The 461373-nt window shown below is 56.7% G+C and carries 390 protein-coding genes, 1 tRNA gene, 2 pseudogenes, 1 riboswitch and 1 other annotated feature (1 of these 395 only partly in view); of the genes and pseudogenes, 319 read left to right on the top strand and 74 right to left on the bottom strand.

Annotation, left to right across the window (positions count from 1 at the left end):
• Nucleotides 1-436: the end of an aminopeptidase gene (locus ACFFSY_RS30345; RefSeq protein WP_377501294.1), read on the top strand. Its footprint begins 632 nt before the window's first position; only the last 436 of its 1068 coding nucleotides appear in the window; its start codon lies beyond the left edge, outside the window; it ends in the stop codon at nucleotides 434-436.
• Nucleotides 437-595: 159 nt separating this feature from the next.
• A complete protein-coding gene (locus ACFFSY_RS30340) occupies nucleotides 596-2101 on the top strand; it encodes an ABC transporter substrate-binding protein (protein ID WP_377501292.1) in 1506 nt (501 codons plus the stop codon).
• Nucleotides 2102-2176: 75 nt separating this feature from the next.
• Here the strand turns inward: ACFFSY_RS30340 and ACFFSY_RS30335 are convergent, their stop codons facing one another.
• Nucleotides 2177-3481, bottom strand: a complete 1305-nt coding sequence (locus ACFFSY_RS30335) for an aminotransferase class I/II-fold pyridoxal phosphate-dependent enzyme (RefSeq protein ID WP_377501575.1) — start codon at nucleotides 3479-3481, stop codon at nucleotides 2177-2179.
• A 465-nt stretch (nucleotides 3482-3946) separates the two neighbouring features.
• On the opposite strand from ACFFSY_RS30335, the gene ACFFSY_RS30330 reads away from it, so the two are divergent.
• The gene (locus ACFFSY_RS30330) at nucleotides 3947-4738 is read left to right on the top strand and encodes a helix-turn-helix transcriptional regulator (protein ID WP_377501290.1); all 792 of its coding nucleotides are present in this window, start codon (nucleotides 3947-3949) and stop codon (nucleotides 4736-4738) included.
• A 29-nt stretch (nucleotides 4739-4767) separates the two neighbouring features.
• Here ACFFSY_RS30330 and ACFFSY_RS30325 read toward each other — a convergent pair whose 3' ends face one another.
• The gene (locus tag ACFFSY_RS30325) at nucleotides 4768-5400 is read right to left on the bottom strand and encodes a pyridoxamine 5'-phosphate oxidase family protein (protein WP_377501288.1); all 633 of its coding nucleotides are present in this window, start codon (nucleotides 5398-5400) and stop codon (nucleotides 4768-4770) included.
• Nucleotides 5401-5516: 116 nt separating this feature from the next.
• On the opposite strand from ACFFSY_RS30325, the gene pdxR reads away from it, so the two are divergent.
• Nucleotides 5517-7043: a MocR-like pyridoxine biosynthesis transcription factor PdxR gene (pdxR, locus tag ACFFSY_RS30320; protein WP_377501287.1), complete on the top strand. Its 1527-nt coding sequence runs from the start codon at nucleotides 5517-5519 to the stop codon at nucleotides 7041-7043.
• Between the two features lie 90 nt (nucleotides 7044-7133).
• Here pdxR and asd read toward each other — a convergent pair whose 3' ends face one another.
• Complete coding sequence (gene asd, locus ACFFSY_RS30315) at nucleotides 7134-7922, bottom strand: archaetidylserine decarboxylase (protein WP_377501285.1); 789 nt, start codon at nucleotides 7920-7922, stop codon at nucleotides 7134-7136.
• 295 nt (nucleotides 7923-8217) lie between these two features.
• Between asd and ACFFSY_RS30310 the strand changes: the two genes are divergently transcribed.
• The 12 genes and pseudogenes from ACFFSY_RS30310 (at nucleotide 8218) to thiD (ending at nucleotide 26585) form a co-directional block, all read left to right on the top strand.
• Nucleotides 8218-8508 carry a hypothetical protein gene (locus ACFFSY_RS30310; RefSeq protein ID WP_377501283.1) on the top strand — a complete coding sequence of 97 codons (291 nt, stop codon included), beginning with the start codon at nucleotides 8218-8220 and terminating at the stop codon, nucleotides 8506-8508.
• Nucleotides 8509-8661: 153 nt separating this feature from the next.
• A complete protein-coding gene (locus ACFFSY_RS30305; RefSeq protein ID WP_377501281.1) occupies nucleotides 8662-9828 on the top strand; it encodes a glycosyltransferase family 4 protein in 1167 nt (388 codons plus the stop codon).
• A gap of 221 nt (nucleotides 9829-10049) precedes the next feature.
• Complete coding sequence (locus tag ACFFSY_RS30300) at nucleotides 10050-11117, top strand: copper amine oxidase N-terminal domain-containing protein (protein WP_377501279.1); 1068 nt, start codon at nucleotides 10050-10052, stop codon at nucleotides 11115-11117.
• Between the two features lie 87 nt (nucleotides 11118-11204).
• Nucleotides 11205-12131, top strand: a complete 927-nt coding sequence (locus tag ACFFSY_RS30295; RefSeq protein WP_377501277.1) for a copper amine oxidase N-terminal domain-containing protein — start codon at nucleotides 11205-11207, stop codon at nucleotides 12129-12131.
• Nucleotides 12132-12822: 691 nt separating this feature from the next.
• On the top strand, nucleotides 12823-19056 hold the full coding sequence (locus ACFFSY_RS30290; protein WP_377501275.1) for a glycoside hydrolase family 78 protein: 6234 nt from the start codon (nucleotides 12823-12825) through the stop codon (nucleotides 19054-19056).
• Between the two features lie 63 nt (nucleotides 19057-19119).
• Nucleotides 19120-19227: riboswitch (TPP riboswitch) on the top strand.
• A complete protein-coding gene (locus tag ACFFSY_RS30285; RefSeq protein ID WP_377501273.1) occupies nucleotides 19220-19447 on the top strand; it encodes a hypothetical protein in 228 nt (75 codons plus the stop codon). Its footprint overlaps the riboswitch before it by 8 nt.
• A gap of 257 nt (nucleotides 19448-19704) precedes the next feature.
• The gene (gene thiC, locus ACFFSY_RS30280; protein ID WP_377501271.1) at nucleotides 19705-21465 is read left to right on the top strand and encodes a phosphomethylpyrimidine synthase ThiC; all 1761 of its coding nucleotides are present in this window, start codon (nucleotides 19705-19707) and stop codon (nucleotides 21463-21465) included.
• Nucleotides 21458-22678 (top strand): ThiF family adenylyltransferase, encoded by a 1221-nt coding sequence (locus tag ACFFSY_RS30275; RefSeq protein ID WP_377501269.1) that lies wholly within the window; start codon nucleotides 21458-21460, stop codon nucleotides 22676-22678. Before thiC ends, ACFFSY_RS30275 begins: the two co-directional genes overlap by 8 nt.
• Nucleotides 22679-22697: 19 nt before the next feature.
• Nucleotides 22698-23555, top strand: coding sequence for a thiamine phosphate synthase (gene thiE / locus ACFFSY_RS30270; RefSeq protein WP_377501267.1), 858 nt, complete (start codon nucleotides 22698-22700; stop codon nucleotides 23553-23555).
• Between the two features lie 6 nt (nucleotides 23556-23561).
• Nucleotides 23562-24338: pseudogene (locus tag ACFFSY_RS30265) on the top strand (thiazole synthase); the annotation flags it as partial.
• Nucleotides 24339-24507: 169 nt separating this feature from the next.
• Nucleotides 24508-25644: a glycine oxidase ThiO gene (gene thiO / locus ACFFSY_RS30260; protein ID WP_377501265.1), complete on the top strand. Its 1137-nt coding sequence runs from the start codon at nucleotides 24508-24510 to the stop codon at nucleotides 25642-25644.
• An 86-nt stretch (nucleotides 25645-25730) separates the two neighbouring features.
• Nucleotides 25731-26585 (top strand): bifunctional hydroxymethylpyrimidine kinase/phosphomethylpyrimidine kinase, encoded by an 855-nt coding sequence (thiD, locus tag ACFFSY_RS30255; protein ID WP_377501573.1) that lies wholly within the window; start codon nucleotides 25731-25733, stop codon nucleotides 26583-26585.
• A gap of 85 nt (nucleotides 26586-26670) precedes the next feature.
• Here thiD and ACFFSY_RS30250 read toward each other — a convergent pair whose 3' ends face one another.
• Together ACFFSY_RS30250 and ACFFSY_RS30245 are read right to left on the bottom strand one after the other, a co-directional pair.
• A complete protein-coding gene (locus ACFFSY_RS30250; RefSeq protein WP_377501263.1) occupies nucleotides 26671-27279 on the bottom strand; it encodes a TetR/AcrR family transcriptional regulator in 609 nt (202 codons plus the stop codon).
• 106 nt (nucleotides 27280-27385) lie between these two features.
• Nucleotides 27386-27946 carry a CBO0543 family protein gene (locus ACFFSY_RS30245; RefSeq protein WP_377501261.1) on the bottom strand — a complete coding sequence of 187 codons (561 nt, stop codon included), beginning with the start codon at nucleotides 27944-27946 and terminating at the stop codon, nucleotides 27386-27388.
• A gap of 366 nt (nucleotides 27947-28312) precedes the next feature.
• Between ACFFSY_RS30245 and ACFFSY_RS30240 the strand changes: the two genes are divergently transcribed.
• From ACFFSY_RS30240 to ACFFSY_RS30125, 24 genes are all read left to right on the top strand, one after another.
• Nucleotides 28313-29122 (top strand): HVO_0234 family beta-propeller protein, encoded by an 810-nt coding sequence (locus ACFFSY_RS30240; RefSeq protein WP_377501259.1) that lies wholly within the window; start codon nucleotides 28313-28315, stop codon nucleotides 29120-29122.
• Between the two features lie 94 nt (nucleotides 29123-29216).
• Nucleotides 29217-35921: a WIAG-tail domain gene (locus ACFFSY_RS30235; protein ID WP_377501257.1), complete on the top strand. Its 6705-nt coding sequence runs from the start codon at nucleotides 29217-29219 to the stop codon at nucleotides 35919-35921.
• Nucleotides 35922-36118: 197 nt separating this feature from the next.
• Nucleotides 36119-37057 (top strand): glycosyltransferase family 2 protein, encoded by a 939-nt coding sequence (locus tag ACFFSY_RS30230; RefSeq protein ID WP_377501255.1) that lies wholly within the window; start codon nucleotides 36119-36121, stop codon nucleotides 37055-37057.
• Between the two features lie 176 nt (nucleotides 37058-37233).
• Nucleotides 37234-37971 carry a glycosyltransferase gene (locus ACFFSY_RS30225; protein ID WP_377501253.1) on the top strand — a complete coding sequence of 246 codons (738 nt, stop codon included), beginning with the start codon at nucleotides 37234-37236 and terminating at the stop codon, nucleotides 37969-37971.
• On the top strand, nucleotides 37968-38711 hold the full coding sequence (locus ACFFSY_RS30220; RefSeq protein WP_377501251.1) for a glycosyltransferase family 2 protein: 744 nt from the start codon (nucleotides 37968-37970) through the stop codon (nucleotides 38709-38711). Before ACFFSY_RS30225 ends, ACFFSY_RS30220 begins: the two co-directional genes overlap by 4 nt.
• 38 nt (nucleotides 38712-38749) lie before the next feature.
• Nucleotides 38750-39472 carry a sugar phosphate nucleotidyltransferase gene (locus ACFFSY_RS30215; RefSeq protein ID WP_377501249.1) on the top strand — a complete coding sequence of 241 codons (723 nt, stop codon included), beginning with the start codon at nucleotides 38750-38752 and terminating at the stop codon, nucleotides 39470-39472.
• 20 nt (nucleotides 39473-39492) lie between these two features.
• Complete coding sequence (locus ACFFSY_RS30210) at nucleotides 39493-40617, top strand: GT-D fold domain-containing protein (protein ID WP_377501247.1); 1125 nt, start codon at nucleotides 39493-39495, stop codon at nucleotides 40615-40617.
• A gap of 152 nt (nucleotides 40618-40769) precedes the next feature.
• Entirely contained in the window at nucleotides 40770-42179 is a 1410-nt protein-coding gene (locus tag ACFFSY_RS30205; RefSeq protein WP_377501245.1) for a glycosyltransferase family 2 protein, read from the top strand.
• Nucleotides 42180-42309: 130 nt separating this feature from the next.
• Nucleotides 42310-42603 (top strand): nucleoside-diphosphate sugar epimerase, encoded by a 294-nt coding sequence (locus ACFFSY_RS30200; protein ID WP_377501243.1) that lies wholly within the window; start codon nucleotides 42310-42312, stop codon nucleotides 42601-42603.
• A 27-nt stretch (nucleotides 42604-42630) separates the two neighbouring features.
• On the top strand, nucleotides 42631-42957 hold the full coding sequence (locus tag ACFFSY_RS30195) for an alpha-helical endospore appendage domain-containing protein (RefSeq protein ID WP_377501241.1): 327 nt from the start codon (nucleotides 42631-42633) through the stop codon (nucleotides 42955-42957).
• Nucleotides 42954-43295: a hypothetical protein gene (locus ACFFSY_RS30190; RefSeq protein ID WP_377501239.1), complete on the top strand. Its 342-nt coding sequence runs from the start codon at nucleotides 42954-42956 to the stop codon at nucleotides 43293-43295. Before ACFFSY_RS30195 ends, ACFFSY_RS30190 begins: the two co-directional genes overlap by 4 nt.
• On the top strand, nucleotides 43292-43576 hold the full coding sequence (locus tag ACFFSY_RS30185; protein WP_377501237.1) for a hypothetical protein: 285 nt from the start codon (nucleotides 43292-43294) through the stop codon (nucleotides 43574-43576). The genes ACFFSY_RS30190 and ACFFSY_RS30185 overlap by 4 nt, the downstream gene beginning before the upstream one ends.
• Nucleotides 43577-43981: 405 nt before the next feature.
• Nucleotides 43982-45076 (top strand): CgeB family protein, encoded by a 1095-nt coding sequence (locus ACFFSY_RS30180; RefSeq protein WP_377501235.1) that lies wholly within the window; start codon nucleotides 43982-43984, stop codon nucleotides 45074-45076.
• A 33-nt stretch (nucleotides 45077-45109) separates the two neighbouring features.
• Complete coding sequence (locus ACFFSY_RS30175) at nucleotides 45110-46258, top strand: CgeB family protein (protein ID WP_377501233.1); 1149 nt, start codon at nucleotides 45110-45112, stop codon at nucleotides 46256-46258.
• A 258-nt stretch (nucleotides 46259-46516) separates the two neighbouring features.
• A complete protein-coding gene (locus ACFFSY_RS30170; RefSeq protein WP_377501231.1) occupies nucleotides 46517-48070 on the top strand; it encodes a glycosyltransferase family 4 protein in 1554 nt (517 codons plus the stop codon).
• A gap of 116 nt (nucleotides 48071-48186) precedes the next feature.
• Entirely contained in the window at nucleotides 48187-49284 is a 1098-nt protein-coding gene (wecB, locus tag ACFFSY_RS30165) for a non-hydrolyzing UDP-N-acetylglucosamine 2-epimerase (RefSeq protein ID WP_377501229.1), read from the top strand.
• The gene (locus ACFFSY_RS30160) at nucleotides 49274-50257 is read left to right on the top strand and encodes a polysaccharide biosynthesis protein (RefSeq protein WP_377501227.1); all 984 of its coding nucleotides are present in this window, start codon (nucleotides 49274-49276) and stop codon (nucleotides 50255-50257) included. The genes wecB and ACFFSY_RS30160 overlap by 11 nt, the downstream gene beginning before the upstream one ends.
• Nucleotides 50254-51084, top strand: coding sequence for a dTDP-4-dehydrorhamnose reductase family protein (locus tag ACFFSY_RS30155; protein WP_377501225.1), 831 nt, complete (start codon nucleotides 50254-50256; stop codon nucleotides 51082-51084). The genes ACFFSY_RS30160 and ACFFSY_RS30155 overlap by 4 nt, the downstream gene beginning before the upstream one ends.
• Nucleotides 51081-52046, top strand: coding sequence for an NAD-dependent epimerase/dehydratase family protein (locus ACFFSY_RS30150; RefSeq protein WP_377501223.1), 966 nt, complete (start codon nucleotides 51081-51083; stop codon nucleotides 52044-52046). Before ACFFSY_RS30155 ends, ACFFSY_RS30150 begins: the two co-directional genes overlap by 4 nt.
• A 21-nt stretch (nucleotides 52047-52067) precedes the next feature.
• Entirely contained in the window at nucleotides 52068-52793 is a 726-nt protein-coding gene (locus ACFFSY_RS30145) for a glycosyltransferase (RefSeq protein ID WP_377501221.1), read from the top strand.
• Nucleotides 52794-53057: 264 nt separating this feature from the next.
• Nucleotides 53058-53858: an undecaprenyl-diphosphate phosphatase gene (locus ACFFSY_RS30140; RefSeq protein WP_377501219.1), complete on the top strand. Its 801-nt coding sequence runs from the start codon at nucleotides 53058-53060 to the stop codon at nucleotides 53856-53858.
• A 182-nt stretch (nucleotides 53859-54040) separates the two neighbouring features.
• Nucleotides 54041-54532, top strand: a complete 492-nt coding sequence (locus ACFFSY_RS30135; protein WP_377501217.1) for a GNAT family N-acetyltransferase — start codon at nucleotides 54041-54043, stop codon at nucleotides 54530-54532.
• A 105-nt stretch (nucleotides 54533-54637) separates the two neighbouring features.
• A complete protein-coding gene (locus tag ACFFSY_RS30130; protein WP_377501215.1) occupies nucleotides 54638-55420 on the top strand; it encodes an SDR family NAD(P)-dependent oxidoreductase in 783 nt (260 codons plus the stop codon).
• 97 nt (nucleotides 55421-55517) lie between these two features.
• Nucleotides 55518-56099, top strand: a complete 582-nt coding sequence (locus tag ACFFSY_RS30125; RefSeq protein WP_377501213.1) for a hypothetical protein — start codon at nucleotides 55518-55520, stop codon at nucleotides 56097-56099.
• Between the two features lie 36 nt (nucleotides 56100-56135).
• On the opposite strand, the gene ACFFSY_RS30120 is transcribed toward ACFFSY_RS30125, so the two are convergent.
• Together ACFFSY_RS30120 and ACFFSY_RS30115 are read right to left on the bottom strand one after the other, a co-directional pair.
• Nucleotides 56136-56852: a glycosyltransferase gene (locus ACFFSY_RS30120; protein WP_377501211.1), complete on the bottom strand. Its 717-nt coding sequence runs from the start codon at nucleotides 56850-56852 to the stop codon at nucleotides 56136-56138.
• Between the two features lie 233 nt (nucleotides 56853-57085).
• A complete protein-coding gene (locus ACFFSY_RS30115; protein ID WP_377501571.1) occupies nucleotides 57086-58045 on the bottom strand; it encodes a ketoacyl-ACP synthase III in 960 nt (319 codons plus the stop codon).
• 200 nt (nucleotides 58046-58245) lie between these two features.
• On the opposite strand from ACFFSY_RS30115, the gene ACFFSY_RS30110 reads away from it, so the two are divergent.
• The 3 genes from ACFFSY_RS30110 (at nucleotide 58246) to ACFFSY_RS30100 (ending at nucleotide 61986) form a co-directional block, all read left to right on the top strand.
• Entirely contained in the window at nucleotides 58246-60135 is a 1890-nt protein-coding gene (locus ACFFSY_RS30110) for an adenylate/guanylate cyclase domain-containing protein (protein WP_377501209.1), read from the top strand.
• 84 nt (nucleotides 60136-60219) lie between these two features.
• Nucleotides 60220-61563: a YhcN/YlaJ family sporulation lipoprotein gene (locus ACFFSY_RS30105; protein ID WP_377501207.1), complete on the top strand. Its 1344-nt coding sequence runs from the start codon at nucleotides 60220-60222 to the stop codon at nucleotides 61561-61563.
• A 198-nt stretch (nucleotides 61564-61761) separates the two neighbouring features.
• The gene (locus tag ACFFSY_RS30100; protein WP_377501205.1) at nucleotides 61762-61986 is read left to right on the top strand and encodes a helix-turn-helix domain-containing protein; all 225 of its coding nucleotides are present in this window, start codon (nucleotides 61762-61764) and stop codon (nucleotides 61984-61986) included.
• A gap of 84 nt (nucleotides 61987-62070) precedes the next feature.
• On the opposite strand, the gene glsA is transcribed toward ACFFSY_RS30100, so the two are convergent.
• Nucleotides 62071-63006: a glutaminase A gene (gene glsA, locus ACFFSY_RS30095; protein ID WP_377501203.1), complete on the bottom strand. Its 936-nt coding sequence runs from the start codon at nucleotides 63004-63006 to the stop codon at nucleotides 62071-62073.
• Between the two features lie 230 nt (nucleotides 63007-63236).
• Here glsA and ACFFSY_RS30090 point away from each other — a divergent pair, with 230 nt between their 5' ends.
• From ACFFSY_RS30090 to ACFFSY_RS30065, 6 genes are all read left to right on the top strand, one after another.
• Nucleotides 63237-63917: a tetratricopeptide repeat protein gene (locus tag ACFFSY_RS30090; RefSeq protein WP_377501201.1), complete on the top strand. Its 681-nt coding sequence runs from the start codon at nucleotides 63237-63239 to the stop codon at nucleotides 63915-63917.
• 104 nt (nucleotides 63918-64021) lie between these two features.
• A complete protein-coding gene (locus ACFFSY_RS30085; protein ID WP_377501199.1) occupies nucleotides 64022-64213 on the top strand; it encodes a hypothetical protein in 192 nt (63 codons plus the stop codon).
• Nucleotides 64214-64270: 57 nt separating this feature from the next.
• A complete protein-coding gene (locus ACFFSY_RS30080; RefSeq protein WP_377501197.1) occupies nucleotides 64271-65767 on the top strand; it encodes a sensor histidine kinase in 1497 nt (498 codons plus the stop codon).
• 109 nt (nucleotides 65768-65876) lie between these two features.
• Entirely contained in the window at nucleotides 65877-67475 is a 1599-nt protein-coding gene (locus ACFFSY_RS30075) for an SWIM zinc finger family protein (protein WP_377501195.1), read from the top strand.
• On the top strand, nucleotides 67472-70411 hold the full coding sequence (locus ACFFSY_RS30070) for a DEAD/DEAH box helicase (protein ID WP_377501193.1): 2940 nt from the start codon (nucleotides 67472-67474) through the stop codon (nucleotides 70409-70411). The genes ACFFSY_RS30075 and ACFFSY_RS30070 overlap by 4 nt, the downstream gene beginning before the upstream one ends.
• Nucleotides 70412-70451: 40 nt before the next feature.
• Nucleotides 70452-70652 carry a hypothetical protein gene (locus tag ACFFSY_RS30065; protein WP_377501191.1) on the top strand — a complete coding sequence of 67 codons (201 nt, stop codon included), beginning with the start codon at nucleotides 70452-70454 and terminating at the stop codon, nucleotides 70650-70652.
• Between the two features lie 72 nt (nucleotides 70653-70724).
• On the opposite strand, the gene ACFFSY_RS30060 is transcribed toward ACFFSY_RS30065, so the two are convergent.
• A complete protein-coding gene (locus ACFFSY_RS30060) occupies nucleotides 70725-71042 on the bottom strand; it encodes a type I glutamate--ammonia ligase (protein WP_377501569.1) in 318 nt (105 codons plus the stop codon).
• 212 nt (nucleotides 71043-71254) lie between these two features.
• Here ACFFSY_RS30060 and ACFFSY_RS30055 point away from each other — a divergent pair, with 212 nt between their 5' ends.
• The 10 genes from ACFFSY_RS30055 (at nucleotide 71255) to ACFFSY_RS30010 (ending at nucleotide 79097) form a co-directional block, all read left to right on the top strand.
• The gene (locus ACFFSY_RS30055; RefSeq protein ID WP_377501189.1) at nucleotides 71255-71473 is read left to right on the top strand and encodes a hypothetical protein; all 219 of its coding nucleotides are present in this window, start codon (nucleotides 71255-71257) and stop codon (nucleotides 71471-71473) included.
• 144 nt (nucleotides 71474-71617) lie between these two features.
• Nucleotides 71618-72502: a metallophosphoesterase family protein gene (locus ACFFSY_RS30050; RefSeq protein WP_377501187.1), complete on the top strand. Its 885-nt coding sequence runs from the start codon at nucleotides 71618-71620 to the stop codon at nucleotides 72500-72502.
• A 6-nt stretch (nucleotides 72503-72508) separates the two neighbouring features.
• Nucleotides 72509-73720 (top strand): MFS transporter, encoded by a 1212-nt coding sequence (locus ACFFSY_RS30045; protein ID WP_377501185.1) that lies wholly within the window; start codon nucleotides 72509-72511, stop codon nucleotides 73718-73720.
• A 17-nt stretch (nucleotides 73721-73737) separates the two neighbouring features.
• The gene (locus tag ACFFSY_RS30040; RefSeq protein ID WP_377501183.1) at nucleotides 73738-74529 is read left to right on the top strand and encodes an ABC transporter permease; all 792 of its coding nucleotides are present in this window, start codon (nucleotides 73738-73740) and stop codon (nucleotides 74527-74529) included.
• A gap of 1 nt (nucleotide 74530) precedes the next feature.
• Nucleotides 74531-75328, top strand: a complete 798-nt coding sequence (locus ACFFSY_RS30035) for an ABC transporter permease (RefSeq protein ID WP_377501181.1) — start codon at nucleotides 74531-74533, stop codon at nucleotides 75326-75328.
• Between the two features lie 22 nt (nucleotides 75329-75350).
• Complete coding sequence (locus ACFFSY_RS30030; RefSeq protein WP_377501179.1) at nucleotides 75351-76409, top strand: ABC transporter ATP-binding protein; 1059 nt, start codon at nucleotides 75351-75353, stop codon at nucleotides 76407-76409.
• A 337-nt stretch (nucleotides 76410-76746) separates the two neighbouring features.
• Entirely contained in the window at nucleotides 76747-77214 is a 468-nt protein-coding gene (locus ACFFSY_RS30025) for a helix-turn-helix domain-containing protein (protein WP_377501177.1), read from the top strand.
• Nucleotides 77162-77488 carry an acyl carrier protein gene (locus ACFFSY_RS30020; RefSeq protein WP_377501175.1) on the top strand — a complete coding sequence of 109 codons (327 nt, stop codon included), beginning with the start codon at nucleotides 77162-77164 and terminating at the stop codon, nucleotides 77486-77488. The genes ACFFSY_RS30025 and ACFFSY_RS30020 overlap by 53 nt, the downstream gene beginning before the upstream one ends.
• The gene (locus tag ACFFSY_RS30015) at nucleotides 77488-77982 is read left to right on the top strand and encodes a hypothetical protein (protein ID WP_377501173.1); all 495 of its coding nucleotides are present in this window, start codon (nucleotides 77488-77490) and stop codon (nucleotides 77980-77982) included. The genes ACFFSY_RS30020 and ACFFSY_RS30015 overlap by 1 nt, the downstream gene beginning before the upstream one ends.
• Entirely contained in the window at nucleotides 77979-79097 is a 1119-nt protein-coding gene (locus ACFFSY_RS30010) for a discoidin domain-containing protein (protein ID WP_377501171.1), read from the top strand. Before ACFFSY_RS30015 ends, ACFFSY_RS30010 begins: the two co-directional genes overlap by 4 nt.
• Before the next feature lie 147 nt (nucleotides 79098-79244).
• Here ACFFSY_RS30010 and ACFFSY_RS30005 read toward each other — a convergent pair whose 3' ends face one another.
• On the bottom strand, nucleotides 79245-79370 hold the full coding sequence (locus ACFFSY_RS30005; RefSeq protein WP_377501169.1) for a hypothetical protein: 126 nt from the start codon (nucleotides 79368-79370) through the stop codon (nucleotides 79245-79247).
• Nucleotides 79371-79751: 381 nt separating this feature from the next.
• Here ACFFSY_RS30005 and ACFFSY_RS30000 point away from each other — a divergent pair, with 381 nt between their 5' ends.
• The 9 genes from ACFFSY_RS30000 (at nucleotide 79752) to ACFFSY_RS29960 (ending at nucleotide 90012) form a co-directional block, all read left to right on the top strand.
• A complete protein-coding gene (locus ACFFSY_RS30000) occupies nucleotides 79752-81089 on the top strand; it encodes an ABC transporter substrate-binding protein (protein WP_377501167.1) in 1338 nt (445 codons plus the stop codon).
• A 32-nt stretch (nucleotides 81090-81121) separates the two neighbouring features.
• Nucleotides 81122-82933, top strand: coding sequence for a cache domain-containing sensor histidine kinase (locus ACFFSY_RS29995; protein WP_377501165.1), 1812 nt, complete (start codon nucleotides 81122-81124; stop codon nucleotides 82931-82933).
• Between the two features lie 9 nt (nucleotides 82934-82942).
• Complete coding sequence (locus ACFFSY_RS29990) at nucleotides 82943-84583, top strand: response regulator (RefSeq protein ID WP_377501163.1); 1641 nt, start codon at nucleotides 82943-82945, stop codon at nucleotides 84581-84583.
• Nucleotides 84584-84622: 39 nt separating this feature from the next.
• Nucleotides 84623-86221, top strand: a complete 1599-nt coding sequence (locus tag ACFFSY_RS29985; RefSeq protein ID WP_377501161.1) for a glycoside hydrolase family 3 protein — start codon at nucleotides 84623-84625, stop codon at nucleotides 86219-86221.
• A 262-nt stretch (nucleotides 86222-86483) separates the two neighbouring features.
• On the top strand, nucleotides 86484-86933 hold the full coding sequence (locus ACFFSY_RS29980; RefSeq protein WP_377501159.1) for a MarR family winged helix-turn-helix transcriptional regulator: 450 nt from the start codon (nucleotides 86484-86486) through the stop codon (nucleotides 86931-86933).
• Between the two features lie 174 nt (nucleotides 86934-87107).
• Complete coding sequence (locus ACFFSY_RS29975) at nucleotides 87108-87743, top strand: nitroreductase family protein (protein ID WP_377501157.1); 636 nt, start codon at nucleotides 87108-87110, stop codon at nucleotides 87741-87743.
• Nucleotides 87744-87830: 87 nt separating this feature from the next.
• Entirely contained in the window at nucleotides 87831-88781 is a 951-nt protein-coding gene (locus ACFFSY_RS29970) for a ring-cleaving dioxygenase (protein WP_377501155.1), read from the top strand.
• Nucleotides 88778-89401, top strand: a complete 624-nt coding sequence (locus ACFFSY_RS29965; RefSeq protein ID WP_377501153.1) for an alpha/beta hydrolase — start codon at nucleotides 88778-88780, stop codon at nucleotides 89399-89401. Before ACFFSY_RS29970 ends, ACFFSY_RS29965 begins: the two co-directional genes overlap by 4 nt.
• A complete protein-coding gene (locus tag ACFFSY_RS29960) occupies nucleotides 89398-90012 on the top strand; it encodes a flavin reductase family protein (protein ID WP_377501567.1) in 615 nt (204 codons plus the stop codon). The genes ACFFSY_RS29965 and ACFFSY_RS29960 overlap by 4 nt, the downstream gene beginning before the upstream one ends.
• Nucleotides 90013-90102: 90 nt before the next feature.
• Here the strand turns inward: ACFFSY_RS29960 and ACFFSY_RS29955 are convergent, their stop codons facing one another.
• Together ACFFSY_RS29955 and yfbR are read right to left on the bottom strand one after the other, a co-directional pair.
• Nucleotides 90103-90237, bottom strand: coding sequence for a hypothetical protein (locus ACFFSY_RS29955; RefSeq protein WP_377501151.1), 135 nt, complete (start codon nucleotides 90235-90237; stop codon nucleotides 90103-90105).
• Nucleotides 90234-90857 (bottom strand): 5'-deoxynucleotidase, encoded by a 624-nt coding sequence (yfbR, locus tag ACFFSY_RS29950; RefSeq protein WP_377501149.1) that lies wholly within the window; start codon nucleotides 90855-90857, stop codon nucleotides 90234-90236. Before yfbR ends, ACFFSY_RS29955 begins: the two co-directional genes overlap by 4 nt.
• Before the next feature lie 326 nt (nucleotides 90858-91183).
• On the opposite strand from yfbR, the gene ACFFSY_RS29945 reads away from it, so the two are divergent.
• The 5 genes from ACFFSY_RS29945 to ACFFSY_RS29925 all read left to right on the top strand — a co-directional run bounded on the left by ACFFSY_RS29945 (nucleotide 91184) and on the right by ACFFSY_RS29925 (nucleotide 96836).
• Entirely contained in the window at nucleotides 91184-92731 is a 1548-nt protein-coding gene (locus tag ACFFSY_RS29945) for a fumarate hydratase (protein ID WP_377501147.1), read from the top strand.
• A 48-nt stretch (nucleotides 92732-92779) separates the two neighbouring features.
• Nucleotides 92780-93745: a bile acid:sodium symporter family protein gene (locus ACFFSY_RS29940; RefSeq protein ID WP_377501145.1), complete on the top strand. Its 966-nt coding sequence runs from the start codon at nucleotides 92780-92782 to the stop codon at nucleotides 93743-93745.
• Nucleotides 93746-93786: 41 nt separating this feature from the next.
• On the top strand, nucleotides 93787-95604 hold the full coding sequence (pnpS, locus tag ACFFSY_RS29935; RefSeq protein WP_377501143.1) for a two-component system histidine kinase PnpS: 1818 nt from the start codon (nucleotides 93787-93789) through the stop codon (nucleotides 95602-95604).
• A 119-nt stretch (nucleotides 95605-95723) separates the two neighbouring features.
• Entirely contained in the window at nucleotides 95724-96446 is a 723-nt protein-coding gene (locus tag ACFFSY_RS29930) for a response regulator transcription factor (protein WP_377501141.1), read from the top strand.
• Nucleotides 96447-96629: 183 nt separating this feature from the next.
• Nucleotides 96630-96836, top strand: coding sequence for a hypothetical protein (locus ACFFSY_RS29925; RefSeq protein WP_377501139.1), 207 nt, complete (start codon nucleotides 96630-96632; stop codon nucleotides 96834-96836).
• A 202-nt stretch (nucleotides 96837-97038) separates the two neighbouring features.
• Here the strand turns inward: ACFFSY_RS29925 and ACFFSY_RS29920 are convergent, their stop codons facing one another.
• Both ACFFSY_RS29920 and ACFFSY_RS29915 read right to left on the bottom strand, forming a co-directional pair.
• Nucleotides 97039-97542 carry a stalk domain-containing protein gene (locus ACFFSY_RS29920; RefSeq protein ID WP_377501137.1) on the bottom strand — a complete coding sequence of 168 codons (504 nt, stop codon included), beginning with the start codon at nucleotides 97540-97542 and terminating at the stop codon, nucleotides 97039-97041.
• 128 nt (nucleotides 97543-97670) lie between these two features.
• On the bottom strand, nucleotides 97671-98540 hold the full coding sequence (locus ACFFSY_RS29915; protein ID WP_377501135.1) for a helix-turn-helix domain-containing protein: 870 nt from the start codon (nucleotides 98538-98540) through the stop codon (nucleotides 97671-97673).
• 162 nt (nucleotides 98541-98702) lie between these two features.
• Between ACFFSY_RS29915 and ACFFSY_RS29910 the strand changes: the two genes are divergently transcribed.
• Together ACFFSY_RS29910 and ACFFSY_RS29905 are read left to right on the top strand one after the other, a co-directional pair.
• Nucleotides 98703-99788: a Gfo/Idh/MocA family protein gene (locus tag ACFFSY_RS29910; protein ID WP_377501133.1), complete on the top strand. Its 1086-nt coding sequence runs from the start codon at nucleotides 98703-98705 to the stop codon at nucleotides 99786-99788.
• Nucleotides 99789-100211: 423 nt separating this feature from the next.
• Nucleotides 100212-101315, top strand: a complete 1104-nt coding sequence (locus ACFFSY_RS29905) for a GGDEF domain-containing protein (RefSeq protein ID WP_377501131.1) — start codon at nucleotides 100212-100214, stop codon at nucleotides 101313-101315.
• Nucleotides 101316-101477: 162 nt separating this feature from the next.
• Here ACFFSY_RS29905 and ACFFSY_RS29900 read toward each other — a convergent pair whose 3' ends face one another.
• The 3 genes from ACFFSY_RS29900 to ACFFSY_RS29890 all read right to left on the bottom strand — a co-directional run bounded on the left by ACFFSY_RS29900 (nucleotide 101478) and on the right by ACFFSY_RS29890 (nucleotide 103230).
• The gene (locus tag ACFFSY_RS29900) at nucleotides 101478-101618 is read right to left on the bottom strand and encodes a DUF6254 family protein (protein ID WP_377501129.1); all 141 of its coding nucleotides are present in this window, start codon (nucleotides 101616-101618) and stop codon (nucleotides 101478-101480) included.
• 152 nt (nucleotides 101619-101770) lie between these two features.
• A complete protein-coding gene (locus ACFFSY_RS29895) occupies nucleotides 101771-102892 on the bottom strand; it encodes an AI-2E family transporter (protein ID WP_377501127.1) in 1122 nt (373 codons plus the stop codon).
• Between the two features lie 155 nt (nucleotides 102893-103047).
• Nucleotides 103048-103230 (bottom strand): hypothetical protein, encoded by a 183-nt coding sequence (locus tag ACFFSY_RS29890; RefSeq protein WP_377501125.1) that lies wholly within the window; start codon nucleotides 103228-103230, stop codon nucleotides 103048-103050.
• 250 nt (nucleotides 103231-103480) lie between these two features.
• Here ACFFSY_RS29890 and ACFFSY_RS29885 point away from each other — a divergent pair, with 250 nt between their 5' ends.
• Nucleotides 103481-104176 carry an MIP/aquaporin family protein gene (locus tag ACFFSY_RS29885; RefSeq protein WP_377501123.1) on the top strand — a complete coding sequence of 232 codons (696 nt, stop codon included), beginning with the start codon at nucleotides 103481-103483 and terminating at the stop codon, nucleotides 104174-104176.
• The gene (locus tag ACFFSY_RS29880) at nucleotides 104173-104928 is read left to right on the top strand and encodes an alpha/beta fold hydrolase (RefSeq protein WP_377501121.1); all 756 of its coding nucleotides are present in this window, start codon (nucleotides 104173-104175) and stop codon (nucleotides 104926-104928) included. The genes ACFFSY_RS29885 and ACFFSY_RS29880 overlap by 4 nt, the downstream gene beginning before the upstream one ends.
• A gap of 134 nt (nucleotides 104929-105062) precedes the next feature.
• On the opposite strand, the gene lplA is transcribed toward ACFFSY_RS29880, so the two are convergent.
• Nucleotides 105063-106064, bottom strand: a complete 1002-nt coding sequence (gene lplA / locus ACFFSY_RS29875) for a lipoate--protein ligase (RefSeq protein WP_377501119.1) — start codon at nucleotides 106062-106064, stop codon at nucleotides 105063-105065.
• Nucleotides 106065-106230: 166 nt separating this feature from the next.
• Between lplA and ACFFSY_RS29870 the strand changes: the two genes are divergently transcribed.
• The 3 genes from ACFFSY_RS29870 to ACFFSY_RS29860 all read left to right on the top strand — a co-directional run bounded on the left by ACFFSY_RS29870 (nucleotide 106231) and on the right by ACFFSY_RS29860 (nucleotide 108786).
• Nucleotides 106231-106986 (top strand): IclR family transcriptional regulator, encoded by a 756-nt coding sequence (locus tag ACFFSY_RS29870; RefSeq protein ID WP_377501117.1) that lies wholly within the window; start codon nucleotides 106231-106233, stop codon nucleotides 106984-106986.
• Between the two features lie 27 nt (nucleotides 106987-107013).
• Nucleotides 107014-107787 (top strand): SDR family NAD(P)-dependent oxidoreductase, encoded by a 774-nt coding sequence (locus tag ACFFSY_RS29865; RefSeq protein ID WP_377501115.1) that lies wholly within the window; start codon nucleotides 107014-107016, stop codon nucleotides 107785-107787.
• 96 nt (nucleotides 107788-107883) lie between these two features.
• The gene (locus ACFFSY_RS29860) at nucleotides 107884-108786 is read left to right on the top strand and encodes a fumarylacetoacetate hydrolase family protein (RefSeq protein WP_377501113.1); all 903 of its coding nucleotides are present in this window, start codon (nucleotides 107884-107886) and stop codon (nucleotides 108784-108786) included.
• A 273-nt stretch (nucleotides 108787-109059) separates the two neighbouring features.
• On the opposite strand, the gene ACFFSY_RS29855 is transcribed toward ACFFSY_RS29860, so the two are convergent.
• Both ACFFSY_RS29855 and ACFFSY_RS29850 read right to left on the bottom strand, forming a co-directional pair.
• Nucleotides 109060-110004 (bottom strand): YjgB family protein, encoded by a 945-nt coding sequence (locus tag ACFFSY_RS29855; protein WP_377501111.1) that lies wholly within the window; start codon nucleotides 110002-110004, stop codon nucleotides 109060-109062.
• A 103-nt stretch (nucleotides 110005-110107) separates the two neighbouring features.
• Nucleotides 110108-110947, bottom strand: a complete 840-nt coding sequence (locus tag ACFFSY_RS29850) for a helix-turn-helix transcriptional regulator (RefSeq protein WP_377501109.1) — start codon at nucleotides 110945-110947, stop codon at nucleotides 110108-110110.
• 136 nt (nucleotides 110948-111083) lie between these two features.
• Between ACFFSY_RS29850 and ACFFSY_RS29845 the strand changes: the two genes are divergently transcribed.
• Both ACFFSY_RS29845 and ACFFSY_RS29840 read left to right on the top strand, forming a co-directional pair.
• Nucleotides 111084-111851 carry a sugar phosphate isomerase/epimerase family protein gene (locus tag ACFFSY_RS29845; RefSeq protein ID WP_377501107.1) on the top strand — a complete coding sequence of 256 codons (768 nt, stop codon included), beginning with the start codon at nucleotides 111084-111086 and terminating at the stop codon, nucleotides 111849-111851.
• A 38-nt stretch (nucleotides 111852-111889) separates the two neighbouring features.
• A complete protein-coding gene (locus tag ACFFSY_RS29840; RefSeq protein WP_377501105.1) occupies nucleotides 111890-112912 on the top strand; it encodes a Gfo/Idh/MocA family protein in 1023 nt (340 codons plus the stop codon).
• 100 nt (nucleotides 112913-113012) lie between these two features.
• Here ACFFSY_RS29840 and ACFFSY_RS29835 read toward each other — a convergent pair whose 3' ends face one another.
• Nucleotides 113013-113426: a DUF2203 domain-containing protein gene (locus tag ACFFSY_RS29835; RefSeq protein WP_377501103.1), complete on the bottom strand. Its 414-nt coding sequence runs from the start codon at nucleotides 113424-113426 to the stop codon at nucleotides 113013-113015.
• 446 nt (nucleotides 113427-113872) lie between these two features.
• Between ACFFSY_RS29835 and ACFFSY_RS29830 the strand changes: the two genes are divergently transcribed.
• From ACFFSY_RS29830 to cls, 6 genes are all read left to right on the top strand, one after another.
• The gene (locus ACFFSY_RS29830) at nucleotides 113873-114487 is read left to right on the top strand and encodes a CBS domain-containing protein (RefSeq protein WP_377501101.1); all 615 of its coding nucleotides are present in this window, start codon (nucleotides 113873-113875) and stop codon (nucleotides 114485-114487) included.
• A 22-nt stretch (nucleotides 114488-114509) separates the two neighbouring features.
• A complete protein-coding gene (locus ACFFSY_RS29825) occupies nucleotides 114510-115337 on the top strand; it encodes a pyruvate, water dikinase regulatory protein (protein ID WP_377501099.1) in 828 nt (275 codons plus the stop codon).
• 557 nt (nucleotides 115338-115894) lie between these two features.
• Nucleotides 115895-116728 carry a 5-dehydro-4-deoxy-D-glucuronate isomerase gene (gene kduI, locus ACFFSY_RS29820; protein ID WP_377501097.1) on the top strand — a complete coding sequence of 278 codons (834 nt, stop codon included), beginning with the start codon at nucleotides 115895-115897 and terminating at the stop codon, nucleotides 116726-116728.
• A 30-nt stretch (nucleotides 116729-116758) separates the two neighbouring features.
• The gene (locus ACFFSY_RS29815; RefSeq protein WP_377501095.1) at nucleotides 116759-117535 is read left to right on the top strand and encodes a DeoR/GlpR family DNA-binding transcription regulator; all 777 of its coding nucleotides are present in this window, start codon (nucleotides 116759-116761) and stop codon (nucleotides 117533-117535) included.
• Nucleotide 117536: 1 nt separating this feature from the next.
• On the top strand, nucleotides 117537-118289 hold the full coding sequence (gene kduD / locus ACFFSY_RS29810) for a 2-dehydro-3-deoxy-D-gluconate 5-dehydrogenase KduD (RefSeq protein ID WP_377501093.1): 753 nt from the start codon (nucleotides 117537-117539) through the stop codon (nucleotides 118287-118289).
• Nucleotides 118290-118369: 80 nt separating this feature from the next.
• The gene (gene cls / locus ACFFSY_RS29805) at nucleotides 118370-119818 is read left to right on the top strand and encodes a cardiolipin synthase (protein WP_377501090.1); all 1449 of its coding nucleotides are present in this window, start codon (nucleotides 118370-118372) and stop codon (nucleotides 119816-119818) included.
• 60 nt (nucleotides 119819-119878) lie between these two features.
• On the opposite strand, the gene ACFFSY_RS29800 is transcribed toward cls, so the two are convergent.
• Complete coding sequence (locus tag ACFFSY_RS29800) at nucleotides 119879-120868, bottom strand: alpha/beta fold hydrolase (protein ID WP_377501087.1); 990 nt, start codon at nucleotides 120866-120868, stop codon at nucleotides 119879-119881.
• Between the two features lie 279 nt (nucleotides 120869-121147).
• On the opposite strand from ACFFSY_RS29800, the gene ACFFSY_RS29795 reads away from it, so the two are divergent.
• The 3 genes from ACFFSY_RS29795 (at nucleotide 121148) to ACFFSY_RS29785 (ending at nucleotide 123431) form a co-directional block, all read left to right on the top strand.
• On the top strand, nucleotides 121148-122461 hold the full coding sequence (locus ACFFSY_RS29795; RefSeq protein ID WP_377501084.1) for a discoidin domain-containing protein: 1314 nt from the start codon (nucleotides 121148-121150) through the stop codon (nucleotides 122459-122461).
• A 117-nt stretch (nucleotides 122462-122578) separates the two neighbouring features.
• Nucleotides 122579-122971, top strand: coding sequence for a hypothetical protein (locus tag ACFFSY_RS29790; protein ID WP_377501081.1), 393 nt, complete (start codon nucleotides 122579-122581; stop codon nucleotides 122969-122971).
• Nucleotides 122972-123050: 79 nt separating this feature from the next.
• On the top strand, nucleotides 123051-123431 hold the full coding sequence (locus ACFFSY_RS29785) for a winged helix-turn-helix transcriptional regulator (protein WP_377501078.1): 381 nt from the start codon (nucleotides 123051-123053) through the stop codon (nucleotides 123429-123431).
• A gap of 67 nt (nucleotides 123432-123498) precedes the next feature.
• Here the strand turns inward: ACFFSY_RS29785 and ACFFSY_RS29780 are convergent, their stop codons facing one another.
• Nucleotides 123499-124569 carry an SDR family oxidoreductase gene (locus tag ACFFSY_RS29780; RefSeq protein WP_377501075.1) on the bottom strand — a complete coding sequence of 357 codons (1071 nt, stop codon included), beginning with the start codon at nucleotides 124567-124569 and terminating at the stop codon, nucleotides 123499-123501.
• 352 nt (nucleotides 124570-124921) lie between these two features.
• Here ACFFSY_RS29780 and ACFFSY_RS29775 point away from each other — a divergent pair, with 352 nt between their 5' ends.
• From ACFFSY_RS29775 to ACFFSY_RS29725, 11 genes are all read left to right on the top strand, one after another.
• On the top strand, nucleotides 124922-126397 hold the full coding sequence (locus tag ACFFSY_RS29775) for an S-layer homology domain-containing protein (RefSeq protein ID WP_377501072.1): 1476 nt from the start codon (nucleotides 124922-124924) through the stop codon (nucleotides 126395-126397).
• A gap of 346 nt (nucleotides 126398-126743) precedes the next feature.
• A complete protein-coding gene (locus ACFFSY_RS29770; protein WP_377501069.1) occupies nucleotides 126744-128531 on the top strand; it encodes a sensor histidine kinase in 1788 nt (595 codons plus the stop codon).
• The gene (locus ACFFSY_RS29765) at nucleotides 128524-130080 is read left to right on the top strand and encodes a response regulator transcription factor (RefSeq protein WP_377501066.1); all 1557 of its coding nucleotides are present in this window, start codon (nucleotides 128524-128526) and stop codon (nucleotides 130078-130080) included. The genes ACFFSY_RS29770 and ACFFSY_RS29765 overlap by 8 nt, the downstream gene beginning before the upstream one ends.
• Before the next feature lie 152 nt (nucleotides 130081-130232).
• A complete protein-coding gene (locus tag ACFFSY_RS29760) occupies nucleotides 130233-131210 on the top strand; it encodes an ABC transporter permease (protein ID WP_377501063.1) in 978 nt (325 codons plus the stop codon).
• A 12-nt stretch (nucleotides 131211-131222) separates the two neighbouring features.
• On the top strand, nucleotides 131223-132128 hold the full coding sequence (locus ACFFSY_RS29755; protein WP_377501060.1) for a carbohydrate ABC transporter permease: 906 nt from the start codon (nucleotides 131223-131225) through the stop codon (nucleotides 132126-132128).
• Between the two features lie 143 nt (nucleotides 132129-132271).
• Nucleotides 132272-134008, top strand: a complete 1737-nt coding sequence (locus tag ACFFSY_RS29750; RefSeq protein ID WP_377501058.1) for an ABC transporter substrate-binding protein — start codon at nucleotides 132272-132274, stop codon at nucleotides 134006-134008.
• Nucleotides 134009-134125: 117 nt separating this feature from the next.
• Nucleotides 134126-136510: a glycoside hydrolase family 95 protein gene (locus ACFFSY_RS29745; protein ID WP_377501056.1), complete on the top strand. Its 2385-nt coding sequence runs from the start codon at nucleotides 134126-134128 to the stop codon at nucleotides 136508-136510.
• Nucleotides 136511-136829: 319 nt separating this feature from the next.
• Entirely contained in the window at nucleotides 136830-138314 is a 1485-nt protein-coding gene (locus tag ACFFSY_RS29740) for an alpha-N-arabinofuranosidase (protein WP_377501054.1), read from the top strand.
• A 7-nt stretch (nucleotides 138315-138321) separates the two neighbouring features.
• Nucleotides 138322-138597, top strand: coding sequence for a DUF6171 family protein (locus tag ACFFSY_RS29735; protein WP_377501052.1), 276 nt, complete (start codon nucleotides 138322-138324; stop codon nucleotides 138595-138597).
• 277 nt (nucleotides 138598-138874) lie between these two features.
• The gene (locus tag ACFFSY_RS29730; RefSeq protein WP_377501050.1) at nucleotides 138875-139858 is read left to right on the top strand and encodes a Gfo/Idh/MocA family protein; all 984 of its coding nucleotides are present in this window, start codon (nucleotides 138875-138877) and stop codon (nucleotides 139856-139858) included.
• 24 nt (nucleotides 139859-139882) lie between these two features.
• Entirely contained in the window at nucleotides 139883-140815 is a 933-nt protein-coding gene (locus ACFFSY_RS29725; RefSeq protein ID WP_377501048.1) for an aldo/keto reductase, read from the top strand.
• A 100-nt stretch (nucleotides 140816-140915) separates the two neighbouring features.
• Here the strand turns inward: ACFFSY_RS29725 and ACFFSY_RS29720 are convergent, their stop codons facing one another.
• Nucleotides 140916-141887, bottom strand: a complete 972-nt coding sequence (locus ACFFSY_RS29720) for a phosphatidylinositol-specific phospholipase C/glycerophosphodiester phosphodiesterase family protein (RefSeq protein ID WP_377501046.1) — start codon at nucleotides 141885-141887, stop codon at nucleotides 140916-140918.
• Between the two features lie 194 nt (nucleotides 141888-142081).
• On the opposite strand from ACFFSY_RS29720, the gene ACFFSY_RS29715 reads away from it, so the two are divergent.
• From ACFFSY_RS29715 to ACFFSY_RS29610, 22 genes are all read left to right on the top strand, one after another.
• Nucleotides 142082-143074: an aldose 1-epimerase gene (locus tag ACFFSY_RS29715; protein ID WP_377501043.1), complete on the top strand. Its 993-nt coding sequence runs from the start codon at nucleotides 142082-142084 to the stop codon at nucleotides 143072-143074.
• 554 nt (nucleotides 143075-143628) lie between these two features.
• Nucleotides 143629-145881 carry a putative bifunctional diguanylate cyclase/phosphodiesterase gene (locus ACFFSY_RS29710; protein ID WP_377501041.1) on the top strand — a complete coding sequence of 751 codons (2253 nt, stop codon included), beginning with the start codon at nucleotides 143629-143631 and terminating at the stop codon, nucleotides 145879-145881.
• A 362-nt stretch (nucleotides 145882-146243) separates the two neighbouring features.
• Entirely contained in the window at nucleotides 146244-147641 is a 1398-nt protein-coding gene (locus tag ACFFSY_RS29705; RefSeq protein ID WP_377501039.1) for a stalk domain-containing protein, read from the top strand.
• Between the two features lie 43 nt (nucleotides 147642-147684).
• Nucleotides 147685-148539: a phosphate ABC transporter substrate-binding protein gene (locus tag ACFFSY_RS29700; protein WP_377501565.1), complete on the top strand. Its 855-nt coding sequence runs from the start codon at nucleotides 147685-147687 to the stop codon at nucleotides 148537-148539.
• Between the two features lie 109 nt (nucleotides 148540-148648).
• Nucleotides 148649-149596: a phosphate ABC transporter permease subunit PstC gene (gene pstC, locus ACFFSY_RS29695; RefSeq protein ID WP_377501563.1), complete on the top strand. Its 948-nt coding sequence runs from the start codon at nucleotides 148649-148651 to the stop codon at nucleotides 149594-149596.
• On the top strand, nucleotides 149596-150489 hold the full coding sequence (gene pstA / locus ACFFSY_RS29690) for a phosphate ABC transporter permease PstA (protein ID WP_377501036.1): 894 nt from the start codon (nucleotides 149596-149598) through the stop codon (nucleotides 150487-150489). The genes pstC (ACFFSY_RS29695) and pstA (ACFFSY_RS29690) overlap by 1 nt, the downstream gene beginning before the upstream one ends.
• Before the next feature lie 116 nt (nucleotides 150490-150605).
• Nucleotides 150606-151781, top strand: coding sequence for a methyl-accepting chemotaxis protein (locus tag ACFFSY_RS29685; RefSeq protein WP_377501034.1), 1176 nt, complete (start codon nucleotides 150606-150608; stop codon nucleotides 151779-151781).
• A gap of 202 nt (nucleotides 151782-151983) precedes the next feature.
• On the top strand, nucleotides 151984-152757 hold the full coding sequence (pstB, locus tag ACFFSY_RS29680) for a phosphate ABC transporter ATP-binding protein PstB (protein WP_377501031.1): 774 nt from the start codon (nucleotides 151984-151986) through the stop codon (nucleotides 152755-152757).
• A 22-nt stretch (nucleotides 152758-152779) separates the two neighbouring features.
• Nucleotides 152780-153439 carry a phosphate signaling complex protein PhoU gene (phoU, locus tag ACFFSY_RS29675; RefSeq protein WP_377501562.1) on the top strand — a complete coding sequence of 220 codons (660 nt, stop codon included), beginning with the start codon at nucleotides 152780-152782 and terminating at the stop codon, nucleotides 153437-153439.
• 210 nt (nucleotides 153440-153649) lie between these two features.
• Nucleotides 153650-154609: a phosphate ABC transporter substrate-binding protein gene (locus ACFFSY_RS29670; protein ID WP_377501029.1), complete on the top strand. Its 960-nt coding sequence runs from the start codon at nucleotides 153650-153652 to the stop codon at nucleotides 154607-154609.
• 99 nt (nucleotides 154610-154708) lie between these two features.
• Complete coding sequence (gene pstC / locus ACFFSY_RS29665; RefSeq protein ID WP_377501027.1) at nucleotides 154709-155635, top strand: phosphate ABC transporter permease subunit PstC; 927 nt, start codon at nucleotides 154709-154711, stop codon at nucleotides 155633-155635.
• Nucleotides 155632-156519 carry a phosphate ABC transporter permease PstA gene (pstA, locus tag ACFFSY_RS29660; RefSeq protein WP_377501025.1) on the top strand — a complete coding sequence of 296 codons (888 nt, stop codon included), beginning with the start codon at nucleotides 155632-155634 and terminating at the stop codon, nucleotides 156517-156519. Before pstC (ACFFSY_RS29665) ends, pstA (ACFFSY_RS29660) begins: the two co-directional genes overlap by 4 nt.
• Before the next feature lie 15 nt (nucleotides 156520-156534).
• Nucleotides 156535-157293, top strand: coding sequence for a phosphate ABC transporter ATP-binding protein PstB (gene pstB, locus ACFFSY_RS29655; protein ID WP_377501023.1), 759 nt, complete (start codon nucleotides 156535-156537; stop codon nucleotides 157291-157293).
• Nucleotides 157294-157423: 130 nt separating this feature from the next.
• The gene (gene phoU, locus ACFFSY_RS29650) at nucleotides 157424-158080 is read left to right on the top strand and encodes a phosphate signaling complex protein PhoU (protein ID WP_377501021.1); all 657 of its coding nucleotides are present in this window, start codon (nucleotides 157424-157426) and stop codon (nucleotides 158078-158080) included.
• Nucleotides 158081-158359: 279 nt separating this feature from the next.
• Nucleotides 158360-159862, top strand: a complete 1503-nt coding sequence (locus tag ACFFSY_RS29645) for a GGDEF domain-containing protein (protein WP_377501019.1) — start codon at nucleotides 158360-158362, stop codon at nucleotides 159860-159862.
• Nucleotides 159846-161063, top strand: coding sequence for an EAL domain-containing protein (locus ACFFSY_RS29640; RefSeq protein ID WP_377501017.1), 1218 nt, complete (start codon nucleotides 159846-159848; stop codon nucleotides 161061-161063). The genes ACFFSY_RS29645 and ACFFSY_RS29640 overlap by 17 nt, the downstream gene beginning before the upstream one ends.
• Nucleotides 161064-161222: 159 nt before the next feature.
• Entirely contained in the window at nucleotides 161223-163883 is a 2661-nt protein-coding gene (polA, locus tag ACFFSY_RS29635) for a DNA polymerase I (RefSeq protein WP_377501015.1), read from the top strand.
• Nucleotides 163884-164245: 362 nt separating this feature from the next.
• The gene (gene mutM / locus ACFFSY_RS29630) at nucleotides 164246-165100 is read left to right on the top strand and encodes a DNA-formamidopyrimidine glycosylase (protein ID WP_377501013.1); all 855 of its coding nucleotides are present in this window, start codon (nucleotides 164246-164248) and stop codon (nucleotides 165098-165100) included.
• 114 nt (nucleotides 165101-165214) lie between these two features.
• Nucleotides 165215-165928, top strand: coding sequence for an MntP/YtaF family protein (locus ACFFSY_RS29625; RefSeq protein WP_377501012.1), 714 nt, complete (start codon nucleotides 165215-165217; stop codon nucleotides 165926-165928).
• Between the two features lie 33 nt (nucleotides 165929-165961).
• Complete coding sequence (gene coaE / locus ACFFSY_RS29620; protein WP_377501010.1) at nucleotides 165962-166558, top strand: dephospho-CoA kinase; 597 nt, start codon at nucleotides 165962-165964, stop codon at nucleotides 166556-166558.
• The gene (locus ACFFSY_RS29615; protein ID WP_377501008.1) at nucleotides 166555-167133 is read left to right on the top strand and encodes a lytic transglycosylase domain-containing protein; all 579 of its coding nucleotides are present in this window, start codon (nucleotides 166555-166557) and stop codon (nucleotides 167131-167133) included. Before coaE ends, ACFFSY_RS29615 begins: the two co-directional genes overlap by 4 nt.
• Before the next feature lie 311 nt (nucleotides 167134-167444).
• Complete coding sequence (locus ACFFSY_RS29610; protein WP_377501006.1) at nucleotides 167445-167894, top strand: hypothetical protein; 450 nt, start codon at nucleotides 167445-167447, stop codon at nucleotides 167892-167894.
• A gap of 56 nt (nucleotides 167895-167950) precedes the next feature.
• On the opposite strand, the gene ACFFSY_RS29605 is transcribed toward ACFFSY_RS29610, so the two are convergent.
• Together ACFFSY_RS29605 and ACFFSY_RS29600 are read right to left on the bottom strand one after the other, a co-directional pair.
• Nucleotides 167951-169594 carry a hypothetical protein gene (locus ACFFSY_RS29605; RefSeq protein WP_377501004.1) on the bottom strand — a complete coding sequence of 548 codons (1644 nt, stop codon included), beginning with the start codon at nucleotides 169592-169594 and terminating at the stop codon, nucleotides 167951-167953.
• Between the two features lie 361 nt (nucleotides 169595-169955).
• Entirely contained in the window at nucleotides 169956-170174 is a 219-nt protein-coding gene (locus ACFFSY_RS29600) for an alpha/beta-type small acid-soluble spore protein (RefSeq protein WP_148930539.1), read from the bottom strand.
• A gap of 161 nt (nucleotides 170175-170335) precedes the next feature.
• Here ACFFSY_RS29600 and nrdR point away from each other — a divergent pair, with 161 nt between their 5' ends.
• A complete protein-coding gene (gene nrdR, locus ACFFSY_RS29595; RefSeq protein WP_148930538.1) occupies nucleotides 170336-170815 on the top strand; it encodes a transcriptional regulator NrdR in 480 nt (159 codons plus the stop codon).
• 49 nt (nucleotides 170816-170864) lie between these two features.
• Nucleotides 170865-170937 (top strand) — tRNA-Ala (locus ACFFSY_RS29590).
• Between the two features lie 109 nt (nucleotides 170938-171046).
• Here the strand turns inward: ACFFSY_RS29590 and ACFFSY_RS29585 are convergent.
• Nucleotides 171047-172165 carry a site-specific integrase gene (locus tag ACFFSY_RS29585; protein WP_377501002.1) on the bottom strand — a complete coding sequence of 373 codons (1119 nt, stop codon included), beginning with the start codon at nucleotides 172163-172165 and terminating at the stop codon, nucleotides 171047-171049.
• A gap of 513 nt (nucleotides 172166-172678) precedes the next feature.
• Between ACFFSY_RS29585 and ACFFSY_RS29580 the strand changes: the two genes are divergently transcribed.
• Both ACFFSY_RS29580 and ACFFSY_RS29575 read left to right on the top strand, forming a co-directional pair.
• Nucleotides 172679-173527, top strand: a complete 849-nt coding sequence (locus ACFFSY_RS29580; protein ID WP_377501000.1) for an ATP-dependent DNA ligase — start codon at nucleotides 172679-172681, stop codon at nucleotides 173525-173527.
• Between the two features lie 47 nt (nucleotides 173528-173574).
• Nucleotides 173575-173823, top strand: coding sequence for a hypothetical protein (locus ACFFSY_RS29575; protein WP_377500998.1), 249 nt, complete (start codon nucleotides 173575-173577; stop codon nucleotides 173821-173823).
• 11 nt (nucleotides 173824-173834) lie between these two features.
• Here ACFFSY_RS29575 and ACFFSY_RS29570 read toward each other — a convergent pair whose 3' ends face one another.
• Nucleotides 173835-174032 (bottom strand): hypothetical protein, encoded by a 198-nt coding sequence (locus ACFFSY_RS29570; RefSeq protein ID WP_377500997.1) that lies wholly within the window; start codon nucleotides 174030-174032, stop codon nucleotides 173835-173837.
• Nucleotides 174033-174127: 95 nt separating this feature from the next.
• Between ACFFSY_RS29570 and ACFFSY_RS29565 the strand changes: the two genes are divergently transcribed.
• From ACFFSY_RS29565 to ACFFSY_RS29415, 31 genes are all read left to right on the top strand, one after another.
• A complete protein-coding gene (locus tag ACFFSY_RS29565; protein WP_377500995.1) occupies nucleotides 174128-174790 on the top strand; it encodes a hypothetical protein in 663 nt (220 codons plus the stop codon).
• 158 nt (nucleotides 174791-174948) lie between these two features.
• Nucleotides 174949-177207 carry a hypothetical protein gene (locus ACFFSY_RS29560; protein ID WP_377500993.1) on the top strand — a complete coding sequence of 753 codons (2259 nt, stop codon included), beginning with the start codon at nucleotides 174949-174951 and terminating at the stop codon, nucleotides 177205-177207.
• Between the two features lie 53 nt (nucleotides 177208-177260).
• Entirely contained in the window at nucleotides 177261-177560 is a 300-nt protein-coding gene (locus ACFFSY_RS29555) for an HNH endonuclease (protein ID WP_377500990.1), read from the top strand.
• 167 nt (nucleotides 177561-177727) lie between these two features.
• Nucleotides 177728-178327, top strand: a complete 600-nt coding sequence (locus tag ACFFSY_RS29550; protein ID WP_377500988.1) for a hypothetical protein — start codon at nucleotides 177728-177730, stop codon at nucleotides 178325-178327.
• Between the two features lie 87 nt (nucleotides 178328-178414).
• A complete protein-coding gene (locus ACFFSY_RS29545) occupies nucleotides 178415-178600 on the top strand; it encodes a hypothetical protein (RefSeq protein ID WP_377500986.1) in 186 nt (61 codons plus the stop codon).
• 75 nt (nucleotides 178601-178675) lie between these two features.
• Nucleotides 178676-179185 carry a hypothetical protein gene (locus ACFFSY_RS29540; protein WP_377500984.1) on the top strand — a complete coding sequence of 170 codons (510 nt, stop codon included), beginning with the start codon at nucleotides 178676-178678 and terminating at the stop codon, nucleotides 179183-179185.
• A 141-nt stretch (nucleotides 179186-179326) separates the two neighbouring features.
• Nucleotides 179327-179872 carry a hypothetical protein gene (locus tag ACFFSY_RS29535; protein WP_377500982.1) on the top strand — a complete coding sequence of 182 codons (546 nt, stop codon included), beginning with the start codon at nucleotides 179327-179329 and terminating at the stop codon, nucleotides 179870-179872.
• Nucleotides 179873-180089: 217 nt separating this feature from the next.
• On the top strand, nucleotides 180090-180506 hold the full coding sequence (locus ACFFSY_RS29530) for a hypothetical protein (RefSeq protein WP_377500980.1): 417 nt from the start codon (nucleotides 180090-180092) through the stop codon (nucleotides 180504-180506).
• Nucleotides 180503-182203: a terminase large subunit gene (locus tag ACFFSY_RS29525; RefSeq protein WP_377500978.1), complete on the top strand. Its 1701-nt coding sequence runs from the start codon at nucleotides 180503-180505 to the stop codon at nucleotides 182201-182203. The genes ACFFSY_RS29530 and ACFFSY_RS29525 overlap by 4 nt, the downstream gene beginning before the upstream one ends.
• A gap of 71 nt (nucleotides 182204-182274) precedes the next feature.
• Nucleotides 182275-183027: an HNH endonuclease gene (locus tag ACFFSY_RS29520; protein WP_377500976.1), complete on the top strand. Its 753-nt coding sequence runs from the start codon at nucleotides 182275-182277 to the stop codon at nucleotides 183025-183027.
• 29 nt (nucleotides 183028-183056) lie between these two features.
• Nucleotides 183057-184283 (top strand): phage portal protein, encoded by a 1227-nt coding sequence (locus tag ACFFSY_RS29515; RefSeq protein ID WP_377501560.1) that lies wholly within the window; start codon nucleotides 183057-183059, stop codon nucleotides 184281-184283.
• Nucleotides 184264-184884, top strand: a complete 621-nt coding sequence (locus tag ACFFSY_RS29510; protein WP_377500974.1) for an HK97 family phage prohead protease — start codon at nucleotides 184264-184266, stop codon at nucleotides 184882-184884. Before ACFFSY_RS29515 ends, ACFFSY_RS29510 begins: the two co-directional genes overlap by 20 nt.
• 25 nt (nucleotides 184885-184909) lie before the next feature.
• Nucleotides 184910-186145, top strand: a complete 1236-nt coding sequence (locus tag ACFFSY_RS29505) for a phage major capsid protein (protein ID WP_377500972.1) — start codon at nucleotides 184910-184912, stop codon at nucleotides 186143-186145.
• Between the two features lie 26 nt (nucleotides 186146-186171).
• A complete protein-coding gene (locus ACFFSY_RS29500; protein WP_377500970.1) occupies nucleotides 186172-186639 on the top strand; it encodes a hypothetical protein in 468 nt (155 codons plus the stop codon).
• 12 nt (nucleotides 186640-186651) lie between these two features.
• Nucleotides 186652-186936, top strand: a complete 285-nt coding sequence (locus ACFFSY_RS29495) for a head-tail connector protein (protein ID WP_377500968.1) — start codon at nucleotides 186652-186654, stop codon at nucleotides 186934-186936.
• Nucleotides 186933-187244 (top strand): phage head closure protein, encoded by a 312-nt coding sequence (locus ACFFSY_RS29490; RefSeq protein WP_377500966.1) that lies wholly within the window; start codon nucleotides 186933-186935, stop codon nucleotides 187242-187244. Before ACFFSY_RS29495 ends, ACFFSY_RS29490 begins: the two co-directional genes overlap by 4 nt.
• Nucleotides 187245-187274: 30 nt before the next feature.
• Nucleotides 187275-187694 (top strand): HK97-gp10 family putative phage morphogenesis protein, encoded by a 420-nt coding sequence (locus tag ACFFSY_RS29485; protein WP_377500964.1) that lies wholly within the window; start codon nucleotides 187275-187277, stop codon nucleotides 187692-187694.
• A gap of 5 nt (nucleotides 187695-187699) precedes the next feature.
• A complete protein-coding gene (gene gp17, locus ACFFSY_RS29480) occupies nucleotides 187700-188080 on the top strand; it encodes a tail completion protein gp17 (RefSeq protein WP_377500962.1) in 381 nt (126 codons plus the stop codon).
• Between the two features lie 12 nt (nucleotides 188081-188092).
• A complete protein-coding gene (locus tag ACFFSY_RS29475) occupies nucleotides 188093-188509 on the top strand; it encodes a phage tail tube protein (RefSeq protein WP_377500960.1) in 417 nt (138 codons plus the stop codon).
• Nucleotides 188510-188571: 62 nt separating this feature from the next.
• Complete coding sequence (locus ACFFSY_RS29470; RefSeq protein ID WP_377500958.1) at nucleotides 188572-188943, top strand: hypothetical protein; 372 nt, start codon at nucleotides 188572-188574, stop codon at nucleotides 188941-188943.
• A gap of 47 nt (nucleotides 188944-188990) precedes the next feature.
• Nucleotides 188991-189263, top strand: coding sequence for a hypothetical protein (locus tag ACFFSY_RS29465; protein ID WP_377500956.1), 273 nt, complete (start codon nucleotides 188991-188993; stop codon nucleotides 189261-189263).
• Entirely contained in the window at nucleotides 189264-191930 is a 2667-nt protein-coding gene (locus ACFFSY_RS29460; RefSeq protein ID WP_377500954.1) for a hypothetical protein, read from the top strand. It abuts the gene before it with no gap.
• A 13-nt stretch (nucleotides 191931-191943) separates the two neighbouring features.
• Nucleotides 191944-192294 (top strand): DUF6711 family protein, encoded by a 351-nt coding sequence (locus ACFFSY_RS29455; RefSeq protein ID WP_377500952.1) that lies wholly within the window; start codon nucleotides 191944-191946, stop codon nucleotides 192292-192294.
• A 13-nt stretch (nucleotides 192295-192307) separates the two neighbouring features.
• Complete coding sequence (locus ACFFSY_RS29450) at nucleotides 192308-193870, top strand: hypothetical protein (protein ID WP_377500950.1); 1563 nt, start codon at nucleotides 192308-192310, stop codon at nucleotides 193868-193870.
• Nucleotides 193871-194278 carry a hypothetical protein gene (locus tag ACFFSY_RS29445; protein WP_377500948.1) on the top strand — a complete coding sequence of 136 codons (408 nt, stop codon included), beginning with the start codon at nucleotides 193871-193873 and terminating at the stop codon, nucleotides 194276-194278.
• Nucleotides 194278-195090 carry a hypothetical protein gene (locus ACFFSY_RS29440; protein ID WP_377500946.1) on the top strand — a complete coding sequence of 271 codons (813 nt, stop codon included), beginning with the start codon at nucleotides 194278-194280 and terminating at the stop codon, nucleotides 195088-195090. Before ACFFSY_RS29445 ends, ACFFSY_RS29440 begins: the two co-directional genes overlap by 1 nt.
• A 1081-nt stretch (nucleotides 195091-196171) precedes the next feature.
• Nucleotides 196172-196585, top strand: a complete 414-nt coding sequence (locus ACFFSY_RS29435; protein WP_377500944.1) for a hypothetical protein — start codon at nucleotides 196172-196174, stop codon at nucleotides 196583-196585.
• Between the two features lie 2 nt (nucleotides 196586-196587).
• Nucleotides 196588-196773: a hypothetical protein gene (locus ACFFSY_RS29430; protein WP_377500942.1), complete on the top strand. Its 186-nt coding sequence runs from the start codon at nucleotides 196588-196590 to the stop codon at nucleotides 196771-196773.
• Between the two features lie 39 nt (nucleotides 196774-196812).
• Nucleotides 196813-197289, top strand: a complete 477-nt coding sequence (locus tag ACFFSY_RS29425) for a phage holin family protein (protein WP_377500940.1) — start codon at nucleotides 196813-196815, stop codon at nucleotides 197287-197289.
• The gene (locus ACFFSY_RS29420) at nucleotides 197270-197500 is read left to right on the top strand and encodes a hypothetical protein (protein ID WP_377500938.1); all 231 of its coding nucleotides are present in this window, start codon (nucleotides 197270-197272) and stop codon (nucleotides 197498-197500) included. The genes ACFFSY_RS29425 and ACFFSY_RS29420 overlap by 20 nt, the downstream gene beginning before the upstream one ends.
• Before the next feature lie 10 nt (nucleotides 197501-197510).
• Entirely contained in the window at nucleotides 197511-198620 is a 1110-nt protein-coding gene (locus tag ACFFSY_RS29415) for an N-acetylmuramoyl-L-alanine amidase (protein ID WP_377500936.1), read from the top strand.
• Nucleotides 198621-198709: 89 nt separating this feature from the next.
• Here ACFFSY_RS29415 and ACFFSY_RS29410 read toward each other — a convergent pair whose 3' ends face one another.
• Nucleotides 198710-200677, bottom strand: a complete 1968-nt coding sequence (locus ACFFSY_RS29410) for a right-handed parallel beta-helix repeat-containing protein (protein ID WP_377500934.1) — start codon at nucleotides 200675-200677, stop codon at nucleotides 198710-198712.
• Between the two features lie 224 nt (nucleotides 200678-200901).
• Here ACFFSY_RS29410 and ACFFSY_RS29405 point away from each other — a divergent pair, with 224 nt between their 5' ends.
• The gene (locus ACFFSY_RS29405) at nucleotides 200902-201444 is read left to right on the top strand and encodes a stalk domain-containing protein (protein WP_377500932.1); all 543 of its coding nucleotides are present in this window, start codon (nucleotides 200902-200904) and stop codon (nucleotides 201442-201444) included.
• 60 nt (nucleotides 201445-201504) lie between these two features.
• Here the strand turns inward: ACFFSY_RS29405 and ACFFSY_RS29400 are convergent, their stop codons facing one another.
• Both ACFFSY_RS29400 and ACFFSY_RS29395 read right to left on the bottom strand, forming a co-directional pair.
• The gene (locus tag ACFFSY_RS29400) at nucleotides 201505-201954 is read right to left on the bottom strand and encodes a YhjD family protein (protein ID WP_377500931.1); all 450 of its coding nucleotides are present in this window, start codon (nucleotides 201952-201954) and stop codon (nucleotides 201505-201507) included.
• A gap of 173 nt (nucleotides 201955-202127) precedes the next feature.
• Nucleotides 202128-202517 (bottom strand): hypothetical protein, encoded by a 390-nt coding sequence (locus tag ACFFSY_RS29395; protein WP_377500929.1) that lies wholly within the window; start codon nucleotides 202515-202517, stop codon nucleotides 202128-202130.
• Nucleotides 202518-202996: 479 nt separating this feature from the next.
• Here ACFFSY_RS29395 and ACFFSY_RS29390 point away from each other — a divergent pair, with 479 nt between their 5' ends.
• Entirely contained in the window at nucleotides 202997-203719 is a 723-nt protein-coding gene (locus tag ACFFSY_RS29390; RefSeq protein WP_377500928.1) for a stalk domain-containing protein, read from the top strand.
• Nucleotides 203720-203801: 82 nt separating this feature from the next.
• Here the strand turns inward: ACFFSY_RS29390 and ACFFSY_RS29385 are convergent, their stop codons facing one another.
• A complete protein-coding gene (locus ACFFSY_RS29385; protein ID WP_377500926.1) occupies nucleotides 203802-206663 on the bottom strand; it encodes a type IV secretory system conjugative DNA transfer family protein in 2862 nt (953 codons plus the stop codon).
• A 119-nt stretch (nucleotides 206664-206782) separates the two neighbouring features.
• On the opposite strand from ACFFSY_RS29385, the gene ACFFSY_RS29380 reads away from it, so the two are divergent.
• Nucleotides 206783-207220, top strand: a complete 438-nt coding sequence (locus ACFFSY_RS29380; RefSeq protein WP_377500924.1) for a hypothetical protein — start codon at nucleotides 206783-206785, stop codon at nucleotides 207218-207220.
• 50 nt (nucleotides 207221-207270) lie between these two features.
• Here the strand turns inward: ACFFSY_RS29380 and ACFFSY_RS29375 are convergent, their stop codons facing one another.
• The 3 genes from ACFFSY_RS29375 to ACFFSY_RS29365 form a co-directional block, all read right to left on the bottom strand.
• The gene (locus ACFFSY_RS29375; protein WP_377500922.1) at nucleotides 207271-207957 is read right to left on the bottom strand and encodes a M23 family metallopeptidase; all 687 of its coding nucleotides are present in this window, start codon (nucleotides 207955-207957) and stop codon (nucleotides 207271-207273) included.
• A gap of 5 nt (nucleotides 207958-207962) precedes the next feature.
• On the bottom strand, nucleotides 207963-208478 hold the full coding sequence (locus tag ACFFSY_RS29370) for a hypothetical protein (protein WP_377500920.1): 516 nt from the start codon (nucleotides 208476-208478) through the stop codon (nucleotides 207963-207965).
• 293 nt (nucleotides 208479-208771) lie between these two features.
• A complete protein-coding gene (locus ACFFSY_RS29365; protein WP_377500918.1) occupies nucleotides 208772-209077 on the bottom strand; it encodes a hypothetical protein in 306 nt (101 codons plus the stop codon).
• A gap of 134 nt (nucleotides 209078-209211) precedes the next feature.
• Between ACFFSY_RS29365 and ACFFSY_RS29360 the strand changes: the two genes are divergently transcribed.
• The 4 genes from ACFFSY_RS29360 (at nucleotide 209212) to ACFFSY_RS29345 (ending at nucleotide 210891) form a co-directional block, all read left to right on the top strand.
• The gene (locus ACFFSY_RS29360; protein WP_377500916.1) at nucleotides 209212-209436 is read left to right on the top strand and encodes a hypothetical protein; all 225 of its coding nucleotides are present in this window, start codon (nucleotides 209212-209214) and stop codon (nucleotides 209434-209436) included.
• Between the two features lie 404 nt (nucleotides 209437-209840).
• The gene (locus tag ACFFSY_RS29355; RefSeq protein ID WP_377500914.1) at nucleotides 209841-210179 is read left to right on the top strand and encodes a hypothetical protein; all 339 of its coding nucleotides are present in this window, start codon (nucleotides 209841-209843) and stop codon (nucleotides 210177-210179) included.
• Between the two features lie 90 nt (nucleotides 210180-210269).
• Nucleotides 210270-210563 (top strand): hypothetical protein, encoded by a 294-nt coding sequence (locus tag ACFFSY_RS29350; RefSeq protein WP_377500912.1) that lies wholly within the window; start codon nucleotides 210270-210272, stop codon nucleotides 210561-210563.
• Nucleotides 210564-210615: 52 nt separating this feature from the next.
• On the top strand, nucleotides 210616-210891 hold the full coding sequence (locus ACFFSY_RS29345; RefSeq protein WP_377500910.1) for a helix-turn-helix domain-containing protein: 276 nt from the start codon (nucleotides 210616-210618) through the stop codon (nucleotides 210889-210891).
• A gap of 267 nt (nucleotides 210892-211158) precedes the next feature.
• On the opposite strand, the gene ACFFSY_RS29340 is transcribed toward ACFFSY_RS29345, so the two are convergent.
• Nucleotides 211159-211536 carry a helix-turn-helix domain-containing protein gene (locus tag ACFFSY_RS29340; RefSeq protein WP_377500908.1) on the bottom strand — a complete coding sequence of 126 codons (378 nt, stop codon included), beginning with the start codon at nucleotides 211534-211536 and terminating at the stop codon, nucleotides 211159-211161.
• Between the two features lie 109 nt (nucleotides 211537-211645).
• On the opposite strand from ACFFSY_RS29340, the gene ACFFSY_RS29335 reads away from it, so the two are divergent.
• From ACFFSY_RS29335 to ACFFSY_RS29200, 28 genes are all read left to right on the top strand, one after another.
• On the top strand, nucleotides 211646-211885 hold the full coding sequence (locus ACFFSY_RS29335; protein WP_377500906.1) for a helix-turn-helix transcriptional regulator: 240 nt from the start codon (nucleotides 211646-211648) through the stop codon (nucleotides 211883-211885).
• A gap of 325 nt (nucleotides 211886-212210) precedes the next feature.
• The gene (locus ACFFSY_RS29330) at nucleotides 212211-212492 is read left to right on the top strand and encodes a helix-turn-helix domain-containing protein (RefSeq protein ID WP_377500904.1); all 282 of its coding nucleotides are present in this window, start codon (nucleotides 212211-212213) and stop codon (nucleotides 212490-212492) included.
• A 131-nt stretch (nucleotides 212493-212623) separates the two neighbouring features.
• Nucleotides 212624-214252, top strand: coding sequence for an AAA family ATPase (locus tag ACFFSY_RS29325; RefSeq protein ID WP_377500902.1), 1629 nt, complete (start codon nucleotides 212624-212626; stop codon nucleotides 214250-214252).
• 5 nt (nucleotides 214253-214257) lie between these two features.
• The gene (locus tag ACFFSY_RS29320) at nucleotides 214258-215010 is read left to right on the top strand and encodes a recombinase RecT (protein ID WP_377500900.1); all 753 of its coding nucleotides are present in this window, start codon (nucleotides 214258-214260) and stop codon (nucleotides 215008-215010) included.
• Nucleotides 214991-215800, top strand: a complete 810-nt coding sequence (locus ACFFSY_RS29315) for a PD-(D/E)XK nuclease-like domain-containing protein (protein WP_377500898.1) — start codon at nucleotides 214991-214993, stop codon at nucleotides 215798-215800. The genes ACFFSY_RS29320 and ACFFSY_RS29315 overlap by 20 nt, the downstream gene beginning before the upstream one ends.
• Before the next feature lie 382 nt (nucleotides 215801-216182).
• On the top strand, nucleotides 216183-216518 hold the full coding sequence (locus ACFFSY_RS29310; protein ID WP_377500896.1) for a hypothetical protein: 336 nt from the start codon (nucleotides 216183-216185) through the stop codon (nucleotides 216516-216518).
• 15 nt (nucleotides 216519-216533) lie between these two features.
• Nucleotides 216534-217337 carry a DUF4373 domain-containing protein gene (locus tag ACFFSY_RS29305; RefSeq protein WP_377500894.1) on the top strand — a complete coding sequence of 268 codons (804 nt, stop codon included), beginning with the start codon at nucleotides 216534-216536 and terminating at the stop codon, nucleotides 217335-217337.
• Complete coding sequence (locus tag ACFFSY_RS29300; RefSeq protein ID WP_377500892.1) at nucleotides 217306-218700, top strand: replicative DNA helicase; 1395 nt, start codon at nucleotides 217306-217308, stop codon at nucleotides 218698-218700. The genes ACFFSY_RS29305 and ACFFSY_RS29300 overlap by 32 nt, the downstream gene beginning before the upstream one ends.
• 326 nt (nucleotides 218701-219026) lie before the next feature.
• A complete protein-coding gene (locus ACFFSY_RS29295) occupies nucleotides 219027-220025 on the top strand; it encodes a 3'-5' exoribonuclease YhaM family protein (protein ID WP_377500890.1) in 999 nt (332 codons plus the stop codon).
• Nucleotides 220025-220609, top strand: coding sequence for a hypothetical protein (locus tag ACFFSY_RS29290; protein WP_377500888.1), 585 nt, complete (start codon nucleotides 220025-220027; stop codon nucleotides 220607-220609). Before ACFFSY_RS29295 ends, ACFFSY_RS29290 begins: the two co-directional genes overlap by 1 nt.
• Nucleotides 220610-220617: 8 nt before the next feature.
• Nucleotides 220618-221202 carry a sigma-70 family RNA polymerase sigma factor gene (locus ACFFSY_RS29285; RefSeq protein WP_377500886.1) on the top strand — a complete coding sequence of 195 codons (585 nt, stop codon included), beginning with the start codon at nucleotides 220618-220620 and terminating at the stop codon, nucleotides 221200-221202.
• 230 nt (nucleotides 221203-221432) lie between these two features.
• Complete coding sequence (locus tag ACFFSY_RS29280) at nucleotides 221433-222104, top strand: sigma-70 family RNA polymerase sigma factor (protein ID WP_377500885.1); 672 nt, start codon at nucleotides 221433-221435, stop codon at nucleotides 222102-222104.
• A gap of 22 nt (nucleotides 222105-222126) precedes the next feature.
• On the top strand, nucleotides 222127-222357 hold the full coding sequence (locus ACFFSY_RS29275) for a hypothetical protein (RefSeq protein ID WP_377500883.1): 231 nt from the start codon (nucleotides 222127-222129) through the stop codon (nucleotides 222355-222357).
• 3 nt (nucleotides 222358-222360) lie between these two features.
• Nucleotides 222361-222957 (top strand): HNH endonuclease signature motif containing protein, encoded by a 597-nt coding sequence (locus ACFFSY_RS29270; RefSeq protein WP_377500881.1) that lies wholly within the window; start codon nucleotides 222361-222363, stop codon nucleotides 222955-222957.
• Complete coding sequence (locus ACFFSY_RS29265) at nucleotides 222954-224096, top strand: DNA-methyltransferase (RefSeq protein WP_377500878.1); 1143 nt, start codon at nucleotides 222954-222956, stop codon at nucleotides 224094-224096. Before ACFFSY_RS29270 ends, ACFFSY_RS29265 begins: the two co-directional genes overlap by 4 nt.
• Nucleotides 224093-224617: a hypothetical protein gene (locus tag ACFFSY_RS29260; protein WP_377500876.1), complete on the top strand. Its 525-nt coding sequence runs from the start codon at nucleotides 224093-224095 to the stop codon at nucleotides 224615-224617. The genes ACFFSY_RS29265 and ACFFSY_RS29260 overlap by 4 nt, the downstream gene beginning before the upstream one ends.
• Entirely contained in the window at nucleotides 224598-225014 is a 417-nt protein-coding gene (locus ACFFSY_RS29255) for a hypothetical protein (RefSeq protein WP_377500875.1), read from the top strand. The genes ACFFSY_RS29260 and ACFFSY_RS29255 overlap by 20 nt, the downstream gene beginning before the upstream one ends.
• A gap of 2 nt (nucleotides 225015-225016) precedes the next feature.
• On the top strand, nucleotides 225017-225256 hold the full coding sequence (locus ACFFSY_RS29250) for a hypothetical protein (protein WP_377500873.1): 240 nt from the start codon (nucleotides 225017-225019) through the stop codon (nucleotides 225254-225256).
• Between the two features lie 433 nt (nucleotides 225257-225689).
• Entirely contained in the window at nucleotides 225690-225926 is a 237-nt protein-coding gene (locus ACFFSY_RS29245; protein WP_377500871.1) for a zinc-finger domain-containing protein, read from the top strand.
• Complete coding sequence (locus tag ACFFSY_RS29240; RefSeq protein ID WP_377500869.1) at nucleotides 225910-226242, top strand: hypothetical protein; 333 nt, start codon at nucleotides 225910-225912, stop codon at nucleotides 226240-226242. The genes ACFFSY_RS29245 and ACFFSY_RS29240 overlap by 17 nt, the downstream gene beginning before the upstream one ends.
• On the top strand, nucleotides 226239-226583 hold the full coding sequence (locus ACFFSY_RS29235) for an ASCH domain-containing protein (protein ID WP_377500867.1): 345 nt from the start codon (nucleotides 226239-226241) through the stop codon (nucleotides 226581-226583). The genes ACFFSY_RS29240 and ACFFSY_RS29235 overlap by 4 nt, the downstream gene beginning before the upstream one ends.
• Nucleotides 226584-226673: 90 nt before the next feature.
• Nucleotides 226674-227423 (top strand): 2-methylcitrate dehydratase, encoded by a 750-nt coding sequence (locus ACFFSY_RS29230; protein ID WP_377500865.1) that lies wholly within the window; start codon nucleotides 226674-226676, stop codon nucleotides 227421-227423.
• A 150-nt stretch (nucleotides 227424-227573) separates the two neighbouring features.
• Complete coding sequence (locus tag ACFFSY_RS29225) at nucleotides 227574-228053, top strand: ArpU family phage packaging/lysis transcriptional regulator (protein ID WP_377500863.1); 480 nt, start codon at nucleotides 227574-227576, stop codon at nucleotides 228051-228053.
• Nucleotides 228025-228225, top strand: a complete 201-nt coding sequence (locus ACFFSY_RS29220) for a helix-turn-helix domain-containing protein (RefSeq protein ID WP_377500861.1) — start codon at nucleotides 228025-228027, stop codon at nucleotides 228223-228225. The genes ACFFSY_RS29225 and ACFFSY_RS29220 overlap by 29 nt, the downstream gene beginning before the upstream one ends.
• Nucleotides 228226-229059: 834 nt before the next feature.
• Complete coding sequence (locus ACFFSY_RS29215; RefSeq protein ID WP_377500859.1) at nucleotides 229060-229536, top strand: hypothetical protein; 477 nt, start codon at nucleotides 229060-229062, stop codon at nucleotides 229534-229536.
• Nucleotides 229537-230319: 783 nt separating this feature from the next.
• The gene (locus ACFFSY_RS29210) at nucleotides 230320-231303 is read left to right on the top strand and encodes a tRNA dihydrouridine synthase (protein WP_377500857.1); all 984 of its coding nucleotides are present in this window, start codon (nucleotides 230320-230322) and stop codon (nucleotides 231301-231303) included.
• A 671-nt stretch (nucleotides 231304-231974) separates the two neighbouring features.
• A complete protein-coding gene (locus tag ACFFSY_RS29205; protein WP_377500855.1) occupies nucleotides 231975-236894 on the top strand; it encodes an InlB B-repeat-containing protein in 4920 nt (1639 codons plus the stop codon).
• Between the two features lie 400 nt (nucleotides 236895-237294).
• Nucleotides 237295-240552: a carbohydrate-binding protein gene (locus ACFFSY_RS29200; RefSeq protein ID WP_377500853.1), complete on the top strand. Its 3258-nt coding sequence runs from the start codon at nucleotides 237295-237297 to the stop codon at nucleotides 240550-240552.
• A gap of 105 nt (nucleotides 240553-240657) precedes the next feature.
• Here the strand turns inward: ACFFSY_RS29200 and ACFFSY_RS29195 are convergent, their stop codons facing one another.
• Complete coding sequence (locus tag ACFFSY_RS29195) at nucleotides 240658-242739, bottom strand: fibronectin type III domain-containing protein (protein ID WP_377500852.1); 2082 nt, start codon at nucleotides 242737-242739, stop codon at nucleotides 240658-240660.
• Nucleotides 242740-243167: 428 nt separating this feature from the next.
• On the opposite strand from ACFFSY_RS29195, the gene ACFFSY_RS29190 reads away from it, so the two are divergent.
• The 13 genes from ACFFSY_RS29190 (at nucleotide 243168) to ACFFSY_RS29130 (ending at nucleotide 261900) form a co-directional block, all read left to right on the top strand.
• Nucleotides 243168-244874, top strand: coding sequence for an amylo-alpha-1,6-glucosidase (locus ACFFSY_RS29190; RefSeq protein WP_377500850.1), 1707 nt, complete (start codon nucleotides 243168-243170; stop codon nucleotides 244872-244874).
• Nucleotides 244875-245020: 146 nt separating this feature from the next.
• Nucleotides 245021-246784 carry a sensor histidine kinase gene (locus ACFFSY_RS29185; protein WP_377500848.1) on the top strand — a complete coding sequence of 588 codons (1764 nt, stop codon included), beginning with the start codon at nucleotides 245021-245023 and terminating at the stop codon, nucleotides 246782-246784.
• Entirely contained in the window at nucleotides 246744-247961 is a 1218-nt protein-coding gene (locus tag ACFFSY_RS29180; RefSeq protein WP_377500846.1) for a response regulator transcription factor, read from the top strand. The genes ACFFSY_RS29185 and ACFFSY_RS29180 overlap by 41 nt, the downstream gene beginning before the upstream one ends.
• A gap of 116 nt (nucleotides 247962-248077) precedes the next feature.
• Complete coding sequence (locus ACFFSY_RS29175; protein WP_377500844.1) at nucleotides 248078-249361, top strand: extracellular solute-binding protein; 1284 nt, start codon at nucleotides 248078-248080, stop codon at nucleotides 249359-249361.
• Between the two features lie 78 nt (nucleotides 249362-249439).
• Nucleotides 249440-250381: a carbohydrate ABC transporter permease gene (locus tag ACFFSY_RS29170; RefSeq protein WP_377501558.1), complete on the top strand. Its 942-nt coding sequence runs from the start codon at nucleotides 249440-249442 to the stop codon at nucleotides 250379-250381.
• Nucleotides 250378-251190, top strand: coding sequence for a carbohydrate ABC transporter permease (locus ACFFSY_RS29165; RefSeq protein WP_377500842.1), 813 nt, complete (start codon nucleotides 250378-250380; stop codon nucleotides 251188-251190). The genes ACFFSY_RS29170 and ACFFSY_RS29165 overlap by 4 nt, the downstream gene beginning before the upstream one ends.
• 373 nt (nucleotides 251191-251563) lie before the next feature.
• Complete coding sequence (gene lacZ / locus ACFFSY_RS29160) at nucleotides 251564-254710, top strand: beta-galactosidase, LacZ type (protein WP_377500840.1); 3147 nt, start codon at nucleotides 251564-251566, stop codon at nucleotides 254708-254710.
• The gene (locus ACFFSY_RS29155; RefSeq protein WP_377500838.1) at nucleotides 254695-255915 is read left to right on the top strand and encodes an MFS transporter; all 1221 of its coding nucleotides are present in this window, start codon (nucleotides 254695-254697) and stop codon (nucleotides 255913-255915) included. Before lacZ ends, ACFFSY_RS29155 begins: the two co-directional genes overlap by 16 nt.
• Nucleotides 255916-255934: 19 nt before the next feature.
• Nucleotides 255935-256048, top strand: a complete 114-nt coding sequence (locus ACFFSY_RS29150) for an S-layer homology domain-containing protein (RefSeq protein ID WP_377500836.1) — start codon at nucleotides 255935-255937, stop codon at nucleotides 256046-256048.
• A 233-nt stretch (nucleotides 256049-256281) separates the two neighbouring features.
• Nucleotides 256282-257535, top strand: a complete 1254-nt coding sequence (locus tag ACFFSY_RS29145; protein WP_377500834.1) for a right-handed parallel beta-helix repeat-containing protein — start codon at nucleotides 256282-256284, stop codon at nucleotides 257533-257535.
• Nucleotides 257536-257947: 412 nt separating this feature from the next.
• Nucleotides 257948-260695, top strand: a complete 2748-nt coding sequence (locus ACFFSY_RS29140) for a fibronectin type III domain-containing protein (protein WP_377500832.1) — start codon at nucleotides 257948-257950, stop codon at nucleotides 260693-260695.
• A 256-nt stretch (nucleotides 260696-260951) separates the two neighbouring features.
• Nucleotides 260952-261419, top strand: a complete 468-nt coding sequence (locus ACFFSY_RS29135; protein ID WP_377500830.1) for a CBO0543 family protein — start codon at nucleotides 260952-260954, stop codon at nucleotides 261417-261419.
• Nucleotides 261409-261900, top strand: coding sequence for a CBO0543 family protein (locus ACFFSY_RS29130; protein WP_377501556.1), 492 nt, complete (start codon nucleotides 261409-261411; stop codon nucleotides 261898-261900). Before ACFFSY_RS29135 ends, ACFFSY_RS29130 begins: the two co-directional genes overlap by 11 nt.
• 32 nt (nucleotides 261901-261932) lie before the next feature.
• Here the strand turns inward: ACFFSY_RS29130 and ACFFSY_RS29125 are convergent, their stop codons facing one another.
• Genes ACFFSY_RS29125 through ACFFSY_RS29105 form a run of 5 tightly spaced genes read right to left on the bottom strand, consistent with a single transcriptional unit; the run spans nucleotide 261933 to nucleotide 266724 of the window.
• Complete coding sequence (locus ACFFSY_RS29125) at nucleotides 261933-262841, bottom strand: NAD-dependent epimerase/dehydratase family protein (protein ID WP_377500828.1); 909 nt, start codon at nucleotides 262839-262841, stop codon at nucleotides 261933-261935.
• 3 nt (nucleotides 262842-262844) lie between these two features.
• Complete coding sequence (locus ACFFSY_RS29120; RefSeq protein WP_377500826.1) at nucleotides 262845-264071, bottom strand: methyltransferase domain-containing protein; 1227 nt, start codon at nucleotides 264069-264071, stop codon at nucleotides 262845-262847.
• A gap of 8 nt (nucleotides 264072-264079) precedes the next feature.
• The gene (gene rfbG / locus ACFFSY_RS29115; protein WP_377500824.1) at nucleotides 264080-265153 is read right to left on the bottom strand and encodes a CDP-glucose 4,6-dehydratase; all 1074 of its coding nucleotides are present in this window, start codon (nucleotides 265151-265153) and stop codon (nucleotides 264080-264082) included.
• Nucleotide 265154: 1 nt separating this feature from the next.
• Entirely contained in the window at nucleotides 265155-265922 is a 768-nt protein-coding gene (gene rfbF / locus ACFFSY_RS29110) for a glucose-1-phosphate cytidylyltransferase (RefSeq protein WP_377500822.1), read from the bottom strand.
• A gap of 4 nt (nucleotides 265923-265926) precedes the next feature.
• Nucleotides 265927-266724 carry a glycosyltransferase family 2 protein gene (locus ACFFSY_RS29105; protein WP_377501554.1) on the bottom strand — a complete coding sequence of 266 codons (798 nt, stop codon included), beginning with the start codon at nucleotides 266722-266724 and terminating at the stop codon, nucleotides 265927-265929.
• 267 nt (nucleotides 266725-266991) lie between these two features.
• Here ACFFSY_RS29105 and ACFFSY_RS29100 point away from each other — a divergent pair, with 267 nt between their 5' ends.
• Complete coding sequence (locus ACFFSY_RS29100) at nucleotides 266992-267201, top strand: hypothetical protein (RefSeq protein WP_377500820.1); 210 nt, start codon at nucleotides 266992-266994, stop codon at nucleotides 267199-267201.
• Nucleotides 267202-267289: 88 nt separating this feature from the next.
• On the opposite strand, the gene ACFFSY_RS29095 is transcribed toward ACFFSY_RS29100, so the two are convergent.
• Nucleotides 267290-268519: an acyltransferase family protein gene (locus tag ACFFSY_RS29095; protein WP_377500818.1), complete on the bottom strand. Its 1230-nt coding sequence runs from the start codon at nucleotides 268517-268519 to the stop codon at nucleotides 267290-267292.
• A 296-nt stretch (nucleotides 268520-268815) separates the two neighbouring features.
• On the opposite strand from ACFFSY_RS29095, the gene ACFFSY_RS29090 reads away from it, so the two are divergent.
• The 12 genes from ACFFSY_RS29090 to ACFFSY_RS29035 all read left to right on the top strand — a co-directional run bounded on the left by ACFFSY_RS29090 (nucleotide 268816) and on the right by ACFFSY_RS29035 (nucleotide 285940).
• A complete protein-coding gene (locus ACFFSY_RS29090; protein WP_377500816.1) occupies nucleotides 268816-269715 on the top strand; it encodes an alpha/beta hydrolase in 900 nt (299 codons plus the stop codon).
• 358 nt (nucleotides 269716-270073) lie between these two features.
• Nucleotides 270074-271765, top strand: coding sequence for a fibronectin type III domain-containing protein (locus ACFFSY_RS29085; protein ID WP_377500814.1), 1692 nt, complete (start codon nucleotides 270074-270076; stop codon nucleotides 271763-271765).
• 209 nt (nucleotides 271766-271974) lie between these two features.
• A complete protein-coding gene (locus ACFFSY_RS29080) occupies nucleotides 271975-274953 on the top strand; it encodes a fibronectin type III domain-containing protein (protein ID WP_377500812.1) in 2979 nt (992 codons plus the stop codon).
• A 382-nt stretch (nucleotides 274954-275335) separates the two neighbouring features.
• The gene (locus ACFFSY_RS29075; RefSeq protein WP_377500810.1) at nucleotides 275336-276571 is read left to right on the top strand and encodes a 4-hydroxyphenylacetate 3-hydroxylase C-terminal domain-containing protein; all 1236 of its coding nucleotides are present in this window, start codon (nucleotides 275336-275338) and stop codon (nucleotides 276569-276571) included.
• Nucleotides 276568-277482 (top strand): ABC transporter ATP-binding protein, encoded by a 915-nt coding sequence (locus ACFFSY_RS29070; protein WP_377500808.1) that lies wholly within the window; start codon nucleotides 276568-276570, stop codon nucleotides 277480-277482. Before ACFFSY_RS29075 ends, ACFFSY_RS29070 begins: the two co-directional genes overlap by 4 nt.
• The gene (locus ACFFSY_RS29065; RefSeq protein ID WP_377500806.1) at nucleotides 277475-278932 is read left to right on the top strand and encodes a 4-hydroxyphenylacetate 3-hydroxylase family protein; all 1458 of its coding nucleotides are present in this window, start codon (nucleotides 277475-277477) and stop codon (nucleotides 278930-278932) included. Before ACFFSY_RS29070 ends, ACFFSY_RS29065 begins: the two co-directional genes overlap by 8 nt.
• Entirely contained in the window at nucleotides 278929-280605 is a 1677-nt protein-coding gene (locus ACFFSY_RS29060) for a copper resistance CopC/CopD family protein (RefSeq protein WP_377500804.1), read from the top strand. Before ACFFSY_RS29065 ends, ACFFSY_RS29060 begins: the two co-directional genes overlap by 4 nt.
• 12 nt (nucleotides 280606-280617) lie before the next feature.
• Nucleotides 280618-281268: a YcnI family copper-binding membrane protein gene (locus ACFFSY_RS29055; RefSeq protein ID WP_377500802.1), complete on the top strand. Its 651-nt coding sequence runs from the start codon at nucleotides 280618-280620 to the stop codon at nucleotides 281266-281268.
• 42 nt (nucleotides 281269-281310) lie between these two features.
• On the top strand, nucleotides 281311-282351 hold the full coding sequence (locus tag ACFFSY_RS29050) for an ABC transporter substrate-binding protein (protein WP_377500800.1): 1041 nt from the start codon (nucleotides 281311-281313) through the stop codon (nucleotides 282349-282351).
• Nucleotides 282352-282376: 25 nt separating this feature from the next.
• On the top strand, nucleotides 282377-283159 hold the full coding sequence (locus ACFFSY_RS29045) for an ABC transporter permease (RefSeq protein WP_377500798.1): 783 nt from the start codon (nucleotides 282377-282379) through the stop codon (nucleotides 283157-283159).
• A gap of 18 nt (nucleotides 283160-283177) precedes the next feature.
• Nucleotides 283178-284164, top strand: coding sequence for an ABC transporter substrate-binding protein (locus ACFFSY_RS29040; protein WP_377500796.1), 987 nt, complete (start codon nucleotides 283178-283180; stop codon nucleotides 284162-284164).
• Nucleotides 284165-284299: 135 nt separating this feature from the next.
• Nucleotides 284300-285940 (top strand): alpha-amylase family glycosyl hydrolase, encoded by a 1641-nt coding sequence (locus ACFFSY_RS29035; RefSeq protein WP_377500794.1) that lies wholly within the window; start codon nucleotides 284300-284302, stop codon nucleotides 285938-285940.
• Nucleotides 285941-286110: 170 nt separating this feature from the next.
• Here the strand turns inward: ACFFSY_RS29035 and ACFFSY_RS29030 are convergent, their stop codons facing one another.
• Entirely contained in the window at nucleotides 286111-287436 is a 1326-nt protein-coding gene (locus ACFFSY_RS29030; RefSeq protein WP_377500792.1) for a replication initiation protein, read from the bottom strand.
• Nucleotides 287437-288588: 1152 nt separating this feature from the next.
• Here ACFFSY_RS29030 and ACFFSY_RS29025 point away from each other — a divergent pair.
• The 16 genes from ACFFSY_RS29025 to ACFFSY_RS28950 all read left to right on the top strand — a co-directional run bounded on the left by ACFFSY_RS29025 (nucleotide 288589) and on the right by ACFFSY_RS28950 (nucleotide 310499).
• A complete protein-coding gene (locus ACFFSY_RS29025; RefSeq protein ID WP_377500790.1) occupies nucleotides 288589-290823 on the top strand; it encodes a helix-turn-helix domain-containing protein in 2235 nt (744 codons plus the stop codon).
• Between the two features lie 884 nt (nucleotides 290824-291707).
• Nucleotides 291708-293348: an extracellular solute-binding protein gene (locus tag ACFFSY_RS29020; protein WP_377500788.1), complete on the top strand. Its 1641-nt coding sequence runs from the start codon at nucleotides 291708-291710 to the stop codon at nucleotides 293346-293348.
• 93 nt (nucleotides 293349-293441) lie between these two features.
• The gene (locus ACFFSY_RS29015) at nucleotides 293442-294344 is read left to right on the top strand and encodes an ABC transporter permease (protein WP_377500786.1); all 903 of its coding nucleotides are present in this window, start codon (nucleotides 293442-293444) and stop codon (nucleotides 294342-294344) included.
• 40 nt (nucleotides 294345-294384) lie between these two features.
• Complete coding sequence (locus ACFFSY_RS29010) at nucleotides 294385-295260, top strand: carbohydrate ABC transporter permease (protein ID WP_377500784.1); 876 nt, start codon at nucleotides 294385-294387, stop codon at nucleotides 295258-295260.
• A gap of 80 nt (nucleotides 295261-295340) precedes the next feature.
• The gene (locus ACFFSY_RS29005; RefSeq protein WP_377500782.1) at nucleotides 295341-296297 is read left to right on the top strand and encodes a sugar phosphate isomerase/epimerase family protein; all 957 of its coding nucleotides are present in this window, start codon (nucleotides 295341-295343) and stop codon (nucleotides 296295-296297) included.
• The gene (locus ACFFSY_RS29000) at nucleotides 296297-296518 is read left to right on the top strand and encodes a hypothetical protein (RefSeq protein WP_377500780.1); all 222 of its coding nucleotides are present in this window, start codon (nucleotides 296297-296299) and stop codon (nucleotides 296516-296518) included. Before ACFFSY_RS29005 ends, ACFFSY_RS29000 begins: the two co-directional genes overlap by 1 nt.
• A gap of 29 nt (nucleotides 296519-296547) precedes the next feature.
• A complete protein-coding gene (locus tag ACFFSY_RS28995) occupies nucleotides 296548-298311 on the top strand; it encodes a hypothetical protein (protein ID WP_377500778.1) in 1764 nt (587 codons plus the stop codon).
• Complete coding sequence (locus tag ACFFSY_RS28990) at nucleotides 298308-300539, top strand: glycoside hydrolase family 88/105 protein (protein ID WP_377500777.1); 2232 nt, start codon at nucleotides 298308-298310, stop codon at nucleotides 300537-300539. The genes ACFFSY_RS28995 and ACFFSY_RS28990 overlap by 4 nt, the downstream gene beginning before the upstream one ends.
• Nucleotides 300540-300731: 192 nt before the next feature.
• The gene (gene iolD / locus ACFFSY_RS28985) at nucleotides 300732-302597 is read left to right on the top strand and encodes a 3D-(3,5/4)-trihydroxycyclohexane-1,2-dione acylhydrolase (decyclizing) (RefSeq protein WP_377500775.1); all 1866 of its coding nucleotides are present in this window, start codon (nucleotides 300732-300734) and stop codon (nucleotides 302595-302597) included.
• 152 nt (nucleotides 302598-302749) lie between these two features.
• Entirely contained in the window at nucleotides 302750-303682 is a 933-nt protein-coding gene (iolE, locus tag ACFFSY_RS28980) for a myo-inosose-2 dehydratase (protein ID WP_377500773.1), read from the top strand.
• Entirely contained in the window at nucleotides 303672-304688 is a 1017-nt protein-coding gene (iolC, locus tag ACFFSY_RS28975) for a 5-dehydro-2-deoxygluconokinase (RefSeq protein ID WP_377500771.1), read from the top strand. Before iolE ends, iolC begins: the two co-directional genes overlap by 11 nt.
• Before the next feature lie 301 nt (nucleotides 304689-304989).
• Nucleotides 304990-306447, top strand: a complete 1458-nt coding sequence (locus ACFFSY_RS28970) for a CoA-acylating methylmalonate-semialdehyde dehydrogenase (protein WP_377500769.1) — start codon at nucleotides 304990-304992, stop codon at nucleotides 306445-306447.
• 113 nt (nucleotides 306448-306560) lie between these two features.
• Nucleotides 306561-307583: an inositol 2-dehydrogenase gene (gene iolG / locus ACFFSY_RS28965; protein WP_377500767.1), complete on the top strand. Its 1023-nt coding sequence runs from the start codon at nucleotides 306561-306563 to the stop codon at nucleotides 307581-307583.
• Nucleotides 307584-307609: 26 nt separating this feature from the next.
• On the top strand, nucleotides 307610-308428 hold the full coding sequence (gene iolB, locus ACFFSY_RS28960) for a 5-deoxy-glucuronate isomerase (protein WP_377500765.1): 819 nt from the start codon (nucleotides 307610-307612) through the stop codon (nucleotides 308426-308428).
• A 72-nt stretch (nucleotides 308429-308500) separates the two neighbouring features.
• A complete protein-coding gene (locus ACFFSY_RS28955) occupies nucleotides 308501-309505 on the top strand; it encodes a LacI family DNA-binding transcriptional regulator (protein ID WP_377500763.1) in 1005 nt (334 codons plus the stop codon).
• Nucleotides 309506-309710: 205 nt separating this feature from the next.
• The gene (locus ACFFSY_RS28950) at nucleotides 309711-310499 is read left to right on the top strand and encodes a CAP domain-containing protein (protein ID WP_446686139.1); all 789 of its coding nucleotides are present in this window, start codon (nucleotides 309711-309713) and stop codon (nucleotides 310497-310499) included.
• Nucleotides 310500-311068: 569 nt separating this feature from the next.
• Here the strand turns inward: ACFFSY_RS28950 and ACFFSY_RS28945 are convergent.
• Nucleotides 311069-311317: a hypothetical protein gene (locus tag ACFFSY_RS28945; RefSeq protein ID WP_377500759.1), complete on the bottom strand. Its 249-nt coding sequence runs from the start codon at nucleotides 311315-311317 to the stop codon at nucleotides 311069-311071.
• 141 nt (nucleotides 311318-311458) lie between these two features.
• Here ACFFSY_RS28945 and ACFFSY_RS28940 point away from each other — a divergent pair, with 141 nt between their 5' ends.
• The 3 genes from ACFFSY_RS28940 to ACFFSY_RS28930 all read left to right on the top strand — a co-directional run bounded on the left by ACFFSY_RS28940 (nucleotide 311459) and on the right by ACFFSY_RS28930 (nucleotide 314068).
• Complete coding sequence (locus ACFFSY_RS28940; protein WP_377500757.1) at nucleotides 311459-312445, top strand: ATP-binding cassette domain-containing protein; 987 nt, start codon at nucleotides 311459-311461, stop codon at nucleotides 312443-312445.
• A gap of 22 nt (nucleotides 312446-312467) precedes the next feature.
• The gene (locus ACFFSY_RS28935) at nucleotides 312468-313268 is read left to right on the top strand and encodes an ABC transporter permease (RefSeq protein WP_377501552.1); all 801 of its coding nucleotides are present in this window, start codon (nucleotides 312468-312470) and stop codon (nucleotides 313266-313268) included.
• 161 nt (nucleotides 313269-313429) lie between these two features.
• Complete coding sequence (locus ACFFSY_RS28930) at nucleotides 313430-314068, top strand: hypothetical protein (RefSeq protein ID WP_377500755.1); 639 nt, start codon at nucleotides 313430-313432, stop codon at nucleotides 314066-314068.
• A gap of 246 nt (nucleotides 314069-314314) precedes the next feature.
• Here ACFFSY_RS28930 and ACFFSY_RS28925 read toward each other — a convergent pair whose 3' ends face one another.
• Nucleotides 314315-316084 (bottom strand): fibronectin type III domain-containing protein, encoded by a 1770-nt coding sequence (locus ACFFSY_RS28925; protein WP_377501550.1) that lies wholly within the window; start codon nucleotides 316082-316084, stop codon nucleotides 314315-314317.
• 281 nt (nucleotides 316085-316365) lie between these two features.
• Between ACFFSY_RS28925 and ACFFSY_RS28920 the strand changes: the two genes are divergently transcribed.
• Nucleotides 316366-316611: a hypothetical protein gene (locus tag ACFFSY_RS28920; RefSeq protein ID WP_377500753.1), complete on the top strand. Its 246-nt coding sequence runs from the start codon at nucleotides 316366-316368 to the stop codon at nucleotides 316609-316611.
• A 407-nt stretch (nucleotides 316612-317018) separates the two neighbouring features.
• Nucleotides 317019-318035 (top strand): cell wall hydrolase, encoded by a 1017-nt coding sequence (locus tag ACFFSY_RS28915; RefSeq protein WP_377500751.1) that lies wholly within the window; start codon nucleotides 317019-317021, stop codon nucleotides 318033-318035.
• Nucleotides 318036-318300: 265 nt separating this feature from the next.
• Here ACFFSY_RS28915 and ACFFSY_RS28910 read toward each other — a convergent pair whose 3' ends face one another.
• Both ACFFSY_RS28910 and ACFFSY_RS28905 read right to left on the bottom strand, forming a co-directional pair.
• Entirely contained in the window at nucleotides 318301-319071 is a 771-nt protein-coding gene (locus ACFFSY_RS28910; RefSeq protein WP_377500749.1) for an alpha/beta fold hydrolase, read from the bottom strand.
• Between the two features lie 13 nt (nucleotides 319072-319084).
• Nucleotides 319085-320167, bottom strand: coding sequence for a M23 family metallopeptidase (locus ACFFSY_RS28905; protein ID WP_377500747.1), 1083 nt, complete (start codon nucleotides 320165-320167; stop codon nucleotides 319085-319087).
• A gap of 186 nt (nucleotides 320168-320353) precedes the next feature.
• Between ACFFSY_RS28905 and ACFFSY_RS28900 the strand changes: the two genes are divergently transcribed.
• From ACFFSY_RS28900 to ACFFSY_RS28870, 7 genes are all read left to right on the top strand, one after another.
• Nucleotides 320354-321094, top strand: coding sequence for a response regulator transcription factor (locus ACFFSY_RS28900; RefSeq protein ID WP_377500745.1), 741 nt, complete (start codon nucleotides 320354-320356; stop codon nucleotides 321092-321094).
• A gap of 1 nt (nucleotide 321095) precedes the next feature.
• Nucleotides 321096-322907: a sensor histidine kinase gene (locus ACFFSY_RS28895; RefSeq protein WP_377500743.1), complete on the top strand. Its 1812-nt coding sequence runs from the start codon at nucleotides 321096-321098 to the stop codon at nucleotides 322905-322907.
• Nucleotides 322904-323626 carry a response regulator transcription factor gene (locus ACFFSY_RS28890; protein WP_377500741.1) on the top strand — a complete coding sequence of 241 codons (723 nt, stop codon included), beginning with the start codon at nucleotides 322904-322906 and terminating at the stop codon, nucleotides 323624-323626. The genes ACFFSY_RS28895 and ACFFSY_RS28890 overlap by 4 nt, the downstream gene beginning before the upstream one ends.
• Nucleotides 323601-324680 (top strand): sensor histidine kinase, encoded by a 1080-nt coding sequence (locus ACFFSY_RS28885; RefSeq protein ID WP_377500739.1) that lies wholly within the window; start codon nucleotides 323601-323603, stop codon nucleotides 324678-324680. Before ACFFSY_RS28890 ends, ACFFSY_RS28885 begins: the two co-directional genes overlap by 26 nt.
• Before the next feature lie 97 nt (nucleotides 324681-324777).
• Entirely contained in the window at nucleotides 324778-325695 is a 918-nt protein-coding gene (locus tag ACFFSY_RS28880) for a M23 family metallopeptidase (RefSeq protein WP_377500737.1), read from the top strand.
• 181 nt (nucleotides 325696-325876) lie between these two features.
• Entirely contained in the window at nucleotides 325877-326401 is a 525-nt protein-coding gene (locus ACFFSY_RS28875; RefSeq protein WP_377500736.1) for a DinB family protein, read from the top strand.
• 226 nt (nucleotides 326402-326627) lie between these two features.
• Nucleotides 326628-327395 carry a TetR/AcrR family transcriptional regulator gene (locus ACFFSY_RS28870; protein ID WP_377500734.1) on the top strand — a complete coding sequence of 256 codons (768 nt, stop codon included), beginning with the start codon at nucleotides 326628-326630 and terminating at the stop codon, nucleotides 327393-327395.
• Nucleotides 327396-327597: 202 nt separating this feature from the next.
• Here the strand turns inward: ACFFSY_RS28870 and ACFFSY_RS28865 are convergent, their stop codons facing one another.
• Both ACFFSY_RS28865 and ACFFSY_RS28860 read right to left on the bottom strand, forming a co-directional pair.
• Nucleotides 327598-328389, bottom strand: a complete 792-nt coding sequence (locus ACFFSY_RS28865; RefSeq protein ID WP_377501548.1) for an ABC transporter permease — start codon at nucleotides 328387-328389, stop codon at nucleotides 327598-327600.
• A complete protein-coding gene (locus ACFFSY_RS28860; RefSeq protein WP_377500731.1) occupies nucleotides 328389-329276 on the bottom strand; it encodes an ATP-binding cassette domain-containing protein in 888 nt (295 codons plus the stop codon). Before ACFFSY_RS28860 ends, ACFFSY_RS28865 begins: the two co-directional genes overlap by 1 nt.
• A 235-nt stretch (nucleotides 329277-329511) precedes the next feature.
• Between ACFFSY_RS28860 and ACFFSY_RS28855 the strand changes: the two genes are divergently transcribed.
• The 5 genes from ACFFSY_RS28855 (at nucleotide 329512) to ACFFSY_RS28835 (ending at nucleotide 333802) form a co-directional block, all read left to right on the top strand.
• Nucleotides 329512-330207, top strand: a complete 696-nt coding sequence (locus ACFFSY_RS28855) for a response regulator transcription factor (protein WP_377500728.1) — start codon at nucleotides 329512-329514, stop codon at nucleotides 330205-330207.
• Nucleotides 330200-331336 carry a sensor histidine kinase gene (locus tag ACFFSY_RS28850; protein ID WP_377500726.1) on the top strand — a complete coding sequence of 379 codons (1137 nt, stop codon included), beginning with the start codon at nucleotides 330200-330202 and terminating at the stop codon, nucleotides 331334-331336. The genes ACFFSY_RS28855 and ACFFSY_RS28850 overlap by 8 nt, the downstream gene beginning before the upstream one ends.
• Nucleotides 331337-331406: 70 nt before the next feature.
• Complete coding sequence (locus ACFFSY_RS28845) at nucleotides 331407-332327, top strand: M15 family metallopeptidase (protein WP_377500724.1); 921 nt, start codon at nucleotides 331407-331409, stop codon at nucleotides 332325-332327.
• 15 nt (nucleotides 332328-332342) lie between these two features.
• The gene (locus ACFFSY_RS28840) at nucleotides 332343-332855 is read left to right on the top strand and encodes a VanZ family protein (RefSeq protein WP_377500722.1); all 513 of its coding nucleotides are present in this window, start codon (nucleotides 332343-332345) and stop codon (nucleotides 332853-332855) included.
• 77 nt (nucleotides 332856-332932) lie between these two features.
• Entirely contained in the window at nucleotides 332933-333802 is an 870-nt protein-coding gene (locus ACFFSY_RS28835) for an AraC family transcriptional regulator (protein ID WP_377501546.1), read from the top strand.
• Between the two features lie 78 nt (nucleotides 333803-333880).
• Here ACFFSY_RS28835 and ACFFSY_RS28830 read toward each other — a convergent pair whose 3' ends face one another.
• The 3 genes from ACFFSY_RS28830 to ACFFSY_RS28820 are packed head-to-tail and all read right to left on the bottom strand — an operon-like array spanning nucleotide 333881 to nucleotide 336323.
• Nucleotides 333881-334894: an alpha/beta hydrolase family protein gene (locus ACFFSY_RS28830; RefSeq protein ID WP_377500720.1), complete on the bottom strand. Its 1014-nt coding sequence runs from the start codon at nucleotides 334892-334894 to the stop codon at nucleotides 333881-333883.
• Nucleotides 334891-335535, bottom strand: coding sequence for a GNAT family N-acetyltransferase (locus ACFFSY_RS28825; protein WP_377500718.1), 645 nt, complete (start codon nucleotides 335533-335535; stop codon nucleotides 334891-334893). Before ACFFSY_RS28825 ends, ACFFSY_RS28830 begins: the two co-directional genes overlap by 4 nt.
• A 2-nt stretch (nucleotides 335536-335537) precedes the next feature.
• Complete coding sequence (locus ACFFSY_RS28820) at nucleotides 335538-336323, bottom strand: MerR family transcriptional regulator (RefSeq protein WP_377500716.1); 786 nt, start codon at nucleotides 336321-336323, stop codon at nucleotides 335538-335540.
• Between the two features lie 161 nt (nucleotides 336324-336484).
• Between ACFFSY_RS28820 and ACFFSY_RS28815 the strand changes: the two genes are divergently transcribed.
• The 5 genes from ACFFSY_RS28815 to ACFFSY_RS28795 all read left to right on the top strand — a co-directional run bounded on the left by ACFFSY_RS28815 (nucleotide 336485) and on the right by ACFFSY_RS28795 (nucleotide 339575).
• Nucleotides 336485-337090 carry a TetR/AcrR family transcriptional regulator gene (locus tag ACFFSY_RS28815; protein WP_377500714.1) on the top strand — a complete coding sequence of 202 codons (606 nt, stop codon included), beginning with the start codon at nucleotides 336485-336487 and terminating at the stop codon, nucleotides 337088-337090.
• An 18-nt stretch (nucleotides 337091-337108) separates the two neighbouring features.
• Nucleotides 337109-337540, top strand: coding sequence for an SRPBCC family protein (locus ACFFSY_RS28810; RefSeq protein ID WP_377500712.1), 432 nt, complete (start codon nucleotides 337109-337111; stop codon nucleotides 337538-337540).
• Nucleotides 337541-337556: 16 nt separating this feature from the next.
• A complete protein-coding gene (locus tag ACFFSY_RS28805) occupies nucleotides 337557-337937 on the top strand; it encodes a VOC family protein (protein ID WP_377500710.1) in 381 nt (126 codons plus the stop codon).
• Nucleotides 337938-338027: 90 nt separating this feature from the next.
• Nucleotides 338028-338534, top strand: coding sequence for a tellurite resistance TerB family protein (locus ACFFSY_RS28800; RefSeq protein ID WP_377500708.1), 507 nt, complete (start codon nucleotides 338028-338030; stop codon nucleotides 338532-338534).
• 150 nt (nucleotides 338535-338684) lie between these two features.
• The gene (locus ACFFSY_RS28795; RefSeq protein ID WP_377500706.1) at nucleotides 338685-339575 is read left to right on the top strand and encodes a hypothetical protein; all 891 of its coding nucleotides are present in this window, start codon (nucleotides 338685-338687) and stop codon (nucleotides 339573-339575) included.
• Nucleotides 339576-339761: 186 nt separating this feature from the next.
• Here ACFFSY_RS28795 and ACFFSY_RS28790 read toward each other — a convergent pair whose 3' ends face one another.
• Nucleotides 339762-340337, bottom strand: a complete 576-nt coding sequence (locus ACFFSY_RS28790) for an NAD(P)H-dependent oxidoreductase (RefSeq protein ID WP_377500704.1) — start codon at nucleotides 340335-340337, stop codon at nucleotides 339762-339764.
• A gap of 129 nt (nucleotides 340338-340466) precedes the next feature.
• Here ACFFSY_RS28790 and ACFFSY_RS28785 point away from each other — a divergent pair, with 129 nt between their 5' ends.
• The 8 genes from ACFFSY_RS28785 (at nucleotide 340467) to ACFFSY_RS28750 (ending at nucleotide 350797) form a co-directional block, all read left to right on the top strand.
• The gene (locus tag ACFFSY_RS28785) at nucleotides 340467-341480 is read left to right on the top strand and encodes an AraC family transcriptional regulator (protein WP_377500702.1); all 1014 of its coding nucleotides are present in this window, start codon (nucleotides 340467-340469) and stop codon (nucleotides 341478-341480) included.
• 232 nt (nucleotides 341481-341712) lie between these two features.
• A complete protein-coding gene (locus ACFFSY_RS28780) occupies nucleotides 341713-342363 on the top strand; it encodes a FusB/FusC family EF-G-binding protein (RefSeq protein WP_377500700.1) in 651 nt (216 codons plus the stop codon).
• Nucleotides 342364-342605: 242 nt separating this feature from the next.
• The gene (locus ACFFSY_RS28775; RefSeq protein WP_377500698.1) at nucleotides 342606-343490 is read left to right on the top strand and encodes a LysR family transcriptional regulator; all 885 of its coding nucleotides are present in this window, start codon (nucleotides 342606-342608) and stop codon (nucleotides 343488-343490) included.
• Between the two features lie 311 nt (nucleotides 343491-343801).
• The gene (locus tag ACFFSY_RS28770; RefSeq protein WP_377500696.1) at nucleotides 343802-345022 is read left to right on the top strand and encodes a right-handed parallel beta-helix repeat-containing protein; all 1221 of its coding nucleotides are present in this window, start codon (nucleotides 343802-343804) and stop codon (nucleotides 345020-345022) included.
• 293 nt (nucleotides 345023-345315) lie between these two features.
• The gene (locus ACFFSY_RS28765; RefSeq protein ID WP_377500693.1) at nucleotides 345316-347073 is read left to right on the top strand and encodes a methyl-accepting chemotaxis protein; all 1758 of its coding nucleotides are present in this window, start codon (nucleotides 345316-345318) and stop codon (nucleotides 347071-347073) included.
• A gap of 230 nt (nucleotides 347074-347303) precedes the next feature.
• The gene (locus ACFFSY_RS28760; RefSeq protein ID WP_377500691.1) at nucleotides 347304-348467 is read left to right on the top strand and encodes a purple acid phosphatase family protein; all 1164 of its coding nucleotides are present in this window, start codon (nucleotides 347304-347306) and stop codon (nucleotides 348465-348467) included.
• Between the two features lie 151 nt (nucleotides 348468-348618).
• Nucleotides 348619-350313 carry a M3 family oligoendopeptidase gene (locus tag ACFFSY_RS28755; RefSeq protein ID WP_377500688.1) on the top strand — a complete coding sequence of 565 codons (1695 nt, stop codon included), beginning with the start codon at nucleotides 348619-348621 and terminating at the stop codon, nucleotides 350311-350313.
• A gap of 178 nt (nucleotides 350314-350491) precedes the next feature.
• Complete coding sequence (locus ACFFSY_RS28750) at nucleotides 350492-350797, top strand: hypothetical protein (protein WP_377500685.1); 306 nt, start codon at nucleotides 350492-350494, stop codon at nucleotides 350795-350797.
• Between the two features lie 34 nt (nucleotides 350798-350831).
• On the opposite strand, the gene ACFFSY_RS28745 is transcribed toward ACFFSY_RS28750, so the two are convergent.
• Nucleotides 350832-351500 (bottom strand): flavin reductase family protein, encoded by a 669-nt coding sequence (locus tag ACFFSY_RS28745; protein ID WP_377500683.1) that lies wholly within the window; start codon nucleotides 351498-351500, stop codon nucleotides 350832-350834.
• A gap of 501 nt (nucleotides 351501-352001) precedes the next feature.
• On the opposite strand from ACFFSY_RS28745, the gene ACFFSY_RS28740 reads away from it, so the two are divergent.
• The 4 genes from ACFFSY_RS28740 (at nucleotide 352002) to ACFFSY_RS28725 (ending at nucleotide 381495) form a co-directional block, all read left to right on the top strand.
• The gene (locus ACFFSY_RS28740) at nucleotides 352002-360920 is read left to right on the top strand and encodes a non-ribosomal peptide synthetase (RefSeq protein ID WP_377500680.1); all 8919 of its coding nucleotides are present in this window, start codon (nucleotides 352002-352004) and stop codon (nucleotides 360918-360920) included.
• 183 nt (nucleotides 360921-361103) lie between these two features.
• Nucleotides 361104-362765, top strand: coding sequence for a type II CAAX endopeptidase family protein (locus ACFFSY_RS28735; protein WP_377500678.1), 1662 nt, complete (start codon nucleotides 361104-361106; stop codon nucleotides 362763-362765).
• Between the two features lie 3 nt (nucleotides 362766-362768).
• Nucleotides 362769-373313 carry a non-ribosomal peptide synthetase gene (locus tag ACFFSY_RS28730; RefSeq protein WP_377500676.1) on the top strand — a complete coding sequence of 3515 codons (10545 nt, stop codon included), beginning with the start codon at nucleotides 362769-362771 and terminating at the stop codon, nucleotides 373311-373313.
• Nucleotides 373314-373344: 31 nt separating this feature from the next.
• Nucleotides 373345-381495: a non-ribosomal peptide synthetase gene (locus ACFFSY_RS28725; RefSeq protein ID WP_377500674.1), complete on the top strand. Its 8151-nt coding sequence runs from the start codon at nucleotides 373345-373347 to the stop codon at nucleotides 381493-381495.
• Between the two features lie 120 nt (nucleotides 381496-381615).
• Here the strand turns inward: ACFFSY_RS28725 and ACFFSY_RS28720 are convergent, their stop codons facing one another.
• A complete protein-coding gene (locus tag ACFFSY_RS28720) occupies nucleotides 381616-382050 on the bottom strand; it encodes a helix-turn-helix domain-containing protein (RefSeq protein ID WP_377500672.1) in 435 nt (144 codons plus the stop codon).
• 151 nt (nucleotides 382051-382201) lie between these two features.
• Here ACFFSY_RS28720 and ACFFSY_RS28715 point away from each other — a divergent pair, with 151 nt between their 5' ends.
• The gene (locus ACFFSY_RS28715) at nucleotides 382202-382399 is read left to right on the top strand and encodes an XRE family transcriptional regulator (RefSeq protein WP_377500671.1); all 198 of its coding nucleotides are present in this window, start codon (nucleotides 382202-382204) and stop codon (nucleotides 382397-382399) included.
• Nucleotides 382400-382423: 24 nt separating this feature from the next.
• On the top strand, nucleotides 382424-382627 hold the full coding sequence (gene sda, locus ACFFSY_RS28710; protein ID WP_377500669.1) for a sporulation histidine kinase inhibitor Sda: 204 nt from the start codon (nucleotides 382424-382426) through the stop codon (nucleotides 382625-382627).
• A 43-nt stretch (nucleotides 382628-382670) separates the two neighbouring features.
• Here sda and ACFFSY_RS28705 read toward each other — a convergent pair.
• Nucleotides 382671-383005, bottom strand: a pseudogene (locus ACFFSY_RS28705) (DUF6855 family protein).
• Between the two features lie 540 nt (nucleotides 383006-383545).
• On the opposite strand from ACFFSY_RS28705, the gene ACFFSY_RS28700 reads away from it, so the two are divergent.
• The 12 genes from ACFFSY_RS28700 to ACFFSY_RS28645 all read left to right on the top strand — a co-directional run bounded on the left by ACFFSY_RS28700 (nucleotide 383546) and on the right by ACFFSY_RS28645 (nucleotide 400623).
• Complete coding sequence (locus ACFFSY_RS28700) at nucleotides 383546-383914, top strand: hypothetical protein (protein WP_377500667.1); 369 nt, start codon at nucleotides 383546-383548, stop codon at nucleotides 383912-383914.
• A 520-nt stretch (nucleotides 383915-384434) separates the two neighbouring features.
• Entirely contained in the window at nucleotides 384435-385358 is a 924-nt protein-coding gene (locus tag ACFFSY_RS28695; RefSeq protein ID WP_377501544.1) for an ABC transporter permease, read from the top strand.
• Nucleotides 385359-385392: 34 nt separating this feature from the next.
• Entirely contained in the window at nucleotides 385393-386286 is an 894-nt protein-coding gene (locus ACFFSY_RS28690) for a carbohydrate ABC transporter permease (RefSeq protein ID WP_377500665.1), read from the top strand.
• A gap of 81 nt (nucleotides 386287-386367) precedes the next feature.
• Nucleotides 386368-388065 (top strand): extracellular solute-binding protein, encoded by a 1698-nt coding sequence (locus ACFFSY_RS28685; RefSeq protein WP_377500663.1) that lies wholly within the window; start codon nucleotides 386368-386370, stop codon nucleotides 388063-388065.
• Between the two features lie 207 nt (nucleotides 388066-388272).
• Entirely contained in the window at nucleotides 388273-389853 is a 1581-nt protein-coding gene (locus tag ACFFSY_RS28680; protein ID WP_377500661.1) for a response regulator, read from the top strand.
• Between the two features lie 19 nt (nucleotides 389854-389872).
• Nucleotides 389873-391675, top strand: coding sequence for a cache domain-containing sensor histidine kinase (locus ACFFSY_RS28675; RefSeq protein WP_377500659.1), 1803 nt, complete (start codon nucleotides 389873-389875; stop codon nucleotides 391673-391675).
• Nucleotides 391676-391878: 203 nt separating this feature from the next.
• Nucleotides 391879-394995, top strand: a complete 3117-nt coding sequence (locus ACFFSY_RS28670; protein WP_377500656.1) for an S-layer homology domain-containing protein — start codon at nucleotides 391879-391881, stop codon at nucleotides 394993-394995.
• A 32-nt stretch (nucleotides 394996-395027) separates the two neighbouring features.
• Nucleotides 395028-395894 carry a GNAT family N-acetyltransferase gene (locus ACFFSY_RS28665; protein WP_377500653.1) on the top strand — a complete coding sequence of 289 codons (867 nt, stop codon included), beginning with the start codon at nucleotides 395028-395030 and terminating at the stop codon, nucleotides 395892-395894.
• A gap of 218 nt (nucleotides 395895-396112) precedes the next feature.
• A complete protein-coding gene (locus tag ACFFSY_RS28660; RefSeq protein ID WP_377500651.1) occupies nucleotides 396113-397846 on the top strand; it encodes an ABC transporter ATP-binding protein in 1734 nt (577 codons plus the stop codon).
• Nucleotides 397847-397870: 24 nt separating this feature from the next.
• Nucleotides 397871-398545, top strand: coding sequence for a response regulator transcription factor (locus ACFFSY_RS28655; RefSeq protein WP_377500649.1), 675 nt, complete (start codon nucleotides 397871-397873; stop codon nucleotides 398543-398545).
• Nucleotides 398542-399708 carry a sensor histidine kinase gene (locus tag ACFFSY_RS28650; RefSeq protein ID WP_377500647.1) on the top strand — a complete coding sequence of 389 codons (1167 nt, stop codon included), beginning with the start codon at nucleotides 398542-398544 and terminating at the stop codon, nucleotides 399706-399708. Before ACFFSY_RS28655 ends, ACFFSY_RS28650 begins: the two co-directional genes overlap by 4 nt.
• Nucleotides 399709-399849: 141 nt before the next feature.
• Nucleotides 399850-400623 (top strand): MerR family transcriptional regulator, encoded by a 774-nt coding sequence (locus ACFFSY_RS28645; RefSeq protein WP_377500645.1) that lies wholly within the window; start codon nucleotides 399850-399852, stop codon nucleotides 400621-400623.
• 28 nt (nucleotides 400624-400651) lie between these two features.
• On the opposite strand, the gene ACFFSY_RS28640 is transcribed toward ACFFSY_RS28645, so the two are convergent.
• Both ACFFSY_RS28640 and ACFFSY_RS28635 read right to left on the bottom strand, forming a co-directional pair.
• Nucleotides 400652-401146, bottom strand: a complete 495-nt coding sequence (locus ACFFSY_RS28640) for a hypothetical protein (RefSeq protein WP_377500643.1) — start codon at nucleotides 401144-401146, stop codon at nucleotides 400652-400654.
• A gap of 173 nt (nucleotides 401147-401319) precedes the next feature.
• Nucleotides 401320-402516 carry an oxalate decarboxylase family bicupin gene (locus ACFFSY_RS28635; RefSeq protein ID WP_377500641.1) on the bottom strand — a complete coding sequence of 399 codons (1197 nt, stop codon included), beginning with the start codon at nucleotides 402514-402516 and terminating at the stop codon, nucleotides 401320-401322.
• Nucleotides 402517-402720: 204 nt separating this feature from the next.
• Here ACFFSY_RS28635 and htpG point away from each other — a divergent pair, with 204 nt between their 5' ends.
• Nucleotides 402721-404598 (top strand): molecular chaperone HtpG, encoded by a 1878-nt coding sequence (gene htpG / locus ACFFSY_RS28630; protein ID WP_377500639.1) that lies wholly within the window; start codon nucleotides 402721-402723, stop codon nucleotides 404596-404598.
• Between the two features lie 88 nt (nucleotides 404599-404686).
• Here htpG and ACFFSY_RS28625 read toward each other — a convergent pair whose 3' ends face one another.
• From ACFFSY_RS28625 to ACFFSY_RS28605, 5 genes are all read right to left on the bottom strand, one after another.
• Entirely contained in the window at nucleotides 404687-408523 is a 3837-nt protein-coding gene (locus ACFFSY_RS28625) for an S-layer homology domain-containing protein (protein WP_377500637.1), read from the bottom strand.
• Between the two features lie 185 nt (nucleotides 408524-408708).
• The gene (locus ACFFSY_RS28620) at nucleotides 408709-409230 is read right to left on the bottom strand and encodes a phage tail protein (protein WP_377500635.1); all 522 of its coding nucleotides are present in this window, start codon (nucleotides 409228-409230) and stop codon (nucleotides 408709-408711) included.
• A 10-nt stretch (nucleotides 409231-409240) separates the two neighbouring features.
• On the bottom strand, nucleotides 409241-409738 hold the full coding sequence (locus tag ACFFSY_RS28615; RefSeq protein WP_377500633.1) for a phage tail protein: 498 nt from the start codon (nucleotides 409736-409738) through the stop codon (nucleotides 409241-409243).
• A gap of 31 nt (nucleotides 409739-409769) precedes the next feature.
• Nucleotides 409770-410291 carry a phage tail protein gene (locus ACFFSY_RS28610; RefSeq protein WP_377500631.1) on the bottom strand — a complete coding sequence of 174 codons (522 nt, stop codon included), beginning with the start codon at nucleotides 410289-410291 and terminating at the stop codon, nucleotides 409770-409772.
• A 604-nt stretch (nucleotides 410292-410895) separates the two neighbouring features.
• Nucleotides 410896-411165 (bottom strand): hypothetical protein, encoded by a 270-nt coding sequence (locus tag ACFFSY_RS28605; protein WP_377500629.1) that lies wholly within the window; start codon nucleotides 411163-411165, stop codon nucleotides 410896-410898.
• Nucleotides 411166-411340: 175 nt separating this feature from the next.
• On the opposite strand from ACFFSY_RS28605, the gene ACFFSY_RS28600 reads away from it, so the two are divergent.
• On the top strand, nucleotides 411341-411706 hold the full coding sequence (locus ACFFSY_RS28600) for a hypothetical protein (RefSeq protein ID WP_377500627.1): 366 nt from the start codon (nucleotides 411341-411343) through the stop codon (nucleotides 411704-411706).
• 140 nt (nucleotides 411707-411846) lie between these two features.
• Nucleotides 411847-412890 (top strand): cation diffusion facilitator family transporter, encoded by a 1044-nt coding sequence (locus ACFFSY_RS28595; RefSeq protein WP_377500625.1) that lies wholly within the window; start codon nucleotides 411847-411849, stop codon nucleotides 412888-412890.
• A 113-nt stretch (nucleotides 412891-413003) separates the two neighbouring features.
• Here ACFFSY_RS28595 and ACFFSY_RS28590 read toward each other — a convergent pair whose 3' ends face one another.
• Nucleotides 413004-413957: an EamA family transporter gene (locus ACFFSY_RS28590; RefSeq protein ID WP_377500623.1), complete on the bottom strand. Its 954-nt coding sequence runs from the start codon at nucleotides 413955-413957 to the stop codon at nucleotides 413004-413006.
• 179 nt (nucleotides 413958-414136) lie between these two features.
• On the opposite strand from ACFFSY_RS28590, the gene ACFFSY_RS28585 reads away from it, so the two are divergent.
• From ACFFSY_RS28585 to ACFFSY_RS28545, 9 genes are all read left to right on the top strand, one after another.
• Nucleotides 414137-414604 carry a hypothetical protein gene (locus ACFFSY_RS28585; protein WP_377500621.1) on the top strand — a complete coding sequence of 156 codons (468 nt, stop codon included), beginning with the start codon at nucleotides 414137-414139 and terminating at the stop codon, nucleotides 414602-414604.
• A gap of 314 nt (nucleotides 414605-414918) precedes the next feature.
• Nucleotides 414919-416157, top strand: coding sequence for an MFS transporter (locus tag ACFFSY_RS28580; protein WP_377500619.1), 1239 nt, complete (start codon nucleotides 414919-414921; stop codon nucleotides 416155-416157).
• 176 nt (nucleotides 416158-416333) lie between these two features.
• The gene (locus ACFFSY_RS28575; protein ID WP_377500617.1) at nucleotides 416334-417011 is read left to right on the top strand and encodes a response regulator transcription factor; all 678 of its coding nucleotides are present in this window, start codon (nucleotides 416334-416336) and stop codon (nucleotides 417009-417011) included.
• A complete protein-coding gene (locus ACFFSY_RS28570) occupies nucleotides 417008-418378 on the top strand; it encodes a sensor histidine kinase (RefSeq protein ID WP_377500615.1) in 1371 nt (456 codons plus the stop codon). The genes ACFFSY_RS28575 and ACFFSY_RS28570 overlap by 4 nt, the downstream gene beginning before the upstream one ends.
• Before the next feature lie 68 nt (nucleotides 418379-418446).
• Entirely contained in the window at nucleotides 418447-419565 is a 1119-nt protein-coding gene (locus ACFFSY_RS28565) for an FtsX-like permease family protein (protein WP_377500613.1), read from the top strand.
• The gene (locus ACFFSY_RS28560) at nucleotides 419562-420245 is read left to right on the top strand and encodes an ABC transporter ATP-binding protein (protein WP_377500611.1); all 684 of its coding nucleotides are present in this window, start codon (nucleotides 419562-419564) and stop codon (nucleotides 420243-420245) included. Before ACFFSY_RS28565 ends, ACFFSY_RS28560 begins: the two co-directional genes overlap by 4 nt.
• A gap of 112 nt (nucleotides 420246-420357) precedes the next feature.
• A complete protein-coding gene (locus tag ACFFSY_RS28555; RefSeq protein WP_377500609.1) occupies nucleotides 420358-420756 on the top strand; it encodes a VOC family protein in 399 nt (132 codons plus the stop codon).
• Nucleotides 420757-420856: 100 nt separating this feature from the next.
• Entirely contained in the window at nucleotides 420857-421372 is a 516-nt protein-coding gene (locus ACFFSY_RS28550; RefSeq protein WP_377500607.1) for a GNAT family N-acetyltransferase, read from the top strand.
• Between the two features lie 262 nt (nucleotides 421373-421634).
• Nucleotides 421635-421979, top strand: coding sequence for a hypothetical protein (locus ACFFSY_RS28545; protein WP_377500605.1), 345 nt, complete (start codon nucleotides 421635-421637; stop codon nucleotides 421977-421979).
• A gap of 20 nt (nucleotides 421980-421999) precedes the next feature.
• Here the strand turns inward: ACFFSY_RS28545 and ACFFSY_RS28540 are convergent, their stop codons facing one another.
• Together ACFFSY_RS28540 and ACFFSY_RS28535 are read right to left on the bottom strand one after the other, a co-directional pair.
• The gene (locus ACFFSY_RS28540) at nucleotides 422000-422458 is read right to left on the bottom strand and encodes a hypothetical protein (protein WP_377500603.1); all 459 of its coding nucleotides are present in this window, start codon (nucleotides 422456-422458) and stop codon (nucleotides 422000-422002) included.
• 12 nt (nucleotides 422459-422470) lie between these two features.
• Nucleotides 422471-423235, bottom strand: a complete 765-nt coding sequence (locus ACFFSY_RS28535) for a hypothetical protein (protein WP_377500601.1) — start codon at nucleotides 423233-423235, stop codon at nucleotides 422471-422473.
• 148 nt (nucleotides 423236-423383) lie between these two features.
• Here ACFFSY_RS28535 and ACFFSY_RS28530 point away from each other — a divergent pair, with 148 nt between their 5' ends.
• The 5 genes from ACFFSY_RS28530 (at nucleotide 423384) to ACFFSY_RS28510 (ending at nucleotide 427379) form a co-directional block, all read left to right on the top strand.
• Complete coding sequence (locus ACFFSY_RS28530; protein WP_377500599.1) at nucleotides 423384-424088, top strand: class I SAM-dependent methyltransferase; 705 nt, start codon at nucleotides 423384-423386, stop codon at nucleotides 424086-424088.
• Between the two features lie 281 nt (nucleotides 424089-424369).
• Entirely contained in the window at nucleotides 424370-425203 is an 834-nt protein-coding gene (locus ACFFSY_RS28525) for an amino acid ABC transporter substrate-binding protein (protein ID WP_377501542.1), read from the top strand.
• A gap of 12 nt (nucleotides 425204-425215) precedes the next feature.
• On the top strand, nucleotides 425216-425893 hold the full coding sequence (locus tag ACFFSY_RS28520) for an amino acid ABC transporter permease (protein WP_377500597.1): 678 nt from the start codon (nucleotides 425216-425218) through the stop codon (nucleotides 425891-425893).
• A gap of 12 nt (nucleotides 425894-425905) precedes the next feature.
• Nucleotides 425906-426655: an amino acid ABC transporter ATP-binding protein gene (locus ACFFSY_RS28515; protein ID WP_377501540.1), complete on the top strand. Its 750-nt coding sequence runs from the start codon at nucleotides 425906-425908 to the stop codon at nucleotides 426653-426655.
• A gap of 256 nt (nucleotides 426656-426911) precedes the next feature.
• On the top strand, nucleotides 426912-427379 hold the full coding sequence (locus ACFFSY_RS28510) for an acetylglutamate kinase (protein ID WP_377500595.1): 468 nt from the start codon (nucleotides 426912-426914) through the stop codon (nucleotides 427377-427379).
• A gap of 93 nt (nucleotides 427380-427472) precedes the next feature.
• Here ACFFSY_RS28510 and ACFFSY_RS28505 read toward each other — a convergent pair whose 3' ends face one another.
• Nucleotides 427473-428210: a GNAT family N-acetyltransferase gene (locus ACFFSY_RS28505; RefSeq protein ID WP_377500593.1), complete on the bottom strand. Its 738-nt coding sequence runs from the start codon at nucleotides 428208-428210 to the stop codon at nucleotides 427473-427475.
• A 349-nt stretch (nucleotides 428211-428559) separates the two neighbouring features.
• Here ACFFSY_RS28505 and ACFFSY_RS28500 point away from each other — a divergent pair, with 349 nt between their 5' ends.
• The 8 genes from ACFFSY_RS28500 (at nucleotide 428560) to ACFFSY_RS28465 (ending at nucleotide 438804) form a co-directional block, all read left to right on the top strand.
• The gene (locus tag ACFFSY_RS28500; protein ID WP_377500591.1) at nucleotides 428560-429795 is read left to right on the top strand and encodes a GTP-binding protein; all 1236 of its coding nucleotides are present in this window, start codon (nucleotides 428560-428562) and stop codon (nucleotides 429793-429795) included.
• 348 nt (nucleotides 429796-430143) lie between these two features.
• Complete coding sequence (locus ACFFSY_RS28495) at nucleotides 430144-430458, top strand: hypothetical protein (protein WP_377500589.1); 315 nt, start codon at nucleotides 430144-430146, stop codon at nucleotides 430456-430458.
• A gap of 249 nt (nucleotides 430459-430707) precedes the next feature.
• Nucleotides 430708-431676 carry an ABC transporter permease gene (locus ACFFSY_RS28490; RefSeq protein WP_377500587.1) on the top strand — a complete coding sequence of 323 codons (969 nt, stop codon included), beginning with the start codon at nucleotides 430708-430710 and terminating at the stop codon, nucleotides 431674-431676.
• Nucleotides 431677-431694: 18 nt separating this feature from the next.
• Entirely contained in the window at nucleotides 431695-432582 is an 888-nt protein-coding gene (locus tag ACFFSY_RS28485) for a carbohydrate ABC transporter permease (protein WP_377500585.1), read from the top strand.
• 84 nt (nucleotides 432583-432666) lie between these two features.
• Nucleotides 432667-434391: a type 2 periplasmic-binding domain-containing protein gene (locus ACFFSY_RS28480; RefSeq protein ID WP_377500584.1), complete on the top strand. Its 1725-nt coding sequence runs from the start codon at nucleotides 432667-432669 to the stop codon at nucleotides 434389-434391.
• A gap of 109 nt (nucleotides 434392-434500) precedes the next feature.
• On the top strand, nucleotides 434501-436417 hold the full coding sequence (locus ACFFSY_RS28475; protein WP_377500582.1) for a sensor histidine kinase: 1917 nt from the start codon (nucleotides 434501-434503) through the stop codon (nucleotides 436415-436417).
• Nucleotides 436392-437942: a response regulator gene (locus ACFFSY_RS28470; RefSeq protein WP_377500580.1), complete on the top strand. Its 1551-nt coding sequence runs from the start codon at nucleotides 436392-436394 to the stop codon at nucleotides 437940-437942. Before ACFFSY_RS28475 ends, ACFFSY_RS28470 begins: the two co-directional genes overlap by 26 nt.
• 376 nt (nucleotides 437943-438318) lie before the next feature.
• Nucleotides 438319-438804 carry a VOC family protein gene (locus ACFFSY_RS28465; protein WP_377500578.1) on the top strand — a complete coding sequence of 162 codons (486 nt, stop codon included), beginning with the start codon at nucleotides 438319-438321 and terminating at the stop codon, nucleotides 438802-438804.
• Nucleotides 438805-438916: 112 nt separating this feature from the next.
• Here ACFFSY_RS28465 and ACFFSY_RS28460 read toward each other — a convergent pair whose 3' ends face one another.
• On the bottom strand, nucleotides 438917-440047 hold the full coding sequence (locus tag ACFFSY_RS28460; RefSeq protein ID WP_377500576.1) for an NADH:flavin oxidoreductase: 1131 nt from the start codon (nucleotides 440045-440047) through the stop codon (nucleotides 438917-438919).
• A 463-nt stretch (nucleotides 440048-440510) separates the two neighbouring features.
• Nucleotides 440511-440741 (top strand) — a binding site (T-box leader).
• A gap of 55 nt (nucleotides 440742-440796) precedes the next feature.
• Between ACFFSY_RS28460 and tyrS the strand changes: the two genes are divergently transcribed.
• The 3 genes from tyrS to ACFFSY_RS28445 all read left to right on the top strand — a co-directional run bounded on the left by tyrS (nucleotide 440797) and on the right by ACFFSY_RS28445 (nucleotide 442812).
• Nucleotides 440797-442083: a tyrosine--tRNA ligase gene (tyrS, locus tag ACFFSY_RS28455; protein ID WP_377500574.1), complete on the top strand. Its 1287-nt coding sequence runs from the start codon at nucleotides 440797-440799 to the stop codon at nucleotides 442081-442083.
• 136 nt (nucleotides 442084-442219) lie between these two features.
• Nucleotides 442220-442480 carry a DUF2164 domain-containing protein gene (locus ACFFSY_RS28450; protein WP_377500572.1) on the top strand — a complete coding sequence of 87 codons (261 nt, stop codon included), beginning with the start codon at nucleotides 442220-442222 and terminating at the stop codon, nucleotides 442478-442480.
• Nucleotides 442481-442491: 11 nt separating this feature from the next.
• Complete coding sequence (locus tag ACFFSY_RS28445; RefSeq protein ID WP_377500570.1) at nucleotides 442492-442812, top strand: DUF6572 domain-containing protein; 321 nt, start codon at nucleotides 442492-442494, stop codon at nucleotides 442810-442812.
• A gap of 274 nt (nucleotides 442813-443086) precedes the next feature.
• On the opposite strand, the gene ACFFSY_RS28440 is transcribed toward ACFFSY_RS28445, so the two are convergent.
• Nucleotides 443087-443542 (bottom strand): DUF6376 family protein, encoded by a 456-nt coding sequence (locus ACFFSY_RS28440; protein ID WP_377500568.1) that lies wholly within the window; start codon nucleotides 443540-443542, stop codon nucleotides 443087-443089.
• Between the two features lie 345 nt (nucleotides 443543-443887).
• Between ACFFSY_RS28440 and ACFFSY_RS28435 the strand changes: the two genes are divergently transcribed.
• Nucleotides 443888-447175, top strand: a complete 3288-nt coding sequence (locus ACFFSY_RS28435) for a DEAD/DEAH box helicase (protein ID WP_377500566.1) — start codon at nucleotides 443888-443890, stop codon at nucleotides 447173-447175.
• A 264-nt stretch (nucleotides 447176-447439) separates the two neighbouring features.
• Here the strand turns inward: ACFFSY_RS28435 and ACFFSY_RS28430 are convergent, their stop codons facing one another.
• Entirely contained in the window at nucleotides 447440-449116 is a 1677-nt protein-coding gene (locus tag ACFFSY_RS28430) for a ribonuclease J (RefSeq protein ID WP_377500564.1), read from the bottom strand.
• A gap of 151 nt (nucleotides 449117-449267) precedes the next feature.
• On the opposite strand from ACFFSY_RS28430, the gene ACFFSY_RS28425 reads away from it, so the two are divergent.
• The 6 genes from ACFFSY_RS28425 to ACFFSY_RS28400 all read left to right on the top strand — a co-directional run bounded on the left by ACFFSY_RS28425 (nucleotide 449268) and on the right by ACFFSY_RS28400 (nucleotide 457634).
• Complete coding sequence (locus tag ACFFSY_RS28425) at nucleotides 449268-449426, top strand: hypothetical protein (RefSeq protein WP_377500562.1); 159 nt, start codon at nucleotides 449268-449270, stop codon at nucleotides 449424-449426.
• Between the two features lie 323 nt (nucleotides 449427-449749).
• Nucleotides 449750-450775, top strand: coding sequence for a LacI family DNA-binding transcriptional regulator (locus tag ACFFSY_RS28420; RefSeq protein ID WP_377500560.1), 1026 nt, complete (start codon nucleotides 449750-449752; stop codon nucleotides 450773-450775).
• Entirely contained in the window at nucleotides 450772-453057 is a 2286-nt protein-coding gene (locus ACFFSY_RS28415; RefSeq protein ID WP_377500558.1) for an AraC family transcriptional regulator, read from the top strand. Before ACFFSY_RS28420 ends, ACFFSY_RS28415 begins: the two co-directional genes overlap by 4 nt.
• A gap of 1089 nt (nucleotides 453058-454146) precedes the next feature.
• Nucleotides 454147-455067, top strand: a complete 921-nt coding sequence (locus ACFFSY_RS28410) for an ABC transporter permease (RefSeq protein WP_377500556.1) — start codon at nucleotides 454147-454149, stop codon at nucleotides 455065-455067.
• A gap of 15 nt (nucleotides 455068-455082) precedes the next feature.
• Nucleotides 455083-455970 (top strand): carbohydrate ABC transporter permease, encoded by an 888-nt coding sequence (locus ACFFSY_RS28405; RefSeq protein ID WP_377500553.1) that lies wholly within the window; start codon nucleotides 455083-455085, stop codon nucleotides 455968-455970.
• A 71-nt stretch (nucleotides 455971-456041) separates the two neighbouring features.
• On the top strand, nucleotides 456042-457634 hold the full coding sequence (locus tag ACFFSY_RS28400) for an extracellular solute-binding protein (protein WP_377500551.1): 1593 nt from the start codon (nucleotides 456042-456044) through the stop codon (nucleotides 457632-457634).
• 149 nt (nucleotides 457635-457783) lie between these two features.
• On the opposite strand, the gene ACFFSY_RS28395 is transcribed toward ACFFSY_RS28400, so the two are convergent.
• The 3 genes from ACFFSY_RS28395 to fabV all read right to left on the bottom strand — a co-directional run bounded on the left by ACFFSY_RS28395 (nucleotide 457784) and on the right by fabV (nucleotide 461186).
• Complete coding sequence (locus tag ACFFSY_RS28395) at nucleotides 457784-458260, bottom strand: hypothetical protein (protein WP_377500549.1); 477 nt, start codon at nucleotides 458258-458260, stop codon at nucleotides 457784-457786.
• Nucleotides 458261-458300: 40 nt separating this feature from the next.
• Entirely contained in the window at nucleotides 458301-459695 is a 1395-nt protein-coding gene (locus tag ACFFSY_RS28390; RefSeq protein WP_377500546.1) for a hypothetical protein, read from the bottom strand.
• A gap of 300 nt (nucleotides 459696-459995) precedes the next feature.
• Nucleotides 459996-461186: an enoyl-ACP reductase FabV gene (gene fabV / locus ACFFSY_RS28385; RefSeq protein WP_377500544.1), complete on the bottom strand. Its 1191-nt coding sequence runs from the start codon at nucleotides 461184-461186 to the stop codon at nucleotides 459996-459998.
• Between the last annotated feature and the right edge of the window lie 187 nt (nucleotides 461187-461373).

Below are 461373 nucleotides of genomic sequence, written 5' to 3'. Positions count from 1 at the left end.
GCCGGACGGCGAGTTCTATTTCTCGCCGAACCATCTACTGACCGAAGGCCATATCTATTACGAATGGCCGACGATCTTCAACGGTCAGGAGATTGCCGGCATCCGGCTGCGCTTCGAGCAGGGGCGCGTCGTTGAGTGCTCCGCCGAGAAAGGCGAGGCAGCGCTGATCGCCGCGCTGGACACCGACGCTGGCGCGCGGTTCCTTGGCGAGCTCGGCATCGGCTGCAACTTCGGCATCGAGCGGCCGACGAAGGAAATTTTGTTCGACGAGAAGATCGGCGGGTCGGTCCATCTGGCGCTCGGCCGGGCGTACGAAGCGGGCGGACCGGGCAATGAATCGCTCATTCATTGGGATATGATCCGAAGCTTGAAGGACGGCGGCGAGATCTATCTCGACGGCGAATTGGTGCAGAAGGATGGCAAATGGCTGTTCTAACCGGCTGAACATGAGGCTCTCCATCGCGGAATGCGGTTCCGGATGGAGAGCCTTTTTGACGTGCGCGAGTCAAGGCGGTATCTATGCAACTCTATCAAAATTTGACAAATAGAACGAGGATGGTAAAATCTAGGGGATTAAATTAATAGGAGGTAACGAATGAAAGCTTTGAAATGGTCCTTGCCGTCAGTCTTGTCGTTGTCGCTGCTCGTTACGGGCTGCGCGGGCGGGAATGACTCCGCCTTCTCGATGGACGAGGAGGAAGCCGGGACGCTGAAGGTGATGGCGCATGACGAATCGTGGTTTTTCCAGCAATACGGCAATTTGTTCAACACGAAGTTCCCGAACGTCGAGATTGAAGTGTTAAGCATGCGTTCGCTCTACGGCGAGGGCGTGACGGATTACGAGAAGGCGTTCGCGGATTTCATCGAGAAAGAGCAGCCCGACGTCCTCATGCTCAGCATGGATCAATACGTGAAGTTCGCCGAAGAGAACAAGCTGACCGAGCTGGATGCGATGCTGGAGGAAGAAGACTTCAAGAGCGCCGATCTGCTGCCTGCCGCTGTAGAGCGGATGAAGGAGAAAGGCGGCGGCAAGCTGTATGGCCTGTCTCCATTCTTCTACAGCCAGGCGCTATTCTACAATAAGGACTTATTCGATAAGTACGGCGTGCCGCTGCCAGACAAGAGTTTGAGCTGGCAGGAGGTATTCGAGCTGGCGAAACGGTTCCCGACGGGCGGCGACAAGAAGGAGCGGGTGTACGGGTTCTCATATGGGTATGGGAATTTGACGAACATGGGCATGATGATCGGCAATACGGAGGGACTCCGTTACATCGATCCCGCCGCGACGAAAATCTCGATTCACACGGACGGCTGGAAACGCGTGTACGAGATGACCTTATCCGCGGTCAAATCCGGCGCGCTGTATTCGCCCGAATTGGAAGGCAACACGTCGGGGGACGGCAGTTATTCGAATTACATGGAACGGGACAAGTTCCTGTCCGGCAAAGCCGCGATGACGATGAACGGCTCCTATTACATGGACGAGCTCAGCCGCGCAGGCGATTACAATAAGGACTATAAGCCGTTCACATGGGGGCTGCTGACGGAGCCGGTCGATCCGGCCAATCCAGGCACGGGCACGACGCTCGATCTGTCGGAAATCTATGCGGTGAACGCCAAGGCGGCGAATCCGAAGGCGGCCTGGCAGCTCGTCAAATATATTAACGGCGACCAGGCGGCGAAGCTGCTCTCGCGGACGCAGAGCGGCAGCTTGCTGACACGCACGCAGTATAACAAGAACAAGGTGAAGGGCGACGTAAATCTGGAGCCGTTCTACGCGCTGAAGCCTCGGGAATCGAACGATTATAACACCAACATTCCGGGAGAGTTCTATACACCGTTCTTCGACAATGCGGAGAAGGAGCTGAAGGCGGTACAAGCGGGCAGCCAAACCTTGGACGAGGCGCTGCAGGCAATCGAATTGAGCGGGCAGCAGGCGCTGGATAAGGCGCGCAAAGCCCAAGAAGCCGAGAAAGCGAAGAAAGCGGCCGAATCGGGCGGGGATAACGCGACGTCTACGGACGGGAACGCAGGCAGCATTCAGGATGAGGCCGCGACGGACAGTGCCTCTACGGAGGCTGTGACCGAGACCGCGTCCTAACGGCTATGGTAACTTCATAACAAGATAAAGCCGCTGTCCGGGCATCCGGATCAGCGGCTTTATTGATTCATGTATTTATTTGCTCGTCACGGTCACGTCTTGCACGGCTTTGTAGATCGAGTCATACAGCTCTTCCAGGTATGGCTCTTCGATGCAGGAGAACGCGACGCGCAGATCGGTCTCGCCCAAGGCGATCGTACCGATGCCGTATTCGTCGAGCAGGCGCTGACGGACGGTCTCGGCGGTGACGTCTTTCAGCTTCAAGCACATGAAGTAGCCGGAGTTGAACGGGTAATAACCCCATACGTCACCGTAACGTCCGCTGTCGAGCAGCTCCTTGACGCGGTTGGCGCGGCCTTTCATGATGTTGAACTTCTCGGCCTTCTGCGCTTCGAATTCCGGCGATTGCAGCGCGTGGAGGACGAACGTCTGGGAAGGATGCGAACAGCTCGAGATCGTGGCGCGAATAATGCCCAGCGTCTTCTGTTCGAGCGCCGCAAGCAGCGACTCCGATGCGCTGGCGAACGTGATGAAGCCGACGCGGAAGCCCCAGACGTACTCTTCTTTGGTTGCGCCGTCGACCTTGATCGCCAGAACCCGCTCATGCAGATCGGCCAGCTTGCCGAACAGCGATTCCTGCAGCGAGTCTTCGAAGAAGAGACCGAAGTAGGCATCGTCCGTCACGACGACGACGTTCACGCCGGCTTCGGCGGCGTCGCGAATCGCGGCGACAATCTCTTCGCCTTCCTTCGCGTTCGGCGTGTAGCCGGTCGGATTGTTCGGGAAGTTGAGGACGACGATCGCCTTGCCTTTGCTCTTCTGCGCGAGCAGCGCTTCGCGAAGACCGGCGCTATTGAAGCGCTCTTCTTCGTTGTACAGCGGGTACTCGACGATCTCGGCGCCGCGGCGGATGCCGAAGGTGAGCTCGTAGTTCTCCCAGTTCTTGTTCGGAATGACCAGGGCGTCGCCGGCGTCGGCGAACAGATCGGCCACGATGCTAAGGCCGTGCGTCAGCGCGTTCGTGACGACCGGATTGCCGAAGCTTTTGCCCGTGAGCGAAGGGTTCTCTTTGATCATCTTCTCGCGCCAGGCTGCGCGCAGCTCGGGCTTGCCCGCAGGAGGCGCATATTCGTAAATGTCCTTCGGATTGTACGCGGACAACGTATCTTGAATGACCTTCAGATGCATCGGCTGGCCGCCTTCGGTCGCGATGCCGATTGTGGCGTTGAACTTCTTCGCTTTCGATTTCGCTTCCGCGGATTGGCTTAGGATGCCGACTTTCGGAAAATAAATCGCTTTGCCGAGGGACGACAACATCGCGTAAATGTGCGGATTTTCACGTTCGATCGTCGCGTTCAGCTGTTGGGCAAGTGGGTTCATTGCACTCATTCCATCCTTCCACAAATTGGTTCGTAGGTTTGGGTTCCCAGGTTGAAAACCATTTAGGTGATATTATATCACTATTTCAAGGCGGAAGCTCATGAAAGAAGGGCGAAAATTGATAAATATTTAACATTTCAAAGCATTTTCTCAATGAATGTTCGCTTTACGAACAATTTCGAGAAAATGTTGCATCGGAAGCATAAGCTTCGCAATTTTTCATGGAATGTTCGCTTTACGAACATAAACGAAAAATTGCGGGCTTCGTAAGCATAATTTTCTCAATGAATGTTCGCTTTACGAACAATTTCGAGAAAATGCTGCATCGGAAGCATAAGCTTCGCAATTTTTCATGGAATGTTCGCGCCTATCGGTTGCCGTTACGTCGATCCCTTGCGAATCGCGGCGGCCCGGTGTAGAATGACATCGACATGAACGACCGAACGGATTGGAGGAATTTTCGCGGTGCTTCGTCTTCCGCCATCAAGTTATATCTTAAAACCCGCCTTTGCTAAAATCGTATGCGAGCCCGGCTGGAAATGGCAAAAACGCGAAAAGCCGATGGCCAATTATGATTTATTCTATGTCTGGAGCGGCGAAGGGGAAGTCGTGCTTAACGATGAACCGTTCCAGGTTGGAAAAGGCAGCTGTTTTCTCTTCCGGCCAGGCGACCATACAAGCGCGACGCATAATCCGCAGAAGCCGCTTATTCTCACTTATATTCACTTCGACGTCAGCGAACCGGCAACGCTTGTGCCAGAGCCGTACCGCGTGTTGGCCGAGACGGTCGATTTCGAGCATTTGCTCTCGCGATACGTCCGGCTGTTCCTCGTGAACACGTATGCGGCCGAAGAAGAGGCGAAGTTGATTCTGAAACAGCTGATGATTCTGCTATTGCGCGACGATATTATCGGCACAGGCCCAGTAGAACGCAAGGCGAGCAACCAGCTGACCGAAGCGATTCACGAAATTGCGAACTTCATCCGGCAAAATCCCGGCGCGGCGCACCGGGTAGAGGATCTGGCGCTTCGCGCGCAGCTGTCGCCGCGTTACTTCTCGATCAAATTCAAAGACATCGTCGGCGTCTCCGTACAGACGTACATGATCCGAACCCGCATTGAACGCGCGCAGCATCTGCTGATGCATGCGGGAATGAACGTGACCGAGGTGGCCGATGCGCTCGGGTACCGGGACATTTTCTTCTTCAGCCGCCAATTCAAGCAATATACCGGCAAAAGCCCGTCCGAGGTCCGTTAAGACCTTGGCGGGCTTTTTCGTCATGCGGTTCAGTCAAACGGCTGCTGGTGGGCCGGGCAGTAACGTCGCATGAGCTCCACCGTCTCGGCGTCATATTCGTTAGCGCGCTCGAGCAATCCGTTCTCGATGGCATGGCGAGGCTGCGGCTTCAAGTTCTGACCGAACTTGAATTTACCGATGACGTTAACGGGATCTATCCGAACGACCGCGACGCCCTTCAACCGCGACGCGTAATCGGAATCGTCGGCGTCGATTGGCTTATAGCCCCCTTCGGGCTGGAGCTTGCGCATAAGCGCTTCGAGCGCGAACGCCTTCTCGCGCGGGTCGTCGACGATGAAGGCTTCGCCGTCGATGCGGACGGATTTGAAGTAGCTCGTCGCCGGACAAGCCATCAGCGGGTCTGAGAAGTAGGACGGAATAACGGCGTATTCTTTGGCGACGGCGAAGGTCGTCTTCGAACCCCCGCGCAGGGCAGTCATTTTCTCGCCGATCCGGCTGCCGTGAAAATACAGCTTGCCTCCGGCGTACGCATAATTAAGCGGCGTGACGATCGGCGTTCCGTCCTCGTCTACGAGGCCAAGAAAGCCAAAGCTCATCTCCTCGAGAAACGACGTGATCTCTTCTTCTTGTTCTTGCTGCATTTGGAATTCTTGTCTTCGCATGGCCCCGCCATCCTCTCTAGATTCGTTAGTAGCGATCGTACCGCGAACATTGACAATTAAAAAGATCCAATCTAGAGTGATTTTAATGTACCAGTTAGGGGCGGAGGTTGGAGGTCATGAATGTTCGGCCGGGATATGAACGCTATTACGTGGCATACGGACGTAAGACGGAGGCGCTTTACCAGGCGATACGGGACGCAATCGTCAGCGGCCTCGTGCGAGAGGGGATGCGATTGCCCTCCAGCCGGGCGATCGCGGCCGAATACGGGCTGTCGCGGGGAGCTGTGAATCAAGCTTACGACATGCTGTACGCAGATGGCTATGTACGGACGGAGGCGGGCAGCGGGACCTTCGTCTCTTATCGGCCAGCGGGCGCCAGCCTGAAGAAGGCGGAACAAGAGGAGGACGCCGCGCCAATTCGATTATCCTCATGGGGGGAGCGTCTACAGGCCGCCGGGTATGCGGAGCACAACCGTCATCGGTCGCGGCTGCGCATCGATTTCGAGACGAATGGCCATGCGCGTGACTTATTTCCCGAAGCGGAATGGAAGAAAGCGATGTACGCGGAAGTCCGAGGAGCGGGTGGCAAGCGGAACGCTTTGCCGGGCGAAGGGTACTATCCGCTGCGCGAAGCCATTGCCGTCCAGCTTCGGCGAGAGAGGGGCATTCGGGCGGATGCGTCGCGTATCGTGCTGACGAACGGATCGATGCAGGCGATTGGCTTGCTCGCGATGCTGCTGTTAAGCCCGGGAGACGCGGCCGTCATCGAGAACCCGACCTATGGCGGCATCGTAAGGGCGGTTCAGGCAGCGGGAGGGAGGCTTGTACCCGCGCGCGTGGACGGCGAGGGCATCGTGCCGGCGGAGTGGAAGGCCCGTCTGCTGTTCGTGACGCCGACACGCCATTTTCCGACTGGAGCCGTTCTGTCATCGGACCGGCGCAAGACGCTGCTGGACTGGGCTTCCCGGCAGGGCGCCGTCGTCATCGAGGACGATTACGACAGCACATTCCGCTGGAGCGGCCGTCCGAACGAACCGCTCAAGGCGCAGGACCGCGAGGACCGCGTCGTCTATATTGGCACGTTCTCCCGTACGATGCTCGGCGAGCAGCGGATCGGGTACGCGCTGCTGCCGGAGCTGCTGGTGGAACCGTTCCGCCGGGCGAAAATGTTGTTCGAGCCGTCGTCCAGCGCTCCCGAGGCGCAGCGGGCGCTCGCCGCATTCATCACGAGCGGCGCTTATGATCGTCATATCCGACGCATCCGGCGGGTCAGCGGCCGAAGGCTGCATCGACTGCGGCGCGAGATGAGCAAGCGTCTGTCCCGCTGGTTCACGTTCGTCGATACGGATGCCGGACTGCATCTGTTTGCGTATTGGCTTGGCCGACCGGAGGATTACGACCGGCTGAAGGAGGCATGTGGAGAGCAGGGCATCGGGTGGACGGACGGATCGCGGTACTGGGTGGAACATATGCTCAAAGGCGTGTCGGATTGGCCGGACGCCGCCGGTGGGGTAGACGACCGATCAGAAGGCCCGGATACGCGCTGCGCGCTGTTCGGCTTCGCGCATTTGGGCGAGGAGTTGATCGTGGAAGGCGTCGCCGGTATCGAAGCCGCGGCGATCGCGCTGTTCGGCGAAGGCTGATAGAGAGAAAGCCGCCTGGACGGCAACCGGAAGATTCGGCTGCTGCGTTCAGGCGGCTTTTTCATGAGGATAGAGGGAAACGCGCGGCCGTTAATTCCCGACGAGTACGCCAAGCCGTTCGCCCATCCGTACCTTCAGTCCCACCTTCAGATCTTCGCGCGGGATGAAAGTGTCGTCTTCGGTGAGAAGGACGACGGTGGATCCGAATTCGAAATATGCGAGCTCGTCGCCTTTCTCGACTTGGTCGCGGCGGGGCTCTGCGTATTTGATGCTGCTAACGTTCATAGCGCCGACTTTGACGACAGCCATCTCGCCTGCATCCGAACGGATATACGTAATCAGGCGTTCGTTGCGGCTAAGCACCCGTTTCATGTGGCGGAGACCGAATTCGTTAACCGGATATACTTTGCCCGGCACGTGCTCGCGCTCGACGACGGCGCCGGTCACGGGGGTATGGATGCGATGATAATCCGTCGGACTCAAGTAGAGCACGATATAATAGCCATGCTTGTAGTTCTCGGTACGGGGAGAGCGATTGAGCAGCTCGTCCACCGTGTAATCCTGACCTTTCACATTCAGAATGGTACCGGCTTCGATCGGTCCCGCGCCTGTAATGAGCGCATCTACGGGACTTGCGACCGCTTCGGTTGCGGCGTCGATCAAGCGCATGCCCGGTTTCAGCCTTCTGGTGAAAAATTCGTTCAGCGAGCTATATTCATGCAATGCCTTCTCGGCTTCTTCGACGCGGATGCCGTACATGGCAGCGAATTTCGGTATAAAGCGCCGGCTGGCAGACGATTGCGCGAATCGTCCGGTAATTTGCGAGATCCACTTGCGGGAGCTGAGCTCGGTCATGGATCGGAGCAGCCATTTGGTCATGCCCGTCGTTCACGTCCTTCCTATGTTCAAACGATGATGCTTGCCGTACTTCGACTAGTTTGACATATCGCGGATGTTTAATCAATACATTCTGGGACTTGATCATGGCCTGAGCTGGAAACCCAATGTTTGGATGATCATGGAATTCATGGTTATTTAGCTATGTGGACGCTGCGGCGAACTCGTGGCGCATAAGCAGGCTTAACCAGAATGGCCGTCGTTCGTTCCTGGATGGACCGTGGCACAGGTTTGTTCCTTCACCCTTTTGCCTATGCTGGCGAATAGAGGTGATAGGATGGAATGGTTGGTACTGATCGGCACCGTTATCGGCGGGGCTCTCGTGTTTCTGCTGCGCAAACTGGGAGGCATTTGGCGGTCGGCTGCTAATTTGGCAGCGCTGGTCGCCTATGCGATCGTCGTGGCGGTCAGCGGCGGCAAGGTGATCGAAATCATCGTCGACGACGAGGTGCTGATGACCACGGTGCACGAAATTTTCCTGAATGAGCTGTTCTTGGGCGGGTCGGCATATTTGGCGGTATTCGGCTTCAGCCGGCTGATGGAATCGATGGGCAAACGGGGGAAATGACGAGGAATCCGGGAGAATAGAGCGATAGATAGGGCATTAGTTACGCGGGATAAAAGCCGAACTCTGCGAGTCTATAGGGAGTCGCCGTTTCCATATGATGGACAGCTTCGTAAGCTAAACGAGCTAGCTATGCGAGAAGGAGCTGATTCCGTCATGACACGTCCTCGCATCGCATTTGTCACGCCAGGAGCTTTCCCGCTGCCTTCGCCGAACGGCGGTTCGGTGGAGCGCGTCGTGGAGAAGCTCGTGCCGCGGCTGGTGCCGACGATCGATGCAACTATCTATGGCCGGAGCGGCCGGTCGCTTGCTCGCAGCGGGATGCTGAATGGGGCGCGCTGCATCCGTTACCCGGGCGCTGACAAGCGCAAATATATGGCGCATGTGCAATCGTCATTGATGCGGCTTGAGCCGGATATCATCGAAGTCGAGAACCGCCCTATATACGTGCTGCGCCTGAAGAAACGACGGCCGAGAAGCCGGGTTTGGCTGCATTTGCACTCTTCCACCTTCATTAGCGGCAAAGCGATTACCCGCCGCCATTTGGAGCGAAGTTTCGCGCTCGCCGAGCGCATTATCGTCAACAGCGAATTTCTGCGCGATGACGTCATACGCAGAGTGCCGTGGGCAGCCTGTAAAGTCAGCGTCGTCTATCCCGGCGTGGATCTTGCGCGGTTCCCGTCCCAGCACACGCCGGAAGGCGCGGCGAGACGCCATGCCCTTCGGGCGGCGAGAGGATGGGAAGGGCGCAGCGTCGTGATGTTTCTAGGCCGGCTAATCCCCATCAAAGGCGTTCATCATCTCCTTCGCATCCTGCCCCGGCTCATCGAGCAGCATCCTTCCGTGCTGCTCGTCATTGTGGGCGGGGCTTTCTATGGCTCTAGCCGAACGACCGCTTACACGCGGATGCTGCAACGACTTGGCGCCAAGTATCGCAACCATGTCAAGTTCGTTCCTTATGTGCCGCATACGGAAGTATCGGACTGGTTTATCGCTGCCGATATCGCCGTCGTGCCTTCCGCGAATCGGGAAGCGTTCGGCCTCGTCAACGTCGAAGCAATGTCCTCCGGCTTGCCCGTCGTCGCCACCCGCGCCGGTGGGATGAAAGAGATTATCGAGGACGGGGTAACCGGCTTTCTCGTCTCGCCCGAGTTCGTTGAGTACGAGTTGGAACAGCGGCTGCTGGAGCTGCTGCGAAGCGAAGATTTGCGCTTGTTCATGGGCTTGAAGAGCCGGGAGCGGGTAGAGAACGCGTTTACGTGGGAGCATTCCGCCCAGCGATGGCTGGCATTGCTGAGGGAGAGCGGGTTCGAACAGGTATAGGCGGTCGTATTCGTTAAAGGAAATTGGCGTTTATATACGAGATCCGCTTGATTTTGGGTCTTGCTTCCAGTAAGGTCGTGCGGTATGATGGGAGCAACATAGGTATAACGTTATAGGACTGCGGACAGGAAGCACCTGCTGATAGGCTCGTTTTGGGCGTATTGGCGGGTGCTTTTTTGTCATTATATGTCGCTATAGGAAAGAAGTGGTGGTAGAATGTGATGGAGGAATTTGAAAGAGTTTTGTACGGAAAGAGAAAACCGCGTATTCGATGGGATCGGAATCTTCTTGTGATGCTAGTCTGTCAGCTGAATGAATCTAGTTGTGGGGGCGATTGGGAGAAAAAGAGAAGACGGCTAACTCGAGGGACGCTGCTTGTAATGTGCTGTTCTGCGGTGATCGCGATTACGTCTGGTGCCATGGCCAAGCCACGGTCTGTGACGTTGAACGTGGATGGGACGAAGGTGCTCGCGAATTCCGCCGCCGAAGCGCCATACATCAACATGGACGGGAGAAACCTTGTTTCGCTGCGTCATGTTCAGCGGGCGTTGAGTGGGATTCAGGTCAGTTATGACGTGAAGACCAAGCATGCAAGACTTGCGTCTGCTACAAAGAAAATTGATGTGCCTCTTGGGCAGAAATACCTGCTCGTGGATGGAAAGAAAGTCGTCATGGATACGGTCGCTTCTGCTAGAAATGGCGTCACCTATTTACCGGCACGATATATCGGAGAAGCGCTGGGATACAACGTCCAGTGGTATGCCCGGACGGGAACGGTCTATTTTATCTCCGCGAAGGAGAACAATTACGCACGCTATAAGCTGGTACAGGCCAAACCGTTGCCGGTTACGGTCGACTCTGGTGGATTTAGCGCCACGGTAGGCAAGTTCGAGATTTATCCGATTGATTCGGCGGAAGCTAGAGAGCTGCAGAAGCAGTATGAGCTGTCCTATTTTGGAACGCCCTATTATTTAGCCAACGTACAGCTCACTTTGAGCAATCAAACGGATAAGAGTATTGGATTCGATTATCAGGATTTTACGCCGAAGTTTGCCTTTCTGATCAATAGCGACAAGAGGGTTGCGCTTCCGGCGACGTCGGTCAAGAAGGAATACCTTCAGGCTTTGAACAGCCCTGAATTGCTTATGGCCTGGCGGCTGGGGCCAGGGGAGAGCCTGACGACCAATGCCGCTTTTGTTCTTACGCAAAAGAACATCGAATCTATTGATTTTATGGTCGAGGCTAACGGCGGGAAGGCGTCGGCTTTATTGGCTGAACTTGGGAAATAGACGACAGCCAGGACGCGACTAAACACGTGTTAACTACATAACGGGTTCTATCGGTAAAAGAACCGCTAATACGAGAGGATGAACAAAATGAGAAATACATTGAAGGCGGTCGCAGCAGCTGCATTGCTCGGCGCTACAATCGGGTCGTTCGGGGCGGGTCAAGCATCGGCTGCACTTCCCAAAATCGTTAGTTCGAATATGCCGGTAAAAGTATTGTTTAACGCTCGTGTTTTATCATCAGATGTTCAACCGAAGATATCTAATGGTGCCGTCTTGGTCCCCATTCGCTTCATCGGGGAAAAACTCGGAGTCAACTTCGCCCTTTCAGGAAAAACACTTCAGATAAATAATATTAAAACTAATATTCTGCTGACGATCGGAAGTCAGATCGCTGTTGTAAACGGAAAGTCTGTAGAGCTTAACGAAACCGTTCAGTCCGAAAGCGGAAGAATTCTCGTTCCCCTCCAAGTAGTCAACCTGCTAAACGTATCTGTCGAATGGGATTCAACTCTTAAATTTGTGTGGGTTGGCAGCAAAGAAGTACCAGAATTCAAGAAAATTGCACCAGATGCTAGTAGTCTTCAGCCATACCTCAAATACTTCAAGGACAGCCCTAGTATGCTTACCGATACCGGAAAACAAATTAACAAGGTGACAATTATCAATCAAGAAGCTTTCCCTTTTCAATTCCAAGGAACAACCTTTTATAGACTGGACTTAGCAAAGGATAATAAAGGCGCGTCATATATTCGTGTCAGCTCTACCGATACAGGAATCGCCGTAACCAATCTCTATTTTGTTGGACCGAAAGAAACTCTCAGAAATCGGTATTCCCCAACATATTTACGCTATCCTGAAAATGGGTACCGATTGAATTACTATCCAATTGTAGATAGAAGTGATTTGGATAAAAACGATCGGGACTATAAAGAGATGTCCATTAAGAAAGTAAGTTATGTAGGGATCCACATGGGATACGAAACTATGGTAATGTTGAAAAACCCTTGGAGGTAGGCATTAATTGCGACAGACTAAAACTGGCCTCAACATCATACTAATCACATCACTAATTCTTAATTTTTTTTACGGACTAAAAATGGTGGATGCTAACGGACAAATTGGCGGGAACTCATATATAACTCCTGTAAAGAATGGCGGCGGCCCCACCGAGAGGTATGCCGTTGGCTTTATGTCGTACGAAGTATGGACAAATTCCCAAGGCGAATGGGTCAATGGAATTGGTAAAGACGAAGAAGTCGTAATGACTCACCTGGGTTATAGCTTTTCTTTCCCAGGCCGAACTGTAAGAGATGTAGATATCATCCCTTTCAATGCAACAACTGACGCCGACCTATTCCAACGATCTCGATCAGGGGAGTCTTATTCAAACTATGCCAAATGGGTCGGTATAGCGAAATCCAGGCCTTCCATCAAGACAGGAAGCAAGGTAATAAACGGAAGCTCCGTTACATTTGATGCTACCATGCGAGGGATTCTAACAGCCGACGAGCCTTACAATGTAATAACAAGGGAATTAAATCCCGATGATTTTTCACCGAATGTAAAAGCATATCGCTACTACTTTCCTATAGTCTTCGAATTCACCCTTGACGGTTCCCTAGAAGTCCACCACTTCACCACAGATGGCGCCAATATCGACCACCTATTCACTGGCCAAACGAACGCCGAATCGAGGTCCATGGAGGTGAATAAACCATATTCCGCCGTACCGGGAACAAGCTCGAAGTATACGTACGTAGGATATAAGGAGCAAAATGAAACCGCCCCTTCCGGCGGCTCGATCACCGAAGGCAAGCCGAGCTCATTTACCTATAACGGAACGTATGACACGAAATACATCAATTTCTACTACGAAACCGGAGCGGCGGTAGACGTCCAGCACTTCACGACAACTGGCGCGAGCCTCGATCCGGTCCCATTCAAGAACCATGTCGATAAGCTCGCCGAGGGCCAATCGTATACAGCTACCATTCCGAATGCCAGCGGATACCAATACGTTGGCTACCGCAAGACGACGACCGGCACGGAACCGAGCACAACCGGGACATACACCAGCGGACCGTTTGGTACATTCAAGTACAATGCCGGCGATTTTCAACGCATGCATTTGCATCTCGTGTATGAGGTCGTAAGCGATGCGCAAATCAGCATTCGGCATATGGTGAGGAACGGTTCGACTGGAACGTACAAAATGGAGAAGGAGGAGATTAAACCCATCGCTTCTCTCCCTTACACCGAACAATTTAATGCCGATCCCCAGTACGGGTCCATAAATGGTTCAAGCTTGTCGTACATCCGCTATGACGACACTGTCGGCACCGGGAACAAGATTAACGTGAGTCTGAGCACGACGCAGAAGAAAGCTTACGTCTCCTTCTACTATCAGGCAGCGCAGAGCTTCACAGGAGACTTCGATGTCGTGCCGGAATCTATTGCCTACAAGGATTCCTTCCAGCTCCGTCCGAAGGAATTTCAATTGAACGGCTGCTCTTACATCTCGCATTCATTTAAGATCGAACGCAGCGGGACGTGGATCGGACCTGACGTTGCTGGCCAAACGACAGACTCCTCCTTTTCCTTTGGCCATTACCCTTGGGTTATTGGGGTTGGCAACCACAGTGTCTACATGAAAATCAAGACAAGCTGCGGCGAAAGCAGCTGGATCGGACCGAAGAGCTTACATGTATCGGGACCAACTAAGAACGGTCCGCCAACCTTCCAAGTCGGTTTCACGCGGCCCAACGATACCAAAACGGCCATACATGAAGTCATCGCCGGGACAACGCTGGATCTCGTCTTTCTCGAAGATCCAACGGTACCCACGCCGAGCGATCCGGATGGGGACTCCCTGTACTTCATGGGCTTCAACTTTTCGGCAGGGTCCGACTTCATTAAGTCAATCCCATCGAAGAGTATCGAATACGGCAACGGCCAGCATGGGATAAAGATGGACACCTTGGGCTGGCATAATGTCTGCGGCCAAATGCGCGACGAATGGGGCGCAACCGCTACAGCATGTACCTATATCAATGTTGTGCCGCCTAACCCGGTCCCGGTCATTGGCTGCCCGGCAACGGTCATCGAGAATCATCCAATTCCGGATAGCGCATTCGATTCAAGCCGCAGCTACAGTCCGCTCGGCATCGCGATCAACCATTCTCGCGACGAATGGATGAACAAGAAAACTTCGGGCTACTTCAACGGCACATCGTCCAACATCACCGTAACCGTGGGACTTTACGTGTACGATGCCAACGGGTTGAAGTCACTCGAGCCGGCTTATTGCACGATTACCGTCAAACCGGATTTGCCTCCTATCGCCAAACTTGGCGTGCCGCCGGTCGCCATTCGCGGCGAGACGGCCGAAATCTTGAATCGCTCGACGAGCCCGGACGGCGATCCGATCGTGAAAGCCTTATACAAGTATAAGTACGACGCCAACAACAATGGTTTTGCCGATGATGCATGGAAATCGCATGCAGGCACGCTGGAGAAGACGACGTTCACTCCGTCTCGAGTCGGTAAATACCTCTTTTATGCGAAAGTCACGGAGGCTTACGGGAAATTCGACGATACGGAGGACGAAGTCGTAACCACGCTGACTATGGATGTCGTGAATCAAGCGCCTGAAGTCAGCTTCACGGTGGAAGGCAAGAACCCGAATCCGGACCTGGACGGCTACACGGAGCTGACGCCTGCCGAGATCATGAAGCAGCCGCTATATGTCACGAACACGAACCAACCGGTATACAGTGCGGCCAACCTATGGGAAGTACAGGGCAAGAAGCTTGTCGGATTGGAAGGACGCAACTTCGGGACGCAGGACATGAAAAACTACCGGATCAGCTCCACTATATTCGGTGGCGGCGGGAAGACCTACAATTCCTATGAGACGCTCATTATGAATGATAACGGGTTTGGTCCGAACCGTCTCTCTCCTTGGCGCTCGGTTGAGGGCAATACGTCCACCTTCTCATCCCCGTTGCTAGATCCGGATTCGAAGCAGTTCATCCGGTTCGATGGCGGAGATTATAGCCAAGAGGGCAAGCTCTATTCCAACAAAAAATACGTGTATTTCAGCACGTATTTGCAATCCTTTGACACGAGTGGTTCGCCTTATTATTCTTCCAAGATTTATGCGCTCGATCCGAAGAAGCTTAGCCCGATTAAAGTTACCTATGGATCGTGGGGCACCGTCTCAAGAGAATACACCAATGGCAGCCCGTTCGCTTTTGTGCTGCGGATGCCAAATTACCGAGTCATGACCATGCAAGACTCCAACAACCGAGACATCCAGGTGAGTATGGAACCGCAATACTTCTCCGACTGGAAGCTGGCAGACGGCTATATTTATGCCAAGCGCAAATGGTATGGTCGCTATGATCGGCAGTCCTACTATTATGAGGAACTTGTGGTTTACGATGCCTTTACGGGTAAAGAACTGCGCAGTTCGATCGATACCCCCGCCTACCAGCAGCAGTTGAATAAACTTAGAACAGACAACGGTTTGACCATTAACAATGGCTATACGACCGAATCGTTTGTCAAAGGCATCGGCACAAGCATGCTCGTACAAGGCGGCCGTTATTATGTCAAGGGGGGAGAGATTTTTCAGTACTGGTACAAGATCAATACCGACCTAAGCGTAACCTTCCATAGCGCCCAAACCGCCCCTGCTCCGAAATACGATTATGCCAAAAACAATATAGAGACGGAGCGCCTCTATTACCGGCCGGCCAGCGAACCATTCTTCGATGCGGCGGGTAACTGGTATCAATACGAGTACTACGGCCAATATTCGTACAATGGGTTGCGCGGCATGCCCGATCTGAACGTGGCCAAATACAGCGCAGCCGGCAAGCTCATGTGGCGCGTATATTTGCAGCCCTCGGACACAAGACCATCGGGGGGCTTAGTCGGCACAACGATGCAAGCCGGTTACACGAGCGTCTACATGATGACCTATGAGCAAATGGCATCTCTGGCACTGGATCCAATCAACGGCGAGCTCTACGCCAAATATTATTACGACTATTACTCCAGCCCAGGCAATGTGATCCCGAACATGATGGCGGAGCTGAAGGTCATTAATACGTCTACAGGTGCGGTCAAAAAGACCTTGAACGACGGAACAAGTAACGACGAATTCAAGAAGTATTATTACAACGGCGGCCCAAATCAACGGCTCGGCCCGCAATACTACATAGACTGGACCAACGGGCGGACGAGTTACAGCGAAAGTTCGACAGTCACGATCGAAGGTAACCGAACCAACCGAACGAACGTGTGTACAAGCTATGACCCAGACGTCCGTTATGGATATCATGAGGTTGTGGATCGGAATGGGACGACAATTGGCCAAGCCGGAGCCCCATGTAACTTTACCTCGCAGGTCTACGGGGAATATGTTCAGGACGGCGTATTTGCCTCTTTCTCTGGTATTCCATGCACGGGCTGCGACAACCCGCAGGATTACGTCTACCTCAATATTTCCGTTGGGCAGCCGTCTACAACGCCTGCGATCGTCAAATCGTTCACGAACGGCCAATTCTTTTCGCCGACATCAACGGTCTTGAAAGACTTTGAATCGCGTTTTACGTTTAATATCCGTGACATTGCATACGACGACGAATGGTTCGGATATTCCTTCCGGATGAGCAGTCCGACGCAGCGTTACGCGGTCGAGAGCGACGGGCGGTCATTGGCCTTGGCGGTGTATAAATCCGGCGTCCGCACGGTGCTGGACAGCGTATCCTATCCGTTCCAGAGTCAAAAGGATTATGTGCTGAAAGTCCGGATGTCGGGCGAAGTAATCGAGGTTTTCCTGAACAATACGCCGATTCTGACGGCTAAGGACGCGACGTATGCGGAAGGGAAGTTCGGTTATTTCAGCGATAAATCGTACGTCACGCTTGGCAGCATCTTCTACAAAACGCTGGACAGCGTCTCGCCATGGTCTCGCGCCTATGCGATCTGGGATGAAGGCGCGGCCAAAGCGGATATTCGGTACGGCGACATCGTCTTCTCCGATCCGGAGAACGATCCGGCAGCAGGCGGGCAATATGATTGGTCGGTGCGCCACACGCCTCGCTTTATCCGCAACCAAGGCGTATCCAAGCTGCACGGCAAGACCTTTGCCAATGCCCAGCTGGCCTTTGATGCGGTTGGCGATTACGCCATCTTGCTTCGAGCGAAGGATGACCCGAACCCCGATTATCTTTATCCGAGCCAAGTGTTCGGCAGTTATCGGAAATCCTCGAATACGTTCGAACAGATGATTACGGTCCACAGACGGCCGATCGCGGATTTCGACGTGGCGCAAGGGGGAGAGGGATACATCACGTGGACGGACCGCAGCCGCGATCCGGACCGCTATTCGAGCTCCTCGGACTATTCGCTCGAGAACACGGGCATGGATTACAAGGTCAATCGCGGCATTATGGAGAAACGGTTTTATTATCTAGCTCCTAGCGGCACATACGCGGCCAAGAAACTCGTGACGCCGACGGAGACGGGGACGTACGAGATCGGCATGGCCGTCAAGGACGAGTACGGGGCATGGAGCGAGTATCACGTCGAGTACCTGTCCATCACAAGCCTGCCGGCCCCTGATGACCCGCCGGTCCCCGGCTTTACAGCCAATCCGATCGAGACGCATCGCGGCGCGGCCATCATTATTTCCTCCACGGCCTACGATAAGGAGGACGGCGGCAGAGAACGACTGCCGCATGCGTACTATGTATCGAGATCGGGAGCTGGCGAGACCGAGACGCTGCAGAGCACTTCCCGCACCACCTGGTCGAAGACGTTCACGTCGCTCGGTATGTTCCGGATTCGCCAGGTGGTCGAGGATTCCACGGGCCAAAGCGCGGAGGCGACCAGGCTGATTACGATCGTGAACCGCCTGCCATCTGCCGAAGTGACGAACCCGGGCAGCGCGAATCCGGCAGTTCCAATCGTGGTGAAGGAGCTGCGTCCGCTCTTCGAATGGACGTACAGCGATCCAGACGGGGATGCACAGTCGCAATTCCATCTTCGAATCTCCAGACAGGACGGCACGGTGATCGCTGATACGGGCATTCGATCGGGCGGCCAGAGACAGTTCGCGCCGACGGTGAATTTGCCGGAGAAGACGCTGCTCCATGTGAATACGCGTGTCTTCGACGGCTACGATTGGAGCGGTTGGAGCTCGCCCAAATACTTCACGATCGTGACGAACGACCCTCCGTCCGGCGACTTCGACTGGACGCCGAGCCCCGTCTATGAAGGCGATACGGTTCAGCTGCGTCATGCGTTAACCGATCCGGATGGCGACCGATTGTCGCTGACATACCGCGTGACCGCGCCTGGCGGCCAGACGACGACCTATCCACTGGAGACGAGCGTTCCGTATACAACGGCCGGGCCTGCCTTCAAAGCCGTTCAGCCAGGAAATTACACGGTGACGCTCTCGATCTCGGATGGCCAGGCGCCGCCTGTCGTGGTCACCAAGACGATCGCGGTGCTTCCGCTTGGTTTGACGGGATCGGTCCAGCACACGCAGGAGTGGGACAAGCGGCGACGCGCCTACAACCTCGAGAAGAGCGGCAACGAGAACGAACCGCGGGGAGCGCACGTGTTTTGGGCTGGCGAGAAGTTCATGCTCCGCGCTCAAACGACGGAGACGGGCACCCTTACGAAGGCTGTCCGGGTGGACGTGACGATGAACGGATCCGCTGTCCAATTGACGGCGGATAACCCGGCTAAGACCGCATGGAGCGGCGAGCTGTGGGAGAGCGGTTTCGAGCGCTTGACGGACGGTCCGCTGACCTTTGTTTTCCGCGTCCAATACAGTAACGGGACGGTGAAGACCGTCTCCGTAACTGTGACGATCGCCGGCAATGTGAACCAAACGTACGGCGTACACCGCAAGCAATAAGCCATTGCAGCAGGAAGAAAAAGGGTTGACAGCATTTATAAGCGCGGGGTATAGTCGTACCATGAAATCCACTAGGGGCGCCCAACTGGGCTGAGATAAGGCGAGCAACGCCTTGGTCCCTTCGAACCTGATCTGGGTTATGCCAGCGTAGGAAAGTGGGAATGTGCGTGCGAATTCGTCATACCTGCCCGCAGCAACGCCTCTTCGGCGGCTTGCGCAGCGGCCGGCTTTGACTGCTCCTGTTCGCGGCCGGGACGTGATTGGTCCGGCTGGCTTGCAGGTGAACCGCGTGAACAGACCGCTCCTTCGCCGGAGCGGTTTTTTTGTGCATCGGGATCGGATCGACTACGCTAGCGGCGGCCACTTCGGCCTCGTTCGGGGCGAGTCTTGATTACGGCGTAACGTTCGCACAGACCGGCCATTCATGCCGGATATCGCATCGGTTGAAGCGAGAGAGATCGAGATGCATTATTGCATTGTTGCGTTATCGCGTTGCCGATTTCCTGTATGGAAGCGGCGGTTGCGGCGTGACATGCACGATTCTCGTAGCGGATCTGATTAAGGTGCGGTGAGTTCGCGCCTGTCCGCTTCAACTTGCTGTTCATGCCTCCTAGGGGATTTCACATCCAGCCTAGGAGGTTTTTTATTATGCCGATATTGACGACCCCGCTGCCAGGCAGCCGGAAAGTATATGTACAAGGGAGCCGCGCCGACCTTCGCGTGCCGATGCGCGAGATCGCATTGTCGCCAAGCTCCGTGCGCGGCAGCGATGAGCCGAACGAACCGGTGCGCGTGTATGATGCGAGCGGACCTTACACGGATGAGACGTACGAAGCGGATGTGCGCCGCGGCTTGCCTGCATTGCGCCGCGCATGGATCGAGGAGCGCGGTGACGTCGAAGCGTACGACGGGCGCGAAGTGAAGCCGCTCGACAACGGCTTTCACTCGGAGGAAACCGCCAGTAAGCGCGGCGCCGAGCTGTTCCCGGGTCTGGCGCGCAAGCCGCTGAGCGCCCGCGAAGGCCGTAACGTGACGCAGCTTCATTACGCGCGCCAAGGCATCGTGACGCCGGAGATGGAGTACATCGCGATTCGCGAAGGCATGTCGCCGGAATTCGTCCGCGGCGAGATCGCGGCGGGACGCGCCATCATACCGGCCAACATCAACCACCCGGAGAGCGAACCGATGATTATCGGCCGTCACTTCCACGTGAAGATCAATGCGAACATCGGCAACTCGGCGGTCGCCTCCTCAATCGAAGAAGAGGTCGAGAAGATGACGTGGGCGACCCGTTGGGGCGCCGATACGATCATGGACCTGTCGACAGGCAAGAACATTCACACGACGCGCGAGTGGATCATCCGCAACTCGCCGGTGCCCGTCGGCACCGTGCCGATCTACCAGGCGCTGGAGAAGGTGGACGGCAAGGCTGAAGACCTCTCGTGGGAAGTGTTCCGCGACACGCTGATCGAGCAGGCGGAGCAGGGCGTCGATTATTTCACCATTCATGCCGGCGTGCTGCTGCGTTACATTCCGCTAACGGCTAAACGGGTAACCGGGATCGTCTCGCGCGGCGGCTCGATCATGGCGGCGTGGTGTCTGGCGCATCACAAGGAGAACTTCCTGTATACCCATTTCGAAGAAATTTGCGAGATCATGAAGCGCTATGACGTATCGTTCTCGCTGGGCGACGGTCTCCGTCCAGGCTCTATCGCCGATGCCAACGACGAAGCGCAATTCGCGGAGCTTAGAACGCTGGGCGAGCTGACGAAGATCGCCTGGAAGCACGACGTGCAGGTCATGATTGAGGGACCGGGGCATGTGCCGATGCATCTGATCAAGGAGAACATGGATCTTCAACTGGAGCTATGCGACGAGGCGCCGTTCTATACGCTCGGTCCGCTGACAACGGATATCGCGCCGGGCTACGACCATATTACGTCCGCGATCGGAGCTGCGATGATTGGCTGGTTCGGCACCGCGATGCTGTGCTACGTGACGCCGAAGGAGCATCTGGGCTTGCCGAACAAGGAGGACGTGAAGGAAGGCGTCATTACCTACAAAATCGCCGCCCATGCGGCCGATCTGGCCAAAGGCCATCCGCGCGCGCAGCTGCGGGATAACGCGCTGTCCAAAGCCCGCTTCGAATTCCGCTGGCGCGACCAGTTCCATCTATCGCTCGATCCCGAGCGCGCGATGTCTTACCACGATGAGACGCTGCCGGCGGAAGCGGCCAAATCGGCGCACTTCTGCTCGATGTGCGGGCCGAAGTTCTGCAGCATGCGCATTACGCAGGATATTCGCGATTACGCCGAGGCGAACGGGTTACATACGGAAGAAGCGGTGGAGGCCGGCATGAAGGAGAAGGCCGATGCCTTCAAGGCGGCAGGCAGTTCGATCTATGCGTAAGCCCGCGGAGCAGCCGCGATGGCCGGATCGTTATTCCCGGCAGACGCGGTTCGCACCTATCGGCGCGAACGGACAGCAGCGCCTAGGCCAAGCGGGCGTGCTGATCGTCGGCTGCGGGGCGCTTGGCGCCTCGCTTGCCCAGCATATGGCGCGCGCGGGCATCGGTCTCGTGCGGATCGTCGACCGCGATTACGTCGAGCCGAGCAATCTGCAGCGGCAGGTGCTGTTCGACGAGCAGGACGCGTCGGATTCGCTGCCGAAAGCCGTCGCGGCCGCCCGCAAGCTGCGGCGGATCAACGGCGAGATCGAAATCGACCCGCGGGTGCTCGATGTGACGAACGCGAACGTTGGCGAGCTGCTGGACGGCATCGACGCGGTGCTGGACGGGACCGACAATGCGGCGGCGCGGCTGCTGCTGAGCGAGCGCTGCTTCCGGCTAGGCATTCCGTTCATCTATGGCGGGGTGGCCGGCTCCCAAGGGATGAGCGCGACGCTCGTCCCGGGCGCGACGGCTTGCTTGCGCTGTCTGATCGGAGATGGCGGGTCGGATGCCAGCGCGGACACCTGCGATACGATTGGCGTCATCGCACCGGCTGTCGAATGGGTCGCCGCGCTGCAGGCGGCGGAAGCGCTCAAGTGGCTGAGCGGACGACGCGAGGCGGTTCGGAACACGTGGGTGACCGGGGATCTGTGGAACTTCCGCATCAGAGAATCGGCGCTTCCATCGCCTTCGCATGAGTGTGACATTTGCGGCCGCGCGCAAACGGCGGAAGATCGCGATCGCGACGCCGGAAAGCTGCAAAGTCGAGCTCGCGCCATGCAGACTGAAGGCGAGTCGCAGGAGCTTTCACAGCACCAATCTTATCCGATGCAGATGTCCGAGAATCGCTCCGACCTTAACACGGCGGGCTACCTCAAACTTGGCGATGCTCAGGCGACGACAGCTATCTTGTGCGGACGGGATACCGTTCAAGTTACGATGGAAGCTGATCACGGCATCGATCTGGCCGCGACGGAAGAATGGCTGGCCGCGCGAGGCTGCGAGGTGGCGAGCAATCCGTATCTGGTTAAGGCGGTCTTGCCGGAGGGGGAGAAGCTGGTGTTGTTCCCGGACGGGCGGATTTTGGTGCAGGGCACGCAAGATGCGGCCCGCGCGATATCGTTGTGCCAGGTGTATTTGATCGGCATGCGAGCCGCGTATTCCCAGCGCTGAAGGAGAGGAGAACAAGAGCATGGGGAGCAAGACATTCGATTTTAGCCTGTACGCAATCACGGGCGAGAACTATCATCCCGGGCGCGAATTGAAGCACGTCATGGAGCAAGCGCTGCGCGGCGGAGCGGATATCGTGCAGCTGCGGGCGAAAGACGCGCCTAAGCGCGAAGTGCTAGAGCAAGCCCGAATGCTTCGCGAGTTAACGGCCCAATATCAAGTGCCGCTGGTTATCAACGATCATCTGGACATTGCGCTTGCGGTATCGGCGGACGGCGTTCATCTCGGCCAAGAGGATTTGCCGCTGGCCGAGGCGCGCGCGATACTCGGTCCGGACAAAATCATCGGCATCTCCACCCATAATATCGCGCAGGCGCTGGAAGCGCAGGCGGGCGGAGCGGATTATATCGGCGTCGGCCCGGTCTATCCGACAGGCACCAAGCCTGGACGGCAGGCAGTGACGACGGCGTACGTGCGGGAGGCCGCCGAGCGGATAACGATCCCTTTCGTAGCGATCGGCGGCATTACGCTGGACAATGTGGACGCGGTGCTCGAGGCGGGCGCCAAGCGGATATGCGCGGTGTCGGCTATCGTCGGCAGCTCTGATCCTGCCGAAGCATGCCGCGCGTTCAAGCATCGGCTGCGCGAATACGAGGCGCTCTCGTCGCCGGACTCGGCGTCCAAGCGGATTCGCGTTAACGGCCGCGACGAATGGACACATGCCGGGACCGTGCAGGAGCTGGTCGGCCAGTATGGGCTTCAAGGGCAGCGAATCGTCGTGGAGCTGAATGGGGTCATTTTGTCGAAGGATGCGTGGGGAGACACCCCGGTTTCCGAAGGCGCCCAGCTGGAGCTGGTGCATTTCGTGGGAGGAGGTTGAGGCATCATGGTTGAGGCGAACGTTTGTATAGATCCATTGGTCATCGGCGGGAAAAGGCTGCAATCCCGGTTCTTCCTCGGTACGGGACGGTTCCCGAGCCCGGCCGTGCTGCAGCTGGCGCTTGAAGCTTCCCAAGCCGAGGTGGTCACGTTCGCGGTCCGCAGGGTGAACCTGGACGACGCGCGGGACGATTCCGTGCTGCAGCATGTGCAGGAGCGCGAACTGACGTATCTGCCGAACACGTCAGGCGCCAGCAACGCGGACGAAGCGATCCGCATTGCGCGGCTTGCCCGGGCGGCAGGCCTCGGCAGCTGGATTAAGGTGGAGATTAGCGCGAACCCGCGAACGCTGCTGCCGGACCCGCTCGAGACGCTACGGGCGACCGAACGGCTCGCGGGAGAAGGCTTCGTCGTGCTGCCATATACGTCCGACGATCCAATTCTGTGCAAGAGACTAGAGAAAGCCGGCGCAGCGGCCGTCATGCCCGGCGGCGCGCCGATCGGGTCCGGACTTGGGATTCTGAATCCGTATAATATCGGACTTATCGTCCAAGAGTCGCGCGTGCCGGTCATCGTGGACGCCGGCATCGGGTCCGCGGGTGATGTCGTACAGGCGATGGAGCTTGGCGCGGATGGCATTCTGGTCAACACGCCGGTCGCCAAAGCGCTCGATCCGGTCGGAATGGCGCTGGCGATGAAGCTTGCGGTCGAAGCCGGCCGGCTGTCGTATCTGTCCGGCCGAATCCCGAAACGCCAGTATGCTTCGGCAAGCAGCGAGACCGAGGGCATATCGAAGCCGGCCGGCTCTTTCGCTGACGAACTAGGCGTTGGCGGTCAAGGTGGCAATATTGCGCAAGTGGATGCGGCGGCGCGCGAAGCGGCGGTCTCGCTGGCGAGCAGCTTGAGGCAGCACGAGACCGAATCGACCGATGCGGGCGGGGGGCTTGGGAAGATTGGCTGAACGCGTCATCGTATTGGGGGGCGGCATCATCGGGCTGTCCTGCGCGTTCGAAGCGCTGCGGTTAGGATATGACGTGACGGTCATCGAGCCGGAGGCGTTCGGGGGCCAGGCTTCGGGCGCTGCGGCGGGGATGCTCGCGCCGTTCACGGAAAATCCCGAGCAGCCCGATCCGTTCTTTCGCCTGTGCTTGGACAGCTTGCATTTGTATCCGTCATGGCTTGCCGACATCGAGGCAGTGTCAGGCACCCGCGCCGACCTGCTGCAGACGGGCAGCCTGACGGTCGCGCTGCATGAAGCGGATCTGCTGCCGCTGCAGACGAGACTCGCTTGGCAGAAGCCGTTCGGCGCAGGTGCGGAGCTGATCGAAGGCGAGCGGCTGCGGCGCATGGAACCGCAGCTTGCGGCGAGCGCGCTTGCCGCCATCTATACACCGGCGGAGAGTCATGTGTATGCGCCCGCGCTCGTCGCCGAGCTTGCGGCGGCTTGCCGCAAGCTTGGCGCGCGAATGGCCGATCATGCGGGCGGCATTCAAGCGCCGGACTTATTCAGCGCGCAGGGCATTCGCCTTGAGACCGCGAATCGGGGGACCTTTGATGGCGATAAGCTGGTCGTCTGCGCAGGCGCCTGGGCAGGACGCTATGCGGCTGCCTTCGGTTTCCCGATTCCCGTTCATCCGATACGCGGCCAAATTTGTTCGTTCGACGTGCCGTTCGGGGAAGTGAAGCATATGGTGTTCTCCTCGCAGGCATATTGGGTCGGCAAGCGGAACGGAACGCTCGTCTGCGGCGCGTCGGAGGACGTGGCCGGCTTTGACAGGACGGTCACCGAGCGCGGCATCGACCGTCTTGTGCGCTGGGGTCCCCGACTGCTGCCATTCCTGGGCGGCCGGGAGCCGATCGACCGCTGGGCAGGGCTGCGCCCGGCGACGCGGGACGGATGGCCGCTCATCGGTCCGATTCCGGGACGCGAGGACGTGATTCTCGCTGCCGGGCATTACCGGAACGGCATATTGCTCAGTCCCGCGACCGCAGCGCTGGTCGGACGGATGCTCGCAGGCAGCTCGCCAGCAGAGGCGGCGCGTCCTTTCGCGCCGGATCGGTTCGCGGTCGCGACATGGAGGGGAAGATAATGCGCAACATGGAGCAAGTACCGTTCCTTGACGACGAGCCGGCAGCCGCGCATGAATGCGATCGCGAGATTGCCACGAGCTCGAACATGCCGTCCGGCTGGCCGCCCCGGGTGCTGACGATCGCGGGCTCGGACAGCGGCGGAGGCGCAGGCATTCAGGCCGACTTGAAAACGTGCCAGGAGCTGGGCGTCTTCGGTATGAGCGCAATAACGGCCGTAACATCGCAGAACAGCCGCGGCGTGCATGCCGTCTATCCGATGGCGGAGGAAGCCGTCTTGTCTCAGATCGACGCCGTGCTCGGCGATATCGGCGCTACGGCGGTCAAGACCGGGATGCTGTATTCGCGCGGAATCGTCGAGGCGGTCGCCGCGAAGATGGACGACTATGGCGTCCGCAAGCTGGTCGTCGATCCCGTCCTCGTGGCCAAGGACGGCTCGCCGTTATTCCGTCGCGACGCGGTGAACGCCTTGCGCGAGGAGCTGCTGCCGCGCGCAATGATCGTCACGCCGAATATACCGGAAGCGTGCGAGCTGCTCGGCGTGGAGGAGACGGCGATCCGAACCGTGTCCGACATGATGGAGGCGGCCAGCCAGCTGCTTCGGTACGGATCCCGATATGTGCTGCTTAAAGGCGGGCATTTGGAAGATGAAGGGTTCCGAGGTCTGGCAATCGATGTACTGATCGGGGGCGGAGATGAAGCGGGTAGACGTCCGATCACGATAAGCGGCCCCCGCATCGCGACTCGGCATACGCATGGGACCGGCTGCTCGACGGCCGCGGCGATCGCCGCGAATTTGGCGCGGGGCTTCGAGATGGAGCATGCCGCGCGGGCGGCCAAAAGTTTCGTCGCCGCAGCGATCTCGCGGGCCGTCCCGCTCGGCGGGGGAATCGGCTCGCTGTGGCATGCCGCGCACCGGGAGACGGCTCATGGTCTCCAATAACGGGCAATCGCCCAAACACGACAAACCTCCAAGCCGTCATGTACGGCTTGGAGGTTTGTTCGCGTTGCTTCCGTGTTAGCGCCGTTTAGGACGGCATATCTTGCCCGAGACGAATCGGGCCGACCCGCACGAGGCGGACGACCATGCGGGCGAATTCCTCGGGCGACTGCTGCATGCCGGATTCGAGCCAGTGATGCAAGAAGCCGAGATTGGCAGCCGATACGTACGCGATGAGAAAATCGGACGGAATCTGCAGCCGGGCTTGCTCCAGCTGCCAGAACGGCAGCTTGTCGTACAGATACTCTTTCAACAGCTCGATTACTTGGTCGCCGAAGAAGGAATCGCCGCCGGGCCCGAGCAGCAACCGGAACATGTCGGCATTCTCCGCGATGAAGGCGAAAATCTCGACCATGCCGGGATCGGTCTCGTCCGAGATGGCCTTCTCTACGACGCTGGCAACGTCCAGCTTGGCGAGCAGCGTCTTGAAACCTTGCAGGAATGCCATTTTACTCTGGTCAAGCATGTCGGGTACGTCTTTGTAATGCAAATAGAAGGTGCCGCGGTTGATCTCGGCCCGCTGGGTCAAATCGCTGACCGTAATCCCTTCCAGGCCGCGTTCTTCGATCAATTCCAACAGTGCTACGTGAAGCAGCTGCTTCGTGCGTTCTTTCCTGCGGTCGATTCGATCCGACATATCATGCAATCCACCTTCCCGTCCCTTTAGCTAGGGAGCTGCTTATCGAGGACATCATGGGGCTATGAGGCTTCGCTATGTTAACTTTTTCCGAAATGAGCAGGAATCATGCGTCGACCGGGCGCATTCCGGCTACCGCGTGCCATCGCAGCATCGAATAGCGCATCAGAATGGCTGCCAATATGAACCCAAGCAAGGAATACGTATGTCTCCAATCGTGGATCTCGAACATCCCGAAGTGAATGAAGAGCGGCTCGATAATATAGGAGAAGCACGCGGAGAGTGCAAGCACCGCGAGTAAGTACGTTCGCCAGCTGGCGGTAAACTGATACGCGCATGTGAAGGAAAGCGGAATGACGCTCATATCAGCGGGAAGAAAAGGCGGGACAGTAGGCATTAGTTTATCGGGATAGCCCCATAGGAGCAAGTAAGCACCCCAGACGTCGCAGAACATGGCGATGATGGTCCACGCGAACACGCATAGAAGCAGCTCCGGCGTACGGGTGGGGACGCGCAGCCATCTCCACCAGATCACCCAAGGCAGGATGGTGGCAGCCAGCAGAAACCACCACGGAAGCGAGAGAAAATCGTCGCGGTACCAATGCTCGAACGTCACGCGCTTGTATTCGTTCCGGATTTGATTGACGGCTTCGTTAGTCGATGGCATCCTCGATCATCTCCTTCTTGAAATACAAGAATTTATAAGCTGCTCGTTTATAAATCATCTTGCATCTCTTTGGAATGAAACGCGCTGCGCCAAAATAAGACGCTGCGGACGATTCATTTTGTTAACGTGGTCGGATAATGGAAAGGTTATGCACCGTACATTTCATTTAATTGACAGTGATAATCATTATCACTTAAAATAATGCTGTTCCGGATGTTTGTTCGTATATGCCAAGACCCGCTTCGGCAAGTAAAACTAATGCGAGATGAAGTCCCTTCTGGCTTGGCATGCAAGCCTTCCAGGGAGTAACCGATATAGGCGTATGCGCCATACCATATGCTGATTTGCGCGAGGAGTGGATCGATCATGCTGTCGAATTTCAATCAAGGCTGGCAGCCGCAGTCGCGGCCGCTTCATTTTTCATCCGTTAAAGTACAAGGAGATCGTTCGCTGGTCGCAGCATCGCCGGGCAAGGGGATCTACCATCGCGAAGAATACGGCGAGTGGCACCGGATGTCTGACGGGCTGCCGCATGAATCCATGGTTCATCGGCTGCAGACGATGGATAACCGCCTTTTTGCATGCACGAGCAAAGGTCTTTACCAACTACGTGACAATCGCTGGGAGAATGGCGGTCTGGCGAAGTCCTGCTATCAATATAAAGAGGAATGGGGTTATGCGTTCGCCGCGACGGACGATGGCCTGCTCTACCAGATCGGCGGCGAGTGGAGGCCCTCCGCATACAAACGGACGGTCGTGTACGATTTCTTGTTCACGCCTGAGTATCTGTATATCGGCCTCGAAGGCGGGGTAGGCATGTACGACCGCATGACGGATCAATGGGCGGGCTTCCCGCTTGGCGTAGGCGTGACGAGCATCGCGGCCGACCGGACGCGGCTGATCGGCGCGACGGACAGCGGCGAGCTTGTCGTCAGCACAGGGCGCGGCGGCTTTGAACGCATACGTTTCGGCGACATGTTCGTGTTCAGCGTCGTCTCCCGCCTGCCGCATGTATACGTGTGTACGGATAAAGGGCTGTTCCGCGTGGGCTGGCTGGGAAGCCGTCTGACGCTGTTCTCGCTCAAGCCTGGCCTGCCGGTGACAGACGTGGACTGGCTCGGCTCCGAGCTTTTCATGGCCACTCTCTCGAAAGGGATCCAAACGATGCGCGCGTAACGTGTTTTTGCCCTTGCACGCAAAACTCCTGTGACCTGCCTATAGGTGAATGCATATGATGCTATGACATTCGAGGTGGGAGAAGGAGAGGGCTATGGCGAAAAACAGGAAAGGTAAGCGCGTTAACGGACAAAAACCGTTATTTTACGTCGATAATCCGAATGCTTCCGAATTGAAATGGCTGGACGATGTGAAGAAGAAAGGAACGGCCTCGGCACCTGTCGCCCCTGGCGGCACCGTGTTCGACCCGCGCAAAAGCGAAAATGCGAAGAGGCTGCAAGTCAACGCAGCTCCGGCGACCGAACCGATCGAATCGCTGAATGACGAGGACGATTGGCAGGAGCTGTCGGCCGACCTGAACGAGGATTTGGACGCGGATTGGCCCGCAGCTGCGAGCGCGGTCGACGAGCCAGAGGTGGAATTGTCGGCCGTGGCAGAGCAGCAAGAGGTGGTAACCGAGGCGCAGCCGGTTGCAGCCGTTGAACCTGCGTTGACTCGCGAAGCCCGTTTTGCAGTCTACGAGGAGCTCCGCGAGCCCGATCGGCCTGCCGCCTTCGTCTATACGGACGATATTGCAGACGAAGCGATCACGACGGAGAAGATCGCGCCGGGCGCTCTCGATTCGTCGCGTATTGGCCGGGGGGCGGTCTCTTCCCGTAATTTGGCCGACTTTGCGGTAGAGAGCATCAACCTCGCGGACGGCGCGGTAACAGCTTCGAAGCTGGCGCCGAATTCGATTACCGGCGATCATTTGATCCCGGGCTCCGTATACGGCTCTATGTTAGCGGAACGATCGATCTCCGGCGACAAGCTGCGCGACGGAAGCATTACGTCCGAGAAGCTGGCGGACCGGACGATCAGCGCGGATAAAATCGCCGAAGGCTCGATCGAGACGAAGCATCTGAAGGCGTTCATCGTCTCCAGCGATCTGCTCGAAGATCAAGCGGTTACCGGCAGCAAAATCAAGAGCGGCGCCATTCGTCCTGAGCATTTGGCCGCGGACGCCGTCAATGCCTCGAAGCTGGCGGATGGCGCGGTAACGCGCTCCAAGCTGCGGGACGGCACGATCACAAGCGAGAAGCTGGCCGCGGGCGCGGTCGATTCCGTTCATCTGAAGCCGGGACTTCTCCTTGCCGAACACGTGGCAACCGGCGTTCTGCTGGGAAAGCATTTGGCTCCGGGCGAGATCGCAGGGGAACATCTGGCCGAAGGCGCGGTCGGGATACGGGAATTGCGCCGCGGAGCGGTCGGGGAGGAGGCCATCGCGACAGGCGCCATCGGCGACGCCCAGCTCAAAAAGGGCGCGGTTGGCGCGGCAGCGCTGGCAGATGATGCCGTTCACGCCGAGCATCTGCGCGATGGCGCGGTGACGACGCCCAAAATCGCCGACCTGTCGGTATCCACGATCAAACTCGGGGAGCATGCCGTCACAGCGTCGAAAATTGCGGACCAAAGCATCATGTCCGCGAAGCTCGCGGACGGCGCGGTGCAAAGCCGGCATCTCGGCAAGCGGACCGTTGGCCCCGACCACATCGACGGAGGCGCTGTGACCGACCGCCACCTTGCCGTCCGATCGGTGAATGCGGCTCACTTAAGCGAAGATGCCGTGGGTACCCGTCATTTGCTCGACAAATCCGTGAAGGCGGAGAAGCTGGCCGCCGGCGCGGTACACCAACCGCATCTGGCACCAGGCGCCGTCGGTTCCGAACAGCTCGCAGCCGGCGCAGTTACGGAGAGCCGGCTTGCCGATGATAGCGTGACCGCGAAGAAACTGGCCGACGGCGCGGTATCCGCCCGGCATCTGGGGACGGAATCGATCTCATCCGACAAGATCGCGCCGGAAGCCATCAAGGCGTATCATCTGGCGGCTGGGTCCGTAACGGAGGAAGCGATCTCCGTCGAGTCCGTCGCGCCTTGGCATTTGCAGCAGGGATTGGTCGCCTCCGAGCACTTAAGCGAGGGTTCCGTGCATACGAACGCTTTGCAGGATGGTGCGGTGAATGCCGCTAAGCTTGCGCCGCACTCGGTACAGGAACGTCATCTGACAGCAGGGATTGTCTACGGTCACCATTTGGCCGATCACGCCGTGAACTCCCTCAAGCTATCGCCGGAGAGTGTATCGACCGACAAGCTCACGGACGGCGCGGTAACCGGCGGCAAGCTTGCCGATGGCAGCATCTCTGGCGCCAAGCTGGCTCCGCAATCGGTAGACGGCGGACACTTGACAGAGGGCGCCGTGAGCGCGGAACATCTGGCCGACGGCGCCGTTAGCTCGCGGCATCTGGCTCCCGATTCGGTTCAGGCTGGCCATATCGCGTCGGGCGCCATTCGGACGGACGATCTCGCGGACGGTTCGATTACTGGCGCGAAGCTCGCATCGGAGACGGTCGGCGCGGAGCAGCTGGCCATCGAATCGGTCGGAAGCCGGCAGATCGTCCAAGGCGCCGTGTTTGGCGTGCATATTGCCTCGGGCAGCATTTTGGAGCACCACCTCGGCGACGGCGCGGTGACGGAATCCAAGCTTGCGGCAGGCAGCGTCGGCGCTGACCAGGTGCAGGAAGGGGCAATCGGCAGCGCAGCGCTGCAAGCCGGCGCGGTGGCCGCCCTTCATCTGCAGCCGGAAGCCGTCGGCGCGGAGCATGTGGCGAAGGAAAGCATCGGAGAGCAGCATCTGACGGCCGACAGCGTTGGCGCAGATCAGCTGAAGGATGGTTCGGTCGGAACGACCCACCTGAACGAGGGTGCCGTGACGGGCGAGAAGCTGGCTGTTCAATCGGTTGGCGGCGATCATCTTCGGGTCGAGTCGATTAGCGGCAAGCATGTGAAAGCGGAGACGCTGCAAGGCTACCATATCCGCAAAGGCTCGATCACGCAGGCTCATCTGGCCGGCGACTTGTTCTTGCCGGGCAAATTGCCGGATGGCAGCATTCATGGCAGCAAGCTCAAACCCGGCTCCGTCGGGCTGGCTCAGCTGACGGCCGGCGCGGTAACCGGAAGCGCGCTGGCGGGAGGAGCGGTTCAATCCGTCCATCTGGCGAAAAACGCGGTCCGCGGCGATGCGCTGGCACCAGGCGCCGCAGAAACGCGGCACATAGCGGACGGGGCAGTGAACGCCAATAAACTGGCGGTTGATGCAGTAACAAGCACAGCCATTGCGGGCGGCGCGGTCACGGAGGAGAAGCTGGCACCGGGCGCAGTCGGGGAAGAACAATTACAGGACGCCTCCATTACGTCCAGCAAGCTGGCGCCGGGATCGGTCACGGAGGTTCATCTTCAAGCAGGCAGCGTGGACAGTGCCGCGATCGCGAATGCTTCGGTGACGTCCGATAAGCTGGCGGCGGGGGCAGTGGGTACGGATGCGATCGCCGCAAGCAGTATTACAAGCGACAAACTAGCATCTGGCGCAATCAACGCGAACGCGCTGGCGGCAAGCAGCATTACAAGCGATAAGCTGGCCCCAGGCAGCGTCGCTTCCGTTCATTTGGCGCAAGGCGCAGTCGGCGCGGCTGCGATCGAAGCTGGCAGCATCACGGCCGATAAGCTGGCGCCAGGCGTTCTGGACAACGAGCCTGCCCCTGGCAGCATCGTCTCGGTCCATTTGGCTCCAGGCGCGGTCGGCGGGAATGCGATCGCACCGGGCAGCGTAACAGCCGATAAGCTGGCGCCGGGCGTGCTGGACCGTGAGCTGGCGCCAGGTAGTGTCGCGGCGGTGCATCTGGCGCCAGGCGCTGTCGGGACGGCAGCCCTTGCACCGGGCAGCATTACGGGCAATAAGCTAGCGCCGGGTTCGATTGGCGGGGCCGCGATTGCGCCGAGCAGCATCGCGGCCGATAAGCTGGTCCCAGGGGCAGTCGGTTCGGCTGCGATCGCGCCGGGAAGCATTACCGCCGATAAGCTGGCGCCGGGTCTGCTGGATCAGGAGCTTGAACCATCGAGCGTCTCCTCGATTCACCTGGCGCCGGGAGCTGTCGGTTCGGCCGCGATCGCGCCGGGAAGCATCACGGCCGATAAGCTGGCTGCGGATGCGGTTGGCGCGCATGCGATCGCGCCGGGCAGCGTGACGGCAGATAAACTAGCGCCAGGCGTGCTGGACAATGAGATTGAGCCCGAGAGCATCACCTCGACTCATTTGGCGCCAGGTGCAGTCGACGCAGGTGCAATCGCGGCAGGCAGCGTCACCGCCAATAAGCTGGCGCCGGGCGCGGTAGGTCATGAGGCCATCGCGGCAGGCAGCATCACCGCCGATAAGCTGGCTGCGAGCGCGGTTGGCGCGGACGCGATTGCGGCAGGCAGCATCACGGCCGGTAAGTTGGCTGCGAGCGCGGTTGGCGCGGACGCGATTGCGGCAGGCAGCATCACGGCCGGTAAGCTGGCGCAAGGAGCAGTCGGCGCGGACGCGATTGCGGCAGGCAGCATCACCGCCGATAAGCTGGCGCCTGGCGCAGTTGGCGCAGACGCCATTGCGGCAGGCAGCATCACCGCCGATAAGCTGGTGCCGGGCTTACTGGATCAGGATCTGGAACCAGGAAGCGTAACTTCGGTTCATCTGGCCTCGGGCGCAGTTGGCGAGGATGCCATTGCGGCGGGCAGCATCACGGCAGAGAAGCTAGCGATGGGTATTGTTGGTGCAGACGCGATTGCAGCCAGCAGCATCACGGCCGATAAATTGGCGCCGGAGAGCGTGGTTTCCGTTCATTTGGCAGCCGGCGCGGTTGGCTCATACGCGATCGCAAAGGGCAGCATCACCGCCGATAAACTGGCACCTGGCGTGCTCAATAATGAGCTGAAGCCATCGAGTGTCGCCTCGGTTCATCTTGCGGCAGGAGCAGTCGGCTCGGATGCGATTGCAAAGGGCAGCATCACCGCCGATAAACTGGCGCCAGGCGTAGTGGATAATGAGCTGAAGCCATCGAGCGTCACCTCGGAACATCTGGCAGCCGGCGCAGTCGGCGCAGAAGCGATTGCGCAGGGCAGCATTACCGCTGATAAGCTGGCGAGGGGCGCAGTTGACGCAGACGCGATTGCCACAGGCAGCATCACCGCCGACAAGCTGGCGCCAGGCGTAGTGGATAATGAGCTGAAGCCATCGAGCGTTACTTCGGAACATCTGGCAGCCGGCGCAGTCGGCTCAGAGGCGATTGCGCTGGGCAGCGTCACCGCCGACAAACTGGCGAAGGGCGCAGTTGACGCGGACGCGATTGCCACAGGCAGCATCACCGCCGACAAGCTGGCGCCAGGCGTAGTGGATAATGAGCTGAAGCCATCGAGCGTCACCTCGGAACATCTGGCAGCCGGCGCAGTCGGCTCAGAGGCGATTGCGCTGGGTAGCATCACGGCCGATAAGCTGGCGAAGGGCGCAGTTGACGCGGACGCGATTGCCACAGGCAGCATCACCGCCGATAAGCTGGCGCCAGGCGTAGTGGATAACGAGCTGAAGCCATCGAGCGTCACGTCGGAACATCTGGCAGCCGGTGCAGTCGGCACAGACGCGATTGCGCAGGGCAGTATCACCGCCGACAAACTGGCGAAGGGCGCAGTTGATGCGGACGCGATTGCCACAGCCAGCATCACCGCCGATAAGCTGGCGCCAGGCGTAGTGGATAACGAGCTGAAGCCATCGAGCATCACCTCGGCACATCTGGCAGCCGGCGCAGTCGGCGCAGACGCGATTGCGCAGGGCAGCATCACGGCCGATAAGCTGGCGAAGGGCGCAGTTGACGCGGAGACGATCGCCACAGGCAGTATTACCGCCGATAAGCTGGCGAAGGGCGCAGTCGGCGCGGAGACGATCGCCACAGGCAGTATTACCGCCGATAAGCTGGCGAAGGGCGCAGTTGATGCGGATGCGATTGCCACAGGCAGCATCACCGCCGACAAACTGGCGAAGGGCGCAGTCGGCGCGGAGACGATCGCCACAGGCAGCATTACCGCCGATAAGCTGGCGAAGGGCGCAGTTGATGCGGACGCGATTGCCACAGGCAGCATCACCGCCGATAAGCTGGCAAAAGGTATCGTTGGTGCATCCGCCATCGCGGCAGGCAGCATCACCGCCGACAAGCTGGCGCCAAGAAGCGTGGGCGCGGGGCATCTGGCTATCGGTGCGATTGACGCGGATGTCATCGCATCGGGAAGCATCACGGCCGATAAGTTGGCGCCGGGGGCTGTTGCTACGGATGCCATCCTGGCGGGCAGCATCACGGCCGATCGGCTCGCGCCGGGCGTACTGAATATCGAATTGGCGCCAGGAAGCGTGGCCTCGGTTCATCTGGCTCCAGGAGCGGTTGGAGCAAGAACCCTCGCGACAGGCAGCATCACCGCCGATAAGCTCGCCCCAGGTGCAGTCGTCTCTGACGCACTCGCCAAGGGAAGCGTCGGCGATCAGGCGATCGCAGACCGGGCGGTTGTCGCCTCGAAGCTTGCGCCGAGCGCCGTACACCCCGAGCATCTCGCTGCTGAGCTGCAAAGCGCGATTCGGAACCCGCAGCTTGCGGATGGCACGATCGGGACGGAGAAACTGAAATTCGCGCCGGTTCGGACGACGAACGCCAAGATTTCCGCTAACCAGCAATTCGGCTTCGCGGCCTATGATTTCGCCGGCCAAGGCGAACAGGTCGAGGTTGCGATCGTCTTCGACGAACCATACGCGCATAGCGGTTATGTGCTCGTTGCGACGTCGGACCATCCTTCTTGTTACGCGGTGATCAAAGAGAAGCATGCGGATCGAGCTGTGGTTTCCGTCATTCGCACGCGGATCAGCCCTGAGCCGAAAGGCCAGATCAATTGGATCGTTATCGGCTAATCATTCAATCGGAACCTCTGTTTCGCAGCTGCGCGAGCGAAACAGAGGTTCTTTTTCGTTTTGCACGGCGAACGGGTGAACGCCTTAACGTACACCTGCCGTTGCGGCGGCGATTTTCGTACATACAATAGTTTGTGAATAGTCTGTCTGCATTGGAGCCAGGCAGACATCTATTTAGGCTAGGTGAGGTGATCGTCATGAGAAAAAAGACGGCGGCCGCATCCCGCGCGAGGCGGACGAGACGTTCTGTCCGCAGGCGGCCGGTCTTGCGATCGCGGCGGAAGTCTTCTGCGGGAATTCGCAAGCGGCCTGCGAAGGCGCTGCATCGAGCGGAACTTCCGGCGGCCATTCAACCGGCGGCGACGGCGGAGCCGATCCATCCGCGATCCGATTCCCCGCCTGCCGTATCGGTCGTAATTCCTGTAATGAATGAGCGCCGTCATATCGCGGGCGTGATTCGTGAAGCGTTCCACGTGCACCCGCGTACCGAGGTCATCGTCGTTGCGAACGGTTCGACGGACGGATCTGCGGATATCGCGCGGCGAATGGGGGCTAAAGTACTGAACTATCCCCAGCCGCTTGGCCATGATGTCGGGCGCGCCGTCGGCGCCGCGCAAGCCCAAGGCGATGTCTGCCTGTTTCTGGACGGCGATATGATCATCCCGGCAGCCCGGCTGAAGCCGTTCACCGAGGCCGTCCTGCACGGCGGCGTCGACGTGGCGCTCAATGATTACTCCGGTCCGACGGACAAAGTCCAGGTGCACAGCGTCGTGCTGGCCAAACATGCGCTCAATTCGATGCTGGGCCGGCCGGATTTGGCGGGCACATCGCTTACGGCCATCCCGCACGCGCTTAGCCGGAGAGCACTTGAGACAATCGGGACGCGGTCGCTGTCCGTGCCGCCGCTCGCGCACGCGAAAGCGGTACGTCTGGGTATGCGCGTCGTCCCGGTACACCGCGTGAACGTTGGGAAGCTTAATCTTCCTCGACTAGAGCGAGAACGAGTTGCGCCTCTTGAACGGCTCATTATAGGGGATCATCTGGAGGCGCTCGAATGGCTGGCGGCGCAAAGCGGGGCAAGAGCAGGGTTTGCGGACAGCCGTTCGTCCCGCAGCGTCGGGGGAGGTGCCGTATGAGGCGAACAAGGCGAACCGCTTCTAAGCGCCCGGGCCGCAGATCCGCCGCGGGCCGTAAGCAACGAAGGCCCGCCAGGAAGCGTCCCCGGTCTTCGCGCCTCCAATCGCTGCGGCCCTCTGGCCGCCGACGCCGACGCCGCATAGCCGCCCCTCACCCAAATGTCCGACCGCAGGGCATGCAGGCAGATCGCGGCAATCGCGTCTCTGCCATCGTGTTGGGCAGTTCATCGCCCGATGCGGTCGAGCAAATCCGTGAGCTGTCCCGCCTGCCCGTCCTCGAGACGATCGTCGTGTTGGATGGCAAGGATCCTTCGCTTGCCGCGATAATCCGTGCGCAAACGGATGCAATCGTGGTTTTTGTGCCCGAGACGCTTGGTCCGGACGACGACAGAAGCGTGGGCGCTTCGCAAGCGCGAGGGGATATCCTCTTGTTTGTCTCGGGTAACGGCCCTCTCGATCTCGCTTCATGCGGCCGTCTTATTGCGGCTATCGGGCAGGGGGCCGATGTAGCGCTTGCCGATCGAGGAGCTAGTCTCGGTACGTTCCGCCAATGGGGAGAGCCCGATCGCTTGCGGGCGTTCATGAACAGTGCGCTTGGCTGCGCTTGGCTTGGCCCGAATTCGCTGGATCATTTGCCGCATGCTTGGTCGCGCGGCGGTCTGCTGGGGGTCGGAGCCGACCGTCTGGCTGTGCCGGCGCTCGCGCTTGCTGCGGCGATTACGTCTGGTCTTCGGGTGAAGACGGTCCCGCTTCATCCGACAATCTGGGCCCGGAGCGGCCCGGCGCAGGAACGCGCACTGCGGCTTGGCGATCATGCGGAAGCGCTGGTAAGCATCATGCAGCGGCAGGGCGGCCGTCTCCAATGGCCGGATCAGGTGAGAAGACGCGGCGAGACCGGAGGCGGACGATCATGAACATGACGAGTATTATCATTCCGACGCATAACGGACTCCCCCTGCTTCAGCAGGCCATAGGCGCCATACGAACATACACGAGCCCGCAGGAGACACCGTTTGAAATCATCGTCGTCGACAACGGATCCACGGACGGAACGGCGGATTGGTGCGTGCAATCAGGCGTGAAGCTAATAGCCCTGCCGACGAACGAAGGCTTCCCGGCCGCATGCAACCGGGGGCTGCGGCTGGCTAAGGGGGATTATCTGCTGCTGCTGAACAACGACGTCACGGTTTCGGCGGGCTGGCTCGGCGGGATGCTGGACGTACTGAACGATGTGGAAGGAGCAGGGATGGTCGGGCCGGTCAGCAATTACGTCAGCGGCCGACAGCTTGTGGAGATCCCTTTCTCGACAATGAACGAATTCCACGATGCGGCCGCGAGCGTCCGCGAGCAGCGGCTAGGCGCGGAGCCGATTGCCCGTCTAGTCGGCTTCTGCCTGCTATTCAAACGCGAGTTGTACGCGGCGATCGGCGGTTTGGACGAACGGTTCTCGCCCGGGCACTACGAAGATGACGACTATTGCCTCCGTGCCCGCATGCTCGGATTCGGGTTGTATATGTGCCGAAGCGTGTTTGTACACCATCAAGGGAGCGCTAGTTTCAAGCGTGGCGATTCGAGCGAGCTGGCGCAGCTGATCGAGCGGAACCGGCGGCTTTTTATCGAGAAATGGCAGGTTGATCCGGCTCAATTCATGTAGGACCAATGATTCGTACATGTAGGTAAGGAGGAGATCGCTTGAAAGCTGTTATCTTGGCCGGGGGCACGGGCAGCCGATTGATGCCGCTCACCAAGCTGCTGAACAAGCATTTGCTGCCGGTGGGCAGACTGCCCATGATCAGTTACGGCATCGAGAAATTGAAGGAAGCGGGCGTCACCGAGATCTTAATCGTCACGAGCAGGCAGGCAGCCGGGGCATTCATCGATTATTTGGGAAGCGGGGCAGAAAGCGGCGTTTCGCTCACCTACCGCATTCAGGAGGAGGCGGGCGGCATCGCGCAGGCATTGGAATTGGCGCGTCCCTACGTGGGCGGCGCAGAGAAATTCATCGTGCTGCTGGGCGACAATCTGTTCGAAGAGGCGTTAACGCCTCATTTGGATGCGTTCCGCCGACAACAAGAAGGCGCGATGGTACTACTGAAGCAAGTGCCGGATCCGGAACGATACGGCGTGCCGAAGTTCAATGGAGACGGTGAGATCATGCGCATCGAAGAGAAGCCCGCGCAGCCGGACAACAATTGGTGCGTCACGGGCATTTACGGATTTGACGGGCATGCGTTCGATTTTATTGCCGGCATCGAACCGTCGCAGCGCGGCGAGCTCGAAATTACGGATGTCAATAACGCCTATGCCTCGCGTGGCCAGCTCCGCTATGGCAAACTGCAAGGCTGGTGGACGGACGCGGGCACGTTCGAATCGCTGCAAGAGGCGTCTTTGCGGCTGTCGGGGAATGCGCCATGAGCCACCCGGAACCCATGATCATGGCAGATCCCGTAGTCGTCCCCCCTATTGAGGCTGGTTCCCCGTTAATAGAGGAGCCGGTCAAGCGCCGGAGAACACGGGGGGCGTCTCCTAGCCGCCGCAAGAAGAGAGGCGCCGCGGGACCTGCGGCCAAGGCGAAACGTACCCGAAAGAAACAACCTCGCGCGCGCGGCAAAGTCGCCAAACGAAGCGTCTCGAAGACCGCGCGCGGGCGAAACCGCAAATCGGCTCCGAGCAGCCTTGCCGAGCGCTCCCCCGTTGAAGCGAACGCCGCTAACCCGGCCTCTGGCGCGAGAGAGGACCGGAACGCTTACGAGGCAGGATACGAGCGCGGATTGTATGAAGGCGGCGAGCAGCTGCTTGAGCAGCTGGTTCCACCCGGTGTGCTGGTAGCGGAGATCCACTTGCGCGACGTTCTGGCAGCCGGATTGGCCGCGTCCGCGCCGCGTATGTTCCCTCTGGCCGACGTTGGGGTTGTATACGAGGAGCTGACGCATGCCATCGAGACGAAACAGCCCTATGCGCTTGTTCGCTTGGGCGACGGCGAACTGCTAACCTTGGCCCAGGATACCCTGTATGACGCGGAGACGATCCGCAGGGAAGGGCGGTTTCTTCCCTACGCAGGCGTAAATGCGCCCGACCTTGCCGCCCGAGACCTCGTCGCGGCGGCCATACGACAGGTGAACCGGGTAGGCGTGCCGCTTTCGAGACGGAAGCATTTTCTGCCTCTGCTGCATCCGGTACTTCGCCATCACGGCATTGACCCGGATTCGATGCGATTAACGTCGTCGACGATCAACTACGAGCTTCAACAAAGCGGGCTTCTGACGCATTTGCTGAGCGGCAAAAGATTGCTGTTGATCGGGGACATGGCACCCTCATTAGCGGAGACGCTTGTCGCATGGGGCTTCGCGGTGTGCGGCGTCATCAGTCCCGTCAATGGATTCGCGTCCATCGATCGGGTCATGCAGGAGGCGAGCTTGATCGATTTCGACTTGGCGCTCGTCTCTGCCGGCGTTCCCGCCGTCGTCATCTGCTGGCGCCTGGCGGCGGAATTTGGCCGTGTGGCGCTGGATTTCGGACATCTGGCCGATGCCCTGGTGAAAGGGCAGCTTTCGGTATAACCGTTGGCGCGCGATAGCGAGCTTTAGCATCGCTATTGCGTGCTGCGGCGGCGAGTTTGTTTATCAGCTCAATCCGAAGCACGTTTTCTTTGCCGCAAGGAAGCATTCCCGAAGTCGTAACACCCAAAGAAAACATTTAAGGAGCTGACGATATGCCTCCCAAAAAAAGGCCAGGTCGCGCCGCGACCAGCCGCCAAAAGGCGAGGCCGGTTGCCCGGAAAAAGCCGGATTGGTACCGCTTGGGTTACGATGGCGGCTTCGAATCGGGAACCCGGCTCGGGCGCGAAAGTTTCGGCTCGCTTTTCGAAGGCACGAGCATCATCATACCGACGTACAATCAGCTCGCATACTTAAAGTCTTGCATCGAGAGCATCGTCGGGCATACCGATCAGCCATACGAGATTATCGTGGTCGACAATGGATCGACAGACGGCACGGCGGCGTATCTACGGTCGATAAGCGGACAGATTCGCTATCGGATTCTGGATGCGAACCGCGGTTTCGCCGGCGCGACGAATATGGGCTTGATGATGTCGAAAGGAAAGACGCTGCTGCTGTTGAACAATGATACGATCGTTACGGACCGCTGGCTCGAGAACTTACTCGCTTGCTTGAACAGCGATCCGCGCATTGGCATGGTCGGTCCGCTCACCAATTATATTAGCGGCAACCAGCAGATTGACGTTCCTTACGGGACGATAGAGCAAATGCACGAGTTCGCCCGCGAGTTCAACCGCTCCGACAGCGCGAAGTGGCATTTGACCGATCGGCTGACCGGCTTCTGCCTGCTGTTTCGCCGTGAGCTGCTGGAACGCACCGGCTATCTGGACGAAGGGTATGCCATCGGCAACTTCGAAGACGACGATTACAATGTGCGGGTCCGCCTTCAAGGGTATATGCTCGTGGTGGCGCGGGACACGTTCATCCATCATTTCGGCAGCGTCAGCATCAAGGCGCTCGGCAGCGAACTGGATGAAGTCAACCGGAACAACTCGAGCTTCTATTCGGACAAATGGGGCAATCCGCACGCGCTGATCGAGCAGGTGAACGCGCTGCTGCGAAGCGAAGCGCAGGCAAGGGCGGACGCTGCGCTTCATTCCGGACAGGAGCAACCTTCTTTGCCGCCGCTCCTGCCGAGCGAGACGGCGTTATTCCCGCAAGGCGTGGCGGTTCGCGGCGTGCGGGAGCAGGTCTTCTGGGTGGAGAACGGGCTTCGCCGGCCGGTCGTCGGCGTATTGTCTTTTCCCTGCGCGCGTATCTCGCAGGTAGATCTGCTCCGATGGCCGCTCGGCGATCCGATCGGCGCCGAAGAGGCGGAGAGCCGCTGGCGCAGGCAGCCATTCGGGCATGAGCATGGGTCAATCGACGGATCGGTCCTTGCCCCCGACGGTCAGTTGTACATGGTGGAGCAAGGCGTGAAACGCAGGCTGGCGACGAGCGCCGCGGCCGAATTCTGGGGACTGCAGTATCGGATGCATAGCGTCCCGAGCGCGGAGGAATGGGCGGCGCTGCCCGAGGGATTCCCGATTATTGCGCCTGCCCGGGTGGCGGCCTACCTTTAATCGCGGGCCTGGCATGATTGGCTATCGACTGGCGATCCGAGCTGGAGTTTTCGTGTCCCGAGCAGACGCTGTCCAGTATCACAGGTGAAGTCGGCGCATATGCTGAGTATAAAAGAGGGAGGGCAGCGGCATGGATCATATCGTTACGGAAATGGTCGAACAAATATCGCGCTCGCACGAGCATATGGCGCGCGTCCTCGAGGCCAAACGCCACGTGGCGGTGCGGATGGCGCAGATGGTGCACGCATTGCCGGATACGCATCCGGATTTCGGCGGCATGGAAGGCTTAATGGAAAGCTCGCAGGCGGTGACGCAGAGCGTCGTCTCTTATTTGAATAGCATCGCCGAATTACAGGAGACGATCGCGACGACAATCGGCTCCATTATGAAGGAAATGGATCAACCGGAGCGAGACGATGAGTAAAGGGCCGGAGAGAAGGAGGAAGTCCGCATGAGCAGGGAGAGCGCCTATGCGAGAATGCTGGACGCATCAGTCAAGCTGCAGGCGAACGTTGCGCATATTCTGGAGGCGAAAGCCGTAGAAGCCGAGAAGGTGCGCGCTTGGCTGTGCAATCACGTATCTCCGGACGCGTATGGCGAGCAGCAGGAGCATTTGAAGGGTACGCTTGGCGTTCATGAGCAGCTGATCGAAGTTATCGACGGGCTGACCAAGCTGAACCAGGGGATGTCCAATGTGCTGAAAGCGGCGCTGCGGCAAGACGCGCGCGGCGGCGGCGGAGGGGGATATTTCGGCGGATTCGGAGATCGCGACGAATGAGCCTATTAACGAAGGAGTGGGAGGCCAAGATCGAGCTGATTCGCTCGATTGCCCATAGCCAGCGGGCGATTGCCCGTATTTTGGATAGCGTGGCTGACGTGGCTGGACATTCGCCGAATATGGCGCGCAGAGTGTACGAGAATGTCGAGTCGATGACGGCATTTCAACAATCATTGGCGGAGGCGGTGACGGGGCTTCATGTCGGCAGGCCTCGGCGGGGCCGGCCAGGCCAGCCGCTGCTGCTTCATGGAACCGGGGCCTTGCACCAGAGGCATGCGCGGACGGGCAGCGAGACGCGTCACCGCATTTCGTCGCAGATGGGAGGAGAATGCAGGTGAGCTCGCTTATACGGAAAAGGAAAACCCGGGTACGCCGCGCATCGTCCGGACGGACGAAGCGCAGACGCACGCCCGCGACGGCAAAAGGGGGCAAGCGGAAGCGCTCCGCCGCGCGCGGGAAGAAGCCAACCGCGGTACGGCGGCGTGTTCAACGGAAGCGTCAAACGGCCACAGCGGCATACCAAGAGAGCTACAATCATGCCTATAACGAAGGGTACAATATCGGATTCGCCCAAGGATTCGAGAACGGACATCATCTTGCATACGAGCAGCAGCCATAAGGGAACAGCGGCCGGAACGGGGCCGCTGTTTTTTTGCTGTACGCCCAGCATGGGCGTTTTCTCTAGGGGTTGAACGTCCAGAATAGGGACTGACCGCCTTCCCCTGTTCAATTGGGCCATGATCCGCCCGTACGGGATTCCCCCGCTGTTCCCGCCTGCCATACCCCTTTCCTATGAAAGTCACTTGCCCGCTCGCTATTGGGTGACGAAGCTCACTTCCGAAATTCCCCCTCTCACGTCTAGTAGTCATACTCGCCCTCATAGGCATGTGCGTTTTAGCCATACTCGGCACAGCCCTGGTTATCCGCCAATTTTACGGCCTCGCCGGACAAGTGACCACAAGCCTTTCCTACCATCCGCATATAAATGTAGACAGAAAGACTACCAACTTTGAGGTGTACGCCAATGAAATCGGTACGGAAGCACAATGCGGTGGCGGCAAAGGAAGGCTACACCGACGGATATAAGCATGGGATGCGCGACGGGGCTAGCGAGGCGGTGTGGCGCAGCATCGCGCAGCCGCTTCCGGTGCGGCGAGGCGTGCGCGTGCTCTTCATCCCGCAAGGCTTCGACGCCCTCGACGAAGGCATCGCGTCAGCACTCCAGCCGCTCGTCGGCGAATTGTATATCGCCCAGGCGACACAAATCGCCGAGCAGGCCGCGTTGATCCGCCCGGACTGGGTGCTGGTGCTCAACGGGCTGCACGTATTCCCGGAGGATCATCTGGCGCAGATCGACGCGGTACGCCAGCTTGGCATTCGGACCGCGATCTGGTTCGCGGACGATCCATACGTCTCCGATGATACGATTCGCATCGCCCCGAGGTACGATGCCGTCCTGACGCACGAACTAAGCACGATTCCCGTTTATCAATCGATTGGCTGCACGAACGTGCAATATATGCCGCTTGCGGTGAATGTCCGCCGCTTCAAGCCGCTTCGGGTCGAGGCGCAGTACCGCAGCGACGTCTGCTTCATCGGGCAGGCATTCTGGAATCGGGTGGAGATGTTCGATGCGCTCGCGCGTGAGCTGGCTACCAAACGCGTGTTCATCGCTGGCGGTATGTGGGAGCGCCTGACGCACTACAAGCTGCTGAAGCCGATGATCCGAGATGGCTGGCTGCCGGTCGAAGAGTCGGTGAAATATTACAACGGCGCCAAAATCGTCATCAACATGCATCGTGGGGCGAACGCCGGCGCGGACAACCGGAACTCGATGAATTTGCCCGGGCTGTCGATAAATCCAAGGACGTTCGAGATCGCCGCTTGCGGCACGCTGCAGCTAACGGACGCCAGGGCGGATCTTGGCAACCACTACCGTCCCGGCTTGGAAGTGGAAACGTACGCCAGCGTTCAGGAGCTGGCCGACAAGCTTAACTATTATCTGGCCCATGAAGACGAACGGCGCATGATCGCGCTCCGGGGCCTTCGCCGCACGCTGCGGGAACACAGTTTCGACATAAGGCTGGAACAGGTCGCAAGAGCGCTGGGCTGGCAATGAAGAACTGTTGGATTACGAGAGGAGTTGACACCCATGGCAGCTTCGCCGCGCGCGCAAAGCAAACAACAGCGCAGGGCATTGATCCGTAGACAGAGGGCTCTCGGCCGGCGTGACGGGTTAAAGGGCGGCTACGAGCACGGGTACTGGTTCGGTCAGTGCGAGTCGGTGCTTAGCCGTATTCCGCAGCCGACCGACGTCTGGCCGATTCATGTGATGTTCGTCGCGACGAGCAAAGGGTTCCCTTATTCGCCGATCGACGCCGCTTTGGCGGATACGCTCGCCGGCATGACGCGCCAGTTGACGGTCACGAACGACTCCGAGCCTGTCGCGATGATTGCCGCTCAAGTCAGACCGGACGTCGTCATTGTGCTCGACGGCCTTCAGATGCCGCTCGATCAAATCGACGCGATTCGCGCGCTCGGGATCCGCACGGCCATATGGTTCACGGACGATCCCTACTACACGGACCTAACGATCGGCATCGCCCCGCATTACGACGACATCTTTACACTGGAGCTGAGCTGCGTGGACTTCTATCGCGCTCTAGGCTGCGCGAACGTTCACTATCTGCCGCTTGGCTTTCATCCGGCGGAATTCCGACCTCGCAACCCGCCCGCCGATAAACGCCGCGAGATCAGCTTCGTCGGGTCGGCTTATTGGAAGCGGGCGGAGTTCTTCGATCAGACGGCCGACTATCTAGCATCCAGAGATACGTTAATCTCTGGCATATGGTGGGAGAGGCTGAAGAATTTCGACAAACTGAAGGGGAAAATCGCGCTCGGCGCTTGGATGGGGCCGCTCGATACGGCTGCGGTGTACAACGGCGCCAAAATCGCCATCAACATGCATCGCGCGCATGACGATCACTCGTTCAATAACAACAGCGCGGGCATCCCGGCGCTCTCGCCGAATCCACGCACCTTCGAAATTGCCGCTTGCGCCACCTTGCAGCTGACGGACGAGCGGGCCGATTTGGCCAGCTTTTTCACGCCTGGGCTGGAGATCGTCACGTACGCGTCACCGCAGGAGATGATCGAGAAAATCGAATATTATCTCACCCATGAAGTCGAACGCCGCGAAATCGCGATGCGGGGCATGCGCCGGGCGATGATTGAGCATACGTACGCCCGCCGGATCGAGCGCATGTTCCAGCTGTTGTTCCAGCCCGCGGTTCAGCAGTAAGCCCATAACGATTCGTTATTGAATTCCGGCGCAAGCATCCGTGGAGCACGAATGCCTTGGCGCAAAGAGCGATTTTTGCGCGAATGGAGCGGGGCCAAATGTCGTGCCGATCGAAACACCCCCTCCATATATTGAAGTACCGTATGCCGCCCGGACAGCTCCTTCCGGATGAAAGTTTTAAATCATCGCGGCTTTGCAGTTGATGCGAAGGAGGTGTATGCATAACCCGTGCGATGCACGGGTTATGCAGGCTGATAGATGCCATTGAAACCGAAACTGCTTGTTTTCTCTCACATCTGTAGTCCTCAGTACGTGACGGGAGCCGAGAAGGTGCTGATGTTTATGCTGCGCGAGCTCCAGCCCTATTTTACCTGCACCCTTGTCGTTCCGACGGAGGGCGTCATTGCGCAGCAAGCCAGGGCGTACAACATCCCTGTCATCTGCCATGACGTGCCGCTCGTCGTGCCGCTCTACTTGGCGCTCCCTCATCTGATGGGAGAGATCGAATCCCTTCAGCGCACCGAAGCCTGGCCTGCCCTGATCGAATTAATCCGGCGCGAGCAGCCGGACGTGGCGCTCGTGAACACGACGGTGCATCCGCTTCCGGCGATTGCAGCCAAAATGCTTGGCGTACCGGTCATTTGGTCGGTTATGGAAGCGATCCGGTTCACGCCGCATACGGCGAATTCCGCCGCGCTGATCGAGCACTGTGCCGATTTGGTCGTCGGCATTTCCGAGGCCACGCTTGCGCCGCTTCGCACGCCGGGCCTTCTGCCGAAGTCGATCATCATCCCGCCGTCCTGGAATCCGGACGCCCTTCATCCGGAGAGCTGGCCCGAGCTTCGGGCGATTCGCCGCGCTGATCTGGGAGTGGCCGATCACCAGAAGCTGGTCGGATATATTTCCGCCTCGATCTTCGATGCGAAGGGATTGGACCACTTCATGCAAATGGCTGTCGAAGTGTCGGAACGCTTCCCGGACGCGCTCTTCCTGATCGTAGGCAACCCGACCGACCCGGCATATTTCGAACAGTGCCTGGAACGGGCCAGATCGAGAGACCTCATGGGGAAGTTCCGATGGATCCGGTTCGAAGAGAACGTGGAGACGATCTATCCGGCCATGGATATAACGGTAATTCCGAGCATCGAGGCCGAAGGGTTCGGGATGACGGCGCTCGAAGCGATGGTATTCGGCCGGCCGGTCGTTCTCTATGGCGCAGGCGGGCTCGCGGAGATCGCAGGTGCGACCGGCAACAGCGCATACATGGCGCGCCCCGGCGACACGGGCGGATTGTTCGCCCGCGTGTGGAGTCTGCTGGGCGACCCTGCCCGCATGGCGGCAGCCGGAGCGCATAATGCGAGCGCGGTTCAGGCGGCTTTCGGCATCGACGTGTACCGCAGGCGGATCGTCCATCTCGTCGGCTTGCTTGCCGGGAGGGGCGTGCTGCCGCCATCCCCGGTCAAAGGCACGGGCGATACCGTCTACCGGTTCGAGAATGGCCTGCTTCGGCCTTACAGGACGGGCGAAGCGCTTCAGGCCGACGGATTCTCGTATGAACAGGTTCGCGAGGTGTCCGATCTTCTGATCGCCATGCTGCCCAAGGGAGAACCGATCGGCTCGCTGCCTCCCCCGAAGCGAGGCAGACGTTCTCGAACGGCGGGCAGACGGCGCGTACTCGCGCGAGCCAGACGCAAGCGCGGCCGGAGACGGCCGATCCGCGGAATCGCGGCCGGGCGCAGGCGTGCCAGAAGAATCGGCGCGCGGCATAGGCGGCCTCGACATCCGCGGCGCGGCCGGAAGACAAAGCGTTAATTGCGCGCGGGCGGATCGTACCGAGCAGCGAGCGGTACGCAAACCGTCACCGAACGGTTTGAACAGATTCATCGCGTCTTCGCCCGCAGTTTAGCAGAAGGAGGGAAATGACGCATATGCGCGTAGTGACGATTCTGGGAACTCGGCCGGAAATCATCCGGCTCAGCCGCATTATCCCGAAGCTCGATGCGCTGGCGGAAGAGCATGTGCTCGTACACACGGGCCAAAATTTCTCCCGCACGCTGAGCGACATCTTTTTCAGCGAACTGGGCTTGCGGGAGCCGGATTACATGCTCGGTCAAGGCATGCAGACGCTCGGGGGACAGCTATCGGTCATGTTTGGCGAGGTCGAACGCATTCTTGCCAAACATAAGCCGAATATCGTGCTGCTCCTGGGCGATACGAACAGCGCGCTCTGCGCCATCGTCGCGGAGCGGATGGGTATTCCGGTCGTGCACATGGAGGCGGGCAACCGCTGCTACGATCTGACCGTGCCGGAAGAGAAGAACCGTCGGATCATCGATGCCGTCTCGACGATCAATATGCCCTACACCGGCTACAGCAAAGGCAACTTGCTGCGCGAAGGCTTCCCTAGCAATCGTATCGTGCAGACCGGTAATCCGATCAACGAAGTCATCGCCCACTATATGCCTCAGATCGAAGCCAGCACGGTCTTGAAGGATCTCGGTCTAAGCCCTGGCAGCTACATGATCGTGACCGCGCACCGTGCGGAGAACGTGGATGATCCGGCGCGGCTCTCCGGCATTCTGGAAGGGCTGAACCGCGTGGCCGCCCGATTCGATACAAGGCTGGTCTGCAGCATACATCCGCGGACCAAATCGCGCATCGAGAGCGGGAGCGTACAGGTCGAGATGGACCCGCGCGTGTCCTTCCACGAGCCGCTAGGATTCTTTGATTTCGTGACCTTGGAACGATTCGCCGCATGCGCGATTACCGATAGCGGCACCGTGCAGGAAGAATGCTGCATCTTCAATGTGCCTACGGTCACGATTCGCACGACGACGGAGCGCCCGGAGACGGTCGACTGCGGCAGTAACGTCGTGTGCGGACTGGACGCCGGACGAATCGAAGAGGCCGTTGCCGTGATGACGATGCTGCCTGCCGCGTGGGATTGCCCGGAAGGCTATCTGGCAAGGGACGTCTCGGATAAGGTTGTCAAATTTGTGCTTGGAGGGAAATGGAATGTTCACTAATCAGCGCATTCTTGTCACTGGTGGCACCGGGTCATGGGGATATGAGCTGATTCGCCAGCTTTTGTCCCAGCAGCCCAAAGAAATTATCGTTTTCTCGCGCAACGAGTCCAGCCAGGTGGCGATGAGCCGCTCGTTCGAGCATCCGGCGCTCAGCTTCTGCATTGGCGACATCCGCGATAAGGAAGCGCTGACCAAAGCGTGCGAAGAAGTCGATTACGTCTTTCACCTGGCTGCGCTGAAGCACGTGCCAGTATGCGAAGACCAGCCGTATGAAGCGCTCAAGACGAACGTGATCGGGACGCAGAACGTCATCGAGGCGGCAATCGCGAACAAAGTCAAGCGCGTCATCTATATTTCCACCGATAAAGCGGCGAATCCGTCCAACTTCTACGGCATGACCAAGGCGATCGGAGAGAAGCTCATCGTCTACGCGAACCTGCTTCGTTCGGAGACGAAATTCGTCTGCGTGCGCGGGGGGAACGTGCTCGGGACGAATGGCAGCGTCGTGCATCTGTTCATGAACCAGATCAAGACGAAGGGGCAAGTCCGCATTACGGACATGAAAATGACGCGCTTCTTCCTCACGCTCCAAGATGCGATCTCGCTGCTGTTCAAGGCGAGCGAATCGAGCCAAGGCGGCGAAATTTACGTAATGACGATGCCGACTTGCCGAATCGTTGATCTGGCAGAGGTGCTGATGGAATCGCTCGGCATCGAGGCGGAGATGGTCGAGACGGGCGTCCGGCCAGGGGAGAAGCTGCACGAGATCTTGCTGACGGAATTCGAGAGCACGAGCACCGTCGTGTACGATGACGAATACCTGGTCATTTTGCCGCCGCTTGATATCCCGGGGTTGCGCGATCACTACAAATCGTACCCGGCCGTCGAATTCGACAGCTTCAGCTCCAGCCAAATGCTGATGAGTAAAGAGGAGATTAAGGCAATGCTCGTGCGCGGGGGGTTCCTCGCATGAAACTGCTGATCATCGGGGGGACCGGCATGGCCGGTCATATGCTCCGGGCCTATTTCGGAAGCAAGCCCGAATATGAGGTGATGTACACGACGAGGGTGGCGGGGGACGCAAACGGTTCTCCGCTGGAAGTGACGGACAGCGAAGCGGTAGCTTCGCTTGTCCTGTCTGCTCGTCCGGACGTCATTCTCAATGCGGTCGGCGTGCTGAATCAGGATGCGGAGAGCCATCCGCTGCTCGCTTATCAGGTGAATGGCCTGCTGCCGCATTGGCTGCGCCATCAAGCGGAGCGAATCGGCGCGAGATTGATCCATATCAGCACCGACTGCGTGTTCAGCGGAGAGCGCGGGAGATACACGGAAACCGACGAGCCGGATGGCACGACCGTCTACGCGCGCAGCAAGGCGCTCGGGGAAGTGAAGGACCCGCTGCATCTGACGATTCGCACGTCGATTATCGGTCCGGAGATTCGCCAGCATGGCATTGGTCTCTTGCAATGGTTCTTGAATCAGCAGGGGAACGTGAACGGCTACGCGCGCGTCATGTGGAACGGGGTGACGACGCTGGAGCTCGCCAAGGCGGTGGAATACGCGATCGGAAGACCTCGCATCGGCGGGCTTGTGCATCTGACGGCCGCAGAGACGCTCAGCAAGCTGGAATTGCTTCGGATCGTCCGGGAAGCCTTCGGACGGGAAGACGTCACGATCGTGCCGGACAGCCGGATATTCCTTGACCGTTCGCTCGTCTCGACCAGGGACGATTGGCAGTATGAAGCGCCGGGCTATGCGGTGATGCTGCGCGAGCTGGCCGAGTGGATGTCGCCGCAATGAGCCGCCCCCGGCTGTTGATCACGGGGGCAGGCGGTTTCTGTGGCGAGCACGCCTGCGTCCATTTCGCCGAAGCGGGCTGGCAGGTGACGGCAGCGGCGAGAAGATTGCCAGCGCAGCAGTCTTCGCTGGCCGAGGCGGAGCACGTGGATTGGCGCGTCTCCGATCTTACCGTGCAGTCGGAGGTCCATGCGCTGATTGCGGAATCGCTGCCCGATGCCGTCATCCATTTGGCAGGGATGAACGCGGTCGAGCCGTCCTGGAGCGACCCGGCGTCCGCGCTGGAAGCGAATTTGATGGGAACGGTCTATTTGCTAGAAGCGATCCGGGCAAGCGGCAGGACGACACGCGTCGTAGTAGCGGGATCGATGCTCCGCTATCCGCTGCCGTCGGGTTCCCTAGCGCCGGTACCGCCGCATCCATACAGTCTGAGCAAATCGCTGCAGGTGCTTGCGGCTCAAAGCTGGTCGTCGATGTACCTGATGGACGTGATCGTAGCGGAGCCTGGAAATTTGATCGGTCCCGGACGCTCGCGCGGCATCGTCGCGCTGCTGGCCCGTTACGCGGCCGCATCGGAGCTAGCGGCCGAACGAGGAATTGAGCCGCCCCCGGCGTTCCGGCTTTCATCGGCTACCGAACGGCGCGATATGCTCGATGTTCGCGACGCGATTCGCGCTTACGGGGTGCTTCTGGCTAGCGGAGAGTCAGGCCGGGTCTATCCGCTAGCCTCCGGGCGTATGATCACGCTCGGCGAACTTGCTGACGGCTTCGCCGCGCTCGCTCGCGTGCCGCTTCGCTTCGAGATCGGCAGCTCGACAGCGCCTTCGCCGCTTCCGGCGGATACCTCGGCGCTGTCGGCGCTCGGCTGGACGCCGTCGATACCGCTGGCGAGGTCCATCGCGGACACGCTTGAACAGATGCGCAACATCGTCAGGAAGGGGCCGGATCGCGCCACGAACGATTAATACGAGGGGGAGCGGGCAAGCATGGGAGAAGCGGGACCATTAGTAACGGTTGTTATACCGTTCTATAACGATCCTTATATTACGGAGGCCTTGGATAGCGTATTGGCGCAAACCTATGACAATATCGAAATTATCGTGGTGGACGACGGGTCGACGCGGAACGCCGAACTGCTGCAAGCTTATGCAGGTCGGATCCATTATTTGGGCAAGGCGAACGGGGGCACGGCCAGCGCGCTGAATTACGGGTTCCGTCTTGCCAGCGGCAAATACATCGCCTGGCTTAGCTCGGACGACCGCTTCTATCCGGAGAAGATCGCCCGTCAGGTGGCAGCCATGGAGCGAGCTGGCAGCTGGATCAGCCATACGGGCTTCGACTTGATCGACGAGAGCGGGCGCGTCGTGGAGAAGGGAATAGTGCCGCCGTCCGCCGGCTCCGATTTTTATCGCGCCTTCAAGACGGCGAATCCGGTGAACGGCTGCACGATCATGATGCGCAAACTGCTGTTCAACCAGATCGGCGAATTCGACGAGGAGAAGAAATATACGCACGACTTGGATTACTGGTACCGGGTCATGCTCTCCGGATTCCCGCTCTTACTGGTGCCGGAGCCGCTGACGGCGTATCGCCGCCATGCGGGCATGGGAACACTGGTGCACAAAGAGGAGATCACGAGGGAGAACGGCCAAACGCAAGCGAAGTACGCGACCCGATGGGGGGCGTTCACGAGCCATCTCAGCGTTCGCTGACCGGGAAGCGCTTGGGAGGGAACGGGGCCATTACGCGCCAGCGGCGCGAAGAGCGAGGCGAGCGGCCCGCTTTCGCGCTGCTCCCGCCGGTCCCGCCATTTTACGAGAAACATGCAAAAAACAGGTATTGAAGATGAGGTTTTCCTAGTCTTGACCGTGCTATAATCGTAAAATAGGTTTGCCCCCGCAAACTTTCTTTGGTTCACGTTCGTCTAGTAAGTTGGCCGGGGCGCAAAAGATAGAAGAAAGGCGGATAGGAATCCTATGTACGACATTATTAGCGCGATTGTGTTGGGACTACTGGAGGGATTGACCGAATTTTTGCCTGTTTCCTCGACAGGCCACCTCATCTTGGCAGGGCATTTGCTCGGCTTTGAAGGGAAAGCGGCGGATACGTTCAAGATCGTTATTCAGCTGGGCGCCGTGCTTGCTGTGTTCGTGCTTTATTTCAAGCGTTACATGGAGATGCTTAAGAATTTGTTGAAATTCGACTTCTCCGACAAAAACAAGCTGAACGCCATTCACCTCGTGCTGGCCATGATTCCGGCGCTGGTCGTGTACTTGATCTTCAAGGACATCATCAAAAATGAGCTGTTCGGACCGGGACCCGTGCTCATCGGTCTCGTCGTCGGGGGTGTGCTCATGATCGTCGCCGCCCGTGCGAAACGCAGGGTTACCGCGGAAGAGAGCGATAATATTACATACCGTCAAGCATTTGGCATCGGCATGTTCCAATGTTTGGCCCTCTGGCCGGGCTTCTCGCGCTCGGGCTCCACGATCTCGGGCGGTCTCTTGCTCGGCACGAGCCAGAAGGCGGCAGCCGATTTCACCTTCATGATTTCCGTGCCGGTCATGCTCGGGGCGACCGTGCTCGACATGTACGATAGCCGGGAATATTTGACGGCGGACGACATGACGCTGTTCGTCATCGGATTCATCGCCGCATTCGTCGTCGCGATGATCGCGGTGGTCACGTTCCTGAATTTGATCAAAAGGCTGAAGCTGGAATGGTTTGCCCTCTACCGCTTCGCGCTGGCGATTATCTTCTTTTTATTCCTGATGTAGAGCGCTTGTCGCAGCAATACGAGAGAGGTTTGCAGGCATCGGCCAGCAAACCTCTTTTTGCGTCTCATGGGCACTCGGCGATGGGCGATAACCCGTTTGCGCAAACTTTACATGAGAAAGGTTGAATTTATATTAATTATCGTGTATATTTATGCAATATAACATGGCAGGGAGGTATTCCTTTGATTTACAAAATTGCCGATACCCAAGATGCGCCCGTCATCCATGAGCTGATGAATCAGGCATTCCTTACTAATAAAGAAGAACAATCCGCTTCGGCTCCATCCGTTGAGTCCGTTGAACAAATCGCCTTCTCCCTCGAGAGCGGCGAGAAAGCGATCATCGCTTACGACGAAGACGAGGGTACAGCCGTGGCGATGGTCCGGTTCGCATTAAAGGAGGCCGACGGCGTCGATTTTCATCAACTGTCGGTCCTTCCCCGGAAGCAGGGCCAAGGCATCGGCAAGGCGCTTCTCCGTTTCATGGAGGCGTACGCCGCCAGCTGCAACCGAAAGACCGTCACGTGCAAAGTGCATCTGAGCGCGCCTTCGCAGATCCGGTTGTACGGCTCCATCGGATACAGCATCCAAGGCGAAGAAATCGTTAAGAAGCCGGACGGAACGAGCGTGCCCGTCGTGGCGCTCCGCAAGGTGCTTCAACTCCAGCCCGCCTAAATTTGAACCGCCGAATAATTCCGGTGGTTCTTTCTTTTGTTCCTCATAGACGGATCAAGGAACAGTATGGAATAATATATACAAAACCTATCGGGAGGCATGGATATGGATCTCGGATTAAGCGGCAAAACCGCTATTATTACCGGCGGCAGCAAAGGCATCGGACTTGCGACAGCCATTCGTCTGGCATCGGAAGGCGCGAACGTGGCGATCGTGGCAAGGGGGGAAGCGGCGTTGGAGCAGGCAGCAGCCCGCATCGCCGAAGTGACGGGTCGGGACCCGCTGCGGATTCAAGCAGACGTCGGGTCGGAGGAAGCGGCAATAGCGGCGGTTGCGCGGACGGTGGAGACGTTCGGCGGCGTCGATATTCTGGTGAATAACGCCGGAACTTCGGCTGCCAAGCCGTTCGAATCGGTCGATACGGAAGCTTGGGACGCGGACCTTGGCTTGAAGCTGTACGGCGCAGTCCACTTCGCCAAGGCCGTTATTCCGCATTTGCGTGAGCGTGGAGGCGGCGCGATCGTGAATGTCACCGCAGTCGGCGGCAAGACGCCTTCCGCCTCCTCGCTGCCGACCTCGGTCAGCCGAGCGGCGGGACTTGCGCTTACGAAGGCGATGAGCAAGGATTTGGCCAAGGATGGCATACGGGTCAACTCGGTGTGCATCGGCCTTATCCGCAGCGATCAGATCGAGCGGATGTGGCAGGCGAAGGCGCCCGAGCAGTCGTGGGAGCAGTTCGCGTCCGATCCGAAGCACGGCATCCCGCTTGGCCGAATCGGCCGTGCGGAGGAAGCGGCGAACGTCATCGCCTTTCTCGCTTCGAGCGCGGCCTCGTATGTAACCGGCACATCGGTGAATATCGATGGCGGAGCGGCGGCGGTACTGTAGCTTGCCATGTTCGACATATTCGGGGGTTATCACCGCTTGATATTTATGGTAAATTAGTCATCATATACATGACTAAGATAGAGCAGGTGAGGATTCGATGAAGAGAAGAAGTTTGCTCGTCGCCATGACCGCGCTAAGTTTGCTCGCCGCGGGCGCTGTTTACGCGGATCCTATCGCGAAGAATATCAGGGTGCTCGTGAACGGGAACGAAGCGGCGGGCGGCAGCGCCAAGGCGCTGGATGGCCTGTATGTATCGATCGACCTGATTCGTGATCAGCTTCGGGGCATTATCGGGCTGGACGGCAAGAAGCAGACCGTGTCGATCTTTACCCCCAACGTACATATGATGACCAAGGACAGCGACTCTATTTTCGGCGAAGTGAACAAGGGCGAGAAGATCTCCTTCAACGTGCTTGCCCAGATCGACTCGCTCAAGACGGATCTCGCCGCGTTCAAGGTGACGCTGACCGATCCGGATGGCGCAGAGACGGTGATCGAAGAACGCAAGGCGGGCCAGAAGGCGTTCCCCGAGAAGGGGAAGGAAGATTTCTGGATCAATACCCCGGTGATCAGCTACAAATTCGCCAGCGGCGGGAATTATAAAGTTCGCTTCTATATGCAGCCTGCCGGGGATACGTCGATGTACGTCGTGTCCGAGAAGGTCATCGTCTCCAAATAATCGCCGGTCAAGGCCCGCGACAACGAGCCCAGCCCCCTAATCGGGGAGCTGGGCTATTAGCGTATCCATCAGAAACCCATACGCCGAGCTGACGGAGGTCGCCTCTTGCACGATTCGTTCGATATGCCGCACCGTCCCCATATTAGAATGCCGGCGGTAAGCGGTGAGCGGCTCGTTCAAGTAGTGGAAATCGATTCGGCACAGGATAAGCCGAATCCACATGTCGTAGTCGTGCGTGTAAGGCAAGCCCGGGTTGAAGTAGCCGATCGCCTCGACAAGCTGCTTGGTCATCATGACGGTACAACCGTTCACCGGACAACTATTGCGCAGCGTCTGGACGAATGCTTTGAATGTCGGGTATTTGGGTCCGGCCCGATGTTGGGTGACTGCGCCGTGTTCGTTAATGACGTCGTAGTCGGTGAAGCTTGCTTGGGCGCCAATGCTTTCCATAAGATGGACCTGACGTGCCACTTTATCCGGGTAGAAGCGGTCGTCGGAGCTGAGCCAGGCGACATATTTGCCACTGGCGATCTGAATGCCGTGATTCAGGGCGCTAGCCGTTCCCCCATTGGCTTTGCCAATGTAGTTAATGCGGTGCCCGTATGGCGCGATAAGATGCTGATAGCTAGTGGAGCCGTCATCCACGACGATAATTTCAATATTGTCGTACGTTTGCGAGAGCGCGCTTTCGATCGCTTGGCCAATATAGGGGTCGTTGTAAAAAGGGATCACGATCGACACTCTTGGATTCATGCCTTTCACCTCTTAATTGAAAGTGTAATAGCCGATCTACCTCTCTATTCTATGCGCGCGAATCTAGCGCCCGATTGGGGTATATGACTCGTGATGACTGAGGATGCGATGCGGGACAAGGAGCCTACGTGAAAAAAAGCCCTTCCGGAGCGCGCATGCGCAAGCTCCGAAAGGGCTTCAAAGATAGCAGACCGCTCACGAGGGGCAGCCGGTGAAATCAAAGCGATATGTCGTTACAGCGTCCAGCGCAGCAGCAGCGCCGCTTCCGTCAGGCCGCCACCGAACCCGTACAGCAGCACCAGGTCGCCGTTCTTGAGCCGTCCGTCCTTCAGCGCCATATCGAGCGCGAGCGGGATGGAAGCGGCTGATGTATTGCCGCGCGTCTCGAGACTGGCGAGCGTCCGCTCGACCGGAATGCCCGTACGTTCGCAGACGGACTCGATGATGCGCATGTTGGCGCTGTGCGGCACGAACCAGTCCAGATCGGACGGCGAATAGCCATAACGCTCCAGCAGCGCCGATACGCCTTTGGGCACATTCGTCACCGCCCACTTGTACACTTCCCGGCCGTTCTGCACGATTTTGCCATTCGTTACGATTGGCTTGCCGTCAATAGAGGCGGACAAGCTGGAACGATACAAATTGGCGTTGCGATCGCCAGAGGTGGAGACGTACGAGCCGAGCAGGGCCCCTTCCTCGCACCGTTCGAGCAGCGCCGCGCCGGCCCCGTCGCCGAACAGGATGCAGGTGGAGCGGTCTTCGTAATCGGTCGCCTTGGAGAGCGTCTCCGCGCCGATGACGAGAATTTTGCGATGGACGCCGGTTAGCAGCAGACCGTTGGCGAGCTGCAAGGCGCTGACGAATCCAGCGCAGGCTGCTTGAATGTCCGCCGTTCCGCACGAGCCGATGCCGAACTCGGCCTGCACGCGCGCGGACATGCTCGGAAAGAACGTATCCGGGGTCGTCGTGGCTACCAAGATAAAGTCGATGTCGGACAGGTCGGCCTTATACCGGGCCTGCAGGTCCCGCACGGCGGCGAAGCATAAGTCGCTGCAGAATTGATCGTCGGCTGCGATCCGCCGTTCGCGAATACCGGTTCGTTGAACGATCCATTCGTCGTTAGTATCGACCATGGCTTCCAGGTCCGCATTGGTCAAGATGCGCTCCGGGACGTAGCTCCCGAATGCGGTCATGCGCGCGTTGGAGAAGAATGAAGAAGGTGTTTGCACGGCAATCAGCTCCTTTAGTATCTGATATTAGTACCAGGTTCTAATACCATCACTTTACATAAATTCGCCCGTGCTGTCAACGCGGCGCTCATGTAGAATGAAGATAATGATGCCAACGACATAATTCTGCACGATTCAACAACTATTCGGGAGAGAGGCGTGTCATGCCAAACAACAATCGGAAGCCAGAGATGCGGCTGCAAATGGAGCGTACGTTTGATTTGGCTCCTGAGCGAATCTGGGAGCTGCTGTCCAACAACAACCGGTTGAACAGGGCGATCGGCCTGGACCCGGTTTACAAGGGTGTCGCGGCAGCTGGATCAATTAGCCGGTCCATGACGTCTACCGCGGCCAAAGTATGGCCAATGCAATGGGAAGAATACCCGTTCGAATGGGAGCAGGGCCGTTGGTATGAAGTGTTCCGCGACTATTCCCGCGGTCCGATGCGGATGTTCCGATCGGGCATTGAATTGACCGAAGAGGACGGGCGTACGAAGCTGCGTCTCTACTCGAATGTCCGGGCAGCCTCGCGCGCGCTGCTGCCTCTGATCCGGCGGATCGCGGTCAGTTCCATGAAGAAGACGTTCGCTTATGTGGATCAGGCGATCGACGCCGCATCGTCCGAGTTGGCACTCGCAATTCGGCATCTGCCCGTCATGGCCAAGAATAGCGCCGCCGACAAAGCCAAACTGTCCATTCTGGCGAATCGTTTGGTGGAACAAGGATGCGACATCGAGCTTGTCCGGCTCCTCCAAGCCACGTTGGAGGAGGGTGGTGACGAAGAGATCGCAGAGATGCAACCGTTTCGCCTTGCGGATTCATGGGGCATGGAGCGCGGGGAAGTGCTCAAGCTGCTTCTTCGGGCCACCCAGATAGGCATGCTTAACCTGGAGTGGCGATTGATCTGTCCGAATTGCCGCGTCGCCGACACCGGCGCAAGCGTACTCGCCGAACTTCCCGGTTCCTATCACTGCGACTGGTGCGGCGTCGATTACGATGCGGTGTTCGACCGCTATGTGGAGCTGTGCTTCTCGGCGCACCGGGAAATCCGCGACGTGAAGCGTTCCATCTACTGTGTCGGATCGCCGGCTTTCTCGCCGCATATCCGCACCCAACGGTTACTGCGTGCCGGCGAGTCGGTCACGCTTGACGTCCCTCATGATGAAGGCTGGCGTCTGCGCGTGCTGCGCGGTAATGAAAAGCTGCGACTTCTTCGCAATCGGGCTGCATTCGATTCGACCTACAATGGAAGAGCCGAGACGATATCCCCGGAAAGCTCAATCTTGTGCGGCGATGCCTCGCTTCTTTCATCCGTTCACCCCGGTTCCTCCATGCTAACGATCGAGCTGGATGCGCAGGGATGGAAAAGCGAAGCGGTCGTTGTTTTGCCTGGCCAGGAGCTGCATATTCATAGCCGCAGGGATAAAGACGTCATGATTGTACTTGAACGGGAAGCATGGGGCGATTCGGTGGCGACTGCCGCGCATGTGACGTTATTTCCGGAATTCCGGACGCTGTTCGCCTCCGACGTGCTTGCGCCGGGGCAGCAGGTCGGCATTCAGAGTTTGACCGTACTGTTCACCGATTTATGCGGGTCTACGGCATATTATGAACAAGTCGGCGATGCGGAAGCCTATGGATATGTCCGAGAGATGTTCGATTTTCTAGACCGAACGGTTCAAGCGCATAGAGGTGCGGTCGTCAAGACGATTGGCGACGCGGTGATGGCCGTGTTCGATCGACCGGAGGAGGGAGTGCTCGCCGCGCTCCATATTCAGGAGCATTGGCCGGCGGCGAACGGACTTCGGCTTCGCGTCGGGCTCCACCACGGGCCGGCCGTCACGGTCGGCATGAACGGGCGCAATGATTATTTTGGCCGTACGGTCAATCTGGCTTCGCGTATCCAAGCATCAGGGAATCCCGGCGAGATCGTGCTGGCTTCTGATATGGCGAATCTGGTCGGGGACCAAATTGCGCATAAGCGCCAAACGCCGTTCACGACGGCGCTCAAAGGCGTAGAGGAACTCGCCCACTTAGTGCGCATCGGCGGTTAAATGTGACAGCATAGCCCCTCCGGCTTCGGCAAACGCTATAATCGGGCAAAAAGCATGCTCGATCATACGAATGGAGGATGGTTCATGCAGCGCAAATGGATCTTGCTCGCCGCGGGCGCCATGTTAAGCACGGTCATCGCAGGCTGTTCCGAGAATCACGGCGAGCTCGGCAACCGGAATATCCGCCAGCAAAGCGTACGTGAGGATGGCAACGGCAATAGGCATGTCAAATTTTTCGCGCACGATCACATGAATGAGCAGAATCGGATGAATGGACGCCGTTTGAACAGCAACAACATTATCGGATCGCATCGCAATTATCGTCTGGAACTGGATACGAATATCGCGGAACGTCTCTCCACGCTATCCGGGGTTGGTTCGGCCTACGTCATGCTGACGAACGCCAACGCCTATGTCGCCATTGATGGCAAAGGGTCGCACGGTTTGAGCGCCAAATCGATCGGGCAGTCCTCCATGCGTCCGCTCTCCCGCACCGACATGGCCTACTTACCGCCTTCGGCGCATACGCAAACGCAAACGCAAATGAATGGCGGCGCCCGCGTTTATGCCCACCGGTTCAGCGATACGATGGGCAATTCCAATTTCACGGGGATGACGCGCAGCACCGGCGGGACTAACCGATTCGACGGCCGGAAGAGCTATGACAGCACGAAATTCAGTCGCATGTCCGTCAACGGCCGCGCGACGAGCCATCTGCGTACGAATGCCGCTGGACCGCGCACGTATGCACATACGTTACGTGACGCGATGGGACTCTCGAATTATACCCGGATGCTGCAGAGCACGGGTGAATTGAACCGGATTGGCGACCGTCTGCAATATGACGCCCTGAACAATAATGACATGACCAACGACCGCGTAGTTCGCGTCCGCTCTTATGCTGCAGGTACCCCATCGAACGGGACCGGAAACGTCCAGAACGACCGCGAGTCGACGATGGAAGCCCAAATGGAGCGCGGACGCCGAATGAACGCAAGGGCTATGGATATTATGCGCGATCGCAACCGGTTTACCCATCCGGCCCAGCGCGGCAACACCACAAGCGGCGCTACGACAGTCAGACCGTATGGCGGGGAATTGGGACGCGGCATGTCGATCGGATACCAGAACAGCATGGATTACGATATGTACGGCAGCGGGGGCACCAAGCGCTTCCAGCCTTTCGCCTATAACGGGGCGGCCGCCGTTCGGATCGACAGCCGTCTGCAAGCCGACATCGAGCGCGAAGTCAGACGCCTTGCGCCTTCCGTTAATCATGTCTATGTCTCGTCCAACCCGGATTTCGTTCACCGGATGGCTTCCTATGCCGAGGACGTGCGTCTTGGACACCCGATTCAAGGCTATATCACCGAGTTCAACGCCATGGTTGAGCGGGTCTTCCCCGCAAGAGCGCTGAGAGCCCGATAATCTTCTGTATCGCAAAGAACCGGCATCCGTCTAAGCGGAATGCCGGTTCTTTTTTTGCGTTCTTTTTTCGCTTCGCCCTGATGCGCGCCCATTTTTATGCACAATCGCACCACTCTATTCGCCTTTTCATACAATATTTTGACTGTATCCCTTGACCTTGTTAGACCACAAAATCCCGAGCAAGGAGGGGTGACGCATTTGAGGGACAACGACCAGAAGAGCAAATTTTTATTGACGCACCGCGAACGCGAAGTATTCGAGCTTCTCGTTCAGGACAAAACGACTCGCGATATCGCGCAGCAGCTGTTCATAAGCGAGAAGACAGTCCGAAATCATATTTCCAATGTTATGCAGAAACTGAACGTCAAAGGTCGTTCGCAAGCGGTTGTCGAGCTGATTAAGCTTGGGGAACTGAAAATTTGACCGCCCGGCCGCTAACCTTGCTCAAGCCTTCTTATTGCGCTTTCGTACGAAAGCGGTGTAGGAAGGCTTTTTGACGCGCGCGGCTTAGAACAGACTCCAATCGAATGCCGCGCTCATGCGCTCCAGCAGATGGACGCCCGCTGTGCTGTTGCCTTGGCGTCCGAGCGCAGGGCCGACGACTCCGATGCCGTATTGGCCGGGGATGACGGCCATGATGCCGCCGGAGACGCCGCTCTTCGCCGGTATGCCGGCGCGGATGGCGAATTGGCCGGAGGCGTTGTACATGCCGCACGTGACCATGAACGATTTGGCGATTCTAACGTAATGGCGGGGGACGAGCTCCCGTCCCGTAATCGGATCGACGCCGCCGAAAGCGAGCACGAGCGCCATGCGCGCCAGCTGCGTGCAGTCGATCTCCACCGAGCAGTGGTCGAAATACACTTGCAGCAGCTCTTCGACGTCGATCTCTTCGCCGAGGACTTCGTTATCCTTCAGGAAATAGGCGAGCGAGCGGTTCCGGTGCGCCGTCGCGGCCTCCGACCGGCTGACCGCTTCGTTAATGTGCAATTCGTTCGTTCCTGCGACATCGCGGAAGAATCGCATAATGCGTTCCGTCTTGCGGGCGGGCGTCTCGCCTTTGATCAGCGATGTCACCGCGATGGCCCCGGCGTTGATGAGCGGGTTGAACGGGATGCCCGGCTCCACCAGCTCCAGCTTGAGCATGGAATTGAAATCGTCGCCGGACGGCTCCATGCCCACTTTGGCGAATACGCCTTCCTCGCCATTATCCATCAGTGCCAGCAGCAGCGTGAACACCTTCGAGATGCTCTGCATCGTAAATTTCAATTCATGATCGCCTTCCGATGCAATCTCTCCGCCTCGGCCCATGAGGGTAATGCCCAGTGCGTCGGCCGGCGCTTTAGCCAGCTCGGGTATATAGGCGGCGACCCGCCCGTGTACGGCGAGCGCGCGGCTTTCATTCACCCAGCCTGGCAGCTGGGCGCGAATTTGATCGAACATGCGGTTTCCTCCCGGCGTTGCTTGTTGTTAACAGTTTAAGTCCCCCAATCGATCTTATGCAAGCAAGCATTTGGTTAAGGTGCGCCTTGAGAACAAACCTGTCTGCGCATCACTCGATCTTACGACATCCAGAAGGTGACAATAGCGCCGTCTATTCGCCTTGCCTATTATCATGTACAATAAGGAAGCAGTTCCCAATATTTCCGTGTTCATGACATCAGGAGGGCGTTATGTTTAAATTTTTGTTGTTTGTTTTGCTTTGGCGGGTGCTCGGCAACCCGTTTCTCGCGATCGTCGTATTTCTCGTCGTGCTGTATATTATTGACCGCCGATTCGTCGGCTTATCGCCGAGCATTGTGAAGCCGTTCCGCCGGTTATCGGCGATCCGAAGGCTGCGCCAACAGGTGCTGATGAACCCGAACGACGTTCCGGGCAAACACGAGCTGGCCCGGCTGCTCATTGAACGAAAGAAATACGCCAAAGCCAAGGAACTGCTGATGCCGCTTCAGGATGCGCTCGATCATTCGGCTGAATTCTGGGACGATCTTGGGAATGCGCTTGCCCATCTAGGCGAACAGGATGCGGCGGAAGCCGCGCTGCGCAACGCGCTCTCCATTAATCCAAGAGTGAAATACGGCGCGTCGTATTTGCGGCTTGCCGCGCTGAAAGCGAAGTCTGATCCCGCGGCCGCCATCGCGCATCTGGAATCCTTCCGCCAGATCGACACCTCCTCCTGCGAAGCTTATATTCAGACGGCAAAGCTGTACGTGCAGCTAGGGCGCCGGGAAGACGCCGCTCGCGCGCTTGCGGAATGCGGCCAGATTTACCGGGCGCTGCCGCGCTACAAGAAGAGACAAGAGCGCAAATGGGCGCTCAAAGCGTGGTGGGGCAGGCTGACGGGGGCGCGATAGTCGCAAACGTTCATTGTATCGAGGCGCTACAATCCCTCATAATGAATGAAAGAAGGCTACCGTTCATAAGGCGATGAAAGTACGTGCGAGGGAGTTAACAGAGGATGCGCCGGAATAAATGGATTTTCGCGATTGGCTTGATTGGTTTGCTGCTGGCGGCCAACAATGGCATTTATTACTTCACGACCAAACGAACGCTGGAGGAGCGGCTGCGCGAGGAGCTTGCGGCGTTCGCCAAGCAGATCGAAATCTCGATCGAGCTCTCCCGTCTCGGCGCGGAAGAATACGAACGATAGATCGGACGCGAACTGAGGGCTGCTGCCATAGCGGCCCAGTTTGCGCTGAAGCCCGATGTGGAGCAGGTAACCAACCGCGAGCTCGAGCAATTAAGCGAGAAGCTGGGCATCGCTCATATCACGCTGCTGAAGAAGACGCTCGATAATATTATTTTGTACCGGTCGTCGGATTCGAACGAGCTGGGCCTTAAGACGGACAGTTGGGATCCGTGGTACGAAGCGTTCCAACAGCTGTTCCGGCAGCGGAACGTCACCATACCGTGGGGCCAGTCGCTGCCTCATTTCTGGACGGGACCGTTCGAGATGGCTACTTCGGATACGAGCCAGATTCATAAGTGGGGATACTACTATGATGGCACGACGAACTATATCATCGATCCGTACATCAAATATGACGACCGGCAGCTGGCTTACGAGACGAAGACCGGGGTCGGTTCCTTGATCCGCAAGACGCTGGAGTCGAACGAGACCCTGCTGGAGATCGGCGTGCTCAATCCGAGCACCTTCCCGCTCGGCGAACAGGTGACGGTAACGGACAAGGGCGAGCTGCTCGAGCACAAGACGCAGCGGCCGGTCATCTACGGAACGAACGACTTCCGGCATGCCGAGGACGAGCGGATCGTGGAACGAGTCCATCGGCTGAATGAACCGTTCACCGTGAACGCGAAGCTGAACAATCGACACGTGCTCAAAATGTACATCCCTGTCACAACGGCCCCGTCCGCGAGCATGGTGGACGAGCACGGGGAACCGATGGATCGTTACGTTATGACGCTTGTGGCCGACTACCAATCCGTGCAGCAGACCTTGGACGAGCAGTTCGCGTGGATTACCGTCACGATTGTCATCGTCACGTTGGTCAGTCTTGCTATCGCGTATGCGATCATGGCCTCGTACCGGAAATCGGAGAACGAGCTGGCGCGAAGAGCGCAGGAGACCTATGCGGACGAGGTGAACGCGCTATTCACCTCGATTCGCGAGCAGCGGCACGATTTCATGAACCACGTCCAGACGATCCATTCGCTTGCGGCAGCTGGCCGAACGGAGGAACTTCGCGCATATACCCGCGAGCTGACCGGCGACATTCGCGAGTTGAACGACATCCTCCACATCGGCAACCCGGCGATCGCGGCGCTGATTCGCGCCAAAATCTCGCAGGCGGAACAGTTGAAGATCCGGTTCGCCAGCAGCTTCGAAGGCATTAACATGGAGCTCGGCGTCCAATCGCTCGATATGACCCGGGTGCTCGGCAATCTGATCGACAATGCCTTCGACGAGCAGGCGAACGTGCCGGAGGAGCGCCGAGAGGTCGTCATAAGCGGCCGCCGCCAGGGCGGCATGCTTGAATTCATCATCCGCAACGCGCGAAGTACCGGTTCGCGGCCCGATGCTAACGTAATCTTCTCGGCCGGGTATACGACGAAGGGGCGCGACCACTCCGGGCTTGGCTTGTCGATCGTGCGATCGATCGTCGCTAAGTATAAAGGAGCGGTCGACGTCCGGACGGATGAACCGGAATCGATAACATTCATTGTCCGCATTCCCCATGAATAATTCGCGAATATGCTCTCAGCGATGGATCGGATATCCTTTGCAGGGAGCATTTCTGTTTCGGTTTTGCTATAATAAAAAGAATGGCTGAACGAAGCGGAGGGACGGACGGATGTACACACGTTTTCAGTTGAACGACGGCTTGGGCGAATCGCTGGAAGCCCAGCTTGCGGAGGTCATGCCGGCCGAGATGCTGGAGCGCGGCTGGGATTACTTCCGCAGGGAGAAGGTGCGTTCCGTCGAGGTGATGAACGGCACGAGCATCTACGGCTCTGTCAAAGGCGAGACCGTATACGCGGTAACCCTCGACGCGGACGAATTCGCATTCAGCACCTGTACCTGTCCGCACGGCGGCTATTGCAAGCATATGGCAGCCGTCTATTTTGCGTATTGCCAATATGCGGGCTTAAGCCCGGACGAAGCTTACAACCGGCTGCTGTACGGCGATACGATCGGCGCGGAGACGGCAGGGGAAGGCGGGAGCGTTCCGGCAGGCGCGGGCGCCCCTGGGCAGACGGACGATCCCGCTCAAGCACCGTCCGGATGGATCGAGGCCATGGAACGGAAGTTCGGCGATACGTATCGGCAGTGCAGACACTCGCTGCATCCGCTGCAATCGGTGCTGACGTCGCTCAAGAGCATGTCCAAAACGTGGCCGCAGACGCTGCGAAACATGCATTGGATGCATGCGATATTGTTCGTGGCAGAGCAGGCGGAGCGGGCGTATTCGGCGGTCGATAGCCATACACGTTATTACTACGAGATGGCGTTCGCGCGGATGACGGAGCCTTGGATTGGCCAGTATCTGGAGCTGGCCGGACAATGGAACGCGGCAGGCCTGTCGGCCGCCGAACGGGAAGCGGTCGAGAGCTTGCGCGCCTTCTTTCACGCTCGCGACATGGACCGCGAAGGGCAGCTGCACCGCTGGGAGACGCTGTATTTCGCGTTGTGGGGCAAAATGATCGACGATCCCGCGTGGAGGGACGCCGAGGAGAAGTGGCTTGCGGGCTGCCATCAGATCGCGCGCAGGTCGGGCCGCACCTCCTTCTTCTACCCGATGGCGCTGGCCTTTCTCCACTTCGTGGAAGGCAGCGACGAGCAGGCGGTGGCGCTGCTCGCCGATACGGAGTTCAACCGCACGGTGCTGCTCGCCTGCGACTGTGCCATGGAACGGCTGGAGGATAACGACTGGGAGCGGCTTGCGAGCTGGATGAATTATATTTATGCCGGGCTGATGGTCGAACGCAAATCCCGCGCTTTCGGCCCGTTCCTGTCGATGTGCAGAATCGCCGACGAACGGCAGCCGGAGAACCCGGCGTGGGAGAAATATCTGATCTCGTTCTTGCCCAACTCCTACTCCGCTTTGTCCGATCATTGGATCGAGCAGCAGCGCTACGGGCAGTGGGCCGATCTTCAGCTGCGGATCGGGATCGACCCCGACGAGCTGGACATCCAGGTCGTGCGGGAGGTGGCCAAGAACGCGCCGCAGGTGCTGTTCCCGATGTACCATCAGGCGATTGATCACGCGATACGCAGCCGCAATCGGCAAGGGTACCGGACGGCCGTCAAACTGATGAAGAAGCTGGAGAAGCTGTATAAGACAGAGAAGAAGCAGGAAGCCTGGGATCGCTACGTAGGCGAGACCGTGCGCAAGCACCAACGGCTTCGCGCTCTGCAGGAAGAGCTTTGGAGGGGAAAAATCATCACATGAGAGGCTACACGGGAGCGGAAACGCTGTATGTCGATGGATATTGGAAAGACGGCGAGGGAATCGTGCTAAGCGTCCGCCATGCGGCAGGGCTTTCGCAGCGAAGCCGCTCGCTGCTGTTTGCCTGGCATGCCCCGTCTTGGTATGGGACCGAGATCGAGGAGCGGCTCGACGAGCGAACCGGACAGATTGAGCTAAGCGTGCCCGCGCTGCTGGCGTTGGATTATTTGGCCGCGCCCGCGCCGGTGGCGCTGCTGCAGGTAGAGTGGAGCGACCGCGCTACCCGGCTCATGGCATATGCGGCGCTGCTGAGGACGGTGCTGCTGCGAGGCTGGTTCATCCCGGATTGGTCCCGATGGACGGAGGAGGAGCGCGCATGGAAGCCGGATATTCCCGCTCTCGAACCTGAGGCGCAGACGCTGGCACAGCTCGACGCCGAGCTTGCCGAAGCCGGAGACGGCGGCGCGCGGCGCTGGCTGACGCAAGCGGTCGAGGCGCTGATCGAGAGTGACCCGGCTGTAGCCGAAGCCTGGCGGGAGACTGCCGAGGGCGCAGGCGAATCGGTGCTCGCGCAGAAGGCTGCAGACGAAGACGACTGGCTGGTGGCGATCGGGCTCAAGCGAGACGATGTCCCGTTCCGGATGGCGCTGCAGCTAATGGAACCGGACGGCGAGGACGGCTGGCGGCTGAGGCCAGCCGTCCAGGACCGGGTACTGGGCGGCGGATGGCGCGCCTTGCGTCCATCGGAGCCAGCCGCAGCCGGGCAGGCGGATGACGGATTGATGCCGCTGCGCTTCCGCCTGCCGGAAGACGCGCCGGACGAATGGCGGGCGCACTTCGCTTCGCGGATGCGGCGCGAAGAAGCCAAGTGGCTGGCGGCGCTGCCGGATTGGACGGAAGGCGGCGAAGGGGCGAATGACGGGCATGCGTATTTGCGTACGGAGCTGACCGATGGTGAAGCGTTCCAATTCCTGGAGCAGGCGAGCGGGAAGCTGCTGGCGGCCGGCGCGCCGGTGCTGCTGCCCGGCTGGTGGGAGAGCGTGCGCAATCGGCGCCTGCGCCTGCGCGCCAAGGTGAAATCGTCGATCGGTGCGCCGGATCAGTCTACGTTCGGGCTCCAGCAGATCGTCGACTTCGATTGGAAACTCGCGGTCGGCGGCGTGAGCATGAGCGAAGCGGAATTCATGCGGCTGGCCGAGGAGAACCGCCGATTGATGCAGGTCGGCGGGGAATGGGTGCATCTGGACCCGGACGATGTCGAGCGGATTCGCCGCTGGCTGAAGAAGAACGGCGGCAAGCAGGGTTTCACGATGCGCGACGTCTTGGAGATGCATCTGCGGGGATCGGCCGAATTGGAAGCGGAGCAGGAAGACCGCGAGGCGCTTGCGGCCGAGGTGGAGCTCAGCGAGCATCTCGCCGCCTGGATCGGCAAGCTGAGCGAGACGAGCGAGCTGCCGGTCATCGAGAAGCCGGCGAACTTCCACGGCGAGCTGCGGCCATATCAGCTGCAAGGGGTCTCCTGGCTGGCGTTTCTGCGGCAATTCGGCATCGGAGCTTGTTTGGCCGACGACATGGGGCTTGGCAAGACGGTCCAGTTCACCGCGTATTTGCAATATGTATTGGAGAAGGGGAACAAGCTCGGGCCTTCGCTGCTTATTTGTCCGACGTCGGTTATCGGCAACTGGGAGAAAGAGCTCGAGAAATTCGCGCCGTCGCTTCGCGTGCATGTGCATTACGGTCCGAAGCGATTCAAGGGCGAAGCGTTCTCCGAGGCGGCGCAAGCAGCGGATCTGGTCATTACCTCGTATGCGCTGGCGCCGCTTGACGAAGAGGATATCGGCGGCGTGCAATGGGATGTCGTCTGTCTGGACGAAGCCCAGAACATTAAGAACTATTATACGAAGCAATCGATGGCGATCCGCGCCTTCCCGGCCCGCCACCGGATCGCGCTGACGGGTACGCCGATGGAGAACCGGCTGACGGAGCTGTGGTCCATCTACGATTTCATAAATCCCGGTTACCTTGGCAGCTTGGGCGAATTCCGCCGGGCGGTCGTCCAGCCGATCGAGCGCGAGCGGGACGGTGAACTGATCGCCGAGCTGCAGCGCTGGGTGAAGCCGTTCATGCTGCGGCGGGTGAAGAAGGATCCATCGATCCAGCTGTCGCTGCCGGAGAAGAACGAGATGCAGACTTACCTTTCGCTGACGGTGGAGCAGGGCGCGATTTACGAGAACATGGTCTCCGATCTGCTGGGCCAGCTGGAATCCGTCGGCGCCATGCAGCGGCGGGGACTTATCCTATCCGCGCTCACCCGATTGAAGCAGGTGTGCGATCATCCGAGTCTGCTGCTTAAGGAAGACCCGGCGTCGACGCCGGCGGCCTGGGATCCAGAACGTTCGAACAAGGTGCTGCGGCTGCTGGAGATGGTGGAGGAGATTGCGGCGGAAGGCGAACGCTGTCTCATCTTCACGCAGTACGTGGACATGGGCCTTGCGCTGCAGCGGCTGATCGAGGAGCGCATCGGCCTGCCAACCCCGTACCTGCACGGCGGCGTGCCGAAAGCGGGGCGCGACGCGATGATCCAATCCTTCCAGAACGAGCAGGAGCCGGGCTGCGCTTTCGTATTGTCACTGAAGGCGGGCGGCACGGGTCTCAATCTGACGGCGGCGAATCACGTCATCCATTTCGACCGGTGGTGGAACCCCGCGGTGGAGAACCAGGCGACCGACCGAGCGTTCCGGATCGGGCAGAAGCGGAGCGTGCAGGTGCACAAATACGTCACGCTCGGTACGCTGGAGGAGCGGATCGACGATATGATCTCGCGCAAGCAGCTGCTGAACGACCAAGTCGTCGGCCAATCCGAGAACTGGATCACCGAGCTGTCGACCGACGAGCTGCGCGATCTGTTTACGCTGCGCAAGCAGCGGCTGAAAGGCTAGTCCTAGGGAAGAGCGGCATAACCGCAAGGGAGGTCGTAGCGTGGAAGAGCAAACGAATAGCGGTGGCGGCGGCTACTCCTTACAGGAGCGTGAAGCGCGTCAGGCGGCGTTGACCGGCCGCCTGGCTGCCGGTCCGGAACCAGCGCTGCTGGCGGCGGAGCAAATGGAGGACGCGGCTCCTCATTGGCAGTCATTCTACCGAGCGGTTCGGCAGGCGGTGCAGGGTTTGCGAGATCTATAAGCGTTCTATGAGCTTAAAAACAGACAAGGATAATGCGATCATATCGCATTATCCTTGTCTGTTTTCAGTTTGTTACACACCAAAATAGTACTGTAGCTCAATGGGATGAATATGTTCGGATATTACTTGGAACTCCCCGCGTTTCATGGCTATATATGCCTGTATAACATCCTCGGTAAAAACATTGCCTTCTAATAAATATTCATAATCTCCTTCCAGACAGTTTAGCGCTGCATCTAAGCTGTTAGGGAGCTTGTGCGCGGTAGATCCTTGGTTCAAACCGTAATCAGCCGGATCAAGCTTCCGCTTAATCCCATCCAGACCAGCCATCAGCATGGCCGAGAATGCCAAGTAAGGATTGCTGGATGAATCGGATGTTCGATATTCAATTCTACATTGCTAGGGGTCTGATGTGGCGTCGGGAATTCGGATCATGGCGTCACGGTCTAATGTGGAGTAGAGGTAGCGAAATACCTGGTTCAATATGTGAGCGTAAATGTAAATACCATTCTAGTAAGCGGCGCATTCACAGAAGAAGACTTCCGACACATCGATCGGGTCAGACAATTGGTTGGAATTCAATTTGACTGAGGTACAGGTGAATGACAATGAAGGTTATGAGGGAGATAGGGTTCGAGCAATTAGCGGCTGCTAAAGACCAAAAGCTGCTTATTTCGATCTATAAACCATTACCCGATGCAAAGGAATTGCTGATTGATGTGGGCGGCGTTATTCAGCATATCGATGAAGATCGCGTGATGGTCAACTACACCATGTACTCGAGAAAGGCGTGCATTTTTAAGGTCATGGAGTCAGATTGAGTAATCATTTTAGGTGTTTAGTATCATTTTTAGTGGAATTGTCATCATTTACGAATTCACAACACCTATGTAAAATTATAGAAAAAAAGGGTGATAACTCTGCTGCCTAAGTTGCGATTTCGTTCTGACCGAACTTTTCGAATTATGCAAATCACCGACCTGCATTGGACCATTCTTAATGAGGAGAATAGGAAAGCTCATCAATTAATGGAGAACGTGCTTAAAGCTGAAGAACCCGATTTGGTTATTTTTACGGGAGACATCATACATGTTGAGAATTGTATGTCCCCGGTTGATTCTTTTCTACAAGCCACAAAGGCGGTACGAGATTCAGGCATTCCGTGGTCTATCGTTTTTGGAAATCATGACGCGCTGGATGAAACTGCCTACATATCGCTTCTTAACGCGCAATTGGATTCAATAACCTGTCTTACCGAGCAGGGCCCCCGAGATATCCATGGATTCAGCAACTATTCATTGCCCATTTATGCGAATGATTCGGATCAAATAGGCGCAGCCGTTATATGTTTGGATTCCGGAAGCTACGCTCCCTCGGAAATTGGCGGCGCAGATTGGATTAAAGCCGATCAAATTCAATGGTTTCGCGAAGAATGCAGTCGTATCAAACAATACGCCTCCAGTCCAACACTCCCGCCAACGCTAGCCTTCTTTCATATCCCGCTGCCCGAATATCTTCACATGTGGACGAATCAAGTATGTTATGGGGACAAATTCGAGAATGTGGGCAGTTCTAAAGTGAACTCGGGATTGTTTGCCGCGATGCTTCAAGAAGAGAACGTGATTGGCGTCTTCGTCGGCCACGATCATGTCAATGATTTTCAAGGAAAGTTGTATGGGATTCGGTTATGCTACGGAAGGCTAACCGGTTACAACAGCTACGGCAAAGAAGGGATGTTAAAAGGGGTGCGAATGATTCAACTGCGCGAGAACGCATCCTCCTTTGATAGTTGGATTCGTCTTGAAGATGGATCGATCATCACTCTACAAGACGAGCATCGGCCAGAATAATAGTCAATGAAAGCCGAGCCAGCTGTTAAGAAACGTATTGTTGGGCTATCCTTGGTCACGGCGGTATGCTTGACTGGCGATTCAATGCTATACATTGCGCTTCCCATCTATTGGGAGAATGTAGGATTAACCGGTTTATGGCAAGTGGGGATTTTGCTGTCCATCAATAGGCTGATCCGAATTGTACTGGGTCCGCTATTGGGTTGGTTGTCTAGCAGAATACCACGCACGAGCAACTTGGTCATCGCCTTAATATTATCCGGGGTAATTACGGTCGGCTATGGTTTTGCGCATTCATTTGCGTATTGGGTGCTCCTTCGTTGCTTGTGGGGGATTGTTTGGATGCTTCTTCGCATGGGGGCTTACATTACAATTGCCGATGAATCTACTTCTGAGAACAGAGGCTACTTAACCGGCATGTACAACGGGTTGTATCGCGTAGGCAGTTTGTTTGGGATGGCTGCCGGGGGGCTGCTGGCAGACACGATTGGTTTTAGCCGTGTTTCCATTCTTCTGGGTTGTTTGATTTTGATTACCACGCCGATTGCTGTTTTGAAACTGGGGAAATCCAGCTTTGGCTATCAGGATGAGAAAACAGGCTACTTTTGGGCGCATGCAAGAAAACTGAAGGAATTCGAAGTTGGCAGGTTGCTTTTTACCGGCCTGCTGCTGACGATGACTTTTGAAGGCGCGTTATGTTCCACCCTGTCCTATGTCATTCACTCTTTTTTCACGGATAGGGTTGAGTTATTCAGTCTTATCGTAGGGGCGGCTACATTATCGGGGTTGATTCAAGCAAGCCGTTGGGCGCTGGCTCCGGTTATTTCGCCGATTATCGGAAGCCTGATTGATAAATCTCCAAAGGTGCGGATCCTTACATTTATAGCGGCATTAACAATAGGGGGACTTGGGATTGGAGCAATGCTCTGGACGAGGAATGTAGTTCTATGGTCTTGTGCAGGACTGCTCGTTCTGCTAATGGCAACCCTATTAACGGTGATACTTGATTCATGGGCAGCCGAAAAAGCGGCTGACGATTCAAAGTATTTTATGATGACCGTCTACACGATTTCGGTTGATGTCGGAGCAGCGATCGGTCCTGTCGTAGGATATCTGTTTCATTCACCCGTCGTACTGTTTCGGTTCCTGTTGGGAGTCCTGTTCATTCTGGTTGTTATTTGGACGTTCAGCGCACAATGGAGATCAATTCGGACTTAATCCTTGAGGGGGAGCCAATGAGGGCGTATCTAGAAATTGTAAAAATATCCATTCGAGATTCCTTTGCGTATAAGTTTGATACATTTGTGGGAATCTTTACGAATCTATTTTTTTTGGCTACTCAGGTCTTACTATGGAAGGCGCTGTTAGAATACTCCACTTCTATTAATACGACACTGGTAGAGATGGCACTGTATTTAATCATCGGCCGAATTTGTATTACCTTTTATATCGATTCTGTTGCCTATCAGGTTGGACATCACGTTATGGAAGGCTCGATCGCAATGGAATTGATTAAGCCTTACTACTATTCGATGAAGATGTTTTGCATATCGATTGGGATGAGTATCAGCAGCTTTGTAGTCAAAAGCCTGCCGTTGGTTATCATAATACCGATTCTGACTTCGATGACAGATATTGAAATTCCGCTTGGAAATCTTCTTCTTTTTGCTGTAGCGCTTCCGCTAAATATGATGATGTATTGGCTTATGAGCTACATCATCGGTCTCCTTCACTTTATTTTAATCAATGCAGGCTGGTTTGTTCGTATTCTGAATGAAACGATCGCAATCCTGGGTGGAGCGGTTATACCACTTTGGTACTTTCCGGGTGCGATGCAAGCCATCTGCGCCTATCTTCCTTTTCAACTACTGTACCAATTCCCTCAAAGTTTGATAATTAACAAAATCACCAACGAAGAGATACTAAGAAATTTTTTGCTTCAGCTCTGCTGGATTGGCGTGTTTGGGATTGTAGCGGGACTGTTATGGCAGTTCGGGAAGAAGAGATTGATCATTCAAGGGGGTTAAAATGGCACATTTGTTGAAACTGTATGGTTTACATATTAAGTACAACATTAAGGCCCAAATGCAATATAGAGTCAACTTTGTTACCGGCTTGTTTACTAACTTCTATGCGTATTTTTTGATGTATACCTCCATTTGGATCATTACGAACAAATTCAAGATGATTGATGGTTGGGACTACAACGATTTAATTTTATTGAGCGCATTGAATTTATTTTCTTATTCAATAGCATCCACATTTTTATTCGATTATGTATATGGGTTGGAACGATATATTAATGACGGTCGATTCGACCGGGTACTCGTTCGTCCGATCTTCCCCATGTACAGCATGATTTTTGATGGGTTCTCATGGTCTGGTATCGGGCAGATACTGGTCTCCTGCATCTTTCTTGGTGTAAGCGTCGTGACGGTTGACATCGATTGGTCCCTATTTAAAGCTTTTTATTTTGTGGCGAGTGTGATTGGCGCTGTCCTTATTCAGAGTGCCGCACTCATATTTTTTGGATCGTTAAGCTTTTGGTTGAAAAAATCATTTACACTCACTCAGATTTTATTCATTAATTTTCGCACGGTTATTAACTATCCCATTTCAATATACGGCACGCTTTTTAGCAGTGTACTTACATTTATTTTGCCATGGGCGTTTATTAACTTTTACCCCGCCGCTTATCTGTTGGATAAGCCGGTAACATATCCAAAATTATATTTGCTTACTCCTGTTCTTGGAGTGCTTCTCTTTACTTTTTCAATACTGTTAACACGCATGGGCATAAGAAAATACAACAGCGTAGGAAGCTGAGCACAACAAGGGGGAGTTTGTGGTGCCGTTAATCGATGTTCGCCATATTGCCAAAAGTTTCAAAGTTCAAGATGTAAAAAATTCTGGTTTCAAAAATTTTTTCAACCCCTCGTACAGGATTGAAAATGCGGTCAAGGATATTTCCTTTCAAGTGAATAGAGGCGAGATTGTAGGGTATATTGGGCCGAACGGTGCCGGCAAATCAACGACGATCAAAATGCTGACAGGCATATTAGTCCCATCGGAAGGGGAGATCGTAATCAATGGAATCATTCCCCATCGGAATCGTAAAGAGCACGCCAAACAAATTGGCGTCGTTTTTGGTCAGCGATCACAGCTGTGGTGGGAGCTGCCTGTTGCAGATTCGTTAAATCTATTGCGGCATATCTACAAAGTTTCGGAGAAGGATTTTAAGCGAAATATGGAGTTATTCCAAGAGATATTAAGCATTAATGAGTTTATTCAAACACCGGTTCGCCAATTGAGCTTGGGTCAAAGAATGCGTGCAGATATTGCGGCATCGTTAATCCACAATCCTCGCATTCTTTTTCTAGACGAGCCTACGATAGATCTGGACATTGTAGTGAAGGAGAAAATTCGGGATTTTATCAAGACCATAAACGAGGAGCAGAAAGTGACCGTTATCTTAACGACGCATGACGTCGGAGATATCGAGAAGCTATGCGATCGGACCGTCGTTATCGACCACGGCGAGCTTATTTTTGACGGGAAACTAGAGCAAATGAAGAGCTACTACGGCAATTACCGGACGTTAATCGTAGATATTCCCGACTTGCAGGCGGACTTGACAATGAAATCGGTTGAGGTCATGAAGATTGAAGGCACTAAGAGGTGGCTGCGGTTTAATAAAGAAGAGATTTCTCCTTCCGTTATCGTGAGTCAAATCATGAGTAAATATGAAATCGATGATTTTACTGTGGAGGAGCAGCAGATTGAGGCGGTAATCAAACAAATCTACGAAGACTCCGTGAATGTGAAAAAGTTACGTTCAGAGGAACGAGGGGGCGAGCCGGCGATGACAAAGGCAGTACAGGACGAAAAAAGAAGTGTTAGCGTTTAGAATCCAAGTTGCAGCAGTACATACTGCCTTTTTCTCAAACTAAATACAAGGTGATATTGGATGGAATATAGATTTCATACATTAATCAATAAGCAGATTCTCGCAAGAGAAAGTGCTGTTACCTTCAGGCTGCCTCGAAAACCAGGCAGCCTTGACATAATCGAAGCGCTTAGTCCGTTGGTTGATATGCTCCAATCTTCATAACGAAGTGAAGTTTATTAATATCGCCATGTTCTATTGCGATGGCAAAGTAAAGCACAGGTTCGAACAGCCTTATATTTGCGATGAGTCCTTTTCGGAGACGTTCAAACAACTGTTCGATTCGGGGCTTTCGGACTTGGAGGATATCGACAACATTGAATCATTTTTCACGTCAGCAATAAAAGAAATCAATTATTACTTCGAATGCATGGATGACAAAAGCAGCGGTTCGGCAGCAATAGATGCCCGTTTAATAAAAATCAACCGCTTTATCCGTCAATATTACAGTTCTCCGCTGACGCTTGACACGTTGGCTAGTCTAGTTCAATGCAACCCGGTTTATTTGAGCAATACCTATTCGAAAGTTTTTGGAATTTCGGTTATGCAGTATTTACAAGCTTATCGAATGAAGAAAGCGAAAGAATTGCTTGCAAATACGAAGGTGCCAATAAGGGGAATTACAACAAGTCTGGGTTATTTTACAAACTCGCAATTTGGTGCCATTTTCAAGAAACATTTTGACATTACTCCTGGCGATTATCGAAAAAAGCATGCCATCATTTCAAAAACGCCCCCGTATCCCCCAGGAGCTAATCATGGATAATATCGCTAAGAAAAAGATCACATGTAATATTAATAAAATTTTACAGGAGCTATTGGGATTAGACAATATTCCTTCGGAACAAAATCTGCAGGAGTGTGGATTAACGTCTCTCTATACGATTATATTGATTGCTCGAATCGAGGAACGATTTGAAATCAATTTTGAGGATAGCGAATTGATATTCGACAATTTCTCCACTTTCGAAAAAATTATATTAACCGTCCAAAACAATAGCTGCATTCGACTTCACCAAATGACGGATAGGAGAGAATAATGGATATCTTTTCGAATTTACTATTTTACAACTATATGGGATGCAGGAAGTCTCAAATATTGCGAGGATTGGACCGCGACTTCCCGATACATCTGGTATTCCACAGTACGTACGAGCAGGTAGACCGTGTTTTTGAAGAAACATTTAAACATGGCCGAAGCGGCTGGGTTTACCCTTGGAAAATAGATGTAAGTGAAGCGGGATTTGGAATTCAAGAACAAAGCACTTCCTATGCGAATTTCAATCTCGCTAAACAGGACATCATTGATCGATTAAAGCAGAGCAAAGAGGTCTTGCTCTGGACGAGGAATGAATATGTCCCCCATATGATTGAACTTCAAAGCGATCCGAACGGTATACACTCCTTAACAGTTTGCGCATACTTGGCAGATTCGGACAGCTTTCGCATTCTGGATTATCCTTTTGAAAGGGAGTATGAATCAAGCGTCGTGGAGCAAGCATTCAATCACGTACCGGATGAGAAAAAAATGTGACCACGTACCACCAAGAAAAGTTTGAATATTCAGACAAATATGCAATGGATTTTGATCGGTATTTTAGAAATCATATGAGCAACATCAACGATTCCTTTCTGCAATACGATGAACTAGCTAAATACGCGAACGTCCTTGGAACAACAAAGTTCATAAATCGATCAACGCAGTTTTTTGGCATATTATCTTTGTCCAGATTGCTTACCTCGATGTATTTGCAGAATAGCAAGCTTTATTCCGACAGTCTTGTTTATGAGGCGCAACAGCTGGCCAAATCGTTAGAAAGCGTCAAAAATAATTTCATCAAAATAGCGTTTAATCCGGCAAGCATGAATCTCGATGCGCTTCGTCAACGATTCCAAAAAATAAAGTTAATGGAAGAAAGCTTTCTTCATCACTTCATGCATGAAATTCGAACTGGTGAGAAGAGGGATCTGCAGGTTATTCCTCCAGGTAAACCCATAAGATTGAGATGTCATCGTCAAACTGACTCAAGTTTGACGATGGTATGGGAGAAGAGCGATGATTGTCAAGATGAGATGATTGACTATGTGGTTACATTGAATAATACTGTTGTGGGATCATGCGGTAAGCTGGAGTACGTCATCGATAATCTTGAAGCGAAAACCAGCTATGAGGTTGAAGTCCAAGCGCGAAATCAGTTCGGTACGCGCAGTGAGGCGGCCGTGATTGTCGTATCAACCGAACCGTTTCAAAGTACAGGAAATTTATCTCAATACAGGCCAGCCTATGCCTCATCAAGCGAACAGGAGGATTTTGACGCCGTGAATGTGACAGATCAAAATTCATTCACGAGGTGGAGCAGCCAATACAAGGATGAACAATGGATTTATGTAGATCTTGGTTATGTGAAACAAATAACACGTATCATGCTTCATTGGGAACATGCGTGCGCCAAAGAGTATCAAGTACTGATCTCCAAAGATTTAGCAACCTGGAATCTGATTTATGAAACGTCTGAGGGCTTCAGCGGAATCTGTGAACTGACCAATATGCAAGCTGCCGCTCGTTACGTGCGCGTGAACTGTGTACAGCGTACTAGCATATACGAGTTTTCCCTATGGGAAATTGGCGTTTTTAATGATTTACAATGAAGGGATGGATTCGCTGTTAGGTATGAAACATAGTTATGGCCCGTGCACATGTACTGCAAAAAAGTACACGCTGCACGGGCTCTTTGTGTTTTAATCGATTTATGGGATGCTAACCAAACCAGCACATATCGTTTTTCTTCCTGCAGATCAAGCGTTTTTGTTCGCTGGCTTCTGTACCGCCGTGTCGTCGGACAGCTTGTCGCCGAATTGATCGAGACGCGAAGGGCTCGCGGCTGGTCCGTTGTTCTTTGGTTTATTGTTACGGCCTGTCATGTCTTCACCTCCCGCTCTCATAACATGGGCGGGTTGGGCTGCTTTCATGCAGCATAGTCCAACTAAAAAGACATGCTATTTCGCGAAGATGGATCATGTATGAAGAGGTGGCTTAAGAATGTCGATCCGTAGAAATGTGTCCCCTATCCGTTTTATTTTGTCCTCTTGCTTTGGGGACGCCGCCGCTATAATGAAAGTGGAAACGGTTCCGATGCGGACGTGGAATCGTCTGGGCATGCTGACGGACGGCGCGTCTTTTGGCTGGTTCCGCTTGAAAGCGCATGCTTGTGCCCGTCTGCCGATTTCGCGGAATCGATTGCGCATTCTCCCCCTAATGCCCGCACGGCGGCATCCAGAACGATCAATCAGGAGGTCTCATTCATGAACAAACGGTATTCAGTCATGACCGTCATCACCGTATCCGTGACGCTGGCGTTCGCCGGCTGCACGTCTGGGGGGACGAATGAGACTGGCACGAACGCTTCCGGCGGCAATCAGGTGTACAAGGACGTCAAGCTGACGCTTCGTCATACGCAGATCAAGGAATCCAGCAAGGTTAGGCTCAAAATTCTCCAGGATGTGGTGGCGGCGACAGAAGCGAGCAATCCGGGATTGAAATTTGAGCTGGAGGGCATCGACGAAGTCATTAACCGGGATCAGAAGCTCAAAGCCGAGATGGCCGCGGGCAATCCGCCCGATATATTCGAGGTGTTCGGCGGCGCGGATCTCGCGTTATACGTCAAAGCCGGACGGATGATGGATCTCACGCCGATCATCGAAGAGCTTGGCATTCGGGACGACTTCGCCAGCTTGGACGAATTCACGATCGACGGGAAGGTATATGGCCTGCCGTTCGGCGGCTATTGCGAGGGCGTATTCTATAACAAGGCGCTGTTCGAGAAATATAATCTGACCGTGCCGAGAACCTGGGACGAGCTGCTGCATATCGGCAACGTGCTCAAGTCCGAGGGCATCGTGCCGTTCGCGCAAGCCGCGAAGGACGCCTGGGTCGTGGGCATGATGTGGAACACGATCGCGGAGCGGTTCGTTGGCATCGACGCGTTCTACAAGCTGCGGACGGGGGAGGCGAAATGGACCGATCCGGGCTTCGTCAAGTCGTTCGAGGCGTTCGCGCAGCTCGTGGACAAGAAATTTTTCACCGACGGCTCGCTCGGACTGCCTTATGCGGTTCAAGGGACGCAGTTCCTCCGCGGGGATGCGGCGATGGTGTTCACCGGCACGTGGGATGCGAACCGCTTCGTCGGTCCGGAGGCAGGCAAGCTGGACGGCAACATCGGATTTTTCACGTTCCCGGCGATCCCGGGCGGCCTAGGCGATCAGACGTCGATCAACGGCGGCTACTCCAACGGATTCGGCTTCTCGGCCAACGTTAACGAGGATCAGAAGGCGATGATCGTCGCGTTCATCCGGAACTTCTACACGGTCGAGACCCAGAAGCGCACGCTGCTGGAGGACAAAGTGCTGCCCTCGATGCGAATGTCGGACCTCTCCGGCGTCGATCCGCTCATGTCGGAGGTGCAGCGCACGCTGGCCAACGCGTCGTCCGCCTGGAAGGCATTCGATTCGATCGTCCAGCCGAAGGTGGGCGCCGATCTGGGCGTTGGCTTGCAGGAGCTCATCGGACAGGTGAAGACGCCTCGGGAAGTGGCCGCGCATGTCCAGGAGACGCAGCGTATTGCCAACCAAGCGACGCCATAATGGAAGTTCGTTAGAAGGAGCCGATCGCCCATATGAACTTAAGAGTGAAGCTATTCGCCGCCTTCATCGGACTTATCGTCGTTCCCTTGATCGGACTTGGCATCGTGTCCTTCCTTAATTCCGAGCATCTCTTGGAGAAGAAGTACAGCGAACAGACGGAGATTACCTTGAAAGCCGTCGGCGGCAACATCCGGTTCTTCTTCAAGGAGCTGGACCAGATCACCGACGCCAGCGTGACGAACAGCTGGATTCAAGAGCCGCTGAAGGCCAACCTCGGCGCCGAGATCACCAAGCCGCAAGCGCAGATCAAGAAGAACCAGGCGGACAAGGAATTGACGCGCGTGCTGTTTCAGCATCCGGCCATCAGCATCGTCGTCTTATACGCGAAGGATAATATGCAGTATTTGGCTTCGCGGAACGACCCGACGACCTTCCGGGCCATCGCGCTCGACCAGCTGCAAAGTCACGAAATTTACGCCCAAGTGGTCAAGCGCAACGGGCTGCCGGTATGGATCGGCCCGTATGAGGAGCAGGGTTTGACCGGGGATGACGTTCCGCTGTTCACCCAGATGCGGCTGGTGAAGGACACCGAATCGTTCAACGATCTGGGCGTTATGGTCACGCAATATAAGACGGATGAAGTGGATCGCATGCTGGAGGATTTCACGCTGTTCGGCGACGATCATGAATCGCAGACCCGGTATTTGATCTTGAACAAGGACGGCTTGGTCATGCTGGACAGCGAGCACCATCTGGAAGGCTCTTCGATTGGCGAGCAGACGGAGCTGAAGGTGGATACGGCCGCCGGCTACATGAGCAAGCGCGCCCGGTTCAACGGCGAAGACGTGCTGTTCTCCGCGTACAATCTCGACCGCAGCGGCTGGGTGCTCGTCTCCGTCAAGTCGTGGGAGTCGCTTACGAACGAGAACATCCGCTTCCTTCAGTGGATCGGCGGGATTACGCTGCTCTGCCTGCTGTCGGCGGTGCTCTTCAATATGCTGTTCGTGAACCGCATCGCCAAGGCGATCATCCGCGTCGTCCGCAAAATGCGTCTCGTCGAGCAGGGGATGATGGACACGCGCGTGACGGCGCATGGCCGTGACGAGACGGTGCTGCTGGCCCGCTCGTTCAACAGCATGGTCGAGACGATCGGCCGGCTGCTGCGGGAGGTCCGGCACGAGCAGGAGCGCAAACAACGGGCCGAGATGATGCTCATGCAGGCGCAGATCAAGCCGCACTTCCTGTTCAATACGCTGGAGTCGATCAACGCGCTCGCCGCGCAGAACGATGGCCGCAAAGTCATGCTGATGGTCCGGCGGCTGAGCAACCTGCTGCGCACGAGCATGCATCAGGCCGAGGTGATCACCGTCAGGCAAGAAATCGAGCATGTGCGCAGTTACTTGGAAATTCAGGATTACCGCTTCGAAGACGTCTTTACGTACGAGTTGGATATTCCGGACAACGCGCTCGATTTCACGATTTTGAAGCTGTCGCTGCAGCCGCTTGTCGAGAACAGCATCCAGCACGGCTTCGAAGGGCTGGAGGAACTGGGCGTCATCACGATCTCGGCCGAAGTGATCGACGGGGCGGTCGTGTTCATGGTCCGCGACAACGGGATCGGCATGAGCGAGTCGTCGCTGCGCAAATTGAACGGGATCGAGCAAGAAAGCATGAACCGAACAGGCGCGCCGTCGCTCGGCGAGGGCGAGCGCAACGGACTTGGCATGCGCAATGTCGCCGACCGGCTGCGCATTCATTATGGTCCGGCGTATGGCATGATCGTCTGCAGCTGGCCGGGATACGGCACGGTGATACGGATTTCGATTCCGCGAATTCGGGGGTGAATGGATAGGATGACGCAGAACAACAAAGTGCTGCTGGTGGACGACGAGCTTCATATTACGCGCAACCTGGAGAAAGTCATTCCGTGGGAGATGCTCGGCCTCGAGGTGGCGGGCACGGCGAAGAATGGCGTCGAAGCGCTCGATCTGCTGGAGCAGAACAAGGCGGATTTGATTTTGTGCGATATCCGCATGCCGGTGATGGACGGACTGGAGCTGGTGCGCCGTATTCGCGAGCAAGGGCTCGATCTGGACGTCATCATGCTGTCGGGCTATCAGGATTTCACGTATACGCGCGCGGCGATCCAGTTCGGGGTGAAGGACTATGTGCTGAAGCCGATACCCTACGACGAGCTGACCGGCGTCATCGCCAGAGTAATGAATGAGCAGCGGGCCAGAAGGCGCAAGGCGAAGGACGAGGAACGCAAAATCGGTCAAATGATCGATATGGCGAACGAGAAAATTTTGTACGACGTGCTGATGGATTACACGGCAATCACGCCGGATCATCTATTGATGGCGGGCGTGGAAGGCCAGATCGACGAACCGGCTTACACGGTCATCGTGCTCGATTTGAACGTCGGCTCCGAAGATGCCCAGGACTGGCGCGAGTGGACGGCCAAGGAGCGGAAGATGTGGAATTACTCCATCATCTCCGTCCTTCGGCGGACGCTGCAGAAGGCCGCGCTGCCCCATGCGGTCATTCAGACGCGGGACGGCGAATGGTGCGTGCTCATCCAGAACGCCAGCCAGACGCTCAGTCAGGAGCAGATGGCGGAATGGACGCGTCATCTGCTCGCGGCGGTCCGCTCGGAGGCGGCCCACAGGCTGAACGCGGGGATATTCGCCAGACAAGCGGCGCTGACGGATCTGGCGGTCGCTTACAAGACGGTACAGCGCGGCATGCAGCTGTCCATCAATGGAGACGGCCTGGCTTTCTTCGGTGGCGAGAAGAGTGCGGCGGTCGAGCCGGAGCGCATCATGTGGGATACGGCGGAGCGGCTGGTCAGCGGGCTGAAGCGCGGCGATCCGGACAAGGTGAACGACGAGTTGAGCCGGCTGGCCGACCAATTGCAGCACGCCGGCGAGATCCCGACGGAGCGGCTGCTGGCGATGCTGAATTTCGTGGCGCTGCACTTGATGCGGGAGCTGAAGGAGGCGGGGCTGCTGCCGCGCGACCAGGAAGAAGTATTCTGGAGGAAGCTGGACGGCCGATTCGGCGTGAAGGATCTGCTCGCGGCGATCCGCCAGGCATCGAGCGTGGGGGTCGCCCGTTCGACCGACAAGCGCAAGCATTCGCACCGACAGATGGGCGATGCGAAGGGATTCATCGACCGCAATCTGTTCCGCGATTTAAGCGTGGAGGAGGCCGCCTCCTTCGTCGGCCTCAGCACGTCGCACTTCAGCCTGCTGTTCAAGCAGACGTATGGGGAGACGTTCATCGAATACGTGACGCGCGAGCGGATGGAGCGGGCCAAATCGCTGCTCGCCGAGACGGCGCTCAGCGTATCGCAGATCGCGAAGGAAGTCGGGTATGCGGAACGCCGCTATTTTACGAAAGTGTTCATGAAATACACGGGACAAAATCCATCCGAGTTTCGGTCCTCCAGGCAGGGAGGGCAGATTGCCGAGACCGAGCCGGATGATCTTTAACTAACCACTTCGACGCATGGACAAGGAGAGAGACCGACGATGACGCACGACGTAAGCACACTGAGTTTGAAAGAAAAGATCGGCCAGCTGTTCGTATTCGGCTTCCAAGGCTATGAGCCGGCTCCGGAAATATTGGATCTCATCGAACGCTACGGGGTAGGCGGCGTCATCTATTTCACGCGCAATATCGTGGATGCCAAGCAAGTGCACAAGCTGTCGCAAAGCTTGAACGAAGCCGGCGAGAAGGCCGGACGGGTGCCGATGTTCATCGCGATCGACCAGGAAGGCGGCATGGTCGCCCGCCTGGTGAAAGGCATTACGCTGACGCCGGGCAATATGGCGCTCGGCGCGACGGGCGAGGCGGAAGCGGCAGGGGATACCGCGCGCATCAGCGGCGAGCAGCTGCGCGCGGTCGGCGTGAACTTGAACTTCGCGCCGGTCGTCGACGTCAACAACAACCCGGACAATCCCGTGATCAACGTACGTTCGTACGGCGATAACGCCGAGCTGGTCAGCGCATTCGGCCTTGCCGCGGTTCGAGGTTATCAGGACGCGGGCGTCTCCGCGACGGTGAAGCACTTCCCGGGCCATGGCGACACGAACGTCGACTCGCACCATGCGCTCGCGATGCTGGCGCATGACCGCGCTCGGCTGGAGGAGATCGAGCTGGTGCCATTCCGCCGGACGGCAGGCGACGCCGATTTCGTCATGACGGCGCACGTCGGCCTGCCGGCGCTCGATCCGTCCGGCGTGCCGTCGACGCTGTCGAAGCCAATCTTGACCGAACTGCTGCGCGAGGATATTGGGTACGAGGGTATCATCATTACAGACTGCCTGGAGATGGACGCGATCGACAAGAACTACGGTCCTGGCCAAGGCGCAGTAATGGCGCTGCAGGCTGGGGCGGACATGGTGCTCGTCTCGCATACGCCGGCGAAGCATCGTGAGGCGCTCGCGGCGGTCGAGGCGGCGGTCGCAAGCGGCGAGCTGCCGGAAGCGCGAATCGACGAGTCCGTGAAGCGGATTCTCGAGACGAAGGCGAAGCGCGGACTGTATGAACCGCTCAAGCCTTGGACGGAGATCGAGGCGAGTCTCGACACGCCTGAACAGCGACGGAGCGTAGAGAAGTGGAGCGAGGCGTCGGTAACGCTCGTCAAGAACGAAGGCGGTCTGCTGCCGCTGCGCCAAGAGGCCAAGACGCTCGTGCTGTGGCCGGAGATCGTGGCCGTATCCGTCGCTGACGAGATGCTCTCCGAGGACGGAACGCTCGGCGCGAGGCTGGCGCATCGGCTAAGCGACGTGACCGAGCGCAAAGTGACCGATCCCGGCGCGCTGGACGGTCTGGAACAGTTCGAGCAGGTCGTCTTCGTCAGCTACGACGCGGCGAAGTTCCCGGCTGAGCGCGCCATGGCCGCCAAGCTCGCGGAGCAGGCGCCGGATCGCACGGTGGCCGTATCCGTGCGCAACCCGCTCGACTTGCTGCTCTTCCCGGACGTGAAGGCGTTCCTGGCCGTGTACGAGTGCCGGCCGCTCGCGCTCGAAGCCGCGGCCAAGGCGTTGACAGGCGAGCTGGTTCCCGTTGGCCGTCTGCCGCTGCGCATTTCGGAGCAATACCCGTTAGGGTGGCGCTGGCAATAACAGCAGCACGCATTTATCCATTATGATTTTAGAAGCAAGAGCCGCAACCTTGTCGGTAAGGATAGGGGTGAGGCTCTTTCTCATTGCACGCAGGAGGATTTGACCGACAAGCGTTCAAGGCTCGCTATCGAGCGGAAGGATGAGAAGAAACAGGGCTGGGCACAATTTTAGATGAGGTGTTGACAAAGGTTTTAAAATGCGTTATCTTTAATTCAAGATAATTAAATCCAAAGCAAACAACAAGAAAGGAGCGGAGGAAACGATGCCAATCGAACTCCAAGCCGAGCAAGCGGAATCGCTCAAACTGTTCGTCGTGTTGTCCAAAGCCTACAAGACGCTGATGGATCAAGCCATGAAGGACATGAAGCAGCATCAACTGTCGCCGTCGGAATTCACGATTCTCGAAGTGCTGTACAACAAAGGACGCATTCCGCTGCAGCAGATCGGCAGCAAGATTCTCGTTACGAGCGGCAGCGTCACCTACAATATCGACAAGCTGGAGAATCGCGGACTGCTGAAGCGGGTTCCTTGTCCGGATGACAGGCGCGTGACGTTTGCCGAGATTACGGAAGCTGGCACTGAGCTGTTCGATCGCATTTTTCCTCCGCACGCAGACGTCATTCACAGCTTGACGGCAGGGTTAAGCGGCGAGGAGAAGCGCTTGGCGACCGATCTGCTGAAGAAGCTGGGCAAGGGCACAGGCGCCGGATAGGAATAGGCACACGCCAAGCAGCACAAGCTAATGGCGAACTGCTTATCCCGGAATGGGGCGGCGAATAATCTAGATCGAAGCGCAGCAGCGGGCAATTAGAGGCTGCTTTCCATCGATTATATATCTTAAATTGAAGATAATGAATATTAAAATTGATGTGAGGTGTACGGGCAGATGTCAACCGTAGAAGAGATCGTCAAAAGCCGCAGGTCGGCTTCGAAATTCAAGCCGGGATTCGCGATTAGCGATGAAGAACTGAATATGCTGTTCAGTTTAACAAGGTACGCGCCGTCTGCGTTCAATCTGCAGCACGCCCGGTACGTCGTCGTTCGGGATGAGGCGTTGAAGAACGGCCCCGTCTATGAAGCAGCTGGCAAGCAGCACAAGGTTCGGGTGGCTTCCGCAACCATCTTGGTGCTGGGCGACCAGGAAGCCTATCGGGACGCAGCACGCATTAACGAAGGGCTGCTCGATCTCGGCGTCATCAGCAAGCAGGAATACGACCGTACGGTCGAATCGGTAACGAGCTTCTACGAGGACCGCGGGCCAGCCTTCATGCGCGTAGAGGCGATTCGCAACGCCAGCCTCTCGGCGATGCAATTCATGCTGATCGCCAAGGAGAAGGGCTGGGATACATGCCCGATGATCGGGTTTGATCCGGATCAAATGCGCGATGCACTCGGCATTCCGGAGCGTTACGTCCCCGCGCTGCTCATCACGATCGGCAAGGAAGACGAGAGCGGACAGCGTCCGCGCGGTTATCGCAAGCCGGTGGCCGAGTTTGTATCGATCGATGGTTTTGCTCAGTAACAACGAAGCAACAATGTATTCAGGATAACCTAAAATCAACTACTAATGATCGGCTCACAGGGAGCCCCAAAAAAAGGAGCGATTTATATGACACTTCGTACTTCCGGTATTCACCATATCACGGCTTTCGCCCGCGACCCGCAAGCAAATGTCGATTTCTATGCAGGAGTGCTCGGCTTGAGACTGGTCAAAAAAACAATCAACTTCGACGCGCCTGAAGTGTACCACCTCTATTTCGGCAACGAGAACGGCAGCCCGGGCACAATCATCACCTTCTTCCCGTGGCCGAATTCCCGCAGAGGGCGGATCGGCGGCGGTCAAGTCGGAACGACGACGTACGTTGTCCCGGAAGGAAGCTTCGGCTTCTGGGCGGAGCGTCTGGCGAAACTCGGCGTGAAAGCGGAGCAGACGACTCGTTTCGGCGAAACCTTCCTGCAATTCGCCGACAATGAAGGGCTGCAGCTGGAGATCGTCGAGCGCAGCGAAGGCCAGGCGAGCGAATGGTCGTTCGGCGGCGTGCCGGCTGACAAAGCGATCAAAGGCTTCGGCGGCGCAATTCTGTACAGCGTCAATCACGCGCAGACGGCCGATGTGCTCGTCAATGTGATGGGGCTGACGAAAGTCGGCGAGGAAAATGGCTACGCCCGCTTCCAATCGGAAGGGAATCTCGGTAACATCATAGATGTCCGGCTGGAAAATATGGCTTGGGGCGCGGGCGGCGCGGGCACCGTCCACCATATCGCCTGGCGCGCGAAAGATTTCGAGGAGCATGAAGCATGGCGCGAGCAGGTAGCCGGCCATGGTCTTGGCCCGACGCCGATTGTCGACCGCCAATACTTCAATGCGGTTTACTTCCGGGAAGGCGGCGGCATTCTGTTCGAGATCGCGACCGATCCTCCAGGCTTCGCCCGCGACGAGGCGCCGGAGGCGCTCGGCGAGAAAGTGATGCTGCCCGAATGGTATGAGCCGCACCGCGCGGCGATCGAAGGCAATCTGCTGCCAATTCAAGTACGCGTATTGGAGGGTGACGAACAATGAGACATATTTTCGAACCGGGAACGGACGCGAGTGCGCCGACGCTGCTGCTGCTTCACGGCACGGGCGGCACGGAGCGGGACCTGCTTGGACTCGGGCGGATGATTTCGCCCGGCTCCTCGCTGCTTAGCGTAAGAGGCAATGTGCTGGAGAACGGCATGCCGAGATTCTTCCGCCGGCTGGCCGAAGGGGTGTTCGATATCGAGGATTTGATCGCCCGTACCGAAGAGTTGAACGGCTTCCTGGATGAAGCGGCCGCCGAGCACGGATTCGATCGCGGCAACGTCGTCGCGGTCGGCTACTCCAACGGGGCGAACATCGCGGGCAGCCTGCTGTTCCATCATGCGAACTCGCTGCGCGGCGCGATCTTGCATCACCCGATGGTGCCGCGCCGCGGCGTGGACATTCCGTCCTTGAGCGGCGTGCCGATCTTCATCGGAGCCGGCACGAACGATCCGATCTGCACCCGCTCGGAATCGGATGAGTTGATCTCGCTGCTGGAAGGCGCGGGCGCGACCGTTACCGCGCATTGGGAGCAAGCCGGCCATCAGCTGACCCGCACCGAAGCGCAGGCGGCGGCGGAATGGTTCCAGGCCTCCTTCGGAGCCGGGGGCGGACGATGATCTCGATCGATCCGGCTCTCCACGGCGAGCGCGACGTCTATAAACTGATGATCGGCAGCGTCGTGCCCAGGCCCATCGCCTGGGTGACGACGCTGTCGGAGAGCGACGTGCTGAACGCCGCCCCGTTCAGCTACTTCTCCATCGTCTCCAGCAATCCGCCGCTGCTGAGCGTCTCGGTGCAGCGCAAGGGGGGCGAGATGAAGGACACGGCCCGCAACGCGATTGCCCGCGGCGAGCTCGTCATCCATATCGTCGACGAGGAGAATGTGGCGCAGGCGAACGAGACAGCCGCGAATCTGCCGCCGGAGGAGAGCGAAGTCGAGCTGGCCGGCTTGACGGCCGTGCCGAGCGAAGCGATCGCGGTGCCAGGGCTGGCCGAGGCCAAAATCCGGATGGAGTGCGTGTTGGACCAAGTCGTGCCGCTGGGCCGCCCGGGCGAATCGGACGCAACCGGCGATCTGCTAATTGCCCGAGTGGTCCGGTTCCACGTCGCGGAGAGCGTGTACCAGAACGGCCGCATCGATGCCGGCAAGCTGCAGCCGGTCAGCCGGATGGCGGGCCACGACTATGCGGCGCTAGGACGGTTGTTCACGATTGACCGACCTATATAATAACAAATCCCCTGTCGGCGTCCGAAGACGCGCGGCAGGGGATTTGTTGTTTGCGCTAAGCAATGCGATGAGATGCGGTCGCGGCGTGGCTCACTCTTGCGGACCGTCGCTTCGCACCATGCGGTCGAACAACGTGATCAACTCGTCGCTGTAGACTTCCAGATCGACGGTATCCGTCAGCTTCTTGTTGAACATGTATTCGCCCGCAGAGGGCGGGCCGTTCATTCTTCTTCGGATAACTCGTCGAGCGTCTTGCTGAAGGCGCTGGCCATATGGTCGAGGAACCATTCGGTCTCCTGCATGCCCAGCTTGCTGAGCGACTGCTCGATCTGTCCTTTGGCGACGGCGAATTCGCGGTTGCCGGAGGACAGCTCGGACAGGCACTTGATATAAGCGTCGAGCAGGTCGGCCGCTTTGACGATCCGCCGCAGCTCCAGCTCTTCTTCATCCGGCGGCGGCGCGTCCGGCGCATGCTGGGCGAGCTCGCGCAGCAGCGGCTCGTAGGCTTCCTTCAGCGGGTCCGGCACCATGCCCATGAGCCGTTCGCCGGCCATCGCTTCGAGCTCCCGGAAGTTCGAGAGCATGCGCGGGTTATGGTGCTTGACCGGCGTCGGAATATCCCCGGTAAACACTTCGGTCGCGTCATGGAACAATGCGATAGTCGCCGCGCGCTCGGCGTTCAGCGACCGGCCGAACACCCGGTTGCCGATCTCGCACAACAGATGGGCGAGGAGCGCGACGTGGTAGGAATGCTCGGCGACATTCTCGCGCGTCGTGTTGCGCATGAGGCTCCATCTCTTGATATATCGAAGCCGGTACAAGTATGCAACAAAATGAGTTTCCAAGCGTGTTCTCTCTCCCTTGCTTCACGAACCCTGGGTAGGGTTGCTTCGTCTCTACGTTCTATTATAGGCGATTCGACCGAATCTGACAGCGTAGACGGGCAATATATTGGCGAGTAGAATATGGAATGGGGACATGGATCGAGTCGAGCCATGCTGAACGCAAGCCTTGTATGTGGGATTAGAGCGCCAGCAGACTTTCATCACTCGAGTCTGCCAGCTTCGACCGTCACAGAAACGTGCAACCTTTCATCTTGAACATCGGCTAATTACTACATTATGATAGAGTTATACCAGTTTTGCGAATAGAGAGAGGAGCAGCATCGTTCATGCAACATTTTGAAGATAGCGTTTACAAGCTGATCGTCGAAACATCCACGAACCTTCCGGGCGACGTCCGCAAAGTGATCCAAGCGGCGCAGGAAGCGGAGGACCGCGCCACACGGGCCGGCCTGTCACTGTCCACCATCGCCGAGAATATCGAAATGGCCGAGTGCAACGTCTCTCCGATCTGCCAAGACACCGGCATGCCGACGTTCGTCGTACATACGCCGATCGGGGCGAACCAAATCATCATGAAGCAGCAGATCCGCAGCGCGATCGCGCGTGCGACCAAGGACGGCAAGCTGCGCACCAATTCGGTCGATTCGCTGACAGGCGCGAACACGGGCGACAACCTCGGTCCCGGCACGCCGGTCATCCACTTCGAGCAATGGGAGCAGGACGATATCGATATTCGGCTGATCCTCAAAGGCGGCGGCTGCGAGAATAAGAACATTCAGTACAGCCTGCCGACAGAGCTGGAAGGTCTGGGTAAGGCAGGACGCGATCTCGACGGCATCCGTAAGTGCATTATGCACGCGGTGTACCAGGCGCAGGGCCAAGGCTGCAGCGCGGGCTTCATCGGCGTCGGAATCGGCGGTGACCGCACGACAGGCTATGAGCTGGCCAAGCAGCAGCTATTCCGTCCCGTCGAAGATACGAACGACATTCCGGAGCTTGCGCAGCTGGAAGATTATGTGCTGGAGAATGCCAACAAGCTTGGCATCGGCACGATGGGCTTCGGCGGCAACGTGACGCTGCTCGGCTGCAAGGTCGGCGTCATGAACCGTCTGCCTGCCAGCTTCTTCGTCTCCGTCGCGTATAACTGCTGGGCCTATCGCCGTCAAGGCGCCCTGCTCAGCGCAGAGACGGGCGAGTTCAAGTCGTGGATCTATCCGTCCGGCTCGGACACGCCGATGAATGCGCCTGTTGCGGTAGAATCGGCGGGCGTTGCTTCGGACGAGGAAGAGTCGCGCGAGATCGTGCTGCAGACGCCAATCTCCGAAGAGCAGATCCGCTCGCTGCGGGTAGGCGACGTCGTCATCATCAACGGCGAGATGCATACCGGCCGCGACGCGCTGCATAAGCATTTGATGGATCACGATTGTCCGGTGGATCTGAACGGCGCGGTTATTTATCACTGCGGTCCGGTCATGAAGAAAGATCATGACGGAGAATGGCACGTATTAGCAGCTGGACCGACGACGAGTATCCGCGAGGAGCCGTACCAAGGCGATATCATCAAGAAGTTCGGCATCCGCGCGGTCATCGGCAAAGGCGGCATGGGGGCGAAGACGCTGAAGGCGCTTCAGGAGCACGGAGCGGTGTATCTGAACGCGATCGGCGGCGCGGCGCAATATTACGCAAGATGCTTGAAGAAAGTGAACGGCGTCGACTTCATGGAGTTCGGCATTCCGGAAGCGATGTGGCATTTGCAGACTAAAGGGTTCGCCGCGATCGTCACGATGGATTCGCACGGCAACAGCCTGCATGCCGACGTGGATCGGGATTCGTTCGCGAAACTGGCCGATTTCAAGGAGCCGGTGTTCAAATAAACCATCCGCCGCGGCGATGGTCCAAGTATAGATAAATGAGGGATGCGCGTGCGCGATTTCGGCCTGGCCTTCAATAAGAAATTCGAACAATGGATGTTTCTCATTATCCCCGGATGTCTCATCCTGGGATTTCTTTTTTCCGGGGCGTTGGGACGGTTCGCTAGCACCGTGCCCTATTTGTTCGCGTATGTGACGTTCGTGATGGCGATCGGCTGCGGAAGCAGAGAATTGGCGGCTGTCATGAAGCGGCCGGGCGTCATGGCGTGGACGTTCGTGCTGACCCACGTCGTGTCCCCGCTTATCGCCTACGGACTCGGCGCGCTCATCTTCGGGGCGGATTCTCCGTACGTCGTCGGCTTCGTGCTGTTCACGATCATCCCGCTCGGCGTCTCCACCGTGCTATGGGTCGGGATGTCGGGCGGCAGCGTCCCTTTAATCTTGGCGATGGTCATCATCGATTCCGCCTTGAGCCCGTTCGTCGTGCCGGCTGGCATCCACTTCCTATTCAGCGAGAGCGTCGAGACGAATACGGCGCGAATGATGCTGGACTTGCTCACGATTATCGTCGTGCCGACCGCGATCGGGGTGCTGCTGCATGATCTGACCAAAGGACGGATTCAGCCCGCGATCCAGCCATACGCGGCGCCGCTCTCGAAAATCTGCTTTGCGCTCGTCGTCCTGCTGAACGCGGCTGCGATCGCGCCGCAGGCTTCGGCGCTAAAGGGCGATCTGCTGCGGATCGTGCCGCTGGCGGTCTTGATGGTCGGTCTTTGCTATGCCGTCGGCTTCCTCGGCGCGCTGCCCTACCGGAACCGGGAGATGCTGACGACGGTCTCCTATGCCGCCGGCATGCGCAATATATCGCTTGGCATCGTGCTGGCCATGGGGTACTTCAGCCCGCTTGCGGCAGTGCCGGTCGTGCTGTCGATATTGATCCAGCAGCCGCTTGCCACGCTTCATCATGCTGTTTTACACAAAATTTACAATCGGAAGGCTGGCGTTCAGAGTCCGTGACGAGTACGATAGGGGACAGGAAACTTTGGGGGTTGCGGAAGATGAACAGTTTTCGGTTTCGATTGACCTTTGCGATGGTCGCGCTGATCGGTTTGTCGGTGCTGGCCGCGGGCATCGTGATGGGTAACACGTTTAAGCAGAATCATATTAACGCGCTGGAAGCCAGCATGGTCCGGGAGATGCGCATCATCCTAGACGGCATGGCATGGCCGGGCAGCGACGCCAGCGACGCCGGAACGCCATACGACTATTATACCGAGCAAGCCCGGCATTTGAAGGAGACGACGGAGTCGCGCGTGACGTTCATTGGCGGCGACGGCGTCGTGCTCGGCGATTCGGATCACGACCCGCGCACGATGGACAACCATGCCGAGCGGACGGAGATCGTGGAAGCGAAGCGCGACGGCATCGGCCGCGCGATTCGTCATTCGGATACGCTGGACGAGAATTTGTTGTACGTCGCGGTCGAAGTCAAGCAAGGGAAGCCCGAGAGCGGCTACATTCGGCTAGCGCTTAGTCTAGCTGCAGTCGAAGCGAGCATGAGCCGTATCTGGAGCGCGCTCATCGTCGGCTTGCTCGTGCTGTTCGTAGTCGCGGCACTGGTCAGCTACCGGCTGGCAAGCGGGTTGACGCGTCCGTTAGAGCAAATCACCGCGGCGGCCAAGCGGATCAAGAGCATGGATTACCAAGCCCGGGTCAACGTGAAGAACCATGACGAGATCGGCGAGCTCGGACAGGCGCTTAACGCGATGGCCGAAAGCCTGCAAATCCAGATGACGCGCATTCATCAGAACGAGCAGCAGCTGGAGAGCGTCCTGGACAATATGATCAATGGCATTGTCATGATCGATCGCGCGGGGCGGATGGTGCTGATTAACCGTCGCGCGGAGGAAGTGCTTGGGTTCCATGCCGGGGAGATGGTCGGCCGCCATTATACGGAAGCGAAGCAGCAGTATGAGCTGACGCTGATCATTCAAGACGGATTGGAGCATCGCGAGCATGTGCGCGAAGAGATCACGTTCTATTTTCCGGAGGAGCGGCTGCTCGACTTGAATCTCGTGCCGATCTTCGAAGACGGTTCGGAGTTCGGCGGCGTGCTGCTCGTCCTGCAGGACGTCTCGGCGATCCGCCGTCTCGAGCGGATGCGCAGCGAGTTCGTCGCCAACGTCTCGCATGAATTGAAGACGCCGGTCGCGGCCGTGAAGGGGTTCGCCGAGACGCTGCTGAGCGGAGCGGTGAACGACCCCGAGATTACGAAGTCGTTCCTGCAGATCATCTACGACGAGAGCGAACGGCTCAACCGGCTGATCGGCGATATTCTTGAGCTGTCGAAGATCGAATCGCGGCGGGTGCCGCTGCAATTCTCGCCGATCGAGCTCCCATCGTTCGTGGCCAAGACGGTGGAGGTCATGACAAGCGAAGCGGCGCGCAAACATATCAATCTCTCGATGCGGGTCGAGCCCGGATTGTTCGTCGAGGCGGACGAGGACCGGCTGCGTCAAATCGTCATGAACCTGCTCGCCAACGGCATCAGCTATACGCCGGAAGGCGGCAAGGTGTCGATCACCGTACAGCCGCTGATCGACGGGCGTCCTGCAAGCGGCGGAGACGACCCGGATTACGATAACATCCGCATCAGCATCTCGGATACGGGAATCGGCATTCCGAAGAAGGATCTGCCGCGCATCTTCGAGCGATTCTACCGCGTCGACAAGGCGCGTTCGCGCAGCTCGGGCGGCACCGGTCTGGGTTTGTCCATCGTCAAGCACTTGGTCGAGCTGCATCATGGCACGATCTCGGTGGAGAGCACGGTCGGAATCGGCTCGACGTTCATTATCGATTTGCCGGTCATCCAATAGATGAAGAGAGGGCGAGAGAGCGATAGAGATAAAGGTTTACCCGCTCTTCATAGAATGATATGATTGGCTTGTAAAGAAGCCAAAAATATTGCAAAACACTGCGAAACTTGGGGGTTCTCATGTCGCAAAAGGTGCTAGTCATCGAAGACGAACCGACGCTCGCGCGATTGCTTTCCTACAACCTGACGCAAGAAGGGTACGACACAACGGTAATCGAGCATGGCGTCGAAGGGCTGCAGACTGCGTTGCAGCGTTCGTTCGACCTTATTATTCTGGATATTATGCTGCCAGGCATGAACGGATTCGAGATTCTATCGCGTCTGCGCCAAAGCGGCAATGGCACGCCGGTGATCGTCCTGACGGCGCGCAACGCCGAGGAGGAAGTCGTGCAGGGGCTCAAGCGCGGCGCCGACGATTATATTACGAAGCCGTTCGGCGTCGCGGAGCTGCTCGCCCGCGTTTCGGCCGTGCTGCGGCGCACGGGGCCGGAGCAGGACGGCAAGGCATCGGAATCAACGGATAAAGTCATTATGGCCGGCGAGCTGTCCATTTTCCCGGAACGGTACGAAGTCATTCTGGCCGGCGAGACCGTGCCGCTTCGTCCGAAGGAATTCGAAGTGCTGCTTTATCTCGTGCAGCGTCCCGGCATGGTCATTACCCGAGACGACCTGATGAACGTCGTCTGGGGCTTCGACTACATTGGCGGACAACGCACGGTCGATGTGCATGTCAGCTCGCTGCGCAAGAAGCTCGAGCTCGGCCAGCAGTCGGTACAGATCGAATCGATCCGCGGGGTCGGCTACAAACTCGTCATGCCAAAGAAGCTCGGTTCGTCCAAATAGACGGCCGGGCTTTTTGCGTTGCGACCGCGTTCTTGCTTGCAGCCGTGGCGTCGCGTCTTGTTTCGAACCTGTCCGATCGCTGTAAAATAAGATACAGCTAGAATTGGCTTACATATCCGATTAACAGCCGGGGAAACCTAGACCAAATGCTTCCAAGGGCTGCACATAAAGGAGATGATTCGCATGAAGCCGAACGAAACAGGCAAGAAGGGTGATGACCAGACGGCCGTCGATACGGCCGGGATTCCGATTTTTCCGTATCGGGAGGATATATCGGCGACGGATTCGATCGATCCGGTCGTCGAGGAAATTATGGACAATATCGAGCATACGTTCATCGATGACGAGGATGACGATGCAGGGGAACGATCGAATCGGGACGATGATTAATGCTTCTTCGTTCACGTTCGGGTTGACACTGGTGATGGACGAGCGTATATCCGAAAAATTCATGAAGAGCCGTGGATTGCAAATCCCACGGCTCTTTATCTTGCGCAGACAGACGTCAGGTTTGAACTTTCTTATTGGGTGAAGAACGAACTATTACTCTCGCAAGGTCAGCCACTGCCGTTGTATGATAGCTAGGCCGTCATTATTTATCTGATTCACCCGTTATGCGAATGACGGATTTGCCGCGATTAGCTGCGTCATACTCGACTGAATAGCCGTACGCTTCGGCAATGGCGCGTAAGGGCAGATAGACGCGCTTGTTCGCGAGCAGCAGATCTTCGGCGATCTCATACCGCTCGTCTCTCACGTGATCTTGGAAAGCGCGTTCGCCCGCTTTGATCGTGAAGCCTTCGCTGCGCTCTCCGATGGCGTCCGGATTGTATGCGGATATGGATAAGGTCTGCGTTTCGGTATGCCAGTCGATGCCTTTGGACACCGTCTGAATCGGCAGCGCTATCGATAGATAAAGCGGCGATACGTAAATGCGGCCTTGGCGGATGACATAATCGGACTGCTCCAAGCTTTTATGCATGCTGTTTGCATATTCGATCGACAGGGCATTCGTTTGTACAGCTGCATAGGCAGAAGAGGGGCCAGCCGCACAGAGGGCGGTGAGGGCAAGCGCTAACCATTTTTTCTTAAGCATATCATTATCGCTCCTTATATATGGAAAATAACTGGGTATTGACTAGACGAATTAGATTTGCGAATTGTTGCCCGATTTACGAAAAAGAAAAGCCCGCTGTCCGCCTCGAAAGGAGACGAACGCGGGCTTTATTGCCGATTCCAAGCGAGCATCCGCTTCTGGAACTGCTTCGGCGAGCAGTCGTTGTATTTTTTGAACATTTTGTAGAAATGCGCCATATTCGGCATGCCGATCCGGTCGCCCACTTCCGAGACGCTCATATCTTTGGTGAGGAGGATGCGCTCAGCCCATTTGATCTTACGATAATTCACATATTCGGTGAACGAAAGGCCGATCGCCTTCTTGAAAAATTTGACGAAATAATAATAGCTCATGTTGGCCAGCTTGCACACTTCCTCAACCTGGATGCGATCGGTCAGATGCGCCTCGACATAATCGAGCACGCCGCGCAGCCGCGCCCGGTCGAAGTCCTCGCTCTCCGCGAGCGTCTTTTTCGTGTCGCTGCGGATGAACAGCAGCAGCAGCTTCTTGATCAGCATGCTGACGGCCAGCTCGTAGCCGGTCTGCTTGGTCGTCGCCTCGTGCAGAATCGAACGGATGCAGTCGGCGGCTTCCGCCTTCGCATCGGCATTCTCCCGGAAGATATAGTTCGCTTGGCTGAGCGGATTCTTCGTCTCGGAGAAGAACCGCATGTACGGCATGGAGCTATGGTCGAAAAATTGCTCCAGGTCGAATTGCAGCACGATGTAATGCATCGGCACGCCGATGCTGCGGTCGCGGTGCAGCTGGTTGGCACCGATGATCGCCACATCGCCAGCCTCCAGACGGACGCTTTCGTCGTCGATGTACACGTCCAGAATGCCGTCCGTGACGAGCAGCAGCTCGAGCTCCCGATGGTGATGCCAATTGATATAAAAATCATGCGTGCGTTCGGATTGAAATATTTTAAGAGACAAGAGAGGGTTTTCATAAACGACCTTCTCGTTGTAGAATTCCATGTGATCACCCCTGCAACAACAAAATGGCATAAAACGTTCGCAAGATACGCGATTTCTAATAAACGCCTGTTTGGACTATACTTATTTTAGTTCATTGAGGTTCAATGGCACAACGCAAAATTACGGTACGGCGCTAGAAACCGGACCTTGGAGGGTAAACCAATGGCAAAAGCACAAGTACGCATCGGCATAATCGGCTGCGGCGGGATCGCGAACGGCAAACATATGCCGGCGCTTGCGAAAGTCGCCGAAGCGCAAATGGTCGCATTCTGCGACATCGTAGAAGAACGCGCGGCGAAAGCAAAAGAGACGTTCGGCACAAGCGAAGCGGCTGTCTACACGGATTACCGCGAGCTGTTGAAAGACGAAACGATCGAAGTGGTACATATTTGCACCCCGAACGATTCCCATGCCGAAATTACGGTCGCGGCGCTTGAAGCAGGCAAGCATGTCATGTGCGAGAAGCCAATGGCGAAGACGGCTGCAGACGCGCGTCTGATGCTGGAAGCGGCCAAGCGCACAGGCAAGAAGCTGAGCATCGGCTACCAGAACCGTTTCCGCGCGGATTCCCGCTACTTGAAGGAAGCTTGCGCCCGGGAAGAGCTGGGCGAGGTATACTTCGCCAAGGCGCACGCAATCCGCAGACGCGCGGTACCGACCTGGGGCGTATTCCTCGACGAGGAGAAGCAAGGCGGCGGACCGCTCATCGACATCGGCACGCACGCGCTTGATCTTGCGCTGTGGATGATGGACAACTACAAGCCGAAGGTCGTCCTTGGACGCGCCTACCACAAGCTGTCTCAGAACGAGAACGCGGCCAACGCGTGGGGACCATGGGATCCGGCTAAGTTCACGGTCGAGGATTCGGCATTCGCGATGATTACGATGGAGAATGGCGCATCGATCGTGCTGGAATCCAGCTGGGCGCTCAATTCCCTTGAAGTCGATGAAGCGAAAGTGACGCTGTGCGGCACGAAAGCAGGCGCGGACATGAAGCAAGGGCTTCGCATCAATGGCGAAGAGAATAGCCGCCTCTATACGAAGGATATCGAGCTTAACAGCGGCGGCGTGGCGTTCTACGAGGGTGCCAGCGAAGATCCGGCCGAGCTTGAAGCGCGCGCTTGGATCGATGCGGTGCTCAATGACAAGGACCCGGTCGTGACGCCGGAGCAGGCATTGGTCGTATCCGAGATTCTCGAAGCGATCTATGAATCCTCCAAGACGGGCAAAGCCGTTTATTTCGAATAAGACCGAAGATCTTCATTTATTGAGCACCCGCGTGCGGCATTCGCTGCACGCGGGTGCTTTTTTTGATGATAGTGCGAAGGAGCCGCAAGTCGCGGCACTTCCTGGTGTCTTAAAGATGTTCCCACGTACGCATGAAGCCTTGTCCGCCAGGACAAAGCGTGCCACGCTCAAGCCCAACCGCCGACCGCGAACAAACGTGCCAGCACGAAGAAGGGAGTCCAGAGGGCGAAGTCCTCTGGTTCCCCTCGGCGGAGGGGGAAGGAGGAGGGAACAACAAGGCGGAGGAAAGGAAATCGGGGAACAAGCAGGAATAATGTCGAACAAAGTAGAATAAGAGAGGAAAGCAATCTGGGCAGGCGTTCGAAGACTTGAGTCGGATGCGGCCAGCGGCTTAGGTTCAGCTAGATGTGTGGAGGTAGAGGAATGCGCAATGAGCGCCCGTCGTCCGTTCAAGCGTCGGACAAGTGGATGAGAATGGTCGTGTACGGGTATTGGATCACGTTGGCCGTCACGCTTCTCGGACAAGTCGCCGTGTACGTCATCTCGGATCGATTGTCCGATGCGTTCGACGCATCGCGTTATTTGAAGCAGTATGTGTGGATGCCAGACGTCATAATGGTCGTCCTCCTAGGTACCCTGGAAGCGGTCATGCGCATCTGGCCAGAGCGCAAGGACACGGCGATCTTCATCACGGGGATGGCGCTGGCCATGACGCTGGCGTTGTTCCTGAGCGAGAAACTGCCCGGCGCGCTCGCCATTCTTCTGCTCCCCATGCTAGCTGGCATGTTCATGCTGAAGTCGAGCTATATTTACATCTCGCTGGGCGTCAACTGGTTGTATTTGGCGTTGCTGTTCGGGTTATTGCCCGGCCGGCAGACACTCCCGTTTTTTTGCGAGGTGGCGATCGTTGCCTTCGTCCTGCTCGTCGCGGCTCTCTGTGGAGCGGGCGTACTGAAGCGTGGTAGCGATTTGTTCGCGGTGCTGGAGAAGTCGCATAAATCGGTGCAGGAGCTGCTCGTCAAGAACGCCATGATGGACCGGATGAATAAAATCGACGCGTTGACAGAGCTGTATAATCACAAGACGTACCACGAGTATGCGGAGAAGCTGGCCGAACAGCAGCAGCGAAGCGAATTCCCGCTGCAGGTGGCGATGATGGACGTCGACAACTTTAAGCAGGTGAACGATACGTATGGTCATTGGGTTGGCGACATCGTGCTTCGACGCGTAGCCGAGATTATTCGCGATCATATGGAAGCGGACGATTTCGCGGCGAGATACGGCGGCGAGGAGTTCATCGTCCTACTTACACTGAAGCCGCTCGAACAGTCGCTCATGGTCGTCGAGGCAATACGCCGGGCGGTTGCCGAGGTGAAGTTCGAGGAGATGGGAGGCAAGTCGGTCACCATCAGCATCGGGCTTCATGACTTCGCGCAAGGCGAGAGCAAGGCCGACTTCTTCCAAGTTGCCGACGCGGCGCTATACGAGGCGAAGAAGACGGGCAAGAACAAGACAGTGATCCGATAGCGGATAGAGTGGATATGCAAAAAGCTGCGCACCGAAGCGTCGCAACCAAGAGGTTGCGGCGCGACGGGCGCAGCTTTTTTGGCAATTACAGCTTGTTTGGACCCGAAGGGGAACGGCACTGCGCCGCCGCTAACGGCACAGCACGTTCCGAATTGTTCGGCGTTACTCGTGGTTGCGGAAGCCCGCTTCGCCGGAGGAGCTTTCGTCAGACAGTTCCGCGAGACTTTTTATTTTGCCGTGAGGCTTTTGGTTTTGCTTGCGGCTTTTCCAAGCGCTTTCGCGACGGCCTTGCGAACTGGACATGAGGTTTGCTCCTTTCGTAATGAACGAATTGGCATGAGTTCGTTGACTCCCTCAAGGTTGAAGGCTAGACGCTTCGCCCGAGGTCCGCTACTATTGTCGCTCGGACGCCCTTGCGTTATGCGCGAAGCTCGATTGTCAATTGCTATCAGCGGTTAGATCGGCGGTTCGTCCGCCAGATCGGGCTCCGCTTCGGTGCGCAGCTTGATGAACCGATATATCTGGACGACAATGATCTTGGCGATGGCGTAGATCGGAACGGCGAGCAGCAAGCCAAGCGGCCCGACAAGCGTGCCCGCGACCAGCAGAAGCAGAATAATCGTGAGCGGGTGGATTTCAAGCTGCTTGCCCATTATTTGCGGCGAGATCAGATTACCCTCTATCTGCTGCGCGATGAGCATGACGACGAGCACCTTGACGATCATCATCGGCGAGTCGACCGAAGCGACCAGCACGGCCGGGACCGCGGCGATGAACGCGCCGACATACGGAATGACATTCGTCAGCATCGCCGCGAGCGCGAGCAGCACCGCATAATCGATACCGATGATCAAATAGCCGATCAAGAGCAGAACGCCGACGCAGATGGCAACCGTGATCTGCCCCCGGACGTACGTTGCGATCGTTTGGTCCATCTCGGAGAGCAGCTTGCGCGCGAGCGTCTGGTTCTTAACTGGTACGACCTTCAAGAAGCCGGCGCTCATTTTCTCTCCGTCCTTCAGGAAATAATACAGGACGAACGGGATGACGACGGCCAGCAGCACCAGATTGGCTACGAAGCCGAACACGGCCGTTATATTCGTGCTGACCAGCTTGACGGCTACGTCCGCATACTGAGTCGCTTTGTCCTGCAGCGTCTTGAAGTCGAGGCTGAAGCTCTCGAGGAACTGGTTGAATGATTCGTTGTCCGCCAGGTCGTATCCACGCTGCACGGCCGTCTGCACGAGGTGCGGCATGCTTTCGCCAAGGTCGACGAACTGCTTCTTAATGAGCGGCGCGGCGTAGATGATGAGCAGCGTGAATAAGCATACGATCAATAGATAGATGACCAGGATGGCGGCGCTGCGCGGCACCTTGCGGCGAGAGAGGAATTGCACCAGCGGGCGCATCAAGTAGTACAGCGTGCCCGATAACAAGATCGGTATGAAGAGCGTTTGAAACATGACGGCAACGGGGTGAAACACAAACTTGATTTTGACGCCGACCCAGATGATGAGAAAGATCAGCAGCACGCCGTAACCGACGCGAAAAAACTTGGAATTCGGCAGAACGTTCACCTCCGCGCTAAGCCTGCTGGTGCGTCCCGAACCGGGACGAAAGGCACATGCCAGACTGGGCCGATTTGTTGATATCGTGCCCATGCTATCAAAGCGGCATCCCTTTGTCAAACAAGCCCAATCCGCGTGATTCCCTTAAGTCTCGCCGGCTTCCATTACCGCTTGATTCCGATCAACCGGACCAACCAGTGCATTGCCGTCGTCCGCAATGCAGCCTTTCTTCTTCGTTTAGTCGTCTCGCTCCACATCCTGTAGAACCCTCTGCGCTCCATACGCTCCCGCTCCTCGCGCGCGTACTCCATCAACTTCTCGATCATATATTCTTCGTGCAAACGCATCGCGTTTGGCCTCCTGACGTGTTCGGCTTTTTGTTCGCCTTGTTACGTTCATTATGCCAGCGGCGAAAGGCGGTAAAAAGTGTAAGGTTCCGCCGAATCATTTCCCCTTTTGTGCCGGAACGAGGTCGAGGCGCCGGAGTGGTGTACCAATGGCCGCTGTCCGGATCTGAACTGGCCTGCTCTTACGCGGTGTCATATTCCGTGCATGCCCGCGATAGATTGAGAGAGAAGGCGAAAGGAGGCGGCGGGAATGAATGGTCGTACGTGGAGGAAATACGCGGCTGAATGCGTTGGAACGTTCGTCCTGGTCCTGTTCGGATGCGGCAGTTCGGCGACCGCCGGGGGCGATCTCGGAAATTTAGGCGTCGCGTGCGCATTCGGTTTATCGCTGATCGCCATGACATACGTGATCGGGCCGGTGTCCGGTTGTCACGTGAATCCCGCGGTGTCGCTGGCGATGTTTCTGCAGGGCAAGCTGAACGGCCGTGATTTGGGCGGTTATATCGGGGCACAGCTGTCGGGCGGTATACTCGCTTCGGGTTTGTTGTACGCGATCATTGAATCGACAGGCAAGGCCGTGACCGATCTGGGGCAGAACGGCTATGGGCCTGGATATGGGATCGGCATTACGGCGTCGATGGCCATTATCGTGGAGATTGTTCTGACCTTCGTCTTCGTGTACACGCTGCTCGGCGTGACGGCGACGGAGGCGACGGCCAAGCTTGCAGGGGTCGTGATCGGACTGACGCTTGCGTTCGTCCATATCCTCGGCATCGGACTGACCGGAACGTCGGTGAATCCGGCACGCAGCTTGGGCCCGGCGTTATGGCTAGGCGGGGAAGCGTTCCATGAGCTGTGGGTATTCATGCTTGCGCCGCTGATCGGTTCGGTCGTGGCGGTTTGGGTGTTTAGAAGACTGTACACTTCAAGGGGGAACAAACGATGAATGGTGCAGTTACAAAGGTAAACGAGTGTGAAGTAGGCGTAGTCCTCCTTTCAGGCGCAGGGCTTGGACAAGAGATTTGGGCAGATGTCGTCTCGCATCTGGCATGCCCGGCGCTGGTTGCGGAATATCCCGGAAGGGGAAATGGGCATGCAGGGAAGAACGGGCTCTCATTGAACGATTACGCCGAGCATGTACAGCGCCAAATCGAGCAGTGGGGCGTACGGCGGTTCGTGCTGGTCGCGCATTCGCTAGGCGGCGTGATTGGCTTGCGAATCGCTCGGGAGATGCCGGAGCGGATCGCCGGCTTCGTCGCGGTCGGGGCGGTGATTCCGAGAAACGGCGGTTCGTTCTTGTCCGTGCAGCCGTTGCCCAAACGGATGCTCCTGTCGGCAATGATGCGGCTGGTCGGGACGAAGCCGCCGGTAGCGGTCATTCGCCAAGGGCTATGCCACGATCTGACCGACGAGCAAACGCAGAGAGTCATGTCGGGATTCACGCCGGAATCCGTCCGCGTCTATACCGATGCTTGTGAATCCGGCGTGCCGGAGGTGCCGCGCATGTATGTCAAGCTGACGCAAGACAAGGAGCTGGACCAAGCGCTGCAGGATCGGATGGCGGTTCATCTGGCAGCGCAGCGTACCGTAAGCCTGCCGAGCGGTCATTTACCCATGTTGAGCATGCCGGAGGAGCTGAGCCAGCTGTTGACGACGTTCAGGTCGACGGCGTCAGGCGGACAAGAACGAGTCGTGTAAACCGCATTACACCTTTGCCGAACGTCGCATACCGCCGCCATCTCACTTCAATTCGCGCAATACCATTGTGCAGCACGTCAGAAAGGCTCGTCCGCGGCGATCCCGGACGAGCCTTTCTTCTTTTGCTCCGTATTCTAATCCCGCAGCAGCAGCAGCGACACGAACTCGTCTTCCGTTAATTTGCCGAAATACGTGTTCAGATTAACGCCAACAAGCGCTTGACGAATCGCTTCTTCCTCATACCGGATGCCCGTCAACAGCTCTTCGATCTCGGCAATCTCGCCGACGCCGAAGAAATCGCCGTAAATCTTGACGAGGTCCATACGACCTTCCGCCACATCGAGCCGGACGTCGATGATACCGGAGACGAATTTGCGCTCGTTCTGGATGTTGCACTTCGGCGAACGCCCGTAGTTCCAGTCCCAATTGCGGTAGCGCTCCTCGGCGAGCTTGCGTACGCCTTCCCACTCCTGCTCGCTCAGCTTATATTGCGGAACGTCGGCCGGCTCGGAGCCGAACAGCTCGCGCAGCAGCGTCGTGCGGAATTGCTCCGTCGTCATTGGCTCGTCCAGAAACTCCGAAATATTCGCCACCCGGCCGCGCACGGATTTGGTGCCTTTGGATTCGATCTTGATCGGCTTCACCTTCAGCGCCGAGGCGACGTTCTCCATCGCGGAGTCGAACAGGAGCGTGCCGTGGCTGAACATCCGTCCGCGCGAGGCGAATTGGGCGTTGCCGGAAATTTTGCGTTCGCCGACTTGGATGTCGTTGCGTCCGCTTAGTTCCGCGTTCACCCCGAGCTTGCGCAGCGCGTCGATGACCGGCTGGGTGAACTTGGCGAAGTTATGGAACGAATCGCCGTCGTCGCGGGTCAGGAAGCTGAAATTCAAGTTGCCGAGGTCGTGGTAGACCGCGCCGCCGCCGGACAGCCTGCGGACGACGTGGATGCCTTGCTCGTGTACGTAATCCGTATTGATCTCTTCGATCGTGTTCTGATTCTTGCCGATGATGATCGACGGTTCATTAATATAGAACAGCAGGTAGCTGTCGTCCATCGGCAGGTTGCGCAGCACATATTCTTCGAGCGCGAGATTCAAGGTCGGGTCGGTAATGCCCCCGTTATCGATAAACAGCATGTCGGTTCGCCTCCAAAAAGATTTCCATCTTCCATTACAGCAACAGGCGGGCGTAAAGTCAAATTTTGCTTGCCGCCATTGGGTAATCGATTCTATAATGAGTATAGGTTTTATATAATGAATTTGGTTTTGTATAAAAAACCACAAAACGCGAGGATTAAACGGCATGACGAACGAAAAACCGAAATATTGGGTGCCGGCTTTGGAGAAAGCGCATCATGTGCTGGCCGCCATAGCCGCTGAACCCGGCGCGCTGAAGCTGATCGATTTATCCCGCCGGCTGGAGATTAACAAAAGCTCGATGTTCACCATGCTTGCTACAATGGAGACGCTAGGCTGGGTGAAGCGCGAGGAAGGCGACACGTACGCGATCGGGCCGGCGCTTGGCGACTTCGGTTATGCCTACCAGCGCAGCTTCGATATGCGGCCGGTCTTCCGCGAAGAGGCTGCTCGCGTGCTCCAGCGCCTGGGGGAGAGCGTACAGCTGGCGAAGCGCGTGCAGCATGAAGTACTGTACCTGGACAAATTGGAAGCGCCGTCGCCAGTTCGCCTCGTCTCCGAACCGGGCATGCGTCTGCCTGCGCATGCGACCGCGCTTGGTAAGGCAATGCTCGCATTCTCGCCGAAGGAAGAGGTTGAACGGCTGCTCCCGGATACGCTGGCGCCGCTCACGGCCCATACAATCCAGAATCGAGACGAGCTGATTGCGCGTCTAAGCGAGGTGCGCGAGTTAGGAATCGCTTACGATCTTCAGGAAGCCGCCATGGGCTTCAACTGCGTGGCCGCGCCGGTATTCGACCGCGAAGGGACGGCGGCGTTCGCGGTCAGCTGCTCGATGCCGATGCACAGCTGGGCGGAGAAGAAGGACCAAGCCGTGCGCGAAATTCGGGGACTTGCCAAGCGTCTGTCCGGCCGGATGTAAGATCACAGACGGAGAGGATGAAGGAAGATGCGGTTGAAGGATAAGGTCATCTTGATTACCGGTTCGGGTTCCGGCATCGGACGCAGCACGGCGCTGCTGTTCGGCACGGAAGGCGCGAAGGTCATCGTCAACGATTTGTCCGCGGAGAAAGGCGAAGAGACGGCGGCGGATATCCGCGCAGCCGGCGGCGAGGCGGTCTATTACAAGGCTGACGTGACGGACCCGGCCTCGGTGCAGCCGATGGTGGATGGCGTGATCGCGACTTATGGTCGCATCGACGTGCTGTTCAACAATGCCGGCATAAGCGGCGTCGGCGCGCTGCATGAGATCGAGCCGGAGATGTGGGATAAGGTCGTGAACGTCAATGTGCGCGGCGTCTATGTCCCGAGCAAATACGTGCTTCCTTACATGATGGAGCGCCGCAGCGGCTCGATCATCAACATGTCGTCTTGCATCGCGGAGATCGGGTTGGCCAGACGCGCTGTTTACGCGGCGACCAAGGGCGCGGTGCTGTCGTTGACCAAGTCGATGCAGGTCGACTACGCGCCGTATAACATTCGCGTGAACGCGCTGCTGCCGGGGACGATTATGACGCCGTTCGTGGAGAACTACCTTCGCACCTCGTACGCGGATCCGGAGGCGGCGATCAACGGACTGAAGTCGCGCCAGCTCAGTTGCGAAATCGGGCTCCCGGAGGACGTAGCCAAGGCGGCATTGTTCCTGGCGTCGGACGAATCGAAATTCATGATGGGCTCTCCGCTCTATATTGACGGCGGCGTCGTGTTCGGGAAGAACGCGTAACAAACCGCCATGTGAGAAGACTGCAAGCGAAACTTTACTATGCAGCGACATAACTCACTCCATCCAAGCAATTGAATCCAAGGAGGCAACCGAACCATGAAATTAGTCACGATCGAAAGAGACGGGCGGCAGCTGCTCGGCGTGAAGACGGAAGCAGGCATTATCGACGTGGAGGCGGCGCTTGCCGCGCATCCGGCGGAGACGGCGGTTCCGACCGACGTGATGGCCGTCATCGAAGGCGGTCAGCAGTCGCTCGACGCGATTGGCACTTACATTGCCGGTCTTGAAGCAAGCACCGGCGCAGCCTACGTACTTGATGAACAGTCGGTCGAGTGGGGACCTTGCGTCACGCGTCCGAACAAAATCATCTGCATCGGGCTTAACTACCGGAAGCATGCGGAAGAGACGAAGGCCGCCATTCCGGAATACCCGATCCTGTTCAACAAATTCAACAATACGCTGACCGGCAACGGCAAAGCGATCGCCATTCCGAGAGTAACCAAGCAGCTCGACTACGAGGCGGAGCTCGTCATCGTCATCGGCAAGAAGGCGAAATACGTCGCCAAGGAAGAAGCGCTTGATTACGTGTTCGGTTATGCGGCGGTCAACGATCTGTCCGCGCGCGACCTGCAGCTGCGCACGCAGCAGTGGCTGCTCGGCAAGAGCTGCGACGATTTCAGCCCGCTCGGTCCCTATCTCGTGACGGCCGACGAGGTCGGCAATCCGAACGACTTGGCGATCCGCGCGGTCGTGAACGGCGAGGTGCGCCAGAACTCGAACACGTCGGACATGATCTTCGGCTGCGACGAAATCGTCAGCTACGTCTCCCACCATATGACGCTCGTACCGGGCGATATTATCCTGACAGGCACGCCGGAGGGCGTCGTGCTCGGTCTGCCGAAGGACCAGCGCGTCTATCTGCAGCCGGGCGACACGGTGACGATCGAGATCGAGAAGCTCGGCTCGCTGACGAACCGGTTCGTCGCGGAAGAAATCTAAATCTTATAGACGGCAATAATACTCCTGCTTCGCGTGTTGGCGATGCGGGAGTATTTTTTGTCGCTTGAGAAGTTATGCAACGGATCCACCCATAGCCTATAGTGGACATGCATCTGCTTCAAAACCCACTGAAGCTTTGTCCGCAAGGACAAAAGCATGCCAAGCTCAAGCCGACCCGCCGACCGCGCACCATTGTGGCTGCACGAAGAGGGTGTCCAGAGGGCGAAGCCCTTTGGTTCCCCTCAGCGGAGGGGGAAGGGGGAGGGAGACCTACTAGCCGGCCATATTGTTCACCGCGTCCTTCGGCGCGTAGACCGAGATGTGATCCACCGTGCCGGTCGACTTCGGGATGATGAATTTGAGCTGGAAATCTTCGCCGGCTTTGTACACATAGATATCGTCATCGCCGTTCTTCGTCTGGTCGTCCGCCTTGCCGATCGCCGCTTCGATTTGCGCGAGCGTCAGCGACTGCAGGCTCGGATCGTCGGACCTCACGTCGAAGATTTGGCTGCCTTTGTTATAGCCGAAGACGGCGTTCTTGGCGCTGTAGGTCGCATACATGCCTTTGCCTACGAACTCCTCGTGATCCGATTTGCCCCATGCCTTCTCGACCTCGTCGATCATGCCTGTATGTGCAGCGAACTCGATGCCCGGCACCTTGCCCTGCTCGGCCAGCGCGAGCAATTCCTTCACCTGTTTGCCGGTGTCGGCTTGTCCCTCTGCCCCATTGGTCCCGCCGCCCGCGCTACCCGCCGTCGTGCCGCCGCTTGTGTCTGTGCCACCGCCAGCCGCGCCGGATTGACCGGTCGCGCCATTATTGACAGCAGCGGAATTGCCGTTGGTGGTGTCGCTGCCAGTGTTTCCGGGAGTCGCAGCCGTTCCACCGTTCGCATCCGTATTCGTAGCGTTCTCAGTCGGCGCGGCGGAATTGTTCTCATCGTTCTGGCAAGCGGCCGTCGCGATCAAGCCCGCAAGCGCAAGGACAAGCGCAGCCTTGTTCAAATACGGGCGTAGATATGTTTCACGCGAATCAACCATCTTGAATTTCTCCGGAATGAAACGCGCCACGCCCTTAAAGGACGGCGTCAGCCGGTTCACCTTGAAATACAAGCGTTGATCCGTTTCACGCGAATCAACCATCTTGTATTTCTCCGGAATGAAACGCGCCACGCCCCTTACGGATGGCGTTAGCCGTTTCACCTTGCTTGTTCTGATCATGGTGTCAGCTCCTTGTCATCGATTCGTCCTGCTAGTACCAGTCTAGGTTAAATCCATACCACTCATACTTCGGGACGAAACGGGCAGGGCGGATGACAGGCTGCTACAACAGATTCGTGCCGCTCTCGTTCTCCCGAATCCGCTTGCGGAATTCGCCGGGCGGCGTGCCGTATCGCAGCTTGAACACTTTATGGAAATACGAATATTCCCCGAAGCCGCAGTTCTCCGCGATTTGGTGCAGCGAGAAGGAAGTGTATTTCATACGCTCGAGCGCCGCGGACAGCCGCACCTCTGTCGCGTAGTCCATCATCGTGCGGCCGACATGCTCCTTGAACAAGTGAACGGCGCGCGAGACCGACAGTCCGGCATGTCGGGCGGCGTCGTCGATTTTGAACCGGCCGGTCGCGTTCTCCTCGATAAACCGTTTCAGCCGAAGGACGGCGAACGGAGGCGGCGCGCTCGGAGCAGCCGTCTCCGTCACGGCCCGCTCCAGATAGAGACATAGCGTCCGAAGCAAATAGTCGATGAGCTCGCCGCTTACAGGCCCACCTTCGCTCTCGTCCGCCTGACGCCGTTTCTCCGCGATCATCAGTCGCCACAAGCCGAGCAGCTTCTCGTCAGGGTCGATTCGGGCGAGCAGGGGCCTGTCGGCGCGTCCCCACCAGTCGTCGAGCCAATCGCTGACGGTCAGCAGGTAATAATCTCCGCTTGCAATGCTCCCTTCGGCGGCGTTCTGCTCCCCGACATGGAGCCCGTATACCGTCCCCGGAGGCAGCATGAGCAGATCGCCGGTCGCAAGCGATACGCGCCGCCCTGCGATGTCGGCCTCGCATCTGCCTTCGGTTTGCAGCCGGAATAGGTAGCAGGGCAGGCCTGTGCTATAGTGGTCATGGAAGCGCTGCGTATGGTAAGAATAGCCGCAGGTAAGGACGACGGATGACAAGGATAATGCCTCCCCTTCAAAATGATAGCCAAATAATCGATGTTTCAATTATATCGTTTATGGTCAGTCCGCGCCAAGGGCGCTAAGATGGAACTATATTGATCTAGACTTCATCGCTCAAGGAGAGTGTTTCGGTATGAGAAAAATGGGCATTGGCGTACAGCTGTACACGCTTCGCAATGAAACCGCTGCCGATTTCGCAGGCACGCTGCGCAAAGTCGCGGAGCTTGGCTACGAGGGCGTGGAATTCGCCGGTTATGGCGACTTGTCCGCCGACGAAATGAAAGCGCTTCTGGAAGAGACCGGACTGAAAGCGATTGGCGCGCACGTATCGCTGGACGCGATGCGCAATGACTTGCAAGGCCAAATCGACTACCTGAAGACGATCGGCGCCGGTTACATGATCTGTCCATGGGTGAGCGAAGAAGCGCGCAACCTTGAAGATTGGAAGAACAATATCGCGTTCTGGAAGGAAACCGCCGAAGAAGTAACGAAGCAAGGGCTCGTATTCGGCTATCATAACCACGACTTCGAATTCCATGAGAGCATTGACGGCCAGTTCGTATTCGACGCGATCTATGCGGCCGCGCCACAATCGATTAAAGTGGAGATGGACGTCTGCTGGGTGAAATTCGCCGGCCAAGATCCAATCGCCTACATCAACAAGTACGCCGGCAACCTGCCGCTGCTGCATCTGAAGGACTTCGCGCGCGACGAGAACGGCGGCATGATCACGCTGGAGCTCGGCCAAGGCGAAGTAAACCTCGGCGAAGTCGTCAAGGCTGCTTCCGATGCGGGCGTGGAATGGCTGATCGTCGAGCAGGACAACTGCCAGAACCCGCCGCTTGCGAGCATTGCGAACAGCTTGAACTGGGTGAAACAGAATTATTTGGCGCTCGTATAAGACGCCTATTCCATCTGAACGAAGGAGAATGAACACGCATGAGTAAAGTAAGAGTGGCCGTCATCGGTTGCGGCTCGATTTCGAAATACCGCCACATTCCGGAGTATGCAGCGAACGAGAACGTAGAGCTGGTAGCATTCGTGGACGTCGTTGCGGAGCGCTCCCAGGCGTATGCCGACCAATACGGCGCGCTGGCGTTTACCGACTATAAGGAAATGCTCGCGCAAGTGAAGCCGGACGCGGTCAGCGTCAACCTGCCGAACGTCCTCCATGCGCCGGTATCCATCGACGCGGCGAATGCTGGCGCGCACGTGCTCGTCGAGAAGCCAATGGCCGCAACGGAAGAAGAAGGGTTCGCGATGATCGAGGCAGCCAAGAAGAACGGCGTGTTCCTGATGGTTGGCCACAACCAGCGTCTGATGCCGCCGCACGTCAAAGCGAAAGAAATTCTAGATAGCGGCAAGCTCGGCAAAGTGCTGACGTTCCGCACGTCGTTCGGTCACCCAGGTCCAGAGGGCTGGAGCGTCGACGGCCGTAACAGCTGGTTCTTCGAGAAGGAAGATGCGATCATGGGCGCCATGGGCGATCTCGGCGTTCACAAGTCCGACCTGATCCGTTACCTGCTGAGCGACGAAGTGTCCGAAGTGGGCGCTTTCATCGGCACGCTGCACAAGGACGGCACGCAGGTGGACGACAACGCGACCTGCCTCATCCGCATGAAGAGCGGCGCGATCGGCTCGCTCGTTGCAAGCTGGACGTACTACAAGGGCGAAGACAACAGCACCGTCCTCTGGTGCGAGAACGGCGTCATGAAAATCGGCACGCATCCAGACGACCAAGTCATCGTGGAGCTTCGCGACGGCACGATCGAGAAGTATAAAGTCGGGGCAATCTCGACGAACGACAAACAAGAATCCAGCGGCGTCATCGACGCGTTCATCACGTCGATCACGACGAACACGCCGCCGAGCATCTCCGGCGAAGAAGGGCTGAAATCGCTGAAAGTGATTCTGGCAGCATTCGAATCGCAAGCGACCGGCCGCATCATTTCGTTGAATTAATCCTCTTGATCCATACCTTGCAAATAGAAGAACCTCCTGTGCCATCCGCGAGGGCGGCACAGGAGGTTTTTCTGCGTTATGCGGCTCCCGGGGCTCCTTCTTAAGCATCCGGGAGCATTTTGCGTCCGGCGAAGCCTTCATCCGGGCCGTGGTAATGCGTAATGCGAGCTTCGCCTTCCTTCCAGCAGAGCAGCACGTCGCGGCCGTCTACTTCGCCGGGGAAATCGAGAATACCGGGATGAATCATTTTGAGCTGAACGCCTTGACGCTCGAAATTCCCGATCGCAAGTTCCATCTCCATCCGCATAAATTCCAGTTCGCCTTCGAGTTCGAAGAACGGGTCGGGGTCATCGGGCAGCCGCTCCGAAGAGCCGGCATACCCGGTTTTCATCCGCTTCAGCTCGGCCAGCCGCTCTTCAAGCGTGGCCGTCAGCCGCTGCAGACGCGTAAGCTCATCTTGCAGTCGCGGCAGCAGCGCGTTCGCTTCTGCCACGGTGAACTTTTTGCTCGTCACGGCACTCACTCCTTGCGTCAAGTGTATCCGATTCGGCCCGCGGACGCCATGCTTAAACGAGCCGCCACGCCCTAACATACGCGCGATATGAATCATTTCGTCCGCCGCGGCGCGAAGTTTAGAATCTCTTAAAAACGAGAATGATTCTGATCTATAAATCGATCATATTCGACAGTGAATACGCGTGGTAGAATGGAGAAAGTAAATTTCGACTAACTTGCGGTTTGAGAGGGAGCGATTTCGATCGTCGTTCGGACTCGTCTATGCGAGTTCGGCGTTCAAGCAGCGTGACTCCCGTCGCAAATCCCGCTCGCCGGCCGCCGTCGGGAGTGACAGCGGCCAGCTCTAGTTCATGCGCGGTTCGTAAGCCTAGTTTTGCGCTCGCGTAAATCGTATTAATGGTTACATAACATGTCTAAGCGTTACATGTCTGACATAAGGGGTGTATGAACATCGAACTTACAGCGCGCCAGCGCGATATTGTGCAGTTAGTCCGCCAGCAGGCTCCCATTACAGGCGATCAAATCGCCGAACAATTGGGCATCAGCCGGGCCACGATTCGCTCTGATCTCTCACTGCTTGTCATGCTTAATGTACTTAGCGCAAAACCGAAGGTCGGTTACTTCACGGGAGAGGCCGCCGATTACGAATCGCAGGAGTCCTCCTGCACGGGGATGAGCGTGAGCGAAGTGCTGGAGAAGCCGACCGTGCTTGCCAGCGCACTGTCCGTGCACGAAGCGGTCGTGACGCTTTTTCTGGAGAATGCCGAGACGATCTGCATCGTGGACGAGAACAAGCGCTTCATCGGCATCGTCACCGCGAAGGATCTGCTGAAGCTTACGCTCGGCAATCCCCAAGCCGGCGCCATGCCGGTCGGAATGGCGATGTCCTGGTTGCCCGCCATGGCGTCGCTGTCGCCGGAAGACAGCATCGGCTCGGCCGTCCGGACGATGCTGGCGCACGGCTTGGATGGGGCGCCCGTGCTGACGGGCAACCGCGAAGTGGCTGGCTGGGTATCGAAGACGGCGATCCTCCGAAGAATGGTCGAATCGGATGTCTGATATGGAAAGGAGTAGAGAGGGAGTGCGGGACAATCAGCATATCTTCATCTGCTCGGACGCGGTCGGCGAAACCGCGGAGGCAGTCGTCCGGGCGGCGATGCGGCAATTCGCGTTCACGAGCGGCAAGTTAAGACGTTACGGGCATATCAAGCACGTGGACGAGGTGCGTGCGATCGTGGATGAAGCGGCGCGCTGCCGTGGCGTTATTGCTTACACGCTTGTGCAGCCGGAGTTGAACGGGATGATGCGGGAGGAGGCGAGCGCGCGGGGCGTAAGGGCCGTCGACGTGCTCAGTCCGATGATGCAAGCGTTCGTCGACACGTTCGAGGACACGCCGAACCGGATACCGGGCCTCAATCAGTCGCTCGACGCCGAATATTACCGCAAGATCGAGGCGATGGAGTTCGCCGTTCATTACGACGATGGCAAGGATCTGCGGGGCATTACGCTGGCCGACGTCGTCCTCATCGGCGTGTCGCGCACGTCGAAGACGCCGATCTGCCTATATATGGCGCACAAGGGCATCCGGGCGACGAATTGGCCGCTCGTGCCCGAGATTCCGGTGCCAGAAGAGCTGCTCAGGCGCAGGAACGGCCTGATCGTCGGGTTGACGATGGATCCCGAGAAGCTCGTGTCCATCCGCACGGAGCGCCTGAAAGCGCTCGGCCTGCCGAAGGGCTCGGTCTATGCGACGACTCTTCGCGTCGAAGAAGAACTCCGCTACGCGAACCGGATCATGCAGATGGTCGGCTGCGAGATTATCGACGTCACGAACAAGGCGATCGAAGAGACGGTAGGCCTTATATTGGAACGGCTGCCGGCCGACCGGGCATTCTCGCCCAATCTTTAATCGAATAGCAAGCCTGCGAGCATCTTCTGTTTAGGAGGATGCTTTTTTTGTTGTGTGTAGGCGTGTTACGCACTAAATGATGTTGCCAGAAGAGGTTGTGGATTAGACGTAAGCTTTGTCCGTCAGGACAAAAGCGTGCCCCGCTCGAAGCAACCCGCCGACCGTGAACAATGGTGGTTGCACGAAGAAGGGAGTCCAGAGGTGAAGCCACTCATGGCCCTATAGTTGAAAGGCTTATGTCTTAGAACTTCAAAACCCACTGAAACTTTGTCCGTCAGGACAAAAGCGTGCCCTGCTCAAGTCAACCCGCCGACCGCGAGCCATAGTGGCTGCACGAAGAAGGGAGTCCAGAGGGCGAAGTCCTTTGGTTCCCCTCAGCGGAGGGGGAAGGGGGAGGGAGCAACAAAAGTGGGGTCAAAGGGGCGGGGCCCTTCTTAACCTGACAGCATTGCGGCGGAGGGGGAAGGGGGAGGCAAAAATAAACGTTGCCATTTCGTTCGTGTTCGTTTAAATTAAACGTAAATGAACTTATATGAACTTAAAAGGAGCGAGTGAACGTGGAAATTCGTTATGCGTCCCACCCCAATGAAGTGAAAGGCTTCGATACCTCGAGGCTGCGCCAGGAGTTTCTGATCGAATCGCTGTTCAAGGCGGAAGAGCTGGTGTTGACGTATTCGCACGTCGATCGTTTCATCGTCGGCGGCGTCGTGCCGGTGAACGAGAAGGTCGCGCTGGAAGCCGACAAGAAGGAAATGGGCTCTGCGTACTTCCTCGAGCGCCGCGAGATCGGTATTATCAACATCGGCGGCAAAGGCACGGTAACGGTTGACGGCACGGTGTACAATATGGACGCCAAAGACGGTCTGTATATCGGCCTCGGCTCGCAGGAAGTCATCTTTGCTAGCGACGATGCGAATGCGCCGGCCAAGTTCTACCTGAATTCCGCGCCGGCCCACAAGACGTATCCGACGACGCGCATCGCGATCAGCGAGGCATCGCCGAACCATCTGGGCAGCATCCAGAACTCCAACGAGCGTACGATCTACCGTTACATTCATACCGGCGGCGTGCAGAGCTGCCAGCTCGTCATGGGCATGACGCTGCTGAAGCCGGGCAACATGTGGAACACGATGCCGTGCCACACGCACAACCGCCGTTCGGAAGTGTACCTGTACTTCGATATGCCGCAGGACGGCGTCGTCTTCCATTACATGGGCGAGCCGCAGGAGACCCGCCATCTGGTCGTACGCAACGAGCAGGCGATCATCTCGCCGAGCTGGTCGATCCACAGCGGCGTCGGCACGAACAACTATACGTTCATTTGGGGCATGGCCGGCGAGAACCAGATTTTCGAAGATATGGACGCCGTAGCGATGCAGGACTTAAGATAAGAGGAAAATCAGGCAGAACGGATGATGGCAATGAACGCCCTAAGGCGGCATGAAATGATTATGGAGGCGCTCCTGGAGCAGAAGGAAGTGACCGTGAACGCGCTGAGCGACCGGCTCGGCGTCACCGGCAAGACGATCCGCGAGGATTTGGCGAAGCTGGAGGAGCAAGGGCTGCTGCTTCGCGTCCACGGCGGGGCGATGCTTGCGCAGGGCGACCAGCTGGGGATTCTCTCGGCGAAGGGCGCGCTCGCGAAGCACCAGGTCGAGAAGGCGTCGATCGCGGAGCTGGCACTCTCCTACATCGAGCCGGGCGATATTATCGCGCTCGACGGCGGCAGCACGACGCTCGAGATCGCCAAGCGGCTGGACAACGCGCCGATCACGGTCGTGACGAACGATCTGAACATCATCGCCGAGCTGCTGCGCAAAGACGAGATTCGGCTGGTCGTGCCCGGTGGCTACCGGGTGCGCAACATGCTGGCAGGTCCGGAGGCAGCCGCTTATATTCGGGGGCTTAACATCCGCAAGGCGTTCATCGCCGCGACGGGCGTTCATTTGCAGTACGGCTTCACGATCTACACGAATGATCTAATCGAATACAAGCGCGCGATCATCGAATCAAGCGAACGCGTGTATGGCGTCATCGATCATCATAAGCTGGGCCAGAGCGCCCTGCGGACGTTCGCGACGCTTGGCGAAGTCGACGCGATCTTGACCGATGCGGGCTGTTCGCCGGAGACGGCGGCGCAGTTCCGGGCGGCCGGGTTCGATGTGAAGGTTGAACAAGGAGATGCGGGAGGGCAATAAAATGAGTTTATTCGATCTTACCGGCAAGCGGGCGCTCGTGACGGGCGCTTCGGGCGGACTGGGTCAGGCGATGGCGATCGGTCTGGCGGAAGCGGGCGCCGACATTATCGCGGTATCGTCGTCGGAAGCGCGGGAGACGGTGCGCCTCGTGCGCGAGCTCGGACGCAAGGCAGAGCTGATTGCGGCGGACTTAAGCCAAGAGTCGCTGCTTGAAGGCGTCGTCGCCCAAGCGACGGAATTTTACGGCGGCATCGACATTCTCGTGAACAATGCGGGCATTATACGCCGGACGCCGGCGGCGGAGCATTCGTGGCAGGATTGGCACGACGTCGTGTCGCTCAACCTCGATTCGGTCTTCTTCCTCTCGCAGCTGGTAGGGCGCGGGATGCTTGCGCGCGGCAGCGGCAAGATCATCAGCGTCGCCTCGATGCTCACTTATCAGGGCGGCATCAACGTGCCGGGCTACACGGCGAGCAAGCACGGCGTCGCGGGCATCACGAAGGCGCTCGCCAATGAGTGGGCCGGCCGCGGCGTGCAGGTCAATGCGATCGCGCCGGGCTACATGACGACGAACAATACCGCGCCGATTCTGGCGGACGAGAACCGTTACAAGTCGATTACGGACCGGATTCCGGCCGCGCGCTGGGGAACGCCGGACGATATGAAGGGGCCGGTCGTGTTCCTCGCTTCTGCGGCGTCGGACTATATGAACGGCCACGTGCTGAACGTGGACGGCGGCTGGCTGGCCCGATAGTCCCGCGAAAACTTTGCCACGTTTAGGTAAATGCGCTATAGTGGTCTCATCCGATTCGGAATTGAGGTGCCATAAGGCGCATGTTATGGTGGTACGAACATTTTACGACGGTGGTGCTGCTCTTCAACCTCGTGTTGGCTGCCGCCGTCATTTTTCTTGAGCGGCGCAACGTCGGCGTGACCTGGGCGTGGCTCATGGTCCTGCTGTTCATCCCGGTCATCGGCTTCATCGTGTATCTGGTGTTCGGTCAGAATCTAAGCAAGGTGAAGCTCTATAAGATTAGCCGGGAGACGAGCCAGGTCATCAAGGCGATCATCGAAGGCCAGCGGCGGGCTTACATGCACAACGATATCCAGTTTCACGATCCGGCGATGGTGCCGTACAGCAATTTGATCTACATGAACTTATCGAGCGGATTCGCCCTTTATACGCAGGATAATGAAGTGGAGATCTACACGGACGGACACGACAAATTCGATGCCCTTATTCGCGATATTGCCGGCGCTAAGCTGCATATCCACCTGATGTACTACATCGTGAAGGACGATGCGATCGGCAAGCGGCTCATGGCGGCGCTGGTCGAGCGGGCGCGGGCCGGCGTCGAGGTGCGTTTTTTGTATGACCACATTGGCAGCTCGCGGCTGCGAAGCGCGTATTTCGCCGATTTGATCCAGGCGGGCGGGCATGTCGCGTCGTTCTTCCCTTCGAAAATCCCCTATTTGAACTTCCGCGTCAATTACCGCAACCACCGCAAGCTGGCCATCATCGACGGCGCGGTCGGGTATATCGGCGGGTTCAATATCGGCGACGAGTATTTGGGGCTGGATAAGCGGTTCGGCTATTGGCGCGATACGCATCTGCGGCTGCGGGGCAGCTCCGTGCTGCAGATGCAAGCGCAGTTTCTGCTGGACTGGAATTTGGCTTCCGTCACCGCGATTCCGGAGAATCCGGGCTACTTCCCCGTCATCGAAAGCGATGGGCAGGTCGGCGTCCAGATCGTCTCGAGCGGACCGAACAACACGGCCGAGCAGATTAAGAACGCGTACATCAAGATGATCCATTCCGCCAAAGAATACATCTATATCCAGACGCCGTATTTCATCCCCGATGAGAGCGTGCTGACAGCCATTCGCCTGGCGGCGCTGTCGGGGGTCGAAGTGGTACTGATGCTTCCGGCCGTCCCGGATCACAAAATGGTGTACTGGGCATCGTATTCCTACCTGGGCGACGTCCTGGACGCGGGAGGTCGCTGCATGCTGTACACCAAAGGCTTCCTGCACGCGAAGACGATCGTCGTCGATGGCAAAATCGCGTCGGTCGGCACGGCCAACGTCGACATCCGCAGCTTCAAGCTGAATTTCGAGGCGAACGCGATTATCTACGACAGCGGCGCGGCTGGGCGGTTAAAGCTGATTTTCGAGCAGGATATGACCGATTGCCGAGAGCTGACGCCGGAGGATTATGCGGCCAGGTCGCGGCTGCAGCGATTCCGCGAGTCGTTCACGCGGCTGCTGTCGCCGATTTTGTAGGCAACGAATAGCAAGTTGATGTGAAGACGGTACTCTACGCAGAGAACCGTCTTTTCGCTTTTACGGAAGCAACGATTTGATCACGTCTATGATGAGCTGGGGCTCGGTTCGCATAATGTCATGGCCGCTCTTCTCCGCGATGAAGAGACGCGAGTCTGAGGACAAGGCGAGCTGTCTGCGCTGTCCGTTCTGCCAGATGAGTTCGAGCTTGGCGCCAGCCGTTTCGGATAAGCCGTACTGCCGGCCATCTTCGGGGATACCACGGGCAATTATTCTTACGGGAATCGCACCTAGCGACTGGCCGCGGATCGCGTTCTCGGTAAGGGAAGCGAGATTGGCTTCGTTCGCCTTGGCGTTGAAAAAAGCGGAGGTGGCTACGATGTTAATGAAGATGTCGCGATCTTCTTTCGGGACGAAGCCCTCGAGCAGCTCGTCTTGAAACAAACGCATCATTCCCGACCGCTTCAGAAGTGTAAGCAGGGACGGAGAGGGCTGTTCGGAGATCGTTTCGGATGTAAGCACGGCCAGGGATTCCCGTTCGTTGTTTTCTTCTCTTGCGTCCACCAGAACAAGCGCGGCAGTCTCCTCCGGGTACGTCTGTGCGAATAAACGCATGTACATGCCGCCAAGCGAGTGGCCGACAAGGATGTAAGGACCGGTTAACCCTTCTTGTGAAAGCGCATGATGCAGCTCGCGTACGATATTGTCCCCGGTGCGGGGATTAGGAGAAGGCTCGCTCCAACCGTAACCCGCGCGATCATAGCTGACTACCGTGGCATAAGGGGCGAGATCGCGTGGGATACTGCGCCAATTTAAGCTTGTTTCTCCGCTGCCGGCTTCGAAAATAATCGTCGGTCCCGTGGATCGGGCGATATTCATATGGAGGCGGAAGGTGCCGACATCCACGAGCTTGCCTGGCATCGGGTAGGCGGATTGCGCGCGTTCGGAGGCGATCCATTCGTAAACAAAGCCGCTGGCAGGCAGAAGAATTAGGGGGATGAGCACGAGAATAAGACGCTTCCAACGTATTCGATTCTTGAAGCTGCGCATAGACCCACTCCTTTTCTAAGTATGTGGTTAATTTAATACAATCGTATTAAAAAATCAAGGAGTAATCGTTCTGCGACGAGCTGTCTACGGACATAAGAGGAAACCTGTAATAATTCCATCCGAACCTGAGATTCCTCCACTAGGAGTCATACTTGACCGATTGATATTATGAAAGCGCAATCAATTCATTTAGGAAGGAGGGGAGTCTGGCTTCGAGAAGCGAGTAGACAAGAAGGTACTGCTGCCAATTTGCGCAAATAATCGTTGAGAGAGGTGCGAATGATGAGAAACCTGTTGCTAAAGCTAGTTGTCATAAGTGTACTTCTCGCTGTCCTGCTCCCGTCGTCATTGACGACACAGGCTGCGGGAACGACGGAATCCGTCATCTATGGCGGCGGTCCGTTCTATTCCGGCGGGACGGCGACGATGAACGAGCTGCGGGCGTCCGGCTATACGACGGTCATGCTATGGACGATTCACGTCAATTCGAACGGCGATCTTGTCTATAACGATCAGCTCGTCGTCTCGAATGGACAGTATGTCGGCAATGCGGCTTGGCCCGGGCAGTTGGCAACGTTGAAGCAGGCGCCGACGTCTGTGAAACGACTGGAGATCAGCGTCGGATCGGCAGCTGTGCGCGATTTTGAGAACATCAAGAACCTTGTCGCTTCGCAGGGCACGGGGACGAGCAGCGTGCTCTACCGCAACTTCCAGGCGCTTAAGAACGCCATTGGCGCCGATGCGGTAAGCTTCGACAATGAAGATCTGTACGACGTAAGTTCGACCGTTGCGTTCGGCAACATGCTGGCTGGACTGGGCTTCAAGATTACGCTTTGCCCTTATACGAATACGAGCTACTGGCAGAGCGTCAAGTCTCAGCTCGGCACTAAAGTCGATCGCGTCTACTTACAGGTGTATGACGGCGGAGCGGGCAACAATCCGGCGACTTGGAGCAATGTGCTGGGCATGACCGTCATGCCGGGCCTCGACTCGAAGACGGCCTCCGGGGGCAATACGCCTGCTCAGGTAAGCACGAAGATGGCGAATTGGAAGGTTTCGGCCGGCATTACCGGCGGATTCATCTGGTACTATGACGCGATGCTGGCCAATCCGTCCGGCGGATCGGCGGCCGACTACGCAGCTGCGATCAATAATGCGCTCGGCACGATCAATGGCGGCTCGCTCACGACGGACGGGACCGTGACCGCAAGCGCATCGGGAAGTCCCGCAGGGGAGGAGAAGGAGAAAGCGTTCGACGGCAGCGCGGCGACCAAATGGCTTATTTTCGCCAACAACGGCTGGCTGCAATACCAATTCGGCGGAGGCGCGCAGAAGGTGGCGAAGTCGTACTCGATCACGTCGGCGAACGATTTTCCGGCGCGCGATCCGAAGAGTTGGACGCTGCAGGGCTCGAACAACGCAGCGACATGGACGACGCTCGACACGCGCAGCGGCGAGACGTTCGCATCACGCTTCCTGACGAAGACATACACGATCCCCAACACGACCGCCTATGCGTACTACCGGCTGAGCGTTACGGCCAACAATGGCGGCGCGGAGCTGCAGATTGCGGAGATTGGGCTATATCCGTGATACATGCGTGGAAATTAAACGGTCTCGCCGAGGGCGAGACCGTTTTGCTTATTTCGGCGCAACTTGAAGGATTTCGGATATTGGCGGCAAATAAGGAATAGGCATAATAGATCGAAATTGGCCAATATCGGGAGGGGACCGCCTCAGCCGCTCGATGCGGCCGCGAAGACCGTCAAGGTCAAAGTTACGTTCGTCGGCGCCGAGTTGACGGAGAACAATCACGTCGGCAATGAATGGTGGTACGAAGGGTACGTGAACGGCAAAGCGATCGAGGAAGGCAGCTCACGGACGCTTTCATTGAAGACGACGGATAAGATCACGCTCAAGGGCGAGGCGCAGGAGCAAGACAAAATTCCCGAGGACGGCGAGGGCAGCGTATCGGTCAAAGCATCCGCCGTGACCAAAACGATCACAAAATCCGTCCAAGTCGCCGTTACCGAAAATCGGGGGCGGTATTCGGGCGATACGGCGACGTGGACGTTCACGTTCAAAATCGAGAAGGCTAAATAAGACAATCCTCGTGCAGCACCACGTCGGCTGAGGCATGCGAAAGATGGTGTCGACGTATGGAGGGAAGGTGAGTGCGATAATGGAACATGCAGGGAAAACGTATAATACGGCGGTGGAAGCCACGCTTGAAGTGATGGGCGGCAAATGGAAGCCCGTTATTCTATTTCACTTGACGTTCGGCCGCAAACGAAACGGCGAGCTGATGAGCCTGCTGCCTTCGGTGTCCCAGAAGGTGCTGACGCAGCAGCTGCGCGAGCTGGAGGAGGCGGGCGTCGTTACGCGGATTTCCTACAATCAAGTGCCGCCCAAAGTCGAATACGAGCTGACCGAGTACGGTTGGACGCTGCGGGATCTATTGCATCTCATGTGCCGATGGGGCGACGTGCATATCGAGCGCACGTATGGACAAGCAGCTACTATTTTGACGAATTCGCTCAATGGGGAAGCGGGGGCGCCATGACTTTCCGAGAACTCCATGGCCTAAAAGCCGGTTTCCCGACGCGGGGACCGGCTTTCTTTCAGTCTCATCAAGGGATGATTTTGCGCTGTCTCATCTCGGTGAACAACGTGATAAACATCGATTCCGTGTCGATAAAATCATGAAACCCGAACCGGCGCGCCTTCGTCCCGTCCGCGAAAAAATCGTAATCCCACGAGAACGCGAAATCCCCGAACGCCCACGAAGAAACATCCTTGTAGCTGTTAGCTGCGAGGCCATATTTCTCGACCATGCGATTCCACAGCGGCTCCTTATCCGCCATGACGGTCGCCAGCGGCATGGTCAGCGGCGGCGCCGTCTCCAGCTCGAAGAAGCGAGCAATCTTCGGCCACATGTCGTTCCATCGGAACAAATCGCCGTTGGCGATGTTGAACGCCTGATTGGCGCAGCGTTCGTCGGTGGCCGCCCAGACGGTGGCTCGGGCGAGCAGCCCGGCGTCCGTCATCTCCATCAAGCTGTCGTAGGCGCCGGGCTTGCCCGGGAAACGCAGCGGGATGCCCAGCTCCTTGGAGATGGAGGCGTACACGGCGATGACCATGGCCAGATTCATCGGATTGCCCAAGGCGATTCCGCCGACGACCGATGGCCGTATCGCCGACCACGTCCAACTGCGTCCCGGCTGCCGGCTCTCCAGAAATTGCTGCTGATCCACGTTGAATTCAGGCGGCATGTGATGCGCATCGCTCTCGCGAGCGGGCGTTTTGAACGGTCCTAGATGCGCGCCGTATACCTTGTAGCCTTGCATGAGGCTAATGTGCCGTAATTGCCGCGCGACGGGCTCGACCGCGTTGACGACGTTGACCAGCATCGCCAGGTTCGGTGCGACCAATTCCGCCCAGGTCGGCCGGTCTTGATACGCGGCATAGAAGATATGCGTTACTTCCGCCAATCCCCCGAGCGCGCGCCGCGTGTCCTCTTCGTTCAGTAGATCGGCTGCGATATAGCGGACTTTCCCTCGTGTTTCCCCGCCGCGGCGGGATACCCCGATGATATTCCAATCCGGGAGTTCTTCTAAATGTTCGATCAAATTTTGCCCGATGACGCCGTTACCGCCAATGACCAACGCCGTTTTGCGATCGTGCTCTTCGTTTTGCACCATGTTATCCGCTCCTTTATGGGATCTTGCAAAGCGATTCCGTAAGGCTATTGTGCGTCATAGGTGCGGCACTGAATAGTACGCACTTTGAAGTCATATAGGCACTTGAAAGTAACGGAAGCGAAGTAGTTCGGATGGCATTTGGAATATGTAGCAGGGATTACATTCTTTGTAATTCTCATGGATGCGTGTCGAAATGTGGCGCAATTATATGAAAGAGTTACTAGATCTTTCCCGGTAATCGGCTTGAAAAAAGAATAAATAGTAAATTGATCCCATAGCAAATGTATGTTACAATCCGTATCATAATGAAAGAGAGTGGAGTCGAAATGTCGCGAGAGGAGTGCCTTACAGCATGTTACAGTCGAAAAAAATTGCAATTGTCCTGATGGCGGGGCTTATCTCCGTCCCTGCACTGGGATTGGCGCAAGAAACAGGAATTCCGGTGGATACCAAAGGGCATTGGGCCGAGCAGGTGCTGAATAAATGGTCGGCCAACGGATGGTTGAAAGGGAGCGGAGAAGGAAAAATATGGCCGAATCGAACCATAACGCGGGCCGAAGTCGCCGCGTTGGTGAATACTTCGTTCGGATTCGGCACGAAATCGGACATTGTCTTCAAAGATGTGAAGCCTGGCCGCTGGTATTCGGATGCCGTCTCGATTTCGGCCAAAGCAGGTTATTTTCAAGGAACGCCGGAAGGTAATTTCCGTCCGGACGAGCCTGTTACGCGTCAAGAGCTGGCCGTGATTATCTCGCGGCTGCTCAAGCTGTCCCCGCAGGATCCGCCTGCTCAGTATGTTGACGCGGCGAAGGCGCCGGCTTGGAGCAAAGGAGCGGTCGGCGCAATGGCGGCAAGCGGCGTCATGATCGGACGAGCGGCCGATTCGTTCGGACTGACCGCCTCATCAACCCGGGCCGAAACCGTCGTCGTCCTGGATCGCGCGCTTGGTAAGCGTCAAGCGGCTTCGGAATCCGAACAGCCGGGTACAGAAGATCCAGACCCTGTCGTTCCGGCTTCGGACGGCGTCGCCGGCACGATCATGGGAAGCGGGAGCGAAGCGATGCCTGACGGCGTGCTGGAATTAACGGCGAGCGGCGGCGGGCGCAGTGAGATCCAAGTGCGCGGCGGCAAGTTCTCGCAACCGCTGCGTGACGGCAATTACACGATAGATTCGTACGTCATCGGCAAGACGAGGCTCAAAGTCGGCGTCTCCCTTACGGTAGCGGGCGGCAAAGCCGACCGTGATCTTAAGCTGACGCCGGTCGCGAACGCGATCGGAAGCGTAAGTTATGCGGAAGGCAAGGCGTGGGGCAGTGGGAATTTGGTGCTGACGCAAACTTCGCCGACGAAGCAAATCGTGGAGATCAGCATCGTGAACGGGCTCTATGCCGGGCAGTTGGAGAACGGGACGTACACGATCGGCAAGGTGGAAGACGGCAGCTCGTTCATCCCGATTATGAAGACATTGACCGTGAGCGACGGGAAGATCACGGACCGCGCCGTACTCCAGCTGAAAGCGCCATCCGCGGCGAACACGGTCTATGCGACCTGGGCCGATGGATCCGAACTCCCAAGCGTGGCGCTGATCGTCAGCCCGCAAGGTTCGGACGCCGCCTTGTTCCTGCCGTTCGACAAGGGTCAAGCCAAGCTCTCGCTCAATGACGGCGATTACGTCTTTACCGGCTACATGCTGGAGAGCGCGCAGTGGCTTGTGAAGCTGAACATTCCGTTTAAAGTCAAGGATGGCAAACTCATCCCGGATCCGTCCGCCGTCCAAGATGGCAAGGTGAAAGCCGATCCGTTCACGGTCTTGCTTCCTAAGAACTAATGTATTGACGCGTCACTTCGAGAAGGCTGCCCGGGATCTCCCGCGCGGCCTTTTGCTTTTGGGGACAGGATTCGCCAGCATGCATCTGGCGAGGCCGGCGACTTGGCTCATTCCTTTGTCCTTCATTTCCATGCTATGCACTAATTTCCGCATGAAAACAGATCGAATTTCCTCATGTTTTTATGCGAAAATGTGGCTTACAATGAAGGATAGACGTTTAGAGGGGCTGCATCGGCAAAATTCGAAAACGCTTTCCGACGAAAGTCCGGACTACGCCTGAGCCGGTATGCCTACACTTGAAGCGAGAAAGGCTTTCATCATGATTTCACCGCAGGGGGTTGCGAGTTTGTATAAATCGATCATCCGGATCGTCAACGATATGAAGCTGCGCCATAAGCTGTTTGTGTCGTTTATAGTAGTCGTGTTCATTCCGGTGCTGATCGTCGGGTACTTCTTGACGAGCGAGCTGCGCTCCATGGCGCTCGGCAATGCTATGGAACAGACCGAGACGAACGTCGAGCGGGTCAAGAAACGGACAAGCGAGGTCGTCAGCATTTCGTACGACACGGCGTATCGGCTGGCTAACGACGCCCGGCTGGAGACGGTTGCGAATCGGCGGTATGATTCCGTCTACGATGTCGTTAAGGCCTATAAGGAATACCCGGATTTCCGGGAGAATCTCCGTCTGTACGACGAGATTGCCAACATTCGGCTGTACGTGGACAACCCGACGCTGCTGAATAACTGGGAGTTCATCCAGCCGACGCCGAACATCGTCGAAGCGCCTTGGTACCAAAGCGCTATCCAGAGCAGTCTGGTCGATTGGAGCTATGTCGAGGACGAGCGAGATGGCAATAAATATTTAAGCTTGGTACGGCGTGTCGATTTCCCCAACCAGAATACGACCGGCGTCTTGGTCATTAATGTGAATTCAGAAATGCTCGCGTCCATTCTAGCTCAAGAATCGTTCGAGACGATGATCGTGGACAGCAGCAATCAGGTCGTCGCGTCGAACCGTCCCGGCAAGCTGGGCAAGACGCTGGAGGAGCTGCAGTTCGACCCGTCCGTCATCGACGGCGAGACGGGGACGTTCGAGAACGTCATGGACGGCAACAAGCTGCAAATTATGGTCGACGATCTCCGGCCGAAATCCAGTATGAACGAACTACGCATTATCTCCATCTTCTCGATCGATCAGATCGTGAAGGAAGCGAACCGGACGATCCGGCTTGCGGTTACGGTCATCTCGATCAGTCTGGCCGTCGCCACGCTGCTTATCTACGGGTTCTCTACCTTGTTGTCCAATCGGCTGCTCCGTCTGAGCAAGCATATTAACAAGGTGGCGACAGGCAATCTGGGAATCGCGATGGAGATAGACGGCAAGGACGAGATCGGTCAGCTCTCCAGACAGTTCAATTCCATGGTCGCGAGTATTAACGGGCTAATGAGCGAAGTGGAGGAATCCAACTACCAGAAGCGCCAGCTCGCTCAGAAGCAGAACGAGATCAAATTCAAGATGATGGCCAGCCAAATTAACCCGCATTTCCTATTCAACGCACTGGAATCGATCCGCATGAAGGCCCATATTAAAGGGGAAACGGAAATCGCGAAGGTCGTTCGGCTGCTCGGCAAAATGATGCGCAAAAATCTGGAAGTCGGCAACCGCAGCATTCCGATGCGCAGCGAGATGGATATCGTGCGTTGTTACTTGGAGATTCAGAAATTCCGCCACGGCGACCGTCTGCATTTCGAGCTGCTGATCGATGCGGGCGCAGAGGAGACGTTCATCCCGCCGCTCATCATTCAGCCGCTCGTCGAGAATGCCGTCGTGCACGGTCTCGAGAGCAAGGAGGAGGGCGGACTCGTTCGGGTGAAGGCAAGCGTCGTCGGACAAGAAGTGCAGATCGAAGTGATGGACAACGGCACCGGCATGACGGAAGAGCGGGCCGCGACGGTTATGCAGTCGTTGAACGAGCAGGACGACGACGACCGCAACCGGATCGGTCTGCGCAATGTCCACATGCGGCTCTTGCTTACGTACGGCCCGGAGCACGGACTTCACATCCACAGCGTGCCTGGCGAAGGGACGCAGATCCGGTTTCATATTCCGCTAGGGGGGCGATCACATGTATAAGGTACTGCTTGTTGATGACGAGCCGATGATTCGGGAAGGACTTCGGACGCTCATCGACTGGGAGGAACTGGGCTACCAGGTTGCCGACACCGCCGGGAACGGAAGGGAGGCGCTGGAGAAGCAGGAGCGGCTGAACCCCGATCTAATGATCGTGGATATTCGAATGCCCGGTATGGACGGCTTGACGCTGATCGGCCATCTGCGGGAGAAGAATGAGCATCTTCATATTCTGATCCTGAGCGGGTATGCGGATTTCGATTACGCGAAGAAAGCTATCCAATACCAGATCGACGGCTATCTGCTTAAGCCGGTAGACGAAGACGAGCTGACCGGGTATTTGGACCGGCTCAAGAAGGTGCTGGACGCGGAAGCGGCGGCGAACCGCCGTCATTCGGCGATGAGCGAATGGAACCGCGAACGGCTGATTCAAACTTGTCTGGAAGGCGCGTACCCGGACGATGCCGCGGAAAGTCTGGAAGAAGCCGCCCGGGAAGCTGGATTGGTATGGCCGTCATACGAGCTGCTGCTCGTGCGGCTGCATGCGGAGCAGGATATGGACTCCGGCGTCTTCGCGTACATGAAGCGCCGGTTCGTGACGACGTTCGAAGACGCCGGACGCGGAGTCGTCTTCTATGCCGAGCCTTATATCGGCTTGCTGCTGCGGGAGCCGCTGCAGAGCGACTATCAGAGCGCGCGCCTCTACCGGGACATCGCGAATATCGCGGCCGAGCGAGAGCTGCACTTCACGGCCGTCTCGGGCGGCGCGGAGGAGCGGCTAACCGATCTCGTGCGCGCTCATGCCGCGGCAGTGCGGCTCATGAACCTGCGCTTCTTCTATGAAGAAGGCCGCATCATCGGGGAGCAGACCGAACCGATCGATCATCAGCTGGCGGACGATTCGGACGATCACGAACCGTTCGATCCGGATGCGGTAGCCGAGAAGCTGTATTTGACGCTGGATATCGGCAATCTGGAGGCGGCCAAGCAGTTGGCCGCCGAAGCCGGCGAAGCCATGCTGCGCGCCAATTATTCGGAGCAGGAGATCAAGACCGCCATGGTACAGCTGATCACCGGCGCCATCGGGAAGCTGACGCTCCATCGGCAAGAACTGCAAGAGAGACGTCATGAGCTATCCGGCAGCATAATCGGGCTGTATAAGCCGCACACCTACCAAGCGCTCATCGAGAGTGTGCAAATTGTACTTGCACGTGCCTTGGAAGGCCTGGATGCCGGCGGAACGGACAAGCAGATCATGAAGATGATCGACCTCATCCAACGCAACTACCAGCAACCGCTCAAGCTGGAGACGCTGGCCGATGTGCTCGGATATAACAGCGCGTATCTGGGGAAGCTGTTCAAGACGACGACGGGCGAGTATTTCAACAGTTACCTGGACAAGGTGCGCATCGAGAAAGCGAAGAGCTTCCTCGATCAAGGGATGAAAGTGTACCAGGTCGCGGAGAAAGTCGGCTACACGAATGTCGACTATTTTCACAGCAAATTTCGCAAATACGTCGGCGAATCACCGTCGGCGTACAAGAAGAAGTAGGATTTTCGCGAAAGCGCCCGGTTGATCCGGGCGCTTTCTCTATTTTTCGGGGGATCGGATACAATTTTTATATGATTTTGTGCAAAATCATTGGGGTACTTCCGTTGGCGCCGCACCGTTACAATAAGGACATACAGCAAGGAGGGGTACCAATGGAAGCGGTAACACAAGAGAAGCCCAAGGAGAGAGGGCGCCGCGAGACATCCCGGTTCTGGCGCATTTTCCTGCAGCAGAAATATTTGTACATGATGTCGATTCCGTTCGTCATCTGGGTGTTCGTCTTCAGCTACCTGCCGTTATGGGGCTGGACGATGGCATTCCAGAAGTACAGACCGATGCCGAACAAATCGTTCTGGGAACGCATCGTCGACCAGAAGTGGGTCGGTTTTGACCAGTTCGCGCGATTGTTCGCCGACGACCAGTTTTATCTGGTGCTGCGCAATACGCTGGCCATGAGCTTTATGGGATTGATCGCGGGCTTTACGATTCCGATCCTATTCGCGATTCTGCTCAATGAAGTCCGCCTAATGGCATTCAAGCGATTCGCGCAAACCATATCGTACCTGCCTCACTTCGTTTCCTGGGTCGTCGTCGCCGGCATCGTCACGAAGATGCTGTCCGCCGATCACGGCGCGGTCAATGATTTCCTGATGTGGATCGGTGTGATCGATCAGCCGATACAGTTCATGGCCAAGGGCTCCTACTTCTGGAGCATCGTCACCGCGGCGGATGTATGGAAAGAGACGGGCTGGAACACAATTATCTACCTGGCCGCGATCGCTGGCATCAGCGGCGAGCTGTACGAGGCCGCGAAGGTCGACGGCGCAAGCCGGCTCCGCCAGATCTGGCATATTACGATTCCGGGCATTCGCTCGACGATCATTATTTTGCTTATTATGTCCATCGGTCATCTCGTTAGCATCGGCTTCGAGAAACAGATGCTTCTCTCGAATAACCTGGTCACCGACTACTCGCAAGTACTCGACTTGTACGCCTTGCAATATGGCTTGCAGATGAGCAACTTCTCGTTCGGTACCGCGATCAACATGTTCAACTCGGTCGTCAGCATCATCTTGTTATTCACGGCGAACGGCATTTTCAAACGCATCACCAAAGAAAGCATCATGTAGGAGGGGTGCCCCATGGCAGCTAATACGATGCGCAAAGGCGCGCCTATGTCTGACCGCATATTCGATATTTTCGTCTACGTCTTCGTCCTGCTCGTGACGATCGTGACGCTCTATCCATTCCTGAACGTGCTCGCGCTGTCGCTCAACGATTCGACCGACAGCGTGCGCGGCGGCATTACGATCTTCCCGCGGGAATTTACGCTTAAGAACTACAGCATTATTTTCGGCTACGAGGGATTGATGCAGGGTCTGCAAATCTCGATTCTCCGCACGATCGTCGGCACCGTGCTCGGCTTGATCAGCGCCTCGATGCTGGCTTACACGCTGTCGCGTCCCGACTTCCAGGCACGCCGCTTCGTCTCGGTGTTCCTGGCGCTGACGATGTACGTCTCGGGCGGCTTGATCCCGACATACCTGCTCATCAAGGATCTGAACATGATCGGCACTTTCGCGGTCTACGTTCTTCCAGGCATGGTATCGGCGTTCAACGTCTTCATCATCCGCTCGTTCATGGACGGCATTCCATACGCCTTGCAGGAATCCGCCAAGCTGGACGGCGCGAACGACTTCACGATCTACTGGCGGGTTATCCTGCCGATGGCGAAGCCGGCGCTGGCGACGATCGCGCTCTTCCTGGCGGTCGGTCAATGGAACTCTTGGTTCGATACATGGCTGTACAACGCAAGGGCGGATCACTTGACGACGCTTCAATACGAATTGATGAAAGTGCTGCAAAGCACGACCACTGGCAACAGCGATTACCGGAACACGAACATCACCCAGGTGATGGCGAGCATCTCGCCGGAGTCGGTTCGCATGGCGATCACGATCGTCGTCACCGTTCCAATCCTGTTCGTCTATCCGTTCCTGCAGCGTTACTTCGTCAAGGGCATGACGCTCGGCGCAGTGAAGGGATAAATAGAGAAGTCGAAGCATGCGTGGCCTCAAAACGGGCAGCGTAAGCTGCCCGCACAAAAACTGGTATTTACAGGGACTCCTGTTGTACAACATAAAAGCTATAAGCAGAAATAAGCTGTCAATCCAAAAGGGAGGTTTACACGATGACACAAAAGAGAAAGTGGACCGGCGCAGTGCTTGCTACCGCGATGGTGGCCGGGCTGCTCGCAGGCTGCGGCGGCAACAACAACGCTGGCAACGGCGGTACGAACAACGGCGCAACGAATGGCAATAATCAGGCGGCCGAGGGCAACAACGCGGCATCCGAAAATTTGACTCCGCTTACATTGTCCTATTACAGCGAAGACACGAACGCGAACTGGGCGAACATGCAGGATGCGGTCGGCAAAGCGATCACGGCCAAGACCGGCATTACGCTCGACGCTGAATTCGCCGTCGGCGACCCCGTGCAGAAGTCCGCGCTCATCGCGACAAGCGGCGACTATCCGGATCTGATCGCAGCGAAGAACAGCATTAATAAATTCGTCGACGCCGGCGCCGTAATCGACCTGACCGATCTTATTGATAAATACGCACCGAACATCAAGAAGCTGTATGGCGAAGAAATGAACCGCCTTCGTTACAGCAACGACGACAAATCGATCTACGTCGTTCCGACGAACGCGGGCGTAGGCCAAACTTACTTCAACGCGGGCGGCGGCTTCGAGCTCCAGCATCGCGTCGTGAAAGAGCTCGGCTTCCCGACAATCCGTACGGTGAAAGATTATGAGAACGCCATCAAGCAATATTTGGCTAAACACCCGAAAGACGAGAACGGCAACCCGAACATCGGCTTGACGCTGAACGCGGACGACTGGCACATGTACATCTCCGTCACGAACCCGGCTTTCCTCGCAACGGGCGGTTCCGACGACGGCGAATACTTCATCGATACCGACACGCAGGAAGTGACGTACCATTTCAGACGTCCGGAAGAGAAGGAATACTTCCGCTGGTTGAACCACATGAACGCGGAAGGCCTCTTGGATCCGGAGAGCTTCGTGCAAAAGTATGACCAATACAAAGCGAAAGTCGCTTCCGGCCGCGTACTCGGCTTGATCGACCAAGATTGGGACTATGCGGACGGCGAGAAAGCGCTCAAAGCCGAAGGCAAATTCGACCAAGGCTACGGCCACTATCCGGTTACGCTGACCGAAGAGTTCAAAGACGCTTCCTTCCAGCCAACCGGCTTCCTGAGCGGCTACGGCGTCGCGATCTCGAGCACGAACCCGGACCCGATCCGCACGATCAAGTTCCTGGACTACCTGGCTTCCGATGAAGGCCAAGTGCTCGTGAACTGGGGCATTGAGGGCGAGCATTACAAAGTCGAGAACGGCAAACGCGTCATTCCGGCTGATGTCAACAACCGCAAAGTCAATGACGCCGCGAACTTCCAGAAGGAATCCGGCATCGGCCAGTACAACATGATCGGTCCTCACTACGGCGACGGCGTGAAGGATCCGTCCGGCAACTACTACACGACGAACTTCCCTGAACAAATCGTGGCAAGCTTCAATGACGTGGAGAAAGAAGTGCTGGCCGCGTACAAAGCAACGACATGGAAAGACCTGTTCCCGAAAGAAGACGAGTTCAAAGTCAAGCCTTGGGGCGCGGCGTGGAACATCCCGGTTCCGGGCGACAGCGAAATTACGATCCTCGACGAGAAGCTGAAGAGCATTACGTGGAAACGCATTCCGGAAGCCATTCTGGCGAAGCCGGCCGATTTCGACAAAGTGTGGGATGCCTACATGAAAGAAATCGAAGCGGCAGACGTCGAGAAAGCGGAAGATCTGCGCCAAGAGCTGGTTAAACAGCGCGTTGAACTTTGGAGCGGCAAATAAGAACGACGACCTTCGCGAACGAACGGCGAAGCAGCGAAGAGCCTCCAACCTGCATTGCGGGTTGGAGGTTTTTTTGCCAACGTATGACCTAGTAAAATGAGGAAGGGCGGAGCATGCATGGTGCAACCGGTGAAGCGAATAACGCTATGGTACGAACAGCCTGCCAGCGTATGGGAGGAAGCATTGCCGCTCGGCAATGGACGTCTGGGCGGCATGGTGTTCGGCGGCGTGGAACAGGAACGGATTCAATTGAACGAGGACACATTGTGGTCGGGCCTCCCGCGCGACACGAACAATTACGAGGCGCTGCGTCATCTGAAGCCGGCCCGGGAATTGCTTCGCGCGGGGCGCTTCCGGGAAGCGGAGACGCTAATCGGCCAAGGCATGCTCGGCCCGCGTTCGGAAGCGTATCTGGCAATGGGCGATCTCTGGCTTGAACAGTCCGCCCCAGGCGGACATAGCGAATATAGACGGGAGCTGGACTTGGATACGGGCATCGCTTTCACAACGTACAAGGATCAGTCTGGAACGGTCTATAGACGAGAAGCGTTCGTCAGTCACCCGGACGGTGTGATGGCCGTGCGTGTGGAAGCCGAAGGCTCGGGAACCATTAACGCTCGCGTCCGGCTAAGCTCGAAGCTGAAATTCTCGGTCGCGGCGGAGACCGCCGGAGAAGAAGCGCGGGACGGCAAGTTGACCCTGAGCGGCAGGGCGCCTAGCCATGTCGCGGACAATTACCTGGGCGATCATCCGCAGGCGGTGTTATACGAGGCGGAGCGCGGATTGTCTTTCGCCATCGCGCTGAACGTGCAGCTGAGCGGCGGCCGGCTCACCGCGGCCGAAGATGGCAGCCTTGCCATCGAAGGGGCGTGTTCGGTGCTCATCCTGCTGACCGCCGCTACCGATTTCACGGAATATGACGACCAGCCGGCTCCGGGCTCGGGGTTGGAGCTCGAGCGGTGCGCGTGGCAGCTGGCGGACGCCGCCGGGATCGCGTACGAAGACTTGAAGCGCAGACATATCGAGGATCATCGCGAACTGTTCCGCCGCGTGAGCCTTACGTTCGGCGCCGGTGCGAACGAGGTCGATCGGCTCCCGACCGATAAGCGGCTGACGGCCTACCAGGGAGGAGCAAGCGATCCGGCGCTGGAAGCGCTGCTGTTCCAGTACGGCCGTTATTTGCTCATCGCAAGCTCAAGGCCGGGGACGCAAGCCGCGAACCTGCAGGGCATATGGAACGATCACGTTCAACCGCCGTGGAACAGCAATTATACGACGAACATCAATACACAGATGAATTACTGGCCTGCCGAGTTAGGCGGGCTCGGCGAATGCCACGAACCGCTGTTCGACCTGATCGGCGAGCTGAGCCGGACGGGCGCGCGGACGGCTGCGATTCATTATGGCGCGCGCGGCTGGACCGCCCATCACAACGTCGATGTGTGGCGGGTGTCCACCCCGGCAAGCGGCGATCCGAGCTGGGCGTTCTGGCCGCTGGGCGGCGCTTGGCTCAGCCAGCATTTATGGGAGAGGTATCGTTTCAGACCTGACATGGAATTTCTGGCGGAGACGGCTTATCCCCTTATGCGCGGGGCGGCGCTCTTCTGCTTGGATTGGCTGCAGGAGAACGAAGACGGCACGTTGACGACGCTGCCTTCGACATCGCCGGAGAACCGTTTCGTTACGGAGGAGGGCGAGCCGTGCAGCGTGACGATCGGCTCGGCCATGGATTTGACGATCATCCGCGAGCTGTTCCAAGGCACCATCCAGGCGGCTGAGGCGCTCGTCGTGGACGAGGAACTTCGTGAGGAGCTCGCAGCAGCGCTCGCGAAGCTGGCGCCGCTTGCGATCGGCGAAGACGGCCGCTTGCAAGAGTGGTCGCTGCCTCATCGGGAGTTGGAGCCGGGCCATCGGCATGTGTCCCATTTGTACGGCGTGTATCCAGGCGTCTCGATCAATGATCGCGTGACTCCGGAACTCGCGGAGGCCGCCCGCAAGTCGCTTGCGGCCCGCATTGCCCAGGGCGGCGGACATACCGGCTGGAGCTGCGCCTGGTTGATCAACCTGTATGCCAGACTCCGGGATGGCGAGAATGCCCACCGTTTCGTCCGGACGCTCCTCTCGCGGTCGACGTATCCGAACTTGTTCGACGCGCATCCGCCTTTCCAGATCGACGGCAACTTCGGCGGCACGTCCGGCATCGCCGAGATGCTGGTGCAGAGCCATCTCGATACGATCGAACTGCTGCCGGCGCTGCCGACGGAATGGACGGACGGCAAGGTGGCGGGGCTTCGGGCAAGAGGCGGCTTTATTGTCGATATCGAGTGGCGCGATGGCAAGCTTGCGCAAGCTCGTATCGAGTCGACGCATGGCGCCGACTGCCGAATTGCCTATGACGGCGGACTGATTGTCCATCTTCAGGAGGGGGCAAAGGTTGCGTCCGGCGCTTCGTTCCGGACTGAGATCGGCGGCGTTTATTGGGTAACAAGCGGTGCAAGATAGCGTTGTGCGCACTGGTGTTCGTCTTGTAGGCACGTCTACTTGATCGGCGAAAGTTTCATATCGAGATCACCATTAACAGCTGGGCAGCGATCGCTTGCCCGGCTGTTTTTTTGCGCATATTGAATAACGTTATTTCCTAGGAAATGAATCGATAGGTCTATTGGCAAGCGTGAACAATCGATTAACGAAAACGCTAACCGCCAACCAATATTATTATTGCAATAGGAAGCTGATTTATGGTTTAATTTACTCAGTGAATAAAACATTAATTAGTTAGTTTATTTATTAATCCAGCTTATAGTTAAAGGAGTTTACGCACATGAGCAATCATATCGTCATCAATGCCGACTTGACGAAAGGCACGATCAGCAAACATATTTATGGGCATTTTGCGGAGCATTTGGGCCGCTGTATTTACGGCGGCATCTGGGTCGGGGAAGATTCGGACATCCCGAATACGCAAGGCATTCGCAACGACGTGTTGGAAGCGCTTAAAGCGCTCAGCATACCGAATCTGCGCTGGCCGGGCGGCTGCTTCGCTGACGAATATCACTGGAAGGACGGCATCGGTCCGCGCGAAGGCCGCAAGCGGATGGTCAACACGCATTGGGGCGGCGTTGTGGAGAACAACCATTTCGGGACTCATGAGTTCATGAAGCTGTGCGAGCTGCTCGGCACGGAGCCTTACGTGAACGGCAACGTCGGCAGCGGCACGGTCCAGGAAATGTCCGAGTGGGTCGAATATATGACGTTCGACGGCGAGTCGCCGATGGCGGACTTAAGACGGGCGAACGGCCAGGAGAAGCCGTGGAGATTGAAATTTTTCGGCGTCGGCAATGAGAACTGGGGCTGCGGCGGTAACATGCGCCCGGAATATTACGCCGATCTGTACCGCCGCTACCAGACGTACGTACGCAATTATGGCGACAACCAAATTTACCGCATTGCGGGCGGTCCGAACATCGACGATTACCGCTGGACGGAGGTTCTCATGCGCGAAGCAGGCCGGATGATGGACGGTCTGAGCCTTCACTATTACACGATCCCGGGCAGCTGGGAAGAGAAACAATCGGCGCTTGATTTCAATGAGAGCCAATGGTTCGAGACGATGAAGAAGGCGCTGCACATGGACGAGCTGATCACCAAGCATAGCGCGATCATGGATCAATACGACCCGCAGAAGCGCGTCGCCTTGATCGTTGACGAATGGGGCACTTGGTTCCTCGTCGAGCCGGGTACGAATCCGGGCTTCCTGTACCAGCAGAACACGATGCGAGACGCGTTGGTCGCGGGTCTGTCGCTAAACGTGTTCAATGCCCATTGCGACCGGGTGCGAATGGCGAACATTGCGCAGACCGTCAATGTGCTGCAGTCGGTTATCCTGACCGAAGGGGACAAAATGGCGCTCACGCCAACCTACCATGTCTTCGAAATGTACAAGGTCCACCAGGACGCGGAACTGCTCGAGCTGTCGAACACGTCCGCAGCGTATGAGTTGAACGGACAATCGTTGGATCAGATTAGCGCAACCGCATCGCGCGGTCAGGACGGCAAGCTGAACATCAGCCTGTGCAACGTCAGCCACGAGGCGGCGGCGGAGATTACGATCGAGCTGCGCGGCTTGAAGGACGCCCAGCCGGCCGTTTCCGGACGCTTGCTGCACGCCGTGGATATCCATGCGCACAACACCGTTGACGCGCCGAACGCGGTCATGCCGACGGCGCTGGAAGGCCTCAGCTTGGAGAACGGCTTCCTCCGCGTAACGCTGCCGGCTGCTTCGGTCGCCGTGCTGCGCGTCGGGTAATCGGGACATGTCCGCGCTCGCAAGCAAGCCGGAAGGCTGCAAAGGCTGCCGGGACAGCGTGCATGTACCGGAGGCGCAAATCGACCGGATGGTCGAGAAGCTGGAGCGGCATCCGGAGAGCTGCGCCTCGGTTGAGCGCTACGAGGCGCGGCTGGCGCGCTGCACCGCATGCGGCGACCTGCAGTACGGGTCGACCTGCGCGCACTGCGGCTGCTTCGTGAAGGTGCGCGCCAAGCTGCTGGCCGGGACGTGTCCGAAGCCCGGCGGATCGATGTGGGACTAAGACGATTGCGGCCGCCCGGCCATGAGCGCTTGATCGAGCGCGTATGCCGGGCGGCTCTGTGCTTGTGTGGACACGTGTGGCATTCTGCCAGAATGCTCCGCTCCCTATCGCGAGCGGAAACCAATCTGGGCGTTGCCAGAATGCTCCGCTCCCTATCGCGAGCGGAAAACCAATCCGGGCGGCCCAAAATCTGATATGTAAACGCCTAATTGTTGTATATGAACAGCCCCTATCTTGGACTATAATGGTGCCAAAACCAAGAAAAGCAGGTGCACGCATGAGCCGAAAACTTCGTTGGGGCATTATTGGATGCGCAGGTATTGCAGTACGTTCCGTTATTCCGGGTATTCAGCAATCGGAGACCGGTGAAGTCACCGCGATCGCGAGCCGTGGCTTGTCCAAGGCGCAGGAGACGGCGGCGAAGCTGAACATTCCGAAAGCATACGGCAGTTATGAAGAGCTGTTAGCCGATGGGGACATCGACGCGGTTTACATCCCGCTGCCGAACCATCTACATATGGAATGGACGATCAAGGCGATCGAAGCCGGCAAGCACGTGCTGTGCGAGAAGCCGATCGCGCTCAATGCGGCGGAAGCGCAGCGCATGGCCGATGCCAGCCGCAGCGCCGGCGTCCATCTCGCCGAAGCGTTCATGTACCGTCATCATCCGGCCTACGCACGCGTGAAGGAAATTATCGATTCCGGCGAGATCGGCGAGATCCGCGGCATTCACGGCACGTTCACGTTCAACAACGCTGCGGATTCCGGCAACGTGCGCTATAAGCGCGAATGGGGCGGCGGCTCGATCTACGACGTCGGCTGTTATCCAATCAGCGCGGCGAGACTGCTGCTGGGCGAAGAGCCGCAAGCCGCGACCGTTCATGCGCTGCTGTCGCCTGAGCACGACAACGTCGACATGATGGCCTCCGGCATTCTGGAGTTTAGCGGCGGCGTCGCGCTATCGTTCGACTGCGGCATGTGGGCGGCGTTCCGCAACACGCTGGAGGTGCTCGGCACCAAAGGACGGATCGAGCTGCCGTCTGCTTTCCTCGGCTCGAACTTCCTCGTGCATACGGGCGAAGGCACGCGCGCAGAAGAGCAGCCGACGCTCAATCAGTACTCGCTGCAGGCCGACGATTTCGCACGCGTCGTATGGGGCGAGAAGCAAGCCCGGTTTGCGCCTGAGGATGCGGTAGCGAACATGAAAGTGATCGACGCGTGCCTGGAATCGGCGTATAGCCGCGCACGGGTAACCCTTTAAGAGGCGAGAGGAGCGGCGGATACGATGAAGAAGATCGAACTGGCGGGATTGAAGCAAGGTGTGTCGCAGCTGATTATGGGTTCGGATTATTTCGCGCCGGAGGTGTACGACCTGGTGCGGACGAACCTTGATGCGTTCGTCGGGATCGGGGGCAATACGATCGATACGGCGTACATCTATTGCGGCGGCAAGAGCGAGCAGGCAATCGGGATGTGGCTGGAGGAGCGGGGCAACCGCGACGCGATTAACGTCTGGACCAAAGGCGCGCATCCGAACGCGCAGGGCCCGCGCGTGTCCAGAGACGCGATTCGGGAAGAACTGGGTATCAGCCTGGAGCGGCTGCGCACCGATTATGTGGATTTGTACGCGCTTCATCGTGACGATCTGAACGTGCCGGTCGGCTCGATTCTGGAGTGGCTCAACGAGCTTGTCGAAGAGGGCCGCATACTTACATTCGGCGCATCGAACTGGACGACGGACCGGCTCGCCGAAGCGGCCCGGTATGCGGAGGAGCATGGACTTCGCGGGTTCTCGTTCAGCAGTCCCAACCTGAGTCTGGCCAAAGCGCAGGAGCCGTATTGGCATGATTGCGTCAGCATCGACGGGCCGTCTCTGGCTTGGCACGAGCAGAGCGAGCTGCCGCTATTCTCGTGGTCCGCGCAGGCACGCGGCTTCTTCACCGGCCGATTCACGCCAGAGGACCGCTCGGATGCCGACCTCGTGCGCGTCTTCTACAACGACGACAATTGGGAGCGCTATCGTAGAGCCGAGCAACTGGGGCAGGAGAAGGGCGTGGCGACGATTCAGATCGCGCTGGCTTACGTGCTGAACCAGCGTTTCCCGTCAGCCGCGATTATAGGTCCCCGCAACGAAGCGGAGCTGCGTTCCTGCCGAGAAGCGGCAGACCTGACGCTGACGCCGAGCGAGATCGAGTGGCTGGACTTACGCAGATCTTAATCGATGCACGGCACAACCCGCCGAATGTGAATTCGGCGGGTTGTTCGGTTGCCAGCAGGTGCTCACGCATCCTTAAGCCTACGTTAGCCTACGGGCGTTCTTAGAACCACCTATGCGGCCAGAACGACATTACGGGTTCAGCATATAGTTCGCGCACCGCATTCGCCAACATCGTCAAGTAAGAGGGCGGGGATGCATTGGCGCTGGCCAGCTGAATTTCGGAGATGCTGTCCGTGTAGAAGCCATGCGCGCCTTGATCGATATAGCGAAGCATGTCCTCCGTATCGTTGATCGTATGGATATAGGTGTGGACGCCCGCATCCTCCAGCCGCCGAAGGTAGCCGGCATTCGCCAGCGATTCCGGCATTGTAACGGCCGCGACGCGCGGATGGGCACGGACGAACGACAGCGTCTGCGCTTCCGTGTCCGGGGACATATACAGCGTATAGATGTACGATTCGAACCGGTGGACCGACTCGATCTCGGCGTACATCGCTTGATTGTAAAATTGGGGCACGATCCGCCGCAGCAGCTCCGGTTCATCCCGGGCGGCTTCCTTCATCGCCGCAAATTGGCGGCGTACGGTCGCAGGATCGGTATCTTTCGTATCGGTAATAAACGTGGCATCCGGGTACTGCCGAAGCAAAACCAGAAGCCCCTCGAAGTCCAGCGTTCGATAGGCGCCATGCACGAGTATCGAGACCGCTTCCTTCCGGGACAGCGGCAGGCCCAGGCGGCCGGCTTTGGGCGCCGTCTGCCCGAGTTGACGATACAGATAAGGCTGCCAGTCATGGCGGGTCACGAGGTAGCCGTCTGCAGTTAACTGCAGATCCACTTCGAACAGCCGGTAGCCTTTGGCGTAGTTCAGCTTGAACGCCTCCATCGTGTTGGTATACGTATAGCCTTCGATTTCGCCCATGCCGTGGGCGACCAGCCGGTGCCTTGTCCAATCCGATTCGGAAGCGGGCGGTCCGGCCGCGGTTGCTGGCGCGCTTGATGCGGACGGCAGCGGTACCCAGAAGACGGGCATTATTAGTAGAACGGCGAGCAGCAAAGTAGAGAATCGGCTCATGAGAACGGCCTCCCTTCGGGTAAGACGGGAATATTCCGTGATTACCCGCGGGAGATTAGCGGTAATCCGAACTAGGCGGCCGCTTCAATGTTCATGCGCTTTCTGGTAATCTAGTAGAGGAATAACGCTGCGAAGCGGCGCAAAGAAATAGAATGGAACACGATTCAAGCAAGTCGACAAAGGAGCGTATACATATGAGCGAGATTAAAGCTTTCGAAGGCACCTATCAAGGGGAACGCGCCATCTACTTGCGCGCGGGCCGTTATGAGGCCGCGCTGCTGCCGGAGATCGGCGCCAACCTGATCGCTTTCCGCGACGTGGAGAACGGCAACCGCTTCCTGCACGAGCCAACCGAGGAGGAGTTCGCTTCTTTCAAAGCCAAGCCGTGGATTCACGGCATTCCAGTACTGTACCCGCCTAACCGGTTCGAGGATGGCAAATTCCCGTGGAACGGCAGCGTCTACCAATTCCCGGTGAACGAAACGACGACGGGCAATCATCTGCACGGATTCGTGGCGGACACGCCTTGGGAGGTCGAAGATTTCGGCCAGACGAAGACGGAGAGCTACGTCGTCGCCGCTTTGCACGTCGTGGAGGGTCACCCGGTCTACACGCATTTGCCGCACCGCTTCACGATCAAGCTGCGTTATGCGCTTAGCGTGAACGGCTTGTCCCAGCACATCTTCGTTCAAAATGAAGGCGATACCGACCTGCCGTGCCTGTTCGCGTTCCATACTTCGATCAACGCGCCGTTCGTGCCAGGCGGAGACGCCAAGGATTACCGCGTGAAGCTGACGATCGGCGAGCGTTGGGAGCTGAGCGAGCGTATGCTGCCGACAGGGCAGTATCAACCGCTTACGGAAGATGAGGTTGCGCTTCGCGACGAGGGCGTCTATCCGTTCTTCGGAGCAATGGACAACCATTACACCGCGGTGCCGCAGAACGGCCGCAACCGTATGGAGCTAACCGACAACAAAGCAGGCGTCACGCTCGTGTACGACGTCGGCACGTCCTACAAGCAATGGATGATCTGGAACAATGGCGCGACCGAAGGGTTCTTCTGCCCAGAGCCGCAGATCAGCCTTGTCAATGCGCCGCATGTCGACCTGCCGCGCGACCAGATCGGTCTGTTCAGCCTCGCTCCGGGCGAGATTTGGGAAGAGACCGCTCGTCTGTACGTGAAATAATAGAAAACAAGCCTACAAGCAAAACTCCGCGCCTATCTTGCGCGGAGTTTTTTTGTTTTTTAATTGAATAGGAAATTGCCAAGAACGTAAAGCGTGTCCACGAAAGTGGACGAAAGCGAAGGTCAGCACGTTGCAAGCCATCCGCTCTACCGAACAGGATACCACCCCAAGGCAAACAGTCACGAACGAAGCTCCAACCATGAGCCTTGTCCAAAGGACAAAAGCGGGCTCACTACGAAAGGACACATCGAAGACGGCCGCGTAGAAGGCACGCTTATTTCGGGAGTCCAGAGGGACGAATCCCTCTGGTTCCCCTCCAATGGAGGGGGAAGGGGCGAGGTGAATGGCAGGGAAGGGGCGAGGTGAATGGCAGGGAAGGGGGGAGGATGAAGTAAGGAAGGGGCGAGGTGAACGTAGGGACACCGCGAGGAAAAAATAAAATTATTTTGCGATTTGCTGTAAAAACTTGTTCCGTTTTGGTCGAAATAGAAAGTAACAGATCGCGGCAACGAGCGCGGTCGATCAGGATTAGCGGAAATGAGGGACAACAAGAGATGTCAGAACGGATAAAGCCTACCTTCATACGGGATTCTTTTGCCAGATGCGCGTCTTACAACTTGAAGGCAGACCAATTGCCGGGATACCAATCTTGCGATCCCGAACGATATTCGGCGAAATTGGAAGAGTACGCGGAGACGCTCGCCATTACGCAGGAGTTCATCGCCCAGATGCAGCTGTCCGTGTCCGAGCAGCTGCCCTTGCTGGCAGCCGTGTTCGACGACGAAGGCGTGATTTTGCAGTTGGCCGGCGATCAGACCATGCTGCAGTTAATCGAGGCGGCAGGCTTTAAGTGCGGAACCGCGTTGACGGAACGGCATTCCGGTACGAACGCCGTTAGTTTATCGCTCATGAGCGGCGGTCCCGTTCAACTGATCGGGGACGACCACTATCATCAATTTTTCCATCAGCTTGCCTGTTATGCCGTGCCGTTCAAATACCAGGAGACGGGCGCAAGAGGCGCCGTGCTGCTGATGACCTCGGCCCATCTTCATAACCCGCTGCTCATCCATCTGCTGCAGACGGCGGTTGATTCCATCGAACGGGAAATGACGCTTCGCGAGCAGAATAAGCGGCTTAACGTGCTCAATCAGATCATCATGAACACAAAGAAAAATTCCGCCATCATCTCGGACGAACGCGGGTTCATCATTGAAGTGAACGAGCTGGCCGCCCAGAACTTCAAGCTCAGCCGAAACGAGCTGATCGGCAAGCAAATTTGCGAGCTGCCGCATTTGGGCGCCTATTTCGGGAAGGTGCTGGGCGAAGGCGCCTTGTACGAGGATATCGAGATCAGCCTAGAGGGCTTCAATATCGTTGGCTTGTTCGATGCCAGCCCGATATTGAACGATAAGGGCAGCATTATCGGTGCCTATGGCCAGTTACGCGACATAACGGAACGTTATGAAGCGGAAGCGCGCATCAATTACATGGCCTTCCATGATGAACTGACGGGACTGCCGAATCGCCGGATGTTCATTCAGACGGCGCAAGAAGAGATGAACCGGCAGCCGAATCTGAACGCAGGCCAGCTGGCGTTCATCTATTTGGACCTGGACCGATTCAAGCTGGTCAACGATTCGCTCGGCCATACCGAAGGCGACCGGCTGCTCAAGGAGGTCGCGGTGCGGCTCAAATCGTGCATCCGCGACAACGATCTCGTCGCTCGCATGGGCGGGGACGAATTCATGTTCATGCTGCGCAGCGTACAGCATGAACACGAGATCGCAAGCGTCGCCGATCGGATCTTGCAGGCGTTCGAGAAGCCGTTCATTCTGGGTGTGCACGAATTCCACGTCACGCCGAGCATGGGCATCGCATTATACCCCAAAGACGGCACGGATATCGAGACGCTAATGGTGCAGGCGGACAGCGCGATGTACCAGGCGAAGGCGAGCGGGAAGAACACGTTCAAATTCTTCGACTCCAACATGCGCATCATGACAGGGGGCCAACTGGCGCTGGAGACCGCGATGCGCCGTGCGATCGAACAAGAACAGTTCTCTCTCCACTACCAGCCGCAGATGGATACCCAGACCGGCAAGCTGATCGGCATCGAGGCGCTCATCCGCTGGCAGCATCCGACGATGGGCATGATTCCGCCGAGCCGGTTCATCCCGCTCGCGGAGGAGACGGGGCTAATCCTGCCGATTGGCCAATGGGTCATGAAGGAAGCATGCAGACAGAACAAAGCTTGGCAGGAAGCCGGTTATGCGCCAGTGCGCATGTCGATCAACTTGTCGGCCAAGCAGTTCATGAAGAGCGATCTGATCGAATCGATCTCGAGCGTCTTGGACGAGACGAGCTTGACGCCGGGTTTCCTGGAGCTCGAAATTACCGAGTCCATGACGATGGACGTCAATTCCACGGTTATGACGTTGAACGGACTTCGCAAGCTCGGCGTCCAGATCGCGATGGACGACTTCGGTACGGGATACAGCTCGCTTAACCACTTGAAGCGGTTCGGCCTGCACCGGTTGAAAATCGATCAATCGTTCGTCCGCGACATTATGACCGACACGAACGATGCGGATATCGTCGGCTCCATTATCGTCATGGCGCACCGGCTCGGCCTTCGCGTCATTGCCGAAGGGGTCGAGAATAAAGAACAGTATGAGTTCTTGCAGGAACATTTATGCGACGAAGTGCAGGGGTACTATTTCAGTAAGCCGCTACCGGCGGGTGAGCTGGAGCGCGATTTTCTCGCTGCCGCATCCGCGCCGGCCGATCACAAGACGCTTCTGTTTTAACGCTCTGGCCTTATGCTGCTCCTAGGGACTGCACGATTCACATGTTCAGGGGACTGCCTATATAGGCAATATCACGAAGTTAAATTGACTTCCTGATATTGGCCTTGTAGGCAGTCCTTTTTTGTCGCCCTCGTAGGCCATTGGCAGGAATCCGGCAAGTTGCAAGCGGGATTTTGTCCTTCATAATAACTACATATTTGATTAACAGACGGTTTACAAACCTTGCCTATAATCGGTCTTGTACATAGGAACACCCCTTGTGCGGCAGGTGCGAAAGTATCGGCGAAAGACGAACGAGGGCGGTCATGAAGAGACAACGGCAGTTCAAAATCAGCTCTAACGAGGAAAGGTGAACTAATTCCATGTCCATGAAGAAAACGGTCATCATCTCCGTACTCGCGGCAGCGGTCAGCACGTCCGCGGTCGGCGCCGTATCGGCTGCGCCTGCAGCAACGGCAAGCACGCAAGTCACGAACAGCACGTTCTACGTCAACGATGCGGTTACGACTGTTCGCACGATCGTGAAGGATGGCGTGACGCTCGTATCCGTACGCGATCTAGGCGTTGCGGCTGGCGCGATATTCACGGTAACCGGCGGCAATAAAGTGCTTGCGTACTTGAACGATGTGCTTGTCGAGCTGCAAGAAGGCTCCGCGACGGCGCGAATCGGCAGCGAAGAGGTCGAGCTTGGCGCGTCGGTCGTAAACGTGAACAACTCGTTCTACGCCGATCTGACAGGCTTTGCGAGCGCCCTTGGCATCGACCAATCGACCGATGCGGCAGGCAGCGTATGGCTGGATGCGACGAAGCGCCTCGCGGATGCGGAAGATCCGATCTGGATCGATGCGCAGACGCTGCTCGTCAGCACGCTGACGGAAGATGGCAGCCGGGTGGATTATAAAGTAAACGCGGCAACCGGCGAGTTTAAGGAAGTGTTCCGCACGAGCACGGCTTCCCCGCTGACGGTTGCGCCGAATGGCGCGAAAGCGGCTTACACGGACGAGACTGGCGCGGTATACGTGCTGGATCTGACGACGAATGCATCTACCAAAGCGAGCAGCGACGACACGATCAAGCCGGAGCTGGTCTGGTCGGCGGACAGCAGCGCGATCTACTTCCTCCAAGGCGACAAAGGATCGGTCATCGCGAAGCTGAATCCGGCGGACGGCACGATCACGAAAGTGCTGGAAGACAAGGTGGATTACAAAGCGGATTTGGCGGTATCCGAAGACGGCAAGAGATTCGTGTACTCCGTCACGAAGCCGGGCGCGGTAACGGCCGACGCCAACAAGCCGGTCGATAGCGACGACGTGGCGATCGACATGACGGGCACCGAGCCGCAGCTGTACTTCTTCGATTCGAGCGCGAAGGACGGCAAGCCGGCGAAGCTGACCGAGAAGGCGGACGACAAAATTTTCGTCGGCGCATCGGCGGACGCGGGTCAAGTCTACTACATCAGCTCCGAAGAAAACAAAGTCTCTTCCCTGATCGCGGTCAGCGCGGATAAATCGGTCAAATCGCTGCTCGAAGGCAAAGACGTGCTCCAAGCAACGGCAGCCGGCGACAAGCTGTACGCACTCGTGGCGACGGCAACCGGCGGCGAAGTGTACGAAATTCAAGGCGGCTCGGCCAAACTGCTCTATGCCGTATCCGAAGACGTCTCCGAGATCGTCGCGGGCAAAGGCACGCCGGTCGCGGTTGTAGAAGGCAGCGCGATTGCCGTCAATAAGGACGGCAAGTGGAAGAAAGTCACGAAATAACATCATTCCCCACATTCGAGAGGAGAAGTAAATAATTATGAAAATGAAATGGTTTAAAGGTTTGGCGTTCACGACACTCGCGCTCGCGGTTATGGCAACGGCTGTTCCGGTAGCAAGCGCGGCGGCTAGCAAATTGAGCGGCAAAATCGTCGTTAACGGATCCTCGGCGCTCCTGCCGTTGACGCTGCAAGCGGCCAAAGAATTCAAAAAAGCAAACCCGAAAGTGAAAATTTCCGCGTCCGCTGCCGGCTCCGTAACGGGCCCGCAATCGGTGCGCAAAGGCATCGCCGATATCGGCGCAGTCGACTGGGACGCTTCCACGGACGTACCTGGCTTCAAGAAATTCGAAGGCCAAGTGGCGCATAAAGTTGCCGTAATTCCGTTCGCGGCCGTCGTCAACAAAGGCGTAGGCGTCGACAATCTGACGACGCAGCAGCTGCAGGACATTTTCTCGGGCAAAGTGAAGAACTGGAAAGAAGTCGGCGGCTCCGACGCGTCGATCGTCGTCGTCAACCGCGCATTCGGCTCCGGCACGCGCGTTAACTTCCAAATGAAGGCGCTGGACGGTACGGATTTCATGTCCAAAGGCGACAACTACAAAGAAGTGAAGTCGAGCGGCGATATGAAGACGGCTGTCGAAACGACGCCGAACGCAATCGGCTACATCGACCTTGTCTATGTCACGAGCAAAATGAAGGCGCTCAAAATCAACGACGTGGCGCCAACGGAAGCGAATGTCATTAACGGCAAGTACAAAGTGTGGGGCTACGGCTACTACATGACCAAAGGTCAGCCGACGGGCGCGACGAAGGCGTTCATCGAATACATCCAAAGCAAAGAGTTCCAGAACGGCTCGCTGAAAAAACTGAAGTTTATTCCGATCTCCGCGATGAAGTAATCGAATTCCCATGCGGCCAGCTTAGGAGGAACATGCCTAGCTGGCTTCTTTTATGGGGTGGTCATGAAGATTTCGTAAAACCGAAAGGGGCTTATGGAGCATGATGGAGATGTCCGCGCCAGCGAGCGCCGCGGCAAAGGAGCTGGGCACGAGCTTAAAGACGAACTCGGGCAGTACATTCGGCCGACGGGCGAGGCTCGCGTTCTATAACCGCACATTCAAGACGATCTGCGTCGTCTGCGCGGTGTTCGTGTGCATTATTTTGTTTTCGATTCTATTCTTGATGGGACGCACCGGCATTCTGACGTTCCAATACGTCTCGCCGCTCGAGTTCTTCTTCTCGACCGAATGGGTGCCCGAGAACGAGCAGTATGGCGCATTCGTGTTTATCTTCGGCACCTTCGCGCTGACCGCGCTGACGATGCTCATCGCCATGCCGCTCTCGATCCTGATCGCCGTGTTCTTGGCGGAAGTTACGCCGCCGTGGCTGCGCGCGATGCTGCGTCCGGTGCTCGATCTGCTCGTAGGCATTCCTTCCGTCGTCTACGGCTTCCTCGGCATGACGCTCCTTATCCCGCTGCTGCGCGACGTTACGGGCACGACGATGGGCGACGGCCTGCTCGCGGCAGCGATCGTACTGACGATCATGGTGCTGCCGACGATCAGCCGGATCAGCGACGACGCGATTACCGCCGTGCCGAAGAAATATCGCGACGCTTCCTACGCGCTTGGCGGCAATCGCTTCCAGACGACGTTCAAAGTCGTGCTGCCGGCGGCGCGCAGCGGCATCATGTATGCCGGCATCCTCGGCATGGCGCGCGCGATCGGCGAGACGATGGCCGTCGTCATGGTCATCGGCAACACGCCGCAGCTGGCGAACAGCCTGCTCAAGCCAACCTCCGTGCTCACGAGCAACATCGTCATGCAGATCGCGAACGTGCCGTTCGATTCGACGTGGAACTACGCGCTTTATTTAATGGGCTTCCTGCTGCTCGTCATCTCACTGCTCATGATCGTCTTGATCCGCTTCATGCAGCGCAAAGGAGTGCAACGTTAATGGCCGCCGGCGTACAATCCAATCCGTTCGCTTCCTCGCGCAAAAGCGGGAACCGGCTGAAGAACAACCTGTTCACCGGACTCGTCTGGACGGTGGGCATCTGCACGATCATCTTCATTATCGGCCTCCTGTTCCTCATCTTGGAGAAAGGAATGCCGAAGCTCAGCATCGACTTCCTGCTCGGTCTGCCGGATGAGATTATGGAAGGCGGGGGCATCGGTCCGGCTTTGTTCAACTCGTTCTACGTCCTGATTATTTCGCTCGTCATCTCGGTTCCGCTCGGGATGGCGGCCGGTATCTATCTGTCGGAATTCGCGCCGGATAACAAATTCATCGGCTTCCTGCGCGTCTGCGTGGAAGGTTTGGCTTCCGTTCCCTCGATCATCTTCGGCTTGTTCGGGATTGTGCTATTCGTCGAAGCATTCGATGTTGGCCTGACGATTATCGGCGGCGCGGTCAGCCTCGCGTTCCTGAATCTGCCGGTGCTCACCCGGGTGACGGAGGAAGCGATCCGCGCCGTGCCGCAGGAGATGAAGCACGCTTCGTTCGCGCTGGGCGGGACGCATCTGCAGACGATTCGCCGCGTGCTCATTCCGGTCGCCTTGAACGGAATTATTACGGGCATCTGCCTTGTGGCCGGACGCGCGTTCGGGGAGAGCGCCGTCATCATCCTGACAGCCGGCGTGACGACCTCGGGCGTCATGTGGGATTTCAACCTGCTGTCGCCGGGCGAGACGCTCGCGGTGCATCTGTGGTACGTGCAATCCGAGGCGATCGTGCCGGACGCGGTGGAGATCGCGGAGAAATCCGCGGCCGTGCTCGTGTTCATCGTGCTGATGATCAATCTGCTGTTCCGTATTCCGCTCTGGCTGAACGCCCGCAAGACGCGATAGTGACACAATGCGACGCATTTTGACATTCCGATAACATTTCCGGTTATATCCGATAACGCTTTTTACCTATAGTGGGAACTAGCGAGAGAGGATAGATAGAGATGGAGGAAACAGGAATGAAGAATGCGCTGCTTTCAAACCATGCCGGAACCGATCAACCGAACCGGGGTACGAGCGCTGGACCACGACCAGACCAGGCGTCTCCGGTTTTTCGCGATTATATGCGCGCCGTCATGACGGTTCATCCGACACATACATGCAGCGAAGTCATCGACCAATTCAATCAGGCGCCTGACAGCGAGTGCGTCGTCGTCTGCGACGAAGGGGATCGCCCGCTCGGGCTTGTCATGAAGCATCGGCTGTCGCGCCTGCAGACGCAGCGATTCGGCAAGGAGCTGTTCTTCGAGCGCAGCATTACGAAGCTGATGGATGCGCAGCCGCTCGTCATCGCGCATACCGCGACCGATCAGGAGCTGCTCGATTCCGCGCTCGGACGAGACGAGAGCACGCTGTACGATTGCGTCATCATCGTGACGACCGGCTATCGGGTGGCGGGCATTCTGAGCATGGCGGATCTGCTGAATTTATCGCGACGGCTGCAGCAGCAAAGCACGGCATCGCACGTGGCGACGATGGCCGGCGCCGAGCAGATGATCAAAGGCATCGACAGCTCCATCGTCGAAGTGGTGGAAGCTGCCCGGCGCGGCGAGGCTCTGTCGGAGAAAATGGTCGACTACACGCTCCAAGGCAAGAGCGAGCTGGATAAAGTAAGCGCCGCCTTCGCGAATTTGTCCGATCTGACCGTTCGGCAAGTCGAGCAAATCCGGCAGCTGCAAGATCAGGCGGACGCGATCGGGGCGGTAACCAAGCTGATCCGCGATTTGGCCGAGCAATGCAACCTGCTGGCGATGAATGCGAGCATTGAAGCGGCGCGCGCCGGTGAGCACGGCCGAGGGTTCGCGGTCGTTGCCGGGGAGGTCGGGAAGCTGGCGACGCAGACGAAGCGGTCGGCCGGCGAAATCAACGACCTGATCCATACCGTGCTGCAAGCCGTCACGGTCACCGCCGAGCTGGTCGCCCGCAGCCGCGACGAGGCGGTCGCAAGCGAAACGTCCGTGCAGGAGGCGTCAGGCGCATTCGAGCAGCTGTTCCACGCGGCTGCGGGCAACCGCAAGAGCGCGGCCGAGATCGGCCGTCTGGCGGATGATGCATACCGGCAGTCGGAGCGGGTCGCCGGCGAGCTGCACCAACTGAGCGACGAGATGCGCGGCAGCATGGGGCAGATCATCTAGTCGGTTTGATGATCTGCGCGCCTTGCTTACGAAGCACGCGTTAGCAGCTCGGAGGGATGCTGCATCTTCAACCCCCGATGGATATTTTACATTCCGTTAACAAATCATCAATACGACTTTGACATATCGACGCTAGGATAGGAACAGTCGGACAGCACCCGTCAACGCAGTCCGAATGATGCCCAACACTGGAGGGAACGCCATGCAAGCGCCGACACAGACGCAAGCGTTAATTGAAATCGATAAATTGAACCTGTATTACGGGACGTTCCACGCGCTCAAGAACGTATCCATGGAAATTCCGGAGAAGGCGATTACCGCCTTCATCGGTCCGTCCGGCTGCGGCAAGTCGACGCTGCTGCGCACGCTCAACCGGATGAACGACATGATCGCCGGCACCCGGATCGAGGGCAAGATCGCCATCGGCGGGGCGGATATCTATTCGAAAGAAGTCGACGTCGAGACGCTTCGCAAGAAGGTCGGCATGGTGTTCCAGCAGCCGAACCCGTTCCCGAAATCGATCTACGACAACGTCGCTTACGGTCCGCGTCTTCATGGCATCACCGGCCGCAAGCAGCTCGACGAGATCGTCGAGACTTCCCTTCGTTCCGCGGCTCTGTGGGAGGAAGTGAAGGATTATCTGAAGCGTTCCGCGCTCAGCCTCTCCGGCGGCCAGCAGCAGCGGCTCTGCATCGCGCGCGCCTTGGCCGTCGAGCCGGACGTGCTGCTCATGGACGAAGCGACCTCCGCGCTTGACCCGATCTCGACGCTGAAGATCGAAGAGCTCGCGCAGGAGCTGAAGGACCGTTATACGATTGTCATGGTTACGCATAATATGCATCAGGCGGCGCGCGTGTCCAACCAGACGGTCTTCTTCTTGAATGGCGAAGTCGTCGAGTACGCCGAGACGGAGAAGCTGTTCTCCACGCCGCGTGATCAACGGACGGAAGACTATATCAGCGGACGATTCGGCTAAATTGGAGGCGTAATTAGCAATGATGACTGCACGCAGAGAATTCGATCACGGACTGGAAGATTTGCGCGAATTGCTGCTGGATATGGGGCGCAAAGCGTCGAACGCGCTGGATCGGTCGCTCCTGGCGCTCAGCCAGCTGGACGTAGAGGCGGCCAAGCGGATTATCGAAGACGACGTGGATCTGAACCGTCTCGACGAGCGGGTGTTCGATCTGGGCGCGCGCCTGATCGCGACGCAGCAGCCGGTCGCCAAAGACCTGCGCCGCATCCTGATCGCCTTCAAAATCTCGAACGATCTCGAGCGCATGGGCGATCTGTCCGTCGACGTCGCCAAGGTCGTCCTTCGCCTGAACGGCGAGAAGCTGATCAAGCCGCTGATCGACATCCCGCGGATGGGCGAGATCGTGCAGACGATGATCGACGACGCGATTCGCGCGTTCGTGACGGAGAACGTGGATTTGGCTTACAAAATGGCGAAGGACGATGACCGCGTCGACGAGCTGTACGGCCAAATCCTCCGCGAGCTGTTCGCGCTCATGGCGGAGAATCCGGCCACGATCGCGCAGGCGAGCCAGCTCAGCTTCGTCGGCCGCTTCGTCGAGCGGATCGGCGATTATGCGACGAATATCGGCGAGAACGTCGTATACCTTGTCACCGGCACGAGACCGGAACTGAATGCGTAATCGAATTGGAACAGTCTGTTAAGCGCACTTGCCGCGAACAGGCTGTTTTTTATCGTAGCTTCACATTGACCGCATAGAGACGGTGCTTTTTCTCAAAAATATTTACATTGCGTTTACATAGTGAAAATACCCGTTTAACGACGGGCTTTTACAATAGGTCATGTAAAGCAAATAAACCCGTGCAAGAAACGGAAGGAGAAAACCATTAGCATGAAAAAGATGTTGCTTGTAGTTGTTGCTCTGATGTTGACGATCGGTCTCGCGGCTTGTGGTTCGAAGAACACAAACAACGCAGCCAATAACGGCGCGAATCAAGAGGCTGGCACGAATAACGCAGCGACAGGCGGCGCAGAAGGCGGCGGTGAAGAACTTTCCGGTTCCATCTTGGCAGTAGGTTCGACGGCGCTCCAACCGCTCGTAGACCAAGTCTCGAAGAAATTCATGGAGACGAATAGCGGCGTGACGATTCAAGTGCAAGGCGGCGGCAGCGGCACCGGCCTGACGCAAGTGGCAGGCGGACAAGCTCAAATCGGCAACTCCGATATTTTCGCCGAAGAGAAGTTCAAAGACGCGGAAGCAGATCTGGCCAAAGACCTGGTTGACCACCAAGTGGCAGTCGTAGGCATGGCGACAGTCGTAAATAAAGAAGTAGGCGTAGACAACCTGACGAAACAGCAGCTGGTCGATATTTTCACCGGCAAAATCACGAACTGGAAAGACGCGGGCGGCGCGGACGAGAAAATCACGATCATCAACCGTCCGGCAAGCTCCGGCACGCGCAAAACGTTCGAAACCTACGCGCTTGGCACGAAAACGGAAGACCTGCAAGGTTCGATCCAAGAAGATTCCTCTGGCACGGTGAAGAAGCTTGTCGGCGAAACGCCTGGCGCTATCGGCTACCTGGCCTTCTCCTACCTCGACGATACGGTGAAAGCCGTGAAATACGACGGCGTGGAAGCATCCGAAGCAACCGTTATCGACGGCACATACCCCGTTTGGGCGTACGAGCACATGTACACGAAAGGCGAGCCGGATGCGGCAACGAAAGCCTTCCTCGATTACATGCTGACGGACGAAGTGCAGAACGGCGACGTAACGGAGCTCGGCTACATCCCGGTTAACAAAATGACCGTTACCCGTGCGGTAGATGGCACGGTCACGAAGAAGTAACAGCTCTAAATGGGGGTCCGCAAGGACATCCGATACGCATTCACAAGCCAGAGAGGCGATCCATTCGCCTCTCCTTGGCAGTTAAGAAGGAGAGGTACTATGGAGCAGACGGCTGTGAAAGGTCAGAAGACCAATTCGAAATCCGCATTCATGAAACCGCACATCAGAGAAGAATGGGTTGGCCGCGTATATACGTTCATTTGTATTTTGATTCTGATCGCGACAATTCTGGCGATCGTCTATTTCGTCGCTTCCAAAGGCTTAAGCACGTTCATTGCGAACGGCGTGAACATCGGAGATTTGCTAACTGGACTGAAGTGGGATCCGGAAGGCGAACCGGCCGTATTCGGCGCGCTTCCTTTCATCTTCGGTTCATTCAGCACGTCTTTGCTCGCTGCGCTCATCGCCGCTCCGCTCGGCTGCTGCGCCGCGATCTTCATGACGCAAATTATGCCCGGTGCGGGCAGACGCTACATGCAGCCCGTCATCGAGCTGCTGGCTGGCATCCCGTCCGTCGTTTACGGCTTCGTGGGGCTTAGCGTTATCGTGCCGATGCTTCGCGCGATTTTCCCCGGCCAAGGGATCGGCATTCTAGCCGGTTCGCTCGTTCTGGCCGTCATGATCCTCCCGACCATTACGTCCATCGCGACGGATGCGCTCGCTTCGCTGCCAGGCGGGCTGAAGGAAGGCTCCTTCGCTCTGGGCGCGACGCGCTGGCAGACGATCTACCGCATCGTGCTGCCGACGACGCTGCCGGCGCTGCTGACCGGCGTCGTGCTCGGCATGGCGCGCGCATTCGGCGAGGCGCTGGCTGTCCAGATGGTTATCGGCAACGCGCCGCATATTCCGCATTCCCTGTTCGAATCCGCATCGACGCTTACTAGCGCCATTACGCTCAGCATGGGCAACACGATTTCCGGGTCGGCGCATAACAACGCGCTTTGGTCGCTGGCACTGATTTTGCTGGCCATGACCTTCGTCTTCGTCTTCGTCGTCCGCGTGCTGGAGAGGAGAAATCACCGATGAACGCCAAAACCGCCGATAAAGTCGCTACCGTCGTCATTTGTGTGTTGGCCGGCCTAATCGTCCTTGTTCTGCTCGGACTGCTCGGCTTCATCCTATTCCGCGGCTTGTCGCATATCAGCTGGGACTTCCTGACCTCGGCGCCCGAGACGATCAAAGCCGGGGGCGGCATCGGACCGCAGCTGTTCAACTCGCTGTTCCTGCTCGTGCTGACAATGCTCATCACGATTCCGCTCGGCCTTGGCGCCGGCATCTATATGAGCCAATACGCAAAGCCTGGGAAGGTGACGAACTCAATCCGGCTCGTCGTCGAAGTGCTCTCGTCGTTCCCTTCCATCGTCGTTGGTCTGTTCGGCTTGCTCGTATTCGTCAATATTTTGGGCATCGGCTTCTCGTTGTTCTCCGGGGCGATGGCGCTTACGGTCTTCAACTTGCCGCTCATGGTCCGGATCACGGAGCAAGCAATGGCCGGCGTGCCGCGCGAGCAGAAGGAAGCGAGTCTGGCCCTCGGTCTGTCCCGCTGGAAGACGATTACGTCCGTCATGCTGCCGATCGCGATGCCGGCGATCATCACGGGTACGATTCTCGCCGCCGGCCGCGTCTTCGGCGAAGCCGCCGCGCTGCTGTTCACCGCCGGCATGAGCTCGCCGCGGCTCGACTTTACGGACTGGAATCCGCTCAGTCCGTTCTCGCCGCTCAATCCTTTCCGTCCGGCGGAGACGCTGGCGGTTCATATTTGGAAGATCAACAGCGAAGGGCTTGCGCCGGATGCGGGCGAGATCGCCGCTGGCGCTTCCGCCGTCCTCGTGCTGACCGTTCTGCTGTTCAACTTCGGCGCCCGCTGGTTCGGCCGCTTCATGCACCGCAAATTCACCGCAACACGCTAGCAGGAGGAATCGGATATGGCAAGCACTGGGATGAAAGTGAAGGACTTGAGCGTATTTTATGGGGAGAAGGAAGCGGTGAAGAAGGTGTCGCTCTCCTTCTCGCCTAAGCAAGTCACCGCCTTGATCGGTCCTTCGGGCTGCGGCAAATCGACCTTCCTGCGGAGTCTCAACCGGATGAACGATACGATCGGCGGCGTCCGGACGACCGGCGAGATCTGGATCGAAGACGTGAACATCAACGATCCGTCGATCGACGTCGTCGAGCTGCGCCAGCAGATCGGCATGGTGTGGCAGCGCCCGAATCCGTTCCATAAGTCGATCTACGAGAACATCGCGTTCGGACCGCGCTATCACGGGATCAAGAACAAGAAGAAGCTCGATGAGATCGTCGAGGATTCGCTGCGCAAGGCGGCGCTGTGGAACGAGACGAAGGACCGGCTGCACAACTCGGCGCTCGCGCTCTCGGGCGGTCAGCAGCAGCGGCTGTGCATCGCGCGGTCGATCGCCGTCAAGCCCAAGGTCATCTTGATGGACGAACCGGCCTCCGCGCTTGACCCGGTGTCGACCTCGAAGATCGAGGAGCTCATCGCGGAGCTGAAGAAGGAATATTGCATCGTGATCGTGACGCACAACATGCAGCAGGCAGCGCGCGTGTCCGACCGGACGGCGTTCTTCTATATGGGCAAGCTGATCGAGACGGACGACACGGACAAAATGTTCACGAATCCGTCCGAGAAAGAAACGGACGATTACATTTCCGGGCGGTTCGGTTAATTCGGAACGCTATCGGCAACGGCCAATCGGAAGGGCTCGCTCTTCGCTTGCGGTCCGTCGGCAGGTTAAACGAGAAGTTCATCATGGCAATATCGGGCGGCGGTCCGTCGCTTAAAGGGGAGAAACGGTCGTGGTACGCAAAGAACTGGATGAAGGATTGAAGCAGCTGAAGGAGCTGCTGATCGAGATGGGCGAGCGCGTGGAACGCGCGCTCGGCGAGGCGATGGCGTCGCTGCAGACGCTGGATGCCGACAAGGCGCGCGTCATCGTGGAGGAGGACCGCAAGCTGAACGAGCTGGAAGAGCGTATCGATCAGCTCGGCGCGCGGATGATCGCGACGCAGCAGCCGGTAGCCAAAGATTTGCGCCGCATTCTGACCGCATTCAAGATGGCTGCCGACCTCGAGCGGATGGGCGACCTGTCGGTCGATATCGCCAAGATTACGCTTCGCCTGCAAGGACAGACGCTGGTCAAGCCGCTGATCGACCTGCCGCGCATGGCAGAGCTGACGCAGCAGATGATTCACGAGTCGATCCAATCCTACGTACAGGAGAACGTCGATCTAGCCTACAAGATGGCCAAGGACGACGACGAGGTCGACGCGCTGTACAACCAGGTGACGCAGGATCTGTTCAAGCTGATGGTCGGCAACCCGCAGACGATTACGCAGGCGGGCATGATCAGCTTCGCCGGCCGTTACGTCGAGCGCATCGCGGATCACGCGACCAACATCGGCGAGAGCGTCGTCTATCTGGTGCTCGGCAAGCGTCCGGATTTGAACGTGTAGCAGATGCCTTGGGCGATCATAAACATCCCTTCGAGCACGACAGAGTCCCGTTCTTTCAAAGGAACGGGGCTCTTTATTTTGTTTACAGGGGGAATAGCCATCGGGTACCGAGTACGCTTTTTTATAAGTGTCCAGTGTATGGGTATCCGTTTGGAGAAGGAGACTGCTTACTTCTCCACGCTTTTACCCAGGCTTTACAAACGTGGAACGCTCCTTAAACAATCGGGTGCTACAATGGCGGAATAACGAAATAGTTCATTCGCGGATGAGGGGATAGCCGTGGGAGAGAGCGGATACGGATTGCTGGATCGAACGTTAATGGAGAAGATAACGGAACGCTGGCATCATGGCGGAGTCGGGGTCATTCTGCTGCATGTCGAGCGCGCCGGGAGCGCGGAGCTGTCGGCACTCCGGCAGTGGATGGAGCGTGAGCGCCGGTTGTTCTGGCACTATCGGATGGACCATGATCACTACTTCCTGCTTGGCAGGCAGCGCGAGGACGTTCGGCTGGACAGGCTCATCGTCCAGTCGACGGAATCGTTGCGCGAGTATCTAAGGCAGGCGAATGCAAGCGGGATGCAAGAAGGTGCCGGTTATGCGATCGGAAGCTCGGCGATCTATCCGTCCGGGGTAGGACGTTCGGCGGAATCGATGATCTACGGCGCGCTCAAGGAAGCGATGAACGCGGTAAGCCGGACACTTGCGCAGCAAGCTGTCGGGCGAAGCAAAGCGCGAATGGAGACATCCCCAATCGAACAAGATCCGATCGGCGATGCGTTCCAGATTGGCGCCTTGGCAAAGCCGATCCCGGTATTCGACGTCAAGACGCGCGTATCGGAGGTTGGCAAGCTGTTCGAGATGAACGAGCGCGTACAGGGAGCTGTCATCGTGAACGGTAATCGGCCGGTCGGGCTTATCATGAAGGAGAAGCTGCACCAGCTGCTTGCAGGTCCCTTCGGAATCGCGCTGTATTGGAACCGGCCTATCGAGAAAATCATGGACGATCACCCGCTCATCGTCGACGCCGACACCTCGGTGGAATCCGTCTCGCAGCTGGCGACCGCGCGGGATCATGCCAAGCTGTACGATGTCGTCATCATCAAGCGGGACGAGCGTCTGCTTGGCGCCGCGTCGATCCGCTCCATCTTGGAGTGCATGACGAATCTGCGGACGGAGGAAGCGCGAACGGCCAACCCGCTCACCGGCCTGCCGGGCAATGCGTCGATCGTCCGGGAGATGCAGCGGCGAATCGCCGAAGGGCGGCCGTTCGCGGTCCTGTACGCAGATATGGATTTTTTCAAATGGTTCAACGACCGTTTCGGCTTCAGCCAAGGCGATGCGCTAATTCGCTACTGCGCATCCGTGCTGCAGGAGGAAACGAAACGGCTGGTGCCGGATGGCAGCTTTGTCGGGCATATCGGAGGCGACGATTTTATCGTCATGGCCGATGATTGGCAAGGCGAGGCATTATGCCGCGCCATGCTGAGCCGATTCGACGGCGGCGTGGCGGCTTTCTACGGCGGTGCAGAGGACCTGAACGTGTCGGATCGCTCGGGCCGAAGGGTTGATCAAGAAGGCGTCAGCTTGTCCGTCTCGCTCGTGCGATGGGATGGGGAACGACCGGTCACGCCGGAGAATCTATCGCAGGCCGCCGCGAGTCTGAAGAAGCTGGCCAAGGGAAGACGCGGCAGCGCGTATGTGAGCGGCGGCGTGTTTGAAATGCATCGGGGAGAGGAACGAAATCAACGTGGAGCAAGTCATGGATATGAAACGACATTATAGCCGGTTGTGGGGCAATACATTATCCGGAGCCGCCGGCATCATCTACTTGGCGTGGCATGGACAGGCCGAACTTGACTATCGGCATGCAAGCGACTCGGCCGCGCTGTGGAGAACGTTCGTCGAGCGGGAGACCGAATCGCTCCGCGCCGAGCTGCCGGGCGTGCAGCAGATCTGGATGCGCGACGATCTGTTCCTCTGTCTGCCGCTGTCTGGCGATGACGCGGAAGTGCAGGAGGAACGTCTGCTTGAGCTCGCGAGCAGGCTGAAGCGAGATTGGGAGCCGTCCTTCCGGAGCGTTGCGTCGTCAGACCTGTCGCCTGGGATGGCGCTCCATACGGGGATCGCCTACTTGCGGGACATCGGTCAGCGCGCCAATTCGTCGTGGTGGTACGAGGGGATGAAGCGGGCGCTCGTGCACGGCCAGCATCTGTTCGCCACGGAGCGAAGCATGAAGCTGCGCCTGTTCGAGCAGCTGACCCGCAAGCGGATGCTCTATCCCGTCTTCCAGCCGATCATCTCGCTGCGGGATGAGTCGGTGTACGGCTATGAGGCGCTCAGCCGTTTCCCTGCCAACCGATGGTTCGCGGGTCCGCAGCAGCTGTTCGATTTCGCATCCCGGGAGGGGATGGTGTACGTGCTGGACCGGCTGGCGCGCGAACGGGCGATCGAGTCGAGCGAAGGACTTGCAGGAGGACAGAAGCTGTTCATCAACCTCACTGCCCAAATCATGGACGACCCGCAGTTCACGCCGGGGCAGACGCTTTCGCTGCTCGCGAAGATGGGCCTCTCGGCGCATCACGTCGTCTTCGAAATCACCGAGCGGAGTTCGATCGAGGATTTCGAAGCGGCCAAGCGGACGCTCGATCATTACAGGAGCCAAGGGTTTCAGATCGCGATCGACGATGCGGGCGCGGGATATTCCTCGTTGCAGTCGATCGTGGAGCTGCAGCCGGATTTTATCAAAATCGACCGTTCGCTCATTCGCGGCATTCACGCCGATGCGGTCAAAGGACATATCGTGCACACGTTCACCGAATTCGCCTCCAAGATGGGCAGCGCCATCATCGCGGAAGGGATCGAGACGGAGGAAGAGCTGTCGTTCATCCGCGGGATGGGCGTTCCGCTTGCGCAAGGCTACCATCTGGGAAGGCCTCAAGGCGCGATTATTGCCGGGCAGCAGGGAGAGAAAGAAAGACGATGACGACAAAGCTGGCCATGCGGATGGCCGGCTTTTTTTGAAAATGCAACCATATATAAGTTTCACGGCGATAACCTGGCTGCGCAGCCCGCGCAAAGTGGGAAAGCTTGTCTGCTTTATGCTATGATAACGGGTAGTAAATAAGTGCGCGAGGTGCCTGACATGGAAAAATGGGTCTTGATTGACGGTAATAGCATCGCTTACCGGGCTTTCTTCGCTATGCCGCCTTTGACGAATTCGGCAGGCATGCATACGAATGCGGTATTTGGCTTTACGCAGATGCTGCTGAAGCTGTTGGAAGAAGAGAAACCGACGCATATGCTCGTGGCGTTCGACGCCGGGAAAGTGACGTTCCGCCATGAAGGCTACGAGGAATATAAAGGCGGACGCCAGAAGACGCCGCCGGAGCTGTCCGAGCAGTTCCCGGTATTGAAGGAGACGCTGAAGGCGTTCGGCATCGCGCAATTCGAGCTGGAGGGCTACGAGGCGGACGATATCATCGGAACGCTGACGCGCATCGCCGACGAGCGCGGCGTGCAGGCTGTCGTCGTCTCCGGCGACAAGGACATGCTCCAGCTGGCCTCCGACAACGTCACGATCGCGCTTACGCGCAAAGGCGTCAGCGAGATCGAGCCGTATAATCCGGAGGCGATCCAGGAGAAATACGGACTGAAGCCGCTCCAGATCATCGATCTGAAGGGACTCATGGGCGATACGTCCGACAATATTCCGGGCATTCCGGGCGTCGGCGAGAAGACCGCGCTCAAGATGCTGCACGAATTCGGTTCGGTCGAGAACGTATTGGCCAACACGGACAGCCTGAAGGGCAAAATGAAAGAGAAGGTCGAGACCCATAAGGAAGACGCAATCATGAGCAAGAAGCTGGCGACGATCTTCCGCGAGGTGCCGATCGAGAACAAGGCGGACGAGATCGCTTACGGCGGCTACGACAAGGCGACGCTCGCCGAATCGTTCCGCAAGCTGGAGTTCAAATCGCTGATCGAGCGTCTTGACTTGAACGCGTCAGACGCCTCGGGCGCGGATGCGGTACCGGCCGACTCGAGCTACGAGCTGATCATCGTGGACGAATCGACCTCGCCAGAGACGCTGACCGAGGCACTTGCGGGCACGGAGTGTGTCTACATCGAAGCTGTCGGCGAGAATGCGCATCAAGCGCAGCTGCTCGGCTTGGCGCTGAGCGCAGGAGAGCGCGTATTCGTGCTGACCTACGATACGCTCATGGGAGCGGCAGGGGAGCCGGTCCGCAGCTGGTTAACCGATCCAGAAGCGCCGAAGCAAGGTTATGATCTGCATAAAGCGGAGCTTGCGCTGGCGTGGCACGGCATCGAGCTGCGCGGTACATCCTTCGATGTCATGCTGGCCGCCTACCTGCTCGACCCGACGGAATCCGACCAGACGCTGTCGTTCTTAGCTGGCAAATACGGCATTCCGTCTATCGCGTCGGACGAGGCGGTGTACGGCAAAGGCGCGAAGTTCAAAGTGCCGGAGCCGGACACGTTGGCTCGTCATCTGGCCCAGAAGGCAGCAGGCGTGAAGCGGCTCATTCCACTCCAGTACGATGAGCTGGAGAAGAACGGCATGAGCAATCTGTACTTCGATCTGGAGCAGCCGTTGTCCGTCGTGCTCGCTTCCATGGAGAAGAAGGGCATTAAGGTGAATCCGGAAGTCTTGCAGGAGCTGGGCGGCGAGCTGGAGCGCAATATTGCGCAGTACATGAGCGATATTTATTCCCATGCCGGCATGGAGTTCAATATCAATTCGCCGAAGCAGCTGGGCGAGGTGCTGTTCGAGAAGCTGCAGCTGCCGGTCATTAAGAAGACGAAGACAGGTTATTCGACGGACGCCGAAGTACTTGAGAAGCTGGAGCCTTACCACGAGATCGTCCGCCTCATTCTGCACTTCCGTCAGCTGTCCAAGCTGCAGTCGACGTATGTGGAAGGGCTGCTGAAGGAGATTCGTCAGGATACCGGCAAAGTGCATACGTACTACCGGCAGACGATCGCGGCGACGGGCCGCTTGTCGAGTCAGTTCCCGAACCTGCAGAACATCCCGATCCGGCTGGAAGAGGGACGCCGCATCCGCAAAGCGTTCGTCCCATCCGAGCCAGGCTGGTACATGCTCGCGGCGGACTATTCGCAGATCGAGCTTCGGGTGCTCGCGCATATCTCGGGCGACGAGAAAATGAAAGAAGCGTTCGTCAACGATATCGACATTCATACGAAGACGGCGATGGACGTATTCGGCGTGCAGCAGGAGCAAGTGGACGCGAACATGCGCCGCCAGGCGAAGGCCGTCAACTTCGGCATCGTCTACGGGATCAGCGATTTCGGCCTGTCGAACAACCTAGGCATTGCGCGCAAGGACGCGGCTCGCTTCATCGAGCAGTATTTCGAGGCGTTCCAAGGCGTGCGCGGGTATATGGATAATATCGTCATGCAGGCACGCCGCGACGGGTATGTCACGACGCTGCTCGAACGCCGCCGGTATTTGCCGGAGATCAAGGCATCCAACTTCAACCTGCGCTCCTTCGCGGAGCGTACGGCGATGAATACGCCGATCCAAGGCACCGCGGCCGATATTATCAAGCTGGCGATGGTAAAGATGGACAAGGTGCTGGAAGAGCGGGGACTGCGCAGCCGGATGCTGCTCCAGGTGCATGACGAATTGGTGTTCGAAGTGCCGGAGGACGAGCTGGAGACGATGAAGACCCTCGTGCCGGAAGTTATGGAGAGCGCGATTCAGCTTGACGTGCCGCTGAGAGCGGATGTCAATTTCGGCGTCAATTGGTATGAGGCAAAGTAAGAGAACGGGAAGCAATTGGTGCGGAAATCGGGTATAATGTAGCCAATTGGTTTGAGCTCTCGATAGGGAGCTCAGCATTTGGCTAAGTCCAATTGGTTTGAGCTCTCGATAGGGAGCTCAGCATTTGGCTAAGTCCAATTGGTTTGAGCTCTCGATAGGGAGCTCAGCATTTGGCTAAGTCCAATTGGTTTGCGTGACCGATAGGCACGCAGCATTTGGCTAAGACCAACTAGCTAGCAATTACAAACATCATAAGAAAAGGCGGGCTAAGACAGGCGGTTTCTTCGGAATCGGCTGCCTTGGCCTGCTTCGGTCTTGAGACGCGCGCCGCAGCCGGTTGTTGCGTCAAGGAGGGAGCAAGCATGCCGGAATTGCCGGAGGTTGAAACCGTTCGAAGGACGCTCATTGAGCTTGTCGCAGGCAAGCGGATTGAGCGCGTGACCGTATCGCTGCCGCGCATCATTCAGCGTCCGCAGGAGCCGGAAGCGTTCGCTGCCGCCCTGGCCGGACAGACGATTCGCACTGTGGAGCGAAGAGGGAAGTTCTTGAGGATTTTACTCGACGATCTCGTGCTGGTGTCCCATCTTCGGATGGAAGGGCGCTATGGCGTCTATAAGCAGGACGAGCCGGTCGAGCTGCATACGCATGTCATTTTTCATTTCGACGACGGCACCGAGCTGCGCTACAAAGACGTGCGCCAGTTCGGCACGATGCATCTGTTCGCGCCGGGCGAAGAGTTCAAGCAGAAGCCATTAATGAAGCTGGGCATCGAGCCGCTGGACGAGTCGTTCACGCTGGCAGCGTTCAAGAAGGCGCTCGCGGGCCGCACGACCAAGATCAAGCCGCTGCTGCTCAACCAGGAATACGTGGTTGGGCTCGGCAATATTTATGTGGACGAAGCGCTGTTTACCGCGGGCATCCACCCCGAGCGAACGGCCGATACGCTGAAAGCATCGGAGTGGCAAAAGCTGTACGAAGCGGTGCGTACGACGCTTGTGCGTGCCGTAGAAGCGGGCGGCTCGTCGATCAAGTCGTACGTGAACGGGCAGGGCGAGATGGGCATGTTCCAGCATCAGCTGTTGATCTACGGCCGTAAGGATGAACCGTGCAGCCGCTGTGGAAGGGCCATCGAGAAGTCCGTCGTCGGCGGCCGCGGCACGCATACGTGCCCGACTTGCCAGAAGCTGCCGCGGCGCAAGCCCGATTCGAAGGAATAATCGCATGATGCACCTGTGGGCGGGTGTTCCGCATATGATGTACCATTCATGGGCGAATATACGTGATCTTTCGCAATAGGGAGGACACGGCTGCCATCATGGGAGGGACATCGGTTGCTCGCACATGCTGCATCATTGCTGCTGCTCGCGTTTGCCGTCAGTCTGGACGGATTGGGCGTGGGCGTTACTTACGGATTGCGCCGAATCCGCATACCGGTCTTCTCGGTAGTCATCATCTCGCTATGTTCCGGATTTGTCGTGTGGCTGTCGATGCAGATCGGCACGGTGCTGGCCGGCTACTTGTCGCCGGACTTTGCCAGCTGGACTGGAGCCGCGCTGCTCGTCTTGATCGGCGCATGGGCATTGGTCCAACATTTCCGTAGAGGCAAAGAGGACGAAGAGGACGCGGGGGAAGCGGCGGATTTTCGAACCGCGGTGAATCAAGGGCAAGACGGAGCGCCGCCAGCCAGCGACTGGGAGGCGACCAAGACGATCGTCATCCTGGAGCTGAAGCGGCTGGGGCTGGTGATCCAGATCTTGCGGAAGCCACAGATCGCCGACGTCGACCGCTCCGGCATCATCTCCGCTTCCGAGGCCGTGCTGCTCGGCTTCGCGCTGTCGCTAGACAGCTTCGGCGCCGGATTAGGGGCGGCGATGGTCGGGTTTCCCCCGGTGCTAACGGCGCTCATCATCTGTACCGCAAGCGGGCTATTCCTGCTTGGAGGCATGCAGCTCGGATTCCGCTTCGCGGGGATGCGAGGCATGCAGGCGCTGTCCGTGCTGCCCGGGCTGATGCTAATCGCGATGGGAATTATGAAACTGCTCTGAACGAGCAAAGAGGTTAGGTAATGAGGTGAAACAATGATACTTGGGTTAACGGGCGGAATCGCCTGCGGTAAAAGCACGGTCTCGGCCATGCTCGTCCGCCGGGGAGCCCAGCTCGTTGACGCCGACAAGGTCGCCCGGGAAGTGGTGCTTCCCGGCGAACCGGCGTTGGACGAGATTATATCGCTGTTCGGCCAGGGCGTCATCGCGGAGGACGGAACGCTGAACCGGCGCGAGCTGGGCAGCATCGTGTTCGCGGACGCGGACAAGCTGAAGCAGCTGGAGCGCATTCTCCATCCAGCGATTCGCGGACGCATGCGCGAGCAGGTGGAGGCCTATGAGGCGGCTGACCCCCATGGGCTGGTCGTCGCGGATATCCCGCTCCTCTATGAGACGGGGCAAGCGGACAGCTACGAGCGTATCATGGTCGTATACATACCGAGACTGCTGCAGATCCAGCGGCTCATGACCCGTAATTCGCTGCCGCAGGAAGAGGCGGTTCGCCGCATCGACCTGCAGATGGATATCGAAGAGAAGCGGCAACGGGCGGATTTCGTGATCGACAATAGCGGGGATCTGGACGCCACGGAGCGGCAGATCGACGACTTTTGGCGCGAAGCAGGGTTAGCATGAAGATCGTGAACAAACACAAGTTCCGCCGAAGAATGCTGGCGCTGCTCGTCGTGGCGCTGGTTGGCTTGTTATTTCTGAATTCCGATTGGATCGGACGTTGGATGTATCCCATCTCGTACGAGGCGGATATTCGCGTCAGCGCCCGTAATTACGACCTTGAGCCGCATCTAATCGCCGCGATCGCGCGCGTGGAGACGAACTACAGCCCAAGCAAAGTCTCGAAGAAAGGCGCGGTCGGCATCATGCAGATCATGCCGGATACGGCCGAGTGGATCGTCGAACGCGCAGGCTTTGACGGCGTCACCCTGGACAACCTATCGGCCCGTGCCGATATCGGCATCGAGGTTGGCGCCTGGTATTTGCAATCGCTTCATAAGCAATTCGGCAACAACCGTTACGCCGCCATCGCCGCCTACAACGCGGGCCCGGGATCGGTGAAACGCTGGCTGTCGGACGGCACGTGGGACGGCCGGGAAGAGACGCTGGACGATATCCCATACGGCGAGACCAGACACTATGTACAACGGGTCATTTATTATTATAATAAGTACAGGAAGTTATACCCGGATTTATAGGCTTGCAACGAAGGACGTTCCGGTTATTCGGTTGACGCTCCTTTTGTCGCCTCGTTTATTGACATCTACTGACATATAAGTTGCGTAGACGCACCGACAAAAGTCGCTTTAATCCGAAAACCTTCGCTGCAGTAGTTTAAAGGCAAAACCTAGAACGTCGGCGACTTTGTTGCCGGCGATTTTATACTGCGATCGATCGTATACAACCGTGTCGAATATATACTTTTTGCCTAGGTACAGGGCATGATGGGTTCCATCGCCATCGCATGCCATAATGGAAGCAAAGCCTTGCAAAGAGGAGGACGCTAAGCATGAAATTGTGGCGTACATGGCTATCGGTTCCCCTGTTGTTGGTCGCGGTTTGCTCTCCGGTACGATCTGCCGGCTCGCTGCCTGAACCGAAACCAACGGAATTGTTTTTCCAATCTTCAGGCGGTTTGTATTGGTCCAATGCAGCTATGGATACGTATTGGGGGAAAATATGGCGTTCCTATGGCTTTGCCCGAATCGAACGAGCCAAACCATTAGCGCCGAAACTGGTTACGGTGCACATGCAATCACCGCTTGGCTATAACTACGATTTGAGTTTATGGGAAGTGGGCAAGGCGAGAATTCAAGCGAAGAGAATGGGGATTGGACAGATCGAAACGATAGAGGATGTGCCGATTGGCGATTGCTACACCATCCAAGTCGCCGCTAATCTGTCTCCCGGCAACTATAGCGGTACGTCGGGTTTCGTGTTATGGGTGGAGGAGCATTAAATCGATCCGGCCTCGCCCGTGTCGCGATCGACACGCAGGCGAAGCCGGTGCTGAATTTATTCGTTGACATATGAGGTGATTCGCCCGAGTTTCAACATGGAATGCATGACAGGGTTGTTCACTAAGATATCAATGATGATTTCTTTCGCAATTCCCGGTGCTCGCAAGGCGCCCACCTCCAAGTCGATGATGCCATCTTGGGTCGATGCACCCGTGGGACCGGCCGTAGCGCTCTTCAAGACTTCGAGCGGTGCGCTAATGTTGCTATCGAAAGTGAGGCGGCGGTAAATATTGACCACGATCGACGATTGCGCAGCATCGCTGCCCGCATAAAACGTGTAGTACAGTCGAAAACTTTTCAAACTAAAGATGCCCAACACTTGTAAGGGAATGATAACTCTGCAATTAATCGCGCCATTAAAGGAAATGTAGTTTTGGTTGAATGCGCGAATGCCATCATGCGATTTGGGCATCAAGTAATGCAGGGGATGAACAACGGTATCCTCGGTCGTAAGTTTAGCCTCGCGGGGGCCGATGATATTATTTTGCAGCACCCATGTCAGGGAGGGAACATCGGCTGCTTTGCCGATCCGGTCCGTTGTGGAGTTTCGGATTCGGTTATCGGTCGCATTCAAATTCAAGAAAATGTCGGTCAAGTTGCCAAAGCCTCTTACGTTCTCGAATTGATCGTATTTGGAAGAAAGTTGGACCATCGTGTCCGAATTTCTCACGACGATATTGCGAAATAGGTTGGGGTATGCGGAATTAATGATGCCGCCTCTGGATGCGTCGGTATAAAAGTGCGTTGCGATGCCGACGCGAGCATTCTCGATATAAGCCATATCGACGGTACAAGCGCGCGAATTATTAATCAGGATCCCTTCCGAGGTTTGGCCGCGCCCTACGTTGCCGCGGATCTGCTCCAGGCGGCAGGCGTTCGAATTCGCGATTGAAGCAAGCGAACCGTGTTCGGTCGTCGCATCAACCGGATCGTAGGACTCGGCATTGCGGATATAACACCTATTACTGTTGGCGATGAAACCGATCGAATAGTAAGAAGACAGCTTGTTAGGGGATTCGACGTAAATGTTCTCAGCCCATGTCTCCACGCATCCAGGGGTTGAACCTTCCATGTCATTACCAATTCCGATGCCCTGCGTTGCATTTCGGATCCAAATATTCCTAGCGAAACAATTGGCGGTGTGAGCGAACTGAATTGCGTACCCGCCGCTTTGGGAACGTGCAGCGCTATAGTCAAAGTCGATGAACAGATTTTCGATGCTTGCATACCTTGATCGAATTCTGCTATCGGTCGGCTCTAACCGTCTCCCTTCCTGAAATGGTATATCCACGAATGCATCGTTCCGGAGGGTTCCCCGAACTTTCGAAGCCACAAGCGCATCTCGTCTCGCGCGATTCCACTCGCGGCTATTGCCTACAACGAATGCACAGCGTCCCTCATCGCCGCTGATGGCTACACGCAGCCTGGTCGTCATGCCATCCCCGAGCACGCGGATGTTGCTTGGAACGAAAACGGGGTAGCGCCAAAAGTACGGTTGATTCGAACCCGGTAAGTATACGGTTCCGTTGCTACCCTGCCTTACGAGATCATCAATGGCTTGTTGCACTGCTATCGACGCGTCAAAAATGCCATCGAGCTGCACATTGTAAGGCGCCTCCTGCACATTTATTATTGCCATCCAGTTCACTGCCTCCGTTCTGTCACTGTAACTTGCCTGGCCTTGATGTTCATTGACACTGACAGGATCGAAGTTTGCCGATTAGGGTCTTAAGGGATAATGAAATGAGACACTAGCAGGCACTGTCCGCTAAATCATGACATTTCTATATTTATGCGTAGGGAGGCAGGATTTGAACGTGGAATGATCGTAAAATCAAGCAGTGAGCATATCGAAGGCAGCTTGGATGATCTATTTGGTTTTGCCTTGGATACAAAAAGCACTTATAATATGAACAACGGCTGTGCTCGTAAAATAAAAAAGCCCCGGCGCAAACCGCCTGTAGAGGGCGGTTTGTCCGAAGCTTGGACGATCTTCGTGATTATTTGTATTGACCGGCAAGGGACTGTTCAGCGATTTGGACCAGCTTACGAGTGATGTAGCCCCCGAGGGAACCTGCGTCACGCGTAGCCATGTTACCGTAGTAACCGTCTTGTGGGATGGAGATACCCAGCTCTTGTGCAACCTCGTATTTCATTTGGTCGAGGGCTGCGTTCGCTTGTGGTACGACCAGTTGATTGCTGCTGCGATTTTGGCTCATTGTTGTTCACCTCCTTGCGGTTGGTAACAGTATTATGTTTCGACTTGACGGTTTTCATTACACCAATTTTGTTAGCAAATGTTTCCGTAAGCGTTTCACCCTTATTTTGCGGGCGTCGCGCCAGCTGAAGCGTCTTATAGAACTGGAGGTAAGGGCAACAGATGAAATGTCCGTATTGCGATTACGCAGGCACGAAAGTGCTGGATTCCCGGCCCGCGAACGAGAACAAATCGATTCGACGCAGAAGGGAATGCGAGAAGTGCAGCCGACGTTTCACCACCTTCGAGATGGTGGAAGAAACGCCGCTGATCGTTATTAAGAAAGATGGCAGCCGCGAGGAATTCTCGCGCGACAAAGTACTGCGCGGCCTAATCCGGGCATGCGAGAAACGGCCGGTCTCCGTTGAACGGCTTGAAGTTATTGTTTCCCAAGTAGAGAAAGAACTACGCAACACCGCTTCGACCGAAGTCGACAGCCAGCGAATCGGCGAGATCGTGATGGGCGAGCTGTATCCGGTCGATGAAGTAGCCTACGTCCGCTTCGCGTCCGTCTATCGTCAATTCAAGGACATCGACATGTTCATGAAGGAGCTCAACAATTTATTATCGAACCACCCGCTCAGCGGCGGCAAAAAAGATTGACACCGCTGGGCGCTCGTGGTATGATCTTACTTGTCTGTAAGACATACACGGGGCCTTAGCTCAGCTGGGAGAGCGCATCGCTGGCAGCGATGAGGTCAGGGGTTCGATCCCCCTAGGCTCCATACTCGAAAAACCCTTGTATATCAAGGGTTTTTCGCATTTTCAAGGGTTATTCAGCAGTGCCTATAAATGCGAGTTGGTGCCGTTTTGGTGCCATTTGATTTTTGGTGCCTAATTGGTGCCAAAAAGCATCTTCCCGAATTGGTCAGCAGTTTCTTTCTGCATATTCGGAAGAAGATGGCTATAGAGATCCAAAGTGATCTTTACAGAGGCATGTCCAAGTCGTTCCGAAACGATCTTAGGATGTACACCTTGTTTCAGAAGCAACGTTGCGTGCGTATGTCTCAAATCGTGAATTGTAAGTTCGGGAAGTTCGGCTTCCGAGATTAACCTGTAAAAAGTTCTAAGCATATTCCGCGGACCGAGTGGGGTCCCGATTGAAGTGGCCACAACCAGATCGTTATCCTCATATACGCCGCCAGCGCTCAACTTCTCCGCAGCTACAAGTCGCTTCCGCTTCTTCAACTCAGCTATAGTCTTATCGTCCAAAGAAACAAGTCGGGTACCAGTAGCTGTTTTTGCACCGGCAGTTAATTCTTTGCCATCATGAGATAGTGTCTGAACAACAGACAGGGTCTTTTGTTCGAAATCGATATCCTTCCACCTGAGACCAAGCAACTCCCCTTGCCGTAAGCCTGCGGCATAAGCGAGCAGAAAGGCAACATATTCACGATGCTTGCTTGCGATCTCATCAAACTTCCGAACTTGTTCCGTATCCCACACCTGGACTTCCTGCTGCTCAACCTTCGGCATATCGATCATGCGGGTTGGGTTCTTGATTAATTGGCCTCTCATGACTCCCCAATCCAAAATTGCTCTTAGGACCTTGAAAACATCCTTAACACTGCGCGAGGCGAGTTCTTTTTCTTTTCGCAGGTAAGTGATGAATCTCAAGCAATCTAAGTCGCTTATTTTTCCGATCTCTTGATCTTTAAAATAAGGAGCGATATGGATTCGGATGTGACGATCATAATTATCATAAGTCGTTTTGTTGACGGAATGCTCCTTTGCTGACAACCATTGCGCGGCAAATTCTTTTGCGCTTGTTTTTGAGGCTTGTACATACGTACCTTTGTTCAAAGAGTTCTCTGCCTCAACCATTGCCGCCTGGGCTTCCTTCTTCGTTTTGAATCCACGCTTCTTTGTGCGCTTTCTCTGGCCTCCTTCGCCAATTTCAATGACGTAGTACCAGGGGTTCTTTTTGGCGTTTTCATCTTTAAAAACAGGCACGAGAATCTCCTCCGTAAAAAGCTACCATTTTCGTAACTAAATTCTACAATGAAGGACTAAACGATACAACAGAGGAATAAAGACAACAGGGGCAATACATAGAAATTTTGCAGGGAATAAGAAGGAATAAAGAAGAAAAAAAGATCAACAGTTTGCTTTATGCCATGTTATATTTGTATTGTGAGAAATCGAGAAGAGGACACCGCTGAAGCGTGAACGCTTCGGATCGCAGCCGGCCAATATGGTCGGCTTTTCTATTTGCGGTGCAAAGCTCCCTTCCGATTTCTCGCGTAACAGCGTCGGAGACGGCCAGAATGGCGGGTTTCCGGCGCGATAAGCCCAACCGGATACATCCGGAGGCGGAAGCCCAGTTCTACGGCGGCTGACGGGCACAGCAGAAGACGAAAGGTGGTGACACCTCGTCCTCAATGACACAACGCCGCGGAACACCATCACTTCCCTGCGAATCGTTCGTGCCGGCAATGGTACAATTGAACGGAGGAGGGAAGCATCATGAACGCACCTGCAGCAATGCTCCTTGAAAAGCGTGAACAACCGTTCGATGACGAAAGATATATATTTGAACCAAAGATCGACGGGCATCGGCTGCTGTTGACGCGGTCGGCCGGATCGGTTCACCTGCATACGCGGCACGAGACGGACGTGACCGCTCGCTACCCGGAACTGCACGACGTGCCGGTCAGCTGCGGCGACGTGATCCTCGACGGCGAGCTGGCGTACATGGACCCGGCGACCGGCGACATTTGTTTCGAAACGACCATGCGCCGCTTTCAGATGACGGGTGCCAAGGTCTCTCGCGGCATGCAGACGCTGCCTATCCGGTATTTCGTCTTCGATGTGCTCGCTGCCGGCGGCCGAGACGTCCGCTCGCTGCCTCTGATCGAACGCAAGGCAATTCTGGATGATATTCTCGTGGAAAACGAATACTACAAGCGTATCCTCCATACAGATGGCCAAGGTACTGCGCTGTTTGACGTAATCAAGCAGCGCGGGCTGGAGGGTATCGTCGCGAAGCGCAACGACAGCGCCTACGTCGGCCGCCGCAGCGATGCCTGGGTCAAGGTGATCAACTACACCTATGCCGAGGTCACGCTGGCCGGCTACCGCAAAGGTGAATTCGGTTGGCTGGCGCATTACGAGGGACGCCCGGCGGGAATCATCGAACTGGCCGTGCCGGAAGCGCACCGGAAGGCATTTCATGCGGTCGCCAAGACGATCGTGACCGGCGAGGACAAGAATTTCGTGTACATTCAGCCGAGGCTCCGCGCAAAGGTCCGCATGCGGAACTGGTACAAGAGCGGTATGCTACGCTCGCCGGAGTTCGTGGATTTCGTGGTATAAAATATGGAAATGCTCCTGCCGATATAGTTTGGTGGGGGTGAGAAATAATGGATAGTGCATTTCAAGATATAAACGCCATGTTCGAAGCTGGTGCCATGCTCATAGCAAAGGTCCTATTTATGACTATTCTCTTGCCGGAGATTGCTGGAGTCATTGTGATCGGCGTTGTACTTCGGATCCGGGGGGAATTGTTCCGGGTATTGATGATTGGGGTCACGCTCTGTTGTGTATTTCTGTTCTGGAGGTTCGGATTGCCGATGCTTGCGGAAGGCTCAACAAAAATGGTTAGTCCTTAGAAAAACGCGCCTTACCGCAGATAGAAGCGGCAGGCGCGTTTTGTGTAATACATACCGTTGATCTTGACGGCGTCATCGTTGATAAGTTCGATAGGGCCGCCATAGTCGGCGATCTCGTCGTTGTCCTTAAAATGGACGATGACTTTCGAGTGATTCAATAACGCGATCGACAAATGCGCGTCGCTGGTTAATTCCCTGCGGGCTTTCACGACTCATCATCCCTCCAGCGACATTATTCGTCAAGATAGAAGGAAATTCCTTTTGTCAGTTGAATAATATTGGCATATTAAGTTGGAGGGGTTGTATGAACTTTTTAAGGGGACTTTTCTTTGCGATTTTATTGCTTGGACCATCGATGTATTTTGGCTATAAAAGCCAACCAGCAGAGATGGGCATCGCTGTGGCAGCTGGAGCGCTTGTTATCTTTTTCTTAAACCTTGATAAATTTCAAAGTTTCAAGGCTGCAGGTGTTGAAGCGCAGCTAAAAGAAGTGCAGAAAGTGGTAAATGAAGCACATGCAACACTGCAAAATCTCAAAGAAATTACTAATCCACTATCCCTTACGGTTTTAAGTAGTGTAACTCATGAAGGTCGATGGGGTGGAATGGGTTTTCAACAGAAGATTGACCTTGTGCAAGAATTAGACAAAGCTATGGTTGCCTTAAACTTTACAAGTAAAGAATTTGAACAGGCGAAAAGAGACTTCTACCGAATGCATATTTGGGATATGTTCGATAGGATAGTTTCAGATGCATCCAACATTTTTGGAGTTGAGTCTGGTTCGTATAAGCAATTAAGGGACATGTACAAACGGCAATCCTTTGATTATCCTACCGAGCAACAAATCAGGGATGAACTAAAACTTGAAGCCAAACACAATCATGATTTAGATACTCGTATCGTGGATTATCTTTACTTCATCGAAAATAAAACATTGCGAAATCCAATACGCGAAAATGAAGAATAGCACCCCATTGGGGTGCTTTTTTCTTTGCCCAGAAAGGAGGGAAGGCGATGAAACAACTGGCGAGCTGGTTCATGAAATGGACCTCTATCTACGCAACGCCACCGCCGCAGGCAAATCAAGAACAATGCCGGCATGCCAATCGATAGGAGGGAGAGACAATGCCAAAAACAACTAAGAATTTTTCGAAGAAGGCAAGAGAAGAACAAGCACTCCGTGCAATAGCTGAGAAGGGGATTGCCCCGGTTAGTGGTGTGCAACGCAAAGAACAACAGGGGTACTGGTACTACTCCGCATTTGTGAAGAACCCACTACCGAGTTTGGCTCTTGCCAACGAGCCCGTGGGGATTTACATCTCTTTTGATAAGGGCGAGTGCCCAACGATCAATCACCTGAGCGTCCAGGATCCTAACGGCAATGATATCCCGTTCCAATGGGAAGGGGCCGTAGATACGCGAACTGAGCAATCGTACGCATCTTACTCTGACAACAGTCTGCGGCACGGAACGATCTGGATCATGACAAGCCTGGCCGCGGATGAACTGAAGGTGTTCACGGTCAAAGTCAGCGAGGCGCCGACCGTAAAGGCATTCGCTGAGAATGTCATCCAAGGGGTTGAGAGTGGATCGGTCGACCTGTTGCAGGCCGGAAACATTACGGTCAAATTCGATCAGGCGGGCGTATGGCTCGGAAGATCAATGCACAATAACGGGATCGATTTCAATCCGACTTCCCCACTAATCCAGATCATGTTGACTGATGCAGCCCGCGTTGATAATGCAGCGACTAGTTCCAATACGACCTTGATCTTCCGCAAGTTCACCGGCAATGGCGTGGTGTTCAGGGAGAGCGAGGTCGTATTTTCTTTCACCGCATGCCCAACACTCTTGATCACGGCGCGGCTACGATTATGGGCCAATGGTAAAGTGGCGACTTACCACCATGCGATCGCCACCGACGATATCCCTGCTGGGGTGGTCAATGGCTGGTTCTCAAGAGTCCAGTTTGACCATCCGTCGGGTAACTCCGAGCAAAAGAGCTCGCCGCTCGGATACATGTACACGACGAATGCCGGCAGCGCGAGTAAATGCCTTTTGGCAGGTGTGAGACATATTCAGTTCCTGTCCGAAGCGCCGAATTCGGATACAGGATATAACTCCCATTATGGAAACTCGAACACGGGCGGTTCCGTGTTTTACTTAATCTACTGCTGGAAAAATAACAGCGGAACGAAAGCGATCAGCAAGGGCACATTCTTCTCAACGTCGGGTTACCTCGCTAGCGGCATCCAGGTCGCGGATGTTGATAACGAAGCGATCCGCCGAATGAACCGCGTTTTCACCCGGGCGGCGAAAGATACAAAAGATGCACTGAAACTGCGTTTTGTTGAGCTGGTGAAGAGTTTCCTCAACACATCGCGGGAGTGGGCGCTGGCAAATGACAACTGGTATTTCGGTGGTCTGCAGGGCTTGCAGGCTCTGGCGATGAGTTCGTTATACGGGTACGACGAGACGAGTTGGGTCGCAACAGCTCGTGCGAAATTGGACAGCAATCTTGGTAAGTACGGAACCGGGACGAAGGCTGGATTTATCGCAGCGTGGCAAGGTAATTACGGCTGGGAATTTATCGGGCGCGACATGGCAATTCTTCCGTTCCTTCTTGATGTCTATAAGAAACGGAACGATACGACCAACATCACCTATATCACGAATATTATCCATGCACTTGCTGACGCAGCGGTGGATATGGAAGTCGCGAGCGGCGGCGGTGGGAAGATGTATCTGCGCAATAACGCATCTCAGCTGCTGCCAGACAACTACAACGCCGAGGCCGCAGCGCTCGTGGCCCTTGCGGAAAGCCTCTCGTTAACGGAAAACTCGACCCGGAGGGCCACGTTTAACCGAATTGCGGCGCAGTTCACCACGGCCTACGAGTTTGTCAATCGAACGCCGTACAATCAAAGCAATGCAGGTCAGGCTGGGTCGACAACGTCTACTGGCGGGCTTGTGCTCTCCATCAAGATGCCGACCAACCACTATCACCTCTTTAACCTGTACGAGGCGTTCCGTGCAAATGACATCATGAGCTTGGGCGTTGCGCTGCCAAGCCCACGTCAATACGCTTTTGAGATGTCGTCGCCTGCGGGCCAGGTGTGGGAGAAGGAAACGAATCATCAGCCGAATCGCCGCGGTCCTGCTCTGACCCATATCTTGATTGCTTGCTCGATCGCTCGATGGGGCAATAACGCATCGGATTGGGAACAAGCCTGCATATTGCTCGAGCATGTACTTGAGCGCATGAAACCGTCGGGAGATCTCGAACGGCCAATGAACGGTTGGGGAATCAGGGATTCCGACATCCACAATTATCCGATCGAGGCACAGGTCCTGTTCGAAACGGTTTACACCACTAGCAAGTGAGTAAATGGCCGCTCTCTTGATGAGGGCGGCCTATTCTATGGAGGTTGAGACGTATGAAGCCATGGGCTCGCAGCTTCTATAACAGCACCGCCTGGAAGAAGTGTCGGGCCTCGTATATTACCTTGGTCCACGGTATATGCGAGCGCTGCCCGCGGCCGGGTCATATCGTCCATCACAAGAAGTATCTGACGCCGGAGAACATCAACAATCCGGCCGTATCGCTGAACCACGCGCTGCTTGAATACCTCTGCCAGGACTGCCACAACAAAGAACATCACGGCTGCTCGGAGCCGGTGATACGGGAAGGGCTAGCTTTTGACAAGTACGGGAACTTGGTACGAATAGAGGAATGACCGTCTGGGACGGCTTAAATTACTCATTTATGATTTGCGTCATGGGAATATAACAGAGACGTAATTTTATGTCGATATAGAAAATAGATAATGTGAGCATTTCTTACTCTTCAGAAGGGATTGTTCAAGCCAAGCACAGCAAAGAAAAAGTAGGAGTGGAATTGTAAATGGAACAAAGTGGGCAACAGAAAGTTTCAACAGAAGGCACGGACGGTAAAGAGGTTAAATCAACAGCAAGAGTTAAACAGAGAAACTATGAAGGAATTACTCTACTGTTGACATTTTTGGGGATTTTGGTGAATGGGGTGTTTAGTTACTACCTATACAAAGTGTCGCAAGCTAGTGCGATAGCTGCAGAAAGAAGTGCGGAAGTTGCAGAAGTAACTCTTCAGTGGCAAATACAAAGAGAAGTGGAAGAAGTAAGAGAGAAGGTTGATTACATTTATGAAGCTGTAGCAAGTCAGGTGACAAAGTTTGATGTATCGACAATACAGACTGCATTTCAGATTGAAGCTCCAGAAGCTGATAAAATGGTGTATTTTACAAAAACCCAACAAGCAGGAATTAATGAGATATGGAGTTTGTACCATAATTACGCTGGTACATATTGGTTTGAGCATCATGGCGGGTTGGGTGGATGGAAGATGATGGGCACCGAACAATTGGTGAGAGAGGAATCGAGAAAACTTGCCCTAAGAATAAAAGAGCTGAAGGATCAATTGTTCTTCTTGCCTAATTCTATTGAGGACGATGGGCTAAAAGAATAGTGATTAGCTAGTTGACTGGATACGAATGATGAAGGTCACTCAGTTGCGAGTGGCTTTTTTGTTGCAACGAAAAGGAGCTGATGAAGCATGAAGCGTTCTGAAATTAAGGAAGGCAGCACATACGATAATGGCAGCAAAGGGAAATGGAACACGCAGCGTACGGTCGATAAGGTCGATGGCGACGAAGTGCACTATTCGGTAACCGTCGGCCGTGACCTCGGAAAGAAAGGAAAGATGAAGAAGGCGAGCCTGGCTATCTGGGATAGTGCGTGAGATTAGGAGGGATAAAAAAAATGTAAGTGGTATAATCACATTTGGAGTGAATTCTCATATGGGGTGTGGAAGTAGATGAATTATCAAAATGCTATTCTGTTTCAGAAGCTGTTTTTGGAGTTGGTTTCAGCTGGAAGAGATTTAGAATGGTTTCATGGCACTACTCTAGCAAATGCAACTTCGATTCAAGCTGCCGGGTTATCTAATATTCCTTTTGGAACAAATGGAGGAAGTAATTTAGGCAATGCTTTCTACGTTTCTAATAGTATAAATGAGGCAATGAAATACACAACTGTTAGTCCGTCGAGTTACGGACATAACACTGCTAATGCACCAACGGGAGCTATCTTAGTATACACATTAAAGAATTATGCGGGAGTACTCCTAGATGACAACAGCAGTCATGCTAAGCGGATGGAACAAATAAAAAAAGAACCAGACTTTACTACAATGCATGATTGGGCCTCGAAAAACAACATTTCAGCATACGGTTTCATGGGGTTCCCCCGGAATGACTTTAGAATCAAGCTAGCTGTCTACGATACGAGAATTTTAGAATTAAAACATGTATTAGAAGTAAAATAAAGTGTGAGTTGTTAGAACCGCTGTTTTATAGTGGTTTTTTTCTAAAAGACTCAAGAGAGTATTTTGCCTACGTGCTCTGGAACCTGGTATTTCCATTACCGTAGAATATGCCTATACATTAGAGTGAAGGCGGTATGGGTCATGTCATTATTCGATTGGCGGTTTACCTTCGATTTAGGCGGCTTCTCAGGTGGGATAATAGGTGCCTTATTTGCTTGGTTGGTAGCATGGTGGACAATAAAGAATCAAAACAAAAAAGAAGTACCGACAATTAACAAGAAAAGATATGAATTGATTATTAAGATTCAAATTATTCTACGGGATGGATTAAATGATATCTGCACTGTAGAGTTGGATCTTGGTCGTGAGAACTTAGTTAACCTGAACGACAAAGGGTGGAATGTGTATAACAACGTCCGTCACTTGTTACCTGAAGCAATCGAGACGGATGTAATAATCCACGATAGGTTCGTAAGTTTTTCTGATGAACTACTCAAGTTGATTCTAAAGTTCGCCGATCATATCAAAGACAAAGAGTCTGCTGCGAACCAGGAATATTGCAAAGAGTTCGCGGAAGCATTTAGGAATCTTGCCCTTCAGATGAGTCACGACGGGGGAAGAACCATAAGCCAGATTAGAACTGTGATGGCTAATAAGAAACCTTGGTGGAAAAGAGTAAAGAAGTAACTCATACAGCTCTCGATATGGATTATCCCATGCGAGAGTTTTTTTGTTGGAAAAGTGTTGACATTCGGCATTGCTTTAGTGCAGTAAAGCAGTGATTTTTCGATGGGTACCCCCCTATCAAAAAGTAAGTGGAGGGGTTCGAAGAGACCGTCGTCCCCCATTCAAAGAATACACAGGGCGCGCGCATGACCCCCCTCCCCCAAAGTGAGGTGATTTTATGGCGGAGAAGACTAAGAAAACTAAAGAGGAATTAGCGGCAAGTCGGGCGAAAGCGGGACGAAAACGGAAGATTACTCTGGAGGAGAAGCGACTTCGCCAGATATACGAGAAGATCCCGAAAGAGCAGATGGCGATAGCTGATGGCCTCATCCGGCGCGCGGCCTTCATGCGCGTAACCTTGGAGGGATACGAAGATGACCTTGGAGATAAAGGTTCCGTCGAGATGTTTAGCCAATCGGATAAGGCTGCTCCTTATGAGCGAGAACGACCCGTAGCCCGGCTTTACAATTCCCTCAACAGCAACTACCAGAAGATCATCAAGCAGCTGACCGACTTGTTGCCGAAGCCGGAAGAGGGGACGGCGGGAAAGGGTGAGGTCGACGATGGGTTCGAAGACTTCGAGGCGAAGCGATGAGCGCGCTTCGTAAGGAGTACCCGTTAGCCTATAATCCGATCCTTGACTATTGGGGACAGATTGAGCGCGGCGACGTAACGGTAGGGGACAAGGTCAGGCGAATTTACCATAAGCTCGCGGCTGATGTTTATGATCAAGATAGCGAGTACGAGTATTCACCAAGCCATGCCAACCACGCGATCGAGTTCATCGAGAATTACTGCAAGCACTCGAAAGGCAAATGGGGCGGCAAGCCGATCGACCTGGAGCTCTGGCAACAGGCTTTCCTTGCGGCCACCTTCGGATTTATACACAAAATTGACGGCACCCGCAAACATCGCGAGGTGCTTTTAGTCGTTGCCCGCAAGAATGGGAAATCGACTATTGCGTCCGGTATCGGGCTGTATCTAATGATTTGCGACCAGGAGCCTGGCGCCGAGGTTTATGCCTGCGCAACGAAGAAAGATCAGGCAAAGCTCGTATGGCTCGAAGCTAAGCGAATGGTTACCAAGTCGCCGGCGCTCCGCAAGCGGATAAAGCCGCTTGTCGCGGAGATGGTCAGCAACTGGAACGACAGTACATTCAAGCCGCTTGGGGCCGATAGTGAAACACTAGACGGCCTGAACGTCTCTGGGGCGCTGCTCGACGAGATCCACGCCTGGAAAGACAAGAACCTGTACGACGTCATCGTCGACGGCACCAGTTCTCGGGAGCAGCCGCTGATCGTCATGATAACGACAGCAGGCACTGTGCGGGAAGCCGTCTATGACTTGAAGTACGAGGAAGCCGAGATGCTACTCAACGGGCTCGACGATCCAGACGGTTACAAAGATGACCGGTTCTTGCCGATTATCTATGAACTCGATAACAGGAACGAATGGACGGACCCGGCACGTTGGCCTAAAGCGAATCCGGGCCTTGGCACGATCAAGAAGGTCGACCAGTTGGAGACTAAGGTCAAGAAGGCACAGGCTAACCCAATGTTGGTCAAGAACCTGCTGACGAAGGACTTCAATGTGCGGGAGACGTCGACGGAAGCATGGCTGTCGTTCGAGGAGTTGAACAACGAGGCAACATTTGACGTAAACGAGCTTGGCCTTACCTACGGCATCGGCGGCGCCGACTTGTCGGAGACAACGGACTTGACGGCCGCCAAAGTGATTGCGATGCGGCCGAACGACCCGACCGTCTATGTCTTACAAATGTATTGGTTGCCGGAAGACTTACTCGAGAAACGAGCGCAGGAGGACAAGATTCCTTATGATCTCTGGCACGATCGCGGCCTGCTTCGGACGACAGAGGGCAACCGGGTGCATCACAAGTACGTGACGGAATGGTTTGTCGAGATTCAGAACGAGTACGGCATATATATCCCGTGGGTCGGATATGATCGCTATTCCGCAGTCTACTGGGTGGAGGAGATGCAAGGCCACTTCGGTGGCAATGCGATGGAGCCGGTAGCGCAGGGCAAGGCGACGCTGTCCGGCCCGATGAAGCTACTGGGCGCTGATCTGGCGGCCAAGAAGGTGAACTACAACAATCACCCGATCGATAAGTGGTGCTTATCGAACACACACGTCGATCTCGACCAGAAGAACCAGACCATACAGCCGCATAAGGGTAAGAACCAGCGGCGGCGGATCGATGGGACAGCGGCACTCCTCAACGCTTACGTCGCGCTTGAGCGGCATCGTGAGGAGTACATGGGACTGATTTGAGAAACTCTCCAATCAAATACAAAAAGATGATATAATCTCCAGAAGTTTCTATTTCACTGGAGGGGATTATCTTGAGTAGCGATAGACCACGTGTACCATTACCAGTTGCTAGGTCATTAAGACAGGAGGCTGGGTTTGGGTGTGCATGTTGTGGTAATCCATTTGTCGAGTACCACCATATCGTCCCTTACGCAGTCGATCAACACTTCAGGGAGGCTGATATGCTCGCTCTCTGCCCGTACTGCCATCATGCTGCAAACATTGGGGCTATGACAGAGCATACGCAAAGGGAGCATAAACGAAATCCATATAATCTAAAAAACGGTCGAGCTACTGGTCAGTTATGGGTTAACCAAAGTGTATGCACTGTAAAATTGGGCTCTCTTGTATTTAGTAATAATGGCCGAATACTTGAGATAAATGGTGAACCAATTATTTCAATTGAAGCCTGCGAAGATGGAAGGGTAGAACTTTCTCTCACTTTATATGATGAACAGGATAACCTAATACTCCAAATTGTTAAAAACGAATGGATACATGGTGACGTAGGTGTTTGGGACTTTGAGTACGGCTTCAATAAGCTTACGCTTCGAACAAAACATAGAAGCATTGATCTACATATTGATGCTTCGAACCCTGGTTCCCCCATCTATATTCGTGCCGATCTTTGGAGGTTAGGTAAGGCCGTTCGAGTGAATAAACAGGGTGTTTATATAGATAGAAGCCTTAAAGAAAGACCATCCATTTCGGGTATATCATTCGACCGGATGTATATGAAGTTAGATTTTATCAATGATATTTATGGCTTGGAGGTTGACATTTAAGCGAAGGAGGAGGTGAGAGACGATTGGGAATGTTTCAGAAGACGTTCGGTCGGTTCGGGGGGGCGGTGGCCAATTCATTCCGCACACGATTCCTGAGCGGGTATACGCCAGTGTTCACCCCTTTCGGCGATGACACCTATGAGAGCGACGTCGTGCGGGCCACGGTTGATGCGATCGCGCGGAACGCGGCCAAGATCAAGGCCAGACACATCCGCCGCGTTGACGGCAAGGTCAAGCAGGTCGGCGGCAACATTGAGCGGTTTCTGAGCGTGCGGCCGAATCCAAAACAGAACGCCTACGCGTTTTGGTACAAGGTATTCACGCAGCTGCTGCTTCGCTCGAATGCATTCATACTGATCGATCGTGCCGGCCCAATGGAAGGGTATCGCATCCGCGGCTTCTACCCGGTCGACTGTGTGATGGCCGAGATGTTGGAAACGGCGAACGAATATTTTATCCGGTTCCGGATGCGATACGGGGAGACCTATACAGTGCCTTACGCCGACGTGATTCACTTGCGTCGGTTTTTCAACGTGGACCCGGATTTTGGCAGCGGAAACGAGAAGCCGCTGCTCCCGACGTTGGAACTGATCAACGCGACCAATCAAGGCATTATTAATGCGATTAAGTCGTCTGCTTTTGTTCGCGGAATATTGAAGTTCACAACGAACCTGAACCCGTTGGATAGAAAAAAACAGACGGAAGACTTCATTCGGGATTACCTCAATCCTGAGAACGGTGGCGGGATCGCGGCGACGGACGTGAAGGCAGACTTCACTCCGATGAATCCAGATCCGAAGATGATCGACGCGAAGCAGATGGAGTTGATCGAGCGGAAGGTTTATAACTACTTCGGCGTAAACCAGAAATTCATTAATGGCAGCTATACCGAGGAAGAATGGAATGCCATCTATGAATCGGTAATCGAACCGACCTTTGCGATCCAGACCAGTCTAGAGGCGACCATCAAGATTTTCAGCGACAACGAGCAGTATCACGGAAACGAGATCGTATTCGAAGCGAACCGGCTGCAGTACGCCAGCGCAAAGACAAAGCTCGAACTGCGCGAAATGGTCGACCGCGGCGCGATGACGCCGAATGAATGGCGCGAGGTGTTCAACATGGCACCGGTCGAAGGCGGCGACAAGCCGATCCGGCGTCTGGATACCGCTCAGGTCAACGAAGCACCGCCGGCCAAAGTGCCGTCGACTCCATCGAAGGGAGGTGAGGAAGAAGATGACGATGGGGATGAATGATCCGCGCCGTAAGGACCGCGATTACCGGGAATTCGAATTTGAGATCCGGGCAGCCGCGCTCGGCGAAGGAGACGACGCGGAAGAGGCACTGTACGTTGAGGGCTACGCGGTTCGCTTTAATGAGCCGACCGTGCTCTATGAATATGGGGACCAGCAATACAAGGAGAAGGTCCACCCGGACGCGCTCCGCGAGGCTGACATGACGGATGTGATTTTCAATTACAACCACGGCGGCAAGGTCATGGCACGCACGCGCAACAAGACGCTCGAGCTGAAGATCGATTCGAAAGGCTTGTTCATCCGGGCGCGCCTGGACGGTACCGAAGAGGGCCGTAAGCTTTATGAGGAGATCCGTGGCGGCTATATCGACCGCATGAGCTACGCCTATACGACCAAAGAGACCTCCTATGACTCTGAGACCCGCACACGTAACGTGCTGCGGATCAAAAAGGTCTACGACGTTTCGGCAGTCGATATCCCGGCGTACGACTCAACGTCGATCTCCGCGCGCTCTGCGTTCGAATCGGAGATCGAGAAAGAAAAGCAGGCTGCAGCCGCAGCCGAGAAACGCAAACGTCTCGCGCTAATGGCGCTACTCTAATACAAACCTGGGAGGGTTTCACGATATGAACAAACAAAAGAAATTCCGTTTCGCTCTGAATCTCCAAACGTTTTCTGGCGGCACAGAAGGACAGGCTCGGCTGAACGAAATCGAAACACGTAAAGCAGAGATCCGCTCTTTGCTCGAAGGCGATACTGAAATCGATGTAGATGCCTTGGAAACAGAACTCCGGTCTCTCCAGGCTGAAGAAAAAGAAGTGCGCTCCAGTGAACGTCGTGCCGCTCTGGCAGCCGGGATTCAAGATGGTACGATCGAACCGCGTCAGACGGGTAACCCATTCACGCCAGGCGATGCGCCTGATCCGGCCAAGGAAGCGCGCAGAGCACGCGAAGAACGGGGTAAGGCTCTTAAGGAGCAGCGCGCAGTAACAGTCGGCGCCTCCACGGTTGTTCTGCCGAAGCACTACGCTTCAGATATCCGGCCGACGTTCAACGAGGTATCGACACTCATCGACCGCGTCACGCATAAACCACTGCTTGGTGGTGAGAGCTTTGAACAGCCGTACATCAAGGGATACGGCACAGCCGATTACACAGCTGAAGGTGCGAACTACGCTGACGCTGAACCAGTATTCGGCAAGGCACAGATCAGCAAGGCGAAGATCACCGCTTATGCCGAGGACTCCGAGGAAATTCAAAAGCTGGCGGCAGCTGACTATGACAGCCATGTAATGGCAGGCGTCACGGTAGCGACTCGTAAGAAAATCACTCGTGAAATTCTGATTGGTGACGGCACGACGAACCACCTCGCAGGTATTTTCTCGGCGGCCGCGACTGCCATTGACGCAGCAACCGACTTGGAAGTGTCTGAGATCGATGAGTTCACACTCGACGAGATCCTGTTCTCCTACGGTGGTGACGAGGATGTTGAGGACGCTGCTGTTCTGATCCTGAACAAAAAGGACCTGAAGGCATTCGCGACGTTGCGTAACTCTGAGTCCAAAAAGGTCTATGACGTTAAGGCGAATGGTAACTCCGGCACGATCGACGGCGTTCCATATATCATCAACAGCGCCTGCAAAGCGGTCAGCGATGCGACGACGGCGACTGGCCAATACTCGATGGCATACGGTCCACTTTCCAACTACATGCTGACGATCTTCAGCGACATCGATGTTCAACGCTCGACAGATTACAAGTTCAAAACTGGCATGATTGCCCACCGTTCCAGTGTGTTCGTCGGTGGTAACGTCGTGACGAAGAACGGCTTCCTCCGCGTCAAGAAAGCAGCTGCGGTATAGAACCCAGAAGGGAACGGTGAGCATCCATGATTTACAGAGCAGTTGTTACGCGCGCGTTTCTGTGTAAGGTACAAGGCGTACATTTCCGTGTCGGCAGCGCGTACCTCTCGGCTGACCCGGCGCGCATTACCTATCTCCAGAGCGGCGGTTACCTCGGCAAAGAGGAACTCGAAGAACCTAATCAAGCATCGACCACGGCGAGCGACCAACTCCCTGCGGACGATGCTTTTTTAGTCCCGGAAGAAGTTACGCCAGGGGCAGGCGAAGCGGAGAGCGGCGAATCAGCCGCTCCGGCAGCCGAGTTGGTGGATCAGAACGACGAACCGCCGGCGGCGCCGGAGCAGGGCAGCGCGCAAGACGACGAACGCCTGGAGCATGTCGGCGGTGGATACTTCCTTCTGCCGAACGGTGAGAAGGTGCGCGGCAAGGAGAACGCGCTGCTAGCCCTCGAGGCGCTGGACGCCGCAGCGGCCGCCTTGCAGGACGAAGAATAGGAGGCGGGAGCCGTGGCATTCCTCGAGCAAGCGAAGAAGCACCTGCGCGTGAGCGTCGCGGCCTTCGATGACGAGATCGAAGGGTTGATCGAAGCGGCCATCGCCGACCTGACCCTATCCGGTGTGTTGCCGGAAAAAGCGAACGACGACACCGACCCTCTAATCAAGAGGGCGGTGTTTCTTTACGTGAAGGCCGGCTTCGGCTTCGACAACGCCGACGCGGATCGCTTCCACCAGTCGTACGATTCGCTCAAAGCGCACCTGACAATGGCAGAGGAATATACGGTGCCGTCATGATGTGGCGGGATGTTGTTTACTTGCTGACACCAGGTACGAAGACGCGCGATCAATACGGCGCTGAAGTTGTTGGCGAGCCGGTTCAGCGCGAGGTCATGGCGAACCGGAAGTCAGTCCGGCAGACCGAGTTCTACCAGGCACATGCCGTCGGAATTCGGCCGGAGATCGTCTTCGAGGTCCAAGCGATCGAATACCAGCAGGAGCAGACGTTAATCCACGAAGGAACGACCTATCACATCGTCCGCACATACTCCAAAAGCGGCGAGAAGCTGGAGCTAGTTTGCTCACGGACTTCCTTGGAGGGATGACAGATGCGGCGGCGATCAGGGATAGAAGGCATGACAGAACTGGAATCCATGATCAAGAAGCTCGAGAAGGTTCCGCAGAGGGTCGTCACCAAAGCAGCGAAGGCTGGGGCGAGTATCGCCTTCAAGGCTGCCAAGGCAAATGCACCTGTTGATCTAGGCGACCTGAAAGGCGCTTTGATTTTGAAGCCTGAACGCCGCACGAAGGTCGGTAAGAAGATGTACAACATCAAGCTCGACCCGGCCAAGAATGACATCTTCGTCAAGATCAGCAAGGAGGGCAAGCGCTTATACTACCCGGCATCCCAGGAATACGGTTTTCGGGTAGGAGAGAGCGGGTACATCCCGGGCTATCGTTACCTCAAGCGGGCCATCGACGGCAATAAGGAAGCGATCGAGACGAAGACGGTCGGCGTGGCGGTCAAAGAGATCGACAAGATCCTGAAGGGGTGAGTAGTTTGAGCTTTGAAAGCGCCCTGGTCGAGGAGTTTTTGGCTCTTCCGGATATAGGGATGAAGCTGTTTCCGCTCGCTGCGCCTGAGGGCACGAAAGCACCCTATGTCGTATACGGGGCGAGCCCGGGTCTACTGGTGAGCACGCTTAGCGGATACGGCAGCAATAAGTCACTCACGGTCGACATAAATGTTGTTTCCTCCACCTACGCGGGCATGAAGCAACACTCCGAGGCTGTTCTCGCTTTGCTCATCGGCTTCCAGGCGCGTGCAATTGGTGAAGATGGTCTCTTTATCCAACAATTGATTTTGGAGGAGCCTGACGAGGTTTATGACGACGATACACGACTTCATAAATGCGTCTTCTCCTTCACAGTTCACATATAAGGGGGAAAAACGATGGCAGAGGCAACACGTGCGCTAGGCACCAAATTAATGATCGGAACTAATGCGGTAGGCAATCTTTCCAGCATCGGCGGTATCGAGGCATCCGCTGAATCGATCGATGTAACGGCTCTTGATAGCTCCGGCGGCTACCGCCGCAAGATCGCGGGCTTCAAAGACGGCGGCGAGGTGTCCATTTCTGGATTCTTCGCACCGGACGACGTCGGCCAAGCGGCTATTTACGCCGCATTCGAGAGTGGGGCGACATCCTCGTACAAGATTGTTTTCCCGCCGTCGCTGAATGCACAATGGGAATTCAGTGGTGTCGTCACAGGCTTCTCCACGAGCGCAGAGCTCGAGGATGCACTGACGTTCGAGGCGACGATCACGGTATCCGGAGAGCCGATCCTCAATCTAGCGGTAACTCCGTAACTAATTTGGGCGGCCGGAGCGGGATTTCGTTCTGGCCTTATTAATATCCGGGAGGGAATGTAATGGCTGCAAATAACAACGACGTTGTAATCGTGGAGTTGGACAGACCGCGGGAACTGCGCTTCGGTCACAAAGCGTTGAAGCGTATGATGGCATTCACAGGGAAAAGCGTGGAGGAGATCGAGGGAGACAGTGACTTCGATATGGAGGAGTTGGAGACGATCTTCTTCCACGGACTCTCCAGGGACGCGCAAGAACACGGCGAGAATCTGACCCTCGACATGATGGAGGACATTCTCGACCATGCACCGAGCATGGGGTACCTGATGCAGAAAATGCAGGAGGCTTTCCAAATCGCGATGCGAGGTGTTGAGGGAAACATTCCGGCAGCTCCGAAGACGGTGGCACCGGCGGCGAAGCCGCGCAGGAGGTAGAACCTGTACCTTTCTGCTGGGAGACGTCTTTGCGGGCTGCCTTTGCTATGGGCATTCCTCTTCGCGATTACGACGATATGACCCCGCACGAGCTCGCGATATACATCGAGGAAAATCAGAAACGCGAGAAGTTCATGCACGATGAGCGCGTGACTCAAGCGTATCTGAACGCGGTTTTGCAGCGAGCCAAACGTATGCCGAAACTGGAAAAGCTAATCGGCAAAGCGCCGGCTAAGAAGAAGCCGATGACGGACAAGCAAATGCTCAACGTCATCCGCGCGTTGAACAAACAAATGGGCGGGAAGGAGGTGGGCGGATAAATGGCATTGGTACGGCAGTTGATGATCCGGGCCGGCGCAGACTTTTCTGCGATGCGTAAGGAGATGCAAAAGGCGCGTGCCGACCTGGAGCGTTTCAAAAGCGGCGTTGGCAAAGCCGTCGCTGGGATCGCGGCCACCCTCGCCACTCTCGGCGTTGGCATGGGCTTAGGGGCTGCTATGGGCGATGCGATTAAATTCGAAGCCTTGATGGGCACCCTCAGCGTCACGCTCGGTCGCAGTATCGATGATTTTAGAAAGTGGCAAAAGACCGTGGGCGACACAATGGGTTTCTCGAAACTAGAAGTAACCGAGATGGCGAATAACTACTCGCTACGACTAAAGTCGATCGCTAAGGACGAGAAGGATCTCTTCAACAAGACGACGGCACTAATCAAGGCGGCGGCGATTATTCGAAGCAAAACAGGGATGGCCTCGGCTGAGATTTCAGACCGCATGCGTTCCGCGATGAACCAAGAAGCAGACGGAGCTGACGAGCTAGGTGTGAACGTTCGTGTCTCTGCGATCCAGCAGTCGCAGGCATATAAGATGCTGGCGAATAACGCGCCGTGGGAACAGCTGAGTGAGCAGATGAAGAAGACCATCCTCTATCATCACATTCTGGACTCGACGACCAGCAACTTCGGTACCGAGATCGCTCAGAATACGGCTCTATTGAAAGGCGGATTCATTGCCGCCCTGAGCGACGCCAGGCTTGCGTTGGGACAGGCGTTCCTTCCAATCCTTAATATCGCGTTGCCGCTGCTTACCAGCTTGGCACGAGCAGCTGAGACGGCCTTTGTGAAATTCGCCGCTCTAATGCGGGCGCTCTTCCCGAAGGCCAATATCAAGGCAGGGGCGGCGCAGACCGCTACGATTGACTCCCAAACAGCGGCGGTCGATAGCTTAGGCGATGCGCACAAAGCAGCTGGTGACGCTGCGACGAAGGCCGGCAAAGACGCCAAAAAAGCGGCGGGTTCGCTCCTTGGATTCGACGAAGTAAACCTGCTGAAAGAGCCTGAGAGCGCAGGCGGCGGGGTAGACGATGCAGGAGCCGGCATGGATGGCACTGGCATCGATATGACTCCATATGAAGACCAGACTCTCGGTATCTCCGAGAAAGTCCAAGAGATGGCCGACAAGATCCGGAAGACATTGTCGGGAATTAGCTTTCAGCCGCTGATCGACAGCTTCAATCGTCTGAAAGCTGCTGTCGAGCCATTCACCATGGTTCTCTTCGAGGGATTGAAATGGTTTTGGGATAACATCCTCGTTCCGTTTGGTACATGGGCGATCCAAAGTCTGATTCCTGCATTTCTCAATTCGCTGGCCGGAGCCTTCACCGTACTCACCCCTTTGCTTAAGGCATTCCAGTCGATTGGCCTCTGGTTGTGGGAGAACTTCCTTCAGCCGATCGCCGTGTGGACCGGAGGGGTAATCGTATCCGTTCTGAATCAACTCGGCACGGCTTTGACCAGCATAGGTTCATGGATGACGGCCAACCAGTCGACGGTTACGACTATTACAGCAGCACTCGTGGGCTTTTTTGCTGTGTGGAAAACGGTTGAGTTGATGGCGTTCATCCAGACATCAGGCGGCGTTGCGGCGGCCTTCACACGGATGACAGCGGCGATCTGGGCAGCAACCGGCGCGAAGGTGGCTAATCTCGCGAAGACGGCCGCCTTAAACGTGATGTACGCCAAGGATTTAGTCGTCTCGCTGGCGGCGTCTGCCGCGGCGTTAGCCAAGAAGACCGCTGCATGGGTGGCGAGTACTGCCGCGATCGCAGCCAACAGGGTGGCGCTGGTAGCAAACAAAGCATTACTGATTGGCGATTTTGTAAAAGCAATGGCTACGGCTGCCGCTACGCTAGCGACGAACGCAGCAAGATGGGTTGCATCAACGACAGCGATGGTCGCGAACAAGGTAGCCATGGCAGCATCGACAATTGCGCAGGTAGCAATGACTGCCGCCATGGTCGCTTGGAATGTTGCGGCGGGCATTGGTACCGCTGTGACCACGGCCTTTAACACCGCTCTGGCAGTCCTCACGTCCCCGATCGGTTTGGTCATCGCGGCTGTAGCTGCCTTGGTGGCTGGTATTGTTCTGTTGGTCAAAAACTGGGACACGGTCAAAGAGACGGCGGCGACAGTGTGGGAAAGCATCAAGACTGTATGGTCGGTGGCCGCTGATTGGCTGAAGTCTAACGTTGTAAATCCGATTGCCAATCTGTTCGTCGGTCTGTTTAACGGCATCATTGACGGCATGAACTGGGTTGTCCGGGGGCTGAACAAAATCAAATTCGAATTTCCTGACTGGATTCCTGGTGTAGGCGGGAATAGCTTCGGTATCAATATCCCGGAGATGCCGCGGCTCCAGAAGCTGGCACGCGGTGGGATCGTCGACGGTGAGACCAACATGGGCAACTACATCGCGGGCGAGGCGGGCGCGGAGATGATCGTACCATTGGAGAATACTTCGTTTGTCGACAAGCTGGCCGGCGCGCTCGGCACGGCGGTCATGCACGCGATGCAATTCCAGCAGAACGGGGGTCATCGTAACGGAGATGTTGTGCTGAACATCGATGGTGCTGCTATCGCGCGCGCAATCGCTCCACATCTAGCCCGAGAGCAACGCCGGATCGGCGGTAGTATGATTCGAACGACGTAGGAGGCGAAGGCGCGTGGCGCTTATTTCGATTGCCGGGGTGGCGCTTCCCACCCCTTCGGATTACACGGTAAATATCGAAGACATCAATAATGTGGAAAGAAACGCTAAGGGCGACATGATTGGAGAACGAATCGCCGTAAAACGCAAAATCGAGCTCACCTGGAAGACCTTGACTGCGACGCAGGTACAGCAGGTTCTTAATGCCGTCAGTCCTTTGTTCTTCTCTGTCACCTATGTCGATCCTCAAACTGGTGGCAGCCGGACGGGGACTTTCTACGCTGGGGGCCGAACCTCCCCAATGATGGACTTCCAAAACGGCGTGCCGCGATATAAGGATGTCAAATTCAATTTGATTGAAAGGTAGGGTGGTGGTGCTCGTGTACGAGACGAGTCAGAAATTCAAGGCTGGCATTTACGCCCCCTACCGGGCTACGACTGGGCGGGTGACGTTCGATATCTCCGACGTGACTGCGGCCAGCGACGTGACCAGCATCACGACGTCTGGGGAGGCCGCGATCAGCAACAAGCAACAGCTGATCAACAAGAAGCGCACGACTAGCTCGCGCCTGGCGACGCTGGAGACGGACCGGTTCAAACTGGACGGCACGTTCACGTTCGCGGACGACACAATCGCCAACAACGGCGAAATGGGATTCTGTAGCAGCGTGCTCAGCGGCGCCAACGGAACTTTCGTGAGTTTTCCGACCCTGACATTCAACTTCGGCACGACGCACTCCAGCCTTGGCCTTACGATTACTTTCGATGCGGAGGAGTACGCGACCGACTTCACCGTGGCCGCCTACGCCGCTGACAACTCAGTCATTGCGACGGTCAACGTCACGGGCAACACGGACACGCTTTGCACGCCGATCGGCCAGCTGTACAACTACAAGAAAATCATCATCACGATTAAGAAGTGGTGCCGCAGCGACCGCCGCGCGCGGGTGCTCGAAGTCGACTTCGGCGTGGTCAGGGTCTACACGGACGACAACCTGGTCAGCATGGGACTGGTCGAGCAGATCGACCTGACGTCCGGCGAAATGCCGTCCCCGGAATTCACCTTCACAGTCGATAACAGCAGCCGCGAGTTCAACATCTTGAATCCAACCGGTTTCTACAAGTATTTGCAGGAACGACAGCAAGTGATTGCAGAAATCGGACTGGATATCGGCAACGGCAATTACGAGTATGTACCGATCGGAAACTATCTGCTGGCGGAATGGCGGAGCGATGAGGGTAGCATGACAGCGACGTTCACGGCACGGACCAACCTCGACACGATGGCCGAAACGGAGCACGAGAACCTTTCCCCTAGAGCGGGATACAACCTCTATCAAATGGCTGTCGACATGTTCGCGCTGTGCGGCGTGACCAACTACGATATTGATACTGCGTTACAGGACGTCGGCACACTCGGACTGGTCGAGCGGGCCAGCTGCAGGGACATCCTCCAGATGATTGCTATCGCCGGCCGCGCTGTCGTTTGGGTGACGCGGGAGAACGTGCTTACGATTCGTCGGCTCGGTGCCATGGGGACATCCGTAGACGCTATCGCGCTCGACAACCAGTACAACGAGGCGCAGATCAAACTGGAGAAGGCGACGGGGCAAGTGGTCGTATCTTACTGGACTAACCTCGATACATCGACAGACGTCACGGTCGCGGCACCAATCAAAGGAGATACGTTGAAGCTGGACGGCAATACGCTGATCAACACGGCGGGGCAAGCGGAGGCCGTCGCGAACTGGATACTGGCGCAGCGCGGCTATCGGGCAGCGTATCAATCCAACTGGCGCGGCAATCCGGCCCATGAGCTAGGCGATGTCATTACGATCGAGAACACATACGGGGCCGACATGAAGGTGTTTATCACGAAGAACGAGATCAACTACGCTGGTTATTTGTCGGCGAAGACGGAAGCGCGCGGGGCGGTGAACTAGATGGTATGGATTGTTCCAAAACTCGACTGGGGCGTGAATGACTCGATTAATGCGGAGGACTTCAACCGGATCGAGAGCAACCTAGCGACCGTGGCCACCTACCTGAATAGCATCCAATACACCATGCCGGCCATGACGTCGGTTACGGGCCGGACCAAGTCCAGTCTGCTCTTTCTCTCGGATATTAATCGAATCGAGCAAAACCTTGAAACAATCCGCACGAACTTCATCACGCCACAAGGGTACGAGCCAGGCAAGGTTTGGGCGCGCGGGTACGGCTTCGATTATTCGGACGCCAACCGACTGGAAGGAAACCTGATGCTCTTGTTTGCACTAGGCTTGTTAGTATACGACAATTTGCGCTACTGCGGAACGCAGACGTGCGGGGAAGGGGGGCCAATTTACTGATGACCTACATCAGAACGATCTGGAATGACCGCATAGTAGAAAATCCTTTGACTTACTACATGAGGGACAATGGCGGGAGTAATACAAACTTGTTGCCGCCGTTCACGGAATGGGAATTCAATCATCCAAGTTTTAACGCCGTGATCGATCCGCAGGATGATTACAAGCTGACAGCGAGCCCTAGCGCTAGTTTTCGTTGGGTTCAGGTTAAAGTCCAAGTCACGCCCAACACGGTTTATACGTTATCGACCCAAGAACGGTACGGTTATATCGCTGTTTTTAACGAAAGCATCACAGCGAGTTTACCGGGAGCAGCTTATAGAGCATCGGGAAACATCACATTCAACAGCGGTGAGCATAGCGTAGTTTTCGTGCTGTTCGGAAATTCGGGCGATGGTCCGGGCGCTTATTACATCACACATCCACAGCTAGAACAAGGCAGTGCGGCTACAATTTTTGGCCCGAGGAAGCATTACAAGTTAAGTCCGGCACCCGGAACGACGACTCAAGCCGGTACGCCGATCAACGCGGCCAATCTCAACAAGCTCGAGATTGGAGTTGAAGAGGCCCATGCAATGTTACTCGGACTTGATACTGATTCGGCGACGAACACCTACAATACGAACGGCCAGCTGTCGCAGACCGTAGAGAAGAAGGGAACGACAACGGTTAGAACGTCCACGTTCACATACAACCTGACCGACGGCAGCCTCGCGACTTACGCGATCAGCGGCAACGGTGTGACAGTCACGACGACCTACTCATATAACGGAGACGGCTCGCTTGCCGGTCACACCAAGTCATTCACTTAGGAGAAAGGGGGAAGATTCTAAATGGGGGACGGAGCAGAATTAGCACTTCTCACTCAGATCGGCGTAAACCAGGGGCGAAAGGTCGGTCCTTTATATGATCTGTACCGCGAGATGGTCCGGTGCGGTAAGGCAGCTACTAACCTCTCATATACCGCCTCGCAGACCTACACGTTAACGGACAACGTGATTATCGCCAACACGATCACCATTGCGGCAGGTGCTACAGTTAAGTTGCCGAATACGATCGAGCCAGCGATCATTGCATGCGATTCGCTGGTCCTGAATGGTACGATTCTAGCGGGAGCACCAGCAGCAGGTGGCTCGGGATTCGGCTCCAACGGAGGTGCAGGTGCAGGAGCTGTAATTATATTCGCTCGTTCGATTACTGGCACCGGCGCTGTAAGAGCGAACGGAGCGAACGGCGGCGCAGGCGTCGCGGGGGCGGCGAGCGGATCAGGCGGGGGAGGCAATGGCGGTTCAAGCTATTTTCAAGAAGTCACCAAGATTGGCGGCGGAAATTCGTTTGCTCATAATAATACTGCCGGATCTGGAGGCGAAGCTTCTCTTTCCTTGTTCAGCTCGCTAGGATTTCGATTTCCTCATTGGCTCGCAAAGATGGATACGAACCTGCTCATTTGTGGTGGAGGCGGGAGCGGCGGTAGTGGAAATGGAAATAACGGAGGAGGATGGAATCCCGGCGGCGGCGGGGGTGGATCTGTAGTAGCAAGCGGCGGGCGTGGCGGATCAGGTAACTCTGGTAATTATTCCTCAGCAGGTGCTGGAGGAGGAGGAGGTGGGCTTATTATTATGCTTAGTGAGAGCACGGTGCCTTCACTGACATTGGAAGCCAAAGGTGGAAATGGCGGGAATGGGTCTGACACATCAGCGGCTGCTGGGGGAGGCGGTGGTGCGGGTGGGGTTGTTAGCGTTATCGCTCCTGCAAGCAGTGCCTCAATGGTAGTCACGGGTGGGACAGCGGGAACAGGTTATGTCAGTTCAAACCAGCCCCTCCCACCTCTAGCTGGTGGCAACGGTGCCACTTATCACACCAAAGTGGCGCTAACGTGAGGAGGGATGGTACATGATTATCGAAGGATACAAGGTCTACAGTGATGACGGCGAGGTCCTGATCGAGACGTTACCGGCCATCCTTCACGGTGGAGGAGGCTTCCGAGCGGATCGATTTCCGTATACGGTTAGCATCACGGCGGAGACCGACCAAGAGAGCCTTACCTTCGAGCGGGAAACCGGGGAGGTCATCGCCAAAGTCTCATCGTCCGATGGAACCGCCGCGCTGCAGCTGACGTTCGAGTCTGCTGGTACTCAAACGGTGCGCGTTGGCGAGGTGACGGCCAGCAGGCTTAATGAAGTGACGATTACAGTTGTGGCCGACGCGGCCGCCGTCGAGCAGGACCGATTCGAGCAGATTAATACCAGGTTGGCAGACGTGGAGCTCGCGCTTGCGGAGCTATTCGGCGTGGGAGGAGGTGAGTAACCATGTCGATGTTTATCATACGCATTATCGCCAATGCATGCATAACGCGGTACAACCGGGGGGAGCGCCAAGTCGAGGGCATCGTGAACAGCTACACGGCTCTGAACGAGGAAGACCGCGAACTGGTATATGCAGAAATTTATACAAAGAGGCCGGATCTTGTGCCGGTCGTTGAGGGCTCCGCTTAGTAGGCGGGGCCTATTAATTTTGAATTGGAGGCGAAAAAGGTGAACCAAATCAAAGAGATGGGCACGGTCATTTTGACAGCAGCGGTGGGAACGAATGGAAAGGAAACGGCGATCGGTGGGGCAATTGCCTCCATTGGGGTTATTGCTACGGATTGGCTTGGTGGATGGGATAAGGCTTTGCAGGTCCTTATCGTTTTGATGGTGGCCGACTACGTCACCGGCGTTCTCGGCGCAATAAAGAATAAGAAGGTCAATAGCGACGTCATGTTTTGGGGCGGTATCCGCAAAGCGGTAGTGCTGTTCATTGTAGGTTTGGCGTCCCTACTGGATGAGTGGATTCAACCAGGCGCTCCTATTTTTCGGACAGCGGCTATTTACTTTTATGGTGGTCGCGAGGGATTGTCGGTAGTCGAAAACCTTGGCACAATCGGAGTTCCACTACCAGGTAAGATTCGCGATTTCCTTGAGCAGTTGAGCGAAAAGGGGAACGCAAAAAATGAAGATCAACGGGTTTAATGTTCGAGTCGTCACTGTAGATCCGCGTATGGACGAAGTATTCGCGGCGTATCAGTCGGGCGCCCGCGTGCGGGATATAGCAAAGTCAACGGGGGCCGACATGGCCCTCAATTTTAATTTTGCAGACATAAAGTCTGGGGTGCCGATCGGTCGCTTGATCGTCGGCTGGGAAGACGGTCATCAGCGACATTCCGAAGACTGTCCCACGTGAAGAGCTGTATATGCAAACGGATGGTACGCTGCGGATCGGCAAGGCGCCTCAATCGGTGCGCTGGGCGGTTCAAGGTTCACCGGTATTGCGCCGTGCTGGAAAGAACGTCATCAAGGAAACGATCACACGCGACCGGCTCGGCGACGATATCTGGCAGCGGAAAGCGATCCGGACAGCGGTCGGAATCACGGCGGTCGGGCAGCTGGTGCTGGTCACGACGGTCGATGCTGTTTCGCTGAATCAACTTGGAGAGATCATGGACGAGCTCGGCTGCCTCGATGCTCTGAACGGCGACGGCGGCGGGAGCACGTACCTATGGCCGAATGATCAGGGAGCGGGCCGCCTGCTGGGATCGGCGATCTGCGTAAAATTGAAAGGAGCGAATGAGATGGGGAAGTTGGTCGCAATCTGCGACGGTCATGGAATGGAGACGCCGGGCAAACGGACGCCGGTATTCTCTGATGGGTCCGTGATGAAAGAGAACGAGTTCAATCGATCAGTTGCTGCCAAGTTGGACACGCACCTGCGCCGATGCGGCTTCCGCACGCTGCTGGTCGCTTCTACCGATGTAGATACGCCACTTCAGGCCCGCACAGACGCCGCGAACAAGGCGAAGGCGGATTTATATATCAGCATTCACGCAAACGCAGCAGGCGAGGCGTGGGGGAGCGCCTGCGGCATTGAGACGTTCCACTATCCCACCAGCGCGGCCAGCAAACGAGCGGCCGAGATCCTGCATCGCCACCTGATCGCCGGAACGCAATTGCCGAACCGCGGCGTAAAGACCGCAGACTTCCATGTCCTTCGCGAGACGAACATGCCGTCCGTCTTGGTCGAGGCGGGATTCATGACCAATCAAGATGAAGCGCGGCTGTTGATGTCTGAATCCTACCGTAGCGAATGCGCCGAGGAGCTGGCGCGTGGTATCTGCGAATTGTTCGGCGTCGCATTCAAACGAGAAGAACCGGCAGCTTCGCCGGGAACGGTAGTGGTGCGCGGGAAGACTGTTGAATCGAAGCAAATAGACGGCGTGACATACGTTCCATTACGGACATTTGGAGAAGTTATTGGCTTAAGCGTGTCATGGAATGTTAGAACCAATCGCACGATCGTGAAATAAAGTATAGGAAGATATTAATTGTCTCCTTATCGATAGAGGCATCCAATAATAAACGAACCCCTATCTAAGAGAAGGGGTTCGTCATTTGGCTATGTTTGATTTAGTCTAATAATAGTGTTTATAGAATCTCCTGGTTCAGTAACATCATTAATAATGTTCTTTCCAGTGTCCGTGCTGGTACTTTCGGATACAACCAGGTTGTCAGAAATATATACAAATCGTTTGGTTATATCCCCTGAATCAGCGATGGATACAAATCTCACGCTCCACGTCACAGTACCAAGAGCATGATAAACTTCATTATTTTTAACTCTTATGACTTTGCAAGTATTCAAGTAAATAATGTGGCGATTTTGACCTCCGCCATAAAATTGATTTCCTTCGATGCTTACGTTATACGCTTTGGAAAGAGAAATACATGAATTAGCTGGGGTATTAAAAGTGTTATTAGTTATTATGGCTTTATTTTTCAATGTAGCCGGAGAAGGGTAGTGCTCGACAAGTGATTCATTTTTATACACAATTGCTAAATATTCGTTATCTTTTTGTACATAGCCTTCAAATGAATTATTAATTATCTTGAATTGCGAACACTTAAGATATATGCCACTTGTTGGTGTCCCTGTTGTTGTAGTATTAAATGAACCCAAGAAGCGATTACCTTCAATCACCAAATTAGAAACGAATTCATTGGCATTTAAGGACTTACCTTTTGTTATTCTTTTTGGGACATCAATCTGTTCGGTATCTATTTCCATTTGAAATATATTATTAATGACAGTGATATCCTTTGTCACAGCTTCCTTACCATAAATGTTAATAGCTGCTTCGATCGTAATATCCTTATCTTTGTTAGTGGCTGTAGACTCGTATAAATATTTATCTCTGCCCACTATATTTCCACTTATTATATGGCCAGTCCCCGCAGAAACTAAAATACAAGCACTGCTTGCCTGTCCTGTCGGTTCAGTTGCATTGTTGTTAATAATACTAATGTTATTGGATGGTTTTGTACCGTTACCATTATCATCGCCAGGTCTGATTGCGATGTTAATGTTATTATTATAGCATCGGTTATTCGGCCCGATAACACAGTTACTAGCCCCATTTTTAATGTCGATTCCATAATAATGACCTAATACGGTCGAGTTACTTACCTGTGAATTGCGCTCTTTTTCAACGGTAATTCCTTGTGCACTGCTTGTACCGGTGTAAGTGACTCTGCAATTCGTAACTAGATTATTAGACCCTCCCCCAAACAATGACAATTGACCATCGGCACAATTATTGATAGTGCATAATTCAACCTTGTTATTTTCGCAAACAAAGAGAATAACACCCGATGCTCTACAGTCCTCGATAATACAGCTGCTAATATGTGATGTTTTCGATCTGAAACTACTGATTCCCTGTGACATAAACTTCAAAGTCATACCTGTGACGGAACAATTTTCAGTACCAAACAAAATTACACCTGGATGTGACATGTGATGACCATCATCTTTTGTTGGCGTTCGATTTGAAATTATGGATCCACCAACTAGATGAACATTTTTAGCGCCATCTAATAAAAAAGCTCCGTATGCTGAGTTCTCCGTTCGTTTACCAATTATAATGGAAAAAGTAGCTCCATACATTACTAAAGACAGTGGTTTATCAGTTTTTATTCTTATGGCAGCATAACTCAACCTGCCATCATTCTGCGATACATCATAGTCTGACTTATAAAAGTTATTGATGTTTATTGAAAGTTTGTAAACACCAGGCTGAAAAAAAATGGTGCCACCTCCATTCAAAATAGCATCATCAATAACACCTTGTATTCTTGAGGTTGAGTCTGTTTCTGTAGAGGATGGAGCGGATATGTAATAATATCCTTTTCGAATTTCGTCAAAAGTCGAAGTCGTTTGAGCAACGCTTTCCACTGTGGGGGGAATTGTTTCAACTTCGCCAAAAACCTTAGCCGGCCATAAAACAGCGCCAGCTATTCCTGCACCGACAGTACCGATCACCCCTAGTGCTTCACGACGGGAAATTATGTTGGATTCTTTCTCCATGGTTACCCCTCCACTTAATCCATTTATTTACACGAATTAATTATGACATCTCTTTGAGTTCAATTTAATAGGACATACTTCCTGATGGTTAGTTTTGTGCTGAACCTATTGCTGGCTGATGCCGACGTTTTTTTTGTTTCTCCCGACAGACATCGACAAATAGCTCGCAGGGGCAATGATAATATTTTCCTGTGTTCCTATTTTGCAAAGGGGAGATTCGTCGCGTGAAAAAGAAAGTCTTGATCTCGATCGGGATCGTGTCGCTGATGGCAGTATCGGCCATTGCTGGTGCGTACGCTGCCAACAAGCTGACCTTGGTGGTGAATGGTCAGGTATCTACGGCTGAACCGAAGGTCATTAACGGGACAACCTACATACCGTTACGCGCTGCTGCGGAATTGCTTGGAGCGGAAGTGGGGTATGACTCAAAGTCGTCTGTCGTATCCGTGACGTCTAAAGGCCAAGCTGCACAGGCAGCGGCAGGAACGTTCAAAGCTAGCGGCTTCGTCTTTACTCAGCTTGAAGCTAGGAAAAACGCTTTGGATATGTACGAAATTACCGTGAATATCACAAACAGCAACGACAAAGATGTGTCTGGCGTCCTGTTCTCCGCAGTGTTCTATGACAGTAACGGCAAGCGATTGGGTACGGCTAATGGCTCTACTAGCGATCTGGTGAAAGGTGACACCAAGACCACTACAATGATAACGACAGATGATATAACAAATTATGCATCGGTTAAATTCCAGATTGACGGACAGTATTAAAAACAAAAAAAGCTCGCGGCTGCCCACAATCAGGAGTGCGGCCGCGGGCCTTTTGCAAGCTTACAACGTGATTGTACTTTCCCCACGATCTTCCTCGATGTCATCCGCACACGGTTGCGTCAAATCCACGCTCATCATCTGCGCGATCCGTATCATGATGTCGGCCCTCATATAAGCACCAAGCAGCATCATGTCGTACTCGTATTTGTTGTAGAGGTACCAGCACTGTGCCTTGCCCTTGGTTATCTTCATCTCGACGATTTTAATTAATCCGGGTTTCTCGTTTAGCGTCCGCTTATTTAAGTTAAGTTGACGCAGTGTTGAATCGATCATCTGCTGGTGTTTCCGAACGTAGATCGTTCCCATCCTCAAATCCGCATTGCGCTGCAGCACCTTCATATCGTGTTCGAGGATCAACAGCTGAACGTGGAGCAAGAGATGCTCCTTTACCAGATCGATTATGTATTCCGGCGGGAGGAAGGGGCTATGATCGGGCGGAGTGAATTCCATATCGGCACACCTTTACGAATGTTTGTTCGTATATTATATGCCCGTTTTGGGAATTTAGTCACTCCATAAATATTGCAAAAAAACGTTTCTAAGAAAATGTTTTTGAACAGTAAATGAAAAAACTGCATGATGTGAAGACACACCTTGCAGTTTTCTATAGTGGGAATCTTATATTACAGTGTGTTTCTAATAGTACCTGTCGCACTAGTAGAGTTCGATGCAAATACTTCAACTTTATATTGCCAACCTATGTTCATATAAAAGTCAAGGTATTTTGAGCCACCGGTACTACTCAGGAACAACCAACCCGTTCCTGGATCATTGATTGTCCATTGTCTCCAAACACCGTCACCTTTATTGTAATAAACGTATAAAGACGCATCACCATTCCCGGAAAGAGTAATTTTTCCGTATTGTCCCAAACCATCTACAGGAAGTGGTGTCATAGCATGCTGATAGGTACTTACGGTAATGCTAGACGAGTTTGCAGCGAACGCTGGTACGGCGGCGATTAATAAGACAATCACCGCAAGAAAAAAACTTACTACTGACTTCTTCTTCACAATATTTCCTCCTAACATTTGGTAATTCAATAAAAGTATATTACGAGATTTGCAGTAAGTAAAGTGTAATATTTTTAAAGATTACACAAAATGGTTGATCATTTGCCTCGCGCTATTAGACGACTATCTCCTTTTATTTTGCTTTTTTCTTCCTCTTCTGTGCCTCAATAGTCTCCTCAATTCCAGCCGCGCATGCCTGCCAGACGTGACTACGATCCTTGACATGCTTCGGCGGCGGGACCATCTCAGCGATAAACGCTGGCGCGTCTTTGCCACTTGGCAGCCGGACCTTGTTGATCGCGACGTGCTTGTCGGGCATACCCGCGAAGAGCGCCAAGGAAAAGGGCAAATTGAAATTACCAAGGGAGATAGTTACAAAATAAGTGACAAGAAGGAAAAAAGGTTTTATTATAGACATTGTCGAAAATAGGTCAAAAGATTTATATACATACAACATAAAAGGAGTCGTTAGAACTATCATGAAAGACAAAGTGAAGGGTCTAGTAGCAGGGTTACTTATCGGAACAGTTGTAACAGGAGCTACGGCTTACGCTGCTGGCGGTAAGATGATTGAGGTTTTTTACAATGTGAAGGACATAAAAATCAATAAAGTTTCAAAAACACCTACTGAACAACCATTCGTTTTAAATGGGACGACATTTGTTCCATTACGCTTTGTTGCGGAATCTCTTGGCGAAGAAGTTAAATGGGACTCGAAAACAGCGACTGTCTGGATTGGGGAACAACCTGAAGCCACTGCAAAGTATTTCGGGGATAACCTCCAGCATATGAACTGGCAAGAAAATGGCAAAGACTTCACCTACGAGTATTCCTATAATGAAGGAGATATTGTTAAAGACACTGTAGGAAACTCGTACAATAATTATATTACAATCGGTACCAATTATATTTTTTCTGATGCAAAAGAAGCTCTACTCGAGTTTCCTCTTAACGGCCAATATAAAAAGTTCGTCTCAAAGTTAGGCTTTACAGACGATAGTAAAGCTACTAAGGAAACAGTAACTTTCACGGTTATGTTGGATGATGTTTCTGTAGCAACGCGATCGGTTAAAGCTGGTGAATTCCCAGCTGATCTTAACATTGATGTTAGCGGAGCCCAAAAAATCGGCTTCAAAGTCTCTAACGAGTCTCATGCAACCCAATTTACAGTAGGTCTTTTTGATGCTCATTTATTAAAATAAATCTAGTATTAAGTGCCTAAGTACGAGTGGGCAGCCGGTCAGCGATCGGCTGCCTTTTTCGTCAAGATACGAAATTACGCTATCACCTTGCTTTCTTCTTTCTGCTCCGCTGTGTCTCCGCTACCTCCTCGTTCTCCGCCTGCCATTCCGTATCGAGCTGCGCATATCGCGCGCGCTTCACCTGTATCGTATCGCGCACCTCTTTCCAGGGCCTGCCGTACCGCTCAGCGCATGCTTGCCATACGTGGCTGCGGTCTTTGACCTGTCGAGGCGGCGGCACCATCTCTGCGATAAAGGCGGGTGCATCCTTGCCGCTCGGCAGCCGAACCTTGTTGATCGCAACGTGTTTATCCGGCAGGGAGGCATACAGCGCCTTGGCGTCGGTGTACGGCGCAAAAGCATGCGCGAACCGCTTAAGCTCGCTTTCTCGCTCGGTCTTGTAGCTGGTGATGCAGGCGCCGCCGTCCAGCAGGGCGTTAGCCGCTTTGCCCATCTGGTCGATGGAGTGGCCGGTGAACAGGCTTTTGACCCGGTATTTGCGGAACTCAACTGCGGTGCCGGATGCGCGGTCCTCGATGGCCCCGACGATCTTGTGCGGCTCGTCGATCCACTTCAGCACCGGCCGGCGAGCGGACTGCTCCGTGTCGATCCGGCTGAATGCATTGAAATTGATTTTGTCATCCACGAAACCCAGGATGGTCGATTGAGCCTCCTGCCAGGCGTCAAAGCTCGCTTGAATGACGACGACGTGCCCGTATCCGCCTTCGGGGTTATCCATGATCCGGCGCAGGTCGAGGACCGGCTTGCCGTCGGCGCTCATCTTCGGTGGCTGATAGAAAAGGTTAGCGAGGAATTGGGTGCTGCTGAGCGCCTTCAAGCGAGAAAGGATCGGTTCGGTGACCGAAGCATCCGCGCCGCGCTCTGCCTTCTGCTGCAGCGCCCGCAAGTCGCTCATCACGTCCGACATGGCTTGCACTTCCGGCAGGTCCATAAGTTCATCCCGATAGGCAGGGGAGGTTAGTGCCAACTCAAGGTCTAGGTATGCCCAACCCTGCCGGACGGTCACCGCCCGCATGCAGCTGGTGATATATTGTTGCATCCGGTCCGTGAATTCGCCTTTCGCGAGGCTATTGACGAACCCAAGGAAGCGCGCGGTGATCTTCTCACTGATCTCGAGCGCTGCCAACTCGCTGTCACCGGCGGCCGCTGAGAACTCGCGCCCGTAAACGTCTTCCCAGCCGGTCGGGATTGGCCATGCCTTGTTATCAAAATTCAGGCAGTGGATCTTCTCTTCTGGAAAGTCCGAGGGCAGGCAGTCTACGAAATTGCGAAGCATCTGGCCGTCCGCGGTGTCGATCAAGATTATGCTGAAGCCGGCCATGACCATGTCGTAAGCGTAGACCGTCCCGTAACCCTCCGACTTGCCGCTGCCTTGTTTGCCCTGGCCGAATGCGGCCGTACAGAGGGCATCGTATACCGCGGCGAGAGATGCGCCATCGTAAGCTTCCAGCGGCTGTCTTGCCAGCTTACGCACGCCTCGCTCCGTGACCCAGCCGATACGGACTGACCGAACATTCTCGCGCGTCAGCTCGTCGGGCAGGCTGATCTCCTTGACCTTACGCGCCTGAATCTGCGGGAACTCCTCGATGAGGGAGTCACCTGGGAGCTGCAGCAGCTTGCCTGCCTCATCGGTGCTCAGCTTGAGCGGGTGGAACCGGATCGAGAAGCCGCGGCGCGTTTCGATCGCGTCGAGATACCGGGCTGTCCACTTGGGTGGCACGTCGTACCGCTCGAGCTCGTTGTTGCCGCTGATGTCCTTCCACGCGTTGGCGATCGTGTAGGCGGCGTCGCGGCGGCGGCCTGCATCCTCCGATTGCACCGCGATCCGTAGCCAACCCTTCAGAACGTCCTCGCCCGGCTTGCGTTTGCTGGCTGGTGTCATCTCCTCCCGGATTTGTGCCGCCTCACGGAAGCTGCTCTGTTCGCGGCGCCATTCGGCGAGCGCGGCCTTTTGCTCCTTCGTAAACCGTGTTAGCTCCAACAGCTCATAACGAGCGCGCTCGAACGCTTGGTGGATCAGCCGCAGGAACTTGTGCTGCAGGCTGGCGTCCGGCACGTATCCCTTTTCGAGCAGGTCGTGCGCTTCCTTGGCTTCGCGCATCCACGCCCGCCGATCGTAGGGCTCAAGCAGCGCATCGAAGATTGCGACGTCATCTCCCTCGAGAGTCCGGACGGCCGTCAGCATCGACGGCAGTGGGTAGTTGTTGTCCTTGTCGGTTGCGAGGGAGAAGATGTCATGCCGGCGATAGGAGAGCTCCGTACAAAATACCTTGGCCGGGTCAAGCCGCGGGAGCCCGCCGGCGATCTCCTGGATCGTGATGCCGGCATCGTAGATCGCTTCGGCCTTACGGAGCACCTCGCCCGCCTTGTCGCGAGGCAAGAGCAGGTAGAAGTTGACGCTGCCCGCGCGCATGACGATCCGGAAATTACACCGATAGGGGCTGCGGTCAGTGCAGATCGTCTCGCCCACGGCCGGGTTGCCCCAGCGGCGGCGCTCCTTCGGCGAGCGGTAGAAGCTCGCCATGACCTTGGCCAGCACATAAGCCTGGTTATTGCGAATCGATGGCGTCGGGTTGATCTCGTAGACGACAAAATCGTCCGGCTCCCTCCGGTAGAACCGATCCCAAGGGATTGTCTCGACAGCATTGGTCACACGCCGCGTGAACCTGCCAGCGGCGCCCGCCGATTTGATGAGCATGCTGGCGACCCTGTTTCGGAAAAACGGCCGGGAGGGCCGCGGTGGGCTGGATTGCTCCTCGCCGCAACGGAGTGGCGCGACCACCGGCAGCTGCGAGTGGTGTGCGATAGGATAGAGCTCAACACGGTCGACCTGACCATTGTCGTGAAGACGGTAAAGAGTGCTGCCGATGATCGCGGTAATCATGTAAGAATCACCTCATCATTCAGTTAATAGATTGGTAAAATGGTATATTATCCCTATTTATTAATAACAATAGAGCTGGTAGTATTGTGGGAGAATTTCAAACAATTGGAGGTATCGTGGTGAAACGTCAAATGAAACTTAGCTTTTTATTCGCCGTCATTCTTACTGTATTTCTATCTCAGTCTGTCAGTGCGTACTCAGGTTTGGCTGATTCTAAGGACTACGCCATCACAAGAACACTTGGAATGGACTACGTTGGAAAACTCGACAGTACGAATGATGTTGATTGGCTGAAGTATACCAACACCTATACATTTTCAACCATTGTAAATATCTTTGTGATGCCAATGAACCCAGCTGTTAACTATGACATTGAAGTTGATTACTGTAATACAACGGGATACTGCTTCCCCGTTAATGTAGCAGATACAGGTTTTGGAAACACTGAATATGCCAAAGCTATCAACGTTCCTCCAGGCTACACCGTTTATTGGAAAGTCAAAGGACATAACTATTGGGATTTCGGATTCGACTATGCAACTGCCATTCATAGTTGATTAAGTGTACGGGTCAGCGGGAGTATAACTCGCTGACCTTTTCGTTTCTTTCACGCAAACACAATACCCCTCAGAATCCAGAAAACGACCCAGCCCCAAGCGATCCACTTCTTCGGCCAGCGGGCGCCGCCCATTAGTATCATGATCAGGACGATCGTGGCGATTATCAAAGGGTTATCGAGCGCGCCCGAACCGAACACGTCGCTGAGTTCGCGCCAGAGGTTGACCGGGTTGAGCCAGTAGGCGACCTCGCGGAATGCGTGGCTGATCGCGCTCATCGTGTTGTTGAAGCCTTCGAGCGCATTTTGCAGTCCGCCGAGCGGGCCGCCGTGGCCCTTGGCGGCGGGCAACGCTGTACCGAGCGCAGCATCGACCAGCGGCGTCGGGTCAATGTAATGGCCGTCCTCCATGAGCCCGAGATGCAGATGCGTCCCTGTGCTGTGCCCGGTGTTGCCGGATAGCCCAATGACATCGCCTGCCTGCAGGTGCTGGCCGGGGTGGACGGAGATCCGCGACAGGTGGCCGTAGATGACGTCGTGGCCGTCCGGCGTGTGTAGCATGACGCCATTGCCGAGCCGGTCGGCTCCCTCGACGATCCGGCTGACGACGCTGTCAGCGACGGCATGGAGCTCCGTGCCTTCCGGGATGGCGACGTCAACGCCTGTATGCGGAGCCGTATGCGCGCTGTCGATCGCTCCATAAGCGGAGGAGATCCGCGGGCGGATGTTGATAATCATGGCCGTCACCCTTTCGTCGGCGGGATGTATGTCGGATCAAGCCGCGGCGCGATCTGCTGCTGGTGCTGCTCGATCTGATCCCAGACGTTTACCTGCAGGCTGCATTGTAGCTCAAGGAAGACGAGCGGCACAAGCAGGATGCCGATGTATCCGAGCACACCTTTGATGATCCTCCCCTTCCAGCCGGGAAAGTCGAGCTGTGCCTCGACGATGCCCCAAATCGTGATCCCCATCCCGACCCAAAACGATGCCTTCTGCAGCAGCAGGATAATGTTCCGCCCGCCGGACATCGTCTTGACGGACGCGGCTAGCACACCGGACGGCTCAAGCATAATGGCTAGTAGCATGACGGCTGCGGTATATGCGCGATGGTTGCGCTTGAGGTGCGCGAGGACCCGGTTAATGCGCAGCGCGTCCGCCTGCGGGATCTCGATCTGCGGCAGCTGCGGCCCCAAATCCATAATGACTTTCGTACGGCGCCCGTCATAACAGCGCGCGCTGATGTTGATCGTGGTGATCATTTCGCATTCCGCCCCTTCTTGATGAGATCCGTAATACCCCAGACGACGAGACAGCAACCGAAACCGAATATCATTTCCGCCGACCTCCCTTCGCAACGATCGTGAGCGTGATGGCCATAAAGATGCAGCCCCACACGATGTAAAACATAAGCATGACCTCCTCGGTATGCGCGGCACTGGCGCCGATCATAATAGCCGTATCGAGTGCGGAGGGAGGGACGATGGATGCCATTTGTAGCGATTGCGGTAGGCATTGCGATGATGATCTGGGGCGCGCCGGCGGTGTTCGGCGGTTAGAGTTTCGGTTTAAAGACGGTCGGCCTTGACGGGCTGGCCGTCTTTTCTTTTTGCTGCAGGATGATGTCGAGCGGCTGCGGCCGCGCTGGCAGCGTCGGACGGCTGTCGGGCGGCGGGACGATCAGCGGGCGTTCCTTGATTTCCGTTGTCATTTTGGTCCGGATCCCGAGCATTAATCGCATGCCGTCGCGCACCAACTCCGACAGCACGCCGCTACTGAGCCCCACGGTCGCCTCCTTTAGATCCTCATCGCGGCCATCGCGCAGCCGCGCCTCCAGCTTCTTTCGAACTTTGTCTGACATGTCGTCACACTCCCGTCTGACGGTTGATGATAGAGCTTATGGACCTACGGTTGTACAAAATTCCACGTTTATTCACGATTGGTGTATAAATGTGGAGGTCCTAGTCCACCCTGCATTACAGGAGGGTGGTTAATTTGGGACTTGGGAAGCCAAGATCGCCGTTAGGCGAATGGGTAGATGAAACATTCGGACGCGGGGGACAAGCGAAGCTGATGGAGATCTGCGGGATCGACAAGAATACAGCGACGGCCGTGTGTTCGGCAAGCGGACGCAAGCCGAACCAAAGCACGAAAGGGCGTATTATTCAGGGATTGCAACAGGCTGGATACCGTAAATATGAGGATGACTTCTGGAAATAGAAGAAGAGCGTCAGACATTTCGTCCGACGCTCTTCTATTAGTCTAACCTGAGCGCCGCCTCCGCAGCGGGCTGCTTCAAGCGGCGCTTTATGATGTTCATATACATACAATATTCGAGGTCGCAAGCAACGATGATTTATATTGCAGCAATAACAAGCTCATCGCGAAGTTTTGCGAACTGAGGCGCTACTAACATAGGTGTAACTCTGTGGACCAATAACACAAAGTATTGAAGGTCCTGGAGTCGGTGCAGAGGAAATCACACGAATAATAAATTTGTTCGAAATATACAAAGATGCATATTGACGTAAATATACGAAAACGCATATAATTAATGATACATAGTGTATCATGTGCGCGCATGAAAAACTACATATTCATTGCTGTAGGAGGAGTATGGACCAATGTACACTTCAATACTAGGAGAACATGCCCGCCGCAGCGATCCCTTTCGTCTTTTTTTTCTACCGCCAGCAAAGAAGGTTCGAAAGTTCTACTTATTAAGGATTTACAAACGTATTGATTTTATTGAGAGGGGGGGGCCATGGGTTCTGGGATTGACCGAGCAGATAAGTGAGCATATTTGGGTAGCTGATCTTCGCCCTTACTCTGCGTTTTTCTTTATTTGGCATAATAAGATAATATATCTGCATGTTTGCGAAAGAATTGAAATTAGTGATCAAAAGAACTTCCTTCTGGCGGAGGAAGAAAGACTTAAATGGATCTCTTGCTTCGGTGTCTGAGAAAAGGGGATTTCCCCCTTTTCTTCCTACTAGGATAGGAGCATTGAAGCGTACATAGGTTAGTTCAATTAAAAGGGAGAAGTGAACTAAATGACGACATCATTAAAGTTATGGCAGGGTTATTTTAAAATACTGATTAAAGATGAATTAAGAGAGAAGAAAATAAAGTTCTTAATAGAACAATCAATTAAATTGATCCTAACGAAAAATAAAAGTTCAGTTTCACAAAAACAAATGTCAACAAATAAATCTAGAAGCAGCATAGAGTGGAAGCAAATAAGGAATATTTTAATCAAACGTGATTACTTTAAACAGCTTATTTCAACCATAACAGGTGGAAATCAAACTAATAAAATAGTGCCAAGAATATTATTAATAAATTGACTTCTAAGTTGATCTTGTTTTTTTGCGTTTTTTTACAGGAGGTGGGGTTCAAATGGAGAGTTTTAAGGATGAACTTTTACGCTCAAGCTCAGTAGTTTCAGCTAATGATATTCAAAAAATAGAAGAAATAAATGATTTAATACTTACTTTAGTTAAAAAAAGAAAAGAACTTGAATGGACTCAAGAGCAATTAGCTAAGGTCTCAGGGTTAACACAACCCACAGTAACCAGAATAGAGAACTCTATTATTAGCCCTCGATTGGACACACTTGAAAAACTAGCTCAGGCACTGGGTTATAAATTGGTATTAGTTGAGTTGGAAGACTGATTCTGATTTTGTATTATTTGATTAGGTGGGGCTTTTGGTCCCACCTATCCTGAACAAAAATAGGAACGCTTGTTCTTGTTTTAGTGCCATGGTATGATTTGTATATCAAGGAAACTAACTAGAAAATACACGATTCAGCACAGAGGCGGGGTTTCATGACAAGTGGAGCAGCGGACAAATCACTTACCGTCCCAATTGAAAAGTTGATAAAAAAAATAGGGATATCAGTTGAAGATATCCGCAAAGAGCTAGAAAACTATAGGGAATCTAGGATTGCTTCAACTGACGAACAGTCCTGAGGTAAGCAATGATATGCATGGCCTCGTCTTTGGTCAGTTCTTCACCATCCAATGTAAGGGTCACATTCCTCAATAATCTGTCATCCGACAATTCTAACTTCTCAATAAACTCTGTTTCAGTATCTATAGAATCTTTGATTTCTGATTTGCCTAAAAGGTAATCCGCAGAGACTTTAAATAAGTCTGCGAATTTCATTAGAACATCAGCAGGTACATTCTTGACTACATCACGTTCGTAATTGGAGATGTTAGCACGATCCATGCCCATTTTATTGGCAAGATGCTCTTGTCCCCATCCCTGGGCGACGCGGAGTTCTTTTATCTTTTGACCGAATGTCATTGACATTATAGGACCACACTCTTTCTAGCGTAAATAGAATTTGATTAAATGCCAGTTGCGTAAATTGTATTTACATGCTATGATTCAAATACGTTGAAAGGAGGTGTTTACCAAGATGTCCAAAACAAAACCAAGTAAGCCCCGCCCTAGGTTTAAGGAGGAGAGACAGCGAAAGGGCACTCAGCTAAGAGTTGCTACCGATCTGGGAGTCACAGAAACGTTCTTGCGAATGCTCGAGAACGGACAAGCGGCCCCATCTGTTCCCCTCATGTTTAAAGCATCAAGATATTTCAATGTTGACGTTTATGAACTTTGGCCCGACCTTGCAGGGGAGCGACCAGAGATCAAAATGTGACTAATACTTTCTTTTCCATTATAGAGCGTAAATATCATTTACGCAACACGGAACTACTGTTCGTATCGTTTGTGTCGCAAACGGCTCTTTAGTCATGCCTTGTTAGTAAATATAATTTACGTAAATGTTATTTTTATACACTAAATTTTGAGGTGCTGGTTATGAAATTGACCATACAACAGTTGCGGAACATCTGCATGTTTTACCTCCAACTCGAGGAGCGAGCTACGGTGGATTGCCTGCAAAGCTTGAGGGCGCATGCTTACAAACAGTATTGCCGGTATAAAATGCGACTCAACACTCTCCATGCAAAGCTGGCGGCAGCATGAGCCGCACAGCACAAACCCTGGCCGAACGGATTCACGAGCTGCGGTTCGAGAGCAAGCTGACGCAAGATGAAACGGCCGCACGGTTGGGTATCTCACGAATGGCGTTGTCCCATTTCGAAACACGAAAGCGACGCCCGGGAATTGTCATGCTGGTTACGATAGCTGATCACTTCAACGTCACGACTGACTATCTACTTGGCCGGACGAACGAAAGGAGCATGCTTAATGTCACAGCAAGTGAGCGAACCAATAGCAGAATGCGCAAGTCTCAACTGTGAGGTTCAAATATACAGTGGCGATCAGGTGTGGCGAAAAGGTCACTTGCGATACTGCTGCATTAAATACTTATCCCAAAATTTCGGGCAAACAAAGGTGACCGTCATAAATCGATAGGAGGGATCAACCAGTTATGCATATCAAACGAATTGAGATTAAGAACTGGCTAGGTATCAAAGAGCTACTGTTCAGTCCCGGCAAAATCAATGTGGTGTCCGGAGACTCAGGGGCAGGTAAGACGAGCCTGGTCGAAGCGTTGGAGAAGGTATTCACCAATAAGAATCGTCGGACTGAGGTTATACGTCACGGTACCGGCGAAGCGGAATTGTTTGTCGAATTGGACGACGGCCTCCAAACCACTCGCAAGGTAAGAAGCGAGAAAACGGATTATCTGAAGATCAAGCATGATTCGAAGGCGGTCGCCAACACTGAGGCATTTCTTAAGAAGCTCATCAACGGGGAGATCTTCCGGCCGATCGAATTTGTCCAGAAGTCGCTGAAGGAGCAGACAGAAATCATCCTCAACATGCTCGCGATCGACTGGACGGTAGAGGACATCAAAAGCTGGTTCGGCGAGGTGCCGGAAGCGGATTACCAGGCGCATATCCTCCAGATCCTGAAGCAGATCGAATCCCTCTACTACTTCGAGCGTGAAAGCATTAACCGAGAGATCAATATACTGCGCGCCAATATCGAGGGAATTAAGCGCGACCTACCGCCGAACTATGACGGCGCCGAATGGCGAGATGTAAATCTGCAGTCCCTCTACCGGAAGCTCTCCGAGGCTGAGGAATCGAACAAGCGGCTCAAGGAAGCTCAGGCCGTAATCGATAGTCTCTCTATCCGAATCGAAGACATTAAGCAACGTTCGGCGAATGCAGCTGAGGCGAAGCGCCTCGAGTACAACCGGCAGCGCGACCTGTTGGCCGGAACCGTGAAACGTCTCGAAGACCGGATCGCAGACGAACAGATCAAGATTAACGATGTCGATATCCGGATCAGCTCGGAACAAACCCGATTGGATGCTGAGCTGCAGCAAGCGATCGAGCGACTGAAGTTGCAATACCAGACGAAGAAGCAACTGGTCAAAGACGAGATTCAGCAGGAAGCCGAGCAGGCGCGTGCATTCATCGCTGAATACCGTGAGCAGGCCGCCGAGAAGAAGACGGCACTGGCGAATATCGGGGAGCTCGAACAGAAGGACCTGGCCAAGATCGCAGACCACGAGGCGAGCCAGATCGCACTGGAACGGCAAAAGTCCGGCAACGCTGAGGCGGTGCTTGCTGAAACCGTCTGGACGGATACGGAGCCGCTTGCCACGGCTGCGCAAACGGCAGCGGAGATGAAGGAATACCTTCGTGAGTGGGAACGGATGAACGAAATCATTAAGGAGAAGTTGGCTCCGAAGGAAGCGCGATCGGCCGACCTCACGGAGAAGATCCAGAAGGCGCGGGAGCTGCCGAAGGAACTACTCAAGACGGCTGCCTTGCCGGTGGACGGGCTGTCGGTAGACGCGCAGGGCCGCATCCGAATCAACGACACGCTTATCGACGGTCTCTCCGAGGGAGAGGCGCTGGATTTCGCCTTCAAACTGGCGAAGGCGCAGGCCGGTCAGCTTAAGGTCATCTGCGTCGACGGATGGCAGAACCTCGGCAGTAAGCAACGCGAGATCATTGAGGCGGCCAAGCAGGATGATTACCAATACTTCGTGCTCGAGACGGTAGACGGCAAAGACTTGAACATCGATATCTTGGAGGGATAGATCGAATGGCGGAGAGAGTGAAAAAAATCAACGAGGCGCTTAATGCGCTTATCGATTCCAAGTATGACGCGTTGCCTGCGGATTTCAACAAGACTCGGTTCACGGAGAACTGCTCGGCCTACGTTCGAGAAAACAGCGAACTCCAAGGGTTGTCGGAAGAGAACGTGGCCGCGGTGCTGTTCAAGGGGGCTGTGCTGGGACTAGACTTCTTGGCGCGCGAGTGCCATGCCATCATCGACGGTACGAAGGTGCAATTCCAAACGGACTACAAGGGCGAAATGAAGCTTGCCAAGAAATACAGCGTCCGTCCGATTCTGGACATCTATGCGAAGAATGTCCACGAAGGTGACGAATTCCGCGAGGAGATCGTCGAGGGGCGGCCGACAGTCCACTTTGAGCCGCGGCCTTTCAATAACAGCAAAATCATCGGTACGTTCGCTGTCGCCCTCTTCATTGATGGCGGGATGATCTACGAGACAATTTCTGCCGACGAGATTGACAGCATCCGCAGGAACTACAGCAAGAATTCTACGAGCGGAACTTGGGACAAGAGCCCGGGAGAGATGAACAAGCGAACCGTGCTGCGTCGACTTTGCAAGACGATCGAGATCGATTTCGGCGCGGAACAGGCGATCGCCTTCGAAGCAGGCAGTGGATTTGAGTTCAACCGGGAAGCGCGGCCCAGACAAAAGAGCCCCCTTGTCATTGAACCAGAAATAGTGACGGAGGAGGCTGCTCATGAAGCTGACCAAGGCTAATTACTTCTCCAATGAAGCCAATCGTTATTACATGTCGGTCAGCCAATTCAAAGGGTTCCTACCGGCGTACGGTGGCTGCGAAGCGAGGGCTATGGCTGAACTCAATGGCGATTATATCCGGCCGGAGAAGGACGCATTCGACGAAGGGCATTACATCCACGCTTGGAACGAGGGAACGCTCGACGAGTTCAAGGCGAACAACCCGGACATCTATAGCAGCAGGGGGCCGACGGCCGGCCAGTTGAAAGCGAACTTCAAGCACTGCAATACGATGATCGAGGTTTTGGAATCCGATCCGCTCGTAATGAAGGCACTGACCGGACAGAAAGAGGTCATCTTGACGGCGGAACTCTATGGCATCCCTTGGAAGGTCATGCTCGACAGCTACCAGCCGGACGTTGGACTATTCGCCGACCTGAAGGCATTGAAAGATATGGACGGCAAGTTCTGGAACAGCGAAGCGCAGTGCTACGAAAATTTCTTGGACCATTACGGTTACTCCATCCAAATGGCCGTATACGCAGAAGTTGAACGCCTGGCGACCGGCCGCCATGAATGGCTGCTCCCTCATATGGTTGTCGTGACGAAGCAAGACCCACCTGACCACGAGATTATCTACTTCGACTTCGACGCCATCTCGAGCCAATTGAGCATCGTCGGTAACAATATCGAACGAGTTAAGGCGGTCAAGTCGGGCGCGGTGGTATCGGCGCGGTGCGATAAATGTGACTACTGCCGTGGGACGAAGAAGGCGCGCATCAAGCATTACTCAGAACTTGCAGTGTATTAAGGCCGGATGGGTGAGCGATTTGGATACAATCCAGTCCCAAAGCCGGATTACAAGCGGAAGAAGAAAACAGCCAAGCAGCGAGGGGACATTTCGGACAAGGTTCGTAAGGCTGCTGCTGACCGCGCAGGCGGCCGATGTGAATGGTGCGGATGGCGGAACGGCAGCTATGACCCGACCGGACGGAAATGGGGCTTGCAATGCTCGCATCTGATCCGGCGCGGGAAGGTCGACCAGGTCGGAACAACGGTGAATGACGTTGCTTTCCTCTGTGGGCCAAGCGTAAACACCGGCACCTGCCACAACAAAGTTGATTTTACACGAGCCGGCCGAGAATGGGCTGCCGAATATAGGAAGCGCCTCTATGGCGGAAAGGGGAAATCGGATGATCAAGATGGCACCGTCTTTTCTCATTAGGGTTGCAGAAGATCTGAGAAACGGAAAGGCCGCTTTTGGATGGAAGACCGTATGGGCGCTCCTGCACCATATTGATGCCCTGAACGCCGACATCGATCAACTGCAAAACCATGTAGTCGAGCTTTGCCGGAAGATTCAAGCTCATTCCGCTGAAGAGCACATCATCGATGAATATATGGCATTTGTGAAGTCCGGAAATATTGCCGCTGCCGAAGCGGTAGAGATGGTGCTGACACGACAAGGCAAAACAGATTTGCTCAAACGTATGGGGGTAAGCCCAAGGCCATTCCCTAATCTGAACTGATGAAGGTGAGGCAGGGTGGCACGACCTAAGAAAGAGGGGTTGGAATATTTCCCAATGGACGTAGATATCATTGACGACGACAAGCTGGTCGTCCCAATCGCGAAGTATGGGAACAGAGGATTTGGCGTAATCGTCCGCCTCATGATGGAGGTTTACCGGAACAGCTACTTCTATCCATGGACGGAGAAAGAGCAGTACGTTTTCGCCATGAAGATCAATGAGGACGTAAATTACGTGCGAGAGGTAGTTTCTGAGTGCATAAACTGGGGTTTCTTCCATCAGAAACTCCACGAAGAGCATCAAATACTCACTTCCGCAGGGTTTCAGAAGCGTTATTTGCTCGCTGCTGGACGCCGTAAGGAGGCTACTATCCGCCCTGAGTTTCTTCTATTAGAAGATGCAAAAAACGTTTCTGCAACAGAAACCCCTGTTTTTGACGACAATAACCACGGAAAAAACGACAGCATGTCTGCAGAAAGTCCACAAAAGAAAGTAAAGGAAAGTAAATTAAATAATAAACATAGATACGCCGAATTCGTGACCATGAAAGAATCAGAATATCAGAAGCTCATTGATGCATACGGAAAGACGCAAACGGATCGCATGATTGCGATGCTTGATAACTACAAGGGATCGAAAGGCAGGACCTACAAGGATGACTACCGAGCGATCCTAAGCTGGGTTGTTGAAAAGGCGGGGGCCAAGCGGATTGATTCGCATGATGAACCTCCAGTGGTAAACAAGCAAGCTCGCGAGGATGCATTCCGAGAGTGGGTGAGGGAAGGCAATGACCCGGCAGAATTCCGTTTTGAACAATGATTACGAAGCCGAGCAGGCTGTTCTCGGTGCGGTACTGATCAACGGCAGCGCGATTGACGATGTCTTCTTCCTCGAAGAACGCGACTTCACCATCGAGATTCATCAGCTCATCTTCCGCGTCATGCGCTACCTAAGCTCGCGGGATATACCGATCGACCTGGTCACGGTCACGACCGAGTTCAATAAATTCAACCGGGTGCAAGAAATCGGCGGCGTCAGCTACCTTTCCCGTCTGGAGAGTAACACCCCGTCATCATCCAATATCGTTTATTACGCAAGAATCGTGAAATCACGTGCCATCCGCCATCGTGCTAGGGATGCCGGCGAGAAGCTGATGATGCTGGCCAACGATGATGAATTCGAGTCGGATGAAGAATTTATGAACGCTGCGGAGGGGCTGATCGACGACCTGAGACCGGCCAACACCTCGAAGATGCGCAGCTTCGCTGAATCCAAGGACGACTACTTCAAGCACCTGCGCAGCCGGGCGGCAAAGCTTAAGACAGGCTGGTTCCAGCAATTCGACGATTGGGCGCAGCTATGGCGTGGTTGGCTATACATTGTCGCCGGACGGCCGTCAGTCGGAAAGACGGCGAAGGCGTTGCAGCTTGCACATGGCATCGCGAAGAACAACCCGAAGGGCGGCGTCGTTCTCATCTTCTCGCAGGAGATGGACGAGAACGAGGTCAAAGACCGGATGGTCTCGATGGTCGCCGAGGTCAATTATCCGAAGCTCATCAATAAAGGCGAGCCGTACGGATTCACGGAGGGCGAATGGCGCAAGATTCAGGAAGCCTATGCCGAAGTCGAACAGTTGCAGATATTCGTTCAGGACTCGGCCGGCGTCACAATCGAGGAGATCCGATCGACGGCCAAGCAGTTCAAAAAGAAATACGGCCAGATCGCGGCCATCATCGTCGACTACCTGCAGATCATGGAGATTCCGCAGCGTAAAGGCGAGATGCGCACGCAGGCTATCGGCCGGGTAACTCGGACAGCGAAGACGCTTGCGCGCCGGATGAAGTTCGTCATGATCATGCTCAGCCAGCTCGACCGTGCTGTTGACGACGAGGAGCCGAAACTCCGCCACCTGAAGGAGAGCGGCAGCATCGAGCAGGACGCTGACGTTGTGGAGTTCCTATGGTACAACGAGCAGAACCAGCCGGAGAACAGTACAACGAAGGTCATCGACTCCATATTCGCCAAGGGCCGCAGCGTCGGAACGAATCGCTTCAGGTACGAATTCCAATGGTGGTACCAGAAATACAAAGAGCTAGACAAGGTGGTCGGTAGCAGTGAGCGTAAGGATCCCAAACGAAACGGTGTACGCCAAAGCGCTAGAAAGTCTGGCACGCGGAGCTGAGGAGATCGAACAGTTGAAGGGGCATCCGCTTACCAGACCACGAGACATAGCGGAGAAAATGAATAAGTATGACGGCCTTGCGGCGGCGATCCGGAACTATAACGCTCGCGAGTTGTGCCGGCAGTTTCCGAAGCTTCGAGGTGAATACGAGGCTCTAGGGATCATCGCAGGAGACGAAAAACTGTAAGGGGGTATGCCAATGTTGAGGGACCCCTACTTCGACGACATACCTTGGGAAATCTTTTACGACGACAGCGGTCAAGAGATCGGCTTGCTGTTCACATATCAGGAGCCGGACTGGGACCGGCCGAGGAGGATACGGAAAATTGAGCACACAACCTATTAATTCTTTGACATCCGGGCAAGGCATCGAGGCGGTATATCTCCTGAAGACGGCTACGCCGAAGTTGACGAACGCGACGCCAGCCAAGGAATACCTGGACATTGTCCTGTCGGACAAGACGGGCGAGATTGAGGCGAAGCTTTGGGACGTGACGGCTGTGCAGAAAGAAATCTTCAAGGCACCGATGCTGGTAAGGATCGCGGGCAACGTCCATACCTACAACGACAAGCTACAGCTGCGAATCAATCGAATCGCTGAGACTGACTTGCTCGACGGGAGCAACATGATCGAATTCGTTCGCTCAGCTCCGGAAGACCCGGATCATCTGGTCACGGTCATAAAGCAGACGGCGGGCATGATCGGCCATAATGACATCCGCCGGATTGTCCTTGATTGCATCGAACGCGCGGGCCGGCGCCTTGAAACTTACCCGGCAGCCAAGGCAATGCACCACGCCTACAATGGCGGCCTCGCCTACCACACGAAGCGTATGCTCGAGCTGGGAGAGTACCTGATCACGCAGCGTCCCTTCCTCAATGCGGACCTGCTGCGCGCCGGGATCATCCTGCATGACATCGCGAAGACGGAAGAGATGACGGCCGAGCTCGGCGTTGTCCAAGAATACAGCACGCGAGGCAAGCTGATCGGGCATATCTCCCTTGCCTCCAACTGGATCGTCGACGCCGCCAGCAGACTTGGCATTGAACTGGATTCGGAGCCGGTAATGCTCCTGCAGCACATGGTGCTCTCCCACCACAACCTGGGCGAATGGGGAAGCCCTGTCCAACCGCAGACCCCCGAGTCGGTCGCGCTTCACCTTATCGACCAACTCGACGCCAAGTTACAGGCGGCCGAAGATGCGCTTTCCGCGCTCTCGGAAGGCGAAGAATGGACCCCGGCGGTTCCTAGTCTAGAACGCAAAGCGCTGTATCGCTCGGGCCTTACACCGAGCAAAGTTGACGTGCGGGAGGTCTGGGACTGATGCGATTCGTAGGTATTGATCCGGCCACGAAGACGGGCGTCGTGGTTTTGGATGAATCGGGATACGTCCTGATCGAGACGGAACTGCAAGGCAAAGGCGAGAAGGGCAAGGGTGGCGAGCTCTCGATTCCACAGCTTGTCGACTTGGAGAATCAGTTGTACCGCATCATACAAGCCAATGACGAGATCGTTATTGAGCAGGCTGCGCCGGGGACACAGAAAGGCATTACCACCGGAATGATTCACGGCGGCCTACGATCCATGATCATTCGCCGTGGACTACGATATAACGATATCCACGTGTCATGGACGAAGAAATATGTCGCGGAGACCGGGTGGTCTGGGGAAACCGGCAAGAAACGATTGCTCAAGGGCACAGAGAAGAAGGCGGCCATCGCCAAGGCGGTCTTGGAGCATTTCGGTTACAGCCACAAGAGCGACAACGTCGTCGATGCCTATATCATGGCCCGCGCCGCGCTGAACCTCTACCGAATACGAGAGCTACAGCAGCCGATCGACACCTTGCAGTATCAACTCGAGGTTGTACAAAGCATCTTAGATAAAGCGACGGCGGCGGGGAGCTAGTCGCACCTATGGGAAAACGGAGAGAGCATACGCCGTTGACCGAGGAGCAGAAGGAACTGATCGAAACTCACATCGATCTGGTGCGGCCAATAGCAATCGGGTTTACCCCGCGAGGCGCAATATGGGGCTATGGATTGGAAGAGCTGATCGCGGAGGGCCGATTGGCGCTGGTGATTGCCGTACAGAACTACAAGCCAGATAACCCGGTACCGTTCGAAGCATATGCACGCTCAAGCATTCGCGGATCAATCAAGAATTTTTTCCGAGACCGGGCGCGTATCATCCGTCTGCCCCGATTAGAGTTGTTAAGGATCAAGGATACAGGCGGGCAAGAGGATTCGATTTTAAGTTTGGAGTACTCTCCAATCGGAGACCCCGAAGTGACGATCGAAACCATCGTCGGAGTAGATATGGATTACTCCATTCATGACGTGAGCGAATTTCTCGATAGGCTATCGCCGGAAGAACAGCAGGTCATCAATTACCGAATGGCCGGGCTGAGCCAGCGTGAGATAGCCCAGCGGATGGAGCTCTCACAGATGACCATCAGCCGTATGATCCAACGGATTGGGAAGAAATATCTGCAGCAGTAGCCGCGGTGCCGCCGTGGAGGGAGTTCTGCTGCCATAAAACAGAACGTCAGTTCTCAATTGGAGGAGCTGAGTATGAAATGGCATCTAGCCACTAGGGAGCAACTCATCATGATCACAAAGGACGAAGGCGCCCAATTAGCACATCGCTTCGATGCGGCTGCTGAGCTGAAACGGCGGGCACGGGCGCCGATGTACATCCGTGTACAGAACAAAGAGAGGAGGGTTTACCGATGACAATCGATCGGACTGCACTTATTACTGATAATTTAAACCTCGTTCACAAGATGGCTCAGAGGTATGCACCTAAGCTCACCATTGACAATTCGGTTTCCTATGACGACGTCTTTAGTGAAGGGTGCTTAGGTTTGGTCAAGGCAGCGAGGGATTATGAACCGGAACGTGGGTTTGCATTTTCAACATATGCGTGCAGGACAATCATGGGGTACATGCTGAGGGCGTTTCAAAGAAAAGGATTCGTCAGCGCTTCGAACCGCACTGTAGAAATTATGGTGACCATAAATAAACGCGAACTACATGATAAAAGCCCGCAAGAGATAGCTGACGCAATTGGTTGCTCGGTAACAGCTGCCGCAAAGGCTAAGCATTACATGGAGCTGAGGGTGTATTCGATCGATCAGTCGGTTGATCCCTATGATGATCGAGCAGCCCCGTTTGAAAATTACTTACCGAGTGGCACCTTCGATGACTCTGGAGTGTTCGTTGAGGAGTTCCTCCAATCGCTTAATACACGGCAGTCCGAAATTGTTCGAAAGCTCATGATCGACCAGACATACCGGGAGATCGGAAAAAGCTACGGGCAGACCTTCCAAAATGTTGGGCGGCATGTAGGTTTGATTCGTCAGGCATATTGCGACTACGAGAAAAAAGCTGCTATCAGCTAAAAGTTGAGGGGAGATGTATCGAATGAAAAATACCTTGGGTGATCTCAATAACCATCTGTTCGCGCAATTAGAACGCCTCTCCGATGAGGAAATGACCGGTGAAAAGCTGGCTGAAGAAATCACTAGGGCGAAGGCGGTAACAAGTGTGGCCTCCCAGATTATCGCGAACGGTACCCTAGTCTTGGACGCGAAGAGGCTTGCCGATGACAGAATGAACGCGAACACGGTAGTGCCGAAAATGCTGGAGGGATGAGGTATGTTCCGGTATTCGAAAGAACAGGCCGGATACATCAGGTCCAATATTGCGGGGCGGTTAATTTCGGAGTTAACATCAGCATTTAATGCTCACTTCGGTGTGGAGCTTAAAGAATCTCAGATTCGGGCTTTTGTTAAAAACAACGGTCTCACGAGCGGGCTTGATTCGCGATTCCAAAAAGGCAGGGAGCCCTTCAACAAAGGCAAAGGGAAGATGTGGGCCGGTGGAGAGGATACCCAGTTTAGAAAAGGGCACACCCCTCATAATTACTTGCCGGTCGGCACAGAAAGAGTCAACGCCGACGATTACGTGGACATCAAGATCGCGGATCCGAATCGTTGGCGTGGGAAGCATTTGATTGTGTGGGAGCAGCATAATAAACGCTCGGTTCCAGCAGGGCATGCGGTGATTTTCGGAGACGGAAACCGGCGGAATTTCGACCCGAATAATCTGATCCTCGTTACACGCGGGCAGCTCGCGATCATGAACAGGCGAGGATTGATCCACAGGGACGCGGATCTCACCCGAACCGGAGTTATTATGGCGGATATTTACAAGAAGATCGGCGAGCGGAAACGAGGGAAGCGGAGCACATGATCATCAATGGCGACTGCCGCATCATAATGCAGCAGCTTGACGCGGAGCAATACTACACCTGCGTGACGTCGCCTCCGTACTGGGGCTTGCGGGATTACGGAGTCCCGGGGTCAGAATGGCCAGAAGTGACATACACGCCGATGCCCGGGCTGCCGCCGGTGACGGTTCCGGCGTGGAATGGCTGCCTCGGACTGGAGCCGACACCTGAGATGTTCGTTGCTCATATGGTTCTGGTCTTCCGGGAGGTGTGGCGGGTGCTTCGGCCGGATGGGACGCTCTGGATGAATTTCGGGGACAGTTATGCCGGAACCGGCAAGAGTGGAGGAGGCTGCCAGGGTGAGAAGTGGAAGACTGCGGGGGCCGCTGCATCAGAAGGAATTGGAACATGGCAACCGCCACCGAGACACCTCAAGAACAAGGATCTGATTGGGATTCCGTGGCGAGTAGCGTTCGCGCTCCAGGCAGACGGCTGGTTTCTCCGCATGGACAACATCTGGAGCAAGCCGAATCCCATGCCCGAGAGCGTGACTGACCGGCCAACCAAGTCCCACGAATACTTCTTCTTGCTCTCGAAGAGCGAGCGCTATTACTACGACGGTGATGCGATACAGGAGCCGATCGCGGCGGCGAGCGTGGCGCGGCTCTCTCAGGACGTCGAAAACCAAGCTGGGTCTGAACGAGCTAATGGCGGCAGCCGCGCAGAACGAGCGATGAAGGCAGTCGGCGGGTCGAAGGGTGCATTCGGACCAGAGCAGTCCCGTCGCCGCAGCGGCAACAAAGAGCGTAAGTACGGAGATGATCGAACGCGGCTGGGGTCGGACATGGGTTCCTCTTTCCCGTGGGAAGGCAGTACGCGTAATAAGCGATCGGTATGGACAGTATCCACGGCCAAGTACAATGAAGCCCATTTCGCCACATTCCCGGAGAAGCTGGTCGAGCCGTGCGTCCTGGCGGGCGCTCCGGTCGGCGGCCGTGTGCTGGACCCTTTCGGCGGCAGCGGCACAACGCTGAAGGTCTCCCTGGAGAACGGCCGGGAATGTACCATCATCGAATTGAACGAGAACTATGCGGCCATCGCAGAGCGACGGACCGCCACAGTCCAGCCGAAGATGCAATTCGGAGGGGAAGTGGAGCCATGAACTCTCACGATTATTACATTACACCTGCTGAATATGAAGCAGCAGCGTTAATCGGTATACGACCAGCTCTCCTAGAGGTCCGGATCAGGACACTCGCTTGGTCGAAACAGCGGGCGATGACCACACCGCCGCATAAAAAGAAGCCACTGAAAGATTGGGTCGAAGTGGCTGAGGCCAACGGTATTTGTTACAGCACTCTGAGGTATCGGGCCAACAGGCTCGGGTGGGATATCGAACGTGCGGCCACTCAGCCGCTACAGGATCGCAAGGCTCAAGCTAAACGAGCTTATGAAGCGAGCCGGAAGTACCCGGTTGAGTTCTACCGTTTGGCCGTTCAAAACGGTATTGAAGAAAGAACCTTTCACCGGCGAATGAAAAACGGTTGGGACCCACACACAGCGGCTACGCGGGCGCCGATTACACCGCGTGAATGTGGGCTGATGACTAAGGCAAAACGAAATACCATGCTGCGGTTCTTCCCGCACAGAAAAGGGGTGCTACATGCACGAACCAGCAATTAACACGACCCAGCTGCGCGATTACGTCGAGAATGGGAAGCCGGTCGGCAGCGAGACCTCCAGGCGATGGTTGCGCTATCTGCTGGGAAAGCTCGACGATCTGCAGGTGATGTACGATGCGCTACTGGCAACGCACGACGGAACGCAGCTGCTTCTGGAAGAAGTTCAAGAACGCTCCATGAAGCGTAGACACGAACTTTCGGACATCAAGCAGCGGCTTGAAGAGGCCGAGAGGCTCAAGCGGGCATACCGGGACGATCGCGATATGTTGCTGACGGTCCTGAAAGACATTGAGGAATTCACCGCTGAAGACGACGTGCTGAAATGGATGCGCTCTGTGATGGCTAAGGTGGAAGGCAGGGACCGGTGCGCATGCTGCACGCGGCCTAAGGAGGGCTGACCATGGCCATGTTCCAGCGCAGCGAGAAGGCCGACCAGCAGTACCGGGCGCGGGTTCGAGCTTGGGACGATCCGCCGGACGTGGATGTCGTAAAGAGTGTCACGGAGACACGCAAGGTCTACGCAAACCTCACGGATGTCGAATTCATCGCCTGGTACGTCAAGAAATATCCGCGGGTGAGCCGGGAGGTCGTGCGGAAGGTGCTCGACCGGGCGAAGGGACAGCACGATACATCTCAATGAATATTGAATGACATGGGAGGGTTTCATGTGGCAGATGGCCAGCATCCGGAATGTCGGAATTGTGATGGCGGGTTTTATCCACGGCGAATAGAAGACGAACTAGTTTGCTCGTCATGCGGGGCAGAGTGGAACCCGATTATGGTCGACGACGACCATGGTGAATAAATACGCCATTCAACTAATCAACGACGCTTTGCGGCGGATTCTGAGCAATGGGCATCACCGAATGGAGGATCTACGACTCTTCGTTTCTCGTAAATCGGAAATGGCTCAACACGGCATCGTCAAGACGAATTATGGCGATCTACGGGTTGAACCGGATACGTACGTCCCGCGCGGATACTCTTTCATCAGGGACGACGTACGTACCACAGGGCTGCCGGCATTCGCCTGGGTTGCGAAGAGAAAGAAAACTTGAAATGAGGTGACGGCCATGGAACGGCTCGATGTGCTGGATGCGATCAGCGACCTACTGGACGGAAAGTGTCGGCAGTGCAAGGAGCGGGCGGCACTCTACCGACAATACGGAGCGAGCTCCTTCGCGAGGATCGACGGCCACTGTAACCGGAACTGCCCGGTCGGCCAGCAGCTTCAGAGCCTTGGCCGTCAGCTGAAGCTTGGGGAACGGAAAATTATCGAGGAGGATGGAGCGCATGACCACTCAGATTAAACCGCAGGCTGTCACTGGCTTGGACATAGTATTTGGCGGCGACGTGAAGAAGCTGCTACCGCCAATGGAGCAGATACCGAAGGGATTTCACGACCACCAAAACAAATGGCATCGACTTGTCGAGCAATGGTTTTTCAAAGGGCTGAAGAAGCTCGATGTTACTCCTCGCGAAGGAATCGAGCGGCGCGCAGCACTCGGACATGTGAAAGCTTGCATGGCATCATGCGATCCGAAGCATGAGCATAAGGTGGCCGGATGCGCGTACTTAATGAGCCAGTTCTTCGAAGACGAGTTCAAATACGAAGTGGCGAAATGAAGGGCTTGATCATAAAGCCGTATTGGGCGGATCTGATTTTGTCCGGACAGAAGACTTGGGAAATCCGAGGCAGCCGGACGCACCAGCGCGGCCGGATCGGCATCATCAAAAGCGGCAGCGGCGAGGTTTGCGGTTCGGTCGATCTGGTTGACTGCATTCCGATTCACGATAATGACGATCCGGATATGCTCATTGCCAACCAGGACAAACATCATGTGCCGTTTGGTGCTATCCCGTATCGCAAACCTTGGGCGTGGGTGCTGGAGAACCCAACGGTCTATACGGACCCGGTACCGTACAAGCATCCTCTAGGTGCAGTGATTTGGGTCAATCTAGAATAAACGAGCACGCAGACGTCTCCGGCGATCTGGCGGCCAACTGCTGTAGTTGAATCGAACGTATGTACCTAAAATCGAGAGGAGCAATTATAAATGTTTGCAAACGTAAAGGCGAAGCTGTTGAAAGTGGATCTGCGCAAAGGGGGCCGGAAGGTCTTCACATTCGAGACCGATGTCCGCATGAGTGCCGGCGAGCTGGATGCCATTGCCGAAATGATCGACCAGGATGTGAACCTCGGCATCGATGCGCAAGTAATCAGCTACCGGATTCAGAAGCTGGCGAAGACGAATGACCCTGTCATCAGCTATAAGGTCGACGATCGCGGCGTGGTCAGCGAGTTCAGAGAGGAAGGCAAACAAGGCGAGATGGATTTGGGCTTACCTCCTGAGAAACATGAAATCGTCGAGGAGGAGCTCGAGATTTCCCGCGAGGTCGTGAACGAATTCATCCTAAGCGGACTTTCGCCGCGGCATGACGATCTGGATTACGACTTCAAGGAAATTCTGGAGAGACATAATTCAGGCGTGAGTTACTTGCGGATCGCGGCGGACCTCGAACTGTCGAGCGGCAGGTTGGCGGAGGTCCTTGAGGAGTACAGCCGTCGAGTGGCGCCGCTCGCTGCCAAGTGGGACGAATGGCGGCAGGGACGGTCTAAGGCGGCTGACGCCGTGATTGAGGAATCGCTCAAATCGCAGGAAGAGACAGCGGCACCAGCAGATGTCGGCCATGAGCCAGATGGAGAGCAGTTGTCGTTGGAGGACGCACCGGATACAACCCAAGGGTCAGAGCACGACGACCCAATGCACGGCGTCGATAACGACCTGCCCGGTCAGGAGAGCTAACCATGCGCCGGCTGAACTGGGGACTGATCGTTGTAGGAGCCTTCAGCGCGATCTGCTGGGGTGCTGCCGGATTGCTGTACTGGTCGACCACATAGAAACACAGCCCCGGTTCGCCGGGGCCTCCCACAAGCAAGGGGGTGTAACCTACCCATGAAATCAATGAGAACACTCTTTGCAGACGTGGACTACTACAGAACTCGTGAAGTAGTCGAGGATGAACTTCAGAAATATATCGTGTACAAGACAACATCGTTTATGCGTCGAGAGGCAAACGTGACAACCTCTTCTGAACCAAGATTTCATGGACCTACCAATTTGACCACCGATTCTACAGGGAATATTGCGGCATACAATGTCGATGAGCCGAAAAGAAGAGAAAAACACGTAGAACGAATCGATGAGGCTGTGGCCAAGCTTCATCCAACTGAAAGGGAAATCATCAGAGAGCGCTACATGAAAGACCCGTACATTCTTGATTATGTTGTCTACGGCACGATATTGGGAATTAGTGAACGAAAGTTCACGAAGCTGCGCGACAATGCAATTTATAACCTCGCGTTCATTTTAGGCGTCGTGGTCTGGAAGGAGGAATCGGTAAGCGATGGCCGAAGAAGCGAACAAGAAAAATAGTCTGGATGATTATCCCGAGGTGTTGGAGGTTCATCACATCAAAGAATACATGGGCATCGGAAAGGATCAGGCATACGAACTTGTTCGTTCCGGCCAGTTCCATGTCGTTAAAGCGGGGAGAAGTTACCGCGTGGCAAGAGAAGTATTTCGTCGATGGTTTCTAGGGGTGTGATGAAGGGCAGGTGCCGAATTAACGGTCCCTGCCCTTTTTGGTGCCGAAAATGGTGCCGGAATTTAAATTCTTAACAAGATTTAGACAGGAGCAACGAGCAACAATATTCCGAGAAAGCCAGTAAATACGGGCTTCTCAAGAAACACCGAGAAATAGGAAGAAGTATCTCCCTTAGCTGGCAGCGATGGGGTCAAAGGTTCGATCCCTCTTGGCTCCCCCAAAATAATACAATCAAGTCCACGATAAAATTTCAGGGACTTTTTTTGGTGATTAGCCTAGGGGGAGATGAACCCCGACGGGTTCGCCCGCGCGCAGGGAGTGAAGTGAGCTCACTTCGAAGGATAACCTCAAACGGACGAGCACGGCGTCTTAATCTACCGCTAAATGTCCTCGGTGAATAGGCTTCGGCCACATACAATCAGGATTCATACATCCCGTTAATGGGATGTCGAGCATATGCGAGGCAATCCCCTAGGCTCCACCATAACTTAGAACCCGCAAACCCTTGATAATCAAGGTTTTTTTGTTTTTATTAACTCGTCCTTCCATCATGAAAAATCCTGGTTTTTGTATATTGGGGACGAAAAAAAAAGGAGTGAACTCAGCCGTAAAATTAGGACATTCTTGGAAACCGTCGAACACGAGGTTGGACCGTTAAGTAAGGAACGGCCGGTTGCCTAGCTGAACGGGCTCGAACAAATAATTCATGACGTCAGAATTGAAGGCCTCTTTAGTTAAATTTGTATGACTGAGCCGTTCGGAGCATTAATAAATTCCTATGATTCGGGGAAAATAGTTGAAAATTGGTAACTGTAAGGAGAGGCATATTCGAACGTGATTATCGTCATCTATGTCGTATTCTCACTGATCTGCATTCACATTTTGATCGGCCTTTCCAGTAAGTTGCCTCTTGTCGTCAACTTTTTATTGTTTATGGCCATTGATGTCGCTTTGACGAACAAACTGATTATCATTGGTTTTAACTACAAGCTCTTTCAAATCAATACTCGGAGTATTCCTCACTTTGTTTCATTGATCCTTCACAATGATTTTACAATTACGTTCGTCTTACTCACATTTGCCAATGTCTTTCTAACTACGAAGAAAAACGGAACACGTATAGCAATATCCGTCTACGGGTTTGCTGCTCAATTGTTCCTTGGCATGACGCTGAGGTGGAATGATGTCCTTACCGATACCGGCTGGACCACTCTAATGGAGTCGACAATGATAATTTTCATTATGGCCTACACCTTAATTCTAGGGAAAGTTTTTCATTACATGGCAGCCAAGGAGCGATGGATACGTTGATGGTGAATATTGTGTATGACCAATACTTTAATGGGAACGAATGGTTCGTCATCACACTGAGCGTGCTTGGAATCGCTGGGATTTGGTTATTTCCTCGACCATTTTCGCCTGTCCAGTTGACCTTTAATATGATGATCGGGGTTACATTAGGATTCATTTTCGATCATACGATCGCAATCCCGCCATTTGACTTATATGATGTCGGGGATCAATCTAAATTTCAACTATTCGATTTGTTCTCCTATATCATGTATGCGCCGTTCGGATATTGGTTTATTTATTGGTACGAGCGGCTGCGCATGTATGAACTATTGACGGTATTTTATGTTCTCCTTTGGACTTTAGCAAGCGTAGGGCTCGAATGGTTAGCCATACAAGTCGGCGTATTCCATTACAAAGATGGATACGAAATCGTGTACTCGTTTCCCATTTACATGTTTGTCTTGAGTCTACATCTTGCCATGTATCGCATGGCATTCTCGCGGTATCGAATGTCGAAGAAAATATACGGAAGCACATCTAAGTGATAGAAGAGATTGTAAATATTTAATCCTTGCCGCTCGGTTTTTTATTTGATTGCCTATGGGGCGATGAACCCCGAACTCTCCCGTCTTTCTTCTGCCTGTTCCCCTGCCCTTTTGTCACGACATGATTCCGTTTATAATAAGGTGGTGATGTCTGTGATTAACCTAACGGATGTTTGAACGAGGTTTCACTGACATAGCGTATGTTACTATTTTCGGGACAACCATTGTTCTGGCAGGTATAGAGGGGTTTTGAAGGATGAAAGAAAATTTTTGGCGTGATTTACCACGACCTTTTTTTGTGCTGGCACCCATGGAAGACGTGACGGATGTTGTTTTTCGCCATGTCGTAAGCGAGGCAGGCAGACCGGATGTGTTTTTTACGGAGTTTGCGAATACGGAGAGTTATTGCCACCCGGAGGGGAACAAAAGCGTACGCGGGCGCTTGACTTTTACCCCGGATGAGCAGCCCATTGTGGCCCATATTTGGGGAGATAAGCCGGAATTTTTCCGTGAAATGAGCATCGGTATGGCGAAAGAAGGCTTCAAAGGCATTGATATTAATATGGGTTGTCCCGTGGCGAATGTAGCCGAGAATGGGAAGGGCAGCGGCCTGATCTGCCGTCCTGGAATCGCAGCGGATATCATTCAGGCCGCCAAAGCCGGGGGACTGCCTGTGAGCGTAAAAACAAGGCTCGGTTTTAGCGAAGTAGACGAATGGCGTGACTGGTTAACCCATATCCTGAAACAAGACATTGTGAATCTGTCCATTCATCTGCGGACAAGAGAAGAAATGAGCAAAGTCAAAGCGCATTGGGAACTGATTCCAGAGATTAAGAAGCTTCGTGATGAGGTGGCGCCAGATACGCTTCTGACCATTAACGGAGATATACCTGACCGTCAGACCGGCTTGCAGCTTGCGGAGCAATACGGTATCGACGGGATTATGATTGGGCGCGGTATTTTTCAAAATCCATATGCGTTCGAGAAACAGCCGAAGGAGCACAGCAGTGCGGAATTGCTTGATCTGCTGCGGCTCCATCTGGATCTGCATGATCAATACTCGGCAGAGATACCGCGTTCGTTTAGCGCGCTAACCCGTTTCTTCAAAATTTATGTCCGTGGGTTTCGAGGGGCAAGCGAACTTCGAAACAGCTTGATGAACGCCAAATCAACAAGCGAAGCGCGGGCATTGCTCAGTGAGTTTGGAAGCAAGGGGCATGATGGGGCGGAGGAGCATTAAAATTACATTCAACGCAACCTGATAAGGGTTGCGTTTTTTTATGTGCTGGAGTGCCTATGTGGAAGCTGAAACCCGATGAGTTCGGCCGCACGCAGGACGCTAGTTTTTTAAATAGGAGACGGGGCTTCGACTTGTCCTGAAACGGTGTAAACCAACTGCTGGAAAAATCTAAAAATGTTCGTAAAGAACTCCTCGCGTGTACTTAAATTTATCCCCCTTGTTGCGTGGTCCTTTATCTTACCTAGGCGCCGGCCGTCCGCTATCGAACGAATAAAACGCATAAGAACAGGTAGGCGCGTAAATTGGGTTAGGTATTCGGATGAAAAGAAGATAGATAATGTTCGGAAAGAGTTTTATTTGTGCATAATAGTCGTCTACACTCGAAACCGATCTCTACCTTGGGATAATTTGAGCGGTGGTATATTTAGGAGGAATTATATTCACCACGGGTTGTGTCTAATGTCGGTGAAGAATTGGGGGCGTCACGATCATGCGGAAGTAATTGAACAGCCTTATTTGAAAGCGATTACATTCAGTTTCTTGCGAAGGCGGGTGATGTACACGGCACAGTATTTAAGTAACATGCGAAGTTCTTCGTGAACGCGTGTTATGCGAGGTTAATTTTTTGCAAATCATCTCTATTTTATCCATAAGGGAGATTGAACTTTTCCATGAAACCAACCTATCGACTGAACCGAAAACGGTTCCTTAGTCTGCTTCTCGCGCTGGTGATGATGACCTCGGTCGTCTTTAACGTGCCGACGGCCCAAGCCGAATCTGCAGCGGATGTGCCGGTAGCGGCGGCGCCCTCCACAGCGAGCAGCGCAACCCCGGATCGCATCCGCGATGGCGTTATCCTGCACGCCTTTGACTGGAATTTAAGTGTCATCGAGCAAAACCTGCAGGCCATCGCGGACGCCGGGTACACGGCGATCCAGACTTCGCCCATCATGGGCAGCGCCTCCGGGACCAACTGGTATTTTGCCTATCAGCCCAGCAACATGATCGCTGGCGGCAACGGCAACCGATACGGCGACAGGGACGCGTTCGTCAGTCTGACCACCGCCGCCAAAGCGCTTGGCATTAAGGTCATCGTCGACGTGGTGCCTAACCACATGGGCAGCACCGCCAATTCGAATGCCCCGTGGAATGACAACACGCATTTCCACAATGTGACCAGCGGCGTTGGTTACAATGACCGTTTTCTTCTGACCCAGCCGAACATGATCAGCGGGCTGAGAGATCTGAACACGCACTCGAAGTTCGTTCAAGATTCCTACATCGCATACTTGAAGGACATGATCGACGCTGGCGCGAGCGGCTTCCGCTATGACGCTATTAAGCATGTTGAGTTGGACGACGACGTGCCTTCCCCAGCGAGCATTGCCGCGGGCGCAACGAATGAGCGATATCCCGATGGGGCGTTCGCAAGCGATTATGTGAAAAATGTGACCGGCGCCGCTAAAGCCTACTTGGAGGCTAACGGCAAGGAGAACTTCCAGTACGGCGAGGTTCTGCAAGGGGGAGACCCGGGCAACGACAGAATGGCCGGCTATGCCAAGTACATCGACATGACGGCTTCTAGATACGGGCATGATGTACGCAGCGTCCTCGAGCTAGGGGACATCGGTCGTCTCGACAAATGGGCGGATTACGCTGCCGAGGGCCTGACCGCAGACCGGCTGGTGCCTTGGGTAGAATCCCACGACACCTACAACAACGAAGGCGAGTCCCTGAGCTTCAGTCCGAAGCAAATCAGACAGGGCTGGGCGATGATTGCCGCCCGCAAGGACGCTTCTCCCCTCTTCTTCGCCCGTAATATCAACGCCGACGGTAGCCAGAGAACGAGCGTACGGACCGCCGACAACGTAGACAATAATCGGCCTCAGTGGAGTCATCCCGAAGTCGTGGCCGTCAACAAGTTCCACAACGCGATGGCGGGAAGGGACGAGAATCTGGTTAGCCTCGGCAATAATGCCGTCATGATCGAGCGTGGCACAACCGCGGACGGCGGCGGCGCGGTGCTGGTCAACACGAGTACGACCGACCGTGTTCTGGGCAGCGTGCCGGTGAAGTTCTTGAAGGACGGCTACTATGTGAACGCGTTGAACCCATCCAACGTCTTCACGGTATCGGGCGGCAGGATCAGCGGGACCCTACCTGGCAACCCCGCGAAAGTATCCAACACCGACACCAACTCGAACCCCGGCCTAGCGGTTCTGATGGACAGGGAGGATGCCAACTCCGCTATTTTGGCCGCTTTGCCGAGCGACGACGATGTGATCGCCGGCAACAGCTTTACCGGCAATCAGCTCCGGCTTCGGATGTCGGCCGTCCATGTAACCAATGCCAGCTATGCCATTAACAACGGCGACGCGGTGAGCTTTGCCCATGACGACATCATCACCGTGAGCGGCAACTACAACGATCCGATCACCGTCACGCTGGTGGGCCAGGCAGCAGAAGGGAAGTGGATCAACAGCGCCTTCACCTACACGAGGGTCGAGCCTGAAGAAGAGGGCGCCCCGCCGGTCGTAGAGCCGACGCACGTCAACGCGTATCTGTCCATCAACCGTAACGCTAGCTTCCAAGGCTGGGCGAGCACGGGGGTATGGGCTTACAGCTTCAACCCCGAGCTTTTTGGCGGATGGCCCGGCGGCAAGATGACGAGAATGAAATATAATGGCGTCGACACCCATTGGTACAAGATTGCAATGCCGCGGGCTGCCGTCGGCGGGATCATATTCAATAACAACGCGGGACAACAAACGAATCAACCGGCAATTACCGCCTCCATGCTCAATAACGAGCAATTATATTTCTATGGCAGCAGCGCATCCAACTTTAACATCAATGGCTCCTCCGATAGCGGCAATACCGCCCGCGCCAACTGGGACACGGCCTTTGCCGCAGGCAATAATATCGGCTTCGAAGCCAGCGGCGTATTCCCTCCGGGGCGCAACGGCGTGATATTCAACACGTCGGGCGGCAGCTCGGTCGCCAATCAATATGTCCGGGAAGGGGACAAAGCGACCCGGCCGACAACAGACCCAACCCGCAGCGGTTATCTGTTCGACGGAAAATGGTACACCGATTCAAGTTTCACGCAGGAGTATAATTTCGATAGCCCCGTGGTCAACACGCTCGGCGACGATCAGATTTACGCGATGACCCTCTACGCCGGATGGATTGAGCTGGAAGCCGACAAATTTCTGGTCGAGTTCAATTCGCAGGGCGGCAGCAAGGTCATGTCCATCCCTAACGTGGTGAGCGGCAGCACGATCACCGAGCCGGCACCGCCTGTCAGGAATGGTTATACGTTCGGGGGATGGTACAAGGATGCGGCCTTCACGAATGCGTGGAACTTTGACGCTGACACCGTGGCGGCGACGACGACGCTCTTCGCCAAGTGGGAGCTTGCATCTTACGCCATCGCCTATAGAGACGGTGCAGACTCCGCCGTCATGCCGGGCAGCGAACCCGCTACCTATACCGTTGAGACGGCGACGTTCGACCTGAGCGACCCGAGCCCGAAGGAAGGGCATACGTTCGACGGCTGGTATACCGACCCGCAATTCCGGCCGAGCGCAAAGCTCACCAGCGTGAAAGTGGGCTCCGTCGGCGATTTGACTCTCTATGCCCGCTTTAAGGCCAATACCTACTCCCTAACGCTGGACCCTCAGAGCGGGTCGGGCGGTACGGCAAGCGTATCGGTCGCCTACGGCGGCAAACTGCCGCTGGGAATCACTCGCCCTGAAAGGGAAGGCTATATTTTCCAAGGATTCTATGCAAGCACGGACGGTAAAGGCCAACAGTATTACAACCGTGACGGCGTTCGAGTATTCGAGGACAGCTGGTCGACTGCCTCCGATCGCATCTACGCGCACTGGATGGCCATAGATGATCCGGACATTGCCACTGTAGCAGCGGCGGCTGCAGCCCTAGAAGTGGGATACGCTGCAGGCAACCATGCAGCTAATGTCACACAGAGCGTGACACTACCAACAACGGGATTAGATGGTGTCGCCATTTCGTGGTCAAGCGACAGCCCTGGAATCATTGGTACAAATGGCGCAGTTGTTCGTCCATCCGCAGGTTCCGCAAACGCCACGGTTACCTTGACTGCAACATTATCGAAAGGGGAAGTAACGGCGACGAAATCCTTTACGGTAACCGTCAAGTCGATGGAAATCGTAGCTATACCTGTTGCAACGATCCATGTTCGCGGTAATGATACGATCACGACAAAAGGCGGCACGCTTCAGCTCTCAGCAGAGGTGCTGCCGGCCAATGCAACGAACAAAGCGGTCACCTGGTCTGTCCTGAACGGAACAGGAAGCGCAACGATCAATGCGTCCGGTCTGTTAACGGCCGTGAGCGACGGCACCGTAACGGCGAAGGCGACGGCAGCCGACGGTTCGGGCATAGCGGGATCGAAGTTGATTACGATTAGCGGCCAGACAACAAGCAATCCAGGGCCATCCAATCCGCCTAGCAATCCAGTACCATCGACGCCAGCGCCAACAGGCGTGACTAAGGATGGAGACAAAGCGATTGTAGAGCTTGGCAGCGGCATCACATCGAAGTCCATTGCGGTACAGGATATTGGCGGACTGTCCCTTCAGGTGAAAGCCGCGAATGCGGTGCTGTCGGTTCATGCGGATACGCTGAAGCAATGGCTGACGCAGGCGGGCAATCCGTCCGGGGCAAGTATTGAAGTAACCGTTGCGCCCGTGGCTGCCGGCGATATCGCGAATGCTCCGGCTGAAGGCGGTCAGGCACGCGTGGAAGCTGCAGGCGCGGTCTACGACATTACGATTAAGCTGAAGCACAACAACCAAGTAACCGACATCAGCCAAGTAAGCGGCGGAGTTGAAGTTGCCTTGCCGTATAACAAGGAGGCTGATCAAGAACTTCTCGGAATCTATTATTACAATGAAGCAGCTAAACAGTGGGAATACGTAGGCGGCCGCGTAGACGCGAGCAAGAATACCGTGACGGTTGCGCTTGAGCATCTGAGCACGTATGCCGTTCTGGCCTACACGAAGTCCTTCACGGATGTGCCTTCGAACCACTGGGCTGCTCGGACGGTGCAAGTGTTAGCCGCGAAGCATATCATTAACGGCACGACCGATACGCTCTTCACGCCGAATGGACCTACAACTCGCGCTGAGTTCACGTCCTTGCTGGTGCGGGCGCTTGGCCTGACGAAAGCGGCAAGCACCGTTCCGTTCGACGATGTGCAAGCGGGTCAATGGTATGCGAATGAAGTCGCGCTCGCTTATGAAGCGGGGATTGTCACAGGCGTGTCGGAGCACAAATTCGACCCTAACGCGATCATCACCCGTGAACAAATGGCGGTCCTGCTCGTTCGCGCCTATGCGTACAAAAACAGTGCAATAACAGCGATGGGTCAAGAAACAACCGATCTCAAGGATGGATCAAGCATCTCCTCGTGGGCTGTAGATGGCGTGAATAAAGCCATCGCCGCAGGACTTCTGCAAGGCAAAGGAAACGGAAATTTCGATCCTGCGTCCGAGGCAAGCCGCGCCGAAACCGCGCAAGCCATTTTGAACTTGATCAAGCGATAAGATGGAATAGAACGATGAAGAGCCTGTTAACCCGTTTAGGCGGGTTGACAGGCTCTTTCAAATGATATATCAACTTCAGATAGATATTTGGTTTTCAAAGTCGGAATGGTGGCTTTCAGGTCACTATACCTAGCCGAAAGCCAAAGCTACTGTCATAAAATATGTTGGATTACGCAATAAAATGACATAACATTTTAATCTAGATAGTATATTGACATCATTCTGATATAATATTATATTTTTGTATGAAAGCGCTTCACAGGAATGGGTGTTAAGGCTGACACATGATGGACGACTGGAAGGGGCGCTAATCAATAACGGGTTCACGGGGAGAAATACCGGATAACGCGCATGCCTATCAGGCATCTCCCATTACAATATCGAAAATGGAGGTTATAGGATGTTTGTTCTGAAGAGGAAGCTGCTGAGACTGATCGCCGTACCGCTGGTTGCGGCCATGTCGCTGACAGCGTCGCCGGCGTTCGGCCCATCTACCGCACACGCCTTTGTTTCAACCGATGCCGATACGGCGATCCAAGCGTTCAACGCGAAATTCTGGGACCCGGGCGCCAAGATGTTCTGGAAAGATTCGAAGCGCGGCAATCATCAGGACTTCTGGGTGGAAGCCGAGCTGTGGGAGCTTGTGATGGATGCCTACCAGCATACGTCCGACAAGGCGCTGAAAGCGCAGCTTCGCGCGCAGATCGATGATATTTATGCGGGCACGGCCGCGAAGTACGGCCAGGATTGGACGAATAATCCGTTCAATGACGATATTATGTGGTGGGCTATGGGTTCTGCGAGAGCCTATCAACTAACCGGCGATCCCAAGTATTTGGAGCAGGCCCAATATCATTTTGACTTTGTGTACGATACGCAGTGGGACGACAGCTTTGCCAGCGGCGGGATTTGGTGGCTGAATAATGATCATTCGACCAAGAATGCCTGCATCAATTTCCCGGCAGCCCAAGCGGCGGTCTATCTCTACAACATCACGGGCGAGCAACGCTACCTCGATGCGGCGACCCGGATTTTCAAGTGGGGCAAGACGATGCTGTCCGATGGCAGCGGGAAGATTTTCGACCGGATCGAAGTCGAGAATGGTGCTATTCCGGACGCCACCCATTACAATCAAGCAACGTTCATCGGCGCGGCTATCGGACTGTACCAAGCCACCGGTAATCCCGTTTATCTCGATGATGCGATAGAAGCGGCTCAATTTACGATGACGCGTCTGGTTGATGCGAACGGATTGTTGAACTACGAAGGTCCGAACGGCGATCTGAAGGGCGGCAAAACGATCTTGATGCGCAACCTCGGCTTCCTGCAGCAAGCGTTGGCGTCGCATATGGACAGCAAATACGCGGCATTCCGCAGCAGCTTCAACGAATGGGCCGCGTTCAACGCGGAGATGGCCTGGAGCCATAAGAACGGAGAGTCCATCGTCGACGGCAACTGGGCGGGACAGCTTCTCGCCGGGACGTACGAATCGTGGTCGTCGGCAAGCGCCGTTGAAGCGTTGACCGCCATCGCGCCTCAAGAAGCGCCGCTTCGGTACGCGGTGAAGGATCCGTTCAACAAGATTGAAGCCGAACGGTATAATATCGGCACCGGGTTCGTATTGGAAGGGGCTTTGGAGGACTCGCTGCAGTTAGGCGGCATTCAACCCGGTCATTTTGCAGCTTACAAAAACGTAAACTTCGGCTCCGCCGGCGCGATCGGCTTCATCGCCCGCGCGGCTAGCGGTACCGGCGGAGGCAATATCGAGATTAGGCTGGACGCCTTGGACGGTCCGAAAGTCGGGACGTTAAACGTAGAAGGCACCGGCGGATGGAACAACTATATCGACGCGGTAACGCTGCTTAAAGACGATCAAGGCAATCCGAGCCCCATTACCGGCACGCATGATGTCTACCTCGTCTTTACGAGAACGAAGGATGACTATCTCTTTAACTTGAACTGGTTCAAATTCACGACGACGGATCCGACGGCAACCGATGCTTACGCAAGCTTGAAAGCCGGTAACTTCGATACCAGCTCGGGATTAAGCAAAAACGCGAGCGGCGGCTATTTGGACAACATACATGACGGCGCTTATGCCTCCTACAAGGGAATCGATTTCGGAACAGGCGCTGCCGGCGTGTCGGTCCGCGTAGCCAGCGGTAATCAAGGCGGTCAAATCGAAGTGAAGCTGGATAGCCTCCAAGGACCGACTGTAGGCGTCATCGACGTTCCGGCGCTTGGCAGCTGGAACAACTGGGTGGATATGATGTCCACGATCGATGACGCGCTTGCCGTTGGCGTGCATGACGTCTATCTTATTTTCCACGGGAATAATGGTTCCGATTTCCCGGTTAATCTGGATCGGTTCACGTTCTCGACGGTCAAAGGGAAACGACTGGATGCCCTGGGTAAGGTAGAGGGAGAGAACTACACCAGCGCGGTCGGGGTCGGCCGAGAGAATGGCGGAGGTCAAACGTACCTCGCCGGCATCTACGGCCCGAACCAACCGTATGCGATGTACAATTACGTTGATTTTGGAACCGGCAGCCCGTCCCAATTCCATCTTCAAGCCGCCAGCGACACCGGCGGAGGAACGGTTGAAGTTAGAATCGACGGCATGAATGGGCCGGTTATCGCGACCGCTGCGGTTACCGGTACCGGCGGGTGGCAGAACTTCCAGACCTTCTCGGCGGATGTGACGACACCGGTGACTGGCAAGCACATCGTGTTCCTGTTATTCAAAGGGAACGACTGGCTGTACAATTTCGATAAGTTTACGTTCGGAGACGCAGCCGTATTGAGTGAGCCGACACCTCCGCGCGAGCCGGTTAATGACGGGATCCCACCTAGTGAAGTGGAGAATGTCCAGGTGAATCGCGATGAGGAAGGGATCTCCCTGAATTGGGATGGACCGTATGATATCGATGGCGACAAGGTTCAAATTATGTTGTATAAGGAAGGTCAGCAAGTGGGAAGCACCGTAGAAGTGAAGCGAGGGGTGCAGAAGGCCGCAATCGCAGGCGCGGCTGCTGCTCAAAGCGATACCATCGTCATTCGCACCGTGGACAGATGGGGCGTTGCTTCGAATGGGGTCAAGATTGAAGCCGCGGACCAGCCATCTTTCACCTTCACGGTTGACGGCATCGACACTAAAGTTCAGAATGGGAGCATTTATCAGGATTCTCAAACCTTTACGTTTCGAGCTGCTGCCAATGGTCATGCAATTAAAGTCGCGACGATCACGATCAACGGTGAAACTTACGAGCTTGATCCGCAGGCCGCCGAGCAACAACTGGATATCGATTTTGCCGGCCAATTAGGCACCAAACAGGCAACGGTCATCGTTGAAGATATGCGGGGCAATCGCATCCAACAATCGCTGCAGTTTGAAATGACGACGAGCGTTCATTCCATGCGGCAGCTGATTACGCGTTTCGCGCAATCCGGTGAGCTAGCCGGACCGATTATTAAGAAGCTGAATAACGCGTTAGATCAGGTTCAGCATCAGCTGGATAAAAACCATCCGGATCAAGCCGTGAAGCACATGCAGGAATTCGTGAAGCATCTGAATAAAGCGAACAACGATGCGAAGGAAGCGGCTAAACAAATCTTAAATACGGATGCGAATGCGTTGATAGCGGAATGGAACCGATAAAAGGTTGCGTAATCATGCGGTAGAGGAAACGTAGATTACTCAAACAATGGCCAAGAACCTTCGCGCCAACAGCAGGCGAAGGTTCTTGGCGTTTAACGAACGATATTAGCTAAACGGGATAACGATTTTGGATTGGCTGCCTTGAGCGGAGGTCGCATCCGTTCTCACCGAGGACGAACCGTTGCCGATCGCGCTCCAAATCTCTACTCTTACCTTGCCGTTGCTTAAGTTAGCGAACGTGCCGGAAGAAGACCTCACGCCTTTGGACTGGTTGTAATCTTCGGTTCCCGGCGTGTCGTTCGTGGCGAAGTAGTTGTACGTTTCCAGGCGGTCATACGTGCCGTCGCCCGTAAAGTCATACGAAATGCGGACCTGAACGGCATTGCCTACGGATGAGGAGGAATCCACAAACAGGTTGAACGCCGTCGCCCCGCCGCTGTACGTGCCCGATACGCCGGAGAGCACGTAGGACGTCGGCGTGTGCACCGTTCCATCCCAGTTCGATCCGCCCGCCGCCGCGATCGCGTCGGTGTTCGCGCTGGAACCTGCTGTCGTCGAGAGCGTGCCCGTTACGCTGGAAGATGCGCCGTCGCGTACGTATAAGGTAGGCGAATTCGCCGGCGAGGACGAGGATGTCGTCACCGAAATGGAGCTGCTGGCGGCCGACGCGTTGCCTGCCGCATCTTTGGCCTTGACTGCAAACGTGTAGGCCGTGTTAGCCGATAAGCCTGTATCGGTATAGGTTGTGCCCGTGCTTGAACCGACGACGGAACCGTTTCTCAAAATATCGTACCCTGTCACGGCCACGTTGTCTGTGGATGCCGTCCAGCTCAAGGAGACGGAAGTCGATGTTTTCGACGGCGAAGTCAAATTCGCCGGAACGGATGGCGACGTCGTGTCGCCGCCAACCCCGCCGCCGGTTAAGTAAGTTCCGGTGAATGGATTGAAGCGGTGAGCCGCGATAATCAGCCAGCCCGTACTGGATACGCAGTTCTCCATCGCCATTCTCCAATAGCTGTTATTGGAACCTTTCAGCGAGTACGGAACGCCGCCGAGCAGCGAGCCGCTTGTCCCTTGTTTCTTCACGATCTCGTTAATGATGGCATCGGCCTTGGCCTGGTTGCCCTGCATGTAGTATGCGAGCGACATGAACGCAGAGCCTTCGAACCAAATATCCGCGCATTTGTTGCCGATCGGATTGCCGTTCTGGTCGGTGCCCGCCGCGCAATCGTACTGCCAGTCGAAATCATAAGCCGTGAGCAATGCGCCCGATCCGTCATAGGTCAAGGAGTGGACGTATTTCGGGCTGTCGACCGTACCGGAACCATTGGCATTTTCAATGTAGGAAAGAGAGGCTTGGTAATTTCGCGTGCCGGACAGACCTAATGCCAGTACGCCCCACGGGTTGACGTCCATCGGGACGGCCGGATCGATCAGGTTCGTGTTGTTCTTCCAGCCGCCTCTCCACCGGTTGTTCGCGGAATCCCACACGACGTTGTCCAGGAAGCTTTTTACGCCGGTCGCCGCATTGTTGTAAGCCGTTGTCCGATCGGCGAATTTGCCTGCGTAATATTTCAGAATTTGGTACATATCCTCGTTGTGCTCCGTGGAGGACCATACTTCGTCGCTCCAGGCTCCGTTCAGATCCCACGTCGTCCGTCCGCCGGCAATCGCGCCGTTCGGTTTTTGGAACGTAATCGCCCAATCCAGCGCTTTCTTCGCCGAAGCTTGGTACGTCGTGCCGCCGTATAATTTCTCATGCGTCATGAAGGCCATCACCATCCAGGCGACAGGGCCTACGTGCTTGCGGATTTCTTCCCCGTATCCGTTCCACCAGTAGGAGTTGATCCAGGAACCGTCCGGATCTTGAATGGCGACCATTTTGTTCAGCACTTTCTCCGCGCGGGTACGGTCGCCCTTCAGCATGAAAGCAATCGCGGCAACCGCTTGGTCGTACGTGTATACGATCTGGCGGCGGTCCGTCGCGTTCCACCAATCGTCGAAGCTGTCCACCAGACCGTCCAGGGCAAGCCCGGCCGTCAAATCCTGCTGCGCTTTAAGCCAAGCGTACGCGTTGTTGGATGCGGCCGCATTGTCCGCCGCGCTGACGCTGGCCGCCGGGAGGATTTGCATCAAGAGCAAGAAGCAGACCAACACCGTGACTACTTTTCGTTTCCAATTCATCATGTTTCCCATTCTCCTCTGCTTGTAAGTTTGAACTTGTCCAAGAGCCCGGAACGTATCCCAAGGATCATGGCTCGACGGCTTCCTCTGGTGCATTCACTCCTTTCCTCCATGGCAGATTTTCTGAAAACGCTTACGAAACGATGTTATCATTCCGCCTTCATTTCGGGAATGTGATGAAATAAAGGAATTTGGTTCGTTTTTTAAAGGTGAATTTTGGAAAGAGGTATGCGTGTCCGTTGTCAGCCAGGGGTGGAGAAGTTAGCCGCCAAACAAAATACCCCCATCCCCCTAACAAAACGCCACCTCCGCCTTTACCAAACCCCAACATGCGACAATCCCCCTCCCCTTCGAAAACAACTGTCCGTTCTTCCGCGGCGCTGCTTCCGGTAAACTGAAAGCGCAACCGATTTCGAGGGGAGATCATCGCCATGAACTTTGATTTGAATATCGTACCGTTCAGCAGAAGAGAATCGTTTCTGGCGATCTCCATTCTGCCTGAAGCTCAAGATAGACGACCAGGCCTCTATATGCGCACCGTTCGCGGCGGCGATGATAAATTCGGCGAGGCTTTTCTTGTCGAGATGCTGGATAACAACGGACATTCCATCCCTTTTCAGCCGGAAGCTTCACCCGAACAGCTCCTGCTGAAATCGGCGAACGGCCAGACGGCTGAAATTTGCATCTCCGACAGCCGCACGTTCCGCGTGCGGACGAAGGGCTGCGGCATTCGCCTGACTTTCCGGACGGCCGCGTACGACTACGCTTTCCAGGCAGCGCCGCGCAGCTGGGAAGTGAACAGCTTCACCCATGAATGCCGATTCATGCTGACGACGCTGGCGGGCGAGCTGCGGATGGAAGTACCCTGGGACAAAATCAAAAGCTCGTATGTGATCGCGGACTTCTTGCCGGACCCGGCAACGGGACAAGCCGAATTCGCGGTGGAAGAATTCCGCACCGTTTGGGCGCAGCGCAATGCTTGGGAGCCGTTCGACGAGATCGTAAGGCAAGTGCGGGACGAATTCAACCTGTGGCTGGATCGCAGCTTATCCTTGCCGCCGCAATGGCAAGACAGCCGCGCGCTCGCCGCTTACATTACGTGGTCCTGCCTTGTTCCGGCGGAGGGATGTCTCACGCGTCCGGCCATGTATATGTCGAAGAACTGGATGACGAATATTTGGAGCTGGGATCACTGCTTTAACGCGATGGCGCTCGTTCGCCACGATCCGAAGCTGGCCTGGGATCAGTTCATGATTTTCTTCGACCGGCAGGATGCGAGCGGGCTCATCCCGGATTTCGTCAACGATAAGTACGAGCTGTGGAATTGCAACAAGCCGCCGATTCACGGATGGACGCTCGCTTGGATGATGGCGCGAACGGACTTTATCCAATTGGCGCAGCTGATCGAAGTGTACGAGCCGCTGTCCAAATGGACGATGTGGTGGTTCAAGCACCGCGATTCGGATGCGGACGGCATCCCGCAATACAATCACGGCAACGACTCCGGCTGGGACAACAGCACCGCGTTCAACAACGGTATTCCGGTCGAGAGCCCGGATTTGGCCGCCTTCCTCGTTATTCAAACCGAGGTATTGGCCGAGATCGCAAGCCGGCTTGGACTTCGGGAAGAGGCTCATGCATGGCGGCGGCTTGCCGAGGATACACTGGAGAAGATGATTAGCCATTTCTGGCAGGATGGCCGGTTCACCGCCTGCCGATCCGGTTCGCACGAGGTGTCCGAAGGCGACAGCCTGCTCTTGTTCGTCCCCCTAATCTTGGGCGAACGTTTGCCCGAGCCGATCCGAACCGCGCTGCTGCAGGGGCTGAGAGATGAGGGCCGCTTCCTGACGGCCAATGGCTGGGCCACGGAAAGTCTAAGGAGTCCTTACTATCATTCGGATGGCTATTGGCGGGGGCCGATCTGGGCCCCTTCGACCATGATCTTGGTTGAAGGCGCGTCCGCGGCGGGAGACCGCGAGCTAGCGGACGAGGTATCCCGCCGGTTCTGCGCGATGCTGGACCGCAGCGGTATGGCGGAGAATTTCGACGCCGTTACAGGGCAAGGCTTGCGGGATCGCGCCTTCACTTGGACGTCGAGCGTATTTCTGATTCTCGGTCATGAGCTTGCCGATTCATAAAGGTCTGCACTTCCACAACGTCCAAAATAAACGGGCGGAGGGGAAGTGCTTTTGACGTTTGGCGGAGGATGGACGCATTATTGTTCGGTCAAGGCGGAACATGCTACAATGCATATGATTTTGTCGAGCATGGAGGGGCAATCAAGATGAATTTTATACGCAAGCTGCTGAACAGCCGCCTTCTATCCGGCTCTTACCGAAGCATCCGCACGAAGATGCTCTTCTGTTTTCTCATCGTGACGATTATTCCGCTGTTGTCCCTTGGCGCAATGTCCTACTACCAATCCGCGAAGGTGATTAACTCCCAGTTTGGCAAATACGGCGAGAACGCCGTCGCGCAGCTGGAGCAGCAGACGAGCTCGTATTTGAACCGGATGAATCAGACGACGGAGACGATTTATGCCTATTTGCTGGATCCGGCGCGGGCTGATCTGGGAGAGCAGGCGCCTACCACTTATGAAGATATTATGGATAAGAACGATTTGGAATCGCTATTGAAAGCGCTTAAAAACGATCGGACGATCGATATCTACATCATCACGCCGACCGGTTATTATTATGGAGAGAACGATCTGGACGTAGCCAAGCTCGGCCGGATCCCGGCCTGGCAAGCGATGGCCAACTCACGCGCGGACAAGTATTGGCTGGGCTTCTACCCCCAGAATCACGGCATGAAGGATACCGCGGATGCCGGCTTACCTGTTCTGGGGCTGGCGGTGCCGATCAATAATCCGTACGGAGCGCTGCGAGGCAGCAACATACTGATCGAAGAGAATGCCGAGGAGCTGCTTCATATGTTCCGGCTGTTCGAGCAGGATACGAAGGCGCATCTTCGCATCCGCGATCCGCAGAGCCGGGTCATCTACGAAACGCCGGCGGCCTTCACGCCGCAAAGCAGCGATATCATCTGGAACCAAACGATTGCGGTGAACGGATGGAACATGGAGGCCAGATTGCCCGCCGCTTCGTTCTATCGTTCTTCCGGCATTATTCGGTCGAATACGATCCTCGTCGCCTTGGTTTCGTGTCTGCTGGCGTTTGGTCTGGCCTACTTGTTCTCGAACCGGTTCACGGCGCGAATTCGCCGTCTGAAGGATGCGATGCAGAAGGTCAGCTTCGGCAAGCTGCATACGAGGACGCCGGTTGAAGCCAAGGACGAGCTGGGCAGTCTGGATGTTAGCTTCAATAATATGGTCGGAGGGGTGCAGACGCTGATTGGCGAGATTGAGCGGAGCGAGCGGCTGAAGAAGGAAGCGGAGCTCAAGGCGTTCCATTATCAGATCAACCCCCATCTGCTGTTCAATACGTTGAACTCGATTCAGTGGAAGGCCAAACTGGCGGGCGCGGAGGACATCCGCCGGATGCTGTACCATTTGACGATACTGCTCGAGGGGAATTTGGATATTTCGCAGGAACTGATCCCGATCGGACGGGAGCTTGCGATCATCGAGCACTTTCTGAAAATCCAGGAGATCCGCCACGGCTCCGTGTTTACGTACGAGCTGGAATGCGACGAGCAGCTGAAGCGGTATTTGATTCCTCGCATGACGCTGCAGCCTCTATTCGAAAATATATTCTTCCACGGGTTCGAGGATGGCGAAGGCTCGATTCAATTAACGATTCGCGAGGCGGGCAATCATCTGCTGCTGACGTTATCGGATAACGGAGCGGGCATTCCGGCAGAGAAATTAGCGCGTCTACTGCTGCCCAATCAGGCGAAACCTAAGGGCAGGGGCGGGCTCGGCGTGCAAAATGCGGATCAAAAGTTCAAGCTGCATTTTGGCCTGCAGTACGGATTAACCGTTCAATCGGTTCAAGAGGAAGGAACGACGATTCTAATCGAATGGCCCAAGAGGGAGGAGAACCTGCATGGAAACGACGAAGACGATCAAGGTGTTAATCGCGGATGACGAGAGCATTGTCCGCAAAGGACTCCGCTCGACCATTCCTTGGGCGAAATACGGCATGGAAGTCGTCTCGGATGCGCCTAACGGCCGCAAAGCGTGGGACGCTTTCCTGGAGCATCGGCCTCAAGTCATCATTACGGATATCGTCATGCCCGAGATGGACGGCATTGAATTGTCGCGTAAAGTGAAAGAGACCGCGCCCGCGACGAAGATCATTCTGCTCAGCTGCCATCGGGATTTCGAATATGCGCAGCAAGGCATCAAACTAGGCGCCTCCGGCTACCTGCTCAAAACCGCCTTCGAAGATGAAGAGCTGGAGGAGATGCTGGAGAAGTTTCAAAGCGAACTCGCGGCTGCGCCTGTGCCGCCGGCTCCCGTGGAGGATGCGGTCGATTCCGGTGAGCGGCTCAGCACGCTGTTGTACGCTTGGCTGAACGGTCATCACGACAAATTTGTTGGCGAATTGGAGAATCGCGCGCGCGAGGCATGGTCCTTCCAAGGAAAACCGGTCTATCTATATGTGGTCAAAACCGCGGGCTGCGACGCCTCTTGGCCGGAACTTGCGAAGCAAGGCCGCGATGAAGACCGGAAGCTAGGCACAGGCGTGTATATTCCTTACGGGGACGAGCGCTGCTATTGTATCGTTCCGGAATCGCATACGAACGCGATGGATAGTCTGCTGGTCGAGAAGAAAAGCGAGGCGGCGAAGCTGCAGTGGGCCCGAAGAGGGCCGCTCAAAGATCCGTCGCAATGGCTTGAAGCTTGGGTTTCGCTGCATAAGGAGGCCGAGTTGGAGAAAGTCTACAACGTATCTTCGACGGATTGGCCGGAGGCGATTTGGCGCGCCGTGAAACTGCTCCACGATAACCCGACCGCGGAATGGAGCGTGAGCGACGTCGCCAGGCAGGTAGGTCTTAGCCGGAGCCATTTCTCGATTTTGTTCAAGAAAGCGGTCGGGGACAGCTTCGTCACGTTCCAATATAAACGGAAGCTCAAGCTGGCCTATGGCTTATTGAAGGATACGAACCTGACCATGCAGGAGATTGCCGAACGTACAGGTCTTGGCGACAGCAAATATTTCAGCAAATGGTTCAAGCGCTGCACGGGAATGACGCCAAGCAGCTACCGCGCCCAACAAAAAGGCGACACGCTTCTAACAGAAGACCACTCCCTGGCGTAAATCGAACAAATACGCACGATTCCTCGAATAGCTATCCGTTTTGAACCGCTTTCATTTTCGTTATGATGAAAGCGGTTCAATTATTATCTACCTCATTGATAGGGGAGCTGCCAGAGATGAATAAGAAAAGCACGTTGATCCTTCTGACGACAGTCATGGCGATGTCCATGCTTACGGCATGCAGCGGCAATAACGACGGTTCAAATGGCAATGCGGAGCAAGCCGCGAACAACGGCGATGGCCCAACAGAGACGAAGACGCTTCGTTTCGCGACGTGGGACACGGGCGACGCCCTCAAGATCGAGCAGGATATCGCGAAGAAGTTCGAATCCGCTCATCCGGGCACGAAGGTACAAGTAGAAGCTTATGCGGACGGCTTCGACCAGAAGATGGCGGCCGGCTTCGGCGCGACGAACCCGCCGGATGTCATGTACATGTGGGACTTCCCGACCTATCACCGGTCGCTGGAGCCGCTGAACGGCTACGCGGATGGCGATCAGGAGTTGAACAAGGACGATTTCTACAGCGGTCTGTTCAACTATGCGACCATCGACGGCAATCTGTACGGCATCCCGGCGGGCTTCACGACGCGCGTCGTCTATTACAACAAGAAGCTGTTCGACGCAGCGAACGTCCCTTATCCGAAGGACGGATGGACATGGGACGACTTCAAGGACGCCGCCAAGAAGCTGACGGATAAATCGAAGAAGCAATATGGGTTTGGCGTTCGCGCCGAGAATGACACGTATGACCTGCAGGGCTTTGTTTGGAGCAACGGCGGGTCTTATATCTCCGACGACGGCAAGACGATCGACGGCTTCATGAACAGCAAGGAAACCGTGGACGCCATCCAACTGTTCGGCGATATGCTGAAGGACGGATCGGCGGTTCTGACCGGCGGCAAAGGCCAGCAGAGCGGCGAGGATATTTTCAAAGGCGGCAAAATCGCCATGTGGGAGAGCGGGATCTGGCCGCTGGAATCGTTCAAGCAAGCCGGCATTGACGTCGGCACGGTCGAGATGCCGGCGTTCCAAGGCAAACCGGTGAAAGGCGTCGTGGCGGAATCCGCCCTGTCGATTGCGAAGGACTCGAAGCAGAAGGAGCTGGCGTGGGCCTTCATCAAATATTACGTGTCCAACGAAGCGATCAAAATGCGCGTAGCCGATCTTCCGGTGCGGGTAAGCGTCGTCAACGAACTGAAGAAGGACCAGGATCCGCTGTTCAAACCGTATTACACAATGCTGGAGCGCTCGGATAATACGCCGGCCTTCCTGTTGAACGCCAAGTGGAACGAAGTCAACCGGCAGCTGTCCGCGGCCGTCGAAGCGGTCGTGCACGGCAGCAGCGCGCAGGAAGCGCTGAACCAAGCGGTGAAGGATAGCGAACGTTACTTGAAATAAAATTACAGTTAGAAGAAAGAAGGTTAGGAGATGGCTCAGACCTACCAGCAGACAGCAGGGAACAACGCGGCCAGCTTCATGCCCAGAAGAAAACGCAGATGGGGTGGGGCTGCGCCCTACCTCTTCATTTTCCCGTGGATCTTCGGATTCCTCGTTTTCACGCTAGGCCCGTTGTTGTTCTCGCTCATCATCTCGTTCTTTGACTGGCCGATCGTCGGACAGGTGCATTTCATCGGCCTGGGCAATTATACATCGATGTTTACGGATGACCCGTTGTTCTGGAAGTCGTTCGGCGTCACGCTCAAGTTCGCCGCCTTGTTCGTCCCGCTCAACATTATCGTGGCGCTGGGACTCGCGATGCTGCTCAATCAGGGCACGCGCGGCAATGCGATCTTCCGCACGGCCTTCTATCTGCCCTCGGTCATCTCCGGCGTTGCGCTGGCGATGATCTGGTCGTGGGTGTACAGCGGCGATTACGGCATTCTGAATTACTTCCTGTCGATCTTCGGCGTACAGGGGCCGGACTGGCTGAATGATACGAAGTGGTCGCTGGTTGCGATGGTTGTCGCGAGCTTATGGGGACAAGGCTCGATGATGCTCGTCTTCCTTGCCGGGCTGAAAGGCATTCCGAAGGATCTGTACGAATCGGCATCCATCGATGGCGCGGGGACGATCCGGAAGTTCTTCAGCGTGACGGTTCCGATGCTGAGCCCGACGATTTTGTTCAATCTGATCACGTCGATCATCGCGGCGTTCCAGCAGCTGACGCTGGCGCTGCTGCTAACGGGCGGCGGCCCGATGAAGGCGACGTATTTCTACGCGATGTACATGTATGAGAACGCATTCAAATATTACAAAATGGGTTATTCCGCAGCGAATGCCTGGTTCATGTTCCTTATCGTGCTCACGCTGACCTTCCTCGTATTCAAGTCTTCCGAGGCTTGGGTGTTCTACGAGGGCGAAATGAAGCGCAAGCCGCAGAAGAAAGCCAAGTCCGGCGGGAAGGTGAAATCCGTATGAAGCGCGTCATCGTCTATTCGCTGCTGATCTTGCTCTCGCTGCTGTTCGTCGCGCCGCTGTTCTGGGCAGTGACGACGGCGCTCAAGTCGCCGTCCGAGCTGTATTTGTTCCCGCCCCAATGGATTCCTTCGACATGGGAATTCCGTAACTTCGCGGACGCTTGGACGATCCAGCCCTTCACCTTGTTTCTGAAAAATACGCTCATCGTCACGGCGCTGTCGACCGTTGGCCAGCTGGTATCCTGTACGCTTGTCGCTTACGGATTCGCCAGGTTTGAATTCAGGGGGCGCAATCTGTTGTTCCTCATCGTATTGGCGACGATGATGATCCCTTGGGAAGTGACGATGATCCCGCAGTATATGGAGTTCAACTATCTCGGCTGGATCAATACGCTCAAACCGCTTATCGTGCCATCGTGGTTCGGGTCGGCGTACTTCATCTTTCTGCTCCGGCAGTTTATTCTGACCCTGCCGCGCGAGCTGGACGAGGCGGCGACCATTGACGGCGCGAGCAAATTCGGCATTCTCTTGCGCATCATCGTTCCGCTTATGGGGCCATCGCTCATTCTGGTCGGCGTGTTTCAAGTGATGAGCTGCTGGAACGATTACCTGGGGCCGCTCATCTTCCTCAACGACCAATCGAAGTATACGCTGACGCTCGGCTTGTCGCAGTTCAAGGGCATGTTCGGCGTCGATATGCAGTCCATTATGGCGATTACGTGCCTGATTTCGATTCCGCCGCTCGCGGTATTCTTCTTCGCGCAGCGTTACATTGTCGGCGGAATCGCGAGTACGGGCATAAAAGGGTAGTTCGCTAGAAGTCCGGTGAAACCCACAGCCTGTGGTCGATATGGGCTTCCACTCGCGGTTGTCCTCGAATTTCTTGGTTAGGGTTATTTAAGTAGAACGAAGATCCGAACAAAAAAATGCTCCGCAAGAGTGATGATCTTCCGATCGCTGTTGTTCACGGATATCTCGAATGAAGTAAGCCAAGGGGGATATCCGCTCACAAAGGCGACCCCTGGCGCTTCTCCAGATTCATCCCTCTTACTCCGTTCAACTTAAATAATCCTGTTCTCGAACTTCGAAGACAAAGCCGCTGGTTCCAGCTCCATACCGACTCTCCGGCTGCTGATTCAACGGACTTCTAGAGTGTGCAAGAGATAGGAGAGGAGAAGTCATCATGACAAATCATAAAATCGAACGCGATTGGGATAATCTTGCGGTACTGGAGCGCAACCGCGCGAAGAGCCGGGCGTATTTCATCCCGTTCTCGGATCGTGCCGGCGCGTTAAGTTATGACCGGGGAAGCTCCCCGTGGTTCAAATCGTTGAACGGCGTCTGGAAGTTTCATTATGCGCAAGGGCCGGAGTGGGCGCCGGAGGATTTCTATCAAGAGAACTACGATTCGTCGGGCTGGGACGATATTCAAGTGCCGAGCCACTGGCAGCTGAAAGGCTACGGGCATCCGCACTATACGGATCTCTATTATCCGTTCCCCGTCGATCCGCCGCATGTGCCGAACGATAACCCGACAGGCAGCTATGTGCGCGAGTTCGAGCTTCCTCCGCATTGGGACGACCGGAAGGTAGCGGTCAAGTTCGACGGCGTGGACAGCGCGTTCCATGTGTGGGTGAACGGCGTCTTCGTCGGCTACAGCCAAGGCAGCCGTTTGACGTCGGAATTCGATCTGACCCCTTATGTGAAGGCCGGCATGAACCGCATGGCGGTGCGGGTGTATCAATGGTCGGACGGCACATACCTGGAAGATCAGGATATGTGGTATTTGAGCGGCATTTTCCGGGACGTGTATTTGATTGCGGAACCATCGACCGTGCGGATCGCCGATTACACGATCGTGACGGAGCTGGATGCGGACTATTGCGACGCCACGCTGTCGGTGAAGGTCGAGCTGGAAGGCGAGAACCTGCAGGGGGAGGTCAGACTTCAACTGCTGGATCAGGTCGGCGAACCTGTCGCTGCGGCGGCGAACGGAATCGTCGTCCGTGCTGCCGGCGGTCATGCCGCCTTGGAGTTCGCGATTCCGGTGGCGAAGCCTGCGCTGTGGAGCGCGGAGGCGCCGACCTTGTATCATCTGACGATCAGCGTAGTGGACTCGAATAACCGCGTCGTGGAAGCCGTCGCGCAGCGGGTAGGCTTCCGCCAGATCGAAGTGAAGGACGGCCAGTTCCTCGTCAACGGCCGTGCCATTATGCTCAAAGGCGTCAACCGTCACGACCATCACCCGGATACGGGACGCACGGTCACGCTGTCCACGATGATTCAAGATGTCGTTATGATGAAGCGGCATAACATCAATGCGGTCCGAACGGCGCATTATCCGAACGACCCGCGTTTCTATGATATTTGCGATGAATACGGCTTATATGTCATGGAAGAGACGGATTTGGAGACTCACGGCTTCGAGCTGCTGGGCAACATCTCCCGATTAAGCGACGATCCGGCTTGGCAGGAAGCGTATGTGGACCGGGTTCGCCGCATGGTCGAACGCGATAAGAATCATCCTTCGGTGCTGTTCTGGTCGCTTGGCAACGAGTCCGGCTTCGGCTGCAACTTCAGGGCGATGTCGGCATGGTGCAAGAATGCAGATCCGACCCGGCTTATCCATTATGAAGAAGACCGGGAAGCGGAAGCGTGCGACGTGGTGAGCACGATGTACTCCTCCGTGGAGAAGATGATCGGCTTCGGACAGCAGACGGATCATCCCAAGCCGCATATTCTGTGCGAGTTCGCGCATGCGATGGGGAATGGTCCGGGCGGGCTCAAGCCGTACTTCGACGCCTTCGACGCGTATCGCAGATTGCAGGGCGGCTTCGTGTGGGAATGGATCGACCACGGCCTTCGTCGCAAGACCGCTGACGGCAAAGTCGATTACGCTTACGGCGGCGATTATGGCGATGAACCGAACAACGGCAATTTCGTCATCGACGGCCTCGTTCGTCCGGACCGGACGCCGTCGCCGGGACTGATCGAATATAAGAAGATCATCGAGCCGGTCAGGGTCGAATCGATAGATCAGCATCGCATCCGCATCACGAATCGCTACGATTTTATTTCGCTGGATCACCTCCATGCCGATTGGAGCGTAACGGCAGACGGGCGCACCGTCCAAAGCGGCGTCCTGGCGCTGCCTCCGATCGGTCCGGGCGAGAGCGCGGAGCTCGACGTGCCGGTGCGGACGGATGTGCAATATCCGGCGGTCGAGCGCGAGGCGGAGCGGTGGCTTAATCTCGGGTTCTCCCTTGCTGCGGACTGTATCTGGGGCGAGCGCGGGCATGAGATTGCTTGGGCGCAGCTTGCGCTTGAATCGGAGGCGCTTGGAGATCCAGCCGAGGAAGGCTCTACCCAAGCAGCGACCATCGTGCCTGCCCGGGGCTTGTCCTGCAGGGAAGAAGGATGCCGCGTTATCCTGGAGAACGATAGGTTCCGTATGGCCTTCGATACCCGGCAGCCTGGGATCAGCTCGCTTCGGATCAACGGTCAAGAGCTGCTGCGCCGAGGGCCGCGGCTTAATTTCTGGCGCGCTCCGATCGACAATGATATGTACGTCCTGCCGGATTGGCGCAAGGCGCATCTCGACAAGCTGTCCGAACGCATCGATGTCTGCAGCTGGGAGCGGCTGGATGAAGGAACCATCCGGATCACATGGAATTCCCGTATTGCGCCGCCCGTCTATGATTGGGGCTTCCGCTGCGAAACGACGTATACCGTGACCAGCTCAGGCTTAATGACGATTGACGTCCACGGCCTTCCGGAAGGCAAGCCGCCTGCGATGCTGCCGAAGATCGGGTTCCAGCTGGAGCTTCCGCCCGAGATGGACGCTGTCCAATGGTACGGCCGCGGACCGGGCGAGAATTATGCCGACAGCAAGGAGGCTGGACGCTTCGGCGTGTACCGCAAGTCGGTGGATGAACTGTTCACATCGTATATCTATCCGCAAGAGAACGGCAATCGGACGGATGTCCGTTGGATATCCGTCACGGACGGCAGCGGGATCGGGCTGCTGGCGGCCGGCGCGCCGACGCTTGCGTTCAGCGCCCGCCGCTATACGGATGCGGATTTGGAAGCGGCCAAGCACGCGAGCGATCTCGTAGCGCGGGACTTTATTACGCTGAATTTGGATTACCGCCAGAACGGTCTTGGCAGCAACAGCTGCGGGCCGGCTCAAGCGCCGGATTGCGCCGTGAGTCCCGAGGAATTCCGATTCCGGTTGCTGATGAAGCCTTACCTTTCCGAAGATACCGCTCCCGAGCGACTCAGTCATCAGATGAGACGGGAAGCGAGGGGCAGGACATGTCCGACTATCTAAGAGGATTGCTGCGTCTGCCCGGAGGGGTGCGCCGCTTCCTCATGACCGAAGCGTTATACGGCATTGGTATCGGCTTGTATTCGCTTGTGCTGAATTTACACTTGTTGGCCAAAGGGTTGAAGGAAGATCAGGTCGGCGCGCTGGTATCGGTCGGCATACTCATCATGGGTGTATTGGCGATTCCGGTGTCCCTCCTTGCCAATCGGTTCGGCCGCAAAAAGCTGCTGGTCCTGGGCATTCTGTTTATTGCGGCAGGCAATATCGTATATGCGTTCACGGGAGACATCGCATATTTCTACGTAGCGCAGATGCTGGTCTCGATCGGATTAACGCTCGTCGAGACGACAGAGGTGCAGCTGCTCTTCCATTACTGCGCGTCGCGCCGCGATGAAGTTCGCGCCTTCTCGCTTATGTTCGCCGTCTTCACGGCGTTCACGGGCGCCGGGACTTTGCTCGCGGGCTATCTTCCGAGCGGGGGAGGGGGTGAGGAAGGCTATCGGACCGCGCTGCTGCTGGCAGGCTTCGTGTTCGTCCTGCATGGGGTGATCCGCGGTCTCATCCTGCCTGCGGAGGGCGGCGGCACGCTGAAAGCGGACAGTCCCCATGCGATCTCGACCCGTGAGCTGTTGGCGAATTGGAAACAAAAGCTGCCCAGCGCGAAGATGTGGCTGTTCGCGCTGCTGCTGGCATTACTCGGAGGCGCGCTCGCCATTACGGGGTCTTACTTGAACGTCATCGTCAAGTACCGGCTCGACTGGCTGGATGATCGCGTATCCTTGCTGCTCGCCGTGGCCGGCATCTTCCTCTTTATCAGCTCCTTGCTGACGCCTTACATCATGGAGCGGTTCGGTCCGCACCGCGCAATTATTTCCGTTTTTATCATTAACATTGCGCTATTCGCCGCTCTCTTCTCGCTCATGCCGGTGTGGCTGTTCACCATGCTGTTCCTCATCCGCGGAGGCGCCGTCACGATGCTCTCCAATCTCGTGGACAGCCAGCTCATGTCGTCGCTCCAAGAGAAGGAGCGCAACCTCTTCGCAGGCATGCGCTCGGTATTCCGCAGCGTCGGCTCCTCGATTACCGCCTATATGGCGGGATGGATTCTGGCTGGCGCGGACTATCAGATGCCCTTCCTGTTCACTGCGGTCGTGCTGGGCATGGGATTGATATGGTATGTGAAATGGATTCGTCCGATTGTAGATTAAGTTGTCTTCCAGACCTCCGATGGTTAAACTGCTCATCATGACTGGCACAAGCGCTGCTACCTTCAGTCCGAAGGGGGCAACATCACGCGCCCAAGCAGCGATCGTGCTGATCCGTAGTGCAAGCGCTTGGTAGAATCGACTGAACCATTTATAACGAAAGCCCGTCCGAGTGGAGTGAATCCATACGGCGGGCTTTTTGACTGCCCGGGTGGAATCCACCCCATCGAGAAGCTCAGCTGCTTCAAGAACAAGGTCACCTCCAATCTAACGTGTATCGATGTTTGTCGACACTATTAGTAGCAAAAAAGGAAAATTAATCCTTAATGACGAAGTCGTTGGTGTAAAAGAGATGAGGAGAGTGACTTTGTGAAAAATAGGGATAAAACAATGACTCGTAGGGAAGCCCTTGGTGTAATGGGCACAGTTGGTGCTGGCTTGCTCGCATCCACAATCTTTCCAGGGACTTCTTTATTTGCAGCCGAGGCTCCCGCAACGACAACCTCGAACTTTATTGACATTACGCAATATTTGACATCTAACCAGACATCAGCAACGGTGGCGATTCAAACTGCTATCGATAACATAGCTGAAAATGGTACCGTGTATATTCCGCCAGGGACATACGAGCTGGAACGAGTGGAAACAAGATACACCAATGCCGGAGGGAATGGGAGAAGCTGGCACGCATTGAAGATTACGAAGCCACTAACCATCTTGCTAGAAGGATCTCTCGTCATCACGACGGGCGTCGTTACTGGAACCGGCACAGATGGCAAGGCGATTTCGACGCTTTACGGTGCATTCTGGATTGAGGGAGCAAAAGACGTAGTTATCAAAGGGAGCGGGCAGATTTACGGTACAACGAAGCCGACTGCAGAGATGAATGTTCATACTGCGCAGTGCGGCGTATTGATAAAAGCAAGCACGAATTGCAGGGTGGAAAACCTATCGATGAAAAATCTGTCGCAAGGCGTCAATATTTTCGAATCAGCGTCGTGTAAAGTCATCAATGTAAAGGCCGAAGAAATACGAGGGTGCGGGATTATCAGTTCGCGGTCGAATAATAACCTGATTTCGAGCTGCGTGGTCAAAAACGCTGGCGATGGTCAAATATCGCTTTGGGGCGACACCAAAGGCTATTCAAACACGGTCGAGCTTTGCCGGATTTCGGAAGAAGTCGTTCCGAACAGACAAGGAATTACGGTCGAGAATGAAAGAGATAGCACGGTAAGAAATAACAATGCCACGGGCTTTTATTATGCCATCGATATTAAGAATGGGTCTGAGAGGTGCCTTATCGAAAATAATGAAGTGACTAATTCTAGATATGGCATAGCAATCCGGAAAGGGGACGGAGGAACGAACGGGATGAATCCTAGCAAGAAGATTACGATTACCAAAAATACGGTGAAGGATTTGCCCGTCTGGACTTCTGAGAAACCCGTTTTTGGGATATTTGGCCAAGTGGGAATCGGATCGGGGCACATCATTAGCGAAAATACAACCGAGGCAAGAAGAATGACATATAAAGACGTGATGATTACAGGAAATATGACACTTGATGTCGGTGAAGCGGACGGTAATACCGAAATTTTTGGAAATGTTTTTTACACGAGATAAGACCGCGCATTACATGCAATAGCCAAGATACATAAAGTGAACACGGGAGTGTACCAAACATCATTTCAAGATGTTTGGTACACTCCTTTTTTTATAGGCAGACTGCCCTAGAAGGAATTTACAGAAATTAGGTAGATAGATAGCGATATTTCTTGTATTCTAGCATTAAGTCTTAAGATACATAATGTATCGATTTTATCGGAAAGGAGCTCTGTGTTTCCGCACGAAGGCACGTAGAATGATTCATCCTATTTTAGAGAGGTGCAAATCGATGGCTTTAAAATACCGGTCTTTCGGAATTTTCTTGATTCTCTTGTTGTTGGGGGCCCCTTTTCGCGTATCTGCTGAATCGTACTTTCCGGATGCTATTTATGTTTCAGGCATAGAGGCTAGAGGAGCATCCGTCGAGGTTTTGGATTACGGCAGCAAAATCGTCGTCGGTAAAACCTTTGAAATCAGGGGCATTGTCAGTTGGTACAGCGGCGCCACGATCCGGCCAGACCACGTCGAAGCGGAAATTGACGGGGTCGTCACCCCATTATCGTATGCGGGAATTACGTACAAACCGGATACCGCGGAAACCACCTGGAGCGGGAACATCGATCTGGGAAGCGCAAGCAAAGGACCAAAGATGGTCACGATTCGGGCTGTCGGAACGGATGGCAAGGTTGTCGCGAATAATCAAACGATTATTTATCATGAGAAGCCGACATTACATATCGAAGAGCCATCCAATTATGCTTATGTGAAGTCCAACGCCAATGTTAAGGCAAGTTGTGCCGATGATCGGGGATACGTCTGTAGAGTTACGGTACAAACGGTAAGCGGAAACTACGAAAGTATGCTTTACAATGCCAGACAATCGATCGACGGGACCGTCAATCTCAGTCCTGTTATCAACCGTCTGAAATTTACGGCCATCGACTCCGTCGGTCGAACCGTGGTCGAATACCGGGAAGTGGTACCGCAAGCCATTACGTCGCATTTCAACACGCTTGCTTCCTTTAGCAACAGCATAGTTCTTGACGCAAGGCCATCAACCGGACGCGCGCTAACCTACAATCCTTCGTTGAAGAAGCTGGAACTCCGCCATCTGGACAACGGCGTGTCAACGACGATCCCGCTTACGTTTACAGAAACCCCGAAAGCGTTCCTTACGCCGGTCGGGGCGATAATCGAATATAAGGCCTCTCCTTCCGCCGGTACCAAATTAATGGAGTGGCGAGATGGCGCGCTAGTCGATCTTGGCGCAATCAATGCGCTTTCTTTAAAGGTAAATGGCGGTTATGCGATCTTCACGAAATATGTGGACGCGACGAGCGGTCATCAGCTGTTTATCCGAAATCTGGCTGCGGCGACGAATCAAGCGATCGACTCCGCGCGGTTCGTGTCTTATCAACAAACCTACGTCGCGGAGAACGGAGCCGTCGTCTATAGCCTCTCGGAGACGGGGAACCAGAATGTCATGCTCTACGCCAACGGCGTCCGGAAGAAGCTGACCGAGGATACCCAGGCGGCTAACACGAATGCGATTACCGACGGAGCGAATGTGTTATACCTCAAACTGAAAAATAGTGTATTAGGTAACGGCGCCTTGATGCTGGTTAAGCCGGACGGTCAATCGGTCGAGCTGGCACCGCTGGTGGATCAATATATGATGAAGAACGGCTGGATTGCCTACAGGGCCGTCGGCGCACAGGGGAATGCCTCCTCTACCTTGTGGGTGGTTGCGCCGGATGGAAGCCAACAACGCGTGACGTCGCTAGTCGGCTATTTCAAGCTTGTCGACGTTGGAAGCCAGGGCGACGTTGTTTTTGCGAAAGCTGGTTCTAGCACGGCGGCTGACCAATTCATAAGTGCGTTCGATGGCAACAGCCGAACAGAACGTTTATTCTCGAGCACGGGCCTCCTGCCTCTCTGGGACCAGAGCAACTGGTACGGTCGGGTCGGGGACTCCGTCGTTCGGTATCAGGCAGGCAATGATTATACGTCTCCCGCTTGGCCTACTGGCGGCAAGGCGACATACGATCAAGCGAAGAGCATGTTGCAGTGGCCGGAAGCGCAAGACAATGTCGGCGTCGATAAATATCGAATCTACGTATCGGATCTTTATGTGGCTGAGGTGGCAGCCGATACGCGAAGCTACACAATAGACAGTAATACGTTTAAACAGATGAACGGCAGCGGTTACGCGAGAATTCGAGCGGTAGACCTGGCTGGTAACGAAAGCAGCGAATTGATCGCTTATGTCAATAAGCCGACCTCTTCGACCGGCAGACCCGAGAATCTCCAGGCCGCGGCCGGCATGGACAACGTGACCTTGACATGGAAAGGATGGGGCGCGAGTACCGACAGCTACCTGATCTATCAGGGGGTCTACTTAATCGCCGTGATTCCCGCGGACAGCACTGCTTACACGTATAGAGTTGACCATCTTGCCCCGAATACCGACTATACCTTCACGGTGACGCCGATGTCCGACTGGTCATCCCCGGGAGTGACGATTAATGTCCGTACGGAGTCTGGTTCGACACCGCCAGTCTGGCCGGCGGGCAGTCAGGCATCCTCGGGCGGAACGACGTCGGTCGCCTCGCTTATAAGCTGGACGCCGGCCTCGGATGATACGGGCGTAGCCAGCTACCGCATTATGAGCGGAACGGAAGTGGTCGCGGAAGTCGATGGGAACACGCTCCAAAAAAACATCGAGGGCTTGACGCCAGACAGCACTTACACATTCAAGATCGAAGCGGGCGATGCCGAAGGGAACTGGACGACGACAGGCCCTTCGGTGACAGTCACGACATTAGCGGACGGCGGCACCATCGTGGATAAAGAGTCGCCGGCATGGCCCGCTGGCAGTAAGCTAACCTCGGGCGGAACAACCACGAAGATCGCGCTGTTAAATTGGACGGCGGCAACGGACAATATTGGCGTCACCGGTTATCGAATCATGAACGGAGACCAAGTGATCGCCGAGCTCGACGGGAATACGCGCTGGAAGGGCATCGAGGGCTTGGCGCCAGGGACGACCTATACGTTCAAGGTTGAAGCTCGTGATGCGGCCGGGAACTGGTCCACGACCGGGCCTTCGGTGACGGTGACCACGCTGGCATCCAATGGCACCCCAGTTGTATCAGCAACGCTGTCGACATCGGGATAGACACGCCATTATTTAATGCTAGTCCAACGCTGCTAACGCTTGGTCAAATCGACTGATAAAAATGACACTAACAATCAAAGCCCGTCCGAGTGGAGCGATTCCATTCGGGCGGGCTTTATTAATCGAGAGATCGGCATCGGTATCGTCTATAAAGTATTGTTACTATTGTACGAAGCATCGAAATGGATATTTGTGGACAAGCTAAGACTCCATTCGATAAGATAGACAAAGTTTGCTGGCAATCGGAGGCGATCAAATGGCGATGACCTATTTGCTGATTAGTATAGCGGTCTTCGCATGGGTGGTTTGGCGGATGCCCCGCAAAGTGGAGACGCTCGCTTTGTACGGCACGCTGCTTACGATTGTCATCATCGAAGTTTTAATCAGCATTTTTCAAGACTTCAGATTCGACCGGTACGGTTATTTCTCGCATGGGATTGATTATGCGGGCTTGCTCGTCTCCACCGGCATTTACCCGCTGGCCGCTACGCTCTATTTGAACTTTTTCCCCTATGGAAAGTCGCTTGCGCGCAAGGCGGGATATGTGGCAAGCTCGATCATCTGCTGCATGCTGTACGAGAGAGGGGCTGTCTATACGGGGATGTTATACTACAACGGTTGGAGCTGGTGGATTTCCATGATCTTATATCCATTCACGCTGACATTTCTCGCCTGGATGTACACGTGGATGCGCAGAAGGATTGAGATTGACCATGGATTTTAAGTGGTATACATACGCGTATGCGTTCGGCACCGGACTGGTCATGATCGCGATCGCTCTCCGAATGCCGAAGCGACATTCCGTCACGGTCATGTATATTACCGCCTTATTTTCCACGCTGCTTCAGTTAATAACCGACATTATTCTGGATGCCAAATATGATTGGTATGGCTATTTCTATCACGGGCCGGATGTTTATTCGGTGCTGGCTTGTTTGCTCATCTACCCGCCATTTAACGCCATCTATTTGAACTACTTCCCTTATGGACAACGGGTAATGAAGCAAATCGCTTATATCTTTGCTTACTGTGTATTCGCGGTTGTCTATGAATGGACGGCCGTGCAGTCCGGGTATTTCTACTATAACGGGTGGAAGTTGTGGTATTCCGCGCTAGTCTATCCGTTCCTGTTCCTCTTATTGTCCGTGCATGGCTATGGCGTGATGAAGCTCGCGGGAAAGAAGACGCGCAAGGGCCGCAGCTGAAGCGGCACCAAGATCGGATCACGGAAGAAAACTCACTTCCCGCCCCCAAGATGCTCTTCCCACCAGGCGATCGTCTGATTTAACCCCGCATCCAAGTCGTACCAGGGCCGCCAGCTTGCTTCATGATTCAGGCGTTCAGTCGCCGCGGCCATCCATAGAGGTTCATGCGCCGGGAAAGGTATCGCCCCAAACCGAACGAGCTCGCGCTTGCCTACTTTCTCGGCGATGGCGGAGACGAGGTCGCGCACGCGCACTGATTGGCCGGAGGCGATATTGACGGTTCCCCGAACACCGCTATCCAGCAGGGCAGAGAACGCATCCCCGACATCCGCGACATGCATATAATCGCGAGCTTGATAGCCATCGGTACAGCGCGCTTCTTGACCGGCTAATAACGAACGGATGACGGAAGCAACAAGTCGTGCAGGATGCTCGCCAGGTCCATATACAAAGAACAGTCTTCCCCACGCATAGCTAATATCGGCCGATTCCGAGAATGAGATCAGCAGCTGCCGCATGGCATTCTTGCTGGCCGCATAAGGCGTTGCGTAGGAGAGAGGGCTGGCCTCTTCCGAGAGATAGCCGTGATGCCAATCGTATTCTGCGCAGCTGCCGGCCATCACCACGCGCTTACCGCCGTATAACGCAAAAGTCCGAAGCAGCTCCAGACTTGATTGAACCCAGCGATAATTATTTAAGGAGGTCCAGCACTGTCCTGGAGCGGTCTCCCACGCGAAATGCAACAAATATTCAGGTTGGATCGTTCTCATCAGGTCATCGATAACGCGCTGGTCAAGCAGGTCCGCGGTGTGCCACAGGACCTGTTGGACCGATTTGTTCTTCCTGCTGACGACATGCACGTCATAGCCTTTCGCGAGCAGAGAGGGGATGGCGAAGCTCCCGATCCATCCATCTCCGCCGGTTACGAGCACCTTCTTCATCCGCTAGAGCACCTCGATTTGCGGAATCATCACGATGAACTGACCGCCCCACTCCCGGATATAGGCATGCTGCGCCATAATCTCTTCTTTGAGATTCCATGGCAAGATGAGCACATAATCCGGCTGCGTGCGTCGAATCGCATCAGGCGCCAGGATCGGGATTCGCGTCCCGGGTAAATATAGCCCCTGCTTATACGGATTGCGGTCAACGGTATAGGGAATGAAGTCGCGGCCGATGCCGCAATAATTCAACAGCGTATTTCCTTTGGCCGGCGCGCCATAAGCGACGACCGTTTTCCCTTGATGATGGAGCTTGATCATGAATCGAAGAATGTCCATTTTCGTTTGTTTAATCTCGTTCGCGAAGCGCAAATAGGTCTCGATCCGATTGATTCCCCGATTTCTTTCTTCCGCCAGGATCGAGGAGACGCTCGCATGCACGGGTCGCGAATCGTCTTCGGCATGTTGGACGAAGATGCGCAAGGAGCCGCCGTGCGTTTGCAGCCGCTCCACATGGAACAGCCGGAGGCCGTGGCTGGCCAAGATCGCCTTTACGGTTGTGAGGGAGAAATAGGAGAAATGTTCATGATAGATCGTATCGAATTGCTTCTCGGCCATTAAAGCGAGCAGGTGAGGGAACTCGATCGTCAGGACGCCGCGGTCCTTCAGCGCGATTTTCAATCCCTTCATGAAATCATGGATATCCGGGACGTGGGCCAGCACGTTGTTCGCCACGATCAGATCGGCCTGCCGGCCTTCCTGGACCAGCTTCGCGGCCAATTGTTCGCCGAAGAACTCCACGATCGTCGGGATGCCTTTGCTCTCCGCCTGGGACGCTATATTGGCCGCCGGTTCGATCCCGACTACCGGGATGTGCTTCGCCTGAAAATACTGCAATAAATAGCCGTCATTGCTCGCGATCTCCATCACCTGCGAGGCCCCCGTCAGCTTGAACGTCTTGGTCGCCATCTCGACATAGTCATGGGCATGCCTAAGCCAGCTTTCCGAATAGGAGCTAAAGTACGCATACTCGCGAAAAATATGGGCGGGCGTCTCCATTTGGTTCAACTGGACCAAGAAGCAGTTCGAGCACACATAGGCATGCAAAGGATAAAAAGGCTCCATCGCATGCAGCTCTTGTTCGCCCAGGAAGGCGTTGGCAAGCGGAGAAACGCCAAGATCTACGAACGTGTGCCGCAGCTTAGTTTGGCAATATCGGCAGCTATTCATGTCATCTCTCACACTCCCTCTAATTCATGAAAGCGTTCGATCTGCTTGAGTGTATAGGCGCGCATATTCATGCCGGCCTCATAGCTCTTATACCAGTCAACGGTCCATTCGATCGCGGAATGGATCGACAATTTGGGCCGCCAGCCTAGCCTTAGTATGGCATCCGAGCTATCGAGCCGCAGAACGGCGGATTCGCGCGGCCGAGCGCGGTAATCCTCATGAATGTCGAGATCTTTGCCCCACCGTGCCGTCGTCTTCTTCACGATTTGTTCAACGGTCAACATATCTTGGCTCATCGGGCCGAAATTCCAGCCGCGACAATAAGCTCGATCTGCCCAGCACTTCTCGGCCAACAGCAAATAACCGCTCAGCGGTTCAAGCACGTGCTGCCACGGCCGAACGGAATGGGGATTACGGATCGTTAACGGTTCCGAATGGAGCAGCGCCCTCACGATATCCGGCAGCAGCCGATCTTCGGCCCAATCGCCGCCGCCAATGACGTTGCCGGCCCTGGCGGAGGCCAGACGTTGATCATAGGGGCCATGATCATGGAAGAACGATTGGCGATACGATTCGGTGATCAGCTCGGAGCAGCCTTTGCTGGCGCTGTAGGGATCATGCCCGCCGATTCGGTCGCTCTCTTTGTAGAACATAGGACCGGTATCGGTGTTTTCGTAGCATTTGTCGCTGGTCACATTGATAATGACCCGGACGCTTTTGGTTTGTCGGGCCGCTTCGAATACATGTACGGTGCCGAGAATGTTCGTTTGGAACGTCTCCGTCGGAAACAGATACGATGTGCGCACGAGAGGCTGCGCGGCCATGTGAACAATGATATCCGGCTGCGTCTGCGTCATAACGGCTAACAAGCGGGAGAAATCATTGATATCGCCGACATAATTCGTGCAGCTATTCGCGGCCTCCGTAAGGTGAAACATATTCGGCGCACTGGCCGGCGCTAGCGAATAACCTGCGACATGGGCGCCCAGATCATGCAGCCACATGGTAAGCCATGTTCCTTTGAAGCCGGAATGTCCGGTAAGCAGCACCTTTTTTCCTTTCCAGAATGAAGGGTTCGGCATCTTACCATACCTTCCAAGGCGCTTGATTGTCTTTCCATAATTCCTCCAGCCGCATGCGGTCCCGCAGCGTATCCATTGGCTGCCAGAAGCCGTGATGGCGATAGGCGGCCAATTCATGCCGACTGACCAAGGCTTGAAGCGGCTCTTTCTCCCACACGGTAGCATCCCCGTCCAATAAGTCGAATACGCCGGGCTCCAAGACGAAAAAACCGCCATTGATCCAGCTTCCGTCTCCGCTTGGCTTCTCGGCGAACGCCTCGACTTGATTGCGCTTAATATGCAGCGCTCCAAAACGCCCCGGCGGCTGTACGGCGGTTAAGGTGGCCAGCTTTCTCTGTTTGCGGTGGTAGAGGAGCAGCTTCCCGATGTCGATGTCGCTAACCCCATCCCCGTACGTAAAGCAAAACGTTTCTTTGCCGACGTAATCTTGGATTCGTCGCAATCTTCCCCCGGTCATCGTATCCTCGCCCGTATCGATTAAGGTGACTTTCCACGGTTCGGCATGGTTGTGATGGATGATTCGGTTGTTATTCGCATAATCGATCGTGACATCGGACATATGGAGGAAATAATGGTTGAAATATTCCTTAATCACATACCCCTTATAGCCAAGACAGATGATGAAGTCGTTAATGCCATAATGGGAGTAGATTTTCATAATATGCCAAAGTATCGGCTTCCCACCGATTTCGATCATCGGCTTTGGTTTCAGGTGCGTCTCCTCGCTTATGCGCGAGCCGTATCCCCCGGCTAAAATGACGGCTTTCATCCACTCAGCTCCCAAACATAAAGAGTTGTCGATATTCCGGATTTAGACGGAGATCTTGCGCGAGGTGAGCGTAATATTGATAGGTCTGTTCAAGCTGATCCGCGGACATGAGGTGCTGCACGCCCATCGATTGTTGAATCGCGCGGGCCGAGAAGGTCGGACCGATCTGCAGTTTTCTTCTTCGTATGGCATCGTTCCAAGGACTGAACCAAAACTTGAGCACGAAGGCGGGGTACGGATACGCGCTCGCGTGATGGTGAGAGGAATGTCTTCCGGTCAAGTAACTGCCATGCGCATGATGATGAATGAATCTTCTATAGTTATATCCGTCGAAATCGCTCGGGAAGTATCCGTGATAGCGTTGTTGAACGAGCGGAAGCGAATAGTCGGGATCGCGATATCCGTGATAGGGAGGATCCACCATATTGATGCCGCGGATGACATACATGCTCTGTCCCAAATCGTTAAGCGAGGTGAAAAATTGCTCTTTATTTCGGCAGCAAAGGAATTCGGTCGTATTCAAGACCATTTTCCAACCGGACACTTCCGTCTCGATGGCCATCATCTCCGTATCGACCTCGATGGCGTCGAACTCCGGGTACTTGGAATCCCGAACCTCCCAATGAGGGGCGTATTGTTGGCAGATCGCTACAGATCGATCGGTAGAACCTCTGTTCACCAGAATGCCGTGGTCGAATAGTGGCGTGTGGTGCATCAACCACCAAGGCAGCAAATACTCTTCGTTATAAAAATGAGTGATTAACGTAGCTATCGTCGTTTCCCCCTCTCCATCAGTTGGCATGCCAAACATGCTTGAACGAAAAGGCTTGTATTCATTAGGATATGTTGGGGATTCCGACCTGGCATCCGCAGGAATGGATTTTCGAGGGAAGAATACTTCTTTAGCGAACAGGATTTTTCCGACATTCACCGAGCAATAACGAGTAGCTATCATCGACTTGGGACATCTCCCATATAATAGGGTATCCATTAACTACAGGTTGCTTTCTATGGGGCTTCAACCTTTATGTAGTATAATTTCGCTACCAATACACAGCGGGGGTGCGTCGTGGAAAATACAGAATTCTTCGGTGCTACGGTCAGGATGGAGAATTTAGCTAAGCAAGCTGCTGGTATGATCGTTATCATTGTGGTCTGCGGTATTGCCTTGGGGCTTGCTGCAAGATGGCTGCGGCTGCCCAAGCAAATTCAACAAGCGGCGGCTACCATTGGAGTTCTCGGCGGATTTTGCGTTTACTATTTAAAATACATAGGTTGAACGATTATTAAATATGAAAAGGTCCTAGTCAATGCTTCAGACTAGGACCTTATCAAATCTAAATTGAATAAATGAGGAGCAACTATTACTAGTTGAATATTGTCGTTTCTACGACGTCAGTTTTCTTCTTTTTAGTCGTAAGTCTTTTGCCGATCAACATGGAAGGTCTTTCAATGAATCTGTAGTACAGAGTCCCTAAAGCTAAGGCTAGAACAGGTATTATGAAGGCCAGGACTTTCAACGAAGTACTTCCTCCAGCAGCATGCACAACAACCAATAGGATAATGGGATGGATCAAGTAGACACTGTATGAGATTCTTCCGAGCCACAACATGACAGGGCTGCTCATGAATTTCGTGTCTGTACCGATAATCAGTGCAATGAACAAAAATACGCCAACCGCAGTACCAAAATCAATAATTAATGTCGCGATATTACCCGAAATTAGGTTGCCGTTGTGTTTCATAAACCCAAGTCCTGGTGTAATCCATTCTATATTGTAGAAGAGGATTGCTAGGACAAAAACAATCGTTTTACCCAGCACACCGACTTTTTTGATGTAATCGATCAATTGGTGACGATGCTTAGCCATCAATGCACCGATGATAAAAAATGAAGTGTAGTAGAATGTTGCCCCGAATGAAGTAACAAGTGCACTCAATTCCTCTTGATTAACCATTTTGGCAGCGACGACCATAGCTGTTTTCAAACCTATGGTAATGATGAGGCCAATGACTCCTGTCTTCAACCAACTGCGAGTTCTCAAGACGAATATCATGATAATAGGGAAAAACAACGAGATTCGCATTTCGTGTACAAGACTCCAGGTCGATGTTGCGATGTTGTGCGTGTCATAACCTAGCATTAGGAAGAACGAAATAATACGATATGGCGTTAGATCGGTACTCCATTGTTCATTGAACCAACTGCTCGTCCCTTCAATTGCGGGTTTATCCGTAGGGAAGAATACGGCGAAAATGAGCATGGAGAGTAAGACCGTGACTATATACGGCAAGTAAATCCTGCAGAACCGCCTTACAGCATAGATTCCATAGGAAGTTGTTCGATTATTAAGGAAGGGTAATGCCAGAACAAAACCGCTTAATACAAAGAATAATACAACGGCTTGATATCCCGCCCAGAGTGTATGCAGGGGAGAATGCTCCAGGAACCTAACCACATTATTCGAGATGGGTTCATGATAAAACGCGGTAAGGAAAATGGGGAAAATCAATAAACAATGGTGAATGATTACGGTGAATGATGCCAGTCCCCTTAGGGAGTCCAAAGAATCGATACGGCTGGTTTCTTTTCTCATATTTTCCGTCCTTTATTTATTTTGATACAGATTGTATCACATATTAAGACTTCTATGGAAGAGCGTCAATATAATTCTTTCGATAACGATCATCGTTTGCGCGCGATAAGGAATGCCCGGAGAAATAAAAACACGATAGATCAAATAAGCCGAGTCGCTCCATTACGAGTGGCTTTTTATTTTCAAAGGCAAGGAGCTGGGCTTGAGACGTTTGGCTCTCTTTGGGAACAATTTGGGCATGATTGCAAGCCGCAAGCCAATATAATCTAGCAATACCGTTAAAAGGAGGCCAGTCCATGCTGGTTAAGAAACTTCAATTATGGGATGATGCCGATTACGTGACGCTGCACACCTACGTATTGGAACGATCGCCGGAGCTTTCGCCCGACCGGCGCCGTCCAGCCGTTATTGTCTGTCCGGGCGGAGGGTACATGGGAACATCGGATCGGGAGGCCGAGCCTGTGGCGCTTCGATTTGCCGCCCAGGGCTATCATGCTTTCGTCCTCCGGTATACGACCTTCTGGCCGGGTTTCGTTGATTTTGCCACCCATCCGCTCCCGGGGAACCCGAGGACACGCTACCCTCAGCCGTTATTCGACTTAGGCAAAGCGATCACGGTCGTACGTCAGCATGCCGAAACGTGGAACGTCGATCCTGATCGGATCGCAATATGCGGCTTCTCGGCCGGTGGTCATCTTGCGGCTTCGCTGGGCGTCCACTGGCAGGACGACTTCTTAAGCGAACATCTTGGCGTGCCGAACGCATCGCTGAAGCCGAACGCGTTGATTCTCAGTTATCCGCTTCTCGATTTCGTGAGCATGAAGCAGGAAGTGGAAGCAAAGGCGAGCCCCGAGGATAAGGCGTTCTGGCAGAAGTCCAATCAGGCCATCTTCGGAACCGCGGAACCGTCGGACGAGGAGCGGGCGAGATTGAGTCCGCCGCGATATGTCTCTTCTTCCATGCCGCCGACATTCGTCTGGCATACCGCCGACGATGATCTCGTCTACGTATCGAATGCCCTGAACCTCGCAAGCGCGATGGCCGCGCATCAGGTGCCGTTCGAGCTGCACGTGTTCGAACGAGGCGTGCATGGGATGTCTTTGGGCGACGAGACGTCCGCCGGGGGACCGGAGCATGTGAATCCGGACAGCCAGTGGATGAGGGCGGCATTGAAGTTTTTGAAGCGGCGCTGTTAGGCCGCTAGCCGAATACGGAATGTTCGAGAGGGGGCGTACTGGAGGCCTCCTCTTTTCATTTTATAAAGAGGTCCTTGGACATGATGGCGAAATAAGTCCCAATAAAATTACCAAATAAGATACGTCTTATTTGGGATATATTTCCTTATAGGTTTGTGCTATGCTCTTCTGGCGAATGATACCTTTTTCGACGGGAGGCGATCGCAGGCAAGACGGATTATGATTTTGATTCGGATCCTGACGCAGCTATGTTGCACATACGCGAAGGTAGAAACAGAGGAATGATCAGTCACCAACGGCAGGGCTTGGCCAAGTCGGCTGCCGCCTATTATGTTGGGAAAAGGTGGTTGAAACTGTAATGAAATCGAAGCTGAAGAGGAATATCGTGCTCCTGCCTTTACTTGCCCTGACGATCCCTCAACACGTTTTTGCGGCTGATCCGGTCAATGGTGCCACGGATATCAAAATCGCGGAGGTAGCGGCGACCGGTCAAATCCTTGATGTCGATATGGGGACCAACCGGATTTTATATTTTGATACAGCCAGTAAACAGCTTGCGATCAAAAATATCGCAACCGGACAAGTCACGGTCAATCCGTCCGTATATCCTACTAATGCGAGTACCCCATCCGGAGAATTAACGAGAAATGGGGCCGTGTACTTGAAGCAGGGATCTGTGGAGGAGTGGACGAACAAAGGCGTCCAGCAGCTCGGCACTGGAGAAGAGTGTTACGCGATCGCCGGGGATTACGTGACGTACTGCTCGAGTTACGGCGATAGCGAGAAGCTCGTCCGCCTTCACTTGGGTACGGGGCAGGAAACCACCGTTAAGTGGTTTGACCCTTATGTGGATTATTTCGGAGACGTGGACGTACGAAGCGACGGCAGCGTGGTGTACAGCTACCGGCAAGGTTATGCCAGCAGTATCTATAATTACAATGTGCTCTATCTGTTCCAAGACGGGAAGACGACGTTACTGGATGGCGATGAAGGACTTTATAATTACCAAGGTTATTTTAATGACGAGGGTGTCGCTTATGTGAAACGGGACGGTTTTGACGATGGTCACGAAGAAGAGGATGAGCTTCTGTTCCGCGAGACGACATCCCTTGGGACACTCAATTGGTTAGGCTACGGGGCCAAATTCACCGATATTTACGGTCATAACACTGATATCGTATACACGCGAACCGACGATAACGGTATTTCCCAGGTCCACCTGTCCGGTTATCGCCTGAGCGGCCCGATATCGAACGATCCTGCAGGCGCGGTGAGTTTGGGGGCCATATCAGATGACGGCGATGTCGCTTACCAAGTGAAGGGAGCTTCGCGGTTCTCCATCAGCCATGTGTGGAATGGTCAACGCGTTTCTTACTCGGTCGGCCTTAGCGGGGCCAAGCCATTCTGGCAGAACGGCGTCTGGTATTCGATCAAGGGGAACTCCGTCTACCAACACGTGCCGCCGCAAGAGCTGACGGTTCCGGTGTGGTTGAAAGGAAGCGTGCTCCGCGCGAGCGAGGTGGATTCGACCAGCGCGCTGTTGTCCTGGGATGCGGCCGTCGATGCGAACGGGGTAACGGGGTACCGAATCTATAAGCAAGGTCAGCTGCTGGCGGAACTGCCTGCCGGAGCGACCTCCTACCCGTTGACCGGTCTTAATCTCGGCGAGAGAGCCAGGTACAAAGTGGAAGCAGGCAACGTGGCGGGCAACTGGTCGACCGATGGGCCTTCCGTCGAGTTCGTAACGAGTCCCCGCGACACAGTGAATCCGACTTGGCCGGCAGGCAGCAAGGCAACCTCCGGCGGGACGACGACCGTCATTGCGCTGATCAGCTGGACGCCGGCCACGGATAACGTCGGCGTCACCGGGTATCGCATCCTAGACGGGACGACCGTCGTCGCCGAGGTGGACGGGAACACGCGCACGAAAGGGATCACGGGGCTGAACTCGAACCGGACGTATACATTCAAGGTCGAAGCCCGGGACGCGGCGGGCAACTGGTCGACGGACGGTCCGTCCGTCACGGTGACGACGCTGCCTCCTCAATGAATGACAGACACCTCTTGTACCTGCTCAGGCAGACAAGAGGTGTCTTTTTTGCGGGATGTTGAGGTCGGGCGGGTTGCTCAAGACACTGCGTTACGGTTTAGAGTTATATGAAACTAATGGATGAAAAAGGATAGTTTTCAAAATCATGAGGTGTTATGATGGTTTAGGCGATACGTATTGTATCAGATAAAAGGAGGAATGTTGAATTTATGTTTCGTACTGTTCGTCTTGCTTTCTTTGCGATTCTAATCGCCGCCTTTGTAAGCCAACCGGCTGCTTACGCGAACCCGCCGGAGCCGGAAGCGGTCTTAACGACCGCCGCTGATTCAGCGTCCCATCCCAAACCGGTCATTACCGTCGATGCGCCGTTCCCGCGTCAGGTCGCGACGCCGACGCTGCCGATCAAAGCCAGCTGCCAGGATGCCCTGGGCTACCTGTGCAAAATTAAGGTGGAGGCGTGGGACAATCAATATCTGAAAATGGTGCTCGTCGACTATAAACCAACCATCGACGAAGTAGTGTCGCTCGAGCCCTTGGCCGGCAAGGAAGTAACACGGCTGGTCTTCACGGCCGTGGATTCCTTGGGGCAGACATCGACGGTCGAGCAGCCGGTCTACTTGGAAGCCAGTCCGAATGCCGACAAGCTGCTGGAAGTCGAGAACGCCACGCTGTTGGACGTCGACTTCAAGCAAGGGCGCGTTTTATTCTATGATCACGCCGCCGCCAAATTAGGGGTAAAGCAACTGGATAGCGGCTCGTCCGTTCTCATCCCTGCCCCGGTGTTTTTGGATGACAAGACGCATTTGCCTAAGCGAGCGGTCTTTACAGGGGATGGCGTAGCCTTTCAATCCACGATCGACCGCATCGTCGTATGGAGTCCGAACAAGCCGCTGATGCAGCTGGAGAGCACGAGAGGCTGCTTGAAAGCGAACGGAGATTATTTGTTGTACTGCAAACCGGTCACGGGCCCGACCAATTCCGCGATCGTCCTCCATCGTTTATCATCGGGGATTGAGGAAGAATTGCTCCGTTACGATTATCATCCGGACGAATGGTATTCCTTTTTCAATGACATGAATGATTTATATGACGCTGAAATCTCCGATGACGGCCGGGTGTTGCTCTCGTTCGGCGAAGGTTATACGGAGGCGTATGACGTCCAATTTACGGACCTTTACCTCTATCAGTCGGGACAGTTGCAGATGATCAGCGACAAGAGGACGTTTAACTCCATCGTGGGGTTCGATGGCGGAGATATCGTGTATTATTCTTGGTACCCCGGAGGCACGTTTGACCCTGATGCGGGCGAGGTTATCCGTCGCAGGGCGGACGGTCAGCAGCAGTCGCTTGGCAGCGGCGAGACCATCGGAGGTCCTTGGCTGCAAGACGGTTGGGTCGCTTATAGCCATTCCATAGACTTAGGCGACTGGACTTACAAGCCCCAACTTATCGTCATTTCGCCGGACGGCACGACAACGGTTGCCGAGGAATATAGAGGAACGGCCGTGGCTGCCGGGGGAAATGGGGACATCGCCCATCGATACGACGGCGAGACCCAAATTAGTCATCGATACGGGGATAAATATGCTTCCTTCCGCGCTGCGAATATGTACGCCAAGCTAGTGTGGCATGAAGACAGCTGGTATTCCATGCTTGGCGGCGCCTTGTTCAAGATTAGCGTGCCGGAAGAAGGCAACGATCCGATTTGGCCAGGCGCAGGCAGCGAGGTGACGGCAAGCAATGAAACCGAGACGACCATAGACCTGCATTGGCCAGCGGCCGCGGATGATTCGGGTGTCGCTTATTATGAATTATTATTGAACGACTTTACGACCTGGCCGCATGCAAAATACCGGATAGCCAAAGTACCAGGGAGTGCAACTTCCTTCACAATCGATCGTCCGAAGAGATATTTCAATAACGACGGTTACACATACGAGATTTCCGTTCGGGCAGTCGATATCTATGGCAATTATTCAACGACCATAGCAAGTCCAACGCTCTATGTTTCGTATTGGGAATCCACGGCACCCGTTTGGCCGAACGGTAGCGCGATTCAGGCAAGCGGCACGTCGGCTTCCGGCACGACGCTCGCATGGAACGCCGCGGAGGACAACAAGGCGGTAACCGGGTACCGGATCTTCCAGGGACCTTATCTCATCGCGGAAACGACGGCGGATGTCCGCACCTTGGACGTGACCGGCTTGACGCAGAATTCGCTTTACTTGTTCAAGGTAGAAGCCGGTGATAAGGCAGGCAACTGGACGGTCAACGGACCTTCCGTCCACGTGAGGCCGATCCCTCCGGGCGGCGATGGGTCGCCGCCGACCTGGCCGGCAGGCAGCAAGGCGACCTCCGGCGGAACGACGACCGCCATCGCGCTGATCAGTTGGACAGCGGCCACGGATGATGTCGGCGTAACCGGCTACCGTATTTTAAACGGAACGACCGTCGTCGCCGAGGTGGACGGGAATACCCGATCGAAGGGCATCACGGGGCTGAACACGAACCGGACGTACACGTTCAAGGTTGAAGCCCGGGATGCGGCCGGCAACTGGTCGACGGACGGCCCTTCCGTCACCGTGACGACGCTGCCGCCTGGCGGCGACGTGACGGCGCCGACGTGGCCGGAAGGCAGCCAGGCGACGGCCGCGGACATCACGGAGCGCACCGCTCGCATCAACTGGACGGCCGCCGCCGATAACGAGAGCGTGACGGGCTATCGGATTACGGACGGGGAGAAGGTGCTCGCCCAAGTGGACGGAAATACGTTCACGATAGAAATCAAAGGGTTGACCGCCGGAACCAACTATAGCTTCAAGATCGAAGCGCGCGACGCGGCCGGCAATTGGTCGACGGACGGACCTGCCGCCTCGTTCGAGACCACTCCTCCGGATACGGCGCCGCCGACATGGCCGGCAGGCAGCAAGGCAACCACCGGCGGGACGACGACTACGATCGCGCTGATCAGCTGGACGCCAGCTTCGGATAATGTAGGCGTTACCGGGTATCGGATCATGAACGGGACGATCGTCGTCGCCGAGGTGGACGGGAACACGCGCACGAAGGGGATGACGGGGTTGAATACGAACCGGACATACACGTTCAAGGTCGAAGCGCGCGACGCGGCCGGTAACTGGTCGGCGGATGGTCCTTCCGTTACCGTGACGACGCTGCCGTTGCAGTAGCTTATCCATGCCACGTCCAATTCGGGCGTGGCTTTTTTCAATTGTTACAAATAGGAGGCGCTCTTCAAACAAATTAGATGTGCGCTATTCCATCAGCCATGCTTTCCAAAAAACGATTGACGATGGTGTGCAACCATGATAGGATTTATCTCAAATCGACAATACATATTAATCCAGTAGGAATTAGTGGGATACCGGACAGCCGGAGACTCCATCATTTACGATGAGAGCTCTCCGGTTTTTTTGCGCGTTCATTCGTCAGTTGCGCGCGTCGATTGCTATACCGACCGGATAACCGGAGGCCTTGCATATCCATCACGGGATGTCGGGGCCTTTTTCATTGCAATCTTAGCGCATCTGCCACAAGTAGGGGAGGAGTACGATGTCGATACACAAACAAGCAGAGACGGTCCGTTTATTCGAAGGCGACCGATCACTGCCGATTAGTAATGACTTGATCGCGCAGGCCTATTCGCTACCGCGTTCGCCGGAAGAGCTGAGGCTGAAGCGGTCCGGCTTCTATGAGCTGGCGGACGGCACCTCCGCGTTCACAGATGGCTGGACGGATTACGCGCACGCCCTGCTTGCCGGATGGCGGGCACACGAGTCGACCGTACTGCCTGATGAAGTGGGAACGCATGGCGCTTGGTGGCGGCTTTACAAGCAAAGCGAGCATCGGCGCAGCGTGATTACGACAACGCTCCATCCAATCACGCGCCAGGACGATGGACAGCCGGTCGCGCGATTGGATCAAGACGGCGGACTATTGCTGCGAGGGCGGCAGACGTTCGGCGAGGACGCGCGGTTCGCGGATGAGCTGCTTGTCTTCATTCGCGAGGAAGGCGCAGCGGAGCCCACGGCCGCGGCGCTCATTCCGAGGCAGACGGAAGGGCTGCGGTTGACTCCTACTTACGGAAGCGGCGCGGCGGAATCTTCGAACGGCCCTGTTGTGGCGTTCTACGAGGAGGTCGCAATCCCGCCGGAGAGGCTGTGGGTCGGGCAGGATAGCGGCAGCTTGAACCGGCTGCTCGGCCATCCGCTCGTCAAGTCGCTTGCCGACTATCAGCGGGCGTCCAGGCAGCTGGCTGCGATCGAGCTGATCGCGGGCACCGCCTTCTCGCTGGCGGATCATACGGGCCGCGGCGAAGAACTCCATATTCAAGGCGAGCTAGGCGAGCTGATTCAAGGCATGGAGACGCTGAAGGCGCTGCTTCATGCCGCAGAGCTCGGAGCCGCGGCGAGCCCGGCAGGCGTGCTATTGCCCGCAGCGGCATCGCTTCACGCCGCAGCGCTAACGGCCGGCGAGACCTACGGCCGAGCGGTTGACGCGCTGCGGCACATCGGCGCTGCGGCATTCTTGGCCAACCCGTTCATCACGACGGCGGATTCCAAGATCAACGGCCAACCATCGCTGCTTCAGTTCGCCTGGCGACTGGCGGGAAGCTCGGAGGCCGCCCGAGGGAGGCTGCATGAGCAGCACGCGTTCGGCGACAAATTGTCGCTATCGCAAGAGCTGTACCGTCATTACCCGGCGCACTTGCTCCGGAGCCGGTATCGCGAATTCTGGCAATCCTTGCAGCCGTTAGACGGCAATTACGATTCGGAGGTGCGGACATGACCGTCAAAATCTCGGCAAGATCGGTCCACAAGGCGTTCACGACAGGCGCCGAGGCCAGAAGAAAAGAGTCGATCACCGTGCTGGACGGCTTCGATCTGGACGTGAAGCAGGGGGAATTTCTCGCCATTCTCGGCCCGAGCGGCTGCGGCAAATCGACCTTTCTGCATCTATTAGCCGGATTGTCGAAGCAGACGTCAGGCGAGATTACGGTAGATGGCGTGCCGATCGACGGCGTCAACAAGAAGCACGGCGTCGTGTTTCAGGGCTACGCGTTATTCCCTTGGCGCACGGTCTTGGAGAACGTCGAGGTCGGCCTGCAAATCCGGGGCGTCCGGTCGAAGGAGCGGCAGCGGATCGCCAGGGAATATATCCAGCTCGTCGGCTTGCAGGATTTCGAGAGGCGGTATCCGCATGAGCTGTCCGGCGGCATGAAGCAGCGCGTCGCGATCGCGCGGTCGCTCGCATATGCCCCGGATGTGCTGCTCATGGATGAGCCGTTCGCGGCGCTGGACGCGCAGACGCGGGAAATCTTGCAGACAGAGCTGCTGCGCATCTGGGATGCGAAGAAGACCACGATCGTGTTCATCACGCACAGTCTGGATGAAGCGATCTATTTGGCGGACCGCGTCGCCGTCATGACGGCGCGTCCCGGCAAGGTGAAGGAGCTGATCGATATTCCGCTTGAGCGGCCGCGGGCGGCGGACATTCGCAATTCGGACGCGTTCGTTCAGCTTCGCAGGCGGGCGTGGGACATTTTGAAGGATGAAGTGGACAAATCGCAGCAGCTGGGAGCGCCGGGCAGGACTGCTCCGATCGGAGGCGGGGGCAATCCGGCTGCCGAAGGCAAGCCGCAGCCGGCCGCGGATATCGGGGCGGAGCGCTTCCCGGAGAAGGCGGCAAGCCATGGTTGAAGGAAACGAAGGGGCGAAGGCGCGCATAACGGCAGGCAAGGCTTATCTCGATCGATTGCACGACGGCCGCCGGGTGTGGCTGGACGGGGAGATTGTCCCCGATATCCGCAGCCACCCGGCATTCCGGGGAACCGTTCGGTCCGTAGCGGCGCTGCTCGATCGACAGGACGATCCGGCGACCGAATCGCAGCTGACCTTTACGACCGATACCGGGGCGAAAGCGAATATCGCCTACCTCATTCCGTCATCGAAGGAGGATTTGTTCAGACGCAGCCATGGACTTAAGATCTGGTCGGACGCGACATTCGGCGTCATGAGCCGCGTCGCCGGATTTTATCGTTCCCAGCTGACGGGCTGGTATATCGCCCGGCATCTCATTGCACGGGAGCAGCCGGATTTCCCTTCGAGAATAGCCGATTATTACGCTTACGTCCGGGACAACGATCTGCTGGTGACGGCGGCCGGCCATGACCCGCAGATCGACCGGACGAAGCTGGCTCACGAGCTCGGCGATCTATATACGGCGGTACGCATCGTTCGCGAGACGGAAGATGGCCTCGTCGTCCGCGGGGCCAAAATGATCGGGACCGGCGCTCCATATATGGACGAAATCGTCGTATCCCCTCATAGCAAAAAGACGGATGACGAGCAGCGTTACGCGGTCATGTTCGCGATTCCGGCCAGCCATCCCGGCGTGCACTTGATATGCCGAGAGTCGTTCGCCTCCGACCGGGAAGCGGATCATCCGCTCAGCTCGCGATTCGACGAGATGGATGCCGTGCTCGTCTTCGACGACGCGATCATCCCGTGGGAGCGGGTATTCGTGAAGGACGATCCGGACGCGATCTGGCGCATCCGCTCGGACCGGATGGCGAGCGCGCTCAGCTTGCACGAGAATATTGTCCGGCTGGTAAGCAAGCTCGAATTTATGGCGGCGGTCGGGACCGAGCTGGCCGAATCGATCGGCATAACCAAGTTCGCGCATGTGCAGGAGAAGCTGGCCGAGCTGTATGTCCAGCTGGAATCGATCCGGGCGCTGCTGCTGTCCGCCGAGCACCGGGCGACCCATCATCCGCTCGGCGTATGGGAGCCGGCGCTCGAGCCGATCCTGACCGCCAAAAACTTGGGCAACCGATACTATCCGCGAGCGGTGGAGATTTTGCAGCAGCTCTCCGGCGCCGGCATGCTCCAAGTGCCTTCGACGATCGCCGAGCTGAGCGGACCGCTAGGTCTTCAGCTTCGGAAGGTGTATCGCGGCGCAGACCGGGATGCGGAGGAGCGGGTGAAGCTGCTCAAGCTGAGCTGGGATCTGGTCGGCAGCCGGCTTGGCGCAAGGCACGAGCTGTACGAGCGGTTCTACGCGGGCGATCCGGTGCGAACGTATGCCGGGCAGTACGTCGGGTATGACAAGCAGCCGCTGCTCGAGAAGGCGGCGCGAATTACGGGATGAGGGAATGGGTTCAACGACGGGCGATATCTCTTCTCGGCATCATCCTGTTGACCGCGATGCTGTGGCTGCTGCTCCCAGGAAGCATCGGCTCGGCGCATTCGTCGCTCACGAATGCGGTTCCGGCTCCGGACGGCCGGCTTGCGGAGTCGCCTTCGGCGATCGTGCTGCGATTCAACGAGCGGCTGGAGAACAAGGGGTACGCGATTCAAGTGTACGACAGCCGCGGGCAGCCCGCGGCGAAGAGCGAAGCGACGCTGGACCCGGACCGCCGGGCGCTGCGGTTGCAACTCCCGCCGCTTTCGGAGGGCAGCTATACCGTCGCCTATCGGCTGTTGTCGGCGGACGGACATCCGATACGAGCCTCCTATGTGTTTACCGTCGGATTGAATACGGAGGGGATCAGGGGTTATGCCTCGGCATCGCGGCTGCACGAAGAGCATGTGCTTGGCGACAACATCCCCTACTGGATCGTGCGCGGTTTGTATTTCGCCGGGCTGCTGTCCGCCACGGGATGGATTGGCTTGCGCGTCTACGCGCCGGAAGTCGCGCTGCGGAACAATCGCCGCTACGAGCGGACCCGCAGGACGGTAATCGGCGGCCATCTGCTCGGCTTGCTGCTGCTCGCATGGCAGGATTACGGCAAATTAAGCATCGGCTTCGATTCGACCGAACGGCTGGACCTTCTATTCGGTACCTCGATCGGACTGTCCTACGCGATCGCCATACCCGCCGCGCTGGCTGGCTTCTGGTTGACCGGCAAGGCGCGGGCCGTGGATGCGGGCTGGATCTTGCTCGTCTTCGCGGCCAAAGGGTTGAACGGCCACGCGATGGGTTATGCCGTTCCTTCTATTACATATGCGCTGGATGTGCTGCACTTGAGCGCAGCCAGTCTATGGGCAGGCGTCTTGCTTGCCTTCGCGATCATCGGCGTGAAGCGATTGACGGGAGGGGAAGGATCGGTTGCCGCCGCGCTATCGCGGACCGCTTTCGCCTCCATCGTCGTCTTAGCCCTTAGCGGTCTTGCAACCGCGGCGCTGTACACGAACGGATTCGTCCGATTGCTTGACGCGCAGTGGGGACGCCTGATGCTGGCCAAGGCCGGGGCGGTCATTCTGGTCGTCGTCGCTGGCGCCTTCTTGAGGCGGGCGCTGCGTAAGGGAACGCTGCGCCAAGGCTCGGCTTGGCTGCTGTTCGACGGCGCGCTGCTGGCTGCCGTGATCGGCATTACGGCCGTGTTCACATACTTGAATCCGCTGGCGGCGACCGGCCCGCTGTTCTGGCACGAGAAGGTGAACGGCATCCACATTGCGGCGATCATTACCCCGAACCAAGTTGGAACGACGAATCAGTTCCAGGTGGCGATCGGCGGATGGAAGCGGGCTTCCGCTACGGCTGCCAAGGAAGCGGCGGCTGAAGGCCATGAGGGTCCAAGGAGGGTGACGCTGCGCCTTCAACCGCTTGACCGGCCGGAGATAGCGCCGATTGACGTGCCGCTCGCCATGCTGCCGACCGAAGGAGGTAAGCGCAGCCTGTACGAGTACAATTACGCGGCTGAGGGCAATTATTTGTCGCTGCCAGGCAAGTGGAAGCTTGAGGTGAGGGTGCAAGGCGAGTCGTTGAACGAATTCGTGACAGACACAAGCTTTTATAGCGAGAACGAGAACGAACAGTAGGAGGGGATGGGCGTGGCAAAATGGGGTGTTGGGGCAATCGTCGCAATCGCGCTTATGCTGATGCTGGCAGGAACGGTGTCCGCGCATGTGACGGTGCTGCCGAACGAGACGACGCAGGGCGCCTATGAGGTATTCACCGTCCGCGTGCCGACGGAGCTGGAATCGGAGACGACCAAGGTGGAGCTGCTATTCCCGGAAGGCGTTGAGATCAGTCGCGTGCAGCCGCTGGCCGGCTGGCGCTATGCCTTCGGTGGCGATGCGGACGGCGCGAAGTCGTCGATTGTCTGGACGGCCGAAGGCGCGGGGCTGAAGCTAGGCGAATTCGGCGAATTCAAGCTGCAGGGGAAAGTGGCGGATGACGCGCAGGAGCTCGTGTGGAAGGCGATCCAATCGTACGCGAACGGCTCGGTCGTCGAATGGGCGGGCGAAGCCGATGCCCAGACGCCCGCATCCGTAACGAAGGTGCTGGCGGGCAGCGGGGAGGCGGGCCACCATGGCGCGGCGGGCGATCACCATGCCGGCGCCACCACGGGCAGCGAGACCGCGAGCAGTGACGGGCTGCTAACTTCGCCGCTCTTCTATCTGTCGCTGGCGGCGCTGGGCGCGGGCTTGGTCGCCTTGTCGCTGGCGCTCGGCTTGCGCCGAAGCAAACAACTGGTCTGATCGCGCGACGGAATGAATCTAATCGAGGGGGAGAAGAAGCACATGATGAACAACGGTATGAGAAGGAAGCGGAAATGGACGAAGCTCGCCTTCGTCTTGGCGTTCGCGGTGGCATTGTCCGCTTGCGGCAACGCCGGGAACAAAGCCGGAGAAGGGGAGGATGCCGAGTCTGCGGGGACGAACGGCGGAGCGGAAGTGGTCGAGTTCAAATACCCGGACAATCCCGGGTTCGATCTCGTCTACTTGGCCGATGAGCTTGGCTATTTCGAAGGCACCCGCACGAAGCCCAAATACATCGGCAAGGTAGCCGCGCCGCAAATTATCCCGCTTGTCGGCACGGGCGATATCGACTTTGGCGCGCGTATGGTGCCGCTGGTCATATCGGCGATCGCCAGCGGCGCGGATATCAAGGTCGTCTCCGCTGGGGGCAAGACGCTGCAGGAAGCGCCGCACATGAAATATTTCGTGCGTAATGACGGCTCCATCAAGACGCCGAAGGATTTGGAAGGGAAGACGATCGGCTTCAACAGCTTCGGCGCCTGCGCCGAGTTCGTCTCGAAGAAATGGTTCAAGGAGCAAGGCGTCGACATTAGCAAAATCGAGTTCCTCGTCGTGCCGGACGACAAGCAGGAGCAAACGCTGGAGCAGGGCGGCATCGACCTGGCCATCATTCACGCGCCGTTCTCGGGCAAGGCGGAGCATAATGACAAGTTGGTCAAATTGTGGAGCGACTACGATCTGGACGGCGGTCTGGGCGGCATGGCGCCGTACAGCGTCAACGGTAAATTCGCCAAGGAGCATCCGGAAGCGGTGAAGGATTTCGTATCGGCGATCGCCAAGGCGGCCAACTGGGTCAACGCTAACCCCGAAGAAGCGAAGCAGATCATCGCCAAGCGGCTGGGCGTCGATGTGAAGTATGTCGACCGGTTCGCCTATGTGGACGACCTCGTCGTTACGGAGGAGCCGATTCAGTATTACATCGACATTCTGGAAGAATACGAGAAAATCCCGAAAGGGAAAGTGAAAGTCAAAGATGTCTACACGAACGAATTCAACGCGTTTGCGCCAGGTACCCCGGCATAGGCGCCAGGAGAGGAGAACTTTCGTCATGAGCGGTAAAGCAGTCACGTTTAGGAAGGCCGTCGATCGCAGTCTCGCGATCGTCTTATTCTTCATCGTCTGGGAGCTGCTGCCGAGGCTCTCCATCGTTAATGCCGCGTACTTGAGCCCGCCGACGGACGTCGTCGTGGCGATCGGGAAGCTCATCCAGAACGGCGAGCTGTGGACTCACGTGGCGGCTAGCCTGCGCCGTTCCTTGTCCGGTCTCCTGCTCGCCATCGTGACGGGGACCGTCGCGGGACTGCTGCTCGGCTGGTTCAAGCGGTTCGAGACGATCCTCGACCCGCTGCTGCAGCTTGCGCGCCAAGTGTCGGCCTTCGCCTTGTTCCCGGTGTTCATCCTGTTCCTGGGCATTGGCGAGTCGTCCAAAACGGCGATCATCTTCTGGGCATCGTTCTGGCCGATTCTGCTGAACACCGTCAGCGGGACGAAGCAAGTGGAGAGGCTGCTGATCGACTCCGCCAAGTCGATGGGCGGATCGCAGCTGTTCCTATTCTTCCGCGTCATTCTGCCCGCGGCCGCGCCGAGCATATTCACCGGTATTCGGCTGGGGGGCGCGTACTGCATCACCGCGCTCGTCGCCGCCGAGATGATCGGCTCGTCAGCCGGGCTCGGCTTCTATATTCTGAACTCGCAGGAAATCTTCCAGATTCCGGACATGTACGCAGGCATCATATTGCTAGCCATTCTCGGCTTGCTCCTCAACTATGTGCTGGCGTTCATCGAATCGCGGTTCACGCGGTGGCGGAGGGGGCTAGCGAACAATGGCTAGACGGAAGCCGGATTGCCGATGCGGGGGCTGAGCAAGCGGCTCGGACTTGCGCTGCTGTCGACCGCTTTGCTCCTGGGCGGCTGCGGGGATCGTAGCGAGGAAGCGGGCAAGGTATCAAGGCAGCCCGTCGATAGCGGCAAGCTAAAGCTGGGGTATAGCGGCAGCAGCGCCTTGATCGGCTTGCAGAAACGCGGCGACGTGGAGGCGAAGTTGGCGGCGCATTCGCAATCGGTTGAAGTCCAGTGGCAGCGGTTCGACGACGATGCGGCGTTGTTCCGGGCCATCGAGGAGGGCCGCGTCGACATCGGCGCCGTCGGCCATGCCGTGCCCGCGCTCTTGCACCGGGAAGACGCGCCGCTTGTCTATTTGGCGGCCGAACCGGCTAATCCCGCGGCATACGCGATCGTTGTCCCGCTCGATTCCGGCATTTTCACCGCAGATGATTTGATAGGGAAGCGGATCGCCTCCGCACCCTTCTCCAACGAACATCTGCTGCTGCTCCAGACGCTCGGCTCGGCAGGGTTGTCCGAGCGGGATGTGTTGCTTGCCCCGCTTGCGCCTGCCGATACGCTTCGCTCGTTGGAAGGGAGAGAAGCGGACGCATGGGCGGTCGCCGAGCCGGAACTAAGCCGCATTGAGCCGCTCGGAATTCGGATCATCGCCGATGGGACGCTGTCCGCGGCCAAACGCGACATCTATGTGACGACGCCGGAGAGTCTGAAAGGTCGGGAAGCGCTATTCCGGCTTGCGGTCGACGCGATCGGCGAATACGATGACTGGATGCTGGCCCAAATCCATGACGCGGCGGAGCTGCTCTCGGGATTGACCGGCATCGAGCATGCCGGCTGGCTCGCGTCGTTCGAGCGCAAATCGTACGGGACGGCGCCGTTCCTCGCCAGCATCGCAAAGGAAGAGCAGCAGGTCGCCGACACGGCCGCCAAGCTCGGCGGAAGGAAGAACGGCATCGATGCGCAAGGATTCATCCGAGCATGGATGCCGGAATAGTCGAAGAATAGAGAGCTGCTGCATGTTATAGCAACTCTGAACGCAAACACGCCAATTCAAGGCGTGTTTTTTTGCTAGTTTCTAGTCGTATAATAGGGTCGCAGCGGGCAATCGCGATGAGGGGAATGTTATAGAATGCCGACAAAAGGCAAGCATGGGGTGCGTTTCGAATATGTCGCCGAACGGGATGTTCAGCGAGTATCGGTAGCGGGGACGTTCAATAACTGGAACAATCTGCGCAATGCAATGACGAACAGGGGCAATCGCGTTTGGGAGATCGAGTTGGACATTCCCAAAGGTAGACATCTTTACAAAATCGTCGTCGAGGACACGGAATGGCTGTTGGACCCGACCAACCCGAATATTTCCGAGGACGGCCAGAATAATTCGGCGTTCACGGTGACCGAAGCCGGCGACGTATTGATCCGGACGACCGACATAGACGAGCAGCATCCGGGTTTTCTGTATCAACACTTCTGTGCGCTTGAAAGTCCGGAGTGGATTCGGCAAGCCGTCATCTATCAGCTCCACCTTCGCGCCTTTGATGAGCAGGGATTCCAGGGGCTGACGAATCGACTGGGTTATCTGAGAGAGCTTGGCGTCAACACGTTGTGGATGATGCCTTTCCAACTTGTTGGCGAGCAGAATAGAACCGGTACATACGGAGATCCCTATGCGGTTCGCGATTACTATTCAATTGATGGCCATTATGGCACGGCGGAAGAGCTGAAGCAGCTGATCGGGGCTGCGCATGCCAGCGGGATGCGGGTCATCATGGATTGGGTGATGAATCGCGGGAGCATCGACCATGTGTGGACAAGGGAACACCCGGAGTACTTTACCCGCAACGAGCAAGGCGAGCTATACTACGAAGTTCCGAATCGAATCTGTTTTGCGGGTTTGAATTTCGACAATCCGGAGATGAGAGAACGCGTCGTCGAGGCGATGGTCTATTGGCTGACGACATTCGATTTCGATGGGTTCCGGCTCGACGATTCGGACATTACGCCGTTGGATTTTCTGAACGACATCAGGCAAGAGCTGAGCAGCATTCGCGAGGATGTCGTGCTTATCTCGCAATCGTATGACGAGTACCACCACATGGAAGCATGCGACCTGACTTATGACGGCAGCTTGAGGGATGTAATTCGGGGAATCTCCGATCGTACGCTCACGCAGCGTGATTTCATGCGGATTTACGATTCCTACACGTACAGCTTTCCGAGAGGGGCTTTGCGGATGCGGTGGCTGGAGGAGAAGGAGCAGCCGCGCATTAGCGAATACCTAGGCTACGAGCTGGCCAAGCCTGCGGCATCCATTCTCATGACGGTGGAGGGGGTTCCTTCGCTTATGATGGGGCAAGAGTTTAATGAAGGAACACTTCGCACATGGGCGTCGTTGTTCGAGGAATACCGCTTGGATTGGGAACGGTTTGATCGGGAGATGTATGCGCATTATCAAACTTTGATTCGTCTGCGAACACGGCATGCGGCTTTCTGGAAGGGCAAGCTGGAGTTCGTCCCGAACTCGGAACAATCCGTTCTTTCCTATATAAGAAGCAGTGAAGAGGAACGTTTCCTGGTCATCGTCAGCTTGTCTGAACTTCCGCTTCGCGTTCGATTGGCAGACGCCACGACAACCGGCGAGTTGATGAACAGCCGCCTGATCTACCGGACCGGGCAAGGGGCGGAGCCTGGCGTTGAAGACAGAAGCGAGATCGTCGTAGCTGGCTATGAAACGCTAATTTATCGGCTGGACAAAGCGGCTCAAGTGTAAGCGGATATAGAGCGGCTCTCGAAGATGAGACCATGAGAATAAACAAGCCAAACCATATGTCCAATCCGGACGCGGGTTTGGCTTGTTCGGCTGCCGCCCTAGAGCAGCGGCGAGAGTGGGCTGCCCTGGCTGCATGAGATAGATCGCAGCCGCCTCTGGGCCGGGGGGCGTCAGAACGGATACTGCGCCTCTTCCCATTTCTCGTAGATCGGCTTCAAATACGGATCGCCCGCCAAATCCTCGAATAGCAATGGCGGCTTGCGAAGTGTCTTGCGCTTCTTCTGGATCGACGTTAACGCTTCGAGCAGCATGGCGTCGCGTTCGTCGGCAATCGCCTGCAGCCGATCGACGGAGGCGTCCGAGGTCGCCAGCCGCGCGAGCATGCTCTTGAAATTGGCCACGATCGCATCCAGCGTCTCCACGTCGGCGGCCGTCGATTCCTCCAGCCCCTGCTCCACGTTCCGCAGTTCGAGACCGAACATCGCGTCGTCGATCGGCGTGTCGAACAAGGAGTTGGCATAATTCTCTTCGATAGCTTTCACGATATAGCCCGCCATGTTCCGGATCGTCTGCCCTGTGCTCATCGCCCGCACGTGACGCACGTTCTCTTCGATATAGAACGGATGATAGGCTTTCGCGAGCTGGACGGCTTTCTTCCGATGAATGCCGTTCTCCACCAACAGCTGCAGCAGCGTCTCGGCATCGTAATTGGCCACTTCCTGGTCGTTGTTCATGTTCTTTGTATTCTTGTGGATGCGGAAAATAAAGGATTCCACGGATCGCCCGACGCGCTTATGTATGTCGTAGGTAAACAAGATATCCGTCTTTTCTTCGAGCTCCGTTTGCGCGCGGTCGATCAGCTCCCGCAGATGCTTCAGCATTTTATACTTGTCGTCGGGGATGTTGAGCAGATGGCGAAGCTCGTTCACCTTGATGATCCGCTCTTTCCGGAACTCCCGCTCTTTCAGCACCTCGTACAGTCGCCAATTGTATTCGGATTTCAGCTTAAGAACGTTTTTGAGGCGGAATTTGGTGTACGCTCGCTTCAAATTGCGGAAGAACGGCGCCAAGTCCTCCGACAATTTTATGGTCACCCGGCCTTCGCCGTCTTTATAGGTTGCGCTCTGCACCCACGTGATCTTCTGCCGCGTGTTGTCGTGCGATAGTTTGAGCTGCTTGGACTGAAGCGAATCGATCGCCTTCTCGACCCGTTCGTAGAAGGACTTCCCTTCAACCCCGATCAGATTCGCCAATTCCTTGATCGAGACGGTAAACGTCTTAAACTCTTCGTCGTCGGGCTGCACGAGGGAGACGAGAGAAAAGATCAGCCGGCGCTCCGTAAGATCGAGGTCCTGCTGCGCGTTGATAATCTCCCGCGACTGATTCACCCAGTAATAATCTTTGATGTCCGCTTCAACCGCTTCCGGCAAATTCAAGGCCAGCTGACCATCGGCTTCGACTTCGAGCACCTCTTGTGCATTTGCTTGATCGTTCATTTCGCTACGCTCCTCTACCAATCTACTATATCCGATTTTTTTCGCGGGAGAAATGGAAGAATTAGGTTGTTTTTTCGACAATCTCGATATGTCCGTAAAAACGGAACGACACCGGAGGAAGTTTATTGCGTGCAAATGCCCAAAGGAAAAGCGCGGAATGACTTGCCCGCCGACCGGGGTGCGTCTTATGTCCGCAAAAACGGAACGAAAAAAAATTTTCAGATGTCAAATGCGCAACAGACGGTATATGTCCGTAAAAACGGAACGCTAGGAATGGATCGCAGAAGGGATCAGTCTGTTCGAATGCCAGGATAGGCGGTTCTGTTCCGAAAATGAGGGAATAGGCTAGCTTCAAGCGCGAATTTCCGATATGACGGTTCCGTTTTTACGGACATGTAGAGCTAATTTGGGCCGAACGCGGCGCAGGTGGTTCCGTTTATACGGACATATGACGCGGAAGCAGGCGGAATGGGCAGGCGGTAGGTCCCGTTTTTGCGGACATTAAGCCCGGAGAGAATGCCCCGTTTCTACGGACATTTGCATTCACGGTCCGTTTTTACGGACATAACCCCCGTTTTTGCGGACATTTCCGCCTTACGGTTCCGTTTTTCAGGACATATTAGTCCGTTTGTGCGGACATGACCCCGTTCGTACGGACATTACGCCCCGTTCATCCGGACATGACATTCCGTCGCTCCGGACATGTCGTCCCGTTTTTACGGACATGAGATTCCCTTTATACGTACTTTTCGTTCCGTTAGTAAGGACATATAGCAAGCGTATGCCTTGACTCGAGCGGATTCGGACGACGCTTAACAATAGTAATCATGTAATAAACAATCAAATAGATTATAAAAAAGCAATAACATAGTCTAGGTAAACAGATGCTAGGATGGAACCCTGTGGATAAGTAAGCGCAATCCGCAAAAACTACGCACTAGATCTACCTATTAGGAAGCTTCGCAAACTGCATTTCTGTATACAACTTGAATATCGATAGAGCCCGATATCCCCACGATTCTCTTTCCAAAGACGGTTCCGATTCCGATAGAGCCATGCTACAATAATGACAAAGTTAACCGCTTAACCTTTACGAATAACGACTTGTGGTAACGCTTACAATTCGAGTTGCTTTCTGCCGGGAGGTCGTACATGTTCAAGCTTAACAACTGGTATTTACGATTGCTCGTTTCGTATTTTCCGATTCTAGTGCTTACCGTTTCGATGATCATTTTCCTATCCTTCATCGCGGTGAACGAAATATCGCGGTCCGAGACGGCCAAGGCCGACAACATTACGACCGGCTATGTAGTCGACAGCATCGAGACATCTCTCCATGAGGTCGAATTCAACGTGCTGAACGAGGCATCCAAAAATTTAAACTATGCGGCCTATCTGAACGGTTCCCCGGAGACCCAATACAAATACAGCGTCGTCCATAGCTTACGCGCGCTGGTTGAGGATAGCGACCTGATCGAATCGATCTACCTCTATAGGGAGTCCGATGACACGGTGCTGACGGCCAACGCGCAGACCGAGCTTGCGGATTTTGGCGACCGGTCGTTCGTCGCGCAAGCGAAAGAGAATCGCGCTTATCAGGGCTGGTCGGCAAGTCGGGAATATCGGGAATTCGACCGGTTAGAGCCGGTTCGAGTGATTTCCATGTACAAGCAGACGCCGCTTCCGTTCGGGAAAGATGGCATTCTGGTCATCAACATCGATCTGTACGCTATCGAGCGAATTATCGGCAGCATGACGAATCGGCAAGTATCGTTCATCCATATCACGGATGCCGCGCATCAGCGTATCTATCCCGCGGTCAACAGCCCGGACGATGTCGGCGGCGGCAGCGTGCTGACGACCCTTACGTCGAGCTCCCTTGGTTGGACGTTCGAAAGCGGGCTGCAGGCAGGGCGGTTGCTCGGATGGGTATCCGTCGTGTCCTATGTATGGGTCATTATGGCGGTGCTCACCTTTGTCGTGGCTATCATCTATATTATCTGGGTCACGAGGCGGAACTACAAACCGATCCAGCTCATGATGAGCCGGATTCAATCGTTTCAGCTGCGCGGCAGCGATGGGAACGCGGTCGGCATGGACGATCTGACGATCATCGACCGTGCGCTCGAGAATTTGATCGTGCAGTCGCAGGATTACGAGAAGGAACAGCGCGAAAGCGCGATGCTCCAACGCAGACAGCTGTTTAACGAGCTCATCAGCGGCCAGCGCAGCGAGCAGACCATCCAACGCATGCGTAAGCTGAACTTGCTTCCGCCTACCGGACGCTATGCCGTCATGGTCGCTAGAGTGAACCGGCATGACCATTTTCAGGCGGAGAACACGCATAACGAGCAAAACGTATTGAAATTCGCGCTTGGCAACGTCATTCAGGAGCTGGCGCTAGGCGAAGGCTTGCAAGGATGGGGCGAATGGGCGGCGCCTGACCGGATCGCGTTCATCTTCGCCGTCACGGACGCAAGTCCGGATATGGTGGAGCAGCTTCGCAAGACGGCGAGCGTTGCCAGGCAATGGGTAGACGAGCATCTGCGCCTCGCCCTGTCGCTGGGCATCGGGACCATCGTGGACGACTGGGGCCGAATCGGACAATCGTACCGCGACGCGCTATCCGGGATGGAATATCAATTCGCCATCGGACAAGACGCAATCACGTACAGCGGCGATATTCCGCAAGGCAACCCGCGCGGAATGTTCCATCATATGCAGCATTGCACGGAGTGCGTGCAGCAGTTCCGGCTGACCAACGATAGCTGGCGCGAGACGTTCGACGAGTTATTCCGCCAGTTGGAGAGAGACACGCTCAAGGACGAGGATATCCATTCGCTCGTGCAGCTGTTCATACAGACGCTAAGCCGAGAGCTGAAAGATTTGTCGGACGCGTTGAACGAATGGCTGGAAGGCGACCGAGCATCGGCGCTGAACGCGAAGCTTACGGACGCGTCTGCACTTGCCGAGATGAAGGAGCTGCTGCTTGAATATTTGATCGAGCTCTATGACGTCTATGCGGCAATGAGCGAGACCAAAAGCTACAAGTCGATGATGACCGAGATGCGAGCGTATATTCAAGCCAACTTCGCCGATCCGGATCTGTCGCTGAAGCATTTGAGCGACCGCTTCCAAATCTCGGGGAAATATGCCAGCCACTTGTTCAAGCTGGAATACGACATGAAATTCGTTGATTTCCTCGTGCAGCTGCGGATGCAGCATGCCGAGCATTTGCTCGCGGAGACGGACGAAACGGTGCAAAACATCGCCCTGCAAGTCGGGTATGCCAATTCGATCACATTCGGCCGCGTGTTCAAACGAACAACCGGCGTCACGCCAGGCGAATTTCGAAGACTCAAAATGCGCCCCTCCCCGCAAACGTAGAGGTGGTCAAAATGCGGCTGTGAAGCCGCATTTTTTAATTTCGAGGGAGACCGTAAGTTATGGCGATATAAGGTGATTGGTTCGCGTTCGAATGCAGCATTCGCCGGCGTGATGTTGTTCACGGATATCTTTTAAGTAAAGCGTGTACACGTAAGTGGACGGAAGCGAGGATCAGCAGACAATTGACACCAAGCTTCGAAAGTAGAGGTTACCATCCAAGGCAAACGTACCGAACGAAGCTCGAACTAAAGCCTTTGTCCAGAGGGCGGGAGCCCATGGATCTCCTCCTTAGGAAAGATGCTGTCGCGTTAAGGAAAAACGTCCGATGAAGCCACCCATGGCCTATAGTTGACACGCTTATGTCTTCGGACTAACTTCAAAACCCACTGAAGCTTTGTCCGCGAAGACAAAAGCGTGCCCAGCTCTAGCCGACCCGCCGACCGCGAACAATCGTGGCTGCACGAAGAGGGGTGTCCAGAGGTAAACGTTTTCCGGATGGAAAACGACTTCGGAAGCATAAGCTCAGTCCTTTGGTTCCCCTCAGCGGAGGGGGAAGGGGGAGGGATTCTCCAATCCTTGGTAAGGTAAAGGTTACGACATTCAGTTTATCCCCCCGGATTTCAGTCCCAAACGAAAACGGTTTACACCGGGAAAATGATCTATACAGATCGCCAAAAGCCAGTAACGACGCGGGTTTGGCGAATCGGTTTGCGATGCCGAAACCGGTTTATTGTCATCGCGCCGCAAACCGTGCCATACTGAGGCCACCTCCCGAACACGGGCCGCAAGCCGCGGTTGAAAGCGCGTTCAATAACGAGACATCGGATTGGCTGCACACCCGGTGGACGGGAGGAAGCGTACATGACGAAAGAGGGGTTAGAACCATGGTAAAAGCGGCAAGCGGAACAAGGAAAGCCAGCAGAATACTAGCGGTCACGCTCGGATGTACCATGCTGCTCAGCGCATGCAGCGGCAACGGCAATAACGGAGGCACGAACGCTAGCCCGAATGCGAACGAGAACGCAGCCGCGGGCGGCAACAAAGCTTCCGGCGAACAAGTCACCTTGAAGGTCGAAGTGTTCGACCGGGGCAACTCCCCGGCCGGCTCGACGATCACGAACAACTACTTAACGAAATACGTGCAGGATAACTTCGGTACGCCGAACAACATCAAGGTGGAATTCGTGCCGGTCCCGCGTTCGGAAGAGGTACAGAAGCTGAACGTCCTGATGGCGAGCGGCAGCGACGTGCCGGATATCGTGTTCACCTACGACTCGGGCACCTTCTATCGATACGCGCAGCAAGGCGGCTTGACCGATCTCGGCGAGCTGATCGACAAGTCCGGCGCGAACTTGAAGAAGTTCCTCGGCGACGACACGCTCGCATATGGTCAATATGATGGCAAGCAATTCGCGCTGCCGGCGAAACGCGCGCACTTGGGTAAGTACGCCTCGTTTATTCGCCAAGACTGGCTCGATAAACTGGGGCTCCCGGTGCCACAGAACACCGACGAACTGTACACCACGCTGAAAGCGTTCAAAGAAAAAGATCCCGGCCAAACCGGCGGCAAAGTCATCCCGCTCGGCATGGCGCTGGCGCCGGCACAATTCGAGCCGCTGCTGTGGTCCTTCATCCAGCCGGTGACGGAGGAGCAGCGTTATACGCTGACGCAACAGCTGGGATCCAACGATTATCCGATCCTGCTGCCAGGCTTTAAGGACGGTCTGCAATTCATGAACAAGCTCTATAACGAAGGGATGATGAGCGCGGACTTTAGCCTTGATGAGGACAAGAAGAAGCTGAACGAAGATGTGACCAAAGGCTTGGTCGGTTTCTTCAGCGAAGACGACATGAACCCGTTCTACGCGGACTTAATGTATGCGACGCTTCAGAAAAACTTCCCGGATGCGAAGCTGTCTTCGGTCGATGTGTACACGGACTCGGAAGGCAAGCATCCGAAGCCGGAGTATGCGCCGATCGGTCTGTTCCTCATGATTCCGAAGAGCAGCAAGAACGCGGAAGCAGCTGTCAAATATCTGGACTGGATGGCTTCCGGCGATAACCTGTTCCGCATGCAGAACGGCGTGGAAGGCGAGAATTACACGCTGGAGAACGGCATTCCGATGGCGAAAGCCGACGCGACCGACGAAGTGAAGAACCGCATCTACAACTGGGGCGATATGGCGATCATCTCGAACGGCAAGCAGCTAGGCGATACGGACAAAAACGTTGAAGCTTACGTGCTGGGCATGCCGGAGCAATACCGCGATGAAACGCGCAAAGCGCTCACGATCTCGAGATCCGATACGATCAAGCCGGTGCTGTTCGACCGCCCGATTGAAGCACAGGCCAAATACGGCACGGCGCTGCGCGACAAGCTGAATGAAATTATCGTCAAGACGACGATGGCCAAGCCGGATCAATTCGACGGCACGTATGAATCCATGCTGAAGGACTACATGGCATCCGGCGGCCAAGCGATCCTCGATGAACGTACGAAGGCCTATGAAGAGATGAAAAAGTAAGGGAAACGGAAGACAACAAGATGCTAGGGGATGAAGGCACGCAAGCGCCTTCGTCCCCGGGCACGACCGTCAAGCGGATAGGGGGGAATGGCAATGAACTTGGCTGTGTACTTGCGAAGATACTGGCAATTGTACGCGCTGCTTATTTTACCGGTCAGTTACTTTATTATTTTCAAATACGGGCCGATGTACGGCATTCTGATTGCTTTCAAAGACTTCAACTTCTTCCAAGGCATTAACGGCAGCGACTGGATCGGGTTCGATGCATTCCGGGAAGTGTTCGCGATGGCGGACTTCTTCAAGACGCTGCGCAACACGCTGATGCTTAATTTCCTGGACCTGCTCGTCTCCTTCCCGGCGCCCCTCTTCTTGGCGATTATGCTGTATGAGCTGAAGATCGTCTGGTTCAAGAAGCTATCGCAAACCATTTTGTATATCCCGCATTTCATCTCGTGGGTTATTATCGGCGGGATCGTCTATCAAGTGTTCGGCACGCAATCCGGCATGATTAACAACATCGTAACCTCGCTCGGCTTCGAAGCCATTCCGTTCCTGACGGATAAGAACGACTGGCTGATCACCTATTTGGCCGTTGGCGTGTGGCAAAGCGCCGGCTGGGGCACGATCATCTACTTGGCGGCACTGACTGGCATCAACAAGGAGTTATTCGAAGCAGCCGATGTTGACGGCGCAAGCCGTCTGCGCAAAATCCGGAGCATCACGCTGCCGTCGCTGAAGCCGACGATCGTGACACTGCTCATCATCAATCTCGGTCATATGATCGCAATCGGATTCGAACGTCCTTACATTATCGGCAACACAGCCGTCCGCGACTATTCCGATGTGCTCAGTACGTTCGTGTACCGGATCGGCATCGAGTCTGGCCAATATACGCTTGCAACGGTCGTAGGCTTATTCCAAGCCGTGGTCGGGTTGATCTTCGTGCTCGGCGCCAACTATACGTCCAAGAAGCTGGCTGACCAGAGCATCATGTAAGCAATGGATGACGACGACAATGAGAAAGGAGCGATAAGACATGAGAGATCAACAGGCCAGCCGAACGTTCGACGTCGTCAATACGATTGCAACTATCATCTTCGTGCTGCTATGTCTGGCTCCATTTCTTCACATATTGGCCATTTCGTTCAGCTCCGCGAGAGCGATTATGTCCGGGGAGGTCAGCCTCCTGCCGGTAGAGTTCAACTGGAAAGCGTATAATCAGGTTTTCACCGATATGTCGATGATCCGGTCGTTAGGATTTACGGTTATGCTGACGCTCTTGTTCACGGCGCTCTGCATGCTGATGACCATTGCCGCGGCTTATCCGCTGGCGAAGACCAAATTGAAAGGCCGCAAGGCGGTCATGTTCTTGATCGTCATTACGATGTTCTTCAGCGGCGGCATCATTCCGGAATACATGCTTGTTCGCAATCTGCATCTGCTCGATACGGTCTGGGCGCTCGTGCTGCCAGGGTTGATCAGCCCGTTCTACTTGATCATTCTTATCACGTTTTTTCAGAATATTCCGGATTCTCTCGAGGAATCGGCGGAGATCGACGGCAGCTCGCATTTCCGCATGCTGGTCAGCATCATTGTGCCGCTATCGATGCCGGTTATCGCCACGCTGAGCCTATTCTACGCCGTCGGCCGCTGGAACGGCTTCCAAGATACGCTCATGTATATTACAAGTCCCGAGATGTATCCGCTTCAGTTAAAGCTGTACCAGCTCGTGCAGAACAACATGGTTAGCCAACTGATCGCATTGGAAGGGGCAACGGGCCAGTCCATGCTTCAGCCGGAAGCCTTGAAGGCCGCCAGCGTTATTTTCGCAACGGTGCCGATCCTGCTCGTCTATCCATGGCTGCAGCGGTATTTCGTCAGCGGCGTCATGCTCGGAGCGGTCAAGGGTTAATCGAAGTCAGGCATTAAGTCTGCAACCTGTCTGACTGAAGCAAATAGAGGCAGGTTCGCGGGCAGCTGCAGGAGGTTGCAATGGGGAAGGACAAGGGAGAGTATTCGTTCTCGACATGCTGGAATATTAAGCGGCATCCGACCGGAAGCGGCATGATCGATGAAATCAAGGCGCTCGGCTTCCGCCGCGTCGAGCTGAACTATAACGTGACGCCGGAGCTGCTGGCGACGATCGAGCCGATCATCGAACGGGGTGACATCGCGGTGTCAAGCGTGCATAACACGTTCCCGCACGTGGCGGACCCCGACTACGGCACCGATTCCGTACTGCTCGGCTTCGAAGACGAGGAGAAGCGCCGTCGTGCGATCGAGCTGCTGATTCGATCGGCGGAATACGCCTACCGATACGGGGCGAAGGCGGTCGTCGTTCACCCGGGCGAGGTCCCGTTCGACTATAACATCGATCAGGCGTTGAAGAAGATTTATAACGAGGAAGGACCGTCGTCGGCTGCGTACGCCCAGCTTTGGGGCGAAATGATCGAGCGCCGGGAAGCGCTGGCGGACCGCTACTTGAGCAGGATCGGCGATAGTCTGGAGGAAGTGTGCGACCGTATCGACGCGAAAGGCTGGAAGGTCGCCATCGGCATCGAGACGCGTTCGCGCTGCTACCAGATGCCGACGCTGCGCGAGGCGCGCGCGGTGTTCGACCGGCTGCAGGGGGCGAGGGTCGGGCTATGGTACGACTTTGGCCATGGCATGATGATGGAGCGGATGGGGCTGTATGATAACGCGCGGGATATGGCGGCGATCCAAGATTACGTGGTCGGCATTCATATCCACGAGACGGTCGGGCTGTCGGATCACTGGTGCCCTTATGTGCACAGCGGCGACAACGACTACTTTGATCGTTTCCTGCCGATCATCGCGGCGGCGCCCGTGAAGGTGTATGAGCTGAAGGCGGCTTGTACGCCGGAGGAGATTGAGCAAAGCCACGAGCTGCTGCTCGCGAAGTTGGAAGCGCGAGAGGCTTTGCGTTAATGGACTTGAAACGTTTGGCCGCTTACTCGCCGCTGCTCTATTTCGATCGTGCGGAGCCGTTCTATCCGGTACGGATCGGCGTCTCCGTCCTTCGTATCGGCGAGCGGTCGCCATCATTTCGGCCGCGGGACGCGATGAACTGTTCGTCCCGTGGGCGACGCTGTTCGAGGAAATACCGGCACGGATCGAAGCAGAGCTGGACACGATTCGGCGTGCTTTAGAGGGCAAGAAGCTGGAAGGATGATGACGAATGACAATTTACGAGAAGCTGGTCGCCGTCAATGACGACTGGGTCGCGCCGGGAATCGATCATCAAATCATGGATATCGGAAGCCGCTTCTACGGCGGCGTGGCCGATCCGGATAACGGGGTGGCATGGCCGACCCATACCGGTACGCTTACGGTCATGGCGGTCTGGGGATGCGCGCTCGTAAACGAAGACTCCCGCTATTATCGCGACGAGCAGGTGATGGAGCGCCTTACGCTGGCATCCGCCTTCATCGTTCGTCTCCAGCACGGGGATGGCACCATCTCGCCAGGCTGGACGAATATGCATTCGCCGCCGGATACCGCCTTCGCCGTCGTGGGGCTTGCCCAGCTGCACGAGCTGCTGGCGGAGGACGACTGGGCGGCGCTTGCGGAAGCGCGTGCGAACATTCGGCTGTTCCTAGAGCGTTCGTCGCCCGCGCTGCTCACCGGCGGCTGTCATACGCCGAATCACCGATGGGTGCTGGCCGCGGCGCTTGCTTTCCTGCATAGGCTGACAGGGGAAGAAGCGCTGATCGCCCGTGCCGGCGCGTGGCTGGCGGAAGGGATCGATATTACCGAAGACGGCGAATGGACCGAGCGAAGCAACGGCATCTACAACGGCGTGAGCGACATCATGCTGCTTCATGCCGCCGAGCTGCTCGGCCGGCCGGAGCTGCTGGAGCCGGTTCGCCGCAACTTGCGGATGATGGCCTATCTGGTCCACCCGGACGGGGAAGTCGTCACCGATTATTCCGGCCGGCAGGACTTCGGCCAGGCGTTCGATTTGACCGGTTATTTGCCCGCTGCCAGCCTGATGGCGCACCGTGATCATGATCCATTGTTCGCGGCGCTGGCGGAGCTCGGCGGCGAATCGCTCCGTCATCCGGGCGCGATATCGAACAATGGATTGTTTCCGTATTTGCTCCGTCCGGAGCTGCGCGATACCGGCGTCGAGCCCGGCGCGCTGCCGAACCAGTACCGGATCGTCATCAACGGAGGGTTCGATCGGCAGCATTATTTGAGCCAAATGGCATCGGCCGGTCACGGCGGACGCATCTATCACAGCCGCCTCCATCCGGATTTCGGCGCGCCGGTTGCGCGGCGGCGGGACGGCGGCACGAGCGTGACGGTCATGACGGAGACGAACTCGTTCTTCGCGCTTCGGCACGGCGCGGCGAAGCTGCTCGGCGTACAGGTAAGCAGCTCGTTCGAGCCTGGCTTCATCAAGATGAACGACCTGGAACAACTCGATGACGGCTATCGGCTGAGCGGCGAGGAATCCAAAGGCTATTACGGGCCGATCGCGGCAGAACGTCTCCCGGAATCGGCGGCCGGCGCGGTCAGCCCGTGGTATTTGCTCCCGCATCAGCTGCGCGAGGTGACGCACCTCCAGCACCATATGGTGGCGGTCGAGCTGACGGAGACCAAGGATGGCTGGAAGCTGCGCGTGCGATGCGATATGCCGGACGTGCTGCTGACTCAGATTTCGTTCGTGTTCGGGAAGGAAGGCGCATTCAGCGGCGGGGAACGAGCGCCTGCCGAGACGGGGACGCAATTCTGGAAGGCCGGCGTCGTGACGTTCGCAAGCGGCGAAGATTGGATCGAGGTGACCGGCGGCGCGCACGAGCACCGAGCCAGGTCGATACGCGGGGCCTCGTTACCGGCGGACTGCCAGACGCTGGTCGTCAACGTGCTGACGCCGTACGACCGGACGTTCGATATACGCCTGTCGCCGCAGAATGGCAAGAGGGGGAACGCACAATGACCGTCTATATGGACGCGCATGACAGCGCGCGATATGCCTTCGGCGACGACGAGCTCCGCATTCTTGAGCTGCTGGCCAACCGTTACATCGGCGCCAACCCGCCGATTCCGTTCGCCTATCGCGCCTTCTCGCGCGAGGGCATCCTGCAGAATGCGGAAGGCTTGTACGAGATGGAGCTTACCTCGCGCTTGCCGCAAGCGGCGCATGGCGACTACGCCTACGTGTTTGGCCTGGTTTGGAGCGACAACGAGCGTTCGATCGACTGCAACTTGGAGCCGATCGGCCCGATTAAGCTGTACTTGAACGAGGAGCTGCTGTTCCGAACGTCGGCCGTGGAAGAGATGAAGCCGGATGCGCGAGTCGTCGTTCCGATGCAATTCGCCAAAGGGTGGAACCGGATTCTGATCGAAGCCAGAAGGACGCCGGCAGGCTTCGGCTGCCGCTTCGGCGCCGATGAGGCGAAGGTGCGCATCTTGAACGTGCTGGCGCCGTTCGCCGGACGGGAAGGGAACGCCGGTTGGGTCTACTCCGCGCCGGTGAAGACGTCCCTTTACGGAGCGGAGGCTTGGCCGGACGCGCGGTCGTCGGAAACGGAGACAGGCTTAAGCTGGCTGCCGCGCGCGAGCTGGACGGAGGGGGAGGCGGGCTTGCCGAATCTGGAGCGGCTGTTCGGACGGCCGGAGACGACGGTTGCCGGTTATGGCTGGACGCGGCTTCTCGTGACGGGCACCCGCGCGCTCGAGCTGGAAGGACGCGTATACGGACCGGCTTCGGTATGGCTTGATGGCGAGCTCGTGCTTGAGTTGAACGAGGCGGGGACGTTCCGCCATAGCGTAACGCGCGCAATCGGCGGAGGCCAATTGTTGATTCGCGTGTTGAGCGGTCCGCAGGGCTGGGGCTTCGAATTGACCGCGACGGCGGACGGTACGCGGGTTGCGTTCGAACAACCGCAGCATGTGCACGGTAACGACGGCGTCTGGTTGTATGCCGGACCAATCGGGGTCGGTGCCGAACTTGCGGCATCGGCCATCTGCGGGACGAACAAGCTGCTGCCTGCCGTCGATCTCGGCGGCCGTCCGGCAGGCTTGACATATTGGGAGGTGGATGCGCCGAATACGCGTCTGCGTCCGTTTTACGAGAATGCGATGCTGAGCAACAAGTGGACGACCGGCACGGCGACCAACTTCGGGCGATGGGATTATCCGCTCGGCGTCACGATGTACGGCCTGCTGCGCGCGGCGCAGGCGCTGGGGCGCGACGAGCTGTCCGCTTATGCGCAGTCTCACATTCGCAGCTGCACGGACATGTACGACTACTCGTTATGGGATCGCCGCGAATACGGGTTTCCGGGCATCAACCATCAGCTCGTGATGATGCGGATGCTGGACAATTGCGGCTCGTTCGGCTCTGCGATGCTGGAAGCGCATTTGCGTGAAGGGGATGATAACGTGCTCCGCATTGCCGATACGATCGCGGACTTCATGCTGAATCGACTGGAGCGGCGGGAGGACGGCGCCTTCTTCCGGCTGAGCGAAGGCGAATACTTCGACAACACGATGTGGGCGGACGATCTGTACATGAGCGCGCCGTTCCTGACGCGGTATGCCATCGTGAGCGGGAAGCGGGAAGCGATGGATGAAGCGGCGCGGCAATTCCTGCTGTTCCGGCGATATCTGTTCATGGAAGATCAGTGCGTCATGTCGCACGTGCACGATTTCAAATACGCTCAGGCGACGCGCGTGCCTTGGGGCAGGGGCAACGGATGGGTGCTGTTCTCCTTGACGGAGCTGCTTGAGCATTTGCCGGAAGACCACGAGGACCGCGAGGCGCTGCTGGACTTCTTCCGGACGATGTGCGCCGGCGTAGCGGAGCTGCAGAGCAGCTCGGGGTTATGGAGACAGGTGCTCAACGAGCCGGAAGCGTACGAGGAAGCATCATGCACCGCGATGTTCGCGTACGCCTTCTCGCGAGGGGTACGCTTCGGATGGCTAGCCGGCGATTCGCGATTCGCGGATGCGGCGATTGCGGCATGGCGCGGTTTGACGGGTAAGGCGATCGACCGCTCCGGCAACGTCCACGGCGTCTGCAGCGGATCCCGGTATTCGTTCTCCCCGGACTACTACATGTACGATCTGCGCACGGTGATCAACGACAATCACGGTATCGGCATCATGATGCTGGCCGGCGTGGAGATCCATTTGCTCAAGCGCTATCTAGAAGCGTGGTGAAAACCAGTATTATCCGGTCGGTATAGATCTACACGCCATACCGACTCTCCGGCCGCTTCTTCGCTACGTTTCTAGTCGCTGGAGCGCTTACAAAATAATCTCGTCCAAGTGGCATACATTCGCTCGCAAGAGCATTCTTTTTTAATAGTAGGTTAAGCGCTTAATCTAATTGCGAAGGCGAGGGGGATTCGTTTGAAGACGATCAAGTTGTCGATGGCGCAAGCGTTGTTACGGTTTCTCGACAATCAATACGTATCGGTCGATGGGGAAGAAATCAAATTCGTCAAAGGCGTTATGGGCATTTTCGGACACGGCAACGTGACGGGCATCGGCGAGGCGCTCGAGCGAAGTTCAGGCAGCCTGACGTTCATTCAAGGGAAGAACGAGCAGGGTATGGCCCATGCGGCCACGGCTTTCGCCAAGCAGAGCGGAAGGAAGCAGATCTACGCCTGCACGTCCTCGATTGGCCCCGGCGCGCTGAACATGGTGACGGCGGCCGGCACGGCGACAGTGAACCGGATTCCGCTGCTCCTCCTGCCCGGCGACAACTTCGCCTGTCGTCAGCCCGACCCGGTGCTGCAGCAGCTCGAAGTGCCTAGCGATTATACGGTGTCGGCGGTCGACGCCTTCCGGCCGGTTAGCCGGTATTGGGATCGGATTACGCGTCCGGAGCAGCTGATTACCGCCGCCCTGCAAGCGATGCGGGTGCTGACCGACCCGGCGGAGACGGGCGCCGTCACGCTGGCGCTGCCGCAGGACGTGCAAGCGGAGACGTACGATTATCCGGTTGTCTTCTTCGAGAAACGCGTACATCTGTTGGATCGCCGTCCGCCCGCCCGGGGAGCGATCCGTCGGGCAGCCGAGCTGCTCTCCGGCAAGCGCAGGCCGCTCTTGATCGCAGGCGGCGGCGTCCATTACGCCGATGCGACCGCGGAGGTGGCGGCGTTCGCGTCCGCCTTCGGTATACCGGTGGCGGAGACGCAAGCGGGCAAGAGCGCGCTCCCATGGGATCATCCGCTGAACATGGGCGGCGTCGGCGTCACTGGGACGTTAGCGGCGAACCGGCTGGCGAAGGAAGCGGACGTCATTATCGGCGTCGGCACTAGGTATTCGGATTTCACGACGGCATCGAAGTCGGCGTTCGGCAATCCGGACGCGCAGTTCATCAATATCAACGTCAGCGGTTTCGACTCCGCGAAGCTGAGCGGCATCGCCGTTACGGCGGATGCGAAGGAAGCGATCCGCGCGCTTCATGAAGCGCTGGCCGAGGCGAACTATGCGAGCGGCTACGGCGCAGGCGAGCTGGCCGAACGCAAGGCGGAATGGAATCGCGAAGTGGATCGGCTCTATGCAAGCGAGCATGAAGCTGGGCTGTCTCAGATGAGGGCGCTCGGCGTTATCAACGAGGCCTTGCAGCCCTCTGACGTCATCGTCGCGGCGGCGGGCAGCCTTCCGGGCGACCTGCACCGGCTGTGGCGTCCGGCCCAGCCGAAGACGTATCACATGGAATACGGATTCTCGTGCATGGGCTACGAGGTGAGCGGCGCGTTCGGCGCTGCGCTGGCGGAGCGGGATCGGGACGTCTACGCGGTCGTCGGCGACGGCAGCTATCTGATGCTCCATTCCGAGCTGGTCACAAGTCTGCAGGAAGGCGTCAAGATCACGGTGCTGCTCTTCGACAACAGCGGCTTCCAATGCATCCACAACCTGCAGCGCGGGCACGGCAGCGACGGCTTCGGCAACGAATTTCGCTACCGCGACCCGGCCTCCGGACGGCTCAGCGGCAGCAGCATGCCGATGGATTTCGCCGCTCATGCGCGTAGCCTGGGCGCTAGCGCCTATACGGCCCGCACTTCGGAAGAGCTTCGCGAGGCGATCGAGCAGGCGCGCAAGGAGACGGTATCGACGTTAATCGAGATCAAAGTGCTGCCCGGCACGAATACGGACGGATACGAGTCATGGTGGCGGGTCGACGTGCCGGCGGTGTCCGAAAGTCCGAAGGTGGCGGCCGCCCATCGCGCGATGGCGGAGCGGGTAGGTCAAGCAAGAGAGCTGTAAACGGATAGGTTCGGCCGAGAAGCGGAATGCCGCCTTCCCGGTCTGATGACCGTGAACGCATATGAATCCGTTCCGTTTCACCTCGGGTTACCGGCTCGCGGGGGACGGCGCCGGAAATCCATATAGGAGCAAAAATAGCGAGGAGGAAGCGCATGAGCGACAAACGACCGTTCCGCATCGGCGTTCACCCGATCAACTGGGTGGGCGAGGACGTCCGCGAGCATGGAGCGGATACGACGTACGAGACGATTTTGGACGATATTCGGCGGTTGGGGTTAACCGGCACGGAGATGGGGCGCAAATATCCGCAAGACCCGGTCGTGCTGAAGCAGGAGCTTGATTCCCGGGGCATCCAGCTCGTCTCCCAGTGGAAATCCGTCCTGCTGTCCGATCCCGCGTACCGGGAGTCGGAACTGGCGGCTTACCGGGCGCATTGCGAGTTTCTGAGCGGCATGGGCAGCACGGTCGTCAGCACGGCAGAGGTCGGGGGATCGCTTCACTTTGACCCGCGCCGTACGCCCAGCGAGAAGGAAGTCCTCCGATTAGACGATGCCGGTTGGCGCGCCTTGGCGGAAGGGCTGAACGCGGCGGGGAGCATTGCGCAGGAATATGGGCTGAAGCTGACGTACCATCATCACGGCGGCACCGTCGTGGAGTCCGGCGAGGAGATCGACCGGCTTATGGAACTAACCGACCCTTCGCTCGTCTGGCTGCTATATGACACGGGACACGCGTATTATGGCGGAGCCGATCCGCTGCAGGTGCTGCGCAAGCATTACGACCGCATCGCTTACATCCATCTGAAGGACGTTCGTCGGGCCGTGCTGGACGAGGCGCGCGCGGAGGGCTCAGACTTCGTCACCTGCATCCGCAAAGGCGTGTTCACCGTGCCGGGGGACGGCTGCATCGATTTCGCGCCGATCGTCGCGGAGCTGGTCGAGCGGGGCTATGACGGCTGGGCGATGCTCGAGGGCGAGCAGGATCCGGCGCTACATCCGCCATACGAATATGCGCGCGAGGCGCTGGACTATATCGACACGCTGATTCCGAACGGAGCGCGGGAAGGGGCTGGACATGACCAGTAACGCGATCACATTCAGCGAGGCGAAGCCGCTCGATTTCGTCGCCATTGGCCGGCTGTGCATCGATCTGAACGCCAACGAGATCAACCGGCCGATGGAGGAGACCGTCACCTTCACCAAATACGTCGGCGGCTCGCCGGCAAACATCTGCATCGGCATGTCCAGGCTTGGGCTCAAGACCGGCTTTATCGGCAAGGTAGCGAACGACCAGATGGGCCGCTTCATTACCGGCTATCTCGACCGGGAAGGCATCGACGCTTCAGGCGTCTCGATCGACCGGACGGGCGCCGTCACGGGGCTCGCGTTCACGGAAATCAAGAGCCCGACGGATTGCAGCATACTGATGTACCGGGACAACGTCGCCGATCTGCTGCTCGAAGCGGGTGAAGTGCCGGAATCGCTCATCGCCGATGCGAAGATGCTGCTCATCTCCGGCACGGCGCTGGCGAAGAGCCCTTCGCGCGAAGCGGTGTTCCAGGCGTTGGAATACGCGAAGAAGCACGGCGCCGTCATTGCCTTCGATCTCGACTACCGTCCCTACACGTGGACATCCGATGAAGAGACGGCCGTGTATTACAACCTGGCCGCCGAGAAATGCGATATCATCATCGGCACCCGCGAAGAATTCGACATGATGGAACGGCTCGGAAACAATCCGGAGCGGGACGATCGTATTACGGCGGCGAAGTGGTTCGACCACTCTGCCGACATCGTCATCATCAAGCATGGCAAAGACGGTTCGATTGCGTACTCGAAAGACGGCAACTCGCACCGGGCAAGAAGTTTTCCGGCCAAGGTCGTCAAGACGTTCGGGGCGGGCGACTCTTACGCAGCCGGTTTCCTGTACGGTCTCATGCAGGGCTGGGACATCAGCGCCAGCATGGAGTTCGGCAGCGCCGCGGCGTGCATCGTCATCTCCAGCCACAGCTGCTCGGACGCGATGCCGAAGGCGCCGGAAGTGCATGAGTATATTGAGCGGTGCTTGAAGGGCGAGATTACGAGCGACTAAATATCTTGAGTTTAATCATATTTCGCGAACAAAGAGCGGAGAAAGAGAGATGAATCTGGAGAAGCAATGGTGAATGCTGCGCTTCTGATCTGAAGCGCAAACCAATCACCTATAGCGTTCGCCTTTGGTGAATGCTGCGCTCTCTGCCAGGAGCGCAAACCAATCACCAGTTTGTGAGCGGATATCCACCTTGATTTACTACATTCGAGATATCCGTGAACAACAGCGATCGAAAGATCATCACTCTTGCGCAGCGGTTTCTTATTCGAAATATAAAATTAACGAAAGCGGGGAACCACCAATGACCAACGCATCCGTCCCAACTCTCAACAACCTCATCGGCGGCCAGTGGGTGCCGTCCCGTTCCGGCCGGACCGAGCCGGTCTACAACCCGGCGACCGAAGAGGTGCTGGCCCACGTGCCGATCTCGTCCCGCGAAGAGCTGGACGAGGCGGTCGCTGCCGCGAAGACCGCGTTCCGCGGCTGGAGCAAGACGCCCGTGCCGCGCCGCGCGCGCGTGCTGTTCAAGTACCAGCAGCTGCTCGTCGATCATTGGGATGAGCTGGCGCGGCTGATCACGCTGGAGAACGGCAAAAGCTACACCGAAGCGTACGGCGAAGTGCAGCGCGGCATCGAATGCGTCGAATTCGCGGCGGGCGCGCCGACGCTCATGATGGGCAAGCAGCTGCCGGATATCGCCTCCAATCTCGAATCGGGCATGTACCGCTATCCGATCGGCGTCGTCGGCGGCATCACGCCGTTCAACTTCCCGATGATGGTGCCGTGCTGGATGTTCCCGCTCGCCATCGCGTGCGGCAATGCATTCGTGCTGAAGCCGTCGGAGCGGACGCCGCTCTTGGCGGCCCGGCTGGCCGAGCTGTTCGCGGAAGCGGGCCTGCCGGCGGGCGTGCTGAGCATCGTCCACGGCGCGCATGACGTCGTTAACGGCATCCTGGAGAACCGCGACGTCGCCGCGGTCTCGTTCGTCGGCTCGCAGCCGGTGGCGGAGTACGTCTACAAGACCGGCACGGCCAGCGGCAAACGCGTCCAGGCGTTGGCGGGCGCGAAGAACCATTCGATCGTCATGCCGGATTGCGATCTCGACGCGGCCGTGAACCAGATCGTGTCCGCGGCCTTCGGCTCGGCAGGCGAGCGCTGCATGGCGTGCGCGGTCGTCATCGCGGTTGGCGACGTCGCGGATCCGCTCGTAGCGAAGCTGCAGCAGGCGGCGGACGCGATCACGATGGGCAACGGGCTGGAAGAGGGCGTATTCCTCGGACCGGTCATCCGCGATTCGCACAAGACGCGCACGCTCGGCTACATCGAGGCAGGCGAACGGGAAGGCGCGAAGCTGCTGCGTGATGGCCGTAAAGACGCCGCGGCAAGCGCAGGCGGTTATTTCGTCGGCCCGACGATCTTTGATCACGTCAGCTGCGAGATGAAAATCTGGAAGGATGAGATTTTCGCGCCGGTGCTCGCCATCATGCGCGCCGCGACGCTGGACGAGGCGATAGACATCGCCAACCGCTCGTCGTTCGCGAACGGGGCGTGCCTGTTCACGCAGAACGGCAGCCACGTCCGCCAGTTCCGCGAGACAATCGACGCCGGTATGCTCGGCATCAACCTCGGCGTGCCTGCGCCGATGGCGTTCTTCCCGTTCTCCGGCTGGAAGGACTCGTTCTATGGCGATCTTCATGCCAATGGCACGGACGGCGTCGAGTTCTACACGCGTAAGAAGATGGTAACAGCTCGCTGGTAATGAATGGCGCAAGCGGCAATACAATTGGTTCGAACTATCGCATACATGCAATAAAAGAGGACCCGGTGCAAAGCCAACGATGGCGGAGCGCCCGACTCGGGAGGAGCGGCAGCATGGGCAAGGTGAGAGTAGGCATTATCGGCGCGGGGCGCATCGGCAAAATCCATGCCGATAATTTGCTCCGCATGGGGAATGCGGAGGTCGTCGCGGTTAGCGATCTGTTCGCGGGCGAGGAGCTGCAAACATGGGCGAGCGAACGCGGCATCGGCATCGTGACGACGGATAGCGCCGAGCTGATCGGACATCCGGATATCGACGCCATCTTTATTTGCTCTTCTACGGACACGCACGTGCCGCTAATTATTCAGGCGGCGGAAGCGGGCAAACATATTTTCTGCGAGAAGCCGGTCAGCATGGACGTGAACCGGACCAGGGACGCGCTCGAAGCGGTCCGGACGGCGGGCGTGAAGCTGCAGATCGGCTTCAACCGCCGGTTCGACCATAACTTCAAGCGGCTGCGCGAGCTAGTGGAGCAAGGGCGCGCGGGCGAGCCCCATCTGATCAAGATTACCTCGCGAGACCCGAATCCGCCGAGCGCGACATACATTCAAGTGTCCGGCGGCATTTTCATGGACATGGCGATCCATGATTTCGACATGGCGCGTTTCTTGGCCGGCAGCGAGGTCGAGACCGTATATGCGCAAGGCGCGGTGTTGGTCGATCCGGTATTCCGGGAGCACGGCGATCTCGATACGGCGATTACGACGCTCACTTTCGCCAGCGGAGCGATGGCCGTCATCGACAACAGCCGCCGCGCCGCCTACGGCTACGATCAGCGCGTCGAAGTGTTCGGCTCGAAGGGAGCGATAGCGGCCGACAACGATTATCCGAACACGGTCGTCGTCAGCGACGGGGAGAGCATTGCGCGCGACAAGCCGCTGCACTTCTTCCTGGAGCGCTACAACGACGCCTACATCGAAGAGACGAGACAGTTCATCGACAGCGTGCTGAACGATCGGCCGCTTCCGGTCGAAGGGTTCGACGGGCTGCAGGCGGAGCTGATCGCGCGAGCGGCGAAGGAGTCCGTTAAGCTGGGCAGACCGGTGAAGCTGACCGAATTGACCGCGCTCGCATAATGAGGGAACGGAGGGGGAAAAAGCGTATGGCCAACTTAATCGTACCCGCACAATCTTCGCCCGGCGAAGACGGCTGCGTCCTCTCGATCACGCCGCAATCCGCAGGCTGGGATTACGTCGGATTCGACGTGTTCAAGCTGGTGCCGGGGCAGACGCTGCGGCGCGAGACGGGCGATCAGGAAGCGTGCTTGGTGCTGCTTAGCGGCAAGGCGGACGTATCGACGACCGAGGAGCGTTGGAGCGGCATCGGCGAGCGAATGAGCGTATTCGAGCAATCCCCGCCTTATTCGGTCTATGTGCCAAGCGGCGACCATTATAGCGTGACGGCGCTGACCGAGCTGGAACTGGCCGTCTGCCTGGCGCCGGGCAAAGGCGGGCACGCGGCGCGGCTGATCGCGCCTGGGCAGGTTGGCGTCGAGCATAGGGGAAGCGGCAGCATGGCGCGGCTCGTGCACAATATTCTGCCGGAGAGCGAGCCGGCGGACAGCCTGCTCGTCGTGGAAGTATTCACGCCAGGCGGACATTGGTCGAGTTACCCACCGCACAAGCATGACCGCGACTTCCTGCCGGAGGAATCGCTCCTGGAGGAAACCTATTATTACCATACGAATCCGGCGCAGGGCTTCGCGGTTCAGCGCGTCTACACCGATGATCGTTCGCTGGACGAGACGCTAGCCGTCGCGGACGGCGAGGCCGTGCTCGTGCCAAGAGGATACCATCCCGTGTCGGCGCCGCCAGGCTATGACGTCTATTATTTGAACGTTATGGCGGGACCGACTCGAATATGGAAGTTCTACAACGACCCGGCGCACGCATGGCTGATGCCGCCGCCGGCGGCCAGATAATCATTGAAAGCGGTCTCTATTGCGAGCATAATGGAACTGTAACCGATTACCAGCGAATGGAGAACCTAAACCATGAAAGCGACCATATATGACGTTGCCAAGGAAGCTGGCGTATCCATCGCGACCGTATCCCATGTCATTAACGGCAAAGGAAAGATCAGCAAGGAACGCCGCGAAGAAATCCGGCGCATTATGGTGCGCATGGGCTATAAACCAAGCATGATCGCTTCCGCGCTTACCGGGAAGAAGACGTATGCGCTGGGTTTGCTGGTGCCGGACATCTCCAACCCCTTCTTTGCCGAGATCGCCAGGGCGGTCGAAGACGAGGGACAGCGGCATGGCTACAGCGTCTTTATATGCAGCACGGATAACAAGGACGAGAAAGTCGAACATTATGCCGCGCTGCTCCAGCAGAAGAACGTCGACGGCGTCATTATCGGCACGGGCTTGAAGGAGCTGTCGGCGCTGGACCCGCTGCTGCACGGCGGCATTCCGACCGCCTTCCTCGCGCGGGAGATCCCGTCCGCGCAGGTGCCCTCCGTCGTCGTGGACGATCACGCGGGGGGCGCGGCAGCCGCGGCGCATCTGATCGCGCTCGGTCACCGCAAGTTTGCCGTATTGGCCGAAGAAGAGTCGGTCAGCAGCAGCCGGGAACGCGTGCGCGGGTTCAGGCAGACGCTGGCTGCGGCCGGGATCGTCCTTGATCCGGCGCTTGTGCGGAGCAGCGGCATGAAGGAGAGCATGAACCAGGCGCTGGAGCTTCTTCAAGGGGACGACCGGCCAACGGCGATCTTCTGCTGCAACGATATGCTGGCGATTGGCGCGCTCCGGGCGGCCAAACAGCTGGGACTTCGAATTCCGCGCGACTGCTCGATCGTCGGATTCGACGATACGGTGCTCGCTTCCGTGACGGATCCGCCGCTGACGACCATCGCCCAGCCGATCGAGCAGATGGGGCAGACGGTCGTTCGACTGCTTGTTCGCCTAATTGAGCAGCCGGAAGAGCGTCCCGAGCGAATCGTGCTGACGCCCGCGCTATCGATACGGCAATCGGCGGCATCCCGGCCTCCGGAATGAACAATCCGCAGCTCGGCACTATAATCGAGTCGACAACCCACGTTCGGGAGGACGTGGTTGTTCGCGTTGCACGGTTCGCTTCAGGCGCGAAGCCTACTTATCCCGTATGGCTTATCATTCCATTGCGGCCGCGGAATAATTCATATCGATTAAACAAAGCCTTAAATCGCATTCAAATCGTTGATTTAAGGGAGATTATATTATGATGAAAAAAGGTATCATTCTCGCCGCTGTCCTCATTGTCGCCGGTTGTTCAAGCCACCAGGAGACAACGAGACAGCAGGCTGCCGTTCCGGCCAAAGTCATCCGGCATTCAGGTGTAGCAGCCCCTTCCCGACACACGAATCAAGCATCGTCGATCGCTACGCACCCGGGCGGCGACGGCAACGGGACGCTGCGCGCGAAACAGCTGCCAAACGGCATCACCATTCGAATCGGACAAGGCCAACTCCCGAATGGGGCATATTATTGGACGGGGCAGTACCCGGCAGGCAGCCAGTATGGGTCCGTTCAGCCGGGTATGGGGTGGCCGACAGGCACGTATAAGCAGCAGCCCGCCACGGGACAACCGGCTGTCCAGCAACCGGCTACCCGGCAGCCTGCCGCTGCGCAGCCGTCTTCCGGCTCGTCGCAATTTGCGCAGCAAGTGTTGACGATCGTGAACAAAGAACGCTCGAACGCGGGCCTTCAGCCGCTCACCATGAATGCTTCGCTCTCGAAAGTGGCGATGGCGAAGGCGCAGGATATGTACAACAACAATTATTTTGCCCACCAGTCGCCAACATACGGCTCGCCATTCGATATGATGAAAGCATTCGGGATCACCTATCGGATGGCAGGCGAGAACATTGCGAAAGGCCAGCGGACGCCGCAGGAAGTGATGACCCAGTGGATGAATAGCCCAGGGCATCGCGCCAATATTCTCAAGAACGGCTATACTCAGATCGGCATCGCTTACTATAATGGCGAGTGGGTTCAGGAGTTTACCGGTTAGGTTAGGTTAGGATAGGTTAGGTTACGGAAGTAATCAGCTCGACTTGGGCTGGCATCGTCCCTACGAAATTTGTTCGCGATAACGACAACAACCACGTTCAACATGGACGTGGTTGTTTGGCATACAGCCGTACGTTTCGCACGAACGATCAATTACGAGAAGAAGTTCTCCATGACGCTCCGCTTCATTGCCTCTTTAAAGTCCTCCGCCTGCGATAGAACTTCCGACAACAGGGATGTATAATGCGGCATCGTCGTCGACAGCGAAGCGGAGTTGATTAGCATGACTGTATTTCGACGATGCTTGCGTCACGACTTCTTGCGTGGCGGCGTCGTTTATCACCTCAGCAACCCTCCCGCAGGTCGGCCGTATGTAGAGGATCACACTTGATAGGGGCGATGCGGATGAAGCGAGGACGCAGAGGGCGGTCAGAGACGAGAACCAATTGGTTTCACGACCTTTGGTCGGAGGTTGTCGTCGACCTGCTTGTTCGCGGAGTGTTCCGAGTGCTGGTTCGAATATTCGATTGATCGCAAGCAAGACGGGACCCGAACAATGGAACGCAGTCCCTATTTCCGTTTTTCCTTGATCATGAACTTTGCCGTAAAGCTCCAGCGACAGTTGGTCACCAGTTTGCCGCCAGCAGCCTCTCCGCAGTCCAATAACCGAAGAGCCAACACCGCTATTGCGGCCTGAAGCGTTACATGCTTTAGGCCGTATTTTGCTTCCCGACGAATGCACTCGTCGCAGGCGGCCGAAGCCCGGCTGTATTGGAAAGAGTCTACCCTGGCGCTGTCCGCCTCCTCCTCCGTGAGCACCTCGCAAGCCTCCGTCCCGAGACGGAATCGAGATGATCGAAAATCAGGTACAGTGGAGACGAAGGATTTCCGGTTCGTTTAACTTCCGTTTAAATTCACCCGTTAGAATCAACCCTATCAAAGCATACAGGAGGAACAACGATGGTACAGGTACACAAAGGAGAATGGGCGGTCGAGGCGCGCGGGCTGGTCAAAACGTTCGGCGACAACCGCGCGGTGGACGGCGTCGATCTGAACGTGAAGACGGGCTCGATCTACGGGGTGCTCGGCCCGAACGGGGCGGGCAAGACGACGACGATTCGCATGCTGGCGACGCTGCTGCGTCCGGATGCGGGCTCGGCGCGGATCTTCGGCCATGACGTGGCCAAGGAGTCGCACATCGTCCGTCAGCTGATCGGGGTAACAGGGCAGTACGCCTCTGTTGACGAATCGCTGAGCGCGACCGAGAATTTGATCGTCTTCTCGCGGTTGCTTGGACTCGGGCGCGCCGAGGCGAAGAAGAAGGCGCAGGAGCTGCTGGAGGAATTCGGACTCACGGAGGCGGCGAAGCGGCCGCTCAAAAATTTCTCCGGCGGGATGCGGCGGCGGCTGGACCTGGCGGCAAGCCTGATCGCGCAGCCTCCGCTCATCTTCCTGGATGAGCCGACGACAGGCCTGGACCCGCGAACCCGAACGCAGATGTGGGAGACGATCCGCCGGCTCGTCAAGACGGGCTCGACCGTACTGCTCACGACGCAGTATTTGGAGGAGGCTGACCAGCTGGCCGACCGGATCGCGGTCATCGACCGCGGTCACGTCGTCGCAGAAGGAACGGTAGATGAGTTGAAGGCTTCTGTTGGAACCTCGTCGCTGCATCTGAGCGTTCATCGACGCGAAGAGCTGGAACGAGCTCGCGTAATCGTGGAGCGGGTATTGCAAGTATCGTCCAGCCTCGTGCCCGAAGCGGGCACCATTACGGCGCCGATGGCGGATGCCGATCTGGTGACGGATCTATTGGTCGAGCTGCGCGAGAACGGGATCAAGCTGGCGGAGATGAGCGTGCAGAAGCCGACGCTCGACGAAGTGTTCCTCACGATTACGGGACATGGGGCATCATCTTCGGATACGACGAAAGCGGAGGGGAAATAACATGAATCAACCAACAACGATCATGACAGCCGGCGCGGATCGGCCGCTTCGCCGGCGCGCGAGCCTCGGACAGACGATCCGTAACTCGCTTACGATGGCTTTCCGAGGCCTCCTCAAAATCAAACGCACGCCTGAGCAGCTATTCGACGTCACGCTGCAGCCGATCATCTTCACGCTCATGTTCACCTATATCTTCGGCGGCGCCATCTCCGGCGACGTGCAGAGCTATCTGCCCGTCATCATTCCGGGCATTCTCGTGCAGACCGTCATCGGCACCTCCATCGTGACAGGCGTTCAACTCCGCGAGGATATGGACAAAGGCGTGTTCGACCGGTTCAAATCGCTGCCGATCGCGCGTATCGCGCCACTTGCAGGGGCGTTGCTTGCGGATACGGTCCGTTATACGATCGCGACGGTATTGACGTTCGCAATGGGCTACATCATGGGCTACCGTCCGGACGGCGGTCTGGATCACGTGGCGCTCGCCGGGCTGCTCGTTATCGCCTGCTCCTGGTCGGTCAGCTGGATCTTCGCGTTCTTCGGCGTCATTGCCCGCACGGCGTCCAGCGTGCAAGGCATCTCGATGCTTGTGTTGTTCCCGCTGACGTTCCTCTCGAACGCCTTCGTGCCGGTCGATACGATGCCGGATTGGCTGCAGTGGTTCGTCAACATCAATCCGATTTCCCACCTCGTCTCGGCGGTCCGGGATTTGACGAATACGGGATCAGCTGGTTCGGACCTCGCCATTGCGCTTATTGGGGCGGCAGCGATCGTGGCCGTATTCGCGCCGCTTACGGTGCGGGCTTATATGAAACGAACGTAATAAGTCGAATCGAGCGCAGCCTTTCCTGGCTGCGCTTTTTTGCGGAAGCGGCCAAGCGAAAGGGATTTTTCCATACCTGAGCATGTAACTCCAAATTTGTTAGCGCTTGCTAGACGGCTTGATCGGTCGGATGATATACTGGATTACGGGTGAAGCAGACGATGAATAAGGAAACGACGAACGAAGAAATCGGCGAGAACCAAGAGCAAGATCAGGCGGCCAACGCCCAAGAGCAATTGGGCGAGCTGGTAAAGGCGGTTTTCCATAACGGCCTCGTTGCCTTGAAGACGCACTTCGAAGATGTCGAAGGACAAGTCGTGAACCAAGAGGTTTACGGACCGGTATTCATGTACCAGGTCAAGGACGACGCGAATGACGCGTACGTGACCGGCTTCCTGCTGCGCGAGCTGGTCGCTCGCTTCCAGTCGGGCAAGGATCCTGCCGGATGGCTGGCTTCCTTCTTCTATGAACTCATGAAGACCCCGGGCGGCAAATTGCTGCCGCGACCTCCTGCAGGCGAAGACGAAGCCAAAGCGATGATCGACAACGTGCTCGTGCCGCATTGCATCGCGGCGGTGCGCGAGGAGTTCGAGGGCCAAGAGGTGCACCTCGGGCTGCAGTGGCATCAGGAATACGGTCCCGTATTCGAATCGGGCTTCCCGGAGATCAAGGACGGCAACAACGTATGCGCGGTTCCGCTCCATCTGCTGCTAACGCAAATGCTGCTCAACCGGGACCCGTCGGAGATCATCATTCAAGGGTTGTACAATATTCGCAAGGAACACGGTTTGGACGCATAACGAACCCGGAAACACGCCGATCAGGCGTGTTTTTTTGTATGCGCGGCAAGGGGTGGGAACACCCGGGCAAGTTCCTACTTCGACTTGGTAGGCTTGGCGAATGACGACGAGGCTTCCGCGCGAATCGTTCACCGTCGGCTGCCGACGGTTGGAGGTTCGCGACGATCCTTCAGGAACGAGAAAGCAGGAGGGAGGCCGTTGTTGGCCCCCCATCCTTATTGTAAAACGCCTTATATTTTCACTTCCTTATGCCTTCAGCAGCCAGAGTGCCGGCACGTTCGGCGGCTCCCAGCCTTGCAGCGACGTATGCGGCTGCCGGCAGGTATACGTTTTGCCGCCGTACGTGACCTCGTCCCCGGTTTTGTAGGCGATGCCTGCGGCCCAAGGCTGCGCGCCAGACGGCGGGTTGGTCGTCACGCTCACGAAGGATGCCGCCGAACGGTTGCCGGCCGCATCGACGGCTGTCACGGAGAACGTATACGCTGTGCCCGGCGTCAATCCGCCGATCGTCACGGTCGTATCTGTCACGCTCGATGTTGAACTACCGAATGCGACGGTGTAGCCGGTGACGCCGACGTTATCGGTTGACGCGCTCCAGCCGAGCGATACGCTGGTCGATGTCTTGGCTGTTACGGTCAGATTGCCTGGCGCCGTCGGAGGGCTTACATCTCCGCTTGCGGCATTCGTGCGCACGGTGACTGCGCCGCTTGCCGGCGAGACGTTGCCGGCTGCGTCCTTCGCCACGACCGTGAACGTATAGTTCGTATCTGGCGCAAGTCCCGTAATTTGCGTAGACGTGCCGGTCACGTCTTTCGAGACGGAACCATATTTCACCGTATAACCGGTAACGCCGACGTTGTCGGTCGAAGCGCCCCACGCGAGAGAGACAGTCGTCGCCGTCTTCGCCGTTGAGAGAAGGCCAGCTGGCGCGCCTGGCGCTTGCGTATCCGGCACCGGCGGGACGATCGCGTTCAAATAAGCGCGGTGCTTCGACGAGAACTCGAAGTTGTTGTACTTATCCCAGTTAATCGACCAAGTCATGAGGCCGCCGAGATTCGGGTATCCGGTTGCGCTCCCGCGCGTCTTGTAGCTGGCCAATTGCTGGCCTTTGATGAGCGCATCCAGCGCCTTCTGCACCTCGGCGACCGGGGTGAAGCCGCCACCTGCGTTGTTGTTGGCCGGCAGCCCGAGCAGCACCTGCTCTTGCCGAAGTGCCGGGAAGAACTGATTCGCGTTCTTCGCGACCGGGAAGCCGGTCAGCACCATGTCGGCCATCGCAACATGGAAGTCGGCGCTGCCCATCGTATGATATTGATCGTCCAGGCCGGTGATCGGCCCGGAATTGTAATTCTGCACCTGCAGCCAATCCAAAATGTCTCGCGTCGCGTGGATCACCGGCAAGTAGGCGCCTGCGCGCGAATCGCAGCTAATGCAGCTGCCTCCGTAGAACTGATAGCCGAGTTGGACGAAGAACGTCTCCGGCGCCATCGTCAGCGTGAATTTGTCCGTGCCGAAATAGCCGTTGATGCTCTTCAACGCGTCGATCAGGTTCACGATGACCGGGGTCGTCGGATTGCGGAAGTCGGAATCTCCTTTGTTGAGGTAGAGCGAATGTCCTTCGAAATCGACGTCCAGCCCGTCAAAGCCGTATTTCTCGATAATGCCCTTCATGGAACTGACGAATGCGTCACGTGCGGCAATCGTCGTCAGCTGCACTTGACCGTTGGCACCGCCGATGGAGATGATGACTTTCTTGCCCTTGCTTTTCAAATAAGCGACGTCCGCCTTGAAATCGGCCTCCGAATAATTGTAGGGCGTGAAGGCGATATTCCCGGCCGCGCCGGATGGCTCGGCGAACGAGACGTTGATAACATCGAAATCCGGCGAGACGTCGCGGAGCCGAATAAAGCCCGAACCGTTGTCGAAGTTGTGCCAGTAGCCGACGATTTTGTAGCCGCCGGCCGGCGCCGCCGATGCGACGGGCACGGTAGCGGGCGCAATAATGGCGGCTGGCAAGCTTGCGGCCAATAATGAAGCGGCGAGCGAAATGATGCCGATCATGCGTTTGAATCGAAATCTGTTCATAATGAAGACCTCCTTACCGGAATACGGCTTAATTATGAAGCGCTTTCAAGACGGGGCGATCTTTTCTGCGGCTCAATCGATGTTGGCAGGGCAAGCCTCCTCTCCGGCGCAGGTTAGCGGGACCAAGCGAATAGGGGGATCATCGCCCGAATGTCGCCTAACTCGATTTTCCCACCCCCGAGCATGTTGTTGAAGGGGGAAGTTTCGAGTGTATGGGGGGAATTTCGTTTCGTGGCCGCGCCAGCACGAAAACGGAACAGCAGCAAGTAAGCTTTGTCCGCAAGGACAAAAGCGTGCTCAATTCGAAAGCACCCGCCGACCACCAACCTACACGCCAGCACGAAAACGGAACAGCAGCAAGTAAGCTTTGTCCGCAAGGACAAAAGCGTGCCACGCTCGAAAGCACCCGCCGACCACCAACCTACGCGCCAGCACGAAAACAGAACAGCAGCAAGTAAGCTTTGTCCGCAAGGACAAAAGCGTGCCACGCACGAAAGCACCCGCCGACCACGAACGTACGCGCCAGCACGAAAACGGAGCAGCAGCAAGTAAGCTTTGTTCGCAAGAACAAAAGCGTGCCACGCTCGAAAGGACTCGCCGACCACCAACCTACACGCCAGCTCGAATCGGGTGTCCAGAGGGCAGAGCCCTCGGAGCCCCTCGGCGGAGGGGTGGGGGAGGGAATCCATGGGGAGGGAATCCATGGGCAAGTGTCCCGAAATAGGAAGGGACGTCCCAAAAAATGAGGACTTTTTCATAAAATCAAGTCAAGAAACCGTTAATTCTGAGAAGATGTTAATCCTACGGCGCTGGTGGGCTATGCTATAATTTCCGAGAGAGAAGCACGCCCGGGAGTTATTACATCATGAAGAACGGGGAGGTACACATGATCAGAGAAGGCAAATCAACGATTTGGCTGATGAGCGTCATGGTTTTGGGGTTACTTCTGCTAAGTTTCGGTCCGATGAGCGTCGTATCCACCGCGGAAGCGGCAACCGAGCATCAAGCTGCGATTAAGGTGAACGGCAAGATGGCGAAGCTGTCCGATCCGATCCTCGTCCAAGGCGGAAGAATGTATCTGCCGGCGGCTAGAATCGCCGCGTTGACCGGAGCGGAAGCAAGCTGGGACAATGATAATGAAGAATTAACGATACATACGGCTGCAAGCGATAAGGTCGTACTTGGCAACGGGGTTCCGGTCGTATATTTCAACGAGTTACGCTACCGGATGGATGCGCTTCCATTCACGCGTGACGGCAGGCTGTACGCGCCGCTTCGCGAGTTGGCGGAGCTGCTCCATGCCAGCTTCCAGAGCAGCGCGGACGGAGACACGATCGAGATTACCGTGGAGCCGCAGAAGGTCGTAGCGGATGGTTACGGCTTGGCCGAGGTTAGCGCGGATACAGGCATCGCCGAGGCGCAGCTGTTGAAGCGTAACGGTCTGGCCGCCAAGGCAGCCGTCAAGAACGGTATGAAGCTTGACGTCGTTATTCCTTCGTTCTTCGACCATCCAGTGGCTTCCTATACGGAGGAGGATCTGACGCTGTTGGCCAAGATCACGATGGTGGAGGCCGGGTACGAGAGCTACGAGGGGCAATTGGCTGTCGCGAACGTCATTATGAACCGGGTGAACAACCCAGCGTTCCCGGATACGATTAAAGGGGTTATTTACGCAGGCAAACAGTTCCCGCCAGCACACAACGGACTGCTCGACAAGAGCAAACCGCACGCCTCTGCTTATCGCGCCGCCAAGGACGCGCTGAATGGGAAGAACGTCGTCGGCAAGGCGGTCTATTTCTTCAATCCGGATCGTGCCAAAGGGTCGTACTGGTCCAGCATGAACGTCGTGGCAACGATCGGCAATCATAGTTTTGCGCAATAAGAGAGTCCGCTGCAGCTTCGAAGCTGCGGCGGGCTTTTTGGTGTTCATGGCGCTTATCCCGGCTTCGTTTTTCTTCGTCAACAAATAACGATCGACGAATACAGGATTCAACGATTTTTGCTCACGATGGCACAATTCGGAGAAGTTTGGGTTGGGAAGACGCGTTAAGGTTTGAGCGACTAGACCAGCTGCGCGCTTTATTGCTGCCGGCATGTCCGATCGAGAATGGATTCGATGCTTTCGCTTAGGCATGGCCTTTCGTTTACTACGGCGTTCGAATGACCGCTCTAGCGGCTGCGAGACAATCATTGATCGCCTTTCGGACCTCGTCCGGTTCCGTCATTTGAGGGAAATGTCCGCTCTTGAAGGCAATCCGCTGCTCTCCCCGGGCGCTCATTCGCGCATAATCCGACTGGTTGCGCTGACGAATCGCGAACGCATCCTCCGGCATCATCGGCGGGCGTTTGCCGCCGGTGAGCACGATGAGCGGCACGTCGGGGAAGGGGCCGGCCGCCGCGATTTGCTTCGCTGTCGCCTCCACATAATGGGTCTCCGACCATTGGCGCGCAGGGAAGAATCGGTCGAACATGCCGAGTATCCGATTAAGTCCTTTCACGATCGAACCTTGCGTTTGGTTAATGGCGAGGTCTTCCGGATGGCTGGCTTCAAGCAGCACGACGCCAACGACCTCATCCGGGTGCATCCGTGCGAACAAATTGGCGTACAATCCGCCGAGCGAATGGCCGACGAGCACGTAGGGCGGCTCTAGACGAAGACGCTGCAGCAGATCGCGAAGCGTACTTACAATCACGCGCCCGTCCTGCGGGGAAGACGGTTTGGCGCTGCTGCCGACGCCGAGCCGGTTATACGCGAGTGTGCGGGTCTGTTCAGCGATTGCATGATAGGTCCGCATCCAGCCCTCAATCGGCCCGCTGCCGCCATTGATCAGGATCACGGCAGGCGAACCTTCGCCGGACAAGGCGTATTCCATCGCGCCGACGCGGGTTTGAATCGTATTCTTCGGAATCGGTTTCATTCAAGGCACCTCGTTAAGGGGTTGTTTTCGCGCCTTCGAGCGTATCGCCGCGCACGGGTTTGACGCCGCTCTCGAAGGAGACGGGGATGGTGGTCGTAATCTCTTCCACCTTCGATGGCGGCGATACTTGAAAATGGATATGCGGCTCGGAAGAATTACCTGAATTGCCGCACTGGCCAATGAACTGGCCGGCCTGAACCCGGTCGCCCTCTTGGACGACGATCGAGCCATTCTTGAAATGGGCGATGGTGCTGAACTCTCCGCTCTCATGGCGGATGATGACCATATTGCCCGCCGGCTGGTCTTCGTTCATCGTACCTACGGGTACATTATCGGCGATGCCGTCGATAACCGCAACCACCACGCCGTCAGCTGGCGCCAGGACGTTCTGGCCGTAGGCAAAATAGCTTTCGTTCTTCGTCGGATCGCCTTGATAACTGAAGCCGTCCCGTTCCACGACCAGATCATATGCGTAGCGCACGGGCCCGTATTCGTAATGATAGTTTAAGAACGTATTGTGCCCGCCCCAGAACACGAGCCAGTCTCCCTCGAACGGCGGCCGGTAGTTCGTCTTCGAATAAGCGGTGTCGGTCGCGGGGAACGCTGCATGCTCCAAGATTTGAATGCCCGCGATCGTGGCGGTCTCGTCGAGCGCGGCGCTCAGCCCTTTCGTTCCGTCGGGATTAGCCCATACGAAATACTCGTTTCCGTTCAGCCGCATATCGCTCGTCAGCTCGAAGGATTGAATGTTCGCAGTGAACGGCTTGCCCATGGATCGAAATTGGTCGAGCGTTACGGCTTTCTTAAGATCGCCGCTGAACTGGGCATACAGCCGCTCGTACTCCCCCGCCAATAGACTGTCCGCCACTTCTTTCCCGCCGATCCGCTTCAGATTGTTGTCCTTGCCCTGAACCCCTTGATCACCTTCTTTCTCTTCTGGTTTGGCACTGCCCGCTTGCTCTTGGCTGCTCACTGTACTTGCCTCCTTCGTTGGTTCGTTCTCTCCCGCACATCCCGCCAGCACTAATCCGGCCGCTAGAAGCGGAATAGCGGATTTGACGGCAATACGCAGCTTGTTCCTCGCTCTGCTGATCATGGCGTCCTCCCTCTCATTTTTGTTTGACTTTAGTATATCGCGCCAAACTTACGTCCCCTTCAACGGGAGATGAACGCAGGCTTAACTTTTGCAGCTGGGATACTAGGAGAATTAAGGTAACGGTAAGATTGCCATTGGCAGGATGTACGATACAATACTAGTATCTCTTCCAATTGGGTGATGACAATGAAAGAAGCGAAAATTCTCATCGTCGACGACGAACGCGCGATCGCGGACATGATGGCCACCGTGCTGCGCAAGGAAGGCTTCTCGCACATCGACCTGGCGCACGACGGAGAAGCGGCGCTGGCCGCCTGCGAGCGGACGCGCTACGATCTTATCCTGCTCGATGTCATGATGCCTGGGCGCAGCGGTCTGGACATCTGTCCGTTCATCCGCGGGACGACGGATGCGCCGATCTTCTTCCTGACCGCGCGTTCTTCGGATTTCGATAAGTTGTCGGGGTTCGCCGTCGGCGGCGACGATTATATTACGAAGCCATTCAATCCGCTCGAAGTCGTCGCCAGAATCCAGGCTCAGCTGCGCCGATACCTGCAGCCGAAGAGGCAACCGCAGGTTCAGTCGGAGCCAAGTGATGTTCCGACGCCGTCCGGCCGATACGATTTTGGCCGGTTCCAAGTAGACGAGTCGCAGGCGACGCTGACGGTGGACGGTCAGCCGTCTCACTGCCCTGCGCTCGTGTTCCAGCTCCTTTTGTTCTTGTGCAAGCATCCGAACCGCGTGTTCAGCAAGAGCGATTTGTACCAGCGCGTATGGGGCGAGGATGCGTTCCACGACGATAATACGGTGATGGTTCATATTCATCGGATACGCGAACGGATCGAACGCAACCCGTCGAAGCCGGAGTATCTGGTCAACGTGCGCGGTCTCGGTTACAAGCTGATGCTGCCCAAAGGAGCGCGTTAACATGGTTCGAAGAAGATTGGCCGTCCGGTTCGGGCTCCAGCTGGCAGGCGCGGGCGCGCTGCTCGTACTGCTGGCGGTCGTCATCCTCTTTTGGATACTAGCCCGGTTCGAAGATTTCGAGATCCGGCGGAATTTCGCGCCGACCGGTATCTCCCGGCTCATCGCCGAGTCGCGAACGGACGCGAATGGATTGATCGCGGATCCCGTTCTGATGGCGCGGCTTCGCGAAGATGGCGGCTGGCTGCAAAGTCTGGACGAAGACGGCAACGTCATTCAGTCGTTCAACGCCCCGGGCGATCTGCCAACGCAATATGTACCCGGTCAGTTGATGGATTATTGGATCGGCGGCGCGCCGTATCCGTATCGGCTCGGGTTGTGGATTCAGGAGAAAGATGGCGTGATGTACACGCTATTATACGGGGCGAGGTCGCCGACCGAAGATTTGCTCGGCCGTCTCATCGACGACGGCAGGCTTGAAGGCGGCAGCTTGTCCTTCTCCGAGAGCACGCTCGCTATGCTTGAGCAGCGGCACGGATGGGTGCAGGTACTCGATCGCGAAGGGCGCGAACTAGGCGCGTGGAGACGGCCGGAAGAAGCGCCCAGGACGTACACGCTGCAGGACCTTGCGCTTCAGAGCGCCAATAACGACGGCATCGGCACACTGATGGATACGCGGTACGACAAGCGAACGGGCTATACGTGGGTGTATCAGTATCCGATGAGCGAAGCGCAGCGGCACACGATGCCGATTCCGGACATGGTGCCGGAGGCGCAGGTGATGATCGCGGGTCTTGCTGCTTTTCTGTTATGCGCGCTGCTGATCTTCAGCGTACTCTCCATCTGGTACGCGAATCGGTTCGGCACTCCGCTCATTCAAATACTGGGCGCGATTCGGCGGCTTGGCGGCGGCAATTACACGGAGCTTGTCCAGCAGCAGCCGAAGCGAAGACGCCGCTTGTTTCGTCTGCCTAGTGCCGGCAAGCGCGGCAATCGGATATTCGGCGAAGTGTTCGAGTCGCTCGAATCGCTGACCCGTGCGCTGCGCGCGGGCAAGGACGCGGCTGAGCGCACGCAGCGCACCCGCGAAGAATGGATCGCCGGCGTGACGCACGACATGAAGACGCCGCTCGCTTCGATCCAAGGTTATGCCCACATGATGGCCGCGGACAAATACAGCTGGACGGAGGACGAGATGCGCAAGTTCGCGACGGTCATTCTGGAGAAATCGGAGTACATGGATAAGCTGATCAACGACTTGTCGCTGACCTACAGGCTGCGAAGCGGCGATATGCCTGTCGTCTTCGAGGAATGGGATGCCCGTGAATTAATGCGCAAGGCCGTCCTTCGCGCCGCAAGGCAGCCTGGATACGACGGTGCAAGGGTGCGGTGCTCGGTCCCTTCGGCGCCCGTAATGGCGGAGCTGCACGAGCCCTGGTTCGAGAGGGTCGTCGACAATCTCGTCGCGAACGCATTCCTGCACAATCCGCCGGATACCGTTCTGCGCATCGCGATGACGCGAGGGGCGGATAACGAAAGCTGGCGCATCGATTTTGCCGATAACGGCCGAGGGATGAATGAAGAGACGGTCGAGCGATTGTTCGACCGTTATTACCGCGGATTGAATACGGAGAGCGGCGCCGAAGGCAGCGGGCTTGGGATGGCGATTGCCAAGGAGCTCGTTCAGGCTATGGGCGGCAGGATCGAAGCGCGCTCCGAGCAGGGACGCGGGACGGTCGTCAGCTTGATCTGGGACCGGAGCGCCGCTACGCGAATAATCCCGGAAGCCGCGCAGACAGGGAGGGATGCAAGTTGACGTTCAACACACCGTCCGTGCTCGTCGTGGACGACGATGCGGACATTCGCCGAATGATCGGCATCTATCTCCGTCAAGCCGATATCGACGCGGTGCTGGCCGAAGATGTCGAGGACGCGCTGCGTCGGCTGGCCGTACAGCCCGTCGGTCTCGTCTTGCTCGACATCATGATGCCGGGCGTCGACGGCTTCGAGCTATGCCGCCGGATTCGCGAATTGTCCAAGGTGCCGATCATGTTCGTCAGCGCCAAGACGGCCGACTGGGACAAAGTCCATGGATTGGACGTCGGGGCCGACGATTACATGACCAAGCCGTTCAGTCCGGCGGAGCTTGTTGCCCGCGTGAAGGCGCACTTGAGAAGAGCCGCATATAGCAGTGAACCGCCGAAGGAAGCGGCAGCGGACAGCGGGCTGCACGCCGGAATAGCGGTCGATCCCGAGCGCAGAAGCGTGACGGTATATGGTCAACCGGTCCGGCTAACCAAGACGGAATTCGATATTTTGTGGCTGCTGGTCCAACATCCGAACCGGGTCTTCCCGGCCGATGAAATATACGAGCGCGTATGGGGCGAACACGGTCCGGGCAGCCCTAACGCGGTTATGGTGCACATCTCGAGACTGCGGGAGAAGCTGGGTCAAATGAGCGGCGAATCGGAATGGATCGCGAACGTGTGGGGTGTCGGTTATAAAATTAGTGACGGGTTGGTTTCAAGGCATTAGAGCCAAATTTTACGGGATATTCGCGGGCAGCATAGCGGGAGCCGTCCTCACCATCGTGATCGTCCAATCGCTGCTCGGGCGATTCGCGGGATGGGATGCCGAACAAGCGGAAGAGCGGTATTCGTTCCTGTATGCCGCTTTCTTCCTGCTGCTCACGGTCATCTATTTCTACCTGCTCTCCCGCCGCATGCTTGCCAGAATCGGCGAGATCCGTCGGACGCTCGCGGTTATTCAGGCGGGCAATCTGGACGTACATATGACGGATGCCGCCAGCGACGAGATCGGGGAGCTCGCGCGGAGCGTGAACGCGATGTCCGCCAGCCTCCGGCATTCGATCGAGCGGGAGCTGCGTTCGGAACGGATGAGAAGCGAAATGGTCGCGGGCATTTCCCATGATTTGCGTACCCCGCTCACGTCGCTGAGCGGCTATTTGGGGCTGCTGCGCGGCAGCCTGCGCCACGATCTGGATGCAAGCGAGGAATACGCCGGAATATGCGAGCGCAAAAGCCGGGAGCTGACGGAGCGGATCGAGGAACTGCTCGCGTACAGCTTGCGTCAGTACGCGGCCATGCCGCTTCGTCGAGAGCTGATCAGCGCCCGCGCGCTGGCCGAGCAAGTCATGATCGATTTCATTCCTCGCACGGAGGAAGAAGGCGTGGAGTGGGTCATCGAGGGAGACGGGAGGGTGCTCGTATCGGCGGATCCGAAGCTGCTGGCGAGAGTGCTGCATAATTTAATCGACAATGGCTTGACGTACGGGAAGGAAGGCGGACTTCTTCGGATTACGATTCGCCATGCTGACCGCAAGCGGCAGGTGGAGCTGGCCATCATCAATTATGGCCCCCCGATCGATGTTCGCGATTTGCCGCATATTTTCGATTGGAACTACCGGGGGCGGGGCGCATCCGTGCCGCATGCGGATGGCAACGGCATCGGGCTTGCTAGCGCGCGACAAATCGCGGAGCTCCATGACGGAAGGCTCGAGGTCGCCAGCGACAGCCGAGAGACCGTATTTCGGCTTATCCTGCCTGTGCCGGAACGGGCAATTGATTAAGAATCGAAAGAAAAACGAAAGAAAACGCTCAGTCTGTCGAAAGATTGCTCCTGTAAGATGAATCGTAAATCTTATTCATCACAAAGGAGCAAGTGGCATGAGCAAAAGAATTCGACGGACGTGCAGCATTGTGAGCGGGACGCTGCTTGCGGCGATGGCCGCAGGCTGGGGGACGATCTTCTTCGGCGGAGGGCAAGCGGGCGCGCTCGCTTGGTGGCTGTTGATTGGCTTCGGGTTCGTCGGCGCGGGCACCCTGCTGCTCGTAATGGGGCTGCTAATCAGGGGCTTATCGACGAGAAGAAGCGTTACGGCAATGATCGGGCCGCTGTTCTTATCGATGGCCGCTGCGGCGCCGATTGGCATTCTATTCGGCGTATGGCCGGTTGCCTATCCGGCGAATCGCGCCGCGGTCGTGCCGGCGGCCGAGGTGCGGCTTCCTTTCCGGGAGCCGGCGGTGACCGGCTGGGGCGGGGACGATATCGCGCATAACCGGCACGCCACGTGGCCGATGGAACGTTGGGCGTATGATTTCATGATGGAACCGGCCTTGACGGGGAGCGACCGGCTGACGGATTACGGCATCTACGGTGCCGACGTTGTTGCGCCCGCGGCGGGGACGATCGTGGGCGCCTATGACGACGAAGCGGATCAGCCGCCCGGCACGGAGAATTACGATTCGCTGCTTGGCAACTACGTGTATTTGCGATTGAATGCGACGGGCACGTATCTTGTCCTGGCGCACTTGAAGCAAGGTTCCGTGCAGGTAAAAGAGGGTCAGCGCGTCGATGAAGGCGACCTCCTTGGGCAGTCGGGGAACTCCGGCGCCTCGAGCGAACCCCATCTGCACCTGCACCACCAGCGGCAGGATCCGTCCAAGACGAGCATGTATCTCAGCGAAGGATTGCCGCTATATTTCCGGGATGTCGACGGGCCGAGAATGCCGAAGGGCGGCATCGCGACCAAGGATGGCAAAGAGGTGCTCGCAGGCGATCGTCTCGCGCCGCTGACCCCTTAGGGGCGACAGCTCGCGCTTCGGATTCGTGAGCGCGTAAGCACGACGTGGGACGGCGCGCTGAAGCTCGGCACCATCGCGCACGTCGAACCGAAGTTCAGTACGGTTATGATGCGCGGACGGCCTTTGCGACGCTATAATGGTCTCGTGAGTTCGGATAGAGCCGATGGGGAGGAGCGAGCCGATGACGTTTGAATTGGACGAAGCCGTGGAAATTTTGGAGCGGACGCCCCGCTTGCTAGCGAGCCTGCTGTCCGGGTTATCGGATAGCTGGCTGCACGCACGGGAAGGGGAAGAGACGTGGAACCCGGTCGAAGTGCTGCTTCATCTAACCGAAGCGGAACGGACGAATTGGATTCCGAGACTGGAAGTGATCGTGCAAGATGGCGAAGCCGGCGCATTCCCGCCCTTCGACCGGTTCGCGCATCTGACTGACGGGCATGCAGATCCTGAACTGGGCCGCTTGTTAACTGATTTTGCAGCTATTCGCAAGCGCAATATCGCGCGTCTTCGGGAGCTGGTCGCATCCGGTGAGCTGCTGGAGCGAACGGGTACACATCCTGCATTCGGACCAGTGAAAGCAAGAGAGTTAATCGCGACTTGGGCGGTGCACGATTTGACGCATACGGCTCAAATCACGCGCGTGTTGGCGAAGCGGTACCAGACCGCAGTCGGTCCGTGGAAGGCATACTTAAGCATTTTGAAATAAGTTCCGACCAAGAAGGCGCTGCACGCTGCAGCGCCTTCTTCTTGTGCAATCATAGGCTGCTTGTTCGTTCGGCATTGCGCTCGATACGGTACTCCAGAGGCAGGTGCCGTGGGCCGAATGGGAATGCGGCGTGTTGAAGTGTCGCGGTTTGTGCTATAATACTGTTTATATGGTACACAATTACGCGTAAGTCGTAACCACGACGATGACCTGCAGGAGGAAAGCAATGGACGAGGAAACGATACAGAACGAACTGCCGCGCGGGGTGGCGCTCAGCTGGGGGATCGTCAAGGAGCCCCAGCGCGGTCCGAAGCGGGAGATGAACGTTAAGCAGATCGTCGATGCCGCGATCGCGATTGCGGATGCGGAAGGATTGGCTGCCGTCTCGATGAACAAGGTGGCGTCGTCGCTCGGATTTACGGCAATGTCGCTCTACCGGTACATCCCGAGCAAAGAAGATTTGCTGCTGCTCATGCAGGATGCGGTGAGCGAGATTGGCTTGGATGAGTTGATCCCGGAGGGGATGCCGTGGCGGGAGGGGCTGCGCGCTTATGTAAAGGCGATGATCCATCTTTTCCAGAGCCGTCCGTGGTTCGTCGAAATCCCGATTACCGGCGCGCCGATCACCCCGAATAATTTGAAGGTTGTCGACTGCGCGCTGCGCATCATGCGGGAGCTTCGATTAACCGATCCCGAGAAAATGTCCGTTATTTTGCTGTTAAGCAGCTATGCGCGCGCTTGCGGTATTCTGCAGCGGGATTTCAACAGCGCGGTGAAAGCCGGGATGTCGTCCGCTGCGTTCAGCGGCGCGCCTTACCAGAGCGCGCTCAGCAAGCTCGTAACCGCGGAGCGCTTTCCGGATCTGCATCCGCTGATGATCTCGGGTGCATACACGGGCACGGATGAGGATGCAGATGAGATGTTCAACGATTTTGATTTTGGCTTGGAGCGGATATTGGATGGCGTCGAGCATTACATGGCAGGTAAAGCATAAAAGCGAAGGCAGCTCGTTCTCCCGAATCATTGGGGAACGGCTGCCTTCTCTTTTTATAGGATATGCATCTAATACGTACAGACCAAGTAGCCGAAGTTGCCGGCAACCTCGCTGAACAAATTAAGCACGACGCTCCAGTCGAGCATAGCTGCCAGTGCGTTCTTAGCAAATTCAATCTAGACTGCCGGTCGCATCTTCCCGGTTATCTTACGCCTGCCTTCCGGCGGAACGCCCAGGCCGACCAGATGAGGGAGAGCAGCAAGATCAATAGGCACCAGCCGATCGCCAGCCAAGCCTGATTCCCGATCGGCGTGCCCGTAAGCAGCCCGCGCAGCGTCTCGATCACGGGCGTAATCGGCTGGTGCTTCGCCACGCCTTGCAGCCAGCCCGGCATCGTGTCGGTCGGGACGAACGCGCTCGAGATGTAGGGGAGGAACAGCAGCGCGAAGCCATAGCCGCTGGCGGCGGTCGGACTGCCCGCTATCAGGCCGATGGCGGCATACGTCCATGTCAGCGCGAAGATGAACAAGCTCACCATGCCGATGGCAAGCAGCCAGTCGGTGACGCCGGCACTCGGCTCGAAGCCGACGAGCAGAGCCACGCCGATGACGATGCCGGTCGCGAATAGGTTGCGGATCAAGCTGGCGGCCACATGCCCGGCGACGACGCTCATGCTGCTGATTGGCATCGTGCGGAATCGGTCGATGATGCCGGAGGTCATATCGTGCGCGACGTCGACCGCGGTGCTCGACGAGCCGAAGCCGGCGCATAGCAGAATGATGCCGGGCACGACGTAATTCACGTAATCGCCGCCGCGGTCGATCGCGCCGCCGAAGACGTACGTGAACAGTAGCATAAGTAGGGTAGGGAGCATAATAGCCATAATTAAAGCTTCGGAATTGCGCAGCGTAAGGCGCATGCTTCGTCCGATAAAGACAGCGTTCGTGGCGAGCAGCGACGGCATCTTGGTCTGGGCTTGCGGTTTCGTTATCATCATACGGTCAGCTCCTCCTTGGCAGTGGTTGTAAGCGCGACGAAGACATCATCCATGCTCGGCGTACGAAGTCGAACGCGCGTCTCGGGCGGCAGAGCGGGGAGCAGTTCGGCCAACTTGCGCTGCACGTCGCCGACCTGTCCGCTCGTCGGGATGGCATGCACGACCTCCTCGTTCGTGTTGACGAGCTCGATGACCTCTCCGCCGATAAGGGCTTTGAGCTCAGCGGGAGTTCCGGAGGCGATGATGCGTCCCGCGGCAAGAACGGCGATTCGATTCGCGAGCTTGTCGGCTTCTTCGAGATACTGCGTCGTCAGGAAGACGGTAATGCCTTGCTTAGCCAACTGAAGGATCATATCCCACAGAGCGCGTCGGCTCGAGGTGTCCAATCCGGTCGTCGGTTCATCGAGGAATAGAATCGGGCGCGGCGAGATCAGGCTGACCGCGAGATCAAGACGGCGTCTCATGCCGCCCGAGTAGGTTTTGACCCGTTTGCGGGCAGCGCCGTTCAGCTCGAATTGCGCGGTCAACTCGGCGGCGCGCGCCTTCGCTTCCGCGGGGCTGAGCCCAGAGAGACGGCCGATCATAACGAGATTCTCCTCGCCGGTGAGCGCGTCGTCTACGGCAGCGAATTGACCGGTCAGACTAATAGCGCGTTTGACCTCGTTCTTCTGGCGGACGGTATCCCATCCGGCGACGCGCGCCGTTCCCTCGTCCGGAGCGATGAGCGTGGATAGAATGTGGATCAGCGTCGTTTTGCCGGCACCGTTCGGTCCGAGAAGGGCAAAGATCGCACCTCCCGGCACGTCCAGATCAAGTCCTTTGAGCACCTCGTGCTTTCCGAAGCTTTTGCGCAGATTGCGAATTTCGATCGCGTTAGGCTGCATACGCCACACCTCTTTCTGTTTAATTGTTAAACAGTATATTTAATAAACAGTGTATATAATAAGCAATAAATGCGCAACCCAAATTTCAGCAAGGTTGTCCCGAGTTGTCCGCCTGCCTCTCTCAACCAATCTCATGAAGATTCGGAAATTCATGAGAGTCGACCGTTGAGCAGTCCCTTCTTTTCCGTTAAGATAAATGGATAAATGACGCTAGACGTAAGGAGCTGTTCTCCGCATGAAACGCGTAACGATCTTAATCGCCGACGACGAGCCCGAGATCGCGGATCTCATCGCCATGCACGTCGAGCAGGAAGGCTATCAGGTCATCAAAGTGTCCGACGGCGCATCAGCGCTGCAGGCGGTGCTTGCGAATCCGATCGATTTGGCCATCTTGGACATCATGATGCCGAAGCTGGACGGACACGAATTGACACGCCAAATCCGGGAACGTTACCGGTTCCCGATCATATTCCTTAGCGCGAAGGCGTCGGATCTTGACAAAATCACCGGCCTCGTGATGGGAGCCGACGATTATATGACCAAGCCATTCAATCCGCTCGAGCTGGTCGCAAGAGTGAATGCCCAGCTGCGCCGCGCCCTGCACTTGAACGCACCGTCCGCCGGGGCGAAGCCGATCATCGAAGCTGGCGGACTCGTAATCGACCCGGACAAGCGGACTGTTGCCTTGTTTGGCGCATCGGTCCTGCTTACGCCCAAGGAGTTCGACATCCTCTGTCTGCTGGCCGGTCATCCGAACAGCGTGTTCAGCGCGGAGCATATTTTCCAGCAGGTGTGGGGAGACGCCTACTACGAGAATGGCGGCGGCAACACCGTGATGGTGCATATCCGGACGCTGCGCAAGAAGCTTGGCGAAGATAAGGACAAGTTCATCAAGACGGTATGGGGAGTTGGATATACGTTCAATGGTTAAATCCAGGCGCAGCTTCCGGTCCAAAATGCTTGGGCTGTTCGGGCTGAGCATGCTGCTCTCCGGCCTGCTCACCTATTTGCTCTACAAAGGGCTGCAAAGTTATTATCATGAGCATGTGTTCGCGGAAGACCCGATCGTGCGATTGCGCCGGTTCATGAGCGAGGTTGGCGACGTCAATACGTTCATGGTCGTCTTTATTCCGCTGGCGGTTTTATTTTTCTACTTATTGTCCAAGCCGTACGCGGCGTATTTCGAGAAAATATCGAGCGGCATCCGCCGTCTTGCCGGAGGCGACTTCGCGACGCGCGTGGAGATCGACTCGGGCGACGAATTCCAGTCGATCGCCGAGGACATCAACCGGGCGGGCGAGAAGCTGAAGAACGCGATCGAGCGCGGCGACTTCGCGGAGACGAGCAAGGATCAGCTCGTGCTTAATTTGGCGCATGATTTGCGTACGCCGCTGACGTCGGTGCTCGGGTATCTGGATTTTATTCTGAAGAACGAGCAGCTGCCGCCCGAGCAGGCGAAGCATTACGCGATGATCGCTTACACCAAGTCGCGGCGGCTGGAGCGGCTGATCGAGGAGCTGTTCGAGATTACGAAGATGAATTACGGCATGCTCGATATCGAACGGCGGCCGGTTGATCTGAGCGAGCTGCTCTATCAGTTGACGGAGGAAATGTATCCGATCTTCGAGAACAACGGTTTGTCCGCCCGGATCGAGGTGCCGCCGCGCATCATTGTGGAAGGCGACGGCGCGATGCTCGCGCGGGTGTTCGAGAACCTGCTGTCGAACGCGGCGCGCTACGGAACGGACGGTCAGTTCGTCGACATCGACTGCGAGACGGATCACGATGCGGTTACGCTGCGGGTGACGAATTACGGCGATCATATCCCGGAACACGAGCTGCCGTTTCTGTTCGATATGTTCTACACGGGCGACCGTGCGCGCAGCCATCAGGGCGGGAGCACCGGACTTGGCTTATTCATCGCGAAGAACATCATCGAGCGCCATGGCGGCGTCATATCTGCTCGGAGCGACGTGACGCGGACGTCGTTCGAGGTGCGGCTGCCGTTGCGGCAGGACGGCCGAGGTGCTGGAAATCGAACCAACTTAAGAAAAATTTAAACAACAACCCACTTTCGATTTAAACACTTTTCATTAACCTTAAGAACAGACGGTTAAAGGAGAGAGTTTGGTGAAGAAGTGGGTTGTTTTGTTGTTGCTTGCCGTGTTGATCGGCAATGCCTATATGCAGCGCCATCGAGAAGACAAGAGCGGCGGACTTGCGAAGACGGATGAGCAGTCGACTGCGGTGGATTGGGAGAAGGGCGCCAGCGACGGCGATAGCGTCGGCGACGGCGACGGCAACGGCAACGGCGACTGGCGGACGATTAGGCTGACCGACGCGCAAACGTACGCCGGAAGCTTGATTCTTGTCAACTCGGCGCATCCGGTACGCGAGGATGGCGTTCTGGACGATATCGTTGCGCTAGCGGAACAGCCGGAGCTGACGTTCGGCTACGGGCTGTTGGAGGCGGACACCAGGCTTTCCGCGAGCGTGGCGGAACGGTTCCGCGACATGGTCGGCGCGGCGGCGGCAGACGGGGTCACGCATTTTCGCATTAGCAGCGGTTACCGGGACCAGGCCGAGCAGCGCCGGATGTACGAGCAGAAGGGAGCGGATTATGCGCTTCCGCCGGGCCGCAGCGAGCACAATACCGGATTGTCGCTAGACGTGGGATCGACGCTTGGCGAGATGGGCGGATCGCCGGAAGGGAAATGGCTCATCCGGCATGCCGCGGAGCACGGATTTATTCTCCGTTACCCGAAGGATAAGACGGAGGTGACCGGCATCCAGTACGAGCCTTGGCATTTCCGCTACGTCGGCTTGCCGCACAGCTTGATCATGGCGGAGAACAATTTGGCTTTGGAAGAGTACACGGCTTATTTGCGGAAGAAAGGCGGCATCCGGACCGACGCGGGAGGCGAACGGTACGAGATTCAAGTGGTCGCCGTGGACGGCCGTGCAACCGTGCGTGTACCGGCGGATGCCAAGGTCGAACTATCCGGGGATAATCAGGGCGGCGTCATCGTCACGTCCAGGCTGAACGAATAGGAGGAGCGTGTAATCATGGAGAACACAAGGGTGACAAGGGCGGTTAACGTCATGAACGTTGGTCAACGCGCGAAATGGCTGTTTTGGTTTGCGTTATTTCTTCTTTACGGGTATGGTCTCGTTAAAGTGATTTTGTTCAAATACGGCTCGGTGGACGCCGCGGTGCTCGGCCGACAGCTTCAGCTGGCCGTGGATAATCCGGAGCATGCGCTGAACAGGCTAAGTTTCGGCAATTTCACGCCGCTGGAGTCGATTACGCGGAATTTGCAGCGATTGTCCAACCGCAACGATGCGGTCAATCTATTCGGCAACATCGCGATTTTCGCGCCGCTTGGCGCTTTCGTCGGCTTGCTCAGCCGATGGAAGTGGATCGGCGCGACCGCGGTGTCGTTCCTGGTCAGTTTGTCGCTTGAATGCGCGCAGATCGTGTTCTCCATGGGGACGTTCGACGTGGACGATCTAATCCTCAACACGCTCGGCGGCTTGCTCGGCTATGCCGGATATCGGCTGTTCACCCTGCAGAATTGAACACCGAAAGTCGGGCCGGTCCGCTGGTCGAGGTGGTACGGTATAGAGGAGAGGAGGCGCGGAACTTGCTGGAGACAATGAATCGGGCGCTGGCGTACATCGAAGCGCATTTGACGGATGAGATCGACTATAAAGAGGCGGCGCGTCTTGCGCATTGCTCGGAGCACCACTTCAAGCGCATGTTCTCCTTCCTCGCAGGTATTCCGCTGTCGGAGTACGTCCGTCGCAGAAGGCTGACGCTGGCGGCGATGGAACTGCAGGATGAGTCGGTCCGCATTCTCGACGCCGCGCTGAAGTACGGCTACGAATCGCCCGATGCGTTCACCCGCGCGTTCGCGCAGCTGCACGGCGTTACGCCTTCCGAGGCTCGCAAGCGTGGACAGTCGTTGAAGGCATTCCCGCGCATGACCTTTCAATTGACCGTAAAGGGAGGAAGCGAGATGGAATACCGGATCGTAGAGAAGGATGCGTTTCGGATCGTGGGGATTATGCGGCGGGTGCCGATCGTGTTCGAGGGGGTGAATCCGGCGATCGCCGAGATGACGGGCACGCTTACACCGGAGTTGATCGCGACGATCAAGGGACTATCGGATACACAGCCCGCAGGGATGATTAGCGCTTCGACGAATTTCTCCGAGGAACGCATGGAGGAGAAGGGGGAGCTGGACCACTACATCGGAGCGGCGACAACGCAGCAGGCACCGGAGGGACTTGCGAGCTTGGAAGTTGCGGCCGCGACCTGGGCGGTCTTCACCGCCATCGGCACATTCCCGCAGGCGCTGCAATCGGTATGGGGGCGTATCTATTCGGAATGGTTCCCGTCTGCAGGCGCGGGCTACGAGCAGGCGGAGGGACCGGAGCTGCTCTGGAACGAGTCGCCGGATACGTCGCGCCCGGATTACCGCAGCGAGATTTGGATTCCGGTGCGGATGAAGCGTCAAGGCTAGGAGCCGTAAGGCTGACCAGGCAAACTAAACACGTTAAAACGGCTCCCGCGCATCGCAGCGCGTGAGCCGTTTTGTCGTTCATCCGCCGAGGCGCCGGACGAAGCTTTCCAAATCCTTCAAGTACCCGGAATCGAACAGGTATCGGGGGAAGAACACCGCATAGAAGGCGGCGCGAAGCTCGGACGCCGCATTCGCGCGCGTCAGCATCGCATGGTCCGCATCCGGCAGCTTCGTCACGGTCAGCAGGCCGGGAGGGACGCGTTGTCGGTAGACCCGCTCGGTCTCCGCCGCGTCCACGTTCAGATCTCGCCCGCCGAGCACGAGATGGATGGGCGTGCGAAAGGACGAGAGGCTGGCCGTTGCGTCCGCGCGAAAGTTATTCGCGACGAATTGCCACCGGTCGCGCGACATGCGCTGCCCCTTCTTGGCGATGCGAACGTAGTCCTCGTAAGATGAGCCGCGTTCCAGCAGCTGGTTGATACTCTTCTCGTAGGCGAGTTGCTTGCGAATATCCGCCTCTGCATGCCCCTCTCGTTCCATTAGACGGCGTGTATGATACGCGCCTTGAGAGAGCCAATTGATCGCGGGAGCGACCAAGATGCTGAACGCGATGTCAGGGTCGCGCTCCACCACGGAAGGGATGACCCATCCCGCCTGGCTTGCGCCCCATAGTCCGATCCGCCGAGGATCAATGATGGTCTGCCTGCGCGCCCACCTGATGGCCTGAAGCGTTTCCTCCGCGCGGTCGTCCATGCTTTGTTTCAGCCAGTTGCCTTCGGAGCCGCCGATGCCGGGCTTGCTGAGCGACAAGGAAGCGTAGCCGGCTTGCGCGAACGCTTCCCAGAGCGGCCTGTAGAACCCGTCGTACGACGCATCGGCTGGGCCGTCCCCGTGGACGAAGACGACGAGTCCGACCTTGCCGGCCGGCGTCTTCGGCATGATCAGCGTGCCGCGAAGCATGCCTTGTTCCGTTCGAATGGCGATCGGCTTCTCGACCATCTCGAAGTCGTGCTGCCAGACGATGAGCAGGACGGCCGCCGCGAGCGTTCCGGTCAAGAGAGCGGCCGTCCGCCGTATCCATTTTCGCGTCATTCCCAGACCTCCGATTCATGGGCGTCCCATGCCATGTAACGCCAATGGCTTTCCTTCAAGAGCATGCCGCTCCACATGCTGGACATTTCGCGAATCGTCGCGAAACCATGACGCTCGTACAGGAGGACCGCTCCCTTATTCGAACCCGCGACGTGAAGGGTCAGTCGTCCTAGGTCCGGGCAATCGCGAACATAACGTTTCGCCCAAACCAGGAGATTGCTGCCAATGCCCAAATTACGATGGCTGGCGCGTACGGCGATATGGTCGATATAACATTCGTGGAACTGCGGCTTATAATGCAGCAGGGCCATTCCGACGGCGAATTTGCAGGCTCTCCATACGCCATGCTCCCGTCGCAGCCCGTCTAGCGCCAAGCGCCAGCGCGTGCCGGCATTCGCCATGCCGCCCGCGCGGGTTAAGCCGATCGATCCGACGATATTGCCGTCCATTAGCGCGACCATGCGCATCTCGGCGCCGTTCTTATCCGGCACGCAGGCGGCGAGCGCTTCGGCCAAACGAAGTTCGTCGACGGGCAGGAGCGCTTGAAATTTGTCCCGGAACGAAGAGGCGATCAGTTGACAGGTCTCGCGGTGCATCTCCGGGCTTATCGGGACGATCGCGATTGGCGTTTGCTTCTCCATGCTCATTCTCCTCCAGGCAGGCTGAGGGCGAGTTGAATTTCATAGTGAAGCTTGCCGTTATCGAACATGGACATATACGAACGCTCGACCGCGACAACCGTGCCCGAGTGAGTGAGGCCTACTGCCGCCGCATAGCCGAGGAGATGCTCGATTTCGCGCTCCAGCTCGTCCTCTACGGCTATCGCGGCGCGTCGAACGAGGTAGTCGCCCGCCTCCAGAATCAGGTCCGCCGATCCGCCGGGAACGGCAGCGATGTAGAGCGCCGCTTCCCCATCCGCCTCGAAGACGAGGTGCAAATCGGTTTTGAATAGAGCGGTTCGGTTCGGCTTATGTGCCAACAGACTTCGGGCGTCGAACGTCTCCTTGCCGGGCAGCGCGATCCAACGAGTTAGTATGCGCTTCTCTAACCTCTCGATCGCATTGTCGGGGGGATTGCCGGCATGTTTCCAAGCCGCTCTACGCTGCAACAGCTCACCGGTGAAGCCGCGGAGCCGCTGCAACCGCTCGATATCCGCCTCGATATGCGTGATAGACCGGTTCAGCAGCGCTTCGTAATCCTCGGCCGCGTAAGAAGCAAGAGCAACCCGGATATTCGAGGCGGGTACTTCCAGCTCGCGCAGCAGCAGAATATGGGATAAGCGATAAATTTCCTCGATCCCGTACATCCGGTAGTGATTGTCGCCGGTATATGCCGGGTTCAGGATGCCTTTCTCTTCGAAGTAACGGATTTGATGAATGGACACGTCCATCAACTTGGCTAATTCGCTGATCGTGAGGTAGGTTTGCATTGGATATAGCTCCTTTCGTTCATTTGGCAGCTAAGTTAACAATAAACCTTAGGTCAGACCTAAGGTCAACAAAGAATTGACAAAATTTAACGGGGTGCATTATTCTATATTCAAGGTGTTAGTTAGTACTAACACACATTGATAATGACGGGCGTGGGTACATGACGTTATCGCAAAGCAAAGACAGCAAAGAGCGGTTAATGGCAGCCGCCATCGAACTGATGGCAAGCCGAGGCTACAAGGGAGTATCGACCAAGGAGATCGCATCGGCGGCCGGCGTCAGCGAGATGACGCTGTTTCGCCAGTTCGGCAGCAAGAAGAATTTGTTGGATCAGGCAGTCGACCGCTATCATTACGCGGCGGAGATGGAGCGCTTCTTCCAAGACGCAATCGTATGGGAATTAAGGGCGGACCTGACGCGGATCAGCCGGTTGTATCATGACATTATGCACCGCAACCGCCACCTGTTTCTGATCGTGCTGAAGGATGACGAACTGACCGACATCCGGGAGCGGGCACAGCAGCATCCGCGCAAGCTGCTGGCACTGTTGACAGGGTATTTGGCAGATATGCGCGAACGCCAAGCCGTGACCGACATGGATGTGCAAGCCCAGGCAATTGCGTTCATGTGGATGAATTATGGAGCTTTCATGGCGGGCTTGTTCGGCGCTTCGCCGATTGCGGATCGGTCGATGGAATCGATCCTCGCAGGCGGGGTGGATTCATTCGTGCGTGCGTGGTCGGCGGTGCCGGAACAATCAATTTGAGCAAGGGAGAAGGATATCATGGGGAATGATCGGTTGAAAGACGGCAAGCTGGGATTAACCGCCGCGAGCGGATATCAGATTGGCGTTCGTCGGACACTGCCTTGGTCGCAGGAGCAGGCATGGGATTTCCTGACGTCGCCGGAGGGACTGCGCCTGTGGCTGGGCGAGGTTGCACCGCCGCGTTATCAGGTCGGCGAGACGTTCGAGGCCGCGGGAGGCGTGAGCGGCGAGTTTCGCGTCGTGAAGCCGTTCGAGCAGCTGCGCCTGCGTTGGAAGCGCGCGTCTTGGGGGACGCCGTCAACCTTGCAGATCCGGCTGCTAATGGCGAAGAGCGGGACGACGGTCAGCTTCCATCAGGAGCAGCTGGCTAGCGCGGAGCTGAGGGAAGAGATGAAGACGCTCTGGGAAGATGCGCTTGGCGCGATGATGGTCAGAGCCAACGAACAATAGAGAGAGGTGGATTAATATGAACCGATTTAGCCACATCGATCTGCGCGTGAACAATCTGGAGCTTGCGCTGCCTTTCTATGAGCGGCTGCTGCCCGAGTTAGGTTTTACCCGAGCCTACCATAGCGCAGATTGGAAAGTATTCGCAGGGGAAGGCGAGCTGCCGAGCGTGCCCTATTTCGCGATTACGGAGGACGCAAGCCATCGGCCATGCGCGAATCTGATCGGCTTCTGGGCTGACGATAGAGAGGAAGTCGACCGGATTGCGGCGTTGGTGAAGGAGGCGGGCGGCAAATTGAACGACGGGCCGCGGCTGTTCCCGATCAGTCCGACGTATTATGCCGTATACTTCGAGGACCCTTGCGGCAACAAATACGAGATCGTACACCGGCTGAACTGAACTCAACAACATGAAACGTCCCGCTAGCCTGTACGTAAAGTAGGGAACCGGGCGGCAGCCCGGGCTAACATTTGCGGGAGGTATTGAATCATGGGTTTGTTTGATATGTTTAAAGGCGATAAATCGACGGAAGGCATGACGCCGCATTTCGCGTTCGCGACGTCGCTGTTGTACATGATGAAGTCCGACGGCGAGATGGACACCGAAGAGATCGGCCAGCTGCTGGCCGTGCTTGGCGGCGAATCCAATAACGGGGTCATCGGCGTCGGTGCCAACAACCGCGCGCTGCTGGACCGGGCGCTCAAATATACGCGTTCCAACTCCGTTGATTCGTTCCTGCGCGAAGCCGCGCCGGTCCTGACGGATGCCCAGAAGATGTGTATCCTCGTCAACCTGGTCGACTCGTCCCTGGCAGATGGCGAGCCGGAGCGCGAAGAGCAGGAGCTGTTCGCCAAGTTCCTGGCGGCGTTCAATATTACGGAAGAGCGTTTCAAGCCGTTCTTCGAAGTTATCGTCCTCAAGAACGACCGCTCGGTATTCATTAATCAGAACCATCCGATGAACCAGCCGGGCTATCAAGTTACCCTCGGCGTGTAAGAGAACGAATCCATCGACCGGCACGTCCCCGAAGGGCAATCCCGTCAGCGTTAATTAACCTGACGACATTGCCTTTCAGGGACGTGTTTTTTTATTATTGGGGATGGGCGTCTGTGAAGAAGATGGAATGTTCTGGAGGTAGATGCAGAAATGGGTAAGACGCGGAAGGTATTACAAACCGCATTGCTGATTGGATTAGCGGCAGCGACCATCTTGGCCGCGGGCTGCGGTCCGCAAGCTCGTTCCGCCGCAACCGGGAACGAAGCGTCCGGCGATGCGAAGACGCAAGCACAATCGAGTACGAACGAGAAGGCGGCTGAAGACGCCGGCGAGGAAGGCGCCTCGGACGGCGAACAACCAGCAGACCCCGTGCCAAGCGACGAAGGGACGGAAGTCGTGATTCCACCCGTCACGCTGCCGGAGCGGAACATTACGCTGTCGCCGGAGCCCAACGGCGCGCTGCTCCAAATCGGGGAGAAGAAGCAGCTGTTCGATTGGGTGTATACGACGCCGAGAATGATACTTCCGCAGGAGCAGGTAACCGACTACGACCAAGACGGCAATGACGAGCTGGCCGTCGTGCTGCACGTCGGCTCGGGGACGGGGGTAGCGATCGACGAGCTGCATATCGTTGAATTCGAAGGTGTGGAAGCGAAGTCCGACGATTCGGGCGACAGTCCCTTTGTCGACCACGTCTTTACCGACGAGGATTATCGCGCTCAGTTAGAGAATTCGTTGGCGTTCAAGACATCCACGGAAGATGGCGAGCTGTTCGGTTATGTGACGCTGGATAGCACGACGACGAAAGTGAGCTTGAAGCCGTTCCAGACCGGTTATAACGGCGAAGTGACCGGGGAGCTTGGCTATGGCGCGATTGTACGATTCGAAGCCGTTAATAACAAGTTAACCGGAACATTCGCAGTAGGCGTCGTGATCGAGAACGTAGTTGAGCCCCAATATTTCGGACAGATTAAGGCAGACGTCGGCTATAAGGATGGAAAATTCCAGCTTGAGGGCTTCCAGTTCATTGCGGATGAATAGAGCCAATGGTGGCTTGTAACCAAAAGCAGCGACGTATTCGCTCCAGGGTCCGCAACAAAATAGCGACAACTAATAGCTGCACGAAATGAAACAAGCCGCGCTCTCCCAAGCCACTGCAGGGAGAGGCGGCCTTTTGTACGTGCGCCGAACAGTAGGCAGTAGACGATCATAAGCTTGTCGTAGGCGTTACGCGCGTTTGGCTCCAAGCGCTCTCGTGTCCGCAAGCCATCTCTCCCGGCGCTCCGCGGTCGATGACCGCACGGGGCTAATCTCCGTTATCCGCACGGGCGTAATGCCGCAGAACTTCAGAATGTTGTTGCGCATGACGCGGTGGCCTGCATGGCGGTAGATCCACCGGTTGTACCAAGGCGGCGTGTCCATGGTGACGATCAAGCGGGCGGTTTTGCCGGTCAGCAGCTTATCCCACAGCTGGGAGTTATCGCGATACTTGAACGCGAAGCCGGGCAGGAAGACGCGATCGATGAAGCCTTTCAGCAGCGCGGGCATCGCGCCCCACCAGGTCGGGTAGACGAATACGAGATGGTCCGCCCAGCGGATCAGCTCCTGCGCTTCCTTGAGCTCCGGCTCTAGTTCGGTCCGCTGCCGATAACCATAGGCCAAGTTCGGATCGAAGCGTATAGCGCCAAGGTCTATACGGCGCACGTCGGCCTGGCTCTCTGTCGCGCCGGCGGCGTATGCCCCTGCCAGTGCGGCGCAGTAGCTTTGCGCGTCGGGGTGGCCGTTGATGACGAGAATGTTCATGGTCGTGTTCCTCCTTCGGGTGCTTGCAATGTGTTATCCTTGCAATAAGCATAAAACGAACTTGGGCCGGCGGGTATGATGGAACGCGCAAGGTCGGCTGCGAAATCGCGCAAAGGAGGGTGGTCGGTAGTGGGATCGCCGGATATTTCAATCTCGATGGTGTACCCGGTCATGAAGGCCATCATGCATAAAGGGTTGGATTGGGAGGCGTTCTGCAAGGACGCAAGCTTCGATGGCGGACTGCTGCAGGACCCGGAAGCGCGCATCCCGGGCAGCGAGCTGGAACGGATTATGATCGCGGCGGCGGATTATACGGGGGACGACCATTTCGGATTGAACCAGGGGCTAATTACGGATATTGCGGATATGGGCATATTAGGATACGTCATGATGCATTCGCGCACAGTCGAGGGGGCGCTGACGGCTTATCGGCGATACAACGACATCCTGTGCAGCGGCTTCAATCTGGAATCGGCGACGTCCGGAGAGGAGCTGCGCATCCGATTGGTCCTGGAGCATCCCGGCCAGATGGCCCGGCATTGCGCGGAAGATATGGCGAGCTCGTTATTCTTGCTGCTCGGCAAGCTGGCGAATCGGCGGACTCCGCTGCTGCGCGTCAGCTTCGCGCATGAGGCGCCTGCGGTTATAGAGCCATACCGGCATGTGTTCGGGCTGACGCCGTCGTTCGGCGCTCCGCACAACGAATTGGTGCTGCCGCTGGGCGTGCTGGACGCTCCAGTGCTATACGCGGATCCCAAACTGCTCGGGATCTTCGAGAGCGTTGCCCGAGATACGAAGCTCGGGTTGACCAAGCACGAATCGTTCACACGGCGGACCGAACAATGGATCGGCGCCTGTATGCCTGCAAGCTTCCCGAGCCTCCAGCAGACGGCAGATCATTTCGGCCTAAGCATGCGTACGGTCCAACAGAAGCTGAAAGAGGAGGGGACCTCGTATCAGGCGCTGTCGGCACGCGTCCGCCGGGAGCTGGCGATCGCTTATTTGCGCAAGCCGGGCTATTCCGTCGGGGATATTGCGTACGCGCTGCATTTCTCGGAGCCGAGCGCTTTCCAGAACGCGTTCAAGAAGTGGACCGGGTTCACTCCGGGCCAATACCGGGCGCAAGCTGGCCTTAACGGATGATTGCGTGAACCTACCGAATCCGCTATATTATAAAGTCATAGGAGGTGGTAAGGATGGCAAGTCGCGATTGCCGGGTTCCATCCACTCATGCAAAGCCACGACACAGAGGCGATACTTTGCATGGGGCGTTAATGTAAGAGATTATCGCCTATATAAGCTGGCATCGTTTCTAATGGTGGCTTTGCACCTTATTTGACAGGCACGAACACCCAAAATAAGGAGCTGACCAGGAATGGGACCATTTATTAGAAACCACCACTTTAACTTTATTAAGAAACAAACGGCTATCGTACAGCAAGCACTGCGGACGAGCGCGGATCCGAAAATCGTGCAGACGGTCCGAAGCAGCGCGGTCGCGAAAATCACGGAGCAGTTCCCGGAGCTGCAAGATGCGCAGCGCGAATTGCTCGAAGGATTGGCGGAAGCGAAGACGGCCGAGGATTTTCAGACGTATCTGCGTACGCTGGAAGCGCTGATCGGCGTGTTCCCCGATGTGAGCGAGGCGGGGATTCGCAAGCTGTTTCCGAAGAATAAGAAGCTGAAGGTGCCGGATGTCGGGTCGATCGATCGCCGTTTCGTCACCTATCTCGGCTGGCACGACATCGCCACGGGCAAGATGTTCGTGGTCTACGACTATAACGGACGTATCGTCGGCATTGAAGGCAAGTTCACGCCGTCGCACAAGAAGAGCTATTGCTTCGTGTGCAACAAAGTGAGCGAGGTAGGCATGTTCTCGGCGATCGCCAAGTCCAAACCGGCCAAGGCTTCGCCCGACTATTACAAGGCCGTGGGCAATTACATGTGTACGGATGCGCACGCGTGCAACCAGAACGTGGCGGAGACGGCGCAGCTGGAGCGGTTCATCGGCAGCGTCGTGGATTAGCAGCGGCATCGCAAGGGCGGAGACTTCGGTCTCCGCTCTTTTTGTCATAGGTACGAGGGTATTTGCGGCGGATGGGGCGTTCGGCATTCGAGAATCAGCTTTTGCATGAGCCGCGGCGGAGCGGGAGCGGTTGCGCTTCCGGCTGAATCGGACAACCAAGAACGCAAAATGATTGCTCAAACGCGAACCTCCGCTCATAATGGGAGCATACCGACACGCCAGGACGAACAGGAGGACGGAACATGGAGTTGACTTATTTGCATACCTTCCTGGAAGTGGCCAAGTCCGGCAGTTTCACGCAGACGGCCGAGAAGCTCGGCTATGCCCAATCAAGCGTAACGACGCAAATTCAGAAGCTCGAGGAGTCCTACGGGGCGGTGCTGTTCGAGCGGTTCGGCCGCCGCATGAAGCTGACCCATGCCGGAGAAGTGCTGCTCGGCTATGCGCGGGATATTATCCGGCTCCACGGCGAATCGAAGGAGGCGGTCTCGGCGCAGCATGGGGGCTCGCTCGCCATCGGGACGATCGAGACGCTGGCGGCATTCTTCCTGCCGCCTCATCTGCAGGCTTATCAGCGGGCCTACCCGGAGATGAACGTCATGCTGCAGCCGGGCAACGAGCCGGCAATCATCGAGGCGGTGCGGACGGGGGAGCTGGATTTGGGCATCATCCTGGATCCGCCTTTCGCCGACCCGGATTTCCATACGGTTGCGGTAAGGGAAGAGCCGCTCGTCATCGTGATGCACCCTGATCACCTTCTGGCCGGAATTGCCGAAGTCGCTGTCTCCGATCTGGCGGGGGAGTCGCTCATTCTCACCGAGGACGGCTGTACGTATCGGGCGATGCTGCTCGGCGCGCTCAAGGAGGCTGCCGTCGGCTGCAAGCTTTCCTACGAATTCGGCAATTTGGAGGCGATCAAGCAGTGCGTCGTCTATGGTCTTGGCGTCGCGCTGCTGCCGGAGATCGTCGTTCGGGAGGACGTGCGCTTGGGGAAGCTTGCGGCGAGACCGTTTGCTCACCCCGCATGCAAATTTTATACGCAGATCATCTATGCGAAGAAGAAATGGGTGTCCAAGCCGTTCCGGCATTTCTTGGAGCAGGTCGGGGGATCGGCGATGGCTGGCTAAGTAAACGGATTCCAGCAAAAAAGGGCGCGAAACCTGGGCATATTCAGCCCTTTGGCTTCGCGCCTTCTTGCCATTGTAGTCTGAATATTTAGATTGTTAGGCCTTCGCTTGCCACTTATAATTTCGATAGATAGACGTAAGGGACGTACACGCAAGATGGAGATTCAGGGTCTCTACTCGTTCTATCGATAGAAAGGTGGTGATGGCACGCAGCAGCGCCGCAAGGCGATCACGAACGGACGCGGGAACCGAAGTTCGCGTTACGAAAGTCCGAATCGGACGACCATTAACATTAAGGAGGGAAATGAAGAATGATGACAGTGGGCGAACAAGCAGGCCTGGCGAAGCGAGGGACGATGCTCCTTCTCGGGCTGCTGCTGGCCGTAAGCGCAATGGTAATGACGGGAATCGCGATCGCGAAGCCGCAGAGCGTCGCGGCTGCGGCATGCACGGCTCCGTCATGGAGCGCCACAGCAGTCTATAATGGAGGCGCGCAGGTGACGCATCAGAACAAGCTGTGGCAGGCCAAATGGTGGACGAGCGGCGAAGAGCCTGGGACGACGGGGCAGTCGGGCGTTTGGGCAGATCAAGGTGCTTGCGATTCCGGGAGCGGAGGGGGCACGCCGACGCCGCAACCACCTGCAGCCGGTGCGATCGCGTGTTCAACAGCTTCTTGCTTGCACAGCGCGCTCAAGAACGTGCAGCCTGGACAGCGGATCGTCCTGTCGGCAGGCACCTATACGGGCAGCTTCTCTTCCGGGGTGAATGGCACGGCGGCCTCGCCGATTACGATCGAGAGCGCCGACCCGAACAACCTCGCGATCCTGTCCGGTTATTCCGCAGGCTCCGGTTACGCGCTGCAAGTGACGGGCGACTACTGGAGGATCAAGAATTTGAAGTTCACGAACGCGCAGAAGGGCATTATGCTCGATAATGCCAACTATACGCTCATTACAGGCGTTGAGGTGTACAATATCGGATACGAAGGCGTTCATTTCCGGGACGGCAGCTCGTATAACACGATTGAGAACTCTTACATTCATGATACCGGGAAGACCGGCGCGGGCTACGGCGAAGGCGTCTACGTCGGCTCGGCGGACGGCGCGAGCTACAATCCGAATACGCACTATAACACCATCCGCGGCGTCGTCATTGGCCCGAACGTGACCGCCGAGCATATCGATATCAAGGAGCGGACTGTTGGCACGCTCGTCGAGAATTGCACGTTCTATGGCGAAGGCATTAGCGGGGCAAATTACGCGGACAGCTTCATCGACGTCAAAGGGAATGAAGCGGTCATCCGCAACAACATCGGCTACCAGAACAATAACAACGTGCTCGTCGACGCATTCCAGCTGCACGAGATTATCGCGGGCTGGGGCATCAACAATCAGTTCAACAACAACACCGTATATTTGACGAACAGCGCGGTCTATGTGGTGGGCGCCTACAGCAATTCGAACGCGACGGCCAAAGGTAATACGAGAAGCCCGGCTGGCAATATGTACAGAGGGAATGTGACGGTGCAATAAGGAAGAGTTCGTCCGATTCAGCAGCAGAGTGGGCATCAGAAAGCCGGCTTGGCTGCACATAGAAGCAGCAGATAGGCGTGGAGCTCCGCAAGGAGCACCTCGCCTTTTGTTGATGGGAAGGGGCGGGAAGCATCCGTTCATTGACGGAAGCGCAAGCTGGAAGGCGTCTCCCAAATCGCACAAAGAAGACGTTCGCATAGAAAAAGTTGGTGGAAAGAAGGATTTTTATTCCTTTTTGTCGAAAAAGATCGAAATACACGACCATATGCCTAGGGGCAGGAAGGAAATTATGCATGATCGCTTGGTTTAGGACAAGGCTAATCGCACGGATTCTCGTCGTTCTGACGATCGTCATCCTGTTGATCATTGCCGGCAACAGTGTTATTCAGCTCGTCAACACCAGATCCGCCGTGGAAGAGGCCATTAGCAACTACAATATGGACATCGCCGAGCATTATGTCGACCAGATCGACACCAGCGACTATGCGGCGTTCATGCAAGACCCTCAGGAGAATGATCAGTACTGGAAGCTGCGCGCGCAGCTCGATGAATTCCGCTTGTCCATCGGCGCCTACTATGTCTACTTCGTCCAGGTGGAGGCGGACAAGTCGCCGCTCCTCTTGATCGATGGCAGACCGAAGGGCGATCCGCTCGCTTCACCGATCAACGAAGAGACCGATATGCCGGAAGAGGCGGCGCGTCTTGTGTTAAGCGGAGAGCGGGCCAGCTCCGAGTTGATCAAGAATCCGGAGTACGGCGATTATATTTCGGCGTTCGTCCCGATGAAGGATGCGGACGGGAAGCTGATCGGGGCGCTTGGCATCGATACGGATGCCAGCGTGTTCAACAACTTGACCGAGAAGGTCGTTCGCAAGAGCATCCCGCTGTACGCGATCGTGCTCGCGGCCGCGCTCATCGCGCTTGCGCTCATCGTCTGGTTCGTCTCCCATGCGCTTCGCCCGCTGCGGACGATTACGGCTAGCGCCGGCAAGATGGCGACCGGACATTTGGCCCAGGCGCATCAGCTGCTGGTGGATGCACCGGTGAAGTCGAAGGATGAGATCGGGTCGGCTTACCAAGCGATGCTCCACATGTCGACGCATTTGAACGATATGGTCCGCTCAATCGTTAGGGAAGTGTCTCAGACGTCAAGCGCCGTGGCTGCTTCGTCGGCTGAATTCGCCGGTCATGCGCAAGAGATGCTGGCCATGAGCGAGACGGTCAGCGGTTCCATCCAGCATATTCATGAAGGGGCGTATAGCCAAACGCAGAGCGCGCAGGACAATGCCATGGCGATGGAAGAGATGGCACAAGGCATCATCCGTATCTCGGAATCGTCCTCGGAGGTGTCGGAGGCCGCTTCGCAAGCGCTGACGATGGCAGGCGGCGGTCAGGCCGCAGTTCGGCATATGAACGGGCAAATGCAGGGCATCGCGGCGCAGACGAGCGAGACGCTTGCGACCGCGCGCCGCCTTCAAACCTATACCGATCAGATCGGGGGAGCGCTTGCGTCGATCAGCGATTTCGCGAACCAGACGAAACTGCTCGCCTTGAACGCGTCCATCGAGGCAGCCCGCGCGGGCGAGCATGGCCGAGGGTTTACGATCGTCGCCTCGGAGGTGCGTAAGCTGGCGGAAGGTTCTGCCGCGTCCGTCGAGCAAATTACGACTTTGCTCGCTCACGTCACGGATGAAGCCGCGCGGATCGGCGGGCAGATGGAGGAAGCCTCGAAGGAGATCGGAGAGGGGACGCGGCTGTCGGCCGAGGCCGAACAGGCCTTCTCGCATGCGGTGGAAGCATTCCAACTCGTGGCCGGCCAAATCATGGAGGTATCCACTGCTGTCGAAGAGCTGTCGGCAGGTTCTGAGGAAGTAGCCGCCACCGTCAGCAGCATGGCAAGCGTCGCAAGCGGCGTCTCCGAGCAGACGCGGAGCATCCAGACGCTGACCGAGCGCCAGCTGGAGAAGATGCGGCAGGTGCACGAAGGGGCGACGGCTCTAAGCGAGAGCGCGGCTCGAATGCAAGAAGCGGTTGCGCAAGTGAAGGTGTGACGGATGAACGAGATGCGTCATGCGTCGTGTCCTTAGATTTAACGTATATGAGACGCCTGCCCCCGCCATGGGGGCAGGTTTTTTTGCGTGCAGAGAGGGAGAGGGGAGAGGAGGGGAGAGGAACCGCGGGTTTACGCCGGAAGGGCTGTTCGATATACTGGGGGTGTTGGGATAATGGGTAGTTCTGGATATTTTGATGTTCATTCTTGTAGGCGAGAGCGAGGGAGAGCATGCTATCCATTGTGAAGGGGCCTTATCTGCAATGGCCAACTCCACATACCGTTACGGTCATGTGGGAGACCTCGGAACCGGCAGATTCCAAGGTGATGGTGTGGCAAGCTGAACGCATTCACAGCGGTTATCTGGGTAATTACAAGCAGCCTGAGCAAGTCGTGCAGACCGTCCATCTTAAGGAGTCTACCGTCATTCATCGGATTACGCTCGAGGGTCTTGCGCCAAGCACCGTCTATCACTATCAAGTTCACTCCTCTCATGAACACGACAATGTGGCGTCCGGCAAGTTCTTTTTGAAGACGGCGGTTCAGAGAGGGACGCCTTTCTCTCTGGCGGTTACGAGCGAGACGGGAGGATATAGCGGGTTCGATACATCCGAAGGACAAATTAATCGGAACGTGTTTCATCACATGCGGCGGTATCGACCTGATTTTGCGCTCTTCGTAGGGGATATCGTGAACGATGGTCACAACGTTGAAGACTGGGAGCGGTATTTCTTCCTTCCAGGCAAAGAACTGCTTTCTGACACTCCTTTCTATTGCTGCTTAGGCAATCATGAGAATCATTCCCCTTGGTTTCATCGATTTTTCGCTTACCCTCCACCAAGTCGTTTCTATGCCTTTGATTATGGCGATGCCCGTTTCATTTGTTTGGATAGCACGGAATTGATCGATAACGATACCTACCCCTTGGATTCGGGTAAAATGGCGCCCGGTCACGAACAGTTCGATTTTCTCGTTCGCGCACTGGAGGAGTCGGACGCCAGATGGAAAATCGTCTTTTTCCACTACCCGCCATATGTATCCGGGGGCTATCAAGTCGAGGCTCTACGCGCGCTGTCCCCCGTTCTCGAGCAGCATGGCGTGGACCTCGTGCTGAATTCGCATACCATTGCGTACGAACGTAGTCACCCGATCCGCGATGGCGGGATCGACTACGAGAACGGGATTGTGTATGTCGTGGCTGGCGGCGCAGGCGCAATGCCGAGCTGGCTGCTGCCCAAGCGAGAGTGGCATACGGCCCAATCGCTGGCGGTCCCGCATTTCCTGCACGTTGTGATTACGCCCCATACGTTGGAGCTTCAAGCGATCGATGACGAGGGCAGGCTGTTTGATCGATTCGGCTTTTACAAGGATGTATCGGGCAAACGTTATTTTTGATGTTATCTGTAAAATTTTATCGTGTATAACAAGGAAATAATGGGACTTGTGTTGTAATTAATAGATGATCCGGGATTGATGCGCGGTTGCATGTGCGGATTTATTGTAAATAAAAGGTTATATATCACGTGTTGGAGGGTGGACTTTAATTATGAATTTCAGCGAATTCCGTTACGAGCGTCCCGATGTCAAGCAGATCGAGGAGCAGTACAAAGCATTGATTCAACGATTCAACGACGCCCGGACCGCCGAGGAACAGAACGAGGCGCTCAAGGCCGTCAATGCGCTTCGCATCGCGTTCGAGACGCAATGCACGCTGGTCGAGATCCGGCACTCCATCGACACGAACGACGAATTTTACAAGACGGAACAAGATTATATCGATGAAATCAAGCCCGTCATTCAAGAATATTCCACCGATTACTATCGGGCGCTCGTACAATCCAAATTCCGCGGCGAGCTGGAGGCGATCTGGGGCAAGCAGTTGTTCCAGCTGGCCGAGCTATCGCTCAAGACGTTCAAGCCCGAGATTATCGAGGATTTGCAGAAGGAGAACAAGCTGGTCTCCGCATACGCGCAGCTGATGGCCTCGGCCAAAATCCCGTTCGAAGGCGAAGAGCGGACGCTCCCGCAGCTCATTCCATTCGAGCAGTCGAAGGACCGGGAGACAAGGCGGCAGGCGGCGGAAGCGCGCTATCGCTTCATGGCCGAGAACGGGCAGGAGCTCGATCGCATATTCGACGAGCTGGTACAGGTGAGAACGACGATCGCCCGCAAGCTGGGCTTCGAGAACTTCGTCGAGGTGGGTTACGCGCGCATGAGCCGGACCGACTATAACGAAGAGATGGCGAGCAACTTCCGCAATCAAGTGCTGACGCATATCGTTCCCGTGGCGAGTAAGCTGAAGGAACGTCAGCAGGCGCGCATCGGCGTGGAGCAGCTGAAGTATTACGACGACTCGTTCAGCTTCCCGACCGGCAACCCGACGCCGAAGGGCGACCCGGAGTGGATCGTCGCCAATGGGGCGGACATGTACAGAGAGATGTCGCCGGAGACCGACGCGTTCTTCCGCATGATGAACGAGCGCGGCCTGATGGATCTCGTGAGCAAGAAAGGCAAACAAGGCGGCGGTTACTGTACGTTCCTGCCGGAATACGAAGTGCCGTTCATTTTCTCGAATTTCAATGGCACCTCGGGGGACATCGACGTACTGACGCACGAGGTCGGTCACGCGTTCCAGGTGTATGAGAGCCGTCATTTGGGCGTGCCGGAATATTACTTCCCCACGTCGGAAGCGTGCGAGATCCATTCGATGAGCATGGAGTTTTTCGCTTGGCCATGGATGGACCGGTTCTTCAAGGAGGATGCGGAGAAGTACCGCTTCGACCATCTGGCCAGCTCGCTGCTCATCGTACCGTACATCGTGGCGGTGGACGAATTCCAGCATGTCATCTATAGCAATCCGAACGCGACGCCGGACGAGCGCAAGCGTGCATGGCGGGAGATCGAGCGCAAGTACTTGCCTCATCGGAACTACGAGGGGAACGACTATTTGGAGCAGGGCGGCTATTGGCAGCGTCAACTCCATATTTACCACTACCCGTTCTACTATATCGATTATGCGTTGGCTCAGATTTGCGCCTTCCAGTTCTGGAACCGGATGAACGACAACTTCGAGGCGGCGTGGGCGGATTACCTCAAGCTTTGCCGCGCGGGCGGCGCGCAGTCGTTTCTCGGCTTAGTCGAGTTCGCCGGGCTGACCTCGCCGTTCGAGAACGGCTGCGTCGAGTCCGTGATCGGCGGGATCGAGCGCTGGCTGGACGGGGTAGACGATACGAAGCTGTAATATACTGCGCGAGAAGCCGGTACCTGGGTGGTACCGGCTTGTTTGCCGTTTCCGGGTTGGTGGCAAGGTGGCACCCGTGACGATGCGGCAGCCGCACTGATGCGTTTGCTCCAGGATGCGGGCATGATGAACTAGCTTAATGGGGAAAATCGCCGGGCGAGCCCAGCGGCCTTCAGTTATGCTGCCCGCACCGCAGTCGATCCTAGGCGAATTCTATCGCGGACCCGCATCAAATCGGAGCAGCCGTTCAGCACGAGATGGTACTGTTCGAAGAATACACGCGAAAGGCGGCGCCCGCCATTGGCAGCTGTTGGCGGAGCAGGCAGGCGTACGCATCTATGTTGGACACGAGGACGGCGATGCCGGAGCGGTTGAGCATGCCGACGCGCTCGTTTATTTAGGGTTCGGCGGCGTGGAGGAGGAGCGAATGGAAGAGGGGATTCTGCGTTTGCGGCGCGCTTGGATCGAGCGTGGGCATGGTTGAATCCAAGCCCGGGGTATCCCGGGCTTTTTTGGCGTTAACGTCTCTCATCCGAGGCAGTGGATTGCGGTTGGCTTGTTGAAGCCGACGCGGCCTTCGGTCCGAATACCGGGGCAAGCCTGGAGCTGGACAGCTGATCGCCCAGGCCGAAATATTCGCAGAAGTTCATGATCATCGGCTTCCACTTCGCCGGGTCGATGTAGTTCGCCCCAAGCGGCGACAGAATCGATTCCTCCGCATGGACGCGCACGATCGCGACCTCCAAGGCGATAAGCGAGCTCGGCTGCTCGAATGGATGCGCGCGGACGAGCTTCGCTTCAAGCTGCACCGGGCACTCCAGCACGCGGGGCGGTTCTACCGCAAGCGACGGAGCCGGGGTCAGTTGGGCGGTGCCGAATTTATCCGATTCATGCCGGTAGCCGCGCGCGGCCTTGGTGGCCGGCACCGGGCTGCTGCCGGTCAGCAGCGTCAACCGGTCGATGGCGGGGATCAAGTCGACGGACGGCAAATTGAGCACGCACTCGCCATGCCGCAGCAGGTTCTGCACGGTTTGCGACTTGTCGCTCATCCCGAGCATGCAGGATCGGTTCAGCCACCACGCGGACGACATCGGGGCGAGATTGGGCGTTCCGTCCGGATTCAGCGTGCTGATCAGCACGACGGAAGTGCCAAAATATAAAATTTTCGGTTCGATTACGGTGTGCATGCGCAAGTCTCCTCGGTTGAAATTGACATCAGTGTACCACGCAGCGTTCAGAGCTAGCGGACTGTTGGGTTATAAGAGCAAGATTGTGAAATTTTGCGGGTTCGAAGGCCGCTAAACAGGGGTTTTGTTTTTGTAAACTTGTACGGGAGGATTCGGTTAAAGGTGGAAGTTCATCTGCATTTCCGATCCGATTTTCAATATTATGGAATCTAGTGCAAGGATCGAGAACATGGATTACGAACAGTCCCCGGTTACTAGGCGAATAGTCCGGGAAGTATTGGATTCTGGTATATTTTGGAATTTTATACCTAACCTATTTGCCTATGAATGCTTGGCTTATCCATTCATTATTCCCCCATCACCAAGAGGAAATTGTCCTTGTCGGTTATTGGGCAAGGTCTTAGAATTGCTATTATTTACTACTTCTCGCCTACAACCGCATAGCTGTCCGCGATTCCTGCAACGTCAGTGCTTGTTCAAATTCATGGGGGGTTTGATGCCTTGACCGTTTTTGGAAATTTAACGCAACTGCTGCATATCCGCGCTTCGGAAGAGAAAGGAATAACCTTCATCCAGGCGACGCAAGAGCGATCGCTATCGTACGCCGGCCTCTATGATCGTGCGCGCCGTCTGCTGTATGGCCTGCAGGCGAGGGGCATGAGCCCCGGGGACGAGCTGGTCCTGCAAATCGATGACAACGAATCGTTCGTCTGCCTGTTCTGGGCCGCCATATTGGGCGGCTTCCGTCCGGTTCCGGTGACCGATGCGGGCAACGACGAGCAGCGCGCGAAGCTTGGCAACATTGTGCGCTTGCTGAACCGCCCTTACTTGGCGGCTCCCCGCGAGGATCGGCTGCAGCTTGAACGAATTTGGGCCGATGCGACGAGTGGCGCGGCTGCGTTCGAGGAGCGATTCATCGCGCTGGAGGAGATCGACGACACCTCCGGTTTCGGAATGGTTTACGCGGCCGACTGCGACGATATCGCCTTCATCCAGTTTTCCTCCGGTTCCACGGGCGAGCCTAAAGGGGTTATGCTCACCCATGGCAATCTGCTTGCGAACATGAAGCAGATCGTGGACGGCTCGCAGGCCGCGGAGAACGGATCATCGCTGAGCTGGATGCCCCTCACCCACGACATGGGCTTGATCGGATTTCACCTGTCGCCCATCTACGCCAACATCAATCAGTACATCATGCCGACAGCGCTTTTCGTACAGAACCCGACGCTCTGGCTGCACAAAGCAAACGAGCATCGGATCACCCAGATCTCCTCTCCCAACTTTGGCTACAAACATTTCCTTCACTATTTCAAAGAAGAGCTGGCCCGCGAATGGGACTTGTCCTGCGTGCGGCTAATATTTAACGGCGCCGAGCCGATCTCGGAAGCGTGGTGCCGATTATTCACGGAGCGGCTAATGCCGTACGGCTTGCGGCCAGGCGCGATGTTTCCGGTGTATGGCTTGGCCGAAGCGAGCTTAGCCGTGACGTTCCCGCCTGTGAACGAAGGGCTTGCCTGTCTTCATCTAGACCGCGACTCGGCGGCCGAGAACTCGCAGGTCCGGCTAACGGACGAGAATGACGAGCGGCGTCTAACCGTAGTCGATCTCGGTTTTCCCGTGGAAGGTTGTCAATTGCGGATATGCAGCGATGAAGGCGCGGCGCTGGCCGATGAACGGATCGGCGAAATCCAAATCAGCGGTCCTAACGTAACGCGGGGTTATTACAACAACGCGGAGGCGACCCGCGAAGCCTTCTCCGAAGACGGCTGGCTGCGCACCGGAGACATGGGGTTCCTGCGCGGCGGGCGGTTGACCGTGACCGGCCGGAAGAAGGATCTCATCTTCGTCAATGGACGCAACGTATATCCGCATGATTTGGAGCGGCTGGCGGAGTCGCTGGATGAGATCGAGCTTGGCAAGGTGGCGGCCGCGGGCGCGACCGATCCGGCGACAGGAGCGAACATCGCGCTGGTGTTCGTGCTCTACCGCCGTAAGCTTGAGCAGTTCGCGGAGCTTGCGGCGAAGCTGAGGCGGCACTTGAACCAACGCGCGGGCATCGAAGTTACGCACGTGCTACCGGTCAAACGGCTGCCGAAGACGACGAGCGGTAAGCTTGCGCGCTACAAATTAGCAGAGCAATTCGAAAGGGGCGAATTCCAAACGGCAATCGAGGCGCTGAACGGCCTGTTCGGCGCGCAAACATCCGGCGCAATAGACGCGGAGGACCAAACAGACGAATCAGGAGGGATTTTGACGCCATTATTCAAGGAAGTGCTGCGCCTCGATGGGCCGCTTGGCGGCAGCGCGCATTTCTTCGAGCTCGGGGGCAACTCGTTGAAGGCGACGATGCTCGCCGCCAGGCTGCGCGAGCAATTCGGCTTCGAGGTGAACATGCGGGACATCTTCGACCATCCGACGGCAGGCGAGCTGGCGGCTTGGCTGCGAACGGCCGGGACCCGCCAGATCGAACCGCTCTTCAAGGCGCTTGAAGCCGATACGTATCCGGTGACGCCGGCGCAGCGGCGGATTTTCATCCAGGAGCAGTTGAACGACATCGGCACCAGTTACCACATTCCGCTCGTGCTCGCGGTGAACGGGCATGTGGACACGCTCAAGCTGGGCGAAGCGATCGAAGCGCTGGTGGAGCGTCATGAGCCGCTGCGGACCTGCTTCGAACATGCGAACGGGGAGATCAGACAGCAAGTTGTCACGAATGCGGAGTGCCCGATCATGTTCCTGACCGGGAGCGATACGGTCGGCGAGGCAGCGAAGCGGTTCTTCGCCCGCCGGTTCGATCTAAGCGAAGCGCCGTTATGCAGGTTCGGATTGTATGCCGAGGAAGGGCGCAGCTTTTTATTGATGGATTTCCATCATATCGTATGCGACGGGATATCGCTCTCGCGGCTTTTGCAGGAATTCCAGCTGCTCTATGCCGGGGAGACGCTGTCCGCGATGCCTGTTCAGTATAAGGATTATGCCGTATGGCTGGAGAAGCGGATGGCTTCCGAAGCGCTCGATCGGCAATCGCAATATTGGCGCGGCCAGCTGGCCGGTCAGTGGCCAGTCCTTCAGCTGACGGCGGATTACGCCCGGACACCGTTCAAGACATATTCAGGCGATATCGTCCGCGAAGGCATCGGTCCGGAGCTCGCCGCCGAGCTGGATCGGCTTGCGCTTTCGCTTGGCGTAACGGTCAATACGCTCCTATTCGCCGCGTATATGTGGACGCTCCGCCTGTATACCGGCCAGGACGAATGGATCGTCGGATCGCTAGTGGCGGGTCGCGCCCATCCGGATGCCGAGTTGATGGTCGGGATGTTCAATAATTATTTGCCGATCAGAGGCGCGCTGCTCCCAGACGAGCCGTTCCGCGCGTTCGCCCTTAGGCTGCACACGGTGTTGGTGGAAGCCTACGACAATCAGGATTTTCCCTATGACGAGATGGCGGCGTTCGGGGGCGGTCAGCTGAACGCTTCTCGCAACCCGCTGTTCGATACGATGCTGATCTACCACAACGAGCTCGATCCGCATATCCGCTTCGAGTTAGACGGCATCCGGTGGGAGCAGGTCGACTATCACAACGGCACGTCCAAGCTGGATCTCAAATTGGACGTATTCTGCCGCGAAGACGGCGGATTGGACGCTGTGTTCGAATATAACGCGAAGCTCTTCAAGGCCGAGACGGTCGCAGCATTCGCGCGCCGGTTCGTTCATCTGCTCGGCGCAGCGGCAGCCGCACCGGATGAGGCGCTGGAGACCGTTCGCCTGTTGACTGAAGAGGAAGAACGCCGGCTGCTGGCGTCGTTCAACGCTACAACATCGCCGTACGACCGGGAGCGGTTAATTCACCAGTGGCTTGAAGAACGCGCGAGAACAATGCCGGAAGCGCCTGCCGTTACGCACGGTGGCCGGTCGATGACGTACCGCGAGTTGAACGACCAGAGCAACCGGCTGGCCCGGACGCTGCGGGACCTTGGCGCTGCGCCGGACGCGATCGTCGGCGTCTTGGCGGCCCGCTCGCCCGAGATGATGATCGCGATCATGGCCGTGCTGAAGTCGGGAGCAGCTTATTTGCCGATCGATCCGGGCTATCCGCCTGAGCGTATTCGCTACATGCTGGCGGACAGCGGAACTTCGCTGCTGCTCGCGCAGGAGTCCCTCGTAAGCGAGACATGGGCGGCCGATACTGGCTACAACGGCAATCTGCTGTTATTGGAGGATGCGCGCCTGTATGAGCAGGACGGCGGGGATCTTGAACCGATCGGCCATTCACGCCATTTGGCTTATGTGATTTATACATCGGGTTCGACGGGCAGACCGAAGGGCGTCGCGATCGAGCACCACAGCGTCATCAACCGGATTAGCTGGATGCAAAAGGCGTATCCGCTGCGGTCCGGCGACGTGATCCTGCAGAAAACGCCGATTACGTTCGACGTCTCCGTATGGGAACTATTCTGGTGGAGTATGGCCGGCGCTTCTGTCTGTCTGCTCGATCCCGGCGACGAGAGGGATCCCGCGCAAATCATGGCGGCGATGGAAGCGCGCGAGGTGACGGCGCTGCATTTCGTGCCGTCCATGTTCGGCGCCTTCCTCGACTACGCGGAGCGGCATCCGCGGGCCTTCGCCAAGCTGACGCGCTTACGCGTCGTCTTCTGCAGCGGCGAGGCGCTGCCGCTCCGCACGGTCGAGCGGTTCCGTGCCTTGACGGGGCTGCGGGCAGTGAAATTAATCAATTTGTACGGTCCGACGGAAGCGACGGTAGATGTGTCCTATTTCGACTGCGGCGAAGGCGAGCTGGGCCAGTCCGTGCCGATTGGCAGGCCGATCGATAATACGCGTCTATACGTCATGGATGAGCGGCGCAGGTTAGTGCCTCCGGGCGTAGCGGGCGAGCTCTATATCGCGGGATGCGGACTCGCGAGAGCTTACTGGAATCAGCCGGCTTTGACCGCGGAAAGGTTCGTACCAGACCCATACATGCCGGGAGAGAGAATGTATCGGACGGGAGATCTGGCGAGTCTCCGTCCGGACGGCAACCTTGATTATTTGGGCAGAATCGACCATCAGGTGAAGATCCGCGGCTATCGCATCGAATGCGGGGAGGTCGAAGCGGAGCTCAGGAAGCAGGCCGGAGTGAAGGACTGCCTGGTTGCGGCGACCCGGGACGAGCAAGGCGGCGACAGGCTCTGCGCGTATATCGTGGCAGATGAGGATATCCAACTGCCGGGCCTCCGAAGCGGCATCGCGAGGAAGCTGCCGGATTATATGGTGCCTACGCACTGGGCGATACTCGCGTCGATGCCGCTTACGGCAAGCGGCAAGGCGGACCGCCATGCGCTGCCGGAAGCGAAGCCGATTACGGCTGGCGCGGCGGATCGCGAGGAGCCCGCGAACGAGCGGGAGGCGCAGCTTGCGGCGATATGGGCAGAGGTGCTGGGTACGGCTGAATTCGGCGTGACGGACAGCTTCTTCGAGCTGGGCGGCCACTCGCTCAAAGCCGCGCAGGCCGCGGCGCTGATCCAGCATCGGCTCGGGCTTGCGATCACGATCCGAGACCTGTTCGAAGAGCCGACAATCCGGGGACTGGCGAACGTGTTGGCGGTAACGCGCTCTGGCATATCGGGCACCATAGAGCCAGCCGAATCAAGCGATCATTACCCGCTCTCGCCGGCGCAGCAAAGGCTGTTCATTCTGCAGCAGATGGAAGGGATCGGCACGGTCTATCATCTTCCGTTCGCGCTGCGGTTCGAAGGCCAGTTAGATAAGCGCAAGGTCGAGGCGACGATCGCGAAGCTGATCGAGCGGCACGAATCGCTTCGTACTGCGTTCGGGTGGGCGGACGGCGCGCCGGCTCAATTCATTCATGAAGCGGCTGAATTCCAACTGCAAGTCTACGCGGCCGAAAGCGAAACTGACGCATCGGCGCGGCTTGCGGCATTCGTGAGGCCGTTCGATCTTAGCCGTGCTCCGCTCATGCGGGCGGGCGTCGTCGAGCTAGGGGCTACTAGCGGCTATTTGATCTTCGACTTCCATCATTTGATCGCCGACGGATTGTCCGGCGTGGTCTTCGCGGAGCAATTCCTCGCGCTGTACCGAGGAGAGGAGCTCCCGCCGCTGCAGGTCCAGTACAAAGATTACGCGGTGTGGCAGCAAGGACTGGCGTGCTCGGAAGCCTATCTAGAGGATGAATGCTACTGGCTGGAGCGATTATCAGGCGAGCTTCCCGTGCTGCAGCTGCCGACGGATGAGCTGCGGCCGGCGGTCCAGCGGTTCGAAGGCGCAAGCGTGCCGCTCGCGTTCGACGACATTCTGCAGCGGAAGCTGCACGCGGTCGCGGCAAGCGAAGGGGTCACCCCTTATATGGTGCTGCTCGCGGCTTACTATGCCTTTCTGTTCAAATATACAGGCCAGGAGGATATTATCGTCGGCACGCCTGTGGCCGGGCGCGGCCAGGCGGAGACGCTCCCGCTCATAGGGATGTTCGTGGGAACGCTTCCGCTTCGTCAGCGCCTGGCCGCCGACGACATGTTCGTCGAGCTGTTGGCTGAGGTGAAGCAAGGGACGATCGAGGCGCTCTCGCATGACGCATACCCGTTCGAGGCGATGGTTGAGAAGCTGCATGTCAGGCGCGACCCGAGCCGATCTCCGCTATTTAGCGTCATGTTCGCGATGCAGAATCAGGAGCTGCCGGAGCTTGCGGCGGATGGTCTTGCCATGACCGCGGAGCAGCTGGAGACGCGCACGGCGAAGTTTGATTTGACGCTCGAAATCACGATGACCGGCGGCAAGCTGTCCGGACGTCTAGAGTACGCTTCGAGCTTGTTCCGGCAGGAGACCGCGGAGCGAATGGCGGGGCATTATGTTCACTTGCTGCGCGAGGCGATCGGGGATCCGGGCCAACGAATCAGCGAGCTGACCCTCTTGCCGCCGGAAGAAGTCCGTCAAATGATGGAGACGTTCAACGATACGCAGACCCCCTATCCGGAAGAGCTGCTGGTTCATGAATGGTTGGAGCAGCATGCCGAGCAGAACCCTGGCCGGCCGGCGGTCACGCGGGACGGCGGAGGCATGATGACGTACGGCGAACTGAACATGCGGGCGAACGCGCTGGCGCGGCGTCTGCGCGAACACGGCGTTGGCCGTGATCGTGTCGTCGCGGTCATGGCGGAACGATCGCCGCTTCTCATCGTCGCGATTTATGCCGTGTTGAAAGCAGGCGGGGCGTACTTGCCCATCTCGCCGGGACTGCCTCCTGCGCGGATCGCACACATGCTGGCGGATAGCGGAGCTTGCGCGATGCTGACACGCGAGGTGCTTACCGATCTGGCGCATGACTTCGCAGGTGAGATCATCTTGCTGGACGAAGCAACGGGATTTGCAATTGGGGGGCAATGGGACGACGATGCGACAGCCCTGCCGCGAACGACGGATGCGAGCGGCTTGGCCTACGTGCTCTACACGTCCGGATCAACCGGTCAGCCGAAGGGCGTCATGATCGAGCACCGCTCCATCGTCAACCGATTGAATTGGATGCAGGCGCGTTATCCGCTCGGCCCATCGGACGTCATTCTGCACAAGACGCCGATCACGTTCGACGTCTCCGTCTGGGAGCTGCTCTGGTGGAGCATGGCTGGCGCGTCGGTGCATCTGCTTGAGCCTGGCGGCGAGAAGGACCCTTCGCAGCTGTTGGACGCCATCGAGACGGCGGGGGTAACGACCTTGCACTTCGTGCCGTCGATGCTGACGCTGTTCGCCGAATTCGCGGAACGGGCAGAAGCCGCGGAACGTCTAGGCTCGGTGAAGCAGGCGTTCGCTAGCGGAGAAGCGCTGCAGCCTGCGCAAGCAGAGGCGTTCTACCGGCTGTTCCCGCATGCGCGTCTGGCGAATTTATACGGACCGACCGAGGCGGCGATCGACGTGACGTATTACGATTGCGAGCCGGAGGAGCGCGCGAGCTCCATCCCGATCGGGAAGCCGATCGATAACATTCGGCTGTATATTCTCGGTCCTCGCGGCGAACTGCAGCCGATCGGCGTGCCGGGCGAGCTCTGCATCGCGGGCGTCGGCGTTGCGCGCGGTTATCTGAACCGTCCTGACTTGACGCGCGAGAAGTTCGCCGCCCATCCGATTGCGGGCGAAGGATCGCTGTACCGAACCGGCGACTTGGCGAAATGGCGTCCCGACGGGAATATCGAGTATTTGGGCCGCATCGACAATCAAGTGAAGATCCGCGGCCAACGGCTGGAGCTCGGCGAGATCGAATACCGGCTCCGGCAGCATCCGGACGTTCGGGATGCGGCTGTTCTTGCCAAGCCGGATCGGGATGGCGGTTTTTTCCTATGCGGGTATTACGCGTCGGATTCTGAACTTCCGGCGCAGGAGCTGCGCGCGTATCTGGCAACGGAGTTGCCCGATTATATGATGCCGGCGTTCTTTGTTCGCGTTACGCGCATGCCGGTGACGGCGAACGGGAAGCTGGACCGCAGCGCCCTTCCGACGCCGGATATGAATACATCTCCTTCCGGGCGGCACGTCGAGCCTGGCAGCGAGCTCGAGAAGCGGCTCGCCGCCATCTGGAGCGAACTCTTGGGCGTAGCCCGCGTCGGCGCGCGCGATCCGTTCTTCGAGATCGGCGGCAACTCGCTGCTGCTCATTCGGGTGCACGCCCGTATCGACGAGCTGTATCCGAGACTTGTCAAGGTGACCGATCTGTTCGCGTATCCGACTATCGCCGAACTGGCGGATTTCATGGAGCGTGCCATGTCGAGGGCGGCGCTTCGGGAGCTGCCGCTGCTTCCGGTGCCGGCGTTCATGGTGGCCGCTGGCGGCGCGCGGGCGCAAGAGCGCGCCTTCCGGTTCAAGCTCGAGGCTGATTTGGCCCAAGGCATCAGAGGGATCGCATCCGCGGAAGACACGCAAGAAGGAACAGTGCTGCTCGCCTTGTTCGCTTATGTGCTGGCTAGCTTGAGCAAGCAGCCGATCGTGCCGATTCAGGCAGCGCTAAGTGACGGCGTCGACGCGGTCTCCTTGCAGCTGGATATTCGCGAAGCGGTGGATTTCGGCGCGCTTGTCCGCTTGACGAAGCGTGCAATCCAGGACGAGATGGGCGCGCATCCGCGTTATGCACTGGCCGCGATGGATTCGGTCCATATCGACAAGGCGGATGGCGAGGTGCTTCCGCTCTTCCACCGAAGACTCGGCGGGGAGCAGGGCTTGTACCGGCAATTCGACATTCGGTTGTCTTACGAGCCCGGTCCGGCCTTCGGCTCGTTCGACTTTACGCTGGCCTTCAACGATAAGCGGCTGCACGCGGACGGCGTTCGCGTGCTGATCGACAATTACGTCAAGCTGGCCCGGATCGTCACGCAGGCGGCGCTTGCCCGCAGCGAAGCAGGCAGCTCGTCCGATAGCATCCATTAGCTTAGCGGCGTCTCATTCGCGACTAGCCAGGCGATTCTGGTCATAGTGGAATTCGCTCGCCTGCGGGCGGAGCGAGAATAGGCTTATATTCCAGTGGGGCGGGGGGCCCCGGCTAGAGGGGATACTCGGCGAATTCGCGGTCCGGGTATCCCCGTCCTAGTCCAACCAAAGGAGCGGACGCACGTGAAAAAATATGTCCAGCTATTCGGCAATTTGCTAATCTATTTCGGCGTCTATACGGCGGTCTCGCTCATTCACAATCTGATCGTCGTCCCGTTGTTCCCGGCGTATAACGACGTGCTGTGGCGTAACGTTCCGGTGTGGATCACGATTAACTTCGCGATTACCGCCGTGCTGCTGCTCGGTTTTATCGGCCTCAAGAAGGCAATACGCAAAGACGGCCGGACCGACAACGTCATTGCGATGAGCCGGTTCGTCAATCTGTCGCGGGAGAACTGGATCGCGCTGACGATTCTTGGTCTTGCGATCGGCGTCTTCTACCTGTCGATCTTGAAGCTGTCGTTCGTCGCTTCAGCCTTCCCGGGCTTCGAGGAGTACGTCGCGCTGTTCATGCGTTCGGATAGCTTCGTATTGACGCTGATTGGCCTCGCCGTCATCGGACCTCTGTTCGAAGAAGTGCTCTTTCGCGGCGTCATCTTCAACTTGCTGCGGCGGACGGTGCCGATCTGGGCGACGTTCCTCATACAGGCCGTTCTGTATGCGTATGCGCAGCCGAATTCGTCCGTGCAGATGATCGCCTTTTTCCTGGCCCTCATCTATAGCTTCGTTTATTTGCGGACCGGGTCGATCTGGTCGACGATATGGGTGTCCGCGGTCATGAACGCGTTCATTTTCACGACGAAGCAATTCGGCCTCCATGAGACGTTCGCGACCTTCCGCGACGCGACGCTGTTCTTCAGCGCGCTGATCAGCCTATTCCTTATGGTGTATACGGTCTTCGTCATCTGGAGAGGGCACGGCACGATGCGCTACAACGTCATGGTCGGCAATCTCGTCCTGTGGGTGTTCCTCTACTTCCTGATCTACATTCCATCGCTGCTGCTCTGGAACAACCAGCTGCTTGCCATCAAGTCGATCGAACCGTTCCTGCGGGCGAACAACGTGCTGGGCTTCGTCATCTATGATTTAATCGCCCTCGCGGTCTACTATGCGGTCATGCGCGTCCTGCATAAGGAAAGCTTGATCAAGGTGAGCAACTTCAGCGCGATTCCCGCCAAATCCGGGGTGCTGATCGGGCTGCTCGGCGTGGCAATGGGCATCTGGGTGCAAAGTTTCTTCAAAATCCCTTACATTGCGGAGGCGTTCCCGCAGTTCGAAGGGCTGTTCTCCTATTTAACGACCGCGACGTTCGTTATTCTCGTGATCTTCCTGCTCATTCATTCCGTGTACAAAGAAGTGTTCTTCCGCGCGCTCGTCTATAACGTCCTGCGCACGGAGATGAACATGACGCTGTCCATCCTTATGTGCGGCGTCATCTACGGCGGCTTGTTCTTCAACTGGGACATCCCGATGACCGTCTATGCGCTGGCCGGCGCGCTGATCTTCAGCGCGATGTTCGAATGGTATCGCTCGATCTGGGCGCCGATCATTAATGAATTTCTGCTGTTCTTCACCTATTACTGGTTCCGCAAATTGGATATCCCCTACGGCGCGCTGCTGATCGTCCTTCTCGCGGTCAGCTCGATCGCGATCGTCGGGTTGATGATCTATCTGTACCGCCATCGGGAACGCGAGACGGGCGCGGCGGCCAGCGGGACGACCGAACGGCGCGGTCAAGCGGCAGAATCGAAAACGACGGCGGTATCAATGGAAATGGGGGGCTGACCGATGCTCGATCTGGATATGTTGACGTGGGACCAAGAAGCGAACGAAGGAACCCGGATCGAGGAGGAATCACGGAAAGATATCGCGATCATCGGCATCTCCGCGCAGCTCCCGGAGGCGGAAGATGCGGATCGGTTCTGGGACCTGCTTCGGGCGGGCAAAGACGGCATCGCCCCTTTCCCGCCGTCGCGCAGACGAGACGCGGACGCATACTTGAGACGCAAAGGGATGCAAGACGAACAAGCCGCGTATTATGACGGCGCGTTCCTCGGCGAGATCGACAAATTCGATCATGCCTTCTTCCGTCTGTCGCCGAAGGAAGCGGGCTTGATGACGCCGAACCAGCGGCTGTTCCTGGAGCAGGCATGGCGGGCGATCGAAGACGCCGGATACGGCGGCGGATTGCTGGACGGCAGCCGCACGGGCGTGTACGTCGGCTTCAATAACGACACGATGCACGATTACAAAAGCATGATCGCGGACGTCGATCCCGCGCTCCTCTCGCTTGCGGTGCCTGGCAATCTCTCTTCGGTCATCGCGGGTCGGATCTCGTATCTGCTGAACTTGAAGGGGCCGGCCGTCTGCATCGATACGGCCTGTTCGTCCTCGCTCGTTGCGCTGCATGCCGCATGCCAGGCGCTGCGCGGGAGCGAGTGCGACATGGCGATCGCCGGGAGCGTGAAGATCGCGCTGCTGCCTTTGGCCCACGAAGTAAAAATCGGTATCGAGGCGTCCGATTGGCGGGCGCGGACGTTCGACGACCGCGCGGACGGCACGGGCGCGGGCGAAGGCGTCGTGGCGATGATGCTGAAGCCGCTCGCCCGCGCGCTGGCGGACGGCGATGCGGTCTATGCGGTTATTAAAGGCAGCGCCGTCAATCAGGACGGCAGCTCTGTCGGGCTGACGGCGCCGAACGTCCGCGCGCAGGAGGATGTCATCGTCCGGGCGTGGGAGGACGCGGACATCGATCCGCTGACGATCTCCTATATTGAAGCCCATGGCACGGGCACCAAGCTGGGCGATCCGATCGAGATCGAGGGCATTAGCCGGGCGTTCGCCCGCTATACCGACCGCAAGCAGTTCGTCGCCGTCGGGTCGCTTAAGACGAACATCGGCCACCTCGACCACGCGGCGGGCATCGCGGGCGCGCTGAAGGCGGTGCTTGCGCTGCGCCATAGGCTCATTCCGGCATCGCTTCACTTCACGACGCCGAACCGGCAAATTCCGTTCGAAGACTCGCCGGTCTACGTGAACGCGGAGCTTGCCGAGTGGCAGACGAACGGCCGGCCGCGCCGCTGCGGCGTCAGCGCGTTCGGGATGAGCGGCACGAACTGCCATATGGTGCTGGAGGAAGCGCCGGAATCGGCGAACCGGGCTGCTAACTTCGCCGATACGGTAACGGCAGGAGGGTTGCCTCTTGCAGAAGGGGAAGCGCGTGTCTTCCCGATATCGGCCAAAAGCGAAGCTTCGCTTGCAGCGCTGATTCGCGCATATACGGACCAAGCCGACCGGCTGGCAGATGTGCCGCTCGCGGATGCGGCCTATACGGCGCAAACCGGTCGATGGCATTACCGGTTCCGCCTCGCCATCGTATGCAGTTCGACGAGGGAGCTGCTGGCGAAGCTACACCGCCTGACGCAATCCGGGCTATTGTCCGACGAGGCGGATGGCATCTACTATGGCGCTGCGGAAGAGGATGCTAGCGAGGCTCGCCAGGAGGATATGCGGCCTGACGAATTGGCGGCGTTATACGTGAACGGAGCACGCTTCGACTGGAAGCGGCTGAATGCGGGCACGAAGCGGAACCGGGTGCATTTGCCGGCTTATGCGTTCGAACGGACACGCTGCTGGCTGGATCTTGTCCCAGCAGGAGAATATGCGTTGGCCGGCGGGCAGGAGGATCATTGCACGCTAACCGAACGCGTCATTGCATCCGTCTGGGCCGATATGCTCGGATTGATTACGATCGACGTGCAGGAGAGCTACTACGCGCTCGGCGGGGACTCCATCCTGGCGATCAAGATCGTGAACCGTCTCCGGCAGCAGCATGGCATGACCATGCTGGAGGCCGTTCATCTGATGCAGTACGACACGGTAGCCGAATTGGCGGCGTACGTGGACAGCTGCGGCGGCGGGACCGCGAACGCGGCGCTCGGGCATCGGGTCGACGCCGGAATTCGAAGCGATCATGAAATTTCGTCGTTCGCGATTCAAGCCCCGGTTACGATCCCGGCTATGGCCAAGCGACTTTACTACCCGCTGACGCCATCGCAGCGCCGGGTATTCGTGCAGGAGCAGCGGGGCGCATCCGGTACGGGTTATAACATGCCGCTCGCCTTCGCGATCCGGGGCAAGCTCGAGCCCGAACGGCTGCGCCGGGCGGTCCAACTGCTGGTGAGCCGGCATGAGGCTTTTCGCACGCGATTCGATTGGCAGGACGGGGAACCGGTTCAAATCGCGGAGGAAGAGGCCGAGGTCGAGCTGCTGATTGCGCGGGCTTACGGCGCCGAAGAGGCAGATGGCATCCTGCGGCAATGGATACGTCCGTTCGATATTAGCCGTGCGCCTCTTCTGCGGGTCGGGCTTGTTCAGCTAGCGGATGAGGAGCAGCTGTTGTTCCTCGATATGCATCATCTCGTTGGGGACGGCGCTTCCTTCGGCATCGTCATGCATGATCTGCTGCGGTTGTACGAAGGAATAACCTTAATTCCGCAGTCGGTCAAGTATACGGACTTTGCCGTCTGGTACCAGGGATGGCTGGCAGGCGAGGAGGCGAAACGGCGATCGGACTACTGGCGGGAGAAGCTGGAGGCGCCCCTTCCCCCGCTGCGGCTGCCGCTTGACCGTAATCGCCATGCGGCCGCTCGCACGTTTGCCGGCGAGACGATTCGCTTCGAGCTGCCGCCTGAGACGGCGAAGCGATTGGCCTTGCTGGCAAGCTCGCGGCAGCTGACGCTTAACGCGCTGATGTTCGGCTTATATTCGCTGCTCGTCAGCCAATATGCGGGGCAGACGGAGACGGTGATCGGGACGATTGCCGCCGGACGTCCGCTGCCGGAGCTCGAAGGGCTCGTCGGCATGTTCATTCAATACTTGCCCGTGCGCGTACGCGCTGAAGGCGAAGCTGCGCTGGCAGCTTACTTGGCAGAGTCGAGCCGTTCGCTTCGGGAGGCGCTCGCGCACGAATATCCGTATGATGCGATGATCCGGCAGTCGGCCGGCAAGACGGAGGCGTCGCGCAATCCCTTCTACGACACGATGTTCATCTTCCACAACGAAGGAGGGGTGAGCGGGCTTCAAGCCGGCAGTCCGGAAGGCGCGGGTCTCGCGGGTCTGCGCGTGGCCGATTATCCGCTATCGCAGCCAGCGGCGCCGCTGGATATGAAGCTCGATGCTTACCCGCAGCCGGACGGTTCGATCAGGCTTGCGCTCAACTACAGCTCGGAGCTGTTCGAGCGCGGCACGATGGAGCGATTCGGTAATCATCTGACGCAGTTGTTCGGACGTCTTGCGAACGAAGGGGATGCGATGCTCGCGCTGCCGTTGTCCGCGCTCGCGCCGTGGAGCGCGGAAGAAGAGGCGGAGATGCGCGAAAGGCGCAGGCGCAATGATGTGCCGGCCGCGCAGCCGCAACGGGAGGAGCGTCCGTCCGTGCGCCTTGTCATTAGCGCGACTTTCACGGCAGATGGCATCGGCCGGCGCATCGAGGCGTGGACGGAGCGCTTCGGCATCCGCCTGCATGCGGAGATTGCCCCTTATAATCAAGTGTTCCAGCAGCTGCTGGATCGTCAGAGCACGCTTGCGGAGAACGACGGGATCAACCTGCTGCTTATCCGGTTCGAGGATTGGCTGGGCGAGGATCGATTGGACGAAGCGGCGGGACGCCGGACGCTCGATGCGCTCTACGAGGAGCTGATCGGCGCGCTTGAGCGGGCGCCGCAGCAGGTTCCGCTTGGCGTAGCTGTCTTGCCGGTTACCCCGCATCTGGGCATTCCGGACGGTCTTGCCGCCGCGATCAAGGAGAAGCAAGCACGGCTGATGCGCGAAGTCGAGACGATGAGCCATGCGTTCTCGGTCGATTGCACCCGCGCGGCCGAGGAATACGGCATCGCCGAGCCGTTCGACGCCATCAAGGAGGCCGCCGCGCATATGCCGTTCGGCGAATCGTTCGAGGCCGCGATCGGCGCCTGCGCGGCGCGGCGCATCGTCGCATGGCGGCGCCCGCCGTTCAAGGTATTGGTGCTCGATTGCGACAATACGCTGTGGAAGGGCGTGTGCGGGGAGGACGGCGCGCTCGGCGTCGAAATCACGGCGCCTTTCAAGGAAGTGCAACGTCGGGCGCTGGCGCTTCATGACGCCGGCATGCTGATCGCGCTCTGCAGCAAGAACAATGAAGCCGACGTATGGGAAGTATTCGATCGCCACCCGGATATGCTGCTGCGGAGAGAGCATATCGTGCAGGCTGCGGTGAATTGGCAGCCGAAGCCGGATAATCTGCGGGCGATGGCCAAGCAGCTTAACCTGGGACTGGACAGCTTCATCTTCCTCGACGACAGTCCGGTCGAATGCGCGGCGATGACGGGCGAGCTGCCGGAGGTGCTGACGCTTCGGCTGCCGGACGACCCGGCGCGAATTCCTTCGTTCCTGCGTCATGTCTGGGCGTTCGACCGCTGGAAGACGTCGGAGGAAGACCGGATGCGCACGCAGCTCTACAAGTCCGAGTCCCGGAGGGTAGAAGCGCGCAGCGAGGCGTCCTCCATGGACGACTTCCTGCATAACCTCGGACTTGCGATGAGCATGAGTCCGCTAACAGCGCAGCAGCTTGGCAGAGTCGCGCAGCTGACCCAGCGGACGAACCAGTTCAATCTGAACCCGGTTCGACGTACGGAGGCGGAGCTCGCGCGTTGGTTGGCCGAGCCGAACATCGCGGGCTGGGCAATCGAAGCGCGCGACCGGTTCGGCGATTACGGACTCGTCGGTGCGGTCATTGCGGAGAGCCGGGGAGAGACGCTGCGCATCCATGCGTTCATGTTGAGCTGCCGCGTGCTGGGCCGACATGTAGAAGATGCGGCTGTCGCCTATCTTGCGCGGCACGCCGAGCGGCAGGGGCTTCAACGGATCGAGGCGCCGTTCGTCCGCAGCGCGAAGAATCAGCCGATGCTCGCGTATCTGGAGCGCGGCGGTTGGACGCGCGGCAGCGAAGAAGAAGGCATCACCGTATTCGGATGCGACGTGAGCGAAGCGCCGGCATCGCCAGCGTTCATCGCGTTGTCGGAGGCGCCGCTCCCGGCACTAGAGAATGCGAGGCAGAAGGAAAGACCGACGTTAGATCACGTTGACTGTTTAGAGGATACCTGGGCGATCACGGAGACGCGCGCGCGTTCCCAAGTTGGAGCGGGAAGGGATGGCGAGCAGACGGCCAGCGCTGCCGTGGACTGGCCGAAGCGGGGAAGGGAAGCGGAAGTGGCGGGTAGACTGCATGCGGCTGCTTCGTATAGCGAATCAAGCGATATCCCGTCAGCAGTCGATACGGACCGATCTGCTTTGAGTATGATATCGGCACCGGTGCTCTCTGCGATCGGCGATCCCGGGCCGTGGCATGCCGAGGAGTTCGTAACGTCAGGACTGCTGCACGAGGCTTACTATGCGCCGCTGCGTTATTGTACGGAGCGTTCGCTGCTGGAGCTGTCCGCCGAACGGTTGACCGCTTCGCGTGAAGGCGCGCAAGGCAGCACTGCGCCAACCGGCCATTCGTCGCCCGCAAGCGCGACGGAAGAAGCGCTTGCGGACATATGCCGCGAGCTGCTCGGCCGCCCCATCATCGGCGTTACCGACGATTTCTTCGCGCTTGGGGCGAGTTCGCTCGATGCGGCCGCATACATGTCCCGCATCTACAAGCGGATCGGCGCGCAAGTATCGTTCAAGGAGCTGTTCGAATACCCGACGATCCGCGAGTTGGCCAGCCGTTTAGACGGTAGAGGCGTGGAAGAGACCGTGCCTGCCGCAATGATATCGGCGATAACTCCTACGGGCGAATACCCCGTCACTTCCGCGCAGAAGCGATTGATGTTGATTGCCCAGCAGCCCGGCGCGGAGAAGACGCTCTATAACGTACCGGGTGCCGTGAAGCTGACCGGACCGCTCGACTTGTTTCGTCTGGACGAAGCGCTGCGCGGCCTTGTCGCCCGGCACGAAGCGCTGCGCACCGTCTTCGAATGGAAGGACGGCGCGCCGGTTCAGCGAGTACTGCCAGAGGCGCTGCTCGATATCGAGCTGTACGAGACGGACGCAGAGTTCGGCATTGCGGACATCGCGCTAGCCTTCGTCCGTCCGTTCGATCTGGAGCAAGCACCGCTCGCCCGAGCCGGCTTGCTTCGGATTGGGCAAGACGAGGGCAGTCATCTGCTGCTTTTCGACTTCCACCATCTCATCGCCGACGGCGTCTCCATGCAGGTCATCATCGCGGATTTCGCGGCGCTTTATGCGGGCGAACGATTGCCGGAGCTCCAGCTTCAAGCGAAGGAGCTCGCGGTGTGGGAGCAGTCGTCCTTAACGGCTGAGCGGAAGCGGCGGCAGGAGGCGTACTGGCTGGGCGGCGTCTTCGCCGAGCGGCCGCCGGTTCTCCAGCTGCCGACCGATTATTCGCGTCCCGCGCGCCAGCGCCATGAAGGCGCGCGCCATTACGATGCGTGGGATGCAGAGCTGTTGTCGCTGACAAAGGGCATCGCCGCCGAGACCGGCGCGACGCTCTACATGGTCATACTCGCCGCGCTCAACGTGCTGCTGGCGAAATATTCGGGCCAGGAGGATATCGTCGTCGGCACGCCGGCCGCAGGACGAACGCATCCGGACGGGGATGGCGTCGTCGGCATGTTCGCCGGCACGCTCGCGCTTCGCAACCGTCCGCGCGGCGATCTGTCGTTCAAGGATTTCGTCGCGGCCGTCAAAGCGCATACCATCGAAGCGTTCGAGCATCAGGCATACCCTTTCGAGGAACTGGTTCAACGTCTTGCCCTGCCGGCCGATCCGAGCCGGCACCCGCTCTTCGCGGTCATGTTCGTGCTTCAGCGAAGGCAGAACCCTGCCATGCTGGACGAGGGGCTGAAGGCGGAGCCGTTCGACCTGCCGCAGCGCTTCTCCCGCTTCGATCTGACGCTCGACGCGGTGGAACGAGGGGAAGGACTGATGCTGGCATGGGAATATTCCACGAGCTTGTTCCGTCCGGATACGATGAAGCGCATGGCAGGGCATTTGGCCCATATCGTCCGGCAGGCGGCCGCCGACCCCGGACTTGCGATCGCGCAGCTTGCGCTGCTGACCGAAGCGGAAGCGCGCGGCTTGGCCGACTTCCAGCCTCCGGAGCTTGCTTACGACCGGACGATTACGCTCGCGCGCGCCTTCGAACGGCAGGCGGCGTCAACGCCGGACCGCGCCGCCGTCGTTAGCGAAGGTCACGTGATCCGCTACGCGCAACTGAATGCGTGCGCTAATGCGCTGGCCGCGCGGTTAGCAGTCGTGGGCGTGCATTCCGGAAGTCGCGTCGCGATCGCGATGGACCGTTCCTGGATGATGGTCGCGACCGCGCTCGCCGTCTTGAAATCCGGCGCCGCCTACGTTGCCATCGATCCGGAATATCCGCCGGAGCGCATTCGCTACATGCTGGAGGATAGCGATTCCGCGCTGCTCATCGCGGAGAGGCGGCATCTGAACCGTGTTAATTGGACGGGCAAGCGGCTGATCGCGGATGAATTCTTCGGCGACGGCAGCCGGATCGTCTGGCCTGATCCGGGCAATCCCGAGTCCGTCAACGGACCGCATGATCTTGCTTATCTCATCTACACATCCGGTTCGACCGGCACGCCGAAAGGCGTCATGGTGCCCAATCTCGGCATGCTCAATTTGGAGCAATTCTTCAAGCGCGGACTCGGCATCCGGCAGGAAGACCGGATCGTCCAATTCGCGAGCGCTTCGTTCGATGCCTCCGTATGGGAGACGTTCATGGCGCTGCTCGCGGGCGCATCCTTGCATATCGCGTCCAAAGAGACGATTGCCAGCTTCTCGCGGTTCGAGCGCTTCCTGAACGAGCACGACATTACGGTCGCGACATTACCGCCGACTTATGCGCTCGGTCTTGCGCCGGAGCGGCTGCCTTCGCTTCGCCTCATCGTGACGGCGGGGTCGGCCGCTTCGCCGGAGCAGGTTCGCAAGTGGCTGCCGCATGCGGCATACGTCAATGCGTACGGACCGACGGAGACGACGATTTGCGCGACATGGTGGCAGGCGGAAGACGAGCGTCATACCGGTGGCGAAGCGGCCGGGTCGGATTGCGAATCGGAGAGCCAAGAGACTGCATCGGCCGTTCGTTCGGTGCCGATCGGCCGGGCGCTTCCCAATATGCGAGCTTACGTGGTGAACGGTTCGGGACAGCGCCAACCGATCGGCGTGCCGGGCGAGCTGTGGATCGGCGGCGACGGTATTGCGCGCGGCTACCACGGGAGAGCGGATCTGACGGCGGAGAAGTTCATTGACAGTCCGTTCCGCGAGGGGGAACGGGTGTATAAGACCGGCGACCTGGCCAGGTGGCTGCCGGATGGCCAGCTCGAATATTTGGGCCGTATCGATCATCAGGTCAAAATACGGGGCTTCCGCATCGAGCTTGGCGAAATCGAACAAGTGCTTAGCGCATGTCCCGGCGTTCGCGAAGCGGCCGTCATCGTGCGGCGCAGCCCGGTGCTGGATGATTATCTATGCGCTTATTATACGAAGGAACCGGATGCCGACCTCGCGCCAGCCAAGCTCAAGGCTTATGCGGCGGCGAAGCTGCCGGGTTATATGGTACCGGCCTTCCTCGTGCCGCTCGCGTCCATGCCCTTGACGCCTAGCGGCAAGGTGGACGTTAATTCGCTGCCGGAGCCGGACATGGAGACGGCTGGGCAAGCCTATTTGCCTCCCGTTACGGAGACCGAGGCGGAGCTTGCGGCGATGTGGGAGGAAATGCTCGGCGTTGCAAGTCCGAGCGTCGACCGGTCCTTCTTCGAGCTTGGCGGCCACTCCTTGAAGGCGGCGGAGCTCCTTGGTGCCATACATGAGCGGTTCGGCGCCGATCTGGCGTATAGGCAAATTTTCGAATCGCCCACGATTCGGGAGCTAGCGGCTGTAATCGACATGCAGGAACGCGGGAAGCGCCAAGCCCCGATTACGCTCGTTCCGCGACGCGAGCTGCACCCGCTCTCCATCGCGCAGCGCCGGATCTATTGGGAGAGCCAGATGCCGGGCGGCGAATTGGCAAGTCATATGCCAAGCGCGATTCTCGCGGAAGGCGGGATTGATGCGGACCGGGCGGAAGCGGCGCTTGCGGCGATCATCAACCGTCACGAGACGCTGCGCACGAGTTTCATCATGCATGAGGGCGCGCCGGCGCAGCGTGTACAGGCGAAGGTTGATTTTCGGCTCGAGCGATTGGAAGCTGTACAGGATGCAGCGGATGCCGACTCCTACATGAACCGGTTCGTCCGGCCATTCGAGCTGACGAGCGCGCCGCTGCTGCGCGCCGGCATCGTCCGTCTCGCGCCCGATCGACATTTGCTGCTGTTCGACATGCATCATATCGTCTCGGACGGCTTGTCGATCGGCAACCTCATTCGTGAATTCGCGTTGTTGTACGAAGGTGGGGATCTGCCGGAGCTGCGCGTTCAATACATCGACTATGCGGCATGGCAGCAGACGCGCTTCGCCGCGCGCCGGGAGCATCTGGAGCGCTTCTGGCTTCGTTCGTTGGCAGGAGAGCTGCCGGTGCTTCGGCTGCCGGAGGATTATGCGCGTCAACCGTCCCGAGGCCGCGATGGCGGCGCGGTTGCCTTTGACTTGGAACCCCTGCTTGCGCAGCGGCTGCACGCTCTCGCGGCGGAGCGCGGCTGCACGCTTTACATGGTCATGCTTGCGGGATTCGCCGCCCTTCTCTCCCGTTATACGGGTCAAGAGGACATCACGATCGGCACGCCGGTATCCGGCCGGGATCATCGGTTCGCCTCGCCGCTCATCGGCATGTTCGCCGGTACGGTGCCGCTGCGCTGCAACCCGGCCGGCGGTCTTACGTTCGGGCAATTCCTGAACGATACGAAATTGCGCGCGCTGGAGGCGTTCGAGCATGGGGATTATCCGTTCGAACTGCTCGCGGAGCTGCCGGCGGTCAAGCGCGAACCGGGCAGACACCCGATATTCGATGTCATGTTCGCCATGCAGGACCCGGATATGCTTGCCGCGCCGATGGGCGGCTTGTCGCTTGCGCCGCTCGAGCTTGCGCGGCGCGCCGCAAGATTCGATTTGACGCTTGATCTGTATAAGGAACGCGGGGCTTGGAAAGGCACGTTCGTCTATGCCGGCGACTTATACGCGCGCAGTACGATCGAACGGATGAAAGATCGGTATCTCGCATTGCTTGGCGCGATTGCCGAATCGCCGGACATCTCGCTGCAGGACATCCCGCTTGGCGGCGAGGAGCCGCATGACGCGGGCAGCGCATGGGAGTCGCTTGATTTTGCCTTCTAGAGACAATTCCAACAATCGGGGTGTGATGTTCATGAGAACGGTATTCGAGAAAGAGCGCGTATATTGGAGCGGGCGGTTCGCGGAGGAGGATGCGCTTGCGGCGCTGCCTTACGGCAAGCCCGCGACGAACCGTTTCATCGGCGCTTGCGGCGAGAACCCGGCGGGTGCGAAGCTTGTTCGGACGATTCCGCGAGAGACGGGATCACGTCTGGCGGCTATTGCGAAGGATTCCCCTGCGGCGCTCTATCTGCTGCTGTTGGCCGGCCTCCAAAGCTTGATCTACAAATATTCTCATGAAGAGACCGTTATATTGGGCGTCCCTCGGGCAGTCGGTCAGGATCGTTCGTCCGCGGAGAGCGGCCTTCTGATCGTGAAGACGAAGGCGACCGGGGACAGCACGCTCAAGACGCTGCTGCAGGCATCCAAACTAGCGGTCGGCGAGGCGATGGCGCATCGCGGCATCCCGTTCCGCGAGATGGCGGCAGGGCTTACGTATCGCTTGGATGAAGGCGGCCGTCCTGTCATTCCGACGCTGGCGTCTCTTGGCGGGCTTCATCCGCCCGATTCGTTAGATGGATTCAGCTGCGACCTTCATTTTCGGTTCGAGCAAGACGAAGCGGATCTTCGCATTCTGCTCCTATACAATGAGCTGCACTATGAGGCGGACCAGCTCGATCGGATGTTGGGCCATCTGTGCCACTTGTTCGAGGCGATCACGCGGAATCCGGACCGGCCGCTGGACGACATCGAAACGATGCCGCCGGCGGAAATCGCGACGATGCGCTGCGGCTGGAACGACACGGACACCGCTTACGAATCCGGCTTAACGATTCATCTGCTATTCGAACGGCAGGCGGAACGAACGCCGGACGAGACGGCGGTCGTCTTCGGAGCTAAGCGGGTGTCGTACCGCGAACTGAACGAGCGGGCGAACCGGCTTGCCCGGACGCTGCGTCAAGCGGGCGCGGGACCGGACCGGCTCGTGATGGTCATGGCGGAGCGCGGCGCCGATATGGTCGCCGGCTTGCTCGCCGTCTTGAAGGCGGGCGCAGCTTACGTGCCGATCGATCCGGAGTTTCCCGACGCGCGCATCCGTCATATGGCCGAAGATTCCGGCTCGGAGCTGCTGCTGGCCCACCGCTCGCTCGCCGGGCGCATCTCATTCGGCGGGGCAAGCGTATTCCTGGACGATCCGGACGCGTACGCGTCCGATGGCACCAACCTTGATCCGCTGTCCGGCGCGGATAATCTCGCGTATGTCATCTACACATCGGGTTCAACGGGCATGCCCAAAGGCGTCATGATCGAGCATCGGTCGGTGCACAATTTCTTCGTCGGCATGACCGCCCGGATTCCGTTCGAGCCAGGCGGCGCGATATTGTCGGTCACGACCTATTCGTTCGATATTTTCGTACTGGAGACGCTGCTGCCGTTAACGATCGGCATGACGGTCGCCATGGCGGACATGGAGCAGCAGGGCGACCCGTCGCGTTTGGCGTCGTGGATCGCGTCGCAGAACATCCGCACGGCGCAGATGACGCCTTCGCGGATGGGGCTGCTGCTGGCTGACCCGCGGGGACGCGAGGCGATCGCCGGTCTTCGCTGTATTCTGCTCGGCGGCGAGGCGCTACCCGCGGCGCTGCTGGGCGAGCTGCGAAGCGTCGCGCAGGCTCGCATCTTCAATATGTACGGCCCAACGGAGACGACGGTCTGGTCGGCCGTTCACGAGGCGATCGGAGATTCCGATACCCGAATCGGCAAGCCGATCGCGAACACGCAGATTTACGTATTGGGTCCGAGCGGGCAATTGATGCCGACGGGTGCGGCCGGCGAGCTGTGCATCGCGGGCGACGGGCTGGCAAGAGGCTATTGGCGGCGCGAAGAACTGACCGCGGAGAAGTTCGCCCCGCATCCTTTCGCGATTGGCGAGCGGATGTATCGAACCGGAGACTTGGCGAGATGGAAGCCGGACGGAACGCTCGAATGTCTGGGGAGGCTGGATCAACAGGTCAAAATCCGTGGATACCGGGTGGAGCCGGGCGAAATTGAAGCTGCGCTCCTCGCGCTTGACGAAGTGGTTGAAGCGGCCGTCGTCGCCCGAGCGGACGAGGACGGCGCCTACTCGCTGTATGCGTATTACGCATCGGAGCGCGAGATTCCGATCTCGCTGCTTCGGGAGCGCCTAGGGTCCCGGCTGCCGGCTTATATGGTGCCGTCGGGGTTCGTACGTCTGGACCGGCTGCCGCAAACCCCGAACGGGAAGCTCGACCGCAAAGCGCTGCCGGCTATCGAAGCGGCGCTTCCATCGTCGCAGACCTCTGCTCCGTTGACGCCAGGCCAAGCGCAGCTGGCGGACATCTGGAAGGAGATTCTGCGCGTGCCGAGCGTCGAGGCGACCGGGAATTTCTTCGAGCTTGGCGGTCATTCCTTGCGCGCGGCGGCCTTGCTGCAGCGCATCTATGAGCAGACGGGCGCAACGCTCGCATTTCGCGACGTGTTTGATCACCCGACGCTTGCAGCCATGGCGGAGGCTGTCAGCGCCGCTTCGCGCACGGAAGGGGCCATCATTCCAGCAGCGGAGCCGGCGGAGTTCTACCCTTCCACCTCCGCGCAGAAGCGGCTGTACGTGCTCAGCCGCTTGGACGGCGCCGCTACGAGCTACAACATTCCGATGGCGCTGCGCATTAACGGGCCGCTTGAGCGGGAGCGGCTGGAATACGCATTCGGCGAGCTGATCCGACGGCATGAAGCGCTCCGCACGAGCTTCGACACGGTGCAGGGCGAGCTGGTGCAGCGGATCGAGCCGGAGGCGCGGCTCGTCATCGAATACTCGGAGGCCAGCGAGGAGGATGCCCGCGCGCAGGCGCTTGCGTTCGTCCGGCCGTTCGATCTGAGACAGGCGCCGCTGCTGCGCGTAGGCGTAATCCGGCTCGCTCCCGCGCGGCATCTGCTGCTCATCGACGTGCATCACATGGTGGCCGACGGCGTATCGATCAATCTGCTGGTGGAGGAGTTCACGCGCCTTTACGCCGGCGAGGCACTCGCGCCGCTGCACATCCAATACAAGGATTACGCCGTTTGGCGGCATCGGCTGGAGCAGACCGAAGCGTACGCGGCGCATGAACGGTTCTGGCTTGACGCGTTCGCGGGCGAGCTGCCCGTGCTGGATCTGCCGACGGACTTCCCCAGACCCGCGCTGCGGCGTTTCGAAGGCGATGTAATCCGGGTCGAGCTCGGGGAAGCGTTGACCGCGCGGCTTACGGCCTTCGCTGCGGAGCAAGAGGCGACGCTGTACATGGTCATGCTGGCCGCATTCTCCGCGCTGCTCGGCAGGTACGGCGGGGCGGAAGACGTCGTCGTCGGCTCGCCGGTCGCGGGCCGCTCGAGTTCGCAGACGCAGCGGGTCATCGGCATGTTCGTCAACACGCTGGCGATGCGCAGCTATCCGGCGCCGCGCAAGCCGTTCGCCGATTATTTGCGGGAAGTGCGGGCGATGGCGCTCGGCGCTTACGAGCATCAGCATTATCCCTTCGAAGAGCTGGTCGGCCGGCTTCGGCTGGCGCGCGACTTCAGCCGCAATCCGCTCTTCGACGCGGCGTTCGCGCTGCAAAACATGGAGAATCCGCTGCCGGCATGGAGCGGCTTGCAGGCGGAAGAGTATCCGTTGTCTCATGCGGTCGCCAAATTCGATCTTGCCTTGACCGCGGTTCCCGCGGATGGACGGATCGTCTGTCTGCTGGAATACAGCCGTTCGTTATTCAAGACGGAGACGGCCGAGCGGCTGGCTGCCCATTACGCGAACCTGCTAGAGGCGATCATCGAAGCGCCGGAGCGCGCGATCGGCTCCTTGAATTACATGGGCGAGGACGAGACGAAGCGCATCGTGGAGACATTCAACGCGACGGATACTGTCTACGATGGGGATCGGACGATTCCAAGCTTGTTTGAGGAGCGCGTCCGTCTTGATCCGGAGGCGGTCGCGGTCGCAGGCGGCGGCCAGCAGTGGACATACCGCGAATTGAACGAGAGAGCGAACCAATTGGCCGCGCTCCTGCAGGCAAGAGGCGTTGGGGCTGAGACGCTCGTTGGGGTCATCGTCGAGCGGTCTGTCGACATGATCGTCGGCGTGCTCGGCATCTTGAAGGCTGGCGGCGCTTATGTGCCGTTCGAGCCGCAATTCCCGCGGGAGCGGATCGAGGGCATCATGAGCCGCTCCGGCATCGCGCATCTCGTCACGCAGGCCGAGGCATTCCGTCCGTTCGAAGCGTTCAAATGGACGCTGCCGCAGCTGCGCGACATCGTCCTGCTAGACGAAGAGCAGCCGCGGGTCGAGCGCGAACAGGTCGACGCCGAGCAGGTGAAGGCATTATGGGATTACGTCGCCCGAAGCGCGGAAGGCCGGGTGGAGGAAGGCGGCTTCGTCAGCAGCTACACGGGCGAAGCGTTCAGCGAGGCCGAGGTGGACCGATACGTGCGGCACGTGACCGGGTTGATCAAGCCGCATCTTCACGCGCGTTCCCGCGTGCTGGAGATCGGCTGCGGCTCGGGGCTGATCATGTTCGAGCTCGCCGGCGGCGTAGCGGCCTACGTGGGCATGGATCCTTCGCCGCTCACCCAGCGGCGCAACCACGAGCGCCTGGCGGGCGGGGCTTATCCGGCGGTGTCGCTGGTGGAAGGCTTCGCGCACGAGACGCGCGGCTTGGCGGACGGAAGCTTCGATGCGATCATCATCGCCAGCGCGGCGCAGTTCTTCCCGGGCTACCGGTATTTGGAGGCGGTCATCGCGGAATGCCGGCGCTTGCTTGCGCCGGACGGGCGGATCTTCATCGCGGACGTGCCGGACGAGGAACGCAAAGAGACGTTCCGGCAGTCGCTCGCGGTTTTCGCGCGCGAGCATCAAGGTGCGTACCGGCCGACATATAACATGGACAAATTGTTGTACGCGAGCCGAAGCTTCTTCGATTATGCGGCCAAGAGGGCAGGGGGCTTGCAAGTCGAGCCGGCCATCGAGCGCAGTGCGGCGGATTTCCCGAACGAGCTGCAGTACCGGTTCGATATCGTCATGCGAAGAACCGACTCGCCGGCGGATATGCCGGCGCCGATCGTTGTCTCGGAATGGACACGGTGGCATCTCGAGGGCTATGGGACAACCGACCCCGAATGTTCGTCCAAGGCGGATCATCTCGCCTACGTCATCTTCACCTCCGGTTCGACGGGCACGCCGAAAGGCGTCATGGTGAAGCACCGACCGGTCATCAACCTGATCGAATGGGTGAACAAGACGTATGGCATCGGCAAGGGCGACCGCGTCCTGTTCATGACGTCGCTCTGCTTCGATTTGTCGGTGTACGATATCTTCGGCTTCTTGGCAGCCGGAGCCTCGATCCGTATCGCTTCGCGGTCGGAGATACGCAATCCGAACGCGCTTGCCGCCATGTTGCGGAGCGAGCCGGTCACGTTCTGGGATTCCGCGCCCGCGGCGCTTCAGCAGCTGATGCCGACGCTCGAGGCGATGGGCGAGAAAGCGGCCGCCGCAAGCCTGCGTCTGGTCTTCCTGAGCGGGGATTGGATTCCCGTCACGCTTCCGGACCGACTGCGGGCCGCTGTCCCGTCCGCGCGCGTCATCGCCCTCGGGGGCGCGACGGAGGCGACGGTCTGGTCGAACTACTACCCCGTCGGGGACGTGCAGCCATACTGGGCGAGCATCCCGTACGGCAAGCCGATTCAGAACGCGCGCTATTACATTCTGAACGAAGCGCTCAAGCCTTGTCCGATCGGCGTGAAGGGGGCGTTGTACATTGGCGGAGAGGTGCTGGCTTCCGGTTATATGCATCAGCCTGAGTTGACGGCCGAACGGTTCATCGACAATCCGTTCCATGCCGGGAAGTTGTATTGGACGGGCGATATGGCTCGCTGGCTCGACGACGGCAATATTGAATTCATGGGAAGGGTAGACCATCAGGTCAAAATTCGCGGGTACCGGATCGAGCTTGGCGAAATCCATGCGCAGCTGATCAAGCATGAGGCTGTCCGGGAAGCGGTCGTGCTCGACCGGCCCGATCCGCACGGGGCTAAGTGCATTTGCGCCTACTACGTATCTGCTTCGGGTCTATCGCCGGCCGAGCTTCGCGCTTACGCGTCCAGGTGGCTGCCCTCCTACATGCTGCCGTCATACTTCGTGCCGATCGACAACATTCCGTTAACCGCTAACGGCAAAGTCGACCGCGCCGCGCTCCCCGAGCCGAGCGCGGCGGCCGCGCTCGCCGCCGATTACGCGGAGCCGCGCACGGACGTCGAGCGGGCGATGGCCGACGTATGGGCGGAGCTGCTCGGCCTTGCGCGAATCGGCATCCACGACGACTTCATGGCGCTCGGCGGCGATTCGATGAAAGCGATCCAGGCCGCCGCCAAGCTGGAAGAGCGAGGGTACCGGGTCGATATCGAGCATTTGTTCCGCTACACCCGAATCGCGGAGGCGAGCGCCTACGCGCAGCCGATCGCGGCCATGCGGGATGTGCCTGCGGAGCTGCCGCCGCTAATTACGGTGGAGCCGCGCTATATCGAATTTCTGTACTGCACCGAGATGGAGATCGTGGCCGTCGCCAATTGGCACGGACGGGGCTCGGCGGGCATGTTCGCCGATACATGGACGTTCGGCTACGTGTCGAATGCCTCTTCGCGGCTGGGCGCTTGCTTAAGCGAGCTGCGGCGCTTCGACCCGCTGCTGCTGGAGCGGTACCACGGTCTGGCGCTCGATGACCGGACGCTGACCGATGTCGGGCTTGCCGTCGCGGATATTCTCGAACAGCTCCGTCAAGGAAGCCCTGTCTTGGCCGCCGTCAAGGCGAATGCCATTCCGTGGGACGGCGGATTCGGCAATCCGGACAATACGCGCATTCATGCGGCGACGATCATCGGCGTAAGCGGGGATGGCGAGACGTTCTACTGCTCGGACAGCTGGTACGGCAAGTTCGCGCAGCCGCTGCCGAAGGCGGATTTGCTCGCGGCCTATTTGAACCACGCGGTTATGCATAAGACGCGGGATGCGGCCGAGTTGGCCGACTGGCGCAGCGTCGTGCTGACGCATGCGCCGCGCACGGAAGGCGGGAATTCGCCGTTCGATCAGATGCGTTCCTTCGCGCAGGACGTAAGAGCGGGTCTGGATTTGGCCGTCGAATGGGGCGATTCGGGGACGTGGCACGACGCGCCGCTCATCCGCACGATCTTCGACCTGAGCACCGGCCGCATGATGTTCGCGGGCTTGCTTCGGGAGTTGGCGGCGCGAGACGGCGTGCCGGCGCTAGGGGGCATAGCCGACGGGCTGGAGGAAGCGAGCAACCGGTGGCGTTCAATCAACAAGATTCTCGTGCGGGCGAGTTTGAATCCTGCCCAAGGCCGTCATGGAGAGCTGCTGGCTGCCAAGATCGAAGACATCGCGACGTTCGAGGAACAACTCGCGATCGAATTGCGAGGCATCGGCGAGGCCCAGGAAGCGGCTGTGGTCCAAGCGGGAGAAGCAGCTGCCTCTGCCGAGCCGGAAGAGAACGCGGAGCATAAGCTAGAGCCGGCTGAACAATGCGTGTACACATCCGTGCCGCTTGGCGCCTATATGAACGACCAGGGCTTCGGCAGTCTCGGCAGCGACCGGGCGAATCTGACGGGCATGGGGACGTATTTCTTGCCGGACGAAGCGCTTGCAAGCGAAGAATTCCAGGTGGATGATCGGCCGTTTCGCTTCGGGGACTTGCTCGATGGAGGCAACGACAACATTTCGTGCCACGGGCAAATCATCCGGCTGCCGCAAGGCCGCTACGACGAGATCGCGCTGCTCGGCTGCAGCGAGTGGGGGAATTACATCGAACCATGCACGGCGGTGTACCAAGACGGGACGAAGGAGGTATTCCGCTTACGGTTCACCGATTGGACGGGCGCGCCGCGCTTCGGCGAGCGAATCGCCTGGGAAGGCCGGATTGCGGAGCGCAACGAAGTCCGCACCTTCGTCATCGACCAGCCCGGACGCATATTCATGCAGAAGCATGCGCTCGATGGGCGGAAGGCGACGGCTGCGCTTCAGCTCCCGTACAGCCCGGGCATGCATATATTCGCGATTACGCTGCGCCATGCGCCGGTCGAGACGCGACCAGACGAGCAGTCGAACCGGACGGAGGAAATGCGCGCGTGAGCAGCGATGCAGTAGTTGTCCGGCAATAACCGCTCCAACAACGACGGCCCGGCCTTCGCATAATTGCGAAGGCCGGGCCGTCGTACGCTCCAGGCACCAGGAACGATTCAAGCCGAGAAGCTAACCTTTCGGTTCCTCTTTCTCCGTCTTCTCGTTCTTATTCACAGCAGCCGACTGCCTCTGCTCCGTCAGCTTCGCTTCCTGCTCCTTGCGGAACCCGCTGAACGCCAAATATTCCGTGATGAACGCGCGTTCCTTCTCCGGCAGGTCGCTAATGCGGCAATCGAGTTGCCATCTTGACTCAAAAAAATAAGGCTCGCGGCTCTCGTTCACGCGCGCTTGGCGCGGTTGGAACTCGCGGCCGGTCATGAGCCAGTCGAGACTGACGTCGAAAAAAGCGGCGATCTCGATCAACTTGCGGGCGGAAGGGGCGGAGACGTTGCGTTTCCAGTCGCCAAAATTGCCCGTCGAGATATTCAACTGCTCGCAAAACGCTTTCTTCGCCATTCCGCGCCGCGCGATGAGCGATTCGATTCGTTCGTAAATAGTCTGCATGGACCGCAATCCCTCCAAAAATAGGACGAAAACACGTATTTAAGTAAATTTTAGGTTGAACAATGACTTAACTACGTTATAATGAGAAAAACAGATTATGAAAATTATAGCATATCCGGCAAGCAAGAAATAAGCAGGGAGGGGACCGGCGGTGAAACGGACGAAGCCGATCACGCCGTTCGGCTGGGCGATCAAGCGGAGGCTGGCGGAATTGGAATTGGATCAGAAAGAGTTTTGCCGCCGCTACGACATCCCCGTCTATCGATTGTCGAACTTGATCAGCGGTACGCGCAAAGCCGAGCAGTACCGCAAGCTCGTAATGGAGGTATTGGACATTGAAGAACCATAAGCGGACAGGCCGGACGTGTCGGCCATGATCCCGCCGAGAAGCGGACGAGAGTTGCTGCTCGGCCGATTATCCGACGAAGCGGTGTTGGAGACGTACCGGGAAGCGAAAGCGCTGCGACTGGAGCGGGCCTTCATCGGGATGCTCGCGCGGGAGATACTCCGCAGGCATCTGGCGCTCCCGGTCTCCGAAGAGGAGCATGGCGGACGGCAGCGCAGCGACTCCAGTTAAGCCGAGGTTCCGACGCGCGGAGCTTGGCGGGGTAGGAAGCGAGTTACAGGGCTCGCATCCGGTTATTTCTTGGATGGTGCTCGACCTCCGCAAGCCCGAGCGTTTCCATCAGCGGCGGAATTTACACGCCGGATCGGCCGTGCAACTCTTTTTTTAATCCGTACCAGCCTCCGACAGGGTGATCGGCGGAACGTCCCCGTGCCTCTACGGTCCTTCCTTCGCAGGCTTCGGCTCGACCGAGCTGCCAAGCTCCATCCAATCTCCATGCTGTTTCAGCATCGCGTGCAGGTCGGCCAGAGCGCGGTAGTCGTCGTGCAGCACGGTTTTGCCGACCGTACAGACAAGGATCTCGCGCCCATCCTTCTCGTCCTTGTACATTTCGTATTCCGATGTTTGAGGCGGCGTTTTCAATTTCCACGGATTTTCTTTCGTTCCTTCATTTGCGATCATGTGTAATTCCACTTTGCCGATTCAAGTGTTAGGGAACTTGCGCGAAGCGCATTAGCGACTTCGTCTATTCATCCTTCACATCTCTAAACTTGATTCGTGCCGTCCGTTACATTCCCTTCCTTCCCGTACAATTCAGCCGCCTGTCTCTAGCTAGCCGCCTCTTCGCGAGGCGGCTATTTCGCGTTGTCACCCATTCCCCGATGCCAATGCTGTCAGGTTAAAGAAAAATATCGAGTGCAGCCATCCATGGACTATAGTTGACAGACTTATGTCTTAGGACTGCCTTCATAACCGTATGAAGCTTTGTCCGCGAGGACAAAAGCGTGCCCAGCTCGAAGCACCCCGCCGACCGCGAACAATTGTGTCCCCACGAAGAAGGGAGTCCAGAGGGCGAAGTCCTCTGGTTCCCCTCAGCGGAGGGCAATGCTGTCAGGTTAAGGAGAAACGTCCGGATGGAGTATGAACGGCGTGCAGACGAGCAATAACGACCTAGGCGCCGTTATCGGGTGCTCGGGCTGCCTGTGGACGAGCAATAGCGACATAGGCGTCGTTATCGGGAGCACGGACAGCCCGTGGACGAGCAATAGCGACATAGGCGTCGTTATCGGGTGCTCGGATAGCCTGTGGACGAGCAATAGCGACATAGGCGTCGTTATCGGGTGCTCGGACAGCCTGTGGACGAGCAATAGCGACATAGGCGTCGTTACCGGGTGCTCGGACAGCCCGTGGACGAGCAATAGCGACATAGGCGTCGTTATCAAGAGCAACGGTTGCCTGCAGACAAGTTATAGCGACATAGGCGTCGTTATCGGGTGCTCGGACAGCCCGCGGACTTAGGCGTCGTTATCGGGAGCACGGACGGCCTGCAGACGAGCAAGCTCCTACCACGTCCCGGCGCGCTTAACCTGACAGCATTGCAGCGGAGGGAGAAGGGGGAGGGAGCAACAAAATGAAGCTTTGTCCGCGAGGACAAAAGCGTGCCAGCTCGAAGCACCCCGCCGACCGCGAACAAACGTGACAGCACGAAAGAGGGAGCCCAGAGGTAAACGTTTCCGGATGGAAAACGACATCGGAAGCATATGCTCAGTCCTCTGGTTCCCCTCAGCGGAGGGGGAAGGGGGAGGGAGCAACTAGGGGGAGGGAGCAACTAGGGGGAGGAGCAACAAAAGCGGGGTCAAAGGGGCGAAGCCCCTTCTTTAGCGAAACATCACGCAGAAGTATAAACAATCGTGTTTCTGTTATATAGTTTGGGTTTTCTGGAAGACGTAGACTAAATTTACAACGAAACGGGAGGTTGATCATGCCGCAAACAACGCGATTGGAACGGCTTCACGGTGCCGCGACGCCAGAGCCGGCGATGAAGAAGAAATCCTGGATCGCCCGACTCGGCAAGCAGCTGGACGTGCAGCTCATGGTATGGCCCGGCGTCCTGCTCGTGTTCGTCTTCTCCTACATTCCGATGTACGGGGTACTTACGGCGTTCATGGACTACAGCATTTTTACCGGATCCCGGATATTCGAGAACCCTTGGGTCGGATTCAAACATTTCGAGGCGTTCTTCGGGGCGCCGGAATTCGGGACGGTCATGCGCAACACGATCGTCATCAGCCTATTGAAGCTCGCGATCGGATTCCCGGCCCCGATCATCCTGGCGCTCATGTTGAACGAGGTGCGTCATATGGCGTTCAAGCGGGTTGTTCAGACCGTCACGTACCTGCCGTTCTTCCTCTCCTGGGTGATCGTCGCCGGGTTGATCATGTCGATGCTCGCGACCGACGGCGGGCCGGTGAACGACACGCTCAAGGCGGTGGGGGCGATCGATGCGCCGATCAATTTTCTCTCGCTGCCCGAATACTTCTGGTCGATCCTCGTCTCCGCGAACGTGTGGAAGGAGGTCGGGTTCGGTTCCATCGTGTACTTGGCCGCGATCGCGGGCATCGACCCTCATCTATACGAGGCGGCCGATATCGACGGGGCGAGCAAATTCAAGCAGATCTATCTCATCACGCTGCCGTCCATCCTGCCGGTCGTCGTCATCTTCCTCATCTTGGCCATCGGCAATCTGCTCAATGCCGGCTTCGAGGATATCCTCCTGCTGGCAGTCAATCCGGTGCTGCGGCCGGTATCGGACGTCATCGACACGTACGTCTATCGCGTCGGCTTGCAGAATGGCCGATATTCGTATGCGGTCGCGGTCGGGTTGTTCAAGGCGATCGTCAGCGTCGGGCTGCTCGCGATCGCGAATTATTCCGCAAGACGATCGGGCAACAGCCTATGGTAAGTCGACAACGGTTGAATAAGGAGGCGAGTTGCGGGTGAAACGGATCGCACGCAAGGACCAAACGATGATCATCGCGATCTATATCCTGCTGGCGCTGCTGACGTTCAGCGCGTTCTATCCGTTCTGGAACGGGCTTGTCATCTCGCTTAATGAAGGGACGGATACCGTCAAAGGCGGGCTAACCTTCTGGCCGCGGGCATTCACGTGGGAGAATTACGCGATCGTGTTCGGCGACGAGCGGCTAGCTGGCGGATTCCTGATCTCGATTCTGCGTACGATCGCAGGCACGGCAGGCGCGCTCTTCATGACGACGCTGCTCGCCTACGGTTTGACCAAGAATTACTTGTTCGGGCGCAGCTTCTATATGATGTTTTTCCTCTTCACGCTGTATTTCGGCGGGGGACTCATTCCGACGTATCTGCTGATCCGCTCGCTCGGGCTGATGAATAACTTCCTCGTCTTTATTATTCCAAGCTTGATCAGCGTGTGGAACATGATCATCTTCCGCACCTTCTTTCGCAGCCTGCCTGCCGGTCTCGAGGAATCCGCTCAGATCGACGGCTGCGGCAACTGGGGCACGTACTTCCGCATCGTGCTGCCGCTGTCGGGCCCCGTGCTGGCGACGCTCGGATTGTTCACGGCGGTGGCGCATTGGAACGACTGGTTCGTGCCGACGATTTACATTACCGATCCCGATTTAATGCCGGTGCAGACGATTCTAAGGCGGATTCTCAGCGCCAATATCGTGTCCGATCAGGCAGGCGCCGAGTCGTTCGCCTTATCCAAGATCGAGAGCAGCCGCACGATAACATCCAAGTCGCTGATCAACGCCACGATGATGGTCGTCACGATTCCGATCATCCTTGTCTATCCGCTCGTCCAGCGGCACTTCGTCAAAGGCGTCATGGTTGGCTCGCTCAAGGAATAGCAACGCCCGCTTTTGGTTTAAGGCCGAACAAGGCTTTGAACATAGATGAACCATTAGATAGACGAGAGGGGAAATAAGCCGATGAAGAAGACAAGACAACCGCTGCTGGCAAGCGCGGCGCTCATCCTGGCGTTGACCGGAGCGCTCGCGGGCTGTACCGATTCGGGCTCTGGGGGAACCGGCAAAAACGAGAATGGCAGCAAGCCGGTCAATGCGTCCAAGGCGGGGAACGGCAGCGAGGCGAAGCCCAATTCTTCGGACCGGTGGGAGCTGGGGTCGGAGCCGCTCGAGTTCTCGCTGTACGGCCATTATTCGTGGCATGATTTTCCGGAGTGGGAGAGCAAGCAGATCGGCAAGCTGGTCAAAGAGCTGAAGAACGTCAGCATCACCTCCATCGCGGCGGCGGGCAATCATGAGCAGCTGCTGGCCACGATGATGTCTTCGGACGATCTGACGGACGTCATCTGGACCGACCGCGATCACCGCGAGCTGGAGCGGCTGCGCAAAGCGGGCAAGCTGGTGCCGCTGGACGGCTATCTCGACAAATATCCGAATCTGAAAACATGGATCGGCGAAAAGGAACTCGATCTGCTGCGCTCGGAGGACGGTAAGCTCTATCAATTCCCGAACTGGTACACGAACAAGCCGACAGGCACGGCCGGTTACGTCGTCAACAAGAAGATCTACGAGGAGCTAGGTTCGCCGAAGCTCGAGACGACGGACGATCTGTACGCATATTTGAAGCAGGTGAAGGGGAAATATGGCGACGACATCGTACCGCTCGACGTCGACCGCGCCGTCGATATCCAAGGCATGGGCGTGCTCTATTCCGCCTTCAAAGAGAATGCGATCTACTTCTCGTTCAACGATCAGATGCAGGGCGTCGTGGACGGCGACAAGATTTCTTCGCTGCTGACGGATCCGACGTTCCGGGAATCGCAGAAGTACGTCGCCAAGCTGTACCGCGAGAAGCTGATCTCCCAGGATGCGTTCACCCAGACGCAGGATCAGGTCAAGGAGAAGCTGATGAACGGCAAGGTCGCGGTCTATACCGGGGCAAACGTGACGAAGTTGGCGGATGCGGCGCATCAAGAGCTCACTAAGAAAGACCCGAATGCCGGATACTTCATGATTTGGCCGATTCACAAGCCGGGGCTGGATAAAAACAAAATTTTCACGAGCCACTATTTTACGGTCGGCTGGAACGTGGCGGCGATTACGACGGCAGCCAAGGACCCGGAGAAAATCTTCGCCTTCCTCGACTGGTATACCGGTCCGGAAGGGATGACGCTGCAATTCTTCGGTCCGGAAGGCGGCAACTGGCAAGGCTTCGACGAGAACCAAATGCCGATCTTCACGGACAAGTACGACCCGGCGAACGTCGCCGCCTGGCAGGCCGAGAGCGAAATCTTCCAATTCGTCGGCAACAGCTCTTATATCGACAAGGTCAAGGTCAAGCTGCAGGACGTGCTGCCAGATGCCAAGAAAAGCTGGGTGACCAAATACCAGAGTGAAATTACGTGGCCGACCTCCTACAAGGCGACCGAGTTGACCGGTCTTATTCCCGACCCGGATAGCGAGCTGGGGACCATCTCGCAGTCGTTCGGCGATCTGTTCGACCTCGCTTTCGCACAGTCCGCCATGGCGAAGAACGACCAAGAGGTCGACGACATTCTCGATAAGGCGGAAGCAGAGGCCGAGAAGTTCGGGTATGGCAAGCTGCTCGAGTATCGTACCGAGCAATGGAAGAAGAACAAGGCAACGCTCGGCATCGAATAACGAGCCGCTCGTTTCGCCGCTAGAATCCCAAAGGAGCCTGCCTCCTTTGGGGTCTTTTTGCTCTAGTACGAGACGGGCTGCATATCGAAGTGTTGAAGCGGCGGGAATCGTCGTAACGATCAATTAATTACTATATAATGTAAATTATGTTTCTGATAAGATATTGTTAACGTAATTGGTATTTTCGAGTCTCGAGGGGGAAACGCGATGTATCGAGTGCTGCTGGTGGACGATGAAGAACTGGATCTGGAGGGGATGAGGCGGTTTACGCCTTGGGATGAGCTCGGTATGGAAGTAAAGGGCTGCGCGAACAACGCCTTATCCGCGCGGGCCATTCTTGAATCGCAGCCGATCGATATTCTCGTTAGCGACGTCAACATGCCTTATATGTCGGGGCTGGAGCTGGCGCGGGGCGCTTTGGAGAATAATCCGCATTTGCGCGTTATCTTCGTCAGCGGGCACCAGGAGTTCAGTTATGTGCAGCAGGCGTTATCCATGAAAGCCTACAGTTATGTGCTGAAGCCAATGGACGATCGGGAGCTTGCGGCCTCCCTGCTCAAGGTGAAACGGGATTTGGATGAGGAACGGAGGCAGCGCGAGCGGGAGTCTGCCTACGAGGAGTTGATCCCGATTGCCAAGAGCGATCTGCTTATCCGGCTGCTGGAGGGCGCCTTGGCGGATCCGGATCCGGCACTATCCAGACAGCTGGCGAGCTATGGCTTCGAGCGGATCCGCTACCCGGCGCGAGTCGCCGTCATGGAGCTCGACCATGCCGCGGTCGGGCAGAAGGGCGTCTTGATGCCCCCCCAGGAGTGGACGCAAGCCTCGCTCCGGCAGCTGCATGCGCATATTCAAGCGCTCGGCGGCATCCCGTACTGCAAACTATCCGCCCAACGGATCGCGCTGGTCGTGGTGGATCATGACGACCCCGACGCTATGCTTCTCGGGCTTGCGCGCGCGGTGGAGCGGCACGCGAATGCCACGATAACGACTGGTCTTGGCGCGCCGGTTACAGGGCTGCAAGGACTGGCCGACTCCTACCGGCAGTCGGTGGCAGCGCTTGCAGGGAAGATGTTCTTCGGCAAAGGCGGTGTCATCAAGTACGAAGAGGTACGCGCCGAACCGGGCATGCTGGATGCCCGCGAGCTGGATACGCGCATGAACGCGCTGCTGGCAGCGATGGAAGCTTACGAAGTGGTGCGGGTGTATGACGAATTCGAGAACCTGTTCCGCTCGATCGCGGCGCTCCGGTCGCGATTCACCGTCCACAACCTGCTCGGCTACATGGTATGGAAAGCCGATCAATATTTGAGCGGGCGCGGCGAGGACTTGTTTTCGCTGCTTGGCATCGAAATTCGCCATCTCGACGTGCTCATGCAGCTGGAGACGGTGGCGGACATCCGCACGTGGCTCATGCAATTCGTCTACGAGATTTCCGAGCGGCTGCATGAGAAGTCGATGACCAAAGACAGCAAGTTCATCCGCGGCGTCGTCAAGGCGATGACGGAGCGCATGGGCGAGAATATCCAGCTGAAGGATATCGCGGCGCAATTCTCTTTCTCGCCCAGCTACATGGGGGTGCTCATTAAGGAGAAGTCGGGTTCCACGTTCAACGAGCTGCTCGCGAACATCCGAATGGAGAAAGCATGCGAGCTGCTTCATCAGCCGGGCATCAAAATATACGAGGTGGCGGATCTTGTCGGCTACCGGTATTTGCCGTATTTCAGCCGGCAATTCAAGGAGAAATTCGGCATGACGCCGATCGAATACCGCAAACGGACGTTGTGAAGGAGGCGCGATCGAAGCGATGGACACGGGACGACATAAGGAACGGAAGCTGGGCTACTTGCCGATCGGCTACAAATTAATGCTCTCGTATCTCGTCTTCACCGTGCTGCTGGTCGCGGTCAACTTCTATGTCTCCCATTCCATGTACGAGTCTTCTATGCGCCGTCAGACACGGGCAAATCTTCAAGGAACGATTGCGCAAATCCGGGATAACGTCGCCTATAAGCTCGATGACATGGTTCGCATCTCGGAACGTCTCTATTATAAGGAGGAGCTGATCGAGAGCTTGCGCAAGAAGGATGAGGGGTTCGCCGCGCATCTTCGGGCAGAGAACATCATTGTGCCGGAGCTGAAGAGTGCCTTGCAGTCGATCGGCATGGCGATCCGGTTGAGCGTGTATTTTCACAATCCGACCGTGCGGGAGCGGTACCATGACTGGAACTCGCCGGATAACCGGAATTTGGCGGAAGACAATTACGACATCCTTCAGATGGGCCGCATCATGGGGAGAAGCTGGTATCAGAGTTTGGAGCCGGAGCAATACGGGCAGACGATGGTTTGGAAGCAGGTGGAGGAGGATGCGAGGGATGGCCGGATCTCCCTGGTGCGCCGGCTGGTCGATAACTTGAACCCGCTCGCGGTCAAGGAGATTGCGGTCATGCGTTTCAGCTTGCCGATCCGCGAGCTGTTCGAGAGCGTGGACTACCGGAAGCTCGGCGGGGATAGCCGCTTGACGGTGACCGATGCCAACGGGCGCGTCGTATTCGAGTCGTCGGGACGACTGGGCGCCGGCATGGGACTTGCGGAGGAGGGGGCACAGCCCGAATTTCTGACCATCGTCGAAGATTTGCCGCAGCCCGGTTGGCGCATCGCCGCGAAAGTGCCGCTGACCGTCATCGACCAGGAATCGAAGCAGAGTCGCTCCTTTATTATCGGGTTGTGCGTGTTGTGCACCATGCTCTTCACGATTGCGGGCTATTTCATCTCCCGTTATTTTGCCAAGCGGGTCATGAAGTTCGTCGCCGTGCTGCATGCGTTCCGCGAAGGGGATCTGCACAAGCGGATGACCTATAAAGGAAAGGACGAATTCTCGCAGATCGCCACCGCGCTGAACAGCATGGGCGAAGAAATCGAAGCACTCATCAACAAGGTTTACCTAACTCAGCTGCAGAAGAAAGAAGCGGAGCTGGAAATGCTGCAGCTGCAGATCAATCCGCATTTTCTATATAATGCGCTGTCGTCGATCAATCAGCTGGCGAAATTCGGGGAGAACGAGAAGCTGCAGAGTATGGTGATGGGGCTGGCTAAGTTCTACCGTCTCTCGCTCAACTCCGGTCGGACGATGATTCCGGTCGCGGACGAGCTGGAGCAGGCTGGCGCGTACTTGGACCTGCAGCGGGTGAAGTATGGCAGCCGGATGGAGGTCACCATGGACATCGACGCGAACGTGTGGCCGTACGAGACGGTGAAGCTGCTGCTTCAGCCGTTCATCGAGAACGTGTTCAAGCATGCCTGGTGCGGGGATCGCATTCACATCCGGATTGCCGCTTACGTGCGGGCGGACACGATTCATTACCTGATCATCGACGACGGGCTCGGCATGCCGCGCGGTCGGATCGCCGATATTCTCGGCGAGCGGGATGACGGAACAGTCGGCTGCGGCATTCACAATATTATTCAGCGCGTCAAGCTTCATTACGGGGAAGGCTCCGGAATCGCGATCGACAGCCTCATCGGCGCTGGCACGACCGTGCATGTGCGTATTCCGGCGCGGCGGCGGAAGCTGCCAAGGCGGGAGGAAGGGGAGCGGGACATGGCTTGACGGCGTTTGCACTACCCGCCCGTGGACGTGTCAAGAGCCGTTCTGAATCACCTGGTTGCGTGCGTGCCATCGCAATGGCGGGGGCAAGACAGAGAGGCAGAGAATGTAAAAATTTTCAGCTAAACTTTCAACCTATGAACACCGATAATGGAGGAATAGGATGGTTCTATTTTCCTATACCAATCGACTTACATAGGGGTGTCATGATGAAAGAATGGACGAAATGGATGCTGACGACGACGATATTAAGCATGTCGTTGGCGCCGGCTGGCGCGTATGCCCAAGAGACGGCGAACGGACAATCCGCACCAAACGCATCGTTTACGGATATCGCCAAAGTATCGCAGGATCGGATTCAAGCGGTTCAGGACGCGGTCGACAAAGGACTGCTCAACGGCTTCCCGGATGGCAAGTTCCAACCGGACAAAGAGCTGACCCGTCAGGAGCTCGCCGTTATTTTGGCCAGAGCGCTCAAGTTGATGCCGACCACGACGCCGAACGCTTCATTCTCGGATACCGGCAGTCTGTGGGCTGCGCCTTATATTGAAGCGGTGCGCAATGCCGGGCTCATGGGCGGCTTCGGCGACGGCAGCTTCCGGCCGGACAATCTGTTGACGCGCGAGCAGCTTGCAACCGTCTTCGTGCGCGCTGTCGGCGGTACTAGCGCAAGCGGCGGAGCGGCGTCGGGCACGGGCTCGGCGGCAGGCGCGAGCAACTGGGCGGCCGAAATGGTGCAGCGTGCGGATCGTCTCGGATTGATGCAGCAAGAGCAGGGGACAACGCCGAAGAGCGCTGTGAACCGCGAGGACGTCGCGGCTTACTTGCTTGATGTTTTCAATGCGAAGGAGCAAACGGCCGTTATCCAGAAGATTGACGGCGATTATGTCTCAATCGATGGCGAGACGGTGCTGGTTACCAAAGAATTGAAGGCGCTCTTCGCCGGTCAGAACCTCGACGCGCTGAAGGGTGCCAAACTTACCTATTCCCAGCAAAACAAAAATATCGACGGGCTGGCCAAGCTGGAAATCGCGGTTAGCGGGACTGAAGCGAAGCCTGTCGCATTCGACTCCACGGGGAGCCGGTTCGACGGCGTGCTTGTCATTGCCGGCGATAAGGTCGCGGTCAAGGGCGAAACGCTGAAGCAGATCGTCCTTGGCGAGAAAGCAAGCAGCATTGAACTGAACGCCAAAGTCGGCGAGTTGACGGTAACTTCGGGACAAGCCGTTACGATTAGCGGCGACGCCGCGATTCAGACGTTCAAGGTCGACACCGACAAAGCTAGAATCAAGCTGGGCAAGGACATCGCCATCGATAAAGTTGAACTGCCGACAGGCGTAAAGCTGTCCGATGTCATCGCCAATTACGACGCGGTCAAATCGCAGATCAAGAACCGGGAAGCGGATCCGGCGCCGGTCTATACGGGCGGAAGCAGCGTGAGCGTCAACCATGCGCCGACCGTAAGCAAGCCGATCGCGAATCCGGCTGCGGCGGTCGCGGGCGGGAATGAAGTCGAGATCAACTTGACGGACGTATTCGCGGACAGCGACGGCGATACATTGAAATGGACCGCTGCTTCCTCCAACGAGACGGCGGCGATGGTCCGCGTGGTAGGGGCGAAGCTGTACGTGGAGCCTCTGGCCGCAGGCGTCGCGAAAATCACCGTTACGGCGGATGACGGCCGCGGCGAGAAGGTGGCGGACGAGTTCGACTTCACAGTGAATGCGGCAAACCAAGCGCCTGTGCTGACGGGCACGGCGATCGCGCCAGCCTCGGCGGAAGCCGGCGCATTGGCGGTAACGGTCGACGTGAGCGCGGCTTTCGAAGATGAGGACAAAGCATCGCTCAGCTATAGCGCGCAATCGAGCAACCCGGCTGCAGCCACGGTATCCGTAACCGGCAGCACGCTGTCGATAACGCCGCTCGCGGCAGGCACGACGACGATTACCGTGACGGCGACGGACGCGAAAGGGCTGAAGAAGGACTACGCGTTCGCTTATACGGTCGTTGCGGCGAACCAAGCGCCTGTGCTGACGGGCACGGCGATCGCGCCAGCCTCGGCGGAAGCCGGCGCATCGGCGGTAACGGCCGACGTGAGCGCGGCGTTCGACGACGAGGACAAAGCATCGCTTATCTATAGCGCGCAATCGAGCAACCTGGCTGCAGCCACGGTATCCGTAACCGGCAGCACGCTGTCGATAGCGCCGCTCGTGGCAGGCACGACGACGATTACCGTGACGGCGACGGACGCGAAAGGGCGGACTGTGGACTACACGTTCGACTACGTAGTCACCGCGTCTGTTCTGTCGGGTACGCAGATCGTCATCGATCCAGGGTACTCTGGCGATCCCGCCGTAACGGCCGATGTGAGCGTCGCCTTCAACGATGAGCTTTATACATCACTGACGTACACAGTCAAATCCAGCGACGGGTCAGTCGCTACGGTCTCCATCGCCGACAAGACGTTGACGGTAACGCCGCTTGCGGAAGGTTCGACGACGATTACCATCACCGCGACGGATGACCAGCAGAAGCAAACGGACTATTCGTTCACGTATTCGGTCGTGAAGCCGGTACTGACGGCGGAGCGCAAGGACGATACGCCGTTCTATTCGAACGGCACCGGCACCCAGGTCCTTCTAAATGCAGGCCAGCTTGGTTTTACGTACGGAAAACGCAATATTAAGGATTACATTAAGTTTGCTTACAAGGGCAAAGAAATTAGCGGTACTAACATCCAATACGATCCGGCCGAGGGTGATTTCAATGTCATGGATGGATCGACGGAACTAGGGGAAATCAAAGTCGGCTCCAGCACGGATCAGATCCAGGTTTCCAGCACCCCTTCCGGTATTCAAATCACACCAAATGCACTACTGCCCATAAATTTAGACGCGGACATACTCTTTAGCGTGGAGACGGCAGGCAATACGCCGCAAGTGATCGAAGTTCCGGTATTGGTGGATAGAACAGCTCCAGTGGCCGTCGTCGAATCGTCGGACGATTTCACCACGTTTACTTTTGCGGTGAATGAGAAGCTTATTCCGCAGCCGATCGTTGGCATGCAGCTAATTCCAAACGTAATAGTGAACGACAATGCGTCTCAATTAAGCGTAAACAACGGCGACTATCTGGTAAGTTACGATTCGACAAAGGACACCATCACGCTCACGCTGAATCCGAGCGGTCTGAACAAGATTAAAAACGGCGATGGCTTCATTCCGAACGATACGAAGTTTACCTTCAACATTACGATGACCGATCTCTCTGATAATCTTGTGGCGGCGCCGGTCACGTTCACGGTCTCTCGTATTCCTGACTAATTCATGCTGCCGATGGGCTGGAGGGATATAGCTTGGACTTGGATGAACTCAGCATCGCCGAACTCGCAGACATGCCAGATCTTGTGCTACCGGAAGCGGCGGCATCGATCCAGGCCGGCGCCGCTCAGCTCATTGCCATCGGCGCGAACGATGACGACGGTTATCTAGGCGCTATCGTCATCGAGCTCGCGCAAGGGCAAGGCACCGCCCATCTCCGCTCGATCGTGGTTCGCCCCGGCTCCAGACGGCTGGGCATTGGGCGGCGTCTGTTGGAGGCAGCTGCCGAACGCTTGAAGACGCGAGGCTACGCCCTTTTGCTGGCCGAGTTCATGACCAGGAATGGCGAGGAGCGCGGAATCGCGGGTTTCCTTCAAGCATGCGGCTTCATCCCTCCGCAGCCCGGCATTCATATCCGGTCGGGGCCTTTCACGTCGCTTCGAGGCCAGCGCTGGTTGTCGTTGCAGCTCCCGGCCGACTTCGAGATTGCGCCTTGGGGCGATCTAACGGCCATCGAGCGAACCGGGCTAATCGAGGCGGCTTCGTCCGAATATCCGGACATCCTCTCGCCGTTCGAAGATGCCGCGGAGGTGGACCCTTCCCGAAGCCTGCTCTTGCGGTACAAAGGTCAGCCTGTCGGGTGGATGCTGCTGGAGGAGATGGATGCGAGCACGGTGTTGTTCAAAACGATGTACGTCTTCAAACGGCATCAACGGATGGCGCGCGGCGTGGCGCTGTTCGCGGAAGCGGTTCGGCGCCTCATGGCCGAAGGCCGCTATCCGAACGGCATGTTCTTCGTCGAACACGAGAACGAGCCGATGCGCCAGTTCACCGAACGTTATTTCACGTCGCCGGATATTAGACAAGAGACGATGTGGCGCGCTTACCGATCTCTAACGTAATGGAATAGATGCAGCACCGGCGCTCCTACGCAGCGCCGGTTTTTTTATCGCCGAACCGATTCGATCGCACCCATTTCCCACGTCATGTCGAGCTCTCTTCGCCAATCGCCGCCGCGCGTTTTGCGAAGAGGGCTCCTTTTCGTTTAAACTCCGTTTACATAGACGTTATAAAGTGGAACACGAGTCATCCATATAGAAGAGAGATGAGGGAGAGTACCATGAAACATAACATACGAAGATTCTGGAAGCTGGTGCTGGAGACGAATCCGCCGAAGGCGTTGTTGGCGGTCGCCGTGGCGCTCAGCGTTGTCAATACGCTCGTCGGGCTGACCATCCCGCTGTTTACGAAGAACCTGGTCAACGGCTTCTCGCTCGACTCCCTGAGCGCAGGGCAAATCATCGGCTTGGCCGGCGCGTTCATCGCGCAGGTCATTGCCGGCGGCGCGGCCGTCTACATGCTGCACTATGGCGGCAACAAGATCGTATCCGCCATTCGCGAGCGATTGTGGCGCAAGCTGCTCCGCCTGCCGGTGGCGTATTACGACAGCAAGGAGACGGGAGAGACGGTCAGCCGGCTGACCAATGATACCGCGGTGATGAAGGGACTCATTACCGAAAATGTTACGGGCTTTTTCTCCGGGGTATTGTCGATCATCGGATCGCTCGCGGTTATGCTGTACATGAACTGGCAGATGACGCTCGTCATCTTCACGGTGTTTCCGCTCGCCGCGCTGATCATGATGCCGATCGGCCAGCGCATGTACCGGATCGCCAAGGCGGCCCAGGAAGAGAACGCGCGATTCGCGTCGACCGCTACCCGCGCGATATCGGAGATCCGTCTCGTTAAGGCGTCGGGATCGGAAGCGGCCGAATTCGAGCAGGGAAGCGGCGGCATTCGCAATCTGTTCGGGCTTGGACTCAAGGAAGCGAAGATGCAGGCGCTCATCAGCCCGACCGTATCGTTCCTGATTCTCGTCATTCTCGTGGCGCTGATCGGCTTCGGCGGCGTGCAGGTGTCGTCCGGGGCGATGACGGCGGGGGAGCTGGTCGCCTTTATTATGTACCTGTTCCAGATCATCATGCCGATTACGCAGATCACGCAGTTCTTCACGCAATTCCAGAAGACAATGGGCGCGACCGAGAGCATCATGGGCATCCTGGAAGCGGACGAGGAAGCGCTGGAGGACGGAGCAACGGTTACGCGCCGCACGGAGCCGATCCATGTACGCGACGTATCGTTCGCCTATAATTCCGACGAGCCGATTCTCGACCGGTTGAATTTCACGATCGAAGGCGGCAAAGTGACGGCGATCGTCGGACCGAGCGGCGGCGGCAAAACGACGCTGTTCTCGCTGCTGGAACGATTCTACCTGCCGTCTGCCGGCTCCATCCGGCACGGAGAGCGCGATATCGCCGATTATTCGCTCCAATCGTGGCGGGGCCAAATCGGTTACGTCTCGCAGGACAGTCCGGTTATCGCGGGAACGATCCGGGACAATCTAACCTATGGACTAGATCGGGACGTGACGCGGGAGGAAATCGAACAGGCGGCGCGAATGGCTTATGCGGACGGCTTCATCCGGGATTTGCCGGATGGCTACGAGACGGCGGTCGGCGAGCGGGGCGTGAAGTTGTCCGGCGGCCAGCGCCAGCGAATCGCGATTGCCCGGGCGCTGCTGCGCGACCCGCATATTCTGATGCTGGACGAAGCGACGTCCAATCTTGACAGCCAATCGGAAGAGGCGGTTCAGCTCGCGCTCGCGAATTTGATGCAAGGAAGGACGACGGTCGTCATCGCGCATCGCTTATCGACGGTCGTCGATGCGGATTCTATTATATTCATCGAGAAGGGACGCATCACGGGGCAGGGCACGCATGATCAGCTCTACGGCAGCCATGAGCTTTACCGCAGCTTCGCCGACGGCCAGCTTCGCGTGCATATGCCGGCCTAACGGAAGGATGAGAGGAGATTAGCCATGGCGCATATACTTGTCGTCGACGACGACCCCCATATTCGCGAATTAGTGCGCGTTATCTTGCAGCGCGATGGCAATACCGTCGTGGAAGCGGCCGATGGGATGGAAGCGCTGGAGCGGATGGAGGTCTCCGCCGCCGATCTGGTCATACTGGATATCATGATGCCTCGCATGGACGGGTGGGCGCTGTGCAAAGAGCTGCAGCGGCTGTACGAGGTCCCGCTGCTGATGCTGACGGCCAAAGGAGAGACGGTCGATAAAGTGCGCGGCTTCGAGCTGGGCACGGACGATTACCTGGTGAAGCCGTTCGATCCGCCTGAACTGGCTGTTCGAGTTCGGGCGCTTCTCAAGCGATATCGCATCAACAGCTCGCAGCAGGTGTCCGCCGCCGGGCTGACGCTCGACCGCGCATCCAATCAAGCGCAGGCGCACGGCGAGGAGCTCGCGCTGCCGCCGAAGGAGTTCGAGCTGCTGTTCATGCTGCTGAGCCATCAAGGCCGGACGTTGACGCGGGACCGGCTGATCGAGTCGATCTGGGGCTACGATTTCGACGGGAACGAACGGACGCTCGACGTGCATATTAACCGGCTGCGGGAGCGGCTTGCCCAGCGGGCCGTACCGCTTGCGATCCGCACCGTCCGCGGGCTCGGTTACCGGATGGAGAATGCGACGTGAGGGCGGAGCGGCAAGGACGCCGCAGGCGCCGCGCAGGCAAGGGTTCAGTCTGGGATGATCTGGCCAAGCGCCGATCGCGCCCGCGCATCGCGGCCCGGATTGTCGGCGTCGTCGTCATGCTGTTCCTCTCGGCAGGCGTGGCTTTCTCGATCGCGTACTGGCTGACCGGCGGGCTGCTGGACCGAATCGATCGCCAATGGACGCCGTATTGGACGCAGCTGATCACCGCGCTTATCGGTATGCTTATCATGATGTTGTCGGCGGTCGTTATCGGACTGGTAACGGGGCCGAAGCAGCGGGCAGTCTGGGGCGAAATTATAGACGCGCTGCGGCGGATCGCCAAGGGGGATTTCAACGTGACGTTGGACAAAGAGCGGCGGATGGACGGCCAATGGGGGGATTTCGTGCAGACGATCAACCATATGGCGCAAGAGCTGAAGCAGATGGAGCAGCTGCGGCAGGAATTCATCTCCAACGTCTCGCATGAGATCGGCTCGCCGCTCACCTCGATCCGAGGCTTCGCCCATGCGCTTCAGAACGAATCGCTTACGCCTGAGGAGCGCAAGCATTATCTGTCGATCATCGAGACCGAGAGCATGCGACTATCCAAGCTTAGCGACAATCTGCTCAAGCTGACGTCGCTCGAATCGGCGCATCAGCCCTTCGAGCCGCGCGCTTACCGGCTTGATACGCAGCTTCGCAATATCGTGCTGGCCTGCGAGCCGCAGTGGCTGGAGAAGGAGCTGGAGCTCTCGCTCGAGATGTCGCCGGTAACTGTGGAAGCCGACGAAGAGATGCTAAGTCAAGTGTGGATCAACCTGATCGTCAACGCGGTGAAATTCTCCAACATCGGAGGCAGTCTGACCGTTACGCTTGCGCAGAACGGCGATGGAGCCATTGTCGAGGTTAGCGATACCGGCTGCGGAATATCGGAAGAGGATCAGCAGCGCATCTTCGAGCGTTTCTTTAAAGGGGATAAATCGCGGACGAGAACGGCTGGCGGCAGCGGGCTGGGGCTATCGATCGCAAGCAAAATCGTCGAGCTGCACGGAGGCGACATCGGCGTCCGCAGCCATCTTGACGAAGGCGCTACGTTCACCGTTCGCCTGCCGCTTAAGGCGAGAGGCAGCGGTGCAGCAGCATCTGGCGAAGATCGCCTATGAACGCATCTTGAAAGCACGCCTTTAAGGGCGTGCTTTTCGTTTGCCGATCCATTACAATTGACGATAATTTCCAGTACCGATGCCGCTTGACTCTCCTCTAAGGGGAGACCGTAGACTAAGTTTCGAAAGGAGGATGACGTCATGAATTATACGGTGAAAGAAGTGTCGGCATTGTCCGGCGTCACCGTCAAGACGCTGCATCACTATCACAAGATCGGGCTGCTGCCGCCAGCCGAAGTCACCGACGCGGGCTACCGGTTGTATGGCGACGAAGAGCTGAAGCGGCTGCAGCACATTCTGTTCTACAAGGAGCTGGACTTTCCGCTGGCGCAGATCAAGTCGCTCGTGGACGGCGGTCGGGAGAGACTGACGCACCTCGCGGAACAGGAGAAGCTGCTGCGTGCGAGACGCGAGAGACTGGATGAAGTGATGAACACGTTGAAGGCAACGATAAATCACGAGAAAGCAGGGGAGACTATGGCAAAAGAAGAGATGTTCCGGGGATTCGGCCTCGACAGCGAGGAAGCGTGGCGCGAAGCATTGGAGGAGCAGAATCAACATTTGAAGGAGACATACGATTACGACTTGCTCGAATCGGCGGCAATCATACCCCCGGCTATGAATGAACTGGCCGAGGAATCGGCACGGTTCATGGGCGCGATGGCCGAGGCGCTTCGAAGCGGCATCATGCACCGGGACGAGCGGGTTCGCAAGCTGCTTGCGGATCATGCGGCGTTCTTGACGTCGCGCGTCCATCCGACGGGAGCGGCCGAACTTGCGGCGCAGACGCGATTCTTCCTGACCGACGCGTTCCATCTGCAGATGCTCGAGAGCCAACAGCTAGGGCTGGCGTATTACTTGGCGGCAGCTGCAGATGCATGGGCGTCGGATATGTCGCCGGACTTGCCGGCCTGACAAGCAGCGCGTCTTAAGCGGCTTCTTGTCAAATTCGGGATCTTCGCGGCATCTGGAATGTCATCTCGCTCCGCTCTTCCCGCCCGTACCACAATTGGAACAGATAGACGCCTGTACTGAGAGCGGTCAGAATAAGCAGGATCGACGTGCCGGTCAGCGTGCCTTCCGTGATGCCGGCTCTAGACAGCCATGGCGCCAGCTCGAAGGCGAACAGACCGTTCACCGCCAGATTCAGCATGAAATAAAGCCAGAATCGCCGGAAAGAAAGCGCAAAGATCCAGATCGTCACGACCCAATAGGCACTAAATATAAGCGGAGCCGGGGTGATCGTATCCCAGGCGAACAGCGATTGCTTGTAGTGCCACCAGCCGTATTCCCAAGCCACCTCATACAGAATCACATTGATGATGGTGACGAACATGGCGGCGGGCAAGTATTTGCGAATTAAATCACGCCGCAGCAGCAGCAAAGTGAGGAAGGGCAGAATGAACACCGCCCATAAGCCGATACGAAGGATCATCATAACGTCACTCCTTTGTCGATTGAATGGATGATTGCCGGTTCAAGCTTGTTATCTCCTTCTTGCCTGGCGCTCATGCGTTCAATAAACAGCCAAAACAGCCTAGGCTTGGTCGCGTCTCGCGACAAAGCTTAGGCTATTTTGGCGTTAAGAGAGATTGACGCGGCATTCGGCCTTTAGCGGTCGCCAGTCTCCGACGCGGGATATTTCACAACAGGCCATTTCACTTTGCGAAGCGACGCCATCAGTTCGGGAGAGGCATTCAGATTGGCTTGGACGAGCGCGCTTGGCGTCAGCGCCATCCACTGGTTAAGCGAGACGTCGGAGAAATGCGCGGCTTTGAAAATCTCCAAGTACCAGATCGTCTCTTCGCCGGTATTCTGAATATAGTGGCCGAGCGCGCGAGGGACGTAACCGACATCGCCTGCCCGATAATCGAACGTGCGCGCCGTCCCATTGCCCGCGAATACCGTCATCCGGCCTTGGCCGGTCAAGTAATATTGCCACTCGTCGCTGTTCGGATGCCAATGCAGCTCCCGCATCGCCCCGGGCTTGATCTCGACGAGAGCCGCCGCGATCGCGATGGAGGCGGGGAAGTTGGACGAATCGACGATGCGAACACTGCCGCCGGGCGTAACGAGCGGCTCCTGCGCGAGCAGGCGGTGCTTGAACGATCGCGGGATGGTGCCATACGGGGAGGTTACAGCTTGGCTCTCGATCGGCCCGGGCACTGCGCTAGGGAAGATATAGACTTGATCCTTCGGGATGGCATCGAACGCGAGCTCGGGCACGCCGAAATTAGCGGCCAGCACGTCTTTGAGCGTGTGGGCGAACCAGTCCGAGATCGAGAGCGTGTTCAGATCCGAGAAGGCGCCGTCGTCGAACACGAGCAGGAACTCGCAGCCTTCATCCAGCGCTTGAATCGAGTGGGGAAGTCCCGGAGGGAAGTACCACAGATCGCCAGGTCCGACGTCGGCGATGAAGTTGCGCCCGTCCTGGTCAATGGCGGTAATACGGGCGCATCCCCAAATCATATAAGACCATTCCGCCTGCTGGTGCCAGTGCAGTTCGCGGACCCCGCCGGGGGTCAAGCTCATATTAACGCCGGCCATCTCCTTGGCGACCGGCAGCTCGCGGACGGTGATTTCCCGGGACCAGCCGCCTTGATTCAACTGCATATGCGTATCGGAGAAAGACATCTTCAGATTGGGCAGCAGTCCGGCGTCCGTTACGGGAGGGACAAGCATGTCGGGATTCTCGATATCGCGCATGATGTCGCGCGGACCTTTGTCCGGACCGCCGGCGCCGTCCTTGCGGATCGGCTGCGGAATGGGCCAGCTTGCGCTTTTACTTTCATTCGATCGATGATGCATTCGGGTTTACCTCCTGTTGCGCGCTTAGGCGCGTCGATTGCCATGTAGAGAGATATGAGGAACGGCGTGGCCAATATGTGCCGGGCAAATATTGACAGGCAACTGAATGAAATGATATAAAAATAGTGGACTGGCACTCGACGTTCGAGAGTGCTAACGAAGGTTGACCAATCGATATCCAACAGTATGGAGGAGAAGCAGGGTATGGAGAAAAAGCAGTTTCAGGCCGAGTCCAAACGATTGTTGGACATGATGATTCACTCCATTTACACGCAGAAGGAAATTTTCCTGCGGGAACTCATTTCCAACGCGAGCGACGCCATCGACAAAATTTATTATTTGGCGCTAACCGATCCGAACCTCACGTTCGATAAAGACAGTTATTACATTCAAATAACCGCGGATAAAGAGAACCGCACCCTGACGATTCGAGACACCGGCATCGGCATGACGCAGGAAGAGATGGAGAACAATCTGGGCGTCATCGCCAAGAGCGGCTCGCTTGCGTTCAAGAAGGAGAACGAAGCGAAGGACGGTCACGATATTATCGGCCAATTCGGCGTCGGCTTCTATTCGGCGTTCATGGCCGCGGACGTCGTCACCGTCGTCAGCAAGTCGCTGACAGGCGGACAAGCGTACAAGTGGGAATCGGCGGGCGCGGACGGCTACACGATCGAGCCATGGGAGAAGGACGCCGTCGGCACGGAGATCACGCTCAAGATCAAAGCGAACACCGAAGACGAGAGCTATGACGAATTTCTTGAAGAATACCGCCTGAAGGCGATCATCAAGAAATACTCCGACTTCATTCGCTACCCGATCAAGATGAATGTGACGAGCCGCCGTCTGAAGGAAGGCAGCGAGGACGAATACGAGGATTACACGGAAGAGCAGCGCGTCAACAGCATGGTGCCGATCTGGCGCAAAAACAAAAACGAGCTGACGAACGAGGATTACGAGTCGTTCTACAACGAGAAGCGCTACGGCTTCGACAAGCCGCTCAAGCATGTCCACCTGCATGTGGACGGCGCGGTCGTCTACCAGGCGATCCTGTACATTCCGGAGAACACGCCGTTCGACTTCTATACGAAGGAATACGAGAAGGGGCTGGAGCTGTACGCGAACGGCGTCCTGATCATGAACAAATGCGGCGACCTGCTCCCGGACCACTTCAGCTTCGTCAAAGGGATGGTCGACTCCGAGAGCCTCTCGCTGAACATCTCGCGCGAAATGCTGCAGCACGATCGCCAGCTGAAGCTGATCGCCAAGAACATCGCGAGCAAAATCAAGGGCGCGCTCCAGAGCCTGCTCAAGGACGAGCGCGAGAAATACGAGCAATTCTACAAGTCGTTCGGCCGCCAGCTGAAGTTCGGCGTGTACAACGACTATGGCGCCAACAAGGAAGCGCTGCAGGACCTGCTGCTGTTCACTTCCTCCCAGGAGAAGCAGCTCGTGACGCTGGACGAATACGTCTCCCGCATGCCGGAAGAGCAGAAGTATATCTACTATGCGACCGGCGAGACGAACGAGCGGATCGAGAAGCTGCCGCAGACCGAGATGGTGGCGGACAAAGGCTACGAGATTCTCTACTTCACCGACGATATCGACGAATTCGCGATCAAGATGCTCATGTCTTACAAGGACAAGGAGTTCCGCAGCGTCTCGAGCGGCGACCTCGGTATCGAGGAAGAGAACAAGCAGGAAGACGAGGAGCTGGCGAAAGCTAACGCCGAGCTATTCGACTACATGAAGTCCCAGCTGACGGGCAAAGTGACGAACGTACGCGCGTCCAAGCGGCTTCGCAGCCATCCGGTCTGTCTGACGTCGCAGGGCGAAGTGTCGATCGAGATGGAGAAAATCTTGCGCGCCATGCCGAACAGCGGCGGCGTCTCGGCCGATAAAGTACTGGAGATCAACATCAACCATGAGGTTTTCCAGTCGCTGAAGTCGGCGTTCGAGAATGATAAGGAGAAGCTGAACCTGTATACGGCGCTGCTCTACAGTCAAGCGCTGCTTATTGAAGGACTTCCGCTTCAGGATCCGGTCGAGTTCACGAACGATATTTGCAAAATCATGGTATAGCCGTTCCGCCTAAATAAAGTCAAGACGCCCCTGTTTCGGCCGCAACGGCCATGCAGGGGCGTCTTTTGGTAGATGCCTCGCAGACGGATTATTCCATCGGCGTATGAATTAGCTGAGCGGAGAGCAGCATGCGCTCGACCATGACGGCCGTCTCCGCGCGGGTTAAGCTGCGGTCTGGCTGTACTTTGCCGGCTGCGCCTTTCATGATGCCGAACTTGACGCCGAGCGCGGTAGCGGTGCGCGACCAGAAGCCGAGTTTGTCGGCATCGGCGAACGAAGCGAGCACCGTGCGCGTCTGGGCATCGGTCATCGCGGTATCCAGCCCGGCGACCGTCATCGCTTTGGCAAGGATCACCATCGCTTCCGCACGCGTAATGCTGGCATTAGGTTTGAAGGAACGATCGGCGAAGCCGCTCACTAGTCCGCGATCGACCGCGATCGAGACCGCTTCCGCGTACCTGTCTTCCGCTTTCAGGTCGGTGAATGCGGCCGTTGCGCTCGCCTGGTTGAGTCCTAACGCACGAACGACGATGGAGGTGAACTCCGCGCGCGAAATAGGGGCATTCGGATAGAAACGGCTGCTGTTAACGCCATCCACGATCAGCCGATCCGCCATGTTCTTGATGCTCGATTGCGCCCAATGTCCCGCGGTATCCGTGAATATCCGATCATGGGCAATAACAGCGTAAACGCTGTTACTCATGCTGCGGATGATCGCGTAGTAGACGCCGTCTTTCTTCACCATTCGCGTCGGAACGTGGAAGGGACTGCCGTCTCTTCCGATGACGACGCCGGTTTTGATCGTAGCCGGATCAATGCCTGCCGGGATCGCAATGGACCGCTCAACATACGAGTTGAATTGCTTAACTTCGATCGATTTCCCTTGATAGACAGCGGTCACATGAAACTCGATGCCAGGCGTTATGGTGACGATCGTACTGTTCCCGCTCGGAGCAAAGACGATCTGGTCCTGAGGTATTTTGGCTACCTCAATACGGAATGTAATGTCCTTCGGGTCGGCACCGGATCCCAGCTTTGCAAGCACGCCGGCCAAGTCAAGCTGCTGGGCCGCCAGCGTATACGAGGCGTCAGGCGTCTGGAGCACGAACGCGGCTTGCTTGTTGCCGAGCTGACCAATCATGCGGCCATCGAGTGATAGCGTTACTTGATTCGACTGGTGCCGTACCGGGAACGTCAAGAACGTGTTCAACGGAAGCGTTGGCAGCAAGGTGTCTATTTTGGCGGGATCTAGCGTAATAGCCGTCTTTTTGACACCGTTGTCGAACGTGATTTTGCCGCTGCCATATGGCTTCAAATCTTGATTAAGCCGGATTTCCTCCGGATTGCCGGGATCCGTCGGGGTGCTAGTCGAGTCGATCGTAAACGTAACGGTCGTCTTGTTGCCTGCGCGATCCGTGACGATCAGCGTATGGCTGCCTAGACTGCTGACCGCCGTTCCGCTTACGAACGGGTTATTGTCCAGCGTGGCGGTCCCCTCGTTGAACGTTATCGTACGGGCGCTTGTATAGCTGGCTTTGTCCTGCACGCCAGTCACGACCGGCGGCGTCGTGTCCAGCGTGATCGCGTCGTTGACGGCGTCGGAGACATTCCCGGCTTTGTCGGTGAAGCGGACATGCACGGTCTTCTCGCCGTCGCCTGCCGGGAGCGCGATCGATTTCGAAGCCGCTACCGGCTCCTGCGCGCTCCAGGTCGTGCCGTCGGTAGAGAATTGCATCTGGGTCACGCCGGATGCGGCAGCGCCGCCCGGGTCATTCGATGCGAGCGTCAAGCGGACCTCGGCTGTATTGGTCTGGTCTGCGCCTTCGTTGATGCTTACGCTGCCGGTAGGTTTCACCGTATCGACGAAGAACGTGATCGTCGACGCATTGCCGGCCGCGTCGGTGACGACGAGGGTGTGGCTGCCCTCGCCGCCGGCCGCCGAGCCGCTTGCGAACGCGCTTCCGTCAAGCTTTGCAGTACCTTCATCGAAGGTGATTGTAGGCGCGGCCTTGTACAGTCCGTTGTTAGCGGCCCCCGTAATAACCGGACCCGTTGTGTCCAGCGTGATCGCATCGGAGACGTCGTCGGAGACATTCCCGGCTTTGTCGGTGAAGCGGACATGCACGGTCTTCTCGCCGTCTCCTGCCGGGAGCGTGATCGATTTCGAAGCCGCTACCGGTTCCTGCGCGCTCCAGGTCGTGCCGCCGTCGGTGGAGAATTGCATCTGCGTCACGCCGGATGCGGCGGCGCCGCCCGGGTCATTCGATGCGAGCGTCAAGCGGACCTCGGCTGTGTTGGTCTGGTCTGCGCCTTCGTTGATGCTTACGCTGCCGGTAGGTTTCACCGTATCGACGAAGAACGTGATCGTCGACGCATTGCCGGCCGCGTCGGTGACGACGAGGGTGTGGCTGCCCTCGCCGCCGGCCGCCGAGCCGCTTGCGAACGCGCTTCCGTCAAGCTTTGCGGTGCCCTCATCGAATGTGATTGTAGGCGCGGCCTTGTACAGTCCGTTGTTAGCGGCCCCCGTAATAACCGGACCCGTTGTGTCCAGCGTGATCGCATCGAAGACGGCGTCGGAGACGTTACCGGCTTTGTCGGTGAAGCGGACATGCACGATCTTCTCGCCGTCGCCTGCCGGGAGAGCGAGCGATTTCGAAGCCGCTACCGGTTCCTGCGCGCTCCAGGTCGTGCCGCCGTCGGTGGAGAATTGCATCTGCGTCACGCCGGATGCGGCAGCGCCGCCCGGATCGCTGGACGTGATGGCAAGGTTAACTTGCGTGCTGCCAGTGGCAGCAGCGCCATCATTAATCTTCACCGTGCCGGTCGGCTTCGTTTTGTCGATCGTGAATGCAACGGTGGTTTGGTTGCCGGCGGCATCGGTCACGATCAGCGTGCTGGCTCCTTCAGCCGAGGCGGTGCCGCCGGATGCGAACGGGGCTCCGTTCAACGTGGCGGTGCCGTCCGTGAAGGTGATCGTGCGGTCGGCATTGTAAACGGCTCCGCTCGAGACGCCTGTCACCGCGGGCGGCGCGGTGTCCAGCGTAATCGTATCGGAGTAGACGGGGGAATAATCCGAACCGTCATACAGCCGCATATAGACCGTCTTCGTCCCATCGCCTGCTTGCAGCGTCCAGAACGCGGATGTTCCGAGCGGCTGAGGGCTGCTCCAGGTCGTGCCGTCATTCGAGAAGGCAGCCTGCAGGGAATCGCCATCGGCATCCGCGCCGGTTATGTTCAGCGTGACGGTTGTCTTGTTCGTGGCGACCGCGTTGTTCTCGACGCTGATCGACCCTGTCGGCGCTTGATTGACGGAAGTGGTTACGGAAAGTTCGGCAGGCTTGCCGCTCTCCCGCGCGGCGACCGATATGCGGGAGTTGATATTCGGCGTCTCCGTCCCGGTCAAGACGAGCGTGACCATGTTATCGGAATGATCGCGCAAATTCACGTTTGCCTTGACGATCTCCGTCACGTCGATCGTAATGTAGGCGCCGTCCGGGAACGGCCCGCTGTACACCTTATAGTTGCCAGGACTAGTGTTCGCGCTGTCATAGACGGGGAGGGTCGGCGAAGTATCGCTTAGATCGTTGTTGGCGGACCCCCATACCTTGATCGTTTGGGCGGGATTGCCGGAATCGTAATTCACGAACAGCTTTAGCGTAGCTTGGGAGACGGTTCCGCTTATGGAACTCAAGTCGAACCGAATGGCCGAGTTCTCGATCAAATCCAAGCCATCGCCGGGGTTGTACAGCCTGCCGATATACATCTCCGGATCTGTTCCGTACATGTCCCCGTGCTCTTCGTTGGTGTCGCCAGCCGCGAAGAATGTGGCTTGCGCCGATGCCGCGCCGGCCGCTTGAGGCTGGGCGAAAGACTGGCTTGCGCCGAGCACCATGACGGTAAGCAGCCCAATCGTAGACTTCCTCATGACAATCCTCCTTTTACGAAATGAATCGCACAAGGCGAAACGGCTATCGCCGTCTTTGAGCGGCAGGGCGCGTTTCGTTCCCGTGAAATACAACATGATTTATAGGCGTGAAATTTGTGAATTCTTGTATTTTAAAAAAAGCAGCCTGCTTCCACATGGGAGCCAGGCTGCGATGAAGAGTACGGTTAGTCCCGCGGCGGGAATACGCCTTCTAAAGCAATGATGAAGCTTACAGCTAAATAGGGCTGCATATTATTGTGCGGCTGGCTGCCGCCGTTCGGCAAGATCGATAGTGCGCTCATCGGCTGATTGGCTTCCGCCGCGTAAGCGGGAGGACCGTTTCGTCCGGTTGTCTTCGTCCATATGGCGTTGGTCGGATCGGCGACGCCGTTCGAGGCGGTTTGGCTGGCGGGAGCGTGCGCATGCAGCGGCATCTGGGACGTGTTGAGGGTGATGTTGGGCGCGCCTCCCAAAGCGCCGATCGGACGATTCGTGAGCCCGGGACCTTGCCCTTGATGCATGGGAGCGCGGCCTCGCAGATCGGGCAGCGCGAACGTCGTTTTGCCATCTCCGCCATATTGCGTGCCCAATAGCGAGAACAATGCGGTATTCAGGCGGATGGGTAGGATGCTTCCGTCGCAGAATGCCCATCCTCGAGGCGGGAAGTTGCCCGCGAACATGCGAATTTCGCCCACATATGGATCCATGAAGCCCCTCCTAGTTCCGTGAAGGAAAAATACCGTTGATTGCAATGCAGAAATTGACGACAGTGTAAGGCTGCATGTTCTCGTGCGGCTGGCTGCCGCCCGCAATGCCCAGTGCGGCGGCATTCATTGTCGTATTCGCGCTCGCGGCGTATGTATTCGCGGCGGGTTTGCCCCAGACGTTGCCCTGTGCTTGACTCGATGAAGCGCCGGCTGAATTGCCGCTTGCCTGATGTGTATGCGAAGGCATCTCCTGAATGGTCAGCGTATGCGCCTCTTCGCCGGCCCTTTGGCCAAGCGCAATCCCGCTGCCGGCATGAACCGGCGCACGGCCCTGTAAATTCGGCAGGGCGAAGGTTGAGATGCCGTCGCCTCCGTACGTCGTGCCGAGGATGGCGAATAACGCCTGATTCTGATTAATTGCGAGCAGCTGACCGCTGCACGGCAACCAGCCTCGAGGCGCATAATTCAGGGCGAACATGCGGATTTCGCCCAAGAATGGTTGGGACATAGCAGAGACCTCCTTAACGGGATAGGGGCAATCAACTGTGAGGAGGGTACACGCCCTCGAGCGCGATGATGAAGCTGACCGGCAAGTAGGGCATCATGTTGTCGTGCGGCAGATTGCCGCCAACGGCCGAGATCGCGGAAGCGTTCATGCTGCCGCTCGGCGCGCCGTTCACATACGGATTCAAGTTCGGACTTAATCCCCATACATTGCCTGCCGGGTCTGCGCTTTCGCTTAACGCGTTGCTCGCCTGGACGATATGGCTATGCGCGGGAAGCTGACGGGAGGTCAGCGTTACCGCCTCTGTGCCGCCGAGCTGGCCCAGAATATAGGACGAGCCCGTCGAGGGATTCGTGCCGGCATGCAGCGGAATTCTGCCGCGCAGATCGGGCAGGGCGAACGTATTTTGCCCATCGCCGCCGTAAGTCGTCCCGATTAACGAGAACAGGACGTCGAACTGCGAAATCGCCAGAAGCCGGCCATCGCAGAACGCCCAGCCAGAAGGCGGGAAATTGCCGGCGAACATGCGGATCTCGCCTATGTATTGCTCGCTCATCTTGCTTGCTCCTTTCCAATAAAGACGGATTCGGATGCCTCGCCATCTATTAGCAGACGGCAGTACGGCCCATGACGAAGACTGGGCGGTCATTAAGAACAAGCGCGATTGGGTGGTGTGACGGATCATTAGACAGGTATTCGGAATGGAGTCGCTTCTAGCGCCGGCTGTCCGATCAGCCGGGTAACATGCCGCGATTACGAAAGGCTGTACAGCAGGGAAATGTCGATGAGGCGGGTAAGTTTGGGGAATACGGTAAACCGGTTGTCTTCGGGCGCGCTCGGCAGTCTTGATGATGATGAAACGATCCATCCCGAATCTAGCGAAGTCGCGCCAGCGGTTCACGTTGCTTCTTAGATTTATCATGAAAGCGCTTCGATGTCAATTGCTGTTAAAAACCCGGATTAAACGGGAGTAGCGGCGTAAAATCGGCCGCCGTTCATGTTATTTCCCGTTGTGATGGTTTATGCCGCCCAGGCAGCAAAACAGCCCCGGATACGCGATGAGCGGCGTACCGGAGCTTTTGATGTGCAGGTTATTCATGATAAGATGACCGTATTTAAATCTTTGGCAGCTGGTTGGCGGTCAAGCAGTCTCAAGCCGTCTAGAGTGCCTGTCGGTCGAGCGGCGGCGGGTCCCAACCGGGGAGGCGTCTTACGTTCGCCTGTGCGTGGCGAATGGCCTCGAGAAACGCCTGCGTGGTCCGGATTCGGTCATTGGCTTGGTTAATTTGTTCATGATGCTTGACAATCGCCTCTCTGTTGCGTTGAAGCAGCTCGTCCACTTTTTGCGAAGTTGCCATGCTCTTGAAGGCAGGCGGATCGAATTGGCCTTGTCCCGTGATTTCCTTGTGAACCGTGAAGTGTTCTGCCATGTTGAAAGCCTCCTAGAATACGAGTTCGAATGGCGACGGACGACGGGTTGCCTATCGAGCAGATCTAATTTTCAAGCGCGATTTGCGCTGTTGTCGTGAGGTTTATATACCCATAGCGCTCGAGTTTGAATCAGTAGACAAAGAAAAATAAATACAACGTGAAGGAATGAGGAAAATGGACAATAAATTATGGGTGATTCTGCTGCTGATCGTGGCAGCGGTGTGGCTGGGCCGCAGCATATATCGGAAGAGAAGCGGGATTGCAGGAGCGATGAACGGACTTCGAAAGCTGGCGGACCAAGAGCGGAGAGGCATGAGCGCGGCGTCCGATTTGCCGGAGTGGGAGAGATGTCTGGCCCTGCTTGATCGGCATCGGCATCCGAGCGAATTCAATCAATTGAATATGGAAATTGGCGTCGTGGAAGCCTTCGTGTTCTTCTTGATGCGTCATTTTCCGGAGGATGAGCGAATTAGCCGTCTGCGGGAAGAAGCGGCGTACCGGAAAGATACGGTCATGGGGTTCAAGGTGAATCGGATGTAGCCGCTCCTCCAGGAAGTTTTGCAGGTTTCGGTATTGCGCGTTGGCGAATGATTGCTTTATAATAAACATATGAGCACTTGTTCATATATCATTATGTGCAGTTTTGGAAAACTAACGGTAATCCGGTTGGAGGTAGCTGCATGAAACATTCGAATCCAGATGCGCATCGACACGAAGACCATGAAACCTGTGGTCATGACGGCCACGAGCACAATCACGAGCATGACGATCACAATCACGGCCACGAGCATGACGACCACGGTGACGACCATCATCACCACCATGGACCTGGTCATCATCACCACGGGCCCAATAATAAAGCAGGACTTGCGATCGCCTTCGGCATCACCTCTGCGATCATGGTTCTCGAATTCGCGGGCGGTCTGCTGACGAACAGCTTGGCGCTGTTATCCGATTCGGGCCACATGCTTAGCGATGCGGCGGCGCTGCTCCTCAGCCTGACTGCGTTGTGGCTGGCGGCGCGTCCTGCGACGGCAAGGCGTTCGTTCGGCTTTTACCGCTTCGAAATTTTGGCGGCTCTCTTCAATGGGGCGGCGCTGTTCTTCATTGCCGGCATCATTATTTGGGAAGCGGCTGGCCGTTTCGTCGAACCGCCTGCGGTGCAGAGCGGATCGATGATGCTTATCGCGCTGGTTGGTTTGCTTGCCAATCTCGCGAGCGCATGGTTCCTGATGCGCAAAGGCGACGTGAAAGATAACATCAACGTCCGCAGCGCTTACCTGCATGTATTGGGCGATGCGCTCGGATCGGTCGGCGCGATTGCGGCCGGACTGCTGATGTATTTCTTCTCCTGGTATGCCGCCGACCCGATTATCAGCGTCGTCGTTGCTCTCCTTATTCTCAAGAGCGCTTGGGGCGTGATCAAGTGGGCCGTCCACATTCTGATGGAGGGCACGCCGCAGGCCGTCGACGCGGATCAGGTCAAGCTGGCGCTGCTGGCGATCGAAGGCGTTCAAGACGTGCACGATTTGCATATTTGGACGATTACTTCCGGCATGGACTCGCTCAGCTGCCATCTGCGCGTGCAGGACGCCGCAGACGAGCAGCGTATTCTGCAGCTGGCGATCAGCCGGATCGCCAAGCAGTTCCGGATCGATCATACCGCGATCCAGATCGAGAAGTCCGGTATCGCGCACCCCGCCTGCAAATCTAGCATCGTGTGAGAACGAACAAAGCCGCATGCCCCAAAGGGGATGCGGCTTTGTTGCGATACCCTGACGCCTGGCGTGAGGGTCAAAGCTGTCAGGTTAAGGAAAAGGGGGAGGGCAACAGACGGCTAACCGCCGAGCAGCTTAAGCAGGAGAATGCCGGCCAAGGTCGTAAGCACCCCGGTCGTCTCCAGCTTCGTGAACCGCTCGCGCACGTAGAAGCGGGTGTACGCAAGTACGAACAGGACGTTGCTCGCCACGACGGCGGATACTAGCCCTGCTTTGCCAAGGTCGAAGGCGGTCATGATCAGCACCATGCCGACCGCGTTCGTGATGCCGATCGCCATGCCGACGAGAAAGGCGCGGCGGTCCGGCCATGGGACAGGGGGCGCCACCGTACCTTCGGTGGCGCTGCGCTCTACCTCACGATGCGAAGAATGGCCGGCCGCGGCTTCGTGACTGGCGACGGCCGCTTCTTGGCGCGGCATGCGTTCGCGTCTTCGTTCGATCCATCGCCATGTGCCGAAACAGAGTGTCCCGGTGAGGAACATGAGGAAGAGCGTCGCGAAGAGCGGCGCTTCTTCGAGCTGCGTCCATTTGGAGGAAAGGTCGTTGCATGCGAACATCGCGAGGGCGAGCAGTCCCCACTGCGCGCCTTGAAGATTGCGCAGCGTAATCTCGTTGGAATAGCGGACGAGCAGCACGCCCAAGATGATGACGAGAAAGGCGGCGAGCTGCGGCGCGTCGAGCGACTCGCCCCAAATCGCCAGCGCGCCGATGGCGACGAGCACGGCGGGCAATGCGGTAATAATCGCAACAACGGAAGCTTTGCCGACTTTGAATCCTTGGAACATGCTCGCGTTGGCGGCAAACGAGAAGAGGCCCATTTGCACCCCGATCCAAGCGCTTGCATTCCACTGCCGTTCGATCAGGATGGCGCATGTCAGGCTGACCAGGGCGCCCATGAAGAACGTTCCGCAGAGCAGCGCGTTGCGGCTAAGCGGCTGCTGGCTCGTCCAGTGGTAGAAGATGCCCCGGAGCCCGAAGCTGACCGACGCTAGTAAGGAGAATAGAAGCCACATTTCGCGAATAACGTCCTCGCTTTCGTCATTTGTGGGACAGCCTTGCTAGTTAGACTCAGTATACTAGCAAATAGGGGACATGGATATGATTTGCTTCGGCAGGAGGATTGTTCCATCCTTAAGCTGGATGCTATACTGTCGCTGCGCCAACATTATCCATGTACGGGGAGGCAAGATGAATGACGGCAACGACAGGGGAAAGCACGGTTTATACGCATCGGGAGCTGGCGGTATCCTGTTACAATGCGGTGTGGAAGTATCTGGACAAGAAGGACCGCTCCGCCGATGATGAAGAGACGATGGTGCATCTTTGCCATAGTTCCTTCTGGCACTGGACGCAGGTGGAGACGGTAACCAAGCAGAATTATTCCATCGGCTATTGGCAGCTTGCGCGCGTGCATGCCGTCATTGGCGAAGGCGAGACAGCGCTCCGCTATGCCGACCGATGCGTGGCCGTCGGACATGAAGCGGAACTTGCCCCTTTCTATATCGGTTACGGCTATGAGGCGCGGGCTCGCGCTTATCGGGTGCTGCGCATGCCGGAGGAAGCGGATGCAGCTCGGCGAGAGGCCTTGGCGTATGCCGGTCTTGTCGCCGACGAAGAGCACCAATCTTGGCTGCTGAAAGACCTGGAAATACTCGCATAACCTGTAGAAGACCCTACATCCGCCATTTGGCTTTCGATGCAGGGTCTTTGCGTTTGAGCCCGGAACCATTCCGAGCGTACCTGATTTGAACCAGCCCTCCTTGCGGAACCAGCCGTACATGCCGAGGCCAAGGCTGGACGGGTTCCCATTTTAACACAGGCATTTCGGCGGCATCGGCGGGGCAATGTCAAATTCTCATATAATCTGGCCTAAATATCCGGTTGCGGACAATGCGGCTTTCTGTGAAGATAACGATATCAGCAAATAACGACAGCTAATGTCCAATACAGAAGAATCGTGGTGCATATCCCAAGATGAAACCCAAGACGCCGATCGTCAAGCTCGGCTTGACCATGAGCCCCCGCGTCTGGCTGAATGCCAGAATCGACCTGGGTGCGACATGTTTGTTCAGCTTATTCAACGTCGTGCTCAACCAGTTCTACGTCGCCTTCGCCATCCAGCAGGGGGCCAGCCACGCGCAGGTCGGCATCTTGACGGCCGCGCCCGCCGTCGGCTTGATCTTCTCCCCGCTCTGGGCGAACTGGATCGAGAAGCGCAACCGGCCGCTGCCGTTCGTCATCCTGCCGAACCTGCTCGGCCGGCTATTGTTATTCTTCCCCGCGTTGTTCGCATCGCCGTCCGTATACGTGGCGGTCGCGATTGCCTTTCAATTGCTGATGGGCATACAAGCGCCGGCCTACGCGTCGCTCGTCTCGCGGATGTATCCTGCCGATGTGCGCGGCCGGCTCATGGGTTACGTGCGCGTCGCCATGGGGCTGCTCATGATCCCGCTTGCATACGTCGTCGGCAGCTGGGCGGATGCATCGGGGCCGTCGGGGCCGCTAATCGCGGCGTCGATCGCCGGCACCGCATCGATCATCTTGTTCCGCGGCTTGCGGATTCAGAAGCAGAGGCCCAAGCCGCAGGCAGATATTCGCAAATTCTCGCTGAAGGATCAATGGGCGCTCGTGCGCGGCAATCGCAGGCTGGCCGTCTTCTTGGGCGCGACGACGTTCGCCGGGTTCGGCAATATGATGGCAAGTCCGCTGTACCAAATCATTCAGGTCGACGTGCTAGACTTGTCGAACGTGCAGATCGGGTTTGCCCGGATGGCTTATTATTGCGGCTTGCTCGTCACGTTCCTGATCGCGGGTTACATGATCGACCGGTTCGATATCAAATACACGCTTATGTGCGGCATCGGGGCTTATGCGATCGTGCCGGCCCTGTATGGGCTATGGGGCACCTACTCCGCTGTCATTATCGGCAATGGCATTCAAGGCATCGGCGAAGCGATCTGGGATATCGGCATTCTATCCTTCGTCTTCCGGCTTGCGCCAGGGCGCGAGGCCGCCGTCTTCGGCGTTCACCTGATGCTGTTCGGCTTCCGCGGGTCGATTGGACCGCTGCTGAGCACGACGGTGCTGCAGGACATGCCGCTGAACGCGCTGCTGCTCTCCGCGGCGGCGTGCGGCGCGATCGGCACGGCGATGTTCGTGCTCGGGAACCGAAAACCGGCGGGTTTGCGGCACAGGCCGGATTTATCCGCATAACGATAACACGCATATATGAAAGCGTTCGGCCAAGCGCCGGAGGAGGTCGGCAATGACGCTCTTCCGGCGTTTGTTGGCGTTGACGGCTCGCTTTCGTCTTCGCATCCCGCCGCCCTGCTGTGGTATTCTAAGGCGGAGTTAAGTGCGAGGCACGAACCTTGGGAGGGTTAGTACGGATGAAACATCTATTGATCGCGGATGACGACGCGCATATTCGCGTCTTGCTGCGCCAAGTACTGACGCGGGAAGGTTATCGGTTGACGGAGGCCCGGGATGGGGAGGAAGCGGCGGCGATGCTCCGTCAGCAGCTATTCGATCTGGCGATTCTCGACGTCATGATGCCGAGGATGGACGGGCTTGCGCTGTGCGAGCATATCCGGGAGCAGTATGACTTGCCCATCATCATGCTGACGGCCAGAGACCAGCTGTCGGACAAGGAGCAGGCGTTCCTTCGGGGTACGGACGACTACGTGACGAAGCCATTCGAGCCCGAGGAGCTGCTATACCGCATCAAAGCGCTGTTCAGGCGTTATTCGCGCGCATCGAGCGACCGCATTCAGCTTGGCCAGGTCGTGATCGACCGGCAAAATTACGAAGTGACGGCAGGGGGAGAGACGCTGCTTCTTCCGATGAAAGAATTCGAGCTGTTAGCGCAGCTGGCGCAATATCCCGGGAGACTGTTCGCTCGGGAAGAGCTGATCCGCCTTATATGGGGCGTCGATTACGAAGGGGATGAACGCACCGTCGACGTGCATATCAAACGACTGCGTCAGCGGTTCGCCGATTACGCGGACGATTTCACGATCCAGACAGTGCGGGGCATTGGCTACAAAGTCGAGGTGAAGAGCCGGTGAGGTCGCTGTACGCGCGTGTATTTCTCATTACGTTGGCTACTATCTTGGTCAGCAGCTTGCTAGGCTTCCTCGTGTCGAATATGTATTATCATGCGAAGCTGAAGCCGTTCAACGATCGGAAGCTGGTCGGCATTGCCGAACAGATGGCCTCGTTCATCGAAGCGCGCCCGGAGACGATGGAGATGTATCTAACCAATGCGGCGTCCTTGGGCTATGAGATTCTGGTCGTGGACGAGCAGGGGAAGGAGCGCTACTACGGCAGGGCGTTCCGGGAACGCGATTTGACCGAGGAAGCGAAGAGGGGCGTCTTGGCGGGCGAGATCTATCACGGCGTCGCGCGCTTCCCGAACAAGCCGTTCGTCTCGGGCTTCTTCGACAACGCTTCCAGCAATACGGTGGGCATCCCGCTTGCGACGGGGGCGTCCCGCCAGGCATTGTTCATGCGTCCGGACGTGCTGCTGCAGTTCGGGGAACTGCGCAGTTTCTTCGCCATGATCGGACTGCTCGCCGTCGTCTTTAGCATCCTTGTTTTTCTGGCGAGCACCCGTTATCTCGTCAGGCCGATTACCCGGCTCAGCGAGGCGACCAAGCGAATTGCGCAAGGTCACTACCAGTTGAGACTGCCGACGAAGCGGCGCGACGAGATCGGGCAGCTGGCCGGGCATTTCATGACGATGAGCCGGGAGCTCGAGCGGGCTGAAGCGGCGCGTCAGCAGTTCGTCGCGAACGTTTCGCACGAAATCCAATCGCCGTTAACGTCGATTCAAGGGTTCGCGCAAGTACTGGCAGATCGGAGCCTGCCGGCAGACGAACGTGAACGATTCGCTGCGATTATCGCCCGGGAAAGCCGTCAACTGTCACAACTAAGCAAACAGCTGCTGCTGCTTACTTCCTTGGAACAGGGCGGGGAAGCGATGCGGCGGCAGAAGTTCAGCTTGCGCGCGCAGCTCCGGCAGACGGCGCAGCTGCTGGAGTGGCAGCTGGAGGAGAAGGAGCTTGCGCTCAAGCTGGCCGTGCCGGAGGGAATCGAGATCGAAGGCGACGAGGTGCTGTTGATGCAAGTATGGATGAACTTGATCGGCAACGCGATCCGCCATATACCGGCTGGCCGTTCGATCGAGATTCGCGCGGAGCAAGAGGGCGAGCGGGTCGTCGTGCGCGTCTCCGACACGGGCGATGGGATCGATGAAGCGCATCTGCCGTTTCTGTTCGACCGCTTCTATCGGGCCGACCGCGCAAGGGAGCGGGAGTCCGGCAGCGCGGGACTCGGATTGTCGATCGTGAAGAAGATCGTTCAGCTTCATGGAGGAACGATCGACGTGGAGAGCAGGCCGGGTCAAGGGACGACTTTCACGGTCGAATTGTAACGAATCGTTCATACGCCGTTCATGTTCGCTTCCTACACTAAGGGCAGCAAACGAGGAGGGATGCGAACATGTTTTTGGCGATAAGAGAAATTCGGCATGCGAAGGCGAGGTACGCATTGATCGCGCTGATCATGCTGCTGGTGTCGTTCCTGGTGCTGTTCGTGACGGGACTGGCGCGCGGGTTGGCCTATGATAATGCGGCTTCGATTCAAAATATGAAAGCGACGCATTTCGTGCTGCAGGAGCAGTCGGAGCATCGTCTGGCGAGGTCCGCGGTGGGGATCAAGGAGCTGGACGCGGCGCAAGCGGCGGTCGGAGACACGCGGGCGACCCCGCTGGCGATCCGAATGTCGGCGGTGACGGTGGAGGGATCGCCAAGCAAGATCGATGCGGCGCTGCTGGCCGTCGATATGGACGGATGGTTGGCGCCGAGCGTGGCGGAAGGCCGCGCGATAACAGGCGATGCGGCTCTGACCGTCCTAGTGGACCGCAAGCTGGCGGATACGGGGGCGAAAGTCGGCGGAGCCATCGTGGATGTCGCGAGCGGCATGCGGCTTACGATCGCCGGCTTCGTGGATGGCGAGTCGTTCAGCCACGCGCCGGCCGTGTTCATGAGCCTGAACGATTGGACCGCCATGCAGTCGCGAACGTCCCATGCGGCAGCGTCTCCATCGGACGCTTCGTACAATGCGATCGCGGTCCAAGCGAGCGGCGATCAGCTCCAGGCGCTTCGGGATGCGCTACCGGACGCCGAGATTATTGCCAAGACGGATGCGGTCTCGGCGATTCCGGGTTACCAAGAGGAGCAGGGATCGCTCCTGATGATGATCGTCTTCCTGTTCGTCATCGCGGCGTTCGTGCTGGCCGTATTCTTTTATGTAATCACGCTTCAGAAGACCGGGCAGTTCGGCGTCCTGAAAGCGATCGGGACACGCACGGCCTATCTGGCCGGCAGCGTTATCGGCCAAGTGCTGCTGCTGGCGATCGGAAGCCTGACGGTAAGCGCGCTGCTTATCCTGCTGGCGAAAGCGTTACTCCCCGCGAGCTTGCCGTTCCGGTTGGAGACGGGCACGCTGCTGCTGACCTGCTTGCTATTCCTCGGCATGGCGGCCGCGGGCTCCCTATTATCTGTCGCGAAAGTCGCGCGAACGGATGCGCTGACCGCGATCGGGAGGGCTGCGGCATGAGCAGGCAATCACGACTATCGATGAGAAGCGTTACGCAAACGTTCGCGGACGGCGGGGCGGTCATCACGGTGCTGGACCAATTATCGCTCGAGGTAAGCGAAGGCGAGCTGGTCGCCGTCATGGGACCTTCGGGTTCGGGCAAGAGCACGTTCCTGTCCATCGCGGGCGCGCTGCTTGCGCCGACGAGCGGCGAAGTGCGCATCGACGGCGAATCGTTCGCGGGGAAGAGCCCGCTCGAGCTGGCCGAGCTGCGGCTGAACAAGATCGGGTTTATTTTTCAGAGCGCGAATTTAATTCCGTATCTATACGTCAGGGAGCAGCTGATGCTCGTGGCCAAGCTGGCAGGGATGGAGAAGCGCAAGGCGGAACGCCGCGCGTCGACACTGCTGGAGCAGCTCGGGTTATCTCATCGCGCCGACTACTATCCGGAGAAACTATCCGGCGGGGAACGTCAGCGCGTCGCCATCGCGCGGGCATGGATGAATGATCCGGCCGTGCTCTTCGCGGATGAGCCGACGGCTAGCCTGGATGCGGCGCGCGGGAAGGACGTCGTGCGGATGATCGCCGAGCGGACGAAGGCGGAGCGCAAAAGCGCGGTCATGGTCACGCATGACGATCGCGTCCTGTCCTTCTGCGACCGCGTGCTCTATATGAAGGACGGGCGTTTGGTCGCCCAATAGACTGTCCCTCCATTAGAGGTCCGTCATCTTAAATGCTGCTTCTGGTATAATATTTGGACAGGATCTTCGACAGGTCATGATCCGAACGACTACGGACAAGGAGTGGAAGGGTATGAGCACAGTCACGCCGTTTCTGATGTTTCAAGGCCAGGCGGAGAAAGCGATGAACGCTTATGTATCGCTCATCGAAGGAAGCGAAATCAAGCGGATAACCCGTTACGGACCAAATGAAGCCGGCCCGGAGGGCAGCGTCATGCAGGCGACCTTCTCGTTAAAGGGTCAGGAGATCATGTGCATCGACAGCAATATCGAACACGCCTTCACTTTTACGCCTTCCTTCTCGCTCTTTATCGCCTGCGACACCGAGCAGGAGCTGGACAAGCTTTACGCCGGTCTGTCGAAAGACGGGAAAGAACTGATGCCGCTCGGCGACTACGGCTTCAGCAAGAAATTCGGGTGGCTTGTCGACCGATTCGGCGTTTCCTGGCAGCTCAATTTGCCTCATGATTGAGGAAATATGACAACGCGCTTTTCTCCGCCCAAGAGGCAATCCCGGCGCGTCCGCGGCATAAGCTCTCCTATGGACGAACTCATAAGGGGAGGCAACGCGGATGGATGTGAAACTTTACACGCTGCAGACGCTTCAGGAAACGGCGATCTGGCGGGAGGCGTTCCAGAAAGGCGGCATCGACCGACCGATCGGCTATTATGCCGAGTGCTTCGAAGCTTGCCGCGGCGGCGCGCGGATCACCGTGCTGGCTGAAGCCGATGGACGGATCGCAGGATGCGGGCATCTGGTGAAGGAATCGCAGTACGCCCCGTTCCGGGAGGCGGGCATCCCGGAAGTGAACGATTTGAACGTGCTGCCGGAGTATCGGCGCCGCGGGATTGGCGACAAGCTGCTTGTCGAGCTGGAGGCGATCGCTTCGCGCAGTTACGCGTCGATCGGCATTGGCGTCGGATTGTATGCGGATTACGGTCCGGCGCAGCGACTCTATGCCAGACGAGGCTATGTGCCGGATGGAAGAGGTCTGTGTTACGGGGGCGAGACGGTTCAACCAGGTGGACTCGTACGAGCGGATGACGATCTGACGTTGTATTTAACCAAGGCACTCAACGTGAAGTAATAAGCGGGTGCGCATAGCGTGGCGAGAAGCCTGGAGTGCTCTACATTGCGCATTCCAGGCTATTCATGTTGCCGGCACGAGATTTGACCGCGTACGCGTGACCGAGCATTCATGTGCCGTGGGTGGCGCCGTGCGCCGGGAAGCGAGCGCGATGCGGGGCAACCCGACTCCGCTACGGGCGGGCAAATCCGAACAAAATGTAACATTTTTCCTTACCATCTCGTTTAAGTAGAGTCATCTGTTGATTGGAAAGGAGAATGATATGTTTACGAGTCGATTTACGTTTGTCATCGCCAGCTTTATCGTAGGGTTGTCGTTCATCGTCGGATGCTTCGTGCTGAGAACGGGGGAATCTCCGCTCGTGCAGACGTCCGGCGGGGAGAAAGCGGTAATGACGCTTGGCGAAGCGGCAGCGGCGCTGAATATGACCGAGGCGCAGGTGAAGCAGATCATCAGCGAGGAGGAACAAGATCTGGCGAGCGACCGGATGAAGCTGCCCTACTTCAATTTGAATAACGATCTCTTCTTTAGCCGCGCGGGTCTCCGGGCATGGATCGAAGCGGCTGCGGGCGAGCGGCGCCATTATACGGTTAAAGCGATCGATTAACGAGGCAGCTCGGACAGTGCTCAGTATAGATGTTTAATGGCCGATACGCCCAGCGCCGTGTTGTTCCAGAGTAATTCTTCGATCTTCTCTCGGTCGCGCTCCTCGCACCGGATCATGAGCACAACCTCGCTCGTGATGGCTTTCGCGCCGTTTTTTGATTTGCGCAGCAGGAGCATTTTGAGTCCGAAGCCGATCGCGACGCCGGACAAGACGCCAATTAAGCCCCACCATATCGGACCCCAAGCCAGCTCGTACCCGTATACCGCGCCGAGCAGCATTAGGCAGGTTCCGAGAATGGCCGCTGCATCCATCGTGCTGAAGCCGTCCGCACTGTGGATCGTGTCGAACAGCTTGCGCGGCTCCGTCCGCTTATCCAGCGGCACGGCCAGAATATGCTCATTCGTCAGCCCTTTCTCCGTAAGCGCGGACAGCGCAAGCTCCAGGAAGATGGACTGCTCGAAGGTTGCGATGATATACACCGGATGGGCACCTCATTTGAACGGCATTTTGAACGCAGCCGATTGAAAATGGTTTCGCAGGTAATAGGATTGCTCTTTCTCGAACAGCTTGTTCTGCTCGACGCAGGAGATGTAAGCATCATAGAAGATAAAACAGTAGATGGACGGCAAATACATCAACCACTGCATGTCGACCGATTTGGTCGCCGCAGCCGTCTGCCCGGTCAAGCTGAAGTGGACAGCCACAAGCAAGTGGGAGAAATAAATGACTGCCGTCGTATAGCCGAAGAAGAACAACCCGGAAATCACCTTGTGAACATACAAATGGCCGAGTCCGGGCATGATGGCCGACCAAGCGAGCGCGACCCAAGGCTTGCGTTTGTCCATATAATTCATGTCCCAAGGACCGATACGCGTGGCGACCATAGGGGCGTCTTCGCGGTCGGCGAGCAGATAGAGCTTGTTGATGTCGACGGTGGTCCGGTAGCCGTCCCAGATCGCGTACATATAGATGCCAAGATACGCAATCAGCCAATTCTGATCAAGCGCGTGTTTGGCTAATTCGAATTTTCCTTGCAGCGAATACATGATTCCCGTATTAACATGCGCTTTATTGTTAATGAAGATCTCCCAGAGTATAAGGATGAACGCCTTCGTATAACGCTGCAGCAGCAAGTTGGCGAAGCCCGGGTAAGAGAAAGCGAAGAAAGCAACGACCCATGGATTGCGCAAGTGCAGTTGGTTGGTCGTGAAGGGCGATATGTGTGCTCTTGGGCGTCTTGCGGTCGTTGGGGGCATGTCGGATACTCCTTTCGGCAGCGGGTCGATGCTACTCAGGTTTTACATAAACCGACTGGGATATTCCAAGTAAGCCCAACGTTTCCAAGTCCCATTGTCCATTGGCAAGCAGGATGTTAAATTGAGGAAATAAAGGGGGCGAGGACGTATGGAACGAATTGCGCGAATCAGAGAAGCGGAGAAGCTGTATCACGACGAGCTGTTCCAGGAATTCCGCTTGTTCGAAGCGGGCACGTGGATGAGCAAGCCTGTCGGAATGGTCATGGAGCTGCTGGATGAGCTGCCCGAACGCGACAATATTCAGGTGTTGGATCTAGGCTGCGGCCCGGGCCGGCACAGCATACCGATCGCGCGGCGCATTAGCGGAAGCGGCGGTCTTGTTACGGGCGTCGATCTGTTGGAATCCGCGATTGCCAAACAGGAAGAATACAGCCGGGAATTCGGAGTCGAACGGTGTATACTCGGCGTGCGGTGCGAGATTGAGGCGTTCCGGATCGAAGCGGAAGCCTATGATTACATCATCGCGATATCCAGCCTGGAGCATCTTCCTTCGGAGGAGGCATTGGCAAGCAAGCTTGCGGAGATGGCGGCTGGCACGAAGCAAGGCGGCGTGAACTGTCTGTTCGTCAATACGTCGATCACCGAGACGGTCATGGACACGGGGGAGCTGGTCACGCCGATGTTCGAGCTGAATATGACCAAAGCCCGGCTGCATGATATGTTGGCCGGCCCGTATGCCGGTTGGCAGGTGCTGACGGATGTGAGCAAGCCGCTTACATTCCCGATTGATCGCGGCGGTCGGCAGGTCGAGCTGGCTTCGGATTGCGTAACTTTCGCGGTTCGCAAGCCGTAATCCGATCATGTGCGACAATCAGCAGCTGTGGATAGGACCGATGCCATATTGGCGTCGGTCCTATTTTCATTCGGCGTGATTTTTTGCTTGATTTCCAAAAAATCGTATATGTTCACATTAATATGGAATACTATCTCAGAAAATAAGTTAATAAGCCGGACAAAAGTTGAATCTACCGAGTTGACGGCATATACTAGTAGATGTTACGATGTTCGATATCTTACTAATCTAGTAGGAATAGAGGGAGAACTCCCGTAGACAACAAAGGAGAGAATAGCATGATGAAGAAACGCAATTACGTGCTGCTGATGCTGACAGTCATCCTGACGATGGCGCTGACGGCATGCGGGGCGAAGAACGAGTCTAATAATTCCAAAGCAGGCAGCGGCACGACGAATACTGGCGCCGAGGCGACGCTGCTCGATACGATCAAGAAGGAAGGCAAAATCCGCTTCGGTACCGAAGGCACCTACGCGCCGTTCACGTTCCACGACAACGGCGGCGAATTGACAGGCTTCGACGTGGAGCTGGCCCGCGAAGTGGCCAAGCGTCTCGGCGTGGAAGCGGAATTCGTCGAGACCAAATGGGACGGCATGTTCGCGGGCATCGATGCGAAGCGCTTCGACGTCGTCGCCAACGAAGTGTCCATTAACGAAGAGCGCCAAGCGAAATACGATTTCTCCGATCCGTACATCGTCTCCAAGGCGGTGCTGATCGTGCATGAGGATAACACCGATATCAAGTCGCTTGCCGATCTGAAAGGCAAGAAGTCCGGCCAGTCGCTCACGAGCAACCTGACGCAGATCGCCAAGGACAACGGCGCGGAAATCGTACAGACCGACGGCTTCAATCAAGCGATCGAGCTGCTGATCTCGAAGCGGATCGACGCGACGATCAACGACGGCCTGTCGTTCCTGGACTTCAAGAAGCAGAAGCCGGAAGCGCCGATCAAAATCGTGGACGAGACCGACAATGCTTCGCAAAGCGCATTCTTGTTCAACAAAGGCAATCCCGAACTCGTGCAAGCGGTCAACGAAGCATTGAAGGCGATGAAGGACGACGGCACGTACTTGGCCATCTCCGAGAAATATTTCGGCGCCGACGTCTCCAAATAACAGGCGTTCGATATGAGTGATCAATCGACCAGATTGTGGAACATCTTCGTGGATTCGTTCCTGCCCCTGCTGAAAGCAGGGGTCCTTTTTACGATTCCGCTCACGCTGATTTCGTTCGCGCTCGGATTGATCGTCGCCCTGCTGACCGCGCTGGCGAGGTTGTCCGATATCCGGATCTTATCCGGCATAGCGCGCTTCTACGTGTGGATTTTCCGGGGAACGCCGCTGCTTGTGCAGCTGTTCATCATTTTCTTTGGGCTTGCCCATGTCGGCATCATCATCGATCCATTCCCGGCCGCGGTCATCGGCTTTACGCTGAACGTCGGCGCCTACAATTCGGAAGTAATTCGCGCCGCCATCCTGTCGGTGCACAAAGGGCAGTGGGAAGCAGGCTTTTCGCTCGGCATGACGCGGGTGCAGACGCTGCGCCGGGTCGTGCTGCCGCAGGCGGCGCGCGTCGCCGTCCCGCCGCTGTCCAATTCGTTCATCAGTCTCGTCAAGGATACGTCCTTGGCGGCAAGCATCGCGCTCACGGAGCTGTTCGGCAAGGCGCAGCAGTTTACGGCGACCTATTACGAGCCGCTCTTGCTCTACTCGGAAGCCGCGCTCATCTACTTGATGTTCAGCACGGTGCTCTCATTCTTGCAAGCAAGGCTGGAGCGGCGGTTCGACCGTTATTCGGCCAGATAGAGGTTGATTATGATTCTGCAAATGACGAATGTGAAAAAGTCGTTCGGACGCCACGAGGTGCTCAAGGGCATCGATCTGACGCTGGACAAAGGCAAGGTGCTTGTCATCATCGGCCCTTCGGGATCGGGCAAGTCGACCTTGCTCCGGTGCATGAACCTGCTGGAGACGCCGACGGACGGGCTGATTAGCCTGAATGGCTTATCGCTCGATTTCTCGGGCGGACGCAAGCCGGCGAAGAACGCGGTATTGGACATCCGGAAGCGGACCGGCATGGTGTTCCAAAGTTACAATCTGTTCCCGCACCGGACCGTGCTGGAGAACATTATCGAAGGGCCGGTCATCGTCCAGCGCAAGCCAGTTGAGATGGCAAAGCTGCGCGCGGTCGAACTGCTGCGCAAAGTGGGGCTTGCGGACAAGGCGGACGCCTATCCGCATCAGCTCTCCGGCGGCCAGCAGCAGCGCGTCGGCATCGCGCGGGCGGTTGCCATGGATCCGGAGGTGCTGCTGTTCGACGAGCCGACGTCCGCGCTTGATCCCGAGCTGGTCGGCGAGGTGCTGAAGGTGATCCGGGAACTGGCGGCGGAAGGGATGACGATGGCCGTCGTCACGCACGAGATGAAATTCGCGGGCGAGGTCGCCGACCAGGTCGTCTTCATGGACAATGGCGCTGTCGTAGAGGCGGGCACGCCGGATCAGGTGCTGAAGCAACCCGCTAACGAGCGGACGAGGATGTTCCTGTCGAGGTTGACGGACACTAGATAATGATCGACCCAAGGGGAGCTGCGGCTCCTCTTTTTTAGTTTTTGCCTGGGCCAAACACGGACGCGAGCTCCTGCCAATATACTGTAGCAGTATATTGGCAAAGGAGTTAACGACGCATATGTACGGATACTACCAAGCCTATCCTTATTATGATTTTAGAGTTCAACCGCCTATGATGTGGACGCCTTCGCAAGTAGAGCTTGACCGAAAGCTCAGATCATTGTGGGAGCAGCACATATTTTGGACCCGGCTGACCGTGAACAGCATTGTCGGCCGCCTTCCCGACGAGAGCGCCACAACCGCGAGACTGCTGCGCAATGCCGACGATTTTGGCGCCGCGCTGGAGCCCTTGTACGGCACTGCGATCGCTTCGGGATTCGCCAGCTTGCTCCGCAGTCATCTGACGATAGCGGCCGAGCTGGTGAAGGCGCTCCAAGCCGGCAATACGGCGGCGGCCGAGAACGCGCAGAAGCGCTGGTATGAGAATGCGGACGAGATCGCATCATTCCTCGGCCGCATCAACCCGTATTGGTCGCAAGCGGAATGGCAGCGGATGATGTACGAGCATCTGCGGCTGTTAACTAGCGAAGTCTCCACCCGACTGATGGGGAATTATGCGGAGAACGTCGCGCTTAGCGATCGGATTGAACCGCAGGCGCTCGAGATGGCCGATACGATGACAAGCGGCATCATCCGGCAGTTCCCGGCGAATTTCGCCGGCTGACCGCAGCGGGGATTGGTGATTGAGCGCGGCAAGCGAGCCGAAGCTAACGGCAGCCGGCAGAAGCTAGCAGGAATTATCGGGAGCAGTCGGGATCTAGCAGGGGGCGCAGCGATACCAATAGCGGTACGCTTCCTTGTAACCTAACTTGGCATACAGCCTTAGCGCGGGCGCATTATTCAGCACGACGGCCAAATAGCTGAAGCGTGCGCCTTCCCTTTTTCCCCATTGCAGCAGGTGCAGGATCATCTGCTCGGCGAGTCCGCGGTTCCGGCAGCTGGGATCGGTCACGATATCGTAAAGTCCGATATACCCGCGTTCGATGACGCCGAAGCCGCAAGCAACCGCTCTTCCTTCCTCATAGAGCCGAATGAAGCCCGCTGCCGTTCGAATTTTGCCGAGCATTCGTATCATGACGGCTTGGTGATCGGCGGGCGATCCGTTCAGTCTGCAGAAGTCTGCGATCCAAGCATCGGAGGGATGATCCTCGATACTGATTGCGGCGTGTTGCGGATCACGGAGTTGATCGAGCGGCAGCGTCTGCACGCTGGTCCGATCGACTTGCTCATAACCGCGTTCCGCAAGGTGGCGATCCAACGCGGCAGGCGAGGCGTCCGTCAGCTTGAAGATTGGACGAAGCCCATTCTCCCTGTAGATCTGCTCGCAAACGTCGATTTTAGAGGTCAACTCCAGCTTGTCGGCATAGAGAGGGCTGATTGAATTGGCGCGCTTGGTGTAACCTTCGGCAAAGCGCAGCACCCAGCCGTCATAGAGCAAGGTGGAGAGCGCCGGCCAATGATTCAGCGACAGCTCTTCGATAAATGTAACGTCCATGGCATAACCTCCATTTCTACATTGAATTAATATACATTCAAATGAATAAAAATACAATATTGCATCAGTAGTAAGCATGGATCAAACAATGGTTTCGTATAAGTGTAATAATTACATTTGACTCAACGACTTGGTCATGATAGAGTTTAAAAGTAAAAATTACGGATTAACGAGTGGGTTAACTAACGCATCGGATGCGATTATGTTATCGGTCATGAAATACGTTACTCAAGACGCGATGACCTTTCTCATATGCGCTCACGCTCGCGATCACACTCGTATTCGTATCCGGGAATGAAATCACATGCTGCATAAGCGTAAAAATTACATATGGAGGTTTTCAACTATCATGAATCCCGCAATGAACGTTTCCGAATCCAATCACAAGCCGTTAACACCTGCCAAACCAATACCGGTGACCGTATTGAGCGGCTATCTCGGCGCAGGCAAGACGACGATCTTGAATCATGTGCTGAACAATCGGCAGGGCTTGCGCGTCGCCGTCATCGTTAACGACTTGAGCGAGGTGAATATCGATGCCGATCTGATCCGTGACGGCGGCGGGCTGTCGCGTACAAGCGAGACGCTCGTGGAGATGTCGAACGGCTGCATCTGCTGCACGCTTCGCGAGGACTTGCTGCGCGAGACGCAGCGGCTGGCCGAGGAAGGACGTTTCGATTACATCTTGATCGAGTCGACCGGCGTCGGCGAGCCTGTCCCCGTCGCCCAGACGTTCACGTATGTGGACGAAGAACTCGGCATCGATCTGAGTGCCGTATGCAGGCTCGATACGATGGTCACCGTCGTAGACGCTTATCGGTTCTGGCGCGATTTCGCATCGGGCGAGACGCTCATGGACCGCAGCCAAGAGGCGCACGAGGACGATACGCGCGAAGTGGTCGATTTGCTGATCGACCAGATTGAATTTTGCGACGTGCTGGTGCTGAACAAGTGCGACCTCGTCGAAGAATCCGATCTCGCACATTTGGAAGGCGTGCTGCGGAAGCTTCAACCGCGGGCGAAGCTGATCCGCGCAGAGGGCGGCAAAGTGAATCCGGCCGATATTCTGAACACGGGATCCTTCGATTTCGAAGCGGCGAGCGCTTCCGCGGGCTGGCAGCGGGAGCTGGACAAGCCTTCGCATACTCCTGAGACGGAGGAGTACGGCATCGGCTCTTTCGTATATGAGCGTGTGCGGCCGTTTCATCCGGCGCGTCTCATGGCGTGGATGTCGGACTGGCCGGAAGAAATCGTGCGGGCGAAAGGCATCATGTGGCTGGCGACGCGCAGCGATATCGGACAGAGCATCAGTCAGGCCGGCCCCTCGATCCAATTCGGCCCTTCGGGTTATTGGGTTGCGGCGCTGCCGGACGCGGAGAAGAACGACATCCTACGCGAAGAGCCGGAACTGCGCGAGGCTTGGCATCCGCGTTACGGGGACCGGATCAACAAAGTCGTGTTCATCGGCATCGGGCTAGACCCGCAGCGGATTACAGACAGCCTGGACGCTTGTCTGCTGACGGAAGAAGAGATGGCGCTAGATTGGCAATCGTTCGAGGATGAGCTGCCGAACGCGGCCATCTAGTGCGCGCCCTCGTTGGCCGGTCCTCTCCCCCCAAAAAAAAGCGACCCGCACGAATGCGGGTCCAAGTGTTTATATGAATGGGGGGTCGTTGATTCTTATTACCCCCGCTAACAGGGGATTAAACAGGCTGGCGAAATTTTTTTAAAAATGTTTTTTGCGTCATGCGGGCCGATCGAGCACGAGACATGCAAGGAGGCGAAACGTGGATTCTTTCGGGTAGAAACGGTGCAGCCGGCCGCTGTTTCTGTGTTAGGTAGAAATTTGTCGAATTTCGCTTTACAGTTTTCCTCGTCCAATCGTAATATAGCTCTGAGAGGCTTTGGAGCCGCACAGAGAGGGTATGGGGATATGTCGAAGAAGAAAGCGTTAGCGGGTCTGATTATCCCGCAAATTATTTATTTGCTGTTCGTGCTCGTCTGGATTTTCGTGTCGATCGCGTCGGTCATGATGTTCGATTCGCCCGGATCAGAGAACCATTTTGGCGTGTGGGCGATCTTTCTGCTTATCGTCGCGTACCCGGTCGGCCTGATCGCCGGACTTATTTTAAGCTGGATTTCGTTCTCCCGTAGACGGTATAAGGCGGCGCTGTTGTGGAATTGCATCCCGCTGCTGTGGGTGCTGCCAATCGGCGGTTTCCTAATTTACGCGAATTTCTTCAGTTAAATTGAATGGCACTACCCGCGAAGGTCATCTTAACCGATGGCCTTTCGCGTTTTTGCGGTCAGCCAACCAGCGGGTTGGCTTCTTTTTTTCGCCCGAATATTTGCGCCACAGCCGACGAGTGACGGTTCGCCGTGACCTAAAAAAACGTCACCATAACCAAAATCGCAAGCCTATTATTATCGCGGTCCGCATTCTACAATGAGAACAAAGAAAGGGCTTACATGATAGAGAGAGAGGAAGGTGCGGCCGATGGGCGCAAAGGCGCAAAGCGGCGCGGAGCGGGAGAGCAATACGGTAGGGAAGGCGAGAACGACTAGCATCTGGCGCAAAATTTACGGCCAGCGTTACCTTCAAGTGATGGCATTGCTCGGCGTGGCGTGGATGATCGTGTTCAACTACATTCCGATGTACGGGATTATTATCGCGTTTAAGGACTATGACATTATCTTCTCGATCTCCGAAGCGCCGTGGGTTGGCTTGGAGCATTTCAAGGCATTTCTCGAGGACGACAGCTTGCCGTACGTCATCAAGAATACGCTCGGCATGAGTTTGTTCAAGCTGCTTATCGGATTTCCGCTGCCGATTATATTCGCTCTGCTGCTCAACGAGCTTCGCTCGGCGATCTTCAAGCGGTGGGTGCAGACGATCTCGTACTTGCCTCACTTCCTGTCCTGGGTCATTCTGGGCGGCATCATGGCGACGTTCCTCGCCGACGTGGGGATCATCAACAAGATGCTGATGGCATTTGGGTGGATTGACGAACCGATCATGTATTTGGCAGAGCCGCAATATTTCTGGTCGATCGTCGTATCCTCCGACATCTGGAAGGAACTTGGCTGGTCCGCGATCATCTACCTGGCCGCCATATCGAGCGTATCGCCCGAATTGTATGAAGCGGCGACGATCGACGGGGCCGGACGGTTCCAGAAGATCTGGAATATTACGTTGCCTTCGATCAAAGGGACGATCTCGATTCTGTTCATCCTGGCGATCAGCGGTGTTCTCAATTCCAACTTCGATCAAATTCTCGTCCTGCGCAACGCGCTGAACGAGACGTCCAGTAACGTCATCGACGTCTATGTGTATCAGACCGGCTTGGCTTCCGGACGGTACTCCTATGCGACGGCAGTCGGACTGATCAAATCGTTAATCGCGCTTGTTCTGCTGCTCGCCGCTAACCGGGTGACGAAGCGGCTGAGCGATACATCCTTATTCTAGTCAAAGGCGGTGCAGCCCATGTTCTCCTTCAAGCGGCAAACCGTCTCCGAGACGGTATTCGAAATCGTTAATGCCATCATTATGCTGCTCATTTGTTTCTTAATGCTCTACCCGATCTGGTATGTCATCATCAACGCGTTCAACGACGGGGAAGATGCCATGCGCGGCGGTATCTACTGGTGGCCAAGAGAGTTCAGTTTATCCAGCTTTCACGCGGTATTCCGCAGCGAAGGCATCATGACGGCGATGGGCATTACGGTCGCCAAGACGCTCATCGGCGTGCCGGTGCATGTCTTCTTCACCGCGATGGTCGCGTACGCATTCTCCCGCAAGGAGTTGTTCGGCCGCAAGCTGTACATGCTGATCGGCACGATTACGATGTTCTTCGGCGGCGGCTTGATTCCTTACTACCTGCTCATTCGCGATCTGCATTTGCTGGATAATTTCTTAATGTACATTATTCCGGCGGCCTTCAGCTTCTTCGATCTGATCATCTTCCTGTCGTTCTTCCGGGAGATCCCGGCGGGCTTGGAGGAGGCGGCGAAGATCGACGGGGCGAACGACTTCAAGATTTTCTACAAGGTCATTCTGTTCGTCTCGCTGCCAGTCGTCGCCACGATCGCCTTGTTCCACGGGGTCTATCAATGGAACGACTATTTCACCGGCATGATCTATATGAACGATCAGAATTTGCAGCCGATCCAGACCTACCTGTACCGGGTCGTGGCACAATCGAGCTCGAACCAGATGCTCGCGGCCATGCCAAGCGGCGTATCCGTCAGCGTCACGAGCCAATCGCTCAAGCTCGCCACGATGGTGGTGACGACGGCGCCGATCGTCGTGGTCTACCCGTTCCTGCAGAAGTATTTCGTCAAAGGCTTCATGATCGGCTCCATCAAAGGTTAATCGCGGCTATGGTTATCAACCCCGCCTTACCCGGCGGGGGTTGCTAATAGATTTCAACCAAGCATAGAAAAGGGGTTAGTGTAGATGAGCAAAGTGCGCAAAATGATGACCTCGCTTACCGCGCTTACCGTCGTCTGCTCGATGGCGTTCACGCTGGCGGCATGTTCCAGCGGGAACAACAACGGAGGCGGCAACAACGGCGGCGCCAAGACGAACAACGGAGCAGCGGCAACGAATACCGCGGAAGGCGGCAGCAACGCCGCTGCGCCGGAAGAGCAGAAGCCGAGCGCGGACACGCCGGGCTGGCAGGGCAGCACCGAGCCGATCACCTTCGATTGGTACATGAACTTCTCCTGGTTCAACAAGAAGTGGGGTGGCGACGCAACGGCCGACTATATCACGAAGAAGACGGGCGTCAGCGTCAACTTCATCGTGCCGGCGGGCAACGAGAACGAGAAGCTGAACACGATGATCGCTTCGGGCAAGCTGCCGGATTTCATCACGCTCGGCTGGTATGAGGAAGGCGTGCGCAAGATGATCAACGGCAAGCTCGTGCTGCCGCTGAACGAATTGGCCGACCAGTACGATCCGTACTTCTTTAAAGTCGCCGATCCTGCTAAACTGGGATGGTACACGCAGCCCGACGGCAACGTGTACGGCTATCCGAACGCTTCTTCATCGCCGGCGGATTACGAGAAATACGGCTCCAAGTTTACGTCGAACCAGACGTTCGCGGTACGCAAAGACATGTATGAGGCGCTCGGCAAGCCGGATATGAGCACGCCGGAAGGCTTCCTCAATGCGCTGAAGGCTGCCAAGGAGAAATTCCCGGACGTGAACGGTCAGCCGCTCATTCCGCTCGGCCTGCATGAATTCACGGAGACGGGCAACTACTCGCTCGAAGGATACCTGCAGAACTTCCTGGCCATTCCGCAGCAGAAGGACGGCAAGCTGTACGACCGCCGTCTTGATCCGGAATATATCAGCTGGCTGAAGACGTTCCGTCAAGCGAACGAGATGGGCTTGCTCGCCAAAGATATTTTCATCGACAAGCGTCCGCAGATGGAAGAGAAGATCGCGCAAGGCCGTTACTTCGCGATGCTGTACCAGCGCTCCGACTTCGCGGCGCAGAACACGGCGCTTTATCAGAAAGACCCGAACATGGTGTACATCGCGGTGAACGGTCCGGCCAACTCGAAGAAAGAAGCGCCGACGCTCTCCGGCCCTGGCATCTCCGGCTGGACGCTCACGCTCATCTCGAAGGACGTCAAAGACAAGGCGCGCGCGATCCAGTTCCTCAGCTACCTGATCAGCGAAGAGGGCAACCGAGACATGTTCCTCGGCGAGAAGGGCGTTACGTATGACACGATCGACGGCAAAGACCAGTTCAAGCCGGAAGTGCTCGAACTGCTGAACAAAGACCGTACCGGCTTCGACCAGAAGTATGGCGCATCTTACACGTACTGGATGCTCATGGACACGAACATGAACCTGCAATGGGCGCCGCCTTCGGCAGAACCGGCTAAGAGCATGGAAGAATGGACGCTCGGCAAGTCGATCAGCATGTCCGAATACGACAATCTCGACGCGCCGCCGACGTCCGAAGAAGGCATCGCAGGCAGCAAAAATGCACGTACCTGGGGCAAGGCGCTGCCGAAGCTGCTGCTTTCCAAGTCCGACGCGGAGTTCGATGAGATCTGGAACGATTACGTCGCGGACCGGACGAAGAACAAGCAGGACAAAATCGACGCGTACCGTCAGAAGATGTACGAAGAGAATATGAAGAAACTGGAGGCGCTGAACAAGTAATACGCGCATCCGGCCTCGACAGAGGCAACCTAAAGACAGCCTGGAAGCTGCTCCCAGTGAGCGGCCTCCGGGCTATTACTACCTGTAGGGCAAGGAAGGTGTTGGCAGGATGGGGAAGCTTGCCCGGAACGGAAAGTTGAGCCTGATGCAGATGATTGGCCGGATGTCGATTCAACTGAAGCTGATTCTCTCGTTTATTTGCATCATATTGATCCCGATTATGCTCGTGTCGTGGTATTTGTTCAACGATGTGTATCGCAAGGCGATCGAGGATTTGAAGCGCACGAGCCAATTCATGCTCGAGGTGGAGAAGTCGAGCGTTGCCGGCAATATGGCGCTTATGGAGCGAACCGCGCAGCTGGCCATTACTCCGAACAGCGAGATCGAAGCCTATCTGGGCTCGACGGAGGAGCCGGAGACCGGCGAACTGTTCGATTTCAAGATGGAGGCCTTCGCGACGTTCCAGCAGTTCCTGTTCAACAACCCGAGCATCGCGAACATTCGGCTGTACACCGAGAATCCGAACGTGATGGAGATGTACCCGGTTATCTTTCGGGAGCGCCGCATCTTGGATAAGCCGTGGTACGAGCAAGTGACCGGGCGGAACGGATTGGTCTGGTGGGACATCGGCAGCAGTCCGAAGGATGTCGTGAACGACGTGACGGGCGGCACGCAGAACGGCTTGTACGTCTCGCTGCTGCGGGAGACCTTCTACCTCGACGGACGCCATAACGGCGTGCTGGAGGTGAAGATGGAGGCGCACAATTTCTTCGCGAAGACGTTCAGCAGCATGCAGGACAGCGAATCGCAGATGATCGTCGTCAATCGGGAGGGCCGCGCGTATACGAACGAGCAGGCGGCGATTTTTCGTGAGATCCCGGCGGGCGAGATCGTGCGTCAATTCCAGACGCGCCTCTCGGAAGTGCCGGCCAGCTTCTCCTTCACGTACAAGGGGCATCCGTTCTTGTGCATCTCAAGCGGGCTAGAGGGACTGGACAGCTATTTGCTCAACGTCGTCTCGCTGAAGGAACCGCTGGAACAAGTGAGCAAGAACCGGAACACGATCATTTTCGCGACGCTCTTCCTCATCGTCCTGCTGTCGATCAGCTCCTACGTCATGCATTCGCTCATCCTGAAGAAGCTGACGATTCTTCGGGAGTCGATGAAGCAGGTGCGCAAAGGCAATTTCAACGTCGACATCGCGATAACGAGCATGGACGAGGTCGGCGAGCTGGCCTATCATTTTCGTCAAATGCTCAAGAAAATGAACGAGCTGATCGTCGAGGCGGTCGGCCGGCAGGCGGCGACGAAGGAAGCGGAGTTGAACTCGCTCAAGAACCAGATCGACGCCCATTTTCTGTACAACACGCTGGAGAATTTGAAAATGATGGCGGAGATCGAAGGCCAGTACGCGATCTCCGACTCGCTGACGTCGCTTGGCGGCATGATGCGCTACAACCTCCAATGGACGAGCAACCACGTCCGGCTCAAAGACGAGCTGACGCATATCCAGAACTACATCGCGATCATGAACATCCGCTACGATAACCATTTGGAGCTGCATGTCGAGGTGTCGCCGGCGTACATGGACCAGGAGGTGCTGAAGATGTCGCTGCAGCCGGTCGTCGAGAATGCGGTGAAGCACGGGATGGGCGCGCGGCATGCTACCCGGGAGAAGCTGACCATCACGATCAAAGCTTACGAGCTGAACGATTGCTTGGCGATCGAGGTCAGCGATAACGGAGACGGCATCGAAGAGAGCAAGCTGCGGGAAGTGAACTTGATGATTCGACTGGAGGATGGGGAATACCAGCAGCTGCGCAGCGCGGCCGCTCGCGGCGAACGCGAAGGGAGCGGTATCGGCCTGCGCAACGTGGACCAGCGCATCGTCATGAATTACGGCAAGCCGCACGGCATTCGCGTCGAGAGCGTGGAGGGCAGCTACACCAAGGTAACGCTGACGCTGCCGTATTTAATCTTAACGGGAGGTGCGACCGCGCATGCGCAAGCTATTGATCGTGGATGACGAGAAGAACATACGCGCCGGATTGAAGGCGATGATCGAACGCGAATTTCCCGGCGGCTATGTCTTCGATTTCGCGGCCGACGGCGAGGAGGCGTTGGCTCGAATCGACGAGACGGGCGCCGATCTGGTCATTACCGATATCCGCATGCCGGTTATGGACGGCATGGCGCTGATCGACGCGCTTCATGCGCGGAAAGAACGGCCGGATGTCATCATCTTGAGCGGGCATGACGATTTCCAATACGCCAAGGCGGCTATCCGCTACGAGGTCAGGGAGTATTTGCTCAAGCCGATCGTGCGCGAGGAGCTGTTCGGCGTCCTGCGCCGGATGGAGGCCGAGCGCCAGCGGAAGGAGACGGCTGCCGGCGCGATGCGCGATTCGGCCGCGATTCAGGCGGAATTGGCGGCGACGCAGCTGAACCTGCTGTTCATGGAGCAGCTCGTTCATCCGGCGGACGTTCGCGAACGGCTGGTCAAGGCAGGTCTAGGCTGGTTGGACGAAGGCTTCTACGTCGGGGTCGTCAAGTCGGGAGAGGAGCTGCAGGGCGACGACCGGGCCAAATGGATCGCGCGCGTCGAGGAGCTGACCTGCTTGAGCGATGAAGAACGAAGTCTCCGCTTCTACGACAAGGACGGCAAGCTTGTCTTGATCTGCGGCCGCAGCGAGCCGTTGGAACGGCTTGCCGTTCAATACCGGCCCCAGAACAGATTCCGCGCCGGCCGCAGCGGACGGTTATCGGGCATGGAGATGGTCAGGACCGGCTACGAACAAGCGGCGCGGGCGCTGAAATACAGTTTGCTGCATTCCGGCAGCGGCGTCGTCCATTATTCGGATATCGGCGGCAAAGAGGTGATGGAGAAGGTCCCGCTGCAAGATATTCACAAAATCGCCAACATGCTCGGCAGCGGCCGGGATGCGGAGATGAACCGGCTGCTTCAGCACGTGCTCGATATCCGGCTGATCATGCGCTACGATATCAGTTATCTCGAAGGCATCAGCCGGGCGCTCAATGAGCATGTCTTCGATCGCGTGTTCCGGCAGTACGGCGAAGAATCGGTGGATATCCTGAAGCTGCACAAGCAGGTCGGCGACCTGTACAGCTTCGATCAATTCCATGATTATTACCGCAGCGTGGAGAGTCTGCTGCAATTGGTGAGCGATTACGTCGGCCGCATGCGGCACGTTCATCACGAACGCGGCGACCTGCAGCGGGCGATCGACTACATCCATGAGCACTACCAGCGCGACTTGAATATGGCAATGGTCTCGAATTACGTGTCGCTCAATTATTCCTATTTCAGTCAGGCGTTCAAGGATTATACCGGCGAGACGTTCGTCAGCTACTTGCGCAAGCTGCGAATGCAGAAGGCGAAGGAGCTGCTCGCGGGCACGAATATGAAGGTGTATGAGATCAGCGAACAGGCGGGCTTCGACAATGTGAAGCATTTTACCCGCGTGTTCCGCGAGATGGAGGGCGTCACTCCGCTTGAATACCGCGCCGTCCGCGAGCCTACACAGCGGTAATCTAAGGTTATCAGGTTAAGCGCGTCGGCACGGGTGAAAGAGCGGCCGGCTCACATCAATGGCAGGCCGCGGATTCTTCACCCGTACATTTCCTCGTAACCTGACAACATGGAGCGGTAAGCGGGAGGGGAGCGTGGCATCCGTCAAGCACCGAAGCAGCAGGCGCGCCGCCACAATCGCAATCGGGAAGAAGCATAGTGCATGCGGCTATGGTAAAGTCGAGGCATGGCTTGCGTGGCCGAGGGGGAGAGACTCGTTGACGGGAGATGCGCGTCGCTTACGGGACGGATAGTTCAGCCCGCGAGCGCACTGCCTTTACGGGGCAGTCTCCCTATCAGGCGCGCTTGCAACTATCGCGAGAGAGGTGCTAGGCGGCATGCAAAAAATTAACCCGTTTCTTTGGTATAACGACAATGCGGAAGAGGCGATCCGCCACTATATTTCGATTTTCGAAGGAGGGCGAATCGTAAGCGAGAGCCGTTACGGCGAGCATGGGCCAGGGCCGGCGGGATCGCTCATATCGGCTACCTTCGAGCTGGAGGGCCAGACGTTCATGGCGTTGAACGGCGGACCGATGTACACGTTCACGCCGGCGATCTCTCTCTTCGTCAATTGCGAGACGCAGGAGGAGGTCGATCGTCTATGGGAGCAGCTGCTCGCGGGAGGCGGGGAGCCAAGCCGCTGCGGCTGGCTGACGGACAAATTCGGCGTCTCCTGGCAGATCATTCCTCGCAGGCTGGGCGAGCTGCTCCACGGCGGCGACCCGGCTCGTTCGGCGCGAGCCATGCAGGCAATGCTTGGCATGAGCAAGCTCGACGTGGCGCAGCTGCAGCGCGCGTATGACGGCGAAGCGGGAGAATAGGCGTCTATTTTCGGCGTAAGCCCGAGATTGGGGCATGCACCAACAACACAACCCGCCGGGTACCGCGCTTGACGCGTCCCAGCGGGTTGTGTTGTTTCTCGTGCAATTAGCTTTAATACAGCGTCTTCGTCGCCTCCATCGTGAAGGGAACGAGCTCGTCGTTGCGCCCGTCGCGAATCTTCGCCGCCCAGGCCGGGTCGGCAAGCAGGGCACGACCGACGGCGATCAGGTCGAACTCGCCGGCCTCAAGCCGATCGAGCAGGCCGTCGATGCGTTCAACCTCCGAGCTCGCGCCTTTGCGGAAGTAATCCATGAAGTCGCCGTCCAGACCGACGGAGCCGACGGAGATGACCGGCTTGCCCGTCAGCTTCTTCGTCCAGCCGGCGAGGTTCAGCTCCGAGCCTTCGAACTCCGGCTCCCAGAACCGGCGGGTCGAGCAGTGGAACACATCGACGCCCGCTTCGACCAGCGGCGTCAAGAATTGCTCAAGCTCCTCCGGCGTTGCGGCGAGCTTGGCGGTATAATCCGAGCTCTTCCATTGCGAGAACCGCAGCACGATCGGGAACTCCGGTCCGACGGCCGCGCGGCAGGCGCGAATCACCTCAGCTGCGAATGCCGTGCGCTGGACGAGATCCCCGCCGTAGCGGTCCGTGCGGCGGTTCGTACGTTCCCAGAAGAACTGGTCGATCAGATAGCCGTGCGCCCCGTGCAGCTCGATGCCGTCGAAGCCGACGCGCTTCGCGTCGGCGGCTGCTTGCGCGAAGGCGGCCACCAGCGCGCCGATCTCCTCCTCCGAGAGCGGCTCGTTCACGGGGTTGCCTTCGAGATCCAAGCCGGATGGACCGACCGGCGGCGCTTCCGGATTCGGCTCGCTGCCGACCTTGCGCGCCATTCCGACATGCCATAGCTGCGGGATGATGCGGCCGCCGGCCTCATGCACCGCCTTCACGACGTTCGCCCACCCTTGGAGCGCCTCTTCGCCATGGAAGCTCGGCCAATTCGGGCTGGCGCCCGCTGCCGGATGGTTGATGAGCGTGCCTTCCGTCACGATCAGGCCGACGCCGTTCTCGGCGCGCCGGCGGTAATAGTCCGCGACGTCTTGGCCGGGAACGCCGTTCGGCGAGAACCCGCGTGTCATCGGCGCCATGACGACACGGTTGGCGAGCTTGAACCCGGCCGATTCGAACGGCTCGAACAGGGCGGCTGTGGACACATCTTGTTTGGCGTTTTCTTGAAGCGACATGATTGATTCCTCCTCGCATTGGGAACAGATGGAATTGGATAGCATAGCCTTTATGTTGCTTCGCTCATCTTCTCACATCTGCTTACGAAAATGAAGTAACTACGGTTCAGTGTCGAGAAAATGAGCCAGAAGACCTAAGGACTGCCGTCCAATTTTACAGCGTGACGAGGGTGAGGCCAATTCCGACTGGCGGTTACGGGTTGGCGACGATGACGCCAGATCAGCTTGCGGAGTGGGCGGCGGAGCCTTCGTGACTGTGCGGAGCCTTTGGCAGCACGTGCCGAGCGCCGCGGAGCTGACGTCGATGAGCCTTCCGCATTATTCTGTTCTGCCTCCTCAGGCGATAGTTACGGGGAGTCCGGCAAAAAAACGAAATGGCGGCAGCTATCGTCGCTTTGCCGCATTTTAACTGGCCGCTATTGACAGAAGGGGCTCGAATTCGGTAAAGTTGTGTCAGCTTGAATATGAAGCTTGGAAGGGAACCAGTAGCGTGAACGAACGCGATGCCAGAGAGCCGGCGGGGGTGCAAGCCGGTACGCGCGTGAACGTGAATTACATCCTGGAGCTCCATGATCCGAAACTGACCTGCAGGCAGAAGGACATGGCGGCCGCCGACCGTTAACCGGCATGAGTGGAACAAGCGCAGTTCGGCGCGTGTTCAATTAGGGTGGTACCGCGATGACTCGTCCCTGTCGATGACAGAGACGGGTCTTTTTTGTTTTAATGACGATGCAGATGGAGGGGTTCACATGACAACAACAACGAATGTAACAAGCCAAGATCTATTGGAGGATTTGGAATACCGTGGATTGGTGTACCAAGTGACGGACCGCGAGAACCTGGATAAGAAGCTGAAGAGCGAGCGCGTCACGCTGTACTGCGGCTTCGACCCGACGGCGGACAGCCTGCACATCGGCAGTCTGCTGCCGATTCTGACCCTTCGCCGCTTCCAGCTGGCAGGCCACATCTCGCTCGCGCTGGTCGGCGGCGGCACCGGTCTGATCGGCGATCCAAGCGGACGTTCTTCCGAGCGTTCCTTGAACACGGCCGATACGGTAGCGAGCTGGACGGACAGCCTGAAGAAGCAGCTGTCGCGTTTCCTTGATTTCGAGAATAAGGACAATGCGGCGAAGCTGGTCAGCAACTACGACTGGATTGCACCTCTCGACGTCATCACATTCCTGCGTGACGTGGGCAAGAACTTCACCGTCAACTACATGCTGGCGAAGGATTCGGTTGACTCGCGTCTGGCGAATGGCATCTCCTTCACCGAATTCAGCTACATGATTCTGCAAGCGTACGACTTCCACAAGCTGCACCAGGAGCAGAACTGCTCGCTGCAGCTCGGCGGCAGCGACCAATGGGGCAACATTACGGCAGGTCTGGATCTTATCGGCAAAATGGGCGGCGGCGACGCGTTCGGTCTGACGATGCCGCTCGTCACGAAGAGCGATGGCAAGAAGTTCGGCAAGTCCGAGTCCGGCGCGATCTGGCTCGATCGGAGCAAGACGAGCGCGTACCAGTTCTACCAGTTCTGGATCAACACCGACGACAGCGACGTCATCAAGTTCCTGAAGTACTTCACGTTCCTCACGCGCGAGCAGATCGAAGCGCTCGAAGCCGAGCTTGCGGCTCATCCAGAGAAGCGCGGAGCGCAGCGCGAGCTGGCCCGCGAAGTGACGCGCATTGTACACGGCGAAGAGGCGGTGGAGAGCGCGGAGAAAATTACGCAGGCGCTCTTCTCCGGCGATGTGACGAAGCTGAGCGAGTCCGAGCTCGTCGAAGCGCTGTCCGACATGCCGACGACCGTCATTAGCGGCGGCGAAGACCGCGGTCTCATCGACCTGCTCATCGAGAGCGGCGCGGCTCCGTCCCGCCGCCAAGCGAAGCAGGATATCGAGAGCGGCGCGGTGTCCGTCAACGGCGAGAAGCTGACGAGCATCGACGCGCAGATCGGCGATGCGCACAAGCTGCACGGCAAATACGCGGTCATCAAGCGCGGCAAGAAGAATTACTACCTGGCGAAATTCGAATAGCGATTAACGACCGGCGTCCGATATGCTGACTGGAGCAAGCGGACGTCGGCGGACATCCAGACATGGCGTGCGAATTGAATCTCAATTTGGCACGCCGTTTTTTTCACCGTCAAAAAACCTATGGGGAGGAACTCTTATGAAGCCGCTCAAAATGCCAATGGAGCAGAAGCTGGTTTTGGCCGAGAAGGTCCAGTCTTACGTCTATGACGAATTCGACAAGGAGATCGGCCAACTGGCTGCCGAGAACCTCGTTGACTTTATGCTGAAGGAGCTGTCACCCTTCATCTATAACCAAGCGCTCGGCGACGCCAGAGCGGTTATCCGCGACAAGGTGGCTTCGCTCGAAGAAGAGCTGTATGCGATCGAGAAGCCGATGACGGATGCGCGGAGACGTTAGGGGCGTGTGCCATGACGTTAGAGAAAAGCAATGTTCTCGATGTAGTTGCAGTCAATCTCCAAAATAACAGAGTTGAGATGGTAATCATCGATTCACTCGATTGGCAGGAGGAGTTAACTCACCTACAGCTGCTTCAGGCGAAGATTAACAACTATCTCGCTGTTATAGAGAATGGAGAAATTTATTCCGTTTATGAGCATGCAGTTGGGCGTGAGTTTGATATCGTGGTTCGGTTCCTGCATCCATTCCCAGAGAGCTGCGTCCCTTTCTTCATCAGAGCACAAGAAATATTGCTCACTTTCGGGATTGGCTTTGACTATAAGGTTGGATAAAATTCAAGACTTGAAGGACGGATATGCAGGAATAGTGAAGGGATATGAATGCGGGGATCCTCGCCCCGACCAGACGGAACGCTGGTTTCTCTACGTCGCGGCTTCCTATCTATATCTCGGTAACAAGCAAGGGTCGTTAGACGTCATCGAGAACAAGTTCGGTAAACCTGGACAACGACGTAGGTACAGCGCGGCGTACGTTTATCTTCAAGGAGATTTAGAATAAACCAAAAACCTTCATCCCGCCTTGCGGTGGAATGAAGGTTTTTCGCATTTACTGCCCCAGCTGACTAAGCTGTCCAAGCGTATCGGTGATGTTGCCGAGCGTCTGAATAATCGGCGCTTGCTGGAGCGCCTCGAGGTCAATGACATTCGTCTTGATCTGCTCCAAATACGTGTTGACCTGTTGCAGCAGCGTCTCGTTGTAGCCGACGAGCGTCTGGTGAACGTCCTCGGCGAAGCCGGGAGCGGTCAGGTCGTTGAACTGGATAATCTCGTTCTTCATCGTCTCGAACGACTGCTGCAAGCTGTCGCGGGCTGCCGGATCGAGAAGCGCCTGCTCGGCCAGCGTCGGCAGGTTGTTCGCGAAATCGGTCGCGTTATTGACATAGGACGTCGCCTCATTGACATAATCCAGGGAGCTGTTCACGGTATCGAGCACCGAGCAGCCGGCCGTGAAGATGACGCTAAGGACGAGGAGCAGCAGGAGTAGAGGTCGTTTCATGTTCATGGGTGAGTGGCCTCCAATCGTTTTTTGCCTTTACCCCTTACTACTCCGCTGGGTGCGGCAAGGTTTCCGTTTTTTCGGCAGACGGGCGAACAGGCAGCGGTAAAGCGGATGAGGCAAAACACTTGCGATGACCAATAGGCTGACGGAGTAGAACGTGGTTTTGATCAAGGTGATACCGGGAGCGGCCAACAGCATCGGATCGGAGAGTCACGGAAAATGGCAAAGACTCGTCAGCGGCAAGCCGTTATGGCACATCCTGCCACCGCCTTTCCGCCCATGCGCGATATCTGGTATGATAGGAACAAATGATCGTTTTTTATGCGGAGAGGGAAAGGAACGTTGGCCATGGCTTTTGAATATACGGATGACGACGTCAGGCTGTTGTGCGGCCGGTTCGCGTTCGAGGAGGGCGAAGCGATCCAGCGGGCGGGCGGGGTGACCGTGCTGCGTTACGACCCGGACGAGCCGCTGTGCGAAGCGAACGTACGCACGCACAAGGACTGGATCGTCAGCATCGCGCTCGACCGGCGGGGCGATATCGCGGCCTCGTGCAGCTGTCCGGACTTCGATCCGGATGACAAATATTGCGAGCACACCGCCGCGATGATGCTTCATCTGCTGGACGAGCCGGACATCCCGGCCGAAGCGCTGCGCGTCAAGGGCGGGACGGCGGGCGATGCGCAGCTGACGAGCGGCATACTGGAGCTGTTCCGGCACAAGCCGCGCGCGACCAGCGGGACCGCGCTCGTCGTGCGGGATACGCGAGAGGCGGTCGAAGCGGAGTTCACCTGCGTTGTTTTCTCGTCCGGATACCGCAATTACCGCATCGGACTGGAGCTGAAGGTGGGGACGGGCAAGCGGCTGTACGTCGTGCCGGATATCGGCTTATTCCTGGATGCAATCGCGCTGCGGGCGGTGCAGCCTTTCGCGAAGAGCTTTGCCTACGATCCCGCGCGGCACCGGTTCAAGCTCGAGGATGACGCGGTGCTGACGGAGCTTCGGCGGATCATCGCGAATGAGGCGCTGTATCGGGAGCAGACCCAAGCGGCGGCCGCCTCCGCCAAACAACGTAGCAAGCAGCCGGGCCGGATGGTGCTCATCCCGCCGGCCGACTGGGAGATCGTGCTGCCGCTGCTGGCACATTGCGAGTCCGTCGTTATCGACCGGGAGGGCGAGTTCTCCGCAGGGCTCCAGGTTAGCGGCGATCAACCGCCGATCCGCTTCGAATTCGCCGAGCAAGAGGATGCGGGCTTCGTGCTAGAGGCCCATGGACTTGACGAGGTTACGGTGCTCGCCGATTACGGCATGGTGCTGTGCGAAGGGAAGATGCACAAGCTTCCGCTTGAAGCCTGCAAGCAGCTGGCCGAGCTGAAGAATATGCTGGACGCTTCGCGAAGACGTCAGGTCGCGATTGCGCCCGCGCACATCGAGCCATTCATGGAGAAAGTCGTGCCCGGTCTCATGAAGATCGGACACGTTCATGTCGCGCGCAGCGTCACGGAGCGGATCGTGCAGACGCCGCTCGTCGCCAAGCTGTACCTCGACCGGATTCGCGACCGGCTGCTGGCGGAGCTCGAGTTCGTCTATGGGGACATCGTGTTCAACCCGCTGGCTGGTCTTGCCGAACATCCAGGCGAGCAGCAGCGGATCTTGCTTCGCGACGGCGACAAGGAGAATCAAATCCTCGATCTCATGGATCAAAGCGGCTTCGTGAAGACGGAGCTCGGCTATTTCATGCATGAAGAGGAAGCCGAATACGAATTTCTTCACCACGTCGTGCCGAAGCTCGAGAAGCTGCTGCGGGTATACGCGACGGCGGCGGTCAAGACGCGCGTGTTCGTCCCGAACGCGCCGCCGGGCATTCGGGCCGAGGTCGACGAGCGGACCGACTGGCTGGAATTCAAGTTCGAGCTGACGGGTATCTCCGATGGCGAGATCCGCAGCGTCCTGAAGGCAGTGGTGGAGCGGCGTCGCTACCATCGTCTCCCGGACGGGGCGCTTATGCCGCTCGAGGGCAAGGAGTACGAGGACATTCTCCGCTTCATGAACGAGATGGGGATTAGTGCGACCGAATTGACCCGCGCGCAGATCCGCGTGCCCGTCGCGCGGGCGCTCCATATCGCGGATAACGGGGAATACGGCCGCTCGGTCACGCTCGGCAAGGCGTTCCGCCAGCTGCTGGCGCATGTTCGCAACCCGGATCACTTGGAGTTCGAGCTGCCGACAAGTCTTGAGCCGGTGCTGCGAGATTACCAGAAGTACGGTTTTCAATGGATGCGAACGTTGGCGCATTACCGGTTCGGCGGCATACTGGCGGATGATATGGGACTGGGCAAAACAATCCAGAGCATCGCGTTCCTGCTCTCCATGCTGCCGGAGATACGAGAACATGGGCAGCCTGCTCTCATCATCGCGCCGGCGTCGCTTATGTATAACTGGCTGAGCGAGCTGAAGAAGTTCGCGCCGGACATTCGGGCGGTCATCGCGGATGGCACGCGTCAGGAGCGCTCCGGCAAGCTAAGCAGCCTAGGCCATGTCGATGCCGTCATTACCTCGTATCCGCTCATCCGCAGAGACGTCGCGATGTACGCCGGAACCGCCTTCCATACGATTATTCTGGACGAAGCTCAGTTCGTGAAGAACTTCGCGACGCAGACGGCGCAAGCGGTCAAGGCGCTGCAGGCGAAGCACCGGTTCGCGCTGACGGGGACGCCGCTCGAGAACGCGGTGGAGGAGCTGTGGTCGGTATTCGGCGCCGTCTTCCCGGACTTGTTCCCAACCCGCAAGGCATTCGCCGATCTGACGCGGGAGAGCGTCGCGCGCCGCGCAAGGCCGTTCCTGCTGCGCCGCCTCAAGACGGACGTGCTGAAGGAGCTGCCGGAGAAGATCGAGTCCCTGCAAGCTTCGCAGCTGCTGCCGGAGCAGAAGAAGCTGTACGTCTCCTATCTTGCCAAGCTGAGGGCGGAGACGGCGAAGCATCTCGACGACGACCGCGGCTTCCAGCAGCACCGGATCAAGATCTTGGCCGGAATTACACGGCTGCGCCAAATTTGCTGTCACCCGTCATTGTTCGTCGAAGGGTATGCGGGCAGCTCGGCGAAGTTCGAGCAGCTGCTCGCGATCGTGGACGAGTGCCGCAGCACGGGCAAGCGGATGCTCATTTTCTCGCAGTTCACCGAGATGCTCGGGCTGATCGCCAAGGACCTGGTGAAGGAAGGCATTCCGTATTTTTACCTGGATGGGAGCACGAAGGCATCCGAACGCGTGGAGCTGTGCAACCGATTCAACGACGGCGAGCGGGACGTGTTCCTCGCTTCGCTCAAAGCCGGCGGCACGGGGCTCAATCTGACCGGAGCCGACACCGTCGTGCTGTACGATCTTTGGTGGAATCCCGCGGTCGAGCAGCAGGCGATGGACCGGGCGCACCGGATCGGCCAGACGAAGATCGTGCAGGTCATCCGGCTCGTCTCCCACGGCACCGTGGAGGACAAGATGTACGACCTCCAACAGCGTAAACGCACCTTGATCGACACGATCATTCAGCCGGGCGAGGAACAGCTCTCCTCGCTAAGCGAAGCGGACATTCGCGAGATACTTGCGATCGGCGCGGAGGAGCGGGAGATGGAAGCGTAAGGCGCGGCCATAAGCGAGAGGCGCCGGAGCCGAAGGAAGCGTATCGCGTCAGGGTAAACTAACGCCCGAACCGATGCAAGCATCCCGCGTCATGATTAACCGACGCCTAAGTCGAAGCGAACGTTAGGTGTCAAGATAGACCGCATTTCGATAGGTGAACGAGCGCACCGGTTCCGAAAGGCGCCATGCGCAACAAAGAGAAGGACCTTGCAGCCCTGAGGGCTGGAAGGTCCTTCTCAACTTTAACCAGTCAAGCGCTCTCGCTCACACTTCCATAATAATCGGCAGAATCATCGGCCGCCGCTTCGTCTGCGCGTAGAGGAACTTGCCGATTGCGTCCTTAATTCCCGTCTTCATCGCGCTCCATTGGCCGGCGTGCTCGGTCTTCATCTGATTCAGCGTCGAGACGGCGATCCGCCCGGCTTCCTCCAGCAGCCCTTCGGATTCCCGGACATAGACGAACCCGCGCGAGATGAGATCAGGGCCCGAGAGCACCGAACCATCATGCTTGCTCAGCGTGACGACGACGATGAGCAGGCCGTCCTCGGACAGCAGCTTCCGGTCGCGCAGGACGATATTGCCGACATCGCCAATGCCAAGGCCGTCGACGAGCGTGCTGCCGGCCGGTACTTTGCCCGCCTTGCGCGCCGAGCCGGCCGAGAATTCCACGACGTCGCCATTGCCCACAAGGAAAATATTCGCCGGTTCCACGCCGACTTGCTCTGCGAGCTGCCCGTGCAGATAGAGCATCCGATATTCGCCGTGGATCGGAATGAAATAACGCGGTTTCATCAAGGTGAGCATCAGCTTCAACTCTTCCTGGCTGGCATGGCCGGAGACGTGCATGCCGGTGACGGAGCCCGAGCCGTAGATGACTTTGGCGCCGAGCTGGTACAGATGATCGACGATGCGAGAGACGTTCCGCTCGTTGCCCGGGATCGGCGTCGCCGACAGAATGACTGTATCGCCGGCTTCGACCGACAGCTGCCGGTAATCCGAGCGGGCTAGGCGGGACAGGGCGGCCATTGGCTCGCCTTGACTGCCCGTGCAGAGCACCGCGATCTGGTGCGGCGCGTAGCGATGTGTATCGCCGGGTTCGATGAGAATGCCGTCCGGCACGTTCAAATAGCCGAGCTCGGCGGCGATCGTCACGACGTTGATCATGCTCCGGCCGAGCAGTACGAGCCGCCGGTTCGTCTTGTGGGTCGCGTCGATCACCTGCTGCAGCCGGTGCACGTTCGAGGCGAAGGTGGCGATGAATACTTTCTGCCGCGCCTTGAAGAACGCTGCCTCGATCGACTCGCCGACCAGCCGCTCGGAAGGGGTGAAGCCAGGACGTTCCGCATTCGTGCTCTCGGAGAGCAGAGCCAGCACGCCGCTTTGGCCAATCTCGGCCATCTTATGCATATCCGCATACTGTTGGTTAACCGGCGTTAAGTCGAACTTGAAGTCGCCGGTGTGGACGACGCGGCCCTCTGGCGTATCGAAGACGACGCCGAGGCAATCGGGTATGCTGTGATTCGTCTTGAAGAACGACACGATGATCTGGCCCAGCTTCACGCTCGACTTGGAGTCGACCGGGATCCGCTTCGTGCTGCCGAGCAGACCATGCTCTCGCAGCTTCCCTTCAATAAGGCCAAGTGTCAACCGGGACGCATAGATCGGCATATTCAGCTGCTTCAGGATATAGGGAATGCCGCCAATATGGTCTTCATGGCCATGGGTGACGATCAAGCCGCGAATATAATCCCGGTTGTCGAGCAGATACGTAATGTCCGGGACGATCAGATCGATGCCGAGTAGGCTCTCGTCCGGGAATTTGGAGCCGGAGTCGACGACAATGATATCTTTGCCGTATTGGATCACGTACATGTTCTTGCCGATTTCTTGAACACCGCCTAGAGCGAAGATCGACAAGGTAGGTTCGTTCGATGGTTGCATGGATGGCGCCTCCGATCATAAAATTCTTATAAGATTAAGGATGCACGTTTTCCAGTCAATTTATAAAATGGAAATGCGCGCATAACAAATTCTTCCTCGGCGCACCTTAATTTGGGTTGAACGCCAGTTGACGCGAAAGGAGGAAGAGACGATGCCGCATAGAAAAGAAATCGAGACCGACGGTGATCCGAACACGCAGTATGAAGATGTAAGCGCCCATGAGCGCACCGGGTTTTTCGTTAGCGATGCCGATGCCGAGGATCAAGTGCCGGACGATACGTACGTCGAAACGGCTAATCCGAGTTTTTGAAGCATTACATGGTTAGAGAAGGCAGGAGGATGAGAAGCGTCGTACCTGTCTTTTCTGCCTGTTCGCAAGTCCGTTCGGGTGTATGCGGTTCGTTTCTTACGCTTTACCCGTCCGTCCGAAGCGTCAATCCACCGCAGCGCTAACCTCATTCCTCGCTTCGTTTCTGCGCTATACCGTATGATTCTTCGTTTATCGACTAATACTGAAATCGATTACAGTCAATTTGCGCGAATAATCCGCCATTCATTCCAAAAATGATTGTAAACGATTACAGAGGGATCTATAATGTATGTAGGTATCCCAAGAATGGAGCGATCTTCCACATGAAAGAACCTACGATTATGGACGTGGCGCGTCAGGCCGGCGTCTCGGTTGCGACGGTCTCGCGCGTTTTGAATGGCAGCACATTAGTAAACGCTTCCACCCAGGAGAAAGTGATGGAGGTGGTCCGTTCCATGCACTATACGCCCAACGCGATTGGCAAACAGCTTCGCTCCCAGAAGACGATGACGATCGCCGTCGTCGTGCCGGACATCAGCATCACCTATTGCGTCGAGATCATTAAAGGCATCGAGAACACGGCCAACCCCCTTCATTATAAAATCATCATATGCGACGCACAGAATAAGCCGGAGAAGGAACGAGAGTTCATGACGCTGCTCGTCAGCCGGACTGTCGACGCGCTCATTCTGGTCACGCCGAGCCAGACCGACGCGGAGCTGGCGACTTATGCTGATAACGGCTACACGCTTGGTGTCATCGGACGGGACACAGGCCATGACGCCATTCCGTGCGCGCTCACGGATAACGTGAAGCTGACGCGTCAGGTGATGACCCATCTGATCGGGCAGGGGCACACTCGTATTGCTTTCCTGAGCGGCTTCGCGACCGCGATCGACAACTACGAACGGCTGGAAGGCTACATGAAAGGGCTCCAGGAGGCGAGGCTGCCGTTCATGCCGGAGCTCGTCGACAATGGCGATTTTACGGAGGAGGGCGGTTATGCGGCGTTCATGCGGCTGTGGGAGCGCAACACTGGCTTGACGGCCGTATTCGCGGCGAATGACGAGATGGCGCTCGGGGTGCACAAAGCATGCGGCGAGCTGAACATTCCGATTCCGGATCGCATGGCCATCGTCGGCGTGGACAACAGCCGGCTGACGAACTACGTCAGGCCGCAGATCAGTTCGGTGGAGCAGCCTTTGCAGACGATGGGCGTGCTGCTGGCCGGCAAATTGATCGACCAAATGAACGCCAACGAACAAGCAGGCCGTCGCATTTTCAAGATTGACTCGATATTGGTCGTCAAAGGCTCATCGCTCGGGAGGACAGAGGAGGGGCAAGGATGAAGCGTAGAGGTGCGGATAACCGTTATTACGGTCAATTCTTCTTGGCGATGACGGTGTCCATCGTCGTGACGATCGCGGTGTTGTCGATCATTCTGTACGTCCATTTCGAGCGAATCTCCCTGAAGCAAGCCTATGACGGCACGATGGAGCGCCTAGAGCAGACGACGCAGGAAGCGTCTGTCATGTCGGTGACCGCGGCGACGTTCGCCAAGCAAATTTACAGCGATCCGCACGTCGCCAATTTGCTCAACTTCCCCAATGCCGACGCTATCGATGTGAGCACGGCGGTCAAGCAGCTGAACAATTACCGCGAGACGTCGCCGTTCATCGACTCGATCTATGTGTACAACGCGAAAGCCCGCACGTTCTATGTCAGCTCGGACATGTCGGTGCCATCCGTGTTCGCCGAATCCGAGTTCTACGATCAGGAGATGGCGGAGATGGTATCCCGTCTGAACGATTTCGAGACGCTAATGCCGATACCGCGGAAGCTGAAGATCGAAGGACTCGCCGGTAATATCGCAGAGAAGGAACGAGATACATATACGTTCCTGCTGTACGATACGCTTACTCGCAGCGGGCGGAAGAACGTCGTCGTCGTCAATATCAAAGAGACGCAGCTGCACAAGCTGATTGATGGCTCGCTTACGAATGACGCGACCAATTCGTTCGTCATCGACGCCGCTGGGCGACTTGTCTCTAGCAGCTGGAAATACCCGATGCTGTCGGATATGCGTCAGGCATCCTATATTAGCCGCGTGCTGGAGGCGCCCGAAGGCACGGGCTATTTTGCCGAGCAGGTCGACGGTGTCAAGTCGCTCGTCAGTTATACGGAGCCGGATTATTTGGGCTGGCGTTATATCCGTATCGTCCCTTACAGCCAGATCACCGCGCAGATTATGGACATGCGCAACAAGACGATCGTCATCGCGGGTTCCATCTTGCTGGCCGGTCTTGCGCTCTCGTATTTGGTCTCGCGGCGTCTATACGCCGGACTCAGCCATAAGCTGAGTCGCCTGGGTAAGCTGGAGGCGGAGAATAGGGAGGCGCTCGCAGCCCGGCGATCTGACTGGCTGAAGAGCCTGCTGAAGGACGGCGGAGATACGGATGCGCTGCGCGTGAAGCGGAACTTCGAAAGGTACGGGATTCCGCTCGATCCGCAGGAAGCGTTCCGCGTCGTCATGCTTGCGATCGACGATTACGGCACGTTCTCGGAGCAGTACACCGCGCAGGATCGCAGGCTTATTCGCTTCGGCATGCAAAATATTGCGCAGGAAATAATGCACGCGTCCGGACTTGCCGCCGTAGCGGTGGATATGGGCGAAGACCATGCGGCCTGTCTTATTCAAGCGCAGCATCCGGGCAGCATGGATAATGATCGTTTATCCGATATTTGGGCTACCATCCAATCTTCCGTACTCGGCTATTTGAAGCTCTCCGTCACGCTGTCCGTCAGCGGGAACGGCGATGGCATCAACGCCGTCAACGCGTTGTATGAAAGCGCCTTGGAGGCTTCTTACTACAGGCTCTTCGAGGGGAACGGGGCTGTAATATACACAGCTGACGTTGAAGCGAAGAAGGCGAGGACATACGACTATCCGACAGGCAAAGAGAAGCAGCTGCTGGAGGAGCTGATGCTCGGCCGAATGACGCAGGTGAAGCAGCTGTTCGCGGAGATCTTCGACGAGGCCGCGAATTATTCCTACATGTCCTTCCAGCTGGCCGTCACGAGACTGTCGTTCGCCCTGCAGAACACGCTTCGGGCTATGAATCAGCATCATGCGGCGGACGGGGAGCTAGCCGTGCCGTCTCTGCATCTGTACACGAACTACAAGGTACAATCGCTGGAGGAACTTAAGACGAGCTATATGACGCTGTTCGCGGCTGTCGGCCAGCGGCTGGACGAACGTAAGCGCAGTCGACACGACGATCTGCCGGACCGGATCAAGGCACTCATCGAATCCCGCTATGCCGACCCGAATTTGTCGCTCGACATGCTGTCGGAGGAGCTGGGCTTGTCGGCCACGTATCTGGGCCGCATATTCAAGCAGCATACGTACCAGACGATTCTGGGCTACATTAGCGAAGTGCGGATGAACCGGGTCAGAGCGCTGCTCGCGGAGACGAACGATCCCGTCGGCGAGATCGCCGAGCGGGCAGGCTTCGCGAACAACCCGTACTTCTACAAGGCGTTCAAGAAATATAACGGCGTTACCCCGGCGGAATACCGGAAGAACAGCAGACAGCGGCAGGAGGAGGGCGAAGACGCGATTCTCGCGTAGCCGAATAATCGCAGGCATCGGCAGGCATCCGCCAGCATCAGTACGCATGCTTCGTCGCCAATGATGGACGCCATCCTCATCCGGATGACCAGCGCGTCAGATGCCTCCTCCTACGTTCCGATCAGTCCTTGCCGACGCGGCAAGGATTTTCTTTATATAGGGAAAAGTTGGTGGTTAAATCCCTGTAGATAAAGTAAAGCGTGTCCGCGCAAGCGGACGAAAGCGAAGGTCAGCACGCAGCCGGCCATCTGCTCTGACGAACATGAAACTACCCAAGGCTAAACGTTGCGAATGAAGCTCGAACAACAGCCTGTCCGAAGGACAAGCGGGCTGCGTATGTCAGGACACATCGAAGAGGCCGCGTACCAAGTCACGCTTATTAGCGAGTACAGAGGGTGCTAACCCTCTGGTTCCCCTCCAAGCGGAGGAGTAAATCGACTGAAGCATTGTCCGCCAGGACAAGAGCATGCCCAATCGAAGCAACCCGCCAACCGCGAACAAACGAGTCATAACGAAAAAGGGGAGTCCAGAGGGCGAAGCCCTATGGTTCCCTCGGCGGAGGGGGAAGGGGGAGGAAGCGATTGACTGAAGCATTGTCCGCCAGGACAAGAGCATGCCCAATCGAAGCAACCCGCCAACCGCGAACAAACGAGTCATAACGAAAAAGGGGAGTCCAGAGGGCGAAGCCCTATGGTTCCCTCGGCGGAGGGGGAAGGGGGAGGAAGCGATTGACTGAAGCTTTGTCCGCGAGGACAAAAGCGTGCCCCGCTCAAGCCGACCCGCCGACCGCGAACAATTGTGGCTGCACGAAGAGGGAGTCCAGAGGGCGAAGTCCTATGGTTCCCCTCGGCGGAGGGGGAAGGGGGAGGGAGTCCACAGGAGGGGGGAGGAAATAAGTGACCCTGTTCGCAAAAGGATAGCCGCCATTTCGCGCCAAAAGTGAACGAGATCGCGGATAGTCAGTTGTAGCCAGGTGGTCCGCTCTCTAATATGGGCATAGCGGGACGGCAACGGAGCTCGGAGCAAGAGGCGGATTCGCCGAGCCGAGCGCTCGTCCTAATTTTGCACAAGAAGGAGGGCCACATCGACATGACCGGCAAACATGGCCTGATGCGCGAACTAAACCGCAATAAAACGTTGTTTCTTATGATCGCGCCGACGCTGATCTTTTTCATCGTCTTCAGCTATGTCCCGATGGTCGGCATCTACTACGCGTTCACGAAGTTTGATTTCGAGGGGGGCTTGTTCGGCAGCGAGTTCATCGGATTCGAGAATTTCAGATTTCTGTTCGAATCCGGTCTGCTGTGGAATTTGACCAAAAACACGGTGCTCTACAATCTGGCGTTCCTTATTATCGGCAACGTCATGCAGCTGGTCTGCGCGATCTTCCTCTCGCAGCTGCCCGGCAAGCTGTTCAAGAAAACGGCGCAGTCCGTCATGTTCCTGCCATACTTCCTATCGTGGGTGCTGGTCGGCGCGTTCGTCTTCAATTTGTTCTCCGACCTCGGCGTCGTCAACACGGTGCTGAAGCAGCTGGGGATGCAGCCGTACGATTTCTACATTCAGACCGCGCCGTGGAAGTACATCATCGTCTTCTTCAGCGTATGGAAAGGGCTCGGCTACGGCACTGTCATCTATTTAGCGGCGATCATGAGCATTTCCGACGAGCTGTACGAGGCGGCGAGAATCGACGGGGCGAACATTTTCCAGCAGATCCGGCATATTACGCTGCCGCTGCTCAAGCCTACGTTCATTCTGCTCATCCTGTTCAGTCTCGGCGGCATTCTGAAGGGACAGTTCGACCTGTTCTACCAAATTATCGGCAGCAACGGCATGCTCTACGACGCGACGGACATCATCGACACGTACGTGTTCCGCTCGCTTACCGTCAACTTCGATATCGGGATGGGCACCGCGGCCGGCTTGTATCAATCGTTCTTCGGCTTCATGCTCATCATGTCGGTCAATTACATCATTAAGAAAACGCGCGAAGACTACGCGTTGTTCTAGAAGGGGGAACGCTCCATGCAGATGAAAGCCGAACCGGCCACGCGGGTGTTCAACCTTGTCGGCTACGCGCTGCTCATCGTCATTTCGCTGCTGTGCCTCATCCCGTTCTGGCTGATCGTCGCCGGATCGTTCACGGATGAGCTGGAGATCGTCTCGGACGGCTTCAAGCTGTTCCCGCATACGGTCTCGTTCGAGGCGTACAAATCCGTCTTCCAGACGCCGGAGCAAATTATACGCGCTTACGGCGTGACGATCGGCGTCACGGCCGTCGGGTCGGCGCTCGGCTTGCTGCTGACGTCGATGGCGGGGTACGTGCTCTCGCGCCGAGATTTCGCCTACCGCAATTCGCTCTCGTTCTTCATCTACTTCACGACGCTGTTCAGCGGCGGTCTCATCCCGTGGTATATCATGATGACGAAGTATCTCGGGCTGAAGGACAGTTATTGGGCAATGATTCTGCCGCCGCTCATCAGCGCGTGGAATATCATCTTGATGAAGAATTTCATGAAGTCGATCCCCGATTCGATCATCGAGTCGGCCAAGATCGACGGGGCAGGCGATTTCCGCATCTACCGCCAGCTGATTCTGCCGCTGTCCACGCCGGGTCTCGCCACGATCGGCCTGTTCCTCGCGCTTGGCTACTGGAATGATTGGTTCAACGCGAACGTGTTCATTACCGATGACGGCAAATATCCGCTGCAATTTCTGCTGTACAAAATCCTATCCAGCGCGGCGGTGCTGCAGACCGATAACGGCGCTTATCTCGCCGCGAACATCGTGCCGCCGACCGAGACGCTCAAGATGGCGGTGGCGGTCGTCGCGACGGGGCCGATCATACTGCTCTATCCGTTCGTGCAGCGGTATTTCGTGAAAGGGCTCACGATCGGCGCGGTCAAAGGGTAAGCAAGAGGCAAGCAAGAGGCAAGCAAGGACTTCATTTTATGAGTTATAGAAGAATAGGGAGGCGTCAAGAGATGGGCATGAAACAAAAACGGGCATCGCTCCTAGTCGTACTGACGATGCTGACGAGCTTGCTGGCCGCATGCGGCGGCAATAACAATAACGGCGGCAATACGCCGGCACCGTCGAACGACGGGGCTGCGACGAATAAAGGAGCGGCTGTAAGCGGCGAGGCAGCGGCAGACGGAGAGAAGAAGCTCGATAAGGTCGAGCTGACGTGGTATCTGCTCGGGGATGCGCACAAGGATCAGGATAAAGTCGTCGCCGAGTTCAACAAAATGCTGTCTAAGGATCTGAACACGACGATCAAGCTGAACTTCACGACATGGAACGACTGGCAGACGAAATACAATCTGCTCCTTACCTCCGGCGAGAAGGTGGACATGATCTTCGCCTCTAGTTGGGCGGATTATTACAAACTCGCCAAGCAAGGCGCATTCCTTGATCTGAAGGATATGCTGCCGCAGTACGCGCCCACGACGTGGGGCAACGTGCCGAAGCAGGATTGGGAGTCCGTCACGGTCGGCGGCGGCATCTTCGCGGTGCCGAACACGAACGCGGAGTATACGCCGGACGGCTTCGTCTATCGCGAAGACTGGCGCAAAGAGCTGAATTTGCCGGAGTTTACGGATGTGAATTCGATCGAAGCCTATCTCGACGCGGTGAAGACGCAGAAGAAGGTGACGCCGATCAATGGCGCGGCGTACGAGAACGTGCAGCGGTTGTTCCGCACGTGGTACGACTTCCAGCCGATCGGCTCGGACGTCATCGGCGCGACGTCGTATAACACTCCGCGCGATATCCAAGTCATCCCGTTCACGGCACAGTTCGAAGAATGGGTGAAGAAGATGAAGACGTGGGCGGACAAAGGCTACTGGAACAAGAACGCCCTGTCCTCCAAGCAGGAAGCCGGGGACTTCATCAAGACCGGCCAAGGCGCGTACTACTGGCGCAATCCGTCCAGCGCGGGCGGCTTCATCAACGAGATTACGGCCAAGCAGCTGAAGATGGAGATCGGCTACTTCCCGTTCACGCGTTTCCACAACTATGTCATCCCGACGCTGCCGATCGCCAACGGCATGGCGATTCCGAAGAGCTCGAAGAATCCGGAGCGCTCGCTCATGGTGCTTGATAAGCTCCGCAACGATCCGGCGTATTTCAACCTGCTGACATACGGCATCGAAGGCACGCATTGGGCGAAAGGCGAGAACGACAAGACGATCGTCATCCCGGCGCCGGGCGTCGACTTGAACAAAACGCCGCGCTACGATATCGCAAGCTGGGGCTGGCGCTACGAGCCGAACATGAAGGCGGAGAAAGGCGGTTGGGCCGGCCTCGACAAGCTGAAGGAAGAGTTCAAGCCCATTAGCAAGCCGGATATCTTCGGCCCGATCTACATGGACTACGAGCCGGTCAAAGCGGAACTCGCCGCAGTCAACCAAGTGTTCGAGCAGTACGGCAAGCCTCTCATGCTCGGTCTGACGAGCAACGTCGACGCATCGCTCAAGACGTACCGCGACAAGCTGAAGGCTGCGGGCATCGAGAAGGTGCTCGAGTACGTAAAGACGGAAGCGAACAAGTATTTCGACGAGAAGGGCATTCAATAATGGAGTAGGCGCTCATCCCGGCTGCGTTGGCAGTCGGGATTTTTGACATGGAAAAACCCCTCCGATCAACAGGGAACGAATCCATCGAACATGAATTCTTCTCCTGCTTGCGTGAGGGGTCTGCCATCTTCAAATTTGATAAGTGGCTGCTAGGAATCCACTTGAACGGTCTTCCCGTCGCGGTCGACATAATACCACGTCTTGTATTCATCCAGAAGCGAAGGGTCGGTGCTAGAGCGATAATAGCTCGCCGTGTATTTGAAATCGGTCGTATTGTTGTCAGTAAGCGAGAAGGAGATTTCGACGTCGGGATACGAGAAGTTACGTTCGGCGTGCTCCTTCACAAACCGCTCCTTGACAAGCTTCTGCTGTACCTCGCTGCTAAGAAAGAAGGTCCGGCTATCCTGGAAGATGCGTGCTTGCTCGTCATCTTGGCCCTTTAGCAGATAGTGGAACACCAATGTCGTATCCGTGAACTTGACGGATATCGCCTCGATCGATGGATAGGCATCTTGAATCTGCTGTTCGAATGCCTTCACTTCGTCGGTGCGGACGGCCTGGCTTGCCGTACATCCCGCAGCCGCAAGCAGCGTGCAGCAAAGCAAGATGATTGCCGTAAGCCGCATATCAATCCCTCCTCACGCCTGCCGCCAATGGAGATGCAGGTTATGAAAAATAAATAAGTCCCGGCGAACCAATAATACCTTCAAATGCTTTCATCGCATCGAAGTGCGTACGGTAATTGATGCTTTCTCTGCGGCCCCATGTCGAAACCGCAATCCAGCGATTGTCATTCACATCCCGGTAATACTTGGTGATGGTCATCCAATGCCACTCGAATTCATAGTCGGAGAACTTCGACAAGTTGAGCGTCCCGACGGGGACGTTGCTATTCAGACCCGCCTTAATATAAGTAGCAGTGTTGTCTAAGGTGAAGGAGGCACTGCTTGTGACGCGTTTGAGGGTAACGCCTTTGTCTTTCGCATAAGTCTCGACATCGTCGGCGAAATCCCAGATCGATAGCTCGCCAAGCTTGCCGGGATTGATTCGGCTGTACATCGTATTCATATGTGCTAAGAAATCGGCATGTGATAGCGTGCTGCCCGTGTACAGTTTGCCATACTTCGTCGCGTTTGTCACCTTTGCCATATAATTGGTGATATTGGCTGCCGCGACCGGACCGCAGCCGTTGGACTGCTCAGAGCTCTTCGCATACCAGCCTTGGTCTCCGCCGTAGCTGTAGACGCCGCTGCCTTTAGGGTATTCAATCGGTACGAATTGCGAGAAATTACGCTCCGAGGAAAGACTGACGTCCTCTTTGGTTACGGTGGCGGCGGCAGCCGCGCTCGTGTCCAGGGCAGCCGAAGCAGATGGCGAAAGCAAGTCTTCAGACGGAACCGCTTGGAGAGGGTCGGCCGTTTTCATAATTTTTTGCAAATGCTGCTGATTCTCGCTGCTGCGAATGGATCGATAGTTCGCTTGAATGGCTGATTTGTTGTTCGTTATGAGAGCCGTAACATCGGCAGCAGCTGCCGATGGGGATGTAACATCCGCATATTTTTGGCCATCGCCATTGGTTGATTCTACGAAATACTTATACGGCGGAAGGAAAATCACGCGGGCATCGGCAGCGCCTGCCGCCAACTCCTTGTCCCGCTGCGCGCGAAAGGCTTCTACCGCATTGTCTTCGATTCGAATGGAATAGACGTCGTATCCGTCGGCGATCGCCCCAACGGTCATAAATCCGATCTCCTTGCCGCCTTCCATCAGAGGGATCATGTAAGCGAATACATTTCCGGCTAAATCATACAACTCCAAGAAATCGGATGACACCCGGATCGATTTGCCCCTCGTCTGGATATCGTCTTTCATGTAATTTTGGATGTGATAGCGCGCAATCTTCAGGATATCTTTTTTGCTCAAAGCAACAGCCGAGTTCAAACTTACGGCCTCATTCACAACCTGGATCTCGGGTTGTTCCGCGCTTACCGTCACGCTGGTCTGGACGATACTGCAAAGCAATACACCCGCGGCCAATCTTCGAAACGACTTGTTCATCATTAATTCGCCTCCATTGGTATCCAACCATGTCTAGTAGACTCGTCTACTATTATCACGATATAGCAATAATCCGTCAATCGAGTAATATAATCCCATAAGAGTTATATGATGTGATGACGCAAGGCGCGCTCAGTTGGATGAAAAAAAGCCAGCCAGAAATTTCTGGCTGACCTCATCTTCTTGGCTATCCCATGCCAACCGACGAAACGGAGGGCCATCTTCCTCGACGAATAACGTACCGGAATAAAAGGAATCGCGCTGCTTGTACGGGAAGGAAGGCGATAAACGTTGCGCGAAAGGCTAGCGCAAATTCGGAATGGCGACATCAGCATTGACGTCTGCCTCATAATCGACGCCGTCCGTCTCGAAACCGAACAGCTGGAAAAACTCGCGCCGGTAGCCCTCCAGGTCGGATAACTCGTACACATTCTCTGTCGTCAGCGCCGTCCATAGACGCGCGACTTCGGCTTGAATGTCTTCGCGCATTTCCCAATCATCTACGCGAATGCGCCCTTTCTCGTCCACGGCAGCGGGCATCGCGCCATACAGCCGCTCGGCGAACAACCGGTACATTTGCTCGATGCACCCTTCGTGATTCCCTTGTTCCTTCATCACTTTATAGAGCGCCGAGATGTAGAGCGGCACGACCGGGATCGCCGAGCTGGATTGCGTGACGAGCGCCTTGTTGACCGAGACGAAGGCGCGTCCGCCCGATGCGGCAAGCTGATCGTTCAAGCGGATCGCAGTGGATTCCAGATCGTCCTTCGCGCGCCCGATCGTTCCTTCGCGGTAGACGGCATGCGTGATCTCCGGCCCGATATAGGAGTAGGCGACGGTCGTCGCGCCTTCGGCCAGCACATCGGCTTCCTGCAGGGCGTCGATCCACAGCTGCCAATCTTCGCCGCCCATCACCGCGATCGTCTGGCGGATCTCGTCGTCCGTCGCCGGTTCGATCGTCGCGAAGGAGACATCGCCGGTGTGGAAGTTGACCGTCTTGTTCGTATACGTGTCGCCGATCGGCTTAATGACCGAGCTGAACGTCTCGCCCGTCTTCGGATGCGTCCGGCGCGGGGAAGCGACGCTGTAGACGACGAGGTCTACTTTGCCCAGCTCGGCCCGGATCAGCTCGATCGTCTTGGTCTTGATCTCGTCCGAGAAAGCGTCGCCCACGATGCTGAACGATCGGCGCCCGGCCTCGGCGGCTGCCTGCTCGAACGCCGCGGAATTATACCAGCCGGCCGATGCGGTGCGGGCGCCTTCGGCGGCTTTGTCGAAATAAACGCCGATCGTATCCGCCCCGGCCGCGAACGAGGCGACGATGCGGGAGGCTAGTCCATAACCGGTCGACGCGCCAATGACAAGCACGCTGCGCGGGCCTTCGATCGCGGGCTGAGCTTGGACATAATCGATTTGGCGGCGAACTTGGCTTGCGCAGCCCTCCGGATGCGCGGTCGTGCAAATGAAACCGCGTGTTTTCGGTTGGATGATCAAATTGGAACAATCCCTTCTATACAGGAGTGGAAGCGGGGTGCCAAGATGATGGGTTCTATCGTTATTGTACCGATTCGCACTTGGCAATGGAAGCCTTTCCAATCGCAGTGGGCGAGGACGCAATGCAAAGGGGGTGTCCCAAAAGTCATCAAAAGATGACCTTGGGATACCCCCGTTTTTTAAAAAA

Origin of the sequence: Paenibacillus aurantiacus (assembly GCF_042431225.1) — a bacterium.
Classification (GTDB): Bacteria; Bacillota; Bacilli; order Paenibacillales; family Paenibacillaceae; genus Paenibacillus_Z; species Paenibacillus_Z aurantiacus.
This window is presented reverse-complemented; position numbering and strand designations above follow the sequence as displayed.

Bases quoted from the DNA above. Each gene is read 5' to 3' on its own strand.
- ACFFSY_RS30340 (WP_377501292.1), top strand. From the start codon at position 596: ATGAAAGCTTTGAAATGGTCCTTGCCGTCAGTCTTGTCGTTGTCGCTG.
- ACFFSY_RS30335 (WP_377501575.1), bottom strand. From the start codon at position 3,481: ATGAACCCACTTGCCCAACAGCTGAACGCGACGATCGAACGTGAAAAT.
- ACFFSY_RS30325 (WP_377501288.1), bottom strand. From the start codon at position 5,400: ATGCGAAGACAAGAATTCCAAATGCAGCAAGAACAAGAAGAAGAGATC.
- pdxR (WP_377501287.1), top strand. From the start codon at position 5,517: ATGAATGTTCGGCCGGGATATGAACGCTATTACGTGGCATACGGACGT.
- asd (WP_377501285.1), bottom strand. From the start codon at position 7,922: ATGACCAAATGGCTGCTCCGATCCATGACCGAGCTCAGCTCCCGCAAG.
- ACFFSY_RS30310 (WP_377501283.1), top strand. From the start codon at position 8,218: ATGGAATGGTTGGTACTGATCGGCACCGTTATCGGCGGGGCTCTCGTG.
- ACFFSY_RS30305 (WP_377501281.1), top strand. From the start codon at position 8,662: ATGACACGTCCTCGCATCGCATTTGTCACGCCAGGAGCTTTCCCGCTG.
- ACFFSY_RS30300 (WP_377501279.1), top strand. From the start codon at position 10,050: ATGGAGGAATTTGAAAGAGTTTTGTACGGAAAGAGAAAACCGCGTATT.
- ACFFSY_RS30295 (WP_377501277.1), top strand. From the start codon at position 11,205: ATGAGAAATACATTGAAGGCGGTCGCAGCAGCTGCATTGCTCGGCGCT.
- thiC (WP_377501271.1), top strand. From the start codon at position 19,705: ATGCCGATATTGACGACCCCGCTGCCAGGCAGCCGGAAAGTATATGTA.
- ACFFSY_RS30275 (WP_377501269.1), top strand. From the start codon at position 21,458: ATGCGTAAGCCCGCGGAGCAGCCGCGATGGCCGGATCGTTATTCCCGG.
- thiE (WP_377501267.1), top strand. From the start codon at position 22,698: ATGGGGAGCAAGACATTCGATTTTAGCCTGTACGCAATCACGGGCGAG.
- thiD (WP_377501573.1), top strand. From the start codon at position 25,731: ATGCCGTCCGGCTGGCCGCCCCGGGTGCTGACGATCGCGGGCTCGGAC.
- ACFFSY_RS30250 (WP_377501263.1), bottom strand. From the start codon at position 27,279: ATGTCGGATCGAATCGACCGCAGGAAAGAACGCACGAAGCAGCTGCTT.
- ACFFSY_RS30245 (WP_377501261.1), bottom strand. From the start codon at position 27,946: ATGCCATCGACTAACGAAGCCGTCAATCAAATCCGGAACGAATACAAG.
- ACFFSY_RS30240 (WP_377501259.1), top strand. From the start codon at position 28,313: ATGCTGTCGAATTTCAATCAAGGCTGGCAGCCGCAGTCGCGGCCGCTT.
- ACFFSY_RS30235 (WP_377501257.1), top strand. From the start codon at position 29,217: ATGGCGAAAAACAGGAAAGGTAAGCGCGTTAACGGACAAAAACCGTTA.
- ACFFSY_RS30230 (WP_377501255.1), top strand. From the start codon at position 36,119: ATGAGAAAAAAGACGGCGGCCGCATCCCGCGCGAGGCGGACGAGACGT.
- ACFFSY_RS30225 (WP_377501253.1), top strand. From the start codon at position 37,234: ATGCAGGCAGATCGCGGCAATCGCGTCTCTGCCATCGTGTTGGGCAGT.
- ACFFSY_RS30220 (WP_377501251.1), top strand. From the start codon at position 37,968: ATGAACATGACGAGTATTATCATTCCGACGCATAACGGACTCCCCCTG.
- ACFFSY_RS30210 (WP_377501247.1), top strand. From the start codon at position 39,493: ATGGCAGATCCCGTAGTCGTCCCCCCTATTGAGGCTGGTTCCCCGTTA.
- ACFFSY_RS30205 (WP_377501245.1), top strand. From the start codon at position 40,770: ATGCCTCCCAAAAAAAGGCCAGGTCGCGCCGCGACCAGCCGCCAAAAG.
- ACFFSY_RS30200 (WP_377501243.1), top strand. From the start codon at position 42,310: ATGGATCATATCGTTACGGAAATGGTCGAACAAATATCGCGCTCGCAC.
- ACFFSY_RS30195 (WP_377501241.1), top strand. From the start codon at position 42,631: ATGAGCAGGGAGAGCGCCTATGCGAGAATGCTGGACGCATCAGTCAAG.
- ACFFSY_RS30190 (WP_377501239.1), top strand. From the start codon at position 42,954: ATGAGCCTATTAACGAAGGAGTGGGAGGCCAAGATCGAGCTGATTCGC.
- ACFFSY_RS30180 (WP_377501235.1), top strand. From the start codon at position 43,982: ATGAAATCGGTACGGAAGCACAATGCGGTGGCGGCAAAGGAAGGCTAC.
- ACFFSY_RS30175 (WP_377501233.1), top strand. From the start codon at position 45,110: ATGGCAGCTTCGCCGCGCGCGCAAAGCAAACAACAGCGCAGGGCATTG.
- ACFFSY_RS30170 (WP_377501231.1), top strand. From the start codon at position 46,517: ATGCCATTGAAACCGAAACTGCTTGTTTTCTCTCACATCTGTAGTCCT.
- wecB (WP_377501229.1), top strand. From the start codon at position 48,187: ATGCGCGTAGTGACGATTCTGGGAACTCGGCCGGAAATCATCCGGCTC.
- ACFFSY_RS30160 (WP_377501227.1), top strand. From the start codon at position 49,274: ATGTTCACTAATCAGCGCATTCTTGTCACTGGTGGCACCGGGTCATGG.
- ACFFSY_RS30155 (WP_377501225.1), top strand. From the start codon at position 50,254: ATGAAACTGCTGATCATCGGGGGGACCGGCATGGCCGGTCATATGCTC.
- ACFFSY_RS30150 (WP_377501223.1), top strand. From the start codon at position 51,081: ATGAGCCGCCCCCGGCTGTTGATCACGGGGGCAGGCGGTTTCTGTGGC.
- ACFFSY_RS30145 (WP_377501221.1), top strand. From the start codon at position 52,068: ATGGGAGAAGCGGGACCATTAGTAACGGTTGTTATACCGTTCTATAAC.
- ACFFSY_RS30140 (WP_377501219.1), top strand. From the start codon at position 53,058: ATGTACGACATTATTAGCGCGATTGTGTTGGGACTACTGGAGGGATTG.
- ACFFSY_RS30130 (WP_377501215.1), top strand. From the start codon at position 54,638: ATGGATCTCGGATTAAGCGGCAAAACCGCTATTATTACCGGCGGCAGC.
- ACFFSY_RS30125 (WP_377501213.1), top strand. From the start codon at position 55,518: ATGAAGAGAAGAAGTTTGCTCGTCGCCATGACCGCGCTAAGTTTGCTC.
- ACFFSY_RS30120 (WP_377501211.1), bottom strand. From the start codon at position 56,852: ATGAATCCAAGAGTGTCGATCGTGATCCCTTTTTACAACGACCCCTAT.
- ACFFSY_RS30115 (WP_377501571.1), bottom strand. From the start codon at position 58,045: ATGACCGCATTCGGGAGCTACGTCCCGGAGCGCATCTTGACCAATGCG.
- ACFFSY_RS30110 (WP_377501209.1), top strand. From the start codon at position 58,246: ATGCCAAACAACAATCGGAAGCCAGAGATGCGGCTGCAAATGGAGCGT.
- ACFFSY_RS30105 (WP_377501207.1), top strand. From the start codon at position 60,220: ATGCAGCGCAAATGGATCTTGCTCGCCGCGGGCGCCATGTTAAGCACG.
- glsA (WP_377501203.1), bottom strand. From the start codon at position 63,006: ATGTTCGATCAAATTCGCGCCCAGCTGCCAGGCTGGGTGAATGAAAGC.
- ACFFSY_RS30090 (WP_377501201.1), top strand. From the start codon at position 63,237: ATGTTTAAATTTTTGTTGTTTGTTTTGCTTTGGCGGGTGCTCGGCAAC.
- ACFFSY_RS30085 (WP_377501199.1), top strand. From the start codon at position 64,022: ATGCGCCGGAATAAATGGATTTTCGCGATTGGCTTGATTGGTTTGCTG.
- ACFFSY_RS30075 (WP_377501195.1), top strand. From the start codon at position 65,877: ATGTACACACGTTTTCAGTTGAACGACGGCTTGGGCGAATCGCTGGAA.
- ACFFSY_RS30070 (WP_377501193.1), top strand. From the start codon at position 67,472: ATGAGAGGCTACACGGGAGCGGAAACGCTGTATGTCGATGGATATTGG.
- ACFFSY_RS30055 (WP_377501189.1), top strand. From the start codon at position 71,255: ATGACAATGAAGGTTATGAGGGAGATAGGGTTCGAGCAATTAGCGGCT.
- ACFFSY_RS30050 (WP_377501187.1), top strand. From the start codon at position 71,618: ATGCAAATCACCGACCTGCATTGGACCATTCTTAATGAGGAGAATAGG.
- ACFFSY_RS30045 (WP_377501185.1), top strand. From the start codon at position 72,509: ATGAAAGCCGAGCCAGCTGTTAAGAAACGTATTGTTGGGCTATCCTTG.
- ACFFSY_RS30040 (WP_377501183.1), top strand. From the start codon at position 73,738: ATGAGGGCGTATCTAGAAATTGTAAAAATATCCATTCGAGATTCCTTT.
- ACFFSY_RS30035 (WP_377501181.1), top strand. From the start codon at position 74,531: ATGGCACATTTGTTGAAACTGTATGGTTTACATATTAAGTACAACATT.
- ACFFSY_RS30020 (WP_377501175.1), top strand. From the start codon at position 77,162: ATGCCATCATTTCAAAAACGCCCCCGTATCCCCCAGGAGCTAATCATG.
- ACFFSY_RS30015 (WP_377501173.1), top strand. From the start codon at position 77,488: ATGGATATCTTTTCGAATTTACTATTTTACAACTATATGGGATGCAGG.
- ACFFSY_RS30005 (WP_377501169.1), bottom strand. From the start codon at position 79,370: ATGACAGGCCGTAACAATAAACCAAAGAACAACGGACCAGCCGCGAGC.
- ACFFSY_RS30000 (WP_377501167.1), top strand. From the start codon at position 79,752: ATGAACAAACGGTATTCAGTCATGACCGTCATCACCGTATCCGTGACG.
- ACFFSY_RS29995 (WP_377501165.1), top strand. From the start codon at position 81,122: ATGAACTTAAGAGTGAAGCTATTCGCCGCCTTCATCGGACTTATCGTC.
- ACFFSY_RS29990 (WP_377501163.1), top strand. From the start codon at position 82,943: ATGACGCAGAACAACAAAGTGCTGCTGGTGGACGACGAGCTTCATATT.
- ACFFSY_RS29985 (WP_377501161.1), top strand. From the start codon at position 84,623: ATGACGCACGACGTAAGCACACTGAGTTTGAAAGAAAAGATCGGCCAG.
- ACFFSY_RS29980 (WP_377501159.1), top strand. From the start codon at position 86,484: ATGCCAATCGAACTCCAAGCCGAGCAAGCGGAATCGCTCAAACTGTTC.
- ACFFSY_RS29975 (WP_377501157.1), top strand. From the start codon at position 87,108: ATGTCAACCGTAGAAGAGATCGTCAAAAGCCGCAGGTCGGCTTCGAAA.
- ACFFSY_RS29970 (WP_377501155.1), top strand. From the start codon at position 87,831: ATGACACTTCGTACTTCCGGTATTCACCATATCACGGCTTTCGCCCGC.
- ACFFSY_RS29965 (WP_377501153.1), top strand. From the start codon at position 88,778: ATGAGACATATTTTCGAACCGGGAACGGACGCGAGTGCGCCGACGCTG.
- ACFFSY_RS29960 (WP_377501567.1), top strand. From the start codon at position 89,398: ATGATCTCGATCGATCCGGCTCTCCACGGCGAGCGCGACGTCTATAAA.
- ACFFSY_RS29955 (WP_377501151.1), bottom strand. From the start codon at position 90,237: ATGAACGGCCCGCCCTCTGCGGGCGAATACATGTTCAACAAGAAGCTG.
- ACFFSY_RS29945 (WP_377501147.1), top strand. From the start codon at position 91,184: ATGCAACATTTTGAAGATAGCGTTTACAAGCTGATCGTCGAAACATCC.
- pnpS (WP_377501143.1), top strand. From the start codon at position 93,787: ATGAACAGTTTTCGGTTTCGATTGACCTTTGCGATGGTCGCGCTGATC.
- ACFFSY_RS29930 (WP_377501141.1), top strand. From the start codon at position 95,724: ATGTCGCAAAAGGTGCTAGTCATCGAAGACGAACCGACGCTCGCGCGA.
- ACFFSY_RS29925 (WP_377501139.1), top strand. From the start codon at position 96,630: ATGAAGCCGAACGAAACAGGCAAGAAGGGTGATGACCAGACGGCCGTC.
- ACFFSY_RS29920 (WP_377501137.1), bottom strand. From the start codon at position 97,542: ATGCTTAAGAAAAAATGGTTAGCGCTTGCCCTCACCGCCCTCTGTGCG.
- ACFFSY_RS29915 (WP_377501135.1), bottom strand. From the start codon at position 98,540: ATGGAATTCTACAACGAGAAGGTCGTTTATGAAAACCCTCTCTTGTCT.
- ACFFSY_RS29910 (WP_377501133.1), top strand. From the start codon at position 98,703: ATGGCAAAAGCACAAGTACGCATCGGCATAATCGGCTGCGGCGGGATC.
- ACFFSY_RS29905 (WP_377501131.1), top strand. From the start codon at position 100,212: ATGCGCAATGAGCGCCCGTCGTCCGTTCAAGCGTCGGACAAGTGGATG.
- ACFFSY_RS29900 (WP_377501129.1), bottom strand. From the start codon at position 101,618: ATGTCCAGTTCGCAAGGCCGTCGCGAAAGCGCTTGGAAAAGCCGCAAG.
- ACFFSY_RS29890 (WP_377501125.1), bottom strand. From the start codon at position 103,230: ATGCGTTTGCACGAAGAATATATGATCGAGAAGTTGATGGAGTACGCG.
- ACFFSY_RS29885 (WP_377501123.1), top strand. From the start codon at position 103,481: ATGAATGGTCGTACGTGGAGGAAATACGCGGCTGAATGCGTTGGAACG.
- ACFFSY_RS29880 (WP_377501121.1), top strand. From the start codon at position 104,173: ATGAATGGTGCAGTTACAAAGGTAAACGAGTGTGAAGTAGGCGTAGTC.
- lplA (WP_377501119.1), bottom strand. From the start codon at position 106,064: ATGCTGTTTATCGATAACGGGGGCATTACCGACCCGACCTTGAATCTC.
- ACFFSY_RS29870 (WP_377501117.1), top strand. From the start codon at position 106,231: ATGACGAACGAAAAACCGAAATATTGGGTGCCGGCTTTGGAGAAAGCG.
- ACFFSY_RS29865 (WP_377501115.1), top strand. From the start codon at position 107,014: ATGCGGTTGAAGGATAAGGTCATCTTGATTACCGGTTCGGGTTCCGGC.
- ACFFSY_RS29860 (WP_377501113.1), top strand. From the start codon at position 107,884: ATGAAATTAGTCACGATCGAAAGAGACGGGCGGCAGCTGCTCGGCGTG.
- ACFFSY_RS29855 (WP_377501111.1), bottom strand. From the start codon at position 110,004: ATGATCAGAACAAGCAAGGTGAAACGGCTAACGCCATCCGTAAGGGGC.
- ACFFSY_RS29845 (WP_377501107.1), top strand. From the start codon at position 111,084: ATGAGAAAAATGGGCATTGGCGTACAGCTGTACACGCTTCGCAATGAA.
- ACFFSY_RS29840 (WP_377501105.1), top strand. From the start codon at position 111,890: ATGAGTAAAGTAAGAGTGGCCGTCATCGGTTGCGGCTCGATTTCGAAA.
- ACFFSY_RS29830 (WP_377501101.1), top strand. From the start codon at position 113,873: ATGAACATCGAACTTACAGCGCGCCAGCGCGATATTGTGCAGTTAGTC.
- ACFFSY_RS29815 (WP_377501095.1), top strand. From the start codon at position 116,759: ATGAACGCCCTAAGGCGGCATGAAATGATTATGGAGGCGCTCCTGGAG.
- kduD (WP_377501093.1), top strand. From the start codon at position 117,537: ATGAGTTTATTCGATCTTACCGGCAAGCGGGCGCTCGTGACGGGCGCT.
- cls (WP_377501090.1), top strand. From the start codon at position 118,370: ATGTTATGGTGGTACGAACATTTTACGACGGTGGTGCTGCTCTTCAAC.
- ACFFSY_RS29800 (WP_377501087.1), bottom strand. From the start codon at position 120,868: ATGCGCAGCTTCAAGAATCGAATACGTTGGAAGCGTCTTATTCTCGTG.
- ACFFSY_RS29795 (WP_377501084.1), top strand. From the start codon at position 121,148: ATGATGAGAAACCTGTTGCTAAAGCTAGTTGTCATAAGTGTACTTCTC.
- ACFFSY_RS29785 (WP_377501078.1), top strand. From the start codon at position 123,051: ATGGAACATGCAGGGAAAACGTATAATACGGCGGTGGAAGCCACGCTT.
- ACFFSY_RS29780 (WP_377501075.1), bottom strand. From the start codon at position 124,569: ATGGTGCAAAACGAAGAGCACGATCGCAAAACGGCGTTGGTCATTGGC.
- ACFFSY_RS29775 (WP_377501072.1), top strand. From the start codon at position 124,922: ATGTTACAGTCGAAAAAAATTGCAATTGTCCTGATGGCGGGGCTTATC.
- ACFFSY_RS29765 (WP_377501066.1), top strand. From the start codon at position 128,524: ATGTATAAGGTACTGCTTGTTGATGACGAGCCGATGATTCGGGAAGGA.
- ACFFSY_RS29760 (WP_377501063.1), top strand. From the start codon at position 130,233: ATGGAAGCGGTAACACAAGAGAAGCCCAAGGAGAGAGGGCGCCGCGAG.
- ACFFSY_RS29755 (WP_377501060.1), top strand. From the start codon at position 131,223: ATGGCAGCTAATACGATGCGCAAAGGCGCGCCTATGTCTGACCGCATA.
- ACFFSY_RS29750 (WP_377501058.1), top strand. From the start codon at position 132,272: ATGACACAAAAGAGAAAGTGGACCGGCGCAGTGCTTGCTACCGCGATG.
- ACFFSY_RS29745 (WP_377501056.1), top strand. From the start codon at position 134,126: ATGGTGCAACCGGTGAAGCGAATAACGCTATGGTACGAACAGCCTGCC.
- ACFFSY_RS29740 (WP_377501054.1), top strand. From the start codon at position 136,830: ATGAGCAATCATATCGTCATCAATGCCGACTTGACGAAAGGCACGATC.
- ACFFSY_RS29735 (WP_377501052.1), top strand. From the start codon at position 138,322: ATGTCCGCGCTCGCAAGCAAGCCGGAAGGCTGCAAAGGCTGCCGGGAC.
- ACFFSY_RS29730 (WP_377501050.1), top strand. From the start codon at position 138,875: ATGAGCCGAAAACTTCGTTGGGGCATTATTGGATGCGCAGGTATTGCA.
- ACFFSY_RS29725 (WP_377501048.1), top strand. From the start codon at position 139,883: ATGAAGAAGATCGAACTGGCGGGATTGAAGCAAGGTGTGTCGCAGCTG.
- ACFFSY_RS29720 (WP_377501046.1), bottom strand. From the start codon at position 141,887: ATGAGCCGATTCTCTACTTTGCTGCTCGCCGTTCTACTAATAATGCCC.
- ACFFSY_RS29715 (WP_377501043.1), top strand. From the start codon at position 142,082: ATGAGCGAGATTAAAGCTTTCGAAGGCACCTATCAAGGGGAACGCGCC.
- ACFFSY_RS29710 (WP_377501041.1), top strand. From the start codon at position 143,629: ATGTCAGAACGGATAAAGCCTACCTTCATACGGGATTCTTTTGCCAGA.
- ACFFSY_RS29705 (WP_377501039.1), top strand. From the start codon at position 146,244: ATGTCCATGAAGAAAACGGTCATCATCTCCGTACTCGCGGCAGCGGTC.
- ACFFSY_RS29700 (WP_377501565.1), top strand. From the start codon at position 147,685: ATGAAATGGTTTAAAGGTTTGGCGTTCACGACACTCGCGCTCGCGGTT.
- pstC (WP_377501563.1), top strand. From the start codon at position 148,649: ATGTCCGCGCCAGCGAGCGCCGCGGCAAAGGAGCTGGGCACGAGCTTA.
- pstA (WP_377501036.1), top strand. From the start codon at position 149,596: ATGGCCGCCGGCGTACAATCCAATCCGTTCGCTTCCTCGCGCAAAAGC.
- ACFFSY_RS29685 (WP_377501034.1), top strand. From the start codon at position 150,606: ATGAAGAATGCGCTGCTTTCAAACCATGCCGGAACCGATCAACCGAAC.
- pstB (WP_377501031.1), top strand. From the start codon at position 151,984: ATGCAAGCGCCGACACAGACGCAAGCGTTAATTGAAATCGATAAATTG.
- phoU (WP_377501562.1), top strand. From the start codon at position 152,780: ATGACTGCACGCAGAGAATTCGATCACGGACTGGAAGATTTGCGCGAA.
- ACFFSY_RS29670 (WP_377501029.1), top strand. From the start codon at position 153,650: ATGAAAAAGATGTTGCTTGTAGTTGTTGCTCTGATGTTGACGATCGGT.
- pstC (WP_377501027.1), top strand. From the start codon at position 154,709: ATGGAGCAGACGGCTGTGAAAGGTCAGAAGACCAATTCGAAATCCGCA.
- pstA (WP_377501025.1), top strand. From the start codon at position 155,632: ATGAACGCCAAAACCGCCGATAAAGTCGCTACCGTCGTCATTTGTGTG.
- pstB (WP_377501023.1), top strand. From the start codon at position 156,535: ATGGCAAGCACTGGGATGAAAGTGAAGGACTTGAGCGTATTTTATGGG.
- ACFFSY_RS29640 (WP_377501017.1), top strand. From the start codon at position 159,846: ATGAAACGACATTATAGCCGGTTGTGGGGCAATACATTATCCGGAGCC.
- polA (WP_377501015.1), top strand. From the start codon at position 161,223: ATGGAAAAATGGGTCTTGATTGACGGTAATAGCATCGCTTACCGGGCT.
- mutM (WP_377501013.1), top strand. From the start codon at position 164,246: ATGCCGGAATTGCCGGAGGTTGAAACCGTTCGAAGGACGCTCATTGAG.
- coaE (WP_377501010.1), top strand. From the start codon at position 165,962: ATGATACTTGGGTTAACGGGCGGAATCGCCTGCGGTAAAAGCACGGTC.
- ACFFSY_RS29615 (WP_377501008.1), top strand. From the start codon at position 166,555: ATGAAGATCGTGAACAAACACAAGTTCCGCCGAAGAATGCTGGCGCTG.
- ACFFSY_RS29610 (WP_377501006.1), top strand. From the start codon at position 167,445: ATGAAATTGTGGCGTACATGGCTATCGGTTCCCCTGTTGTTGGTCGCG.
- ACFFSY_RS29605 (WP_377501004.1), bottom strand. From the start codon at position 169,594: ATGGCAATAATAAATGTGCAGGAGGCGCCTTACAATGTGCAGCTCGAT.
- ACFFSY_RS29600 (WP_148930539.1), bottom strand. From the start codon at position 170,174: ATGAGCCAAAATCGCAGCAGCAATCAACTGGTCGTACCACAAGCGAAC.
- nrdR (WP_148930538.1), top strand. From the start codon at position 170,336: ATGAAATGTCCGTATTGCGATTACGCAGGCACGAAAGTGCTGGATTCC.
- ACFFSY_RS29580 (WP_377501000.1), top strand. From the start codon at position 172,679: ATGAACGCACCTGCAGCAATGCTCCTTGAAAAGCGTGAACAACCGTTC.
- ACFFSY_RS29575 (WP_377500998.1), top strand. From the start codon at position 173,575: ATGGATAGTGCATTTCAAGATATAAACGCCATGTTCGAAGCTGGTGCC.
- ACFFSY_RS29565 (WP_377500995.1), top strand. From the start codon at position 174,128: ATGAACTTTTTAAGGGGACTTTTCTTTGCGATTTTATTGCTTGGACCA.
- ACFFSY_RS29560 (WP_377500993.1), top strand. From the start codon at position 174,949: ATGCCAAAAACAACTAAGAATTTTTCGAAGAAGGCAAGAGAAGAACAA.
- ACFFSY_RS29555 (WP_377500990.1), top strand. From the start codon at position 177,261: ATGAAGCCATGGGCTCGCAGCTTCTATAACAGCACCGCCTGGAAGAAG.
- ACFFSY_RS29550 (WP_377500988.1), top strand. From the start codon at position 177,728: ATGGAACAAAGTGGGCAACAGAAAGTTTCAACAGAAGGCACGGACGGT.
- ACFFSY_RS29545 (WP_377500986.1), top strand. From the start codon at position 178,415: ATGAAGCGTTCTGAAATTAAGGAAGGCAGCACATACGATAATGGCAGC.
- ACFFSY_RS29540 (WP_377500984.1), top strand. From the start codon at position 178,676: ATGAATTATCAAAATGCTATTCTGTTTCAGAAGCTGTTTTTGGAGTTG.
- ACFFSY_RS29535 (WP_377500982.1), top strand. From the start codon at position 179,327: ATGTCATTATTCGATTGGCGGTTTACCTTCGATTTAGGCGGCTTCTCA.
- ACFFSY_RS29530 (WP_377500980.1), top strand. From the start codon at position 180,090: ATGGCGGAGAAGACTAAGAAAACTAAAGAGGAATTAGCGGCAAGTCGG.
- ACFFSY_RS29525 (WP_377500978.1), top strand. From the start codon at position 180,503: ATGAGCGCGCTTCGTAAGGAGTACCCGTTAGCCTATAATCCGATCCTT.
- ACFFSY_RS29515 (WP_377501560.1), top strand. From the start codon at position 183,057: ATGTTTCAGAAGACGTTCGGTCGGTTCGGGGGGGCGGTGGCCAATTCA.
- ACFFSY_RS29510 (WP_377500974.1), top strand. From the start codon at position 184,264: ATGACGATGGGGATGAATGATCCGCGCCGTAAGGACCGCGATTACCGG.
- ACFFSY_RS29505 (WP_377500972.1), top strand. From the start codon at position 184,910: ATGAACAAACAAAAGAAATTCCGTTTCGCTCTGAATCTCCAAACGTTT.
- ACFFSY_RS29500 (WP_377500970.1), top strand. From the start codon at position 186,172: ATGATTTACAGAGCAGTTGTTACGCGCGCGTTTCTGTGTAAGGTACAA.
- ACFFSY_RS29490 (WP_377500966.1), top strand. From the start codon at position 186,933: ATGATGTGGCGGGATGTTGTTTACTTGCTGACACCAGGTACGAAGACG.
- ACFFSY_RS29485 (WP_377500964.1), top strand. From the start codon at position 187,275: ATGACAGAACTGGAATCCATGATCAAGAAGCTCGAGAAGGTTCCGCAG.
- ACFFSY_RS29475 (WP_377500960.1), top strand. From the start codon at position 188,093: ATGGCAGAGGCAACACGTGCGCTAGGCACCAAATTAATGATCGGAACT.
- ACFFSY_RS29470 (WP_377500958.1), top strand. From the start codon at position 188,572: ATGGCTGCAAATAACAACGACGTTGTAATCGTGGAGTTGGACAGACCG.
- ACFFSY_RS29465 (WP_377500956.1), top strand. From the start codon at position 188,991: ATGGGCATTCCTCTTCGCGATTACGACGATATGACCCCGCACGAGCTC.
- ACFFSY_RS29460 (WP_377500954.1), top strand. From the start codon at position 189,264: ATGGCATTGGTACGGCAGTTGATGATCCGGGCCGGCGCAGACTTTTCT.
- ACFFSY_RS29445 (WP_377500948.1), top strand. From the start codon at position 193,871: ATGGTATGGATTGTTCCAAAACTCGACTGGGGCGTGAATGACTCGATT.
- ACFFSY_RS29440 (WP_377500946.1), top strand. From the start codon at position 194,278: ATGACCTACATCAGAACGATCTGGAATGACCGCATAGTAGAAAATCCT.
- ACFFSY_RS29435 (WP_377500944.1), top strand. From the start codon at position 196,172: ATGATTATCGAAGGATACAAGGTCTACAGTGATGACGGCGAGGTCCTG.
- ACFFSY_RS29430 (WP_377500942.1), top strand. From the start codon at position 196,588: ATGTCGATGTTTATCATACGCATTATCGCCAATGCATGCATAACGCGG.
- ACFFSY_RS29420 (WP_377500938.1), top strand. From the start codon at position 197,270: ATGAAGATCAACGGGTTTAATGTTCGAGTCGTCACTGTAGATCCGCGT.
- ACFFSY_RS29415 (WP_377500936.1), top strand. From the start codon at position 197,511: ATGCAAACGGATGGTACGCTGCGGATCGGCAAGGCGCCTCAATCGGTG.
- ACFFSY_RS29410 (WP_377500934.1), bottom strand. From the start codon at position 200,677: ATGGAGAAAGAATCCAACATAATTTCCCGTCGTGAAGCACTAGGGGTG.
- ACFFSY_RS29400 (WP_377500931.1), bottom strand. From the start codon at position 201,954: ATGGAATTCACTCCGCCCGATCATAGCCCCTTCCTCCCGCCGGAATAC.
- ACFFSY_RS29390 (WP_377500928.1), top strand. From the start codon at position 202,997: ATGAAAGACAAAGTGAAGGGTCTAGTAGCAGGGTTACTTATCGGAACA.
- ACFFSY_RS29385 (WP_377500926.1), bottom strand. From the start codon at position 206,663: ATGATTACCGCGATCATCGGCAGCACTCTTTACCGTCTTCACGACAAT.
- ACFFSY_RS29375 (WP_377500922.1), bottom strand. From the start codon at position 207,957: ATGATTATCAACATCCGCCCGCGGATCTCCTCCGCTTATGGAGCGATC.
- ACFFSY_RS29370 (WP_377500920.1), bottom strand. From the start codon at position 208,478: ATGATCACCACGATCAACATCAGCGCGCGCTGTTATGACGGGCGCCGT.
- ACFFSY_RS29365 (WP_377500918.1), bottom strand. From the start codon at position 209,077: ATGTCAGACAAAGTTCGAAAGAAGCTGGAGGCGCGGCTGCGCGATGGC.
- ACFFSY_RS29355 (WP_377500914.1), top strand. From the start codon at position 209,841: ATGTACACTTCAATACTAGGAGAACATGCCCGCCGCAGCGATCCCTTT.
- ACFFSY_RS29350 (WP_377500912.1), top strand. From the start codon at position 210,270: ATGACGACATCATTAAAGTTATGGCAGGGTTATTTTAAAATACTGATT.
- ACFFSY_RS29345 (WP_377500910.1), top strand. From the start codon at position 210,616: ATGGAGAGTTTTAAGGATGAACTTTTACGCTCAAGCTCAGTAGTTTCA.
- ACFFSY_RS29340 (WP_377500908.1), bottom strand. From the start codon at position 211,536: ATGTCAATGACATTCGGTCAAAAGATAAAAGAACTCCGCGTCGCCCAG.
- ACFFSY_RS29335 (WP_377500906.1), top strand. From the start codon at position 211,646: ATGTCCAAAACAAAACCAAGTAAGCCCCGCCCTAGGTTTAAGGAGGAG.
- ACFFSY_RS29330 (WP_377500904.1), top strand. From the start codon at position 212,211: ATGAGCCGCACAGCACAAACCCTGGCCGAACGGATTCACGAGCTGCGG.
- ACFFSY_RS29325 (WP_377500902.1), top strand. From the start codon at position 212,624: ATGCATATCAAACGAATTGAGATTAAGAACTGGCTAGGTATCAAAGAG.
- ACFFSY_RS29320 (WP_377500900.1), top strand. From the start codon at position 214,258: ATGGCGGAGAGAGTGAAAAAAATCAACGAGGCGCTTAATGCGCTTATC.
- ACFFSY_RS29315 (WP_377500898.1), top strand. From the start codon at position 214,991: ATGAAGCTGACCAAGGCTAATTACTTCTCCAATGAAGCCAATCGTTAT.
- ACFFSY_RS29310 (WP_377500896.1), top strand. From the start codon at position 216,183: ATGATCAAGATGGCACCGTCTTTTCTCATTAGGGTTGCAGAAGATCTG.
- ACFFSY_RS29300 (WP_377500892.1), top strand. From the start codon at position 217,306: ATGACCCGGCAGAATTCCGTTTTGAACAATGATTACGAAGCCGAGCAG.
- ACFFSY_RS29290 (WP_377500888.1), top strand. From the start codon at position 220,025: ATGCGATTCGTAGGTATTGATCCGGCCACGAAGACGGGCGTCGTGGTT.
- ACFFSY_RS29285 (WP_377500886.1), top strand. From the start codon at position 220,618: ATGGGAAAACGGAGAGAGCATACGCCGTTGACCGAGGAGCAGAAGGAA.
- ACFFSY_RS29280 (WP_377500885.1), top strand. From the start codon at position 221,433: ATGACAATCGATCGGACTGCACTTATTACTGATAATTTAAACCTCGTT.
- ACFFSY_RS29275 (WP_377500883.1), top strand. From the start codon at position 222,127: ATGAAAAATACCTTGGGTGATCTCAATAACCATCTGTTCGCGCAATTA.
- ACFFSY_RS29270 (WP_377500881.1), top strand. From the start codon at position 222,361: ATGTTCCGGTATTCGAAAGAACAGGCCGGATACATCAGGTCCAATATT.
- ACFFSY_RS29265 (WP_377500878.1), top strand. From the start codon at position 222,954: ATGATCATCAATGGCGACTGCCGCATCATAATGCAGCAGCTTGACGCG.
- ACFFSY_RS29260 (WP_377500876.1), top strand. From the start codon at position 224,093: ATGAACTCTCACGATTATTACATTACACCTGCTGAATATGAAGCAGCA.
- ACFFSY_RS29255 (WP_377500875.1), top strand. From the start codon at position 224,598: ATGCACGAACCAGCAATTAACACGACCCAGCTGCGCGATTACGTCGAG.
- ACFFSY_RS29250 (WP_377500873.1), top strand. From the start codon at position 225,017: ATGGCCATGTTCCAGCGCAGCGAGAAGGCCGACCAGCAGTACCGGGCG.
- ACFFSY_RS29245 (WP_377500871.1), top strand. From the start codon at position 225,690: ATGGAACGGCTCGATGTGCTGGATGCGATCAGCGACCTACTGGACGGA.
- ACFFSY_RS29240 (WP_377500869.1), top strand. From the start codon at position 225,910: ATGACCACTCAGATTAAACCGCAGGCTGTCACTGGCTTGGACATAGTA.
- ACFFSY_RS29235 (WP_377500867.1), top strand. From the start codon at position 226,239: ATGAAGGGCTTGATCATAAAGCCGTATTGGGCGGATCTGATTTTGTCC.
- ACFFSY_RS29230 (WP_377500865.1), top strand. From the start codon at position 226,674: ATGTTTGCAAACGTAAAGGCGAAGCTGTTGAAAGTGGATCTGCGCAAA.
- ACFFSY_RS29225 (WP_377500863.1), top strand. From the start codon at position 227,574: ATGAAATCAATGAGAACACTCTTTGCAGACGTGGACTACTACAGAACT.
- ACFFSY_RS29220 (WP_377500861.1), top strand. From the start codon at position 228,025: ATGGCCGAAGAAGCGAACAAGAAAAATAGTCTGGATGATTATCCCGAG.
- ACFFSY_RS29210 (WP_377500857.1), top strand. From the start codon at position 230,320: ATGAAAGAAAATTTTTGGCGTGATTTACCACGACCTTTTTTTGTGCTG.
- ACFFSY_RS29205 (WP_377500855.1), top strand. From the start codon at position 231,975: ATGAAACCAACCTATCGACTGAACCGAAAACGGTTCCTTAGTCTGCTT.
- ACFFSY_RS29200 (WP_377500853.1), top strand. From the start codon at position 237,295: ATGTTTGTTCTGAAGAGGAAGCTGCTGAGACTGATCGCCGTACCGCTG.
- ACFFSY_RS29195 (WP_377500852.1), bottom strand. From the start codon at position 242,739: ATGATGAATTGGAAACGAAAAGTAGTCACGGTGTTGGTCTGCTTCTTG.
- ACFFSY_RS29190 (WP_377500850.1), top strand. From the start codon at position 243,168: ATGAACTTTGATTTGAATATCGTACCGTTCAGCAGAAGAGAATCGTTT.
- ACFFSY_RS29185 (WP_377500848.1), top strand. From the start codon at position 245,021: ATGAATTTTATACGCAAGCTGCTGAACAGCCGCCTTCTATCCGGCTCT.
- ACFFSY_RS29180 (WP_377500846.1), top strand. From the start codon at position 246,744: ATGGAAACGACGAAGACGATCAAGGTGTTAATCGCGGATGACGAGAGC.
- ACFFSY_RS29175 (WP_377500844.1), top strand. From the start codon at position 248,078: ATGAATAAGAAAAGCACGTTGATCCTTCTGACGACAGTCATGGCGATG.
- ACFFSY_RS29170 (WP_377501558.1), top strand. From the start codon at position 249,440: ATGCCCAGAAGAAAACGCAGATGGGGTGGGGCTGCGCCCTACCTCTTC.
- ACFFSY_RS29165 (WP_377500842.1), top strand. From the start codon at position 250,378: ATGAAGCGCGTCATCGTCTATTCGCTGCTGATCTTGCTCTCGCTGCTG.
- lacZ (WP_377500840.1), top strand. From the start codon at position 251,564: ATGACAAATCATAAAATCGAACGCGATTGGGATAATCTTGCGGTACTG.
- ACFFSY_RS29155 (WP_377500838.1), top strand. From the start codon at position 254,695: ATGTCCGACTATCTAAGAGGATTGCTGCGTCTGCCCGGAGGGGTGCGC.
- ACFFSY_RS29150 (WP_377500836.1), top strand. From the start codon at position 255,935: ATGGTTAAACTGCTCATCATGACTGGCACAAGCGCTGCTACCTTCAGT.
- ACFFSY_RS29135 (WP_377500830.1), top strand. From the start codon at position 260,952: ATGGCGATGACCTATTTGCTGATTAGTATAGCGGTCTTCGCATGGGTG.
- ACFFSY_RS29130 (WP_377501556.1), top strand. From the start codon at position 261,409: ATGGATTTTAAGTGGTATACATACGCGTATGCGTTCGGCACCGGACTG.
- ACFFSY_RS29125 (WP_377500828.1), bottom strand. From the start codon at position 262,841: ATGAAGAAGGTGCTCGTAACCGGCGGAGATGGATGGATCGGGAGCTTC.
- ACFFSY_RS29120 (WP_377500826.1), bottom strand. From the start codon at position 264,071: ATGAATAGCTGCCGATATTGCCAAACTAAGCTGCGGCACACGTTCGTA.
- rfbG (WP_377500824.1), bottom strand. From the start codon at position 265,153: ATGCCGAACCCTTCATTCTGGAAAGGAAAAAAGGTGCTGCTTACCGGA.
- rfbF (WP_377500822.1), bottom strand. From the start codon at position 265,922: ATGAAAGCCGTCATTTTAGCCGGGGGATACGGCTCGCGCATAAGCGAG.
- ACFFSY_RS29105 (WP_377501554.1), bottom strand. From the start codon at position 266,724: ATGCCAACTGATGGAGAGGGGGAAACGACGATAGCTACGTTAATCACT.
- ACFFSY_RS29095 (WP_377500818.1), bottom strand. From the start codon at position 268,519: ATGAGAAAAGAAACCAGCCGTATCGATTCTTTGGACTCCCTAAGGGGA.
- ACFFSY_RS29090 (WP_377500816.1), top strand. From the start codon at position 268,816: ATGCTGGTTAAGAAACTTCAATTATGGGATGATGCCGATTACGTGACG.
- ACFFSY_RS29085 (WP_377500814.1), top strand. From the start codon at position 270,074: ATGAAATCGAAGCTGAAGAGGAATATCGTGCTCCTGCCTTTACTTGCC.
- ACFFSY_RS29080 (WP_377500812.1), top strand. From the start codon at position 271,975: ATGTTTCGTACTGTTCGTCTTGCTTTCTTTGCGATTCTAATCGCCGCC.
- ACFFSY_RS29075 (WP_377500810.1), top strand. From the start codon at position 275,336: ATGTCGATACACAAACAAGCAGAGACGGTCCGTTTATTCGAAGGCGAC.
- ACFFSY_RS29070 (WP_377500808.1), top strand. From the start codon at position 276,568: ATGACCGTCAAAATCTCGGCAAGATCGGTCCACAAGGCGTTCACGACA.
- ACFFSY_RS29065 (WP_377500806.1), top strand. From the start codon at position 277,475: ATGGTTGAAGGAAACGAAGGGGCGAAGGCGCGCATAACGGCAGGCAAG.
- ACFFSY_RS29060 (WP_377500804.1), top strand. From the start codon at position 278,929: ATGAGGGAATGGGTTCAACGACGGGCGATATCTCTTCTCGGCATCATC.
- ACFFSY_RS29050 (WP_377500800.1), top strand. From the start codon at position 281,311: ATGATGAACAACGGTATGAGAAGGAAGCGGAAATGGACGAAGCTCGCC.
- ACFFSY_RS29045 (WP_377500798.1), top strand. From the start codon at position 282,377: ATGAGCGGTAAAGCAGTCACGTTTAGGAAGGCCGTCGATCGCAGTCTC.
- ACFFSY_RS29040 (WP_377500796.1), top strand. From the start codon at position 283,178: ATGCGGGGGCTGAGCAAGCGGCTCGGACTTGCGCTGCTGTCGACCGCT.
- ACFFSY_RS29035 (WP_377500794.1), top strand. From the start codon at position 284,300: ATGCCGACAAAAGGCAAGCATGGGGTGCGTTTCGAATATGTCGCCGAA.
- ACFFSY_RS29030 (WP_377500792.1), bottom strand. From the start codon at position 287,436: ATGAACGATCAAGCAAATGCACAAGAGGTGCTCGAAGTCGAAGCCGAT.
- ACFFSY_RS29025 (WP_377500790.1), top strand. From the start codon at position 288,589: ATGTTCAAGCTTAACAACTGGTATTTACGATTGCTCGTTTCGTATTTT.
- ACFFSY_RS29020 (WP_377500788.1), top strand. From the start codon at position 291,708: ATGGTAAAAGCGGCAAGCGGAACAAGGAAAGCCAGCAGAATACTAGCG.
- ACFFSY_RS29015 (WP_377500786.1), top strand. From the start codon at position 293,442: ATGAACTTGGCTGTGTACTTGCGAAGATACTGGCAATTGTACGCGCTG.
- ACFFSY_RS29010 (WP_377500784.1), top strand. From the start codon at position 294,385: ATGAGAGATCAACAGGCCAGCCGAACGTTCGACGTCGTCAATACGATT.
- ACFFSY_RS29005 (WP_377500782.1), top strand. From the start codon at position 295,341: ATGGGGAAGGACAAGGGAGAGTATTCGTTCTCGACATGCTGGAATATT.
- ACFFSY_RS29000 (WP_377500780.1), top strand. From the start codon at position 296,297: ATGGACTTGAAACGTTTGGCCGCTTACTCGCCGCTGCTCTATTTCGAT.
- ACFFSY_RS28995 (WP_377500778.1), top strand. From the start codon at position 296,548: ATGACAATTTACGAGAAGCTGGTCGCCGTCAATGACGACTGGGTCGCG.
- ACFFSY_RS28990 (WP_377500777.1), top strand. From the start codon at position 298,308: ATGACCGTCTATATGGACGCGCATGACAGCGCGCGATATGCCTTCGGC.
- iolE (WP_377500773.1), top strand. From the start codon at position 302,750: ATGAGCGACAAACGACCGTTCCGCATCGGCGTTCACCCGATCAACTGG.
- iolC (WP_377500771.1), top strand. From the start codon at position 303,672: ATGACCAGTAACGCGATCACATTCAGCGAGGCGAAGCCGCTCGATTTC.
- ACFFSY_RS28970 (WP_377500769.1), top strand. From the start codon at position 304,990: ATGACCAACGCATCCGTCCCAACTCTCAACAACCTCATCGGCGGCCAG.
- iolG (WP_377500767.1), top strand. From the start codon at position 306,561: ATGGGCAAGGTGAGAGTAGGCATTATCGGCGCGGGGCGCATCGGCAAA.
- iolB (WP_377500765.1), top strand. From the start codon at position 307,610: ATGGCCAACTTAATCGTACCCGCACAATCTTCGCCCGGCGAAGACGGC.
- ACFFSY_RS28955 (WP_377500763.1), top strand. From the start codon at position 308,501: ATGAAAGCGACCATATATGACGTTGCCAAGGAAGCTGGCGTATCCATC.
- ACFFSY_RS28950 (WP_446686139.1), top strand. From the start codon at position 309,711: ATGAAAAAAGGTATCATTCTCGCCGCTGTCCTCATTGTCGCCGGTTGT.
- ACFFSY_RS28940 (WP_377500757.1), top strand. From the start codon at position 311,459: ATGGTACAGGTACACAAAGGAGAATGGGCGGTCGAGGCGCGCGGGCTG.
- ACFFSY_RS28935 (WP_377501552.1), top strand. From the start codon at position 312,468: ATGACAGCCGGCGCGGATCGGCCGCTTCGCCGGCGCGCGAGCCTCGGA.
- ACFFSY_RS28930 (WP_377500755.1), top strand. From the start codon at position 313,430: ATGAATAAGGAAACGACGAACGAAGAAATCGGCGAGAACCAAGAGCAA.
- ACFFSY_RS28920 (WP_377500753.1), top strand. From the start codon at position 316,366: ATGGGGGGAATTTCGTTTCGTGGCCGCGCCAGCACGAAAACGGAACAG.
- ACFFSY_RS28915 (WP_377500751.1), top strand. From the start codon at position 317,019: ATGAAGAACGGGGAGGTACACATGATCAGAGAAGGCAAATCAACGATT.
- ACFFSY_RS28910 (WP_377500749.1), bottom strand. From the start codon at position 319,071: ATGAAACCGATTCCGAAGAATACGATTCAAACCCGCGTCGGCGCGATG.
- ACFFSY_RS28905 (WP_377500747.1), bottom strand. From the start codon at position 320,167: ATGATCAGCAGAGCGAGGAACAAGCTGCGTATTGCCGTCAAATCCGCT.
- ACFFSY_RS28900 (WP_377500745.1), top strand. From the start codon at position 320,354: ATGAAAGAAGCGAAAATTCTCATCGTCGACGACGAACGCGCGATCGCG.
- ACFFSY_RS28895 (WP_377500743.1), top strand. From the start codon at position 321,096: ATGGTTCGAAGAAGATTGGCCGTCCGGTTCGGGCTCCAGCTGGCAGGC.
- ACFFSY_RS28880 (WP_377500737.1), top strand. From the start codon at position 324,778: ATGAGCAAAAGAATTCGACGGACGTGCAGCATTGTGAGCGGGACGCTG.
- ACFFSY_RS28875 (WP_377500736.1), top strand. From the start codon at position 325,877: ATGACGTTTGAATTGGACGAAGCCGTGGAAATTTTGGAGCGGACGCCC.
- ACFFSY_RS28870 (WP_377500734.1), top strand. From the start codon at position 326,628: ATGGACGAGGAAACGATACAGAACGAACTGCCGCGCGGGGTGGCGCTC.
- ACFFSY_RS28865 (WP_377501548.1), bottom strand. From the start codon at position 328,389: ATGATAACGAAACCGCAAGCCCAGACCAAGATGCCGTCGCTGCTCGCC.
- ACFFSY_RS28860 (WP_377500731.1), bottom strand. From the start codon at position 329,276: ATGCAGCCTAACGCGATCGAAATTCGCAATCTGCGCAAAAGCTTCGGA.
- ACFFSY_RS28855 (WP_377500728.1), top strand. From the start codon at position 329,512: ATGAAACGCGTAACGATCTTAATCGCCGACGACGAGCCCGAGATCGCG.
- ACFFSY_RS28850 (WP_377500726.1), top strand. From the start codon at position 330,200: ATGGTTAAATCCAGGCGCAGCTTCCGGTCCAAAATGCTTGGGCTGTTC.
- ACFFSY_RS28840 (WP_377500722.1), top strand. From the start codon at position 332,343: ATGGAGAACACAAGGGTGACAAGGGCGGTTAACGTCATGAACGTTGGT.
- ACFFSY_RS28835 (WP_377501546.1), top strand. From the start codon at position 332,933: ATGAATCGGGCGCTGGCGTACATCGAAGCGCATTTGACGGATGAGATC.
- ACFFSY_RS28830 (WP_377500720.1), bottom strand. From the start codon at position 334,894: ATGACGCGAAAATGGATACGGCGGACGGCCGCTCTCTTGACCGGAACG.
- ACFFSY_RS28825 (WP_377500718.1), bottom strand. From the start codon at position 335,535: ATGGAGAAGCAAACGCCAATCGCGATCGTCCCGATAAGCCCGGAGATG.
- ACFFSY_RS28820 (WP_377500716.1), bottom strand. From the start codon at position 336,323: ATGCAAACCTACCTCACGATCAGCGAATTAGCCAAGTTGATGGACGTG.
- ACFFSY_RS28815 (WP_377500714.1), top strand. From the start codon at position 336,485: ATGACGTTATCGCAAAGCAAAGACAGCAAAGAGCGGTTAATGGCAGCC.
- ACFFSY_RS28810 (WP_377500712.1), top strand. From the start codon at position 337,109: ATGGGGAATGATCGGTTGAAAGACGGCAAGCTGGGATTAACCGCCGCG.
- ACFFSY_RS28805 (WP_377500710.1), top strand. From the start codon at position 337,557: ATGAACCGATTTAGCCACATCGATCTGCGCGTGAACAATCTGGAGCTT.
- ACFFSY_RS28800 (WP_377500708.1), top strand. From the start codon at position 338,028: ATGGGTTTGTTTGATATGTTTAAAGGCGATAAATCGACGGAAGGCATG.
- ACFFSY_RS28795 (WP_377500706.1), top strand. From the start codon at position 338,685: ATGGGTAAGACGCGGAAGGTATTACAAACCGCATTGCTGATTGGATTA.
- ACFFSY_RS28790 (WP_377500704.1), bottom strand. From the start codon at position 340,337: ATGAACATTCTCGTCATCAACGGCCACCCCGACGCGCAAAGCTACTGC.
- ACFFSY_RS28780 (WP_377500700.1), top strand. From the start codon at position 341,713: ATGGGACCATTTATTAGAAACCACCACTTTAACTTTATTAAGAAACAA.
- ACFFSY_RS28775 (WP_377500698.1), top strand. From the start codon at position 342,606: ATGGAGTTGACTTATTTGCATACCTTCCTGGAAGTGGCCAAGTCCGGC.
- ACFFSY_RS28770 (WP_377500696.1), top strand. From the start codon at position 343,802: ATGATGACAGTGGGCGAACAAGCAGGCCTGGCGAAGCGAGGGACGATG.
- ACFFSY_RS28765 (WP_377500693.1), top strand. From the start codon at position 345,316: ATGATCGCTTGGTTTAGGACAAGGCTAATCGCACGGATTCTCGTCGTT.
- ACFFSY_RS28760 (WP_377500691.1), top strand. From the start codon at position 347,304: ATGCTATCCATTGTGAAGGGGCCTTATCTGCAATGGCCAACTCCACAT.
- ACFFSY_RS28755 (WP_377500688.1), top strand. From the start codon at position 348,619: ATGAATTTCAGCGAATTCCGTTACGAGCGTCCCGATGTCAAGCAGATC.
- ACFFSY_RS28750 (WP_377500685.1), top strand. From the start codon at position 350,492: ATGCTGCCCGCACCGCAGTCGATCCTAGGCGAATTCTATCGCGGACCC.
- ACFFSY_RS28745 (WP_377500683.1), bottom strand. From the start codon at position 351,500: ATGCACACCGTAATCGAACCGAAAATTTTATATTTTGGCACTTCCGTC.
- ACFFSY_RS28730 (WP_377500676.1), top strand. From the start codon at position 362,769: ATGCTCGATCTGGATATGTTGACGTGGGACCAAGAAGCGAACGAAGGA.
- ACFFSY_RS28725 (WP_377500674.1), top strand. From the start codon at position 373,345: ATGAGAACGGTATTCGAGAAAGAGCGCGTATATTGGAGCGGGCGGTTC.
- ACFFSY_RS28720 (WP_377500672.1), bottom strand. From the start codon at position 382,050: ATGCAGACTATTTACGAACGAATCGAATCGCTCATCGCGCGGCGCGGA.
- sda (WP_377500669.1), top strand. From the start codon at position 382,424: ATGATCCCGCCGAGAAGCGGACGAGAGTTGCTGCTCGGCCGATTATCC.
- ACFFSY_RS28695 (WP_377501544.1), top strand. From the start codon at position 384,435: ATGAAGAAGAAATCCTGGATCGCCCGACTCGGCAAGCAGCTGGACGTG.
- ACFFSY_RS28685 (WP_377500663.1), top strand. From the start codon at position 386,368: ATGAAGAAGACAAGACAACCGCTGCTGGCAAGCGCGGCGCTCATCCTG.
- ACFFSY_RS28680 (WP_377500661.1), top strand. From the start codon at position 388,273: ATGTATCGAGTGCTGCTGGTGGACGATGAAGAACTGGATCTGGAGGGG.
- ACFFSY_RS28675 (WP_377500659.1), top strand. From the start codon at position 389,873: ATGGACACGGGACGACATAAGGAACGGAAGCTGGGCTACTTGCCGATC.
- ACFFSY_RS28670 (WP_377500656.1), top strand. From the start codon at position 391,879: ATGATGAAAGAATGGACGAAATGGATGCTGACGACGACGATATTAAGC.
- ACFFSY_RS28660 (WP_377500651.1), top strand. From the start codon at position 396,113: ATGAAACATAACATACGAAGATTCTGGAAGCTGGTGCTGGAGACGAAT.
- ACFFSY_RS28655 (WP_377500649.1), top strand. From the start codon at position 397,871: ATGGCGCATATACTTGTCGTCGACGACGACCCCCATATTCGCGAATTA.
- ACFFSY_RS28645 (WP_377500645.1), top strand. From the start codon at position 399,850: ATGAATTATACGGTGAAAGAAGTGTCGGCATTGTCCGGCGTCACCGTC.
- ACFFSY_RS28640 (WP_377500643.1), bottom strand. From the start codon at position 401,146: ATGATGATCCTTCGTATCGGCTTATGGGCGGTGTTCATTCTGCCCTTC.
- ACFFSY_RS28635 (WP_377500641.1), bottom strand. From the start codon at position 402,516: ATGCATCATCGATCGAATGAAAGTAAAAGCGCAAGCTGGCCCATTCCG.
- htpG (WP_377500639.1), top strand. From the start codon at position 402,721: ATGGAGAAAAAGCAGTTTCAGGCCGAGTCCAAACGATTGTTGGACATG.
- ACFFSY_RS28625 (WP_377500637.1), bottom strand. From the start codon at position 408,523: ATGAGGAAGTCTACGATTGGGCTGCTTACCGTCATGGTGCTCGGCGCA.
- ACFFSY_RS28620 (WP_377500635.1), bottom strand. From the start codon at position 409,230: ATGGATCCATATGTGGGCGAAATTCGCATGTTCGCGGGCAACTTCCCG.
- ACFFSY_RS28615 (WP_377500633.1), bottom strand. From the start codon at position 409,738: ATGTCCCAACCATTCTTGGGCGAAATCCGCATGTTCGCCCTGAATTAT.
- ACFFSY_RS28610 (WP_377500631.1), bottom strand. From the start codon at position 410,291: ATGAGCGAGCAATACATAGGCGAGATCCGCATGTTCGCCGGCAATTTC.
- ACFFSY_RS28605 (WP_377500629.1), bottom strand. From the start codon at position 411,165: ATGGCAGAACACTTCACGGTTCACAAGGAAATCACGGGACAAGGCCAA.
- ACFFSY_RS28600 (WP_377500627.1), top strand. From the start codon at position 411,341: ATGGACAATAAATTATGGGTGATTCTGCTGCTGATCGTGGCAGCGGTG.
- ACFFSY_RS28595 (WP_377500625.1), top strand. From the start codon at position 411,847: ATGAAACATTCGAATCCAGATGCGCATCGACACGAAGACCATGAAACC.
- ACFFSY_RS28590 (WP_377500623.1), bottom strand. From the start codon at position 413,957: ATGTGGCTTCTATTCTCCTTACTAGCGTCGGTCAGCTTCGGGCTCCGG.
- ACFFSY_RS28585 (WP_377500621.1), top strand. From the start codon at position 414,137: ATGACGGCAACGACAGGGGAAAGCACGGTTTATACGCATCGGGAGCTG.
- ACFFSY_RS28580 (WP_377500619.1), top strand. From the start codon at position 414,919: ATGAAACCCAAGACGCCGATCGTCAAGCTCGGCTTGACCATGAGCCCC.
- ACFFSY_RS28575 (WP_377500617.1), top strand. From the start codon at position 416,334: ATGAAACATCTATTGATCGCGGATGACGACGCGCATATTCGCGTCTTG.
- ACFFSY_RS28565 (WP_377500613.1), top strand. From the start codon at position 418,447: ATGTTTTTGGCGATAAGAGAAATTCGGCATGCGAAGGCGAGGTACGCA.
- ACFFSY_RS28560 (WP_377500611.1), top strand. From the start codon at position 419,562: ATGAGCAGGCAATCACGACTATCGATGAGAAGCGTTACGCAAACGTTC.
- ACFFSY_RS28555 (WP_377500609.1), top strand. From the start codon at position 420,358: ATGAGCACAGTCACGCCGTTTCTGATGTTTCAAGGCCAGGCGGAGAAA.
- ACFFSY_RS28550 (WP_377500607.1), top strand. From the start codon at position 420,857: ATGGATGTGAAACTTTACACGCTGCAGACGCTTCAGGAAACGGCGATC.
- ACFFSY_RS28545 (WP_377500605.1), top strand. From the start codon at position 421,635: ATGTTTACGAGTCGATTTACGTTTGTCATCGCCAGCTTTATCGTAGGG.
- ACFFSY_RS28535 (WP_377500601.1), bottom strand. From the start codon at position 423,235: ATGCCCCCAACGACCGCAAGACGCCCAAGAGCACACATATCGCCCTTC.
- ACFFSY_RS28530 (WP_377500599.1), top strand. From the start codon at position 423,384: ATGGAACGAATTGCGCGAATCAGAGAAGCGGAGAAGCTGTATCACGAC.
- ACFFSY_RS28525 (WP_377501542.1), top strand. From the start codon at position 424,370: ATGAAGAAACGCAATTACGTGCTGCTGATGCTGACAGTCATCCTGACG.
- ACFFSY_RS28520 (WP_377500597.1), top strand. From the start codon at position 425,216: ATGAGTGATCAATCGACCAGATTGTGGAACATCTTCGTGGATTCGTTC.
- ACFFSY_RS28505 (WP_377500593.1), bottom strand. From the start codon at position 428,210: ATGGACGTTACATTTATCGAAGAGCTGTCGCTGAATCATTGGCCGGCG.
- ACFFSY_RS28500 (WP_377500591.1), top strand. From the start codon at position 428,560: ATGAATCCCGCAATGAACGTTTCCGAATCCAATCACAAGCCGTTAACA.
- ACFFSY_RS28495 (WP_377500589.1), top strand. From the start codon at position 430,144: ATGTCGAAGAAGAAAGCGTTAGCGGGTCTGATTATCCCGCAAATTATT.
- ACFFSY_RS28490 (WP_377500587.1), top strand. From the start codon at position 430,708: ATGGGCGCAAAGGCGCAAAGCGGCGCGGAGCGGGAGAGCAATACGGTA.
- ACFFSY_RS28485 (WP_377500585.1), top strand. From the start codon at position 431,695: ATGTTCTCCTTCAAGCGGCAAACCGTCTCCGAGACGGTATTCGAAATC.
- ACFFSY_RS28480 (WP_377500584.1), top strand. From the start codon at position 432,667: ATGAGCAAAGTGCGCAAAATGATGACCTCGCTTACCGCGCTTACCGTC.
- ACFFSY_RS28475 (WP_377500582.1), top strand. From the start codon at position 434,501: ATGGGGAAGCTTGCCCGGAACGGAAAGTTGAGCCTGATGCAGATGATT.
- ACFFSY_RS28470 (WP_377500580.1), top strand. From the start codon at position 436,392: ATGCGCAAGCTATTGATCGTGGATGACGAGAAGAACATACGCGCCGGA.
- ACFFSY_RS28465 (WP_377500578.1), top strand. From the start codon at position 438,319: ATGCAAAAAATTAACCCGTTTCTTTGGTATAACGACAATGCGGAAGAG.
- ACFFSY_RS28460 (WP_377500576.1), bottom strand. From the start codon at position 440,047: ATGTCGCTTCAAGAAAACGCCAAACAAGATGTGTCCACAGCCGCCCTG.
- tyrS (WP_377500574.1), top strand. From the start codon at position 440,797: ATGACAACAACAACGAATGTAACAAGCCAAGATCTATTGGAGGATTTG.
- ACFFSY_RS28450 (WP_377500572.1), top strand. From the start codon at position 442,220: ATGAAGCCGCTCAAAATGCCAATGGAGCAGAAGCTGGTTTTGGCCGAG.
- ACFFSY_RS28445 (WP_377500570.1), top strand. From the start codon at position 442,492: ATGACGTTAGAGAAAAGCAATGTTCTCGATGTAGTTGCAGTCAATCTC.
- ACFFSY_RS28440 (WP_377500568.1), bottom strand. From the start codon at position 443,542: ATGAACATGAAACGACCTCTACTCCTGCTGCTCCTCGTCCTTAGCGTC.
- ACFFSY_RS28435 (WP_377500566.1), top strand. From the start codon at position 443,888: ATGGCTTTTGAATATACGGATGACGACGTCAGGCTGTTGTGCGGCCGG.
- ACFFSY_RS28430 (WP_377500564.1), bottom strand. From the start codon at position 449,116: ATGCAACCATCGAACGAACCTACCTTGTCGATCTTCGCTCTAGGCGGT.
- ACFFSY_RS28425 (WP_377500562.1), top strand. From the start codon at position 449,268: ATGCCGCATAGAAAAGAAATCGAGACCGACGGTGATCCGAACACGCAG.
- ACFFSY_RS28420 (WP_377500560.1), top strand. From the start codon at position 449,750: ATGAAAGAACCTACGATTATGGACGTGGCGCGTCAGGCCGGCGTCTCG.
- ACFFSY_RS28415 (WP_377500558.1), top strand. From the start codon at position 450,772: ATGAAGCGTAGAGGTGCGGATAACCGTTATTACGGTCAATTCTTCTTG.
- ACFFSY_RS28410 (WP_377500556.1), top strand. From the start codon at position 454,147: ATGACCGGCAAACATGGCCTGATGCGCGAACTAAACCGCAATAAAACG.
- ACFFSY_RS28405 (WP_377500553.1), top strand. From the start codon at position 455,083: ATGCAGATGAAAGCCGAACCGGCCACGCGGGTGTTCAACCTTGTCGGC.
- ACFFSY_RS28400 (WP_377500551.1), top strand. From the start codon at position 456,042: ATGGGCATGAAACAAAAACGGGCATCGCTCCTAGTCGTACTGACGATG.
- ACFFSY_RS28395 (WP_377500549.1), bottom strand. From the start codon at position 458,260: ATGCGGCTTACGGCAATCATCTTGCTTTGCTGCACGCTGCTTGCGGCT.
- ACFFSY_RS28390 (WP_377500546.1), bottom strand. From the start codon at position 459,695: ATGATGAACAAGTCGTTTCGAAGATTGGCCGCGGGTGTATTGCTTTGC.